Annotated in this window: 343 protein-coding genes, 3 tRNA genes, 1 rRNA gene, 2 pseudogenes and 1 riboswitch (1 of these 350 running past the window's edge); of the genes and pseudogenes, 197 read left to right on the forward strand and 152 right to left on the reverse strand. The window is 69.4% G+C overall.

Annotated features, from left to right (window positions below):
- From G361_RS0139825 to G361_RS0139855, 7 genes are all read right to left on the reverse strand, one after another.
- Positions 1–469: the 5' portion of an SCO2523 family variant P-loop protein gene (locus G361_RS0139825; protein ID WP_019932743.1), read on the reverse strand. It extends 449 nt beyond the left edge of the window; 469 of the gene's 918 nt are visible here — the first part of the coding sequence; it begins with the start codon at positions 467–469; the stop codon falls past the left edge of the window.
- A gap of 4 nt (positions 470–473) precedes the next feature.
- Positions 474–2,375, reverse strand: coding sequence for an SCO2524 family protein (locus G361_RS0139830; protein ID WP_026344081.1), 1,902 nt, complete (start codon positions 2,373–2,375; stop codon positions 474–476).
- Positions 2,376–2,763: 388 nt separating this feature from the next.
- Complete coding sequence (locus tag G361_RS0139835; RefSeq protein WP_019932745.1) at positions 2,764–3,564, reverse strand: family 1 encapsulin nanocompartment shell protein; 801 nt, start codon at positions 3,562–3,564, stop codon at positions 2,764–2,766.
- Positions 3,561–4,580, reverse strand: coding sequence for a Dyp-type peroxidase (locus tag G361_RS0139840; RefSeq protein WP_019932746.1), 1,020 nt, complete (start codon positions 4,578–4,580; stop codon positions 3,561–3,563). Before G361_RS0139840 ends, G361_RS0139835 begins: the two co-directional genes overlap by 4 nt.
- An 84-nt stretch (positions 4,581–4,664) precedes the next feature.
- Complete coding sequence (locus G361_RS0139845; RefSeq protein WP_019932747.1) at positions 4,665–4,991, reverse strand: cupin domain-containing protein; 327 nt, start codon at positions 4,989–4,991, stop codon at positions 4,665–4,667.
- 152 nt (positions 4,992–5,143) lie between these two features.
- Positions 5,144–5,623: a dihydrofolate reductase gene (locus G361_RS0139850; protein ID WP_019932748.1), complete on the reverse strand. Its 480-nt coding sequence runs from the start codon at positions 5,621–5,623 to the stop codon at positions 5,144–5,146.
- Positions 5,624–6,445: a thymidylate synthase gene (locus G361_RS0139855; protein ID WP_019932749.1), complete on the reverse strand. Its 822-nt coding sequence runs from the start codon at positions 6,443–6,445 to the stop codon at positions 5,624–5,626.
- 20 nt (positions 6,446–6,465) lie between these two features.
- On the opposite strand from G361_RS0139855, the gene cobF reads away from it, so the two are divergent.
- From cobF to G361_RS0139870, 3 genes are all read left to right on the forward strand, one after another.
- A complete protein-coding gene (cobF, locus tag G361_RS0139860) occupies positions 6,466–7,245 on the forward strand; it encodes a precorrin-6A synthase (deacetylating) (protein WP_026344083.1) in 780 nt (259 codons plus the stop codon).
- 99 nt (positions 7,246–7,344) lie between these two features.
- Positions 7,345–8,019 carry a hypothetical protein gene (locus G361_RS46300; protein WP_019932751.1) on the forward strand — a complete coding sequence of 225 codons (675 nt, stop codon included), beginning with the start codon at positions 7,345–7,347 and terminating at the stop codon, positions 8,017–8,019.
- 193 nt (positions 8,020–8,212) lie between these two features.
- Positions 8,213–9,079, forward strand: a complete 867-nt coding sequence (locus G361_RS0139870) for a DNA-formamidopyrimidine glycosylase family protein (protein ID WP_026344084.1) — start codon at positions 8,213–8,215, stop codon at positions 9,077–9,079.
- A gap of 1 nt (position 9,080) precedes the next feature.
- Here the strand turns inward: G361_RS0139870 and G361_RS0139875 are convergent, their stop codons facing one another.
- Genes G361_RS0139875 through G361_RS0139885 form a run of 3 tightly spaced genes read right to left on the reverse strand, consistent with a single transcriptional unit; the run spans position 9,081 to position 12,268 of the window.
- On the reverse strand, positions 9,081–10,589 hold the full coding sequence (locus G361_RS0139875; RefSeq protein ID WP_019932753.1) for a carboxylesterase/lipase family protein: 1,509 nt from the start codon (positions 10,587–10,589) through the stop codon (positions 9,081–9,083).
- A gap of 16 nt (positions 10,590–10,605) precedes the next feature.
- Positions 10,606–10,851, reverse strand: coding sequence for a DUF2630 family protein (locus tag G361_RS0139880; protein ID WP_026344085.1), 246 nt, complete (start codon positions 10,849–10,851; stop codon positions 10,606–10,608).
- Positions 10,852–10,894: 43 nt separating this feature from the next.
- Positions 10,895–12,268: a PLP-dependent aminotransferase family protein gene (locus G361_RS0139885; protein ID WP_019932755.1), complete on the reverse strand. Its 1,374-nt coding sequence runs from the start codon at positions 12,266–12,268 to the stop codon at positions 10,895–10,897.
- Between the two features lie 70 nt (positions 12,269–12,338).
- Between G361_RS0139885 and G361_RS0139890 the strand changes: the two genes are divergently transcribed.
- Complete coding sequence (locus G361_RS0139890) at positions 12,339–13,031, forward strand: pyridoxamine 5'-phosphate oxidase family protein (protein WP_026344086.1); 693 nt, start codon at positions 12,339–12,341, stop codon at positions 13,029–13,031.
- Between the two features lie 24 nt (positions 13,032–13,055).
- Here G361_RS0139890 and G361_RS0139895 read toward each other — a convergent pair whose 3' ends face one another.
- Together G361_RS0139895 and G361_RS0139900 are read right to left on the reverse strand one after the other, a co-directional pair.
- Complete coding sequence (locus G361_RS0139895; RefSeq protein WP_231387247.1) at positions 13,056–14,384, reverse strand: hypothetical protein; 1,329 nt, start codon at positions 14,382–14,384, stop codon at positions 13,056–13,058.
- A gap of 84 nt (positions 14,385–14,468) precedes the next feature.
- Positions 14,469–15,239, reverse strand: coding sequence for a crotonase/enoyl-CoA hydratase family protein (locus G361_RS0139900; protein ID WP_026344088.1), 771 nt, complete (start codon positions 15,237–15,239; stop codon positions 14,469–14,471).
- Between the two features lie 167 nt (positions 15,240–15,406).
- Here G361_RS0139900 and G361_RS0139905 point away from each other — a divergent pair, with 167 nt between their 5' ends.
- From G361_RS0139905 to G361_RS0139920, 4 genes are all read left to right on the forward strand, one after another.
- Entirely contained in the window at positions 15,407–16,078 is a 672-nt protein-coding gene (locus G361_RS0139905; RefSeq protein WP_019932759.1) for a TetR/AcrR family transcriptional regulator, read from the forward strand.
- 9 nt (positions 16,079–16,087) lie between these two features.
- Positions 16,088–17,707 (forward strand): acyl-CoA dehydrogenase family protein, encoded by a 1,620-nt coding sequence (locus tag G361_RS0139910; RefSeq protein WP_019932760.1) that lies wholly within the window; start codon positions 16,088–16,090, stop codon positions 17,705–17,707.
- Between the two features lie 148 nt (positions 17,708–17,855).
- Entirely contained in the window at positions 17,856–18,149 is a 294-nt protein-coding gene (locus G361_RS0139915; protein ID WP_019932761.1) for a YciI family protein, read from the forward strand.
- Between the two features lie 149 nt (positions 18,150–18,298).
- On the forward strand, positions 18,299–19,684 hold the full coding sequence (locus G361_RS0139920; RefSeq protein WP_019932762.1) for a DUF1731 domain-containing protein: 1,386 nt from the start codon (positions 18,299–18,301) through the stop codon (positions 19,682–19,684).
- A 46-nt stretch (positions 19,685–19,730) separates the two neighbouring features.
- Here G361_RS0139920 and pgi read toward each other — a convergent pair whose 3' ends face one another.
- Entirely contained in the window at positions 19,731–21,368 is a 1,638-nt protein-coding gene (pgi, locus tag G361_RS0139925) for a glucose-6-phosphate isomerase (RefSeq protein WP_019932763.1), read from the reverse strand.
- A gap of 196 nt (positions 21,369–21,564) precedes the next feature.
- On the opposite strand from pgi, the gene G361_RS0139930 reads away from it, so the two are divergent.
- Positions 21,565–23,016, forward strand: coding sequence for an NAD-dependent succinate-semialdehyde dehydrogenase (locus G361_RS0139930; protein WP_019932764.1), 1,452 nt, complete (start codon positions 21,565–21,567; stop codon positions 23,014–23,016).
- Between the two features lie 109 nt (positions 23,017–23,125).
- Here the strand turns inward: G361_RS0139930 and G361_RS0139935 are convergent, their stop codons facing one another.
- The 3 genes from G361_RS0139935 to G361_RS0139945 all read right to left on the reverse strand — a co-directional run bounded on the left by G361_RS0139935 (position 23,126) and on the right by G361_RS0139945 (position 27,342).
- Positions 23,126–23,434, reverse strand: coding sequence for a chorismate mutase (locus G361_RS0139935; protein ID WP_019932765.1), 309 nt, complete (start codon positions 23,432–23,434; stop codon positions 23,126–23,128).
- 243 nt (positions 23,435–23,677) lie between these two features.
- Positions 23,678–26,155 (reverse strand): DNA helicase PcrA, encoded by a 2,478-nt coding sequence (pcrA, locus tag G361_RS0139940; RefSeq protein ID WP_019932766.1) that lies wholly within the window; start codon positions 26,153–26,155, stop codon positions 23,678–23,680.
- A gap of 95 nt (positions 26,156–26,250) precedes the next feature.
- The gene (locus G361_RS0139945; protein WP_019932767.1) at positions 26,251–27,342 is read right to left on the reverse strand and encodes a M23 family metallopeptidase; all 1,092 of its coding nucleotides are present in this window, start codon (positions 27,340–27,342) and stop codon (positions 26,251–26,253) included.
- A 606-nt stretch (positions 27,343–27,948) separates the two neighbouring features.
- On the opposite strand from G361_RS0139945, the gene sucC reads away from it, so the two are divergent.
- The 6 genes from sucC (at position 27,949) to purH (ending at position 35,806) form a co-directional block, all read left to right on the forward strand.
- Positions 27,949–29,115 (forward strand): ADP-forming succinate--CoA ligase subunit beta, encoded by a 1,167-nt coding sequence (gene sucC, locus G361_RS0139950; RefSeq protein ID WP_019932768.1) that lies wholly within the window; start codon positions 27,949–27,951, stop codon positions 29,113–29,115.
- A gap of 14 nt (positions 29,116–29,129) precedes the next feature.
- Positions 29,130–30,044, forward strand: a complete 915-nt coding sequence (sucD, locus tag G361_RS0139955; protein WP_019932769.1) for a succinate--CoA ligase subunit alpha — start codon at positions 29,130–29,132, stop codon at positions 30,042–30,044.
- Positions 30,045–30,273: 229 nt separating this feature from the next.
- Complete coding sequence (locus G361_RS0139960; protein WP_019932770.1) at positions 30,274–31,374, forward strand: DUF5336 domain-containing protein; 1,101 nt, start codon at positions 30,274–30,276, stop codon at positions 31,372–31,374.
- A 447-nt stretch (positions 31,375–31,821) separates the two neighbouring features.
- Positions 31,822–33,507 (forward strand): DUF6350 family protein, encoded by a 1,686-nt coding sequence (locus G361_RS46305; RefSeq protein WP_019932771.1) that lies wholly within the window; start codon positions 31,822–31,824, stop codon positions 33,505–33,507.
- 86 nt (positions 33,508–33,593) lie between these two features.
- Positions 33,594–34,226: a phosphoribosylglycinamide formyltransferase gene (gene purN / locus G361_RS0139970; RefSeq protein ID WP_019932772.1), complete on the forward strand. Its 633-nt coding sequence runs from the start codon at positions 33,594–33,596 to the stop codon at positions 34,224–34,226.
- A complete protein-coding gene (gene purH / locus G361_RS0139975; RefSeq protein WP_019932773.1) occupies positions 34,223–35,806 on the forward strand; it encodes a bifunctional phosphoribosylaminoimidazolecarboxamide formyltransferase/IMP cyclohydrolase in 1,584 nt (527 codons plus the stop codon). Before purN ends, purH begins: the two co-directional genes overlap by 4 nt.
- Positions 35,807–36,108: 302 nt before the next feature.
- Here purH and G361_RS0139980 read toward each other — a convergent pair whose 3' ends face one another.
- The 4 genes from G361_RS0139980 to G361_RS46315 are packed head-to-tail and all read right to left on the reverse strand — an operon-like array spanning position 36,109 to position 39,928.
- Entirely contained in the window at positions 36,109–36,897 is a 789-nt protein-coding gene (locus G361_RS0139980; protein WP_019932774.1) for an AAA family ATPase, read from the reverse strand.
- A gap of 40 nt (positions 36,898–36,937) precedes the next feature.
- On the reverse strand, positions 36,938–37,627 hold the full coding sequence (locus tag G361_RS46310; RefSeq protein ID WP_019932775.1) for an HAD family phosphatase: 690 nt from the start codon (positions 37,625–37,627) through the stop codon (positions 36,938–36,940).
- Between the two features lie 10 nt (positions 37,628–37,637).
- Positions 37,638–39,260, reverse strand: a complete 1,623-nt coding sequence (locus G361_RS0139990; RefSeq protein WP_231387248.1) for an MFS transporter — start codon at positions 39,258–39,260, stop codon at positions 37,638–37,640.
- Entirely contained in the window at positions 39,257–39,928 is a 672-nt protein-coding gene (locus G361_RS46315) for an AAA family ATPase (RefSeq protein ID WP_196814771.1), read from the reverse strand. The genes G361_RS0139990 and G361_RS46315 overlap by 4 nt, the downstream gene beginning before the upstream one ends.
- A gap of 66 nt (positions 39,929–39,994) precedes the next feature.
- On the opposite strand from G361_RS46315, the gene G361_RS0140000 reads away from it, so the two are divergent.
- Positions 39,995–40,654 (forward strand): TetR/AcrR family transcriptional regulator, encoded by a 660-nt coding sequence (locus G361_RS0140000; protein WP_019932778.1) that lies wholly within the window; start codon positions 39,995–39,997, stop codon positions 40,652–40,654.
- Here G361_RS0140000 and G361_RS0140005 read toward each other — a convergent pair.
- From G361_RS0140005 to G361_RS0140015, 3 genes are all read right to left on the reverse strand, one after another.
- Positions 40,605–41,621, reverse strand: coding sequence for an AvrD family protein (locus G361_RS0140005; protein WP_019932779.1), 1,017 nt, complete (start codon positions 41,619–41,621; stop codon positions 40,605–40,607). The two genes, G361_RS0140000 and G361_RS0140005, sit on opposite strands and share 50 nt — an antisense overlap.
- Before the next feature lie 33 nt (positions 41,622–41,654).
- Entirely contained in the window at positions 41,655–42,656 is a 1,002-nt protein-coding gene (locus G361_RS0140010) for a beta-ketoacyl-ACP synthase 3 (protein WP_026344090.1), read from the reverse strand.
- A gap of 267 nt (positions 42,657–42,923) precedes the next feature.
- On the reverse strand, positions 42,924–43,376 hold the full coding sequence (locus tag G361_RS0140015; RefSeq protein ID WP_019932781.1) for a hypothetical protein: 453 nt from the start codon (positions 43,374–43,376) through the stop codon (positions 42,924–42,926).
- 165 nt (positions 43,377–43,541) lie between these two features.
- Between G361_RS0140015 and G361_RS0140020 the strand changes: the two genes are divergently transcribed.
- Positions 43,542–44,048 (forward strand): LysM peptidoglycan-binding domain-containing protein, encoded by a 507-nt coding sequence (locus G361_RS0140020; protein WP_019932782.1) that lies wholly within the window; start codon positions 43,542–43,544, stop codon positions 44,046–44,048.
- Positions 44,049–44,129: 81 nt separating this feature from the next.
- Here G361_RS0140020 and rpsR read toward each other — a convergent pair whose 3' ends face one another.
- Entirely contained in the window at positions 44,130–44,384 is a 255-nt protein-coding gene (gene rpsR / locus G361_RS0140025) for a 30S ribosomal protein S18 (protein ID WP_019932783.1), read from the reverse strand.
- A 587-nt stretch (positions 44,385–44,971) separates the two neighbouring features.
- Between rpsR and G361_RS0140030 the strand changes: the two genes are divergently transcribed.
- Positions 44,972–45,769, forward strand: a complete 798-nt coding sequence (locus G361_RS0140030; RefSeq protein WP_019932784.1) for a VOC family protein — start codon at positions 44,972–44,974, stop codon at positions 45,767–45,769.
- 84 nt (positions 45,770–45,853) lie between these two features.
- Here the strand turns inward: G361_RS0140030 and G361_RS46320 are convergent, their stop codons facing one another.
- From G361_RS46320 to G361_RS0140055, 5 genes are all read right to left on the reverse strand, one after another.
- Positions 45,854–46,651, reverse strand: a complete 798-nt coding sequence (locus G361_RS46320; RefSeq protein ID WP_019932785.1) for an MHYT domain-containing protein — start codon at positions 46,649–46,651, stop codon at positions 45,854–45,856.
- Positions 46,652–46,658: 7 nt separating this feature from the next.
- On the reverse strand, positions 46,659–47,357 hold the full coding sequence (locus G361_RS46325; RefSeq protein WP_081635815.1) for an ATP/GTP-binding protein: 699 nt from the start codon (positions 47,355–47,357) through the stop codon (positions 46,659–46,661).
- An 85-nt stretch (positions 47,358–47,442) separates the two neighbouring features.
- Complete coding sequence (locus G361_RS0140045) at positions 47,443–47,817, reverse strand: DUF742 domain-containing protein (RefSeq protein WP_019932787.1); 375 nt, start codon at positions 47,815–47,817, stop codon at positions 47,443–47,445.
- A gap of 7 nt (positions 47,818–47,824) precedes the next feature.
- Positions 47,825–48,235, reverse strand: coding sequence for a roadblock/LC7 domain-containing protein (locus G361_RS0140050; RefSeq protein WP_019932788.1), 411 nt, complete (start codon positions 48,233–48,235; stop codon positions 47,825–47,827).
- The gene (locus G361_RS0140055) at positions 48,232–50,985 is read right to left on the reverse strand and encodes an ATP-binding protein (RefSeq protein WP_019932789.1); all 2,754 of its coding nucleotides are present in this window, start codon (positions 50,983–50,985) and stop codon (positions 48,232–48,234) included. Before G361_RS0140055 ends, G361_RS0140050 begins: the two co-directional genes overlap by 4 nt.
- 380 nt (positions 50,986–51,365) lie before the next feature.
- On the opposite strand from G361_RS0140055, the gene G361_RS0140060 reads away from it, so the two are divergent.
- The 7 genes from G361_RS0140060 (at position 51,366) to G361_RS0140090 (ending at position 57,782) form a co-directional block, all read left to right on the forward strand.
- On the forward strand, positions 51,366–52,055 hold the full coding sequence (locus tag G361_RS0140060; RefSeq protein ID WP_019932790.1) for a response regulator transcription factor: 690 nt from the start codon (positions 51,366–51,368) through the stop codon (positions 52,053–52,055).
- Positions 52,056–52,229: 174 nt separating this feature from the next.
- Entirely contained in the window at positions 52,230–53,627 is a 1,398-nt protein-coding gene (locus G361_RS0140065; protein WP_052173037.1) for a HAMP domain-containing sensor histidine kinase, read from the forward strand.
- A 71-nt stretch (positions 53,628–53,698) separates the two neighbouring features.
- Positions 53,699–55,129 (forward strand): S1C family serine protease, encoded by a 1,431-nt coding sequence (locus G361_RS46330; protein ID WP_019932792.1) that lies wholly within the window; start codon positions 53,699–53,701, stop codon positions 55,127–55,129.
- A gap of 80 nt (positions 55,130–55,209) precedes the next feature.
- Positions 55,210–55,704: a molybdenum cofactor biosynthesis protein B gene (locus G361_RS0140075; RefSeq protein WP_036496602.1), complete on the forward strand. Its 495-nt coding sequence runs from the start codon at positions 55,210–55,212 to the stop codon at positions 55,702–55,704.
- Positions 55,701–55,925: a hypothetical protein gene (locus tag G361_RS50615; protein WP_019932794.1), complete on the forward strand. Its 225-nt coding sequence runs from the start codon at positions 55,701–55,703 to the stop codon at positions 55,923–55,925. Before G361_RS0140075 ends, G361_RS50615 begins: the two co-directional genes overlap by 4 nt.
- A 434-nt stretch (positions 55,926–56,359) precedes the next feature.
- Positions 56,360–57,037 carry an MspA family porin gene (locus G361_RS0140085; RefSeq protein WP_019932795.1) on the forward strand — a complete coding sequence of 226 codons (678 nt, stop codon included), beginning with the start codon at positions 56,360–56,362 and terminating at the stop codon, positions 57,035–57,037.
- 64 nt (positions 57,038–57,101) lie between these two features.
- Positions 57,102–57,782 (forward strand): MspA family porin, encoded by a 681-nt coding sequence (locus tag G361_RS0140090; RefSeq protein WP_019932796.1) that lies wholly within the window; start codon positions 57,102–57,104, stop codon positions 57,780–57,782.
- A gap of 146 nt (positions 57,783–57,928) precedes the next feature.
- Here the strand turns inward: G361_RS0140090 and mscL are convergent, their stop codons facing one another.
- The 4 genes from mscL to G361_RS46340 all read right to left on the reverse strand — a co-directional run bounded on the left by mscL (position 57,929) and on the right by G361_RS46340 (position 60,968).
- The gene (mscL, locus tag G361_RS46335; protein ID WP_019932797.1) at positions 57,929–58,327 is read right to left on the reverse strand and encodes a large conductance mechanosensitive channel protein MscL; all 399 of its coding nucleotides are present in this window, start codon (positions 58,325–58,327) and stop codon (positions 57,929–57,931) included.
- A 68-nt stretch (positions 58,328–58,395) separates the two neighbouring features.
- Positions 58,396–58,968: an SAF domain-containing protein gene (locus G361_RS0140100; RefSeq protein ID WP_019932798.1), complete on the reverse strand. Its 573-nt coding sequence runs from the start codon at positions 58,966–58,968 to the stop codon at positions 58,396–58,398.
- A gap of 784 nt (positions 58,969–59,752) precedes the next feature.
- Entirely contained in the window at positions 59,753–60,091 is a 339-nt protein-coding gene (locus tag G361_RS48935; protein WP_081635796.1) for an FmdB family zinc ribbon protein, read from the reverse strand.
- 70 nt (positions 60,092–60,161) lie between these two features.
- The gene (locus G361_RS46340) at positions 60,162–60,968 is read right to left on the reverse strand and encodes a 5-formyltetrahydrofolate cyclo-ligase (protein WP_019932801.1); all 807 of its coding nucleotides are present in this window, start codon (positions 60,966–60,968) and stop codon (positions 60,162–60,164) included.
- A 240-nt stretch (positions 60,969–61,208) separates the two neighbouring features.
- Here G361_RS46340 and G361_RS0140120 point away from each other — a divergent pair, with 240 nt between their 5' ends.
- The 4 genes from G361_RS0140120 to glpR all read left to right on the forward strand — a co-directional run bounded on the left by G361_RS0140120 (position 61,209) and on the right by glpR (position 65,223).
- Complete coding sequence (locus G361_RS0140120; protein ID WP_026344092.1) at positions 61,209–62,162, forward strand: UTP--glucose-1-phosphate uridylyltransferase; 954 nt, start codon at positions 61,209–61,211, stop codon at positions 62,160–62,162.
- 57 nt (positions 62,163–62,219) lie between these two features.
- Positions 62,220–63,473 (forward strand): gephyrin-like molybdotransferase Glp, encoded by a 1,254-nt coding sequence (gene glp / locus G361_RS0140125; RefSeq protein WP_019932803.1) that lies wholly within the window; start codon positions 62,220–62,222, stop codon positions 63,471–63,473.
- Between the two features lie 9 nt (positions 63,474–63,482).
- Positions 63,483–64,136, forward strand: a complete 654-nt coding sequence (locus G361_RS0140130; protein ID WP_019932804.1) for a GNAT family N-acetyltransferase — start codon at positions 63,483–63,485, stop codon at positions 64,134–64,136.
- Between the two features lie 232 nt (positions 64,137–64,368).
- A complete protein-coding gene (glpR, locus tag G361_RS0140135; RefSeq protein ID WP_019932805.1) occupies positions 64,369–65,223 on the forward strand; it encodes a gephyrin-like molybdotransferase receptor GlpR in 855 nt (284 codons plus the stop codon).
- Between the two features lie 6 nt (positions 65,224–65,229).
- Here glpR and G361_RS0140140 read toward each other — a convergent pair whose 3' ends face one another.
- From G361_RS0140140 to G361_RS0140160, 5 genes are all read right to left on the reverse strand, one after another.
- Positions 65,230–66,024, reverse strand: a complete 795-nt coding sequence (locus G361_RS0140140) for a hypothetical protein (RefSeq protein ID WP_019932806.1) — start codon at positions 66,022–66,024, stop codon at positions 65,230–65,232.
- Positions 66,025–66,222: 198 nt separating this feature from the next.
- Positions 66,223–67,269 carry a beta-propeller fold lactonase family protein gene (locus G361_RS0140145; protein WP_019932807.1) on the reverse strand — a complete coding sequence of 349 codons (1,047 nt, stop codon included), beginning with the start codon at positions 67,267–67,269 and terminating at the stop codon, positions 66,223–66,225.
- Positions 67,270–67,283: 14 nt separating this feature from the next.
- Positions 67,284–68,669: a sugar porter family MFS transporter gene (locus G361_RS0140150; protein WP_019932808.1), complete on the reverse strand. Its 1,386-nt coding sequence runs from the start codon at positions 68,667–68,669 to the stop codon at positions 67,284–67,286.
- 160 nt (positions 68,670–68,829) lie between these two features.
- Entirely contained in the window at positions 68,830–69,630 is an 801-nt protein-coding gene (locus tag G361_RS0140155; protein WP_019932809.1) for an NAD(P)-dependent oxidoreductase, read from the reverse strand.
- 64 nt (positions 69,631–69,694) lie between these two features.
- The gene (locus G361_RS0140160; RefSeq protein ID WP_019932810.1) at positions 69,695–70,510 is read right to left on the reverse strand and encodes an IclR family transcriptional regulator; all 816 of its coding nucleotides are present in this window, start codon (positions 70,508–70,510) and stop codon (positions 69,695–69,697) included.
- Between the two features lie 134 nt (positions 70,511–70,644).
- On the opposite strand from G361_RS0140160, the gene G361_RS0140165 reads away from it, so the two are divergent.
- The 7 genes from G361_RS0140165 to G361_RS0140195 all read left to right on the forward strand — a co-directional run bounded on the left by G361_RS0140165 (position 70,645) and on the right by G361_RS0140195 (position 78,515).
- Entirely contained in the window at positions 70,645–71,553 is a 909-nt protein-coding gene (locus tag G361_RS0140165) for a LysR substrate-binding domain-containing protein (RefSeq protein WP_019932811.1), read from the forward strand.
- 43 nt (positions 71,554–71,596) lie between these two features.
- The gene (gene kdgD, locus G361_RS0140170; RefSeq protein WP_019932812.1) at positions 71,597–72,511 is read left to right on the forward strand and encodes a 5-dehydro-4-deoxyglucarate dehydratase; all 915 of its coding nucleotides are present in this window, start codon (positions 71,597–71,599) and stop codon (positions 72,509–72,511) included.
- Between the two features lie 13 nt (positions 72,512–72,524).
- Positions 72,525–73,661 carry an L-talarate/galactarate dehydratase gene (locus tag G361_RS0140175; protein WP_019932813.1) on the forward strand — a complete coding sequence of 379 codons (1,137 nt, stop codon included), beginning with the start codon at positions 72,525–72,527 and terminating at the stop codon, positions 73,659–73,661.
- 15 nt (positions 73,662–73,676) lie between these two features.
- A complete protein-coding gene (locus tag G361_RS46345) occupies positions 73,677–75,317 on the forward strand; it encodes an aldehyde dehydrogenase family protein (RefSeq protein WP_369798052.1) in 1,641 nt (546 codons plus the stop codon).
- Positions 75,308–76,375: a Fic family protein gene (locus G361_RS0140185; protein WP_019932814.1), complete on the forward strand. Its 1,068-nt coding sequence runs from the start codon at positions 75,308–75,310 to the stop codon at positions 76,373–76,375. Before G361_RS46345 ends, G361_RS0140185 begins: the two co-directional genes overlap by 10 nt.
- 134 nt (positions 76,376–76,509) lie before the next feature.
- The gene (locus G361_RS0140190; protein ID WP_019932815.1) at positions 76,510–77,775 is read left to right on the forward strand and encodes a hypothetical protein; all 1,266 of its coding nucleotides are present in this window, start codon (positions 76,510–76,512) and stop codon (positions 77,773–77,775) included.
- On the forward strand, positions 77,775–78,515 hold the full coding sequence (locus G361_RS0140195) for an ESX secretion-associated protein EspG (RefSeq protein ID WP_019932816.1): 741 nt from the start codon (positions 77,775–77,777) through the stop codon (positions 78,513–78,515). The genes G361_RS0140190 and G361_RS0140195 overlap by 1 nt, the downstream gene beginning before the upstream one ends.
- Positions 78,516–78,589: 74 nt before the next feature.
- Here the strand turns inward: G361_RS0140195 and G361_RS47605 are convergent, their stop codons facing one another.
- The 4 genes from G361_RS47605 to G361_RS50030 form a co-directional block, all read right to left on the reverse strand.
- Positions 78,590–78,997: a putative quinol monooxygenase gene (locus tag G361_RS47605; RefSeq protein WP_231387249.1), complete on the reverse strand. Its 408-nt coding sequence runs from the start codon at positions 78,995–78,997 to the stop codon at positions 78,590–78,592.
- A 202-nt stretch (positions 78,998–79,199) separates the two neighbouring features.
- Positions 79,200–79,673 carry a hypothetical protein gene (locus tag G361_RS0140205; protein ID WP_019932818.1) on the reverse strand — a complete coding sequence of 158 codons (474 nt, stop codon included), beginning with the start codon at positions 79,671–79,673 and terminating at the stop codon, positions 79,200–79,202.
- 48 nt (positions 79,674–79,721) lie between these two features.
- Complete coding sequence (locus G361_RS47930) at positions 79,722–80,300, reverse strand: DUF3558 domain-containing protein (protein WP_026344095.1); 579 nt, start codon at positions 80,298–80,300, stop codon at positions 79,722–79,724.
- A gap of 245 nt (positions 80,301–80,545) precedes the next feature.
- Entirely contained in the window at positions 80,546–80,689 is a 144-nt protein-coding gene (locus tag G361_RS50030) for a hypothetical protein (RefSeq protein ID WP_019932820.1), read from the reverse strand.
- 188 nt (positions 80,690–80,877) lie between these two features.
- Between G361_RS50030 and G361_RS0140220 the strand changes: the two genes are divergently transcribed.
- Positions 80,878–82,212 (forward strand): carotenoid oxygenase family protein, encoded by a 1,335-nt coding sequence (locus G361_RS0140220; RefSeq protein ID WP_019932821.1) that lies wholly within the window; start codon positions 80,878–80,880, stop codon positions 82,210–82,212.
- Between the two features lie 58 nt (positions 82,213–82,270).
- Here G361_RS0140220 and G361_RS0140225 read toward each other — a convergent pair whose 3' ends face one another.
- From G361_RS0140225 to G361_RS0140235, 3 genes are all read right to left on the reverse strand, one after another.
- Positions 82,271–82,507 (reverse strand): hypothetical protein, encoded by a 237-nt coding sequence (locus tag G361_RS0140225; RefSeq protein WP_019932822.1) that lies wholly within the window; start codon positions 82,505–82,507, stop codon positions 82,271–82,273.
- A gap of 499 nt (positions 82,508–83,006) precedes the next feature.
- Positions 83,007–84,263 carry an amidohydrolase family protein gene (locus tag G361_RS0140230; RefSeq protein ID WP_019932823.1) on the reverse strand — a complete coding sequence of 419 codons (1,257 nt, stop codon included), beginning with the start codon at positions 84,261–84,263 and terminating at the stop codon, positions 83,007–83,009.
- 9 nt (positions 84,264–84,272) lie between these two features.
- The gene (locus G361_RS0140235) at positions 84,273–85,454 is read right to left on the reverse strand and encodes an amidohydrolase family protein (protein WP_019932824.1); all 1,182 of its coding nucleotides are present in this window, start codon (positions 85,452–85,454) and stop codon (positions 84,273–84,275) included.
- A gap of 203 nt (positions 85,455–85,657) precedes the next feature.
- Between G361_RS0140235 and G361_RS0140240 the strand changes: the two genes are divergently transcribed.
- Positions 85,658–86,605 carry an ATP-binding protein gene (locus G361_RS0140240; protein WP_019932825.1) on the forward strand — a complete coding sequence of 316 codons (948 nt, stop codon included), beginning with the start codon at positions 85,658–85,660 and terminating at the stop codon, positions 86,603–86,605.
- A gap of 192 nt (positions 86,606–86,797) precedes the next feature.
- On the opposite strand, the gene G361_RS0140245 is transcribed toward G361_RS0140240, so the two are convergent.
- Together G361_RS0140245 and pruA are read right to left on the reverse strand one after the other, a co-directional pair.
- Positions 86,798–87,775, reverse strand: coding sequence for a proline dehydrogenase family protein (locus G361_RS0140245; protein WP_019932826.1), 978 nt, complete (start codon positions 87,773–87,775; stop codon positions 86,798–86,800).
- The gene (gene pruA / locus G361_RS0140250) at positions 87,772–89,427 is read right to left on the reverse strand and encodes an L-glutamate gamma-semialdehyde dehydrogenase (RefSeq protein WP_019932827.1); all 1,656 of its coding nucleotides are present in this window, start codon (positions 89,425–89,427) and stop codon (positions 87,772–87,774) included. The genes G361_RS0140245 and pruA overlap by 4 nt, the downstream gene beginning before the upstream one ends.
- An 87-nt stretch (positions 89,428–89,514) precedes the next feature.
- Here pruA and G361_RS0140255 point away from each other — a divergent pair, with 87 nt between their 5' ends.
- The 4 genes from G361_RS0140255 to G361_RS0140270 all read left to right on the forward strand — a co-directional run bounded on the left by G361_RS0140255 (position 89,515) and on the right by G361_RS0140270 (position 93,622).
- A complete protein-coding gene (locus tag G361_RS0140255; protein ID WP_019932828.1) occupies positions 89,515–91,170 on the forward strand; it encodes a CdaR family transcriptional regulator in 1,656 nt (551 codons plus the stop codon).
- 172 nt (positions 91,171–91,342) lie between these two features.
- Positions 91,343–91,549: a hypothetical protein gene (locus G361_RS0140260; RefSeq protein ID WP_019932829.1), complete on the forward strand. Its 207-nt coding sequence runs from the start codon at positions 91,343–91,345 to the stop codon at positions 91,547–91,549.
- Positions 91,550–91,620: 71 nt separating this feature from the next.
- Positions 91,621–92,088, forward strand: a complete 468-nt coding sequence (locus tag G361_RS0140265) for a GtrA family protein (RefSeq protein ID WP_052173039.1) — start codon at positions 91,621–91,623, stop codon at positions 92,086–92,088.
- 112 nt (positions 92,089–92,200) lie between these two features.
- Positions 92,201–93,622 carry a hypothetical protein gene (locus G361_RS0140270; protein ID WP_019932831.1) on the forward strand — a complete coding sequence of 474 codons (1,422 nt, stop codon included), beginning with the start codon at positions 92,201–92,203 and terminating at the stop codon, positions 93,620–93,622.
- Here G361_RS0140270 and G361_RS50035 read toward each other — a convergent pair whose 3' ends face one another.
- From G361_RS50035 to G361_RS0140305, 6 genes are all read right to left on the reverse strand, one after another.
- Positions 93,623–94,186, reverse strand: coding sequence for a hypothetical protein (locus G361_RS50035; protein ID WP_019932832.1), 564 nt, complete (start codon positions 94,184–94,186; stop codon positions 93,623–93,625).
- A 61-nt stretch (positions 94,187–94,247) separates the two neighbouring features.
- Complete coding sequence (locus G361_RS46355) at positions 94,248–95,483, reverse strand: helix-turn-helix domain-containing protein (RefSeq protein ID WP_155982063.1); 1,236 nt, start codon at positions 95,481–95,483, stop codon at positions 94,248–94,250.
- 16 nt (positions 95,484–95,499) lie between these two features.
- A complete protein-coding gene (locus G361_RS46360) occupies positions 95,500–96,471 on the reverse strand; it encodes a glucosyl-3-phosphoglycerate synthase (protein ID WP_019932834.1) in 972 nt (323 codons plus the stop codon).
- Entirely contained in the window at positions 96,468–98,102 is a 1,635-nt protein-coding gene (locus tag G361_RS50040; protein WP_019932835.1) for a glycosyltransferase family 39 protein, read from the reverse strand. Before G361_RS50040 ends, G361_RS46360 begins: the two co-directional genes overlap by 4 nt.
- A 164-nt stretch (positions 98,103–98,266) precedes the next feature.
- Positions 98,267–100,501, reverse strand: a complete 2,235-nt coding sequence (locus G361_RS51345) for an MFS transporter (RefSeq protein WP_019932836.1) — start codon at positions 100,499–100,501, stop codon at positions 98,267–98,269.
- A gap of 2 nt (positions 100,502–100,503) precedes the next feature.
- Complete coding sequence (locus G361_RS0140305; protein WP_019932837.1) at positions 100,504–101,922, reverse strand: condensation domain-containing protein; 1,419 nt, start codon at positions 101,920–101,922, stop codon at positions 100,504–100,506.
- 260 nt (positions 101,923–102,182) lie between these two features.
- Here G361_RS0140305 and G361_RS0140310 point away from each other — a divergent pair, with 260 nt between their 5' ends.
- Positions 102,183–103,229, forward strand: coding sequence for an alpha/beta hydrolase family protein (locus G361_RS0140310; protein WP_019932838.1), 1,047 nt, complete (start codon positions 102,183–102,185; stop codon positions 103,227–103,229).
- Between the two features lie 135 nt (positions 103,230–103,364).
- Here the strand turns inward: G361_RS0140310 and G361_RS47620 are convergent, their stop codons facing one another.
- The 5 genes from G361_RS47620 to G361_RS0140335 form a co-directional block, all read right to left on the reverse strand.
- Positions 103,365–104,213, reverse strand: a complete 849-nt coding sequence (locus tag G361_RS47620) for a DUF1707 domain-containing protein (protein ID WP_052173014.1) — start codon at positions 104,211–104,213, stop codon at positions 103,365–103,367.
- Between the two features lie 37 nt (positions 104,214–104,250).
- Positions 104,251–105,291, reverse strand: a complete 1,041-nt coding sequence (locus G361_RS0140320; RefSeq protein ID WP_231387266.1) for an SEFIR domain-containing protein — start codon at positions 105,289–105,291, stop codon at positions 104,251–104,253.
- A 136-nt stretch (positions 105,292–105,427) separates the two neighbouring features.
- Positions 105,428–106,321, reverse strand: a complete 894-nt coding sequence (locus G361_RS0140325) for a lipopolysaccharide assembly protein LapB (protein WP_019932840.1) — start codon at positions 106,319–106,321, stop codon at positions 105,428–105,430.
- 22 nt (positions 106,322–106,343) lie between these two features.
- Entirely contained in the window at positions 106,344–106,736 is a 393-nt protein-coding gene (locus tag G361_RS0140330; RefSeq protein ID WP_019932841.1) for a hypothetical protein, read from the reverse strand.
- A 26-nt stretch (positions 106,737–106,762) separates the two neighbouring features.
- Positions 106,763–107,077 carry a hypothetical protein gene (locus G361_RS0140335; protein ID WP_019932842.1) on the reverse strand — a complete coding sequence of 105 codons (315 nt, stop codon included), beginning with the start codon at positions 107,075–107,077 and terminating at the stop codon, positions 106,763–106,765.
- Positions 107,078–107,340: 263 nt separating this feature from the next.
- Between G361_RS0140335 and G361_RS46385 the strand changes: the two genes are divergently transcribed.
- Positions 107,341–109,512, forward strand: coding sequence for a tetratricopeptide repeat protein (locus G361_RS46385; protein ID WP_196814758.1), 2,172 nt, complete (start codon positions 107,341–107,343; stop codon positions 109,510–109,512).
- A gap of 20 nt (positions 109,513–109,532) precedes the next feature.
- Here G361_RS46385 and G361_RS51560 read toward each other — a convergent pair whose 3' ends face one another.
- The gene (locus G361_RS51560; protein WP_255359895.1) at positions 109,533–109,658 is read right to left on the reverse strand and encodes a hypothetical protein; all 126 of its coding nucleotides are present in this window, start codon (positions 109,656–109,658) and stop codon (positions 109,533–109,535) included.
- 203 nt (positions 109,659–109,861) lie between these two features.
- Between G361_RS51560 and G361_RS0140350 the strand changes: the two genes are divergently transcribed.
- The 3 genes from G361_RS0140350 to G361_RS0140360 all read left to right on the forward strand — a co-directional run bounded on the left by G361_RS0140350 (position 109,862) and on the right by G361_RS0140360 (position 112,587).
- A complete protein-coding gene (locus G361_RS0140350; protein WP_019932845.1) occupies positions 109,862–110,437 on the forward strand; it encodes a hypothetical protein in 576 nt (191 codons plus the stop codon).
- A gap of 108 nt (positions 110,438–110,545) precedes the next feature.
- Complete coding sequence (locus G361_RS0140355) at positions 110,546–110,731, forward strand: hypothetical protein (RefSeq protein WP_019932846.1); 186 nt, start codon at positions 110,546–110,548, stop codon at positions 110,729–110,731.
- A 260-nt stretch (positions 110,732–110,991) separates the two neighbouring features.
- Positions 110,992–112,587 carry an ABC-F family ATP-binding cassette domain-containing protein gene (locus tag G361_RS0140360; RefSeq protein WP_019932847.1) on the forward strand — a complete coding sequence of 532 codons (1,596 nt, stop codon included), beginning with the start codon at positions 110,992–110,994 and terminating at the stop codon, positions 112,585–112,587.
- Between the two features lie 87 nt (positions 112,588–112,674).
- Here the strand turns inward: G361_RS0140360 and G361_RS0140365 are convergent, their stop codons facing one another.
- A complete protein-coding gene (locus tag G361_RS0140365; protein WP_019932848.1) occupies positions 112,675–115,389 on the reverse strand; it encodes an AAA family ATPase in 2,715 nt (904 codons plus the stop codon).
- Between the two features lie 129 nt (positions 115,390–115,518).
- Here G361_RS0140365 and G361_RS0140370 point away from each other — a divergent pair, with 129 nt between their 5' ends.
- The 4 genes from G361_RS0140370 to G361_RS46395 all read left to right on the forward strand — a co-directional run bounded on the left by G361_RS0140370 (position 115,519) and on the right by G361_RS46395 (position 119,267).
- Entirely contained in the window at positions 115,519–115,947 is a 429-nt protein-coding gene (locus G361_RS0140370; protein WP_026344098.1) for a hypothetical protein, read from the forward strand.
- A complete protein-coding gene (locus G361_RS0140375; protein WP_019932850.1) occupies positions 115,947–116,828 on the forward strand; it encodes an alpha/beta fold hydrolase in 882 nt (293 codons plus the stop codon). Before G361_RS0140370 ends, G361_RS0140375 begins: the two co-directional genes overlap by 1 nt.
- Before the next feature lie 86 nt (positions 116,829–116,914).
- Positions 116,915–118,174 (forward strand): alpha/beta fold hydrolase, encoded by a 1,260-nt coding sequence (locus tag G361_RS46390; protein WP_019932851.1) that lies wholly within the window; start codon positions 116,915–116,917, stop codon positions 118,172–118,174.
- A 172-nt stretch (positions 118,175–118,346) separates the two neighbouring features.
- The gene (locus G361_RS46395; protein WP_231387250.1) at positions 118,347–119,267 is read left to right on the forward strand and encodes a DUF1206 domain-containing protein; all 921 of its coding nucleotides are present in this window, start codon (positions 118,347–118,349) and stop codon (positions 119,265–119,267) included.
- Positions 119,268–119,345: 78 nt separating this feature from the next.
- Here G361_RS46395 and G361_RS46400 read toward each other — a convergent pair whose 3' ends face one another.
- The 6 genes and pseudogenes from G361_RS46400 to G361_RS0140420 form a co-directional block, all read right to left on the reverse strand.
- Positions 119,346–119,714, reverse strand: a complete 369-nt coding sequence (locus G361_RS46400) for a hypothetical protein (protein WP_019932853.1) — start codon at positions 119,712–119,714, stop codon at positions 119,346–119,348.
- Positions 119,715–119,840: 126 nt separating this feature from the next.
- Positions 119,841–120,584, reverse strand: coding sequence for a GAF and ANTAR domain-containing protein (locus G361_RS0140395; protein ID WP_019932854.1), 744 nt, complete (start codon positions 120,582–120,584; stop codon positions 119,841–119,843).
- A 577-nt stretch (positions 120,585–121,161) separates the two neighbouring features.
- Entirely contained in the window at positions 121,162–121,575 is a 414-nt protein-coding gene (locus tag G361_RS51350; RefSeq protein ID WP_231387267.1) for an ANTAR domain-containing protein, read from the reverse strand.
- Positions 121,488–121,919: pseudogene (locus G361_RS51355) on the reverse strand (GAF domain-containing protein); the annotation flags it as partial. The gene G361_RS51350 and the pseudogene G361_RS51355, both read right to left, overlap by 88 nt.
- Positions 121,920–121,969: 50 nt before the next feature.
- The gene (locus tag G361_RS46410; protein WP_019932855.1) at positions 121,970–122,674 is read right to left on the reverse strand and encodes a GAF and ANTAR domain-containing protein; all 705 of its coding nucleotides are present in this window, start codon (positions 122,672–122,674) and stop codon (positions 121,970–121,972) included.
- 391 nt (positions 122,675–123,065) lie between these two features.
- Entirely contained in the window at positions 123,066–123,866 is an 801-nt protein-coding gene (locus G361_RS0140420) for an SDR family NAD(P)-dependent oxidoreductase (protein WP_019932857.1), read from the reverse strand.
- 167 nt (positions 123,867–124,033) lie between these two features.
- Here G361_RS0140420 and G361_RS0140425 point away from each other — a divergent pair, with 167 nt between their 5' ends.
- Positions 124,034–124,636 (forward strand): TetR/AcrR family transcriptional regulator, encoded by a 603-nt coding sequence (locus G361_RS0140425; RefSeq protein ID WP_019932858.1) that lies wholly within the window; start codon positions 124,034–124,036, stop codon positions 124,634–124,636.
- Positions 124,637–124,681: 45 nt separating this feature from the next.
- Here the strand turns inward: G361_RS0140425 and G361_RS47625 are convergent, their stop codons facing one another.
- The 4 genes from G361_RS47625 to G361_RS0140445 form a co-directional block, all read right to left on the reverse strand.
- Positions 124,682–125,725 (reverse strand): pentapeptide repeat-containing protein, encoded by a 1,044-nt coding sequence (locus G361_RS47625; protein ID WP_081635798.1) that lies wholly within the window; start codon positions 125,723–125,725, stop codon positions 124,682–124,684.
- A gap of 245 nt (positions 125,726–125,970) precedes the next feature.
- Positions 125,971–127,185, reverse strand: coding sequence for a hypothetical protein (locus G361_RS0140435; RefSeq protein WP_026344100.1), 1,215 nt, complete (start codon positions 127,183–127,185; stop codon positions 125,971–125,973).
- A gap of 354 nt (positions 127,186–127,539) precedes the next feature.
- Positions 127,540–127,612, reverse strand: a tRNA-Ala gene (locus G361_RS0140440).
- Between the two features lie 69 nt (positions 127,613–127,681).
- Positions 127,682–128,392 (reverse strand): uracil-DNA glycosylase family protein, encoded by a 711-nt coding sequence (locus G361_RS0140445; protein ID WP_019932861.1) that lies wholly within the window; start codon positions 128,390–128,392, stop codon positions 127,682–127,684.
- Between the two features lie 314 nt (positions 128,393–128,706).
- On the opposite strand from G361_RS0140445, the gene G361_RS0140450 reads away from it, so the two are divergent.
- From G361_RS0140450 to G361_RS0140485, 8 genes are all read left to right on the forward strand, one after another.
- Positions 128,707–129,150: a GyrI-like domain-containing protein gene (locus G361_RS0140450; protein WP_019932862.1), complete on the forward strand. Its 444-nt coding sequence runs from the start codon at positions 128,707–128,709 to the stop codon at positions 129,148–129,150.
- Complete coding sequence (locus G361_RS0140455) at positions 129,147–129,635, forward strand: effector binding domain-containing protein (RefSeq protein WP_019932863.1); 489 nt, start codon at positions 129,147–129,149, stop codon at positions 129,633–129,635. Before G361_RS0140450 ends, G361_RS0140455 begins: the two co-directional genes overlap by 4 nt.
- A gap of 250 nt (positions 129,636–129,885) precedes the next feature.
- Positions 129,886–130,623: a hypothetical protein gene (locus tag G361_RS0140460; RefSeq protein ID WP_026344102.1), complete on the forward strand. Its 738-nt coding sequence runs from the start codon at positions 129,886–129,888 to the stop codon at positions 130,621–130,623.
- Position 130,624: 1 nt separating this feature from the next.
- Positions 130,625–132,763 (forward strand): Rv1355c family protein, encoded by a 2,139-nt coding sequence (locus tag G361_RS0140465; RefSeq protein ID WP_019932865.1) that lies wholly within the window; start codon positions 130,625–130,627, stop codon positions 132,761–132,763.
- Positions 132,764–132,806: 43 nt separating this feature from the next.
- On the forward strand, positions 132,807–134,639 hold the full coding sequence (locus G361_RS0140470; protein ID WP_019932866.1) for a bifunctional diguanylate cyclase/phosphodiesterase: 1,833 nt from the start codon (positions 132,807–132,809) through the stop codon (positions 134,637–134,639).
- A 94-nt stretch (positions 134,640–134,733) separates the two neighbouring features.
- Positions 134,734–135,864, forward strand: coding sequence for a glycosyltransferase (locus G361_RS0140475; RefSeq protein ID WP_019932867.1), 1,131 nt, complete (start codon positions 134,734–134,736; stop codon positions 135,862–135,864).
- 414 nt (positions 135,865–136,278) lie between these two features.
- Positions 136,279–137,142, forward strand: a complete 864-nt coding sequence (locus G361_RS0140480; protein WP_019932868.1) for an SDR family oxidoreductase — start codon at positions 136,279–136,281, stop codon at positions 137,140–137,142.
- 140 nt (positions 137,143–137,282) lie between these two features.
- Positions 137,283–137,585, forward strand: coding sequence for a hypothetical protein (locus tag G361_RS0140485; protein ID WP_019932869.1), 303 nt, complete (start codon positions 137,283–137,285; stop codon positions 137,583–137,585).
- A gap of 10 nt (positions 137,586–137,595) precedes the next feature.
- Here G361_RS0140485 and rsmI read toward each other — a convergent pair whose 3' ends face one another.
- Positions 137,596–138,417, reverse strand: coding sequence for a 16S rRNA (cytidine(1402)-2'-O)-methyltransferase (rsmI, locus tag G361_RS0140490; RefSeq protein WP_026344105.1), 822 nt, complete (start codon positions 138,415–138,417; stop codon positions 137,596–137,598).
- A gap of 593 nt (positions 138,418–139,010) precedes the next feature.
- Between rsmI and G361_RS0140495 the strand changes: the two genes are divergently transcribed.
- Complete coding sequence (locus G361_RS0140495; protein ID WP_019932871.1) at positions 139,011–140,597, forward strand: dolichyl-phosphate-mannose--protein mannosyltransferase; 1,587 nt, start codon at positions 139,011–139,013, stop codon at positions 140,595–140,597.
- Positions 140,598–140,601: 4 nt separating this feature from the next.
- On the opposite strand, the gene G361_RS0140500 is transcribed toward G361_RS0140495, so the two are convergent.
- Entirely contained in the window at positions 140,602–140,964 is a 363-nt protein-coding gene (locus G361_RS0140500; protein WP_019932872.1) for a GntR family transcriptional regulator, read from the reverse strand.
- A 4-nt stretch (positions 140,965–140,968) separates the two neighbouring features.
- Positions 140,969–142,198 (reverse strand): arginine deiminase, encoded by a 1,230-nt coding sequence (locus G361_RS0140505; protein WP_052173016.1) that lies wholly within the window; start codon positions 142,196–142,198, stop codon positions 140,969–140,971.
- A 259-nt stretch (positions 142,199–142,457) separates the two neighbouring features.
- Here G361_RS0140505 and soxR point away from each other — a divergent pair.
- Positions 142,458–142,919 (forward strand): annotated as a pseudogene (gene soxR / locus G361_RS0140510) (redox-sensitive transcriptional activator SoxR); the annotation flags it as partial.
- Positions 142,920–143,040: 121 nt separating this feature from the next.
- Here soxR and metG read toward each other — a convergent pair.
- Positions 143,041–144,591, reverse strand: a complete 1,551-nt coding sequence (gene metG, locus G361_RS0140515) for a methionine--tRNA ligase (RefSeq protein WP_026344107.1) — start codon at positions 144,589–144,591, stop codon at positions 143,041–143,043.
- Between the two features lie 58 nt (positions 144,592–144,649).
- Here metG and G361_RS0140520 point away from each other — a divergent pair, with 58 nt between their 5' ends.
- Together G361_RS0140520 and G361_RS0140525 are read left to right on the forward strand one after the other, a co-directional pair.
- On the forward strand, positions 144,650–145,477 hold the full coding sequence (locus tag G361_RS0140520; protein ID WP_019932876.1) for a TatD family hydrolase: 828 nt from the start codon (positions 144,650–144,652) through the stop codon (positions 145,475–145,477).
- 180 nt (positions 145,478–145,657) lie between these two features.
- On the forward strand, positions 145,658–146,803 hold the full coding sequence (locus G361_RS0140525) for a resuscitation-promoting factor (protein ID WP_019932877.1): 1,146 nt from the start codon (positions 145,658–145,660) through the stop codon (positions 146,801–146,803).
- A 51-nt stretch (positions 146,804–146,854) separates the two neighbouring features.
- Here G361_RS0140525 and G361_RS0140530 read toward each other — a convergent pair whose 3' ends face one another.
- Positions 146,855–147,619, reverse strand: coding sequence for an SDR family NAD(P)-dependent oxidoreductase (locus G361_RS0140530; protein WP_026344108.1), 765 nt, complete (start codon positions 147,617–147,619; stop codon positions 146,855–146,857).
- A 171-nt stretch (positions 147,620–147,790) separates the two neighbouring features.
- On the opposite strand from G361_RS0140530, the gene G361_RS0140535 reads away from it, so the two are divergent.
- The 3 genes from G361_RS0140535 (at position 147,791) to rsmA (ending at position 151,168) form a co-directional block, all read left to right on the forward strand.
- A complete protein-coding gene (locus G361_RS0140535) occupies positions 147,791–148,960 on the forward strand; it encodes a lipase family protein (protein ID WP_026344109.1) in 1,170 nt (389 codons plus the stop codon).
- 128 nt (positions 148,961–149,088) lie between these two features.
- Positions 149,089–150,237, forward strand: a complete 1,149-nt coding sequence (locus tag G361_RS0140540) for a lipase family protein (protein ID WP_026344110.1) — start codon at positions 149,089–149,091, stop codon at positions 150,235–150,237.
- Between the two features lie 49 nt (positions 150,238–150,286).
- Positions 150,287–151,168 carry a 16S rRNA (adenine(1518)-N(6)/adenine(1519)-N(6))-dimethyltransferase RsmA gene (gene rsmA, locus G361_RS0140545; protein WP_019932881.1) on the forward strand — a complete coding sequence of 294 codons (882 nt, stop codon included), beginning with the start codon at positions 150,287–150,289 and terminating at the stop codon, positions 151,166–151,168.
- Positions 151,169–151,578: 410 nt separating this feature from the next.
- Here rsmA and G361_RS0140550 read toward each other — a convergent pair whose 3' ends face one another.
- The 3 genes from G361_RS0140550 to G361_RS0140560 all read right to left on the reverse strand — a co-directional run bounded on the left by G361_RS0140550 (position 151,579) and on the right by G361_RS0140560 (position 154,314).
- Positions 151,579–153,777 carry a cation-translocating P-type ATPase gene (locus G361_RS0140550; protein ID WP_052173041.1) on the reverse strand — a complete coding sequence of 733 codons (2,199 nt, stop codon included), beginning with the start codon at positions 153,775–153,777 and terminating at the stop codon, positions 151,579–151,581.
- Positions 153,778–153,800: 23 nt separating this feature from the next.
- The gene (locus tag G361_RS50620) at positions 153,801–153,968 is read right to left on the reverse strand and encodes a hypothetical protein (RefSeq protein ID WP_019932883.1); all 168 of its coding nucleotides are present in this window, start codon (positions 153,966–153,968) and stop codon (positions 153,801–153,803) included.
- 136 nt (positions 153,969–154,104) lie between these two features.
- Entirely contained in the window at positions 154,105–154,314 is a 210-nt protein-coding gene (locus tag G361_RS0140560; RefSeq protein WP_019932884.1) for a heavy-metal-associated domain-containing protein, read from the reverse strand.
- Positions 154,315–154,460: 146 nt separating this feature from the next.
- Between G361_RS0140560 and G361_RS0140565 the strand changes: the two genes are divergently transcribed.
- Both G361_RS0140565 and G361_RS0140570 read left to right on the forward strand, forming a co-directional pair.
- Positions 154,461–155,390 carry a 4-(cytidine 5'-diphospho)-2-C-methyl-D-erythritol kinase gene (locus G361_RS0140565; protein WP_026344111.1) on the forward strand — a complete coding sequence of 310 codons (930 nt, stop codon included), beginning with the start codon at positions 154,461–154,463 and terminating at the stop codon, positions 155,388–155,390.
- 150 nt (positions 155,391–155,540) lie between these two features.
- On the forward strand, positions 155,541–157,340 hold the full coding sequence (locus tag G361_RS0140570; protein ID WP_019932886.1) for an ABC-F family ATP-binding cassette domain-containing protein: 1,800 nt from the start codon (positions 155,541–155,543) through the stop codon (positions 157,338–157,340).
- 511 nt (positions 157,341–157,851) lie between these two features.
- Here G361_RS0140570 and G361_RS0140575 read toward each other — a convergent pair.
- Together G361_RS0140575 and G361_RS0140580 are read right to left on the reverse strand one after the other, a co-directional pair.
- Positions 157,852–158,664, reverse strand: coding sequence for an Abi-alpha family protein (locus G361_RS0140575; protein ID WP_081635799.1), 813 nt, complete (start codon positions 158,662–158,664; stop codon positions 157,852–157,854).
- Positions 158,655–159,974, reverse strand: a complete 1,320-nt coding sequence (locus G361_RS0140580) for a hypothetical protein (RefSeq protein ID WP_052173042.1) — start codon at positions 159,972–159,974, stop codon at positions 158,655–158,657. The genes G361_RS0140575 and G361_RS0140580 overlap by 10 nt, the downstream gene beginning before the upstream one ends.
- Positions 159,975–160,261: 287 nt before the next feature.
- On the opposite strand from G361_RS0140580, the gene G361_RS51360 reads away from it, so the two are divergent.
- Both G361_RS51360 and G361_RS0140590 read left to right on the forward strand, forming a co-directional pair.
- Positions 160,262–161,140 carry an Abi-alpha family protein gene (locus tag G361_RS51360; protein WP_231387251.1) on the forward strand — a complete coding sequence of 293 codons (879 nt, stop codon included), beginning with the start codon at positions 160,262–160,264 and terminating at the stop codon, positions 161,138–161,140.
- A gap of 113 nt (positions 161,141–161,253) precedes the next feature.
- Entirely contained in the window at positions 161,254–161,763 is a 510-nt protein-coding gene (locus G361_RS0140590; RefSeq protein ID WP_019932890.1) for a nuclear transport factor 2 family protein, read from the forward strand.
- Between the two features lie 31 nt (positions 161,764–161,794).
- On the opposite strand, the gene G361_RS0140595 is transcribed toward G361_RS0140590, so the two are convergent.
- Together G361_RS0140595 and G361_RS52005 are read right to left on the reverse strand one after the other, a co-directional pair.
- Complete coding sequence (locus tag G361_RS0140595) at positions 161,795–163,447, reverse strand: peptide chain release factor 3 (protein ID WP_019932891.1); 1,653 nt, start codon at positions 163,445–163,447, stop codon at positions 161,795–161,797.
- Between the two features lie 80 nt (positions 163,448–163,527).
- A complete protein-coding gene (locus G361_RS52005) occupies positions 163,528–163,770 on the reverse strand; it encodes a plastocyanin/azurin family copper-binding protein (RefSeq protein ID WP_019932892.1) in 243 nt (80 codons plus the stop codon).
- A gap of 976 nt (positions 163,771–164,746) precedes the next feature.
- Between G361_RS52005 and G361_RS0140605 the strand changes: the two genes are divergently transcribed.
- The 7 genes from G361_RS0140605 (at position 164,747) to tsaD (ending at position 171,404) form a co-directional block, all read left to right on the forward strand.
- The gene (locus G361_RS0140605) at positions 164,747–166,186 is read left to right on the forward strand and encodes an NAD(P)H-hydrate dehydratase (RefSeq protein WP_026344115.1); all 1,440 of its coding nucleotides are present in this window, start codon (positions 164,747–164,749) and stop codon (positions 166,184–166,186) included.
- A 216-nt stretch (positions 166,187–166,402) separates the two neighbouring features.
- The gene (gene alr, locus G361_RS0140610; protein WP_231387252.1) at positions 166,403–167,557 is read left to right on the forward strand and encodes an alanine racemase; all 1,155 of its coding nucleotides are present in this window, start codon (positions 166,403–166,405) and stop codon (positions 167,555–167,557) included.
- Entirely contained in the window at positions 167,554–168,651 is a 1,098-nt protein-coding gene (locus G361_RS0140615; RefSeq protein WP_019932895.1) for an alpha/beta fold hydrolase, read from the forward strand. Before alr ends, G361_RS0140615 begins: the two co-directional genes overlap by 4 nt.
- Positions 168,644–169,090: a tRNA (adenosine(37)-N6)-threonylcarbamoyltransferase complex ATPase subunit type 1 TsaE gene (gene tsaE / locus G361_RS0140620; protein ID WP_155982068.1), complete on the forward strand. Its 447-nt coding sequence runs from the start codon at positions 168,644–168,646 to the stop codon at positions 169,088–169,090. Before G361_RS0140615 ends, tsaE begins: the two co-directional genes overlap by 8 nt.
- Positions 169,091–169,144: 54 nt before the next feature.
- A complete protein-coding gene (tsaB, locus tag G361_RS0140625; protein ID WP_026344118.1) occupies positions 169,145–169,861 on the forward strand; it encodes a tRNA (adenosine(37)-N6)-threonylcarbamoyltransferase complex dimerization subunit type 1 TsaB in 717 nt (238 codons plus the stop codon).
- On the forward strand, positions 169,858–170,376 hold the full coding sequence (gene rimI / locus G361_RS0140630) for a ribosomal protein S18-alanine N-acetyltransferase (protein WP_019932898.1): 519 nt from the start codon (positions 169,858–169,860) through the stop codon (positions 170,374–170,376). The genes tsaB and rimI overlap by 4 nt, the downstream gene beginning before the upstream one ends.
- Entirely contained in the window at positions 170,373–171,404 is a 1,032-nt protein-coding gene (gene tsaD / locus G361_RS0140635) for a tRNA (adenosine(37)-N6)-threonylcarbamoyltransferase complex transferase subunit TsaD (RefSeq protein ID WP_019932899.1), read from the forward strand. The genes rimI and tsaD overlap by 4 nt, the downstream gene beginning before the upstream one ends.
- A gap of 1 nt (position 171,405) precedes the next feature.
- Here tsaD and G361_RS0140640 read toward each other — a convergent pair whose 3' ends face one another.
- Together G361_RS0140640 and G361_RS46420 are read right to left on the reverse strand one after the other, a co-directional pair.
- Positions 171,406–172,605, reverse strand: a complete 1,200-nt coding sequence (locus tag G361_RS0140640) for a Dyp-type peroxidase (protein ID WP_019932900.1) — start codon at positions 172,603–172,605, stop codon at positions 171,406–171,408.
- Between the two features lie 304 nt (positions 172,606–172,909).
- Positions 172,910–174,370, reverse strand: coding sequence for an Hsp70 family protein (locus G361_RS46420; protein ID WP_052173017.1), 1,461 nt, complete (start codon positions 174,368–174,370; stop codon positions 172,910–172,912).
- A 528-nt stretch (positions 174,371–174,898) separates the two neighbouring features.
- Here G361_RS46420 and groES point away from each other — a divergent pair.
- Both groES and groL read left to right on the forward strand, forming a co-directional pair.
- Complete coding sequence (groES, locus tag G361_RS0140650) at positions 174,899–175,201, forward strand: co-chaperone GroES (protein WP_019932901.1); 303 nt, start codon at positions 174,899–174,901, stop codon at positions 175,199–175,201.
- Between the two features lie 195 nt (positions 175,202–175,396).
- The gene (gene groL, locus G361_RS0140655) at positions 175,397–177,004 is read left to right on the forward strand and encodes a chaperonin GroEL (RefSeq protein WP_026344119.1); all 1,608 of its coding nucleotides are present in this window, start codon (positions 175,397–175,399) and stop codon (positions 177,002–177,004) included.
- A gap of 95 nt (positions 177,005–177,099) precedes the next feature.
- On the opposite strand, the gene G361_RS0140660 is transcribed toward groL, so the two are convergent.
- The 3 genes from G361_RS0140660 to G361_RS0140670 all read right to left on the reverse strand — a co-directional run bounded on the left by G361_RS0140660 (position 177,100) and on the right by G361_RS0140670 (position 178,557).
- Complete coding sequence (locus G361_RS0140660; protein ID WP_019932903.1) at positions 177,100–177,375, reverse strand: RskA family anti-sigma factor; 276 nt, start codon at positions 177,373–177,375, stop codon at positions 177,100–177,102.
- A 1-nt stretch (position 177,376) separates the two neighbouring features.
- Entirely contained in the window at positions 177,377–178,018 is a 642-nt protein-coding gene (locus G361_RS0140665; protein WP_019932904.1) for an ECF RNA polymerase sigma factor SigK, read from the reverse strand.
- 245 nt (positions 178,019–178,263) lie between these two features.
- A complete protein-coding gene (locus tag G361_RS0140670) occupies positions 178,264–178,557 on the reverse strand; it encodes a WhiB family transcriptional regulator (RefSeq protein ID WP_026344120.1) in 294 nt (97 codons plus the stop codon).
- A gap of 644 nt (positions 178,558–179,201) precedes the next feature.
- Between G361_RS0140670 and G361_RS0140675 the strand changes: the two genes are divergently transcribed.
- The 3 genes from G361_RS0140675 (at position 179,202) to G361_RS51370 (ending at position 182,125) form a co-directional block, all read left to right on the forward strand.
- On the forward strand, positions 179,202–180,146 hold the full coding sequence (locus tag G361_RS0140675; RefSeq protein WP_036496769.1) for a hypothetical protein: 945 nt from the start codon (positions 179,202–179,204) through the stop codon (positions 180,144–180,146).
- A gap of 121 nt (positions 180,147–180,267) precedes the next feature.
- Positions 180,268–180,846: a sigma-70 family RNA polymerase sigma factor gene (locus G361_RS0140680; protein WP_019932907.1), complete on the forward strand. Its 579-nt coding sequence runs from the start codon at positions 180,268–180,270 to the stop codon at positions 180,844–180,846.
- A complete protein-coding gene (locus G361_RS51370) occupies positions 180,839–182,125 on the forward strand; it encodes an anti-sigma-D factor RsdA (RefSeq protein WP_081635801.1) in 1,287 nt (428 codons plus the stop codon). The genes G361_RS0140680 and G361_RS51370 overlap by 8 nt, the downstream gene beginning before the upstream one ends.
- A gap of 125 nt (positions 182,126–182,250) precedes the next feature.
- On the opposite strand, the gene G361_RS0140690 is transcribed toward G361_RS51370, so the two are convergent.
- Positions 182,251–182,664 (reverse strand): DUF5319 domain-containing protein, encoded by a 414-nt coding sequence (locus tag G361_RS0140690; RefSeq protein ID WP_019932909.1) that lies wholly within the window; start codon positions 182,662–182,664, stop codon positions 182,251–182,253.
- Positions 182,665–182,903: 239 nt separating this feature from the next.
- Here G361_RS0140690 and guaB point away from each other — a divergent pair, with 239 nt between their 5' ends.
- On the forward strand, positions 182,904–184,445 hold the full coding sequence (guaB, locus tag G361_RS0140695; RefSeq protein ID WP_196814760.1) for an IMP dehydrogenase: 1,542 nt from the start codon (positions 182,904–182,906) through the stop codon (positions 184,443–184,445).
- A 276-nt stretch (positions 184,446–184,721) separates the two neighbouring features.
- Positions 184,722–185,867, forward strand: coding sequence for a GuaB3 family IMP dehydrogenase-related protein (locus tag G361_RS0140700; protein WP_019932911.1), 1,146 nt, complete (start codon positions 184,722–184,724; stop codon positions 185,865–185,867).
- 40 nt (positions 185,868–185,907) lie between these two features.
- On the opposite strand, the gene G361_RS0140705 is transcribed toward G361_RS0140700, so the two are convergent.
- Complete coding sequence (locus tag G361_RS0140705) at positions 185,908–186,699, reverse strand: alpha/beta fold hydrolase (RefSeq protein ID WP_019932912.1); 792 nt, start codon at positions 186,697–186,699, stop codon at positions 185,908–185,910.
- Positions 186,700–186,807: 108 nt separating this feature from the next.
- Here G361_RS0140705 and guaA point away from each other — a divergent pair, with 108 nt between their 5' ends.
- Positions 186,808–188,379: a glutamine-hydrolyzing GMP synthase gene (guaA, locus tag G361_RS0140710; RefSeq protein ID WP_026344123.1), complete on the forward strand. Its 1,572-nt coding sequence runs from the start codon at positions 186,808–186,810 to the stop codon at positions 188,377–188,379.
- 64 nt (positions 188,380–188,443) lie between these two features.
- Here the strand turns inward: guaA and G361_RS0140715 are convergent, their stop codons facing one another.
- The 3 genes from G361_RS0140715 to G361_RS0140725 all read right to left on the reverse strand — a co-directional run bounded on the left by G361_RS0140715 (position 188,444) and on the right by G361_RS0140725 (position 190,968).
- Entirely contained in the window at positions 188,444–188,689 is a 246-nt protein-coding gene (locus G361_RS0140715) for a hypothetical protein (RefSeq protein WP_019932914.1), read from the reverse strand.
- On the reverse strand, positions 188,682–190,205 hold the full coding sequence (locus tag G361_RS0140720) for a PspC domain-containing protein (protein WP_019932915.1): 1,524 nt from the start codon (positions 190,203–190,205) through the stop codon (positions 188,682–188,684). Before G361_RS0140720 ends, G361_RS0140715 begins: the two co-directional genes overlap by 8 nt.
- A 115-nt stretch (positions 190,206–190,320) precedes the next feature.
- Positions 190,321–190,968 carry an MspA family porin gene (locus tag G361_RS0140725; protein WP_019932916.1) on the reverse strand — a complete coding sequence of 216 codons (648 nt, stop codon included), beginning with the start codon at positions 190,966–190,968 and terminating at the stop codon, positions 190,321–190,323.
- Between the two features lie 554 nt (positions 190,969–191,522).
- Here G361_RS0140725 and G361_RS0140730 point away from each other — a divergent pair.
- Both G361_RS0140730 and G361_RS0140735 read left to right on the forward strand, forming a co-directional pair.
- Entirely contained in the window at positions 191,523–192,797 is a 1,275-nt protein-coding gene (locus tag G361_RS0140730) for an ATP-binding protein (protein WP_019932917.1), read from the forward strand.
- A 116-nt stretch (positions 192,798–192,913) separates the two neighbouring features.
- Positions 192,914–193,549, forward strand: a complete 636-nt coding sequence (locus tag G361_RS0140735; protein ID WP_036496771.1) for a response regulator transcription factor — start codon at positions 192,914–192,916, stop codon at positions 193,547–193,549.
- 23 nt (positions 193,550–193,572) lie between these two features.
- On the opposite strand, the gene G361_RS0140740 is transcribed toward G361_RS0140735, so the two are convergent.
- Positions 193,573–194,751: a serine/threonine-protein kinase gene (locus G361_RS0140740; RefSeq protein ID WP_019932919.1), complete on the reverse strand. Its 1,179-nt coding sequence runs from the start codon at positions 194,749–194,751 to the stop codon at positions 193,573–193,575.
- Positions 194,752–194,949: 198 nt separating this feature from the next.
- Here G361_RS0140740 and G361_RS0140745 point away from each other — a divergent pair, with 198 nt between their 5' ends.
- The 3 genes from G361_RS0140745 to G361_RS0140755 all read left to right on the forward strand — a co-directional run bounded on the left by G361_RS0140745 (position 194,950) and on the right by G361_RS0140755 (position 199,531).
- Entirely contained in the window at positions 194,950–195,693 is a 744-nt protein-coding gene (locus tag G361_RS0140745) for a hypothetical protein (protein ID WP_019932920.1), read from the forward strand.
- Between the two features lie 623 nt (positions 195,694–196,316).
- On the forward strand, positions 196,317–198,335 hold the full coding sequence (locus tag G361_RS51375) for a DNA polymerase Y family protein (protein ID WP_231387253.1): 2,019 nt from the start codon (positions 196,317–196,319) through the stop codon (positions 198,333–198,335).
- 347 nt (positions 198,336–198,682) lie between these two features.
- Positions 198,683–199,531, forward strand: coding sequence for a sugar phosphate isomerase/epimerase (locus G361_RS0140755; RefSeq protein WP_036496773.1), 849 nt, complete (start codon positions 198,683–198,685; stop codon positions 199,529–199,531).
- An 8-nt stretch (positions 199,532–199,539) separates the two neighbouring features.
- On the opposite strand, the gene G361_RS0140760 is transcribed toward G361_RS0140755, so the two are convergent.
- On the reverse strand, positions 199,540–199,737 hold the full coding sequence (locus G361_RS0140760) for a DUF5808 domain-containing protein (protein ID WP_019932923.1): 198 nt from the start codon (positions 199,735–199,737) through the stop codon (positions 199,540–199,542).
- Between the two features lie 102 nt (positions 199,738–199,839).
- Between G361_RS0140760 and G361_RS0140765 the strand changes: the two genes are divergently transcribed.
- Complete coding sequence (locus G361_RS0140765) at positions 199,840–200,607, forward strand: alpha/beta fold hydrolase (protein WP_026344126.1); 768 nt, start codon at positions 199,840–199,842, stop codon at positions 200,605–200,607.
- A 68-nt stretch (positions 200,608–200,675) separates the two neighbouring features.
- Complete coding sequence (locus tag G361_RS0140770; protein WP_019932925.1) at positions 200,676–201,605, forward strand: sucrase ferredoxin; 930 nt, start codon at positions 200,676–200,678, stop codon at positions 201,603–201,605.
- A gap of 24 nt (positions 201,606–201,629) precedes the next feature.
- On the opposite strand, the gene G361_RS0140775 is transcribed toward G361_RS0140770, so the two are convergent.
- A complete protein-coding gene (locus G361_RS0140775; protein ID WP_019932926.1) occupies positions 201,630–202,601 on the reverse strand; it encodes an SDR family NAD(P)-dependent oxidoreductase in 972 nt (323 codons plus the stop codon).
- Positions 202,602–202,760: 159 nt separating this feature from the next.
- Between G361_RS0140775 and G361_RS0140780 the strand changes: the two genes are divergently transcribed.
- Entirely contained in the window at positions 202,761–206,048 is a 3,288-nt protein-coding gene (locus tag G361_RS0140780; RefSeq protein ID WP_026344128.1) for an error-prone DNA polymerase, read from the forward strand.
- 81 nt (positions 206,049–206,129) lie between these two features.
- On the opposite strand, the gene G361_RS47640 is transcribed toward G361_RS0140780, so the two are convergent.
- Positions 206,130–207,119 (reverse strand): hypothetical protein, encoded by a 990-nt coding sequence (locus G361_RS47640; protein ID WP_019932928.1) that lies wholly within the window; start codon positions 207,117–207,119, stop codon positions 206,130–206,132.
- 244 nt (positions 207,120–207,363) lie between these two features.
- On the opposite strand from G361_RS47640, the gene G361_RS0140790 reads away from it, so the two are divergent.
- The 3 genes from G361_RS0140790 to G361_RS0140800 all read left to right on the forward strand — a co-directional run bounded on the left by G361_RS0140790 (position 207,364) and on the right by G361_RS0140800 (position 210,940).
- Positions 207,364–207,696 carry a hypothetical protein gene (locus G361_RS0140790; protein WP_019932929.1) on the forward strand — a complete coding sequence of 111 codons (333 nt, stop codon included), beginning with the start codon at positions 207,364–207,366 and terminating at the stop codon, positions 207,694–207,696.
- Positions 207,693–209,774 (forward strand): glycoside hydrolase family 19 protein, encoded by a 2,082-nt coding sequence (locus G361_RS50630; protein ID WP_196814762.1) that lies wholly within the window; start codon positions 207,693–207,695, stop codon positions 209,772–209,774. The genes G361_RS0140790 and G361_RS50630 overlap by 4 nt, the downstream gene beginning before the upstream one ends.
- A 74-nt stretch (positions 209,775–209,848) precedes the next feature.
- Positions 209,849–210,940: a hypothetical protein gene (locus tag G361_RS0140800; RefSeq protein WP_155982069.1), complete on the forward strand. Its 1,092-nt coding sequence runs from the start codon at positions 209,849–209,851 to the stop codon at positions 210,938–210,940.
- A gap of 67 nt (positions 210,941–211,007) precedes the next feature.
- Here the strand turns inward: G361_RS0140800 and G361_RS0140805 are convergent, their stop codons facing one another.
- Together G361_RS0140805 and G361_RS0140810 are read right to left on the reverse strand one after the other, a co-directional pair.
- Positions 211,008–211,250 carry a DUF167 family protein gene (locus tag G361_RS0140805; RefSeq protein ID WP_019932932.1) on the reverse strand — a complete coding sequence of 81 codons (243 nt, stop codon included), beginning with the start codon at positions 211,248–211,250 and terminating at the stop codon, positions 211,008–211,010.
- An 18-nt stretch (positions 211,251–211,268) separates the two neighbouring features.
- Entirely contained in the window at positions 211,269–211,733 is a 465-nt protein-coding gene (locus tag G361_RS0140810) for a tRNA (cytidine(34)-2'-O)-methyltransferase (protein ID WP_019932933.1), read from the reverse strand.
- Between the two features lie 146 nt (positions 211,734–211,879).
- On the opposite strand from G361_RS0140810, the gene G361_RS0140815 reads away from it, so the two are divergent.
- Entirely contained in the window at positions 211,880–212,125 is a 246-nt protein-coding gene (locus G361_RS0140815) for a DUF3017 domain-containing protein (RefSeq protein WP_052173045.1), read from the forward strand.
- Here G361_RS0140815 and G361_RS0140820 read toward each other — a convergent pair.
- Together G361_RS0140820 and G361_RS0140825 are read right to left on the reverse strand one after the other, a co-directional pair.
- Complete coding sequence (locus G361_RS0140820; protein ID WP_019932935.1) at positions 212,103–213,272, reverse strand: homoserine O-acetyltransferase; 1,170 nt, start codon at positions 213,270–213,272, stop codon at positions 212,103–212,105. The two genes, G361_RS0140815 and G361_RS0140820, sit on opposite strands and share 23 nt — an antisense overlap.
- 150 nt (positions 213,273–213,422) lie before the next feature.
- Positions 213,423–213,535, reverse strand: a riboswitch (SAM riboswitch).
- A 54-nt stretch (positions 213,536–213,589) separates the two neighbouring features.
- Positions 213,590–214,249 carry a TetR/AcrR family transcriptional regulator gene (locus tag G361_RS0140825; RefSeq protein ID WP_019932936.1) on the reverse strand — a complete coding sequence of 220 codons (660 nt, stop codon included), beginning with the start codon at positions 214,247–214,249 and terminating at the stop codon, positions 213,590–213,592.
- 137 nt (positions 214,250–214,386) lie between these two features.
- On the opposite strand from G361_RS0140825, the gene G361_RS0140830 reads away from it, so the two are divergent.
- Both G361_RS0140830 and G361_RS0140835 read left to right on the forward strand, forming a co-directional pair.
- On the forward strand, positions 214,387–215,883 hold the full coding sequence (locus tag G361_RS0140830) for an MFS transporter (protein ID WP_019932937.1): 1,497 nt from the start codon (positions 214,387–214,389) through the stop codon (positions 215,881–215,883).
- Between the two features lie 349 nt (positions 215,884–216,232).
- Complete coding sequence (locus tag G361_RS0140835; RefSeq protein WP_019932938.1) at positions 216,233–217,450, forward strand: NADP-dependent isocitrate dehydrogenase; 1,218 nt, start codon at positions 216,233–216,235, stop codon at positions 217,448–217,450.
- Between the two features lie 145 nt (positions 217,451–217,595).
- On the opposite strand, the gene G361_RS0140840 is transcribed toward G361_RS0140835, so the two are convergent.
- On the reverse strand, positions 217,596–218,438 hold the full coding sequence (locus G361_RS0140840; RefSeq protein ID WP_019932939.1) for an alpha/beta fold hydrolase: 843 nt from the start codon (positions 218,436–218,438) through the stop codon (positions 217,596–217,598).
- Positions 218,439–218,531: 93 nt separating this feature from the next.
- Here G361_RS0140840 and G361_RS0140845 point away from each other — a divergent pair, with 93 nt between their 5' ends.
- The 7 genes from G361_RS0140845 (at position 218,532) to G361_RS0140875 (ending at position 223,721) form a co-directional block, all read left to right on the forward strand.
- A complete protein-coding gene (locus tag G361_RS0140845) occupies positions 218,532–219,323 on the forward strand; it encodes an exodeoxyribonuclease III (RefSeq protein WP_019932940.1) in 792 nt (263 codons plus the stop codon).
- Entirely contained in the window at positions 219,320–219,781 is a 462-nt protein-coding gene (locus tag G361_RS0140850) for a ribonuclease domain-containing protein (RefSeq protein WP_019932941.1), read from the forward strand. Before G361_RS0140845 ends, G361_RS0140850 begins: the two co-directional genes overlap by 4 nt.
- 29 nt (positions 219,782–219,810) lie before the next feature.
- On the forward strand, positions 219,811–220,311 hold the full coding sequence (locus G361_RS46440; RefSeq protein ID WP_231387255.1) for a barstar family protein: 501 nt from the start codon (positions 219,811–219,813) through the stop codon (positions 220,309–220,311).
- A gap of 62 nt (positions 220,312–220,373) precedes the next feature.
- Positions 220,374–220,667 (forward strand): CopG family transcriptional regulator, encoded by a 294-nt coding sequence (locus tag G361_RS0140860; protein ID WP_196814763.1) that lies wholly within the window; start codon positions 220,374–220,376, stop codon positions 220,665–220,667.
- 55 nt (positions 220,668–220,722) lie between these two features.
- Positions 220,723–221,748 (forward strand): tryptophan--tRNA ligase, encoded by a 1,026-nt coding sequence (gene trpS, locus G361_RS0140865; RefSeq protein ID WP_019932944.1) that lies wholly within the window; start codon positions 220,723–220,725, stop codon positions 221,746–221,748.
- Positions 221,749–221,787: 39 nt separating this feature from the next.
- Entirely contained in the window at positions 221,788–222,807 is a 1,020-nt protein-coding gene (gene yhjD / locus G361_RS0140870) for an inner membrane protein YhjD (RefSeq protein WP_019932945.1), read from the forward strand.
- A 146-nt stretch (positions 222,808–222,953) separates the two neighbouring features.
- Complete coding sequence (locus G361_RS0140875) at positions 222,954–223,721, forward strand: hypothetical protein (RefSeq protein ID WP_155982070.1); 768 nt, start codon at positions 222,954–222,956, stop codon at positions 223,719–223,721.
- 235 nt (positions 223,722–223,956) lie between these two features.
- Here the strand turns inward: G361_RS0140875 and G361_RS46445 are convergent, their stop codons facing one another.
- The gene (locus tag G361_RS46445; RefSeq protein WP_019932947.1) at positions 223,957–225,273 is read right to left on the reverse strand and encodes a D-alanyl-D-alanine carboxypeptidase family protein; all 1,317 of its coding nucleotides are present in this window, start codon (positions 225,271–225,273) and stop codon (positions 223,957–223,959) included.
- A 129-nt stretch (positions 225,274–225,402) separates the two neighbouring features.
- Between G361_RS46445 and G361_RS0140885 the strand changes: the two genes are divergently transcribed.
- A complete protein-coding gene (locus G361_RS0140885) occupies positions 225,403–226,911 on the forward strand; it encodes an MFS transporter (protein ID WP_019932948.1) in 1,509 nt (502 codons plus the stop codon).
- Positions 226,901–227,515 (forward strand): TetR family transcriptional regulator, encoded by a 615-nt coding sequence (locus G361_RS0140890; protein ID WP_063711949.1) that lies wholly within the window; start codon positions 226,901–226,903, stop codon positions 227,513–227,515. Before G361_RS0140885 ends, G361_RS0140890 begins: the two co-directional genes overlap by 11 nt.
- A gap of 3 nt (positions 227,516–227,518) precedes the next feature.
- Here the strand turns inward: G361_RS0140890 and G361_RS0140895 are convergent, their stop codons facing one another.
- Positions 227,519–228,394 (reverse strand): phenylalanine 4-monooxygenase, encoded by an 876-nt coding sequence (locus tag G361_RS0140895; RefSeq protein WP_019932950.1) that lies wholly within the window; start codon positions 228,392–228,394, stop codon positions 227,519–227,521.
- 109 nt (positions 228,395–228,503) lie between these two features.
- Between G361_RS0140895 and G361_RS46450 the strand changes: the two genes are divergently transcribed.
- Positions 228,504–228,698: a hypothetical protein gene (locus G361_RS46450; RefSeq protein WP_019932951.1), complete on the forward strand. Its 195-nt coding sequence runs from the start codon at positions 228,504–228,506 to the stop codon at positions 228,696–228,698.
- Between the two features lie 72 nt (positions 228,699–228,770).
- On the opposite strand, the gene G361_RS0140905 is transcribed toward G361_RS46450, so the two are convergent.
- Genes G361_RS0140905 through sdhC form a run of 4 tightly spaced genes read right to left on the reverse strand, consistent with a single transcriptional unit; the run spans position 228,771 to position 232,207 of the window.
- Positions 228,771–229,538 (reverse strand): succinate dehydrogenase iron-sulfur subunit, encoded by a 768-nt coding sequence (locus G361_RS0140905; RefSeq protein WP_019932952.1) that lies wholly within the window; start codon positions 229,536–229,538, stop codon positions 228,771–228,773.
- Positions 229,538–231,352: a succinate dehydrogenase flavoprotein subunit gene (gene sdhA / locus G361_RS0140910; RefSeq protein WP_019932953.1), complete on the reverse strand. Its 1,815-nt coding sequence runs from the start codon at positions 231,350–231,352 to the stop codon at positions 229,538–229,540. Before sdhA ends, G361_RS0140905 begins: the two co-directional genes overlap by 1 nt.
- Before the next feature lie 15 nt (positions 231,353–231,367).
- Complete coding sequence (locus G361_RS0140915) at positions 231,368–231,799, reverse strand: succinate dehydrogenase hydrophobic membrane anchor subunit (RefSeq protein ID WP_019932954.1); 432 nt, start codon at positions 231,797–231,799, stop codon at positions 231,368–231,370.
- A 6-nt stretch (positions 231,800–231,805) separates the two neighbouring features.
- Positions 231,806–232,207: a succinate dehydrogenase, cytochrome b556 subunit gene (sdhC, locus tag G361_RS0140920; protein WP_019932955.1), complete on the reverse strand. Its 402-nt coding sequence runs from the start codon at positions 232,205–232,207 to the stop codon at positions 231,806–231,808.
- A 356-nt stretch (positions 232,208–232,563) separates the two neighbouring features.
- On the opposite strand from sdhC, the gene G361_RS0140925 reads away from it, so the two are divergent.
- From G361_RS0140925 to G361_RS0140935, 3 genes are all read left to right on the forward strand, one after another.
- Positions 232,564–232,965 (forward strand): cytidine deaminase, encoded by a 402-nt coding sequence (locus G361_RS0140925; RefSeq protein ID WP_019932956.1) that lies wholly within the window; start codon positions 232,564–232,566, stop codon positions 232,963–232,965.
- A gap of 215 nt (positions 232,966–233,180) precedes the next feature.
- Positions 233,181–234,473 carry a thymidine phosphorylase gene (locus G361_RS0140930; protein WP_019932957.1) on the forward strand — a complete coding sequence of 431 codons (1,293 nt, stop codon included), beginning with the start codon at positions 233,181–233,183 and terminating at the stop codon, positions 234,471–234,473.
- Between the two features lie 95 nt (positions 234,474–234,568).
- Positions 234,569–235,708: an adenosine deaminase gene (locus G361_RS0140935; RefSeq protein WP_026344133.1), complete on the forward strand. Its 1,140-nt coding sequence runs from the start codon at positions 234,569–234,571 to the stop codon at positions 235,706–235,708.
- Between the two features lie 12 nt (positions 235,709–235,720).
- Here G361_RS0140935 and G361_RS0140940 read toward each other — a convergent pair whose 3' ends face one another.
- The 5 genes from G361_RS0140940 to G361_RS0140960 are packed head-to-tail and all read right to left on the reverse strand — an operon-like array spanning position 235,721 to position 239,156.
- Positions 235,721–236,965: a hypothetical protein gene (locus tag G361_RS0140940; RefSeq protein ID WP_019932959.1), complete on the reverse strand. Its 1,245-nt coding sequence runs from the start codon at positions 236,963–236,965 to the stop codon at positions 235,721–235,723.
- Positions 236,966–236,998: 33 nt separating this feature from the next.
- The gene (locus G361_RS0140945) at positions 236,999–237,331 is read right to left on the reverse strand and encodes a YbaB/EbfC family nucleoid-associated protein (protein ID WP_019932960.1); all 333 of its coding nucleotides are present in this window, start codon (positions 237,329–237,331) and stop codon (positions 236,999–237,001) included.
- A gap of 25 nt (positions 237,332–237,356) precedes the next feature.
- Positions 237,357–237,707 (reverse strand): hypothetical protein, encoded by a 351-nt coding sequence (locus G361_RS0140950; protein WP_019932961.1) that lies wholly within the window; start codon positions 237,705–237,707, stop codon positions 237,357–237,359.
- 13 nt (positions 237,708–237,720) lie between these two features.
- Entirely contained in the window at positions 237,721–238,839 is a 1,119-nt protein-coding gene (locus tag G361_RS0140955; protein ID WP_019932962.1) for an NlpC/P60 family protein, read from the reverse strand.
- Positions 238,836–239,156: a type VII secretion target gene (locus tag G361_RS0140960; RefSeq protein ID WP_019932963.1), complete on the reverse strand. Its 321-nt coding sequence runs from the start codon at positions 239,154–239,156 to the stop codon at positions 238,836–238,838. The genes G361_RS0140955 and G361_RS0140960 overlap by 4 nt, the downstream gene beginning before the upstream one ends.
- A 140-nt stretch (positions 239,157–239,296) precedes the next feature.
- On the opposite strand from G361_RS0140960, the gene upp reads away from it, so the two are divergent.
- Complete coding sequence (upp, locus tag G361_RS0140965; protein ID WP_019932964.1) at positions 239,297–239,920, forward strand: uracil phosphoribosyltransferase; 624 nt, start codon at positions 239,297–239,299, stop codon at positions 239,918–239,920.
- 17 nt (positions 239,921–239,937) lie between these two features.
- On the opposite strand, the gene G361_RS47645 is transcribed toward upp, so the two are convergent.
- Both G361_RS47645 and G361_RS0140975 read right to left on the reverse strand, forming a co-directional pair.
- Positions 239,938–240,324 carry a hypothetical protein gene (locus G361_RS47645; RefSeq protein ID WP_155982071.1) on the reverse strand — a complete coding sequence of 129 codons (387 nt, stop codon included), beginning with the start codon at positions 240,322–240,324 and terminating at the stop codon, positions 239,938–239,940.
- Between the two features lie 101 nt (positions 240,325–240,425).
- Positions 240,426–240,983: a TetR/AcrR family transcriptional regulator gene (locus G361_RS0140975; protein WP_019932966.1), complete on the reverse strand. Its 558-nt coding sequence runs from the start codon at positions 240,981–240,983 to the stop codon at positions 240,426–240,428.
- 146 nt (positions 240,984–241,129) lie between these two features.
- On the opposite strand from G361_RS0140975, the gene G361_RS0140980 reads away from it, so the two are divergent.
- On the forward strand, positions 241,130–241,936 hold the full coding sequence (locus tag G361_RS0140980) for an alpha/beta fold hydrolase (protein WP_019932967.1): 807 nt from the start codon (positions 241,130–241,132) through the stop codon (positions 241,934–241,936).
- A 9-nt stretch (positions 241,937–241,945) separates the two neighbouring features.
- Here G361_RS0140980 and G361_RS46460 read toward each other — a convergent pair whose 3' ends face one another.
- Together G361_RS46460 and G361_RS0140990 are read right to left on the reverse strand one after the other, a co-directional pair.
- Entirely contained in the window at positions 241,946–243,541 is a 1,596-nt protein-coding gene (locus tag G361_RS46460) for a phospho-sugar mutase (RefSeq protein ID WP_019932968.1), read from the reverse strand.
- Positions 243,542–243,872: 331 nt separating this feature from the next.
- Positions 243,873–244,652, reverse strand: a complete 780-nt coding sequence (locus tag G361_RS0140990; protein ID WP_026344135.1) for a purine-nucleoside phosphorylase — start codon at positions 244,650–244,652, stop codon at positions 243,873–243,875.
- Between the two features lie 105 nt (positions 244,653–244,757).
- On the opposite strand from G361_RS0140990, the gene G361_RS0140995 reads away from it, so the two are divergent.
- The 4 genes from G361_RS0140995 to G361_RS0141010 all read left to right on the forward strand — a co-directional run bounded on the left by G361_RS0140995 (position 244,758) and on the right by G361_RS0141010 (position 248,867).
- Positions 244,758–245,666 carry a ribonuclease Z gene (locus G361_RS0140995; protein ID WP_019932970.1) on the forward strand — a complete coding sequence of 303 codons (909 nt, stop codon included), beginning with the start codon at positions 244,758–244,760 and terminating at the stop codon, positions 245,664–245,666.
- Between the two features lie 14 nt (positions 245,667–245,680).
- On the forward strand, positions 245,681–246,385 hold the full coding sequence (locus G361_RS0141000; protein WP_019932971.1) for an enoyl-CoA hydratase/isomerase family protein: 705 nt from the start codon (positions 245,681–245,683) through the stop codon (positions 246,383–246,385).
- A gap of 116 nt (positions 246,386–246,501) precedes the next feature.
- Complete coding sequence (locus G361_RS0141005) at positions 246,502–247,686, forward strand: amidohydrolase (protein WP_026344136.1); 1,185 nt, start codon at positions 246,502–246,504, stop codon at positions 247,684–247,686.
- Between the two features lie 38 nt (positions 247,687–247,724).
- Positions 247,725–248,867, forward strand: a complete 1,143-nt coding sequence (locus G361_RS0141010) for a M20 family metallopeptidase (protein ID WP_019932973.1) — start codon at positions 247,725–247,727, stop codon at positions 248,865–248,867.
- Positions 248,868–248,943: 76 nt separating this feature from the next.
- Here the strand turns inward: G361_RS0141010 and G361_RS0141015 are convergent, their stop codons facing one another.
- Positions 248,944–249,429, reverse strand: a complete 486-nt coding sequence (locus G361_RS0141015) for a gamma-glutamylcyclotransferase (RefSeq protein ID WP_026344137.1) — start codon at positions 249,427–249,429, stop codon at positions 248,944–248,946.
- 227 nt (positions 249,430–249,656) lie between these two features.
- On the opposite strand from G361_RS0141015, the gene G361_RS0141020 reads away from it, so the two are divergent.
- The 4 genes from G361_RS0141020 to G361_RS0141035 all read left to right on the forward strand — a co-directional run bounded on the left by G361_RS0141020 (position 249,657) and on the right by G361_RS0141035 (position 255,572).
- Entirely contained in the window at positions 249,657–251,060 is a 1,404-nt protein-coding gene (locus G361_RS0141020) for an NAD(P)H-quinone dehydrogenase (protein WP_019932975.1), read from the forward strand.
- 314 nt (positions 251,061–251,374) lie between these two features.
- A complete protein-coding gene (locus tag G361_RS0141025) occupies positions 251,375–252,529 on the forward strand; it encodes a hypothetical protein (RefSeq protein ID WP_231387256.1) in 1,155 nt (384 codons plus the stop codon).
- Between the two features lie 181 nt (positions 252,530–252,710).
- Complete coding sequence (locus G361_RS50055; protein WP_196814764.1) at positions 252,711–254,303, forward strand: hypothetical protein; 1,593 nt, start codon at positions 252,711–252,713, stop codon at positions 254,301–254,303.
- A 93-nt stretch (positions 254,304–254,396) separates the two neighbouring features.
- Positions 254,397–255,572, forward strand: a complete 1,176-nt coding sequence (locus tag G361_RS0141035) for a PLP-dependent aminotransferase family protein (RefSeq protein ID WP_019932976.1) — start codon at positions 254,397–254,399, stop codon at positions 255,570–255,572.
- A 70-nt stretch (positions 255,573–255,642) separates the two neighbouring features.
- Here the strand turns inward: G361_RS0141035 and glpK are convergent, their stop codons facing one another.
- On the reverse strand, positions 255,643–257,145 hold the full coding sequence (gene glpK, locus G361_RS0141040; RefSeq protein ID WP_019932977.1) for a glycerol kinase GlpK: 1,503 nt from the start codon (positions 257,143–257,145) through the stop codon (positions 255,643–255,645).
- 260 nt (positions 257,146–257,405) lie between these two features.
- Between glpK and G361_RS0141045 the strand changes: the two genes are divergently transcribed.
- Positions 257,406–259,154 carry a glycerol-3-phosphate dehydrogenase/oxidase gene (locus G361_RS0141045; protein ID WP_019932978.1) on the forward strand — a complete coding sequence of 583 codons (1,749 nt, stop codon included), beginning with the start codon at positions 257,406–257,408 and terminating at the stop codon, positions 259,152–259,154.
- 30 nt (positions 259,155–259,184) lie between these two features.
- Positions 259,185–259,604 (forward strand): hypothetical protein, encoded by a 420-nt coding sequence (locus G361_RS0141050; protein WP_019932979.1) that lies wholly within the window; start codon positions 259,185–259,187, stop codon positions 259,602–259,604.
- 70 nt (positions 259,605–259,674) lie between these two features.
- On the opposite strand, the gene G361_RS0141055 is transcribed toward G361_RS0141050, so the two are convergent.
- The gene (locus G361_RS0141055) at positions 259,675–260,451 is read right to left on the reverse strand and encodes a DNA-formamidopyrimidine glycosylase family protein (protein ID WP_019932980.1); all 777 of its coding nucleotides are present in this window, start codon (positions 260,449–260,451) and stop codon (positions 259,675–259,677) included.
- A 586-nt stretch (positions 260,452–261,037) separates the two neighbouring features.
- A complete protein-coding gene (locus G361_RS0141060; protein WP_036496787.1) occupies positions 261,038–262,630 on the reverse strand; it encodes an FAD-dependent monooxygenase in 1,593 nt (530 codons plus the stop codon).
- A gap of 128 nt (positions 262,631–262,758) precedes the next feature.
- On the opposite strand from G361_RS0141060, the gene G361_RS0141065 reads away from it, so the two are divergent.
- Positions 262,759–263,379 carry a TetR/AcrR family transcriptional regulator gene (locus tag G361_RS0141065; protein ID WP_019932982.1) on the forward strand — a complete coding sequence of 207 codons (621 nt, stop codon included), beginning with the start codon at positions 262,759–262,761 and terminating at the stop codon, positions 263,377–263,379.
- A 460-nt stretch (positions 263,380–263,839) separates the two neighbouring features.
- Here the strand turns inward: G361_RS0141065 and G361_RS0141070 are convergent, their stop codons facing one another.
- A complete protein-coding gene (locus tag G361_RS0141070; RefSeq protein WP_019932983.1) occupies positions 263,840–268,531 on the reverse strand; it encodes an ATP-dependent helicase in 4,692 nt (1,563 codons plus the stop codon).
- Between the two features lie 113 nt (positions 268,532–268,644).
- Between G361_RS0141070 and G361_RS0141075 the strand changes: the two genes are divergently transcribed.
- Positions 268,645–269,196: a histidine phosphatase family protein gene (locus tag G361_RS0141075; RefSeq protein WP_019932984.1), complete on the forward strand. Its 552-nt coding sequence runs from the start codon at positions 268,645–268,647 to the stop codon at positions 269,194–269,196.
- A gap of 3 nt (positions 269,197–269,199) precedes the next feature.
- Here G361_RS0141075 and G361_RS0141080 read toward each other — a convergent pair whose 3' ends face one another.
- Entirely contained in the window at positions 269,200–270,744 is a 1,545-nt protein-coding gene (locus tag G361_RS0141080; protein WP_019932985.1) for an aldehyde dehydrogenase family protein, read from the reverse strand.
- Positions 270,745–270,811: 67 nt separating this feature from the next.
- Between G361_RS0141080 and G361_RS0141085 the strand changes: the two genes are divergently transcribed.
- The 6 genes from G361_RS0141085 (at position 270,812) to G361_RS0141110 (ending at position 277,058) form a co-directional block, all read left to right on the forward strand.
- Positions 270,812–271,264, forward strand: coding sequence for an Lrp/AsnC family transcriptional regulator (locus G361_RS0141085; RefSeq protein ID WP_019932986.1), 453 nt, complete (start codon positions 270,812–270,814; stop codon positions 271,262–271,264).
- Between the two features lie 64 nt (positions 271,265–271,328).
- Positions 271,329–272,678 carry an L-lysine 6-transaminase gene (gene lat, locus G361_RS0141090; protein ID WP_019932987.1) on the forward strand — a complete coding sequence of 450 codons (1,350 nt, stop codon included), beginning with the start codon at positions 271,329–271,331 and terminating at the stop codon, positions 272,676–272,678.
- 119 nt (positions 272,679–272,797) lie between these two features.
- Positions 272,798–273,991 carry a YncE family protein gene (locus G361_RS0141095; RefSeq protein WP_019932988.1) on the forward strand — a complete coding sequence of 398 codons (1,194 nt, stop codon included), beginning with the start codon at positions 272,798–272,800 and terminating at the stop codon, positions 273,989–273,991.
- 215 nt (positions 273,992–274,206) lie between these two features.
- Positions 274,207–275,847 (forward strand): acyl-CoA carboxylase subunit beta, encoded by a 1,641-nt coding sequence (locus tag G361_RS0141100; RefSeq protein WP_019932989.1) that lies wholly within the window; start codon positions 274,207–274,209, stop codon positions 275,845–275,847.
- Positions 275,848–276,089: 242 nt separating this feature from the next.
- Positions 276,090–276,410 (forward strand): acyl-CoA carboxylase subunit epsilon, encoded by a 321-nt coding sequence (locus G361_RS0141105; RefSeq protein ID WP_019932990.1) that lies wholly within the window; start codon positions 276,090–276,092, stop codon positions 276,408–276,410.
- 3 nt (positions 276,411–276,413) lie between these two features.
- Positions 276,414–277,058, forward strand: coding sequence for a nucleoside triphosphate pyrophosphatase (locus tag G361_RS0141110; protein ID WP_019932991.1), 645 nt, complete (start codon positions 276,414–276,416; stop codon positions 277,056–277,058).
- Here the strand turns inward: G361_RS0141110 and G361_RS46470 are convergent.
- Positions 276,993–277,796, reverse strand: coding sequence for a metalloregulator ArsR/SmtB family transcription factor (locus G361_RS46470; protein ID WP_052173020.1), 804 nt, complete (start codon positions 277,794–277,796; stop codon positions 276,993–276,995). The two genes, G361_RS0141110 and G361_RS46470, sit on opposite strands and share 66 nt — an antisense overlap.
- Before the next feature lie 158 nt (positions 277,797–277,954).
- Between G361_RS46470 and G361_RS0141120 the strand changes: the two genes are divergently transcribed.
- Positions 277,955–278,884, forward strand: coding sequence for a sulfurtransferase (locus tag G361_RS0141120; RefSeq protein ID WP_026344142.1), 930 nt, complete (start codon positions 277,955–277,957; stop codon positions 278,882–278,884).
- Positions 278,885–279,005: 121 nt separating this feature from the next.
- Entirely contained in the window at positions 279,006–280,808 is a 1,803-nt protein-coding gene (locus tag G361_RS0141125; protein ID WP_019932994.1) for an acetyl/propionyl/methylcrotonyl-CoA carboxylase subunit alpha, read from the forward strand.
- A 206-nt stretch (positions 280,809–281,014) separates the two neighbouring features.
- On the opposite strand, the gene G361_RS51570 is transcribed toward G361_RS0141125, so the two are convergent.
- Positions 281,015–282,943, reverse strand: a complete 1,929-nt coding sequence (locus G361_RS51570) for a serine/threonine protein kinase (protein ID WP_019932995.1) — start codon at positions 282,941–282,943, stop codon at positions 281,015–281,017.
- 204 nt (positions 282,944–283,147) lie between these two features.
- Between G361_RS51570 and G361_RS47945 the strand changes: the two genes are divergently transcribed.
- From G361_RS47945 to G361_RS0141150, 4 genes are all read left to right on the forward strand, one after another.
- The gene (locus tag G361_RS47945; RefSeq protein ID WP_019932996.1) at positions 283,148–283,594 is read left to right on the forward strand and encodes a DUF1707 domain-containing protein; all 447 of its coding nucleotides are present in this window, start codon (positions 283,148–283,150) and stop codon (positions 283,592–283,594) included.
- Positions 283,595–283,598: 4 nt separating this feature from the next.
- Positions 283,599–283,937: a hypothetical protein gene (locus G361_RS0141140; RefSeq protein WP_019932997.1), complete on the forward strand. Its 339-nt coding sequence runs from the start codon at positions 283,599–283,601 to the stop codon at positions 283,935–283,937.
- Positions 283,938–284,072: 135 nt separating this feature from the next.
- Complete coding sequence (locus G361_RS50060; protein ID WP_019932998.1) at positions 284,073–284,243, forward strand: hypothetical protein; 171 nt, start codon at positions 284,073–284,075, stop codon at positions 284,241–284,243.
- 80 nt (positions 284,244–284,323) lie between these two features.
- Positions 284,324–285,124 (forward strand): biotin--[acetyl-CoA-carboxylase] ligase, encoded by an 801-nt coding sequence (locus G361_RS0141150; protein ID WP_026344143.1) that lies wholly within the window; start codon positions 284,324–284,326, stop codon positions 285,122–285,124.
- A gap of 197 nt (positions 285,125–285,321) precedes the next feature.
- Here G361_RS0141150 and G361_RS0141155 read toward each other — a convergent pair whose 3' ends face one another.
- Entirely contained in the window at positions 285,322–286,278 is a 957-nt protein-coding gene (locus G361_RS0141155; protein WP_019933000.1) for an acyl-ACP desaturase, read from the reverse strand.
- Between the two features lie 132 nt (positions 286,279–286,410).
- Here G361_RS0141155 and G361_RS46485 point away from each other — a divergent pair, with 132 nt between their 5' ends.
- The 3 genes from G361_RS46485 (at position 286,411) to G361_RS0141170 (ending at position 289,024) form a co-directional block, all read left to right on the forward strand.
- Positions 286,411–286,959 carry a PH domain-containing protein gene (locus G361_RS46485; protein WP_019933001.1) on the forward strand — a complete coding sequence of 183 codons (549 nt, stop codon included), beginning with the start codon at positions 286,411–286,413 and terminating at the stop codon, positions 286,957–286,959.
- A gap of 82 nt (positions 286,960–287,041) precedes the next feature.
- Positions 287,042–287,719 (forward strand): response regulator transcription factor, encoded by a 678-nt coding sequence (locus tag G361_RS0141165; protein ID WP_019933002.1) that lies wholly within the window; start codon positions 287,042–287,044, stop codon positions 287,717–287,719.
- Entirely contained in the window at positions 287,720–289,024 is a 1,305-nt protein-coding gene (locus G361_RS0141170; RefSeq protein ID WP_019933003.1) for a HAMP domain-containing sensor histidine kinase, read from the forward strand.
- A 30-nt stretch (positions 289,025–289,054) separates the two neighbouring features.
- On the opposite strand, the gene G361_RS0141175 is transcribed toward G361_RS0141170, so the two are convergent.
- The gene (locus G361_RS0141175; RefSeq protein WP_026344144.1) at positions 289,055–289,600 is read right to left on the reverse strand and encodes a GtrA family protein; all 546 of its coding nucleotides are present in this window, start codon (positions 289,598–289,600) and stop codon (positions 289,055–289,057) included.
- Positions 289,601–289,724: 124 nt separating this feature from the next.
- Between G361_RS0141175 and G361_RS0141180 the strand changes: the two genes are divergently transcribed.
- The 4 genes from G361_RS0141180 (at position 289,725) to G361_RS0141195 (ending at position 293,248) form a co-directional block, all read left to right on the forward strand.
- A complete protein-coding gene (locus G361_RS0141180) occupies positions 289,725–290,948 on the forward strand; it encodes a 5-(carboxyamino)imidazole ribonucleotide synthase (RefSeq protein WP_052173021.1) in 1,224 nt (407 codons plus the stop codon).
- Positions 290,938–291,489, forward strand: coding sequence for a 5-(carboxyamino)imidazole ribonucleotide mutase (gene purE, locus G361_RS0141185; RefSeq protein ID WP_081635805.1), 552 nt, complete (start codon positions 290,938–290,940; stop codon positions 291,487–291,489). The genes G361_RS0141180 and purE overlap by 11 nt, the downstream gene beginning before the upstream one ends.
- A gap of 72 nt (positions 291,490–291,561) precedes the next feature.
- The gene (locus G361_RS0141190) at positions 291,562–292,920 is read left to right on the forward strand and encodes an FAD-binding oxidoreductase (protein WP_019933007.1); all 1,359 of its coding nucleotides are present in this window, start codon (positions 291,562–291,564) and stop codon (positions 292,918–292,920) included.
- Between the two features lie 37 nt (positions 292,921–292,957).
- Positions 292,958–293,248, forward strand: coding sequence for a GNAT family N-acetyltransferase (locus G361_RS0141195; RefSeq protein ID WP_019933008.1), 291 nt, complete (start codon positions 292,958–292,960; stop codon positions 293,246–293,248).
- Here G361_RS0141195 and G361_RS0141200 read toward each other — a convergent pair.
- From G361_RS0141200 to G361_RS0141210, 3 genes are all read right to left on the reverse strand, one after another.
- Positions 293,245–293,544, reverse strand: coding sequence for a hypothetical protein (locus G361_RS0141200; RefSeq protein ID WP_019933009.1), 300 nt, complete (start codon positions 293,542–293,544; stop codon positions 293,245–293,247). The two genes, G361_RS0141195 and G361_RS0141200, sit on opposite strands and share 4 nt — an antisense overlap.
- Before the next feature lie 145 nt (positions 293,545–293,689).
- Positions 293,690–294,850 (reverse strand): acyl-CoA dehydrogenase, encoded by a 1,161-nt coding sequence (locus G361_RS0141205; protein WP_019933010.1) that lies wholly within the window; start codon positions 294,848–294,850, stop codon positions 293,690–293,692.
- Between the two features lie 176 nt (positions 294,851–295,026).
- Positions 295,027–295,704 carry a TetR family transcriptional regulator gene (locus G361_RS0141210; RefSeq protein ID WP_019933011.1) on the reverse strand — a complete coding sequence of 226 codons (678 nt, stop codon included), beginning with the start codon at positions 295,702–295,704 and terminating at the stop codon, positions 295,027–295,029.
- A 130-nt stretch (positions 295,705–295,834) separates the two neighbouring features.
- Between G361_RS0141210 and G361_RS0141215 the strand changes: the two genes are divergently transcribed.
- Both G361_RS0141215 and G361_RS0141220 read left to right on the forward strand, forming a co-directional pair.
- Positions 295,835–296,128, forward strand: a complete 294-nt coding sequence (locus tag G361_RS0141215) for a hypothetical protein (RefSeq protein WP_026344146.1) — start codon at positions 295,835–295,837, stop codon at positions 296,126–296,128.
- 26 nt (positions 296,129–296,154) lie between these two features.
- A complete protein-coding gene (locus tag G361_RS0141220; protein ID WP_019933013.1) occupies positions 296,155–296,475 on the forward strand; it encodes a co-chaperone GroES in 321 nt (106 codons plus the stop codon).
- Between the two features lie 57 nt (positions 296,476–296,532).
- Here the strand turns inward: G361_RS0141220 and G361_RS0141225 are convergent, their stop codons facing one another.
- Entirely contained in the window at positions 296,533–298,026 is a 1,494-nt protein-coding gene (locus G361_RS0141225) for an MFS transporter (protein ID WP_019933014.1), read from the reverse strand.
- A gap of 118 nt (positions 298,027–298,144) precedes the next feature.
- On the opposite strand from G361_RS0141225, the gene G361_RS0141230 reads away from it, so the two are divergent.
- The gene (locus tag G361_RS0141230; protein WP_019933015.1) at positions 298,145–298,744 is read left to right on the forward strand and encodes a TetR family transcriptional regulator; all 600 of its coding nucleotides are present in this window, start codon (positions 298,145–298,147) and stop codon (positions 298,742–298,744) included.
- Positions 298,745–298,801: 57 nt separating this feature from the next.
- Here G361_RS0141230 and G361_RS0141235 read toward each other — a convergent pair whose 3' ends face one another.
- From G361_RS0141235 to G361_RS0141245, 3 genes are all read right to left on the reverse strand, one after another.
- Positions 298,802–299,455, reverse strand: a complete 654-nt coding sequence (locus G361_RS0141235; RefSeq protein ID WP_019933016.1) for a Type 1 glutamine amidotransferase-like domain-containing protein — start codon at positions 299,453–299,455, stop codon at positions 298,802–298,804.
- Between the two features lie 112 nt (positions 299,456–299,567).
- A complete protein-coding gene (locus G361_RS0141240) occupies positions 299,568–300,398 on the reverse strand; it encodes a maleylpyruvate isomerase family mycothiol-dependent enzyme (RefSeq protein ID WP_019933017.1) in 831 nt (276 codons plus the stop codon).
- A complete protein-coding gene (locus G361_RS0141245; protein WP_019933018.1) occupies positions 300,395–300,832 on the reverse strand; it encodes an HIT family protein in 438 nt (145 codons plus the stop codon). The genes G361_RS0141240 and G361_RS0141245 overlap by 4 nt, the downstream gene beginning before the upstream one ends.
- Before the next feature lie 244 nt (positions 300,833–301,076).
- Here G361_RS0141245 and G361_RS46490 point away from each other — a divergent pair, with 244 nt between their 5' ends.
- The 4 genes from G361_RS46490 (at position 301,077) to G361_RS0141265 (ending at position 304,551) form a co-directional block, all read left to right on the forward strand.
- On the forward strand, positions 301,077–302,351 hold the full coding sequence (locus G361_RS46490) for a Re/Si-specific NAD(P)(+) transhydrogenase subunit alpha (protein ID WP_231387259.1): 1,275 nt from the start codon (positions 301,077–301,079) through the stop codon (positions 302,349–302,351).
- Positions 302,351–302,683, forward strand: coding sequence for an NAD(P) transhydrogenase subunit alpha (locus G361_RS0141255; protein WP_019933020.1), 333 nt, complete (start codon positions 302,351–302,353; stop codon positions 302,681–302,683). The genes G361_RS46490 and G361_RS0141255 overlap by 1 nt, the downstream gene beginning before the upstream one ends.
- Before the next feature lie 3 nt (positions 302,684–302,686).
- Positions 302,687–304,099, forward strand: a complete 1,413-nt coding sequence (locus G361_RS0141260; protein ID WP_019933021.1) for an NAD(P)(+) transhydrogenase (Re/Si-specific) subunit beta — start codon at positions 302,687–302,689, stop codon at positions 304,097–304,099.
- Positions 304,100–304,224: 125 nt separating this feature from the next.
- Positions 304,225–304,551 carry a hypothetical protein gene (locus G361_RS0141265; protein WP_019933022.1) on the forward strand — a complete coding sequence of 109 codons (327 nt, stop codon included), beginning with the start codon at positions 304,225–304,227 and terminating at the stop codon, positions 304,549–304,551.
- 117 nt (positions 304,552–304,668) lie between these two features.
- On the opposite strand, the gene G361_RS0141270 is transcribed toward G361_RS0141265, so the two are convergent.
- Entirely contained in the window at positions 304,669–305,211 is a 543-nt protein-coding gene (locus G361_RS0141270) for a MarR family winged helix-turn-helix transcriptional regulator (RefSeq protein ID WP_019933023.1), read from the reverse strand.
- 126 nt (positions 305,212–305,337) lie between these two features.
- On the opposite strand from G361_RS0141270, the gene G361_RS0141275 reads away from it, so the two are divergent.
- Positions 305,338–306,798: an MFS transporter gene (locus G361_RS0141275; RefSeq protein WP_019933024.1), complete on the forward strand. Its 1,461-nt coding sequence runs from the start codon at positions 305,338–305,340 to the stop codon at positions 306,796–306,798.
- Positions 306,799–306,801: 3 nt separating this feature from the next.
- Here the strand turns inward: G361_RS0141275 and G361_RS46495 are convergent, their stop codons facing one another.
- A complete protein-coding gene (locus G361_RS46495) occupies positions 306,802–307,083 on the reverse strand; it encodes a hypothetical protein (RefSeq protein WP_019933025.1) in 282 nt (93 codons plus the stop codon).
- 26 nt (positions 307,084–307,109) lie between these two features.
- Positions 307,110–308,402, reverse strand: coding sequence for an MFS transporter (locus G361_RS0141285; protein WP_019933026.1), 1,293 nt, complete (start codon positions 308,400–308,402; stop codon positions 307,110–307,112).
- A 143-nt stretch (positions 308,403–308,545) separates the two neighbouring features.
- Between G361_RS0141285 and G361_RS0141290 the strand changes: the two genes are divergently transcribed.
- Positions 308,546–309,373: an alpha/beta fold hydrolase gene (locus G361_RS0141290; RefSeq protein WP_026344147.1), complete on the forward strand. Its 828-nt coding sequence runs from the start codon at positions 308,546–308,548 to the stop codon at positions 309,371–309,373.
- Between the two features lie 21 nt (positions 309,374–309,394).
- Here G361_RS0141290 and G361_RS0141295 read toward each other — a convergent pair whose 3' ends face one another.
- Both G361_RS0141295 and G361_RS0141300 read right to left on the reverse strand, forming a co-directional pair.
- Positions 309,395–310,687, reverse strand: a complete 1,293-nt coding sequence (locus G361_RS0141295; protein ID WP_019933028.1) for a benzoate/H(+) symporter BenE family transporter — start codon at positions 310,685–310,687, stop codon at positions 309,395–309,397.
- A 78-nt stretch (positions 310,688–310,765) separates the two neighbouring features.
- Positions 310,766–311,269 (reverse strand): Lrp/AsnC family transcriptional regulator, encoded by a 504-nt coding sequence (locus G361_RS0141300; protein ID WP_019933029.1) that lies wholly within the window; start codon positions 311,267–311,269, stop codon positions 310,766–310,768.
- Positions 311,270–311,484: 215 nt separating this feature from the next.
- On the opposite strand from G361_RS0141300, the gene pdhA reads away from it, so the two are divergent.
- Genes pdhA through G361_RS0141315 form a run of 3 tightly spaced genes read left to right on the forward strand, consistent with a single transcriptional unit; the run spans position 311,485 to position 315,037 of the window.
- Complete coding sequence (pdhA, locus tag G361_RS0141305; protein WP_026344148.1) at positions 311,485–312,564, forward strand: pyruvate dehydrogenase (acetyl-transferring) E1 component subunit alpha; 1,080 nt, start codon at positions 311,485–311,487, stop codon at positions 312,562–312,564.
- Positions 312,561–313,535: an alpha-ketoacid dehydrogenase subunit beta gene (locus G361_RS0141310; RefSeq protein WP_019933031.1), complete on the forward strand. Its 975-nt coding sequence runs from the start codon at positions 312,561–312,563 to the stop codon at positions 313,533–313,535. Before pdhA ends, G361_RS0141310 begins: the two co-directional genes overlap by 4 nt.
- Before the next feature lie 59 nt (positions 313,536–313,594).
- The gene (locus tag G361_RS0141315; RefSeq protein WP_026344149.1) at positions 313,595–315,037 is read left to right on the forward strand and encodes a dihydrolipoamide acetyltransferase family protein; all 1,443 of its coding nucleotides are present in this window, start codon (positions 313,595–313,597) and stop codon (positions 315,035–315,037) included.
- 29 nt (positions 315,038–315,066) lie between these two features.
- Here G361_RS0141315 and G361_RS0141320 read toward each other — a convergent pair whose 3' ends face one another.
- Positions 315,067–315,489: a thioesterase family protein gene (locus tag G361_RS0141320; RefSeq protein ID WP_019933033.1), complete on the reverse strand. Its 423-nt coding sequence runs from the start codon at positions 315,487–315,489 to the stop codon at positions 315,067–315,069.
- A 127-nt stretch (positions 315,490–315,616) separates the two neighbouring features.
- Between G361_RS0141320 and icmF the strand changes: the two genes are divergently transcribed.
- Together icmF and G361_RS0141330 are read left to right on the forward strand one after the other, a co-directional pair.
- The gene (icmF, locus tag G361_RS0141325) at positions 315,617–318,907 is read left to right on the forward strand and encodes a fused isobutyryl-CoA mutase/GTPase IcmF (protein WP_026344150.1); all 3,291 of its coding nucleotides are present in this window, start codon (positions 315,617–315,619) and stop codon (positions 318,905–318,907) included.
- Positions 318,908–319,039: 132 nt separating this feature from the next.
- Positions 319,040–320,125, forward strand: a complete 1,086-nt coding sequence (locus tag G361_RS0141330; protein ID WP_019933035.1) for an amidohydrolase — start codon at positions 319,040–319,042, stop codon at positions 320,123–320,125.
- A 198-nt stretch (positions 320,126–320,323) separates the two neighbouring features.
- On the opposite strand, the gene G361_RS0141335 is transcribed toward G361_RS0141330, so the two are convergent.
- From G361_RS0141335 to G361_RS0141345, 3 genes are read right to left on the reverse strand one after another with little or no spacing between them, the layout of a single operon-like run.
- On the reverse strand, positions 320,324–321,103 hold the full coding sequence (locus G361_RS0141335; protein ID WP_019933036.1) for a helical backbone metal receptor: 780 nt from the start codon (positions 321,101–321,103) through the stop codon (positions 320,324–320,326).
- On the reverse strand, positions 321,100–321,876 hold the full coding sequence (locus G361_RS0141340) for an SWIM zinc finger family protein (protein WP_019933037.1): 777 nt from the start codon (positions 321,874–321,876) through the stop codon (positions 321,100–321,102). Before G361_RS0141340 ends, G361_RS0141335 begins: the two co-directional genes overlap by 4 nt.
- Before the next feature lie 58 nt (positions 321,877–321,934).
- Entirely contained in the window at positions 321,935–324,748 is a 2,814-nt protein-coding gene (locus tag G361_RS0141345; RefSeq protein ID WP_019933038.1) for a DEAD/DEAH box helicase, read from the reverse strand.
- A gap of 335 nt (positions 324,749–325,083) precedes the next feature.
- Between G361_RS0141345 and G361_RS0141355 the strand changes: the two genes are divergently transcribed.
- The 4 genes from G361_RS0141355 (at position 325,084) to G361_RS0141370 (ending at position 328,233) form a co-directional block, all read left to right on the forward strand.
- A complete protein-coding gene (locus tag G361_RS0141355; RefSeq protein ID WP_019933040.1) occupies positions 325,084–325,446 on the forward strand; it encodes a hypothetical protein in 363 nt (120 codons plus the stop codon).
- Between the two features lie 137 nt (positions 325,447–325,583).
- Positions 325,584–326,234 carry an HNH endonuclease family protein gene (locus G361_RS0141360; protein WP_019933041.1) on the forward strand — a complete coding sequence of 217 codons (651 nt, stop codon included), beginning with the start codon at positions 325,584–325,586 and terminating at the stop codon, positions 326,232–326,234.
- A gap of 122 nt (positions 326,235–326,356) precedes the next feature.
- On the forward strand, positions 326,357–327,460 hold the full coding sequence (locus G361_RS0141365) for an enoyl-CoA hydratase/isomerase family protein (protein WP_019933042.1): 1,104 nt from the start codon (positions 326,357–326,359) through the stop codon (positions 327,458–327,460).
- A complete protein-coding gene (locus G361_RS0141370) occupies positions 327,457–328,233 on the forward strand; it encodes an enoyl-CoA hydratase (RefSeq protein WP_019933043.1) in 777 nt (258 codons plus the stop codon). Before G361_RS0141365 ends, G361_RS0141370 begins: the two co-directional genes overlap by 4 nt.
- 50 nt (positions 328,234–328,283) lie before the next feature.
- Here the strand turns inward: G361_RS0141370 and G361_RS0141375 are convergent.
- Positions 328,284–328,354: transfer RNA gene (locus tag G361_RS0141375), tRNA-Cys, on the reverse strand.
- 81 nt (positions 328,355–328,435) lie between these two features.
- On the opposite strand from G361_RS0141375, the gene G361_RS0141385 reads away from it, so the two are divergent.
- Together G361_RS0141385 and G361_RS0141390 are read left to right on the forward strand one after the other, a co-directional pair.
- Positions 328,436–328,972 carry a MarR family winged helix-turn-helix transcriptional regulator gene (locus tag G361_RS0141385; RefSeq protein WP_019933044.1) on the forward strand — a complete coding sequence of 179 codons (537 nt, stop codon included), beginning with the start codon at positions 328,436–328,438 and terminating at the stop codon, positions 328,970–328,972.
- Positions 328,973–329,173: 201 nt separating this feature from the next.
- Positions 329,174–330,148: an Hsp70 family protein gene (locus G361_RS0141390; RefSeq protein ID WP_019933045.1), complete on the forward strand. Its 975-nt coding sequence runs from the start codon at positions 329,174–329,176 to the stop codon at positions 330,146–330,148.
- A gap of 8 nt (positions 330,149–330,156) precedes the next feature.
- On the opposite strand, the gene G361_RS47665 is transcribed toward G361_RS0141390, so the two are convergent.
- From G361_RS47665 to G361_RS0141405, 3 genes are all read right to left on the reverse strand, one after another.
- Positions 330,157–330,669: a DUF3558 family protein gene (locus G361_RS47665; protein ID WP_019933046.1), complete on the reverse strand. Its 513-nt coding sequence runs from the start codon at positions 330,667–330,669 to the stop codon at positions 330,157–330,159.
- A gap of 1 nt (position 330,670) precedes the next feature.
- Entirely contained in the window at positions 330,671–331,168 is a 498-nt protein-coding gene (locus G361_RS0141400; protein ID WP_196814767.1) for a DUF3558 family protein, read from the reverse strand.
- Between the two features lie 148 nt (positions 331,169–331,316).
- Complete coding sequence (locus G361_RS0141405; protein ID WP_026344152.1) at positions 331,317–332,729, reverse strand: metallophosphoesterase; 1,413 nt, start codon at positions 332,727–332,729, stop codon at positions 331,317–331,319.
- Positions 332,730–332,850: 121 nt separating this feature from the next.
- Here G361_RS0141405 and G361_RS0141410 point away from each other — a divergent pair, with 121 nt between their 5' ends.
- Entirely contained in the window at positions 332,851–333,885 is a 1,035-nt protein-coding gene (locus tag G361_RS0141410; RefSeq protein WP_231387260.1) for an extracellular solute-binding protein, read from the forward strand.
- 7 nt (positions 333,886–333,892) lie between these two features.
- Here G361_RS0141410 and G361_RS0141415 read toward each other — a convergent pair whose 3' ends face one another.
- On the reverse strand, positions 333,893–335,494 hold the full coding sequence (locus G361_RS0141415; protein WP_155982073.1) for a glycosyltransferase family 39 protein: 1,602 nt from the start codon (positions 335,492–335,494) through the stop codon (positions 333,893–333,895).
- A gap of 262 nt (positions 335,495–335,756) precedes the next feature.
- Between G361_RS0141415 and G361_RS0141420 the strand changes: the two genes are divergently transcribed.
- Complete coding sequence (locus G361_RS0141420; RefSeq protein WP_155982074.1) at positions 335,757–336,176, forward strand: hypothetical protein; 420 nt, start codon at positions 335,757–335,759, stop codon at positions 336,174–336,176.
- 82 nt (positions 336,177–336,258) lie between these two features.
- Here the strand turns inward: G361_RS0141420 and G361_RS0141425 are convergent, their stop codons facing one another.
- Entirely contained in the window at positions 336,259–337,434 is a 1,176-nt protein-coding gene (locus G361_RS0141425; RefSeq protein ID WP_019933052.1) for an NAD(P)/FAD-dependent oxidoreductase, read from the reverse strand.
- Between the two features lie 104 nt (positions 337,435–337,538).
- Between G361_RS0141425 and G361_RS0141430 the strand changes: the two genes are divergently transcribed.
- Complete coding sequence (locus tag G361_RS0141430) at positions 337,539–338,135, forward strand: TetR family transcriptional regulator (protein WP_019933053.1); 597 nt, start codon at positions 337,539–337,541, stop codon at positions 338,133–338,135.
- 34 nt (positions 338,136–338,169) lie between these two features.
- Here the strand turns inward: G361_RS0141430 and G361_RS0141435 are convergent, their stop codons facing one another.
- The 4 genes from G361_RS0141435 to G361_RS0141450 all read right to left on the reverse strand — a co-directional run bounded on the left by G361_RS0141435 (position 338,170) and on the right by G361_RS0141450 (position 340,875).
- Entirely contained in the window at positions 338,170–338,961 is a 792-nt protein-coding gene (locus tag G361_RS0141435) for a thioesterase family protein (protein WP_019933054.1), read from the reverse strand.
- An 80-nt stretch (positions 338,962–339,041) separates the two neighbouring features.
- Positions 339,042–339,114: transfer RNA gene (locus tag G361_RS0141440), tRNA-Arg, on the reverse strand.
- A 102-nt stretch (positions 339,115–339,216) separates the two neighbouring features.
- The gene (locus G361_RS0141445; protein ID WP_019933055.1) at positions 339,217–339,918 is read right to left on the reverse strand and encodes a DUF305 domain-containing protein; all 702 of its coding nucleotides are present in this window, start codon (positions 339,916–339,918) and stop codon (positions 339,217–339,219) included.
- Positions 339,919–340,875, reverse strand: a complete 957-nt coding sequence (locus G361_RS0141450) for a DUF3105 domain-containing protein (protein ID WP_019933056.1) — start codon at positions 340,873–340,875, stop codon at positions 339,919–339,921. It abuts the gene before it with no gap.
- Between the two features lie 148 nt (positions 340,876–341,023).
- On the opposite strand from G361_RS0141450, the gene argS reads away from it, so the two are divergent.
- From argS to G361_RS0141590, 28 genes are all read left to right on the forward strand, one after another.
- On the forward strand, positions 341,024–342,682 hold the full coding sequence (argS, locus tag G361_RS0141455) for an arginine--tRNA ligase (protein ID WP_026344155.1): 1,659 nt from the start codon (positions 341,024–341,026) through the stop codon (positions 342,680–342,682).
- 23 nt (positions 342,683–342,705) lie between these two features.
- On the forward strand, positions 342,706–344,127 hold the full coding sequence (gene lysA, locus G361_RS0141460; protein ID WP_026344156.1) for a diaminopimelate decarboxylase: 1,422 nt from the start codon (positions 342,706–342,708) through the stop codon (positions 344,125–344,127).
- Positions 344,124–345,515, forward strand: a complete 1,392-nt coding sequence (locus tag G361_RS0141465) for a homoserine dehydrogenase (RefSeq protein ID WP_019933059.1) — start codon at positions 344,124–344,126, stop codon at positions 345,513–345,515. Before lysA ends, G361_RS0141465 begins: the two co-directional genes overlap by 4 nt.
- Entirely contained in the window at positions 345,512–346,624 is a 1,113-nt protein-coding gene (gene thrC / locus G361_RS0141470; protein ID WP_019933060.1) for a threonine synthase, read from the forward strand. Before G361_RS0141465 ends, thrC begins: the two co-directional genes overlap by 4 nt.
- 25 nt (positions 346,625–346,649) lie before the next feature.
- The gene (gene thrB, locus G361_RS0141475; RefSeq protein ID WP_019933061.1) at positions 346,650–347,612 is read left to right on the forward strand and encodes a homoserine kinase; all 963 of its coding nucleotides are present in this window, start codon (positions 346,650–346,652) and stop codon (positions 347,610–347,612) included.
- A 342-nt stretch (positions 347,613–347,954) separates the two neighbouring features.
- A complete protein-coding gene (gene rho, locus G361_RS0141480; RefSeq protein WP_081635807.1) occupies positions 347,955–350,039 on the forward strand; it encodes a transcription termination factor Rho in 2,085 nt (694 codons plus the stop codon).
- A gap of 153 nt (positions 350,040–350,192) precedes the next feature.
- Positions 350,193–350,453, forward strand: coding sequence for a hypothetical protein (locus tag G361_RS0141485; protein ID WP_019933063.1), 261 nt, complete (start codon positions 350,193–350,195; stop codon positions 350,451–350,453).
- A gap of 254 nt (positions 350,454–350,707) precedes the next feature.
- Positions 350,708–350,935, forward strand: a complete 228-nt coding sequence (rpmE, locus tag G361_RS0141490; protein WP_019933064.1) for a 50S ribosomal protein L31 — start codon at positions 350,708–350,710, stop codon at positions 350,933–350,935.
- Between the two features lie 88 nt (positions 350,936–351,023).
- Positions 351,024–352,103 carry a peptide chain release factor 1 gene (prfA, locus tag G361_RS0141495; RefSeq protein ID WP_019933065.1) on the forward strand — a complete coding sequence of 360 codons (1,080 nt, stop codon included), beginning with the start codon at positions 351,024–351,026 and terminating at the stop codon, positions 352,101–352,103.
- A gap of 250 nt (positions 352,104–352,353) precedes the next feature.
- Entirely contained in the window at positions 352,354–353,235 is an 882-nt protein-coding gene (prmC, locus tag G361_RS0141500; RefSeq protein ID WP_026344159.1) for a peptide chain release factor N(5)-glutamine methyltransferase, read from the forward strand.
- Between the two features lie 77 nt (positions 353,236–353,312).
- Entirely contained in the window at positions 353,313–353,807 is a 495-nt protein-coding gene (locus G361_RS0141505; protein ID WP_019933067.1) for a MarR family winged helix-turn-helix transcriptional regulator, read from the forward strand.
- Positions 353,804–354,655, forward strand: a complete 852-nt coding sequence (locus tag G361_RS0141510; RefSeq protein ID WP_019933068.1) for an ABC transporter ATP-binding protein — start codon at positions 353,804–353,806, stop codon at positions 354,653–354,655. The genes G361_RS0141505 and G361_RS0141510 overlap by 4 nt, the downstream gene beginning before the upstream one ends.
- Positions 354,615–355,457, forward strand: a complete 843-nt coding sequence (locus G361_RS0141515; RefSeq protein WP_019933069.1) for an ABC transporter permease — start codon at positions 354,615–354,617, stop codon at positions 355,455–355,457. Before G361_RS0141510 ends, G361_RS0141515 begins: the two co-directional genes overlap by 41 nt.
- Positions 355,458–355,532: 75 nt before the next feature.
- The gene (locus tag G361_RS0141520) at positions 355,533–356,198 is read left to right on the forward strand and encodes an L-threonylcarbamoyladenylate synthase (RefSeq protein WP_019933070.1); all 666 of its coding nucleotides are present in this window, start codon (positions 355,533–355,535) and stop codon (positions 356,196–356,198) included.
- Positions 356,199–356,209: 11 nt separating this feature from the next.
- Positions 356,210–357,376 (forward strand): MraY family glycosyltransferase, encoded by a 1,167-nt coding sequence (locus tag G361_RS0141525; RefSeq protein WP_019933071.1) that lies wholly within the window; start codon positions 356,210–356,212, stop codon positions 357,374–357,376.
- 65 nt (positions 357,377–357,441) lie between these two features.
- On the forward strand, positions 357,442–357,900 hold the full coding sequence (locus G361_RS0141530) for a hypothetical protein (protein ID WP_019933072.1): 459 nt from the start codon (positions 357,442–357,444) through the stop codon (positions 357,898–357,900).
- A gap of 396 nt (positions 357,901–358,296) precedes the next feature.
- Positions 358,297–359,022: a F0F1 ATP synthase subunit A gene (gene atpB / locus G361_RS0141535; protein WP_019933073.1), complete on the forward strand. Its 726-nt coding sequence runs from the start codon at positions 358,297–358,299 to the stop codon at positions 359,020–359,022.
- A 64-nt stretch (positions 359,023–359,086) separates the two neighbouring features.
- Positions 359,087–359,335, forward strand: a complete 249-nt coding sequence (locus G361_RS0141540) for an ATP synthase F0 subunit C (RefSeq protein WP_019933074.1) — start codon at positions 359,087–359,089, stop codon at positions 359,333–359,335.
- A gap of 5 nt (positions 359,336–359,340) precedes the next feature.
- Complete coding sequence (locus tag G361_RS0141545) at positions 359,341–359,901, forward strand: F0F1 ATP synthase subunit B (RefSeq protein WP_019933075.1); 561 nt, start codon at positions 359,341–359,343, stop codon at positions 359,899–359,901.
- Positions 359,902–359,997: 96 nt separating this feature from the next.
- On the forward strand, positions 359,998–360,807 hold the full coding sequence (locus G361_RS0141550) for a F0F1 ATP synthase subunit delta (protein ID WP_026344162.1): 810 nt from the start codon (positions 359,998–360,000) through the stop codon (positions 360,805–360,807).
- Positions 360,808–360,896: 89 nt separating this feature from the next.
- Positions 360,897–362,534, forward strand: coding sequence for a F0F1 ATP synthase subunit alpha (atpA, locus tag G361_RS0141555; protein WP_019933077.1), 1,638 nt, complete (start codon positions 360,897–360,899; stop codon positions 362,532–362,534).
- Positions 362,535–362,589: 55 nt separating this feature from the next.
- Positions 362,590–363,582 (forward strand): F0F1 ATP synthase subunit gamma, encoded by a 993-nt coding sequence (locus G361_RS0141560; RefSeq protein ID WP_026344163.1) that lies wholly within the window; start codon positions 362,590–362,592, stop codon positions 363,580–363,582.
- Between the two features lie 35 nt (positions 363,583–363,617).
- Positions 363,618–365,066 (forward strand): F0F1 ATP synthase subunit beta, encoded by a 1,449-nt coding sequence (gene atpD / locus G361_RS0141565; protein WP_026344164.1) that lies wholly within the window; start codon positions 363,618–363,620, stop codon positions 365,064–365,066.
- A gap of 6 nt (positions 365,067–365,072) precedes the next feature.
- Positions 365,073–365,471: a F0F1 ATP synthase subunit epsilon gene (locus tag G361_RS0141570; RefSeq protein ID WP_019933080.1), complete on the forward strand. Its 399-nt coding sequence runs from the start codon at positions 365,073–365,075 to the stop codon at positions 365,469–365,471.
- Positions 365,472–365,645: 174 nt separating this feature from the next.
- Positions 365,646–366,068: a DUF2550 domain-containing protein gene (locus tag G361_RS0141575; protein WP_019933081.1), complete on the forward strand. Its 423-nt coding sequence runs from the start codon at positions 365,646–365,648 to the stop codon at positions 366,066–366,068.
- A 48-nt stretch (positions 366,069–366,116) separates the two neighbouring features.
- On the forward strand, positions 366,117–366,710 hold the full coding sequence (locus tag G361_RS0141580; protein WP_019933082.1) for a cob(I)yrinic acid a,c-diamide adenosyltransferase: 594 nt from the start codon (positions 366,117–366,119) through the stop codon (positions 366,708–366,710).
- Positions 366,711–366,720: 10 nt separating this feature from the next.
- A complete protein-coding gene (murA, locus tag G361_RS0141585) occupies positions 366,721–367,989 on the forward strand; it encodes a UDP-N-acetylglucosamine 1-carboxyvinyltransferase (RefSeq protein WP_019933083.1) in 1,269 nt (422 codons plus the stop codon).
- A 443-nt stretch (positions 367,990–368,432) separates the two neighbouring features.
- A 16S ribosomal RNA gene (locus G361_RS0141590) occupies positions 368,433–368,981 on the forward strand; the annotation flags it as partial.

Here is a 368,981-nt window from a genome sequence, read left to right on the forward strand (position 1 = left end):
GGGGCATGGACATCGCGCTGAGCACGATCTCCAATGCCGCGGACCGGCCGGCCGACAGGTCGATGAAGGTCACATCGTATTCCTGCTCACACGTCACCAGCAGTTCCACGCAACGTTTCACGAGTTTGTCGTCGACCGAGGTGAATTCCCCGCCGCCGCGGTCGCCGGGGAACAGCACCAACCGGTACGGATGACGGGGTGCCCGCAACTCCTCGCGATTGGTCTCGGTGCGGACGTTGTGTGCGGTGACCGTGCTGTTGACGCTGGTCAGGTAGTTGTGCAGACCGTCCTTGTCCGGAGTGCCGCGGTCCACACGATTGATATCGAACAGCGCTCCCGAGGTAGGCGAGCCGAAATCGAAGTCGAGGTAGGCGATGTTCTGGCCTCGGAGACTCAACCGGTAGGCGATGTTGCTGCTGGTCACCGATCGGCCGGTGCCACCCTTGTCCGATGTCGAGAAAACCAGCATCCGGTTATTCACTCCTCATCGCGTCGAGGCCGGCGAAATCGAGTTCGTCCAACGAGCGCAATGCCTCCGCGCACAGGCTGTGCGCGGTGCCGGGGCGATCATCGATCAGTTTCCGTGCGCGCTGTAGCTGTTTCTCCACGTTTTCCAGAGCGGTGCGATTCGGGGTGTTGTCCTCCTCGCTCAGACTCAGGAATTTCTGATTGAGCAGATGTTCCGCCTCGTTCAGCAGTTCCAGCGAGCGCAGCGCCGAGGTGGACGACCGCAGCGGTGGCTGGCGGAACGAATTGTCGGCGGCGACCAGGCATTCGATGACTCGTTCGGTCAGATACCAGGACGGCTGCTGATTACCGTTCGTGGGCTGCGGCTCGCTCCCGCCCGGCTTCGTGACCTTGAAGATCCGATCCGCGTCGTCCCACAGGCCGTTGGCCGGTCCTTTGGTGAAGGCCCGGAGCTCGAGATGATCCATGGTCGACTGGGCCAGTTCCAGCAGCCGATCCCGGGTGGTCAGGGTGCTGGAGAGCTGGGCCGCCTGCAGGGTGCGCTTGAGCAGTACCGGGGCGTAGTCCGACACCCGCCAGTTCAGGACCTTGCCGTCGTCGAGATCGGCTGTGCCGGAACCGAGCAACGACAGTCGCACGCCGGGTATGTGCAACTCGCGCGCGTAGTCCTCTTCGGTCAGGCGGCGGATGATCCGGCCCCGGCGCGCCAGCTCGTCGAAAATCAGTGTGGCCCTGGTGAGGTCGTCGTCGTTGGCCTCGCGGTTGATGAGGTCCTGGATCAGTACGGCCGAAACACAGAGACTGAAGTAGTCCGATTCCTCGCCGTCGGAGGTGCGCCACGGGATGTCTTCCAGTGGCCATCGGCCGGTACCGTAGCGGGCCATCGCCGACCAGTACCGCTGTGCCAGATCGCCGCGTAGCTGCAACGCCTCCGCCAGTCGGCGTTGTTGTGGATCCAGCAGATCGAGCTCGCGGGTTCGGGCGGAGGTGAGGTCGTTGATGCCGTCGAGGGCGGTCACGGTGAAGTACAGGTAGGGACGTGGGGTCGCATACCCTTCGTCGGTCGCGATCGGCGCGCTGCCGAACTCCTCCTCCAGGCCCGCCGCATCGGTGACGATGCCCCAGCTCCAACCACATTCGAACAACAGACCTTCGTCCTCGAGGTCCGCGTCGGGAGTGGCGTTCAGCGTGACGTCTCGGCGCAGCCGGACCCGGACGCGCTCGAGCCGTTGTGCCACACCGGCGAGTACCGCCTCGGGCTCCGCGCCGGTCTGGTTGAACATGGTGAGCATCGCCTGCCCGGACCGGGAATCGGGATCCACCGACTGCACGACGAAACCGCGCACCAGACCGATCATTGCCGCGGTGAGGCGGACCTTGATCCGGGCCTCCAGGTCCGAGATCCGATTGTCGAGTTTGTTCCGCTCGGTCTGTGTGGGCCGGGCGCCGACCCAGACGCGCAGTGCCCGAAGGTATTTCAGTGCTGCCAGACAGAGGGTCAGCGACATCGAATAGGAGTCGACCACATCGAGTTCGCGTTGCTCATCGGTGGGGCCCTCGGGTGCCGTCGACCGCAGATAGCTGCCCGCCGCGAAGATCGGCCGGCCGTCGGGTGTCGTGTAACGGCCCAGATAGTCGTCGAGGATATCGATCAGCTTGATACCCACCTGTCGCATGCGCCCCAGCGGCCGCAACACTTCGGCGATATCGTCGGGAATGGTGTCCGGATCGTCCAGGGCGAAGCTGGGAATCTCGGTGGCGGGGTACAGCAAGCACAGCAGCTGCTCGGCGTCGCTGATGGAGTTGGAACCGTCGCGGCCACCCCACTGCCATTGGTCATCGCGATAGCACGCGGCCAGCAACGAACTCCAGATGTTCAAGATCTGCCGGCGTGGCTGAATCCTCATCGAAGGCCGCCCCCCTCATCGCTCATCGTTGGCATGCCACATCGGTGCATCTCGACTTGTTCTCGCAGCGGCGATGCGACGCGAAGTTATCACGGCCGACTACCTTTCGCTCGAATTGCACGAAGGGGTGAGAGGCTCGGCAAAAGAGCCGACCGCCCAGTTTTCTTTTGTTCGGTTATCCGTTCGCGGGCAACGAAGTTCGCGTGACGGGATCTCTCGGTATCCCACAATTCTCCGCCACCGGAGCAGTATCGGGCAGTGCGATCAGGGTGCGAATTCGGGGGTCGCCGGACGCGCGCATCGGGATGCCGCGGGTCCCGTCGACGGGCCCCGGACACGACACCGCCGTGCGGTGAAAACCGCACGGCGGGAAGGTGGTACGGAAAAACTACGCCTGCAGCGGCACCGCGGCCTCGCTGGTGTACACCAGGAAGGTCAGCGTCTCCTGGAAATACAGCTGCACGGTTTCGGCGTCGTGGGTGAGGTAGCCGATCGAAAGGTCCTGTCCCAGGCGGAGATCGAAGTCGCCACCGCGGGTGGTGAGGACGAAGGCGCCGTCGATGGCCGGCGCCCAGATGATCTCGCCGTCCGGGATGAGCCGCTCGATGTGGGTGCGGATCGGGTAGCCGTGGTCGGAGGCCTCGCTGACGGCGGTGTACAGATCCGCGGACAGCAGCACCGAATACGGGCCGCCGACGCCGGCCAGGCGCAGCGCGGTCACCGACTGGGCGATGGCATCCGGGATCTGGCGGGTGTCGGCGGGGATCGTGACGGGGGCATTGGAGGCGGCCGCGCGGATGCCGGTGATGCCGGCCGCCGCATAACCCTCGAAGACCGCGCGGTCCTCGGCGAAGGCGATCTTCTTCGCGGCCTGCTTCACCGGTTCCAGATCGGTGTCCTGGGCGCCGCGTTCCACGTCGTCGATCTCCTCGCGCGACAGCGTGAACGGGACCCGCAGTTCGACCAGCGGGCCCACCCGGCGCTGCCGGGCGAGTACGCCGTCGGCCGGCTCGTCGATGGCCGCGGTGCGGCCGAGGCCCACCGCGGAATAGTCGTAACCGTGCGGACCGGACAGGTCGACGACGCGACGTCCGGCGATGTGCCGCTTGAACGTCCGGCTCGCCTCTTCCTCGATCGCGGACCACGCGGCGCCGCTGATCGGGGCCAGTTCGCGGTGCAGGTTGTTCATATCGAGCTCCTTCGCAGGGTGCCGATGCCGAGACTGCCGTCGTCGGCCGGTCCGGCCGGTTCGGCCGTCACCGGGGCGGTGGCGGCCACGGGTGCGGCCGGAAGCGAATCGAGGAATCCGGCCGGGGGCGTGCAGAACAGGGTGCCGGTGACGGCGGTCGAGAAATCCAGGATGCGGTCGTAGGCCGCGTCGTCGCTGCCGAGGAACATGCGCGTCAGCATCTGTTCGGTGACGTCGGGGGTGGCCGCGTAGGCGACGTAGTACGTGCCGAACATGCCCTCGCGGACGCTGCCGAAGGGCATGTTCGCGCGGACGATCTGCCGCTGGTTGCCGTCCGGGTCGTACACCGTATTGACCGCGACGTGCGAATTCGCCGGCTTGTCCGCGTCGGAGAGTTCGAAATCGCCGAGTTTGGTCCGGCCGATGACCCGTTCCTGCTCCTCGATGGACAGCGCGTTCCAGGCGTCGAGGTCGTGCAGATATTTCTGCACGATCACATAACTGCCGCCGGCGAAGTCCGGATCCTCGGCGCCGATCAGCGCCGCGGCGGCGGCATCGTCACCCTCCGGATTCTCGGTGCCGTCCACAAATCCGAGCAGATCTCGCTGTTCGAAGTAGCGGAAGCCGACGGTCTCGTCCACGATCGTCGCCGCCCCGCGCAACCGGTCGCCGACGGTCATGGCGAGTTCGAAGCAGGCGTCCTGCGATTCGGCCTTGATGTGGAACAGCAGATCGCCCGGTGTGGCGGGGGCCCGGTGCCGCGGGCCGTCGTAGCCGGGGAATTCGTGCAACTGCGCGGGTCGCGGCCCGGCGAACAACCGGTCCCAGGCCGCCGAGCCGATGCTCACCGCGCAGGACAGGTCGGTGCCGGGCAGCCGGAAGCCGATCGAGCGGCGCAGGCCGGGCAGGTCGGCGAGCAGATCACGGACGACCGGCTCGCCGCCCTCGTCGATCGTGAGGACCAGGAAGATCGCAGCGCGGGTCAGCGGATGGAGAATCGGCTGCGAGGCATACATGATCAACAGCCTACGATGCACCCCGGCGAGCCGTCCGGCACGGTCGTGTGTTCGCCACCGGCAGAAGCGAAATCGTGAGGTGCGCTATTTCGCGACGGTGAGCAGGAAGGCCACGTCGTCCAGGGCCTTCACACTGTGCCGGGCCGCCGGTACCACCAGCAGGTCACCGGGTGAGCCCTTCCATTCGTTCGCCCCGCTGATCAGGGTCAGCGTGCCGCTGATCACCTGGAGCGTGGCCTCGCCCGGATTGTCGTGCTCGGCGAGGCTCTGGCCCGCGGTGAGCGCGATGACGGTCTGCCGCAGGCTGTGCGTGTGCCCACCGTAGAGGGTCTGCGAACTGCGGCCGCTGCTGGCGACGGCGGCCAGCTTCAACTGCTGGCGAGCCACCGCGGTCAGCGATTTCTTGTCCATGAGGCAGCCTCCGTGTGCAGCGGCACGCCCCGGCGGCGCCGCGAAAGTCGTGAATGGCGCTGAACAATCGTGAGTATGCCGGACCGGTCGCACCCGTTCGATCGTTTTCCGGCGGCAGTTTCGTGCCGATCGTCGCGTGTGCGCCGTTCGTGTCAGCGGGTGTAGTGACGGAATCGGTAGCGCAGGCCGGTCCGGGAGGTGGCCCACGGGCCGTCCTCGGCGGTCCAGTCCGGCCCGATCGCGGGGGCGTAGGCATCCCCGGCGATATCGACGTCCACCTCGGTCACCTGGAGTTCGGTCGCCTGTTCCAGTGCCGCGCGGTAGATCTGACCGCCGCCGGCGACCCACACCGTCTCGGTACCGGCCAGGGTCAGGGCGGATTCGAGCGAATCGGCGCGTTCGGCACCGTCCGCGGACCAGGCCGGTTGCCGGGTGATCACGATATTGCGTCGGCCCGGCAGCGGGCGGAATCGCGCGGGCAGCGAATCCCAGGTGCGCCGGCCCATCACGACCGGATGCCCCCAGGTGATGTTCCGGAAATGCGCGGAATCCTCGGGTAGCCGCCACGGAATGGCATTGTCGGCGCCGATCACACCGCCGGTGGTCTGCGCCCAGATCAGCCCGACCCGCATTCAGACCGCCACCGGAGCCTTGATGGCCGGATGGTGCCGGTACCCGTCGACCTCGACGTCCTCGTAGGCGTAGTCGAACAGGGTCGGCGCCGGGCGCAGGTGCAGATGTGGGAACGGATACGGCTCCCGGGACAACTGTTCCCGTACCTGGCCGACGTGATTGTCGTAGATGTGGCAGTCGCCGCCGGTCCAGACGAAATCGCCGGGCTCGAGTTCGGTCTGCTGCGCCACCATGTGGGTGAGCAGCGCATAACTCGCGATGTTGAAGGGCACGCCCAGGAACAGGTCGGCACTGCGCTGATACAGCTGGCAGGACAGTTTCCCGTCGGCGACGTAGAACTGGAACAGCGCGTGGCAGGGCGCGAGCGCCATCCGGTCCAGATCGGCGACATTCCAGGCCGAGACCAGCATGCGCCGGGAATCCGGATCGGTGCGCAACATCTGCAACACCTGCGAGATCTGATCGATGTGGGTGCCGTCGGGAGTGGGCCAGGACCGCCACTGCACCCCGTACACCGGGCCGAGTTCGCCGTTGCGATCGGCCCATTCGTCCCAGATGGTCACCCCGTGCTCGTGCAGCCACGCGACGTTGGAATCGCCGCGCAGGAACCACAGCAACTCGTAGACGATCGACTTCAGATGCACCTTTTTCGTGGTGATCAGTGGGAAGCCCGCCGACAGGTCGTAGCGCAGTTGATGACCGAACACGCTGCGGGTACCGGTTCCGGTGCGATCGGACTTCCGGGTACCGCTGTCGAGCACGAGGCGCAACAGGTCCTCGTACTGGGTGTCGGCGGTGGGGGGAATTCCGGCATCTCCCATGGCTGGCAAGCTTACGCAGTGTGCGGAAGCTTTATGTGATCGGAATCGGAGCGGGCGACCCGCGGCAGGTGACGGTGCAGGCCATCGAGGCGATGCGGCGCGTCGACGTGTTCTTCGTCATCGGCAAGGGCGAGCGCAAACAGGAGTTGCTGGACGTCCGGACCGCGATCCTCACCGCGCACGTCGATCACGACTATCGGATGGTCACGATCGAGGATCCGCCGCGCGATCGTGAGATCGCCGCGACCGGCGCCGACGCGGCCTATCGGGACGCGGTCGGCGACTGGCACGATCGGCGCGCCGATCTGCTCGCGGCGCACTTCGCGGCCACCGAGGGGGTCGGCGCGATCCTGGTGTGGGGCGATCCGGCGCTGTACGACAGCATCCTGCGCCTGGTCGAACGGGTGCTGGCGCGCGGCGCGGTGACCTTCGACTACGAGGTGATCCCCGGCATCACCAGCGCCGCGGCGCTGGCCGCCCGGCATCGCATCGTGCTGCACGACATCGGCGAACCGCTGCACATCACCACCGGCCGCCGGTTGCGCGAGGAGGGGGTCACCGCGGGCGAGTCGACCCTGGTGATGCTCGACGGCGAATGTTCCTTCACCACCGTCGCCGACGCGGATCTGCACATCTGGTGGGCCGCCTACCTCGGCCTGCCCGACGAGGAATTGATCGAGGGCCCGCTGCCTGCGGTGCGGGATCGAATTGTCCAGCGCCGCAAGGAACTTCGCGAGGCCAAGGGCTGGATCATGGATATCTACTTACTTCGGAGAACGAAAACGCCTGCGGCGCAATAGCGGCCGTCTCCCCGTCGTGGCGGATTACCGCGCGGATCCGTGGGCTCGGCCGTGCCGAATCACTCCCGCAGGCAATACTTCTCGATGAGGGAGGCCACCATGGCCCATTGGTTCGGCCGTGCCGTGTCGGCACTGGTCATCAGCGCGATTCCGGTCGCCGCCGCATTCGGCGCCACCGGGATCGCGACCGCCGACAGCGACGGTCTCGGCACCCGCCCGATCCCCGACGCCGGCGTACTCGCCCCGCTCGATCCGGCCGTCGTGCACGCACCCGACCCGGCCGGCGTTCCGGCGGTGCTGCCGATCCAGGCGCCGGAGGGGTCCGTGCGGATCGGCTCGGCGCAGGTCGCCCGCCCGGACTGGCTGGATCCGCAACAGGCGGACGCCGTCAACATCGGTGCGGCGCAGACCGAGGCGAATCTGGCGCAGACCCTGAACGCCGCCGGCCTCCCGGCCTCGCGCTCGGATCGCATCGCGGCCGATACGCTCGGTTCCGCCGCCACCGGCGCGGTGATCGGCGCGGCGGCCTCCAGTCCGATCGCCGTGGTCGGGGCCCTGATCGGCACCGCCTCCGGACTGCTCGCCGGGATCCCGTTCGCCCCGGCCGGCCTGGTGTTCGTGCCGGTGCTCGGCGCGAGCCTGGCCGCGGGCATGATTCTCGGCACCGCCGCCGCGGCGGGCGCCGCCCTCGGCGCCGTGGCCGGTGCGATCGAGGGCGCGGCGGCCCCGGCCACGGTCGATGCCGAGCCGGCGGTCGTTCCCGCGGCCTCCTGAATCGTTTCCGCACGTCCGCGGCCCGGCGAATTCCGCTCGCCGGGCCCGGCGGTGGGTACTCGCCGGGCTCGGCTGTAGGCACTTGCCGGGCTCGGCTGTAGGCACTTGCCGGGCCCGGCGGTGGGTGTCGGGCCGGTTCTTCCGGTCGATCGTCCGGGCCGGAATGTCGGTGCCGGTCGGTAGTCTGGGCGGCATGCCCGAGTTACCCGAGATCGTCGCGCTCGAGCGCTTCCTCGCCGGACATGCGGTGGGGGCGGTCGTGGGGCGCGTCGATGTGGCGGCGCTGAGTGTGCTCAAGACGTTCGATCCGCCGATCACGGCGTTGTCGGGGCGGGACGTCACGGGGGCGGGGCACTGGGGGAAGTATCTGGGGTTGGACTGCGGGGGGTTGTGGCTGATCACGCATCTGTCGCGGGGCGGGTGGTTGCGGTGGATCGACGAGCCGAGCCCCAATCCGCCCAAGCCGGGGAAGGGGCCGTTGGCGCTGCGGGTGCATTTCTTCACGCCGGAGGGGTCCACACCGGCGTTCGATCTCACCGAGGCGGGGACGAAGAAGCGGCTGGCGGTGTGGGTGGTGCCGGATCCGGCACAGATACCGCAGATCGCCCGGCTCGGGCCCGATGCGCTGGAGATCTCCGAGGACGAGTTCGCCACCCGGCTGGGCGCCACCTCGCAGCGGTTGAAGACCGTGCTCGCCGATCAGACGGTGATCGCGGGGATCGGTAACGCCTATTCGGACGAGATCCTGCACGCGGCGAAACTGTCGCCGTTCGCGACCTCCGGCACGCTCGGTGCGGAGAAGACCGCGCAACTCTACGAGGCGATGCGGACGGTGCTGATCGATGCGGTGAATCGGTCGGTCGGGCAGGACGCGGCGCGGTTGAAGGGCGAGAAACGGTCGGGGTTGCAGGTGCATGCGCGGCCCGGACTCGCCTGCCCGGTGTGCGGCGACACCATTCGCGAGGTCGCCTACACCGACAAGTCGTTCCAGTACTGCCCGACCTGTCAGACCGGGGGCAAGATCCTGGCCGATCGGCGCATGTCCCGGTTGCTGAAGTAGGTCAGCTCATCGCGGGCACGCGGATGCCCTCCCAGGCGAGCCGTTTGGCGGTCTCCGGATCCACCTCGACCCGGGCGGGGGCGTCGATGATCCGGGTCGCGCGACGCTGTTCGGTGTATTGCGGCCAGCTCGGCAGCGGTGTGCCGGTGCGGGCGAACGACAGCCAGTTCTCCTGGAACTCCCGTTGCACCGAGAGCCACCGGCGGTAGCCGCCGGTCGCGCAGAAGCTGCGGCCCACCGCGCTGTCCACGGCGCCGAACACCGGGATCAGCTCGAGGGCGTGGGTGGCGTTCAACCCGGCCAGCCGGGCCGCCGGTGGGGCGTAGTCCATCCGGTACATGTAGGTCGGCGCGTACCGGCTGTGGCCCTGCGCCACCGCGACCGAGGGCCGCCAGAAGGTGAAATCGCCGCCCATCCGGACCGCGACCTTGGATTTCGGGTAACCGGGGTAGGCCGCGACGATCCGGTTCTCCTCGTCCTCGCCGCACCGGGCGAGGGCCTGCCGCAGTTGTTCGGGGGTGGTGGGCAGCGACGGATCGAATCGCTTGAACAGCGTCGCCTCGTCGCGATTGGTGCCGATGATCAGCGGCACCGCATGCGCGTCGCCCTCGTCGATCGCCACCAGCGGCGGCCGGGGCAGGAACTCGCCGTCGACGACCGGCGCGATCGGGAAGCTGCCCGGCTGACGCCGCAGCACCCCGCCGAGGGCGCGTTCCATCGCGTGCCGCAACTGATCGGTGCCCACGGACTCGAGCGCCGCTGCGGCGTCTTCCGGTGCGACACCGAGCTTGTCGAGGACCCGGCGGGCGAAGGTGCGGGACTCCACGGGATTCAGCACCCAGTCCGCGGGGGCGCTCTGCGCGATGGCCCGATGGAACAGGCCCGCGGCGGACGGGGTGGTCAGCAGGGTCACCACGGCGTGCGCACCGGCCGATTCACCGAAGACGGTGACATTGTCCGGATCACCGCCGAAGCCGGCGATGTTGCGCTGCACCCACTCCAGTGCCGCGACCTGATCGCGCAGGCCCAAGTTGGAGTCGAAAGGTCTTGCGGGGGTGGAGAATTCGCTGAAGTCGAGATAGCCGAAGGCGCCGAGCCGATAGTTGATCGAGACCACGACCACATCGCGGCGCAGCGCCAGGCGGGCGCCGGAATACAGTCGCAGCGAACCGGTTCCGAAGGTGTAGCCGCCACCGTGGATGAACACCATGACCGGTCGCGGGGTCGAGGAGGGGTTCGGCGGCGCGCTGATGTTCAGCGTCAGGCAGTCCTCGCCGATGGGCAGTACCTGCCGCGCGCCGATGCGCGCGCCGACCCAGTGTTGCGGTGCGACGCTGCCGAATTCGGCCGCGTCCCGCACGCCGGACCAGGGCTGCACCGGTTGTGGTGCGCGCAAACGCAATTCACCGATCGGCGCGGCCGCGTAGGGGATGGACCGCCAGCGCAGCACGCGGCGGCCCGCGACCCCGCGGACCACACCGTCGACGGTCCGGACTTCGGTAGCCACCATCCTCCGATGGTAACTGTTACTGCAGGTATCCTTCGACCTGCTTGGCGGAGTTGGCCTGTGCCTCGTCCGGATCGGTGCCCTGGTCGAGCCGGGCGCGGCGCTGCCGCAGCAGGTCCCAGCACTGATCCAGCGCGACCTCCAGTTCCGCGAGGCGGGCCCGTTCCTGCTCCGGATCGAGCTGTCCGGACTCGGCCTTGGTCCGGAGTGCGTGCTCCTGGGTCACCAGGTCCTGAATCCGCGCGAGTACGTCCTGTTCGGTCATGCGGACCATGCTACGACCGCCGCCGGGCGGATCCCGGCGGCGCCTACCGCGCGGTCAGGCACTCCACCGCTATCCGCACCGCGACCGCCAGTTCCTCGCGGGGCAGCGCCGCATAACCGAGTGCGATCCCGAAGTGCTGTTGCGGTCCGCAATGGTGGCGGGCCAGGCCGTCGAGGCGGACGCCGCGACGCTGCGCGGCCGCGGTCACCCGCTGCTCGTCGGCGGTCGAGGTCAGCGGCACCACCACGTGCGAACCGGCGTCGTCGCCGAGTACCTCCAGGCCGTGGCGGCGCAGTTCGCCGACCACCAGGGCGCGGCGATCGGGCATCGCGCGGCGCAACCGGCGCAGGTGCCGGGCCAGATCGCCGTTGTGGGCCAATTCGACCACCACCTGCTGGCCGGCCGGAGCCGGTCCGGTACCGGTCGACTCGCGATGGGAGAGCACGGATTTCGCGATGTCGGGCGGTGCGACGAGCCAGCCCGCGCCGAGGACGGGGGAGAGGATCTTGGAGGTCGTGCCCAAGTGGACCACCACATCGGGGGCGAGGGTGGCCAGCAGTGGCAGCGGCTCGGTGTCGTAGCGCAACTCGCCGTCGTAGTCGTCCTCGATGACCAGGGCGCCGTGCCGGCGGGCGAATTCGATCAGTTCGGTGCGGCGCCGGGCCGGCATCCGGCTACCGAGCGGAAACTGGTGCGCCGGAGTGCAATACACGGCCTTGATATCGGGCGGCAGCAGATCGACGCGGAGCCCGTCGCCGTCCACCGGAATCGGCAGTACGCGCGCGCCGGCGGCCCGCAGCGCGCCGACCGCCCGCTGATATCCGGGGTCCTCGACGGCCACCCGGTCACCGGGCCGCAGGACCACCGCCGCCAATTCGGCCACCGCCGCGCTACTGCCCGCGGTGGCGAGTACCACGGTGTTGCTGCCCGCGGACAGTCCGCGATGACGCAGCAGATGTTCGGCGACCGCGGCCCGGTACTCCGGATCACCGGCCCGATCCTTGCGCACCACCACGCTGCGATGCCCCGACGACCACCAGGCCCGGCGCCAGGCGGCCCGGTCGATCACCTCCACGCAGGGCGCGCCGGGACCGAGATCGAGCAGGTCCGCGAGCGGGACCTCATCCGTCGCCGAAGATTGCTCGACGGTCGCTGCGGGTGCGGTGGTCAGGAAGGTGCCGGAACCGCGGCGGCTGTTCAGCCAGCCTTCGGCATGCAATTGGTCATAGGCCGCGGTCACCACCGTGCGGCTGACGCCCAGCCGGGTCGCCAGGGTCCGGGAGGACATCAGGCGGTCACCGGCGCGCAACCGCCCGATGGCGGCGGCGGACCGCACTCCGTCGGCGATCTGTACCGACAGTGGGGTGTTCGCGCTACGGTCGAGCGTGATCGGCACGTCGTCCCAGGGATCGCTCATGGAAGTGGACCTTCGTATTTGCTGAGAATTGGCTCTTTTGCAGTCCCATTGGACCACACATTGTGGACATATGACCGAGTCACCTGCCGTGTCCCGCCCTCCGCTCTCGCCGACCCCGCGCAGTACCGTCAACCGTTATCGTGACCGCTCCGCCACCGACCGCGCCGCCCTGGACGCGGTCCTCGACACCGCGCTCATCTGCCATCTCGGGGTGGTCCTGCACGGCGCGCCCGTGGTCCTGCCCACCATCTTCGGCCGCTCCGGCGACACCCTCTACCTGCACGGGTCCACCGGCGCCGGAAATCTGCGCGCGGCGCTGACCGGAGACGTCTCGGTGGCGGTCACCCTGGTCGACGGGCTGGTGTACGCGCGCTCGGCCATGCACTTCTCGATGAACTACCGGTCGGCGGTGATCCACGGCCGGCCGGTGGAGGTCGCCGACCCGGACGAGCGACTGCACGCGCTGCGCACCATCGTCGAACACGCCGCTCCCGGCGCCTGGGACACCGTCCGGCCGCCGAACCGGAAGGAACTGGCCGCCACCCTGGTCCTGTCCCTGGATCTCACCGAGGCGTCGGTGAAGGCCCGTTCCGGTGGTCCCGGCGACGATGCCGAGGATCTGGACAGTCCGGTCTGGGCGGGCGTGCTGCCGGTCCGGCAGGTGTGGGAGCCGCCGATCCCGGCCGCCGATCTGGTGGCCGGAGTGGACACCCCGGACCATGTGCTGTCCCGGGTGTCGGTGCAGCGGGCGCCGGTCGCCTGATCCGGCGTCCGGTCCGCTTCCGGCTCAGCACCATTCGACGGCGGTGAGTCCCAGACTCGACAATGTGGCGCGGGCCCCGGCCGACAGCTCGGCCCGCGACGGCGACAGGGCCGGATCGAGCCCGACCAGGGCCAGCGTATAGGTGTCGCCGAGGCGGGACAGATAGCCCGACAGCCTTGTACGGGGCAGGGTTTCCGGCCGCAGCCCCGGGTGGATGGCGCGCGCGGCGATACCCCGGCACCGGTGCGGGCCCAGCCGTTGCAGCGAGGCGGGGAGTACGCCGAGGTTGGAACAGAGGATGTCGCGTTCGCCCGCGCCGCGGGACAGCCGGTACGCCAGCCGATCCGGGACCACCTGGAGGATCTCCTCGGGCAGGCCGGCGGGGCCGGTCATCCGGCGCTCGTATGCGGCACGGCATTTCGCCCGCAGCGTGGCGGGAGTGTCGGTGCGGGTGATCGCCACCTCGGTCACCGACAGGTCGTTGTCCACCCGTGGTTCGTCGCGGGTGTCCACCGGGACACTCGCGGCGATGGTGGGTTCGGGGAAACCGCTGTCCCACAGTATCTTCGCGACCGCGTGCACGAACAGGCTGTTCGCGGTGCCACCGTATCCGGCTGCGGCGCGGTCCCATTCGGCGGCCGGAACCGTCAGGACCACATCGTGGATGGCGACGGCGGTGGTGGCAGACCGCGCGCCGGTCGCGGACGGCCGGGCGGGGACACCCCGGCGCAGTGCCCGGATCGTGCCGCCCAGCACGATCGCCCACTGTTGCCGCGCATCCGACCAATCGGATTGTCCGGCAGTACTTTCGGCGTCCTCGTCCGGAGTATCAGCGCGCGCTGCCGGGGTGCAGACGCCTGCGGCCGGGCCGGATGTACCCGTGATCGGGATGCGGGACGATTCGAGCATCGCCGCGTCGATCGCGTGGATCAGTCCGCGGCCGTCGGCCAGTACGTGCGAACAGGTGAGGGAGACGGCGGTGCCGCCGTCCCCGACCGTCGCCGCCGCCAGCCGCCAGCCCGGCCCGAGTTCCGGATCCAGTGCCTCCCCTTGGGTATTCGCCCAATCCAGCAGTGCGTGCGCGGGGACGGGAGCGGGTGCGAAGGTCAGGGGATGTGCGGCCACGGTCGCCTGCCAGGCCCGGCGCGCGCCGGGCACCCGGACGCGAATCACGCGGCGGCCCAACGGTCCTCGGCGCAGGGCCGCGTGTACCCGTTCGAGCAGTTCGGGTTCCACGGGTTCGTCGGTTCGCCACACGCCTTGCAGCACGATCGGCGTTCCCATACCTCGATGGGTGCGCAGGAATATCTCGTCGACCACGCTCAGCCGAGACACCCGGCCCCGATCACGCATGCGCGTCGGACCTGCCGAGCGGGGGAACGGCGCGGCCGGGTGCGTTCATGTGGCGAGGCATGCCGTCATCGTGCCGGACCGGGATCAGGCCGGGCGGCCGCCCCGCCCGGCGCCGGCGGCGAAGCGGCGGGCGCCGGCGAGCGCGCCCTCGGGTTCGGTGAGCGCGGCGACGCCGTGGCGCAGTTCGTTGCGGATGGCCGCGGGCTCGTCCAGACCCGCCGCCTCCAGCGCCGACAACCGGTCCGAGCGCATGCAGGTCTGCGGCAGGGCGGCCAGCTCGGCCGCGAGATCCTCTGCGGCGCTGCGGGATTCGCCGTCGGGTACCACGCGGTTCACCAGGCCGATCTGCAGGGCCTCGGTGGCGCCGACGGCCCGGCCGGTGAGGATCATGTCCATCGCGCGGCCCTCGCCGACGATGCGGGGCAGTCGCACGGTGCCGCCGTCGATCAGCGGAACGCCCCAGCGGCGGCAGAACACGCCGAAGGTGCTGTCCTGCTCGGCAACTCGCAGATCGCACCAGAGCGCCAGCTCCAGCCCGCCGGCCACCGCGTACCCGGAGACGGCGGCGATGACCGGCTTGGACAGCCGCATCCGGGTCGGGCCCATCGGGCCGTCGCCGTCCTCGTCGACCCGATTGGACTGCTCGGTGCCCATCGCCTTCAGGTCGGCCCCGGCGCAGAAGGTGCCGCCCGCACCCCACAGCACCGCGATGGCGGCCTCCGGGTCGGCGTCGAATTCCCGGAACGCGTCGGCCAGTGCCCGCGCGGTCGGCCCGTCGACGGCGTTGCGTGCGTGCGGTCGGTCCAGGACGACGGTGAACACCGGGCCCTTGCGCTCGACGCGGACGCCGGGGATCTCGGCGTCCGTACGGCCGGGCTGCGCCGCAGCCTCCGGTCCCTGACCGCTCACGACCGTCCCCTTCGCCGTCCCGGCGCCCGCGGCCACTGCGCGGGCCTTCCGGATCGACCATACGTCGTGCTCCGGGCCTTGCGTCAAGAAATGAATTGATGTTCACTACTTGTATGGCATATCGCCGGACCCCCGCGGTACAGGCCCGCCTCGACGCACAGCAGCAGCAGATCGTGCGCGCGGCGGCGTCGGTGCTGGCCCGGTCCGGCTACGGCGGGCTGTCGATGGCCGCGGTCGCCGCGGCGGCGGGTGTCGCCACCGGCACCGTCTACGGCCACTTCGCGGGTAAATCCGAGCTGGTGGGCGCGGTGTTCCGGCAGGTGGTCGAGCGGGAGGTGGCGGTGGTGTCCGCGGTCACCGCCGAGGGTGCGGCGCTCGAACGGCTGGTCGCCGGGGTGGAGACCTTCGCCGGTCGCGCGCTGAAGAATCCACGGCTGGCCTACGCGATGCTCGCCGAGCCGGTCGACGCCGCGGTCGACGCGCAGCGGCTGCACTACCGGCAGGTGTTCGCGCAGAGTTTCGAGGCGGCCATCCGGGCCGGGATGGCCGGCGGCGAGATCGCCGGCCAGGATCCGCGTATCAGCGCGGCGGCGCTGGTCGGCGCCATCGCCGAGGTGATGGTCGGGCCACTGTCACAACGATCCGACGACGATCCGGAACCGGCGGGCGCCGATCGGGTGGTGGCCGAACTGGTCGCCTTCGCCCTGCGCGCCGTCGGCGCGCCGGAGTCCGGTGGGTACGAGCGATTCGCTCCGGGGCGCGAGCGGCCCGGACACGACCGATAGGAGGCAAGGGTGCCGACACACGAGGTGTTCAATCAGGTTCCGCCGATCGTCCCGTTCGACTACTCGGACAATCCGGCACTGCTGGCCGCTCTGCACCGCGAGGGCGCGGGCTGGGCCGAGGCCGAGGTCCGCGAACTGGGCGTGCTGGCCGGCAGCCCCGAGGTGCAGGACTGGGGCCGGCTCGCCAACGCGTATCCGCCGGTGCTGCACACGCACGATCGGTACGGCAACCGCATCGACGAGGTGGAGTTCCATCCGTACTGGCACCGGCTGATGGAGGTCGCGGTCGGGCACGGGCTGCACGGCACGCCGTGGCTCGACGAGCGGCCCGGCGCGCACACCGCGCGCGCCGCCAAGTTCTACACCTGGGGTATCGCCGACGCCGGTCACATGTGCCCGATCTCCATGACCTATGCCGTGGTGCCCGCGCTGCGGCACAACCGTGAGCTGTCGGCCCGGTTCGAACCGCTGCTGGGTTCGCGCAGTTACGATTTCGGCCTCCGCGAGCCGTCGTCGAAAACCGGTCTGATCGCCGGTATGTCGATGACGGAGAAGCAGGGCGGCTCCGATGTGCGCGCCAACACCACCACCGCCACACCACAATCCGACGGCACCCATCGGATCGTCGGCCACAAGTGGTTCACCTCCGCACCGATGTCGGACATGTTCCTGACCCTGGCCCAGGCGCCGGGCGGGCTGTCCTGCTTCCTGCTGCCGCGAGTGCTGCCCGACGGCACCCGCAATGCCCTACGGCTGCAACGGCTCAAGGACAAACTGGGCAACAAGTCCAATGCCTCCTCGGAGATCGAATACGAGGACGCCACCGGCTGGCTGGTCGGTCCCGAGGGCGCGGGCGTGAAGACCATCATCGAGATGGTGAACATGACCCGGCTGGACTGCGTGATCGGCTCGGCGACCGGGATGCGGGTCGCGGCGGTGCACGCGGCCCACCATGCCCGGCATCGGAAGGCGTTCGGCGCCAACCTGATCGACCAGCCCGCGATGCGCAACGTACTCGCCGATCTGGTGATCGAATCCGAGGCCGCGACCATGGCGATGATGCGCCTGGCCGGCGCCACCGATCGGGCCGCGCAGGATCCCGCGGAGGCGGCGCTGCGCCGGATCGCGCTGGCGATCACCAAGTACTGGGTCTGCAAGCGTGCCCCCGCGCACGCCGCGGAGGCGCTGGAATGCCTGGGCGGCAACGGTTATGTCGAGGAATCGGGTATGCCGCGGTTGTTCCGGGAGTCGCCGCTGATGTCGATCTGGGAGGGCTCCGGCAACGTGGCCGCCCTGGATGCCCTGCGCGCCATGGCCCGTCAGCCCGAGAGCGTGGAGGCGTACTTCGACGAGGTGTCGCGCGCCCGCGGCGGCAACCCGCATCTGGACGACGCGATCGATCGGATCGGCAAGGAGCTGACCGATCTCGGCGATATCGAGTTCCGGGCCCGCCGGGTCGTGGAGTTGATGGCGCTGGTACTCCAGGGTGCGCAACTGGTCCGTCACGGTCATGCCGCGATCGCGGACGCCTTCTGCGCCAGCCGTCTCGGCGGCGACTGGGGTATCGCGTTCGGCACGCTCCCGGCCGGTGTCGACACGACCGCGATCCTCGAACGGGCCCACCTCTGACGGCGGATCCGCCCGGCGGCCCGGACCTCGCCGAGTAGTCCGGGCCGGATGTGGCCGGGACCCGTGCCCGGCCGGTCCGCCGGAATCTCCCGCACCGGGGGCGGTCGTGGTGCGGCTCGGCGGGAGGCCGCGTGGGTTAGCGTGGCGCATGGCCTACTTCGTCCTGAAGTTCGTTCCGCATCGGCCGGATTTCCCGGCCGATCTCAGTGCGGCCGAATCCTCGGTCATGAACGAGCATTTCGCGTATTGGCAGAAATGCCTGCAGGACCGGATCGCGGTCGTCTACGGGCCGGTCGGCGATCCCGGGGGCGTGTGGGGGCTGGCCGTGGTGGAGGTCGGCACCCTCGCGGACGCCCACGCGCTGCGCGACCGCGATCCGGTGGTGGTCGGCGATCTGGGTGTGACCGAGGTCTACCCGATGCTCAACGCCCTGGTGCGCTGACACACGTTGCGGGCGGCGGCCGTTCGCGCGCGTGCGATCCGGTGTGGCACGGCTCACCGGCACTGTGTCCGCTGCTCCGGGCCGCGCCGGCGGCCGGGTGAGTAGCGACACGTTCCGGTGACCCGGTGCGGGGGTCTAGCGTCTGAATAATGGCAGGTACGACGTCGTACACGCAGTTCATGGCACTTCCGGCGGACCGATTGTGGCCGATCCTGGGGGATCTCACGCGATGGCCGGAATGGAATCCGGTGGTGGCCTCGGTCCGCCTGCACGGGCCGGCGGCGGTGGGGGCGAGCGGTGCCTATGTGCCCGCCGGACGCGTGTCGGGAACCGTGCACGCGCGGCTCGCGAAACCGTTCGTGCTCACCGGCTACGAACCCGGCCGCGAACTCACCGTCGAACAGCCCGAACCGGCAGGGGCACTGCGGATCTCGTGGCGGCTGACCCCGCGCGACGGTGGTACCGAGGTGACCCAGGACATCGGATGCAGCGGCCCCTCGGCCCCGGTGTTCCGCCGGATCATCGGGGATCGGTTACGGGATGCGACCGCGCTGGGGTTCGCGCGGCTGGCCCGGCTGGCCGGTATCGAGGAGTTCGCGACGGAGTCCGACCCGGTGAACGTCGTGATCGCCGGTGGCAGTGGGGCGCTGGGACGCCGGATCGCCGCCGATCTCACCTGCCGCGGCCATCGCGTGACCGTCCTGACCCGGCGGGCCCATCCGGAACTGCCGTTCTTCCAGGTGTGCTGGGACGGCCGCAGTGTCGGCGACTGGGCCGAGGTGCTGCGCGGGCCGGGCCGTACGGCGGTGGTCAATCTGGCCGGGAAACTGGTGGATTGTCCGCCCACCGGCCGCAATATCGCCGAATTGCGCAGCAGCCGAGTCGATTCCACCGCGGCGCTGGTCGCGGCCGCGCGGCGCCTGGAGCGGCCGATCGATCACTGGGTGCAGGCGAGTACCACCGCGATCTGGTCGGATATGGGCGAGGCGCGATGTACGGAATCGACGCCGTTGCCGATCGGCCTGCCGCAGATGACCGGGGTCGCCGAGCCGTGGGAGCGGGCCTTCGACGGCGCGAACGCCACGCACCGGACGATCCTGCGCACCTCGATCGTGCTCGATCCGCAATCGCCCGCGTTGCGCCGGCTGACCGGATTGACCCGGGCCGGGCTCGGCGGCCGGGTGGGACCGGGTGACCAGTGGTTCAGCTGGATCCACGTCACGGACTGGCTGGCGCTGGTGCGCGCCGCGCTGGGCCTCGATCCGCAGGTCCGGCTGCCCGGCGGAGTTCTGGTGGCCGCCACGGACTTTCCCGTCCGCAACCGGGAATTGATGGCCGCGCTCCGGCGGCATCTGCGCCGGCCGCCCGCGCCGCCGACTCCGGCGCCGCTGCTGCGCCTCGGCGCGATCCTCCTGCGCACGGATCCCATGCTCGGTCTGACCGGACGCCACGCCACCTCGGAGGTGTTGCCGCACACCGGCTTCCGGTTCCGCTATCCGACGCTGGACGAGGCGCTCACCGATCTGCTCGGTTAGACCGGCGCCGCCCCGGCGGGTGCCCGCCGGGGCCGCGCGACGGATGTCAGCGGTTGTCGCGGTACCAGTGGATCAGCGCGTCGGTCGACGAATCACCCTGCGAGGCGGGCTCTTCCGCGGAGGTGAGCAGCGGCTCGAGGGCCAGGGCCTGCTGCTTGCCCAGCTCCACACCCCACTGGTCGAAGCTGTCGATACCCCAGATCGCGCCTTCCACGAACACCTGATGCTCGTACAGGGCGATCAGCTGGCCGACCACCGACGGGGTCAGCTTCGGCGCGAGGATCGTCGTGGTGGGCCGGTTGCCCGGCATCACCTTGTGCGGCACCAGTTCCGGGGCGGTGCCCTCGGCCGCGATCTCCTCGGCGGTCTTGCCGAAGGCCAGCACCTTGGTCTGCGCGAACAGGTTGCTCATCAGGATGTCGTGCATGCTGCCGGTGCCGTCGCGGGTGGGCAGATCGTCGGTGGGCCGGGCGAATCCGAGGAAATCGGCCGGGATGAGCCGGGTGCCCTGGTGCAGCAGCTGGTAGAAGGCGTGCTGCCCGTTGGTGCCGGGCTCGCCCCAGAAGATCTCACCGGTGCCGGTGGTGACCGGACTGCCGTCCGCGCGAACGGATTTGCCGTTGGACTCCATCGTCAGCTGCTGCAGATAGGCCGGGAAACGGGCCAGATCGTTCGAATACGGCAGCACCGCGCGGGACTGCGCGCCGAAGAAGTTCGAGTACCAGACGCCGAGCAGGGCGAGCAGCACGGGGGCGTTCCCGTTCAGCGGCGCGGTGACGAAATGCCGGTCCACGGCGTGCATTCCGGCCAGGAACTCGGCGAACCGCTCCTTGCCGATCACCGCCATCACCGACAGCCCGATCGCCGAATCGACGGAGTAGCGGCCGCCGACCCAGTCCCAGAAGCCGAACATGTTGGCGGTGTCGATACCGAAGGCGGCCACCCGCTCGGCGTTGGTGGACACCGCGACGAAATGCTTCGCCACCGCGTCCTCGCCCAGTGCGGCGACGATCCAGCGCCGGGCCGCGGTGGCGTTGGTCAGCGTCTCCAGCGTCGAGAACGTCTTGGAGGAGATCACGAACAGGGTGGCGGCCGGGTCGAGGCCGACCAGCTTCGCGGTCAGATCGGCCGGGTCGATATTCGACACGAACCGGGCGTCGATACCGGCGTCGGCGTAGTGCCGCAGGGCCTGGTGCACCATCACCGGGCCCAGATCCGACCCGCCGATGCCGATGTTCACCACCGTGGTGATCCGGTCACCGGTCGCGCCGCGCCACTCGCCGGAGCGCACCGAATCGGTGAATTCGCCCATCCGGCGCAGGGCTTCGTGCACCTCGGTCCCGGCGTCGGCGCCGTCGATGATCATCGACTCGCCGGCCGGCAGCCGCAGCGCGACATGCCCGACGGCCCGATCCTCGGAGGTGTTGATGTGCGCGCCGGCGAACATCTCGTCGCGGCGCCGGGCCACCCCGGCGGCCTCGGCCAATTCGACCAGTAGGTCCAGGGTTTCGCGCGTGATGCGATGCTTGCTGTAGTCGATGCGCAGATCCGCGACCGTGACGGTCAGCTCGTGCCCGCGCTCCGGATCGGCGGCGAAGAATTCCCGCAGGTGCCGCTCGGCGAGGGCGGCGTGGTGATCGCGAAGTTTCTGCCAGGCCGCCGTGGCGGTGATGTCGCTGCTCACAAGTCCAGACCCTACCGGCGGCGGGGCCGCCGCGCAGGGACCGGCCCGGTCCGACCGGCCGGTAATCGCCGCGCCCGGGGCGGCGGCCTGCGCGGATACCGGGACAACATGCCGCCCTGCGGTTTCGACATGGGACATTGCACGCAATGGGTACTACTCGGGCACCGGACGGGGGTCCGCGGCTTAGGCTGAAATCATGGTGTCCGAACGTGAACTCCTCGATTCCGTACCCACACAACTCTGGATCGGCGGCCCGGTGGACGCCACCGGTGGCGCCACCTTCGCCGTCGAGAACCCCGCCACCGGCGAACCGATCACCCACGTGGCGGACGCCACGCCGGAGGACGCGGTGCGCGCGCTGGACGCCGCCGCCGCGGTCCAGGCCGAATGGGCCGCCACCCCGGCCCGCGAGCGCGCCGAGATCCTGCGGGCCGTGTACGAGGCGATCGTCGCCCGTACCGAGGACTTCGCCCTGCTGATGACCCTGGAGATGGGCAAGGCGCTGCCGGAGAGCCGCAACGAGGTGCGTTACGGCGCCGAATTCTTCCGCTGGTTCAGCGAGGAGGCTGTGCGCGTGCACGGCCGGTATCAGGCCGCGCCGTCCGGCACCGGCCGCATCGTCGTGCACAAGCAGCCGGTCGGGCCGTGCCTGGCGATCACCCCGTGGAACTTCCCGCTGGCGATGGGCACGCGCAAGATCGGGCCCGCGCTGGCGGCCGGTTGCACCATGATCGTGAAACCCGCCTCGGCGACCCCGCTGACCATGCTGCTGCTGGCGCGGCTGTGCAGCGAGGCCGGGCTGCCCGCCGGCGTGCTGTCGGTGATCACCTCGAAGCGGTCCGGCGCGGTCACCGATGCGCTGGTGCAGGATTCGCGACTGCGCAAGCTCACCTTCACCGGCTCGACCCCGGTCGGGAAGATGCTGGTCGAGAAGTCCGCGCACGGCCTGCTGCGCACCTCGATGGAACTCGGCGGCAACGCCCCGTTCGTGGTGTTCGACGACGCCGACGTGGACGCGGCGGTATCCGGCGCCATGCTGGCGAAGCTGCGCAACGGCGGCGAGGCGTGCACGGCCGCGAACCGGTTCCATGTGCACAATGCGGTCCGCGCCGAATTCACCGAGAAGCTGGTGACGGCGATGCAGGCGGTCAAGCTGGGTCCGGGCACCGATCCGGAGACCACGCTGGGCCCGCTGATCAACCAGGAGCAGCTGGACACCGTCAGCGATCTGGTCGACGACGCCACCGCACAGGGTGCGACGGTCGCGCTCGGCGGTAAGGCGCCGGGTGGTACCGGTTACTACTATCCGGCCACGATCCTCACCGATGTGCCCGCCGGGGCCCGCATCCTGCGCGAGGAGGTGTTCGGACCGGTCGCCCCGATCGTCGGCTTCGACACCGAGGAAGAGGGCCTGGCCGCCGCCAACGACACCGAATTCGGTCTGGTGGCCTATGTGTACACCCGCGACCTGGATCGGGCCCTGCGTGTCGCCGAGGGGCTGGAGAGCGGCATGGTGGGCGTCAACCGCGGCGTCATCTCGGATCCGGCCGCGCCCTTCGGCGGCGTGAAGGAGTCGGGCTTCGGCCGCGAGGGCGGGTACGAGGGCATCGAGGAGTACCTGTCCACCAAGTACATCGCCCTGCAGTGAGCCGCGCCCGGCCGTGACACCACGCGGCCCGGACATGCGAACCGCCCCGGACATCATGTCCGGGGCGGTTCGCATGTCCGGGGGAATTCCGGTCGGTCGTTGCGGTCGGCTAGTGGCCGAGGCGCCCGCGGCCCAGTCGCAGCAGCAGCATGGCCAGCGTGTGGCCCTCCTGGCCCAACTCGCTGAAACGCTCCAGCACCTTCATCTCGCGGGAGTGCACGAGACGCGGGCCGCCGTTGGCCATCCGGGTGCGGCCGATCATTCGCGAGACCTCGGTACGCCGTTTGACGGCGGCGAGGATCTCGGCATCGAGCCGGTCGATCTCCTTGCGGAGTTTGTCGATGTCCGCCTCGCTGGTGGGCAGCGATGAGTCGGACCCGGTCGCCGGTTGCTCCAGCGGTTCGGTAGAGGTGCTCATACTTTCTCTCCTCGTGTCAGAACTTCGATCGGCAGGCGGACGTCACCTGTTACGACCGGTTCCTACACCGTGAAACTGACCCGATAGGTCTCGTATTATCCCCCGTCAGTGTGCGCTCATCTGCACGAACAACGGCCCGAATACGTCGAGGGCCGATCGGACAGCAGGATCTGGATGAGCGCCGGACATGCGGCCAGTCTGCCACGCGTACGTAGCAATGCAAAACAGTTCCCGAGCGATCACTCACAACTTGACCAGAGTGCGACTGTACTGCGGGATCAGCCGGATGGTGCCCGCGCTGCCGAAGTCGATGGTGACCGTCGCCACCGGGCCGAGCCCCTCGACCGAGACCACCCGGCCCAGGCCGTACTTGTCGTCGCTGACCCGGTCGCCGACGGCCAGGACCAGGTCCACGTTGTTGCGTTTCGCCGCGGCCGAGGGGGCCGGGCGGCGCTCGCCGCCGCCGCGTACTCCGGGCCGCGCACCGGCGGACCAGCCGTCGCCGCGGGTCCAGTCGCGTTCCTGGCCGTCCTCCTCGCCGCGGCGCCGGAAACCGCGGCCACCGGCGGACGCCGCCGGCTCGAGCCGCTGCCAGTCGATCAGGTGCTGCGGAATCTCCTGGAGGAAGCGCGATTCCGGATTGGACACCGGCTGCCCCCAGCCGGAGCGGATCACCGCCCGGGTCAGATACAGGCGCCGGCGGGCCCGGGTGAGACCCACATACGCCAGACGGCGTTCTTCGGCCAGCTCGGTCGGATCGCCGAGTGCCCGCATGTGCGGGAACTGACCGTCCTCCCAGCCGGTCACGAAGACGACCGGGAATTCCAGCCCCTTGGCGGTGTGCAGGGTCATCAGCGTGACGACGCCGGAGCCCTCGTCGGGGAGTTGGTCGGAGTCGGCGACCAGGGAGACCCGCTCCAGGAAGGCGGCCGGCGAGCCCGGATCGGGCTCACCCTCGGCGGCCTCCGGGACCAGACCCTCGGCCCGCGCGGCCTCGACGTCGTTGCGGGCCTCGGAACTGAATTCGCGGGCCACGCTGACCAATTCGTTCAGGTTGTCGAGGCGGGCGCCGTCCTGCGGATCGTCGGAGGCCTCCAGTTCGGCGCGATATCCGGTGCGGTCGAGTACCGCCTCCACCACGTTGCCCACATCGGGGAAGTCGAGATCGTCGTCGTCCCGGTCGCCGGCGGCCCGGATCTCGTCCAGCAGGTCCAGGAAGCCCGCGATGGCCCGCTGCGCGCGGGTGTTGAGCAGTGCGACCTTGCCGTCGGCGGCCTCGCGCAGCGCTTGCGCGAAACCGATGGCGCGCTGCTCGGAGTGCACGGCCACGCAGGCCTCGGCCCGGTCACCGATGCCGCGCCGGGGCGTGTTGAGGATGCGCCGCAGGCTCACCGCGTCGTCCGGATTCTCCAGCACCCGCAGGTACGCGACGATATCGCGCACCTCCTTGCGCTCGTAGAAGCGGACGCCGCCGACCACCTTGTACGGCAGGCCCATCCGGATGAAGATCTCCTCCAGGGCCCGGGAGTTGTTGTTGGTGCGGTAGAACACCGCCACGTCGGCGTAGTTGTAGTCGCCGCCGTCGACCAGCCGGTCGATCTCGCGGGCCACGAACGCGGCCTCGTCGTGCTCGTTGTCGGCCACGTATCCGGTGATCAGGTCGCCGTCGCCGGAATCGGTCCACAGCCGCTTGTCGCGGCGGCCCTCGTTGCGCGAGATGAGCGCGTTGGCCGCGGACAGGATGTGCTGGGTGGAGCGGTAATTCTGTTCCAGCAGAATGGTTTCCGCATCCGGGAAGTCGCGCTCGAACTCCTCGATGTTGCGGATGGTGGCGCCGCGGAAGGCATAGATGGACTGGTCGGCGTCGCCGACCACGCAGAGCTCGCTGGGTTCCACCTCGGTGCCGGGGGTGTGATGACCGACGAGCTCGCGCACCAGCACGTACTGCGCGTGGTTGGTGTCCTGGTACTCGTCGACCAGGACGTGCCGGAAGCGGCGGCGGTAGTACTCGGCGACCGGCGGGTGGTTCTGCAGCAGCGCGACCGTCTCGCCGATGAGGTCGTCGAAGTCCATGGCGTTGGCCCCGCGCAGCCGGCGCTGGTACTCGGTGTAGACCCGGGCGACGATGCGCGGCAGCTCGCTCTCGTCGGACTCGGCGTCGGCGGCGGCCTGCGGCGGGTCGATGAGTTCGTTCTTGAGGTTGGAGATGGCGGTGGACAGCAGGCGGGGCGTGTACTTCTTGGCGTCCAGATCGAGGTCGCGCCCGATCATCGCGAGCAGGCGGCGGGAGTCGTCGGCGTCGTAGATGGAGAAGTTGGAGTTCAGGCCCGGCAGCAGCGCGGACTGGGTGCGGAGGATGCGCACGCAGCTGGAGTGGAAGGTGGACACCCACATGCTCGCGGCGCGCGGCCCGATCAGACCGGCGACCCGCTCGCGCATCTCCGCGGCGGCCTTGTTGGTGAAGGTGATGGCCAGGATCTGGCCGGGGGTGACCCCGCGCGCGGCGAGCAGATAGGCGATGCGCCGGGTCAGCACGGCCGTCTTGCCGGAGCCCGCACCCGCCACGATGAGCAGTGGTGAGCCGGTGTGCACGACCGCGGATCGCTGCTGCGGGTTGAGCCCCTCCAGTAGCCGGTCGGCTCGCTCCTGGGCCTCTCGGGCACGGTCCTCGCGCCGGGCATCGCGTGTCTGCTGATCCGTATCAACCACCGTCGTTTCCATCGCCCATCCACGCTACCGGCGAGCACCGACAGACACGAACGAACGGGGTGCGGTGGGCCGCCGGGGACAGGATCGGATGTCCGGCGGCCGGGCGCTCAGTCGCGTTCGACACCCAGGGAAATACCGCGCGAGGCGAGCCAGGGCAGCGGGTCGACCTTGTCGTTCCCGTTGAGCCACACCTCGAAATGGCAGTGCGGACCGGTGGAGAAGCCGCGGTTGCCGACGGTGGCGATCTGATCGCCCGCCATGACGCGCTGACCGACCGAGACGACGGCGGTGTCGACGTGGCCGTAGACCGTGATGGTGCCGTCGTCGTGCTTGAGCCGCACCCACATACCGAATCCGGAGGCCGGCCCGGCGTCGATCACGGTGCCGTCCTCGACGGCGTAGATCGGGGTGCCGATCGGCGCCGCGATGTCGACACCGAGATGTTCGGCGCCCCAACGGGTTCCGAAGCCCGAGGTGAAGGTGCCGTTGGCGAACTTGGAGTAGATGGGCCGCAGCTTCGCGTCCTCGATGGCGGCGAGATCGGCCGCGAATTTCTGCCCGTGCTGCAGGATGTCGGAGAACTGGCTCACATCGGCGGCCGGTGCGGCGTTGAGCACCTGCGGCGACTGCGCATCGGCGGCGCCGGCGTCGGTGATGCTGACCGCCTGTGCGGCGATCTCGTGGACCTGGCCGCCGGCCTGGTAGTCGGCGGTGGCGGGGTGGTGCCCCCCGGTGGCCGCCATCTCGGCCTGGCCGGCCGCGACGACCGCGCCGGCGGCGACGGCCACCACGGCGGCCCGGCCCTTGAGCGAGCTGGGCGGGGCGGGAGTGCGGTGGGCGCCGGCGCGGCGGCCCTCCCGGCCGCCACCGAGTCCGTCGCCGGGGCGATGGTCCGGATCGAGTCGGCCGACCTCGAACGGATCGTCGACGGCCGCGTACTCGTAGTCCTCGTGGCCGGTGGCGGCGGGATCGTAGGTGTCCCAGGCGTTCCAGCTGCCGGAGTCGGGTCCGGCGGGATTGTCGGCGGGGGACCAGGCGTTCCAGTCGGCCGCGCCACCGGCGGGCCGGGGGGCCGGTTCGGCGCCGCCGAAGGATTCCGCACCACCGAAGTAGGGGTGGTTGTCGAAGGATTCTCCGTCACCGCGATAACGCCGGGCGGACTGTGCTCGATGGACGGGCTGTAGGGGGCGAGGGCTCATCGGCGCAGTCCTGTGAATCGAGGGTGGTACGAGGAGGAAGACGGTTCGCCCGCTGCACGGCTCGCTGTGTGGCGGCTCGCTACCTGCGGAACGCGGTACTGCGTCAAGCCTGCCGTCCTCTCGTGTCCGAAAATCTGGTGTCGGGTACGGACCCGGCGGTGCATCGTCGCGCTCCCGGACCCGGTACGACACCCTTGTCGTGACCGCGTTGTGACATCAATCGCTTCGACGGTAACGAAACGATTGCAGGGCGGCAAGCGCTACGACCCATCCATCCAAGCATGTGAGATTGATCACGGTAACAAACCGGAATATCCCACTGTGTGGGGGGCACTGTGCGCGAACTCTTCCACTACCAGACGTAGTAGATGTGGGCCGAACCGAACTTCCCCGGTTCTACCTGCCACACCTGGCCGGAGCTACTCGCCGGTAGTGATGGCCAGCGGAAACTTCCTCCCGCCGATGGCCCCGTGACCTGCGCCACTTAGCATGTATGTGGCTGATTTCCCATCCATGTCGCTGATTAAAGTCCGATCCGACCCGCCTCCGACGACGGGCCGCCAACAGAAGTCGTTGTCACAGCAACGCAGACGAGACGGTGAGTACATGGATCTCTTCGAATATCAGGCGAAGGAGCTCTTCGTGAAGCACGGAGTGCCTTCGTCGGAAGGCCGGGTCACCGACTCGGCTGAGGAAGCGCGGGCGATCGCTACCGAGATCGGTAAGCCCGTGATGATCAAGTCGCAGGTCAAGGTCGGTGGGCGTGGTAAGGCCGGTGGCGTGAAGTACGCCGCCACCCCGGACGACGCGTACGAGCACGCGAAGAACATCCTGGGCCTGGACATCAAGGGCCACATCACCAAGAAGGTCCTGGTCGCCGAGGCCAAGGACATCGCCGCCGAGTACTACATCTCGTTCCTGCTCGACCGCTCCAACCGGACCTACATGGCCATGTGCTCGGTCGAGGGCGGCATGGAGATCGAAGAGGTCGCGGTCCAGAAGCCCGAGATGCTCGCCAAGATCCCGGTCGACGCGGTGAAAGGTGTGGACCTGGCGTTCGCGCGTTCCATCGCCGAGCAGGGCCACCTCCCGGCCGACATCCTCGACACCGCCGCGGTCACCATCCAGAAGTTGTGGGAGACCTTCGTCGGTGAGGACGCCACCCTCGTCGAGGTCAACCCGCTGGTGCGCACCCCCGACAACGAGATCCTCGCCCTCGACGGCAAGGTGACCCTGGACGCGAACGCCGAGTTCCGCCACCCGCAGCACCTCGAGTTCGCGGACGTCGACGCGACCGACCCGCTGGAGCTCAAGGCCAAGGAGCACGACCTCAACTACGTCAAGCTCGACGGTGAGGTCGGCATCATCGGCAACGGCGCCGGTCTGGTCATGTCCACGCTGGACGTCGTCGCCTACGCGGGCGAGAACCACGGTGGCGTGAAGCCCGCCAACTTCCTCGACATCGGTGGCGGCGCCTCGGCCACCGTGATGGCCAACGGCCTCGATGTCATCCTGGGCGACTCCCAGGTCAAGAGCGTGTTCGTGAACGTCTTCGGCGGTATCACCTCCTGTGACGCCGTGGCGAACGGCATCGTGAAGGCCCTGGAGATCCTGGGCGACAGCGCGACCAAGCCGCTGGTGGTGCGGCTCGACGGCAACAACGTCGAGCTCGGCCGCAAGATCCTCGCCGATGCCAACCACCCGCTGGTGACCATCGCGCAGACCATGGACGAAGGCGCCGACAAGGCAGCCGAACTGGCTGCGGCCAAGTAAGGAACGCGAAGAACATGTCCATCTTCCTGAACAAGGACAACAAGGTCATCGTCCAGGGCATCACCGGCGGCGAGGGCACCAAGCACACCGCGCTGATGCTGAAGGCCGGCACCAACGTCGTCGGCGGTGTCAACGCGCGCAAGGCCGGCACCACCGTGTCGCACGTGGACTCCGACGGCAATGCCGTCGAGCTGCCCGTGTTCGCGTCCGTGGCCGAGGCCATCGCGAAGACCGGCGCCGACACCTCGATCGCGTTCGTGCCGCCGGCCTTCTCCAAGGACGCCATCATCGAGGCCATCGACGCGGAGATCCCGCTGCTGGTGGTCATCACCGAGGGCATCCCGGTGCAGGACTCCGCGTACGCCTGGGCCTACAACGTGGAGAAGGGTCAGAAGACCCGGATCATCGGCCCGAACTGCCCCGGCATCATCACCCCGGGCGAGTCGCTGGTCGGCATCACCCCGAACAACATCACCGGCAAGGGCCCGGTCGGCCTGGTGTCGAAGTCGGGCACGCTGACCTACCAGATGATGTACGAGCTGCGGGACTTCGGTTTCTCCACCGCCATCGGCATCGGCGGCGACCCGGTCATCGGCACCACCCACATCGACGCCATCGAGGCGTTCGAGAAGGACCCGGAGACCAAGATCATCGTCATGATCGGCGAGATCGGTGGCGACGCCGAGGAGCGGGCCGCGGCCTACATCCAGGCCAACGTGACCAAGCCGGTCGTCGGCTACGTCGCCGGCTTCACCGCGCCCGAGGGGAAGACCATGGGCCACGCCGGCGCCATCGTCTCCAGCGGCGCCGGTACCGCGCAGGGCAAGAAGGAGGCCCTCGAGGCCGCGGGCGTGAAGGTCGGTAAGACGCCGTCCGAGACCGCCGCCCTGGCCCGCGAGATCCTGGAGAAGGCCGCCGTCAGCGCCTGATCTCCGAGCACACACCCGAGGGCCGCCTTCCGATCGCCGGGGGCGGCCTTCTCATTTGCCTCCCGCACACCCTCCTGGAGATCGAGAATCGGCAGGTCAGCACGGCGAGTGTGACATTCCGGGCCGATCATGCCGGTTCGGTGGCCGTGACCGGGACGTCTGCGTGCAGTAGCGTCGGAAGCGCGTTCAGCGCGTCAGACCACGATGGACTCGACAAGGAGACGACGACATGTCATACCCGACCGGGGGATCTGGGTACAGCGGACCGGCGCCGGCACCTTCGTCCGCGCCGGGCTACGGTCAGCAGCCGACCGGCGCCGGGGCGGTCCATCCGGGCGCGCCCGCGGCGGGTCCGACGGGGCCCGGCGCCGCGGGACCGGCCGACGCCAAGGGCCTGCCGTTCTACCTCACCATCGCCGTCACCGCGCTGGGCATCGTCAACTTCCTGCTCGGCTTCCTGAAGTTCGAATCCTTCGACCTCACCGCCCGCGGCAGCGTCACGACCGACCGCGACCTGTTCCAGCAGGGCGGCTTCGCCGCCGTGGCGTTCCTGCTGTTCGCCGGTCTGGTGGCGGGAATCTCGTTGCTGCCCAAGCAGAACGGCCACCATGCCGTGGTGGCCGCCGCCTCGGCGGCGGGTTTCCTGTCGGTGCTGTTCCAGGCGCTGGACCTGGGACCCGGGTTCGGTCTGACCGGGGCCGCCTGGGCGCTGATCATCCTGGCTCTGGTGCAGGCGGGCGCCGCCGTCTTCGGGCTGCTGCTCGAGTCGGGCGTGCTGTCGGCCCCCGCGCCGAAGCCGGCCGCTCCGCAGGGCGGATTCGGCGGTCCGGGTGGCGGATACGCGCAGCCGCCGGCGTACGGTTCCGCGCCGCAGCAGTACGGCCAGCCCGGTCAGGCCTCGCCCTACGGTCAGTACGGCCAGCAGCCTTCCTACGGCGCGCCGCAGCCGGGTCAGCAGCCCTACGGCCAGCAGGCCCCGTACGGCCAGCAGCAGTACGGCCAGCAGCCCTACGGGCAGCCTCCTGCGTACGGCCAGCAGCAGGCCTACGGCCAGCAGCCGACCGTCGGTTTCGGCGCCGCGGCGCAGCAGCGGCAGCAGCCGGAGCAGCGGCAGCAGCCGGCCACCGGTGAGGAGGCCGCGACCCAGCACTTCGGCTCGGTGCCGTCGGCCTCGCCGTACGGCGGCGCGGGCTACGGCCAGAGCTCGTCGGCCGGCCAGCCCCAGCAGTCCGGTCAGGGCGGCTCGGCCGAACCCTTCGGCACCGAACAGAACGCCGACCCGGCCGCCGACGCCACCCGGGCCTTCCGCCCGGAGGACGACAAGCAGTAGGCCGCATACCGGTCGGTGCCGCCGGGCTTCGACCGGGCTGCGGGCTCTGACCGGGCCGCCGGTCCCGACTGGCCCGCGAGGCCGTGGGCTATGACTGGGCCGCCGGGCTGCGGGCTCTGACCGGGTGCTGGCCGCGGGTCCTGACTGGGCCGCAGAGTCGCGGGTCCTGGCCGGGCCGCGGGGTCGTGGTCTGACCGGGCAGGGTCGCGGGTCTGACCGGACCGTAGGGTCGCGGGTCTGGCCTGGTCGCGGGTCCTGACCGGCCCGCCGGGTCGTGGGCTCTGACCGGGCCGCGGGGCCGCGGGGCCTGCCATCGTTCAGTGGCGGCCGCTGGAGAGTGGTCGGCGCGCCTGACTTGCGGGTGTCGGGGAAGCTGCCACGCTGGTGTGTCGTGGTGAGATTCTGGCTGGGGAATTCATGAGATCGACTCCGACTCGGTGGAACAGCTTGCGGCAGAACCGTTCCGGTGGTGCCCGGCGGGACGCGGCGCGGCGGCGGGCCGCGATCCAGGATCCGGTGTTCGGATCGCTGAGCCCGCAGCGGGCCCGGGTGCTGCTCGTGGTCGCGGCGCGATCGTCGAGTTTCACCATGGTGGCCATCGTTCTTGTGGTGATCGGCACGCTGCTCGGCGCCGACAGCGGTCTGACCGGCGTCTCCGGCGCGATCGCGGCGGGCTGGCTCGAGGTGCACCAGGTTCCCCTGGTGGTCGGCCGCACCGAACTCGGGGTGCTGCCGCTGCTGCCCACCGCGCTGGTGTTGTGGCTGACCATGCGCGATTGTGCGCGGGCGGTCGAAACCGATTGCACGCGTGCGGATCTGGGCTGGATCGTGGCGGCGGCGCTGGCCGGGCCGCTGCTCATCACGGCGGTCTGCCTGGCCGTGGCGGAGGACGCCACGGCGGCGGTCGCGTTGCAGCCGCCGCATACGCTCACCGCCTTCGGCTGGGTGGCGGGCCTGCATCTGGTGGCCGCCGCGGTCGGTATCGCGGGCCGCTGGTTCTCCTTCCCGCGAGCGCGCCGGGATCTGATGGCGGCTCTGCCGGGGTGGGCGTTGCCGGGCGCGCGGATCGGGCTCCGCTCGGTACGGCGGCTGCTGCTGGCGAGCGTCGCGGTCACCCTCGTCTCGTTCGTGGCCAACTGGTCTCACGTCGGCGACACCTATCACGCCGCGGGCAACACCGCCGGTGCGCTCGGGCTGACCGCGTTGTCGCTGGCCTATCTGCCGAATGTGGTGATCGACGCGGCCTGTGTGCTGCTCGGGGCGAACGTGCACGTCGGGGTGGGATCGCTGGATCTGTTCGGGATCACCGGCGGGCCGATGCCGGCATTGCCGGTACTGGCGGCGGTGCCCGAGGGGCCCGCGGCCGGCTGGTGGCCGGTGCTGCTGCTGATCCCGATCGCCGTCGGCGTCCTCGCCGGGGTGGACTGCGCGCGAGTGATCTGGGACGCCAACCGTTTCGAGCTCGGATTCGACCGGGCCACCGCGCCGTGGGCCACGCTCACGGCGGCGGGTGTCGGGGCGCTGCTGCTGACGCTGCTCGCGGCGCTGGCCGGGGGAGTGGCCGGCACCTTCGGCGCGATCGGGGCGGGCACGCTGCTGTCGGCCGGACTGGCGTTCGGCTGGTTCGCGGTGGCCGGCTACGCGGGCATGGTGACGGCGCGGCGGTTCGGCCTCGCCCCGGCCACCCGGCCCGCCGATGATTTCAGTCACTTCGAACACGCCTACGACGACGGCTACCGGCTGCACGACGGCCCCGATCTGGAGGTCGAGGTCGACGGCGAACTGCTGGAGGACGGCCCGCTCGACGACGACGCGGTGGACGACGAATACGGCGAGTACGCCGACGACGAGTACGCCGACGATGACTATGACGACGGCGAATACGACGACGGCGAATACGACGAGGACGACGAATACGAGGACGAGGACGAGGCGGCGGAGCCCGCCGCGGCCGGGCACGAGGACCACGAAACCGACTACCACGAGGCCGAATTCGAGGACGACGACGAATACGGCCCGGACGGCCGTCCGGTCGTGGTGCACCCGGCCCGGCACGACGACGCGGACGAGATCCTGGACGCCGAGGTGGTGGAGACGGACCTGCCCGACGAGGACGGTAGGGGCGCTCGATAGGCTGGACGCGGCGGTAGCACGAACGCCGCGATCCCGCAGCCGAACACACAGGGAGTAGAGCTCTGACGACCTCGCCCGCCCACTCGGTGCCGCCGACGGCACCCGCGACCGTCGTCGTCCTCGCCTCGGGCACCGGATCGCTGCTGCACGCCCTCATCGACGCGACCGGCGCGGACGGCTATCCCGCGCGCGTCGCCGCGGTCGGGGTCGACCGGCCCTGCCCGGCCACCGGTCATGCCGAGGCGGCGGGCATTCCGCACTTCGAGGTGGCCCTCGGCGCGTATCCGGACCGGGCCGCCTGGGACATCGCGCTGACCGAGGCGGTCGCCGCACACCGGCCGGATCTGGTGGTGCTGGCCGGTTTCATGAAACTGCTCGGCCCCGAATTCCTGGCCCGGTTCGGCGGCCGCATCCTCAACACCCATCCCGCGCTGCTGCCCTCCTTCGCGGGCGCGCACGGCGTGCGGGACGCCCTCGCGTACGGGGTGCGGGTCACCGGGACCACCGTGATGCTGGTCGACGCCGGCGTCGACACCGGGCCGATCCTCGCGCAGGAGGCGGTGCCGGTGCTGCCCGCGGACGACGAGGCTTCCCTGCACGAGCGAATCAAGGTGGTGGAGCGGCGGCTGCTGGCCGAGGTGGTCGCCGCCGTCGCCACCCGAGGCATTGTCTCCGACGGACGAAAGGCAGTTATCCCAGATGAGCGAGTTCTGCGGTGAGTGAACGCGGCGAACGGATCCCCATCACCCGGGCGCTGGTCAGCGTCTACGACAAGACCGGTCTGGTGGAGTTGGCGACCGGATTGCACGCCGCGGGCGTGGAACTGGTCTCGACCGGCTCGACGGCGGCCCGCATCGCGGAGGCCGGCATCCCGGTGACCAAGGTGGAGGAGCTGACCGGATTCCCGGAGACCCTCGACGGCCGGGTGAAGACCCTGCACCCGCGGGTGCACGCGGGCATCCTCGCCGATCTGCGCAAGCAGGAGCACGCCGATCAGCTCACCGAACTGGATGTGCGGCCGTTCGGGCTGGTGGTGGTGAACCTCTACCCGTTCACGCAGACCGTGGCCGGCGGCGCGAGTATCGACGAATGCGTCGAGCAGATCGATATCGGCGGACCGTCGATGGTGCGCGCGGCGGCGAAGAACCATCCTTCGGTGGCGGTGGTGGTCTCCAGCGGCGACTACGACCGGGTGCTGGCCGCGGTGGGGCAGGGCGGTTTCACGCTGCCCGAGCGAACCGCGCTGGCCGCCAAGGCTTTTCAACACACCGCCAGTTACGATGTGGCCGTTGCGAGTTGGATGACCAATGTCGCCGCCCCGGCCGCCGAGCCGGAATCCGAAGCGGTGCAACAGTTCCCGGACTGGGTCGGCGCCACCTGGAATCGCGCCGACGTGCTGCGCTACGGCGAGAACCCGCATCAGGCGGCCGCGCTGTACCTCGGTGAGGGCGGCCCGGCGGGCCTGGCGCAGGCGAAGCAGTTGCACGGCAAGGAGATGTCGTACAACAACTACACCGACGCCGATGCCGCGTGGCGGGCCGCCTACGACTTCGCCGATCCCGCGGTGGCGGTCGTGAAGCACGCCAACCCGTGCGGTATCGCCGTCGGCACGGATATCGCGGAGGCGCACCGCAAGGCCCACGCCACCGATCCGGTGTCGGCGTACGGCGGTGTCATCGCCGCCAACCGCGAGGTGTCGGTCGAGATGGCCGAACAGGTCGCCGAGATCTTCACCGAGGTCGTGGTGGCGCCCGGCTACGCCAACGGCGCGGTGGAGGTGTTGCAGCGCAAGAAGAACGTGCGCGTGCTGGTGGCCGAGCCCGCGCAGCGCCGCGGCGCGGAACTGCGCCCGATCTCCGGTGGCGCGCTGCTGCAGGACCGCGACACCCTCCAGGCCGCCGGTGACGAACCCGGGAACTGGACCCTCGCCGCGGGCGAGGCGGCCGACGAGTCCACCCTGCGCGATCTCGCGTTCGCGTGGCGCGCGTGCCGTGCCGTGAAGTCGAATGCCATCCTGCTGGCCGATGCCGGCGCCGCGGTCGGCGTCGGTATGGGTCAGGTGAACCGGGTCGACTCCTGCCGGCTCGCGGTGGAGCGCGCGGGCGATCGGGCCAAGGGCGCGGTCGCGGCCTCCGACGCCTTCTTCCCGTTCTCCGACGGCCCGCAGATCCTGATCGCCGCCGGGGTGCGCGCCATCGTGCATCCGGGTGGTTCGATCCGGGACAAGGACACCGTCGAGCTGTGCCGCGAGGCCGGAGTCACGTTGTACCTCACCGGTTCCCGGCACTTCGCACACTAGGCCCGGAACGCGGGAGGCCCTGCACGACACCGTCGCGCAGGGCCTCTTTTCATCCAGGTACCGGGCCGCCCTTCATCCCGGCCCCCGGGTCTCGCTCGGGCGGCGAGGACGACCTCCGACATGTCCCCGTTCCCGCTATCTCATCGCTGCGGGGATCGGGAACGTATCAGTCGAATTCCGGCCAATCTCCGGACCGGCCGCGGAAAGGCCGAAGCCCTGCACGGGTCTGCGGAATCCGTGCAGGGCCTCGTCGTCCAGGTGCCGGACCCCGACTCATTCCGGCCCCCGGGGCTTGCGGGCGGTCAGTAGCGCATGGCGTACGCCAGCCGTTTGACCGGCGATTTCTTCCGTTGCGCGGCCTTGAAGCGGTCGTCCTCCTGGAGCACCTTGGTGGCCGAGGAGACCCGGCTCTGCGCCTCGACGACCGCCTCCGCCACCGACATCACGGTGGGCAGCTCGAACAGTTCGATGATCCTGGTGAGTCGTTCCTCGACGGTGCCGCCGACGACCTCGTACGGCACGCCGAGGTCCTTGATCACCTGCAGCAGCGTGACATCGGACAGCTTCCGGAACGGTTCGGACACCGGCCGGTGCCCGTCCGCCTTCATCGGAAACTCCACGGGCAGATGGACATACGCGTCGTAGAGGCGGGCGGCGCGGGCCTTGGAGATATCGCCGAAGATATCGGTGAACTGGTTCACCGGCGCCTTGCGGCCGATCCCGGCGATCGACTTCACGATCCGCAGCGGCAGGCCCGCACCGGGATTGATGCCGACCCGCATCCGGGCCACGCCGTACACCCATTCGTGCACGACCGACCCGTCGGAGATGAACGAGCCGTCCCGGGATTCGTTGTGCACCCGCTCCTCGAACCGCCGCAGGCCCAGCTGCAGCAGTTCGATCGAGTTGAGTTCCATCACGGTCTTGCCCGGAACCAGATCCACCAGCAGTTCCCGCGAGGTGAGCGCGTGGGTCCGCGGGATGCCGGTGAGGATCGACAGCGCCTCGGTGGTGGTGCTCTTACCGGTCGAGTAGGTGCCGGAGATGGCCAGTTTGATGCTCTCGCGCTGCTGCCCGTCCACCAGGTACACGGTCGGTCTCCTATCTTCGAGATATGGATCGGTTCCGCCGTCAGGCGGCCGGATCGGTCAGCACTTCCCAGCCGCGCCGGCGGGCCAGATGTTCCAGGGCCGGATCGACCGGCACGACCGCCGGATGCCCCACCCGCTCCAGGATCGCGACATCGCTGACGTGATCGCCGAAGCCGTAGTCACCGGCGAGATCGTGGCCCGGATAACCGGCCACGAAGGTCTCGACGGCGGTGCGTTTGGCGGCGCCGATCAGGGACCGCCGCACCGCGCCGGTGTAGCGGCCGTCGCGCTCCTCTAGTTCGGTGCACAACAGCGGCGCCGGTACCGCACCGCCCATCTCGCTGGCGATCGGGCGCAGGCAGGCGGCGAACGAGCCGGACACCAGCACCGTCCGGACGCCGTCGGCCGCCAGTGCGCGCAGGCGCGCCACCACCGGAGCCCGGTAGTGCTGATGCGCCCGGATCAGTTCGTGCCAGCCCCCGGCGGCGGTTTCCACCTCCGCCACCGCGATCCCCGCCCACAGCCGGTAGTACTCGATGTTCAGCGTTTCCCGGGTCGCACCCGATTCGGCCAGCCGCTGCATCCGCGCCCGGTTCCGCTCCAGCTCCGGGATGCGCCCGGTGGCATCGAAGAAGAATTCGGCGAAGTGGTGCAGGGTGCTGATCCGCAGCAGGGTGTGGTCCACATCGGTGAAGGCGAACCGGGTGCGCTGGGGGCGGGGAGTCGACACGTCGTCTCGCTCAGTACGCCGACACGCCCCGGGCGGGATCGACGGCGGCTTCCGGTGGTACGCCGGGATTGGCGAGGGCGGTGTCGTCCAGATCGGAGCGGCGCAGGGTGAGCACGCCGACCACCGCGGAGATCGCGGCGATCACGGCCGCGATCGCCATCATGTGGTGCAGACCGCTGACGTAGGCCGAGGTGGCGGCCTGCTGGAACTGCTCGGCGGCCTGTGCGGGCAGGCTCTTCGCGGCCTCCCGGCCGGCGCCGGCGGAGATCAGGTCGCCGAGGCCGGGTGCCTTGTCGTGCAACTGGGCCGCGATATCGGTCTTGTTGTAGGCGGCGTTGACCCGGTTCTGGAAGTAGGCGCCGAGGGCGGCGATGCCGACCGCGAGACCGGACTGCTGGAAGGTCTCGTTCACGCCGGAGGCCATACCCGACTTGTCGGGCGTGGTGACCGCGATCGCGAAAGCGCCACGCGGCGTGGAGAACATGCCCATCCCGAAACCGATCAGCACCATGGCCGGGATCAGCCGGGTCCAGCCGGAGTGGTCGTCGACGAGCAGGACGCACGCCAGACCCGCGGTGATGAACAGCTGGGAACCGCCGATGATCACGCTCGGCGCCACCTTGGCGACCAGGCTGCCGCACGCCGCGGCGGCCACGAACATCAGCAGGGTGAGCGGCAGCAGCCGCAGACCGGCCGAGAAGGCCGAGTAGCCGAGCACGTTCTGGATATAGGAGATGAGCAGGAACAGGGCCGACATCACGGAGACGGCACACAGCGCGGTGACGACCGACAGGCCGTTGAAGGTCCGGTTCCGGAACAGCGACAGATCGAACATGGCCCGCCCCGGACGGCTGATCTGCAGGCCCACGAAGATGATCAGCAACACGATGGCGATCACGAAGTAGGCGATGATCTGCGCGCTGGTCCAGCCGTCCTGCTGGCCGCGCATGAAGGCGAGGACGAGGAAGAACAGGCCCGCCGAGAAGGTGATCATGCCCGACCAGTCCAGCGGCGGCGGGGTCGCGCCGCGGGACTCCCGCATCTTGAACCAGCCGACGGCCAGCGCGGCCACGGTCAGCGGGATGTTGATCAGGAAGATCCAGCGCCAGCCGGCCGATTCCGCCAGACCGCCACCGATCAGTGGGCCGAACGCGATGGCCAGGCCGGCGACGCCGCCGAATACGCCGAACGCCATACCGCGCTGCTTGCCGTGGAATTCGTTACCGAGCAGCGCCGGGCCGACCGCGAACAGGATCGCGCCGCCGAGGCCCTGCACGAAGCGCGCGAGGATGAGGGTGACGTCGTTCTGCGCGATGCCACAGATCAGCGAGGCGACCAGGAAGATGACCAGACCGGCGTCGAAGACCTTCTTGCGGCCGATCCGGTCGGCGACCGAACCGGCGGCCAGCAGAATGGCGGCGAGCCCGAGCGCGTAGGCGTCCAGGATCCACTGCAGCGCGGAGAAGGAGGAGTCGAAGGACTTCCGGATGTCGGGGAGAGCGACGTTCACCACGGTGAGGTCCAGCATCAGCATGAACGTGGCAACCGAGACCACCACGAGTGTCCATACCGCATTGTCGGAGAGCTTGCCCTCCGGCTGGGGCGCCGCCGCCCGGGAATCTCTTACTGTCACGCTATTTCCTTCACTGAGAATTGCTTCGTCGGGAAGTCGTCCTGCCAGGTCTCGTCCGCCGCGATCGACACCGCTTCGGACAACGGCATCCGCAGCGGCAGTGCGAAGAGATTCGTGACCCGCGCGAGAATCTTTTCGGGCGGACCACCCACGACCAGAAACGGGATCGGCAAGGGGTAGAGCGCGTCGACCAGGATGCGATCCGTCAGCTGCGCTGCCGCATGATCACCGTCGGTCTCCGCCGGCTCCGGGCGCAGATGTACCACGGCGTCGTAGGCCACGCTCGCATGCCGGCGAACAATGCTCGCGTGCGCGGCCAGAAAACTTTCTTCGAACTTTCGGAAGGGGAGGTCCCCGGGATGCCACAGCCATTCGCCCCGGTGCCGCCCCCGGCGTAACGACTCGGCGGTTGCCCACTCGTGCAGAACCGATCCGTCGGATACGAATCCGGCACCGGCACGCGCTTCCGAATCGACCCGCGCCTCGAATGCGCGGATCGGGATCTCGACCGTATCGGTGAGCCTTCGTTCGACACCGGGTGCAATAGTTTCGGACGGTACCGAGATGCGCGGGACACCGGTGGCCAGGGACAATGCGGTGGTAACCGTGTACTTGCCGGCCGGTGAAGCTCCGGTTACTGCCAACCGTAGCTCTGGTGAATCCTTCATCAAGGTCCTCGTATGGCGGTCTCGAAGCTCGTGGAAAGATTAGTAATCAGGTGATAACTTGTCAACATGAAGGCGAGGCTCAGCGCGGCCGAACGCCGCGAGAAGATTCTCGAGGCCGCCGGCCGGGCATTTTCCAGGGGCGGTTACGCCGGTACCAGCACGGATGTGGTGGCACTGGAGGCCGGTGTTTCCCAGCCCTATGTCGTCCGGATCTTCGGAAGTAAGTCCGAACTGTTCCTGGAAGTATTCGACCGAGCGGTACGGGCGCTGCTGTCGGCGTTCGAGGCCGAACTCGCGGGGCCGGAATCGGCGACCGCGCCGGACGTCTGGGATCGGCTCGGCGCGGTGTACAACACTCTGGTCGCCGACCGGGACGTGCTCATGGTGCTGCTGCAGGGTTTCAGCGCCGCGGCGGCATCGCCGCAGGTCGCGGGGGCCGCCCGCGGCTTCGTCTCGTCGTTGTACAACCTGCTGGTGACCCGCACCGGATGCGCGCCGGAACGGGCCCAGCAGTTCATCGCCAACGGCATGCTGCTCAACGCGCTGCTCGCCATGGACGCACCCGCGCACGCCGCGGACGACGCGGGTCTGGCGGCGCTGTCGCAGTGCGCGCTCGGATACGGCTGCGGCGTCGAGGGCGACTGGCCGCAACTCGATCCGTCCGGTGACGTGGCCGTCAGTCCGGCAGTTGATGGGCGAGCAGACAGGAACCCACCATCCCGTTGAACTCCTTGATCAGCATGTCCGCGCTGCGCCACCGCTGTCCGCCGCGGTTGACGATCGAGACCCGCCGGACCTCGGCGGTGCCGTCGAACGGCGCCGCGGTCGGGCGGTCCGGTCCCGACGCGCTGATCTCGAGTTTGCGCATCCACAGCGTGTTGCTGCGCGCGCGGTCCAGATCGTCCAGCCGATAGAGCAGGATCTGGGACAGCTGCGCGGCCCCGACCACGATGTCGACGATCGAGGACGAGTCCGGATGGGCCGATTCCGCGCCCGAATACCGCCGATCGCCGTCGAGGGTGATCTGCTGCCGGCCGGTGATCCGGGTGGCGGCCTCGTCGATGACCAGGTCGGTCGCGGACAGGGAATGCCGCTTCAGGCCGTGCAGGAAGTGGTGCGGTTGCGGGCCGAAGATCGCCGCAAGCGAGTCGGCGTGGTCCACCCCGGGCAGGTCGACCGGGCCGGAACCCTGCACGTGCGCGAAGGTGAGCGTGCCGGTCAGCGCGCCCACCCGGAACTTGAACGTGGTCTCCGAATCGGTCCGGTCGCTGCGGCCGCCGGTCGCGTCCTCGTCCTCGGATACCGACGTGACCTCGATCTCGACCGGAATGTTGTCGAGATCCTCGTGCGGCGCGGCGCCCGCTCGGACGGTGGCGTGCCGCACCCAGCTGTGCGCGGCCTCGTCGGGACCGAGATCGCGGGTGTGCGTGAGTGCCGCGTCACACATCGCGGCGGCCAGGGTCAGCGTGTCGACGCTGCTCACGTGGGGTACGAGTTCGCCGCCGCGCTTGCGGGACCAGTCGGCGGGGTAGCGCAGCCGTCCGGTCCCGGAATGCCTGGCGCCGGGCTGGTTGGAACGCTGCAGCTGCAGGCCGGACAGTTCCTGCTCGACCTTCTGATAACCGTCACCGAAGTAGCGGCCGGCGCGCGGTCCGAGCGGTTCGTCGTAGCTGGAGAAGGAGGTTGCGGACATGCGGAAACACCAACTTTCAGGATTTTCCGACGGCTACGCCGCCTCGGCCACCGGCGGCAGCTCGAACACCTGGCCCGCGTAGGAGAGCCCGGCTCCGAACGAGACCTGCAGGGTGAGCTGCCCGGGTTCGGCCCGGCCGGACATGACCAGATCCTCGATGGCCAGCGGCAGTGCGGCGGCGGAGGTGTTGCCCGCGCGCCGGACGTCGTCGGCGACCACGACCGAGCCGTCGTCCCAGCCGAGCCGGCGCGCCACCGCATCGATGATGCGGGCGTTGGCCTGGTGCGGGACGAACACCTCGATGTCGTCGAGCGTGACGCCCGCCGCGGCCGCGACCTCGGCGACGATCCCCGGAACCGCGGTGGTCGCCCAGCGGAAGACCTCGGTGCCGTTCATCTTCACGTAGGGCTGCGAATTGCGGTCCGGGTTCGCCCGGAACTGCTCCCAGGACGTCTCCTGCCGAATCATGTCGGAATATTCGCCGAGACTGCCCCACACCGTCCGGCGAATATGTCCCGCACTACTCGAGTTGACGATCGCCGCACCGGCGCCGTCGCCGAAGATCGGCAGTACCGACCGATCGCCCGGCTCGACGTTGTTGCTCATCTTCTCCGAGCCGATGACCAGCACGTTCTCGGCCTGCCCGGAATTGACCAGCGCCGCGGCCTGGCCGATCCCGTGGGCATATCCGGCGCAACCCGCGGAAATATCGAACGCACCGGGCCGGTGACAGCCGAGTTCGGCGGCCACGATGGCCGCGCCGGCCGGCGTCTGGGCCAGGAAAGTCGACGTCGTGAGAATCACGACGTCGATTTCGCGCGCATCCATGTCGACAGCTTTCAGCGCCGAATGCGCCGCGGCCGTCGCCATATAGGTCACGGTCTCCCGGCTATTGGCGAAACGGCGCTCCAGGATTCCGGTGCGCGTGATAATCCAATCTTCTTCGACCCCCAATTCGGAGGCTAATTCCTCGGTGGTCACGACCCTCTCGGGGCGGTAACTTCCAATCATGGAGATGCCGGCTTGTCCTGGCATTTTCCACCCCCTGCGAGGATAGATTTCACACTTGTGCCAACAAACGTATCACTACCTAAGTAGTCTTGTGTCAGATCACAATGCTATAACCGCAGAGCAGGGTACGTGTGTGACGAACGTCACATGTAGTACTCGCGATGAGAGGTTTCATCGCGGGTGAATGATTCGTTCTTACAAGTTGCGAACACGGCCGGAACGTTTTCGTGCTACCGGAACGTAGATTGTCTATTTGATTGTCGGTCGTGAGCGAATCATTCTACGCGCAACCTATGTCGAAGCGTTGACTTTCCGGTTACCGAGTGGCCGGGCCAATTTCACCTCGAGCGTGCCGAAGACCTCGATCATCGTGCACATGCGGCCCATCGCCTCCGGCAACGTGCCGGCGCGCAGCGCGACGGTGACGGCGCCGGAGGTCTCGGTGGTGGTCGCGTCGACGCCGTTGCAGTCCGGTGAGCCGATCCGGAAGTTCACCGCGATCCGGTCGTCGGCGACCCGGCTCCAGCTGTCGAACGCGATCGGCCGCGGGTTGACGATCGCCGGATTGGCGGTGAAGCGGCGGCCGAACTGCGGCTGGGCCTGTTCGGTCGGCGTGATCGCCGCGGAATCCGAGGCGGCCGAATCGGAACGGGGTCCGGCCTCGCCGGAGTGCCCGCACCCCGACACCACCGCCACCGACAGGGTCAGGACGGCGACGGCGCGGGCGAACCGGATCGAGATCATGGTCTGCAGAGCCTATCGGCAACGGTCCGCGCGGTCGCGGCGACCGAGTTCGGCTCGAGCAGTGAACATTCGGCAACGATCGACCGGGGGCGCCCCGGGCGGCCGTATCGTTCGAGAACGACGTCGAAGCCCGGCCCGTCGACCTTCTCCGGAAAGGATGTTCCTGTGGGCGACATGCTGCACGTAGGTGAGGAACTCGGTCTCGGACAATCGCTGCGCAGCGGTGCGTACACCATGACCCTGCAGCCCGACGGCAATCTGGTGCTCTGCGAGCCCGACGGCTCGGTGGTCTGGGCGACCCAGACGCACGGCCGGGGCGTGACGCGAGCGGTCCTGCAGTCCGACGGAAATTTCGTGTTGTACCAGGAGGACGGCGCCCCCGCCTGGGCGACCGACACCCCCGGCCGCGAGGCCGACCGGTTGGTCGTCCAGCCGGATCGCGATGTGGTGTTGTACGGCCGGGACGGCGGCATGCTGTGGTCCGCGGGTACGCAGACCGACACCCCCATGGAGGTGGCGTCGCGGACCTACACCGTCGCCGACGGCGACACGTTGTGGGCGATCGCCGAGCGCTTCTACGGCGACGGTAACCGCTTCACCGAGATCGTCTCCGCCAGTGGGCTGTCCGATCCGGACTCGGTGACTCCCGGTCAGGTGCTGACGATTCCGTAGCCGGTGCGCCGCGCAGCGGGTGAACACCGCGAGCGCCCCGTCACCGTGGATCTGGTGGCGGGGCGGTCCCGATACCGGGAATCAACGGCTGGTGAACGGCAACAGTGCCATCTCGCGCGCGTTCTTGACCGCCACCGCGACCTGCCGCTGCTGCTGCGGGGTGAGCCCGGTGACCCGCCGGCTGCGGATCTTGCCGCGATCGGAGATGAACGTGCGCAGCAGGTTCACATCCTTGTAGTCCACCGTCTCGACACCGGCGGCGATCAGCGGGTTCTTCTTCGGGCGCCGCCCCTGCTCGGCACGGGCCTTCTTCGACGGTGCGCGCTTCACGGCCATGTCAGCGTCCTTCGTGGTTGCGGAGGGTCTCTTCTCGGTTGCGAGGTCCGGTACGAGGTCCGGTGGCCGCCGCCGGCGGTGCACCGACTCGTTTCGTGGGGGTGTCCGGGCAGCTCACCCGTGGCGCCCCGATCGAACCATGGTACCGGACCGCACGTCGCGATCGAGTGGGGCCGGGGGCGCACCCAGCGCTGTCGAAAAAGATCCCCGAAGTGATGACTTCGTGTTCTTCCGCCGATATGCTCGTGCGCGAGGGCGGGTTCTCCCGGCTCGGGAGAACCCGCTCATCGCCACCGATCGTCCCTGCTCATCGCCGCAGTTCAGCTCCGCCCGAGCAGTTTCGGTGTGCCCCTCTCGTCGCGGTCCGGTAATCCCTTCGCACTGTTGCGGATCGTCGGAATCCGTGGGCCCCAGCTGATCGACCGCATCCGGTCGAGGCGAGCGGCATCACTTCCGAGATGTCACGGAAGCGGACCGTCGCACGGCCACAGGCGAATTCGCGTCGTCGTGGACGGTTCGTACGTCCATCCCGTCGCGGGCCCGTCACATCCTGCCGCAGGCAACCACAGACGAACGGAGACGATCCCATGCCCGTACGCGATACCGCCTGGCCCGAGGGCACCCCTTGCTGGGTGGACTGTCAGGTCGACGATCCGGTCAAGGCCGGCGAGTTCTACACCGGCCTGTTCGGCTGGGAGATCGGCAGTACCGGGGAGGAGGGCGGCGGCTATCTGATGGCGGACCGCAACGGCCGTTCGGCGGCCGGCATCGGCCCCAAACAGCAGCCCGGGATGCCCTCGGTCTGGACCACCCACTTCGCCACCGCCGATGCCGACGCGCTCGCCGCCAAGGTCACCGCGGCCGGCGGTCAGCTGCTCGCGCCGCCGTTCGACGTGCTCGGCGCCGGCCGGATGGTCGTCGCCGCCGACACCACCGGCGGTGTGTTCTCGGGCTGGCAGGCGCGGGACCATCACGGCGCCGGGGTGTTCAACGAACACGGCGCCTACACCTGGAACGAGCTGCACACCCGCGAGCTCGACACCGCGAAGAAGTTCTACGCCGACGTCTTCGGCTACACCTACACCGATATCGGTGACGGGCAGTCGATGCGGTACGCGATGTTCACCGCGCCCGGCGCGCAGGACGCCGCGGGCGGTATGAACGACGACACCCTGATGCCCGGCGACCCGATGCCCAGCTACTGGCTGACCTGGTTCCAGTTCGACGACGCGGATGCGGGCGTCGCGCGGGCCGTCGAACTCGGCGCCACCGTGCTGATGCCGGCCGCCGACACCCCCGCCGGCCGGATGGCCATCGTGATGGCGCCGCAGGGCGAGGTCTTCGGCCTCATCGACACCAACGTGCGCGTCGGCGAATTCCAGTAGGGCACAACGACATCCGGGCCGATCGCACGTGATGTGCGATCGGCCCGGAAACCCTTGCCGTACTGCGCTTTTCGCCGGTCGCGATCAGCCGATCGGTGTCGGGGTGCGCGACGGCTTGCGGGGTCGCGGCGGCGGCGTGGTCGAGCGCGCCTTGGCCATCACCCGCGCGGTCCGGTCCGGCGCCACCAGGACCGCGGTGATCGGCACCGCCAGCGACAGGGTGCCCAGCACGAACACGGGTACGAAGAGCGTGAACAGATCCTCGCCGGTCGGCGGCGCCGTCGCCTTGTCGACGTGCACGCCGACACCGAACATGCCGAGGTAGTGCATACCCGTCACCGCCAGCGCGACCACGGCCGCGGCGGCGGTGAGCAATCCGATCGAATAGATCCGCAGCGATACCCAGAGCACGCCGACCGCGATGACGATCGCCGCGACCAGCACCTCGATCGTGGCGGCCACCGACACCTGCACCGAACCCTGCACCCGGATGGCGCCCAGCGCCAGATAGTGCGTGACGCCGATGCCCACGCCGGTCACGACGCTCGCGGTGATCAGCTTGCCGGAGCGGACCTCCCGGCCGGCCAGCAACAGTCCGGCCAGGATCGACACGATCGCCAGGATCGCGCTGCCCACGGTTCGGGTCAGGTCGTAGCGGACGACACCGGTCGGCGCGCCCATACCGAGCATGTTCACGTACACCGCGAGCCAGATGCCGACGCCGCCGATCGACACCGATCCCGCGACCAGCCAGACCATCCGGAAGTGCGCGGTGACCGACATCGTCGACTGCCGCACGCAGGCGAATCCGACCACCGCACCCGCCAGCGACACCACGATCGCGAGACCGAGTACCCAATACCCCATCGTGAAGTAGGTCATCAGTTCGTCACCCCCGTCGGACCGTCTCCGCCTCCCGCTGCTGGGCGGTCAGCCGTTTGATCGCGTATTCGGTGACGGTCGCCAGCGAACGCCGCACCTCCATCGGGTTGCGGGCGTCCACCTCCATCATGGGAACTCCGGCGCGCACCGAGAGTGCCTGTCGCAGTTCGGATTCCGGGAAGCGCGGCGCATCCGGGAAGCGGTTGACCGCGACCAGGAAGGGCAGGTTGCGCGCCTCGAAGAAGTCCACCGCGGCGAAACTGTCCTCGATCCGGCGGGTGTCGACCAGCACCACGGCGCCGATCGCGCCACGGATGAGGTCGTCCCACATGAACCAGAATCGCTTCTGGCCGGGTGTCCCGAACAGGTAGAGGGTCAGGTTGCCGGGCAGCATGATGCGGCCGAAATCCATGGCGACCGTGGTGGTCTGCTTGGTCGGGGTCGCGGACAGATCGTCGACGCCGTCGGAGACGCCGGTCACCATCGCCTCGGTGCGCAGCGGCACGATCTCCGACACGGTCCCCACGAAGGTCGTCTTGCCGACGCCGAACCCGCCGGCCACCACGATCTTGGTGGAGGCGGTGCGAGCGTCGACCTCCGGCGCGGCTTGCCGCGGTCCGGCGGGATTCTGGTAGCCGGACCCGGAATTCGGGTGGGGCGGCGCCGCATTCGGGTAGGGCGGCGCGGGCGGTGTCTGATAGGGCATTTGCGAATTCTGGTAGGGCACCGAGGAATTCGGGTGCGAAACGGGAGGGTTCGAATAGCTCTGGTCGGCGGGGCGGCCCGGGATGTCAGAGCGCACGGAGTCCACGCAGTGTCCTCTCCATCAAAGAACGACGTTCGTCGAAGCTCGCGTCCTCGCTCAGCGTCGTGTGCACCCGCAGGGTTCCGGCGACCACCAGGTCGCCGATCACCACCCGGACCATGCCCAGCGGCCGCTGCAGGTGTGCCGCGATCTCGGCCACCGACAGCCGCGACGAGCCGAGTCGCAGGATATCGGTGCGGACATCGCCGGCCGGCCAGTCGAACTGGTTGGCGTACGGCAGTGTCTCCACCACCGCCTCCATCGGGAGATCGACCACCGGCTCGGTGCGGCCGGAGGTCAGGGCATAAGGACGTACACGCGTGGTTGGCCGGCCGGATCCGGACCCGAAGGAGCTGGACATCGCACGCTCAGACCGCTGTTCGAGCGGTGGCTTGGACCACCGACCCGACCCGGTCGACCAGCAGCGCCATCTCGTAGCCGATGCGGCCGATATCGTGCTGCTTGTTGGCCAGCACCGCCAGGTGCGAACCGTTGCCGACGCTCATGACCAGCAGGTAGCCGCGCTGCATGTCGACGATCGACTGCATCACCTTGCCGCCGTTGAACAACTGCGCCGCTCCCGCCGACAGGCTGGCGAGCCCGGCGGTGACGGCCGCGAGCTGTTCGGCGCGGTCCGACGGGAGATGCGGGCTGGTGGCCTGCAGCAGGCCGTCCGCGGAAACCAGAACAGCGTGCGAAACCCCGGGAACGTCTCGGGTGAAGCGCGTGACCAGCCAGTTCAGGTTCTCGTCGGTGGTGCTCTGCGAGGTGCTACTCATGCGGGGCCTCCGTCGTTGTTCTGCGCGTTGGCCCGCCCGCTGCGGACGCCGCTCAGATGCCTGGACAAGTTGTTGCGGATCTCGTCGGGATCCGGGTTGGAGTTGTCGGTGGCCGGGGCCAGACCGCCCGGCACCAGTTGTGCACCGGGTTGCCGGATCGGCAGCCCGCCGACGGTGTGATTGACCGCGGATGGATTACTCGCGTCCGCTGCCGCCGCCCAGCCGGCGTCGGCGGGTGACGACCAGACCTCCGCGGAACTGTTCGATGACGGTTCCACCAGCCACTCCGAGACCATTCGTTGATAGATCGGCGTCGGAGCCTCGCGTCCGACCGGACGCAGACCCCCTTGCGTGGCCGGAGCTGCGGTCCGGCCCCCCTGCTGTTGGTGTTGCACACCGGGATATCCGGTCCGCGCGGCCGCCATCACCGTGGTGCGCTCGATCGGCGCCGGTTCGGGCATCCGCGGCGGCTCCGGCGCTCGTGGCGGCGCCGGCGGTGCGGGCGGATAATCCTCGGCCTCCGCCCAGATGTCGATCGGCGGCTCGGCCGCCCGCGACGGCGGCGCCCAGCCCGGGGCCGGACGGCCCTCCGGGTCCACCACCGGCGTGAAATATCCGGTATCGGCTGCGGGCGAGGGCATTCCGCCGCCGAATCGGCCGACCGGCTGCGGTTCGGTGGTCTCACCGACCGGTGTCAGGCGGGTGATCTGCGGCGCCGGGATATCGCTGACCGGCCCGGCGGGCCGGCGCTGCGGCAGTCCGGAGGTGGTCATCCCGAACGCGGCCGGCGCCGGTGCCGGCTCCGGGACGTTCGGCACCGCGGTGAGTACCCGCGGCTGTTCCGGCGCCGGGAGGGCGGCGACCGGGGCCGGGTAGGCCGAGGTGATCGGCTGCGGCGTGGGCGCGTTGTCCGGCACCGGCGACACCAGGCTGCCGGGCAGGTGCACGCTCGCCGTGATGCCCGGCTGCTGCGCCATGGTCGAGGTGCGGCGCATGCTGACCGTGATGCTGTGCCGCTGCGCGAGCCGGCCGACCACGAAAAGACCCATGCGGCGGGCGGTTTCGATGTTGACCTCACCACCGGAGGCGAGCCGCTCGTTGATGCCGCGCAGATCGTCGCTGGACATGCCCAGGCCGCGGTCGGTGATCTCGATCAGATAGCCACCGTCGACGGCCCGGGCCACCGAGACCGCCACCGGCGTGCTCGGCGGCGAGTAGCGCAGCGCGTTGTCGATCAGCTCGGCCAGCAGGTGCTCGATGTCGACCGCGGGCTCACCGGCGACGATGCCGTCCGGCACCGCGCCGATCTCGACCCGCTGGTAGTCCTCCACCTGGGAGACCGCACTCCACAGCATGTCCGAGAGCGCCACCGGCGGCAGATGACCGCGGCGCAGCGCGGTACCGGCGAGCACCAGCAGGTTGTCGCCGTTACGGCGCATGCGGGTGGCCATGTGGTCGAGCCGGAACAGGCTCTGCAGCCGCTCGGAATCGTCCTCGTCGCGTTCGAGTTCCTCGATCAGGGTCAGCTGCTGTTCCACCAGCGACTGGCTCCGGCGCGAGAGGGTCTCGAACATGTTGCCGATCTGCAGGCGCAGACGGGCCTGCTCGGCGGCGAGATGCAGGGCCACGCGGTGGATGTCGTCGACGGCTCGGGCGAGCTGACCGACTTCCTCGGTGGTGTTCACGTCGATCGGGGTGATCTCCGGGGTGTCGCCACCGTCGCGCACCACCTCCAGCTCCTGGGGCAGGTCGACGTGCGCGACCTGCAGTGCGCCGCTTCGCAGTCGGCGCACCGGCACGACCAACGAGCGGGCGACCGCCAGGGCGAGGGCGAGACCGGCCAGCAGCATCGCGATCACCACCGCGACGTCACGCAACACGCTGGAGTGCGCGGTCGTGGTCCGCGCGGCCAAGCGGCTGTCGATGGAATCGACCAGGTGACTGTCGATCTGGTTGTAGGCGTCGAGGCTGGCCTGCAGCGACGCCGCGCCCTGCGCCTGATCCGGCTTGTCCTGGCCGAATGCGGCCATCCGGGCCTGGGCCGCCGCCATCAGCTTGTCCTCGCCGATCGCGTTGGTCGGTTCGAGCTGCTGGTACTGGGCGATCATGACCATCTCGCCGCCGAGTGCGACCAGCAACTGGCTGCGCATCGCCGGAGCGGCCTCGATCGCGCCGGCGAGCATGTACTGATTCATCAGCAGGCGCCGGCCGGTCATGGTGGTACCGAGCTGGAGGAAGGTCCGCTCGATGGTGTTCTCCTCCGCGGACGGCGATCGGTTGATCGCGCCGAGGATGTGCGCTGCGACGTCGTCCATCTGCTGGCCGATCACATTCGGCGGGCTGGAACGCAGTCCACTGCGCATGGTTCGGCCGGCCGAGACGGCCGCCGACAATTCCGTACTGACCTGGCTGTCGGCCCGCACCGTCCGCAGTGCGGTGTCGAGGTCGGCCGCGGCCTGGTCGAAGTGTGCCGACACTTTGTCCAGTGCCGCATCATTTCCCGTGCCCTGGTCCGCCATCGCCGTGAGACCCAGTTGCTCGGTCGCCTGACCGAACACCAGCATCGGCCGAATGATCTTGACCTGCTCGGCCGCCGCGTTCAACTCGGAGATCTTGCTCAATCCGTCGTTGATGCGGAGGACCGCGAAGATCGAGGCCAGGACGACCGGTAGGAGCAGCACGATGCCGACCTTGCTCGTCACGGACAGGTTGGACAGACTCGTCTGCCATCGCCGCGGTGCTGTGCCCATCCCGCTTCCGTCGCCTCCGCTCGCGTATTGCCTCCGGTTCCAACCCAGCCCTGACGAAAACCAGGCCGCCTCAGTTCATCCCACGTCGGATTTGTAAGGGGACGGCCGTGATGTATTGACTGGTCGGGTCAAAGGGTTGAGAACCAACTAGAGGTCGTCTTTTATCGCAGGTAACATACCGTGCGGGGTCCGGTACGGCAATCCGAGCGCTCGGGGTGCTGGATTTCGAATACCAGGTCGGCGCAACGACTTTCGCATTCACGCCAACATCGGACCGATCGCCCTCCGGAATAATCGCAGGTCACCGCTCAGGGAATGTGTGGCGTGTCGCAAGTGCGCTTCTCAGTGGACTCTCAGTCGGCACGGTCAGACTGGACGTCATGCGCATTCTGGTAGTCGACGACGACCGCGCGGTCCGGGAATCGCTGCGCCGGTCGCTGACGTTCAACGGCTACTCCGTCGATTTGGCGGTCGACGGGGTCGACGCACTCGACAAAGTGGCCGGTCAACGACCCGATGCGCTCGTACTCGACGTGATGATGCCGCGGCTGGACGGACTCGAGGTGTGCCGGCGGCTGCGCAGCACCGGCGATGACCTGCCGATATTGGTCCTCACCGCGCGCGACTCGGTCTCGGAACGGGTCGCGGGTCTGGACGCCGGCGCGGACGACTATCTCCCGAAACCGTTCGCTCTGGAAGAATTGCTCGCGCGACTGCGGGCCCTGTTGCGGCGCACCGCCACCGGTGATCTCGCGGAGATCTCGGAGGCAATGCAATTCGCGGATCTGTCCCTGGATCCGGTGACCCGGGAAGTTTCCCGTGGCGAGCGGGCCATCAGTCTCACCCGCACCGAGTTCTCGTTGCTGGAGATGCTGATGGCCAACCCGCGCCGGGTACTCACTCGCGGCCGGATCCTGGAGGAGGTCTGGGGCTACGACTTCCCCACATCCGGTAACGCACTGGAGGTGTACATCGGTTATCTGCGGCGCAAGACCGAGGCCGAGGGTGAGCCCCGGCTGATCCACACCGTGCGGGGGGTCGGATACGTGTTGCGGGAGACTCCGCCGTGAGTCTCGTCACTCGTTCCGTCGTGGGGTGTTGACGTGGCCCGCACGGTTCCGCGGCAGCCGGTGATCGCCGTGCTCGGTATCGGGCACGGAAATCACGGCGGGCACAACGGGCACAACGGCCACGGCGGCCACCCCGGATGGGGGACCGACGGTCATCCGCACGGCGGCGCCGAGATGCGCCCGCCGACGCCGCTGACCAGTTCGGTGTCGCTGCGCTGGCGGGTGACGCTGCTGGCCGCCACCGTGGTGCTGATCGCGGTCGCGCTCACCTCGATCACCGCGTACACGATGGTCGCGCGGGCCCTGTACGCCGACGTCGACAATCAACTGCGCGCCCGCGCGACGGTGATGATCAGCAACAACCTCGACAGTTACGGCTTCATGCCGATGCTGCAGATCGGCAGCCTGTACTCCAACGACATCGGCGTCGCGCTGATCTATCCCAACAGCGAGCAGTGGTACGTGCCGCCGCAGCAGACCGATCCGCCGCTGGGCGCCGCGGAATGGGCGGTCGCGCACGGCGAGCTGGTCTCCTCGCTGCGCACCTCGCACGATCAGCGGGTACTCGCCGAGCGCATGAAAACCGGTGCGACCCTTGTGATCTCGCAGCGATTGCAGCCCACGCAGGAGGTGCTGGACCGGCTGGCGTGGCTGCTGTTCGTGGTCGGCGGCTGCGGGGTGGTGGTGGCCGCCGCGGCGGGAACCGCGGTGGGCCGCACCGGTTTACGGCCGATCGGGCGCCTGACCGCGGCCACCGAACGGGTCGCCCGCACCGACGATCTGACCCCGATCCCGGTCACCGGCGACGACGAACTGGCCCGGCTGACCGAGAGTTTCAACTCGATGCTGCGAGCGCTGGCCGAATCCCGGGAACGGCAGCGCCGCCTGGTCGCCGACGCCGGGCACGAATTGCGCACCCCGCTGACCTCGCTGCGGACCAATATGGAACTGCTGATCGCCTCCGGCCGGCCCGGTGCGCCGCGGCTGCCCGCCGAGGACATGGCCGAGCTGCGCACCGATGTCGTGGCGCAGATCGAGGAACTGTCCACGCTGGTCGGCGATCTCGTGGATCTCGCCCGGGAGGACGCCCCCGAGGACGTCTTCGAGCAGGTCGACCTGGGTGAGGTGGCCGAACGCGCGCTGGAACGGGTGCGCCGGCGGCGGTCCGGTATCGAGTTCGCCGCCGAACTGCGGCCGTGGTTCGTCTACGGGCACGAGGCCGGATTGGAGCGGGCGGTCCTGAACGTGCTCGACAATGCGGCGAAATGGAGCCCGGCGGGGCAACAGGTCCGGGCCACCATGCGGGAGACCGGGCCGGGGTTGCTGGAATTCGCCGTCGGCGACGCCGGGCCGGGTATCCCGCCGGCGGAACGCGAGCTGGTGTTCGAGCGCTTCTACCGCACGACCGCGTCGCGGTCGATGCCGGGCTCGGGCCTCGGGCTTGCGATTGTCAAACAAGTGGTGACGAAACACGGTGGAACGATCACAATCGACACATCTGATCGCGGCGGTGCGCTGGTCCGTATCGTGCTGCCGGGTGAAGGTTCTCCACCCGCAGTCTCGGAGAACTGATAGTAGCGTCTCAGTCCGCTCTCAGTCGTTGTCACCAAGCTGGGCGACAGACTCGAGGAGAAACGAGAATTATGACCGAGGATCCCCGTCCGGGTATGCCGCACGAAGCGCAGGCCGGTCCGCAGGAACCGCAGTCCGGGACGAAGCCGCTGCCGTGGTCGGGCACGGCGCATCCGGTACCCGGCAGTACTGCGCAGTACGCGGTCACTCCACCGTACGAGCCGGCGACGGGCCAGACGGCCCCCATACCGCCGTATCCGTACGGGTACGGCCAGGCGGGGGCTCCGGGCGGGCACGGCGGTCCGGGTGGTCCCGGCGGGCCCGGCCCGCTCGGCGCCGGATATCCGGCGATGGGTCCGCAGCCGTATGCGGCGCCGCCGCGGCGCGGCCGGGCCGGTCTGGTGGCGGGCGCGGTGGCGCTGGCGCTGGTCGCCGGTGGCGTCGGCGGTGCGGTCGGCACCCTGGCCACGCGGTCGACGAATTCCTCCGGTGGCGTGGTCACCAACGCGCTCGACGTCCCGCCGCCGAAGGGTGGTGGTGTCACAAATGCGCCATCCGGAAGCATCCCCGCGGTCGCGCAGAAGGTGCTGCCGAGCGTGGTGATGATCCGGGTGGCGAGCAGTAAGGCCGAGGGGGAGGGCTCCGGGGTCGTCCTCTCCACCGACGGCATGATCCTCACCAACAACCACGTCGCCAGCGGCGCCGGGGCGAACGCCAAGATGGATGTGCAGTTCAGTGACGGCACCTCGTCACCGGCCACCGTCGTGGGTGTCGATCCGGTCTCCGATCTGGCGGTCATCAAGGTCGCCAACAAGGCGGGTCTGACCCCGATCGATCTGGGCAGTTCGAAGGATCTGCAGGTCGGCCAGTCGGTGGTGGCGATCGGTTCGCCGCTGGGCCTGGCCGGCACGGTCACCACCGGCATCGTGTCCGCGCTGAACCGGCCGGTGTCGACCAGTGGCGAGTCCGGTGGGCAGGGCACCGTGATCTCGGCCGTGCAGACCGATGCGCCGATCAACCCGGGCAACTCCGGCGGCGCGCTGGTGGACCTCAACGGCAAGCTGATCGGAATCAACACCGCCATAGCCACATTGGGCGCCGGGGGCCTGGATTCCACTGGCGCACAGAGCGGTTCGATCGGACTGGGCTTCGCTATCCCGGTCGATCAGGCCCGCCGCGTGGCCGATCAGCTGACCAGGACCGGGCACGCCACCTACGCCCAGATCGGTATGTCGGTGCGGGCCATCGACGATGCCAACGGCGCGCGGATCCTGGACATCACCCCCGACGGTCCCGCCGCGAAGGCCGGGATTCCCGGCGGCGTGATCGTCACCAAGGTCGAGGATCAGATCATCGACTCCGGCAACGCCCTGATCGCGGCGGTCCGCTCACATCAGCCCGGTGACAAGGTCAAGGTGACCTACACCGACGGCAACGGCCAGAACCCGAAGACCGTCGATGTGGTCCTGGGCGCCGCGCCCGCGGACGGGGGCGGGCGATGAATCGGCGGCCCCGGACGCTGCGGCTCGTGAAGCACCGAGCGGAGATGGCCGAGCGAGCGGAGCACGCTACGGTTGGCACCATGGAACCTGATGCCTCCGTGGCGGGCCGTGCCCTTGTCGTGGTCGTCGACGATCGAACCGCTCATGGAGGAGTGGACTCGCTAGGCCCGTTGGTGACCGAACTCCTCACGGAGGCAGGCTTTCTGGTGGACGCGTCGGTCTCGGTGGCCAACGACGAGGTCGAGATTCGCAACGCGCTCAACACCGCGGTGATCGGCGGGGTGGATCTGGTCATCTCGGTGGGTGGTACGGGCATGTCCCCGCGCGACGTCACCCCCGAGGTCACGGCCGAGGTGCTGGATCGGGAACTGCCGGGCATCAGTGAGGCGCTGCGGTCGTCCGGCTTGGCGGCCGGTTCGCTGGACGCCGGATTGTCACGCGGCCTGGCCGGGGTTTCCGGCAGTACGCTCGTGGTGAATCTGCCGGGCACCCGCGCCGCGGTGCGCGACGGTATGGCAACTCTCGGCCCGCTCGCCTCGAAGGTCATCGACGAATTGTCCGGGCTCGAGGAATGACCGATCGGGCCGCCGCGGATTCGAGCCGGGAGGAACCCACCTCCCGGCGTGAGCCGGCGCGGCCGGCGCAGGACGTCCGGGATTCCGCGCGATTGGCGCGGATCTTCGGAGAGACCCTGCCGCAAACCACTTCCGACGAACGCGGGCACGACGGCGAGCCGCCGGCCTCGTCGGACGACTGGCTGCGATCCCAGGTACCACCGCATCACGGGGGGCATTGAGGCCACATCTCACGTCATTGCCGGATGACGTGAATCTCGACACGACGAGCGCTCGGTGATTGCCACCGCGGCGTCTTTCCTGCTGTTCACAGCGGTGGTGCGATTCCGGTGAGATGAGCCGGAATGTGGTGTGATTTAGATCACATCTTATTTACGACAGCTTACGTTGTCAGGTCGTTGTCCGGCCGTTTAATGTCCACGCTTGGGCTGTGTCACAAGTGGTTCTCAGGGCACAGGAGGGCGTTCGCGCCGACTCGACGGAACACTGGCCCGGTTCCGCCGACGGTCGGCTTGCCAGTTAGCACGAAATTTGTCGTCGGTTACGTGCCGGCAACAACCTGGCGACAGACTGTGCTGGGCTCTGTGAAAAGAACCACTTCTTTTCAGCCCCCGATGGTCGAGGGCTGACTGTAAGAAACCTGATGAGGGGAAGTATGAGCGAGAACCGTACCAACGGTCTGCGTCGAGGTGCCCAACTCGCGGGCATCGGCGCGGCTGTTGCTGTCGCCTTCGGCCTGTTTTCCACGGGTGCTGCCAATGCCGATGCCTTCGTGCCGTTGCCGGACGGCCAGAAGATCGGTCCTGACGGCGTTGTCATCACCCGGACCGGCGAGCACGCCCTGATCTCTCCGTCGCTGGCGTCCAATGGCGCCGGCCGCGTCGTGTGGGTCTCGGGTAGTGCCGTCGCCGATATCCCGAACGCCCCGGATGCCACCCCGGGCGGCTGGAACGGCCCGAGCAATTCCAGCGGGTCCAACAATTCGTCCACCCACCTGGCCTCGAACATCAGCACCGGCTACATCGTCGGCTGCCAGGTGAACATCGCCAGCGACGCGATCTCGGCCGGCCTGTCCGGCAGCTTGAGTGCCACCAGCGCAAGCGTTTCCGGATCGGTCGGCCTGAACCTCGGCCCCGGCGAGGTGAAGTTCGTGATGATCGACGTGAAGGACGTTCCGTCGGCGGGCACTTACTCCGTGGAATACCAGGATGCGGAGATTCAGGTCCAGGGTTGTGCCGGGTACGCGCAAGCGCGCTCGTACACCGTCGTCGAGGTCATCGGCGATCACTACTCGAAGACCACCCTCTACGGGCAGCCGTTCTCCATCGGCTGACGTTTTGGTCGAATCCGCAAACCCATTCCCGCGTAAGCGATCTCACCCTAGAGGGACTTCCAACATGAATATTCGCAAGACCATGGCTCGTGCGGCCGGTGCCGGCGCTGTCGCGACCGCCGCGCTCGGCTTGTTCTCCACCGGTGCGGCCAACGCCGACACCTTCGTGCCGCTGCCGGGCGGCGACATCACTCGCACCCTGTCCGACGGCACCGTGGTGCACGTCTGGATCGATGGCGAGTCCGCCACCATCAACCCGTCGCTGGGCTCGACCCCGCTGCACCGCAACGCGTGGGCCTCGGCCACCGCGCACATCAACATCTCCGGCGTGGACGGCGATGTGGGCGGCAACATCTACCCCGGTTACGTGGTGGGTTGCCAGGTCGACATCTCCGGCGGTGGCGTGAGCGGCGGTCCGACCGTCGGTGCGGACTGGAGCAGCGGCCAGTCGGTGACGCCGAGCGCGTCCGCCGATGGTGGCGCCAACCTGACCCTGGGACCGGGTCAGGCGCAGTCGTTCTACGTGCTCGACATCGAGCGCCACGACGACTTCGGTGCCGACAGCCACAAGACGTACAACGTCTTCACCGGCAACGACGCCTCGGTGTCGTGGGCGGACGAGACGATCGGCCTGACCGGCTGCGCCGGTTACGCGCAGGCGCGTTCGTTCGTCACCGCGGAGATCTCGACCGCGCACGTCCAGTCCTGGATCACCCTGTGGGGCCAGCCCTTCAGCCTGGGCTGAGGTTCTCCGGTTCCACTGTCCCCGGCCGGTTTCCGGCCGGGGAAGCAGCGGTCGGTCACCGACCGGATCTGTTCCGACGGCCGAGGGCCCGGTGTGCGCACCGGGCCCTCGTGCTGTCCGGTGACCACGAGAGCCGTTGTGCCCGTTCAGCTTCGATCCCGGCTCGCCCGGTCGTCGGCCAGCAGGTCCCGAATCTGGTGCAGCAGTTCGTTGTCCGTGGCCCCGTCGTCGAGACCGCCGCCCCAGCGCGTCCTGGCCTTGTCGGCCGGGAGTATCACCAGGCCGTAGACGAGCGCGGCGATCACCAGGAAGTTCAGCAGCGCGGTGATGATCGGGCCGACCGCGATGAAGGTCGCGGGCTTGTCGGAGATGAGCCGGAAGCCCAGCCCGAGTTCACCGGTGCCGCCGAACACCGCGAGCAGCGGATTGATGATCCCGGAGGTGAATGCGGTGACGATCGCGACGAAGGCCGTGCCCACGACGACCGCGACTGCCAGGTCGATCACATTCCCGCGCAGCAGGAAGTCCTTGAATCCCTTCAACATTGCGGCTCCTGTCCCGGACCGATACGGCCAGTGGCTAATTCTGGGTTAATCGGACGTTCCGTGGCACTCTAACGGACGATCAGGGCCACCGCGGTGCGCAGCGACGCGGCGGCGACTGCCGGTGCGTGGGCCGCGTCGAGCGCCAGCAACACCATCCGCTCCCGCCCCCGCCCGCCGTCGCCGGTGGTGACCAGCACGACCGCGGCATCGGTGGCCAGCGGCCGGGGCGGCGGCCCGGCCCGGGGCTCGCCGTCCTCCGCGGCGGCGATGACATCGACCCGATCACCGGGCCGCAGCACGTCGGCGACGGCCGCATCGGCAGGTCGGATGGCCACGATCCGGGCCTCGGCGGTGCCGGCGGCGGCCGCTGCCAGCCGCGGCCCGACCACCCGCAGATCGGTGAGCACCTCCCCGGCCCGCACCGCGGTACCGAGCGTGCTGCCGAGTACGGCCGCCACATCCCGGATCGCCCCTTCGGGCAACGTATCGGCCGGCCGGGCCGCGCGCACCACATCCGCCGCGGCGATCCGATGCCCCGGCGGCAGATCGTGCGCCGCCACCACGATCTCGACATGCCCCGTCGCCGGATCGCCCCGGACCGCCAGCACGACGGCCAGCGCCGCGAAAACGACCGCGAGCATCCTGCGGGCAAACGCGACGTCGGCCCATCGGGGCCGCGCCGAGCGCCACCGATCGGGCAGATCCCACCGTGGCCCCCGGCCGAGGTCCATGCCTGCGGACCGCCGAGCCCGGCGGCGAACGGTATCGAGACGAAGTCGCTTCACCCCCGGCACGCTACGACCGCCACTGATCCGGTCACGCCACGAAACCGCAGGTCGGCATTGCCCTGTGGATGAATCGGAAGGTGTGGAGAACCACGGATTTCCACCTGGTGCAGTGGTCGCTACAAGCCGACCGTGTCCCGCGCGAACATCCGGCTGCCGCGCGGGGCTGAACAGGCTGCCGCGCGGGGCCGAACAGGCTGCCGTGCGGTGCTGAAATGGCTGCTGTGCGGTGCTGGAATGGCTGCTGCCACGCGGGGCTGAAATGGCTGCCGCGCAGGGCTGGAATGGCTGCCGTGCGGGGCCGATGCGGCTGCCGCGCGGGGCCGCCGCTGTTACCGGGCGAGGCTGTGGCGAGAGTGCGGAAAGGTATCGGGGATGCCCGGAATCCGGTGCGACAGGGCGGCGGACCGGCACTCGAGGGCGGTAAGTATCAGCTGCCGACGGAAGCCGCTGCCGATTGTGTGGCCTGGCGCCGTTCGCGGTCGCGAACCACCGGCCGACACCGAGGCCGGCGCACCGAATGCGGGCGGCCGGAGAGTGTCGGGATCAGGCGACTACGGAGCTCGCCGCGAGCCCGGCCGGCGTGCATCGGGATCAGGACCGGCGGAACCGCTGCGGCCCGACCCGGACGGTGTCTGGATCAGGCGACCGCGGAGCTCGCCGACGAGGTGCTGCCGCTGCTGCTGCTGGACGCGGGAGTGCTCGGCGACGAACTGCTCGACGACGAGGAGTCGGAGGAGCTCGACGACGAGGACGAGGAGTCGGAGCTGGTCTTCGCGGGCTCGGTGGCCGACGAGGAACCGTTGCGGCTGTCGGTGCGGTAGAAGCCGCTGCCCTTGAATACGATGCCGACCGAATTGAAGAGCTTGCGTAGCTTTCCGCTGCACTTCTCGCAGGTGGTCAGGGCGTCGTCCGAGAAGGACTGCACGATGTCGAACTTATCGCCGCACTGCGTGCACTGGTACGAGTAAGTAGGCACAGGAACCTCCACAGTCTCCGTCGGTTTGGCACTCTACAGCCGACAGTGCCAACCTTACCAACAGTGTCGTTCACCTGACGATTCCCGGTGGGCCACCCGGCTCGCCCGCACCCAGCCGGTGCAGGCCACCCGGGGTGAGGGCCCAGCCCATGCGCCGATCGTGGGGTTCCTCCGGCAGCCGATCCACCAGTTCGTCGTCGCGGACCACGGCGACGAGCCGGGCCGTCGTGGTCGTCGCGGCCAGCGTGCGGTCGTAATAGCCCGCGCCGCGTCCCAGTCGCACACCCCGCCGGTCCACCGCCAGCGCGGGCACCAGAATCGTCGCCGCCCGCTCGATCGCCGACGGCGACAGAGCCGGGCCGTCCGGTTCCAGCAATCCGTAGCGGCGAGCCCGGTACAGCGTGCTCGGCCCGCGGTACTCCGCCCAGTCCAACGGTCCCGGCGGGCCGGTCAGCGGCAGCAGCACCCTGGCTCCGGCCGTGCGCAGCGCGTCCAGCATCGCCGTCGAGCCGGGCTCGGTGCCCACCGGGACGTATCCGGCCATCCAGACACCCGGTCGATCGACCAGATCGGTTATCGCGCCCGCCAGCACCTCCGCCTCGGCCGCGCGCACCTCGGCGGGCACCGCCGCGCGGCGGGCGATCAGCTCCGCCCGCCGGCTTCCCTTGTCACCGTCGTCCGTACCGGGCCGCATCAGTGCATCGTGACCCATCGCGGCCGGTCCGTCCTGCCGGGCCGGATGCCGGCCACCGGATTCGGCGATCTGCCGCTCCGCGGCCGAGCCGTGCGCGTCCGGCCGGGGTGGGCGGGGGTGACGGCCGGGTTCGCTCGACGGCCGCTCGGCCCGGCCGGGATGCGGTGTCGTCCCGCTGCTCACTGTGACCACGATAGGCGTTCTCGCCGGTGCGCGGCTCGCGCGGGGGTGCCGAGTACGGGGTGCGGGCGATGTTTGCCAGGTTTCCGGACCGCGCGAAACGGGCATCGCTCCAGTCGAGGCAACGACCGGTTGCCTCTCGTTCGCCGCGCCGTCGATGTGCTCGCCGCATACTCTTGCAGCGGTGCGGAGCCGGATGCGACACCGGCTCGGCCGACGACATCGATAGATAGGGTGTGCCTCATGACAGCTGGTTCCAGGGCGGATGGAACACAGTCCGGACGGTCCGGTTTCCGGACCGCCGTGGTGCCCGCGGCCGGTCTCGGGACCCGGTTCCTGCCGGCGACCAAGACCGTGCCCAAGGAGCTGTTGCCGGTGGTCGACACGCCCGGCATCGAACTGGTCGCCGCCGAGGCCGCCGAATCCGGCGCCGACCGGCTGGTGATCGTCACCTCGCCCGGGAAGGACGGCGTGGTGGCGCATTTCGTCGAGGATCTGGTGCTGGAGAGCACCCTCGCCGAGCGCGGTAAGTTCCATCTGCTGGAGAAGGTGCGCAAGGCGCCGGGCCTGCTGAACGTGAGTGCGGTCGTGCAGGAGGAGCCGCTCGGGCTGGGACATGCCGTGGCGCAGGCCGAGTCGGTGCTCGATCCGGACGAGGACGCGATCGCGGTGCTGCTGCCCGACGATCTGGTGCTGCCGTGCGGGGTGCTGGAGGAGATGGGCCGGGTGCGCCGCGAACACGGCGGCACCGTGCTGTGCGCCATCGACGTACCCAAGGACGAGGTGAGCGCCTACGGCGTCTTCGACGTCGCGCCGGTGGACGGGGGCGCGGATCCGAATGTGTTGCGGGTCAACGGCATGGTCGAGAAGCCGGCGCTGGCGGACGCGCCGTCGACCTATGCCGCGGCGGGCCGCTATCTGCTCGACCGCGCGGTGTTCGACGCGCTGCGCCGGATCGAACCGGGCGCCGGCGGGGAACTGCAGCTCACCGATGCCATCGGGCTGTTGATCGCGGACGGTCATCCGGTCCATGTGGTGGTCCACCGTGGGTCGCGACACGACCTGGGCAACCCGGGCGGTTATCTTCGTGCAGCGGTCGATTTCGCCTTGGAGCGAGACGAATACGGTCCCGCCCTGCGCGAGTGGCTCACCCGGCGGCTCGCTCCCGACTGGAATCCGCAGCTGACCACGTCGTAGCAACGGCCGGGCGCGGTCTGATCGGTGGGTAGGACACTGAACAACAGGAAGGGCTGCATGCGCTCGGTGGAGGATCAGCAGATCAAGGTGACCGCGGCGGCCGTCGCCCCGCGGCCGGTGCGGGTCGCGATCTCCGAGGCCCAGGGTCTGCTGTGCGCCGAGGACGTCGTCACCGAACGTCCGCTGCCCGGATTCGACCAGGCGGCGATCGACGGGTACGCCGTGCGCAGCGTCGACGTCTCCGGAGCCGGCGCCGACGTGCTGGACGACGACGGCAATCCGGTGGAGATCACGCTGCCGGTGGTCGGCGAGGTGGCCGCGGGGTCACGGCAGCCGATTCGCCTGCAGCCGAGGCAGACCGTGCGGGTCGACACCGGCGCGCCGCTGCCGACGCTGGCCGACGCGGTGCTGCCGGTGGAGTACACCGATGCCGGCCGGGCGCGCATCGCGGTGTACGAGGCGGTACAGACCGGCGACTACGTCCGCCGCGCCGGCGACGACGTACAGCCCGGCGATGTGGCCGTGCGGGCCGGCACGATCATCGGCGCCGCCCAGGTGGGCCTGCTGGCCGCGGTGGGCCGCGACAAGGTGCTGGTGCATCCGCGGCCGCGGTTGTCGGTGATCTCGATCGGCGAGGAGCTGATCGATATCGATCGCACCCCCGGTCCCGGCCAGGTGTACGACGTGAATTCGTACGCGCTGGCCGCGGCCGCGCGGGACGCGGGTGCGGACGTGAACCGGGTCGGCATCGTCAGCGCCGATCCGGAACGACTGCGCGATGTGGTCGAGGGCCAATTGGTCCGCTCGGAAGTGGTGGTCATCGCGGGCGGGGTCGGCGGCTGGGCGTCGGACCAGATCCGGGGGGCCCTGACCGGGCTCGGCGAGCTCGAAATCGCCCGGGTCGCCATGCATCCCGGTTCGGTGCAGGGTTTCGGTCGGTTGGGCCGCGACGAGGTGCCCACCTTCCTGCTGCCGTCCAATCCGGTCGGGGCGCTGGTGGTCTTCGAGGTGATGGTGCGGCCGTTGATCCGCATCGCGCTCGGCCGCCGGCATCCGATGCGCCGGATCGTGCGGGCGCGCACCATCATGCCGATCACCTCCGTGGAGGGCCGGCGTGGCTATCTGCGCGCTCAGCTCATGCGCGACGAGCAGACCGCGGAATATCTCGTCCAACCACTCGGTGTGAACGGGTCGGCGCATCTACTGTCGACTCTGGCCGAGGCCAACAGTTTGATCGTCGTCGATCCGGAGATCACCGAGGTTCGCACCGGTGACGAGGTCCGGGTCGCTTTTCTCGCCCAGCGCGGGTGATCGGTGGACATGAACGTATTCCGGGCCGCTGCGCATCCGGGCTGGCCCGCTCATCTCGGCCCGGTGCGCGTCTCCTCCGGGCAGATGGTCACCCTGCGGCCGATCCGGCTGCGGGACGCGGCGGCGTGGGCGCGCATCCGGATCCGGGACCGGCACCATCTGGAGCCGTGGGAGCCGACCGGCCGCGGTACCTGGGAGGCGCGTAACCATCCCTCCAACTGGCCGTCGCTGTGGTCGAGCCTGAAAGCCGAAGCGCGGCACGGCGCGATGATCCCGCTGGTGATCGAGGTGGACGGCGCCTTCAGCGGTCAGCTGACCATCGGCAACATCGTGCGCGGCGCGCTGCGGTCGGCCTGGATCGGCTACTGGGTGGCCCAGGAGGTCGGCGGCCACGGCGTCGCGACGGCGGCGCTGGCGCTGGGACTGGACCACTGCTTCGGCCCGGTCGGCCTGCACCGGGTGGAGGCGACGGTGCGGCCGGAGAACCATCGCAGCCAGTCGGTACTGCGCAATGTGGGCTTCCGCGAGGAGGGCCTGTTGCGGCGCTATCTCGATGTCGACGGCGACTGGCGGGACCATCTGCTCGTGGCGCTCACCCTCGAGGAGGTCGAGGGCCCGTTCGTGGAGCGGCTGGCCCGTGCCGGACGGATCACGCTGCCCTGAACGTCCGAATCGCGCGCATCGCCGGGAAAGCGCAGGCGGAACGGCGTTTCCAGGTCGCCGGGCGGCTGCCGGGAATCCGGCGCGCCGAAGCGGTGGCAAAAAGTTACCGCGCGCCTGCGGGGTATTCCACCAGGGGCGATCTAGCCTACCCACGTCGGTGGTGCGCGTTCGCTGCCACAGTGCAGCTGCCGTCGCAGGGACAACGGTCGGTCGGGACGGAGGTGGGAGCGCGATGCCGAATTCGATCTTGTGGATCGGATTGGTCGTGCTCTGGGTCTTCGTGCTGTTTCCCATGTTGGCCGGCCGCCATCCGCGTATCCGGCGCACGACCGACGTCGCACTGGCCACCCGGGTCCTGCATCGCGGCGGCACGAAGCGGGTGCCGACCCGGGCGCAGAGAAAGCTCCCCCACGGCGATGATGCGGAGGATCGGATGACGACGCCGGCCGATGAGCCCGTCAACCCCGTCACCGAGGACGTCGATCGGCCCGGACGGGACCATGCGCCGCAGGCCATCGGTACCCTCGCCAGACCGCCGGCTCGCCTCGACGACCTCGTCGCCGAGCGTGATTCCGGCGGTGCGGATTTCGTCCCCACCCGGCGCGGTCGCGGCGGCTACGACCCGGAGGCGGACGCCATCGCCCGCGCCGCGCGCTATCGCTTCCGGCAGCGCACCGCGATCGCCCTGGTGCTCAGCGCTCTGCTGTTCGGCGGATTCGCCGCGGTGGCCGCGCCGACGCTGTGGTCGGGCTGCGTGCTGTCGCTGCTGCTGCTCGTGGTCTACCTCGGTTATCTACGCCGGCAGGTGCGCCTGGAGGCGGACATCCGCCGCCGTCGCGCCGCGCGGCTGGGCAAGGGCCGCGAGGCCGAGCGGCCCGACGTGGTGGAGCCCGCGGCCGTAACCGGTTCGGAGCGACCGGCTCTGGACCGCGAGGCCGCCCGTGACCTGCAACGCCGGGCCGTCGTCCTGGACGTCGACGACGAGGATCCGGCGTTCGACCACCTGGATCCCTACAACGCGGCCGCCGCCCGGGCCATCCGGGAGCGCGCCCTCGAGGCCGAGATCCGCCGCGCCGCCGGCGAGTAGCGGCTGTCAGTCGAGAGTCCGCCACCGCCAGATCATCTCGCCGATCAGGGGCCGGTCCGGCCGGACCTCCAGGGGTGCGGTGTTCAGCCCGTTCGGCGGGCCGGACTCCGGCTCGACGCACACGGTGTCCGCGGGCTGGTCGTAGACGACGACCCATTCCAGGGGGCTCGAGACGACCAGTTCGACGGCGCCGGGCCAGGTCAGCGTGACCTCCACGCCGCCGGGCATCCCGAAGCAGTCGTCCCACGGACCGGGCCGTGCGGCGATCCGAGTGCCGTCGGGCAGATAGTCGTCGCCGCGCTCCTCCTGCCAGCCCGGGGCGAAGTCGATCTCGACGCCCGGCCCGTCGGCGGTCAGCCGGCGGTTGAACCACGGATGCCAGCCGACCTGGGCCGGGAACGGGTCCGCGAACGCCTCGACGGTCATGGTGAATTCGGCGGTGTCCGGACCGAGGGTGATCGACTGGGTCACCCGGCCGGGGAACGGCCAGGGCTCGGCGAGATCCTGGGCGAGTACGACTTCCGCGTCGGTGGACAGGACCACCTGCCAGGGCTTGTCCCGGACGGTGCCGTGGATGGCGTGCGGTTCGGCGGTGCGGGGCAGTTGGTGGTCGGCGCCCGCCCAGTGCAGGACGCCGTCGCGCATCCGGCCGCACCACGGCGCCATCGGGAAGCTGCCGAATCGTGGTCCGGTGTGCAGCAGTCCGGTCTCGCCGAGCCGGAACTCGGCGATCCGGCCGGTGTCCTGATCCACTGTCAGCCGGGCCGGGCCTGCGGCCAGCCGCACCTCCCGATCGGACATGTCGCCTCCTGAGTCGAGTGCCGTGGTCCACTCGGGTTCCGGTGGACCATCCACACGCTATCGGCACCCACCCGCCTCCCGCCGACGCGGCGGTGGCCGAGTCGGCGGGAGGGTTTCCCGGACCGCGTCGTTTCGACGGGGACCGCGGGCCGGGGGGCCGGAGCGGACGATCCGACGCGGGCGATGCCGAGCCGGTGATCAGCGACCGGAACCCCGGCGCCGATCCGTCGCCGGATCCGAGGGGAGTTCGACGATCTCCACCCAGTTCGGGTTGCGGCCGACCGGATACCGGCCGAGTGGGTGCAGCGCACCGGATTCCGGGTCGATCGCGTACACGGTCAGCGCGTCCGACTGCTGCCCCGCCGCGAGCAGGAACCGGCCGGCGGGATCGATGGCGAACCCGCGTGGGCAGGCCTCGGTCACGGTGTGCCCCAGCGGTTCCGGCGCGCCGGTGGCCGCATCCACCCGGAATCCGGCGAGCGTGCCGGCCCGCCGGTCGGAGACGTACAGCAACCGGCCGTCCGGGGTGAGCTTCAGCTCGGCCGTCCACGGCTGCGAAACCCCTTCGGGCAGTACCGAGATCGCGTCCCTCGGGACGAGTTGCCCGGTGCCGGAATCGAATTGGTAGCTGCCGACCGTGCCGTCGAGTTCGTTCGCGACGTAGGCGAACCGGCCGCCGGGATGGAACACCAGGTGCCGGGGCCCGGCCCCGGCCTTCGTGGACACGGACGCCGGGTGGTTCGGCGCGAGCAGTCCGGTGGCCGGATCGAACCGGAACTGGAGCACCGCGTCCCCGCCCAGTACCGGTGCGAACAGGTGGCGGTTGTCCGGCGCGGCGACGATCGAATGTGCGTGCGGCGGTGTCGCCGATACCGCGATCGGCTCGGCCACGACGATGCCGTCCGCACCGATCGCGTTCACCGAGACGATGTTGCCGGTGTAGGAGGCGCCGAGCAGATAGCGTCCGGTCCGATCGGTGGCCAGGTAGGCCGTGTTGTCCGGGAGCGGCACCGTCGCGATCGGGGTCAATGCGCCGGTGCCGGCGTCGATCGCGAAGCAGGCGACCGACCACGGCCGCGACCGCAGCGAGGCGTACAGGTGACGACGGCCGGGCCCGACCGCCAGCGGCATCACCGTGTCGCCGGCGGGTTGTGTCTGCACCGGTTCGAGCGTGCCGTCGGCGCCGAGCCGCAGCACCGAGAGGTCACCACTGTCGGCATTCGACACATAGGCCACGACCGTCATCTCGTCCGTCCTCGCTATCCGACGTGCTGCCCGGCGCGGGCCCGCAGATCCAGTTCGATCTCCTCGAGGCTGCGGCCCTTGGTCTCCGGGACGAAGCGCCGCACCAGCACGAACAGCACCACGCTGACCGCCGCGAAGATCCACGCCGACCAGCTCAGGCCGAGGTGGTCGTTCATCACCGGGAACAGGAAGGTGATGGCGAAGGTCGCCGCCCACAGCACCGTGCTGGCCGTACCGGTGCCGATGCCGCGGATCTTCAGCGGGAAGATCTCGGCGATCATCACCCAGACCACCGCACCCCAGCCCAGTTCGTAGCCGACCCAGTACAGATTCAGCACGATGAGGGTGACGAGGCCGGTACCGGTGCCCTTGCCCATGGTCAGCACGGCCACGCCGAGCGTGAGCAGCGACAGCGCCATGATCACGTTCCCGAGCAGCAGCAGTGGTTTGCGGCCCCAGCGGTCGACCATCAGGAACACCCAGGCGGTGAAGATCAGCTTCACCGTGCCCATGATGATCGAGGCGAGCAGCGAACTGCTCGTGGCCAGGCCGAGCTGCTTGAACATGGTCGGCGCGTACAGGTTCACCGCATTGGTGCCGGAGAACTGCTGCCCGATGGCGAGGATCAGCGCCACCACCAGGGCGGGCCGGGCCCATCTGGTGGTGAGGTCGCGCAGCCGGCCGCGCTGTTCGGTGTCGAGCTGGATGACCTCGCGGATGCCGGTGACCTCGGCGTCGATATCCGCGGTCCGGTGGGTCTGTTCGAGCACCGCGCGGGCCTCCGCCTCGCGACCGGCCTTCAGCAGCCAGCGCGGGGTCTCGGGCAGGCTGAACAGGCCGGCGAACAGGATGACGGCCGGGACGGCGGCCAGGCCGAACATCAACCGCCAGTTGCCCGCGTCGGACAGTGCCCAGTCGACGATGTAGGCGATCAGGATGCCGGACACGATCATCAGCTGATTGAGCGTGGACAGTGCGCCGCGCACCCGGGTGGGTGCGAGTTCGGACAGGTAGGTGGGCACGGTGGCCGACGAGATGCCGACCGCGATACCGGTGACGAACCGGGCGACCACCATCGCCGCGTAGCCGGGTGCGAACGCGCAACCCAGCACGGCGACGGTGAAGACCACCGCGGCCACCATGATGGTGGGCCGGCGGCCGTATCGGTCGGCCAGCCGGCCGGCGAACAGGGCGCCGAACACCGCGCCCGCCGCCAGCGAACCGCCGACCACGCCCTGCGCGAACGAGTCGAGGTGCCACAGCGGTTTGATGAACAACAGAACACCGGAGATGACACCGAGGTCGTAGCCGAAGAGGATGCCTCCCAACGCTCCGAAGAAGTACAGATAGGAGACGCTGATCCGCCGTTGCCGCGCGGGCGTCGTTGCCGACTGCTGCATGGGTCTTGCTTTCCTTAGAGCCGAAACGGTGTGCTCAGGGTCACATGCCCAAATGGTGAAGGCAATAACTTCCCTGATACTCATTCGGTATCGGGTAATGCGTTCATATATGTGAACACCCCGAGCGCTCGAACCGTCCGGCCGCCGATGTCGGCGGGGGTCAGAGCGGGTCGGCCCGGCCCAGTTCGATTTCGCAGAAGCCGCCGCCCAGGTACTCCGGCAGCGTGCCGCTCACCTCGCCGGCGAAGCGCTCGGCGTCGTCCCGGCTGTGATAGCCGATCGCCTCGCCCGCCCGCAGCGACACGATCCCCCGGGTATTGGCCGAAACGCCCCACAACACCCGGTAACCGGGCTCCGCCACCGCGAGCGCGGCCTCCAGCAGCCGGGCGCAGTCGTCGGGCGACAGCCAGGTGGACAGGCCGCGCACATCGGCCGGTCGTTCGAAACAGGTGCCGATCCGCAGGCAGGTCACGTCCATGCCGAAGCGCGAGTGGTACAGGCTGCCCAGCGCCTCGACCACGGCCTTGCTCACGCCGTAGTAGGTGTCCGGGCGCGGGCTGGAATCGGCCGGCAACCCGTCCGGCCCGGCCTCGCCCACCCGGCGGAAACCCACCGCGTGATTGCTGGAGGCCAGCACCACCCGCGGCACCCCCGCCGCCCGGGCGGCCTCGAGGACGGTGTGCGTGCCGTCGATGTTGACGTCGAGGATGTCGGCCCAGCTACCCTCCCGGCTGATCCCGCCGAGGTGGATCAGGGCGTCGACCTCGTGGCAGGCGGCGGCCATCGCGGCCGGGTCGGTGATCGATCCGGTGACGATCTCCACCTGCTCACCCGGTGCGGCCGGTTCGATCGGCTGAACGTCCAGCAGCCGCAGCACCCGGTCCGGGCGGGCCAGCCGCGGCCGCATCAGCCGCCCGACGATTCCGGCCGCGCCGGTGACGAGCACGCGTTCGTTCGACATGGGACACTCCTCGCTGTGGCCCGGCCCTCGCGCCGGACCGTCGATTGATGAGAAAACTTGTGGCTCAACGGATTCCGGCGCGCCGCAGCTGCCTGGCGAGATCCGCGGCGGCGGTGTGCAGCACGGCTCCGATGCGGTGCTGCTCGCTCTCGGAGACCCGGTCCGCCGGCATCGAACAGCTGACCGCGTCGGTCGCCGGGATCCGGTACGGCACCGCCGCGGCCGCGCAGGCCACCTCGGCGGTGCCCTCGCCGCGCTCGGTCGCGTAGCCGCGTTCGCGCACCACACCCAGTTCGCCGTACAGCGTGTCGCGGTCGGTGACGGTGGCGCCGGTCAGCGCCTCGAACCGCGGCGGCAGCAGTTCGGCCAGTTCGGCGTCGGCCAGCTCCGCGAGCAGCGCCTTGCCCAGCGCGGTCGCGTGCGCGGGCAGGGTCCGGCCGACCCGGGAGATCAGATGCCCGGACCGATGCGATTCACGGGTCTCCAGATACACCACGTCGGCGCCGGCCAGCCGGGCGTAGTGGACGGTGAATCCGGTCTCCTCGCGCAGCCGTTCCAGCATCTCGATCACGTAGGGGAGTGCGGGATCGCGGTCCAGATAGGCGGTGCCGCAGATCAGCGCGCGCACGCCGAGCCGGAACCGGGTGCCGGCCTCGTCGGCCTCGATCCACCCGGCGTCGTGCAGGGTGCGCAGCAGTCCGTGCAGGCTGGACCGGGGAAATCCGGTGGCCTCGTGCATCTCGGCCAGTGACAGCCAGGACCGGTGTGCCGCGAAGACCTCGAGCAGGGCGATCGTGCGGCGGGCCGACTTCACCCCGGTCGCGCTCTCCTCTGCGCGGGCGATGGTGTCGTCGGCGACCCGTCGATCCCGGCTCTGCATAGCGGTCCTTTCCGGCAGTGATCTCTTGCTGGAAAGTATTCACATTTATGAACCGTCATGTGATACCCGTTCGGAATCGGCTGATGCCCAATTGATGTTGGACCGGTATCAGTGGATGGCTCTAGCCTGGCGTCGTGACCGACCACGGCAAACTGTCCTCCCTGTTGTCCCTGGAACAGGTGCGTGGTTTCGTCGTGGTCGCCGAGGAGGGCAACTTCCGGCGCGCCGCCGAACGCCTGCAGATGACCCAGCCGCCGCTGAGCCGCCAGATCCAGAAGCTGGAACGCGATATCGGCGTCCTGCTGCTGGACCGTGCCCAGCGTCAGGTGGCACTGACCCCGGCCGGTGAGGCGTTCCTCGCCGAGGCGCGGCGGCTGCTGGCGCTGGCGGAGGCCGCACCCGGTACCGCGCGGCTGGTGGCCGCGGGCCATACCGGGACGGTCCGCATCGGTTTCACCGCCACCGCGGGCTTCGGCTTCCTGGGCGGTTTCCTCAACCAGATCAGCCGGGCGCTGCCCGAGGTGGAACTCACCCTCGGCGAACACGTCAGCGCCGAGCAGTTCGGCGAACTGGCAAGCGGCAGACTGGATCTGGCGCTGGCCCGGCCACCGTTCGACCGGGTCGAATTCGACGGGCGGCTGGTGCACCGCGAACCGCTGGTGCTCGCCGTGCCGCAGTCGCACCGGCTGGCCGGCTCCGGACCGCTGCCGATCCGGGAGCTGGAGGGTGAGCGGCTGCTGGTGTACGCGCCCGGTCCCGCACGCTATTTCGCCGAGTTGACGACGCGGGCGCTGGCCGGAATCTCCTACGACACCGCCGACCGGCTCACCCAGGTGCACACCATGCTGGCCCTGGTGTCGGCCGGTCGTGGCCTCGCGCTGGTTCCGGAGACGGCCGGGCGGCTGCATCCGGACGGGGTCCGGTACCGCCCGCTCGGCGGTGTGCGCGAGCACGCGGAACTGTATGCCGTCTGGCGCCGCCACCCGGCCAATCCGGCCCTGCGGCGCGTCATCGATCTGCTGGAGACGTGGCCGGACTCCTGAGCGGTGCGCCGTCCCGGAATCCGAGTGTCAGAAAGGAATACCCGTGTCACAGATATCCGCCGCGGACCTGGGCCCGGCACTGGGCCGCGGCCTGTTGTCGTTCCCGGTCACGCATTTCGACGCCGACCTGCGTTTCGACGAGGCCGCGTATCGGGAGCACATCGGCTGGCTGGCCGGATTCGACGTGGCCGGCCTGTTCGCCGCCGGCGGTACGGGTGAGGGCTTCTCGCTGACCACCGCCGAGATCGATGCGGTGGTGCGGGCCGCGGTCGCCGAGACCGCCGGCCGGGTGCCGGTGATCGCCCCCGCCACCGCCGGCACCGCGGTCGCGGTCGAGCAGACCCGCAACGCCGAGGCCGCCGGCGCCGACGGCATCCTGCTGCTGCCGCCGTACCTCACCGAGGCCGGTCCCGACGGACTGCTCGAACATGTCGCCGCGGTGTGCGGGGCGACCTCGCTCGGGGTCATCGTCTACAGCCGCGCCAACGCGAAGATCGACGATGTCACCGCGGCCCGGATGGCCGACCGCTGCCCGAACCTGATCGGCTACAAGGACGGCGTCGGCAACATCGAGACCATGACCCGGGTCTACGCGCGGATGGGGGCGCGGTTCACCTACATCGGCGGGCTGCCGACCGCGGAGACCTTCGCGCTGCCGTACACCGAGATGGGCGTCACCACCTATTCGTCGGCGATCTTCAACTTCGTGCCGGAGTTCGCGCTGCGGTTCTACGACGCGGTGCGCGCACACGATCGCGACGCGGTCTACGCGGCGCTGCGCACCTTCGTCCTGCCCTACCTCGACATCCGCGACCGCAAGCCGGGCTATGCCGTGTCGATCATCAAGGCCGGGCTGACCGCCGTGGGCCGCCCGTCGAGCCGGGTCCGCCCGCCGCTGACCGACCTCACCCCAGGCGAGCTCGCCGATCTGACCGAACTCGTCAAAGTCATTGCGTGAGAGAGGATCTCGGATGACCATCGCATCCCCGGTACTGGACCGGATCACCGGCGTGCGGATCTCCTCGGTGGTGCTGCCGCTGCCCACCGGCATCAGCGATGCCAAGGTGCTCACCGGCCGGCAGCGCCCGATGACCGAGGTCGCGGTGCTGTTCGCGGAGATCGGCACCGCGGCCGGGCTCGAGGGTATCGGCGTGAGCTACGCCAAACGTGCCGGTGGCCCCGGCCAATTCGCGCACGCGAAGGAGATCGCGCCGGTACTGCTCGGCGAGGATCCCAGCGATATCGCCAAGATCTGGGACAAGCTGATGTGGGCCGGCGCCTCGGTGGGCCGCAGCGGCCTGTCGGTACAGGCCGTCGCCGCCTTCGATATCGCGCTGTGGGATCTGAAGGCCAAACGCGCGGGCCTGCCGCTGGCGAAACTGCTGGGCGCGCATCGTGATTCGGTACGCACCTACAACACCTCCGGCGGTTTCCTGAACGCGCCGATCGAGGAGGTGCTGGACCGGGCCGCCGAATCGGTCGCGAGCGGCCTCGGGGGCATCAAGATCAAGGTGGGACATCCGGACCACCGCGTCGACCTCGCCCGCGTCACCGCGGTGCGCGAGAAGATCGGCGACGCCGTGCCGTTGATGGTCGACGCCAACCAGCAGTGGGACCGGCCCACCGCGCAGCGGATGTGCCGGGCCTTCGAACCGCTGAACCTGGTGTGGATCGAGGAGCCTCTGGACGCCTACGATTTCGCGGGCCACGCCCACCTGTCGCGCACCTTCGATACCCCGATCGCCACCGGCGAGATGCTGACCAGCGTCGCCGAGCACGCCGAATTGATCCGCGCCGGAACGGATATCGTGCAGCCGGATGCCCCGCGGGTCGGCGGCATCACCCGCTTCCTGGAGGTCATGTCCCTGGCCTCGCGCGAAAATCTGCAGCTCGCACCGCATTTCGTGATGGAGGTGCACGTGCACCTGGCCGCCGCGTATCCGCTCGAGCCCTGGGTGGAACACTTCGAATGGTTCGACCCGCTGTTCGAGGAGCGACTGGAGATCAGCGACGGCCGCATGCACCTGTCCCCCCGGCCGGGACTCGGTGTGACCCTGAGCGATCGGGCACGCGCCTGGACCGTCGCCCAGCACGAGATCCGGGCCTGACCGATGGAGGAGAACGTGACACTGCCCGCCGACACCGATCCCGCCGGGATCGACCGAATCGTCACCGCCGCCGTCGCGGCCGCCGAGGACCTGGCCCGCACCACCCCCGCGCAGCGCGCCGCCTGGCTGCACGCCGCCGCCGACGCGCTGGACGCGGCCGCCGGCGAACTGGTCGAACTGGCCGCCACGGAAACCCACCTGCCCGCACAACCCCGGCTGCGCGGCGAGATGGTACGCACCGTCTTCCAGCTGCGCCTGTTCGCCGAGGTGCTCACCGACGGCGAATTCCTGCGTGCCACAGTCGATCACGCCGATCCGGCCTGGCCGATGGGCCCGCGCCCGGACATCCGCCGCACGGTGGTGCCGATCGGTCCGGTCCTGGTGTTCGCGGCGAGCAATTTCCCGCTGACCCTGAGCGTCGCCGGCCACGACACCGCCGCGGCGCTGGCGGCCGGTTGCCCCGTGGTCCTGAAGGCGCATCCCGGCCACCCCCGGCTGTCCGCGCGGGTCCGCGACATCGTCGTCGCCGCGCTGACCGGCGCCGGCGCACCCGCGGGCACCTTCGAGAACATCTACGGTGTCGAGGCCGGCGCCACCGCCCTGCGCCACCCCGGCATCGAGGCGGCCTCGTTCACCGGTTCGGAGGCGGGCGGCCGCGCCCTGTTCGACATCGCCAACGCCCGTCCCCGCCCCATCCCGTTCTACGGCGAACTGGGCAGCGTGAACCCGGTGGTGGTGACCCCCGGCGCGGTCGCGGCCCGCGGCCCCGAGATCGCCACCGGCTACGTCGGCTCGTTCACCCTCGGTGCGGGCCAGTTCTGCACCAAGCCCGGCCTACTGCTGCTCCCGGTCGGCCACGGCCTGACCGAAGCCCTGATCGCCGCCGTGAAAGCCGTTCCGGCACAACGGATGCTGAACGACCGCATCGCCGACGGCTTCCGCTCCGGCGTGACCCGCCTCGACGACCACCCCGCCGTCACCGTCCTGGCCGCCACCGCATGGGGCGCCGACACCTACCTCCCCACCCTGCTGAAGGTCGCCGCCGCCGATTTCGCGCCGGAGACCCTGGGCCGCGAGTGCTTCGGCCCGTCCTCGATCGTGATCGAATACCGCGACATCGACGAATTGCGTTCGGTCCTACGGCAACGACCCCGGCCTGACCGCCACCGTGCACGCCGAACACGACGAGGCCGACACCGTACACACCCTGCTCCCCACCCTGACCAGGCTGGCGGGCCGCCTGATCTGGAACGGCTGGCCCACCGGCATCACCCTGTCCTGGGCCCAGCAGCACGGCGGCCCCTACCCGGCCACCACCGCCCCCACCGCCACCTCCATGGGCACCGCCGCCATCGAACGCTTCCTCCGCCCCGTCGCCTGGCAGGACTTCCCCGACGAGTTCCTGCCCCCGGCCCTGCAAGAGGCCAACCCGTGGCAGTTGCCGCGCCGGATCGACGGAAAGCGCTAGTGACAGACTCTCTTATACTCACTTTTGCCATAAGTGAGTACACTGGCCGTTCATGTCATCAGTTGACTCGTGGCCGACGGTCGAGTGGGAGGAACGTCGCTGGGTTCCGACGATATCCGCAGATCTGGTGTCACGGCGGGTGCGGGAGCGTCATCGTGGACCCTACGAAGCGGCAAAGGTGCCGTTGATCGCGCCGCAGCGGGTCGCTCTCCCGAGCGCTGTGCTGGCGGCAGCCGAGGAGGCGTCGATCGATATCGCTCGCTTCGACGCCGAGGCGGGCGCGATGGTGGCCCCGTTCGGTGCGATCCTGCTGCGCTCCGAATCGACATCGTCCTCGCGTATCGAAAATCTCACCTCCGGTGCGAAAGCCATTGCCCTGGCCGAACTCGGTGCGACCGACCAGCGCAACGCGGTCGAGATCATCGGCAATGTGCACGCCATGCAGACCGCGATAGATCGCAGCGGCACCCTCGACGAGGATCTCGTCCTCGCCATGCACGCCGCACTGATGACGGGACACGAACCCGATGCCGGTGAGTGGCGAACCCAGCAGGTCTGGATCGGTGGCGATACCTTCGGCCCGCACGGCGCCGAATTCGTGCCACCTCATCACGACCGGGTACCCGCCGCAATGGCCGACCTGATGGCTTTCGCCAGACGCGACGACATCCCGATCCTGGTTCATGCTGCCCTGGCCCATGCACAATTCGAGACCGTGCACCCGTTCACCGACGGCAATGGGCGTACCGGACGAGCCCTGATCCATTCGATGCTGCGTACTCGGCAATTGACCCGCAACGTGACGGTACCGATCGCGGCCGGGCTGCTCACCGATGTCGCCACCTATTTCGCCGCATTGACCGCCTATCGGAACGGCGACCCCGTCCCGATCGTGACCAGGCTGACGGAAGCCACCTTCGCGGCACTGACCAACGCCAGGCTTCTCGTTGCCGAGGTTACCGAGATCCGGCAGGAATGGGCCGAGACCGTGAACGCCCGCCCGCAGGCCGCGGCCTGGCAGATCGCCGATCTCGCACTGCGCCTGCCGGTTCTCGACGCCGAGACGATCGCTCGGGAACTGGACCTCGCTGCCTCGAATGCGGTCCGGGCGCTCGGCCCGCTCGTCGCCGCCGGTGTGCTCACCGAATTCACCGGTATGCGCCGGAACCGGATGTGGCAGGCGCGCGAAATACTCGATGCGCTCGATGCTTTCGCCGCACGTGCCGGTCGGCGCAACCTCGGTTGATCCAGTGTCGATCGATTCCGGGCGGCTCACTTTCGTCCGGTTCGATTGTTGTAAAATCGGCGCGGCCGGATGTGTCAGGGGAGGGCTCGTGGTCGTGCACTCCACGAGGCCGATCGGATCGGACGGGGTGGGATATGTCGATCGAGAACGAGCGGCCGAGTATCGGCAACGGCGGCGAGAATCCGAAGGCTCTGTCGCACTGGGACATTTACCGTGCGTTTCATCCGCTGGACACCACGGATGCGCATACCGCGGGGGAGAGCTATCGGAAGATCGCCACCGGCTGGAGTGATGCGGTGCGGGATTTCGGGGCGCGGATTCTGCGTTCCAGCGCGTCGGCCTGGGACGGGCCCGCCGCGCAGGCGTCGCGGGACGCGATCGGTAATTATGTTGCCAGGGCCCATGATCTGACGCCGGCGCTGAACGCGCTGGCCGATCGGGTAGGTGCGGCGGTGGAGTCGATCAACGACACCAAGACCAAACTGCCGGAGCCGATTTCGACCGTCTCGGCATGGAATTACCAGGGGTGGACGGTCGGGCCGCTGTCCGGATCCCATGCCAAATCGAAGATCGACCATGCCCGCGACGAGGCGCAGCGGGTGATGGGGACCAATTACGTGACCCCGTTCGGCCGGGTCGACGGGGAGATTCCGGTGTTGCCGACGCCGGTGAGTCCGGCTGCTCCGCTGTTCACGATGCCGGAGCCCGGTTCCGGTCCGGTCGGGCACGGTGCCGGGCCGGTTGCTCCGCCGGGGGCGGACGTGGTCCGGCCGGATGCGCCGCAGGGATCCGAAGTCGTTGACCGGCCGCAGGATTCGACGGCGGGAACGGAAGGTGCGGGGGCGTCCGGTCCTTCGGCTCCGTCGACCGGAACCGAAGCTGCCGCAGATCATCTCGCGGGTGCCGGATCGGATCTGCCGTCGACTCGACCGGCCGGGATCGATCCGCCGGTTCTTCCCGGTGACTCGGTGAGCGGTACCGGTGGTCCGAGATCCGGTACGTGGACGGGTGGGGGACCCGGCACGGCGGGTCCCGGGTTCGCCGGTCCCGGGGTGGCCGGCCCGGAGTTCGCGGGTCCGGGTGCCGCTGGTCCCGGGGGCGGCGGTCCGGTGGTTGCCGGTCCGGGTCGTAGCGTCGCGGGTGCCGGTGGTGTGCCGGCCGCGGGTCCGCGCGGCGCGGTCGCACGCGGGGGGAGTGCCGCCGGGTTGCCGGGTATGGGGATGCCCGGCGGGAAGGCGCGTTCGGAGGAGGACGAACGGACTCGCCTGCTCCCGGAGTGGCTGCGCACCGAGGACAATGCCGCCGAGTTGCTCGGCCGGGAGCCGAGGACGTTGCTCGACGGGGTACTCGGCGCCGAGCCCGACGAGCCGCCGGTGAGCGAGGAGCCGAGCAGCGAGTGATGTCCGAATGGGCTTGGGAGCCCGATGATTTCGCGGCACTGTGGGTGAGCGATGCCGACGATCGGTTCCCGTTTCCGCTGGGGTACCTCAGCCGGTTCCGGACCAACGGTGAGGTGGCGGCGCACCGGGAGTCGGTGCGAGGCCGGTACGACGCCGACGAGACCGAACTGATCCAGCTCGCGTTCCACACGCTCGCGACCGCCGACCTCCGAATCGAAATCATCGGTGCGTCAACGGTGTTGGGCAACAACGAGGAGCAGGAGTACCGAATGCTGGGCGCCCGCACCGCGTATCACGCCGTGCTGCTGTCGCAGACGGTCGCCGGGGGTGTCGAGGGGACGATTCGCTGCCGGCTTTTTCGTCCGGAGCAATTGCCGGTGCGGATGGCGCGCCTGCTGCCCGCCTTTCCGGCGGGAGGCGGGAAGCCGGACACTTTTCATGTCGACGATCTGCGGCCCGAGATTCTCGCGAACCCCGCGCGGAACGCGGGTGCGGACCTTTTCCGGCGCAGGTTCGACCGACCGGCCGCGGGTGGCGGGAGTGTCGTGCTGCGCACCGGTTCCGTGGCGCGCCATGCCGCACAGTGGCTGGATCTGATCGGTGACGGCCGCTACCTGCAGCAACGCACCAGGGACCACGTATCGGTCCGTCCCGCGACGCCGGCCGAGATCACCACACTTCTCACATCGTGGATCGACCGGACCCTACAGCGCTTGCGTGCCGCTGCGGAGGATTACTGATTCCTCGGCATCGAGTCACCGCTCGGTGCCGAGATGACTTGCAGGGCAACCGATGTGGATACGAACGTCCGGTATCAGAGTGAACTGTCGGATGCCCGGCCCTGAACATGGACAGCATGGCCGTAGAAGCCTGCGGGTTGCTCGGCCAGGAGATCGAGAAAGCGCTGGGTCACCTCTGCGACCGCCTCGGAGCCGGTGGCCGTGTCGTGTGCTTCCTGGTCGATCCACAGCTCGGTCACCCACAGCGCGTCCGGATCGTCCAGGGCGGTGTTGATGGTGTACGTGAGCAATCCGCTGTCGCTGCCTGCGGCGAGCGCCGACTCCTTGATCAACGCGATTACCTCGTCCCGGTGACCGGGCAACGCCGCCATTCGTCCGAAGACACTGAACAAATTCGAATCGGACACGCATTCGCCCCTTCCACCGGACACTCTCCGGGTCAGCCTACTGCTCTTGTAGGGCAGGCCGGAGTTGTCGGCCATCTCCTCCAGCAACAGGCGGGCATGGTGTCGGCGGGAACGGCCGCCGGACTGCCCGCCCGGCCCTGAGATTCCTGGTCGAGCTACGTCGGCACAGATCAACCACATCCGGTTTGCAGGCCGGGGCTCCTCGAGCAGCAACCATCGGGATCGACCTGTCACACAGCCGAATACAGAACCAACCGGTGGTGAGCGAGCCCGGAGGTCAGCGATCCTCCGCGCCGATCGGGCTGGTGGGCATATCCGCCATCAACTCGTTGTACCTCGCAGCGAACTCCTGGTCGGCCTGGATATATCGCTGGGCGATCGTACGGTGGAGCTGCTGAAGTTCGTCGATGATCTGATAATGCTGCTGCAGGACGTCGTAGACGTTGTTCGGCGAGTCCTTGCCCGCATCGACCGCAGCAGCTTTCGTACGGAACCTGTGCACCACTGCCTGTGCGGAAGTCAGCAGCGCTTGGTCCTCGCCGAGACCCCATTTCTTCTGGGTGGAAACGTTGGTCGCTATGCGCTGGAGTTTCTGGATCTCGTGTTTGAAGGCCTCGCAATCCCGTTCGATGTACGCGAACTCCTCAGCGTTGACTCGCACATCGTCGCTGAGATCGACGCTCAGCCGTCCGGCTTGGGCTTCGGTAATCAGTTGAGCCAGAGGTCGTTCGGATGACGCATCGTCGCCCATGATGCTCCCTCGCAGATATCCAGTGGACGTTCGATCGAGAGGTTTCGATCAAGCATTGGCCGGCATCACCGGCACCAGTTTGGCCGCCAGTTCCTTGGCGATATCGCAACTTGCCAGCGTGCCGGACCTTCTGCGGGTTGCCGGGTTGTCGATCGAGATTTCGAGGCTGCCGCCTTTCATCTCGGCGTTGAGTAGGCAGAACGCGCGCTGATCCGGCTGATCGGTGTCGTGATAGATGAGGGCGGAACGGCCCCCGATGTTCAGCTCTTCCGAGACCTTGAAGCCGGTATTGGCTCGGACCATCGGCAGCGTGATGTTCGTGGTCCGGATCGAGACGCCGTAGCCGTCATCCTCGAAGTAGCTGCAGCCGCGCCATTTCACGCCACCCGAGCCGTCGGAGTTCGCATCGGAAGACTGATGCCCGAGGCCTTCGGAGTCCAGTACCGATACGGGTATGTCGTGGCACGGATCGAAGCCGGTAGGCGCCTCAGGCGCCATCGTCTTTGTCGCTGACACACTCTGACCGCTGGTGGCCGGTCTGTCGCCGGAATCCGAGGATCCACATCCAGTCAGCGTCGCAACCATCAGTGCCGCTGTTCCGGCGGCCAATGCGATACCCACCCGCATGTTCGCCCCCTTCTGTACGACTCACCGGGCCGGATGGACCGACCATAGCACTTCGCCCATCGTGGCCAGGCGATTCCGAACTGCCAGAGGCGGTCCCGCGGATGCCGCCGCACGGCCTGTTCGAGCCACCTCGTCCGCCGCTTGTGGTCGCGGGCGAAATGGTTCGGCATCGCGACATCGCTCGTGAGATCGGCTGGGACGCAGTGGAATCGGCCGGCCGATGCCGATGAGCGGAGGCGTTCGGACTACTGCGTCGCCAGATTGGCCAGCAGCAGTGCCCCCACCACGCCGATCAGGATGGGTATGCCGAGGTGGCCCGCGCTGCGGCTGTAATCGATCGTGGACCAGAGCACGATGATCGTCAGGGTCGCCAGGATCAACTTCTTCATGAATCCTCCCCGGTACCTGTGCTTTCCAGGTTACTAGGTTCGGATTCGGTTGCGCTACAGCGGGTTCCGTCGGCCGATTCGGTACCGACCGGACGGCTGGTGATCCGATCCGAATATTCCACTGTTGACAGGTCTCTGTGGAGGTTCTACAGTCGACCTGTCATAGTGGAACGTCTGACTGGATTCTCATGACCGTTCACGATCTGCCCACCTATCTCCGGGGTGATCTCGCACCTGTCCCGGACGAGATCGAGGCCTTCGACCTGCCGGTCACCGGGGCGCTCCCGCCCGAATTGACCGGGCGCTACGTGCGCAACGGGCCCAATCCGCCGGTCGGCGCCGATCCCGGGCACTGGTTCCTCGGCGACGGGATGTTGCACGGGGTGCGGCTGCGCGGCGGGCGGGCCGAGTGGTACCGCAACCGGTGGGTGCGGACCAGCAGATTCACCTCGGGGGCGCCGTTCCTGCGCTCCGACCTCACCGTCGATCGCGCCGCGAATGCGGCCAACACCAATGTGATCCGGCATGCCGGCCGCTGGTACGCGCTGGTCGAGAACGGGCTGCCCTACGAGGTGGACGCGGAGCTGGGGACGGTCGGAGTGTGCGACTTCGGCGGGCGCCTCGCCACCGCGATGACCGCGCATCCGAAGACCGATCCCGTCACGGGTGAGTTGCACTTCTTCGGGTACGGCTTCGCCGAGCCGTATCTGACCTATCACCGGCTCTCGGCGGCCGGTGAGCTGGTGCACAGCCGGGTGGTCGACGTGCCGGGGCCGACGATGATGCACGATTTCGCGATCACCGAGAACCATGTGGTGTGGCTCGACCTGCCGGTGGTGTTCGACCTGGCCCGGGCCGGTCGCGGCGGGATGCCCTACGGCTGGGACGACGGCTACGGCGCCCGCCTGGGTGTGATGCCGAAGGCCGGTGGCGCGGTCACCTGGCACGAGGTGGATCCGTGCTACGTGTTCCATGTCGGCAACGCGCACGAGCGTCCGGGCGGGGTGGTGGTCGTGGACGCCGTCCGATATTCACGGGAATCGTTCGACCAATTCTGGTTCGGCGCGGAAAATTCTGTCCCGGGCGCACTCGAGGTGCCGGGTAGTTCGGAAAAAGGTCCGGTTCTGCACCGCTGGGAAATCAGTTCAGATGATACTCCGGTTATTGAGAGGCAACTAGATGATCTGTCGGTGGAATTTCCTACCATCAACGATTCTCTGACCGGTTTGCCCGGTCGTTATATCTATGCTGTCGCCGATACCGAAATCGTGAAATACGATCTCGCCGGCGGCGCGGTCGGCCGATATTCCGCGCGCGGCCGGGCGGGGGAGGCCGTCTTCGTCCCGGCCGCGGATCCGGGCGCCGGTGAGGACGACGGCTGGCTGTTGTCCCTGGTCACCGGGCCGGATGGCGCCGAACTGGTGGTTCTCGACGCGACCGGGATGACCGAGGTGGCGTCGGTGCGGCTGCCGCGCCGGGTGCCGGCCGGATTCCACGGGCACTGGCTCCCCGATCTCCCCTGACCCGACAAGCGGAACGCCCGGCCCATCACCGATGGGCCGGGCGCTCGATGTCGTGTGCTTATTCCGGCGGGGGCACGACGACGTTGTAGTAGCAGCCACCGTTGCTGCCGCCGCTACCGCTACAGCTACCCGGCGGCGGGCCGTCGTGACGCATGCCATCGATGTACTGTTCGTCACCCTGGCTCACGGGCACTGCCAGCACCGGGGCGGCCAGCGCCGTGACCGGCGCGAGAACTACGAAACCGGCGAACGCCGTACGTGCCAGGCGCCGCTTGATACTGGTCGTCGAGCTCACAGCAATCTCCTCTCATCGGTACACCTTGTTCTCCGAACGGCCGGTCAGCAATAGCTGCCGCCACTGCCGCTACACGGCCGCGGAGGCGGCGGCGGCCCGGGATACTGCCCCGGGTAGGGGCCGTATTCGACCGAATCACCCGGCGCGGGCGGGGGTTGTGCGATCAACGGCGCCGCGACTGCCGTCATGGGGACGACGACCATCAGCGCAGTGATTGCCGCCTCGGCCAGGCGTCGGTGATTGCTGCTGCTGTTCGAGTTCAATCCCGTCTCCTCCTTTCGGGAGGTTCGGGGCCTCGTAGAACAGGCCGGTGGAACTCATACAACGTTAGACCGCAAATCATCAGCAATCAACAGGTTCGGGCATCCTGGAATTTGAATTGCTTTCGCATAACACAATTTCGAACGCGAAATAGAAAAGATGATTCGGGCAAACGTCCCCGCCGACGCCGACGGCCCCGGCACCACAGGGGTGCCGGGGCCGTCGGATGGATCGCGGATCAGCTCGCGACGCGCTCGGCGTACATCTGCGCCCACTCCCGGCGGGAGCGGATCGACAGGTCGACGTCGGTGGCCTGGGCGCGCAGGGCGCCCACGGTGGCCTGTTCCTTCGGGATGTGCGCGAACGGATCCCACTCCAGGAAGCGGCAGGCGTTCTCCCACGTGATCTTGTTGATGTCCTCGTCCGAGGCGCCGGCGGCGTTCAGCTCGTTGAGCACGAACTCCGGGGCATCCGGCCACAGCGAATCCGAGTGCGGGAAGTCGCATTCCCACGCGATGATGTCCATGCCGACCTTGTCGCGATAGGTGAGCGCGGTGGGATCGGTGACGTAGCAGGCCATCACGTGCTCGCGGAACACCTCGCTGGGCAGCTTGCCGCCGAAGTCCCGGCGCAGCCACTTCTGGTTGGTGTAATGACGATCGGACCGGTCCAGGAAGAACGGGATCCAGCCGATGCCACCCTCGGACAGCGCGATCTTCAGGCCCGGGTAGGTCCGGAAGGCCGGTCCCCACAACAGATCCTGCACGGTGATCTGGGAAACCGTGGGCGCCAGGCACATCAGATTGTCGATCGGCGCGTCGGGCGCGAGTTTCAGTGCGCCGAAACCCATTCCGATGTGCAGGTTCATCACCGTGTGGTTGTCCTGCAGCGCCTGGAACACCGGGCCCCAGTAGTTCATGTCGAAGTAGCTGGGCAGCCCCTCGAGGTGCGGCAGCTCCGGCATCGACACCGAACGGCAGCCCTTCGAGGCCAGGCGCTCGATCTCGGCGACGGCCAGCTGCGGATCCCACAGCGGGATGATGCCCAGCGGGATGAACCGGCCCGGGTAGGTCCCGCACCACTCGTCGACGTGCCAGTCGTTGTACAGCTGGATGATCTGGACGGTGATCTCGTCCTTGACCTTCGCCAGATGTCCGGCGCTGAAGCCCGCGTAGGTCGGGAAGCACATCGAGGCGAACACGCCGTTGGCGTTCATGTCCCGCACGCGCTCGTGGATGTCGTAGACACCCGGGCGCATCTCGGCGTAGCCCGCGGGGTTGTGGTCCCACTCCTCCGGCGGCCAGGAGACGACCGCGTTCAGACCGGTGACGCCGACCGGGTTGCCCCGGTACATCCAGCGGTCGACACCCTGGTCGTCGACGATGACCCGCGGCATCACGTCGGCCAGCGCGGCCGGGGTGTGATTCTCGAACATGTCCGGCGGCTCGACGACGTGGTCGTCGATGCTCACCAGGATCAGATCATTGATATCCATGCGTCCTCACTAGACCTTCAACAGGCGAGCCAGATTGCCGCCCATGATCAGGGCCTGGTCCGCCTCGGGCAGGTCCTTGAGCTCGTGGATGTAGCGGGTCGGCTCGGCCAGGCCCTCCGGGTGCGGGTAGTCCGAACCGAACAGCACGTGGTCGGCGCCGAGCAGGTCGGCCAGGGCGCCCAGGTCCTCCTCCCAGAACGGGGAGATGTAGAGGGCCTTCTTGAGCGCGGCGACCGGATCCTGGAAGCCGAAGCCCTCGGGGGCCTTCTTGTAGACGGCGGCCAGCTGCTCGAACAGGCCGGGCACCCAGGTCGCGCCGTTCTCGATGACGGCGAACTTCAGGTCCGGGTGCCGGAACAGCGCGCCGTGGCAGACCCAGGAGGCGACCGCGTCCCGGATCGGGGCCCACTCGTTCATCATCTTGAAGACGTTGGTGACGAACGGCAGCATCTCCTGGTTGCCGCCGTCCCACTCCGCGGCGTAGCGGGCGTAGCCGCTGTCCGAGGAGTGCATGGTGATGAGCACGTCCAGCTCGACCGCGCGCTTCCAGAACGGGTCGAACTCCGGCAGCGCGAACGAGCGGGTGCCGCGGAAACCGGGCACCGGCGCGGGCCGCACCAGGATCGCCTTGGCGCCGCGCTCGACGACCCACTCCAGCTCCTCGATCGCCTTGTCGACGATCGGCAGGCTGATCACCGGCACGGTGAAGATGCGGTTCTCGTAGTTGAAGGACCAGGTCTCGTACAGCCACTCGTTGAGGGCGTGCACGACCGCGTGGATCAGCTCCGGGTCGTCCTTCATCCGCTCTTCGAGCAGGCTGGCGAGGGTCGGGAACATCAGCGCGCGGTCGATCTGCAGCTCGTTCATCAGCTCCAGGCGCGGCGCGGGCTCGCGGAACGCCGGGGTCGCCTTGATCGGCTTGCCGAAGATCTCCCGGCGGCTCTTGCCTTCCGGGTTGCCGTTCTTGAAGTAGTCCTCCATCGCGCCGGGGGCGGCGACGACCTCGAAGGTCGGGTTGGGGATGTACTCACTGATGTGGCCACGAATCGCGATCTTCGTCCGACCGTCGACCTGGACGTACTTGACCGCGTTCGCATACTTCTTCGGCAGGAACTTGGTCAGCGCCTCCGGCGGTTCGTACAGGTGATTGTCGGCGTCGAAGAGCTGGTAGGGCAGGTCACTCTGGGACACGAAAGCCTCCGGGTTCAGACAAACTGAGAATCTCATTCTCCTATGGCGAGCATCATACTATCGCGCCGCCTCGAGAGTTTGGGCAACTGCCCAGGATCGATCCGGTGTCCGCGGGGTGGCGTCGTCGCCGGGGGCCCCGACCGGCTACTGTGGCGCGGAGTTGAATACGAAAGTCATTTCCAATCGGGAAGGGGTACGCGGCGGTGAAGATCGCCTTCGTCGGCAAGGGTGGTAGTGGAAAGACGACGCTGTCGTCGTTGTTCGTCCGGCAGCTGGTCGCCCAGGGCGCACCGGTCCTGGCGATCGATGCCGATATCAATCAGCACCTCGCGGCGGCGCTCGGCGCCGACGAGGAGGAGGCGGTGACGCTGCCGACGCTCGGTGAGCATCTGCCGTTGATCAAGGACTATCTGCGCGGCGACAATCCGCGGATCGCCACCGCGGGCGCCATGCTCAAGACCACCCCGCCCGGCCGCGGCTCGCGGCTGATCGGGGTGCGGGAGGGCAATCCGATCTATACCGCCTGCCTGCGCGAGGTCGGCGGCGCGCGGCTGATGGTGACCGGGCCGTTCGCGGACGAGGACCTCGGGGTGTCCTGCTATCACTCCAAGGTCGGCGCGGCGGAGATGCTGCTCAACCACATGGTCGACGGGCCGGGCGAATATGTGGTGGTCGACATGACCGCCGGCGCCGACGCGTTCGCCTCCGGGCTGTTCACCCGCTTCGATCTGACCGCGCTGGTCTGCGAGCCGACGCTGCGCAGCGTCGGGGTGTATCGCCAATACCTCGGCTACGCCAAGGATTTCGGCATCCGGATCGTGGTGATCGGCAACAAGGTCTGCGACGAGGACGATCTGGCGTTCCTACGCGAACAGGTCGGCGACGACCTGCTGTGCTGGATGGGCCGCTCCGGGCATGTGCGGGCCGCCGAGCGCGGCGAGATCCGGCCGATCCACGAGCTGGAACCGCAGAACCTGGACGCGCTGAACACCGTTCGCGCGGAACTGGACTTCGTCATGCGGGACTGGGCCGAATATCAGCGCCAGGCAGTCGAATTCCACCTCCGCAACGCGAACGCCTGGGCCGGTGCGGAATACGCCGACCAGGTGGACCCGGATTTCGTCCTCGGTCCGGCGGTCCGGATCGGCTGAGCCGCAACCTGTTTCGAGCATGCGGTCCGGTGTGGCGGCCGCGCACAGCGTACGACCCAGGGGGCCCGGCCGGAATCGGGCCCCCTGGGTCGAGCGGAAACAGGCTGGGGTGAAACATTTTTCGATTGTGTCCGGATCGTGCGCCGGGTGTTTGCGATATTGCGCCGGGTTTCGCCGATATTTCGGATCGGCTCAGTGCTGTCCGGTGGCCGCCCGCAGGAAGAACGACAGGTTCGCGGGCCGTTCGGCCATCCGGCGGACCAGATAGCCGTACCACTGGTCGCCGAACGGGACGTACACCCGCATCCGCTGCCCCAGCCCCACCAGCCGATCCTGTTCGGCGGGCCGGACGCCGTAGAGCATCTGGAATTCGAACTCGTCGCGACCGCGACCGGATGCGGTGGCCAGCAACGCCGCCGCCTCGATCATCGCCGGATCGTGGGTGGCCACCATCGGATAGCCCTTGCCCGCCATCAGGATTCGCAGACAGCGCAGATAGGAGGCGGAAACCTCCGCCGCCCGCTGGAACGCCACCGGCTCCGGTTCCCGATAGGCGCCCTTGCACAACCGGATTCGCGCACCCTCGGCGGCGAAGCTCCGGCAGTCCGCCTCGGTACGCCGCAGATACGCCTGTAATACCGTGCCGACCGTCTCCGGATGGTCGTGCCGCAGTTCGCGCACGATCGCCAGCGTGGAATCGGTGGTGGTGTGGTTCTCCGCGTCGACGGTGACCCACAGTCCCGCCGCCGCGGCGGCCGCCGCGACCACCCGGGCATTGCCCAACGCCACCGCGTACCCGTCGCCGGGCAGCGCCTGGCCGAGCGCCGACAGCTTCAGCGACACCTCCAGCGGCCGTGCGGTCGCCTCCGAATCCTGCGCCGACAGCCCCGCCAGCACCTCGATCAACGCCAGGTACTGATCCACCACCCGCCGGGCCTGGGCCGGTTCGACGGTGTCCTCGCCGAGATAGTCGATCGAGACGAACTTGTTCTGCCGCAACAACTCCCGGACCGCCGGCAGCGCGCTGTCCCGGTTCGGCCCGGCCACGAACCGGTCGACCACCCGTCGCGTGGCGGGCATCCGGGTGAGCCCGCGTTCCAGGCGCTGCGATCGGGCCGCCGACAACAGCAGCGGACGCAGCGGATGCGCCAGCACCTCCACGGCGCTCATCGCGGATCCGCCGCGTCGGGCTCCTGATGTGGATAGCCGTCGGTGGTCGCTGGTACGAACGTCTCCTTGATCGAGCGCGGCGACACCCAGCGCAGCAGGTTCAGCGGGGATCCGGCCTTGTCGTTGGTGCCGGAGGCGCGGGCCCCGCCGAAGGGCTGCTGGCCGACCACCGCGCCGGTGGGCTTGTCGTTCACGTAGAAGTTGCCGGCCGCGAAACGCAGTGCGGCGCCGGCGGTTTCGATCGCCGACCGGTCCTGCGCCAGGATCGCGCCGGTGAGCGCGTACTTCGACCCGCTGTCCACCAGACCCAGTACCTCCGGGAAGGCGCCCGGCCGATCGTCGTCGTAGACGTGCAGCGACAGGATCGGCCCGAAGTATTCGGTGCGGAACGCCTCGTCGGTGGGATCCTCGCCCATCAGCAGCGTGGGCTCCACGAACCAGCCGATCCGGTCGTCGCAACTGCCGCCGGTGGCGATGGTCAGGCTCGCGGTCGCCTTGGCCCGGTCGATGGCCGCGACATTGCGCTCGAACGATCGCCGGTCGATCACCGCGCCGCCGAAATTAGCGAAATCCGTGACATCGCCGTAGCTCAGCGCGGCGATCCGATCGACCACCTCGCCGCCGATGCGGCTCCACAGCGATTTCGGGACGAAGGCGCGCGAGGCCGCCGAGCACTTCTGCCCCTGATATTCGTAGGCGCCGCGGACCAGTGCCGTGATCAGCGCCTGCGGATCGGCGGAGGGATGCGCGAGCACGAAATCCTTGCCGCCGGTCTCGCCGACCAGCCGCGGATAGCCGTCGTAGCGGTCGATCCGGTTGCCGACCTCCCGCCACAGGTGCTGGAAGGTGGCGGTGGAACCGGTGAAATGGATCCCGGCCAGTCGCGGATCGTCGAGCACCACCGCGGAGACCTCCGGACCGTGACCGTGCACCAGATTGATCACCCCCGGCGGCAGTCCGGCCGCCGCCAGCAGCCGCATCGTGTGATGCGCCGCCACCGCCTGGGTGATCGACGGCTTCCACACCACGGTGTTGCCCATCAGCGCGGGCGCGGTCGGCAGGTTGCCGGCGATCGCGGTGAAGTTGAACGGCGTGACCGCGTAGACGAAACCCTCCAGCGGGCGATGGTCGGTCCGGTTCCACACCCCCGGCGCGGACATCGGCTGCCCGGCCAGGATCTGCCGGGCGAAGTGCACGTTGAAGCGCCAGAAGTCGACCAGTTCGCAGGGCGCGTCGATCTCCGCCTGATACGGGGATTTCGACTGGCCCAGCATGGTGGCGGCGGCGACGGTCTCCCGCCACGGACCCGCCAGCAGATCGGCGGCCCGCAGGAAGACCGCGGCCCGCTCGTCGAAGGGCAGTTCCCGCCACGCCGGGGCCGCGGCCATCGCGGCGGTGACGGCGGCATGTGCGTCGGCGGGGTCGGCCACGGTCAGGGTGCCGAGTACGGCGGCGTGGCGGTGGGGTTGTACGACATCGACGCGCGCGCCGGATCCGCGGCGCGGGCGACCGCCGATGACGTGCGGTAATTCGATCGGGTCGGCGGACAGGGCGGTGATGGCGGCCCGGAGCCGGGTTCGCTCGGGCGTCCCAGGAGCGTACGAATGCACGGGTTCGTTGGCCGGTACGGGGACCGTCGTGATCGCGTCCATGGATGCCAGGAAACACCCTCCGAGGGCAGATCGGATTGTCCGATCGCACTAATTGCGGGGTGTGTCGCTGTCCAGTTGAATGAAAGGGTGTCGAGGTTCCTGTCCCTGTCCGAGTTGCTGTCGTCGCTGACCAACTCGGTCGCCACGCTGGTCGACGCGCCGCAGGGCGACGATGTCGTGGTCGACCAGGTGGCCTTCCTCGACCCGGGCGATCTCCTGATGGACCTGCCACCCGGCCAGCCGCTCGCCGAGGCGTATCTGCAGGTCGGCGTCGGTGACCGGGAGGCGACCGAATGGCTGCGCGCGCTCGCCCGGGACTGCCCGCCCGCCGATCGGCCGCGGGTGCTGTTCGCCAAATCGGTGAGCGCGGAGCTGCGGGCGGCCGCCGCGGCGGCGCGGGTCGCCGTGGTCGCGGTGCATCCGCAGGCGCGCTGGGAGATGGTGTATTCGCTGATCGATCGCATCACCGGGCATACCGCGGGCACGGCTGGGACGGAACAGCCACCGGCGCTGGACACCGATCTGTTCGGGCTGGCCCAGTCGGTCGCCGCGTCCACGCGCGGACTGGTCAGCATCGAGGACGAGCAGTTCCGGGTGCTGGCCTATTCGGCGGACAACGCGGCCGCCGCGGATCCGGTGCGGCGGCTGTCGGTGCTGGGCCGGCAGGGCCCGTCCGGATATATGCGCTGGTTGCAGCGTGCGGGCGTCTTCGATCGGCTGCGCAATTCCGGCGACACGATCGAGGTGCCGCCGCAGCCGGAGTGGGAGACCCGGCGGCGGATCGCCATCGGCATCCGGGAACCGGGCCGCCACGGCGGCCGCGCGCCGGCGGTACTCGGCACGATCTGGGTGCAGGAGGGCGGCGAACCGCTGGACGCCGACAGTCCGCACACCCTGCGCGGCGCCGCCGCCATCGCCGCGCGGGTGATCTGGCGGGCCCGGCGCGCCCCGACCAGTGACGCGCTGCTGATCCAGCGGCTGTTCGGTGCGCACGGCGGCGGCATCGACGTCGCGGCCTTCGCACACCACTTCGGGGTCAGCGCGGACGGGCCGGCGGCGGTCGTGGGATTCGGCCGGTGCGCGGCCGAGGACGACGAGGTGATGCAGCGCGTGATCGTGACTCTGCGGCTGCACGCCAGCGCGTTCCGCCAGGACTGCCTGACCACCATGATCGGCCCGCGGTTGTATGTGCTGTTCCCGGAACATCATTCGGTGGACCGGGTGGCCTCCTGGGCGCGGCAGGTGATCGGCCGGCTCGGTGAGCACTTCGGCCTGGAACTGCGTGGCGCGATCGCGGCCCCGGTCGACGGGCTCGCCGATGTCGCGCGGGCCCGCGCGGAGGCGGACCGGGTGCTCGACCGCACCACCGCGCTGCCGGACGCGGAACCGGTCACCACGCTGGCGCGCTCGCGGACCACGGTATTGCTCGCCGAGATCCTCGCCGCGGTCGGTGCGCGGCCGGACCTGCGGGATCCGCGGGTGGACCTGCTGGAGGAGCACGACCGGAAGTACTCGGCGCGGTTGCGGGCGAGCCTGGACGCGTATCTGCGCCGCTACGGCGATGTGCGTTCCGCCGCGGCCGATCTCGGGATCCACCCCAACACGCTGCGCTACCGGATCCGGCGCGCCGCCGAACTGATGGGTATGGATCTGGATTCCGATGCGGATCGGTTGCTGCTGGAGATCCAGTTGGCCGCGCGGCGGTCGGCGTCCGGCGAGCAGCCCGAGCCCGGACGTCCCTGAGCCCGGTTCGCCCGCGCGCATTTTCCGGCTGCCGCCGCCCGCGCGCATTTCCGGCTGCGCCGTCGGAGACCCCTTCGGGGCGAAATCGGTCCACCGCCACCGACTGTGTTGCATCATGTCGCACAAGGGTTCTCGTGCCGTTCGTCGATGGTGTGCGAAAGGGAGTGTGTATATGGACAATCCAGTGTTCCACCAGTGGCCGGGCCACGGGCTCACACCCGCACAGATGCACGGCGAGCTGAACAGACGGCATTCGGAGTGCACGCTCGACGGCTGCGATATGAAGCGCTACTGCTGGACCAGACTCATCGATCTCGGCCATCCGCATCCGGGGCTGACCGTCGCCGCCTGTCCCGCCTGCCGCGTCAACGTGGCGTGATGCACCGGCGGCGAACCGGGATTTCGCTGTTCGATAACCGCACGGACACCTACCGGTGGCAGCGTGACGAGGTGCGGATCGAACCCGAAACCGCCGCGGTGCGGCTGGCGGCCCTGTTCCACCAGTGCTGCGCCGCGGTGGTCGCCAGATTGCCGTTCGGGTTGAATACCGTTGTCGCACCGACCTTTCTGGGCTTCGCGGTGATCAACGGCTGTACGTTCGCCGTGGATCTGCTGGTGCTCACCCTCCTGCACGGCGTGGTGCCGTTGCCGGTCGCGATCACCGGTGGATACGCGGTGGCCTTCGGCCTGAGCTATGTCCTGAACCGGGCGCTGAACTTCCGCTCGCATGCCGCGGTGGTGCCGCAACTCGCGGTGTACGTCGCGGCGGTGGTGGTCAACTATCTGGCCTTCATCCTCGGTGTCTCCAGCGGATTGGCGGCGGTCGGCGTCGAATATCACCTCGCTCGCATCCTGGCCGGTGCGGGTGAGGCGGCGTTCATGTACTCGGCCATGAAATGGGTGATCTTCCGCCGCTGATGCCCGCTCTGCCGGAATTCGGGTGATTTTGTACCCTGGCAGTCGGATTCGATCACCCCGCTCGGACCACGCGCGGGGTGATCGCCGGTGGAGAGGGAACAGCGTGAGCGGGTTGGTGCGGAGCGTGCTGGGCGTCGTGTTCGCGACGGTGCTGGCGGCGGCCCCGGCCGCGGCGGAACAGTTCGGACCCGCGGCCCCGCCGAATCCGTGGCTGGGCCCGGCCGGTACCGCGACCATGCACGGCGATGCCGAGGCCTCCGACACCACGCCGCTGCCCGGACCGGGTGCCGGGCCGATCGAGGCGATTTTCCATCCGATCGGCGGCGCCTGCCCGACCATCCTGGTCGGATCGGACGGCCTGCCGGTGGCGCTGTGCACGCTGATCACCACCCGTATCCCGACCGCCTTCCTCCTGGATCCGGCCGGGGGCGCGCCGCTGGCCGCGCTGCCCACCCGCACCGGCGGCGGCACCGTGCTCGGCGGGGTGTACGCCTTCCTCGACAACCGGGATCGGCTGGTGACCGTCGACGGCGCGGGCGATCTGGAATGGATCGGGCACGACCGCGGCGGCCCGGACGGGACCTGGCGGCTGTACGTCGAGCACACCGCGCCGACCTCCGCGATCGTGCCCGCGGGTGACTCCGTCTCGTCGGCGACCCCCGATCGGTCCGGCGCGATCTGGCTGGCCACCGAACACGGCACCGTCGGGGTACTGCGGCCCGACGGTGGTATCGCCGCGGCGCCGCTCGGCGCGGGGGAACTGGTGGAGAACAGCATCGCCGCGGCGGCCGGCGGGGTCGCCGTCGCCACCGATCACGCGCTCTACCTGCTGCGCACCGACGCCGCCGGTACGCCGTCGATCGTCTGGCGGCAGGCCTACGACCGCGGCCCCGCCCGCAAACCCGGTCAGCTCAGCGCCGGTACCGGCGCCACACCCACCTTCTTCGGGCCGGGTACCGGCTCGGAGTACGTCACGATCACCGACAACGCGGTGCCGCAGGAACATCTGCTGGTCTATTCGACGGCGACTGGGGACCAGATCTGCTCGGTCGCGTTGCTGCCGCCGGGACCCAGCGGCACCGAGAACTCGCCGATCGGTATCGGCAACACCGTCGTCGTCGCCGGTACCTACGGCTATCCGTATCCGGCCGGCGCGGTCGGGCCCAGCGATCCGGCGTCGGCGCCCTTCACCGGCGGGATGACGCGGGTCGATGTCGACCCGTCCGGCGCGGGTTGCGCGGTCCGCTGGAACAACACCGTGCCCTCGGCGGCGGTGCCGCGGCTGTCCACCGCCGACGGCCGGATCTACACCTTCACCCGGCACACCGCGACCGCCGCCGCGGCGACGCCGCTGGACGGTTACGACTACGCCGTGATCGATGCCGCCACCGGCGCGCTGGAAACCGAACAACCCGTCGGCGCCGGCCTGCCGGTCGACACCCTGGAGATGGTGGGCTCGATCGCGCCCGGCGGCGTGCAGTACCAGGGCACGGTGACCGGATACTTCAGCGTGCGGCCACATCCGGCCGGCTGATCATCGCTGCTGCACCTCGAGGAGGGTCGCGGATCCGACCGCCGGCCGCTGCTCGTGCATGGTGATCACGTCACCGGGCCGCAGATGCCGCCAGGCGTCGGGGGTGAGTGGCAGCAATCGGATCCGCCCGCGCCCGCCGACGGGGATCTCCGGGGCGAACTCGACCCGGATCTGGGCCAGCCGCAGGCCGACGGTGTCGTCGCCGGTCGCCCACATCGGCCGCAGACCCGAGCCCGGAACCGCGATCCGGCGGCCGCCGGACTCGGGTGGCAACAGCCACAGATCGGCGCGAATGATACTGCCGCAACGGGTTTCGGCCGCCCGCCAGCGGCACCAGTCGGCATCGTGCGGTAGCGACAGCTGTTGCGCGACCCCGGCGAGCAGTTTCCAGTATTCGGCGCTCTGCCAGCGCAGGCCCTCGAACTCCTGGAGTATGCCCAGCGCCATCTCCCATTCGCCGAAACGGAGATATTCGTGGACGTCCGCGACCGTCAGCCCGGCCTCGCTCCGCGCATCCGTCGGCACCGATTCGGCCGCGAGGCGCAACGACACGGGAACGTTCATCCACCGATTCTCGCGGAACGCGGAAATCGCCCGCGCACGGACGTCCGTGCCGGCCTCCCGCTCACACTGCCCGGTCCAGTTGGGAGTCGGGGTCGTCGCCGTGCACCGAGCGGTGGATCGCGCGGGCGATCATGCTGGAGCGCAGGTACCAGAGGTCCGTGGCCCGGGAGGGATCGAGCCCGGTCAACTCGGTGATCCGGGCCAGCCGCCGGCGCAGCACGCCGACCGGCACCCCGAGCCGTTGCGCGGTGGCCGCCCGGCCGCCGGCGGCGAGGAATTCGCCGAGCATGTGCTCGAGTTCCGGTTCGGTCTGCAGCGGCGCGAGCACCGAGCGGATCTTCTCGTTCGCCGTGCCGGGACGGCCCAGCTGGTATTCGCAGGCGAGATCCTCGAATCGGTACAGCCCCGGGCCGCGGCCCAGCCGCACCGCGAGATCCAGCAGCTCGTGGGCCAATTCGACGGCCGGCGGGATCCGGTCCCGATCGGCGTCGGCCATCGCGACGGTGACCGGCCCGGCCGCGGCGCGGGCGAGCCGGGCCACCAGATCGTCCGGATCGCCGGTCGCGGCCGGGGGGAGCAGCAGGGTGCCACCGTCCACGCTGAGCTGGGTCAGCACGCCGGGCCCGCAGGCGATGGCGAGTTCGGCCTGCACCCGCCGCAGTTTGCGGCGGGCGACCACCCGTGCGTCCAGGCGCCGATCGTGTTCGTCGGGATGCGGGCCCAGCGCCACCGCCAGCACCCGATAGGTATCGGCGATCTCGATGTCGCCGGAGGCGGAGGCCCCGGCCACGTTCCCGGCGAGCAGCCGTGCGGTGACGGTCTGCACGACCGCCCGTTGTTCCGCGGCCAGCGCCCGGATCTCCCGGACGTAGCCGCGCGACACTGCGGTCGACATGGTCCGGATGATGTCGATGAGCGCGATCCCGTTGCCGCGCGCGGTCCGGACGGTCGACCAGGGCAGCGTGGGCGCGAGCTGCTGGAACGCCGTCCCGATACCCGCGTGCACCGCGTGCTGCAGCGGCTCCACGGGCAGATCCAGCTGCGCCCAGCGGGCCGCCACGGTCTCGATCCGGGCCAGCGCGCTGCCGCTCACCGGCGTCTGCGCGCGCAGGACCTGTCCGAGTTCGCCCGCGCAGATGTTCACCAGCAGCGTCAGATCCGCGCGGGCCCGGCCGCCGGCCCGATCACCGAGGATTTCCGCGACGAGTCCGCGCACCACCGGTGCCGCGAGCAGCGGCGGCGTCGTCACGGCGCCGGTACGGTTGCGGCCGCGGCCGGTCGCGCGGGAAACAGACATCCGACCCTCCATCGATTCAACTCATCGAATGTATGCCGAACAGCGGGTCCACCGGGCCGTGATCGCCGTGCCCGGTGGCCGGCATTTCCGTGAGCAGCCGCATCGGCGGCCGATCGGCGCTCCCGAGCTCGCTGACCACCCGCCGCCAGCCGTCCCCGTCCGGCACGAACCGGGCCAGGCCGCGGCCCGAATCGCGGATGCCGAGGCGGTCGAGCAGGGTCGCCACGACCTGCCGGCTCATCACGGCCAGTTCGTGATCGGGCCGGTTGCGGTGTCGGCGGGTGCCGAGGTCGACCTCCGCGATCGCCCCGATGCCGTGGCGCTGCCAGCAGTCGACCAGGATGCCGATCTCGACCCCGTATCCGGGTGCGAACGGGATGCCCGCGAGCAACTCACGGGTGGCGGCGTACTCACCCCCGAGCGGCTGGACGATCTCGCCCAGTTCGGGGGCCAGGGCCGTCAGCAGCGGACGCGCGACGAGCTGGGTGACCCGGCCGCCGCCGTCGGCCTCGTCGGATCCGCCGGTGCGCAACGGCCGCCGATAGAAACCTTTCACCAGCCGTACCTCGTCGTCGAACAACAACGGCGCCAGCAGGGACGGTACGAACATCGGGCTCGGCGAGATCAGATCGGAGTCGACGAACACGATCAGATCGCCGCCGGCCACCGCGAGCGACCGCCACAGCACCTCCCCCTTACCCGGCACCGGCGGCACCCGCGGCAACGCCTGCTCGCGGGTGTACACGGTGGCGCCGGCCGCGCGGGCGGCCGCCACGGTGCCGTCGGTGGAGCCGGAGTCGATGACGAGCAGTTCGTCGACCAGCGTGCCGACCAGCGGATGGATGGACGCGATCACCGCACCGACGGTCGCCTCCTCGTCCAGCGCCGGCAACACCACCGACACCCGCCGCTGTCCCTTGCGCTCGACGAGTTCGGGAACCGACCACGGCCGATCGAACCAGGTGGGTGTCCGGTGGACCACGGTCATGATGAATACCTCTCCGGTGCAGGGGAATTCGGAACGGATCGGAGTCCGGGATCGAGTACGAGGGTGCTACGGTCCCGCCACAGCACCGGCCACGGCCGCCGCGGCCGATCACAACGCCACACCGTGACACCGCGATCGATACCCGGGAAGCCGAGCGGATCGTCCAGCCGCGCCACCGGGCGCACCGATTCGAAGGCGGTATCGAGGCCGGCGGCGTCGCCCGCGGTCACATACAGCACGGTGCGCGTATCGTCCGGTGGCGCACCGAAATAGGCGTAACCCCGATTCGGGCTGTACACCGGCGGCCGGGTGCCCAGCACGTCGATCGCGGCGGCCTGCCAATAGGTTTGCGCGACCACCACGGCAGTGTCGCGGTCGGCCGGTGGTAGTTCGGCGTAGGCGCGGTCGACGGCGCCGACCAGCCCGGACCAGCCGGTCGTGCCGAAAGTGCGCATACGCGCGGACAATTCGGCCTGGGTGTCGGTCGGCTGCCGCAGTCGCGAGATCGGTTGTGGCAGTAGCGTGACGACGGTCGCCGCGATCGCGACGGAGATCGCGACCACCGCCACTCCGGTGATGCGAATTGTTCTGCGCGACAGTGCTTTCGGTGCCTCCATGCTCGTGGCCCGGCGTGTTGTCGCCGCCGCCACCATATCCGCCGGGCGGCGGTGCGTTCTCCGCCTCGCCGGAGCCGAGGTGCTCCGTGTTGCTCCCGGCCACAACACGGTTGCCGCTACCGCTCCGGCGGCGAACAGGACCGGGAAACAGGCGGTCAGGTAGTAGGGCCGTCCGCCCACGGCGATCACGAACAGCGTTTGCAGCAGCGTCGCGATTCCGAGGAACCGATACGGCCGGAAGTCGTTCCGCCACAACAGGGCCCACAGGCCCAGCAACGCGAGCAATCCACCGAGCAGACCGGTGAGGATCGCCCACTGCACGGGCAGACCCGCCACGCCGCCGGTCGCGGCTCGCTGTTCGGTGCGGATGATCGCACCCATCGCCAACTGCGGCCAGCCGTGTCGCCGCTGCCATTCCACACCGGGTATCGCGGCGACCAGGACGATCGCCACACCGGCCCAGAAGGCGCTGCGGCGCAACAGATCCCGTGGGCCGATCGCCGTCGCAGCTGCCACCAGCGCTGCCACCAGCACGAGGATCAGCAATTTCACCTGGACGTCGATCGCCACCACGATCGCCGCCGCCACCAGCAGCCGGTCCCGGCGTACTCGCGTCCAGCGCACCAGCAGCCAGATCACCGCCGCCCCCGCGGTGCTGTCGAGGGCGAAGGTCGAGAGGCTCGCCGCCTGGGTGATCAGGTACGGGCTGGTGGCGTAGCCGGCCGCCGCCAGCCACTGCGCCCGCCGCCGCCCACCCAGCTCGCGAGCCGTCGCGGCGGCGAGCACCACCCCGGCCACTGCGGCGAGGATCGCCGGAAGTCGCAGCAGCACCAGCGATCCGGGGTCCACCGCGGCCGCGAGCCGCGCCAGCAGCGGGATCAGCGGCCCCTGATCGGCATAACCGGCCTGGAGATGCCGCCCTGCCGCGAGGAAATACAGCTCGTCCCCGAAGTAGTCGTAGCGAGCGCTTCGGACGAGCAGCACCAGCGCGGTCACTCCCGCGATCAGCGCCACCGGTCTCCAGGCTGGATCGGCGGGTTCCAGCTGTGCCGAATCGATGGGTTTCGGCGGCGATGAAATATGTTGCCCGGCAACGCTCGAGGACGAATCCCGCTGGATCGCAGTGGGATTCGGACCGGTTGCGCCACACAGCGACTCGGCCCCACCCGGCGCCGTGCTCACCGCGGCGCTCCCGGTCGCCGGGGCAAGACGAGGGTCAGCGCGGTGAGTAGGCTCGCGACGGCGGCGATGATCCACAACACCGTGACGCATGCCGACAGATAGGTCGGTGCCGTGGCCGCCGCCGAGACCGCCGCGTCGGTGGCGGCGCAACCTCGCCCGGCGAGCGTATGTTCCGGCGCGGCGAATGCGGCGTGTGCGCACCGGCCGAACTGCCCGACCGCGTCGGCACCGGTATCGGCAGGCGTTCCGGATACGGCGAGATGTTGCGTCAGCACCGTTTCGGCGCTCGCGACACCGGAACCCGTTGCGACACCGCCGAAGAACACGCTCCCCAGCGCCGCGGCGCCGATCGCACTGCCGAGCTGCTGCACTGTGGGCGCCAGTCCGGATGCGATCCCGGTCGACCGCTCACCCAATCCCGCCACCATGACGGCGGGCAACGGCGCGGCGAACCAGCCCATTCCGGCCCCCGCCAGCAATATCGGCACACTCAACGCATGGGTGTCGATACCCCCCGAGGACGGATGAACCGTGAGCGCCATCTGCGCCGTCGCTACCGCGAACAACGCGATCCCGATGGTCAGCGCCCGAGAACCGCAGCGCGCCAACAGAATCGGTGAGGTGAGCGCCGCGACCAGCGCACCCAGCGCGAACGGCAACATCAGCCGGCCGGTCTCCCATGCCGAGAATCCCAGCCCCGACTGCGCGGTCACCGACACCGTCAGCAGCAGCGCCGCGAACAGCCCGTAGAACAGCAGCAGCAGGACCGACCCGATCCCGAATCCGCGATCACCGAACACCTCGGCGCTGACCAGCGGCGTCCCACCCCGCCGCGCGACCCGCCGCTGCTGCCCGGCGAATCCGGCCAGCACCACCACCCCGAACACCAGCACCGCGACCGTCATCGGCGGCCACCCCGCCTGCTGCCCGGTGGTCAGCGGAAACAGCACCGCCAGCAGCCCGGTCGTCGACAGCCCCGCACCCACCCAGTCGATCGGCACATACCCACGCGCGAATGCCTCGGTCTGCTGTGCCTTCGACTGCCCACGCGCGAATGCCTCGGCCCGCGGCGTCTTCGACCTCGCCGACGTCGAGTACGCGGCGTTCGACGCGGGTCGGCCGACCGCTTCGTCGGTGGTGCGGACCGGTGTCGTACGGGTGGTCTCGGTCCGTCCCGGCTGCTCGATGTCGCACTCCGGAGCCGGATCGTCCGCCCGCGACCATCGCACGGTGCCGTGGGTCTGTGCCCAGCGGGCGACGTCGGCGGCCTGTGCCCAGTGCGTGACGCCACAGGCGCGTGTCCATCGGTCGATCTCGTCGGCGAGTGCGCGCCGAGTGATACTCCCGGTCTGTGCCCACGCGGCGATGTCGTCGGCTTCCGCCCATCGAGGGGTTGCACCGGCCGGTGTCCGCCGAGCGGTATCCCGGATCCGTACCGGAAGCCGCGGAGCTTCGGCGGTGCGAGCGGGGCGGGGTGCGGGCCGAATGTTGTTGTCCGGAGCGGGTTGCCGGTGACCTGTAATGGAGACCGGTTGTCCTTGTCGGTTTTCGGGCCGGTGTCCGATGGGGGACGGAATCGGGCTGCCGACGGGCGGGGCAGAATCGGGCTGCGACGAGATCCCTCCCGCACCGTCGGCGCGCAGATAGCGGGCCGCTGCCACCAGTGCGGCCGTGCCGATCGGCAGGTTCATGAGAAAGATTGCCCGCCAGCCCCATTCGAACGGGTTCGCGCTGACGATCAGCCCGCCCAACAGCGGTCCGGCCAGTCCCGCCAGCCCGGCGACCGCACCGTAGATGCCGAATATCATCGGGCGCCGCTGCGGTGCGAACGCCGCGGCCAGGATGGCGATGGTCTGCGCGGCCACCGCGGCGGCGCCCACGCCCTGGGCCGCGCGGCCGGCCACGAGTTCGAGTGGTGTGCGGGCGAGTCCGCACCCCAGCGAGGCCGCGGTGAACAGCGTCATACCGAGCAGGAACAGTCGGCGCCGGCCGAATCGGTCGCCGAGCCGGGCCGCGGTCAGGAGGGTGCAGGCGAAGGCCAGTCCGTACCCGGTCACCACGAACATCTGTACCGTGCCGGTGGCCGACAGGTCCCGGGTCAGTACCGGTAGCGCGGTGTTGACGATGGTCAGGTCCAGCATCTGCACGAATACCGCGAGCAGGCACGCCGCCAGCGATCCCCAGGCCTGCCCACCGGGGGCGGCGGTGACCGTCGTGTCCTCGACGGCCACGATCAGGCGCCGACGGGCAGCGCGTAGTCACCGTCGCCGGCGACGGTGGTGATGATCGAGGTCAGCGTCTTGATGTAGCGCTCGATCGACTCGTGCGCCTCGTCGGTGTCGGGGAACAGCAGGCTCAGCTGGGTCACGTCGAGGAACCGGTTGACCCAGACGTACACCTCGTTCGCGGCGGCGCGATTGGCGAACATCCCGCCATTGATCCGATCGAACATATCCGCGCCCGCGATCTTGCGGACGTCGACGTAGGACAGCATCATCGCCACCCAGCCCGGCCGCACCCGGATCCCCAGGTCGGGTACGGCGAGTTCCAGCACCCGATGCGGTGACACGTCGGCCAGGCCGCGTGCCCGGTCGGCGGCCTCCTGCGCGCCGGCGACGAGCGTGGCGAAGGTGGCCTCGGCCGGTACGTCGAAGGCGACCGGCACCAGATTGGTGAAGTAGCCGACCGAGCCGTTCTCCCCGGGAGTGCGGCGGGTGTTGGCCGGGGTCAGCACGAAATGCCAGTCGTTGCCGGTCAATTCGGCCTCGGCGAGGGCCAGCGCCGCGAACAGTCCGCCGACGAAGCGGCCGCCGTGGTCGTCGCAGGCCTGCTCGAAGCGCAGCGCGTCGGATTCGGTGAACAGCGGCATGGTGATCTGGGCGCCGCGGTGGTATCCGGCGGCTCCGGCCGGTCCGAGGTAGAGCGGGAAGGTCGGCATGTCACCGCCGTTGCGCTGCAACAGCTTCAGCCAGGTGTCCACCTCCGGCGACAGTGCGGTCAGCCGGGTGTTGTCGGCGCGCTCGCGCAGGCAGTAGTCCAGGTGCCCGTCCACCGGGTCCAGTGCCATTGGTGCGCCGGACAATTCACCGCCGTAGAGCATCAGCAGATCCATACAGGTCAGCGCCTGCGCGACCCCGTCGGTGTGCAGATGATCGACCGCCGCGTACACCGTGAACGACTCCGCGCGGGCGATCACCCCGAAGCTGAAGCAATCCCAGTGCAGCGCATCGGGTGTCGTGTCCTGCACATGGCGGCGGAGGTCCTCCGCGTCGGCGAACTCGCCGTGATCGGCGGGAATCAACTCGATCTGCGCGGCATCGACCACGTGCCGGATCACCCGGCCGTCGTCCTCGACCGCGAATCGGCTCGCGAAGGTGTCGTGGCGGCGCACGAAGGCGGTGACCGCCCGCGTCATCGCGGAAAGGTCCGGCTCACCCGGAATGTCGAACGAGACCATGCACAACCGCGACGCCCGATGCCCGGCGCGAGCGGTGCGGTGGGAAGTGCGCAGATACTCCTGCTGCTGATACGTCGGCGGGGCCGGATGCACCGGTGCGGTCGCCATCGCCTCCCGCGCCTGTGGCGATACGCGCCAGCCGGTGAGCCGGCCCGGCTGCGGATGCCAGTCGTCGAAGAAGCCGAAATTGACCATGAGTACCCTCGATTCACAGCGGATGCACAGCTGCCGGAGACCGACTGCGGCGGTCGACGACCGGACGGCACGGCGACCGGGTTATCAGTGAACGGCAGTCACCGGATCTCCGGCCATGCCTGCGGCGGAATTATGTGAACATTTCCAGCCCGTCGCCGATGCGGTGGCACGAAATCCAATCCTGCGCGAGGCCCCCTGTCGCCCTTCGCCGTTCGTCGGTACCGTCGCCGTGGAATCGGTCGGTAAGCCGGGAGGCGCAGGTGGGCAGATATATTCGCAGCCGGACCGGCACGGTGCTGACCTCGCTGCTCGCGCTCGCCCTCGCCGGCGCGGCCACCGCGAGCGCCGACCCCGTCCCCACCCCGATCGCCGCGCTGACCGCCGCCGCGCGGCCCGCCGTCGACGGTTCCCGCCTCACCGGCATCGCCGAGGGCCCCGGCCGCATGGTCGACATCGAGGTGTACTCGGCCGCGATGAACGCCACCATCACCGTGAAAGTGCTTCGCGCTGTGGACGATTCGAGGCCAGCGCCGGTGCTGTACCTGTTGAACGGCGCCAACGGCGGCACCGACGGTTCCAGCTGGACCCAGCAGACCGACATCGCCGACTTCTTCGCCGACAAACAGGCCACCCTCGTGATCCCGATGGGCGGCCGCGGCAGCTATTTCACCGACTGGCAGACCGACGACCCCGTCCTGGGCCGCCAGCGCTGGACCACCTTCCTCACCCGCGAACTACCCCCGGTGATCGACTCCACCTTCCACGGCACCGGCGCGAACGCCATCGCCGGCATCTCGATGGCCGGCACCTCGGTGTTCCAACTGGCCCTCGCCGCTCCCGGCCTCTACCAGGCCCTCGGCTCCTACAGCGGCTGCGCCCAGACCAGCACCCCCGAGGGGGAGGTCTTCGTGGCCGCGGTGGTCAGCCGCTGGTCCGGGAACACCATGAACATGTGGGGCCCCTTCGGCGGCCCCACCTGGGCCGCCAACGATCCCTATCTGCATGCCGACCGCCTGCGCGGCACCGCTATCTACGTCTCCTCCGGCACCGGCCTGGCCGGCCCCCTGGACACCCTCGACGGTCCCGGCATCAACGGGAACCCCGGCAAACTGATCGCGCAACTGACCTCCGGCGGCATCCTGGACGCCGTCACCAACCAGTGTTCGCACGCCTTCCAGGCGCGGCTGGACGACCTGAACATCCCGGCCACCTTCGTCTTCCGAACCCTCGGCACCCACTCCTGGGGCTATTGGCAACAGGATCTGCACGACTCCTGGCCCCTGTTCAGCGCCGCCCTCGGCGGCTGAATCCGCAATTCGCCGCTACGACAGGCGATTCGGGCAGTGCCGCGGCCACCTCGCGTCGGCCGCGGCACCTCGGAGAGGCCGGCGGCGCCGCCGTGCGCGGATGGTCGCGGTCGGCGCCGATGTCTCGAACCGGTGTTACTTCGCGGAGGTGTGCAGGTCGCCGAACACCGCGTAGCCGTCGCCGCCGGAAGTCAGGTCGGTGACCTGAATGCGAAGCCGCAAGGGATGGTCGAAGTCGACGTGGATCGGGACGGTGTCGCCGAGTTTGACGGCAGTGTCCGATACGAGGACACCGTCGGCGTAGATCTGGAACTGCATGGACATACCGGACGGTGTCGCATCGTCGCGAACGCCGATGGTGGTATCCAGGTGAATGTATTTCCGGCCCAGATTGTATTCGACGAAGCCCAGCCGGTGTGCCTGCGGTTCGACCATGACCGAGCGGGTGAAGGTGGTGCCGGATACCTCCGCCGGGCCGGTGTCGAAGCTGTAGTAGGTCGCACCGTCGAGTTTCTTTCCGTCCATCACATACAGCACGTCGGGAAATTCCGTGCCCGACAACCCGGTCGTGGCTGTCGTGGAGCGGGTCGCGGTCGTCGTCGGCGAGGACGACGCGGCGGTGGTGCCGGTCGCGGGCGGGGTGGTGGTGGGGGCCAGGACGGTCGTGACCACGGTCGGTTTGGCCGCCTGCGAATGCGAGCGGTCCACGAGGACGATCGCGACGGCGACGGCGAGAATGACCAGTGCGCCACCGAATGCGGCGGGCGCCGCGAATCGCTTCCACCGGCGGGTGCCGTCGGTGAGGGCGGGCAGATCGGAGAGCACCGCGTCGATCTGCGACTGGGTCGTGGCGGCCTGAATGCGCGCGGATCTCTGGTCGAATTCCGCGAAGGTGATCCGGTCCGCGCCGAGGTGCTGCTCGAGCAGATTCAGCGCATTCTGACGTTCGGTGATTCCGATTCGGGGTTGGGGATTTTCATCCATGCTGACAAGCCCAACGTTCTCTTGTAGTTGACAGTGCTCATTCGAACAGGGTCGGATCGCCCCACGCGAGTTCGGGGAGACGGGTCGAACGACCCATCACCGCAACGGCTCCCGCCAGCATCGGATTCTGGACCGTATCCGGCCGGTAGGCGACCATGCGCAGGCGGAGTACGCGTTCGACGTTGTAATTGATCCGGACCGGTGCGCCGTAGCCCACCCGGACCTGTTGCTGCGGTTCGTTGTCCAGGAAGACCTGGAAGTAGCCGATCTGATTCGCGTCGGTGGCGCTGTCGAGAATGCCGACCACGGTTTCGAATTCGTGGTATCGGCGGCCCAGGGTGTACTCGACCGCGCTGCGCGGATCACCGCAGAAGACGTTGCAGCGGTGCACGATACTGTTGCCGTAGTGTTCGGCATCCAGATCCGCGCCGCCGAACGTCAGGTCGGCTCCGATCTGGGAGGGTTGCAGCACCGAGGTCAGCAGTCGCGCCTTCCGGCGTACCGGGCCCGAAATCGCCGGTGCGGCAGTCTTTCCGGCGTAGGGCGAGCCGACCCAGGTGCCGCGCGCCGGCATCGGATGTTCGCCCTCGCCGGTGATCGCCACGAGCAGATCCGTGATGCTGTCGACGGTGAATTCGTCGATCACGTAATGAGTGGCGGAATAACCCGTGAGGAATACGGGGATCTCGTCGATGGACCGCCCGGGCAGCACCACGGGAAGAATCCGCCTGGTCTGTTCGATCAGGTTCCGGGTGAGTTCGTTGCGCAGTATCGCCGCCTCGAACTGCGCGCCGCGCCCCTCCTCCGGCGGTGCGAATCCGTCGGCGCGCTTCTTGTAATCGGGTGAGGCGATGACCAGGATGAAATCCGCACGGGTGAGCTGATCAATCGCCCAGCCGGACCAGTCGCGTCGCTGATTGTCGTACCAGGTGTCCAGATGGACGTCGAGGCCGGCGTCCTCGCGGAGAAATGTGGCGAACCGGCGGACCAGTTCCTTGTGTTCCGGAGAGTCGTGAGAATAAGTAACGAATACGCGCGGCGCTTCGCCGCCCCCCTCGGACAAATTCCGTTGCCCCACACTCAATTCGTCCGTCCTCGATACCGAGCGATCGTCGTCCTGCGAGCAGCCTACGCTGCGGTCGTACATCGGAAACCCTCATGATCCATTCGGTCGGATTTGTCGGGAAAGTGCATTGCGGTAATGGATTTCGTGCCTAGGCCCCTTCGGGCTGCCGGCCGCTGCGCCGGACGCTCTGCGAAACCGAGCGCCGGGTCCATTTCCATTCCGGCATGCGGTGGCGCAGTACGTAACCGGTGACGGTGCCCGCGATGCCGAGGAATGCGAGCACCCCGAGACCGCCCTCGCCGGTGCCGATCGCGACGAGGAAGGTCACCACGCACACCGCGACCGTGATCAGATAGGCCGCCATATGGTCCGATCCGTACCACTTCACCTGCGCGGCCCGATCCACCACGCGGCGGATCTCCGCGATGTGCGCGCGGACCTCGGTGAATTCCTCGCCACGCAGATCGAGTTCCGCGATCCGCGCCAGCATCTCCCGGGAGAAGTCGAGTTGCGCCTCGTTGGTGATACTGCGGCTGTCGTCGGCGAACTCGCTCCACTGATCGGTGATCGAATCGGCCAGCGCGGCGGCCAGATGCTCCCGGAAGAAGGCATTGTCCGGATGCTTGCGAACCGCCTCCTCGTAGATCGGCAACGCCAATTCGAGGTTGTCGGCATAGGTGTTCGCGATACCGATCGCGTACAGCGGACTGCCCGGATCGAGCGCCTGCGCCTGTTCGTAGGCCCGGCGGGCGCGCACCCAATCGCGTGCGCCGCAATGGATGTCGCCGAGGACGCAATGGAAGCGGGGATCGGTGGAATCCAGCCGCAGGGCCTCGGTGACCTCGAACAGGGCGTCGTTGCCGTGGTCGAGTTCGACGGACGCCTGGGCGCGCAGGAACCAGGCCTCCGCGTCCCCGGGATGCTGATGAGTCCCTTCGCTCGCCGCCATATGGGCCTGGAATCCGTCGCCGCGGTCGAGATAGTCCTGCGCGATCGACTTCCAGTCCTGCGACGTCTCGCCGGGCAGAGGTTGTGGCTCCATGAAATAGTCCTGCCTGGTCGCGCTACAGCGCTTCGATCTTCTGAATCAGCTTGTGCCGCTTGAAATACACGCGGTCGCAACACCCCACGATTCCCATCCGCTGCGACCACGACGACATCCAGGCGGCGACGCCGACTTTCCCGTTGTCCATCGCGGTGATCTTGATCGAGACGACGGGCCTGGAGCTCCCGATCGAACTCAGGCCGAATCCGCGCGCCCGGTAGTTGAGATCACCGGGGCCCTCGACCGCGCGCCACCACACCGAGCCGAAATGGTCCTCGACCGTGTCGATCACGTGGTTGTAGGGCGCCTTCACATACGTGTCGATCTGTTTCCGCGCGCCGATACTGAGCACGACCGAGGCGATCAGAACGAATACGACAAAAATTACGAAAAGGATAAATACGACTTCCATGACGAACTCTCGATACCTTCCGAAGCTCAGCCCGTGGTGATGTCACGGACCAGTTTGTTCTTGCCGCTGGTCCGGCAGAACGCCTCCGCGGACAACCGGGTGGTGGTCGTCGACGAGCGATCCGTGCTCTGCCCGGTGCTGCGCAGGTAGGTTTCGATGATCGACTCCTTGCCCGCCTTGTCGCTGGAAAGGAAATCCTTACAAGATGTTTCACCACCCCGGGTGCTCTGCGTGGCGCCGGTGTGCGCCGACGCGACGGGACCGCTGTGGGACGAACCGGAACAACCGGCGGCGAGTGTTCCGGCGGCCAACAGGGTGGCGACAACCGCGACGCGGATCATGACTGTTTTTCCTCTCTTGCCGTGAAAGCTGGCGAATACCACTGCATCACGTGCGCAGATCGGTTTCCTGGACATCTGGAAAGGGCTTGAATACACTGCACGGTGCCGCCACCGGAGACTGGGAGGTGACGATGGCCGGCACACCGCGACGAGCCGTCGATCCGGATTCCGCGCTGGAGGATTTCGTTACCGCGTTGAATCGGACCGTGCTGCATGCCGAAAAGCAGCACGGCACAGTGAATCGACGCAATTTAGCGAAACGAATGAATATTTCGACCGGCAGCGTGTACGCCTATCTGAACGGCACCACGCTCCCGTCCGCGCCGGTCCTGGAGTCGATGCTCTGCGAACTGCAACTCGACGGGACCGCCATCGGGCGATTGCAGACCCTGCGCGACCAGGTCGAGATCGCCCGGCGGACCCGGCGGGACCGCGGCGCGCCACCGTCGCCGGGCGGAGCGTATGCCGCCGCGCTGCCCAGGGATACCGGCCGGCTGTGGGGCCGGGAAACCGAACTCGCACAACTGCTCACGGCGCTGACCGCGCCGGACCCGGCGATATGCGTACTGTCCGGGGCCGGCGGTGTCGGGAAGACCGCGCTGGCGGTGCGGGCCGCGCGCAGCCTGGAGAAGGAATTTCCCGACGGCTGCCTGTTTCTCGACCTGCACGGCTACGCCGGCGGTCCGGTGATGTCCGCGGGCGAGGCCGCGGGCAGACTGCTGCGGCAGGCGAAGGCCGCGCCGGAATCGGTGCCCGCGCAACCGGAGGATCGGCTGACCGCACTGCGTGAGCTGCTGCGCGACCGGTGCGTATTGCTGGTGCTGGACAACGTACTCGACGCCGCGCACATCGAGCCGTTGCTGCCCACCGACGGCATCGGCCGGGTATTGCTCACGAGCCGAAGCAATCTCAACGGTATCGACGATGCGTACCGGCTCACGGTGGCGCCGTTGTCGGACGCGGACTCGGCGGAGATGGCGGACGAACTCGTCGCGGATCTGCCCGCCGACCGTCGCCCGTCCCGGGAACAGTTGGCGGCCATGACCGATCGATGCCACGGGCTGCCGATCGCGATCCGGATCGCCGCGGCGGTCGTGCACACCGAGTCGTGGCCGAGTGCGGACGAGGACGCCGCCGGCCTCGGGATATTCCACGACGGGGACCGGGATCTGCAGGCGCTGTTCGAATATTCGGTGGCGCGGTTACCGGCGGAGCACGCCCGGACCTTCACCCTGCTCGGACTGCATCGCGGCCCCGACTTCGATCTCGCGGCGGTCGCCGCACTGGCGAGCGTCGACGGGAGTGCCGCCCGCCGTACGGTACGGCACCTGATCGAGGTCAACCTGCTGTCGGTGCCTCGCGTCGGCCGGTACGAATTCCATGATCTGATCGGAGCTTTCGCCCGGCAGCGCGCGGAATCGACGCTCACCGCGGCGGAATGCGCACAGGCCGAGGAACGGATGGTCGACCACTACCTCTCGACCGCGGACGCGGCCGACCGGCTGCTCACCCCCACCCGGCACCGCGCGAGCATGGCCCCTACAGTGCCGCACACCGCGCGGCCGATGCGCGAATACCGTGATGCCATCGCGCAATTGACCGCGGACCGGGACAATCTGGCGGTCGCGTCGCGCACCGCGTTCGACCGCGGCCGCGACGAACCGTGCTGGCAGTTGGCCTTCGCGATCCGCGAATTCGCCTTCATCACCCACGATATCGACCTCTGGCGACGGACCCACGAAGCCGCCCTGGCCGCCGCCGAACGTGCCGCCGACACCTACGCCGAGGCGGTGACCTGCAACAATCTGGGACTGGCCGAGCTGTCGGGCGGTAACGTCGCGGCCGCGTCCGCACTGTACCGGCGGGCACTGCTGCGATTCGAGCAGATCGGCGACCCGTACGGTCGGCATATCTCGCTCGCGCACGACGCCTGGGCCGACTACCTGTCCGGAAACCTCGAAGAAGCCCGCCGCAAGAGCGAAGCGGCGCTGGCCTACCTCGCCACCGGGGGCGCCCCGCGAAATGTGGCGATCCTGCTGCGGGACACCGCGACCATCGAGATCGCCCTCGGCCGGTACGAGGAGGCGGTGCGGATGGTGCGCCGGGCGCTCGAGGTGTTCCATGCCCAGCGCCTGCATTTCGACGAGGCGATCGCGTACAACGTGCTCGGCCGGGCCTACCGGCAACTCGATGCGCTGCGCCAGGCGGCCGACATGTTCTCGCACGCAGTGGAACTCGCGACCCGATCGGGCAGCGTGCTCGAAGCGGCCCGCGGTCACGAGGGCCTGGGTGAGATCGCCACGGCCGAGACCAACTGGCCCGCGGCCCGAATGCACTGGCAGCGCGCACTCGCCGGCTACACCGCACTGCGGGACCGGCCGCGCCAGGACGAGATGCGTGCGAAGCTGGCCGAGCTACCGGGCAACGACCACTGAAACCGTTGCCCGGCAACCGGTTACGGCGCGTACGCCTTCCACTCGAACTTGCACCACTGGCAGATGTACTTCTGCCAGCTCTGCCGATCCTTCTCCCCGACATCCATGCCGGTCTTCTTGGAACACTGCGGGCAAATCTCGGCCATGATCACGTTCTCCTTTCGGTCCCTCCCATGAGGCCGGTCGGCGCGGCCGATCGCACCCGAGGCTGGAAAGCCCTGAAAAACACCGAAAAGTACTGCGACGCTGCATTGTTCCCACCCGGCACGGCCCCACTTAGCATCGGTTCATGCCGTCCCCGCACGGCCACCCGGGGCCCGCGCGCTCCCGAGCCCAGTGGAGGAATGCCATGTCCACCGCGCTGATCGCCGCCGGCGCCAGCATTTTCGTGGCCGCCCTGACCTTCCTGCTGACCCAGCGCGGCCTGGTCCTCCAGGAACGCCGGCACGCCCGCCTGATCCGGATCAGCAGTCAGCTCGCCGAACTGTACGCACCGCTGCGGGTCCTCGTGGACGTCAACGAACACGTCTGGGAATCGCTGCGGGCGTCCGGACTGCCACCGCGCGCCGAACGCCGCCCCGACGGCCCCGCGGACTGGCGACGATGGCGCGACCACGTCCTCATGCCCGCGAACCGCGCGATGCGCGACCTGATCCTGGAACACGCCGACCTGCTGGTGGAGGCACCCGCCCCGGATCCGCTCGGCGAATTCTGCGCCCACGTGGCCGCACTCGAGGTCGCCCTCGCCGCCGAGGCCACCGGCACCATCGTGCCCCCACTCGTCCGGCACCCCGGCGACCCGTTCGTCTCCCACGTCCGGAACACCTTCGCCCAGCTCACCTCGGAACGGCAGCGCCTGCTCACCACCCGCCTGCACCGCCCCGCCCGACTCGACGCGCTCCGCCGGTTCCGGTATCGCGCGTGACGGCGGGCTCCGCAGCGGTACGTCACGGCGACGTCGGATGACGGATGCGCGGCAGGAGAACCGGACGCACAGTGGAGGAACAGTGCCGTTCCCCGAAAGGACACCACTATGACCGGCAGCCGAATCCCGATGCGGGTGATCGCGGCGTTGCGGGCCGTGGTGGCCGCGGGCAGTCTCGCCGTCGCGTGCACCGCGAGCACGATCACGCTCACCGGGCCGACCGAAGACGCGCCGCGACCGGCCGCGGTGCGGGTACAGGGTGCCGGTTCGCGCCGGCGGGTGTCGCCGATGTGATGCGGACCTCGGGGCGAACGGCTCGCTGATACGCGCTGGTAGCCTGGTCACGTGCTCATCGAGGAAGTCGACAGACTCTAGCCGCCCGGTCGAAGGCGGCGCTTCTCCTCACGCATTCCGCTCGGTATCCGAATCGGGCGAATCGTCACGCCTTCGTCTGCCTCCGCATCGTTTCCGAATCGTCCGCGCCGGTGGGTCATCGCGACCCGGCGCGATCTATGCGGCCGCTCGCAGTGCGAGCAGAAATGAGTCGACGACCCATGTCCACATCCGTACCTTCCGCGATCACCCTGCAGAATCTGTCCTTCGAATGGCCCGACGGCACGGTCGCGCTGGCCGGGCTCACCGGGACCCTGTCCGCCGGGCGCACCGGTCTGATCGGCCGCAACGGCGCCGGTAAATCGACGTTGCTGCGGCTGATCGCCGGAATCCTCACCCCGACGTCCGGGCGGATCGAGACCACCGGCGAGGTGGGATATCTGCCCCAGACGCTGACCCTCGGCCGCGAGGCCACCATCGCCGACCTGCTCGCAATCGCGGACCAGCGCGCCGCCCTGCGCGCGATCGAATCCGGCGAGACCGGGGCCGAGCACTTCGACACGATCGGCGACGACTGGGACATCGAATCCCGGGCCGAGGAGGCGTTGCACGAGATCGGTTTCGGCGCAGCCGATCTCGATCGGCGGGTGGGGGAGATCTCCGGTGGTGAGGCCGTACTGGTCGCCGTCACCGGCCTGCGGGTCCGGCGCACACCCATCACCCTGCTCGACGAACCGACCAACAACCTCGACCGCGAAACCCGCGCGAAACTCACCACATTCGTGGATTCGTGGCCCGGCACCCTCGTGGTGGTGAGCCACGATCTCGAACTGCTCGAGCATATGGATGCCACCGCCGAGCTGCGTGGGGGAACACTCGAGGTGTTCGGCGGGCCGTACCGTGCGTGGCAGCAATACGTCGAGCAGGAACAGGCGGCGGCCGCGCAGGCGGCACGGACCGCCGAACAGGCGTTGAAAGTCGAGAAGCGGCAACGGATCGAGGCCGAGACCAAGCTCGCCCGGCGCGAGCGCACCGCCCGCGCCACCCAGCGCGACGGCGGCATTCCCCGGATCCTCGCCGGGAACCGGGCCAGCCGGGCACAGGGTTCGGCCGGGGCGATGCGATCGACGCTCGACGCGAAAGTCCGTGCGGCCCAGGATGCTTCGGATGCGGCCGCCGCGCGTGTCCGGCAGGACGAACACATCCATCTCGACCTGCCCGACCCCGATGTGCCGCGCAGCCGGCGCATCGCCGAATTGGGCGACGGTGCGCGGCGAGTCGTCATCCAGGGGCCGGAACACGTTGCGCTGGTCGGTCCCAACGGCGCGGGTAAGTCGACCCTGCTCGAGACGCTGCTCAGCGGGCGGGATCCGGAACGGGCCACGCTGCACACCGACCGGGTGGGCTACCTGCCGCAACGGCTGGACGGTCTCGACGAGAATGCCGGTGCGCTGGCGAATGTCGCCGCGGTGGCCACCGCCACCCCGACGGCCGTGATCCGCAACCATCTGGCCCGGCTGCTGCTGCGCGGCAGCAGCGTGGAGCGGCCGGTGTCGACGCTCTCGGGTGGGGAGCGGTTCCGAGTATCGCTGGCGCGCTTGCTGTTCGCCGATCCGCCGGCGCAACTGCTGATCCTCGACGAGCCCACCAACAATCTCGATATCGCCAGCGTCGATCAACTGGTCGACGCGCTCGCCGACTATCGAGGCGCGATCCTGGTCGTCAGCCACGACCATCCGTTTCTGCGGCGGATCGGCATCGACGTCGTCATCGAGGTGGACTCGCACGGAAATCTGCGGCAGCGCGCCGAGTTGTGATCCCCTCGGAGCCGGGTACCGCGGGTGCCCGGCTCCGGGATCTCTCGGAGGTGGTCGGCGTCGATGACGGCTCGGGCGAATGGTCGATCAGGCGGCGGAGTCCTTCCCCGCGGGCAGCAACGCCGCCAGATCACCGCGCGAACTGATACCCAATTTCGGGAAGATCCGATGCAGATGGGTGCTGACGGTCCGGTGCGACAGATACAGTCGCTGCCCGATCTCCCGATTGGTCAGCCCCTGCGCCGCCAGTTGCGCGATGCTCAACTCGTGCGGGGTGAGCCGTTCCCGCGCGTCCGGATCGCGATTCGGGCTCGACTCGCCCGCGCTGCGCAGTTCCAGCCGGGCCCGCTCGCTCCACGCGACGAAGCCCAGGGCATCGAAAAGCTCACGCGCCGTGCGTAATTGGGTACGCGATTCCACGACCCGGCGCTGCCGCCGCAGCCATTCCCCGTAGGCCAGATGCAGGCGGCCGCGTTCGGCGGGCCAGCCGGTGAGATCCGCGCCGAGCGCGGCCGTGAACAGCTCCTCGGCCGAATCCTTCGCGAGAACCGCTCGGGCGTAACGCATTCCGATCTGCAGAGCGGGCGACGGGGTGATCGCCGCCACCGGTTCCAGGTCCCGGACCAATGCCGCCAGCGCGTCGGTCTGGCCGGCCCGGACCGCGGCCTCGGCGAGTTCGGTGAGGAAATACGCGCGCAGCACCGGCGAATGCGCCGGATCGCGGGGATCGTGGATACGGGCCAGATCGGCGAAGGCGTCGTCGAACCGCCCCTCGCCCAACGCGATCAGTCCGCGAGCGAGCTGCGCGGTGGCCAGCACCGGACGCGCACCGGCGGACAGTCCGATCCGCTCGGCGTCCGCCGCGAGCACCGCGGCCCGCTCGTAATCCCCACGCAGCGCGGCGATCTCGGCCTGCGCCGCGACCGCCGAACCGTACATGAAAGGCTGTGCGGTCTCCCGGCAGAAGGTGGCCGCCTCGGCCAGGACGGGCGTCGCGGCGGCGAGGTCGCCGAGCCGGGTGAGGCTCCAGGCATTGATCGAGAGTGCGCGGGCCAGCAGGCCCAGCCGTCCCGAGGACCGGAATCCGGGCGCCGCGGCCGCGGTGAACTGCGCCGCGAGGTCGAAGGCGCCGACCTGGAAGGCGGCGCTGCCGAGAAAGCGGTCGACCTCCGGATCCCGCCCCGTCGTCGCGGCCAGGGTGCGCAGGTGGCCGAGGATCTGCGCACCGCGGTCGAACGGCGCCACGAGCGCGTCGACCGCGATCTTGCGCGGATCGTCGGCGGGCAGCCCGAAGCTGTCGGAGACCGCGAGCAGTGCCCGCTTCGGCTCGGCCCCGGGATCGATCCAGAAGCACCGCATGGCCGCACCCCACAGGATCCGCAGCGCCGCGTCCGGATACCCGCCGGCGGCGACGGAGGCGGTGAGCGCGGTCAATTCGCCGACACGCGAAGGACTTTCGCGAAGCCCGTCCTCGAAACCGCTGGGCAACCAGTTCGCGGTGGCCTCCTGGGCAGGCGTCAGCGGGAGGGTGCGGGCCGTGTCGACCAGCCGCTCGGCGGTATCGCGCCGCCCGGAGTCGACGGCCAGTTCGGCCGCGCGCAGCAGCCGATCCGCGCGCCGGGCCGGATCGGCGCTGAGGGCCGCGGCCCGCTCCAGCACCGCGACCGCGCCGCCCCGGTACCGGGATCGTTCGGCGGCGGCCTCGAGTGCGCCGGCCACCGCCTCGTCGGCGCCGTCGGTCCCCGCCGCCCGATGCCACACCCGGCGGTCCGGGAACTCCGCGAGCAGATCGGCGAGGATCAGATGCACCCGCCGCCGTTCGTCGTCGGCCGCCGCCGACGCGAGCGCCGACCGGATCAGCGGATGCCGGAAAGTCACTGTGCCGGAATCGATATCGATCAACCGGGCCGTCACCGCGGGCGCGAGGATCTCCGCACCCACCGCGGAATCCAGCAGAATTCCGGTGGCGGTGAGTATTTCGATGATCGAGTCGCTGTCGTTCAGCGCCGCGACCAGCAACGCCGATCGGGTATCCGCGGGCAGTGCGGCGCCACGGGTGCAGAAGGCTCGTTCGAGCCGTTCGGTCAACGGCAGCGCCGAGGTGGGATCGGTGAGATCCGCTGCGGCCGTGGGCAGTTCGGTCAACGCCAGCGGATTGCCGTGGGCCTGTTCGCGCACCCGCCGCCGGAGCGGATCCGGCAGATCCCGCGCGATGCTGTCGAGCAGCGCGTCCGCGTCGTCCTCGGACAGCGGGCCGAGCCGCATGAGGGTCAGCCCGGCGTCGCGCAGCGGCGAATCCGTCCCGTCGCGCACGGTGGCCAGGACGGCGACGGGTTCGGAGTCGATCCGCCGCGCGACGAAGGCGAGCACCTCGGCGCTGGCCGGATCGAGCCGGTGCGCGTCCTCGGCGACGACCAGCAGCGGCCGCTCGGCCGCGGTATCGGACAGCACGGTCAGGGCGGCGAGCGCCACCAGATGCAGGCTCGGCTCGCCCTCGGCGTCCGACATCCCCACGGCCGCCGACAGCGCGTCGAGTTGCCGCGCCGGCAGGGCCTCGAAACCCCGGCGCAGCGGATACAGCAGCCGCTGCAGCCCCGCGTAGGCGAGCCCGTATTCGGCCTCCGCCCCCGCCGTCCGCAACACCCGCACCCCCGCGATGGCCGCGGCGGCGACCGCCTCGTCGACCAGCGCCGACTTCCCGATCCCCGGTTCCCCGTCGATCAGGATGCCGCTGCGGTCGCCGGGACCGTCCACGAGCGCGACCAGATCCTTCAGCTCGGTATCGCGTCCGAACATCCGCATGGGCGGCGCTCTCCTCCCGGCCCCGCGACGGTCGACGGGACCGATCGCGACATTACCCACACCGGATTACGTCACGGCAGCGTCAACCGACAGATTCGGCGCACCCCGTCCGGGAGAGAGAGTCATTCCATGGCTACCGTTCGTTTCCACCTGATGTCCACCCTGACTCCCGCCGAGGTCGTGGCGGTACTGACCGACTTCGGCCCGGCCCGCCCCGAGGTGTGGCCGAGTATCGACGCGCAACATTTCGTCGTCCACGACCGCGGCGACAACTGGGCCGAGGTCACCGAGGGCACCGCCGCCGCCTGGGAGCGGGCCCGCTACCGCTGGGACCCGGCCGGCGACACCGTGACGATCACCACCCTGGACTCCAAACTGTTCGGCGCCGGCGGCGGCTGGACCTTCCACGCCACCCCCGAGGGCACCGGCTCCCGGGTCGACGTCGAATTGGTCCGCACCCCGGCGGCGTTCAAGGGCAAACTGCTGGCGGCGCTGCTGCCGCTGGTCGGACCGTCCTCGCTGCGCAAATCCTTCGCCGTCCCGCTACAGGCCGCCTGATGTCCGCCCTCGCCCCCGGCACCCACACCATCGACTCCGACGGCGTCGTCCAGCGGTACCACGTGTACGGCAGCGGTCCGGTCTGCCTGGCCCACCCCGGCGGTCCCGGCATCCACTGGGAGTACCTGCGCTCGCCGGAGCTGGAGGAACACCTGACCATGGTGTACGTCGAGGCGCTCGGCACCGGCGGATCCGGCCGCCTGCCCAGTCACCCGCACGGCTACACCCGTGAACGCCTCAGCCGGGCGCTGCAGGCGCTGACCGAACACCTGGATGTCCCCGAATTCCACCTGCTCGGCCACTCGCACGGCGCTTTCGTCGCCGCCTACCACGCGCTGCACCGGCCCGCCGGCCTGGCGGGCGTCGTCCTCTACGAGGGCGCGCCGGTCACCGGCCCGGAACACGGCGCCGAGGCCGGACGGAGTTTCCAGGAATTCGTCACCACCCACGCGGGTCGCCCGGAACTGGCCGGGGTACTCGCCGCGCTCGACGCCATGCCGAGCATCGCCGACGACGAACAGACCCTCGCGGTCGCCCGCGGCATCCTCCCTTCCTATTTCGCCGACTACTGGGGTGACGAACCGCGCTGGGCCACCTTCCGGGACGGCCTGCGGGCGACCTTCATCTCCGGCCTGGCCGCCGACCTCACCCCGGATCTCATCGACGACCGCGACGACCTCCCGAATTCGACCGTGCCGACCCTGGTGATCGTGGGCCGTCACGACGTCATCTGCGGCCCGCGCTGGGGCTGGGAACTGCACGAGCTGATCCCCGACGCCCGGTTGGTCATCCTGGAGAACAGCGGGCACATGGGACATCTGGAGGAACCGCGGCGCTTCGCCGACGCGGTCCGGGGATTCGTGACCGCGTCGAAGCGGTGAGCGGTCCGCCGGGGACGCGCTGATCGGCCCGCCGATCCGGGCCGGTCACGGAGCGTTCGGCGGCATCGGTCGGGCCGCTGGGCGATATGCCGGAAGTTCCTGGCATACTTCGGTATTCGGCGACATGCGAGATCGGCCTCGCGCCGGTCGTGATCACGGTCCGGGGCGTCGCCGACCGCGAGGCGCTCGACGCCCAGGACGCCGTGGAGGTACCGATGATCGCTCGGCTGCTGTCGAGCGCTGCCGCCGCCGTATTCGGCCTGGCCTGGCTCGCGGGTCCGGCGCGCGCAGATACCGACGACGCCCTGTGCGGCGCAGAAGGTTTCGCCTGCCATCAGGTGGCGGTGAGCGCTTCCCCGCTGCCCGCTCCGACCGGCCCGCACCCGGTCGGCCGGGTCGACGTGCAACTCGGTGACGAGGAGCAGGCGGTCATGGTCTCGGCGTGGTATCCGGCGGCGGAGGCCGGTATGCCCACCTCCTACATCCCCGCGAGCGGCCCCGATGCCGACATCCGGATCGCGGGCCAGGCGGCGACCTGGCTGCATTCCCCGGTCTCGGCCGCCGCGGCGATCGGCGCCACGGCCCCCGCCGCCGAAAACCCGCCCGCGGACACCACTCTCGGCCGATTGCCGGTGCTGCTGATGTCGCCTGGCCTCGGCACACCGCGCTGGATCCTGTCCGGCCTGGCCGCCGATCTGGCCTCACGCGGCTGGGCGGTGGTCGTGGCCGACCACACCGGGGAATCGCCCGCGGTCGAATTCCCCAGCGGCCGAGTCGTTCTCGGCGACCCACCGGTCATGACCGACGCGTACATGCGGGACCGGCTCGCCGCCCGGGTCGCCGATGCGCGCACGGTCCTGGACCGGCTCGACGAACTGCCCGTGATCGGCGATCTGATCGATCCCGGCCGAATCGCCATGCTGGGCCACAGTTACGGCGGCTACACGGCGGTCTCGATGGCCGCCGCGGACCGCAGGATCCGCGCGGCCGTGGTGCTGGACGGATCCGCCGGCTGGCACGACGGCTCCTCGGTCGAGCGCGACGGCCTGGACCGCCCCGTGATGCTGGTCGGCTACGGCGCCATGGTCGACGCCTCGTGGATCTCGTTCGGCCACCACACCCCCGGCCCGTTCACCGTGGCGATGGTGCGCGGCGGCGAGCACTACACCCCCACCGACCTACCCCATCTCGGCGGCCCGCGCGAACTGTGCGGCACTCTCGCGCCGGACCGCGCCGCCGCGGTGACCCGCGGCCTGGTCGCCGATTTCCTCGCCCACGCGGTCCTCGGCCGCCCGGCCACGGGAGCGGTCTGGCCCGAGGTCGAATGGTCGGCACCGATGGCCTGACCCGTCGGGAAACCCGTGCTCAGCACCGAATTCCGCTGAGATACCGCCCATTTCGCAGCGCGGCGAATGTCCAGGGGGCTGGCGCTCGCACAGCCGGATATCGGGGCCCGCGCCGTTTGAGCGGTGAAGAAGCGGCTATTGACCCCTTGACCGAGCGAAAGGGTGATCGGTAATGAGCATCATCGGGACGAGGCGCGGATATTGGCGCCGTGGCGCGCGAGGCAGAGGCTACGGCCGCGAACGGGAATACCGTTCCAACCGGCGGTGGGGCGGCGAACGCTCCTGGGGCGCCCGGCGCCGCGGATCCACCGGCGGCGTCGAAATGCTCGCTCGCGCAGGGCTGGTCGCGCGTGGTGTGGTCTACGTGGTGGTCGGCATCATCGCCGTGATGATGGCGCTGGGCATCGGCCGGCACGCCCCCGACCGCCGCGGCGCCCTCGAAGCCATCGCCGCCCAGCCGCTGGGCTACGTGCTGCTGTGGCTGCTCGTGATCGCCTTCGCGGGCCTGGCGATCTGGCGACTGGTCCAGGCCGCCACCCCCGGCGTGCACGTGAGCGCGGGCCAGCGCCTGTTCCGCCTGGGTGTCGGAATCGCTTACGCCATCGTATTTTTCAGCACACTCTGGTTCGTCCGCGACGGCCGCACACCCCCTTCCAGTGACACCACCCCCCGCGACGTGAGCGCCGAGGTCCTGAGCTGGAACGGCGGCTACGTCCTGTTGGTCGTGGCGGGTATCGTGATCGCCGCCGCCGGCGTGGTGTCGGCCCTGCGCGGTTTCCGCGCCGAATTCGTCGACGACCTCCGCATGGGCTGGATGCCGGCCGCCACCCAGGACGCGGTCGTCGCCCTCGGCCGATTCGGTTACGTCGCAAGGGGAGCGATCGTAGCGGGCATCGGCATCGCCCTGATCGACGCCGCGGTCACCTACGACCCCGACGCCGCGAAGGGCCTGGACGGGGTCCTGGCCGAATTCGCCCACACCTGGCTGGGCCCGTGGCTCCTGCTCGCCGTGGCCCTCGGCCTGATCGCCTTCGGCATCCTGTCCTTCTTCGAGGCCAAGTGGCGCCGCACCTACGGCGGCCTCCCGGTCTAGGACTCCCTACTCGCGAAACGGATTGCGGCCGAACGGTATCGATACCGTTCGGCCGCAATCCGTCTGTCCCACCCCACGCTACGACAGCGACGTGAATTCACCCACGATCCCGGCCCCGCACGCGATCACACAGACCACCGTGACGATCACCGCCGCCGGCCACGAGAGTCGCCGCCGGGTCACCGAAATCGTCACGGCCACTACGCCGATGACGAGCGCCAGCCCCGCCGCCGCCAGCCCCAGCCCCAGCAGGGTCACCGCCCGATCGGGATGACAACTCTCGGGTGGGCAATAGTCGGCGAACGCCAACAGGAACAGCCCGGCGAGGGCCACCACCGAGCAACCCAGGAACGACACGACGAGCAGACTCACCGAGACCGCGACATCCCACCCGATCACCGGCGGTTCGGCGCGGCCGGGAGGCGGCCCCGGGTACCGATACGACATGACATCAGGTTAGCCAGCATCGACTTCACCCTGTCTCGAATCACAGCTGCCGGATCACCGTTCTCGACGCGCACCAGACGCCGGCGACGACCCCGTCATGCCGCTGCTCGCCGAACTCGCGAGGTGCTACCGCTGCGCGCCCGGCGAGGAGGCGCGCAGCAGGGCGGTGGTGTCGAAGGTGCCCTCGACGATTGCGCGGGCCAGTACGGCGAGGCGGGTGTTGGTGTTGCGGGCGTATGCGCGCAGCATCGTGAAGGCCTGTCCCATGTCGAGGCCGCCGCGTTCGGCGAGTACCCCTTTGGCCTGTTCGATGATGATGCGGCTGTTGAGCGCGGTCTGCAGTTGCTCGCTGACGATCTCCTGACGCGCGATCACACGCTGATGCAGGATCCCGATCGTGGCCACATCCGCCAGCGCCTGCCCGACGGACACATCCGCCGGCGACAGGGCACCCGGCTGTCCGCAGAACAGGTTCAGCGCGCCGATCCGCTGTTCGCGCAGCCGCAGCGGCACCGCGTACACCGCACGGAACCCCTCGCGGAGCATCCGGTCGCCGAACACCGGCCATCGTGCAGCCTGCTCGGTCAGATCGTCGACGACGATCCGGGCACCGGTGCGGTACGCGTCCAGACACGGCCCGGCATCGGCCTGTAGCTGGAACAGTTCCATCAGTCGGGTCTGTTCGCTGGTGGCGGCCAGCACGCGCAGGCTGGTGTTGTCGCTCAGCAGTAGCCCGGCCGCGCTCGCGTGCAGCAACTCCACGCAGTCGTCGACCAACTGCTGACACAGATCGATCGAGTCGTAATCCGCGACCAGGGTGTCGATCAGGTGGACGAACGCCCGGGTGAGCGGGCCTTCCCGAGCATCCATGGTGTTCCTCTCCTGGTCGTGGACGTACCCATGGTGCGTTGCGCGAAGCTCGCAGCGCCACCCACCGCGCGTGCCGACCTCCGACACGCCGCGGGATTGCGCACCCGAGCGCGTCCACCGATTCGATGGCGGCGCAGCCGATCTCGGGCTGTCGTTCTGGGGGTGGTCGGGTACGGTGAGAACCGTTGCTCCAGACCTCGGCGACGCTGTGCGCGTTCGGCTTTCGGTAGAAGAGGTTCGGCCGGACCGTCCTCGTTGCGGTTGCCAGGTGCGCGTGACCGCGTTGTGCGCGAGATGATGCAGCGACTGGTCGCGGCCACCGCCTTGCTACGGGATGTGGTGCCACACAACGGATCCGGTGGGGAGCTGCGGCGAGTGTCCGAGGCGATCGACGATGCGCACCGGGCCGCGCGGAAGATCCGGACCACATTGTTCGGCCTTCGAACCGATGAGGTCCTCGACACCGCGCCGCGCCGGCGGCGTGGCGGAACGATCGCGCGGCCGCCGCGAGACGTCGACCTGCGCCCACCGGAGTCTTCGGTCGCCGCGTCGACGTCCGGTGACGGCGACGCGGCGGCTACCCGGTAGGACCCGGGGGGTCGGGTTGGGCGGCCGACAGTAGACCCTTCGTGTCGACGGTGCCGTCCACGATGGCGCGAGCGGCCTCGGCCAGACGGGTGTTGGTGTTGCGGGCGTACGTACGGAGCATGATGAAGGCCTGCTCCATGTCCAGGCCACCGCGTTCGGCGAGAACACCTTTGGCCTGTTCGAGGATGATGCGGCTGTTGAGCGCGCTCTGTAATTGCTCGTTGATGCTCTCGTGCCGAGCGACACACGTTGATGCAGAATTCCGATCGTCGCCACGTCGGCCAGCGCCTGCCCGACCGCCACGTCCTCGGGCGACAGCGCACCGACCTGGGTGCAGAACAGGTTCAGCGCGCCGATCCGCTGTTCTCGCAGCCGCAACGGCACCGCGTAGACGGCGCGGAATCCCTCGGCGAGCATCCGGTCGCCGAACACCGGCCATCGCGCCGCTCGAGCGGCGGTCAGGTCGTCGACGACGACCTGATTGCCGGTGTGGTACGCGTCCAGGCACGGCCCGGCATCGGCCTGCAGCTGGAACAACTCCATCAGGCGGGTCTGTTCGCTGGTGGAGGCCAGCACCCGCAGGCTGTCGTGGTGATCGCCGAGCAACAGTCCCGCGGCGGTGGCGTGCAACAGCTCGACGCAATCATCGACGAGCTGCTGGCACAGCTCGATCGCGTCGTAGTCGGCGACCAGGGTGTCGGCCAGCCGAACGAACGCCCGTGTGAGCGGACCTTCCCGAGCATCCATGGTGTCCTGTTCCCTTCGTCCCTGTTCTCTGTCCACCTCGGTAGGGGGCCTCAACGTGTGTCGTGTCCGTTCGGCGACAGTCGCAGCCTGCGCGCGACGACATCCGCGGCGACCTCGCTGAGCAGCAGGCCGTGGGCGAACGCGTGCCCTTGTAACCGCACATAGGCTTCTCGGGCGGGCACTCCGAGCTGTGCCACCACCATTCCGGTGGCTTGATGGATGGCCTGTGCGTCCGGCGACAGTTCCCACCCCGGATCCCCGTCTCGGCCGGCCTCGTTCAACAAGGTCATGGTAACCAGATGGGCCACCAGGGTCATCGACGTGATGTCCTGGCTCGACAGTCGTTGCGGGGCCTCGCGATACAGGTCCAGCACCCCCAGCCGGATGGCCCCCAATTGCAGCGGGAATGCGAACACCGCGCTCGGGGCGTCACGACCGAGGGCGTCGAGCAGTGCGGGCCAGCGGCTGGATCCGGTCGTGGTGAGGTCCGGGACCAGAACCGGTGCGCCGCCGGCGATCGCGTCGACGGCGGGACCGTCGCCCACGGTGGCCTGAACCGCTTCGACTCGGGCCGCGATCTCGTCACTGGCGCACAACAACTCCCACCCGTCCGAGTCGGCATGCACCACGATCGCCGCACGCGCCACCGGCAGCACCGCCACACACGCGCGGCACAGCCCGGCCGGCGTCGCGTCGCCCGCCGATTCCGCGAGCACGGCGAGGAACTCGGCGACAACGGGATGCGGGGGCGTCACCGCGCCGAACCGCCACCCGACACACGGAGTGTCTCGACCATCGGGCCCCTTCCGGCGGCAATCGCATGTTCACCCTCGGCACGTTCTACCCCGGGCCCCGGCAGGCAATCCGAGTCGCCGCGCCGGACGGCGACGCCGGAACATACGGTGACGACTGCGACCCTACCGCGCTGTCCGAAGGTTTCCGTTCGACTGTGTAGAAGCACGATGCGGGCGGGCCCGGTACCCGGGCCCGGCCGGCCGTCTCTTTCGCCGTGCTGGCCACCTCGTCGACCTTGTTCCAGCTTTATCGACTGCACTCATGGGTCGTACTCGGGGGCAGCTCACCGCGACGATCACGGAGGGTCTCCGGCGGGTGACCGAAACCACCACGGGGACAAGCAGATCGGCGCTAGAAGGCACTCCTGATGAGCCCGCCGTCGACCCGGATCGTCGCGCCGCTCACGTATTCGGCATAGTCGCTGCACAGATAAGCGATCGCCGCGGCGATCTCCTCGGGCCGCCCGAAACGCCCACGGTCGTTGGGAATCAGCGAATTCACCGCATTGGGCAGAATCTCTTCCCAGCTGTCACCCCACCCGCGAGCCGGACCGATACCGATAACCAACTCCTTGGTCGCCTCCACCAGGATCGCCCCTGGCGAAACGACATTGGAGGTGACCCCGGTGTCCTTCAACTCCCTGGCGAGCGAGACCGCGAGGTTGTGCCGCGCCGCCAGCGTCGCGTTGTACTGGGGATGAGTGTTCATCGGCTGCAACGCGAGTCCGCCACCGACGGTGACCACCCGACCCCAATTGCGTTCGCGCATCTGCGGAACGAGGCGCTGAATCATGCGCACCCCCGACACGACATTGGTGTCGTAGGTCGACAACCACTCCGCCGCCGTCGCATCGGTCCACGACAAGTGGCGATAGAAGCCCGCATTGTTGACCAGGATGTCGACCGGCCCACCAGCGAGCGCGACACCCGCGACATCGTCCGCCCCGGCATCGGTGGCGAGGTCCCCGAGCGCCACCGTCGCGATCCCGCCGGCCTCCCGGATAGCAGCGGCAACCCGACCGGCACGAGCCTCATCACGCCCATGAACGATGACCGCAGCCCCCTCGGCAGCCAGCATCCGGGCGGTAGCCTCACCCAGCCCGGAACTCGATCCGGTCACCAGAGCGCGCTTCCCGCTCAGATTCAGTTCCATCTCCAACTCCTCTTCATCCGATGTCGTGTGCCCCCGAGCGCGATCTGCCGCAGTCGGGACGAGGCTTCCGGGTCTCACAGGACATCCGGCACGACGCGATATCTACGACTGTAGACTTACTCGACCATGAAGTCTACAAACGTAGACAATGCGCTACGCTGTTCCCCGTGAGCCAGGAGCCCGACGGCGGCACGCCGCACAAGCGACCACGGAACGCCGCCGCCACCCGGGAGGCCATCCTCCGATCCGCGGTGATCGCCTTCACGAAACATGGGTACGACGGCGTAGGCGTGCGCGAGATCGCACAATCCGCCGGAGTGACGGCAATGCTGGTCAACCGCTACTTCGGCTCGAAGGAACAGCTGTTCGCCGAAGCAGTCGACACCGCATTCGCGCCCCGCACGGTGCTACCGGACCACGTCGCCACCCTCTCCCAGGGCATCGCCACCCGCCTCGTCGAACGAACCGCCCCGGAATCGGAACACCTGGACCCCTTCCTCCTGATGCTCCGCTCCGCGGCCAACCCCAAAGCAGCGGAAATAGTCCGCGCCGGAATCGAAAAACACGCCGCGCGATATCTGAGCGACCAACTGGAGGGCCCGGACGCCGACGAACGCGCAATGCTGGCCCATTCCCTCATCGCCGGCTTCTGGCTCATGCGCAAGATGATCGGCAGCACGGCCCTCGTCCACGCCGATCCCGACGACCTGACCCGCCGTCTGCGGGCGATGCTGGACGTGGTCGTCACCGCTCCCGCCGAGCCGGACTGAGGGCCGAAGCGTGTTGCGGACTTCATGTGGTTCGGGAGACGGTATCTAGCAAGAGATCTCGTCGGCTGCGGCATCTATCGTCGACCGGGGAACGAAGCCACGCGGCCACTCGGTGCCGGTATGCCTGTCCGCGATGAAACGTGCCGCTCCGATATGTAATGCATCGTCTTTGTCGTACCCGTTGCCGAATTCGCTTCCGAGGAGGCTGCTCTCCTCGAAGCAGGTCCTTGTCAGATCGGCCTGGAGAAACCGTGCCCTGTCCAGGACGGAGGTCAGAAAATGAGCACCGGTGAGGTTCGAACTGTCGAATATCGCTCCGGTCAAGATATCATGGTCGAAGAATGTGCCGCTGAGATCGGTGTTCTGTATCAGCGCACCCGTCAGATCGGTACTCATGAATGTCGTGACCTGCGGAGTGGATGCGTAGTCGCGTTGGTGGAACAAACGGGCCCAATTCAGGTCCGCCCGGGCCAGGTTGGATCCACCGAAACTCACTCCCAGTAGGTCGGCACTCGAAAGGTCTACGTCGGGAAGGCAGGTGTCCGTCAGGTTGATGACCAGCGGAGCTTCGTCGAACGAACGGCGCCCGATCGCGGTGATCGCGGCTTGAACGTCGTCGGTGACCGGCGTACCCGTATCGCATCGTCCGTCGTTGATTCGTGTTTTTCCACGGATGAAGGCAGCCAGAACCTCGATGATGGTAATTCGTACCTCCACGGAATCTTTGGCGAGTTGCTCCAGTGAATAGATCCCACCGATTCGGACGTTCTCGCCGGGGCTGTCCAGAGCCTGGACTGCCTTCGTGAATCTGTCCGTGATCTGCGCCTGTCTCGAAATTTCGTTCTGTCTGGTCGTTTCCCGGAAGCTGTTACTTGTGAAATAGAAGCCGACCAGCACGCCGATTGCGGTGACAACTGCGCCGATCTTCAACCATCCGTCCCACGCGGCAACCCTGCCGCCGGCCTGCACCAACCGACCGAGGTGGCCGCTGAAGTCTTCCGGGGTCGGCTCGGGTTCGGGCGAGGTCGGCGGAATCGACTGCGGCCGTCTCAGTCCTGCCGTAACACGCCCCAGTCGGTGCGGAGGCATCGTGCTCACACTCCTAGGGCGACGCAGCCCGCCGGGGACGAGACGCGGTTACCGGGTGCGACTTCGAGAGAAGTTCTGCCCACCCCGATGCCGATACGGGTACTCGAAGTTCCTGACGTCATCGACACTGTGCCGATCCAACCATGGATCTCAGTTTCCGACAGCCCAATCGGCGCCTGCAGCGACGAAAGATCCAGTCCTCCAGCGAACTTGGTGCTGAGCATATCGCTCGGCATCGACGGCGATCAGTGTCTGCACCGCGGCTGTCTGGTTTTGTCTTCCAGCTGCGAGGTCAAGCCGAATTTCTCGACGAGCGTCAGCCAATCCGCCCCCGAGACCGAAAAGTCCGGGGGTTCATTCACGCGCTGCCGCACGTCGCGCGGCCAGGAAAACCGCTGGTCCAAACCTCCGACGGTGTCACGACATCCGATGGTCAGCGGTCGCGCACCAGGAATGCACACGACCAGGACGGGTGTCGTGGACAGCGACGAGGCCATGCTTCGCTCGAGTACCCGGCCTGCGATTCGGTCGACCGATCCGCCCGAGAACCGCGGCGACCCGTGTCGGTATCGGTAGGTTTCCGGTGTCGCGGTCACCTGCGCCACCTGCGCCGAGGCAATCAGCGCATCGGTGTCGGGGTCGATCACCCGGATCGCATCGGTGTCCACGTCGATGGCCAGGTGAGGTTGGTCGACCGATCGCAGGAGTTGTTGTTTCCGTCGGAATGCAAAGGAACCCATCTGTTGGATCGACAGGGGGCTGGGAAACAGCAGGCAACGAGTCGGTCCCGCCGGGGCAGACGTGCTTGCATCCAACGGACTCCGGTTACTCCGGCGGCCGGCCAGGGCGAGAATCTCACCGAAGTCCGTGCCCGCCACCCAGGCGTCGACGTCCATCGGCAGGCCGTAGCCGGCGTCGGGCGCGTCGAGCTGTGTTCCGGCGGCAACGCGATAATCTCGCCCGCCCAGAACGAAGCGGCGCTGACCGCAGTGCAGGTGCAGCGTCGTACCCATCGTCATGCCGCCGGATATCCCCCACACACCCAGCTTTGCGTCGCTGAACGGATAAACATCACCCGGCCGCTTGCTGACAGTCAGGGCATCGCGCGTGACGGCGACGAAAAACTTTCCGTTTCCGGACCGTTGAGACCACCAGTACCAGCCGCCGACACCGCTCAGAAGGACAGCCGTGAAACCGTAACGGATAACCTTGTCCATGATCTCGGCGAGAGCGCTCGACCCGCCCGAACTACGGTAGATATACATCTGCACGCCCATGTACAGCCCGCCCAGGACGGCAGTGAACGCGAGAATCGCGACCACCATGATCAGGTAAGACCCGACGGGGTTTTTCCGCCACGCGAATGTCGTCAGAGAGGCCATTCTCGAGCCCCAGAACGGGGGGTGCGCCACGAACTGGCGCGATGCAGCCGGTTCGCCCATGCTGTGGCTGGTGTTCATCTCGTATTCCCTTGTTCCGGGGCCGCCTCGTTGGCGTCGTCGTAGTAAACAAGGGGCCGCTTCGCTACCGATCCCAACAACATGGAGCACCAGGCTCCGCCGAAGTCGCGATTCGAGTAGCTGACCTGGTCAGCGGACTAGCATCGCCGTGGCATGGCGTCGGCGGCGCCCCGGGTGGTCTCTCCGCTGTCTGGAAGCGGCCTCAACCCGTGACGGCTCATGAGGTAACGAAGGCCGTACGTAACCAGTCGTCGGAGTGGGACGGTGGCCGATCGAGGCGGAGACGAAACAGTAAAAGCAATCTCACTCGTCCCGGTGCCATGAAAGTCACTGGTTCGAGTAAGACTGCTGCGGTGGAGCTAAGGGGAATCGAACCCCTGACCTTCTCGATGCGAACGAGACGCGCTACCAACTGCGCTATAGCCCCGTGTGGAACGTTGCCGAACCACGCGGGAGAACTGTAGCAGGTTGGTTGGGGAGACTCCGAATCGGCTGGTCAGGGGAGGTTTGCTGCGGTCTTGGCCTGGAGGAGGACCTGTTCCACCATCTGGGGGGTGAGGCGGCCGGTGAAGGTGTTCTGCTGGCTGACGTGGTAGCAGCCGAACAGGTGTAGCGGGGAGTGGAGGGGGGTTGTCGGTTGGAGGGTGTGGTGGGCGCCGTGGGTGAAGGTGGGGCGGGGGCGGGGGACGGTCCAGCTGGCGGCGGCGAGGACGGGGAGGAGGGCCTGCCAGCCGAAGGCGCCCAGGACCACCACCGCGCGGAGGGTGGGGGTCAGGAAGTGGAGTTCGTCGACCAGCCAGTGGCGGCAGGTGTCGCGTTCGGTGGGGGTGGGTTTGTTGTCGGGTGGGGCGCAGTGGACGGGGGAGGTGATGCGGGTGCCGAATAATTGCAGGCCGTCGTCTATCGCGGTGGCGGTGGGCTGGTTGGCCAGGCCTACGGCGTGCAGGGCGGCGTAGAGGACCTCGCCGCTGCGGTCGCCGGTGAACATGCGGCCGGTGCGGTTGGCGCCGTGCGCGGCGGGGGCCAGGCCGACGATGAGGATGCGGGCGTCCGGGGGGCCGAAGCCGGGGACCGGGCGGCCCCAGTAGGTCTGGTCGCGGAAGGCGGCACGCTTCTCGTGGGCCACCTGTTCGCGCCAGGAGACCAGGCGGGGACAGGCGCGGCAGTCGATCAGTGCCGTCGCCAGCTCGGCGAGGGTGCGGGCCACGGTGAGAATTCGATCACAGAAATCTTCGAGGGGGAGCGGGAGGGGTGCTGGGAGGGTGCGCTTACGATGTCCGTTACAGGCGGTATTCGGTAGCTGTTTGTTCGCTCTGGGGCTTTCCGAGGGTCTGTGTGGTCATCGGCACGTGCGATGGCGTCTCGTGGGGAGTTCGGTGTTTCGGGTGCGATCGACCTGGCGATTGTCGGCCATGGCGGTCGGCGCGGGTTGGTAGCATTGCGGTTCCGGCCGGACGGCAGGCGAGCGAGGTGGCGACGCATTGCGCGCAGCCGACACGATTCGTGCGAGAGAGTCCTTCCATGCAGTTCGAGATCATCGAGCGAGACGAGACCTGGGTGGCCGGTCTGCCGGTGCGGAGCCCCAAGCGGCCACTCGGGGAGCTGCGGGATCACGATCTCGAGGCCGCCTGGGCGGCGGTGCTGCATCAGGAACTCGGGGGTCCGCTGGCGACCGCCTACACCGACTGGTCGGCCGATCTGAGCACGTACAACACCCAGATCGTGGGGTACGAGTGTGCCTCGTTCGACGAGGTCACGCGGGGGCATATCGTGGCTCGGCTGCCGAAGGGGACCTATGCGCGATTCTCCTCGGTGGGTAACTTCCCGGAGATCATGACCGATCTGTGGACCCAGATCTCCTATGCCGAGGAGCATCGGCAGATCCGCCGGAGCTTCACCGGTGACTTCGAGTTCTACCCGCACGCCTATCGGATCGACCTGTATCTGGCGGTCGAGCCGCGATGACCTACTCCATCGTGGTGCGTGCGGAGACCGTGTTCGGCGGGCTGGTGGTGCCACGGGTGCGGCCGAGTTTCAAGGTCAGCAACGGGGAACTCATCGAGTTCCTGCGCGACCGGCTGCGCGACCGCGGCGGTACGGTGCTGAGCGACCAGGGTGGTACGGAGCCGAGCGACCACGGTGGTACGGAGGCGGGACGGCCGCTGTACACCGTGTACGTGCCGGATCCGGCGGGGAACTACAACGTGCTTATCGGGTACGACTACGCGTCGCCGGACACGGTGCCGGTGGGTGACGTACTGAGCCGGGTACCCAAGGGCGTCTACGCCCGGTTCGAGCCCAACGGCGACTACCACGATCCGGTGGAGGACGTCTGGGCTCAGGTCGACGATGCGACCGCGTCCGCCGAGATCACCCGGGCCTATCGCGAGGAGATCGAGATCTGGCGGGGCGTCTCCGCGGTGGAGTTGCTCATCTCCATTCTCATTTAGGTAGCCCCCCGGTAACCACTCTGGAACCGACTGGTCTTAACATTCTGTCCGGTTGTAGGCCACCGCGCCGTGGTCTTGCTGAAATCTGCGTTCCACGGCGAGGTTTCGGAATATTTGCCGGACATCTGGTCAACGCCAGCGGAATGGCGGATACTGCCTAGGCGACCCGCATACGAATCCGGCCTCGGTGGTCGGTCGGCCGGGTCCGGGTGGGCATGTGCCCGCGCGAGTTACAGAGTAGGAAATCATTATGACTGTCGATACGATGGCGGTCGACCAGGCGGCGAATCCCGGTCCAGAGGCGAGCAGCTTCCGGGATGCGAAGTCGGGGTGCATCTTTCACGTCGCCACCGTCTCGTCCCGCCCCGATCTGTGGGCGGGCTATCTCGACGGTGCGCTGCGCGCCTATCGGCACTACGGGGTGGAGCGCGCGCTCGACATCGAACAGACCCGGGAGGGACTGACCACCTCGCTGTTCTTCGCCGCGGTGGATCCGGACGGCACGGTGGTCGCGGGGGTCCGGCTGCAGGGCCCGTATCTCCAGGTCGGCGAGGTCGATTCGCTGCGGCCATGGGCGGATCAGCCCGGTGGCGCCTACCTGCGGCGAGTGGTCGCGGAGCGAATCCGGCAGGGCATGGTGGAGGCGCGTGGCGCCTGGGTGGCGCGCGAGCACCGGGGACGCGGCGCGCTCGCGGCGGCCGTTTCGCGCTGTATCGCGCACGGCCCGTTGCTGTTAGGTGTTCCGTACGGATTCTGCACGGTGGCGTCGTTCACCGTGGACCGGCATCGCACGGCCGGCGGGGTGGCGATGTCGGAGGTGTCGTCCGTCTCATATCCCGACGATCGCTATCGCACCGTCCCCGTGCTGTGGGACGCACAGTCGTACCGGATCCACGCCACCACGGCGCAATACGAGTTGTTGCAGGAAGAGTGGCGTTCGCTGGGGTTGAATTCCGGCGATCGGTTCGATCGCGGAGGTCGTTGCTGAGATGGCGACCCCACCCCACCGGTACGCGCCGTACCGGCCCTCGATCCTGGACGAAACCGATCCCACCGACGCGCGCACGCTCGCCGAGCTGCGGGGCCGCCTCGATATCGAGGTCACCGACCTGCGGCCGGTGCTGCATGCCGAATTCGCCCGGATCGCGGCGCGTTCCGGGCAGCCGGCGGCGGACGAGGCCGGCCGCTGGGTGTACTACCCGTGGCGGGAACGGCTGGTCGGGCTGCTCGCGGCGCCCGATTTCCACGCGGTCCGGCTCGACCGCAACCGCAACAAGCTCACGGCGATCGAACAGCAACGGCTGCGCACGCTGTCGATCGGCGTCGTCGGGCAGAGCGTCGGGCACTCCGTCGCCTACGCGCTGGCGCTGGAGGGGGTTTGCGGGCGGTTACGCCTGGCCGATTTCGACACCATCGAATTGTCCAATCTGAATCGAATTCCGGCGACCGTCTTCGACATCGGTGTGAACAAGGCGGTGGTGACCGCCCGTCGAATTGCCGAACTCGACCCGTATCTCACCGTGGAAATCTTCGAGGCCGGGGTGGACGCGGCCACCGTGGACGAGTTCGTGGGCGGATTGTCGATCCTCGTCGAGGAATGCGATTCGCTGGATATCAAGGTGCTGGTGCGGGAAAGCGCACGCCGCCACCGCATTCCGGTGCTGATGGACACCAGCGACCGCGGCCTGCTCGACATCGAGCGTTTCGACCTGGAACCGGATCGGCTGCCGCTGCACGGCCTGATGGGGGAGATCTCCGCGGCCGATCTGCGCGGGCTGTCCAGCCGTGACAAGGCGCCGTACGTGGTGCGCATCCTGGATCCGAAGGAGATCTCGGCCCGGATGGGCGCGAGTATGGCCGAGGTCGACCACACATTGGTGAGCTGGCCGCAGCTGGGCAGCGAGGTGCTGGCCGGCAGCGGCAACGTGGTGCACGCCGTCCGGCGGATCGGGCTGGGGGGCAAGCTGCCGTCGGGCCGGGTCCGCATCGATGTGGAGCGGCTGCTGGACGAGACGGCCACGCCGGCCGCGCTCGATTCCGCGGAGGTGTTCGAGGCGCCGGCCGAACCGGATGCGGGCACCCCGGTGGCCCGGGTCCTGGCGTGCGCGCAGCGCGCCCCCTCCGGCGGCAATGTGCAGCCGTGGACGCTGCACGCGGATGCGGACGAACTCACCGTGACGCTGGATCCGGTGCTGTCGGTGACGATGGACGTCGGATACCGCGGCAGCGCGGTCGCCGTCGGGGCGGCCCTCTACAACGCGCGGGTCGCGGCCGCCGCGCACGGCCTGCTGGGACCGCATCGGCTGATCACCGAGGCCGGCGCGCCGCTGACGGCGGTGCTGCGCTTCGGCGACGGCGACGACCCGGAACTGGCCGCCGACTATTCCGGCGCGCTGCATCGCGAGACCAACCGGCAGCTGGGCACCGGCGTGCCGCTGGCCCCGGCGGTGCTCGCCGAACTGTCCGCCGCGGCGGCGGCCGAGGGCGGTCGCGTGCACGCGGTCACCGCCCGGGACGAGATCGCCGCGGTCGCGGAGTTGCTGGCCGAGTCGGATCGGATTCGCTATCTCACCCCGCACCTGCATCAGCAGATGTTCGCCGAACTGCGCTGGCCCGAGGAGGACCTGCGGACCGGCATCGACGTACGCAGCCTCGAACTGGCCCCCGACGAACAGGCCGCACTGGAGCTCGGCAAACGTTCGGACATCCTCGCCGAACTGCATTCCTGGAACGCCGGCGCTGCGCTCGGCGACTACACCCGGGACCGGATGGCCTCCTCCGCCGCGATCATCGCGGTCACCGTGCCGAAGCCCGGTCAGGAGGATGATCTGCGGGCCTACGCAGCGGGCGGCGCGGCCGTGCAGCGGCTGTGGATCGCGGCCGGGCGGCTGGGTCTGGCGGTGCAGCCGATGTCGCCGGTGTTCCTCTATGCACGACGCCCCAGCGAACTGACCGCGATCTCGTCGGACTTCGCCGTTACACTGACCTCACTCCAGAGCGGTTTCAACGATCTACTGGGAGTGCCCGAGCATGAGACCATGGCATTGGTGCTTCGCCTGAGCTACGCGGCAGCAGCGGCTTCCGTTCGTAGTTTGCGGCGTCTGCGGTTGTGGCACCACAGCGGCTAGCGTGATCGGAGACAGAGTGCCTCGGCGTACGCTCGATTCACTGGTGACGGAGGTCGCCTCCGAGCTCATGGGAGTCGACGCCTCCACCATGGTCGCGGCGACCGAGCGGGTGCTGGCCCTGCTGATCGAGTACTTCGACGTCGACTTCAGCTATCTCCGGCACACCGATCGGGACCGCAGAGCGACGGTACTCGTCGCGGAGTGGCCGCGCCGGGTCGAGGTTCCGGATCCGGATCCGCTGCAGACCATCTATTTCGAGGACGCCGATTCGGTCTTCAAGGCGCTGGAGCACGCCACCGAGCCGTTCCTGATCACCTCGGCCGATGTGGATTATCAGGCGACGATCCGCCGGGCCACCGGTATCCCGAATGTGACCTCGGCGGCGGTGCCGCTGCTGTCGCGCGGCGAGTCCACGGGTGTCCTCGGCTTCATCAAGGCCGGTGACCGGGCGTGGAGTACCCGCGAGCTCAACGTCCTCAAGGCCATCGCGGCGCTGTTCGCCCAGTTGCAGGCGCGGGTGGTGGCCGAGGAACGGCTGCGCTACATCGCCATGCACGACGATCTGACCGGCCTGGCGAATCGGCGCGCGTTGCTGATGTACATGGAGGACCGGCTGCAGGCGGGCAGTCCCGGGCCGGTGGCGGCGTTCTTCCTGGACCTGGACCGGTTGAAGGCGCTCAACGACTTCCTCGGCCATACCGCGGGCGACAATTTCATCCGCACCCTGTCCGCGCGGTTGCGGGAGCACCTCGATCCGAACGACATGATCGCGCGGCTCGGCGGCGACGAATTCGTCATCGTGCCGGCCAAGCCGATGGACGCCGTCGCCGCCGAACTCGAGGCGACCCGGATGCAGCAGCTGATCGGGCGGCGGGTCACCGTGGGCGGGGAGTCGGTGAGCCGCGGCGCCAGCGTCGGTGTGGCGGTCGGCAGCCCGGGGGAGACCACCGTCGCCGACGTCCTGCGCCGCGCCGACCACGCGCTGCTGTCCGCGAAGTCCCGCGGCGGCAACGGGGTGGCGGTGTTCACCGACGCCATGCGCGCGGAGTTCGAGCTGCAGGACGATGTGGAGCTGAACCTGCGCGGCGCGGTCGCCGACGGCTCGCTGGTGTTGCACTACCAGCCCGAGGTCGATCTGCGGACCGGCCGGATCGTCGCGCTGGAGGCGCTGGTGCGCTGGCAGCACCCGACCCGCGGCCTACTACCCCCGGGGGCGTTCGTGCAGGTCGCGGAGGCCACCAATCTGGCCGGCGAACTCGGTCGCTGGGTGATCCGCACCGCGTGTGCGCAGTTCGCGCAGTGGCGGCGGCACGGGCTGGCCTCCAATGTGGTGATCCGGATCAACGTGTCGCCGGTGCAGCTGGTCAGTCTCGACTTCGTGGAGAACATCGAGGACATCCTGCGGCGTCACGATATCGACGGCAGTTCGGTGTGCCTGGAGATCACCGAGCACGTCGTGGTGCAGGACCTCGCCCGCACCAAGGTCACGCTGCGCGGGCTGAAGCGGATGGGTGTGCAGATCGCCATCGACGATTTCGGCACCGGCTACTCCTCGCTGTCGCATCTGAAGGCGCTGCCGGTGGACGCGGTGAAGATCGACCGCGGGTTCGTGCAGCGTCTCGGCGCCAATCCGGACGATCTCGCCATCGTGAAATCCATTGTCGGACTTGCGGGTTCGTTCGGCCTCGGGGTGGTCGGCGAGGGGGTGGAGACCGCGGTCGCGGCCCGGACGCTGGTCGGGCTGGGATGCTATCGGGCACAGGGCTTCCTGATCGCGCGGCCGCTGCCGGCCGACGAGGTCGAGGTGCATCTGGCCGCCGGGCGGATCCCGCTCGACCTCGAACTGCCCGGTATGTCGCGCGCGCCCAAGGTGTAGTACCCGGCCGCGAACCTTCTGGTCGGTGAGCTTTCCACGGGAATTCATGCGCCGTTGACCCGCCGGGTTCGGTTGCCTTGCACCATTCGTCCGTGTGCGCATCGTGCAGCTCGCGAATTTCTACGGTCCGCGTTCGGGCGGACTTCGCACCGCGCTGCATCATCTCGGCTCGGGTTATGCCGCGGCCGGGCACGAGGTGGTGCTGATCGTTCCGGGTGCCAAGCGCTCGGAGCAGGTGCTCGACACCGGGGTGGTCCGGATCACCGTGCCGGCCATCGCCATCCCCGGGACCGGCGGATACCGGGCCGCGAATCCGCGCCGGGTGGCGGACGTGCTCGCCGGGCTGCGGCCCGACGTGCTGGAGGTCTCGGACCGGCTGACGTTGCGCGGCTTCGGGCGATGGGCCCGGCAGCGGGACGTGACCGGGCTGATGATCTCCCACGAGCGGCTGGACAGGCTGCTCGGACAGGTGCTGCCCGGTCCGCTGGCCCGCCGCGCCGCCGACGCGGCCAACCGCCGGACCGCGCAGGACTACGACATCGTGGTCTGTACCACCGAATTCGCGCGGGAGGAGTTCCAGCGCATCGACGCGCCCAATGCGGCGCTGGTACCGCTGGGCGTGGATCTCGACATGTTCAATCCGCACCGCCGCGACGGCTCGCTGCGCGCCGAACTCGGCGGTACCGATCATCCGCTGCTGGTGCACTGCGGCCGGTTGTCGGTGGAGAAGCGGGTGGATCGCAGCATCGAGGCGCTGGACATGCTGCGCCGCGACGGGACCGACGCGCGCCTGATCGTGGTCGGCGACGGGCCGCGACGCGACGCGCTGCAGCGCCGGGCACGGGCACTCACGCCGCTGTCGGACGGGCGACCGGCCGTGCACTTCACCGGCTTCGTCGCGGATCGGACGGCGCTGGCGACCCTGCTGGCCAGTGCGGACGTCTCGCTGGCACCCGGCCCGCACGAGACCTTCGGGCTGGCGGCGCTGGAGGCGCTGGCCGCCGGTACGCCGGTGGTGGCGAGCCGGTCGTCGGCGCTGGCGGATATGGTCACGGCCGATTGCGGCGCGGTGGCGGACAACGATCCCGCCTCGTTCGCGCACGCGGTGACCGATGTGCTGGCGCTGCACCCGGATCGGCGACGGCACGCGGCGCGCAGCCGGGCCGAGCAGTTCCCGTGGCCGACGGCGGTCGCCCGGATGCTGGCGGTGCTCGGCCGGGGGTGATCGGTGGGCCGCGTGGTCGGCGTGGTCGGCGGGCCGCGGGTCGGCGGTACTCGGCCGGTGCTGATCGGTGGGCCGCGGATCGGCGGTGCTTGTAAGGGCTGATCCGCGGGCCCGGATCCGGTGATGCGTCGGCCGGGGGTGATCGGTGGCCGCTCGGTCGCCTGTAGGCCGGTGCGCGCTCGATCGGCGGATCCGGCTGTTGATTGGGTGGCCGATGCGACGGAACGGTCGTCTTGCCGTGCTCTGTCACAGTTGCGCTGAACGGCGTGGTCTCGGTGGCGCTAGCAGCGGGTGCAACTGCGCCGCGTTCGAACCGCGCGGGCTGTTCGGCCCGTATGCTCCAGGGCAGTAGTGGAAAATCCGCCGGCACCGGCAGGGCAGAAGTCCGGTGCCGCCACGACCCCTGAGGAACGCGTGCGTGATCGCTTGAAATCCGTCAGCGGCAAGAAGACCCTCGTCACCGGTGCGGCCAGCGGGATAGGACGGGCAACCGCCCTCGCCGCCGCCCGGCTCGGCGCGGAACTCGTGCTCACCGACATCGATGCGGAAGGGCTGGCCGGCACCGTCGAATCGATCGATCGAGCGGGTGGCAAGGTGCTCGCCGAGCGGGCCCTCGACATCACCGATTACGACGCGGTGACCGCATTCGCCGAGGACGTCCATGACCGGCACGGCAGCCTGGACGTGGTGATGAACGTCGCCGGGGTGTCGGCCTGGGGCACGGTCGAGCATCTCGAGCATCGGCACTGGCGGCAGATGGTCGACGTGAATCTGATGGGCCCGATCCACGTGATCGAGAACTTCGTACCGCCGATGACCCGCGCCGGGCGCGGCGGTGCGCTGGTCAACGTGTCCTCGGCGGCCGGTCTGCTGGCGCTGCCCTGGCACGCCGCCTACAGCGCCAGCAAGTTCGGGCTGCGCGGCGTGTCCGAGGTGTTGCGGTTCGACCTGGCCCGGCACGGGATCACCGTGCATCTGGTGGTGCCCGGCGCGGTGAACACCCATCTCGTGCAGACCGTCGAGATCGCCGGTGTCGACCGTGACGATCCCCGGGTGCAGCGCTGGGTGCGCCGCTTCCAGGAGCACGCCGCCCCGCCGGAGCACGTCGCGGACCTGATCCTGCGCGGCATCGAGCGCAATCGCTTCATGATCCACACCTCGTTCGACGTCCGCTTCGGTTACTGGGTGTCCCGCAAATTCGCGCTGCCGTACGAGTACGCGATGCGTAAGGCCAACGACCGCTTCTACTACGGACTGGGCGAGGGCCGCCGCCGCTGATCCGGACAGCCGGCGGCCTGCGGTTCGTCGGCAAAAGATGTGGGGCGCAACAGTGTTCGGGCCTGCGGCGGCAGTCGTGTCACCGGCGGCGCGTAAGGTCGGATCCGGTTCGATTCGATCATGTGCGGGAGGTATTTCAAATGGCTCGGATTCCCACGTCGTTGCTGGTCGCGACTGGACTCACCGGGGGGTTCGCGTTGGCGCAGGCGACGAAGAAGCGGCAGCTCGGCGGTCTGGTGTTCACCGCCGCGATCGGTGCGGCGGTGCCGCGCTGGCGCAAGGTGGCCGGGGTCGGTGGCGCGGTGGCGCTGACCGGACTGTCGGCCGGCGCGATGGGTGCCTCGCACCCGCTGGCCAAGAAGATCGGCGCCTGGCCGTCGGTCGTCGCGGTGTCCGCCGCCGCGGCCGCGGCGTCCTGGGCATTGGTGGACCGCCGGGCCTGACGGTCACGGGTCAGTCGGCGCGGGCGGCGAGCACGGCGTCGTAGAGTTCGCGCCGGGAGGCGCCGGTGTCGGCGGCGACGCTGGCGCAGGCCTCCTTGAGGCGCAGGCCGGTGGCGACCAGGGCTTCCACCTCGCCGACCAGATCGGCGGGGTCGGCCGCGACCGGTTCGGCGCCTGCAAGGACGACGGTGATCTCGCCGCGGACGCCGGTGGCCGCCCATTCGGCCAGTTCGGCGAGGGTGCCGCGGACGACCTCCTCGTAGGTCTTGGTCAGCTCGCGGCAGACCGCGGCGCGGCGGGTGCCGCCGAGGACCGCGGCGGCGTCGGCCAGGCAGTCGGCGAGGCGGTGTGGGGCCTCGAAGAAGACCACCGCGCGCGATTCGGTGGACAGGGTGCGCAGCCATTCCCGGCGCTGACCGGATTTGCGGGGTGCGAAGCCGTCGAAGCAGAACCGTTCCATCGGCAGGCCGGACAGCGCCAGCGCGGTGGTCACCGCCGAGGGACCGGGCAGGCAGGTGACCGGGAGATCGCGGGCCACACAGGCGGCGACCAGCCGGTAGCCGGGATCGCTGACCGACGGCATACCGGCGTCGGTGACCAGCAGGACCGTCCGCCCGGCCTCGATCTCCGCGAGCAGGTGCGGGATCCGGGCGGCCTCGACGTGGTCGTAGAAGCTCACGATCCGGCCGGTGATGGTGACGTCCAGCGCCTTGGCCAGCGAACGGGTGCGGCGGGTGTCCTCGGCGGCGACCACGTCGGCCGTGGCCAGAGCGGTGCGCAGGCGCTGCGACGCGTCGCCGACGTCGCCCATCGGCGTCGCGGCCAGGACCAGCCGGCCGTGCCCGCTGCTCGGCTCGTGGGGTACAGGTTCCGCGTGGTGCCGGTCCGCCGCGCCCTCCGGCTCGCGGTCGTCCGGGCCATGGTCTTTTGGCCCGTGATCGTCCGGGCCATGGTCGTCCGGCCCGCGGTCGTCCAGGTCATGGTCGTCCGGCTCGCGGTCGTCCGGGTCGCGGTCGTCTGGCCTGCGGTCGTCTGGTCTGCGGTCGTCCAGGTCGCGGTCTTCTGGCCCGCGAGTGTCCCGGCCATGGTCGTCCGGCCCATGGTCGTCCGGCCTGTGATCGTTCGGGCCGTGATCGTTCGGGTCGAGGTCGGCGGGTGCGCTGTCGGTGCCGTGATGCTTCGCCGCCTGCGAATTCCGAGTTGTCACAACATGAACATCGGGCTGGGACGGACGGTCCGCACGGTTACGTGCCACTGTCGGCTCGGGTCCTCGACCGCTCACTCTGCTCCTGTCTGCCACCGCCGATGCCGGCGGGACCGTGCGACGGCACGGTGTCGACGGTCCTCGGTTACCAGCGGTGACCCGCACCCCGCTTTGTCCTCTCGATACGAACAGTCATGTTGTCACGACATACCATCGGGGGCGTGACCCAGCTGACCGACGTGCGGCCGCCGATCGGTGCGGGCCCGGCCTTGTCCAGCCCGGCGCCGCTGCGCCCCACCCTCGACATCGGCCCGAACGACCGGATGCGGGGCTGGCTGGTCACCATATTCCTGACCGCGATCGCGGCGGTCACCCGCTTCACCAATCTGAACTATCCGACCGACGCCGACACCCCGGTCTTCGACGAGAAGCACTACGCGCCGCAGGCCTGGCAGCTGCTGCACGGCGGCGGGGTGGAGGACAACCCCGCGTACGGGCTGATCGTGCATCCGCCGGTGGGCAAGCAGATGATCGCCCTCGGCGAGGCGCTGTTCGGCTACACCCCGCTGGGCTGGCGGTTCACCGCGGCGCTGTCCGGCTGCCTGATCATTCTGCTGGTCATCCGGATCACCCGGCGGATGACCCGGTCCACCATGCTCGGCGGCGCGGCGGGCATCCTGCTGATCGCCGACGGCACGACCTTCGTCTCGTCCCGGATCGGGATGCTCGACATCTTCCAGGCGCTGTTCGTACTCGGTGCCTTCGGCTGCCTGATCGTCGACCGCGACGAGATGCTGGCGCGGATGGCCCGGGTGTACGCGGAGGGCCGCAGCACGCTGAGCCCGTACGGCCCGCGGCTCGGGGTGCGCTGGTGGCGGTTCGGTGCGGGCCTGCTGCTCGGGCTCGCCTGCGGGACCAAATGGTCCGGTATGTACTTCATCGCGTTCTTCGGGCTGATGTCGGTGGCCTTCGACATCGCCGCGCGGCGGCGCTACCGGGTACCGCAGCCATGGGCGGGTGCGCTGGTCCGGGATGTCGGGCCCGCACTGTATGCGCTGGTCGCCATTCCGCTGCTGGTCTACCTGGCGACCTATGCCGGCTGGTTCGCCGGCGAGGACAGCTACGACCGGTATTCGGTGGGCAATGCGGTCGGCACCGGCGGGACCTGGTCCTGGATACCCGACGCGTTGCGCTCGCTGTGGCACAACCAGGGCGAATCGCTGAAATTCCACGAGGGCCTGACCAATTCGGCCGGCAACCATCATCCGTGGGAGTCCAAGCCCTGGTCGTGGCCGATGAGCCTGCGGCCGATGCTGTACTACTACGCCGACACCGGTTCCACGGGCTGCGGTAAGCAGGTGTGCGTGAAGGCGGTGATGCTGATCGGCACGCCCGCGATCTGGTGGCTCTCGCTGCCGATGCTGGCGTGGGGGATCTGGCGGGTCGCGACTCGCCGGGACTGGCGCTACGCCGCGATGCTGGCCGGCTACGGCGCCGGACTGCTGCCGTGGTTCCTGACCCTGGATCGGCAGATGTACTACTTCTACGCGGTGCCGATGGCGCCGTTCCTGGTGATGGGACTCGCGCTGGTCCTCGGCGACATCCTGGGCCCGGCCCCGATCCTGCGGATACCCGGCGGGCACCGCTTCCTGGTGGCCGGCGAACGGCAGAGCCTCGGGCTGCTGCTGGTGTCCCTGTATCTCGCGCTGGTGATCGCGAACTTCATCTGGCTGTGGCCGATCCTCACGGCACTGCCGATCACGACGGACAGCTGGCACGACCATCTGTGGCTGCCGAGCTGGCGGTAGCGCGCTACTCCCGCAGGGCGAGCCGGAGATAGTTCAGCGCGGCCTCGTCGTCGAGGCCCAGTCGCCGGATCACCGCCACGTACTCGGTGGCCGCGCGGCCGGCCGCGTCCCGGGTCGGGTCGCCGGTGGAGGCGATGAACGAGCCGAGCCGGCCGCGGGTCTCCAGCACCCCGTCCTGCTCCAGTTCGCGATAGGCGCGCGCGACGGTGTTGGGAGCCAGGCCCAGTTGCGCCGCCAGCCCGCGCACGGTGGGGATCTTGGTGCCGGCCGTCAGCTCGCCGGAGCGGACCCGGGCCATGATGCCCTGACGCAGCTGTTCGTACGGCGGGACCGCCGCGTTGTTGTGGTCGACCGGAATGTCCAGCATCACCTCATACCTCGTCGCGCAGCAACGGACAGGACAGGCAGCGCGGCCCGCCCCGGCCGGAGCCGAGTTCGGAGCCGGGGATCGTCAACACCTCGATACCCGCATCGGACAGGCGCGCGTTCGTGTTCTCGTTGCGTTCGTAGGCAACCACCACGCCCGGCGCGAGGGCCAGGGTGTTGTTGCCGTCGTCCCACTGCTCCCGTTCGGCGGTGACGTGATCGCGACCGGTGTCGAACACCCGGAGCCGGTCGATACCCATCGCCTGCGCGGCGGCCGGTAGGAACGGGTCCGGCCCGCGCATACCGACCGTACCGTCCTGCTCTTTACGGATGGTGAAGGCGTGCAGCGAGTCCTGTACCGCCGGGTACATCACCACCGCATCGACGTCGACCATCGTGCAGACGGTGTCCAGATGCATGGTCGCGCGGTTCTGGGCGATGGGGACGACCAGGACGGTGTGGGCGAGGTTGTCCTCGAAGAGGCTGCGGGCCAGTGCTTCGGCGCCCGCCGGTGAGGTGCGTTCGCCCACGCCGACGGCCACCACGCCGGGGGCCAGCAGCAGGACGTCGCCGCCCTCCATCGGCGCGGTGTGCGATTCGTAGGCCCGCCGCACCCCGAGGAAGCGCGGGTGGAAGGCGTAGACGAGGTCGGTGAGGGAGGTTTCCCGGGCCCGGGCCGGCAGCGCCAGCGAGGTGATCGCCACCTTTGGGCCGACCCAGAACGAGGAGTCGCGGGTGAACAGCAGATTCGGCAGCGGATCGATCACGAAATCGGTGCCGTGGTGCATCCGCCGGACCAGCGAGGCGGCGTCGGACCCGAACGGCAGTTCGTCGAAGGTCATGCCGGCGGTGAGGATTCCGGCCAGTTCCGGGGCCGGGACGCCGCGCAGATGGGCCTTGAGATCGTTGGCGAGGGAATGGCCGATGCGCCGCGCGTCGACCGCGGCGGTGATCCCCATGCTGCGCCCGGCGCCGCTGGTGGCGAGGGTCTCCACCAGTAGATCCTCCAGCAGCAGGACCTCGACCCCGCGGCCGCGCAGCACCCCGGCGAAGGTGTCGTGCTCCTGCTGGGCCCGCTCCACCCAGGGGATGGCGTCGAACAGCAGTTGATCGTTGTTACGCGGGGTGAGCCGGCGCAGTTCATCACCGGGCCGGTGCAACAGGACGGTGCGCAGCGCGCCGACCTCGGATGTCACGGAAAACGGTCGCGCCGGCGGCACAGCCTTCGTTCCCATGATCCTGACCGTACTGGCACGAAGCCGCATTGGCACGAAATTCGCTGGGTGCGGGAACCACCCACGGTTCCCGCACGTTGTTCGTTGTGACAACGGCCGATACCCGGATACGTCGTGGTTTGTCGAATGTCACAGCTTGTCCGAAACGCCCAGTCGACCGGGGAACCTCGAGTAATATTGAGGTTATGTCGAATGCTCGGAACCGGATGCGGGGGACGGCGGCCGACCGCCGCGGATCCCGCCGGACGGAGCCGGGACATTGACGCGCACCCAGCCCTGGCAGGCGAAGGAACTCACTCCCGGGCAGCTGTCCGAACGCAGCGGGGTCGCCGTCTCCGCCCTGCACTTCTACGAGCGCGAGGGCCTCATCACCAGCCGCCGTACCAGCGGTAATCAGCGACGATACGCTCGGGAGACGTTGCGGCGGGTGGCCTTCATCCGAATCTCGCAGCGGGTGGGGATCCCGCTCGCGGAGATCCGCAAGGCGCTGGAAACCCTGCCGGAGGGCCGCACCCCCAATCGCAAGGATTGGGAGCGGCTGTCCACCACCTGGCAGGAGGATCTGGATCAGCGCATCGAACAGCTGATCCGCCTGCGCGACAGCCTGACCGGCTGTATCGGCTGCGGCTGCCTCTCGCTGGCGAGCTGCCGGCTGGTGAATCCGCACGACCAGCTCGGCGACGAGGGCCCCGGCGCCCGGGTGCTGGACGTGAACATCAACTGCGCGAAGGCGCCGGGCTGCGGACCGGACGAGGGCGGGGCGGTGGAGTACCCGCCCCTCGCCGACGAGCCGAAGAGCTGTGTGGCCGACGACCCCGCATCGCTGTGCGGCGCCGAATGATTCAGCTCTTCGGTTCGAGATACTTCGGGAAGACGACTTCCGGTTCCGGCAGCGCGGTGCCCGCGACCAGTGCGGTGGCGATGTCGGCGAAGGTGCGGCCGGTCTGGCCCAGCAGGTCCAGGATCTTCCCGGCGGAACCCGGGATCACCGGCTGCGCCAGGATCGACACGATGCGCAGCACCTCGAGGGTCACGTAGAGGACCGTGCCCTCGCGGGCCGTGTCCCCGGCCTTCGCCAGCGCCCACGGCTGCTGCGCCGAGAAGTACCGGTTGGTCTCGCCGAGCGTGAGCCAGATCGCCTCGAGCGCCAGATGCATCTGCTGCTGGTCGAATTCGGCGCGGCAGCGGTCGAGCAGGCCGCGGGCGCGGTCGAGCAGTTCGGTGTCCTCGGCGGTGAACGCGCCGGGTTCCGGTACCGCGGAACCGAAGTCGCGCGCGACCATCTTCAGGCTGCGCTGCACCAGGTTGCCGTATTCGTTGGCCAGATCGGTGTTGATCCGCCCGACGATCGCGTCGTGACTGTAGGAGCCGTCCTGACCGTAGGAGATCTCGCGCAGCAGGAAGAACCGCACCGGATCCAGGCCGTAGGCGTCGACCAGCGCCATCGGATCGACCACGTTGCCGACCGATTTGGACATCTTCTCGCCCTTGTTGAACAGGAAGCCGTGCACGAACACCCGTTTCGGCAGCGCGACGCCGGCCGACAGCAGGAACGCCGGCCAGTACACGGTGTGGAAGCGGGTGATGTCCTTGCCGATGATGTGCACATCGGCGGGCCAATACCGTTGGAACGCAGCCGAATCCGTATCCGGATAGCCGACGCCGGTGAGGTAGTTGGTGAGCGCGTCCACCCACACGTACATCACGTGCCGCGGATCCTCCGGCACCGGCACACCCCAGTCGAAGGTGGTGCGGGAGATGGACAGATCCTTCAGACCGGCCTTCACGTAGCTGACGATCTCGTTGCGCCGGGTCGCGGGCAGGATGAAATCGGGCTGCGACTCGTACAGGCCGAGCAGAGCGTCCTGATACTTCGACAGCCGGAAGAAGTAGTTGGACTCCTCGCTCCACTCCACCGGCGTGCGGGTCTCGGTGGCGACCCGGGTGCCGTCGTCGAGGACGACGGTCTCCTCCGCGGCGTAGAACGCCTCGTCGCGCACCGAGTACCAGCCCGCGTAGGTGCCGAGGTAGATGTCGCCGGCGGCCAGCATGGCCTCCCAGATGGCGATGCTCGCGCGGGTGTGATCGTCGTCGGTGGTCCGGATGAACCGGTCGTAGGAGATGTCGAGCACCTTGTCCATCTGCTCGAAGACACCCGAATTGCGCCGGGCCAGCTCCTCGACCGGGATGCCCTCGGCGGCGGCCGTCTGCTGCATCTTCTGGCCGTGCTCGTCGGTACCCGTCATGAAGAACACGTCGTACCCGTCGAGCCGCTTGAACCGCGCGAGCGCATCGGAGGAGATGTACTCGTACGCATGCCCGATGTGCGGCACGCCGTTGGGGTAGGCGATGGCCGTGGTGAGGTAGAAGGCGGGACGTTCGGCAGCAGTCATGATCCCATTACTGTAGTCGGCGTGCCTCGTACCGCTCGCGTGAATATCCTCCGACATCATGGCCGGTAAACGACCCGCGCCCGACGCGCCGGAACCGCTGTCCCCGCTGGTGGACGCGCACACCCATCTGGATGCCTGCGGCGCCACCGACGCGGAATCGGTTGCCGCGGTGCTGGATCGGGCCGCCGCGGTCGGGGTCGGCCGGGTGGTGACCATCGCCGACGATCTGGCCGCCGCCCGCTTCGCGGTGCGGGCCGCGCACTGGGATCCGCGCGTGTTCGCGGCGGTGGCACTGCATCCCACCAGGGCGAACGCGCTCGACGACGCGGCGCGGGCGGAGCTCGAGCAGCTGGCCGCCGATCCGCGCGTGGTGGCCGTGGGGGAGACCGGGCTGGACTACTACTGGCCCGGCAAGCTGGAGAACTGTGCCCCGGTCGAGGATCAGGTGGAGGGCTTCCGCTGGCATATCGACCTGGCCAAGCGGCTGGGCAAGCCGCTGATGATCCACAACCGCGACGCCGATTTCGACCTGCTGACCGTGCTGCTGGACGAGGGCGCGCCGGAGACGGTGATCTTCCACTGCTTCTCCTCCGACGCGACCATGGCCCTGGCCTGCGTGGAGCAGGGATACGTGCTGAGCTTCTCCGGCACGGTGAGTTTCAAGAACGCGCACGACCTGCACGAGGCCGCGAAGCTGGTGCCCGACGAGCTGATCCTCGTGGAGACCGACGCGCCCTTCCTCACCCCGCACCCCTTCCGTGGCGCTCCGAACGAGCCGTACTGCCTGCCCTACACCGTGCGCGCGCTGGCCGCGCTGCGCGATCGGGATCCCGGCGAACTCGCCGAGACGCTCACCGCGAACGCCGAACGGGTGTACGGGCTCTAGCCGCGGGCTCGCGAACCGCACACAGCGCCCCGATCCGACATGCGGATCGGGGCGCGGTTCATTACGATGACGGCGGATTGTTACCGACTCGCGGTATCTCCATCAATTCGTTATCCGTAAAGCGGCTGTTCCACGGAGTGTGGTTGGCGGCTCCGACCCCTTCGTTATCGCATTGTTATCATGTCGCTGTACCTGATGAAGTCGCCGCTACGGCGGATCAACTCGTCTCGGTCGCCGCTGTTGTACGCGGCGATTGCGGCATTGCTGCTCACCCTCATGGCCGGTGCGTCGATGGCGATCGTGAGCAAGAAGACGGTGACGCTCGTCGTCGACGGCCAGAAGGTCACGCAGGTCACCATGTCCGGCAACGTGCGCGGCGCGTTGAAATCCGCCGGGCTGGCCCTCGGTTCGCGCGATGCCGTCGATCCCGGCGGTGACGCGACGATCACCGACGGCGAGACCATCACGTTCAACCGGGCCCGGCAGATCGCGCTCACCGTCGACGGCCGCCGGCAGACGGCGTGGACCACCGCCTTCACCGTCGCGGACGCGCTGACGCAGCTGAAGATTCCGGGTGATGTGTTCACCTCGCCGTCGCGGCCGACGCCGCTGCCGCTGCAGGGTGCGTCGCTGGCGGTGACCAGCCCGCGCACGGTGCAGCTGGCCGACAACGGCGGTGCGTTCGGCTATGTGCGGCTGGCCGCGCCGACCGTCGGCGAGCTGCTGACGGTGCAGGGTGTGCCGCTGATCAATCAGGATTCGGTGGTGCCGACGCCGGATACGCCGCTCACCGAGGGTATGAAGATCACCGTCACCCGCAAGCGGATCGAGAATCGGATCGAGCGGGAGCCGCTGGATCCGCCGGAGAACGAGATCGACGATCCGGACCTCAACATGAGCCGGACCGTCGTCGAGAATCCCGGTGTGGCCGGGGTGCAGGACGTCACCTACGCGGTGTCGATCGTGAACGGCGACGAGATGAGCAAGGACGCGGTCGGCAACAAGGTGGTCGTGCCGGCCCAGCCCAAGACGGTCCGGCACGGCGCCAAACCCGGTACCGAGGTGCCGACCGTGCGCGACGGTTCGACCTGGGACGCGCTGGCGAGCTGCGAATCCGGCGGCAACTGGGGGATCAACACCGGCAACGGGTATTTCGGCGGGGTGCAGTTCGATCAGAGCACGTGGGAACGGCAGGGCGGTACGCGCTATGCCCCCCGCGCGGATCTGGCCACGCGGGAGGAACAGATCGCCATCGCCGAGGTGACCCGCTCCCGCCAGGGCTGGGGCGCCTGGCCGGCGTGCACGAGCCGCCTCGGCATCGGGTGATGCTGATGTCACGGGATCGGGTGATGCCATGTCACAGCATCGGGTGAGGGGCTACATCAGCGCGCCGCCGTCGACGCGGATCTCGCTGCCGGTGATGTAGCGGCCGTCCTTCGAGGTCACCATCGCCACCACGCCCGCGATATCGGCCGGATTGCCGAGCGCGCCGCCGTTGATCCAGCCGGTCAGCCGGGCCATCAGACCCCAGTCGGCATCGGCGGGCAGCGCCAGGTTGTCGGTGATGCCGGTGGTGATGCCGCCCGGCACGATGTTCACCGCGCGCAGCCCCTGCTTCACGTATTCCAGCGCCAGCGAGTGGGTGAGCGCGTTGACCCCGCCCTTGGAGGCGGAGTACGCGGCCATGTACGGGTTCGAGCCGAACGCCGCGGTGGAGGAGAAGTTCACGATCACCGGATGGTCGGACTGCAGCAACTGCGGCAGGGCGGCCCGGCACATCAGGAAGGTCCCGGTCAGGTTCACGTTGATGACCTGGTTCCACAGCTCCAGCGACATCTCGTGGGTGTGCGCGGCGCGCATGATGCCCGCGGCGTTGACCAGTACATCCAGCCCGCCCAGATGGTCGGTGGCGGTCGCGCAGGCGGCCTGCGCGGAGTCCTGATCGGAGATGTCGACGGGCACGGTCAGCAGCCGGTCGGCCCGGTCCGCCGCGGCCTCGGCCGTCCCCTTCAGGCCCCGCTCGTCGATGTCGCCCCCGACGACCCGGGCGCCCTCCTCGAGCATCCGGAGCACGATGCCCCGGCCGATGCCCGAACCCGCCCCCGTGACCAGCACTCGTCGTCCGTCGTGTCTGCCCTGCATCGCTCTGCCTCTTCCGTCGCTGCGACACCAACCCTCAGAAACTAGAACCAGTTTCAATTGACGTCAACGACATCCCGGTCGAGCGTCCGGAACCGGGAGCTTTCCACGTTCGCACCCCGTGGCCCGCTATCCTTCGCCCGGGTTTTGCCGCCGACGGAAACGAGGTGTTCGATGCCGGGCAGGTGGAGGCACAAGATCTGGGCCTGGGCCGTGATCGCCGGATGTGGGACGACCGCGATGGTCGTGCCTGCCGCCGGCGTTCCCGCCGTAGCCGGACCTTTGCCGGGTACCACGTCGGCGGTGCTGGCGCAGCCGCCCGGCTGGCACGGCATCGCCGACGGTTCGATCATCGATTACTGGACCTCCGCCTCGGACGGCACCCCGCGGCATGTCAGCGGCGCGCTGTTCGTCCCGCCGGGTAGGGCGCCGGCCCAGGGCTGGCCGATCGTCGCCTACGAACACGGCACCACCGGGCTCGGCCCCCACTGCGGCGGCATCACCGATGCCGGGAACGGGTCGCAACGGGAGGACGAATTCCTGCAGTACTTCCTGTCCCGGGGCTTCGCGGTGGTCGCACCCGACTATGTGGGCCTCGGCCGGTTCGACACCGGCCCGCACCCGTATCTGGAGATCCGTTCCGAGGCGGCGGCCACGATCGACCTGGTCCGCGCCGCGCGCACGGCGAACGCGCAGCTGTCGCGCACCTGGGCGGCGTTCGGGGCCTCGCAGGGCGGCCAGGCCGCACTGGGCGCCGCCCATCTACAGCAGACCCTCGCGCCGGACCTGGACTTCCGCGGTGTGGTCGCCGACGATCCCGAATCCGATGTGGAGAAGCTGATCGTCGCCATCGGCGGCCCGAACGTGCCGGATATCCCGCTGCTGACCGGTCCGACCACCGGATTCGTGGCGATGATCCTGGCCGGTCTGCGCACGGCCCGGCCCGATCTGAACGTGAACAGCTATCTGACCCCCGAGGGTCGCGCGCTGCTCGACCGGATCGAGAAGTTGTGCCTGTACGACATCGCCGCGCACACCGCGGACGTGCAGATCGGCTCGCTGCTGTCGCGCCCGCTCGGCGACGAGGATTTCCGCGACGCGCTGGCGAGCTATATGGAGGTCCCGATCTCCGGCTACGACGCGCCGGTGCTGTTGCTGCTCAACGCCACCGACACCATCGTGCCGGCGCCGTTGCACGCCGTGCTGGCCGCGGAGATGGTCCTCGGCGGCGTCCGTCCCCGGATCGTCATCGGTGCCGACCGGCACACCCAGCTGAACGACAGCATGTGGGCGGCGATGGACGATTTCCTGGACGGCATCACGGCCACACCGCCGCGGCCGTAGGCCCTGTGCGCGACCGGGTTCCGGTGGCCGCCGTCCGATTCGTATGGGCGCCGGGCGGTTTCACCGATCTCTCATGAATGCCCGGTACGCTCCGCCGCGAATCGTATCGGCGGTGGAAGGGGTGTTCGATGCAGGTGCCCGGCGGGTGGCGAGTGCTGGCGGTCGCGACGGCGATGACGGCGGGGGTGGCGCTGGCGGGATCGAGCGGCCCGGCCACCGCCGCACCGGAGCCGGGCACGGCGACCGCGGTGCTCCCGCAGCCCGACGGCTGGCACGGGACCTCCGGCGGTTCGATCATCGAGTATCGGACCACCACCTGGGACGGGTCGCCGGTGGCCGCGAGCGGCGCGTTGCTGGTGCCGCCGGGCCCGCCGCCGGCCGGTGGCTGGCCGATCGCGGCATACGACCACGGGACCTCCGGTATGGCCCAGGACTGCGGCGGCATCACCACTCCCGGCCCCGGGGCGACTCGTCAGGACGCATTCCTCCAGCATCTGCTGTCCCGGGGATTCGCCGTCGTGGCGCCGGATTATCTGGGGCTCGGGCGATTCGACACCGGCCCGCATCCGTACCTGGAGTTGCAGACCGAGGCGTCGGCGACCATCGATCTGGTCCGGGCGGCCCGGGCCGCACATCCGGAACTGTTGTCGCGCACCTGGATGGTGTTCGGCGGTTCGCAGGGCGGGCAGGCGGCGCTCGGCACCGCCCATCTGCAGCAGACCACCGCACCCGATCTGGATTTCCGCGGCGTGGTCGCCTTCGACCCGGAATCGGATGTGGAGAAACTGGTGACCGTCGCCCGGCCGGAGCTGCCGGACGTACCCCTGTTGTCCGGCAACGCCACCGCGCTGGTCGCGATGATGGTGGCCGGATTGCGGAGCAGCCATCCGGATCTCGACGTAGTCAGTTACCTGACCCCGCGCGGGCGGGATCTGGTCGACGCGGTCGGCGGGCTGTGCCTGCCCGACATCGGCGCCCGCGCCACGGGTATGGCGCTGCGCGACCTGTTCGCCCGGCCGCTGGCCGACGATCGGATCCGGGCCGCCGTCACCTCGTATATGGCCGTCCCGACCAGCGGATATTCGGCGCCGGTGCTGCTGTTCCTGAATGCGAACGACGTGGTCGTGCCGTCGCCGCTGCACGCGCTGCTGACCGCCGAACTCACCGCCGGTGGGGTGGCCTTCCGGGTGGTGCCCGGTAACGGCGGGCACACCGAGTGGAATCCGCAGATGTGGGCGGCCCTGGACGAGTTCCTGGCGTCCGTCGCGACGTCGTAGCGGTGTTCCCGCCGAAGCGCCGGAACGGATGCTTGATACCTTGACGGGCATGCCCGAATCCGTCGCCGCCGCACGTGGCCAGGCCGAACTGCTCGGTCCGGCCGAGGTCCGGGCACTGTCCGAGCGGTTCGGGGTGCGGCCGACCAAGCAGCTCGGCCAGAACTTCGTGCACGATGCCAACACCGTGCGCCGGATCGTGACCAGCGCGGGCGTCGGCCGCGACGACATCGTGCTGGAGGTGGGCCCCGGCCTGGGCTCGCTGACACTGGCCCTGCTGGACGTCGTCGACCGCGTGATCGCCGTCGAGATCGATCCGGTGCTGGCCGGGCACCTGCCGGGGACGGTCGGCGAGCGCGCCCCCGGACTCGCCGAGCGGCTGACGGTGGTGACGGCCGACGCGCTGCGGGTCCGCGCCGCGGACCTGCCCGCCGCCCCGACCGCGCTGGTGGCGAACCTGCCCTACAACGTGGCGGTGCCGGTACTGCTACACCTGCTGGCCGAATTGCCTTGCCTCGCAACGGCTCTGGTGATGGTACAGGCCGAGGTCGCGGATCGGTTGTCGGCGGCTCCCGGCTCCCGGATCTACGGCGTGCCGAGCGTGAAGGCCGGATTCTTCGGCACCGTGCGGCGCGCGGGAGCGGTCGGCCGCCAGGTGTTCTGGCCGGTCCCGCAGGTGGAATCGGGCCTGGTCCGCATCGACCGCTATGCCACCGCGCCCTGGTCCCTGGAACCGGCCCACCGGCAGCGCGTCTTCGCCGTCGTCGACGCGGCTTTCGCCCAGCGCCGCAAGACATTACGCGCGGCACTGGCAGGTTGGGCCGGTTCCCCGGCCGCCGCCGAACAGCGCCTCGTCGCCGCCGGGATCGACCCCACCGCCCGTGGCGAAACCCTAGACACCGCCGCCTTCGTCCGCCTCGCCGACACCACCTGACCGGCTCGGCCGGCGCCCGAACAGCGCCGGGTCGCCGCGGGGATCGATCCCACCGCCCGTGGCGAAACTTTCGACGCCGCCTTCGTCGCCTCGCCGACACCGCTCACCCGGCCCCGATCGGTGCGGACGCACCATCGCCGGACCGACTTGCTACCGCCGGGCCTGTTCGGGGGGATTGCTGGTGAGCTGTGCGGGTGCGCGTCGCTCGGCCGAGCCGGCACTGTTCGACCGGTCACGCCGGTGCTGGCCGGGCCGGACCGACTTGCTACCGCCGGGCCTGTTCGGGGGATTGCCGGTGAGCTGTGCGGGTGCGCGTCGCCGGGCCGAGCCGGCACTGTTCGACCGGTCACGCTGGTGTCGGCCGGGCCGATATGTGTCGCTGGCCGGAGCCGGTCCTGTCCGCCGGTGGCTCAGCGGAAGGTGCGGAGGCGGAGGCTGTTGGTGACGACGAAGATGCTGGACAGGGCCATGGCGGCGCCGGCGAGCATCGGGTTCAGCAGGCCGGCGGCGGCCAGGGGGATGGCGGCGACGTTGTAGCCGAAGGCCCAGAACAGGTTTGCGCGGATCGTGCCGAGGGTGCGGCGGGACAGCCGGATGGCGGTGGCGACCGTGCGCAGATCGCCGCGGACCAGGGTGATGTCGCCCGCCTCGATCGCGACATCGGTGCCGGTGCCCATCGCCAGGCCCAGATCGGCCTGGGCCAGCGCGGCCGCGTCGTTGACGCCGTCGCCGACCATGGCGACCACCTTGCCCCGGTCCTGCAACTGCTTGATCACGTCCAGCTTGCCGGCGGGTAGTACCCCGGCGATCACCTCATCGATGCCGACCTGAGCGGCGACCGTGCGGGCGGTGGCGGCGTTGTCGCCGGTCAGCAGGATCGGGGTGAGGCCGAGGGCGCGCAGTTCGGTGATCGCCGCGGCGCTGGTCGGTTTCACCGCGTCGGCGAGGACCATGACGCCGTGCGCGATTCCGTCCCAGGCGACCACGACGGCGGTCCGGCCCGCCGCCTCGGCGGTCTCGCGGGCGGTGGTCACGGCTGGTGGTTCGGTGATCGACCGTTCCGCCAGCAGTTCGGGGCGGCCGATGATCACCTCGCGGTCGCCGACCGTGCCCCGCACCCCCTTGCCGCCGTGATTGACGAAGTGCTGCACCGGTTCCCGGGGCAGAGCGCCGGCGGCGGTGACGATCGCGCGCGCGACCGGATGTTCGGAGCCGTGCTCGACGGCCGCGGCGGTGGCCAGCAGGTCGTCGGCGGTGACGTCGCCGGTCGGGAGCACCTCGGCCAGGGTCATGGTGCCGGTGGTGACGGTGCCGGTCTTGTCCAGCACCACGGTGTCGACCCGCCGGGTCGATTCCAGCACCTGCGGGCCCTTGATCAGCACGCCGAGTTGCGCGCCGCGGCCGGTGCCGACCAGCAGCGCGGTCGGGGTGGCCAGGCCCAGGGCACACGGGCAGGCGATGATCAGCACCGCGACCGCGGCCCCGAACGCGACGGTCGGCGCCACGCCGGTGCCCAGCCAGAAGCCCAGGGTCGCCACGGCCAGGGCGATCACGATCGGCACGAACACCCCGGCCACCCGATCGGCCAGCCGCTGCACCGGCGCCTTGCCGTGCTGGGCCTGTTCCACCAGCTTCGCCATCTGCGCGAGCTGGGTGTCGGCGCCGATCCGGGTGGCGCGGACGGTCAGCAGGCCGCCGACGTTCACCGTGGCGCCGACGACCGGATCGCCCGGACCCACCTCGACCGGCATCGATTCGCCGGTGAGCAGGCTCGCGTCGATCGCCGACGCGCCGCCTTCGACCACACCGTCGGTGGCGATCTTCTCGCCGGGCCGGACCAGGAACCGGTCGCCGACCCGCAACTGCGCCACCGGGATCCGTTCCTCGCGGTCGTCGCGCAGGACGGCGACGTCCTTGGCGCCGAGTTCCAGCAGGGCGCGCAGGGCGGATCCGGCGCGTTCCTTGGCACGCGCCTCGAAGTACCGTCCGGTCAGCACGAAGACGACCACCCCGGCCGCGACCTCGAGGTAGATGTCGGAGGCGGCCGCGCCGCGGTCGACCGCGAGGGTGAAACCGTGCCGCATACCGGGCATCCCCGCGTCACCGACGAACAGCGCGTACAGCGACCAGGCGAACGCCGACAGCGTGCCCAGGGAGATCAGGGTGTCCATGGTCGCCGTCGCGTGGCGGAGATTGACCCAGGCCGCGCGGTGGAATCCGGCGCCGCCCCAGACCACCACCGGCGCCGCGAGCGTCAGCGACAACCACTGCCAGTTGCGGAACTGCAGCGCCGGGATCATGGCAGTGGCGATCACCGGCACGGCCAGTACCAGGCAGATCAGCAGTCGCTGCCGCAGCCGGTCGGCCACCGACTCCGGCGCGTGCTCCGCAGTCTCCGGTGCGGCCGGCGCGTGCACGGTCGCGGTGTAACCGGTTGCCACGACGGTGTCGATCAGCTGCTGCGGCGTGACGGCCGGCGGATGGTCGACGGCCGCCTTCTCGGTGGCGTAGTTCACCGTCGCGGTGACGCCCTCGATCCGGTTCAGCTTCTTCTCGATGCGCGCTGCGCAGGAGGCGCAGGTCATGCCGCCGATGTCGAGTTCGATCATCTGCGCGGCGGGCTGTCGCTCGCTCACGGCCGATGTCCTTCGTGGTCGTGTCCCGGGCTCGCCGGGGCGGTGGAATGCGTATCAGCAGTGGGCGAGGCGGGATCGCCGACGAAGCCGCCGAGGCCGAACGCCGCGGCGAAGACCATGATCAGCCCGCCGCCGAAAACGGCGAGCCGCACCCGATCACTCATCACCGCCTCCTTCGCTGTGGGCGAGCCGATGTGGCGATTCTGCCCGCGGCCGCCCCCGGTCGGTGGAGTCGCACACCGTGCTCGGTGTGCGAGACCGAGATTCCCACGTGGGGACGTTGTGCCGGCGCGTGACCGCTCACGCGTCCGCGAGCCGGTATCCGGCCTCGTCGACGGCGGCCAGCACGGCGGCACTGTCGATGGGGGCGGCGGATTCGACCTGGACCCGGCCGGTCTCGAGGTCGACGTCGACGCCGGTCACGCCGGGAATACCGGCGATCTCCCTGCGGACCGACGCCACGCAGTGGCCGCAGGTCATGCCGGTGACGGTGTAGGTGCTGGTGGCCATGTCGATCTCCTCCGGATATACGGTACGGGGGTATGCGGGTACAACTCGAAAATACCCCCCATGGGTACCCTCGTGCAAGCGGTCCCGTCGTGCGCGCGGGCAGGTGTGGCGGCGGGTGTCGGCCGCGCCAACTACCCTTATGGCTCGTGCTTTCCGTTGTCCCCGGTCCCGTGGTGGTACGAGCCCCCTCGAAGGTGAATCTCCACCTCGGCGTGGGCGAACTACGCCCGGACGGGTATCACGACCTGACCACGGTCTTCCAGGCATTGTCGCTGAGCGACGATGTGTCGGTCGCACCGGCCGCCGCGCTGTCGGTGAAGGTGGCCGGGGAGGGCGCCGCCGAGGTGCCGACGGATCGCGGGAATCTGGCCTGGCAGGCGGCCGTCCGCATGGCCCACCTGGCCGGTCGCGCGCCGCTGGTGGAGATCACCATCCGCAAGGGCATCCCGGTCGCCGGCGGGATGGCCGGCGGCAGCGCCGACGCCGCCGCCGTGCTGGTGGGCCTGAACGAGCTCTGGGATCTGGGCCTGCCCCGCGACGAACTGGCCGAGGTCGCCGCGCGACTCGGCAGCGATGTGCCGTTCGCGCTGTACGGCGGCACCGCGCTCGGCCGCGGCCGCGGTGAGCAACTGCTTCCGGTGTTGTCGCGCAACACTTTCCACTGGGTACTCGCGCTGGCCAAGGGTGGCCTGTCCACTCCGGTGGTATTCGGGGAACTGGACCGATTACGAGAGCAGGGCGAACCGCCGGAACTCGGGGAGCCACAGGCGTTGTTACAGGCGCTGGCCTCCGGGGATCCCGCGCAGCTGGCCCCGCTGCTCGGCAACGACCTGCAATCGGCGGCCCTCTCACTGAAGCCCGAGCTGCGCCGCACCCTCCGCGCCGGTGTCACCGCTGGGGCCCTGGCCGGGCTGGTCTCGGGATCCGGCCCGACCTGCGCCTTCCTCTGCGAGAGCGAGGAGGCCGCGGTATCCGTCGCCGCCGAACTGGCCGGCGCCGGCGTGTGCCGCAGTGTCCGCACCGCCGACGGCCCGGTTCCCGGCGCCCGCGTCATCGACAACGCGCACCGCCGCTGAACCCCGCGCGGCACCCCGCGCGACCGGGCCACCACCGGTTTCGTGAGAGCATGGGTAGTTCCCGCCCGGCGAGAGCGCCCGGCCGCGACAGGCCGATCGGCGCGCGGACCGGAGCGTATCGAGCACAAGAGAGGCGGCAGACGGCGCGTTATGGCGAACCTGGTCAATCTGGAACAGGTACACAAGAGCTTCGGTATCACGCCGCTGCTGGACGACGTCTCGCTCGGTGTGCAGGAGGGGGAGCGAATCGGCGTCGTAGGCCTCAACGGTGGCGGTAAGACCACCCTGCTCGAGGTGCTGACCGGGATCGAACAACCCGATTCCGGCCGGGTGAGCCGCCGCGGTGGCCTCCGGATGGCGGTGGTCACCCAGCGTGGTGTGCTGCCCGAGGGCGCCATGGTCGGCGAGGTGGTCCTCGCGGGCCTGGCCGCGGATCGGCACGCCGGCGAAGCGCTCACCCCCGACGTCGCCGAGCACGAGTGGGCCGCGAACCCCCGCATCCGCGGCGTGCTGGAAGGAATCGGCATAGCCGGACTGGGCATGGACACGCCGGTCGCCAACCTCTCCGGCGGTGAGCGCCGCCGAGTGGCGCTGGCCGCGGCCCTGGTCCGAGACCTGGACCTGCTGGTCCTGGACGAGCCCACGAACCATCTGGACGTCGAAGGCGTGCAATGGCTGGCCGCCCATCTGCTGTCGCGCCGCAGCGCACTGGTGGTGGTCACCCACGATCGCTGGTTCCTCGACACCGTCGCCACCCGCACCTGGGAGGTGGTCGGCGGCGCGGTCGAGAGTTACGAGGGCGGCTACAACGACTGGATCTTCGCGCGCGCCGAACGGTCCCGCCAGGCCGACGCCACCGAGGCCCGCCGCCGCAACCTGGCCCGCAAGGAACTGGCCTGGCTGCGCCGCGGCCCGCAGGCCCGCACCTCGAAACCGCGCTACCGCGTCGAGGCCGCCGAGGCCCTGATCGCCGACGTCCCGGAGCCACGCGACAGCGTGTCCCTGGCCTCGTTCGCCCGCAAACGCCTGGGCCGCGTAGTGGTCGAACTGGAAGATGTCACCCTCGAAACCCCCGACCACCGGGAGTTGGTCCGCGATCTCACCTGGCGCCTGGCCCCCGGCGAACGCGTAGGCCTGGTCGGCGTGAACGGTTCCGGCAAGACCACCCTGCTACGCGCACTGGCCGGTGACGCAAACCCGGCTGCGGGCAAACGAATCCAGGGCCAAACGGTCCGAATCGGCTGGCTGCGCCAGGAACTCGACGATCTTCCCACCGATATGCGTGTGCTGCAAGCGGTCTCGGACGTCGCCGAGCGAATGATGCTGGGCGACCGGGAGATCAGCGCCGGCCAACTGGCCGAGCGCCTGGGCTTCACCCCCGCCAAACAGCGCACCCCAGTAGGCGACCTGTCCGGCGGCGAGCGCCGCCGCCTCCAACTGACCCGAATCCTGATGGCCGAGCCGAACGTCCTGCTACTGGACGAACCCACCAACGACCTGGACATAGACACCCTGCAACAACTGGAGGATCTGCTCGACGGCTGGCCCGGCACCCTGGTGGTGATCAGCCACGACCGCTACCTGATCGAGCGCATCTGCGACTCCACCTGGGCCCTGTTCGGCGACGGCAACCTCACCAACCTCCCCGGCGGCATAGCGGAATACCTGCGCAAACGAGCCACCCAGGCCGAGCCCACCCGCCGCCCCACCCCCGAGCCAAACACCACCACAGACTCCGCCACCTACCGAGCCGCCCGCAAAGAACTCACCAAACTGGAACGCGCCCTGGAGAAGTTGACCGAACGCGAAGGAAAACTGCACGCCGCCCTGGCAGAAGCAGTAACCGCCCCAGACAAGTTGATCACCCTGGGCACCGAACTGAAACAGGTCCAAGCGGAAAAGGAATCCACAGAAGAACGCTGGCTGGAACTGGCCGAACAAGTAGGTTGACACGTCCCGGCCCACCGGCCCCAGTCACCGATCCGCGGCGTAACGCTGGTGTTCGCTGCCCGCCTCGGTCACTGATCCGCAGCTGAACACGCCTGGTCGTGGCCCGGCTAACCCCGCCCCGGTCACCAATTCGCAGGTGTAGCACTCCTGTTCCCGGCCGGGCTCGACCTGGTCACCGATCCGCAGGCTGAGTACGCCTGTTTGTGCCCCCGCACACCCCGGTCCCGGTCACCAATACGCAGGCGTAACACTCCTGTTCGCGGCCCGGCCCGATCCTGGACTGACGGAGGCGGGGGAGCGAAGCGGAGGAGCCGGAGGAGGGAAGGATCGGGCCCGGAGGGCCGCGAACCCGCCGGAGCGAAGCGGAGGCCAAAAACACAGCCTGTCACCACCAAGCAGGCCCAACACCGCGTCCCCAGCCACAGCCCAACCCGCCCCTACACCCCAGCGCCGGTGAGCGATACAAAAACCGACCAGCACCGCCCGCGAACCCGCCAACACAACCGCGAAACTACGGTACCGGCAGACACCGCCGCACGAAATCCCTACCGAAGGTCGTAAGGATGACACTCCGATACCTCACCTTGGTCCCGAAACCATTCTGCTGCAACACCTTCCGAACCTCCGGCTGAGACTCCAGCAACTGGTACCGAGTCGGATCATCCAAAGGATCCGGCGCCACAGTGATCAGCCCCAACCGACCGAGATTGGTGAGATAAGGATCAACCCGCTCAGGCTGCGACAACGCCGCATCAACGCCGATCAGGGTAAATCCGAACTCCCCCCGCGACATCCCGCCCCGCAGCGGCCGCCGCGTACGAATATCCAACGACGGCTGAGCCCCGTCCAGGTACAACAACCGCAATACCCGAGCCTCATCCGGCGTGAGTTCCGTGAGCATCCGCGCATACGCCGGATGCTCCTCGTCCGGATCCGTATCCACCCGAGCCGAAAGCCGCAACAGCTCAGCCCCCTGCTGCCGCAACGTCGGCGCCTCCGGCAATGCCGCACGATGCGGTGCAATAGACACCCCCAACGCCCGCCGCACCGAATCCCGCAGCTGCTCACCGGCTTCCGACAGCACCTCACGCGGCGGCTGCCCAGCGATACTGCCGCGCAACACAGTTCCGGTAACTCCCAACGCGGTCCCGACACCCCACCCAGCCGCCTCGGTCACCGCCGACACCGCCACCTGCACGATGCCCGCAGCAGCCCGCACCGGATTTCCGGTTGCGGGAGAACGACTCTCGGTGCGTCGAGCGGGAGTCCGAGCAGGCCCGGCCACCTCGGCCGGTTCCCCGGAATCCGCCTCGGTCACGGCCATGGCGCCACTCCTGTTCCGAAGATCAGGATATGAGCGTAACCGGCCATCAGCCCGAGCACACCGCCATGGACGAACAAGAGCCACTCGTCCTGTTTGATCGCCGACCGCAGCATCTCCACGAAGTCCGGCGGGGACAACGCCGCCATCTGCCGCGCGATGAACTGACTGACCTGAACACTCTGCCGAGCGTTGAACGCCGGATCGGCAAACGCCACCGGCGCCAGATTCTTCGCCCGGTCGGCGAAACTGTTCTGCAGAGTCTCGTACTCCCGGTTACCGAGCATCAGCCGCAGCGGCCCGCGCGCGATGCCCAGCGCCCGATCGGTGGCCGGCCGCAGCGTATCCTCCAGAATCTGCATGGTGCGATCCGACCGCGGCCCCTCCAGCAGTTCGGTACCCACATTGGCAATGGTGACGATCTGCGTAGCCACCAGTTCCGCGTACCCCTCGGTGATCTCCGGCTGCCGCTTGATCAACAGACCCTGCCGCCACGGGCACCACCACTTCGGATAGGCCGGCGCGAAGATCAGATTGAGCCCGAACCAGTTGACCACCCAGCCGATGATCACCCCGCCGATCGGCAGCACCACCAGCGCCGACCACCCGGTCAGATGCAGCACCAGCACCAGCAGCAGACCCATCGGCGCACCGAAGTAGAAGCCGAAGTTCTGCATGAACCGCAGTTCCTTCGCACCCAGCACCTGGAACACCGTGTTCACCATCTGCGGCCGGGACTGGAAGTACCGGATCACCATCTGCTTGACATCGAGCAACTGCTCGATATTGCTGCCGAGTTCCACGGTGAGCTCGCGCAATACGTCGGGCAGTTGCTGACGGACCCGCTCGTGCACCATCTCCCGCACCGGCGAGGGCAGGTTGTACCAGAGCTGCGGATGTTCCCGGCGGGCGATCTCCTCGACGATGTCGCGGATCTGCTCCTGCGCGATTTCCGTCAGATGTTCGGCCAGCGCGTCCGGTTCGAGTTCCCGGTAGAAGTCGGCGACGCTGCCCAGTTTCGACAGGCCCTTGTCGACCGCGATCGACGCCATCTTGTCCGCGCGCGACGGTACGATGCCCTGCCAGCCGATCCGGCCGTCGTACTGCAACAGCGGCAGTACCTGGATTCGTTTGGGCAGAAACGGGAACAACGATCGAAGACCGAGCAACTTGACGCCGTGGAAGTGCAGCGGCCGGAACAACATCAGCACACCGGTCCAGTTGGTGATGTAGCCGATGATCCCGGTGAACAACGGGATGGTGATCAACTCCAGCCACCAGGTCGGGTGGATATGAAAAACATTGTCCAGCACGACACCCTCCTGCCCGACCAACCGGTAACCCGCCGCCGCCACCGGCACCTCAACGTACCCGCCGGGAAGCTGGACCTTACTGTGAACCGGGCCGATAGGTCCACTTCCGCGCTGCCAGCGTGTGGCGCGGGCACAGTGGCGGATCCGCGCACGCGGAGTGGGAGACTTCGGTCACACCGGACCGGCGCAACACGGCCGGGCACATCCGGTGGGGAAGAATGGCCGGTGATTCCAGGCCATATGTGGGCAGACACATTCGTTCATCTGGTGATATTCGGAGAGGATCTGTGACAGACGACAGGACCGGACGGGAGATGGTCCGCCCCGGTTCCCGTGCCGTGGAACGCAGTTCGGACGTGGAGCAGCGGCAGATCAGCAACGAGGCCCGGCTCATCCGCGGCGCGTTCCGGGCCGCGGGGCTCGCGGTCGGCACCGCCGTGCGCGGCGGGCAGTGGACCGTGGGCACCACCGTCGAGGCCACCAAGCAGCTCACCCAGGCCGTCATCGACGGCGACTCGTCCGCCGACCTCGCCGAACGTACCGGCGCCGCACTGCAGTCCATTGCGCGCAGCGTGCTCGGGGTCTCCGAGGGTTCGGTGCGGGAGATCGTCAGTTACGTCCCGGCGAGCAACGGCGGCAGTGGTCAGCAGACCGTCGGCAACGGATACATCCGCTCCGCCTCGCTGGACGATCTGCGCCGCCGCGGCGATGCGCTGCTGGCCCGCTCGGCGGATGTCTACTTCACCGAGGATGTCCACCCCGCCTACGACCGCATCCTGGACCAGATCGCCCCCGACGAGGCGCGGATCCTGCGGTTCATGGCGCTCAGCGGTCCGCAGCCGGCCGTCGACGTACGGACCAACCGCCCCTTGGGGATCGGCTCGGAACTGGTGACCGGCGATCTGACCTCGGTGCCGGAGCAGGCCGGGGTGCGCTACCCGGATCGCGCCCGGCTGTACCTGATCAACCTGAACCGGCTGGGGTTGCTGGTCACCTCGCAGGATCCGGTGTTGTTGAGCCGCTACATGGTGCTGGAGGTGCAGCCGGTGGTCGAGGCGGCGCTGAAGCAGGCCGGCCGCGCGCCCAAGATCGTGCGAAAAAGTTTGCGACTGACCGAATTCGGCGACGACTTCTGCAAGACCTGCTTCTCCATCAACGGTTCCTAGCAGGGCGATTCCAGGCCGACGGGACGGGTCGCGGAGGTTACCGCGCCGATAGCAGTTCGATACAAATTCGCCGATCGGCGCTGATCCGCGGATTTCGATGGGATTGTGGAGGTATGGACTCCGATGCCGTCGCCGCGATCAGCCGGCTGAAGTTCCGGTATCTGCGGTCCCTCGACACCAAGTCGTGGGACGAGTTCGCGGACACCATGATTCCCGAAGTCACCGCGACCTACAGTGAATATCTCCAGTTCGAGTCGCGGGACGCGTTCATGGCGTTCATGCGAAACACTCTCGGCCCACATGTGGTGACGGAGCATCGCTGCGATCATCCGGAGATCGATATCGACGGCGATACCGCCACGGGCACCTGGTATCTCGCCGATACGGTCCTGATCCCGGGCCACAACATGCTGTTGCACGGCGCCGCCTTCTACACCGACCGCTACGTCCTCTGCGACGACGGCCGCTGGCGGATCGCGCACACCGGTTACGAGCGCACCTACGAGGTGGTGCTGTCGCTGTCGGATCTGCCCAGTCTCCGACTGACTTCGAGCCGCTGGGGGCTGCTGGCCCGCGAACCCGGCATGACCACCGACGACGACGCCACGGGCACGATGGGGTGAGTCGGCTTCCGGAATCCGTTGTCGCGGACCGTCAATCGGCGGTCGCTACCAGGGGTTCCAGAGTCAGGGTCGGCATTTCCTTCTGGATGTACTGCAGCCGCCACCGGTCGCCGAACAGTGCGAGCACCACGCCGTCGGTGCGGGTGAAGACCTCGACGCCGCGCTGCCGGTCCAGTTCCGGCGCGGAGGCGGCGTCGGTGCGGCGGGCCAGCTGATACGGCAGGAAGTCCAGGTGCGTCTCGACGTTGAACTCGGTCAGCATGCGCGCGGTGACCACCTCGAACTGCATGGGGCCGACCGCGGCCAGTACCGGCGAGGCGTCGCCGCGAGTGTCGTTGCGCAGCACCTGCACCACGCCCTCGGAGTCCAGTTGGTCGATGGCCTTGCGGAACTGCTTGTACTTGCCCGCGGTCTGGGCGCGCAGGGTCGCGAAATGTTCCGGCGCGAAGGAGGGGATCGGGGGGAATTCGACCTTCTTGTCCGAGAACAGCGTGTGCCCCGGCGCCAGCGCGGTCGCGTTCACCAGACCGACGATATCGCCGGGGTAGGCGGTGTCGACCGTGGTGCGATCGCGGCCGAAGACGGTCAGCGCGTATTTGGTGGCGAAGGGGCGGCCGGTCTGTGCGTGGGTGACGACCATGCCGCGTTCGAACTCGCCGGAGACGATGCGCATGAACGCCAGGCGGTCGCGGTGCGCGGCGTCCATGCCGGCCTGGACCTTGAAGATGACCGCGCTGAACGGGTCGGCGGGGATGCGTGGTGTGCCTGCGAGATCCGCGCGAGGGCCGGGGGGCGGGGCCAGTTCGATCAGGGTCTCGAGCAGTTGGCGCACACCGAAGTTCAGCATCGCGGAGGCGTAGATGACCGGGGAGGTCTGGCCGGCGAGGAACAGTTCCTGATCGTGGTCCTGTCCGGCGGCCGACAGTAGTTCGCTCTCCTCGGCTGCGGTGGTCCAGGCGTCGCCCTCTTGGGCTGCGGCCTGTTCGGGGGTGTGGTGCTCCTCGGGTGCGATGGTCGCGCCGCCGGCGGTGCGGGTGAAGTGGATGTATTCGGCTGGGGCGCCTTCGGATTCGGCGGGGCCGCGGCGTAGCAGGCCGCGGAAGTCGCCTGCGATGCCTACCGGGAGGAACAGGGGTGTCGGGGTGAGGCCGATTCGGTCGAGGATCTCGTCCAGGAGTTCCAGCGGGGCGCGGCCGGGGCGGTCCCACTTGTTGATCACGGTGATGACGGGGATGCCTCGGTCGCGGGCCACCTGGAACAGCTTCAGGGTTTGGGGTTCGAGGCCCTTGGCGGCGTCGATCAGCATGACTGCGGCGTCGACTGCGGTCAGCACTCGGTAGGTATCTTCGGAGAAGTCGGAGTGGCCGGGGGTGTCCACCAGGTTGATCACGCAGTCGCCGTATTCGAACTGGAGTGCGGTGGAGCTTACCGAGATGCCTCGGGCCTTTTCCATCTCCATCCAGTCGGAGACTGTCGACTTGCGGCCGGCTTTGCCGTGGATCGCGCCTGCTTCGGAGATGACCTTCGCGTGTAGGGCCAGGGCCTCGGTGAGGGTGGATTTACCGGCGTCGGGGTGGGAGATCACCGCGAACGTGCGCCGGCGGGCGACCTCTTCGGCCAGTCGTCCGCCTCCGGGTGTACCGGCGCGGACGCTGGCCTCGATACCGGCAGACGGGGAATTCACGGACGGCTCCTGGAGTGCGGGGGGTGCAGGCGACAGCCGGTCCAGGGTACTCGACGGGGGCTGTTGAGCCGTTGGGCGGGTTATTGGACGGTGACTGTGCCGCGCATGTCCGGGTGTAGGGGGCAGAGGTAGCGGTAGGTGCCTGCGATGGGGAAGGTGTAGCTCCATTCGCCCTTGGTGAAGATCGGGCTGTTGATGCCCATTGCGGCGTCGCCTATGCCTTGTACTGCGTGGGGTACTCGGTCGGCGAACTTCCAGGTCACGGTGTCGCCGGGTTTGACTGTGAGGGTGGTGGGGGTGAACTTCATGTCCTTCACGTCCACGGTGACGGTTGTGGCGTGGGGGGTGTTGGGTGTTGGGGATGGGGTGGACTGGGGCGAGGTGGCGGCGGGGGGTGGGGGTGTTGGTGCGGAACTTGTTGTGCTCGAACCGCATCCGCTGAGGGCCAGCGCGAGTGCTAGCAGGCCGGCGGCTGGTCCGCCGGGGGCGGGCAGTCGGTGATGGGGTGCGAGATTCATGGGGGTGAGCGTAGTGGGAGGGGTGTTGGGGGGCGGGTTTGCTTCGGGAGGGTGGGCTTTTGGCTCGGTTGTGCTTTGCTCTGGGTCGCTTGCGGGCCCGTCGGTCCGGGATCGAGGTGAGGTGGCGGGCTGAATGTTGGGCCTGCTTGGTGGTGACAGGCTGTGTTTTGGCCTCCGCTTCGCTCCGGCGGGTTCGCGGCCCTCCGGGCCCGATCCTTCCCTCCTCCGGCTCCTCCGCTTCGCTCCCCCGCCTCCGTCAGTCCAGGATCGGGCCGGGCCGCGAACAGGAGCGTTACGCCTGCGTATTGGTGACCGGCCCGGGTGTGCGGGGGCACGAAAGGCGCGTTCAGCCTGCGGATCGGTGACCGGGGCGGGCCGCGCGAGTTGGCGACTGCTCGGGACCTGCGAATCGGTAACTGGCTTGGGACTGGGGGATCGGTGATCGGCTTGAGGGCCTGCGAGTCGGTGACCGGCTCGGGGCCGGGATCGGTGACCGACTCGGGCTCGCGAATTGGTGATCGGCTCGGGACCTGTGAGTCGGTGACTGGCTCGGGGCCGGGAATTGGTGACTGGGGTAGGTGACCGAGCATGGGTTGGGGGGTCGGTGACCGCGATCACCGGGCGTGCGATGCCCCGGCGACCACGAGGCCAGGATCTGTAATCACTCGTTCGGGGCTTGATCGCTTGCTCGGGACCTGCGAATCGGTGGGCGGGTTGGGGTGGGGTGGGGCGTAGTCTGCGGGGGTTGCCGTTCGGGCGTGTGAGCGTCTAGGGAGTGCGAATGACATCGGTACGTGGGTATTTCAGCGTCGATGAGGTGCGGGCCGCTGAGGCGGAACTGTTCACCCGGGTCGCGGACGGGGTGCCTATGCGGCGGGCCGCTTATGGGTTGGCCGAGGTGGTGGCTGCCGAACTGCGGGGGCGGACCGGGGGGGTGGTCGGGCGGTCGGTGACGTTGTTGGTCGGGTCGGGGGACAACGGGGGGGATGCGTTGTTTGCGGGATCCATGCTGCGGCGGCGGGGGGTGGCGGTGTCGGCCGTGTTGTTGTCGCCGGAGCGGGTGCATGTGAATGGGCTCGCGGCGTTTCGGCGGACCGGTGGGCGGGTTCGGGACGATCTCGGGATGCCGGATCTGGTGGTCGATGGCATCGTGGGGATCTCCGGGCGGGGGGCGTTGCGGCCGCGGGCCGCGGAACTTGTTGCGGCGGTGGAGGTTCCGATCATCGCTGTGGATCTGCCCAGTGGGGTCGACCCGGATACCGGTGCGGTGGTGGGGCCGGCGGTGCAGGCGGATGTCACCGTTACTTTCGGGGCTCGCAAGCCTTTGCATGCGCTTGCCGCGTCGCGGTGTGGGCGGATCGAACTGGTGCCGATCGGGCTGCGGCTGCCGGAGGCTTCGCTGGTGGCGCTGGATCCGGCCGGAATCGGCGCGGATTGGCCGGTTCCCGGGCCCGCCGACGACAAGTACAGCCAGGGGGTGGTGGGTATCTGTGCCGGTAGTGCGGCCTATCCGGGGGCGGGGGTGTTGTGTACGGGGGCCGCGGTGGCGGCTACTTCGGGGATGGTTCGCTATGCCGGGACCGGTGCGGCGCAGGTGCTCGAGCATGCACCGGAGGTTGTTGCGGCCGAGACTGTCGCGAAATCCGGCCGGGTGCAGGCTTGGGTTTTCGGGCCGGGGGCGGGCACCGACGTCGGCGCGCGGGATCGCCTTGCCGAGATCCTCGCTACCGAGTTGCCTGTCCTTGTCGACGCCGATGGGCTTACCTTGCTCGCTGCGGAACCTCGATTGGTCACCGGGCGGCGTGCACCTACCGTGCTGACTCCGCATGGCGGTGAATTCGCGCGGCTGACCGGGCGCGAACCGGGGCCGGATCGGGTTGCGGCCGTTCGTGGGCTCGCCGAGGAGTGGCAGGTGACCGTGTTGTTGAAGGGGCGCGCCACTTTGGTGGCCGCTCCGGGGCGGCCGGTTCTGGTCAACGAGGCGGGGGGCTCGTGGGCCGCGACCGCCGGTGCGGGTGATGTCCTCGCCGGGATGCTCGGCGCTCTGCTCGCGGCGGGCCGCGATCCGGCCTGGGCCGCGGCGGCCGCTGCTCGGGTGCACGCTCTGGCTGCCAATCTCGCTGCTCATGCGCACGACGGCAGTGCTCCGATCTCGGCCACTCCGCTGCTTCGTCACATTCGGCCCGCGATCGCCACCCTCCGTGCTCAGACGGACGCTTGAATCCTTTCGCGCATCTGGTGGGTTGTTGTCCATCACGTCGCTCGGCGGGTATCTCGATCGGGTGGAAGGTGATGGAATCTGCGCGGTGGGCCGGGGCGCACGAGTTGTGTGCGGGCCGGTCGAGAGGCGGTCTCGGGTGTGGTCGGGGCGACGCGTTATCGGACGCATTTCGAGGTGTCCGGCGTGTTGCGGCGGGTCCCTGGCAGGATCGGTGTCGTGAGCACTCCGGATCCACAGGTGGAGATCGTCGTCGACCTGGACGCCATCGCGCACAATGTGCGGGTGTTGCGGGCGCACGCCGGTGATGCCGCGGTGATGGTGGTCGTGAAGGCCGACGGGTACAACCACGGCGCGCTGCGGGTGGCGGAGGCGGCGCTGGCGGCGGGTGCTGCGGCGCTGGGGGTCACCACGGTGGCCGAGGCGCTGTTGCTGCGCGACGGTGGTATCACTGCGCCGATTCTGTGCTGGTTGAACACCTCGGACAGCGACTATGGCGCGGCCGTGGCCGCCGATGTCGAGATCGGTATCGCCTCGGTGGCGCATCTCGAAGCGGTGGCGCGGGCCGCTCGGGCGGTCGGGCGGCCGGCGGTCGTGACCGTCAAGGTCGATACCGGGCTGAATCGCAACGGTGTGCCTGCTGCGGAGCTGCCCGAGGTCTTCGCGTTGCTCGGTGAACTGGTCGCGGCGGGTACGGTTCGGTTCCGGGCGGTGTTCTCGCATCTCGCGCATGCCGACGAGCCTCGGCATCCGATGCTGGACACCCAGCGTGAGCGGTTCGTCGAGGCGCTGGCGCTGGCGAAGGAATACGGGCTGCAGCCCGAACTGGCGCATCTGGCCAATTCGGCGGCCACGCTGACGCGACCGGATCTGGCCTTCGACATGGTGCGGCCCGGTATCGCGGTGTACGGGCTGTCGCCGATTCCGGAGCTGTCCGATTTCGGGCTGCTGCCGGCCATGACATTCCGGGCCCGGGTGGCGCTGGTCAAACCGGTCGCGCGGGGTGAGGGTGTCTCGTACGGTCATGAGTGGGTGGCGCCGGGTGACACTACGGTCGCACTGATTCCGGCGGGTTATGCGGACGGGGTGCCGCGTGCGCTGGGTGGCCGGATCATGGTGCGGATCGGCGGGGCGGCCTATCCCGCCGTGGGGCGGGTGTGTATGGATCAGTTGGTGGTCGATCTGGGCGGCAATGCCGCCGGGGTGGCCGAGGGTGATGCCGCGGTGCTGTTCGGCGGCGAGCCCGGCGATCCGCGCGCACAGCAGTGGGCCGATCTGCTGGGCACGATCAATTACGAGATCGCCTGCGCACCGCGCGGGCGTGCGGTACGCCGCTATCGAGGCGGCCGGAACGAGGCGGGGGGTGTGCGATGACCGGGACACCGCCGTCGCAGAGTGTGTGGACCACGGCGTTGCGCGGCGGCGCGGCGACCGCGGCGGTGCTGGGTGCGCTGGCCGGGGCGCACGCGCTGCGCCGGGTGGGGGCCAGCGTGTGGTGGCCCGCCAATCGTGACGAGTTGCGCGACGAGGACTTCCTGCTGCTGGACCGCGATCCCGCCGACACCGTGGTCGCCGAGGACGGCGTGCGGCTGGCGGTCCGGAGCTGCGGTCCGGAGAATGCCCCTGCCACAGCGATTTTCGTGCACGGCTTCTGCAACAGCATGGAGTCCTTCCACTTCCAGCGCCGTGATCTCGAAAGTCGTTGGGGCGCACAGGTTCGCCTGGTGTTCTACGACCAGCGCGGGCACGGCCGCTCCGGTATCCCGACCCCCGGCAGTTGTACCGTGCCGCAGCTCGGGCGGGATCTGCTCGCCGTGATCGAGCAGGTCGTGCCGGACGGTCCGCTGCTGCTGATCGGACATTCGATGGGCGGTATGGCACTGCTCGCCGCGGTCGCGCAGGCGCCGGACGCGGTGGTCGCCCGGGTGCGTGCGGTGGCGCTGCTGTCCACCGCGGCGGCCGAGGTGACCGCGACCGGTATGGGTCAGCTGCTGCGCAGTCCGGCGCTGGACGGGGTGCGGCTGGCCGCCCACCTCGCCCCGGCCCTGGTCCAGATGGGCCGGACCACCACCCGGCAGTTGCTGCGGCCGTTCCTGCACGTGAGCTCGTTCCACGGGGAGGTCAGCCCGACGCTGTCGCGGTTCACCACCTCGATGATCGACCGGGTGCCGACCGAGACCATGGTGGCCTTCTCCCGGGCCGTGGAGTTGCACGACGAGTCGGCGGCGCTGCCGCGGCTGGCGGCGCTGCCCGGACTGGTCCTCGCGGGGGCGCACGATCTGGTCATCCCGTTCGGCAACTCCCGTGCGCTGGCGCGGGATCTGCCGAACGCGGATCTGGTGCGGGTCACCGATGCCGCGCACATGGTCCACCTGCAGTACCCGGATCTGGTGAACGGAGGCCTGGACCGGCTCGCGGTGCGCGCGGGCCTGGTCGCGGCGGGGAAGGGTGTGGCGGTCCGTGGCTGACGAGCGCACGCTGCCGACGGTCGCGGACACCGAGGAGCTCGGCCGGGAACTGGCCGCCGACCTGACCGCCGGGGATCTGGTGATCCTGGACGGCCCGCTCGGGGCCGGGAAGACCGCGCTGACCCGGGGCATCGCCGCCGGGCTCGGGGTCCAGGGGCGGGTCAGCTCGCCGACGTTCATCATCGCCCGGCAGCATCGCGCCGGAACGCATCCGGGTGCGGTCGCGCTGGTGCACGTCGACGCCTACCGGCTCGGCGGCGACCTGGACGAGCTGGACGCCCTCGACCTGGACACCGACCTGGAGGACGCGGTCGTGGTGATCGAATGGGGTCTCGGGGTCGCCGAACATCTGACCGACCGGCATCTGCGGGTGCGGTTGCACCGGGCCGTGGATTCCGACGTCCGCACCGCCACCTGGGAGTGGGTCGGCGCGGCCTGACGGTGGTGTACGGCCGGTGGGACGGGGATGACGTACCGGTATCGTTGGGCCATCATGCTTGTACTCGCAGTCGACACCGCGACGCCTGCCGTGACGGCGGGTCTGGTGGAGTTGACGCACGCCCCGCACGCGGATCGGGAGCCGGCGCCGCAGGCCCGCACCCTGGCCGCCCGGGTCACCGTCGACGCGCGTGCCCACAACGAGGTGCTGACCCCGCAGATCCTGGACTGCTTCGAGACCGCCAGGGTCGCGCGCGCCGATCTCGACGCCGTCGTGGTCGGTATCGGCCCGGGACCGTTCACCGGCCTGCGCGTCGGCATGGCGACCGCCGCCGCCTTCGGTGACGCGCTCGGCCTGCCGGTGTACGGGGTGTGCAGCCTGGACGCGATCGCCGTCGACGCCTGGCGCGATGTGCGCCCCGCCACCACCGGCGACAGCGCCCCCGAGGCGACCGAACTGCTCGTGGTCACCGATGCCCGCCGCCGCGAGGTGTACTGGGCGCGATACCGGTCCGGCGGCGTGCGCGTCGCGGGACCGGAGGTGTGCCGCCCCGGCGATCTGGATCCCGGCCCGGCCACCGCGATCGCCGGCTCCGCCTCGCACGTCGACTTCTTCGATCTGCCGGTCCTGCCGGTGGAGACCCCGTCACCGTCCGGGCTGGTCCGCTGCGCCGCGACCCAACTGCTGGACCGCGCCGATCCGTCGCCGCTGGTGCCGCTGTATCTGCGCCGCCCGGACGCGGTCGAGCGCAGCTATCAGGCGATCCGATGACCAGCGGTCCGAGGGACGACACCACCGTGCGGATCGAACCGATGCGCCCGGCCGACATCGACCGCTGCGTGGAACTCGAGCAGGCGCTGTTCCCCGAGGACGATCCGTGGCCCGCGGCCGCGTTCCGGTCCGAGCTGAGCGGCTCGCACAACCGGTACGTGGTGGCCCGCGACGGCTTCGGCCGGATGGTCGGGTACGCGGGTATCTCGCTGCTCGGGACGCTCGACCATCCGGAGGCCGAGGTGCACACGATCGGGGTCGACCCGGCCTGTCATCGCGGCGGCGTCGGGACCCGGCTGCTGCGCGCGCTGCTGGCCGAGGCCGGGCTGCGCGGCGGGCCGGTGTTCCTCGAGGTGCGCACCGACAACACGCCGGCCATCTCGCTCTACGAGAAGCACGGTTTCCGGGTCGTCGGCCTGCGCAAGAACTACTACCTGCCCAGCGGCGCCGACGCCTACACGATGCTCCGTCCCGGACCGACCGGCGGGGACCAGCCGAACGAGGTGCTCGCATGATCGTCCTGGGAATCGAGAGCTCCTGCGACGAGACCGGCGTCGGCATCGTCCGCCGGCACGCCGACGGCACCTGCGAACTGCTCGCCGACGAGGTGGCCTCCAGCGTCGACCAGCACGCGCGCTTCGGCGGCGTGGTCCCGGAGATCGCGTCCCGCGCGCATCTGGAGGCGATCGTCCCGGCGATGCGGCGGGCACTGGCCGCCGCGGGGGTCGAACGGCCCGACGCGCTGGCGGTCACCATCGGTCCCGGCCTCGCCGGTGCGCTGCTGGTCGGGGTCGCGGCCGCGAAAGCCTATGCGGCGGCGTGGGACATCCCGCTGTACGCGCTGAACCATCTCGGCGGCCACGTCGCCGTCGACACCCTCGAACACGGGCCGATGCCGCCGTGCGTCGCGCTGCTGGTGTCCGGTGGGCACACCCACCTGCTGCAGGTCACGGATCTGGCCGAGCCGATCGTGGAGCTCGGCAGCACCGTCGACGACGCGGCCGGCGAGGCGTTCGACAAGGTGGCCCGGCTGCTCGGACTCGGCTACCCCGGCGGCCCGGCGCTGGATGCCGCTGCGGCACAAGGTGATCCGCACGCGATCGCCTTCCCGCGCGGGATGACCGGTCCGCGCGATCCGCGCTACGACTTCTCCTTCTCCGGGCTGAAGACCGCGGTCGCCCGCTACGTGGAGGCCGCCGGACGCGACGGCACCGAACTGCCGATCCCCGATATCGCGGCCTCCTTCCAGGAATCGGTCGCCGACGTGCTCACCATGAAGGCGATCCGCGCGACCGCCGACCTCGGTATCGACACCCTGGTACTCGGCGGCGGCGCCACCGCCAACACCCGCATCCGCTCGATGGCCGAACAGCGTTGTGCGGCAGCGGGTGTGCGGCTGCGCGTGCCGAAACCGCGGCTGTGCACCGACAACGGCGTCATGATCGCCACCCTCGGCGCGCACGTCATCGCGGGCGGCGCGAAACCGTCGGCCCTGACCGTGGCCACGGACCCCGGCCTCGCGGTGTCCACCAGCCAGCGGTAGGTCAGGTGACCAGCGCGCGGCCGTAGAAATCGGATTCGTCGCGCACGCCGGGCGGTACGAAGAAATAGCCGCCGCCGAAGGGCCGGATGTAGGCGGTGAGCGGTTCGTCGGTCAGCCGGCGCTGGATCGTCTCGAACTGCCGCTGTGGATCGTGCTGGTAGCACAGGAAGACCAGGCCCTGATCGAGGTTGCCCAGCTCGTCCACGCCCTGGTCGTAGTTGAAGGCGCGGCGCAGGATCCGGTTGTCCGCGGTATCCGGGGTGCGCGGGTTGGCGCGCCGGATGTGCGAGGTCAGCGGGGTGAGCACACCCTGGGGATCGTCGGCGTAGTCCGGTTCGTCGGTCTCCCGGTAGCCGTCGAGCGGAGCGCCGGTGTCGCGGTCGCGGCCGAGGATCCGTTCCTGCCCGGTGCGGTCGACCCGGTCCCAGGATTCCACCAGCATCCGGATCAACCGGATCACCAGATAGGTGCCGTCGGCGATCCACGCCGGACCCGGGACCTTCCCGGTCCAGATCAGCCGATCGTATTCGGCGGCACGGGGATTGACGGTCCCGTCCTTGAATCCGAGCAGGTTGCGCGGCGTCCCGTCCGGTCGCGGCGGACTGACGAAACCGTCGATCCGCCAGCGCGGCCGCAGCCCACCGAGCGTGGCGCGGCCGAGCTCACGCAGCGCGTGTACGCAGGTGTCGAGGTCGGGCGCGCTCAGTTGCACACTCAGGTCGCCGTGACACCACCCCGGGCGCAGCCGATCGTTCGGGAACGCCGGCATGGTCGTCAGTGCGGCCGGTCGCCGTCCGGACAACCCGAACCGCTCGAACAGCGAGGCTCCGAATCCCACCGTGACGGTCGGCGCCGAGGCGGGTCGATCCGGGCCCAGCAACCCGTCGTCCGACGGCGGCGTGGTGATATCGGGCGCGGCCCCGCAGGCCAGCCGGCGTGCCCGATCGGTCAGCGCGCGCAGCAATTCGACCAGTTCGGCCGGGGTCCGGACGGTGACGTCGAACGCGGTGAACACGGTGTGGCTGCCCGGTGCCGGCGATCGCTCGATACCGGCCTGGTGCACGCCGTGGAACGGCTGCGGCGCCGCGCTCAGGAAGGCCGTGCCGGGGTCGGCCGCCGAGGCGGCGGTGACGGCGCCGCCCACCCCGGCGACCACCGTGCCGCGCAGGAAGGCTCTCCGGTCGAAGGGGGGAATCACCACGACGCCTTCCGGCGGACACCGGCAACGGCGTGCGGGGCCGGACGTTGCGAACCTCCGGCGGAGGTGGCATCGGACGTGCGGTCACGGGCCGTGAGATCGATGGCCGCGGCGGCTGTCGATACGGCCGGCATCGAACACCTTCGCCTTGGAAAGCCCATGACCAGTTCAGCCTAGGGCGACCGATCGCGCCCGACGGCGGTGGCGGCCATATGTATGGCGAATGTTGACGTCGATGTGAGGCGCGGCGGCAGATGGCTCCCGACTCGATACCGTCCGCGGCACCGGCGGGCTCGCCGCCGCCGGGCTAACCGTGCCGGTGCAGCAGGAGGACGACGCCGTCGGCGTCGAGGTGGGCCGAGGCCGGCATCGAGGCGTGTTCCGGGTCGGACTCCGATTCCGGCTCCTGCGGCGGCGTGGTCGGCTCGGGCAGCAGGCGGGAGCGCGACGGTTCGACCGTGCCGCCCAGCAGCGGGCCCAGCAGGCGCGGCAGATCCGGCAGCGGGATCGGCGGCAGGTTCGGGTCGGGGCGCAGCTGCGGGCTGCCGGAGGGTTGCCCGGCGTAGGTGGTCGGCGCCGGATTGGCCGGTGCGACGGTGCCGCTGCGTCGATCCGGTTCGCGGGACTGGCCGATGCTGGTGGCCGTGGGAACGGCGGATCCCGCGGTGGTGGTCGGCAGCTGGGCGGTGTTGCTGGTGTTGGCCGGGGTGACGTCGTGGTTGGTCGGTACCAGTTCCTTCACGCCGTAGCCGACCACGAGGCCCACCACCACGACCGCGCCCGCCAGGGTGCCGATCAGCTTGGTGAAGGTGGCCGCCGGCGCGTCGCCACCCGATCCGGCCGCGGCGTGGTCGGGCTGCATCTCGTCGGCGACCAGCGCGGCGCCCTTGGCGATGACCGACTCCGGCTCCGGCAGGGTGGACACCGGCACGTCGAGCAGCCGGTTCAGCCCGGAGACGAGTGCGGGGATATTGGCCCCGCCGCCGATCACGATGACCGATTCGGGCCATTTCGGCGCCCGGGAGAACACCCCGCCCGCGAATCCGGCGGCCTCGCGCAGCAGATCGGCCACCAGCTCCTCGAAATCGGCGCGGGTGAGTTTCAGCGGCTGGCCGGCCACATGGTCGATGGTGACGGCCGGCGCGATGGACAGATGCTCCTTGGCCGCGCGGCTGCGGTTGATCAGCATCGCGCGGTTGGGCCGGGTGCCCCGGCGCAGGAAGTGACAGTCCAGCAGGTGCTGGTAGATCAGCTCGTCGACGGCGTTGCCGCTGATGGTGGTGCTGCGCTCGGTGCGCAGCACCTGCTCGTCGACCAGATCGGCGACCGTGATGGTCATACCGGTGGCGCCGAGGTCGACGACGGCGACGGTCCGGTACCGGTCCAGCAGACCGGTGTGGCGCAGATACGCCAGTGCCGCAGTGCTTTCCGAGATCAGTTTGACGTCGCGACGCTGCTTGCCGATGGCCGACCGGATCACCATCTCCTGCTCGCGGTCGCGATACGCGACGGCGATGGCGCCCGGCGGTTCGGCCGCCTCCGCGGGCGAGGTGCCGAGCCCGGTGGAGTGCACCGGATACGGGAAGTCGCGCGGTAGCTGGGTGGTCATCAGCTCGATCGAGGACGCCACCAGATCACCGAGGTCGGAATGCGCCATATCCGCCGAGACGACGCGGTAGTCGAAGCTCTGCGCACCGTGGGGCGCGGTCGCGACCAGGGCCGAGCACACGACCTCGTTGCCGGCGGAGATACCGAGGGATGTTCGCATGTTCACCTCCCTTCGTGCGGATGGTCACGGTGTTGCCGACCATCTCGAACGGACAGCGCGGGCGTCTCGCGGGGTTGGCAATGAGCCCGGGCACCGGATCCGGCTGAGCCCTCGTCCGTTCGGGTGTCGGGACCAGCCACGATCACTTGCGTCTTGCTCTCGTCTAGGCGTGCAGGGGTGAAGCAGGTTGGTGGAGCTGATCGGTCATCACGGCGCGACAACAGGCGTCACACCGACCGTCGTCCATACTGTCACAATCCGTTATTGGACTGTTACAGATTTCTCGAATCAATTCCCGTGTCCCGTGACGAGTTCTTCGGGTAGCACTACCCGCCCTTGAGCGCTGGCACTCTCGTGTATAGAGTGCTAGTGGCACTGGATGTGCTCAGATGCCAGCTCGACTACTGGGCAGGGTTCCGGCACCCGCGACGACGGGGCTATGCGCAGAGTCGACACCGTGACCGAAACCGTGAGTCCGGGGAACAGCCCCGGACGACCACATCATCCCCTGAAAGTGGAGGGCTCAACGTGGCGAGCGTGAACATCAAGCCGCTCGAGGACAAGATCCTCGTCCAAGCCGGTGAGGCCGAGACGACGACCGCCTCCGGCCTGGTCATTCCCGACACGGCGAAGGAGAAGCCCCAGGAGGGCACCGTCGTCGCCGTCGGCCCCGGCCGCTGGGACGAAGCCGGCGCCAAGCGGATCCCGGTGGACGTCCAGGAGGGCGACACCGTCATCTACAGCAAGTACGGCGGCACCGAGATCAAGTACAACGGCGAGGAGTACCTGATCCTGTCGGCGCGCGACATCCTGGCCGTCGTCAACAAGTGACCTTCCGGTCGTGACAAGCCGCTGCCCCGATAACCGCAGACGAGCGGGCATCGGGGCAGCGGCCTTTCGGCGCAGACGTCTCGCGGCCGCCGAGCGGCCCGGATATGCCGGCCGCCGAGCGGCCCCGGATATGCCGGTCGCCTCGCGGCCGATTCCCGATCCAACCTCTTTCGACAGGGACGGACTTTCACACCCATGGCAAAGCAGATCGCGTTCGACGAGCAGGCTCGTCGGGCAATGGAGCGCGGTGTCGACAAGCTCGCCGACGCCGTCAAGGTCACGCTCGGCCCGCGCGGCCGGCACGTGGTGCTCGCCAAGGCGTTCGGTGGCCCGACGGTCACCAACGACGGCGTCACCATCGCCCGTGACATCGACCTCGAGGACCCCTTCGAGAACCTCGGCGCGCAGTTGGTGAAGAGCGTCGCCACCAAGACCAACGACGTGGCCGGCGACGGCACCACCACCGCGACCGTCCTGGCCCAGGCCCTGATCAAGGGCGGCCTCAAGAACATCGCGGCGGGCGCCAACCCGATCGCGCTCGGCTCGGGCATGAGCAAGGCCGCCGAGGCGGTCTCGCAGGCTCTGCTCGCCGCCGCGCAGCCGGTCACCGGCGAGAAGGCCATCGCCCAGGTCGCCACCGTGTCCTCGCGCGACGAGGAGATCGGCGAGATGGTCGGCAAGGCGCTGACCACCGTCGGCAAGGACGGCGTGGTCACCGTGGAGGAATCCTCCACGCTGCACACCGAACTCGTCGTCACCGAGGGCGTGCAGTTCGACAAGGGTTACCTGTCGTCCTACTTCGTCACCGATCCGGACAAGCAGGAGGCCGTCTTCGAGGAGGCCTACGTCCTGCTGCACCGCGAGAAGATCTCCTCGCTGCCGGACTTCCTGCCGCTGCTGGAGAAGGTCGCGGAGTCCGCGAAGCCGCTGCTGATCATCGCCGAGGACATCGAGGGCGAGGCCCTGTCCACCCTGGTGGTCAACGCGATCCGCAAGACGCTCAAGGTGATCGCGGTGAAGGCGCCGTACTTCGGCGACCGCCGCAAGGCGTTCCTGCAGGACCTGGCCGTCGTCACCGGCGGCACGGTGATCGAGCCGGATCTCGGCATCACGCTGCGCGAGGCGACCCTGGACCAGCTCGGCACCGTCCGTCGCGTGGTCGTCACCAAGGACGAGACCACGCTGGTCGAGGGCGCCGGCGCCCCGGCCGACATCGAGGGCCGGATCGCGCAGCTGCGCGCCGAGATCGAGAACACCGACTCCGACTGGGACCGCGAGAAGCTGGAGGAGCGGCTGGCCAAGCTGTCCGGCGGCGTCGCGGTGATCAAGGTCGGCGCGGCCACCGAGACCGCGCTCAAGGAGCGCAAGTACCGCGTCGAGGACGCGGTCAGCGCGGCCAAGGCCGCGGTCGAGGAGGGCATCGTGCCCGGCGGCGGCACCGCGCTGGTGCAGGCGGCCGCACAGCTCGGCGAGCTGCGCGACTCGCTCAGCGGCGACGCGGCCGTGGGTGTCGACGTGGTGCGGCAGGCGCTGCAGGCGCCGCTGTTCTGGATCGCCGCCAACGCCGGCGTCGACGGTGCGGTCGTGGTGTCCAAGGTCACCGAGGGCAAGGACGGTTTCAACGCCGCCACCCTGACCTACGGCGACCTCGTCACCGACGGTGTGGTGGATCCGGTGAAGGTCACCCGCTCCGCGGTCCTCAACGCCGTCTCCGTCGCCCGTATGGTGCTCACCACCGAGAGCGCCGTGGTCGACAAGCCGGAAGTGGATCAGGCCGACAGCCACCACGGCCACTCGCACTAGTCGGCGTCCCGGCGAGAGCCGACCGGCGTCCCGACGCAGCGCGGGCCGGGCACATCCACGGATGTGCCCGGCCCCTCGTGCTTTTCGCGTACCGGCTACGGCCGGCCCGGCGGCTGTCCGCCGTTCCGGCCCGGATCGGAGACGGGTGGCAGTGCGGCCAGCAGGCGCTCCCGCAGCGCCGCCGGCGGCTCGGTGGCCACGGCGGCGGCGATCACGGTCAGAGCTTCCCGGGTGCGTTCCACTTCCCGGGTGAAGGCCGCGCGCAGCACGGGATCCGCGCTGTCGAGTAGTTCCGCCACCGCGCGCCGGTCTTCGTCGCCGATCGACCCGAGCGCTACCGTGTGCGCGAGATCGATCTGGCTTTCGTTCATCTCACGTCACTCCCAAACTCTTCTTCAGTCGTGTCAAGCCGTCCCGGATGCGGGATTTGACCGTTGGTAACCCTACGCCGAGATAGGTTGCCACCTCGGCATATGTGCGCCCGCCGAAGTAGGCCAGCGAGATCGCCTCCCGTTGCGTCTCGGTCAGCGCCGCCATGCCCGCCCGCACCGCCTGCTGTTCGAGCCGCCGGCCGACCTCTTCGGTGACCTCGTCGAACTCGTGTCCCAGAGTGCTGATGCCGTAGGCCACTTCGCGCTGGGCGTGGGCCTGTTCGGCGCGCACCCGGTCGACCGCGCGGCGATGGGCGAGGGTCATCAACCAGGTGACCGCCGAGCCCTTGGCCGGGTCGAAATTGGGGGCGGTACGCCAGATCTGGAGGTAGACCTCCTGCGTGGTCTCCTCGGCGTAGCCGGGGTCGTGTAGGACGCGCAGCACCAGTCCGAACACGCGGGCGCAGGTGCGGTCGTACAGCTCGGCGAAGGCCTGCTGATCCGACTGCCCGCAGCGTTCGAGAAGTGCGGCGAGTTCGATGCTTTCGGCTGCGCGTGCCGTGATCGCAGAGTCTCCGCCCGGCCCGCTCCCGATTGCTTCCTGGAACGAGTCGCCCTCTGCGGCCGGCGGCCGCGTTGTCACAACGCTCCGATCTGTGTCATCGGCGACCACCGTAGCGTGGCGCCGGAACCTCCTCTCGGCTGGGGTGTCGGGAAACCACTTGTGTCCCAGTGGCTTTCGGACATTCCTCCCAACACGCCGAGGGTGTTCGACAGGAGACACGCCGTGACCCACTGCACCGGCCGCCGGAGTGGCCGGTTGTTTGCTAGGCATTCGGCGCACCCTGCGCTACGGATGGCCCGCAGCGAAGAGGAAATTTCGCCGCGCTAGACGGCCAGGCGGCGGCGGTTGCGCCGGGCGTGCATCTCGCGTTCGGTTTCGGACATCCCGCCCCAGATGCCGTAGGGCTCGCTGACCTTCAGCGCGTGGCTGCGGCACTGCATCAGCACGGGGCAGGTGCGGCAGATCTCCTTGGCGCGCATCTCGCGCTGGGCCCGGGCGCGGCCCCGCTCACCGTCGGGATGGAAGAAGACCGACGAGTCCACGCCACGGCAGGAACCGCGCATCTGCCAGTCCCAGACGTCCGCGTTCGGACCTGGAAGGTGGGTGGGCATGGGCATGTGAACTCCTTGTGGTGCGAGCTCGTCGGCGTTGTCGAGCGGTGCTTGGTGAAGCAACGGTCTGTCCGGACCCGGATGTGGCCGGACGAACCGGCGCCGAGATCGGGCTCGGACCGAATCGCCGGGCGCCCCGGCGATCGCAGTGCGCGGTCGCCGCAAATTTTCGAGCGGCGCCGACGACGGCGATGACGTACGTTATGTCGTGTATCGAAATCGAGTCAATAGTTTCTCCGTTGGCGATTCGAATTCACGAGGCTCCGAGATTTAACCGCTCGACTGTTTACATCACGGCTCGTATTGGTGATACTGAACGGTTGACCAGTCGGCGACCGGACGGCGTGATCACTGTGTGCGGTCACAAACCTCCAGGTCGAGCGCAATTTCCCGCTGGTGGGTCGAGGGATGCTTTGGTCATACCGTGCCGGTGTGGTATATGACGAACGACACTGTTCGTATTGATCGCGACCGCGTCAGATGGCCGAATCGAGGCGCGGAGGTTAATTATCCGAAAAGCATTACACTTTCTCGATATCTGTGCTGGACGGTAGCCGGACAGAGATTTACGCGATCGAAACATGCCGGGGGAATTCCGCGATGTGGGGCGCCCGCCGGTACGCCGGTGGGTCATCGATAAGGTGCGGACCGTGCTCGACCTCCCCCTCCCCGGCGTCTCGTGGCTACGGCCGGAACGCAGGGTGTTCGCCGAGGCCGCCTTCGGGGCCCGTCCCGGCCTCGCTGCTGCCGAATTGCCCGCCGCCGCCGACGCGGCCGAATCCTGGCTGCGTGCCGTGGCCCTGGGTGGTCAGGGCCGTTACGCCGCGGCCCGGGCGGCGCTCGCCGACGTCCGCCGCCGGACCACGGATCCGGTGCTGTGCTCGCTGGCCACCAGTACCGAGGCGTCGCTGTGGCGGCAGCTGGGCGGGCATGTCCGGGCGGCCGGCCTGGACGGCCGCGCGCTGGCTCTGGTGACCGGCGGCCGAACCGAATTCGCTGGAGATGAATTCTCGGCGGCCGGAAACTCCGGCGGTGATCTCGCGCACGTCGGCGATCTCACCCGCGACGCGGCGGTGTGCGACGCGTTGACCGGGCTCGCCGCGGATGCGCTCGGCCGGGCCGATCCGGCCCTCGCGACCCGGCTGCTGGAACGTTGCCAGGCCCCGCTGGAACGCCTCGCCGCCGGGCCCGGCGGCTGGCGGCCGCGGTTGCGCCGGCACTGGGTCGCCGCCGAGACGGCGCTCTCGTCCCCCGCGGGCGCGGCCGCGGCACTGCGCCATGCCGCGGCCGCGGTCGCCCTCGCCGCGGACGTCCCCTCGGTGCGGCATCGTGTCAAGTCCCGTCTACTCCTGGCCGCCGCGACCACGGTCGCGGGCGACCGGGACCGGGCCCGCACGCTGACGGCGGGCGTCACCGCCGAATCCCGGGAGCACGGACTGCTGCCGTTGCGGTGGGCGTGCGCGATGCTGCGCACCGGCCTCGGCGACCCGGCGGAGGCGTCGGCTGCGGCCGCGGAGGCGGCGGACTGCGTCCGGGCCCTCGCCGAGCGCGGTGGCAGATTGCGCAGTGCCCCTGAGATTCCGGGCCATCTCTGAGGGCCCATGATGCTCTCGTGCCGGGGGTTAGCGGCTATTGTTGGGACCGTTCCGCCCGACCGGCGGAAGCACCGGTCGGGATACGGCCGTGCCACTTGTAACGCCAGGAATCTCTCTGACGATGACGCACACGGGCGAGGAGTTGGACGGCGCCGTCGCTGCTGCAGCGCAGGGCGATCGTTCCGCTTTAGCCCAGGTACTGGAGACCATTCGCCCGCTGGTGGTGCGCTACTGCCGCGCGCGGATCGGGTCCTCGGAGCGTGGGCAGCTCTCCGCGGACGACGTTGCGCAGGAGGTATGTCTGGCTGTGATGACCGCCCTACCCCGATATCAGGATCAGGGCCGGCCGTTCATGGCCTTCGTATACGGAATCGCTTCGCACAAGGTCGCCGACGCCCATCGGAACGCCGCCCGTAACAGGTCGGACTCCATGGCCGAAGTACCTGATGTCATATCCACCGACCAAGGGCCGGAGCAACGGGCTCTCGAATCGGAGACGAGCCGGCAGATGAACAATCTGCTGTCCACGCTCCCCGAGAAACATCGAGAGATCCTCATCCTGCGTTTGGTCATGGGTTTGTCGGCAGAGGAAACCGCTGTCGCCGTGGGCAGTACGGCGGGAGCTATACGAGTGGCCCAACATCGGGCGCTCGCGAAACTGAAGTCACAAGTGGCGAGGGCAGGTGAAATGTATGGCTAGGGATGGCGAGCGTGGTCGGGGCGACTGGAAGGCGCGGCGCGGATCGCGAAACAGCGGTCCCTATGCCGATTCGTCCGGCGATCCGGAATCCGGTGGGACCGGTCCGGTGGATATCGCGGCCGTGCGCCGCGACGACGCTCTGATCACCGCGATCGCCGGCGACGGCACCGTCGCGACCGAAAGCCCCGAGGAATATCAGCTCGCGGCCCTGCTCGCCAATTGGCGAGCCGAGATCATCGAGCCTCCGTTGCCGGCCGGACCGGATCTGGATGCCATCGTCGCCGCGGTCAATCAGGAGATCGGCGCCCGGCACACCAGGGTCGGCGGCGCCCGGCGCGGAAATCTGCGCCTGGTCCGGCCGTTGCTCGGTGCGGCGGCGGCGGTCGCGGTGATCGCCGGTGGCACGACCGCGTTCTCCTACAGCGCGCAGCCCGGTGATCCGTTGTGGCGGGTGAAGGAGGTGGTGTTCAGCGAACAGGCGCAGACCACCATCGCCCAGCACGCCGACGAGGATCTGACCAAGGCACAGGATCTGCTCGCGCAGAATCGGCCCGAGCAGGCCAAGGCGCTGTTGCAGAGCGCGTCGAGTACGGCCACCCAGGTCAACGACGACGGGCGCAAATCGGATCTGCTCGACAAGTACAACCAGCTGCTGGCCAAACTGCAGGAGCAGGCGCCGAATATCGCCGCCGGGCTGACCCCGGTGATACCGCCGCGGCAGACCGTGCCCGGTTCGCAGGAGCCGACCTCGGCCAACGAGCGACCGGTCACCCCGGGTAATCCCGGCCGGCCGAGCTACGACCCGCGGCTCGCGCCGCAGTCGCCCGGTGGCGGCTCGGACAATTCGGGTGGTCACGGCGGCTCGGGACATACCGATACCCCCGGCACCGGCGTCAATCCCGGCGGTCCGATCCTCCCGCCCGAGCACACCACCGTGGTCAGCCCGCCGAGCGAGCCCGCCTCGCCGCCGGGCAACCACGAACCGGGCGGCCACGAGACCGGCGGCGGGCACGATTCGGGCGGCGGTACCGAGGGCGGCAGCAATCCGGCCGGGCCGAGCACCATCGCGACGCCCGGCGACTCGATACCCGTGCCGGACAAGCCGAGTGGCGACGGCACCGGCGGCGGTGCGGGGAACAACACCCCCGCACCGAACACCCCGGTGAAGCCGGTCGCCCCCTCCGGCGAGGATTCGCATCTGCACCCGACGATGCCCCCGATCGCGCCGACCACCGTGCCGTTGCCGCCGGTCGGCGGGGGACTGGGCACGATCAAATAGCAGTAACCTCGGTATACACAGCGAATACGGCCGCGAATTCTCGCGGCCGTACGTGTATTTCGTGACTGTCGGTATTTTTTCCGGGGGTCGTGCTTTCCCCCGGACGAATTCGGGCGTCGGGTGACTCAGGCGTCGAAACCGTCGAAACCGTCGCCGTGCAACGCCTCGTTCATCGAGGCATCGGCGTAGCCGCGGCAGTAGTCCCAGGTGACGTACGCCTCGGGCGTGGGATCGTAGGCGGGCTCGTGCGGGCGGACCGTGCCGTCGACCAGTAGTTGAAGCAGGTTGGCGCGCAGCATGTCCCAGTCGTGATAGTGATCCTGCCGGCAGTCCTCGCAGCTGACCACGAGTCCACGGATACCCCGATGCGCCAGCAGCGCCTCGTATACGGCGAGGTCGGCGAGATCCTCTTCGACCGCTAGGCGCTCGTGAGGATCCAGCGGCTCCCCCGGCTCGATGGCATCGAGCGCGGCCGACGGGTCGGAGGGATCTCCGGCGAATGGATCCGGCGGCAGGCCAGGTGGTAGATGGTCACGCACAATCCCACGGTACGCAGAACAGGGGGCTGTGCGCCAGCGCTGGCCTCAATTTGCTGCGTTGTGTTTATCGAGGTGCGCGCCGACCGGTACGACGGCGGGCCGACTGCGTCACACTCCGGCGAGTCGTGTTTGCCGGGAGTTGTCCCATGTCGTCCGGAGCCCCCGGTCCACCCGCAGTGAGAGGCCGATACCATGGACGCACAGGTGCCGGGTTGCAATTTCAGGAGGGGTTTTTTCCGATGAGTGATCCCGTGATGGGCGAACGCGCCGTCCGCCCGCATACGGGTGGTGACGATCCGAACAAGATCGCCATGCTCGGCCTCACGTTCGACGACGTGCTGTTGCTGCCGGCCGCTTCGGATCTCATCCCCAGTTCGGTCGACACATCCAGTCGGCTGACGCGCGAGATCACGCTGCGCACCCCGCTGGTGAGTTCGGCGATGGACACCGTCACCGAGGCCAGGATGGCGATCGCGATGGCCCGGGCCGGCGGTATGGGTGTGCTGCACCGCAATCTGTCCATCGCGGATCAGTCGGCCGCCGTCGAGACGGTGAAGCGCTCCGAGGCCGGCATGGTGACCGATCCGGTGACCTGCCGTCCCACCGATACGCTCGCCGAGGTCGACGCGATGTGCGCGCGCTACCGCATCTCCGGTCTGCCGGTGGTGGACGAGACGGGCGCGCTGGTCGGCATCATCACCAACCGCGACATGCGTTTCGAGGTCGATCAGGACCGCCGCGTCGCCGACGTGATGACCAAGGCCCCGCTGATCACCGCCCAGGAGGGCGTCACCGCCGAGGCCGCCCTCGGCCTGCTGCGGCGGCACAAGGTGGAGAAGCTGCCCATCGTCGACGGCAACGGCCGGCTGCGCGGCCTCATCACCGTCAAGGATTTCGTCAAGACGGATCAGTTCCCGAACGCCACCAAGGACCGCGACGGCCGGCTGCTGGTCGGCGCCGCGGTGGGCGTCGGCGAGGATTCCTGGTCGCGGGCCATGTCGCTGCGCGACGCCGGGGTCGACGTCCTGATCGTCGACACCGCGCACGGCCACCAGGCGCAGGTGCTGCAGATGGTGGCCAAGCTGAAGACCGAAGTGGGCGAACGCATCCAGGTCGTCGGCGGCAACGTCGCCACCCGCGAGGGCGCGGCCGCGCTGGTCGAGGCGGGCGCCGACGCGGTCAAGGTCGGGGTGGGCCCCGGCTCGATCTGCACCACCCGCGTGGTCGCGGGTGTCGGCGCGCCGCAGATCACCGCCATCCTCGAGGCCGTCGCGGCGTGCAAGGCGGCGGGGGTTCCGGTCATCGCCGACGGCGGTATCCAGTACTCCGGCGATGTCGCCAAGGCCATCGCGGCCGGCGCGTCCACCGTGATGCTCGGCTCGCTGCTGGCCGGTACGGCCGAATCGCCGGGCGATCTGATCCTGATGAACGGCAAGCAGTTCAAGAGCTACCGCGGCATGGGCTCGCTGGGCGCCATGCAGGGCCGCGGCCAGGCCAAGTCGTACTCGAAGGACCGCTACTTCCAGGACGACGTGCTCGCCGAGGACAAGCTGGTGCCCGAGGGCATCGAGGGCCGGGTGCCGTTCCGCGGTCCGGTCAACCAGGTCATCCATCAGCTGGTCGGCGGCCTGCGGGCGGCCATGGGCTACACCGGCGCGCGGACCGTGCCCGAACTGCAGGAGGCGCAGTTCGTGCAGATCACCGCGGCGGGCCTGAAGGAGAGTCACCCCCACGACATCACGATGACCGTGGAGGCCCCGAACTACACTGGCCGCGGCTGACAACTGCCGGTACCCGAGGTACCTGCGGGTACTCCGCCGATACCGCGTGGTCCGGCCCGGCGCCGCACGTGATCCCGGCCGGGGTCGCGGGCGGCATCGGAATCCGGATTCCGGCGGTACGCACCGGAAACCGGAGCGCCCGGATGTGCCGTCGCGATGTCGCGGCGGACGGCCGGGACGACGCGTGCCCGGCGGGCGCGTGCCCACGGGCGCGCCGCCGTGCGTCCGGGCTCGCACCCGCGTGGTGTACGTCGAAACAACAAGGAGAACATTCAGATGCGCGACATGGTCGAGATCGGCATGGGCCGGACCGCCCGGCGGACCTACGAGCTGGACGATGTCGACATCGTTCCCTCCCGCCGGACCCGGTCCTCGAAGCAGGTGTCGGTGGCATGGCAGCTCGATGCCTACCGCTTCGACATTCCCGTCGTCGCGCACCCGTCCGACGCGCTGGTGTCACCCGAGTTCGCGGTCGAACTGGGCCGGCTCGGCGGGCTGGGCGTCATCAACGGTGAGGGGCTGTGGGCCCGGCACGCCGACGTGTCCGCGCGGATAGATCAGCTGATCGAGGTCGCGGAGAAGCAGGGCGCCGACGCCGCGGTCACCCTGTTGCAGCAGTTGCACTCCGCGCCGATGCAGCCGGATCTGCTGGCCGCGGCGGTGGCACAGGTGCGCACGGCCGGGGTGACGGTGGCGGTGCGGGTCAGCCCGCAGAACGCGCGCGCGCTCACCCCCGCGCTGGTGCAGGCCGGAGTCGATCTGCTGGTCGTGCACGGCACCATCATCTCCGCCGAGCACGTCAACGGCGCCGCGGAATCGGGCACCGAACCGCTGAACCTGAAGACCTTCATCGCCGAACTCGACGTGCCCGTGGTGGCCGGCGGCGTCAGCGACCACCGCACCGCACTGCACCTGATGCGCACCGGCGCGGCCGGGGTGATCGTCGGCTACGGCTCCACGCCGGGCTCGACCACCACCGGCGAGGTGCTCGGTATCGGTGTGCCGATGGCCACCGCGATAGCCGATGCCGCCGCCGCCCGCCGCGACTACCTCGACGAGACCGGCGGCCGCTACGTGCACGTCATCGCCGACGGCGACATCGTGTCCTCCGGTCAGCTCGCCAAGGCCATCGCCTGCGGCGCCGACGCCGCCATGCTCGGCGTGCCGCTGGCGCTGGCCCACGAGGCCCCGGGCCGGGGCTGGTACTGGCCGACCGCCGCCGCGCACCCCTCGCTGCCGCGCGGCGTGCCGCTGCAGTTCGCCGACGACGAGGATCGTCCGTCGTTGCAGCAGGTGCTCTACGGTCCCGCGAGCGATCCGTGGGGTTCGGTGAATCTCGTCGGCGCCCTGCGTCGTTCGATGGCGAAGGCGGGCTACAGCGAGCTCAAGGAGTTCCAGAAGGTCGGGCTGTCGGTCCGCTGATCGCCTCCGCCGCCGTCGCATCGGTTGCGCGCGCTCGGCGTCAGTTGCTCGGCGGCAGTCCGTCGAGGAAGACGCGCAGGGCGGAGTTCACCTCGGCCGGATGTGTCATGGTGGCCGCCTGATGCGCGCCGGGAATCTCCAGGAAGCGGGAATTCGCCAGGCGCTGAGCCAGTTCCAGCGCGTTGCGGCGCGGGACGCTGGCCCGCGACGGATGGATCACCAGTGCCGGGCAGGCGATCTCGGGTAACCGGTCGAGGATGTCGTCGCGGCTGAGCAGGCAGTTGGCGGCGGCCTCGGTGGCCCGCGGATCGCGGGTCACCCAGCGCTGCGCCCACATCGTGCAGTACCAGGGGTCGTCGCCGATCAGCCGGCCGGCCAGATGTTCGGCCAGCAGGTAGCGCGGACCCGGCCCGGCCCAGCGGTCCAGGAAACGATGTGCGGTCTCCCGTTCCAGCGGCGTGGCCGGATGCGCCTCCGTCGCGATGAGGACCAGCGCGGTCACCCGGTCCGGGGAGAGCAGGGCGGTGCGCAGCGCGCTGAACCCGCCCTGGGACGAGCCGCCCACCACCGCGCGCTGCACGCCGAGATGGTCCAGCACCGTCAGGGCGTCGCGGGCCGCGGTCCAGTAGGTGAACGGCAACCCCTCGTCGCGGGTGCGGCCGTGCCCGCGGGCATCCCAGGTGACGATCCGGAAGTCCGGGGCCAGCGCCGTCACCTGGGCCGCGAACATCGTTGTGTCCATGAAGAATTCGTGCCCCAATAGCACGACCGGCCCGTCGCCACCGGTGTCCTCGTAATGGATCTCGGCATCGATCGCACGGGCGAATGGCACAGCACGAGGATAGCGGGAACGTATGAGTCCGGGGCGGGACGTGGGTACGTCCGCGAGGCACGGCGGACGCGGCGCGGACGGCCGCGGCGGCCTCACTAAACTGGCCCGGTGGCAGAAACCCAGCGACCAGTCCTCGTCGTCGATTTCGGGGCGCAGTATGCGCAGTTGATCGCCCGGCGGGTGCGTGAGGCCAGCGTGTACTCCGAGGTGATCCCGCATACCGCGACCGTCGAGGAGATCGCCGAGCGGCAGCCGCTCGCGGTGATCCTGTCCGGCGGCCCGGCCAGTGTGTACACCGAGGGTGCGCCGCAGCTGGACGCGCGGCTGTTCGATCTGGAGGTGCCGGTCTTCGGCATCTGCTACGGCTTCCAGGCCATGGCGCAGGCGCTCGGCGGCACCGTCACCAACACCGGCACCCGGGAATACGGCCGCACCGAACTGAGCGTCGACGGCGGCGTGCTGCACGGCGGCCTGCCGACCGTGCAGCCGGTGTGGATGAGTCACGGCGACGCGGTCACCGACGCGCCGGCCGGTTTCGAGGTCACCGCCACCAGCGTGGGCGCGCCGGTGGCCGCGTTCGAGGACCGCGCGCGGCGGCTGGCCGGTGTGCAATATCACCCCGAGGTGCTGCACTCCCCGCACGGGCAGCAGGTGCTCAGCCGATTCCTGCACGAGGTGGCGGGCATCCCCGCGGCCTGGACCCCGGCCAATATCGCGGACGCGCTGATCGAGCAGGTGCGCGCGCAGGTCGGCGACGGGCACGCGATCTGCGGGCTGTCCGGGGGGGTCGACTCCGCCGTCGCGGCCGCGCTGGTGCAGCGCGCCATCGGCGACCGGCTCACCTGTGTGTTCGTCGATCACGGCCTGCTGCGCGCGGGGGAGCGGGAGCAGGTGCAGCGCGATTTCGTCGCCGCGACCGGCGCCCGCCTGGTGACTGTCGACGCGGTGGAGAAGTTCGTCGGCGAGCTGAAGGGGGTGACCGATCCGGAGGAGAAGCGCAAGATCATCGGCCGGGAGTTCATCCGCTCCTTCGAGGACGCGATCGCCGAGGTCGTGCTGACCACCGAGAACCTCACCGCCGAACCCGCCGTGGAATATCTGGTGCAGGGCACCCTCTACCCCGATGTGGTGGAGTCCGGCGGCGGCGCCGGGACCGCGAACATCAAGAGCCATCACAACGTCGGCGGCCTGCCCGACGATCTGGAGTTCGAACTGGTCGAGCCGCTGCGGCTGCTGTTCAAGGACGAGGTGCGCGCGGTCGGCCGCGAACTGGGGCTGCCGGAGGAGATCGTGGCCCGGCAGCCGTTCCCGGGTCCGGGCCTGGCCATCCGCATCGTCGGCGAGGTGACCGCCGACCGGCTGGCGACACTGCGGCAGGCCGACGCCATCGCCCGCGAGGAGCTGACCGCGGCCGGCCTGGACGGTCAGATCTGGCAGTGCCCGGTCGTGCTGCTGGCCGAGGTGCGCTCGGTCGGCGTGCAGGGTGACGGCCGCACCTACGGTCATCCGATCGTGCTGCGCCCGGTGTCCAGCGAGGACGCGATGACCGCGGATTGGACCCGGCTGCCCTACGACGTGCTGGAACGCATCTCCACCCGGATCACCAACGAGGTGGCCGAGGTCAACCGGGTCGTGCTCGACGTGACGAGCAAGCCGCCGGGGACCATCGAATGGGAATGAGCCGGTAGTACGGCCCGGGGCCCGGTCGCGAATCGCGACCGGGCCCCGGTTGTCCGTGCGGAGGTCAGTGCCGGCGACGCGGCGAGAGCACCAGCCCGCAGCCGACGACGATGGCGACGCCCACGGTGATCCAGCCGAGCGGGATGCCGGGGTGGAACGGCCAGCCGTCCGGGCCGACGAAGGCGCAGACGCTGACCAGGACGGCCAGCAGACCGGCCAGGAGCAGAGCGAACGACGGTCCCCGGCGCGATCGGCCGGTGCGGGTCCCGGTGTCCGGCGAATCGGTGTCGATCTGATTCTGATCAGCCACGGTGCACCTCCACGTGTCCGGCGCGTACATCGATGTCGAGGTGCAGAACCGGTCCGGTCGCGGGTCCGGTCGGGCCCTGCGGGCAGTCGGCGGCATCGGCCAGCTTCACCGTGCAGGTGGTGTCCAGCCGCATCGAATCCGGTACCAGCACCCGGAGATTGCCCATCCGGACCCGGGCGGACGCGGATTCGTCCGCGGTCAGGGCGAGCGAGCGCAGGTCCAGCGTGCCCGACCCGGCGTTGATCCGGAACGGCTGAGCCAGTTCGGCGGCCGTGGTGGGCGTCCAGGCGTGCTCGCCGACGGCGCCGCGGTCGAATTCCACCGGTCCGATCACCGAGGCCAGGGCGATGAATCCGACCAGCGGCGGGATCAGCACGATCAGGCCGTAACCGCGCCGCAGGAACGCGCCGATGACCAGGCCCAGACCCACCACCGCCAGCGCCACCGCGCCGATCCGGGCCGGCGTCATCCATTCCACTCCGGCGGCGGCGATCCCGCCCGCGATCGCGGCCGCGAGCACCGCGTGACCGATGATGATCGGGGTGAGTCGCGAGCGCGGGGGCCGCGGGGCCGCCACGATCGGCGCCGGCGGCGTCGGATCCGGCAGATCCCAGGCCAGCGGGGAGACCCCGAGCGGATCCCAGCCGGGTGGCCGGGGGCCGAACCGGCCCGGATCCGCGGCCGCGCCGGATCGACGGCCTGCGGGCGATTCCTCGGTCGCCGTCGACGTCGCGAAGCCGGCGGCGGAATCCGCCGGATCCGGATCGCCGACCGGGGCATCGATGACGCGATCGGCGGCGCCGGGTATGAAGTCGGTCACCGCCGAATCGGTTACGGTCCCGGCGGCCGTGGATGTGCCCGTCGTGGTGGCGACCGGTACGGTCGCCGCGTCCGCCGCCGCATCGATCACCGGCTGTCCCGGCTCGTAGTGATCCGGCAGGGTCGTGTACGGCCCGTAGGGATTGGCCGCCCACGGCGAGCCACCCGGGAAGGCGGTGCCCGGATAGCCGGTGGCCGCCATCGTGTTCATGCCCAGCGAATCCACGTCGTCGGCGGGCGGTTGCGGCTGCCGCAGATACAGCAGCCACCACCCGGCGACCATCAGCGCGAAGCTGATCAGCCCGGAACCGCCGAGTCCCACCCCGACCGGGCCCATGGTGGCGAGCGCGATCACCAGCGCGACGAGCAGCACGATCGTCCGGACCGGCGACTGCGCGCTGTAACCCTTGCCGAGCAGCCCCTGCGCCGGCGACACCTGATCACCCGCCGCCGGGAGCAGCAGCCACGCCGCCAGATACAGCACGATGCCCGCGCCGCCGAAGATCGTCGCCACCACGAAGGCGATCCGGATCAGCACCGGATCGACGCCGTAGCGCCGCCCGAATCCCACGGCGACGCCCGCGACGGGACCTTGTCGCGGACGGCGCACGGGCCGGGTTCTCCACAGATGCTGGAGTTGTTCGTTGAATCCGGCCCGGCTACCGGTGCCCCCGGCCCAGCCGTTCGCTCTGGTCATGGTTCTCATGGTGGAACGACCCGGGGCCGGTTGCATCGGGGTGAACCCTGAAATGAGACCTGAACTCCTGGGCACGGTCCGGTCACATCGTCGTGACCGGCCGTGATTCCCCTGCTCAGATGACCATGGGATCACCGAACACGGCGCCGGAGGCGTCGGTGTCCGGTGAGCTGACCGTGATCATGCTGTAGGGCCGGATCGTCAGCGGGCCGCCGCAGTGGTGTGCCCACAGATGGAAATCGTGGCTGACGACGGTGGCGGTCCGGTCCGGGGTCAGTGTCTTCGCATCGATGACGACATCCTTGATCTTGCCGGGCGAGATCGACAGGTCCAGGCCGATACCGGCCGCGATGCTCGGGCCGATCGAGGCCGCGACGCTCGGCGACACCAGATCCGGCGCCGCCGCCACCCCCGCGTTCGCCCCGAGCGACATCGTCACCCCCGCGGTGGCGCTGAAGACCACGTCGATGTCGACCGCGCAGGCGATGAAGTATCCGGCCCGCAGTGTTCCCGTGCCGTCGCCGGAGACCCGGCCGTAGAAGCTGCCCTCCATGAATGCCTCCCGGTTGGTGGGCATGTTGTTCAGCGGTGCGATCGGATGGACGGCCGAGCCGGCGTGCCCGACCGTGTAGGTGAGTCCGTCCGTCGTGACATAGGTGTTCTCGTGGGGTGCGAACACCCCGGTATCCGCCGACGCCTCCGGTGCGCCGAGTACGAGGCCGACCGTGGTGGCGGCGATCGCGATCGCGGACGTGATGTGCATGAATTTCCCTCCCCGTGGTGCGCGCCGACAGCGCGCGAACTGCGTCCCGCCCGGCGGTCGGAGACCTCCCCGGCGGCGGCGCGTCGCCCATCATCGCCGGGAAACCTGAATGCCCGCCAATGGTTTCCTTGCGATGGTCCGGTCGAATAGCTGTGCGGGACAACCGCTTCGAACGGTGGCGACGAGCCGGATCAATCCTGACCCGCTGCCACGACCGTCCGGGGCGGCCCGGATCCGAATCCGGTCGTCGCTGCCGGTCACCGGGCCGCGGGCAGTTTTCCGGTCCGGTGCCCCCTGATGCAGTGGATCCGGTTGCCGCCGTCCGGTCCGGACACTGAGCGCCGTCCGGTCCGGACACTGGGCGCCGTCCCGGTCCGGACAGTGAGCGTCGTTCGACCCTGGACACTCGAGCGCCGTCCGGCCCGTGCGACTGGACGGCGTCCGGCGTGGGTGGTCCGGACGCCGGGATGCCGTCCGGACCGCCGCATCCCCGAGGGCGGAATCGGGGTTGTTCCCGATGGTCGCCGTCGGGGGTCCGTGCCAGTATCGAAGGCATGTTGCCGGTGACGCCCACCCTCGATGCGCACGGCGCCGCGCCCGTGCCGCCGCCGCGGCTGGTGCGCCGGTCCGGGGGCCGGGTGATCGGTGGCGTGGCCGGTGGTATCGCCGATCACCTCGGCATCGACGTGTTCAAGGTGCGGATGGCGTTCGTCCTGCTGTCCGCGCTGATGGGGGCGGGCATCGTCGCCTACGGACTGCTGTGGATCTTCACCTCGGCCGGTGCGGACGCACCCCCGCCGACGGCGTCCGAGCGGCGGCAGGCGGTCGGGCTGGTGCTGCTCGGACTGGCGCTCGCGGTATCGATGTCGTGGCTGTTCAACGGCACCGCGGCCCATGTGGTGGGGCCGATCGTGGTGGTCGCGGTCGGCGCCGCGCTGGTGTGGCGCGAATTCGACGCCGAGGGGCCGCGCTCGATGTTCGGGCTGCCCGCCAAGCCCGGCGTCCTGACCTGGACGCGCATCCTGTCCGGGGCCACGCTGATCGTGGTCGGGCTGAGCGTGGTGGTGCTGGCCCGGATCAATCTCAGCTCGCTGGGGTCGGCGCTGATCGCGGTCGGCGTCACGCTGGTCGGGGTCGGTCTGCTGACGGTGCCGCTGTGGCTGCGCCTGATGCGCGCGCTCAACTCCGAGCGCGCCGCCCGCATCCGCAACGAGGAGCGCGAGGAGATCGCCTCCCACCTGCACGATTCCGTCCTGCAGACCCTCGCGTTGATCCAGCGGCAGGCCGGCGACCCGCAGGAGGTCACGCGGTTGGCCCGTAGCCAGGAGCGGGAGCTGCGCAAATGGCTGTTCGAGGATTCGATGCCGGCCGAGTCGAGCCTCGCCGCCGCGCTGCGCACCATCGCCGGTGAGGTCGAGGATCAGCACGGCGTGAAGGTCACCCCGGTGACCGTCGGCGACGTCTCGATGGATCCGGGCGACACCGGATTCGGCCTGCCCAAGGAACATTTCACCGCCCTGCTCGGCGCCACCCGCGAGGCCCTGGTGAACGCGGCCAAACATGCCGGGGTGCCCACCATCGACCTGTTCGCGGAGGTGGAGCCGGAACAGGTGAGCATCTTCGTGCGCGACCGCGGCACCGGTTTCGATCTCGCGGCCGTCCCCGCCGACCGCCGGGGCGTCGCCAAGTCCATCCGGGCCCGGATCGAGCGCCGCGGCGGGTCGGTCGACATCCGGTCCACACCCGGTCGCGGCACCGAGGTCCGGATCACTTTGCCGCGCAGCGACTCCGAGGACCGCACCGAGGCGGCCGAGGCGGAGCAGGGGTGAGCGGAGGCCGGTCCGCGCGGGGACCGGAGTCGGTAGGGTGAACCGGCCGAGGAGGTATCGGTCCCGGGAGCGAGCGGTCGCCGCCCGGGACCGTCGAGTGAGGGAGAACAGTGTCCATCCGGGTTTTTCTGGTCGACGACCACGCCGTGTTCCGGTCCGGGGTGCGGGCGGAGCTGAGCCGGGAAGCCGATATGGCGGTGGTCGGCGAGGCCGGCGGGGTGGGTGAGGCCGTCGCCGGGATCAAATCGGCCCGTCCCGACGTGGTACTGCTCGACGTGCACATGCCCGACGGCGGCGGCGTGGCGGTGCTACAGGGCATCGACCCGGGCCCGGTGTGCCTGGCGCTCAGCGTGTCCGACGCCGCGGAGGACGTGATCGCGGTGATCCGCGCCGGCGCCCGCGGCTACGTCACCAAGACCATCTCCGGACCCGAACTGGCCGAGGGGATCCGCCGCGTCGCCGCCGGTGACGCGGTGTTCAGCCCTCGGTTGGCCGGATTCGTGCTGGACTCGTTCACCGGCCGCTCCCCGGTCCCGGAACCGCAGCTGGACCCCGAACTGGACTCGCTGACCCCGCGCGAACTCGAGGTGCTGCGCCTGCTGGCCCGCGGCTACACCTATCGCGAGATCGCCGAGGCCCTGTTCATCTCGGTGAAGACCGTGGAGACGCACGCCTCCAACGTGCTGCGCAAGACCCAGCAGTCCAACCGCAACGCGCTAACCCGCTGGGCCCACCGCCGCCGCATCGACTGACGCGGGGAGCGGCTCGGACCCGCTTACAGCGCGACGAGCACCACGATGATGATCAGCAACCCGATCAGCAGTCCCACCGCGATGGCGAGCGGCCCGGCGTTCGGCCCGAGGCTGTCCAGCCCGATGCCGCCGCTCTTGGCGGGCTTGCGCTGTGCCGGATTCCGTTGCGGCGCGGGCGCACTCGGTGCGACCGCGCGCGGCGGACGCGGCAGCGGCGACGAATGCGGGCTGCGCAGCCCGGCGGCGGAGTTGCGCGCCGCCCACGCCGGGATCGTGCCGTCCTCGGTGCGGATCGGCGCGCCGAGAATATAAGGCCCGGTGCCGGGCCCGAAGACCGCGGCGAGGATCTCGTTGCGCGCCTCGGCCATGGTCGGGCGGCGCTGCGGCGCCGGCTCCATCATGTGCAGCAGCACCTCGGTGAGCGGCCCGCTGCGGCTGGGCGGGATGATCTGCGCCATCGCGGCGCGGGTGACGATCACGTTCTGGTCCTCGTCGAACCCGTACGGCGTCTGCCCCTCCACCGCCGTGTAGAGCGTGGCGCCGAGCGAGTACACGTCGCTGGCGGCGGTCGGCTGCGCCCCGCGCGCGACCTCCGGCGGCATGTAGGCGGGGGTGCCGGTGATCATGTCCTCCTGCTCACCGGCCAGATCCCCGGCGCCGGCGGCGATACCGAAATCGGACAGCTTCGCCTTGCCCACCTCGCCGCCGCGGTCGGCGACCAGGATGTTGCCCGGCTTGATGTCGCGGTGGGTGATCCCGACGGCGTGCGCGGCGGCCAGGGCGTCGGCGACCTGCGCGCCGATCTGGGCCACCTCGACCGGCGGCAGCACCTCGACCAGGGCCAGTGCCTTCGCGACGCTGCGCGACGGCAGATACTCCATCACCAGCCAGGGTTCGCCGGCCTCGAGCACCACGTCGTACACGGCGATGGCGTGCTCGTGCGACAGCTTGGCCGCGACCCGGCCCTCGTGCACGATCCGGTTGCGGACCTCGTCGGCCTCGGCGTCGGTGAGCCCGGCGGTGGTGAGCACCTGCTTGATGGCGACGTCCCGGTTGAGCAGGCGATCGGTCGCCAGCCACACTGCCCCCATACCACCACCGCCGAGCTTCGACTGGAGGCGGTAGCGCCCGGCGACGAGGTAGTCGGGGCCGACGATGGGACGAGCGCGTTCGGTCACGGCGCGAGAATAGCCGAAAACCATCCTGACTGGCCCGGTTACCCGGAGTCGGCTTCCTCCCCCCAGGGCATCTTGACGCGCACCGACGTGGAGGTTCTACTGAGGGTGGTATCGAACGTACATTCGACTATGATCGATAGCTGAACAGATGCTGGCGTTGGTCATCCGGCCCGTCCCGGTATTGCGGTGGAGTCCATTCGGTGAGAGATGGGTGGTCGTTGGATGGGTTCGGCTGAGGAACGGAAACTGGAACGGCTCGAGGACCTGCGTCGCCGCATGGCCGCGATCCCCGCACGCGGCGCGGGTGCCGTAGCCCGCCCACCGGCCGCGCGGCCCGTCCGCCCCGAATCGCTGCCGGTGCCGTCCGCTCTGGTGGATCTGCTGCCCGACGGCGGCGTACCCCGCGGCTCGGTGGTCGCGTACACGGGTGCGAGCTCGTTGCTGGCCGGCCTGCTGGCCGCGGTGACCGGCAGCGGCGGCCATGCCGCGGCGATCGGCCTGCCCCGGCTGGGCCTGCTCGCGACGGCCGAGATGGGCGCACACCTGTCCCGGCTGTATGTGGTGCCCGACCCCGGCCCGGACCCGGTGGAGATTGCCTCCGTATTGCTGGACGGCCTGGACCTGGTCGTGCTCAACCTCGGCGGCCGCTCCGTCCCGGCCGCCCGTACCCGGGTACTAGCCGCCCGGGCCCGCAGCAAGGCGGCCACCCTCGTCGTGACCGGCGGCGCCTGGATCGGCCCCACTCTGCGCATCGCCACCGAGATCGACGGTTACGACGGTATCGGCCGCGGCACCGGCCGACTGCGGACCGTTCGCCTGAACGTCTGCGTGCGCGGCCGCGCCACCCCGCCCCGCACCGGCCGCCTGGCCCTGACCCCCCACGACGGCCGCGTCGAATGGCATGCCCCCGAACCGGATTCGACCTTCGCCCCACCCCCGGAGGTCGCCCACCATGCCGTCTCCTGACCACGTCGGCCACATCGGCACGGCCGACCCGGGCCACACCGGTTGCGCCACATGAGGCCGGCGAGCGCGGATCATGCGGGATACCGGACCCGAGCGAGCCGTCCGGCATGTACTGCCGGACATACAGGTGAACCGCACTGCGCGGGATGCGAAGCCGTCGCGGAATGCTGTGCCCGCCCGGCTCGTTCGCGAGGCCCGCGGGGCCGCACGGAGTATCCGGATCGAGATAGGTCGGCCGGATGTCCGAGGCGTGCCTGCGGCCACGCGAGCCGTTCACGCCACGCTGGGCGCACAGTGCGCACGGAATGCCTTGTCCGCCCGAGTTGTCCGCGCAGGCCACGCCTCAGACAATCCGTCCGTGCCGTCCGTGCCGTCCGTGCCGTCCGTGCCGTCCGTGCCGTCCGTGCCGTCCGTGCCGTCCGTGCCGTGCGTGCCGTGCGGGTTGCCTGGCTGGTTGTGCGAGGTGTCTGGGTGCGCGAAGTGATGGAGCGCGCGAGTGTCTGGGGTGCACGAGTGTCTGAGGCGCGCGAAGTGATGAGGCGCGCAAAGTGTCCGGCGCGCGCAGAGCGTCCGAACATGGTGGCTCGCTTGGGGTCGCTGGGGTGTGTGGCCCGGGGGACGGGATGAGCGCGGCTCGGTCGCGGGCGGCGCGAGTGCTGGCGCTGTGGTGCCCGGACTGGCCCGCGGTCGCGGCGGCGGCCGTGGACGAGGTGCCGCCGACCCGGCCGGTGGTGGTGCTGCACGCCAACCGGGTGGTCGCGGGAACGGCGACAGCACGGGCGGAAGGGGTGCGACGTGGCCTGACGCGGCGGGAAGCACAAGCGCGCTGCCCGGGATTGTATGTGGCACAGGCAGATCCGGATCGGGACGCGCGATTGTTCGAGCCGGTGGTGGCGGCCGTGGCCGAGGTCGTGCCCGGGGTAGAGGTGCTGCGGCCCGGCCTGCTGGTGCTGGCCGCGCGCGGCGCCGCCCGATTCTTCGGATCCGAGGAGGCGGCGGCCGAACGGCTGGTCGACGCGGTCGCCGCCACCGGGGTGGAATGCGCGATCGGGATCGCCGACGAACTGTCCACCGCGGTGATCGCCGCCCGCCGCGCGACGATCGTGCCGCCGGGGGAGGGCGCCCGGTTCCTGGCGCCGCTGCCGGTGGCGGAACTGGCCGTGGAGCCGAGCCTCACCGCCCCGGAACGCGCCGATCTGGTGGATCTGCTGCACCGCCTGGGCTTGCGTCGTATCGGCGATTTCGCCACGCTGAGCCCGGCCGAGGTCGGTTCCCGATTCGGCGCCGACGCGATCCGCGCCCACCGCTGTGCCCGCGCCGAATCGGAGCGCCCGCCCTCCGCGGCGCCACCGGCGGTGGATCTGGCGGTGGAGTATCCCTGCGATCCGCCGATCGACCGGATCGATGCCGCCGCCTTCGCTGGCCGCCTGCTCGCAACTCGGCTGCACGAACGCCTCGCCGGCGCGTCAGTAGCCTGCACCAGGCTAATAGTATCGGCGGAAACCGCTGCCGGAGAACAACTTTCCCGAGTCTGGCGCTGCGCCGAGCCACTCACCCCGGAGGGCACCGCGGACCGGGTGCGCTGGCAGCTGGATGGCTGGCTAACCCAGCGCGCCCTACGGGGAGTTCCGCCGGACGAGGAACCCGATGGTGCGGTACACGGTCGCGGAGTGGCGCCGGGCGACCCCGGTGCAGACCCCTTCGCGCCGAGCGCTGCAGGCACACCGCACCGTGGTGGAGCGAGAGCAGCCGGAGCGGCCGAGGGTAAGAGCCGCGGCGGTGCGGAACCGGTCGGAGCGGCCTGGGATAAGGGTCGCGGTGGAGCGGGACCGGCTGAAGCCGCTGGGGATAAGGGCCGCGAAGGCGCGAAACCGGCCGGAGTGGCCGAGGGCAAGGGTCGCGGCGGAGCTGGACCGGTCGGAGCGGCCGAGGACAAGAGCCGAAGTGGAGTGAGACCGGTTGGAGCGGCCGGGGGTCGTGGCGGTGCGGGACCGGTTGGAGCGGTCGGGGGTAAGGGTCGCGGTGGTGCGAGATCCACCGGAACACCGCCGCATCGGGGCGGGCCGCCTGCAGCCCCGATCACCGTGCTCCGACTGGAGCCGATCGAGGTCGTCACCACCGCCGCACTGCAGATGGGCCTGTGGGGCGAGGCCGGTGACAACGAGGAGCGTGCTCGGCGTGCCCTGGTCCGGGTGCAGGGATTACTCGGCGGGACCGCGGTGCAGGTCGGGGTGCTCAGCGGCGGCCGCGGCCCGGCCGAGCGCATCACCCTGATCGCTCTCGGCGACGAGCCGGCCCCCCGCACAGATCCGGATCTGCCCTGGCCGGGCCGGTTGCCCGAGCCCGCACCCGCTGTGGTGCTGGTAGACCACCCCGGCGTCCGATTGGAGGCGGCCGACAGTTCCCCGGTGTGGGTGACCGACCGCGGCGATTTCACCGCCGTCCCGGCCCGGCTGTACTGGGGTCGCAAGCACTGGTCGGTGACCGGCTGGGCCGGCCCCTGGCTGCTGGACGAACAGTGGTGGGGCAGCACTCGCCCGGACTGTCTAGTCCGCGCTCAGGTCCTGCTCGACGACCGGGTGCGAACCCTGCTGCTGCTCGGTTACGACGGGACCTGGCATGTGGAGGGCCTCTACGAGTAAGGCGCCGGGTTCCCGTACCCGGCGGAACTCGCGTCCTCGGCCGGACAGGCATCGAGCCAGCTCTCCAGAATCCACCTGGTTGGCCGAGCCCCGAGCCCGCTCTCCGGAATCCACCTGGTTGGCCGGGCCTCGAGCTCGCCCTCCGGAATCCACCCGGTTGGCCGAGCCCCGAGTCGCCCTCCGGAATCACCTGGTTGGCAGGGCCTCGAGCTTGCCCTCCAGAACCCATCCGGTCGGCCGGGCCTCTAGCGTCCTCCCAGAATTTCATACCGAGATTCTCAGAATAGTATTCTTGATCGAGGAGCGGCACCGGGTGACCGGTGCTGCCGCGGCGGACGGAGTTCGGTATGGAGAAGGCGCTGGACGACATCGGCTGGGTGCTGTGGCACGGCACGCTGGGTCTGCAGAGCGCGATAGCCGATCGGATCGCCGCGGCGACGGCCGCGGGGTTCGGCCGCGTATCCGTGAGCCCGTTCGATGTCGCGACCGCCGCGCAGGCGGGGACGACGCCCGCAGATCTGGGTCGCCGATTGCGGGACGCCGGTCTCGAGGTGGTGCTCGACGGGCTGATGAACTGGTATCCGGGCCGGCCGCTGACGTCGTCACCCACCGCGGCGTTCACCGCGCCCGAGGTACTCGACATGTGCGCGGCGCTGCGGCCGGCGGCCCTGACGGTGCTGGCCCGCCCGACGTGCGAAATCTCACCGGACGAGGTCGCGGCCGCCTTCGGCGACCTGTGCGACCGTGCCCAGGAATCGGACACCCGGGTGCAGTTGGAATTCATGCCGATGATGGCGATCGGCGATCTGGCCGCCGCCTGGACCGTGGTCGGCGCCGCGGACCGCGCCAACGGCGGGCTGCTTTTCGATACCTGGCACTTCTACCGCGGCAACCCGGACTTCGGCACGCTCGCGAATCTGCCCGGTGACCGGATCTTCGGTGTGCAGGTCGCCGACAGCACTGTCCCGGAAGGTTCGCTGATCGAGGACACTTTCCGGCGTGCCGTGCCGGGTGACGGCCGCTTCGATCTCGAGGGGGTACTGCGTGCGCTGGATCGCATCGGCGGATTGCGCTGGATCGGACCGGAAGTCATCTCCCCGGTCACCGCCGCGATGCCGCCCGTCGAGGCGGCACACCTCACCGCGACCCGAATTCGCACACTGCTCGGCACGATCCGCGCCGACGGCACTCCGTGACCTGCTGCCTACTTCCGCAGCGGATGCAGCAGCCGATGGAAGTTCAGGTCGTAGCCCCAGCCGAAGACCTTCGGGGTGAACAGACGCGTATCGTCCGGATTCCACCAGCGGGCGCGCAGCCGCGCCGCGGTCGGTGCTCGCCAATCGTACGGAATGCCGAGCATCTTGCCCTGCGGGTCGGGGACTCGGTCGGGACCGTTCGTCATACCCCCATCCTGCCACCGAGGTCCGACGAAAGCCGGAAACCGGATATGGCACCCGGCACATTCAGCGGCGACGCCGTATCGGTATCCGTATTCTGGCGAAACGTGGAGTCGACTGTCATCCGGGTGCCGCTGGGCGGTGTGCCGATCGCCTATCGAGATTCCGGACGGCCGGTCGTCCCGCATCCGCTGTCCGAGGTTCCGGTGCTGCTCGTGCACGGTATGGGCGGCGACGGGCACACCTGGGACCGGTTCGCGGACCGGTTGGTGCGGTCCGGGCGCCGGGTGATCATCCCGGATCTGCGCGGTCACGGCCGCAGCGCGCACACCGATTCCTACCGCTTCGACGAATTCGGCGCGGACGTGGCGCGGCTGTGCGATCACCTCGGCCTGCCCACGGTCGATCTGGTCGGGCATTCGCTCGGCGGCTATGCGGTCTCCTGCGTGGCGATCGAACGGCCCGCGCTGGTCCGTCGTCTGGTGATCGAGGAACAACCGCTGCCGCTGCGTTCCGGCGACGAGCAGGTGACCCTCACACGCCGGCTGCCGTCGCTGCCGGAACTGTGGCACGCCACCAGCAGCCTGGTCCGGCATCCGCGCGCGGTGCTGGCCTTCGACCGTGCCATGACCCGCACCGCCCTGGAGCAGTTCCGCAAACCGAATCCGGAGTGGTGGGAGCGGATCTCCGAGATCGCCGCCCCCACCCTGTTCCTGCGCGGCGGTCCCGGCGGCATGGTCGACCCCGCGAAGCTGGAACTGTTCCGCGCCGCCGTCCCCGCTTGCACGATCGAGGCCTTCACCTGCGGCCACAGCATCCATCGCGACCGCTACCGCGAATTCGCCACGGCCGTACTGCCGTTCCTGCGCGACTGAGGTCCTCCGATCGTGGCGGTACGGCCTCGGCCCGGAAATCTTCCGGTGGGCGACGGTTCTATCCTGAAATGATGTTCAGCGGTTTGTCCTGTTCGGCCGCCGCCGCGGTCGACATCCCCCTGCCCGGCACAGCCACCCGGGTGACCGGGTGGTTGTGCGTGGAGCAGCCCGGGGCCTGGGGCCGGGACGTGATCGGCGACGAGGTGCTGGGCCCGGAGATCACCGCGGAACTGGCCCCGCGCGTCAAGGCCGCGAAGGTGCGGCCGACGCTCATCCGCCGCCCCGGCCGCAGCGAATTCACCGGTGTCCGAACGGTATTGCTGGCGAGTTCGCATCCGGGGCGATCCTGGTGCGAGCGGCTGGAGATCACCGATCTGAAGCAACTGCTGGATCTGGATCTGGATCTGCTGAACGGCCCCGCGCCCGGACTCGGTGTGCCCGTTGCGGATTCGCCGATCCTGGTGTGCACGCACGGTAAACGCGACCAGTGCTGCGCGCTGCTCGGCCGCCCGATCGCGGCGCGGCTGGCCGCCGAATATCCGGATCGGGTCTGGGAGTGCTCGCATACCGGCGGACACCGCTTCGCCCCGGCGATGGTGCTGCTGCCCGTCGGCCTCACCTTCGGTCGTCTCGACGAGGACGCCGCCGCGGCGGTGGTGGCCGCCGCCGACCGCGATGAACTCCCGCTGACCGGCTTCCGCGGCCGCAGCGGCTGCTCTCCGCTCGAACAGGTAGCGGAAATAGCCGTGCGGCAACAGATTTCGGATCCGGCCGGAATGCCCGGCGCCGATGATCTCTCGGTGGCCGAGATGCCCGGCGCCGAGCCCACCGGCGACCCAGCCACCTTCGCCGGCGCCGCGCTGGTGACCCATCGCGACGGCCGCCGTTGGCAGGTCACCGCGCACACCGTCGCCTACGCACCTCGTCAGGCCAGCTGCGGCGCCGCCCCCAAACCCGCCACGGGCCTGGTCGCGGACGGGGTCCGCGCGCTGCGCTGAGATATCGGGCAGGTCCGGGCGGTACTACCAGTGGATGCCCGGGACCAGATTCACCGTGCGGCGCAATGCGGTTCGGGCCGCGCGGCCCGCGACCGACGGCGTGCGATGCGATTTATGCTGCACGGCAAGAGATTCCGAAGCGGGTGCGGTGGGCGCCTCACCCTTGGCGGCGGGCGAGTCGGGCAGCGCGCGGTAGTACTGGTGCAGGATGCGGTCCTTGAGCCGCGGCGCGAACAGGCTGCCGTATTCGGCGAGGGTGCCGACCGGGACGTCGATGCGCTTGGGCCGGTCGATCAGCGCGCGCACGACGGTGTCCGCGGCCCACTCCGGGGACTGTGAAGGCCCCTGCCTACCGCTCGGCGCGATCATCGGGGTGCGGACCAGCGGCATGTGGATGGTGGTGAAGGTGACGTTGTCGGCGAGCATCTCCGCCGCGGTCACCTCGGCGAACTTGTCGAGAGCGGCCTTGCTGGCCAGGTAGGCGGCGAAGCGGGGCGTGGCGACCTGCACCCCGGCACTGGAGATGTTGACCACGTGGCCGAATTTCCGCTCCCGCATCTGCGGCAGCAGCGCCAGCGTCATCCGCACCGCGCCGAAGTAGTTGACCGCCATGGTGCGTTCGAAGTCGTGCAGCCGATCGGTGGACCGGTGCACGGCGCGGCGGATGGAACGCCCGGCGTTGTTGACCAGCATGTCGACGTGATCGTGCTCGTCGAGGACGGCCTTCACGGTGTGCTCGACCGATTCGGCGTCGGTGACGTCGCAGGGGTAGCCGAAGGCGGTGCCGCCGGTCGCGGTGATCTCGTCGACCACGGCGGCCAGTTCGTCGCCGCGGCGGGCCAGCAGGATCACCACACCGCCGCGGGCGGCCACGGCGAGCGCGGCGGCCCGGCCGATCCCGGAGGACGCGCCGGTGATGAGGACGTGCTTACCGGTGAGATCCCGGCGGGTGCGGCGGCGCGCCGCATAGCCCGGCTCGGCGACGGTGTCGGACATCGTTGCTCCCTTGACCCGATTCGGTTCGTCTCAACTTACTCCAAAGTAAGTTCCGATGCCAATGTGCTGCGTCACAGTCGGGCAATCCCGGCGCGACCTACTTGCAGTCGAATGTGTGTTCGACTATGAAGAGTACCGATCGGTACGCCGGAGGTGCGCATGGGCTGGGGAAACGGTCCGCCTACCTGGGCGGAGATGGAACGGGTGCTGTCCGGCCGTCCCGGTCGCGAACTGCCGCCCGGTGACGGTGGCGACGGTCCGGCGTGGTCCCGCAAGCGCGACGCCTACCGGGCCGGTGCGCGGCCCGCGCCCGACGAACCGGTGGTGCCCTACGCGGAACTGCACGCCCACTCCGCCTACAGCTTTCTCGACGGCGCCTGCCAACCGGAGGAGCTGGTGGAGGAGGCGGTCCGGCTGGGCCTGGAGGCGTTGGCCCTCACCGATCACAACGGGTTCTACGGTGTGGTGCGCTTCGCCGAGGCGGCGGCCGAATGGGGGCTGCCGACGGTGTTCGGCGCGGAACTGTCGCTGGGGTCGACGCTGCCGGAATCCGAACCCCGCACCGGCGCACCCGATCCCGCCGGTCCGCACCTGCTGGTGCTGGCCCGCGGCGAGGAGGGTTACCGCCGGTTGGCGCGGGAGATGTCGGCCGCGCACATGGTGGCGGGGGAGAAGGGCGTACTGCGCTACGACCTGGATCGGCTCACCGCCGCTGCCGGCGGGCACTGGCAGATCCTCACCGGATGTCGCAAAGGTCATGTGCGCGAGGCACTTTCGCACGGTGACGCCGCAGCCGCCGCGGCCCTGGGGGAGCTGGTGGACCGGTTCGGCCGCGACCGGGTGGCCGTGGAACTCACCCGGCACGGCATCCCCGCCGACGACGAGCGCAACGCGCGGCTGGCCGCCCTCGCCGAGCGGGCCGGGCTGCCGGTGGTCGCCACCACCGCCGCGCATTTCGCCGGGCCCGCGCAGCGCCGGCGGGCGATGGCCCTGGCCGCGATCCGGGCCCGGCGCAGTCTCGACGACATGGACGGCTGGCTCCCCGCCACCGGCGGTGCGCACCTGCGCTCCGGCGCGGAGATGGCCCGGCTGTTCGCGGCCTGTCCGCAGGCGGTCGGCAATGCCGCCGGCCTGGCCCGGGACTGCGCCTTCGACCTGCGGCTGATCGCGCCGCAACTACCACCGTTCGAGGTGCCCGAGGGCCACGACGAGACCTCGTGGCTGCGGGATCTCACCTTCCGCGGCGCGGTCCGCCGCTACGGCCCGCCGCAGGAGAATCCGAAGGCGTACCGGCAGCTGGAACACGAACTGCGCGTGATCGCCGAACTCCGCTTCCCCGGCTACTTCCTGGTGGTGCACGACATCGTGGACTTCTGCCGGAAGCAGGGAATCCTGTGCCAGGGCCGGGGTTCGGCGGCCAATTCCGCGGTCTGCTACGCGATCGGCATCACCAACGTCGATCCGGTGGCGAACGAGCTGCTGTTCGAGCGGTTCCTGTCACCGGAACGGGACGGCCCGCCGGATATCGACCTCGACATCGAATCCGATCGCCGCGAGGAGGCGATCCAGCACGTCTACCGGAAATACGGCCGGGAGTACGCCGCGCAGGTGGCGAACGTGATCACCTATCGCGGCAAGTCGGCGGTGCGCGATGCCGCCAGGGCCCTGGGCTTCTCGCCCGGTCAGCAGGACGCCTGGAGTAAACAGGTCAGCCGCTGGACCGGGGTGGCCGCCGAGGAGCACACCGACGTTCCCGCCGAGGTGCTGCGGCTGGCCGGGGAGATCGAGGGCCTGCCCCGGCATCTGGGCATCCACTCCGGCGGCATGGTGATCTGCGACCGGCCCATCGCCGATGTCTGCCCGGTCGAATGGGCCCGGATGCCCGGCCGCAGTGTGCTGCAGTGGGACAAGGACGACTGCGCGGCCGTGGGCCTGGTGAAGTTCGACCTGCTCGGGCTGGGCATGCTGTCGGCCCTGCACTACATGATCGACCTGGTCCGCGAGCACGTCGGCGAGGTCGTGGAACTGCACGCGCTGGATCTGAGCGAGGCGGCGGTCTACGAGATGCTGTCGCGGGCCGATTCGGTGGGCGTGTTCCAGGTGGAGTCGCGGGCGCAGATGGCCACACTGCCGCGGCTGCGGCCGCGCAACTTCTACGACCTGGTCGTGGAGGTGGCGCTGATCCGGCCCGGCCCGATCCAGGGCGGCTCGGTGCACCCCTACATCCGGCGGCGCAACGAGCTCGAGCCGATCGTCTTCGACCATCCCGCGCTGGAGAACGCGCTGGGCCGCACGCTGGGCGTGCCGCTGTTCCAGGAACAGTTGATGCAGATGGCCGTCGACGTCGCCGGATTCAGTGCGGCCGAGGCCGATCAGCTGCGCCGGGCGATGGGATCCAAGCGGTCACCGGAGCGGATGAACCGGCTGCGCGACCGTTTCTACACCGGGATGCGCGAATTGCACGGCATCACCGGCGAATTGGCCGACCGCATCTACGAGAAGGTGTACGCCTTCGCGAATTTCGGCTTCCCCGAGAGTCATTCGCAGAGCTTCGCCTCGCTGGTGTTCTACTCCTCCTGGTTCAAGCTGCATCATCCGGCGGCGTTCTGCGCCGGACTGCTCAATGCGCAGCCGATGGGGTTCTACTCACCGCAGTCGCTGGTGGCCGATGCCCGGCGGCACGGGGTGGCGGTGCACGGCCCGGACGTGAATCGCAGCCTCGCCGCCGCCACGCTGGAACGGCAGGGCGCCGAGGTGCGACTGGGGCTGGCGTCGGTGCGGCATATCGGCACCGAACTGGCCGAACGGATCGTCGCGGCCCGGTCGTCCGGGCCCTACACCTCGTTCCTGGACCTGACCGGACGAGTGGAATTGACTGTGGCGCAAGCGGAATCGCTGGCCACCGCGGGTGCGCTCGGCAGTCTCGGGATGACCCGGCGGGCGGCGCTGTGGGCCGCGGGCGCCGCGGCGGGGGAGCGGCCGGACCGGCTACCGGGCACCGGCGCGGCCACCACCGCCCCCACCCTGCCCGGGATGAGCGAACTGGAGCTGGCCGCCGCCGACGTCTGGGCGACCGGGGTCTCCCCGGACAGCTATCCGACCGAATTCCTGCGGTCGCATCTGGACGCACTGGGTGCGCTACCCGCCGACCGGCTGCTCGCCCAGCCCGACGGTTCCCGGGTCCTGGTGGGCGGGGCCGTCACCCACCGGCAGCGCCCGGCCACCGCGGCCGGGGTCACCTTCCTCAATCTGGAGGACGAGACCGGCATGGTGAACGTGGTGTGTTCCACCGGATTGTGGGCGCGGTACCGGCGCATCCTGCAAGGCGCCCCCGCCCTCCTGATCCGCGGCCGGGTCCAGAACGCGGAGGGCGCGGTCAGCATCCTCGCCGACCACGTCCAGCGCCTGGACCTGCGAATCACCGCCAAATCCCGCGACTTCCGCTGATCGTCACATCGCCCGGTGGCGTCCGACCGCACCGGCTACTGGGTCGATCCGGCCGTCTGCCGCGGGATCGGGCCGTTCGGATCAGAAACTGCTGTCGCTGCCGCCGCCGAAATCGCCCCCGCCGCCGAAATCGCTACCGCCACCGCCGAAATCGGTGTCGCCGCCGCCCCCACCCCAATCCTGGTTGGTGGGCTGGTCGTCGCCCGCCTGGTAGCCGGCGTCGTAACCGCGATCGTAATCGCCGTGGTTCTCGTGCTCGCCCGACATCTTGCCGAGCTCGTAGCCGAGCAGACCGCCGCCGAGCGCACCGCCGACCGCGCCGAGGCCACCGGCCATACCCGGGCTCATTCCGGGACGCCCGCCGTAGCCCTGGCCGTAGCCCTGATCGTACTGGCCGGGACCGTATCCGGGCTGGCCGTAGCCGCCGGGCTGGCCGTAGCCGGGCGGCGGACCACCGCGGTTGAACAGGCCGCCGCCCCCGCCGTTTCCGCCCCCGCCGCCACGCCGGCGACGGATCAGCGCGACGATGCCGCCCACGATCAGCACGACGATCAGGATGGGGCACAGCAGGCCCCACAGGCTGAAACCGGAGTGTTGGTCGCCGCGATGCTGCGCCACCGGCGGATGCGCGGGCGCCTTGGTGGCCGGCGCGCCCTGCCCGACCGCGCTGTTCAGCGAGCCCAGGGCCGCGACCGTCGCACCGGTGTAGTCGCCGTTGCCGTAGGCGCTGCCGAAGGCCTTGCCCGCGGAGCTGGTGTCACGGATGCGCGAATTGGTGCCGGTGCGGATCGCGAGGTGATGCGACTTGGTGTTGATGGCGATCACCACATCGGTGGCGCCGGTGATGTGGGACTGCGCTTCCCGGTCGAAGGACGCGTTGTCGTCGGCGTACTTCTCGGTGGTGAAGACCTGGACCGGATCCGGCAGGGCATTGCCCGCGTCGGTCACCCGGCCCGCGTCCAGCACCTTCGAGTCGTCGTGGATGGTCACCGGACCGGCCCAGGCCTGCCCGCCGGCCATCAGCACCACCGCTGCCACCGCGGTCAGCAGTGTCGCGAAACGCTTGATCATGCCTGCGCTCTCCCGTCGGTGGGACCTGTGGCCCCGTCCTACGCGAGGGTACCGGGTCCACAGAAAAGACCAAGTGGTTCTCTAACTCCCGCACCCGCTCCCAGAAGCCGCACCGTGTTTCCCGGCGCGCCGCGGCAGTGTCGCCGGGCTACGGGTGCGGCTGCGCGAAGGCTCGTGACAGCCGTCGGCCCTGGTGGTTACGGTCGCGGCATCGAACACCACTCGAGAACGCGAGGGGGGTTGCATGTCCGGTTCGAGCATTTCCGGTACCCGCATCGCCGGCGTCGATGCCGATGCGGTCCGACGGTTCGGCGCGGTGGCGCGCCGTGCCTTCCGGGAGATCGACAGCGCGGCCGAGACGGCGCGCGAGATACAGGCGCTGGTCGCCGATCTGGTCCCGCACAGTTCCCTGGCCGCGGTCTGGTGCGAATCCGCCGACGCCGCAGCCGATCTCGTCCGCCGCAGCGCGCAATGGTTCGCCCGCCTGGCCGACCACACCGAGATCGCGGTCGAGGGCTACGCGGCCGTCGACCGCGCCGGGGCGGCCGCACTGCTCCGCGTGGAGGCACGGATATGACGCCGCCGCGAATGCCCCCGCCCCGTTCGGTGGTCGAGGCATGGCGGGCCCTCGAGGCCGCCCTCGGCCTGCGCGCCCTGTTCGACCGTTCCCTGTGCGAGATGGAAAGTCTGTCCGGCGCGGTGCGCACCGAATGCCATCGGCTCGACGGCGGCGGCTGGCAGGGCGCGGCATACGACACCGTGCTGGACCATGTGGAAGCCGCGCATCACCGCAACCAACTGCTGTGGGATCGGCTGGAAACCCTGCGCGACACCGGCGCCGGGGCCCTGACCGACCTGCACTACACCGCCCTCGCCGCTCTCGACTACGCCGCCGACGCGGAGGCGGCCGGCTGTACGGTGGCCGACGACTGGACCGTCCACGCCGACCATCCCACCATCGCCGACGAATGGTCGGAGGTGCTCACCGAGGCACTCACCGCCGTCACCCGCGCCGCCGACCGCGGCCGCACCGCCATCCTCGGCGTGAGCAACGAATTCCGTTATCTGGCAGCGATGTTCGGCCTCCACACGCCGGACGACCCCACCCCCGGCGAATCTCCGGAAGCCGATGCTATTACCCCCGCATCGCATTTCGCCGATGCCGCCCCCGCAACGCATTTCGCTGATCCGGCCGGTGCCACCCGCGAGCCGTATTCCGCTGATGCGGTCGGCGCGACCCGTGAGTCGTATGCCGCTGATGCGGTCGGCGCGACCCGTGAGTCGTATGCCGCGGATGCGGTCGGCGCGACCCGTGAGTCGCATTTCGCGGATGTGGCCGGTGCCACCCGTGATCCGCAATCCGTCGATCCGGCCGATGCCGACCGCGAGCCTGCGTCCGGCGAGGCGGCCGAGGTTGCCGGAGCGCGTGCGGCGATTCCGGACGGCGAGTACGGGGACGAAAGTGCCGGAGACACCACATATTCCGATCCAGACAGCGCACGTACGGGCGAAAGCGTCGGAGGCACTGCGCATTACCGACAAGCTGTAGACACCGAGGAGGGGGACGACATGGGGGAGACTGGGCGGACGGACGACGTGGGGCCCGCGACGGACAGGGGCTCGGCCGACATCGGATCAGCGGGACACGCCGAGAGGGCCGGGCGGACAGTGACGGTCGAGGGCGATCATTCGTCCGGTGCCGAGGGCCCATCGGGTGAATCGCCCGTCGAGCCGCCGGAACGGTTCGGCGGCAACGGTATTCGACTGTCCGGGGTCGAGGCCGGGCAGGATGATGCGACGGTTGTGCCTCGGTATCCGCAGAGCGAACCCGATGCCGCCGCCGACTTCGCACGCGGCGATCCGAACTCGGCCGCTCTCCGGTCCGGCGACTTCGGCGTTGTCGACGCGGCGCCGCCGGGCGGACCGCCGATGGATGAAGAGTCGACGGATATGGACGCTGCCGATGATGCCGCCGGGGAATTCGCTGACGACGCTGGTAGCTGGGATTCCGCCGACACGGAACCCCTTGCCGCGGAGCACGAATCCGGCCTCGATGCGTTCGGCGTCGCCGCCCCGGCCACCTGGCACACCGGCCCGGTGCCCGGTCCGCACGGTGGTGTCACGGTGGGGCAGCTCACGGCGATCATGCCGGACCTGTCGCCGGAACGGGCGGTGGAGTATCTGCCCGCGCTCAATGCCGCCATGGCGGAGGGTGGGATCACCACACCGCTGCGGCAGGCAGCATTTCTGGCGCAGTTGGCGCACGAGAGCGGACAGCTGCGGTATTTCGAGGAGTTCGGCGACGACGGCTACTTCACTCAATACGACCCGGGGCAGCCGAACACAGCGGCCGGTAACACTCAGCCCGGTGACGGCCCGTTGTTCCACGGCCGCGGCCCGATCCAGCTGACGGGGCGTGGCAACTATCGCGACGCCGGCCATGCCCTCGGGTTGGATCTGGAGGGCGATCCGGCGTCGGCGGCCCGTCCGGATATCGGATTCCGTGTCGCGCAATGGTATTGGAGTTCCCGCGCGATCAACGTTCTCGCCGACCTCGGTGATTTCGCGGCCGTCACGGCCGCGGTCAACGGTGGTCACAACGGCCTGGCCGAACGGGAGAGTTTCTACCGGCGCGCGCTGGAGGTGCTCCGATGATCGGCGGGCCGGTACGGCGCCGGGTATTTCCGTTGTGCGCCTGCCGATTTCCGCGCGGTCGCCGGGTTGCCGTGGTGTCGGCGATCGTGTGGTTGCTGTTCGCCACCGGTTGTGCCGTACGGCTGCCGCTCCCGGGCGCCGGGCGCTCCGGCGTGGCGTTGCGCGGCAGTGTCGCCGTCGGCCCGCCGGAGCGTCCGTTCGTATTCCGTTCCGCCAGCGAGATCGTGCTGGCGACTCGGGATCGCATGATCGCGCGGCATCCCGGCCACTACACCGATGCCGGTTTCACCCGGGACAATTCGCACGTCTACGCACTGGATGCCACGGGTACGGTGCGGGCGGTGGAGGCCCGCGGCGGCACGATGCTGCCCGGCTCGATCGACTGCCGCTGTGACCGGGTGTTCCCGCTGCACGATACGACCGTCGGCTGGTGGCGCCCGCCCGGCGACTTCGTGCAGGCGGATCTGCACGAACCGAATCCAGCTGTGCGCGTGACGATTTCGCTGCCACCTCCGGAGGATCCGGTTGCTCCGGGCAACCTGCTGGGCGTGGCGCGGCTGCTGGCCGCCGACGATCGGACACTGGTGCTCGCCGAGACCGAGTCCCCGCCGGGAGCGAGCTGGGGTCTGACCCATCTCTTCTCGGCCGAGACCGATACCGGTGCCGTACGTCCCCTCGGCCGGATCGACGGAGTCAACACCGCGGTCGATCGGGTCGCCCTGCACCCGTCGGGCCGGGAACTGGCCATGCCGGGTTATCAGCGCGACGGAAAGACCTGCGGCACCGCGAGATTGCTGTGGATGGAGCTGTCCGCCGCCCGGCCGGAACGGCTCGACCTGCCACCGGACGCCGGCTGTTCGATCCTGATCGACGTCCGCTGGGACGCCGGGGTGCTCACCGTCGCCGAATTGCAGTGGCAGCCGGGCACTCCGGACCGGCCGACCGCCGGTGTGGTCTGGTCGCGGCGCGGCGCGGGATGGGAGCGCCGCGGTGGTGACGACGTGCTCCGGCATCTCACCCTCACACCGTCGGCAACGGTCCAGCTGCGGCGCGGCGACCACGATCGCGTGCACACCGAGCACACCGGTGAACTGGTGCTGGCCACGGACGACGAGGTCCGGGTACTGGCGCACGATGTGCTCGAGGTCCGCCTGCCCTACCCCTGAGCGGGCAAGCCGTCCTCTACCCCTGAGCGGGCAAGCCGTTCCCTATCCCTGAGCGGGCAATCCGTCCTTATCCCTGAGCGGGCAGGTCGATCTCGAACCGCTTGAACCGGGAGGTGGCGCCGCCGGTCAGTCGCACCGCGCTCTTGGGAACACGGAAGTGCCGGGCCAGCGCCTCGGCGGCGGCCCGGTTGGCCTTGCCCTCGACCGCCGGAGCGCGCACGTACACCTGCAGCGTGCCGTCCGCCGCCGTCTGCACCAGCGGACCCTTGCTGCTGTTGGGCTTGACGACCACCCGGATCACCGTCGGCACCGGCGGCTCCGATCGGTGTCACACGCCACCCGGGAACCCCAGCTGCCGCCACGCCTCGTACACGGCGACCGCCGCCGCGTTCGACAGGTTCATCGAGCGCCGGCCGGGCAGCATCGGGATGCGCACCCCGTCGGTGACGAGCGGGTCGGCGATCACCTCGTCGGGCAGCCCGGTGGGTTCCGGCCCGAACAGCAGGACATCGCCCCGGCGGTACTCGATATCGGTGTAGCGGCGGGTGGCGCGTGCGGTGAACGCGAACACCCGTTCCGGTGTGATCGCCGCCCAGGCGGCCGCCAGATCCCGGTGCACCCGCACCGACGCGAGGTCGTGGTAGTCCAGTCCGGCGCGCCGGAGCTTCGGCTCGGACAGATCGAATCCGAGCGGTTCGATCAGATGTAGTTCGCACCCGGTGCCGGCGACCAGCCGGATCGCGTTACCCGTGTTCGGTGGTATGCGAGGTTCGAAGAACACCAGATGAAGCACGCGGGCCAGTATCCCCGGCCGGTCCGCGATCGAGCGACCCGCCCCGACCCGGGCGGGGATGCGAGAATCGGAACGTGACCGAGACCCCTGTGACCCTGCCGTCGCGCTCCGCAGCAGTCGGGCGGTTCTTCCGCACCCACCTGCCGATGTCGCTGGTGGTGGCGGTGCTGGTGGTGGCGGTGGTGTTCGTCGCGGAGGATCGGTGGCGGCGTGGCGCGTTCTTCGTCGGGGGCGCGGTCCTGCTGGCGGCCGCGCTGCGGCTGTGTGTCCCGACCGCCCGGGTGGGCCTGCTGGCGGTGCGCAGCAGGCCCTTCGACATCGCGGCCTACGCCGTGCTCGGCGGGGCCATCGTCACCCTGGCCGCGACGATCAGCAGTCTGGGTGTCGACTGACCGAGCCGTCGCGGGCGGATCGGGCCAGATCCATCGTCTGGACCAGTAACTTGCCGACCGCGGTGGTCTCGGTGAGGAAGCCGTCGTGCCCGTCGCGGGAATGCACGATCTCGAGTCCCCGGCAACCGGGCAGCAGATCCGCCAGCTCCTGCTGGGTACGCAGCGGGTACAGCCGATCGGAGTCGACACCGCCCACCACGCACGGCACCGCGGTACTCGCCAGCGCGGCCTCGATGCCGCCGCGGCCGCGGCCCACGTCGTGGCGGTTCATCGCCTCGGTGAGCAGTACGTAGGTGGCCGGATCGAACCGGGCGACCAGCTTGTCGGCCTGGTGTTCCAGGTAGCTCTGCACCGCGTAGCGGCCGCCGGTCCGGGGATCCTCGCCCTGCTGGGCCTGATTCTCGAAGCGGTGGTCGAGCTCGAACTCGGTGCGATAGGTCAGATGCGCGATGCGGCGGGCCAGGCCCATCCCGGTCCGCGGCGTGCGGCCGGTGCCGTGATAATCGCCACCCTGCCAATCCGGATCGGCGGTGATGGCCGCGATCTGGGTGGTCTGGGTGCCGATCTGATCGGCGGTGGCACGTGCGCCGACGGCCAGGATCAGCGCGGCGCCGACGCGCTGCGGGTACCCGACCATCCACTCCAGCACCCGCATACCGCCCATGGATCCGCCGACCACCGCGGCCACCCGGTCGATGCCCAGCAGATCGGCCAGCATCACCTCGGCGGTCACCTGGTCGCGGATGGAGATCTCGGGAAACCTTGTGCCCCAGGGCTTTCCGTCCGGAGCGGGACTCGTCGGCCCGGTGCTGCCCTTGCAGCCGCCGAGCACGTTGGTGGCGATCACACACCATTCGTCGGTGTCCAGCGGCGCACCCGGTCCGACGATGCCGTCCCACCAGCCCGCCAGCTGATGCAGGCGGTCCGGCGCGCCGATCACGTGCGAGTCACCGGTGAGGGCGTGCTCGACGAGCACCACATTGTCCAGATTCGGTGACAGCTCACCCCAGCGCTGCACGGCGAGAATCGCGTCGGGGACGACCGCCCCGCTCTCCAGCCGCACATCCCCGAGGGCGACGGTGCCCAGGGTGCCGTCGGCGGGCGGCAACAGGGCCGCTGCGGTCCGTGCGTCGATGTCCACGGTCACCGCGCCGCCACCGTGCCGGACCCGGGATACACCGCAGCGAACGAGAAGTCACGCACCCCTTCGAGGGTAGCGAGGCGATGGCGAACGCCCGATACGTCCGCGGCGCAACCGATACCGGGCGCAATGGGGTTACTCATGGTCGTGCTCCTGACGTCGCGCTTGCTTCCGGCCTTCTCGGAAGCCCGGTCATCACCCGGAGCACCCCACCGCAACTGGAGGGTTGCCGACCAGCGAGCCGGGGCTTGGCGCTGGTGCTCATGACCTGCCCTGGATGGTATCGGATTGCGTTCCGATGCTGTCAAAGGGTTGCGCCGGAGTTACTCGGCAGCGGCCATCGGACGCGCGCACACCCGCTGGAACTCGTCGTAGGCCGCCTGCACGGCCCGGACCATCAGGTCCGGGGCGGCCGCCGGGGGGCATTCGGCCAGCGCGCTGTCGCACTCCATACCGGTGCGGATGACGGCGTGCCAGGTGGCGGCGATCAGGCGTACGGTCAGTGAGTCGGCATCGAGGCCGAGGCGCTCGCCGAGCGCCGCGTTGAGCTCGGCGGTCTTGGTATCGATGAAGTCCATGCTGCGCGAGCGCACCGCGGCGCTGGCCCGCATGATCCGCTGCATCTGCTGGAACCACGAGAACGGCAGCGTCTCGTCGGTGGTGCTGAGCTCGGCCACGACCAGGTGGGCATTGCGCAGCGCGAGCAGTTCGTTGCCGGTGATGGGCTGATTGCGCAGCTCGACGGCGACGCGCCGGCCCCACTCCTCGGTGGGAGCCAGGATGATGTCCTCTTTGAGTTCGAAGTACCGGTTCACCGTGCGTGGCGAGACGTCGGCGGCGTCGGCGATCTGCTCGACGGTCGTCGCCTCGAAGCCCTGACTGTCGCAGAGCTGCAGCGCAACTTCGATGATCCGGCGCCGGGTCTGCTCCTTCTTGCGTTCGCGCAGACCGGCCCGGGGCTGACAGGACGAGGAGCCGAGCATCTACGCATTCTAACTCCGTGTTACGAGTTCATGACCAGAGATGCCAAATGTCGCAGTCAGACATTTTTCTCTTGACGCCATTTGACTGGCGGTGACACGATGGCGTCATCTTGCTTCCTACTCAGGAGTTCTCCCCCATGACCGACCTCGGGATCGCAGTACACGAATCCCCGGCCACCGACGCCGAGCGCGGTCGCTCGACCCGGTGGTGGGCCCTGGGCGTGCTCGCCCTGGCTCAACTGATGGTGGTGCTCGACGCCACCATCGTCACGATCTCGCTGCCGTTCGCCCAGCGTGACCTGCACATCAGTGACGGCGACAAGCAGTGGATGCTCACCGCGTACACGCTCATCTTCGGCGGTCTGCTGCTGCTCGGCGGCCGGCTCGCCGACTACCTCGGCCGCCGGCGGATGTTCCTGATCGGCCTGGTCGGCTTCGCCGCCGCCTCGGCCCTGGCCGGACTGGCCCAGAACGCCGGCGAGCTGTTCGCCGGCCGGGCATTGCAGGGCGCGTTCGCGGCCGTGCTGGCCCCGGCGGCGCTGTCGCTGGTCTCGGTGACCTTCACCGAACCGCGCGAGCGGGCGCGGGCCTTCGGCGCCTTCGCCGGGGTGTCCGCCGGTGGCGCGGCCATCGGCCTGATCGTCGGCGGCGCGCTCACCGAGTACGCCGACTGGCGCTGGTGCCTGCTGGTCAACACGCCGGTGGCGTTGCTGGCCCTGGTCGGCGCGTTCGCCTTCGTCATCCGCGATGTGCCCGCCCCGCGGACCGGCGGCTACGACGTGCCCGGCGCGGTGACCGTCACCCTCGGCCTGATCTCGATCGTGTACGGATTCAGCCGTGCCGCCGAGGACGGCTGGCTGGCCGCCACCACGCTCGCGCTGCTGATCGCCGGTGTCGCGCTGCTCGCGGCCTTCGTCGTGATCGAACGCCGTTCGGTCAACCCGCTGCTGCCGTTGCACATCCCCGGTGAGATCAACCGCGGCGGCTCCTATCTGGTGGCACTGCTGGTGCCGATCGCCATGTTCGCGATGTTCATCAACCTGAGCTACTACCTGCAGGTCACCCTCGGGTACAGCTCGCTGAAGGCCGGTGTCGCGTTCCTGCCGTTCCCGATCGGCATCATCATCTCCGCCGGGGTCACCAGCACCCTGCTGCCCCGCATCGGCCCGCGGCCGCTGATGATCGGCGGCGGCATCCTCGGCATCGCGGGACTGGTCTACCTGGCCCAGCTGCACTACGGCGCCGGTTTCGGCGTGAGCGTGCTGCCGGCCATCTCGCTGATCGCGCTCGGCATGGGCGCGCTGTTCGTCTCGATGCAGACCACGGCCATGCATCAGGTGGAGGCCGAGGACTCCGGCGTCGCCAGCGCGCTGCTCAACGCCGCCCAGCAGGTCGGCGGCGCGATCGGCACCGCCCTGCTCACCAGCATCTCGGTGCAGGTCGCGCAGCGCTATGCCGAGCACCACGCGACCGTCGACCACGTCGCCGCCCGCGCGGCCATCCACAGCTACGACGTGGCCTTCTACATCGGCGCGGGATTCTTCGCGGCGGCCATCCTGATCGTGGCGCTGATGATCCGCGACAAGCCGGAACACCTGCTCGAGGGCGCCGAGCACGTCTCGGTCGGTGTCTGATATCTCACACTCCGGCGGTGCCGGGCGCCGATTCGCGGCGCCCGGCACCGCCGTGTGGTGTCCGGCGCCCCGACCCGGGCTGAACGGCTGTCCACCGCGGTTATGCATACTTGGTATGGCGGCATGCGTGACCTGCGCCACCGCGCTGGGATGATGGGCCGGTCCCGGGAAGGGCCGCCCCCTGGAAGTGAGACACAGCGCACCAGTACGCTTGTCTTGTTTAAGCACCCGCAAGTCTCGTGGACAGCGCGGGACGTATACGTTGTCGTTGAACAGCTGGGGTCCGCTCACAAGCGTGTTCGCCTGGCCTGTGCAATGGGAGCACCTTCCTAGGAGGACACGAAGATCCATGTCCAAGATCAAGGTTGAAGGCACCGTCGTCGAACTCGACGGCGACGAGATGACCCGGATCATCTGGCAGTTCATCAAGGACAAGCTGATCCACCCGTACCTCGACGTGAACCTCGAGTACTACGACCTCGGCATCGAGTACCGGGACAAGACCGACGACCAGGTGACCGTCGACGCGGCCAACGCCATCAAGCAGCACGGCGTGGGCGTCAAGTGCGCGACCATCACCCCGGACGAGGCCCGGGTCGAGGAGTTCGGCCTGAAGAAGATGTACCGTTCGCCGAACGGCACCATCCGCAACATTCTCGGCGGCACCATCTTCCGCGCGCCGATCATCATCTCGAACGTTCCGCGACTGGTTCCGGGCTGGACCAAGCCGATCATCATCGGCCGGCACGCCTTCGGTGACCAGTACCGCGCCACCGACTTCAAGGTGCACCAGGCGGGCACCGTCACCCTCACCTTCACCCCGGAGGACGGCAGCGAGCCGATCGTCCACGAGGTCGTGAAGGTGCCGGAGGACGGCGGCGTCGTGATGGGTATGTACAACTTCAAGAAGTCCATCGAGGATTTCGCGCGGGCGTCGTTCAACTACGGCCTGCAGCAGAACTACCCGGTGTACCTCTCCACGAAGAACACCATCCTGAAGGCCTACGACGGCATGTTCAAGGACACCTTCCAGGAGGTGTTCGACGCCGAGTTCAAGCCGCAGTTCGACGCGGCCGGTCTCACCTACGAGCACCGGCTCATCGACGACATGGTCGCCTCCTCGCTGAAGTGGGAGGGCGGTTACGTCTGGGCGTGCAAGAACTACGACGGTGACGTGCAGTCCGACACGGTCGCGCAGGGCTTCGGCTCGCTGGGCCTGATGACCTCCGTGCTGCTCACCCCGGACGGTCGGACCTGCGAGGCCGAGGCCGCGCACGGCACCGTGACCCGGCACTACCGCCAGCACCAGCAGGGCAAGCCCACCTCCACGAACCCGATCGCCTCGATCTTCGCGTGGACCCGGGGCCTGGCGCACCGCGGCAAGCTGGACAACACCCCCGAGGTCATCGGCTTCGCCCAGACCCTGGAGGACGTGGTCATCAAGACCGTCGAGGACGGCCAGATGACGAAGGACCTGGCGCTGCTGGTCGGCGGCGATCAGGGCTATCTGACCACCGAGGAATTCCTCGGTGTGCTCGACGCCAACCTGGCGCGCGAGCTGCGCTGAGACGCGCAGGCCCGTCACGCACCGTCCGATGCGACCAGTCGGTGCGCGGCGAGTCGATCCCGGGCACCCGCCCCCACCGTCCCCCGGTGGCCGCGGGTGCCCGAACTGTTTTCCGGCCCGGGGCGGCCGCCGGCCGCGCGCGGGTTCACACCGCGCGCAGGTGCCCGCGGCTGGCGTAGATGTGTTCCGCGATGAGGGTGGCGATGCGATCCGGCGCCTCCAGCATCGGCACGTGGCCGACACCGTGCACCAGGATGCGGTCGGCCGATTCCGGTAGTTCCCGCAGGAACAGTTCGGCGTAACTGCGATTCGGGATCACCCGGTCGTATTCGCAGAGCAGCAGGCGCACCGGCGTTTCCAGCGTGCCGATATCCGTGACACCCGGCGTGCGCAGGCCGCCGAGCAGCATCGGCAGCATCGCCGGGCAGTGCACGGCGGCGGCGATGGCCGCCTCCACGGCCGCGCGCGGTACCGCCGAGGTCCGGTGACTCAGCGCCAGCGCGGCGAATCTCCGTGCGGGCGGGCTGAATCGGAGTCCCGGCCCGAGCAGTTTGCCGAATTCCACGATCGGCAGCAGCGACAGGAACTTCAGCCCCACCCGCAGTTGCAGCAACGACGGCGTGTGCCAGCCACCGGCCGGCGCGATCGCGGTGAGTGTGCGCGCGCGGCCCCGGCGGGCCAGTTCGAAGCCGACCCAGCCGCCCAGCGAATTGCCCGCGATATGGCAGGTGCGCCAACCCAATTCGTCCAGTTGCCGTTCCACCCGGTCGGCCAGCATGTGCACGTCGAGGGTGCGGGTGTCCGGTTCGGGACCGCCCCAGTGCCCGGCGAAGGCGGGCGCGAACACCTCGCAGGTGCCCGACATCCGTTGTGCCACTTGCTCCCAGCAGTGTGGCGAGAGCATGAATCCGTGCAGCAGCAGCAGGGGATCGCCGGATCCGGTGTGCAGGGCGGCGATCGGAGTGGGGGCGGCGGTACGCGACATCATTGTCGTGACCCCTTCCTGGTGTGCGCGCCGATCCGGTGGCGCGACCGCGGTGTCCACAGGAAAAGTGTCCGACCTGCATTGTACGGTCGTGGGGTGCCCCCCATCATCATCTCGACCATCAACGTGAACGGCATTCGCGCGGCGACGGGTAAGACGGGCAAGGGGATGCTCGAATGGCTCGCCGCCACCGAGGCGGATGTGATCTGCCTGCAGGAGACCCGCGCCACCGACGCGCAGACCCGCGCGGCGCTGGCGCCGGCGCTCACCCAGGGCTGGCACCTGACGCACGCGGAGCCGGGCACGAAGGGCCGGGCCGGTGTCGCGATCCTGTCCCGCCGTCCGCCCCGAGCGGTGCGAATCGGCTTCGGCAGCACCGAATTCGACGGGCTGGGCCGCTACGTCGAGGCAGAGTTCGACGAATTGACCGTCGCCAGTGTCTATGTGTACACCGGGGAGGCCGATACTCCACTGCAGGAGGAGAAGTACCGCTTCCTCGCCGGTCTGGGCGCGCACCTGAAGGCTCAGCGACGCGACTTCGTGATCAGTGGCGACTGGAACGTCGCGCACACCGAGCTCGACATCAAGAACTGGAGGGGAAACGTGAAGAACGCGGGCTTCCTGCCCGGCGAGCGGGCCTGGGTCGACGAGATCCTCGCCGCCGGCTATGTCGACGTGGTACGAAAACTGCACCCGGATGTGCCGGGGCCCTACAGCTGGTGGTCGTACCGCGGCCGGGCGTTCGACAACGACGCGGGCTGGCGCATCGATTACCAGCTGGCCCGCGGCCAGGTGGCCGGGCGGGCCAAGCAGGCGGTGGTGGAGCGCGCGCCGAGTTACGCGCTGCGCTGGTCCGATCACGCCCCGGTGACGGTGCAGTACCGATGAACTTCTCCGGCAAGGGTTTTCGTAGCGCGGCCGCGCTGTTGGGGCTGCTGGTCGTGGTGGTGGCCGGGCTGCTGGTGGCCCGCGGTGACCATCATTCGGCGAATCCGGTGGCGCGACCGGCGCCGGTCATCACGGCCGGCACCATGTCGGCGGCGCCGATCACCGCGCGGGTGGCGGGAGTCCCGGACCGGGTCTATCGGACGCTGGACGAGATCGACGCGGGCCGCTGGCCCGATTCCGCGAACGCGCCGGGTACCAAGGGCGGCGACCATTGGATGAACCGCGGCGGCCAACTGGCCCAGCAGGATTCCGCGGGCCGGCCCATCACCTATCAGGAATGGGATGTGAACCCGAAGAAACCGGGGCAGGGCCGCGACGCGGAACGCATCATCACCGGCAGCGACGGCTCCGCGTACTACACCGGTGACCATTACAAGACGTTCACCAAATTGCGGTGAGCGGTCCTGGTGAGTCGAAAGGTGATGCCGTGACGGGTGTTTCGATGACGTTGGCGCAGTTCCTGGCCGGTCCGTCCACCCGGGTCGCGGCGGTCGCCGCCGTACCGGACCACGGCCGGGCGCCGGCGCTGGGCGCGCTGGCGGTCGACGCCGGGCAGTTCAGCGGGGTGCGGTACCGGGTGCCGGACGGATATGTCGCCCGGGAGTTGCGCGGCACCAGGATGCGCACGCTCGCAGGCGTTTTCGACGAGTTCGCGGCCGCCTTCCAGTTCCCGTACTACTTCGGCGAGAACAAGGACGCCTTCGACGAATGCCTGCGTGATCTGGACGAATTCGTGGGGGCCGCCGCGGGATACGTAGCGCTGATCCGTGATTCGGGCGAACTGCTCGCGGACGAGCCGGACCAGCTGTCCTGGTTCACCGCCGCCACCACCGACGCGGCGGCCTACTGGTCCGGTAAGGCCGCGGTCTACCGTGCGGTGTTGCAGGGCAGTTCGGCCCCGGCCGGCGCCGTGACCCTGCGGGTGTGAGATACGTCAATCGGCGGCCGATCCGCGCATAACCGGGGCCGGGCGCGGGGAGGATGGTGGCCGTGAGGCTGACGGTGACCCTCGATTACGACGTCGTGCAACTGCTCGAGCACGCCGCCCGCGCCCGCGGCCGATCGAAGAAACACATCGTCAACGAGGCGCTGCGGCAGCTGCTCACCGGAATCGCCCCGGCACAACCGGTTCCCGAGGAGACGGTCACCCGGCCCGTCGCCGAACCCCCGGTTCCGCGCCCCGCCGACCGGTCCGATCAGGACGCGCTCAACGCCGCGCTGGCGACCTATTTCGGGCTGCCCGCACTGCCGCCGCGGCTGTATCTGGTCAAGAGCGAGCGCTGACCGCGACCGCCTTGCCGCGGGAAAACCGGTTGCCGGGTCATGGGAAGATCGGGGCATGTCCAGTCCTGCACCCAGCGGCGAGCGTAAGCAGCGGGTCCTGTCCGGGATCCAGCCGACCAGTGATTCCTTCCACCTCGGCAACTATCTCGGCGCGCTGCAGTACTGGGTGACACTGCAGGACGATTTCGACGCCCTCTACTTCATCCCGGACATGCACGCCATCACGGCGCCGCACGATCCGAAGGCGCTGCGCGCCCGCACCAAGGTGTCCGCGGCCCAGTTGCTCGCACTCGGCATCGATCCGAAGCGCTCGACGCTGTTCGTGCAGAGCCAGGTGCCGCAGCACGCCGAGCTCACCTGGGTGCTCAGCTGCCTGACCGGCTTCGGCGAGGCGAGCCGGATGACCCAGTTCAAGGACAAGTCGACGAAGCAGGGCGCGGAGAACGCCACCGTCGGCCTGTTCACCTATCCGATCCTGATGGCGGCGGACATCCTGCTCTACCGTCCGCATCTGGTCCCGGTCGGCGAGGATCAGCGCCAGCATCTGGAGCTGACCCGGAATCTGGCGCAGCGCTTCAACACCCGCTTCAAGAAGACCTTCGTGGTCCCGGAACCGCACATCGTCTCCGGCACCGCCAAGATCTACGACCTGCAGGATCCCACCTCGAAGATGAGCAAGTCGGCGGCCAGTGACGCGGGCCTGCTCAACCTGCTCGACGATCCGGCGGTGTCGGCCAAGAAGATTCGCTCCGCGGTGACCGACACCGAGCGCGAGATCCGCTACGACCCGGAGACCAAACCGGGGGTCAGCAATCTGCTCGTCATCCTGTCCGCGCTGACCGACACCCCGATCGTGACGCTGGAGCAGGACTACGTCGGCAAGGGGTACGGTGACCTCAAGAGCGACGTGGCCGATGCCCTGGTGGAATTCGTGACGCCGTTTCAGGAGAAGGTACGAGGGTATCTGGCAGACCAGGGCGAACTCGATCGCATCCTCGCCGCCGGTGCGGAGCGCGCGCGGGAGATCGCCGGCAACACCCTCGCGCAGGTGTACGACCGAGTGGGTTTCCTGGCTCGGTGACGACCGCTCCGCGGGGCCGAAGGTTTCCGGGAGGTCGCGTTGTTGAACAGGCTCCGGGCGCGGATCACGGCATTCGTGCGGCAACGGCCCTGGCTGGATCACGTGGTTCGCGCCGGCCGCCGGTACCAGGGGCAGCGCGCCGACTACTACGCGGCCGGACTCACCTACTACACCGTGCTGGCGCTGTTCCCGCTGCTGATGGTCGGTTTCGCGGTGACCGCTTTCGTGTTGTCGCACAACCCGGACCTGCTGGCCGAGCTGGAGAGCCGGATCCTGGAGAACATCCCGGGCTCGCTCGGCGGTCAGCTCAACGATCTCATCGACGACGCGATCCGGTCCCGCACCAGCGTCGGCCTGCTCGGCCTGGTGGGTGCCGGGTACGCGGGGCTCGGCTGGATGGCGAACCTGCGGGCCGCGCTCGGTGAGTTGTGGGATCAGCCTGCGGCACAAGGGAATTGGTTCGGGTCCAAGGTGTCGGACCTGCTCGCGCTGCTGGGGCTCGGGGTGGCGATGCTGCTGTCGGCGGCGCTGTCGGCACTGGCGGGCAGCAACCTGGGCCGGGATCTGCTGAAACTGGTTCATCTCGAGCACGCGCCCGGCGCGGGGGTGCTGCTCGCGATCGGCTCGCTGGTGGCGGCGGTGCTGGCGTCGTGGGCGGTGTTCGCCTGGGTCATCGCCCGCCTGCCGCGGCGGCCGGTCCGGCTGGTGAGCGCGGCGCAGGCGGCGCTGATCGCGGCCGTCGCGTTCGAACTCTGGAAGCAGATCGCCTCCTTCTATCTGAAGCGCGTGCTGACCAGCCCCGCCGGCGTCGCCTTCGGCCCGATCATCGGCCTGATGGTGTTCGCCAACATCACCAGCCGGATCATCCTGTTCACCACCGCGTGGGCGGCGACGGCGGTGCGCGACACCCCGGAGCAGGATCCCGCGCCCGCCGCGACCCCGGTCGTGATCGCGCCCCGGGTGACGACCGGTCTCCCCGCGGGATCCGGCGCCGCGCTGTTCGGCGCGGGTGCGGTGATCGGCCTGCTGGCACGGCTGCCGCTGCGGTCGCGGAAGTGATCCACGCGGCGTAATGCCTTCGCGCACTGGCGCATAAGCGACACAAAGTGCGTTGCGAAACGACCGACCAGCACGGTAGCGTTCCCGACTCGTGGGGCGACGGCGACCGTGTGCGGCGCCCGCGATGAATCTCAGCGAGGGGATCGATGACAGTTCCATCCGGTTATCCGCCGTCGGGGTCCGGCGGGCCGCAGTGGCAGCAGGTTCCGCCGCCGGCGCCCGGAGGTTACGCACCACCACCGCAGCCGGGTTACGGTGCGCCGCAGCAGCCGGGATACGGCGCGCCACAACAGCCGGGTTACGGGCCGCCGCCGAATTATCCGCAGGCCCCGCCGCCGCGCAAGTCGCGCTCGGCGGGTTTCTGGATCGTGCGCATCGCCGTCCTGCTGGTGCTGGCCGGGATCGCCGTCGGCTGGAGCGTGCTGCGCGATCACGGCCACAGCGGTGACAAGTCGTACGACACGATGAACACCGCGAAGGTCGGCGACTGTGTCGCCCTCAGCGGCAGTTCCTTCGACGTGAAGGTCGCGAAGGCCTCGTGCGGTGATCCGCAGACGATATACAAGGTCGGCGCGACCTCCGACGGTTCGGGCTCCTGCCCCGACCCGGACTACGAGTCGGTGACCACCACCGGCGGTCATCGCAACACCAAGATCTGCCTGGAACTCAATGTGCAGCAAGGTGATTGCGTCGACATCGACAAGCTGTCGGCCTCGTCGAAGAAGGTCGACTGCCTCACCGCGGCGCGCGCGGGGACCTCGATCGGGACGACGAACTACATCAAGATCGGCCGCGTCATCCCCGGCTCCACCAACCGGACCGACTGCGGCGCGGATTTCACCGAGAACGAGACGATCGTCTATCTCCAGCCCAACCCGCGGGTGTTGTGCCTGGTGAGCCCGGACGAGAACTGATCGGACCGGACGGCCGTCGTCCCCCGGAGCTCCGGGGAACGACGGCCGTCGGCTTATCGACCCACGGGATCCCCTGGGGCAGAAGAGATCCCGTCCCGGCCCGGATCCTGGATGAACGACCCGGCCCGGCTGGTTTCGACGCCGGGCGCGGCAACCAGGCGCCCGGCGCTCCTCCACTTCAGCACCGCCGGGGGCCCCGCGCGAGATTTCGGATCAGCGGGATCCGATCGCGCCCTCAGCGCCGGCGATGCCCCCGCCCCGAAACCCACCACGCCGCGATCACCAGGCCCAGCGCCACCAGGATTCCGCCGGCCAGGATGTAGGTGGGCAGATCGTCGTGGGTCGGCGTGTCCTCGTCGTTCGCCCGGTCCGCATCGTGCGGCGGCGGCGAGGCCAGGGTCACGCTGGGGTTGGCGGTGGCGGGACGGCTGTTGTCCGGCAACGATCCGACGTTTGCGTCCGGCGGGAACGCGAAGGCCCATTCCAGCAGGCGGGCGGCCTGTTCGGGCGGGCGGATGGGCAGCACGTCGGCCTTCAGCAGGGTGATGACCAGGCGGCGGCCGTTGCGGTCGGCGGCGTTGACGAAGGTCTGCCGCGCGTCGTCGGTGAAGCCGGTCTTACCGCCCAGATCGCCGTCGAAGTCGTACAGCAGCCGGTTGTCGTTGGCGATGACGAAACCGGGATGGTCCTTGTCGCCCGGAATCTTCGGATCGGCCGGAAAGCCGGGGAAATCGGCCTGTTCGGTGTGGATCAGCTCGGCGAAGGTCGGGATGGTCATCGCCTCCCGGAAGATCGTCGCCAGATCGTACGGTGAGGTGCTCATACCCGGCCCGTCCAGGCCCGCGGGGGTGGCGGGGCGGGTGTCCATGGCGTGCAGCCGTTCGGCCTCCGCGCGCATCTTCGCGACGGTGGCGTCCACGCCGCCGAGCTGCATCGCGATGGCGTGCGCGGCGTCGTTGCCGGAGCACATGATCAGCGCCTGCATCAGCTGTTTGTTGGAGTAGCGGCCGCCGGGCCCGATGCCGACGCGGGTGCCCTCGGCATTCGCGTCCTCCTGGGTACCGGTCACCACCTTGCTCAGGTCCAGGCTGCGCAGCGCGACGATCGCGAGCAGCGTCTTGATCGTGGAGGCGGGCCGGTACCGGCCGTGCGGATCCTTGGCGGCGAGTACCCGGCCGCTGTTCAGATCGGCGATCACCCAGCCGGTCGCGGAGATGTCGGCGGGCACCGGCGGAACCCCGGGCGGCAGGACCACGCCGCACTGACCCAGCTTGGGGCCGCCGATCGGGGGCGACGGCACCGGCAGCGGGGTCGGCGTGGGATCGCCCGGGGCCGGCACCTCGGAGGTGTCGATCGGCGGGGGCGGCACGACCTTGTTCGGGCAGTCGTCGGTGTTCGGCGTGGTGAACGGCGGCGTGGCCGCCGGCTGCGCCCCGGCCACGGCGGCATCCGGGCCGGTCCCGGCCGTGCCGCAGCAGATGCCGGCGACCAGTGCCGCGGCGGCGAGCGTGCGTAGTCGGCGGGGGCGGCGCCGAGGGGTGCGGGTGCTCATCGCCTTGGAGCTTAAAGCTCGGTCCGCCACGCCGCTGGCCCGGATTGATTGACACGCCGCCGGTTGACAGTAAATGCAAAATGAGAGACTCTCTCATATAAGAGAAGCATCCAAGTGATTGGAACTAGCATGAAGATGCCGAGCCCCCGCTGGCTGGCCCTCGGTGCCCTGGCCCTGGCCATGCTCACCATCGGCCTCGACACCACGGTGCTGACCGTGGCGCTGCCCACCATGGCCGTCGACCTGAACGCGAATACCGCTGCGCTGCAATGGTTCACCGCCGCCTACACGCTGGCGCTGGCCGCGCTGATGATCCCGGCGGGCGCCCTCGGCGACCGCTACGGCCGGAAACGATTCCTGCTGTTCGCGCTGGCGCTGTTCGGCGTCGCCTCGGCCGCCTGCGCGCTGTCCACCGGTTCCGCCGAGTTGATCGCCGCCCGCGCGGTGCTCGGCGTCGCCGCGGCGGCGATGATGCCGCTGTCGATGTCGGTGCTGCCGAGCATGTTCCCGGATCAGGCGGAACGGCAACGGGCGCTGACCGTCTGGGTCACCTCCTCCGCCCTCGGCCTGCCGCTCGGCCCGATCGTGGGCGGCTGGCTGCTGCGCAACTTCTGGTGGGGTTCGGTGTTCCTGATCAACGTGCCGCTGGTGATCGTCGGCCTGATCGCGGTCGCCGCGCTGGTCCCGGAATCGCGCAGCGAGCAGGCCTTCCGCATCGACCTCGCCGGCGTGGTGCTCTCGGTGATCGGGATGTCCGGGCTCACCTACGGCTTCATCCGGCTCGGTCAGGGCTGGGGCGACGGGCTCGGCTGGAGCACGGTCGCCGCCGGGGTGGCGGTGCTGGCCGGTTTCGTGGCGTGGCAGCGCCGCACCGAACACCCGCTGATCGACCTCGCCCTCTTCCGCAACCGCGGATTCGCTTGGGGCACAGGACATATGATCGTCATCAACTTCGCGATGTTCGGCCTGTTCTTCACCGTGCCGCAGTACTTCCAGGCCGTGCTCGGCGTCGACGCGCTCGGCAGCGGGCTGCGGCTGCTGCCGCTGATCGCCGGTCTGCTGATCGGCACCCGCGCCACCGACCGGCTGCTGCCCCGGATCGGCCTGCGGGCGGTACTGCCACTGGGCTTCGTGATCCTGGCCGGGGGCCTGGCGATGGGTGCGCTGACCCGGTCCGGCACCGGCTACGGATTCACCGCGGTGTGGATCACGCTGATCGGCGTGGGCATGGGCCTGGTGATGCCGGCCGCGATGGGCATGGCCATGGGCGAATTGGAGGCCCAGCGGGCCGGTACCGGTTCGGCGCTGCTGCAGGCGTTGCGGCAGGCCGGCGGCACCATCGGCGTCGCAATCCTAGGTACCGTGCTCGCCACCCATTACCGCTCCGGCCTGGGCGCCTACGACCGCGCCCCGATCTCCGACGGGGCCAACGCGGGGGCCGCGGTCGCGCAGAAACTGCACGACGCCGCACTGCTCGATCAGGTCCGGACGGCCTTCGTGGACAGCATGGACCTGATGCTCTGGATCTGCGCGGGCCTGTGCCTCGGGGGTGCGCTCCTGGCCGCCGTATTCACCCGATCACCCGAGCCCGCCGTCCGGCGGCCGGTGGATGCGGGAGAATCGGTCCATGTCGGCTGACTCGAAGGCAGCGCCTCCGCAGGCTCATCCCGGTCCGTCCGGGATGAGCCTGCGGGAGCGCAAGAAGGAACGGACCCGCCGGACCATCCGCACGGAGGCGTTCCGGCTGTTCCGGGAGCAGGGCTACACGGAGACCACGGTGGAGCAGATCGCCGCCGCGGCCGACATCTCGCCGAGCACCTTCTTCCGCTACTTCCCGTCCAAGGAACAGGTGGTCCTGGTCGACGACCTCGACCCGATTCTGATCCGGGCACTGGAGGAACAACCGCTGGACCTGTCCCCGCTGGAGGCGTTCAAACGCGCCACGACCGCCATCTACCACTCGTTGAACGCCGAGGAGTTCGCCTTCGAGCAGGAACGGGTACGGCTGGTCTACGGCGTCCCCGAGTTGCGCGGCGCGATGATCTACGAGATCGACCGCACCCGTGAACTGATGGCCGGACTGGTGGCCCGCCGCACCGGCCGGCCCGCCGATTCGCTCGAGGTCCAGGCGTTCTCCGGCGCGGTGATCGGCGCGATGACGAGCGTGACCGACCACGGCAACCTCGATCTCGACCGCATGGTCGCGATCCTGGAATTCCTCCAGGCCGGGATGCCGCTGTAGCGGTCAGTGCGCGACGGCCGGGACGGAGTCGTCGGTCATCGCCGCGAAGAATCCGCCCACCACGTCCTCGATCTCGGCGATCGACTCGGCGCAGTACAGCACCGGCTGATAGTGCGTGATGTCGTACACCGCGGTACCCATCTCCGGGATGTTCAGCGGCCGCAGCTCGGCGTGCCGGAACTCGCCGATCTCCCCGTACGAGGACAGCAGCCCCGCGCCGTAGCACCGCACCTCACCGTGCTCGCGGAGCACGCCGAACTCCATCGAGAACCAGAACACGTTGGCCAGGAAGTGCAGTGCCGCGTCGGTGCGCAACCGGGCCACCGCCGCGCCCACCTCGGCATAGATCGCCGCGAACCGCGGGCTCGCCAATTGGCTCGCGTGCCCGATGATCTCGTGGATCGCATCCGGTTCGGGGGTGTACAGCGGCGCCGAGTGATGGCGAATGTACTGGGTGGAGTGGAAGATCCGATCCGCGAACGAGCCGAAGAACTCGCGCAGCGGCACCAGCCCCGCCGCCGGCACGTACCGGAACCCGCTCAGCGGCGCCAGCGCCGCGGACACCTCGCCGAGCTGCGGGATCCGATCGGACGGCAGGCGCAGCCGCGCCGCGTGGGCCAGGACCTCGGTGGCCGCGTAGCGGGCGTGTTTGCGACCCAGCTCGGCGGAGACGATCCGCCAGACCTCGTGCTCCTCGTCGGTGTAGTCGATGCGGGGCAGCGGCCGCCCCGGACGGTAGTCGAGCGCCAGCGCGGCGATGGCGTTGCGGCGGGCCCGGTACTCCGGATCGCGCACGCCGGGATGCTCGTCGCTCAGATGCACCAGCACACCGTCGGCACCCGTGGTGACCGGCGAGTACAACTGCGCTTCCTCGAACATGACTCGATGCAAGCACTGTGTGGCGCGGGCGACAACAAACCCCGGGCGAACTGCGCAATGTGCCCAGCACGGGTCGCCGGATCGAGGTGCGAACCGCGACAATCGTCGGGTGGTGCGTTTCGGATGCTGGCTGACCCTCTTCGGGGCCGCTTTCGTGATCCTGGACGTCACCGGCATCCATCCCGTGGCCCTGTCCTGGGTCGACGATCAGCAGCCCGGCCTCGGCGTGGTCTGCACCCTGCTGGGCCTCACGGTGATCGCCGCCGACCTGGTCGCCGACCGGTTCGACGACGACGAGCGCTGAGCGCGGCCCGGTACCCGCGCCGAGGGCCGCCCGCTCCGGGCAGGAGCGGACGGCCCTCGGTTGTCCGGTGGATCAGCGAGCGAACAGCAGCGCGCGCTTGACCTCGGTGATCGCCTTCGTCACCTGGATGCCGCGGGGGCAGGCGTCGGTGCAGTTGAAGGTGGTGCGGCAGCGCCAGACGCCCTCGACGTCGTTGAGGATGTCCAGGCGCTCCTGGGCGGCCTCGTCGCGGCTGTCGAAGATGAAGCGGTGCGCGTTCACGATCGCGGCCGGGCCGAAGTAGCTGCCGTCGTTCCAGTACACCGGGCACGAGGTGGTGCAGCAGGCGCACAGGATGCACTTGGTGGTGTCGTCGAAGCGGTGCCGGTCGGCCTGGGACTGGATGCGCTCCCGGGTAGGCTCGTTGCCGCTGGTGATCAGGTAGGGCTTCACCGCGCGGAACGCGTCGAAGAACGGCTCCATGTTCACGACGAGGTCCTTCTCCACGGGCAGGCCGCGGATCGGCTCGACGGACATGGTCAGCGGCTTACCGCTCTTGGGGAGCAGATCCTTCATGAGCACCTTGCACGCCAGCCGGTTCACGCCGTTGATGCGCATGGCGTCGGAACCGCAGACGCCGTGGGCGCAGGAGCGGCGGAAGGTCAGCGTGCCGTCCAGGTAGCTCTTGATGTAGATCAGCACGTTCAGGAAGCGGTCGGTCGGCAGCACCGGAACCTGGAACGATTCCCAGCGCTCACCGCGGCCGTCCTCCGGGTTGAACCGGGCGATCTTGACGGTGATCAGCGTCGAACCGTCGGGGACCGGGGCGGCCTGCTGCGGTGTCTCGGCAACGGCAGTCATCAGTACTTACGCTCCATCGGCTCGTAACGGGTCTGTACGACCGGCTTGAAGTCCAGCTGGATCTCGGCGAGGAGGTTCGCCGGCTTACCGGACTCGACCTGCTTGTACGCCATGGTGTGGCGCATGAAGTTGACGTCGTCGCGGCTCGGGTAGTCCTCGCGGGCGTGGCCGCCACGGGACTCCCGGCGGTTCAGCGCGCCGAACACGGTCACCTCGGCCAGCTCCAGCAGGAAGCCCAGCTCGACGGCCTCGAGCAGATCGCTGTTGTAGCGACGGCCCTTGTCCTGCACGGTGATCCGGCTGTACCGCTCCTTGAGCGCGTGGATGACGGTCAGCATCTCCTTGAGGCTGTCCTCGGTGCGGAACACGCCCGCCTTGTCGTCCATCGCGATCTGCAGTTCGGTGCGGATGTCGGCGACCCGCTCGTTGCCGTGGTCGGACAGCAGCCCGGCCAGCCAGTTCTGCACCATGGTCGCCGGATTCTCCGGCAGCTCGGTGAACTGGGCGCGCGCGGCATACTCGGCGGCGGCGATACCCGCGCGCCGGCCGAACACGTTGATGTCCAGCAGCGAGTTGGTGCCGAGCCGGTTGGCGCCGTGCACGGATACGCACGCGCACTCGCCGGCGGCGTACAGGCCGGGGACCACGTCGGTGTTGTTGCGCAGCACCTCGCCGTGGATGCGGGTGGGGATGCCGCCCATCGCGTAGTGGCAGGTCGGCATGACCGGCACCGGCTCCTTCACCGGGTCCACACCCAGGTAGGTGCGGGAGAACTCGGTGATGTCGGGCAGCTTCTCCTCGAGCACGTCCTCGCCGAGGTGGGTCACGTCGATGAGCACGTAGTCCTTGTTCGGGCCCGCGCCGCGGCCCTCGCGGACCTCCTGCACCATCGAGCGGGCCACGATGTCGCGCGGCGCCAGATCCTTGATGGTGGGGGCGTAGCGCTCCATGAACCGCTCGCCGGTGGAGTTGCGGAGGATGCCGCCCTCACCGCGCACCGCCTCGGAGATGAGGATGCCCAGGCCCGCCAGGCCCGTCGGATGGAACTGGTGGAATTCCATGTCCTCCAGCGGCAGGCCCTTGCGGAACACGATCGCCATACCGTCGCCGGTCAGCGTGTGCGCGTTCGAGGTGGTCTTGTACATCCGGCCGGAACCGCCGGTGGCGAAGATGATCGACTTCGCGTGGAACACGTGCAGATCGCCGGTGGCCAGCTCGTAGGCGACCACGCCGGTGGCGACCGGGCCGCGATCGGTATCGGTCAGCACCAGGTCCAGCACGTAGTACTCGTTGTAGAACTCCACGTCGTGCTTGACGCAGTTCTGGTACAGCGTCTGCAGGATCATGTGGCCGGTGCGGTCGGCGGCGTAGCACGCGCGGCGGACCGGCGCCTTGCCGTGATCGCGGGTGTGACCGCCGAAGCGGCGCTGATCGATCCGGCCCTCGGGGGTCCGGTTGAACGGCAGGCCCATCTTCTCCAGATCGAGCACCGCGTCGATGGCCTCCTTGGCCATGATCTCGGCGGCGTCCTGGTCGACGATGTAGTCACCACCCTTGACCGTGTCGAAGGTGTGCCACTCCCAGTTGTCTTCCTCGACATTCGCCAGCGCGGCGCACATACCGCCCTGGGCCGCGCCGGTGTGGCTGCGGGTCGGGTACAGCTTGGTGAGCACGGCGGTCCGCACCCGGGGCCCGGCCTCGATCGCCGCGCGCATCCCCGCACCACCGGCGCCGACGATCACCACGTCGTACCGGTGTTCCTCGACGGGACGAGACCCACCGGTACCGATGGTTCCTTCGCTTTGCTCGCTCATCGCGGTGGCCTGCTCCTAGCTGATGTTGGGGTCGAAGGTGAAGATGACGTAGCTGCCCACGCCCATGATCAGGATCATCGCGACGGCCAGCAGGGTCTTCAGCCAGAACCGGGTCTGATCCTTGCGGGCGTAGTCGTCGATGACCGTGCGCAGGCCGTTGCCGCCGTGCAGCTGGGCCAGCCACAACATGGCCAGATCCCACAGCTGCCAGAACGGGCTGGCCCAGCGGCCGGCCACGAAGCCGAAGTTGACCCGCTTCACGCCGCCGTCGAGCATCAGCATGATCGTCATGTGGCCGAAGACCAGCACGATCAGCAGCAGACCGGAGAAGCGCATGAACAGCCACGCGTACTTCTCGAAGTTGTTGCCCGAGGTGCGGCGCGGGGCGCGCGGGGAGTCGAGGCTGGCGGGCCGATCGTAGGACTTGCCGAGAACAGGTGCAGTCATGTGGTCTCAGAGCTCCGTCGTGATCATGTAGAAGAGCTGGCGGCCGACGCCGGCGGCCGCGACCAGGACCCAGACCGTCAGGACGATCCACAGCATCAGGCGCTGGTACTTGACGCCCTTGGACCAGAAGTCGACGAGGATCAGCCGCAGGCCGTTGAGCGCGTGGAACAGCACGCACACGACCAGGCCCATCTCCAGCAGGGCCACGACCGGGTTCTTGTACGTCTCGATCGCCCGGTTGTAGGTGTCCGGGCTCACCCGTACCAGCGCGGTGTCGAGCACGTGCACGAACAGGAAGAAGAAGATCGCCACGCCGGTGATCCGGTGCAGCGCCCAGGACCACATGCCCGGGTCGCCGCGGTACAAGCTCTTCCGCTTCGGCCGTGCCGGAGCTTCGATGGTCGTCATAGAGTGCGGTGCCTCCAACGTCGTCGATGGACACGCCGGCGAGCCGGCTAGTCGGATGCGGTCGCAGATTTCGGCGTGCGGGCTCCGCGATCCCGCTACTCTGGACGCAGTAGCGGCTCTGGAGAACACCAGCTCGTTGCCGGAGCCGAGACCCGGGTGGCCTGAGTGCCGGACGGCCGCCGGGAACCTGGACCGATCTGCCGAGAACTCTAATCCTCGGCGATTCACGGAACTAATTCGGCGTGCCGGTCGTTATGTCGCAATTAGCGTAGTTAGGTTTGCCTAGCCTGACGGCTTCACCGGTGTGAAACGGGCTCCCCACCACCACTCGCGACACGCTTCCACGGAGGTCCGATATGTCCGAAATCGACTGGAATACCTTGCGCCGCAACGCATCCGAAATCATGCGTCATGCCTATGCGCCCTACTCGAGGTTTCCGGTCGGGGCTGCGGGCCTCACCGCCACGGGACGAATTGTGGCCGGTTGCAATGTGGAAAATATCTCATACGGACTGGGCCTCTGCGCCGAATGTGTACTCATCGGTAACCTCCACGCGACCGGAGGCGGCCGTTTGCTGGCGGTTGCCGTATGCGATTCCCGCGGCGAAATTCTGATGCCGTGCGGACGTTGCCGGCAGCTGCTCCACGAGCACGGCGGCGGGGATCTGCTCGTCGATCACAAGGACGGTCCGCGGCCGCTGCGCGAGCTGCTGCCGGACGCGTTCGGACCCGACGATCTCGCCGCCGGGCAGCAATAGCGCCGGACTATCGCCGCGCCGTTCGATTCGGGCCGGCGGGCGCGGGAACGGGGTCGTCGCACGGGACCGACGGCAGGCGTGCGGCGTGTCCGAAACTGACCACGCCGGGCGAATGTGGCGGGAAACCGACGTGTCGGTCGGCGATTTGCCTGCAGCGCGTGCGGGAGTGAAATCGACGGCTGCGGGGCCGATCCCGGTCTGCAAGGCTGTGTCCCATGGCGAGCGAGCAATCGGCGACGGCGGTGATCACGACCAAGCGGGACGGCGGTGACCTGTCGGACGCGCAGATCGACTGGGTGATCGACGCGTACACCCGCGGGGTGGTCGCCGACGAGCAGATGTCCGCGCTGGCGATGGCGATCGTGTGGCGGGGGATGACCCGCCGCGAGATCGCGCGCTGGACCGCGGCGATGATCGCCTCCGGACAGCGGATGTCCTTCCCGGAGCTGACCCGGCCCACCGTCGACAAGCACTCCACCGGCGGCGTCGGCGACAAGATCACGCTGCCGCTGGCCCCGCTGGTCGCCGCGTGCGGGGCGGCGGTGCCGCAGCTGTCCGGCCGGGGCCTCGGCCACACCGGCGGCACCCTGGACAAACTCGAATCGATTCCCGGCTGGCAGGCCGATCTCGCGCCGGCCCGGATGCGGGAGATCCTGGCCGATCCGGCGATCGGCGCGGTGGTGTGCGCGGCCGGCGCGGATCTGGCCCCCGCCGACAAACGCCTCTACGCCTTGCGCGATGTCACCGGCACCGTCGAATCCATCCCGCTGATCGCCAGCTCGATCATGAGCAAGAAGATCGCCGAGGGCACCTCGGCGCTGGTCCTCGACGTCAAGGTGGGCAGCGGCGCCTTCATGAAGGATCTCGACTCCGCCCGGGAGCTGGCCGCCACCATGGTCGAACTGGGCACCGACTCCGGTGTGCGTACCGTCGCGTTGCTCACCGCCATGGACGCCCCGCTGGGCCGCGCGGTCGGCAATGCCCTGGAGGTGACCGAGTCGGTGGCGGTGCTGGCCGGCGGCGGCCCGCCCGACGTCGTCGAGCTGACCCTCACCCTCGCGCGGGAGATGTTGGCGCAGGCCGGAATTCACGATGTCGACCCGGCCGACGCGCTCGCCGACGGCCGGGCCATGGATCGCTGGCGGGCCATGGTCCGGGCCCAGGGTGGCGAGCCCGGCGCGGCCCTGCCCGCCGCGCGCCTGCGCGAGCAGATCTCGGCGGGCCGGGCCGGCATCGTCGCCGGGGTCGACGCACTGCTGGTCGGGCGGGCGGCGTGGCTGCTCGGCGCGGGCCGGGCCCGGCAGGGCGATGCGATCGACCACGCGGCGGGTATCGAGGTGCACGTGCGGCCCGGCGACCGCGTCGCGGCGGGCGACCCGATCTACACCCTGCACGCCGACCGCCCGGAACTGGTCGGCGACGCCTGTGACGTGCTGCACCGCTCGTACACGATCGGCGATGCCGAGGTCGCCGCGTCACCGCTGGTTCTGGACCGGATAGCGAGGTGACCACGCCGGACACGTCGGGCAACGACATGCCGTCGAGAGGATGGACACACGGAAAGTTGCCTGCGCACCCCCGCCGATGCGGCTAGCGTCAATACATGACTGGACCGACGCCTCTCACTCTCGCCTCGATCCGCCGGGCGCCCAAGGCGGTGCTGCACGATCACCTCGATGGTGGCCTGCGGCCCGCCACGGTACTCGAGTTGGCCGCCGGCTGCGGCTACGATCAGCTGCCGGCCACCGATGCCGACGCGCTCGGCCACTGGTTCCGCGACGCCGCCGACAGCGGCTCGCTGGAACGATATCTGGAAACCTTCGCGCACACCGTCGCCGTGATGCAGACCCCCGAGGGCCTGCGCCGGGTGGCCCGCGAGGCCGCCGAGGACCTGGCCACCGACGGCGTGGTCTACGCGGAGGTTCGATTCGCGCCCGAACAACATCTCGAGCGCGGCCTCACCCTCGACGAAGTGGTCGAACACACCCTCGCCGGATTCCGCGAGGGTGAGGAGATCGCCGCCGCGGCCGGGAACCCGATCCGGGTGATCTGCCTGCTGACCGCCATGCGGCACGCGGCACGCTCGCTGGAGATCGCCGAACTCGCGGTGCGGTTCCGCCGGCGCGGCGTGGGCGGCTTCGACATCGCCGGCGCCGAGGCCGGTTACCCGCCCACCCGGCACCTCGATGCGTTCGAGTACATGCGAGCCAACAACGCGCACTTCACCATTCACGCGGGCGAGGCGTTCGGCCTGCCCTCGATCCACGAGGCGCTGGCGTTCTGCGGCTGCGATCGGCTCGGGCACGGGGTGCGGATCACCGACGACATCTTCGACGGCGCGACCGCGGCCGCGACCCCCGCGCCGGAGGGCGGCACGGTACCCGACCACAGCGGGCTGCGCCTCGGTCTGGTCGCCAATTATGTTCGGGACAAACGGATTCCGCTGGAACTGTGCCCGTCGTCGAATGTGCAGACCGGTGCGGTGCCGTCACTGGACAAGCATCCGTTCGATCTGCTGGCCCGGTTGCGGTTCCGGGTCACCGTCAACACCGACAACCGGCTGATGAGCGATACCGACATGAGCCGGGAGATGCTCAAGCTGGTCGAGACCTTCGGCTACGGCTGGAGCGATCTGGAGCGGTTCACGATCAATGCGATGAAGTCCGCCTTCATCCCGTTCCCGGACCGGTTGCGCCTGATCGACGAGGTGATCAAGCCCGGCTACGCCGTACTGATCGGCTGAGCCGGCCCGGCTTCAGGCCTTCTGCAGCCGGGCCTCGAACGCCTGCTCCAGAACCCGCCAGCCGGCCGCCTCGGTGGTGAACGGCGGGCTCGGAGCCAGCCGGTTCGGGTCCGGCTCCAGCAGGTACGACACGTACCAGCCCAGCGGCGTGGACTTGGCCAGCGCCTGCTCCACCCCGTCGTCGCCCGCGTAATCGGCTGCGTCGGTGAACAATTCGACCGCGAGGTCGAGCTGGTCGACATCCACCTGACGGGGGCCGACGGCCAGATCGTCGGCGAGGCCGGGCAGGACGTAGACGTTCTCCTCGGTGACCTCGACCTCCAGCGAGCCGTCGGTGGCCGCCGTGCGCACCTCGTCGAAGGTGCTCACGCGGGCCAGGTCGTGGTCGTGCTCGTCGGCGAGGTAGCGGGCCAGGGCGCGCTCGGAGGCGAAGATCGTGATGGCGCCCTCGCTGCCCAGGAACACCGGCTCGTCGTCGAGGTAGCAGCGCAGCGTGAACCAGGTGCCGTCGGAGGTGATGATCTTCACCGGGTCGATGCCGACGGTGTTCCAGAAGGTCTCCTCTTCCTCCTCGTCCTCGGCATCCAGGTCGACCTGCTCGAATTCGTTGTCGTCCTCGGTTTCCGCGACATCCTCGGCGTCGACGATGTTCTCCTCGGCGGCCAGCAGTTCGGCCTCGGCGACGGCGACGGCCGCGGCGTCCACCTCGGGCGTGTGCACCACCGAGTCGATGGCGTCGATGACCTGGTCCCAGTCCTTGGCGATGGCCGCGCCGATCTGGTCCCACAGTTCCTGGCCCTCACGGCCGACGAAGGCGTTCACACCCGCGGGCAGCGCCCCGAGCACGGGGTGCGAACCGAAGAACTTCGTCACCACCTCGAGCTCGCACACCTCGCCGATGGTCCGGACCATGTCGAGCGTCTCCTCGAGCTCGGCGATGGTCTCCGGATCCGGGTCGCCCGCCGCGAGTTCCGGCGCGCCGACCAGATCGAAGGCGTACTGCTCCTCCGGCTCCAGCTCCGCGGCGGACAATCCGGCCACGACCTTCCAGGCCGGATGGTCGATCAGATCGTTGTCGTCGTTGGTGCGGATGAACGCGGCGAGCTCCGCGACCGACTCGAATCCGTAGAGCGCGTCCTCGTGTCCGAGGAATGCCTCCCATTCGTCGTCACCGTCCCGCCAGCGCGGTGCCCACAGGGTGACGAGGTCGCCATCGGTCAGGCCGAGCTCGATCGGGACGATGTCTCCAGAAGCCATGACCGGAAGCCTATCGAGCCGTCGTCTGCGGCACTATTCGGCCCGCCCCGCAACGCTTCCCGCAGTGGGCGGAACGAACGCGGAGTTGAGGGTCGCAACCACGTCCGACCGCTGCCGACCGGCGTCCTGAGCGGCCTGCTGGCACGCCCAGATGATGAGTTGCCCCACGTCGGCGGGGGGATGGCCGCTGACCGACTCGGCCAGGGACAGGCCGACCATGGCGCCGTCGCTGTCGACCTCCACGCTCACCAGGCCATCGTCGCTGGTGAAGCGACCACGCACCTGCTTCAGCCCGAACAGCGCGGCCTCCAGCGCCTCGAGCTTCTCCGTCGCGTGAGCGACCAGCGCGTCCATCTCCGCGCTCATGGCGTATCCCTTCTCACCCGGAGGCTCACACCGGCCTCATCCAGCTCGTGGGCCCGGTGTCCTCGTCGTCGATGCGGTCCAGCTCGTCCACCGCGGACTGCCGGGTCGGCAGGCCCAATTTGTCCAGCAGTTCCGCGGGCATACCCGATTCGGCCAGCAGCTCCCGGCGACGGGCCTTGGCCACGATCGCCGACCGCTTCGTCAGGCGCAGGATCTCGGCGGCCAGAGCCTTTGCGCCGTAACGATATTCGCTGCGTTCGAAACCGATCTCGACCGGCATGCCCTGATCGGTGGCGCGCACGCTGATGGTGCCGGACCGATTGCTGCTGACCGCCACCGTCACCGCCGGGATCGGCGGCTTCTGCTCGGAATTCATTCGGTGTGCCCCATTACGCCGTCGGCCTGTAGAAGCCGTGGAACGCCATTCCCATGTTCTCCGTTCGAATCGGATCGATGCGCACCGGACTGCCGGCCTCGACCATCTGGCCGTTGCCGACCACCATCGCCACGTGGCCGTCCCAGACCGCCAGGTCGCCGGGCATGACATCGCCGGCCGAGATCGGCATACCACCCTGGTCGGAGGCGATCCGGGGCAGATCCACACCGGCCTGACCGTAGGCCCAGTGGGTCAGCCCGCTGCAGTCCATGCCGACGCCCGGAGTGTTGCCACCCCACACGTACGGGGTGCCGACGGCGCTGATCGCCGCCTCCACCGCGGTCGCGGCCCTCGGATTCGGGGCGATCGTCTGACTGCCGTCCGGCAGGGAGATCGCCACCGCCTCGGGATGGCCGGGCAACAGCGGTGGCGGCGCGGCCATCTGGTTCAGCGGGGCCGGCTGGGTGGCCCGGCCGACGAGATCGTCCACCGCCGCACCGCCGTTGCCGATCAGACCGCTCAGTACGCCGCCACTGCCGCCGAGCAGTGTGGCGGCCTGCCGGGCGCCCTCGGCGGCCAGGCCCGCCAGATCGGTCGGCGCACCCGCGGGCGGCGGCGTGGGCGGCGGCGGAACCAGCTCGGTCATCGAGGCGGTGTGCGTGCCCAGATCCGTCTGCACCCGCGACACGACCGCCAGCGCCCGGCCGAGATGGTCGATGGCCGAGTTCACCACCGTGGCCATGCCCGCCGGGGTCGCGACGGCCGGGCCCAGCGCATTCACCGACTGCACGAAATCCTGCAGGACCGCGCCGATCTCCTGCTGGCCGGACTGCACCGAGGCGGCGGCGAGGCCCACGACGTCGGCCATGGTGACGCCGCGGTCGGAGATGGTGGCCGCCGCGGTCTGCACCCGCATGGCCTTGTCGGTGGCGGCGTCGCCGCCACCGCCCTGCCAGGACGCGTCGAGTTGATCGATGCTCTGCCGGCCGGCCTGTTCGACGCCGTCGACCGCCGCGGAGGACTGCCGCAGCGAATCGGCGGGGCCGCCGGTCGGCAGCACCCCGGTACCGAAACCGGCCAGCAGGTCGGTGATCGGCTTGGTCAACGCGTCCACGTCGAGCACCGGACTCATGTCAGTTCTCCCTCGACGGCGCGCAGCGCATCGGCGTGTTCGAGTTCCGACTCGGCATAGGTGGCGGCCGTGCCGGTGGCGGCGGTGCCCATCGAACCGAGGACCGCGGACAGCTGGCCGATGGCTGCCACGTGCCCCGCGTGGGCGGCGCGATAGGCGTCGACGAAATCGCCGCCGATCAGCCCGAGGATCGGGCCCAGCAACAGTGGATCGGCGGCCGCGGCATGTGCCGCCGCGGAGCCCATCTCACCGGCCAGGCCGGTAGCGGTGGCGCCGTATGTCGCGACGCCCTGGGTGTCGACCGAGAGTTTCTCCATACAACATCCCCCATCGTGCTGTTCTCTTGGCAGGGTACGTCATTCAGCGGGTTGGACGCGCCCTCCCGCACTTCGGTTCCGGTGCGACCGGAAAACTTCCCCGGACACCGCTCACGCTCCGCAGACTCTAGGGTGTGGCCATGCGCACGCTCATCGTGGATCATCCCCTGACCGCCACGTTGCTGACCACTCTGCGGGACGAACGCACCACCAACCCGGGGTTCCGGGCCGCGTTGCGGGATCTGACCGGACTGCTGATCTACGAGGCGCTGCGCCACGCTCCGGTCGCCACCTTCCCGGTGACCACGCCGGTCGCCGTCGCGCAGGGGACGCGACTGTCGCACCCGCCGTTGCTGGTTCCGGTGCTGCGGGCCGGACTCGGCATGGTCGAGGCGGCCAGTGCCCTGGTCCCGCAGTCGCGGGTGGGATTCGTCGGCATCGCCCGCGACGAGGACAGTCACCAGCCCGTGCCCTATATGGAGTCGCTGCCGAAGGATCTGTCCGGCGTGCCGGTGTTCGTGCTGGATCCGATGCTGGCCACCGGCGGCTCGATGCTGCACACCCTGGACCGGCTGCGGGCCCGCGGCGCCACCGACGTCACCGCGATCTGTGTGGTGTCCGCGCCGGAAGGCATTGCGGCGCTGGAGAAGTCGGACCATCCGGTGCGACTGGTCACGGCCGTCGTGGATTCCGGTCTGAACGCGAACGCCTACATCGTGCCCGGCCTCGGCGATGCGGGCGACCGCCAGTTCGGCCCGCGCTGAAGGTGTTCCGGCCGCGTTCACTTCGGACCGGCCTCCGACGGCCCGGTCTCCGGGCGGGCCGATCGCAGGATGCGCCGACCGGCCCGCGGCGTGCGTAGCCGCCGGCTGCGGCCGCGGACCCGCTCGTTGCGATCGCGCAGCCGGCCGCCCCACCGGTCCAGTTGCCGTTCCAGCCGGTCCAACGGGCCCAGGGGCAGCGGGGCCGGCTGCGAGAACAGCTCGATGTGCAGGCAGACGGGGCAGCGGTAGGTGTCGATCGCGTAGCTCGGCCGCTCGCCCGGTTCGAACAGTCTGCCGCCGATGCCCGAGATCCAGCGGCTGACGACCGGCTCGAATCCGGTGCCCTGTACCAAACCGGCCTCCAGGCCGGCGCTTCCGCAATGGGTGCAGTGCAGTTCGCTCACTCTGTGGATGATCGCATCGACGGGCGGGTGATTCGAGTCGGAACGATCAAACATTCGCGCAGAATTCATGCGCGGCAAGCCATCCGGATCGGTTCGCGCGCTCACGCCGCGCGATCGCGGAGGTAGTCGGCGAGCGCCTCGCGGACGGCCGGACGGCGCCGGCCGGCGTGCAGTTCGAGCAGTGCGGCCTCGGCGATCAGGCCGATCCACAGCTGGGCCGCCTCGTGCGGGTGCGGCCGGCCCATGGCCGCGAAATCCGGCCGGGCCACGGCGGCGTTGCGGGCGTTGCGGGCGCCGGCCTCCTCCGCGATCAGCGGTTCCGCGCGCGCCTCGAGCAGCAGCGCCTTCACCCCGCGATCGCGCAGACAGGCCTCCAGATAGGCCTCGGTCCCGGCCAGCAGGCGCTCGCGTCCGGGGTCGAGACCGGCCATGGCCGTGCCGATCTCGGCCTCGAGCCGGTCGTGGAATTCCCGGTGCAGCGCGAGCAGGTAGCCCGCCCGGGAGCCGAAATGGTGGAAGAACGTGCCCTTGGCGACGCCGAGCTCCTCGACCAGCGCGTTCACGCTGAGCCCCGCCAGGCCGACGCGTTCGGCCAGGCGCAGGCCACTGTCGATCAGTGCCGATCGGGTGCGCGCCGCCGCGTCCTGCCTGAGATTCATTGCCGATCAACCTATCCGAGCGCCGCGGCGGATCCGCGGACCGGGCTTGTGCGCTCCGCGCGCCGACGATACCCTTTCGCTGACCGATCGGTCATTGAGCGACCGGTCGGTCAGCGAATTACTCGACGAGAGGACGGTGAGAGCCGATGCGGATCGCGCACACGTCGGCGGGCGAGCTGGCGTACGAGGTCACCGGGGACGGGCCGCCGGTGGTGCTGCTGCACGCGAACGCCCACGACCACCACGATTTCGACCCGATCGTGCCCGCGCTGGCCCGGGCGCATCGGGTGAGCGCGGTGGACTGGCCCGGTCACGGCGTCACCGCCGCGAATCCGGCGATCACGGCCGTGGCACTGGCCGACGCGCTCGCCGAATTCGTCGCCGGCCTCGGTCCCGAACCGGTGGTGCTGATCGGCAGCTCGGTCGGCGGATTCGCCGCGGCCCGCCTGGCGATCGAGCAGCCGGCCCGGGTCGCCGGTCTGGTGCTGGTCAACACCGGCGGATTCGCGCGGCGGACGCCGTTCACCCGCGCCTACTTCCGGATCTACGCGTCGCGCCCGGTCTCCCGGTGGCTGCTGCCGGTGATCGTGCGCGCTTACCTGCGGCCCGCCGGCCCGGCCGATCGGGCCGTCGCCGAGCGGACCCTCCGATTCCTCGGCACCGCGCGGGGCCGGGCGACCTACACCTCGATGTGGCGCAGCTTCGGCGACCCCGGCTACGACCTGACCGCCCGCGCCGCCCGGATCACGGCGCCCACACTGGTGGTCTGGGGCCGGCGCGATCCGGTCGCGCCGCTGTACCTCGGCCGGGCGACGAGCCGGCTCGTCCCGGGCGCCCGGCTGGCGGTGCTGGACACCGGGCATCTGCCCTTCTCCTCCGCGCCCGACGAGTTCCTGGACGTCGTCCTGCCCTTCGTGCGGTCGGCGCACGAGCGGCACGAGCATTCGGGCTGACGAGCCGGCTCAGAGCTCGGCGCAGAACTTCCCGATCTCGGTGAGTTGTTGCGCGGCAAGTCGTTTCGCTTCCGGCAGCGCCGCACGATCCGAAACCGGCTGCACCACTTCGATATAGCATTTGAGCTTCGGCTCGGTACCCGACGGCCGGACCACCAGTCGCAACCCGGGCCCCTCGAATATCACCGCGTCCGTGCGCATCCGGCCGCGGGCCCGCAGCAGATCGGTATGCGTCACCGGCACCCCGGCGATGCTCTCCGGCGGCGTGCCGCGCAATCGGCCCACCACGGCCGCCGCCGCCGCCGGATCGGCGAGCCGCAGCGAGACCTGATCGCCGGTGTGCAGGCCGAACTCGACCGCGTAGTCGTCGAGCACATCGGTCAGTCCCCGGCCGGTGACGGCGAGCCGGGCGACCAGATCGGCGGCCGCGACCGCCGCCGAGATGCCGTCCTTGTCGCGCACCGCCGCCGGATCCACGCAGTGCCCGATCGCCTCCTCGTAGGCATACACCAGGCCGTCGCCGGCGCGGGCGAGCCATTTGAACCCGGTCAACGTCTCGGCGTAGCGCGCGCCCCGGGCCGCGGCGAGCGCGCTCAGCAGCCGCGACGACACGATGGTCGTGGCGACCAACGCATCCGGCGCCGCGCCGCGCAGCACGTAGTCGGCGAGCAGCACACCGGTCTCGTCGCCGCGCAACATCCGCCACCCGTCCGGCCCCGGCACCCCGATCGCGCACCGGTCGGCGTCCGGATCCAGCGCGACGGCGAGATCCGCGCCGATCCGCTCGGCCAGCGCCAGCAGCAGATCCGCCGCCCCCGGCTCCTCCGGATTGGGGAAGGGCACCGTCGGGAAATCCGGATCCGGTGCGAACTGCTCCTCGACCGCGTGCACGTCGGTGAATCCGGCGGCCCGCAACGCGGCCACCGCGAGCTCCCCGCCCACCCCGTGCATCGGCGTCAGCGCGATGCGAAGGCCGTTGCGCGCCACGGTGTTCCGCGCGAGTCCGGCACCGCGCGCACTGTCGCCCGATTCGTCCGGGCCGCCGATGCGCCGCGGCAGTTCCGCGACCCTGGCCAGATATCGGCGCACGAGTTCCTCCCCGAGGTCGGTGACCGAGGCACCCGTCGGCAGCGACAGGATCGCGGGGGAGGGGGCGGCGGCCCGCGGATCGGTGCGCGGCACCGGGTCGCGCACGGCGTCGATGCACGCCTCGATCTCGCTGTCCGCAGGCGGGATCAGTTGTGCGCCACCGTCCAGGTAGACCTTGTAGCCGTTGTCCGCGGCCGGATTGTGCGATGCGGTGATCTGCACGCCCGCAACGGCTTTCAGCTCACGAACGGCGAAGGCGAGTACCGGGGTGGGCAGTGGCCGCGACAGTGGCAGCACCGTGAAGCCCTCGGCGGCAAGGACTTCCGCCGTCACCGCCGCGAATTCCGCGGAGCCGTGCCGTGCGTCGCGACCGACGACGATCAGCCCGCCGCCGAGGCACCGATCCCGCAGCCACCGGGCCAGCCCCGCGGTCGCCCGCGCCACGGTATCGACGTTCATACCGTCGGGCCCGTCCTGTAGCGGCCCGCGCAGTCCGGCCGTTCCGAATCGCAGCATCGCTCATCCCTTCCTTCCGGCCGGTGTACCCGCACCGATCCATCTCTCGAGCGGAGGCCGCTCAGCACCGATGGGCTCGTAGCCGAGGCTGTGCGGCCGGATCGTATTGCCGGGGGACCCGGAGCTGTCCGACCGGGCCGTCCGAGGTGGACGGCACCTCCGCCGGGACAGGGCACCGGCGGCCGGTCGCGGCGACGGCGACTCCCGGATCCACGCTCGAACCGGCCGCGACGGTCTCGGGCCTCGAATATGCCTGCGGCGCAAGTTGATCCGCCGGCGACGCGGCGTCGGTGCAGCAGCCGCGGGCGTTCGCGGACGAGTACCCGCATACCTACAGGCGCTCGAGCACCCCGCGCAGCAGTTTGCCGAGGCGGGGGGCGGCGGCGTTGCCCTCGGCGAGAACCTCGGCGTGCGAGAGGTGGGCGCCGGTGACGCCGGCGGCGAGGTTGGTGACCAGCGAGATGCCCAGCAGCCGGACGCCGAGGGCGCGGCAGGCGATGGCCTCCAGCACGGTCGACATGCCGACGAGGTCGGCGCCGATGGTGGCGAGCATGCGGATCTCGGCGGGGGTCTCGTACTGCGGGCCGAGCAGCCCCGCGTACACACCCTCGGTCAGGCTCGGGTCGATTTCCCTTGCCAGCGCACGCAATTCGGGATCCCAGGCATCGACCAGATCGACGAATTCGGCGCCGGTGAGCGGGGTGCGGCCGGTGAGGTTGACGTGGTCGGCGATCAGCACCGGCTCGCCGACCCGCAGTCCCGGCCGGATGCCGCCCGCGGCATTGGTGAGCAGCACCGTGGTGGCCCCCGCCGCGATCGCGGCCCGCACGTTGTGCACGACCAGATCCGGCTCGTGACCCTCGTACAGATGCCGGCGGCCCATCAGCAGCAGCACCGGGGTGCCGCCGACGGTGACCGAGTGGATCGTGCCCTGATGTCCCTGTGCGGTGGGCGATCCGAAGCCCGGCACCTCCGCCATCGGCAGCGACACCGTCGGTGCGCCGATCTCCGCGGCCGCGTCCTGCCAGCCCGATCCGAGCACCACCGCGACCCGGTGGCGCGTGACTCCGGTACGTTCGGCGATCGCCGCGGCGGCCTGTTCGGCAAGCATGCGGCCCACCATAATCCTCCGCGGCGGTCGCCGCCGCACCGGCCGTCCGCCGCCGGCGCGTGTCTCCACGCCGGATTTTCCGCCGGGACGCGGCAGGATGGGGGCGTGCGTGAACTCGTGGTGCTGGGGACGGCCAGTCAGGTGCCGACCCGACAGCGCAACCACAACGGTTATCTGCTGCGCTGGGACGGTGCGGGATTGCTGTTCGACCCCGGCGAGGGCACCCAGCGGCAGATGCTCTACGCGGGCGTGTCGGTGACCGGGGTGACCGCCGTCTGCCTCACGCATTTCCACGGCGATCACATCCTGGGCCTGCCCGGTGTCATCGCGCGGCTCAATCTGGACCGGGTGCAGCATCCGGTCGACGTCTGCTTCCCGGCCTCCGGCGTGGACATCTACCGCCGGTTGCGGGACGTGGTACCGGAATTCCCGGGGCTGCGGGAGCATCTCGTCGGCGCCGCCGGCGCGATCCCGCTGCCGGACGCCGCATTCGATCTGGCAGCGGTGCGGCTGTCGCATCGCATCGACTCCTTCGGCTACCGGCTCACCGAACCCGACGGCCGCCGCCTGCTGCCGGAACGGCTGGCGGAGTTCGGCCTCGGTGGGCCGGTGGTGGGCCGATTACAGCGCGAGGGCGTGGTGTCCGCGCCGGACGGCCGCACCGTCACCCTCGACGACGTCTCCACGGTCCGGCGCGGCCAGCGCTTCGCCTTCGTGATGGACACCCGGATGTGCGAGGGCGTCGAGGAACTCGCGGAGGCGGCCGACATGCTGGTCATCGAGGCCACCTTCCTGGACGCCGAGGCCGACCTGGCCCGCGAGTTCGGCCACCTCACCGCCGCCCAGGCCGCCGCCGTGGCGCAGGAGGCGGGCGTGCGCACGCTCGTGCTGACCCATTTCTCGCAGCGATACGCCGACCTGGAGGGACACCGCCTGGAGGCGCGCAAGCATTTCGACGGCGACCTGGTCGTGGCGGAGGATCTGATGCGGGTGCCGGTTCCGACCCGCCGGTAACTTATGCTCGCGTCATGCCCTATGTGACCCGTGACGGGGACGTGTTCGTGCTCTACCTCGGCAACGAGGGTCAGACCGACAGCGAGAACCGTTTCCACCCCGATTGGCTCGATCGGTTCGAGGCGTTGCTGGACGAGATCGAGGCCTCGGAGGGACCGGCGGCGCTGGTCACCGTCTCGACCGGCAAGTTCTACACCAACGGTCTCGACACCGACTGGCTGTTCGGCAACGTCGACAAGCACTACTGGTATCTGGACCGGGTGCACGCGCTCTACCGCCGGCTGCTCACCTTCCCGATGCCGACGGTGGCCGCGGTCAACGGCCATGCCTTCGGCGCCGGCGCGATGCTGGCCACCTCGCACGATTTCCGGGTGATGCGCGCCGACCGCGGGTACTGGTGCCTGCCCGAGGTGCACCTCGGCATGCGGTTCACCCCGGCGATGAATTCGCTGCTGGTCGAGCGACTGCCCAATCAGGTCGCCCTGGAGGCGATGACCACCGGCCGCCGCTACTCCGGCACCGACGCGCTGGCGGCCGGCATCGTCGACGACACCGCGACCCCCGACGAACTGCTGTCCGTCGCGGTGACCCGGGCGGCCGCGCTCGCGAGCAACCGCAAGCCGAACCTGCCGGTGATCAAGCGCCACCTGCACGAGCGCGTACTGGCGGGCCTGGCGGTCCCGACCACCGAGGAGAACATGGCGTTCACCGCCGAATAGCCCACCGGGCGCGCTCGCGCCCACAGTGCAACACTGAACCCATGCCGCAGGGACACAGCGCGAGTGGTCAGGGCTCGGAGGCGGCGGATTCGCGGGTGTCGCCGGTCGATCTGCGGCTGACCACGCGCGCCGATGCCGCCATTGCCGCGGCGTCGGCGGAGTTGATCGCGCTGTCGCACGCCATCCACGCCGAGCCGGAGCTCGCCTTCGGCGAGAAGCGCAGTGTCGCAAAGGCTCTCGCCCCGTTGCGGGCGCGCGGATTCACGATCGAGACGCCGGTCGCGGATCTGCCCACGGCGTTCACCGCGAGCTACGGCAGCGGGGAGCTGGTCGTCGGGCTGTGCGCGGAGTACGACGCGCTGCCGGAGATCGGTCACGCCTGCGGGCACAACATCATCGCCGCGGCTGCCGTCGGCGCGGCGCTGGGCCTGGCGGAGGTGGCCGACGCCTGCGGGATCACGGTCACCGTGTTCGGCACCCCGGCCGAGGAGAGCGGCGGCGGCAAGGTGCTCATGCTCGAGCGCGGCGTCTTCGATCCGGCCGCGCTGGTGATGATGGTCCATCCCGGCCCGTTCGACATCGTCGCCACCCGCTCGCTGGCCTTGGCAGATGTATCGGTGACATATCGCGGTCGCGAGGCCCATGCCAGCGCCGCTCCCGAATACGGCCGCAACGCGGGGGATGCGGCCACCGTCGCCCAGGTCGCCCTCGGCTTGCTGCGACAACATCTGAAGCCCGGACAGCAACTGCACGGTATAGTTGCCTCGGGCGGCGTGGCCCCCAACATAGTGCCCGGACATGCGGAACTGCTGTATTACCTACGCGCAGGCGACTCCGCAACCCTCGACGATCTGATGCAACGCGCGTCGGCTTGTTTCGAGGCCGGAGCACTGGCTACCGGATGCACCCATGAAATCCGGCCGCTGGCACCTCGGTATACGGAGCTCACGCCCGATTCGGCGCTACTCTTTGCTTATCGCGAGCAAATTCTCGGCACCGGCCGGGTTCCGCTCGCCGACGAGGTCGCGGCAACGCGGCCCCTGGGCAGTACCGATATGGGAAACGTCACCAACGTGATTCCGGGCATCCACCCGGTCATCGGTATCGATGCCGGTGGCGCGGTGACCCACCAGCCCGAATTCGCGGCCGCATGTGTGACCGCCTCCGCGGACCTCGCGGTCCTCGACGGGGCCACCGCGCTGGCACGTACCGCGATCCAGGTCGCGGGCGATCGAGTACACAGAGACAGGCTCTCGGAGCACAGGATTCGCAGAGCATCGCGACAGGAGGAACGTCGGTGAGCACAAGCGGCCGGTCCGTCCGGACCGGCACGGACGCAGTGGAAGCGTGGCTGAGCGAGCACTCGGAGGACTTGATCGGCTGGCGGCGGCATCTGCACGCCAACCCCGAACTGTCCCGGACCGAATTCGCGACCACCGAATTCATCGAGACCTGGCTGGTCAAGGCCGGGCTCGAACCGCGGAAACTGCCCAGCGGCACCGGCTTACTCTGTGACATCGGCCCCGACACACCACGTATCGGCCTGCGCGCCGATATGGACGCGTTACCCCTGCAGGAGTACACGGGCTTGTCCTTCGCCTCCACCGTCCCGGGCGTGTCGCACGCCTGTGGCCACGACGCTCACACCGCGATCCTGCTCGGCACCGCGCTGGCACTGGCCGAGCTGCCCGATCTGCCGGTCGGCGTGCGCCTGGTGTTCCAGCATGCCGAGGAGGTCATGCCCGGCGGCGCCATCGATATGGTCGCCGCGGGCGCGATGTCGGGTGTGTCCAAGGCGTTCGCGCTGCACTGCGACCCGCGCCTGGAGGTCGGGCGCGTGGGCCTGCGGGTCGGCGCCGTCACCTCGGCCGCCGACACCGTGGAACTCGTTCTCGACTCACCGGGCGGGCACACCTCGCGCCCCCATCTGACCAGCGATCTGGTGTACGCGATCGGCACCGTCATCACCGGCCTGCCGGGCATGCTCAGCCGGCGCGTCGATCCGCGGACCAGCACCGTGATGGTGTGGGGCGCGGTGTCGGCGGGCAAGGCGCCGAACGCGATCCCGCAGACCGGCATGCTGACCGGCACCGTGCGCACCGGCGACCACACCACCTGGGCCCTGCTGGAACCGCTGGTGCGCGAGATCGTCGAGGGCCTGCTGGCCCCGACCGGTGTCCGGTACCAGCTGAACTACAAGCGCGGCGTCCCGCCGGTGGTCAACGACGAGCAGGCCGTGCGGATGTTCGAGGAGGCCGTGCGCACCCTCGGCCCCGACGCGCTGGCCGATACGGCACAGTCCGGCGGCGGCGAGGACTTCTCCTGGTATCTGGAGGAGGCGCCCGGCGCGATGGCCCGCCTCGGCGTCTGGTCCGGCCAGGGCGGACAGCTCGATCTGCACCAGCCGACCTTCGACATCGACGAGCGGGCGCTCGGCGTGGGCGTCCGCGTGCTGGCGAATCTGGTCCTGCAGCAGCACTGATCGATCGGCGAGCCCGTAGCGCTCCCGGCCCGGCCTCCGGAAAATCCGGAGGCCGGGCCGGTGCGCGTCCGGCGGTCTAGCTCAGCCCATAGGAGGTACCCGGGCCGACGTTGCGGCTGTTGCGGGTGCGCAGGGCGTGCGCGTATTCGCCGGGGGCGCCGGCGTTCTCGGCGGCGTCGGCGATGACCCCGAGGTAGCGCGCCGAGGGCAGGCCGCCCTCGTACGCGTCGAGCACGTACAACCAGGGCAGGACCGGTTCGGTGCCGGTCCCCGGATTCGGGGTCACGCGTAGCCGGATCTTCTTGTGGATACCGAAATCCGAACCCTCCCAGCGATCGAGGCTCTGCTCATCCTCCGCGGAGACGTCGTACAGCACGACGAATACGCGAGATCCGGGCTCCTCGACCACCGTCGCGAGCGGTCCCTCCCAGCCGATGTCGTCGCCGGCGAAGGTCAGGCGCCAACCCTCGAGCCATCCGGTCCCGTACACGGGGGAGTGCGGACAGCGCTTGAGCATCTGCTCGGGATCCATGTTGGACCCGTAGGCGGCGTATATCGGCACTGGGAAAGCGTAGCGAACAACCGGCCCGGCTCCCCCGGCAAGGTTGGGATTAATTGTCACCATCGCGTTGCACGTGGGTTGCCGCGGCCCGTGGACGGTCCGTCCGGGTGACACTGTTGTCGCGATCACAACGGGTGATGCGGTCAAACAGGGCGAGACCAGGACCGATAACGTTGGTTCGCGGACCGGAGATCCCGGACCACACAGCTCGACAGCGGAGGTAGAACATGTCCCGCATTGCCATCATCGGGGGCGGACCCGCCGGCTACGAGGCGGCCTTGGTGGCGGCTCAGCACGGCGCGTCGGTCACGGTGATCGACAGCGACGGCGTCGGTGGCGCCTGCGTGTTGTGGGACTGTGTGCCGTCCAAGACCTTCATCGCCTCCACCGGTGTCCGCACCGACCTGCGCCGCGCGCGGGACCTGGGCATCACCGTCCACCACGCACAGGCCCAGGTGCGATTGTCCGAGGTCAACGCCCGGGTCAAGGCGCTGGCGCAGGCGCAGTCCTCCGATATCCGGTCCAAGTTGCAGGCGGCCGGGGTCATCCTGCTGTCCGGCCGCGGCGAGATCATCGACCAGGCGCCGGGACTGGCCACGCATCTGGTGCTGGCCCGGCTGCTCGACGGTCAGGAGCGGGTCATCGAGGCCGAGGTGGTGCTGATCGCCACCGGCGCGAGCCCGCGCGTGTTGCCCGGGGCCGAACCGGACGGCGAGCGCATCCTCAACTGGCGGCAGCTGTACGACCTCACCGAACTGCCGCAGACCCTGGTGGTGGTCGGATCCGGTGTCACCGGTGCGGAATTCGTCTCCGCCTACACCGAGATGGGCGTCAAGGTGAAGCTGGTCTCGAGCCGCGACCGGGTGCTGCCCGGCGAGGACGCCGACGCCGCCCTCGTGCTCGAGGACGCGCTCGCCGAGCGCGGGGTGGAACTGGTCAAGCACGCCCGCGCCGACGCGGTGGAGCGCACCGCCGAGGGTGTCGTGGTCAAGCTGTCCGACGGCCGCACGGTCACCGGCTCGCACGCCCTGATGACGGTCGGCTCCACGCCGAACACCGAGAATCTGGGCCTGGAGCGGCTGGGCATCCGGGTCGACAAGAGCGGCTATCTGCGTGTGGACCGGGTATCGCGCACCCAGGTGCCCGGCGTCTACGCCGCCGGCGACTGCACGGGCCTGCTGCCGCTGGCCTCGGTGGCCGCCATGCAGGGCCGCATCGCGATGTATCACGCCCTCGGCGAGGGGGTGCAGCCGATCCGCCTGAAGACGGTCGCGTCGGCGGTGTTCACCCGTCCCGAGATCGCGACGGTCGGGGTCAGCCAGACCGCCATCGACAACGGCGAGGTGCCCGCGCGCACGGTGATGCTGCCGCTGAACACCAATCCGCGGGCGAAGATGTCGGGGCTGCGCCGCGGCTTCGTCAAGATCTTCTGCCGCCCCGCCACCGGCGTGGTGATCGGCGGTGTGGTGGTGGCGCCGATCGCCTCCGAGCTGATCCTGCCGATCGCGCTGGCGGTGCAGAACAATTTGACGGTCAACGATCTCGCGCAGACCTTCTCGGTATATCCGTCACTGACCGGATCGATCACCGAGGCGGCCCGGCAGTTGATGCGCCACGACGATCTGGACTGAGCTCCGCACGGAACTCGAAGGCCGCCCCACCACTGAGAATATGCGCTACCTGGAGCGATGCGGCTTGCGGCGCAGGGCATTCCGTCCGCCTTGCCGGAATCATTCTCGTGTGGTTCACTTCCCGCAGTGATGCCAATGGGTGAACGTTGGCAGGTTTCGTGTGTGTGGGGGATTTCCACTTTCCACTCCATCGGAATTCGGCGACGATCGCCCGGGCCGCCGCAGGGTGCGGCCGGTATCCGATGAGGGACAACTGGAGAGCGGCCGGATCGTCGTGACGGCGTTGCCGGCCGGGCTCGGGAAAGGGACGAGCAGTGAAACACCGTAAGCCCACTCGGGTGCAGCGGGCGATGGCGACCACATCGCTGCCGCTGGCCGCCGCGGCTGCCGTGGCGACCATCCTCGCGGCACCGGCCGGCGCGGATCCCAGCGATCAGCCGACCATGCCCACCACCCCTGTTGTGCCGCAGCCGAGTGACAATTCGCAACTGCCGCAGCAGAATACGCCTTCACCCCAGCCGAACACGCCGTCGCCGCAGTCGAATACGCCGCAGCCCAACCCGCCGCAGCAGCCCGGCACGGTCACGCCGCCACAGGGCAACACCACTCCGTCGCCGAGCCAGCCGGGCGTCAACACGCCGCAGCCGGGGGTCACCACCCCGCAGCCCGGTGTGACCACCCCGCAGCCGGGCGTCACCAACCCGAACAACCCCAACAATCCGGAGCAGGGCCTGGCCGGCCCGACCCAGCCCGGCGTGACCACGCCGCGCGTGGCGCCGCTGCCGGTGCCGGGTCAGAAGGATCAGGGCCCGAATTCGGTACAGCCCGCCGTGGTTCCGGGACAGAACGGTCCGGGCGCCACCCAGCCGGATCAGGTCACCCCGCAGCCCGGACAGGGCGGCACCGTGCGCCCGGCCCAGCCGGGTCAGGGCGGTTCGGACAGCCTCGCGGGCAACGGTTCCCAGGGCGCGCCGGTGACACCGCCGCAGACCCAGTGGGCCTCGCCGAGCCTGCAGGGCGCCCCGGCCGCGCCGGTCGTCCCCATCACCGGCCCGCACACCGAGGTCGCGGCCAACGCCGACGGTGGCACCGTGCTGCCCGGTTACGTGGCCAACACGCACCACTTCAGCAATCTGGACGGCTACGTCGGCACCGTCGGCTACAGCACGCCCAACGGCTCCGGTGACGCGGGCATCTCGGTCGAGTTCGTCGAGGCGAACAAGATCAAGGTGACCACCTACACGCACAACAGCGGCGTCGACGACGTCACCAACGAGACCTACATCGACACCACCCAGGCCAATCTGGCCAAGGCGGCCGTCGAGGGCTGGATCCGGCAGCAGCCGGGTGGCATCGCAGCCCTCGATGCGGCCGCTCAGATTGGTAGACTCCCCGCGGGTGAACTCGGTCCCCAGACACTGGATGTCGCCGGTGTCACCGCTCAGGTCGGCGGTGACGTCCAGTACTGACACCGGGCTCGCGTCCGGCATAGTCCGAATCGACGGTGGGGCGGTCGTTGTCGACCGCCCCACGCTGGTGTCATGGTGGAAGTGACGGGTGATGGTCTCCGCAGACGACTCGAAGCACGACGATTCCGAGGGGTCGGTTCCGCCCGCGCGGAATCGCGGTGACGCGGAGTTCGGGCCACCGATGTCCGAATCCGGCCCGCCGAAGAGCAATTTCGGCGCCCCGGTCGACGCCTTCGGGCCGCCGACCGGCGAACTGCCGCGATGGTCGCCCGTCGACACGCCGAATATCGGCTGGCAGCCCGCCGATTCGCCCACCCCTGCCCCGCCGTCGGCCGCCCAGTACCGCCCGGCGCCGGAATCGGCTGCGCCACAGGCGACCCCGATGTACCGCCCCGCGCCGGATCCCTCCACCCGGCAGTTCCGCCCCGGGCCGGAGGCGCCGGGGTCCGAGTCGACCAAGCAGTTCCGCCCGGCGCCGGACGCCGCGGCGACGGAGTCCACGCGCCAGTTCCGTCCCGGGCCGAGCGCGCCCGAGTCGGCCCAGCAGTTCCGTCCGGCGCCGAGCGCACCCGGTTCTCCGCAGCAGTTCCCGCAGCCTGGCGCGCCCGGTTCCCCCCAGCAGTTCCCGCAGCCGCCGAGCGCGCCTGGTTCCGCTCAGCAGTTCCCGCAGCCGCCGAGTGCGCCCGGTTCTGCCCAGCAGTTCCCCCAGACGCCGAGTGCGCCCGGTTCTGCTCAGCAGTTCCCCCAGACGCCGAGCGCGTCCGCATCGAAATCCACCCAGCAGTTCCGTCCGGCCACGAGCGTGCCCGCACCCGGTTCCGCTCAGCCGCCGCGCCCCACACCGGACTCGGCCGGACCGGAGTCGACGCGCCAGTTCCGTTCTGGGCCCGAGGCATCGCCGCCCGAGTCGACCCGCCAGTTCCGGCCCGCGCCGGAGACGAGCAAGACCGAGTCCGCCCAGCAGGCGGCCGGACCGGAGTCGACTCGCCAATTCCGTTCCGCCCCAGAGACTTCCGCTGCACCGGAAGCGCCAGCCGCCCGCGCGGGCACCTCACCGGCCGCGGAATCGAGCACCGCGAAGTCCGCCGACCGCACCGATGCGAAGGACGAGCAGTGGTGGCGGGCGGCGGGCGCGCAGCCGGCCAAACCCTCGGCCGCACCCCGCGCCGGCGGCGGATCGCTGTGGGACGACGACACGCTCGCCAAGGCGCTGGCCCCCGCCACCCTCGCCGCCTCCACCCGCAAGAAACCGAAGCGCCGCACGCCGTGGCGGGCCATCGGCCTGGCGGCCGCGGCGATCGTATTGATCATCGGCCTGGCCGTCGTCATCGTGGCGATCACCCACAACGCCGGCTCGCATCAGGCCGCCCCGCCGCCGCCCTCGCCGTCCCCGGCCGCGGCGCTGAGCTGCCCGTCCCGGGTGGACGGCGCGGTCACCATCGGCAACGGCGCCGGCGGCACCGACAGCGGCGCCACCGCGATCCTGGGTTTCCAGCACGGGTTCTACTCCGAGCGCAACGGGACCGTCGCGCGGTCCTTCGTGGCGTCGGACGCGTCCAACGTGTCGACCGCCGACATCATCCAGAAGGCCATCGACGACCAGATTCCGCAGGGCACCACCTACTGCGTGCGGGTCGAGCAGCTGGCCAACGACAAGTACAACGTCGACCTGACCGAACACCGCCCCGACGGCACCACCACGGTGTACCACCAGCAGGTGACCACCGTCGTCCGCGACAACAAGAACCTGATCTACGCGATCAACGCGCGTTGAGAGATTTCCCTCATCTCATAGGGTGAGAATTCGTTTTCATCCCATGAATGAGGCGTGCGACAGTGGAGCATCCCGCTGTTTCCGGAGGTCCCCATGTCGCTCGCGTACCCACCGCTGTCCAGCCGCCTCGACGGATTGCAGAGTTCGGCGATCCGCGACCTGCTGAAGCTGACCTCTCGCGACGACATCATCAGCCTCGCGGGCGGCCTGCCGGACCCGCGGCTCATGCCGGTGGACCGGATCGCCGCCGCGAGCGAGGCGACGCTGGCCGACCGGTCCCGCCTGCAGTACACCGAGTCGGCCGGTTGGGGCCCCCTGCGCGAGATCCTGGCCGAGCGGGAGTCGGCGCGGCTGGGCCGCCCGGTCCCGGTCGAGGAGGTCTTCGTCACCCACGGCTCGCAGCAGGCATTGTCGCTGCTGGCCGAGGTACTGCTCGATCCCGGCGCGCTGGTCGTGGTCGAGGATCCGGCGTATGTCGGTGCGCTGCAAGTGTTCCGGGCCGCCGGTGCGCGGATCGTGGCGGTGCCGCTGGACGCCGAGGGGATGCGCGTGGATCTGCTGGCCGACCTGCTCGCGCGCGGTGAGCGTCCGGCACTCGTCCACACGGTCAGCAACTTCCACAATCCGCGCGGCGTCACGATGAGTGCGCAGCGTCGCGCCGCCCTCGCGGAACTGGCCGAGCGCCGAGGCTTCTGGGTGATCGAGGACGATCCGTACGGCGAACTCTGGTTCGACCGGCCGGTGCCGGAACCGGTGGCGACCCACTCGCGCAACGTGATCCGGCTGTCGAGCGCCTCGAAGATCCTGGCGCCGGCGCTGCGCGCGGGCTGGATGGTGGCCCCGGAGCCGGTGTGCCGCGGGGTGGAACTGCTCAAGCAGGGTGCCGATCTGTGCGGTTCGGCGCTGACCCAGCAGATCACCGCCGACCTGCTCGCCGATACGGAATGGCTTGCCGCACATGTGAACACGGTCCGCAGCCGCTACGGCGAACGAGCCAAGGCACTGGTGTCCGAACTGCGCACCCGCTTCGGCGACCGGATCGTGAGCACCGACGCGGCCGGCGGCATGTTCGTCTGGGCCGATTTCACCGACGGCACCGACACCACCGCACTGTTGCCCCGCGCGGTCGAAAACGGCGTCGCCTTCGTCCCCGGCGCGGCCTTCGCCGTCTCGACGGACTACCGCCACAGCATGCGACTGTGCTTCACCACCGACGAGCCCGAAACCCTCGCCGAGGCCGTCGACCGGCTGCACCGCGCCATCGGCTGAGCCACCGGACAGCCGGACCCGCCGGTCGGCCACTCCATCGGGTTACCTGTGCGCCGGTCGCCCGACCCGGCTAGTCGTCGGCCCAGTCGTAGGTGCGCTCGACGGCCTTGTTCCATTCGGCATAGAGCCGCTCCCGTTCGTCCGCGGACATGCCGGGCTGCCAGGTCTTGTCCTCGGCCCAGTTGGCCCGCAGTTCGTCGGTGCCCGCCCAGAACCCGACCGCCAGCCCGGCGGCGTAGGCGGCGCCGAGCGCCGTGGTCTCGGTGATCACCGGCCGCACCACCGGCACGTCGAGGATGTCGGCCTGGAACTGCATCAGCAGGTCGTTGCGGACCATGCCGCCGTCGACCTTCAGGGTGGTCAGCTCCAGGTCCAGCCGCTGCGTCTCCGCATCTGCCCGCATCGCCTCGATCACCTCGCGGGTCTGGAACGCGGTGGCCTCCAGTACGGCTCGGGCGAGATGCCCCTTGGTGACGAACCGGGTCAGCCCCGCGATCACCCCGCGCGCGTCCGGCCGCCAGCGCGGCGCGAACAGTCCGGAGAAGGCCGGCACGAAATAGGCGCCGCCGTTGTCGTCGACACTGCGGGCCAGCGGCTCGATCTCGTCGGCCGAGCCGATCACGCCGAGATTGTCGCGCAGCCACTGCACCAGCGAGCCGGTGACCGCGATCGAACCCTCCAGCGCGTACACCGGATCCTGCTCGCCCAGTTGGTAACACACGGTGGTGAGCAGTCCGTGGCGGCTGGTCACCACCGTGGTGCCGGTGTTGAGCAGCATGAAATTGCCGGTGCCGTACGTGTTCTTGGCCTCACCGGGCACCAGGCACGCCTGCCCGAACGTCGCCGCCTGCTGATCGCCGAGGATGCCCGCGACCGGAATTCCGGCCAACGGCCCGGAACCGATCTCCGCGTAGACCTCCGAGGAACTGCGGATCTCCGGCAACACACTCCCCGGTACCCCGAATTCGGCGCAGATCTCCGAATCCCATTGCAGCGTGCGCAGATCCATCAACATGGTGCGCGAGGCGTTGGTCACATCCGTGAGGTGCTGCCCGGTGAGGTTCCACAGGATCCAGCTGTCGATCGTGCCGAAACACAGCTCCCCGTCCTCGGCGCGCTGCCGCACACCGGGCACATTGTCCAGGATCCAGCGCAGCTTGGGCCCGGCGAAATAGGTGCTCAGCGGCAGTCCGGTGCGGTCGGCCCAGCGATCGGGCCCGGCGGATCCGGCCAGTTCGTCGCAGAGCGCGGCGGTGCGGGTGTCCTGCCAGACGATCGCGTTGTACACGGGTTCGCCGGTCGCGCGGTCCCACACCACGGTCGTCTCGCGCTGATTGGTGATCCCCACGGCGGCGACGTCGGCGGCGGTGTACCCGGCGTCGTCCAGGGCCGCGCCGAGGACGTATTCGGTGTTGCGCCACAGGGTTCGCGGATCGTGCTCGACCCGGCCCCGCTGCGGGAACAACTGTTCGTGCTCGCGCTGGGCCGAGCCGGCGATGCGCCCCGATCGGTCGAAGAGAATGCATCGGGTCGAAGTCGTGCCCTGGTCCAGGGCGGCCACGCAGCGCTGCATCCGTGCAGGCTACTAAATGTCGGCGGCCTGCCGCAGGATTCGCGATCCGGGCCGTCCGGCGACCGGCGGCGTTCCGGGGTACCGTGCAGTGACGATATTTCGCCGCTCGGATCGGTTACTCGTTGATAACGGGACGGGGTCCGAGGCACCGCCGCCGCGCCGCCCGGACCCGGGTCCCCTAGCCTGTACGCGAGGTCTGTACGCGAGCGGAAGCGGGACTGTCCCGGCAACGACACGGTTGCGGTGAAGGAGCCGACCACATGACCAACGAACGCCGCCCGAACGAGCGCCTCGGCGAACTGGGTCCGGAACAGCGGGCCGCGGCCTGGGATCGGTTGGGCAAGAACCATTTCGATGTGGTGGTGATCGGCGCGGGCGTGGTCGGCGCGGGCATCGCCCTGGACGCGGCGACCCGCGGCCTCGAGGTCGCGCTGGTCGAGGCGAGGGATCTGGCGTCGGGTACGTCCAGCCGCTCGTCGAAGATGTTCCACGGCGGCCTGCGCTACCTGGAACAACTGGAATTCGGCCTGGTCCGGGAGGCGCTGCACGAGCGCGAACTGAGCCTGACCACGCTGGCCCCGCATCTGGTGAAGCCGCTGCGCTTCCTCTACCCGCTCGGCAATCGCGGCTGGGAGCGTCCGTACGTGGCCGCCGGGCTGGTGTTGTACGACACCATGGGCGGCTCGAAATCCGTTCCGGGACAACATCATGTGACCCGCTCCGGCGCGCTGCGACTGGCGCCGGGCCTGCGCCGCGACGCGCTGGTCGGCGGCGTCACCTACTACGACACGGTCGTCGACGACGCCCGGCACACCATGACGGTGGCGCGCACGGCCGCCCAGTACGGCGCGGTGATCCGCACCTCCACCCAGGTCGTCGGATTCCTGCGCGAGGCCGACCGGGTGGTCGGGGTGAAGGTCCGCGACAGCGAGGACGGCCGGACCACCGAGGTACACGGGCACGTCGTGATCAACGCGACCGGGGTGTGGACCGACGAGATCCAGGCGCTGTCGCAGCAACGCGGCCGCTTCCACGTGCGGGCCTCCAAGGGCGTGCACATCGTGGTGCCGCGCGACCGCATCGCCAGCGACACCGCACTGATCCTGCGCACCCCGACCTCGGTGTTGTTCGTGATCCCCTGGGGTTCGAGTCACTGGATCATCGGCACCACCGACACCGACTGGAACCTCGATCTGGCCCATCCGGCCGCCACCAAGGCCGATATCGACTACCTGCTGGACCGGGTGAACGAGGTCCTGGTCACCCCGCTGACCCACGACGACATCCACGGCGTCTACGCGGGCCTGCGTCCGCTGCTGGCCGGGGAGAACGACGACACCTCGAAACTGTCCCGGGAGCACGCGGTCGCCCGCATCGCGCCGGGCCTGGTGGCGATCGCCGGCGGCAAGTACACCACCTACCGGGTGATGGCCTACGACGCGGTCGACGCTGCGGCACAGGACATTCCGCAACGAGTGCCGCCGACCATCACGGAGAAGGTGCCCCTGCTCGGCGCCGACGGCTATTTCGCGCTGCTCAACCAGACCCCGCACCTGGCCGAGGCCTACGGCATCCACCCCTACCGCGTGGAACACCTGCTCAACCGGTACGGCGCGCTGATCACCGACGTACTGGACCTCGCCGCCGGCAAACCCGAACTGCTGCAACCCATCTCGGACGCACCGAGCTACCTCCGGGCCGAGGCGGTGTACGCCGCGGCCGCCGAGGGCGCCCTGCACCTGGACGATATCCTGGCCCGCCGCACCCGCATCTCCATCGAGTACTCGCATCGCGGGATGGCCTGCGCCGAGGAGGTGGCGCGACTGGTGGCGCCCGTGCTGGGCTGGGAGGAGACCGAGATCCGCCGCGAGATCGACACCTACATCGCGCGGGTCGACGCGGAGATCCGTTCCCAGACCCAGCCCGACGACGTGTCGGCCGACGCCCTGCGGGTGGCCGCCCCGGAGCCACGTCCGGAGATCCTGGAACCGGTCCGGCTGGAGAGCTGATCTGTCGGAGGCCCCGGCTACGGTGACGACATGACGATCGCCCCCACCCGCCACCTCGATGTGGCCATCGACCGTCCGTTCGCCGAGGTCGCGGCCTTCCTGGCCGAGCCCGAGAACTTCCCTGCCTGGGCAACCGGCCTGTCCTCCGGCCTCGAACGCGCCGCCGCGGACAGCGGCGCCGAGCCCGGTGAATGGCTGGCCGCGGCCCCCGAAGGCCGCGCCTACGTCCGTTTCACTCCCGCCAACGACTACGGCATAGCCGACCACCGGGTCCGCTTCCCCGACGGCACCACGGTCGACATCCCGCTGCGCGCCATCCCCAACGGCACCGGCACCACGGTCGTCCTCACCCTGTTCCGCCAACCGGACATGGACGACGACCGCTTCGCCGCCGACGCCGACTGGGTACGCCGCGACCTCACGGCCCTGCGAACCCTGCTGGAGAACTGAACAGATCCGGAGCCCGGCTGTTCGACGCCATCGCATGATCCGTGCGGCCCCCGATGGGGTCGCGCTCGGCCTAAACCCGCCGGGCAGTCGGCAACGGCGTGCAACGAGGACAGAAGTAGACACCGCGCTCGGCCCGCTCGACATGATCGTCCGCGAGCAGATGCACGACGATGCCGTTACCGCAACGCCGGCACGGCTGCCGCTGCCGGCCGTAAGCCACCGCGCGCCACGGCGGCTCATGGGCAGCCTTCGTCAGAACCCGATGCGCCTCATCGACCAGCCCCGGCAGATCCGGGACATCCCCGACCGGGGTCGCCGGATGCACCCGGCGCAGGTAACAGATCTCACTACGGTAGATATTGCCGATACCCGCCAGATTGCGCTGTTCCAGCAACGCCAGCCCGATCGGCCGTTCCGGCTCGGCAGACAACCGCCGAACCGCCTCCGCCGCATCCCAATTCGGCCCCAGCAGATCCGGCCCGAGATGATCGGTGGCAGTGTGCTCATCCGCACGCGGCAACACCTCCACCAACCCGAGCGAGAATCCGACCGCCTCCGCATCGGCAACTCCCAGCACCAGCCGCGCGGTGAACCCGGGCTTGGTCCACCGTTGCCCCGCCCGAAAAACCCGCCAGACCCCCTCCATCTTCAGATGGGTGTGAATACTGACCCGCGGCGTCCGCACGAACAGATGCTTCCCATAACTACCCACACTGTCGACAACCTCACCCCGCAGATCCAACGTCGCATACCGCGGCACCCGAAAATCGCTGCGAACCAACTCCCGACCGGCCAGCGCCGCCCGCAACCGCGCCGCCGCCAGATAAACGGTGTCCCCTTCGGGCATGCGCCGACCGTAGCACCGCCCCGGCAATCCCTACCGCCCACCGCCGGCTGCCACAGCCGCCGCCCGTCGCCACAGCCCATTGCCACAGCCGCCGTCTACCGCCATGGCTGTTGCCTACTGCCACGGCCGCCCCAATGGCCGTCGGCCACCGCAACGGTCAGTGTGACCACCACGCGTCGGTGCCCATGGCCGTCGCCCGCATGGCCATCCGCCCCCGGTCTGTGGCCCACGGCCACCGACGACTGCTGACAGTCGTTGCCCACTGCTCGGGCCTCCAACGGCTGCCCATTGGCGCCGGTCACCCCCACACAGCAAACTACGGCCCAAGATCATCGGCCGATGCCGACCGGCCGTGGGGCCGGGACGCTCGTTCACACCTCCGGGGTCTCGCTCCCGATCCTTCGCCGTCCGGCCCGTGAGTGGCCGGATTCTGTCTCGGCACCGTTCGTGCTGCGGACCAACGCGTCGTAGACCCAGTGGTGGGCTCGTCCGACCGTCACGCGCGGGCCGAGGAGCTGACCCGTCAGGGTCCGGTAGCGATGGATCCGCCGGGTCTGTGTCGGTGGCTCCTCAGCTCCTCAGCTCCTCAGCTCCTCAGCCGATCGCTGGGAGCGGCCGACACTTCGGCGAGCGCTCGGATCAGCGCCGCTGGGGGATCGGTGGGCAGGGTTGTGGTGCGCCAGGCGATGTAGCCGTCCGGGCGGATCAGTGTCGCACCACCCGATTCGGTGCGGTAGTAGCGCCGGAAGTCTTGGAGGTCGGCCGGTTTCGTATCGCCGCCGATGTGCCGGAAGCGTAGCGACAGGCCCAGTTCGCTGCCGGCCTGGGTTGCCGCGGTGGCCCAGGCACTGTCCTCGGCGAGCAGTACCCAGCCGTGCTGGAACAGGTCCAGTAGCGACGTCTCGCCTGTGTCGGTGTGGATGCGGGCGTGGGGTGCTCGGGTGCCGGGTTGTCCGGCCCACTGTTCGGGGCGCTGGGCGGCGGGCAGGTCGGGGCCCGCGCCGAGGACCGCGGCCGAGCGGTAGAGCTGGCCGAGTTCCATGGCGTCGTCGTCGATGATCGGTGGCTGCGGCGCATCGGTGGTGAGGTGTGCTTTGTAGTCGGCGCGGGCGAAGATCTGGTCGTGGCGCAGGAGGGCGATCGGGCGGCGTTCCGGTTCGTAGGTGTCCAGTAGTGCAGGGGTCGCGCGGCCTGCCAGGACCTCGGCCAGCTTCCAGGCCAGGTTGTGCACGTCCTCGATGCCGGTGTTGGCGCCGTAGCCGCCGCGGTTGGGCGGCAGTTGGTGTGCGGCGTCGCCGGCCAGGAAGATCCGCCCGTCCCGGAAGCGGTCCGCGATGCGGGCGGCCAGTTCCCAGCGGCCGGTGGTGATCAGTTCGATGTCCAGGTCGGTGCGCCCGATCGCCTTGTCGATGAGCGTGCGCCACGTGGCCTCGTCGCGATCGTGATCGCCGGGCACCATCAGTACCCAGCGGCCGTCGGAATAGGTGGTCAGGAAACCCTGCAGGTCCGGGCCGTCGATCTCGAACTGCGCGACGCCGGTGGCGAGATACTGCTCCAGATCGGCGCGGAACAGCACGCTGCGCTGCACCGACAGCAGCCCCTGGCCGCTGCGTTCGATGCCCAGCGCGGTCCGGATCGGGCTGCGCGCGCCGTCGGCGGCGATCACGTACCCCGCGCGGATCGGATATTCGTGCCCGTCGGCGCGCCGGACGGTCGCGGTGACGCCGTCGGCGTCCTGGGTGAGATCCAGCAGAGTGGTGCCCTGCCGCACATCCGCGCCGAGCCGGATTGCCCAGTCCCGCAGCACGGGCTCCAGCCGGTCCTGGGCGACCGCCACCGCGCGCGCCGGGGAGTACTCGAGCTGCGGCCGATCCGTGGGTGGGGTCCACGGATATTCGGTGAGCCATTGCCCGGCCAGGCTCTCGACCCGCGCGCGGCGCGGGGGTTTGTTCTCGCCCGGGATCACCGGGATGTCGGCATCCAGGCCGACCGCCCGGAACAACTCCAGGGTTCGCGTGGTGTAGCCGATCGCGCGGGGATGCGTGGCGCTGCCCACGTGCTTCTCCACCACCACGGTCGGTACGCCGTGCCGGGCGAGGAATACCGCCGCCGAGAGGCCGACGAGGCTGCCGCCGACGACCAGTACCGGGATTTTCTCGGGTTCGTTGGTCGAGGTCATCGTGATCACTTCCGTTCCTTCGTATCGGTGCTGTCCGGTGGGCCCACCTCCAGAAAAGCATGAGTCAGTAAAAAATACAACTCAGTTAAGAAATTTTCTGAGTCAAGAAACCTGCTATCGTGCTGGTCATGACCACGCCGACCATGGGCCGCCGCGAACGCAAGAACGCCAGGACCCGCCAGGCGTTGTCCGAGGCGGCCGCTCAGCTGTTCCTGGCGAAGGGTTACGACCAGGTCAGCGTCAAGGAGATCGCCGATGCCGTGGACGTCTCGGTGCCGACGGTGTTCAAGCACGTCCCCGACGGCAAGGAGGCGCTGATGTTCGACGACGGCGTCGAACGCCACGCGAGCCTGCTGGCCGCCGTCCACGACCGTCCGCCCGGCCAGTCGGTGATGGGTGCGCTGCGCGAATTTATGTCCGGCCGTGGACCTTTCGTCGAGGACCCGGCACCCGAGCTGCGAGCGCGCACCGAATTGATCATGAACACCCCCGCCCTGCGCGACTACTCCCGCAAGCTGTGGATCCGATGCGAGGCCGACCTCGCCGCGGCGATCGCCGCCGAACTCGGCCGCCCCGCCGACGATGTCACTGCCCGCGCTGCCGCCCGCTACGTCCTGGAGATCCCCGAGTTCGCCGGCTCCCGGCCCGACCCCCGCGCCGCCCTCACCGCCGTCTTCGACCTCCTCGAACACGGACTTCCTCCGAGTGTCCTTGCCGCAGAGGATGATTCGCCGAGCGCGAGCGGATAGGCAGCGCGTCCGCAGACGGTGCCACGGAGCAGTCCGTCCACGTCGTCGACCGGACGGATCGACAGTCGAGTCGATCGCAGTCGCCCGGCGGCCCGGCCGTGTGTACGAGCGGTCCGATTGCGGCTACAGCCACTCGGTAGCGTTCGAGGGATCCGCCGTGCGGCCGGGCGGTGATGCGTACGAGCGGTCCGCGTGCGCTACCGCAACCCAGTAGTGCGTACGGGAATTCGCACGCGGCCGGTGTCACCCGGTTGCGTATGTGAGAAATCTGCGTGGCCGCTACGGTCGGCCGGTTGCGCGCGTGCAGGATTCACGTACAGCGGGGGTCGCCTGGGCGTTCGCCAGGGGTCGCCGGTTGCGCGTGGGAGGATTTCATGTGGGCTGGGGCGCCTGGTTGTGTGTGCGGGATCCGCAGGTAGCTGGGGGTCGCCGGTCGGGTGTGCGAGGAATCCGTATTCGGCTACGGCCGCCCGCGCAGGCGCAGGCCGCGGGGGGTGGCGGCGAAGCCTGCGGCGGTGAGCAGGGGGGCGAACGAACTGCCGTGGACGGATTCGCCGTCGATGCGGTCGATGACCAGCGAGTCGACGCGGCGGTCGTGGACCAGGGCGGCGAGGGCAGTGGCCGCGTCGGTGCGACTCTGCGGATCCTCGGTGAAGGTGAGCAGGGTCTTGCCGCCGCGCTCCAGGTAGAGGGTCAGTTCGCCGCCGACCAGGACGACGATCGCACCGGCCTTGCGACCGGGCCGGTGCCCGGCCGATTCGGGGGCACCCTTGGGCCAGGGCAGTGCGGCGCCGTAGGGGTTGGCCGGATCGCACGCGGCCAGGGCGAGTACCGGGGCCGGGGTGTGTTCCGGCCGTTCGATGTCGAACGAGCGCAGCCGGTCGACCACGTCGGTGGTGGAGAACTGGGCACCGCCGAGGGTGTCGACGAAGTAGCCGCGGCGGCATCGGCCGCGGTCCTCGAATTCGGTGAGCACCCGATACATCAGGGCGAACCCGCCCGGTACGCCCTCGCTCTGCACCGCGCCCCGGGTGAGCACGCCGTACCGTTCGAGCAGCTGATCGGCGGTGGCGTGCGCGCGAATCGTATTGTCCGCCACCCGTTCCGGAAGCAGCGACCAACGGCCCGCGACGGTCGGGGGACCGGTCCGGGTCGGCATGGTCGCGCGCGGCAGGTAGGCCCGGCCGCGCGGCGTGCGCCGTGGGGCGCGATGAGCGGTCGTGCTGCGGGTGGTGCCGGACAGCAATGCCCGCACCGGCGCGAACGTATCGCCGGACACGTATCCGGCCCAGACCAGATCCCACAGCGCCGCCGCTACCGCGGTGTCGTCGAGCAGGCCGGTCGCATCGGACAACTGCCGGAAGAAGTACGCGCCGGCGGGCATCGACACGACCTGTCGGCCGGCGGCCGAATCATCCTGCGGGGCAGCGGTTTCCGGCACTATGGTGGCGCCGAGTGCCAGCAGCAGTGCGATCTGGATCTCGCCGAGGTCGATCTCGTCCGGCGGGGCGAGGGTGAAGCCCGCGTGTTCGGCCGGATGCAGGGCGATCCAGCCGTCCTTGGCGGTGATGGCGCCGTGCCCGGACCACACGATCTCGCCGGTGGCGGTCAACTCGTCGAGCATGGCCGGGGTGTAGTCGCGCACCCGCGACGGCAGGATCAGCGACTCCCACGCCGAGGCCGGAATCGGCACGCCCGCAAGCTGTTCCACCACGGTGGCGACCCCGTCCACGCCGCGCAGCTCACCGGTGCCGATGTGCTGCCAGACCGGCAGGAATCGGGCCAGCGCCGTCGTCGCGACCGGCTCCACCTCTTTGCGCGCGGCCGCCAGCGACCGGCGGCGCAATCGGCGCAGCACCTCGGTGTCGCACCATTCGCCGCCGCTCGCGCCGGGCGTGAATTCGCCCTCCACGACCCGCTTCTCGGCGGTCAGCCGATGCAGTGCGGTGGCGGCGACCGCCGGGCCGAGGCCGAAACGCCGGGCCACCGCCTCCGTCCCGAACGGGCCGTGGGTGCGGGCATACCGGCCGACCAGGTCGCCGAGCGGATCGGCGACCGGTTCGATGAACGCCGCCGGGGTACCGATCGGCAGCGGTACGCCGAGGGCGTCGCGCAGCCGGGCGGCATCCTCCACCGCGGCCCACCAGCGCGCACCGGCGAACGAAACCTCCAGCGCGCGACGGGCTTTCGACAACTCCGCGAACCAGGGGCCCGGATCGCCGGTGCAGCGCAGCGCCGCCTCCGCCGCGGTCAGCGGGCCGAGCAGCCGCAGGAGATCGGCGAGACCCTCGGCGTCGCGGGCCTGCCGCTCGGGGGTCAGGCGTTGCAGCTCGCGCTCGGTGAGCTCCAGCACCGCCGGATCGAGCAGTTCTCGCAGCTCCACCCGGCCGAGCAGTTCGGCGAGCAGCCCGGAGTCCAGCGACAACGCGGCGGCCCGGCGTTCGGCCAGCGGACTGTCGCCCTCGTACATGAACTGCCCGATGTAGTCGAACAGCAGGGAGTTGGCGAACGGGGAGGGCGCGGCGGTCTCGACGGCCACCAGCCGCATCTTGCGGCGGGCGACGGCGACCAGCAGTTCGCGCAGCGACGGCAGGTCGTACACGTCCTGCAGGCATTCGCGCACGGTCTCCAGCAGGATCGGGAAATCGGGGAACTTCCGGGCCACATCGAGCAGTTGCGCCGCGCGCTGCCGCTGCTGCCACAGCGGCGCCCGCCGGCCGGGATCGCGGCGCGGCAGCAGCAGCGCTCGGGCCGCGCACTCCCGGAACCGCGAGGCGAACAGCGCCGAACCGCCGACCTGTTCGGTGACGATCTCGTCGATCTCGTCGGGTTCGAAGACGAACAGCTCCGGACCGGGTGGATCGTCGGTGGTATCCGGCAGCCGCACCACGATGCCGTCGTCGGACGCGGTCGGCGCGGCATCCACCCCGAACCGCTCCCGCAGCCGGGACCCGACCGCCAGCGCCCACGGCGCGTGCACCGGCAATCCGTACGGCGAGTGCAGTACCAGCCGCCAGTCGCCCAGCTCGTCCCGGAACCGCTCGACCACGAGGGTCCGATCGGTCGGTAACTGACCGGTGGCGGCCTGCTGTTCCCGCAGCAGCGCAACCAGATTGGCGGTCGCGAAGGCGTCCAGCCCGGCCCCGCGGGTCGCCTGCTCGAGCAGGTCCAGGTCATTGCCGGCGGCCCGCGACCGGGCCGATTCGGCTTGCGGCGCAGTGCTTTCCGCCTCGGTATCGCGCCGCCCGATCAGCGCGTCCACCTCCGAGGCGCGGGCCCGCTCGACCGCCTGTCCGGCGGTGCGCACGAATTCACCGAGGGCGGCGCCCAATTCGGCCGGGCGGCCCAGGGAATCGCCGTGCCAGAACGGGAGCCGGCCCGGCAGCCCGAACGCGGGGGAGACCAGCACTCGGTCGTGGGTGATCTCCTCGATGCGCCAGCTGGTGGCGCCGAGGGCGAACACATCGCCGACCCGGGACTCGTAGACCATCTCCTCGTCGAGTTCGCCGACGCGGGAGGCTCGTTCGCCGACCATGAACACCGGGAACAGGCCGCGATCGGGTATCGCGCCGCCGGAGGTGACGGCCAGTCGCTGGGCCCCGGGACGTCCGGCGAGGGTGCCCGCGTCGCGATCCCACACCACTCGCGGCCGCAGTTCGGCGAACTCGTCGGAGGGATAGCGGCCGGACAACAGGTCCAGCACCGATTCGTAGGCCGAACGCGGCAGTGCCGCATAGCTACCGGTGCCGCGCACGGTCTCGAACCAGGCATCGACATCGATCGGTTCCAGCGCACAGGCCGCGACGGTCTGCTGGGCCAGGATGTCCAGCGGATGCGCGGGCACGTCGAGCCGTTCGATCTGCCCGGCCGTCATGCGCATCGACGCCACCGCGCAGTGCACGACATCGGTGCGGTGCTTCGGGAAGATGACCCCGCGCGAGATCTCACCGACCTGATGTCCGGCCCGCCCGACCCGCTGCAGACCGCTGGCAACCGACGGCGGCGCCTCCACCTGCACCACCAGATCGACCGCGCCCATATCGATGCCGAGTTCCAGGCTGCTGGTCGCGACCACACAGCGCAGCCGCCCGGTCTTGAGGTCGTCCTCGATGATCGCGCGCTGCTCCTTGCTGACCGAGCCGTGGTGCGCGCGGGCCAGCAGCGGCGCGGCGCCGTGCGACACCTCGGTGGGCGCGCCCAGCTGGGCCGGGGGTGCGTGGGTGCGGGAGACCGGCTCGGCGGACTCGTCGCTCACCACGCCCAGCCGCTCGGCATACGACTCGTTGAGCCGGGCCGTGAGCCGCTCGGCGAGCCGGCGCGAGTTGGCGAACACGATCGAGGACCGATGGTCGAGCACCAGGTCGACGATCGCCGAATCCACATGCGGCCAGATGGATCCCGGCTGGGTGGAATCGCCCGAGGGGTCCGGCTCGGTCATATCCGGCACCGGCACGCGCACCGAGAGATCGAAGGTTTTCGGGGCGGGCGGCGCGACTATGGTGATCGGCGCGGGCCCCACCAGGAACCGGCCCACCTCCGCCGGCGGCCGCACGGTGGCCGACAGGCCGATCCGCTGGGCCGGCCGCTCGGTGAGCAGATCCAGCCGGGCCAGCGACAGTGCCAGGTGCGCACCGCGTTTCGACCCGGCGATGGCGTGCACCTCGTCGATGATCACCGTGTTCACCGTGGCGAGCGTGTCGCGGGCCGCCGAGGTGAGCATGAGGTACAGCGACTCCGGCGTGGTGATGAGGATGTCCGGCGGGTTGCGCTGCAGGGCCCGCCGCGCAGTCGCCGTCGTATCGCCGGAACGCACTCCCACGCTGATCTCCGGGGCAGGCACCCCCAGCCGTTTCGCGGTCTGGGTGACCCCGACCAGCGGGGCGCGCAAATTGCGCTCCACATCCACCGCGAGGGCCTTCAGCGGGGAGATGTAGAGCACCGAGGTACCGCGCGGACCTTCCTCCGCCGGACGGGCCGCCAGCCGATCGATCGCCCACAGGAACGCCGACAGGGTTTTGCCGGACCCGGTCGGTGCGATGACCAGAGTGTGTTCACCTGCGGCGATGGCCTGCCACGCGCCCAGCTGAGCGGGCGTCGGCGCCGGGAAGGCGCCGTCGAACCACTCCTGGGTCGCAGGGGAGAACTGCTGCACGACCCCAGTCTGCACCGGGGTACCGACACAAATATCCCGGCCCGGGTATCGAGTCGAGCGAAGCCTGAGCAATCTCCGGACGAGCACCCGCGCCGGGCCGTACGCTTCCCGGCGTGGAGAAGGTGCTCCGAGTCGATTTGGTCAGTCACGGAATGACCGAGGCGATGCGCACAGCACGATTTCCGGTGGACGAACCGCTGACCGAGGCCGGTCGCCGCGCGGTCGCCGCCTGCGGTCGGCTACCGGTGGCCCGGGTGCTCACCGCGCCGGAGCGCCGCGCCATCGAGACCGCGGCGCTGCTGGGCCTGCTCGGCGAGGCCGACGACCGGTTGCGCGATCTGGACGCCGGCGCCTGGCGCGGCGGGGAACTGCTGGCAGTGCCCCGGGGCGAGCTCTACACCTGGCTCACCGACCCGAAGTTCCGTGGTCACGGCCGAGAGGCGGTCGTCGACGTGATCGATCGAACCCGGGACTGGCTCACCGACATCGCCTCGGAGGGGGTGCCGACCATCGCCGTCACCCACCCCGCGGTGATCCGCGCCGCCCTGCTGGTGAGCCTGGACGCACCGCCGAAATCGTTCTGGCGCATCGACATTCCGCCGATGTGCGTCACCCGGCTGAACTACCGCCACGACTGGACGTTGCACTTCCGGGCGACCGTGTGAACCTCACCCGAACGTGATGCCCTGTGCCAGCGGCAGTTCCGCGGAGTAGTTGATCGTGTTGGTGGCCCGGCGCATGTACGCCTTCCAGGAATCGGAGCCGGATTCGCGGCCGCCGCCGGTCTGCTTCTCGCCGCCGAACGCACCGCCGATCTCGGCCCCGGAGGTGCCGATGTTCACGTTGGCGATCCCGCAGTCGGAACCGTCGGCGGCGAGGAAGCGCTCCGCCTCGCGCTGGTCACCGGTGAAGATCGACGACGAGAGTCCTTGCGGCACACCGTTGTGCACGGCGATCGCGGTCTCGAAATCGGTGTAGTCGAGCAGGTGGAGGATCGGCGCGAAGGTCTCCTCGCGGACGATCGCGGTCTGCGAGGGCATCCGCACGATCGCCGGGCGCACGTAATAGGACGCGTCCCCGGCCACCGCCACTCGCTCACCGCCGCACAGCAGTTCGCCGCCGTCGCGGCGTGCCTCGGCCAGCGCGCGCTGCATGGCGTCGTACGCCCGGCCGTCGATCAGCGGACCCACCAGCGTTCGCGGATCGAACGGATCACCCACGGGCAGTTGTTCGTACGCGGTGACCAGGCGGTCGGCGAGCCGATTCGCGATGTCGCGGTGCGCGATCAGCCGCCGCAGCGTGGTGCAGCGCTGTCCGGCGGTGCCGGCGGCGGCGAAAACCACGGCGCGGGTGACGAGTTCGAGATCGGCAGAGGCGGTCACGATCGCGGCGTTGTTGCCGCCGAGTTCCAGCAGGCAGCGGCCGAATCGGGCCGCCACCCGCGGTGCCACCGCGCGACCCATCCGCGTCGATCCGGTGGCGCTGACCAGCGCCACCCGCTCGTCGTCGACCAGTCGTTCGCCCACCTCGGTGCCGCCGAGCAGCAGCTGATGGATCTCCGGATCGACACCCTCCTCGGCCGCGGCCCGGCGCAGCAGCGCATGGCAGGCGATCGCGGTCAGCGAGGTGGTCGCCGAGGGTTTCCAGACCACGGTATCGCCGCAGACCAGCGCGATCGCGGTATTCCACGACCACACCGCGACCGGGAAGTTGAACGCCGAGATCACCCCCACCACACCGAGTGGATGCCAGGTCTCCTGCAGCCGGTGGCCCGGTCGCTCCGACGGCATGGTGCTGCCGTACAACTGCCGGGACAGTCCCACCGCGAACTCGCAGACATCGATCATCTCCTGCACCTCGCCGCGCGCCTCGGCGCCGATCTTGCCCGCCTCCAGCGTCACCAATTCGGCCAGCTCGCCGAGGTTTTCGGTGAGCAGCCGGCCCAGCCGGCGCACCACCGCCGCGCGCCGCGGCGCGGGCACGGTCCGCCAGGATCGAAAGGCGTTGGCCGCCTTCTCGATTGCGGCATCGACCTGATCCGGGGTGTGCCCGGCCAGGGTCGCCAGCTCGCCGCCGGTGATCGGGGTGCGGGCCGACAGTGTTCCGGCGGTGGGCATTTCGGCGCCGAGCGCGTGCAGCGCACGCTCCGCGCGGACGCGCAGTTCGGCCGTGTCCGGCGCCGCGGTGCCGGGGCGGACGGAGACGTTGGTCATGGCAGCTCCTGGGGTCGGCGGGAATATTTCCGGCCACGAGTCGGGCCGTCTGGGTTAGCCTTCGCTGATGGCTGACGTGCCGGGGAAACCCGTTCTGGACGACATCGATCGACTACTGATCCGCGAACTGATGGCCGACGGCCGCGCGACGCTCTCCAACCTCGCGGAAAAGGCCACGTTGTCGGTATCGGCGGTGCAGTCCCGGGTACGTCGGCTGGAGGCGCGCGGTGTGATCCGAGGGTATACGGCCAAGGTCGATCCCGAGGCGCTCGGACAGCTCCTGTCGGCATACGTCGCCATCACTCCTCTCGACCCCTCTCAGCCCGATGACGCCCCGGCCCTGCTGCAGCACATCCCTGGGATCGAGGAGTGCCACTCGGTGGCCGGTGACGAGAGCTATATGTTGCTGGTGCGGGTGGCCTCGCCACGGCATCTGGAACAGCTGCTGCAGGAGATCCGCGCGACCGCGAACGTGCGGACCCGCAGCACGATCATCCTGCAAACATTCTACGACAGATGATGCAAGATCGTAATTTATCCGGATATCCGTAGCTTTAGCGTAAAAATTTGCGTAGTCTTCGGGTGTGACCATCGAACTGGAACGACCCGGGGTGGTTACCGACGAGGCGCCGGTCACCCCCGCTCGGGTTCACGAGATCCTGTCCGCGAACATCCTCGCCGACGGGTTCGATCTGGTGCTGGATCTGCGCGCCTCGCGCGGCCGGCGCCTGGTCGACGCCCGCGACGGCGCCGAGTACCTGGACATGTTCGGCTTCTTCGCGTCGTCCGCACTGGGGATGAATCACCCCGCGCTGGCCGACGACGAAGAATTCCGTGACGAGTTGACCGTCGCGGCGCTGAACAAGCCCAGCAACTCCGACGTCTACACCGTCGAGATGGCCCGGTTCGTCGACACCTTCGCGCGCGTGCTCGGTGATCCCCGGCTGCCGCATCTGTTCTTCGTCGACGGTGGCGCGCTCGCGGTCGAGAACGCGCTGAAGGCGGCGTTCGACTGGAAGAGCCGGCACAACGAGATGCACGGCCGCCCCGCCGAACTCGGCACCAAGGTGCTGCACCTGACCGGCGCGTTCCACGGCCGCTCGGGCTACACCATGTCGCTGACCAACACCGACCCGGTCAAGACCGCGCGATTCCCGAAATTCGTCTGGCCGCGCATCGACACCCCCTTCCTCGGCGAGAACGTCGACATCGAGGCCGCCGAGCGGCACGCGCTCACCCAGGCCCGGGTCGCGTTCACCGAGAATCCGCACGACATAGCGTGTTTCATCGCCGAACCGATCCAGGGCGAGGGCGGCGACCGCCATCTGCGGCCGCAGTTCCTGCAGGCGATGCAGGAGATGTGCCACGAACACGACGCCCTGTTCGTCCTCGACGAGGTGCAGACCGGCGTCGCGGCCACCGGCTCGGCCTGGGCCTACCGACAGCTCGGTGTGACCCCGGATCTGGTGGCCTTCGGCAAGAAGACCCAGGTGTGTGGCGTCATGGCCGGCGGTCGCATCGACGAGGTGCCCGACAACGTGTTCGCCGTCAGCTCCCGGCTGAACTCCACCTGGGGCGGCAATCTGGCCGATATGGTCCGCGCCCGGCGGATCCTGGAGGTGATCGAGAGCGAGGAGCTCGCACAGCGAGCTGCCCGGCTCGGCGAACATCTGCTGCAGCGGCTGGTCGGGCTCGCCGCATCGCACGACCAGGTGACCGAACCGCGCGGCCGCGGGCTGTTGTGCGCGATCACCCTGCCCTCGGCGACCCAGCGCGATGTGGTGCTGACCGATCTGTGGCAGCGCGAGCGGGTACTGCTGCTGGGCACCGGTGCGCGCGGGATCCGGTTCCGGCCGCCACTCACCGTGACCGCGGACGAGCTGGACGAGGCGGTCGACGCGCTCGATCGGGTGCTGCGGGCCCTCACGCACTGAGTGCCGTGGCGGCACGGCACATTTCGTGTTGCGCGAATGTTTCTGTGAAAGTCGTCGTCGCCCCTTAATATCCGCGGCATGTCGACTTGCCGAACCGTTGCGGCCGTGCGGCGTGCCGCGTGATCGGACGCCGCACGGCCCGGGGATTCGTCCTCGCCGCCGTTCTGCTCACCGGGTGCTCGTCGGGTGTCCGGCCGCCGAAACCACAGCCGGAGACGGTGATTGCGCCCACCTCGGCGGCTCCCGGCCCGGCCACCGAGGCCGCGATCGCGCTGCTGCCCGGAATGCCGCCGCTGCTGTCGCCGACCGATGTCTACGCGGGCGACCGCGAGCTCTCCCCGGCGGTCGCTGGTCAGTTGCCGAGGGTCTACGTCCCGAACAGCGAATCGAATACCGTGTCGGTGATCGATCCGGCCACCTTCCAGGTCGTCGACACCTACCCGGCCCGCGGCGTGGAACCACAGCACGTGGTGCCGTCCTACGACCTGCAGACGTTGTACGTGACCAACGATCTGCCGCTGGGCGGTGGCGGCCTGCTGCCGATCGATCCCCGCACCGGCGAACCCGGCGAGCCGCTGCCGGTGCGCGATCCGTACAACATGTACTTCACCCCGAACGGCGCCTTCGCGCTCGTCGTCGCGGAGGCGGATCGGTCGGTCGATCTCTATGATCCGCACACCTGGGAGCAGGTCGGGGCCATCGCGGTGCCGGACTGTCCCGGCATCGACCACATGGATTTCACCGCCGACGGCCGGTTCGCGCTGGCGAGCTGCGAATTCGCCGGCCGGATGGCCGTGCTCGACGTGGTCGGCACCGACCTGGTGACGATGATCGACCTGCCGGGCGGCCGCGGCAGTATGCCGCAGGACGTGAAGCTCGCACCGGACGGCTCCACCTTCTACGTCGCGGACATGATGGCCGACGGGATGTACACGATCGATGCGCACACCTTCGAGCCCACCGGTTTCGTCCCGACCGGGAAGGGGACGCACGGCCTCTACGTCACCCGCGACTCCGCGGCGCTGATCGTCACCAACCGCGGCGAGGGCAGCCTGTCGGTCTGGGATTTCGCCCAGCAGCGGATCGTGCGCACCTGGCGGATTCCCGGCGGCGGTAGTCCGGATATGGGGAATCTGTCGGCGGACGGACGGGTGTTCTGGGTCTCCGGCCGCTACGACGGCGAGGTCTACGCCATCGACATCGTGGACTGGACCCTGCTGGCCCGCATCCCGGTCGGCCGCGGCGCGCACGGGCTGACGGTCTGGCCGCAACCGGGGCGGTATTCGACCGGCCACACCGGGGTGATGCGCTGAACCGGCCGGGGCGACATTCCGGTCTCACACAATGAGATTCGCCCTCTGTTTCCGATGTGATCCCGCGGCGTCGGCCAGTTGCCTTTCCGGCGCGATACGCTGGTGATCATCTGGTTTCACCAGCCGTTTTCTACTGGCGGGTAGCCAATAACGGTACTCGTGAGTAGCCCCTACTGGAATTCCAACTGTCGGCGACGATGGCTACACTCCGGGTCATGACGAGTGTCCAGCAGCAGTCTTCGCCGGATTCGGCGGGCGCCCCCGATATCCACACCACCGCAGGGAAGCTCGCCGATCTGCGGAACCGGCTGGAAGAGGCCAAGCACCCGATGGGTGAGGCCGCTGTCGACAAGGTGCACGCCAAGGGCAAGATGACCGCCCGCGAGCGCATCCTGGCCCTGCTGGACGAGGGTTCGTTCGTGGAGCTGGACGCGCTGGCCCGGCATCGCAGCGTCAATTTCGGCCTGGAGAGCAACCGCCCGCTCGGCGACGGCGTGGTGACCGGTTACGGCACCATCGACGGCCGGGACGTGTGCATCTTCTCCCAGGACGTCACCGTCTTCGGCGGTTCGCTCGGCGAGGTCTACGGCGAGAAGATCGTCAAGGTCATGGACCTGGCCCTGAAGACCGGCCGCCCGCTGGTCGGCATCAACGAGGGCGCCGGCGCGCGCATCCAGGAGGGCGTGGTCTCGCTCGGCCTGTACGGCGAGATCTTCCATCGCAACATCCAGGCCTCCGGCGTGATCCCGCAGATCTCGCTGATCATGGGCCCGGCCGCCGGTGGGCACGTGTACTCCCCGGCCCTGACCGACTTCGTCGTCATGGTCGACCAGACCAGCCAGATGTTCGTCACCGGTCCCGACGTGATCAAGACCGTCACCGGTGAAGAGGTCAGCATGGAGGAGCTGGGCGGCGCGCACACCCACATGGTGAAGTCGGGCGTCGCGCACTACGTCGCCTCCGGCGAGCAGGACGCGCTGGACTACGTCAAGGATCTGCTGAGCTACCTGCCCAGCAACAACCGCGCCGAGGCCCCGCGCTTCCCGGCCACCGATCCGATCGACGGCGCCATCGAGGACTCGCTCACCGACGAGGACCTCGAGCTCGACACGATCATCCCGGACTCGCCGAACCAGCCGTACGACATGCACGAGGTGATCCGCCGGCTGGTCGACGACGACGAGTTCCTGGAGGTGCAGGCCGAGCGCGCGATGAACGTCATCGTCGGCTTCGCCCGCATCGACGGCCGCAGCATCGGCATCGTGGCCAACCAGCCCACCCAGTTCGCGGGCTGCCTCGATATCGACGCCTCCGAGAAGGCCGCGCGCTTCGTGCGCACCTGCGACGCCTTCAACATCCCGATCATCACCCTGGTGGACGTGCCGGGCTTCCTGCCGGGTACCGGCCAGGAGTTCAACGGCATCATCCGCCGCGGCGCCAAGCTGCTGTACGCCTACGGCGAGGCCACTGTGGGGAAGATCACAATCATCACCCGCAAGGCCTACGGCGGCGCCTACGACGTCATGGGTTCCAAGCACATGGGCGCCGACGTGAACCTGGCGTGGCCCACCGCGCAGATCGCGGTCATGGGCGCCTCGGGCGCGGTCGGCTTCGTCTACCGCAAGCAGCTGCAGCAGGCCGCCAAGGAGGGCTCGGACGTCGACGCGCTGCGCCTGGAGTTGCAGAACGAGTACGAGGACACCCTGGTGAACCCGTATGTCGCCGCCGAGCGTGGTTATGTGGACGCCGTGATCCCGCCGTCGCACACCCGGGGGCAGATCGTCTCCGCGTTGCGCCTGCTGGAGCGCAAGATGGTGTCCCTGCCGCCCAAGAAGCACGGAAACATTCCGTTGTGATTTGAGCGATATGCGTAGGTGTGGTGTGGCGCCTTCTGAGAAGATCATGAGAAGCTTGAGAAGACGGTGAAAACCGTACCGCGCAGAATTGCCTCATCCGAACGAAGATGGTAAGAACGGCCTCTCGTCATCGAGGGTCGTGACGAATACCCGGGAGGCGGGCTCGGAGCATCCGGTCCCGCAGACCGAAAGTCGTCGGGGAATCGAATCCCGGCGACGCCTGAACAGGAGGAACTGGCGCTGTGACGACTGTATCCGACGAAGAGGTGCTGAGGGCCGCTGAGCTCGACCTATCGGTCGAAGAGCTCGTCGACACGATCGTGTCCGCGGTATCCGGGCCCGAATCGCCTGCGGGACCCGTCATCCGGATTCTCAAGGGTTCGCCGACCGCCGACGAGATCGCCGCTGTCATCAGCGTGCTGTCCGCCGCCGCGGCCGCCGGCTCCGCCGCGCCTGTGGCCTCGGGTCCGATCGACATGTGGGGCCGCCCCTCGTTCATGCATCGCGGCACCTCGAGCTTCTCTCCCTACGCCTATCCGTTCGTGTCGCATCTGCGCGACTGACGCGTGGGTGCATTCGTACTCGCGTCCGCGTCGCCGGCGCGGCTGCAGGTGTTGCGGTCGGCCGGGCTGAACCCCCTCGTACGGGTTTCCGACGTGGACGAGGACGCGGTGTCGGCCGCATTGCCCGCCGGCACCGGTCCGGAACAGGTCGTCGTGGCGCTGGCCCGGGCCAAGGCCGAGGCGGTCGCCGCCGCCTTCGCCCGGGAGGGCGCGGACATTCTCGCCGACGCCGTGATCGTCGGCTGCGATTCCATGCTGCTGGTGGACGGCGTGCTGCACGGCAAACCGCACACCCCCGAGGTGGCCCGCGCGCGCTGGTCGGTGATGGCCGGCCGCAGCGCCGATCTGCTCACCGGCCACTGTGTCCTGCGCGTCGACGGCGGATCGGTGGTCGCCGCGGCCGACGATTGCAGCCGCACCACCGTGCACTTCGCGAAGCCCGAGCCGGAGGAGCTGGACGCCTACATCGCCACCGGGGAACCGTTGCAGGTGGCCGGCGCCTTCACCCTGGACGGCCTCGGTGGCTGGTTCGTCGATCGGATCGAGGGTGATCCGTCGAGCGTGATCGGGATCGGGCTGCCGCTACTGCGTCGGCTGTTGCGCGACGTGGGTGTCGGCGTTGCGCAGCTGTGGGTCGGCGCCCGCTAGCTTCGGATCGTTCCCGCGCAACTGCGGGCCCACCCGGGATCCGGTCGGCGCGGCGATCCGCGGTTCCGTCACCGGCATGGCCGCGGAATCGGGTACCAGCGAACTCTCCAGCGCCTCCAGCCGCGCCACGCACAGTTCGGGCTCCACGAACGGGTGCAGGCGGACGTTGACCGTGTCCCGGCCGCCGTTGCGGTCCAGCACCTCGCGCATGAGACCCAGATGCACCCCGCACACCACCTCGGAATGCGTCCGCGCGAGTTCCCGCAGCGGGCAGGCGGTGAGCCGGATCATGACCTGCTGGTCGGATTCGTTGCCGGGATCGCGCTCCGGGGCGAACCCGAGCTCCGACGAGACGGCGACGGTCACATCCTTGGCATCCTCGAGGGTCTGGATGCCCTCCTCGATGGTGTCCAGCTTGGCGCCCCAGGCCCGGCCGGCCGAGACGGCCGCGTCGGAGCGGCGCCGGGGGTCGCTGCCCAGCTGGTCGGCCAGTACCTGGGCCAGATCCTGATAGCCGACCGATCGCTGCACCGCGCTGTATCCGATGCGCGGACGACCCCGTCCGCGAGGTGGTTGCTGGAACTGCCGCACCAACGACTCACGGGTGAGAACGTCCAGATGAAATCGGACGGTGGTGACATGCTGTCCGGTAACCCGAGCCAATTCCTGGGCGTCGAGAGGCTCGCTGGCGCCGCGCAGGATCGCAAGCAGGCGCCGTCGTGGCCAAGAATCGGACATAGCTCACCCCTCCTCCCGGGAGACTTTATCGGATGAAGCTGCGACTTATTCGCTCATTCATCCGATTCGTGGTGTGGAACAAGTTCTCGTATTCGTGCGCACCTACCATCGGTGGGAACAGCTGACCACCACCCTGTCACGTCGGAAGGACCGACCTCGTGCCCGTCGCACCGGACCCTCATCCTTCCTTCGGTCTGCACGCACATCCTCAACGACTAGTAACCACACAGTGGCTGTCGGCAAACATCGGCGCGCCGGGATTACGGATCGTCGAATCCGATGAGGACGTGCTGCTGTACGACATCGGTCACGTACCCGGCGCCATCAAGATCGACTGGCGTGCCGAGCTTACCGATCCGCGGACGCGCGATGTCGTGGATGGCGTGCGTTTTGCCGAACTGATGCGGGAGAAGGGCATCGCGCGCGAGGACACCGTGGTGGTCTACGGGGACAAGGCGAACGGCACGGCCGCGGCGGTGCTCTGGGTGTTCGACCTGTTCGGCCATGCCGATGTCCGGCTGCTCGACGGCGGCCGCGAGGCCTGGATCTCCGAGGGGCGCGACACCACCTTCGAGGTGCCGCCGATCGGATTCGGCGACTATCCCGCGGTCGAGCGCGACGATCGCACCGAACGGGCCTTCCGGGCCGAGGTGCAGCAGTGGCTGTCCGGTGGCGCGGGCGTCCTGCTCGATGTCCGGACCGCCGAGGAGTACAGCGGTGAGCTGGACCGGATCTCCGATCGGCCCGAGGAACAGGCGCTGCGCGCCGGGCACATTCCGGGCGCGATGAACATTCCGTGGACCACGGCCGTCGGCCCGGACGGGCGGTTCCGGTCGCGGGCGGAGCTGGATCGGCGGTATCTCCCACTGCGCGCGGACGCCGAGGCCGGCACGATCGTGTACTGCCGCATCGGCGAGCGGTCCGCGCACACCCGTTTCGTGCTGACCGCTCTGCTGGGAATGGACGATGTGCGGGTCTACGACGGATCCTGGACCGAATGGGGCAACGCGGTGCGCGCGCCGATTGTGCGCGGTCACGAATCCGGCGGCGTAGCGGCCGCCACGCCCGCTGCTGCGCAGAGAATTTGAGTTGTCGCACGTCCCGCTCTTCGGGACTACTCCTCAGTAGCCCCTAGCCGGGTTACGGCTTTGTTGGCAGACTGCCTACACTCGCGAAAAGACGAACGATGTCCACAGCACAGGAGGCTCAGTGCCCAGCCATGCCAGCGCGCAGATCACGAAGGTCCTCGTAGCCAACCGGGGTGAGATCGCGGTGCGTGTGATCCGGGCCGCGAAGGATGCCGGGATCGCCAGCGTCGCGGTGTATGCCGAGCCGGACGCCGAGGCACCCTTCGTGCGGTTGGCCGACGAGGCGTTCGCGCTCGGCGGCCAGACCTCGGCGGAGTCGTACCTGGTGTTCGACAAGATTCTCGAGGCGGCCGCCAAGGCCGGCGCCGACGCGATCCACCCGGGCTACGGATTCCTCTCGGAGAACGCGGATTTCGCGCAGGCTGTGCTGGACGCGGGCCTGATCTGGATCGGCCCCTCCCCGCAGTCGATCCGCGATCTGGGTGACAAGGTCACCGCGCGGCACATCGCCCAACGCGCCAACGCACCGATGGCCGCGGGCACCAAGGATCCGGTGAAGGACGCCACCGAGGTGGTCGATTTCGCCAAGGAATTCGGTGTGCCGGTGGCGATCAAGGCCGCCTTCGGTGGTGGCGGCCGCGGCATGAAGGTCGCGCACACCATCGAGGAGATCCCCGAGCTGTTCGAATCCGCCACCCGTGAGGCCACCGCCGCCTTCGGTCGCGGTGAATGCTTCGTCGAGCAGTACCTGGACAAGGCCCGCCACGTGGAGGCCCAGGTGCTGGCCGACCAGCACGGCAACGTGATCGTGGTCGGTACCCGCGACTGCTCGCTGCAGCGGCGGTTCCAGAAGCTGGTCGAGGAGGCCCCGGCCCCGTTCCTGAGCGACGAGGTCCGTGCCAAGATCCACCAGTCCGCCAAGCAGATCTGCCGAGAGGCCGGTTACTACGGCGCCGGCACCGTGGAGTACCTGGTGCAGGGCGAGACGGTGTCCTTCCTCGAGGTCAACACCCGCCTGCAGGTCGAGCACCCGGTCACCGAGGAGACCGCGGGTATCGACCTCGTGCGGCAGCAGTTCCGGATCGCCAACGGCGAGGAACTGGAGATCAAGGAGGATCCGACCCCGCGCGGGCACGCGATCGAGTTCCGGATCAACGGTGAGGACGCGGGCCGCAACTTCCTGCCCGCCCCCGGCCCGGTGAAGGAGTACCGCGAGCCGTCCGGTCCCGGCGTGCGCGTCGATTCCGGTGTCGTCGAGGGCAGCGTCATCGGCGGTCAGTTCGACTCCATGCTGGCCAAGCTGATCGTGTGGGGCGAGACCCGCACCCAGGCGCTGGAGCGGTCGCGCCGCGCCCTGGCCGAGTACCACATCGAGGGCCTCGCCACCGTGCTGCCGTTCCACCGGCACATCGTCGAGAACCCCGCCTACATCGGCGACGGCACCAAGTTCGACGTCTACACCAAGTGGATCGAGACCGACTGGGACAACCCGATCCCGCCGTACACCGGTGCCGAGCCGATCGACGAGGACGACGAGGCCGCGCGCCAGACCGTCGTGGTCGAGGTCGGCGGCCGCCGGCTCGAGGTGTCGCTGCCGTCGCAGTTCAGCGTCGGCGCCGGTGTGGCGGCCGGTGGCGCCAACGGCGCGGGTGCCGTCCGCAAGAAGCCGAAGCCGCGCAAGCGTGGTGGCGGCGGCATGGGCGCCGCGTCCGGTGACGCGGTCACCGCGCCGATGCAGGGCACCGTGGTGAAGGTCGCCGTCGAGGAGGGTCAGTCGGTCGAGGCCGGCGACCTGATCGCGGTGCTGGAGGCCATGAAGATGGAGAACCCGGTCAACGCGCACAAGGCCGGTGTGGTCACCGGCCTCGCCGTCCAGCCCGGCGCCGCCATCACCCAGGGCACCGTGCTCGCCGAGATCAAGTAGGCCGCAAACCGTTCGTGAGCCCCGCACACTCTGCTGAGTGTGCGGGGCCCACGTCGTTTCCGGGGTGTTCGGAACGGTCTGCTCGGCCGCCGCCGATGTGTTCTGTTCCCTCGTCGGCCGCATTCCCGGTCCGCGGTTCGCGCCGACGCCATGTCGGCGGCTCGAGTTCGGCGTCGGTTCCCTTGTGCGCCAAGGGAACCGACCGCTCATCCGGTCTGTCCGGGGATGTGGAACTGGGTGGGGAAGCCGGGCGGGATCGGAATCTGCAACTGGGAGGGCAGCTGGAACGGCTTCGTGGGGGTGCTCGGCGGCACGGTGGTCGGCTTCGGCGGCACAGTGGTGCTTCTCGGCGAGGTGTGTGGTGCTGTGGTCGTGGAACTGGGTGCGGCCGGTGACGGTTGATGGTTGCCCAGCGTGGACGCCAGCGCCGATATGACCGCGATGAGAGCCAGCACCACCACCAAGGTGCCCACGCCGATGGCCGCGAGTTTGATTCTCCGGCCGCCCGGATCGGGCCGGGCCCGGTCCAGCGCCGCGGAATGCCCGGTGTAGCTGCCGGACAGAGCCGGATCCGACGCCGGTAGAACCTCGGTCGGCCGGGGCCCGGCCGCCACAGCGCCACCCGGCGGCGGGGCGAGGCCGGGAGCAGCGGCCGACGACGGCCACCCGGGCCCACCGGACTGACCCGGACGCATCGGGGTTCCCACGGGATTCGACGAATTGCGGGCCGACTCCGGGACGCCCCCGCTCAACTGTCGACCGGACCGAGCACCAGGAGATGCCGGATTCGATCCGTGGCGAACCGGTTCCGACGGACCGCCGACAGGACGCTGGGGTCCGCCGGGCGCGGCGGTTCCGCTCGGGTTGGATGCGTTGCGGGCTGATTCCAAGGGACTGCCGGCAGGGAGCCGGGGTCCGCTGGGGGTGGGGGTTCCGGCCGGGTCGGATGTGTTGTGCGCTGATTCCAGGGGACCGCCGGTGGGAGGTCGAGGTCCGCCGCGGGCGGGGGTTCCGGCCGGATTGGATGTGTTGTGGGCCGGTTCCTGGGGACTGCCGGCAGGGGGCCGGGGTCCGCCGGGGGTGGGGGTTCCGCCCGGGTCGGATGTGTTGTGGGCTGATTCCGAAGGGCTGCCGGTGGGAGGTCGAGGTCCGTCAGGGGCGGGAGTTCCGCTCGGATTGGAAGGTTCCGGTGGGCTGCCGGTGGGGCGTTGAGGTCCGGCGGGGGTCGCGGACCCGTTCGACTGGTGGTGTGCGGGCTCGGCGGGGGTGCCGGTCGAGGGGCGGGGGGTTGCGGCGCGGTCGAGGTCGGGTGGGGTGCGGGGGACCGGTTGGGTCATGCCGACGGCCGTGCGGGCGGCTGCCGCGAATGCGCCTGCGGTGGGGTAGCGGTCCTTGGACTTCTTCGCCATGCCGCGCGCGATGACCGCGTCCAGGGCGGCCGGGACCGCGGGGTCCGTCTTGTGGACGCTCGGGGGCGGTTGGTGCAGGTGGGAGTGCAGTTGGCGGGCCGCGTCCGTGTCGCCGAAAGGGCGCTGCGCCGTGAGGCATTCGTACAGCACACAGGCCAGGGCGTAGATGTCCGAGCTGGCGTCGGCGTGGCCGGTGAAGCGTTCCGGGGCCATGTACGCCAGCGTGCCGACGGTGAAACCCGTTGCGGTGATGGTCGGCTGATCGGTGGCGCGAGCGATGCCGAAATCGATGAGGTACGCGAATCCGCTCGCGTGTACCCGGATGTTGGCCGGTTTGACGTCCCGGTGGATCAGCCCGGCGGCGTGTGCGGCGTCCAGGGCATCGGCGACCTGCGACACCAGATCGACCGCCTCCGGGGCGCCCAGCGGGCCGGCGTGCAGCCGAGCCGCCACGTCGATGCCGGGTATGTAGGCCATCGCCAGGAACAGCCGGCCCTGTTCCTCGCCGAATGCCCGGATCGGCACCACATGCGGATTACTGAGCCGGGATCCGATCCGCGCCTCGCGGTCGAACCTGCGCCGATAGTCGGGATCCGCCCCGGTCACGGAGAGGATCTTGAGGGCGACGGACCGCTCGGCGGTGTCGCGCGCGAGCCAGACCTCGCCCGCCGCCCCGCGGCCGATCAATCGCTCCAGCCGGTACTCGCCGAACTGCCGCGTCGCCATCGTCACCCCCGTTCACCCCGGCCGTGCGCCGGTGCCGCCACGATCCGCGCAGCGACCGGCGTAATCGTGGGTCGACCAGTGCCGCACTGCCGGAACATGGCCCCGACAGTAGCTCGGACGCCCCGGCCGGAACCAGTGTGTCCCCAGTGACAGCGGCCCCGCTCCGCCCCGGAAAAACTCGGTGACGGGCGGTAATCTCGTCGTATGGCTGCAGATTCACCGGACATCCGCATCGGCACCGCGGAGCGCGAGCAGGCCATGCAGCGCTTGTCGGACCATTTCGCGGCGGGGCGGCTGTCGGTGGCGGAGTTCGACGAGCGCAGCGGTGTGGTCGCCGCCGCCGTCACCCGTGGCGACCTGGCGAAGGTGTTCACCGATCTGCCCGAACCGGTCGTCGCGCCGCCGGTGTCCGCCGGGCCGGTCCAGCGGCGGCCGGGCGGCCCCCGGCCCGAGGTGGTGGTTCCGGCGGTGGGCATCGCGGTGGTGCTGGCCGTGGTGCTGTTCCTCGCGACCCATCTGTGGTTCTGGTTCCTGCTGATCCCGGTCATCGTGCTCGCCCGCGCGGGGCGCAGTCCGAACGATCGCGAGCACCGCCGCCGGGAGCACCGGGAGTACCGCCGCCGGGAACGCCGGGAGCGCCGGGGACACTGATCGGGTGGAACCCATCGAGATCAACGCCGGCTCCTGGTACCTGCGCGCACTGCGCGCCGACGATCGGGTCGACGACCGACCGGCCCTCGCCGAGGGTGGTATCACCGAACCCGGCTACGTCGAACGCCGCGCTCGCGAATGGGACGCCGAGACCCATCTGTCCTGGGCGGTCTGCGTTCCCACCACCGCCGAACTGGTCGCCGAGATCGGCGCCACCCCGCAACCCGGCGGCACGGTGACGATCTCCGGCTGGTCGCGTCCCGGGTACGAGCACGCGCTGGAAGAAGGCCTCGCGGCCGTGCGTCGCTTCGTCGCGGGCGCACTCGGGTTGCAGCCCGCCTGATTTCGTGGATTCGAATCGCATATCGCTTGTGGCCGAACACTTTTCGGTCGGAAGGTGCGTAAAATGACTGTCTCCGTGTCCGGTTGGTCGGCTACTGTGAGTCGTCCGACAGACGGCGCTCGGGGAGGGTGCGATATGTGGGCATGGGGCAGGGACTACGCCGAACGGGCACTGGCGGCCACGTGGCAGAGCCGGCGGCCCGGCGAACCGGAGCCGACGATTCTCGATCCGCGGCCGTGGGAGGCCGAGTACGAAGGGGAGGCCGATTCGATGGATGCCGTAGCCGAGTACGAGCTGATCGGCTGATCACCGGCGTGTTCCGGCGCCGTCACCGCGGCGCCGGAACCGGCGGTGGAGCGGGCCCGGCGGGCGGGTAGCCTGCGGGAATGCAGAGGCCCCCGTTGGATGTCGATCGGCTGCGGCGCGAGATCGCCGAATCGCCGGAGCTGAAATTCTTCACCCGCGTCGATGTCGTGGAGTCGACCGGTTCGACCAACGCCGATCTGGTGGTCCGGTCCGCCGAGCCCGAGGTCGATCGGCAGGTGCTGATCGCCGAGGCGCAGGAGGCCGGGCGCGGCCGGCACGAGCGGACCTGGGTGAGCCCGCCGCGGGCCCAGATCGCGATGTCGGTGCTGCTGCGGCTCGGTGACATCGATCCGGAGGTGCTGGGCTGGCTGCCCCTGCTGACCGGTATCGCGGTGGTCGACGCGATCCGCGCGGTCACCGCGCTGGACGCGAACTTGAAGTGGCCCAACGATGTTCTGATCGGCGGCCGCAAGGTGGCGGGCATCCTCGCCGAAATCGCCACGGGCGCGGCAACTCCCGCGGTCGTGGTCGGGATCGGGCTCAACGTGAGCCTCGCCGACGCGGAATTGCCGGTGCCGCATGCCACTTCGCTCACCCTGGCCGGAGCGCCCGATACCGACCGGACCGCGGTGGTGCTCGGCATTCTCGCCGAGTTCGCGCGCCGGTTCACCGGCTGGCGGGACGCGGCCTGGGACACCGCGGCCCTCGCCACCGCCTACCGCGAACGCTGCGCGACCCTGGGCGCCACCGTCCGCGCCGAACTTCCCGGTGGCGAGGTACTCACCGGCGTCGCCACCGACGTCGACGAGCACGGCCGGCTGCTGATCGACGACCGTGCCGTATCCGCAGGCGACGTCACCCACCTGCGCGCCGAGTACTGAACCGGCAGCGGAGTATCGAACCAGGCCGCTGATCGGCGACCGTGCCGTGCCCGCGTGCGACGCCACCTGCCTCCGCGCCGAGTATCGAGCCCGGCTGCTGATCGGCGATCGGGCTGCGACCTGGGCAGTGCTCACGCACAAGCACCGAGAGCCGGGATCGGTACCGCGGACCCGGTACCGATCCCGGTGGTCCGGCACTACGCGATCTGCATATCCTTCGCGGCCTCGCGGGCGAGCATGCGGTCGCGCTGCTCCTCGAACTTGGCGGCGTCCTGGTCCAGCTTGACCAGGTAGGCGGCCAGTTCGTCGCGCGCCTGCTCGCCGCGCGGCCCGAAATCGGTGCGGTCGAAGACGTTCCAGTGCTTCAGCACCGGCTCGATGACCTCCTGCAGATGCTGGCGGGGATCGTAGATCCCGTGCTTGGCCATCATGATGGCGTACCGGCGGAAATTGGGCATCGAGCGGCCCGGCATCTCGAATCGCTGCACCAGATAGCTGATGTCGTCCATCATGCGGTCCGGCACCAGATCCAGCGCGGCGCCGGTCAGCGAGCGGTAGAAGATCATGTGCAGGTTCTCGTCGGCGGCCACCCGCTGCAACATGTGGTCGGCGATCGGATCGTCGCAGACCTTGCCGGTGTTGCGGTGGCTGAGCCGGGTCGCGAGCTCCTGGAAGGTCACGTACGCGACCTGCATGAGCACGCCGCCCCAGCGCGGATCGGTGGGAGTGGGCACGCCCGTGGTCATATGGGCCATCCGGGCCCGTTCCAGGGCCACCGGATCCACCGCGCGGGTCACCGTCAGGTAGTCGCGGATCACGATGGCGTGCCGGTTCTCCTCGGCGGTCCACCGGCCCACCCAGGTGCCCCACGCGCCGTCCTGGGTGAAGTTGGCGGCGATCTCGCGGTGGTAGGCGGGCAGATTGTCCTCGGTGAGCAGGTTGGTGATCAGCGAGACCTTCGCGATCTCGCTCAGTTTCGACTGGGAGGGCTCCCAGTCGGCCCCACCCATCGCTGCGAAGTTGCGGCCCTGGTCCCAGGGGACGTAGTCGTGCGGGTACCAGTCCTTGGCCATTTCCAGGTGGCGCTCGAGATGGTGCTCGGCCACCGGCTCCAGCTCCCGGAGCAGCTCGAACTGCGTCAGTTCCTTGGTCACACGTGCCTCCGCTGTCGCACATCGATGAAACCGAAAAGGTGGATCGAACTCGAGTCGAGCGAGAGAACTGCCTGGCATTCTTGCACCTTCGGGCGCTTCGACTCCACTGCCCCGCGCGGTAGGGTTTTATGCATGGGTTATCCGGAGGAGCTGCTCGCGCCGGACGAGCAGCTGCTGCTGCATCGTCATCCGCACTGGAAGATGTTGTTCTGGCCCGCGGTCACTTTCGTCGTCGTGACCGCGATCGCCGGATTCGCCGGGGGAGTCGCCTGGCCGCACCTGGAGGGTGTCACCCGCAACGCGGTGCTGATCGTCATCGTCGTGCTGTGGGCCGCAATCGTGTTGTGGCGCGGCCTCGGTCGCGTATTGCATTGGAAGTCGACGCATTTCATCGTGACCGATCGCCGGGTGATGGTGCGGGAGGGGGTGTTCACGCACACCGGTATCGACATCCCGCTCAATCGGATCACCAGCGTCCAGTTCCGCAACGGCCTGTCGGACCGCCTGCTGGGCACCGGCACCCTGATCATCGAGTCTGCCTCGGGCGAACCGCTGGAATACGACGACATCCCCGATGTGATGCAGGTGCACAATCTGCTGTACCACGAGGTCTTCGAGCAGGATCGCTACGATCCGCGCTACGACCGACCGCCGGGGTCGGGCCATCAGCACGGGTCGTGACCGGATTCGGACATCCGTGACCGGCCGCGGTCAACAGGGCATATCGAACACCGGGCCCCTGCGGAGTAAGTAGTCTTTACCCGTGACCGCAGTACTGCTGGCCGAAGACGACGAGGCCATCGCCGCCCCGCTGTCCCGGGCACTGGGACGCGAAGGCTATTCGGTGACCGTGGAGAGTTTCGGTCCCGCGGTGCTGCAGCGCGCATTGGAAGGCGAGCACGATCTGCTGATCCTGGATCTGGGTCTGCCGGGCATGGACGGGCTGGAGGTGTGCCGGCAGGTGCGGGCGCGCGGCGCCGATCTCGCGGTGCTGATGCTCACCGCCCGCACCGACGAGGTCGACTTCGTCGTCGGGCTCGACGCGGGCGCCGACGACTATGTCGGCAAACCGTTCCGGCTCGCGGAGTTGCTGGCCCGGGTGCGAGCGTTGTTGCGCCGCAGCGGGATCGGCGACGAGGCGGTGGAGATCGGCGGTGTCCGGCTGGAGCCGCAGGCGCGCCGGGTACTGGTCAACGGCCACGAGGTGAATCTCGCCAACAAGGAGTACGAACTGCTCAAGGTGCTGATCGACCGGGCCGGCCAGGTGGTGCCGCGGGAGACCATCCTGCGCGAGGTGTGGGGCGACGCGGACCTGCGCGGCTCCAAGACCCTGGACATGCACATGTCCTGGCTGCGCCGCAAGATCGGCGACGAGGGCCCGGTGGCCGAGCGTCGCATCGTGACCGTCCGGGGTGTCGGCTTCCGGTTCAACGCCGACTAGATGCGCCGCCGAATCCTGCTGTCGATGCTGGCCGCATTGACCCTGACCACGGTGGTGCTCGGTATTCCGCTGGCCTATACGGCCTGGCAGTGGGTCGCCGACATCACCCGCAACGATCTGCGGGCCCGGCTGGACCGGATGTCCGCGGAGATCGTCGCGCAGGAACGCGACGACGGGCTGGTGCACGGAACCCTCGACCTGCGCTCGGTGCGGCCGCTGATCCCGCCGGGCGGCCGGCTGACGGTCATCTATCCGACCCCGGAGGACGCCGCGTTGCGGATCGACGCCGGGGTGTCGCGGGTGCCCGATCCGATCGTGGAATCACTGTCGATGGGCACTTCCGGATCGCTGCGGCTCGAGGCGCCGTCCGGGCAGATGCACAATATGCAGCGGCAGGCCGTCGGCGCGGTGGCCCTGGTGGCCCTCGCCTCGCTGGCGGCCGGTGCGGCGGTCGCGGTGGTGACCGCGCGCCGGGTCGCCGACCCGCTACGCGATGTGGCCGCGCGGGCCGCCCGGCTGGCCAAGGGCGATTTCCGGGCCGATTCCCGCCGGCACGGCATCACGGAACTGGACCGCGTCTCGGACGTGCTGGATTCGGCGACGGTCGAGATCGCGGGCCGGTTGCAGCGCGAGCACGCCCTGGTGGCCGACGTCTCCCATCAGCTGCGCAGCCGCCTGACCGCCGTCCGGCTCCGGCTCGACGAGTTGTCGGCGCACAGCGATCCGGCGGTGGTGCACGAGGCGGAGGAGGCGATGGCCCAGGTCGACCGGCTCACCGCGGCCATCGACGAGCTGGTCCGGACCTCCCGCGACGACGGCGCCGCCGATCGTGATCCGGTGCCGGTGGTGGCGGAACTGCGCAAGGTGGTCTCCGAGTGGCGGCTGCCGTTCAGCGAGGCCGGCCGGATGCTGATGCTGTCCGGCGATCCACTGCTGCGAGCGCCGGTCACCGGTTCGCGGCTGCGGGAGGCGGTGGCGGTGCTGGTGGACAATGCCCTGATGCACGGCGACGGCGACTGCACGGTCTCGGTGCGCGCGGTCTACGGCGGTCCGGATCTGTCGCCGCTGGTGGCGGTGGAGGTCGCCGACGAGGGTGAGGGCGTCAGCGACGAGCTGGCCCCGCACATCTTCGACCGCGGTTTCTCCGGCGCCGGTTCGACCGGTGTGGGGTTGGCGCTGGCCCGGGCACTGATCGAGGCCGACGGCGGTCGCCTGGAGCTGCAACGCCGGCGTCCGGCGCTGTTCAGCGTATTCCTCGGCAAACCGGGACCGCAGCGATCGGGCATCGTCAACGAGCCGCGCTGAGCGGTGCTCACCTATGACGCTGAGCGGTGCTCAGCTGTGGCCGAGCTGCTCCTCCTCGTAGAGCCGCCCCTCGAGCTCCTCGACCAGGGTGTCGATCTCGTTCGGGAACACCCAGCGACGCATCGACCAGAACCGGAACACCATCTGCAGCAGATTGCCGATCACGAAGGCGCTGACGAAGTCGGCGATGTTCTCGGCGGTCAGGCTGACATGCGGGACCTGCAGGTCGAACACGTACCGCGAGGCCCACAGCGGAATGTTGCTGAGCAGCACGCCGATGCCGCTGACCACGAAGAACAGCAGCGCCTCGTGATGCTTCTCGCGTCCGCCGCGGCCCTTGAACGACCACTCCCGGTTCAGGATGTAGGACGCGATGACCGCGATGACACCGGAGATGATCTTCGCGGTGATCGGCTTGGAGGACAGCACGGTCAGCTTGAGCAGGTAGAAGATGCCGCTGTCGATGACGAACGTGGTGGCGCCGACGATCGCGAACTTGATCAGCTCGCGATGCCGGTAGGCGAGCTCTCGCACCGCCGGCGGCAACACACGGACCACGTTGTCTAGGAATGACACGCGCCGAGTTTATGCCTCCGGCCTGGGAGGCCCCGTCGGCCCCCCGGTGAATCGGAACAGGTTCCACGCCGGGACGGGCGGCGATTGCCCGAGGTTGCCCCGTCGGCAGGCCGGTCGGCGGGGGATGACAACATTGTGTGGCGTGAGCGCTCGTTCTTTCGACTCGTCGGGAATGCCGACGGTGACCATGATCGGTGGCGGCCAGCTGGCGCGGATGACGCACCAGGCTGCCGTCGCGCTGGGGCAGTCGCTGCGTGTGCTGGCGGAGCACCCCGGCGATCCCGCCGCCCAGGTCTCGCCCGAGGTGGTGCTCGGGTCCCATACCGACCTCGCGGCGCTACGCAAGGCCGCGGTCGGCTCGCACGCGCTGACCTTCGATCACGAGCACGTACCCACCGAACACCTCGAGACGCTGATCGCCGAGGGGGTGAACGTGCAGCCGCCGCCGCGGGCCCTGGTGTTCGCCCAGGACAAGCTGGCCATGCGCCGCAAACTCGCCGAACTGGGCGTCCCCGAACCGCCGTTCGTGGCGGTCGAATCGGTGGCCGACGCGCTCGGCTTCGGCGACGAGCACGGCTGGCCGTTCGTGCTGAAGGCGGTGCGCGGCGGCTACGACGGTCGCGGTGTGTGGATGATCGGCGAACGTGCCGAGGCCGAGCGGCTCGTCACCGAGCAACTGGCGGCCGGGGTGACACTGCTGGCCGAGCAGAAAGTGGATCTGAAGCGCGAACTGTCGGCGATGGTGGCCCGCTCCCCGTTCGGCCAGGCCGCGGCCTGGCCCGTGGTGGAGACCGTGCAACGGGACGGCCAGTGCGCCGTCGTGATCGCGCCCGCCCCCGGCCTGCCGTCCGCCGCGGCGACCGATGCGGAGGCGCTGGCCCTGCGACTGGCCGCCGAACTGGGCGTCACCGGCGCGATGGCGGTCGAACTGTTCGAGACACACTCCGGTGAGCTGCTGGTCAACGAGCTGGCGATGCGTCCGCACAACTCCGGCCACTGGGGTATGGACGGCGCGGTCACCGGTCAGTTCGAACAGCATCTGCGCGCGGTGCTGGACTATCCGCTGGGCAGCACCCGCCCGCTGGCCCCGGTGACGGTGATGGCGAACATCCTCGGCGCCCCCGAGGCGCCCGCGATGTCGATGGACGAACGCCTGCACCACCTGTTCGCCCGGCTCCCGGAGGCCCGGGTGCACCTCTACGGCAAGGGCGAGCGGCCCAAGCGCAAGATCGGGCACGTCAACATCCTCGGCGACGATGTGGCCGAGGTACGCGAGAAGGCGGAGCGCGCGGCGCACTGGATGTCGCACGCGGTATGGACCGACGGATGGGACCCCCATGGCCACTGAAAACACCCCGCCGGGCCCTTCGGGGCACTCCGCAGGCTCCGCGCCCGGCCCCCAGGTCGGCCTGATCATGGGCAGCGATTCCGACTGGCCGACCATGGAGGCGGCCGCGGAAGCGCTGGCGGAGTTCAGAATTCGGTTCGAGGTCGGCGTGGTGTCCGCGCATCGCACCCCACAGCGCATGCTCGACTACGCTCGCACGGCCGCCGCCCGCGGCCTGCGGGTGATCATCGCCGGCGCGGGCGGCGCCGCCCACCTCCCCGGCATGGTCGCCTCGGCCACCGCGCTGCCCGTGATCGGCGTCCCGGTCCCGCTGAAGTACCTCGACGGCATGGACTCCCTGCTGTCGATCGTGCAGATGCCCGCCGGCGTCCCGGTCGCCACCGTCTCGATCGGCGGCGCCCGCAACGCGGGCCTGCTGGCGGTCCGCATCCTCGCCGCCGCCGACCCCACCCTCCGCACCCGCATGGAACAGTTCCAGGCCGACCTGGAGAAACTCGTCCTGGAAAAGGACGAATCCCTCCGCACCCGCCTGCTCGGCTGATCCGGAACGACCCGGTATCCCCGCGGCCCGCGACTCGATTCCGGGGCGGCGGGCATCGAGTAGGTTGCAGAGGTGGACGTGAATTCGCTGGCAGCGCTGCTGCCGGACGGTGTCGTGGTCACCGATCCGGACATCCTCGGTGGCTATCGGCAGGATCGGGCGCAGGATCCGGATGCCGGGATGCCGGTGGCGCTGGTGCGGCCGGTGAGCACCGAGCAGGTGGCCGCGGTGGTGCGGTGGGCGCACGAGCATCGGGTGCCGATCGTGCCGCGCGGGGCGGGGACCGGGTTGTCCGGGGGCGCCACCGCACAGGACGGCGCGCTGCTGCTGAGTACCGAGCAGATGCGGGAGATCGCCGTCGATCCGGTGACGCGGACCGCGGTGGTGCAGCCGGGACTGCTGAACGCCGAGGTCAAGGCGGCGGTGGCCGAGCACGGCCTGTGGTATCCGCCGGATCCGTCCTCGTTCGAGATCTGTTCCATCGGCGGCAACGCGGCCACCAACGCCGGTGGGCTGTGTTGCGTGAAGTACGGGGTCACCACCGATTACGTGCTCGGCATGGAGGTGGTGCTCGCCGACGGGACCGTGGTGCGGCTCGGCGGCCCGCGGTTGAAGGATTCGGCGGGGCTGTCGCTGACCAAACTGTTCGTCGGCAGCGAGGGCACCCTCGGCATCATCACCGAGCTGACGTTGCGGTTGCTGCCCGCGCAACCGCCGCAGAGCACAGTGGTCGCGTCGTTCGCCACCCTGGAGTCGGCCTGCGACGCCATCCTCGCGATCACCGGCCGGCTGCGGCCGTCGATGCTGGAATTCATGGATTCGGTCGCGATCAACGCGGTCGAGGATCAGTTGCGGATGGGCCTGGACCGCGAGGCCGCCGCCCTCCTGGTCGCGCGGTCCGACGCCCCCGGCGAACATGCCGGTCAGGAGGTGGCGCAGATCGCGGAGTTGTGCGAGAAGGCCGGTGCCACAGAGGTTTTCGCCACCGACGATCCGGCCGAGGGTGAGGCGTTCACGGTCGCCCGCCGGGTCGCGATCCCCGCGCTGGAGCGCAAGGGCCCGCTGCTGCTCGAGGATGTCGGCGTGCCGCTGCCCAGACTCGGCGAACTGGTGACCGGGATCGCCGGCATCGCCCGCCGCCGCGAGGTACTGGTCTCGGTGATCGCGCACGCCGGCGACGGCAACACCCACCCGCTGATCGTCTACAACCCCGCCGACGCGGACGAGGCGGCGCGCGCACAGCAAGCCTTCGGTGAGATCATGGAACTGGCGATCACCCTCGGCGGCACCATCACCGGCGAGCACGGTGTCGGCCGCCTCAAGAAGGCGTGGCTACCGGATCAGGTCGGCCCGGATGTGATGGCGTTGACCCGCCTGATCAAGACCGCCCTCGACCCGCAGGGCATCCTCAATCCGGGAGCCGTACTGTGACCGGAACAATTGTCGCTACCGAGGAGTTCCACCGAGCATGACGACCAGGCTCGAACACAATGCCGCGGCCACCAGGTACGAAATCCACATCGACGACACGCTGGCGGGCTACGCGGACTACAGCGAGCGCACTCTCGGCGACACCCGGGTTCGGGATTTCCAGCACACGCTGACCTTCCCGGAATTCCGTGGCCGCGGCGTCGCCGCAGAGCTCATCGAATTCGCGTTGCGCGATGCCCGCGAGAATGATTTCGCGATAATACCGACCTGCTGGTATGTCGAGAAATTCATCGCGGAACATCGCGAATACGCCGACCTGGTGGCTTAATTCCGCCGCCACAGGCGCTGGTTCACGCCGCTGCCGAGAGCGTGGGCAACTTTACTGCCGTCGAAACCGGGTAGCTGGCGCAGGCGGTCGAGGAACTTGCTGTCGGCCGCCGATCGCGGCACGACGCAGCCGTTCCCCTTGGTGCCGATCAGCACGTAGAACACCACGTCGGTGAACGGGCCGTCCGACGTGCTGATGATTCGAACCTCCGAAAGCTCCTGCCACGCAACCTCTTCGATACGTCCGTTGTCGAGGGTGCGCCGGACGAACCTGTCGTTGATCTCGACTCCGGCCATGGATCAATAGTGCGCTATGAGCCGCACGTATGCATAGACCCTAATTCGCCCGATTGCGAATGAAATAGCAAATGCAAGAACGACTCTGGCGATGCGAGGGCCCGGAGATCATGCCCCGGCCGCGCACCGCCGTCGTCGCCGGGAATCAGCCCTTGAGCAGCGCGCGCGACATCACCACGCGTTGAATCTGGTTGGTGCCCTCGTAGATCTGGGTGATCTTGGCATCGCGCATCATTCGCTCCACCGGGAAATCGGTGGTGTAGCCCGCGCCGCCGAACAACTGCACCGCATCGGTGGTGACCGACATGGCGACATCGGAGGCGAAGCACTTGGCGGCGGCGGAGATGAAGCCGAGGTTCTTCTCGCCGCGTTCGGCGCGGGCGGCGGAGGTGTAGACCATGAGCCGGGCGGCCTCCACCTTCATCGCCATATCGGCGAGCATGAACTGGGTGTTCTGGAAATCCGCGATGGGCTTGCCGAACTGCTTGCGGTCCTTGGTGTAGGCGAGGGCCGCGTCCAGGGCGCCCTGGGCGATGCCCACGGCCTGCGCGCCGATGGTCGGGCGGGTGTGGTCGAGGGTCTCCAGCGCGGTCTTGAAGCCGGTGCCCTCCGCGCCGATGATCCGGTCGCCGGGTATCCGGCAGTTCTCGAAGTACAGCTCCGCGGTCGGCGAACCCTTGATGCCGAGCTTGTGCTCGAGCGGCCCCACCACGAAACCCTCGTCGTCCTTGTGCACCATGAAGGCCGAGATGCCGTTGGCGCCCTTCTCCGGGTCGGTGACGGCCATGACGGTGTACCAGGAGGATTTGCCGCCGTTGGTGATCCAGCACTTGGAGCCGTTGATCACCCAGTCGTCGCCGTCGCGGCGGGCACGGGTGCGCATACTGCCGGCGTCGGATCCGGCCTCGCGCTCGGACAGCGCGTAGGAGGCCATCAGGCCGCCGGCGATATCGGGCAGCACCCGCTGCTTCAGCTCCTCGGAACCCTTCAGGATCAGGCCCATGGTGCCGAGCTTGTTCACCGCCGGGATCAGCGAGGACGAGCCGCACACCCGCGCGACCTCCTCGATCACGATGCAGGTGGCGACGGAATCCGCGCCCTGGCCGCCGTACGCCTCGGGGACGTGCACGGCGTTGAAGCCGGCGGCGTTCAGCGCGTCCAGGGCCTCCTGCGGGAACCGTGCCCGGCCGTCGACGTCCTTCGCGTACGGCGCGATCTCCTTCTCCGAGAGGGCGCGGATGGCCGCGCGCAACTCGTGATGGACGTCGTCCAGCTGAAAGAGTCCGAAGTCGGGGTTGCCCGCCATGAGTTCACTCCTGGTCGTGGGTCGGATCGCGTGACGACGCGAAGCTCCAGCATGTCGGCACCGAGTGCCATTCAATTCGAGTATACGCCGCCAGGTGGCGACCACATGCGCGGACGGGCGTGTTCAGCGGGTGGCACTGAGTGCCAAGGTGTGCGATCAGGAAACTGTGAGCGCCATCACAGACTACCGAGGTGATCCGACAGCAACTCGGCCACCTGTCGCGGCGGCATGTCGCGGGGGAACACCGCCACCACCATCTCGCCCGCCGCGCGATCGCCGCGCGGGACGGCGGCCAGGGCCGTGCGCAGATCCGCGGCGGCGGCCTCGCTCTCGCCGCGCACCATCCGGCGCAGCAGATAGTTGTGGGTGGCCGTGACCGCGGCGCTGAACTGCACCATCGCCAGATCCGGGGCGTCGGGCAACCGGCCGCGCAGATAATCGGTGAACAGCCGCTCGTAGCGGAACACCGTGACGATCTCGCGATCGCGCAGCGCCGGCACCTGCCGGACCACCCGATACCGCTGGGCCGCCAATTCCCTTGTCCGGGTGAATCTCTCGAATACCCCGACGACCGCCTCGCAGACTGCGGTCCACGGATCGGTCTGCGCCGCTTCGAGATCCGCGCGCGCCTGCGCCAATTGTGCTTCGTGGTCGGCGAAGACCACATCCTCCTTGGAGCGGAACTGCCGGAAGAACGTCCGCCGCGACACCCCCGCCGCCTCCGCGATCTCGTCGACGGAGGTGGCCTCGTACCCCTGCTCCGCGAACAGCCGCAGCGCCTCCCCGGCCACCCGCAACCGGAACCGGGCGGCCTCCGCGGCGACCTCGGCACGAGCATTGTCGTCAACAGGCACCCGTCAACGGTAGCGAGTGCCGTCCGGCTCGACTGGCGACGAGTCGGCAAAAGCGGCACACTCCCTGCACAATGGATTGCCTCGGGCCGGGGGAGTCGGCACGGGCGGTCGACGAAAGGATGCCTGCGTGATGGGGATGGATTCGCCCGGAATCCGGGATCTGCTGGTGGGACTGTTCGCCGACGACGAGGTCGATGCCGCCGTGCTGGGACGGATCCGGGCCGGGGAGATCCGGACCTGGGTCGAGGCGGTGGACCGTTCGGGCCTGTTCGGCCGCGAGGTGGTGGCGCGGGTACGACAGCAGTGGACCGAGGATCCGCGGTCTCTGCTCGACGTGCTGCTCGGCACCGCCGACGACCTCACCCGTCGCCGGTGGCTCGGCGAATGGGGCGGCCCGGCCGCGAGCGAGCGTTTGATTTCCTAGTCGGTGCCGCGCGCTAGACTGCCGCGGTGTCCGATTCGAAGCTCGAAATTCAGATGCTGCACGATCGGGTGATGGTCCGCGTGTCTCCCGAAGAGGGGGAGCGGCGCAGCAGCGGAGGCATCCTGATCCCGGCGACCGCCCAGGTGGCGAAGCGTCTGACCTGGGGGCAGGTCTGTGGGGTGGGTTCGCATGTGCGCGCGGTGGGCCTGGGCGACCGGGTGTTGTTCAACGCCGACGACCAGTTCGAGGTCGAGGTGCAGGGTCAGGCGTATCTGGTGATGCGCGAGCGCGATCTGCACGCCGTCGCCAACGAGCGGCCGGAACACGGCACCGGGCTGTACCTGTAGATTTCCGGCGCCGGCCGGAACCACGCCGAGGTGCGCGCGGTTCCGGCCGGGCGAGGATCACGGCCGGTCGGCCGCCGGGCGGGGCAGCGCCAGCGCCGCGGCCAGCACGATCGCCAGCACCACGGCGCCACCCAGCGCGGATGTCTCCATCGCGGTGACGAAATGCCCGCCGTGGCGTCCGGTGCCCAGGGCGGCGAAGAAGATCACCCCGAGGACGGTGGCGCCGATCGCGTTGCCGAACTGCTGGGCGGTGGTCAGCACCCCCGCGGCCATACCGGCCTGCCGTGCGGGGATACCCGAGGACAACACCGCGCCCACGACCGAGGGGATGGTCAGCCCGTTGCCGGCGCCGACGATCATCATGCCGGGGATCAGCGCCACGGCGCCGAGATGCGGTTCGCCGAAATGCAGCACCGCCAGCGTGATCGCCAGCCCGGTGAGGCTGGTGCAGGTGCCCAGCACCATCACCCGCGTGCCGATCCGGGCCGCCACCCGGGGCGCGAGGAAGAACGAACTGCTCGCGAAGCACACCCCCAGCGGCGCGAACGCCAGACCCGCTCGCAGCGGCGACAATCCGAGCCCGTCCTGCAGGAACAGGGTGAGGCACAACATGAATCCGGCGAAGAAGGTCAGATAGCCGCCCGCGATCAGCAGTCCCAGGCCGAAGCCCCGGCGGCGAACCATCGAGATGTCCAGTACCGGTTCGCCGCCGCGCGCGGTGAGCCGTCGCTCGTAGTGCACGGTGAGCGCCAGGACCGGCGCCGCCGCGATCATCGACAGCCAGGTCCACAGCGGCCAGCCCTCCGGGCGGCCGAGCGTGATCGGCACCAGCAGCAGCGCCAGCGCCGCCGAGATGCCCAGTGCGCCGACCGGATCCAGCTTCGGCCGCTGGATCCGGTCGTGTGCGGGCAGCCAGCGGGCGGCCAGCGCCGCGGCGGCCAGCCCGATCGGCACGTTGATGTAGAAGATGCTGCGCCAGCCCCAGCCGAACAGGTCCAGGTTCAACAGGATTCCGCCGAGCACCTGGCCCGACACCGCGCCGATGCCGATGGTGGCGCCGAAAGCGGCCATGGCCCGCGGTCGTTCGCGCACCGGGAACAACGTGTTGATCAGCGCCAGCATCTGCGGCACCATCAGCGCCGCGGTGCCGCCCTGCAGGATGCGGAAGGCGACCAGTGCCCAGGCATTCGGCGCGAGCCCGCACAGCAGCGAGGCGACGGTGAAGGCCAGCATGCCGAGCACGAACAGCCGCCGGTGACCGTGCAGGTCGCCGAGCCGGCCGCCGGTGATCAGCCCGGACGCGTAGGCGAAGCCGTATCCCCCGACGATCAGCTCCAGCGCGGATTCGCCCGCGTGCAGGTCGGTTTGCAGTGAGGAGGCGGCGACGTTGACGACGAACCAGTCGAACATCGCCATGAACATGGCGCTCAGGACCACCGGCAGTACCCGGTGGCGTGCGGGAAAGCCGTCGTCCGCCGGAGCTCTGACGGAAATGGTTGGTGCGGAACGGGTTTCGAGGACTGACACGTCGTTCTCCCGAATGCGGATCATCGGTGGGGCGGCGCCACACTGCGCCGGGTGGAGACGAAGTCTGTAACTAACTGGTTGGTTGTAACTATTCCATCGCCGCGAAATGCGTGTCAACCGATCGGTTGCTTACGATCGGTACATGCCGCCGAGAGACCCCGAGGCGACCAAGGCCCGCATCTTCGACGCGGCGACCCGGGAGTTCGCCGCCTACGGGATCGCCGGCGCCCGCGTCGACCGCATCGCCCGCAACGCACAGGCCAACAAGCAGCTGATCTACGCCTATTTCGGCGACAAGGAACAGCTGTTCCACCAGGTCCTGGAGAAGGCGATGGTGCACGTGGCCGACGCGGTCAGCACCGATATCGATGATCTGGACCGGTGGGTCGACCAGCACATCGACTACCACCGCGCGCATCCGGAATTCCTGCGGCTGCTGATGTGGGAGGCGCTCGAACTCGGCCAGGAGGGCGCCTCGGCCGGCGAGACCCGGACCGCTCGCTACCTGGACAAGAAGGTCAAGGTCGACTCGGCCCAGCAGCGCGGCCTGATCCGCGCGGACCTGCCACCCGGGCATCTGCTGATGCTGCTGATGAGCATGATCAACTATCCCGCGGCGGTTCCGCAGGTGCGCGGTTTCCTGCTCGGGCCGGACGGCGATCCGGAGCGCGCGCGGGCCGTGATCAAGGATGCGGTCCGGCGCATCGCGGCGCCGGGCGAGGACGCCGCCGACACCCGCTGACGAACTGCCGGATCACCGCCGCCGGTCGGACCGGGGGAACACGTCCGCCGGGCGGCCTCAGGAGCCGGGAGTGACGAGTACCTCGACGCGATCACCGTCGACCACCACCGCGTCGTCGTCGGTGAGGGCCCAGTGCGCGACGCCCTCGGCGCGATACCGGTCGGCGATCCGGTCGCAGGCCCCGTCCGGATCGGTGCCGGGCGAGCCGACGTGTGGGACGATCCGGTGATCCACCACACCCAATCCGTCCCAGCGTGCTTCGATGCCGCAGGCCGGTGGTACCTCGCCGGGATCGTCGACGGCCTCGATACCGCGCAGGTCCGGGGTGAGCAGGCAGGCCCCCGCGCTGTAGCCCGCGTAGGCGACGGCATCCGCCGCGAGCAGCCGTGGCAGCACGAGATCCGCTCCGCTGAGCGCGAATCGGGCCCGCAGCACGAAGGTGTTGCCGCCGCGCACCCAGATCAGGGGGAACCGGGTGAGGGCGCGTTCCAGTTCGGCTTCGCGCCCGGTGAATTCGCGCAGGTCCACTACGTCCGGACGGAAACCGCGGTCCCGCAACGGTTTCAGATCGCTGGTGATCGCACCCTGCCAGGCGGCGGGCCAGGCATCGCAGGCGTTCGGGATCACCGCGACCGGTCCGGGAGTGCCCACGAGTGCGGCGAACCGGTCCTCGTGCTTCCCGAATCGATAGCTGGACAGGAACAGTCGCATCAGTGCCCGCCGAACCGATCGGCGGAGAAAGGTTCTCGCGCCGCGCCGGCGCAACGAGCGCCGGACGTTCGCACCCCTTGACAGAATCTGTTGTCCGACAGACGGTTCGGCATCAGATCGTGAACGCCAGGTTGCGGACGATCCGGAGCGCGAGGTCCCGGTCGCCGGACAGTGCGATCCGCGCGAGTTCGCCCTCGGCGTCGACCCGGCCGCCGCACAACCGCGCGAACAGCCCGGCGTCCAGGCGGATCACCGCATCGGCCGGACGATCGAGGGTGTCGGCCACCTCCGCGCGGCCGTCCACCCGGATGTGCACGGTCCGCGCGTGCGGGCCGGTGAGCTCGAAGGTCAGCCGGCTGCCGTCGGGCGCCCCGCCGCGCTTGACCACCGTCCGTCCCAGCGAGGCGGTGAGCTCGTCGAGGGCCAGCTCGGCGCGTAGGTCCGCCTCGTCGCCGTCGGGTTCGCGGCCGAGCGCGTCGGTGATGTCGAGTTCGTGCATCCAGCAGTCGAAGACGCGGGTCCGCATGAAGCGCACGTAGGGCACCACACCCACCGGGGACGGCAGCGACTGCTGCCAGTCCGGCGCGCCGAGGGCCGCGAGGGCGGCCCGGCGGCGACCGGTGACCGATTCGAACCGGTCGATCAGCTGCGCGCCGGTGAGCGCGCGCAGCGTGTCCAGCCAGGCCTCGTTGAGCGCGCCGATGTCGTTGCGCACGTGCGGCTGCTCCCGAATCGCCGCCGCGATCTCGGGATTCGGCTCGCCCAGCAGCATCGACTCGGTGCCGGTCACGTGCGCCAGCACATCGAACACCGTCCAGCCGGGCAGCGGCGACGGTGTGCGCCACTGCCGCTCGTCGAGTCCGGTGACGGCCCGCGTCAGTGCGGCCCACTGCGCGGTGAGAGCCGTGATCATCGTCGTGGGTTCGAGCGCAACGGCCGTCACGGGTGTTCGCCTTCCAGTCGGTCCAGGCCCGCGCGGATCGCCGCGGCGGTGGATTCCGGTTCGTGTGGCCTGCGGAGCAGGAAACCTCTGGCGAAGGCCAGCGTGTCGCCATTGCGCCGCGGCACCACGTGCAGGTGTACGTGCGGTACGGTCTGGAATGCCGAACGACCGTCGTTGAGCAGCAGATTGGCGCCGTCGGCGCCGAGCTCGCTGCGGCGCACGGCCTTTGCGAGGCGATGTCCGAGGGTGAAGATCGCGGCGCCGGTCGCGTGGTCGAGTTCGTCGAGATCGGTCGCGTGCCGTTTGGGAATCACCAGCGTGTGACCTCGCGCGATGGGGCGGATGTCGAGGAACGCGTACAGCGTGCCGGTCTCGTGGACCACGGTGGCGGGGGCGTCGCCCGCCACGATCCGGCAGAAGATACAGCCCGTCACCGAGCGAACCCTACGGCATCGTAGATGTGTGCTACGTCATGTCGAAGAAGGGGCAATTGGGAGAATCCTCACTTGGCTATGTGATGTTGATCTCGGCTAGGCTCACCGCTTGCCGGGTACAGTTGCGACAATCGTCACGAACTTACTGAAGAGTAAGTTCCGGAGCGCCCGATCGGCCACCGGCGGCGGCCCACCACGGAAGGTGGGGGCCAGCTTCGGCCGTTACGAGTAAGGAAGATGAGCAGTGGAGACAACGCAGAGCGTTCCCCACGGCACGCGCGTCGGTGTGGTTCGGGAGTCCAATCCCGACGAGCGCCGGGTCGCGTTGGTACCGAAGATCATTCCGACCCTGGTCAAGCAGGGTGTGGAAGTGGTCGTGGAGCCGGGCGCGGGCCTGGGTGCGCTGATCCCGGACGAGGCGTACACCGCCGCGGGCGCCGTGCTCGGTGATCCGTGGTCGGCCGAGGTGATCGTGAAGGTCGCCCCGCCCAACGACACGGAGATCGGGAAACTGTCGGCGGGCCAGACACTCATCGGATTCCTCGCACCCCGCAACGCGGACACCAAGATCGGCGCGCTGAAGGCCGCCGGTGTGCAGGCGTTCGCGGTCGAGGCCATTCCGCGGATCTCGCGGGCGCAGGTGATGGACGCGCTGTCGTCGCAGGCGAACGTCTCCGGTTACAAGGCGGTGCTGGTCGCCGCGTCGGAGTCCACCCGGTTCTTCCCGATGCTGACCACCGCGGCCGGCACGGTGAAGCCGGCGACGGTGCTGGTACTGGGTGTCGGCGTCGCGGGGTTGCAGGCCCTGGCGACCGCGAAGCGCCTCGGTGGCCGGACCACCGGATACGACGTACGGCCCGAGGTCGCCGATCAGGTGCGCTCGGTCGGCGCGCAGTGGCTGGATCTGGGTATCGACGCCGCCGGTGAGGGCGGGTACGCCCGCGAGCTCACCGAGGACGAGAAGGCGCAGCAGCAGCTGGCATTGGAGAACGCCATCAAGGGTTTCGATGTCGTGATCACCACCGCGCTGGTGCCGGGCCGTCCCGCGCCGCGCCTGGTGACCGCGGCCGCGGTCGAGGGTATGAAGCCCGGCAGCGTGATCGTGGACCTGGCCGGCGAGACCGGCGGCAACTGCGAGCTGACCGAACCCGGTAAGACGGTGGTCAAGCACGGCGTCACGATCGCCTCGCCGCTGAACCTCCCCGCGACCATGCCCGAGCACGCGTCGGAGCTGTACTCCAAGAACATTCAGGCCCTGCTGGAGCTGATGCTGAAAGACGGTGCGCTGGCACCCGATTTCGGTGATCAGGTGCTGGCGGATTCGTGCGTCACCCGCGACCGTGAGGCCCCCGCGGCTGTCGCGGCACCGGCGGCGGAACCGGTCGCCGATTCCGCTTCTCCGGCGGCCGATTCCGCTGCCGCGGACGCTGCGGCCGCCGACTCCGCCGCTCCCGCGACCGATTCCGACGCGGCCGATGCGTCCGCGCCGGCTTCCCCCGATTCGAAGGCGGGTAACTGATGTACACCGAGTTGCTGGCGAACATCGCCATTCTGGTGCTGTCCGGGTTCGTCGGCTTCGCCGTGATCTCGAAGGTGCCCAATACCCTGCACACCCCACTCATGTCGGGTACCAACGCGATTCACGGCATCGTCGTGCTCGGCGCGCTGGTGGTGCTGGGCAAGATCGCCCATCCGTCGGTGGCCGAGCAGATCATCCTGTTCGTCGCCGTCGTGTTCGGAACCTTGAACGTGATCGGCGGATTCGTGGTCACGGACCGGATGCTCGGCATGTTCAAGGGTAAAAAGCCTGCGGCGCAGGACAACTCCGCCGGTGAGAAGGCGGGGAAGTAGCTCATGGACAATCTCGTCAACATTCTCTACGTCATCGCGTTCGCGATGTTCATCTACGGTCTGATGGGCCTGACCGGCCCGAAGACGGCGGTGCGCGGCAACCAGATCGCGGCGGTCGGGATGGCGCTCGCGGTGGTCGCGACCTTCATCTCGATCCGGCACACGAACAACTGGATCCTCATCGTCGCGGGCCTGGTCGTCGGTGTGGCACTGGGCATCCCGCCGGCCCGGTTCACCAAGATGACGGCGATGCCGCAGCTGGTGGCCGCGTTCAACGGCGTCGGCGGCGGTACGGTCGCGCTGATCGCCTGGTCGGAATTCCTGGACACGCAAGGCTTCTCGCGGATTCCCGAGCAGCCGACCGTGCACATCGTGATCGCCTCCCTGTTCGCCGCGATCATCGGCTCGATCTCGTTCTGGGGCTCGCTGATCGCGTTCGGCAAACTGCAGGAGATCCTGCCGGGTAAGCCGCTCGGGATCGGGAAACTGCAGCAGCCGTTGAACATTCTGCTGTTCGTCGGCGCGGTCGCGTCGGCGGTCGTGATCGGCGTGGGGGCCACCAACGACGGGGTGTCCGGCTGGTGGATGGTGCTGCTGCTGGTGCTGGCCGCGGCGCTCGGCCTGATGGTGGTGCTGCCGATCGGCGGCGCCGACATGCCGGTGGTCATCTCCCTGCTCAACGCGCTCACCGGATTGTCCGCCGCCGCAGCCGGTCTGGCGCTGAACAACACCGCGATGATCGTCGCGGGCATGATCGTCGGCGCGTCCGGCACCATTCTCACCAACCTGATGGCCAAGGCGATGAACCGGTCCATCCCGGCCATCGTGGCCGGTGGGTTCGGTGGCGGCGGCGTGGTCGCCTCCTCCGGCACCGGTGAGCAGAAGCAGGCCAAGGCCACCTCGGCGGCGGATGCCGCGATCCAGATGGCCTACGCCAACCAGGTGATCGTGGTCCCCGGCTACGGTATGGCCGTCGCCCAGGCCCAGCACGCGGTCAAGGAGATGGCATCGCTGCTGGAGGCCAAGGGTGTGGAGGTCAAGTACGCCATCCACCCGGTCGCCGGTCGCATGCCCGGCCACATGAACGTGCTGCTGGCCGAGGCCGAGGTGTCCTACGACGCGATGAAGGAAATGGACGACATCAACGGCGAATTCGGCCGTACCGATGTGGCCCTGGTCATCGGCGCCAACGACGTCACCAACCCCGCCGCCCGCGAGGATGCCGCCAGCCCCATCTACGGCATGCCGGTGCTGAACGTCGACCAGGCCAGGAGCGTCATCGTGCTGAAGCGCTCGATGAACTCCGGCTTCGCCGGCATCGACAACCCGCTGTTCTACAGCGACCACACCTCGATGCTGTTCGGCGACGCCAAGAAGTCCGTCGGCGCCGTCACCGAGGAACTCAAGGCACTGTAAACCGTTGCGAGAGGGCCCCGTTCGGTATCGGACGGGGCCTTCGTCGTGTGCCCGCCCGAATCGGGCGATCTGCCCTAGGATCGGCACACCGGCCGCCGTCGTGCGGCCCGAAGGAGGGGTTCGGCATGACATTTCGCGAGTTCTTCCGCCCGTTGTCCGTGGCGTCGGAAGCGCCGGTCTTCGGGACGCCGGTGGAGACCGCCGACGGTTCCACCGTCATCACGGTCGCTGCCCCGGGCGGCTGGTTGCGTCCGGCGACGCGGCCGATCGGCGTCTTCGTCATCCACGGCGGCCGGGTGACGTGGAGTGCGGCGGAGGACGACACCCGCATCGCCCTCGTCGGCGAGACGATCGGACTACTGAGCGCGGTGATCGCCACCCTCGCCGTACTGCGTCGCCCGCCGTGGCCGGACCTCCGGCGGCAGCGCGACGGCAGCATCGGCCCACACTGAGCGCACCGATCGGCAGGTCCGGACCTCGTAGGCCGGGGTGCCCCGGCCCACCGAGCGGCCGAACCACTGCACGGCCCAGCCTGACCCCGGACCGTCGCGCGGACGGTTACGGCCGGATCAGCGTGTGCCCGGCGGCGGATCGTCGGCGTGCCGGAGGAAGTCGTCGACCATGCGGTGATTCAACCGGGCCAGTGCGGCCAGGTCGTCGGAGTTCCAGTCGTCCAGACAGTCCCGGATGACCCGGCGGCCGACCGCGCGCATCGCGTCGACCGCGTCCGCGCCGGCGGTGGTCAGGCGCACGCGCTGGGCGCGGCGATCGCAGGGGTCCGGCACCCGGGTGACGAATCCGCTGCGCTCGAGCCGCTGAACCTGCCGGGTGATGTGCGGCGCCTCGACGTCGAGGCGCGCGGCGATCTCGCCGAGCCGCAGCGGTTCGCCGGCCTCGGCGAGCAGGCGTAACAGCGGGACGTTGGCACGGTCGACGTCGACGCCGGCCTCCGCGGCGGTGCGATCGTGGCGGCGGGCCCGGGTGAGCATGTGCGCGATACGGGTCAGTGCGCGTTCGAGTTCCGCGATGTGATCGGCGTCGGCACCCGTCCGGGCAGGCGGATCGGCGTCCGCATCGAGATCGTTTTCGGGGGTAGCTGGAGCCCGGCGCATGGGGTTATTCTACGAGGCGAGTTACTTAAGTTAGGTAAGTATGCCGTGATCCGCCGCACAACGGGGTGCCGCGCCGATCCGGCCATCAGGGGAACCCGTTTTCGGGACGAGGATGAGGACATACAGATGACGTCGACCGTCGAGGGCCGGCCCGGAGCCGGCGCGAACACGACCGACTCCGGCCCGGACGACGCCGGTACCAAGGCCCCGCTCGGCCTGACCCTGCTCGCACTCTGTGCCGCCGGCCTGGTCGTCTCGCTGCAACAGACCGTGGTGATCCCGCTGCTGCCGCGGCTGATCGTGCAGTTGCACACCAACGTCTCCGGCGTGACCTGGCTGTTCACCGCCTCGCTGCTCACCGGCGCGGTCGCGACGCCGCTGCTGTCGCGATTCGGCGACATGTACGGCAAGAAGCTCATGGTGATGGTCTGCATGGGCCTGCTGCTGGCCGGTTCGGTGATCTGTGCCCTCGCCGCCACGCTCCCGATCTACGTCGTCGGCCGGGCGTTGCAGGGTGTGTCGTCCGCGCTGATCCCGTTGGCGATCGGCATCATTCGCGACACCTTCCCGCCGAAGCGGCTGACCACGTCCATCGGCGTGATGAGTGGCACGATGGGCGTCGGCGGCACGATCGGCATGCTGGTCACCGGCGTCATCGCCAACCACACCACCAGCGCGCATCCGGTCTTCTGGATCACCGCCGGGATGGCCTTGCTGTCCACGATCCTGATCGGCGTGACGGCCGCGGACACCGGCATCCGGCACGGCGGCCGGCCCGATTTCGTGGGGGCCGGTCTGCTGGCGGGCCTGCTGACCTGCCTGCTGCTGGCGATCAGCGAGGGGCCGGACTGGGGCTGGGGTTCCGGCAGTGTGATCGGGCTGTTCGTCGCGGCCGTCGTACTCACCGCGGTGTGGGTGTTCGCCGAGTTGAAGGTGGCACAGCCGCTGGTGCGACTGCCGCTGCTGGTCGGGCCGCGCTCACTGTCGGCGAACCTGGCCTCGGCCCTCCTCGGATTCGCGATGTTCGGCTCGTTCTCGCTGATCTCGAATTTCGTCGAGACCCCGGCGGACAAGGTGGGGTACGGCCTGTCCGGCACGGTGCTGGATGTCGGCCTGTACGGCATCCCCAGCACCGTCATGATGACCTTCTTCTCGTTCCGCACCGGCCGGATCGCGGCCCGCATCGGTGCGGCGCACACGCTGGCGCTCGGCGCGGCCATCGCCGCGTTCGCGCCGCTGTCGCTGGCCTTCTTCCACACCCACGGGTACGAGCTGATCATCTCGAATGTGTTGCAGGGCATCGGTTTCGGTATCAGTTACGCGGCGCTGGGCACCCTGGCCGTCCAGCATGTGGCGATGAGCGAGAGCAGTATCGCCAGCGGGATCAACTCGCTGGTCCGGACCGCCGGCGGCAGTATCTCCGGCGCCATCACCGGCTCGATTCTGTCCGCGTACACCATCGGTCACTCCAACGTGCCGCAATTGCACGCGTACGTACTGAGTTTCGTGCTGCTCGGTATCGGCGCGCTGCTGGCCGCGGTGGTCGCCTTCGGAAACGGCGTGCGGCACAAGCACGTCCCACACTGACGATCAGCGGATTCGCGGCTCCCGGGCCTCCACGGCGTCCTTGGCCTCGCGCAGTGAGGCCTGGGGGTACAGCTCGCGATACCGCTTGATCGCGGCGATCTTCTTGCCCTGGGTCAGTAGCTCGTCCACGTCGGCCATCTCGCCGGCGAATTCGACCGGCGGCGGCCGGTACTCGGCATCCATCCGCTCCGAATCGATTCCGGTGATGCCGAGGTGCGCGATGATCGCGTCCAGTTTGCGTTCGATGCGATCGAGTCTGCGGTCCTGCCGCTCGTTGGCGAACATGCCCCGACTGTAACCGCGGGATCGCGTCAGGGTTCCGGTGTCGCGACGATGCGGGCGAACCACGCGCACAACAGGATCGCGACCAGCGGGAAGATCAGTGCCGTGGTCAGCGAGGTGAATTTCGCCAGCCAGCCGATCACCGAGGGTCCGGCCAGGAAACCGAGATAACCGAGCGTGAATACGTGCGACATATCGGTGGTCGCCGTCTCGGTCCCGAGATTGCCCGCGGCACTGAAGATCTGGGGCACGCCACCGGCCAGCCCGACCCCCAGCAGCGCCCAGCCCGCCAATGTGACCGGCACCCAGGCCGATCCGACGATCAGGCCCAGTCCGGCCGCGGCGAGCAGCGCGCCCCAGCGCACCAGCGCCACCCGCCCGAACCGTCCGTTGACCCGATCGGCGGCGAACCGGCCGATGGTCATCGTCGTCGAGAACGCGCCGAAGGCCAGCGCCGCCGTGGCATCCGAGACGTGCAGCCGCTCGTGCACCTGGAGCGTGCTCCAGTCGTTGGCGACGCCCTCGGTCATCAGGAACGCGATCGCGATCGCGCCGAGCGCCAGCACCTTTCGCACGTCCCGGCGGCTCGCTCGATCGGATACGGCTGCGCCGACCGCGGTTTCGCCACCGCGCTCCGCGGCCGCGCCGGACGCCTCGCGGCGATCCCCGGCGATTTCGGCATCGCCCGGCCCCGGGGTGCTCGCAGCGGCCGATGCCGGCCGGGCGGCGTCGGCGGCCGGGTGCGGGCGATCGTGCGGGAGCAGGCGCGGCACCAGCACGGCGATCAGCACCAGGCCGAGTGCCGCGACGCCCGCCACGGTCAGCCGGGTGTCCAGTCCGGCGTGCAGCGCGGCCGCGCCGACCAGTGATCCGGCCAATCCGCCACAGGAGAACAAGGCATGGAACGCGGACATGATCGGCCGCCCGTACTGCCGTTCCACGTGCACCGCTTGACTGTTCATCGACACGTCCAGCGCGCCGTTGCCGAAACCCAACGCCGCCAACCCGATCGCGAGTGTCACCGGACCGGCCGCGTTGATCGGGATCAGGATCACCAGGGAGACGAACACGCCGGCCACCGCGACCACGGTGCGACTGCCGGCCCGGTCGGCGATCGGCCCGGCGGCCTGCATGCCGAGGATGCCGCTGCCGGCCATCAGCAGGATCAGCATGCCCAGCGTGGCGTGCGAAACTCCGGCGCGCGCGGTGATCACCGGGATGTGCACCACCCACATCGACAGCGTGAATCCGTTCAGCCCGAACACCGCGAAAACGGCGGCACGCGCGAACCTGGTGGCCGGGGCGAGGGTCGACGTGTCCACCGATTCGACGGTACCGGCTCCCGCCGGGTCACCGATGGGACAAGAACAGGTTGCCCGTGGCAAATGTACAGCTACCTTTGTTCCGACAGCCCGGATCGGCGATCCGGGATTCGCTCGGCGACCGGACGAAGGAGGCTCTCCCGATGCCTGTGTGTACGACGCGCGACGGAGTGGACATCTACTACAAGGACTGGGGTTCGGGCCGCCCGGTCGTGTTCATCCACGGATGGCCGCTGAATGCCGATGCCTGGGACGACCAGATGAAGGCGGTCGCCGACGCGGGTTTCCGGGGTATCGCCCACGATCGCCGTGGTCACGGCCGCTCGGAGCAGCCGTGGGACGGTTACGACTTCGACACCTTCGCCGACGATCTGAACGATCTGCTGACGCAGCTCGACCTGCGGGACGTGACCCTGGTCGCGCATTCGATGGGCGGCGGCGAGCTCGCCCGCTACATCGGCCGGCACGGCACCTCGCGGGTCCGTTCGGCCGTACTGCTGTCGGCGATCACGCCGCACATGCTGAAGACCGCCGACAATCCGTCGGGTGTGCCCGAGGACGCCCTCGTGCAGATCAAGAACGGGATCCTCGGGGAGCGGTCGCAGTTCTGGAAGGACGTGTCCGAGATGTTCTTCGGCGCGAACCGCCGCGGCTCGAAGGCCACCCAGGGCAACCGGGACGCGTTCTGGTTCATGGCGATGCACGAATCCATCCAGGCCGGCGTGAAGTGCGTGGACGCCTTCGGCTGGGACGATTTCACCGCCGACCTGAAGAAGTTCGACATCCCGACCCTGATCGTGCACGGCGACGACGATCAGATCGTGCCGATCGACGCCACCGCCCGGCAGGCGGTCGAGATCATCCGGGACGCGAGCCTCATCGTCTACGAGGGCGCCTCGCACGGCCTGGCCATGGTGCCGGGCGACAAGGAGCGTTTCCTCAAGGATCTGACCACCTTCCTGGGGGTCTGACCCGAGATGACCCGGCGCCGGCTACCGCGACGCGGCGGTGGTCGGCGCCGTCCGGCCACGCGGCGCGAGCACCCATCGCACCAGCAGGCCGGCGGCCAGTGCCCAGAAGGCCGCCCCGATACCGGCGATCGTGATCGCCGACGCCGAGACGAGGAAGGTCACCACGGCCGCCGTGCGATGTTCGGCCGGGCCCAGCGCGGCGGTCAGCGCACTCGCCAGGGTGGCCAGGAGGGCAAGGCCCGCAACGCTTTCCAGCGCACCCCGGGGCGCGGCGGCGACCAGCGTCACCAGTGCGGCGGCAGCGGGCGCGATCAGCAGATAGGTACCGCCGGTACCGACCGCCGCGATCCATCGGCGGCGCGGATCCGGATGGGCCGCGGGCGCCGCGGTCAGCGCCGCGCTGATCGCGGCCAGATTCACCACGTGCCCACCGGCGGTCGCACCCACCAGCGTGCCCAGCCCCGTGGTGATCATCGCCGCCCGCCACGGCACCCGATAGCCGAACGACGAGAGCACCGCGGTGCCGGGGATGTTCTGCGCGGCCATCGTGACGATGTACAGCGGCACCGCGACGCCGACCACCGCCTGCCAGGTCCAGTGCGGCGCGGTCAGTTCCACCCGCGGCGTCATGGCGGCGAGATCCAGGTGGCGATGGGTCACCGCGATATCGATACCCGCGCCGACGGCCGCGGTCGCGAACGCCGCCAGTACCGCCCAGCGGGCGGCGAACCGTTGCAGCACCAGCCACACGACGAGCACCGGCACCACCACGGCCGGACTGACGGTCACCGAACGCACCGGCGCGAGGCACAGCGGCACCAGCACCCCGGCCAGCATGGCCTGCGCGATCTCGACCGGAATCGCCGCGATCAGCCGGCCGAGCCGATCCCAGAATCCGGTGAGCACGATCAGCACCCCGGTCACCAGGAACGCGCCGACGGCCGCGGCCCAGCCCCCGGCCACCGCACCGGTGCTCGCCAGCAACGCCGCACCGGGGGTGGACCAGGCCAGCGTGATCGGGATGCGAAAACGCCGGGCCAGCAACAACATTCCGATCGCCTGGGTGAGACAGACGACCATCAGGCCCGAGGCCGCCTGTGCCGGTGTGGCGCCCATCTCGGTCAGCCCGGCCAGCACCACCGCGAACGAACTGGTGAATCCGACCAGCGCCGCCACCGCCCCCGCGCCGATCGCATGCGCGGTATGGCTCGGCGGGCCACCTGCCGGAGCCACCGGGTCGCCGGCCCGTGGTTCGGGCGAATCGACCGGTTCGGTGGGCGAGGCTCCGGGGGATTCGGCGGCGGTGGTGCTCATCGTGTCATCGTCGGTGACCGCGTTCGGTGCGGTCAGCGGCCAATCGTGCGAAACTGGTCCGTTTTCGGTCCGGCGGGCTCAGCGGGTGTTGCCGTCGGCGGCCACCCGGGCCAGCAGGGGGGCCGTGCGGGGGCCGACGAACTGCTGCATCACCAGGGCCATATTGGTGCGTTCCACGCCGCGGATCTCCAGGATCCGGCCCGCGACCCGGTACAGATCGTCGGCGTCGCGGGCGACGACGCGGACGGTGAGATCGGTCTGACCGGTCAGCCCGCACACCTCGGTGACCTCCGGGACCCGGGCCAGCTCGTCGACGACGGCGTCCAGGGTGTGCTGATCGACCACGACGGAGACGAACGCGGCCAGCGGATACCCCAGCGCGCGCGGATCGACCCGGCGTTCGAAACTCGCCAGCACCCCGGCCGACTCCCAGCGGGCCAGCCGGGCCTGCACGGTGTTGCGGGACAGCCCCAGGCGGGTGGCCAGCTCCACGCCGGTGGCGCGGGGATTGGCGACCAGCTCCAGCAACAGCCGCGCATCCGTCGCGTCGATCACGGCACCGATCTGCTCTGCACTGGACATGTAACGCAGTATGACAGGCGACTCCCCGGTCGTGCCACGCATTCTGCCCAGTTGCGAGGTTGGTACTTGCGCGATTCGCTCAATCGTGGATGCTGTGTGGTGTAGGACACCATTGCACCGCAACGGCCGGCGACCCCGGCCGGAACCGGAGGCGGCGGCTGCGCCACCCGCGCAGCGGCCCCGTGATCGCCCGGACGGGCGAGGAGGCGATGACGATGACCGACCCGAGCGCCTATCCGGTGCAGTTGGTCCAGCCCGACGGCCGCCGCGTACTCGATCGCGAGCACGCCGCCCTGGTCGCCGATGTCGGCCCCGAACGGCTGCGGCGAATGTACGAGGACATGGTCGCCGCCCGGCGCATCGACACCGAGGCGACCGCACTGCAACGCCAGGGCCAGCTCGGCCTGTGGCCGCCGCTGCTGGGCCAGGAAGGCGCGCAGATCGGTTCCGCCCACGCTCTGAACTCCGACGATTACGTGTTCTGCAGCTATCGCGAGGCCGCGGTGGCCTACTGCCGGGGTGTCGATCCGGGCGCGATCACCCGGATGTGGCGCGGTGTCGCGCACTGCTGCTGGGAGCCGGACACGATCAACATGACCAATCCGGCGATCGTGGTCGGCGCGCAGGGTCTGCACGCCACCGGCTACGCCTACGCGGCACATCTCGACGGCGCCGAGATCGCGACCATCGCCTATTTCGGCGACGGCGCGACGAGTCAGGGCGATATCGCGGAGGCGCTCGGCTTCGCCTCCTCGTGGAGTGCCCCGGTGGTGTTCTTCTGCCAGAACAACCACTGGGCGATCAGCGAACCGGTACAGGTGCAGAGCGCGACCCCGATCGCGCGCCGGGCCTACGGCTACGGCATGCCGGCCGTCCAGGTCGACGGCAACGACGCGCTGGGTGTGCTCGCGGTGACCCGGCAGGCGGTGGCCCGGGCGCGGGCCGGTGGCGGGCCGTCGTTCATCGAGGCGATCACCTACCGGATGGGCCCGCACACCACCGCCGACGATCCGACCCGCTATCGCGCGGCGGCGGAGCTGGAACTGTGGCGGCGCCGCGATCCGATCGATCGGATGCGCCGGCTGCTGGAACGAGAAGGGTTCTGGGACAGCGACTTCGAGCAACAGGTACGCGATCGTTCGGACGCTGTGGGGGAGCGGGTGCGCAGCGCCACGGTCGGCATGCCCGATCCGGCGCCGGCCGCGTTGTTCGAGCACGTATACGCGACACCGCATCCGCTGATCGACGAACAGCGGCGGGACTACACCGCATACCTGGAGGGAGTCCGGTCATGATCACGTTCGCCGCCGCTCTGAACACGGGCCTGCGCCGCGCCCTGGAGGACGATCCCAAGGTGGTGCTGCTCGGTGAGGACATCGGCCGGCTCGGCGGTGTCTTCCGGGTCACCGACACCCTGCAGAAGGATTTCGGGGACAACCGGGTGATCGATACGCCGCTGGCCGAATCCGGCATCATCGGAACGGCTTTCGGGATGGCGCTGCGCGGCTACCGGCCGGTGTGCGAGATCCAGTTCGACGGCTTCGTGTATCCGGCGTTCGATCAGATCGTCTCGCAGGTCGCGAAGATCCACTACCGCACCGGCGGCGCGGCCTCGGCGCCGCTGACCGTGCGGATCCCGTTCGGCGGCGGGATCGGGGCGGTGGAGCACCACTCCGAGTCGCCGGAGGCGTACTTCGCGCACACCGCCGGGCTGCGGGTGGTCTCGCCGAGTACCCCCGCCGACGCGTATCTCATGTTGCGCCAATCGATTTCGCTGCCCGACCCGGTGATCTTCCTGGAGCCCAAGCGCCGTTACTGGGACAAGGCCGAGGTCGATCCCGATGCGCTGGACGCCGATCCGTATCCCCTGGACCGGGCCCGGATCTGCCGTCCGGGCCGGGACGCCACGATCGTCGCGTACGGCGGCATGGTCCGCACCGCGCTGACCGCGGCCGAGATCGCCGCGGGGGAGGGGCACGAACTGGAGGTGATCGATCTGCGCAGCCTGTCGCCGATCGACTTCGACACGGTCGAGGAATCGGTGCGGCGGACCGGCCGGCTCGTCGTCACGCACGAGGCGCCGGTGTTCGCGGGGCTCGGCGCGGAGATCGCCGCCCGGATCAGCGAACGCTGTTTCTACTACTTGGAGGCGCCGGTCCTGCGCGTCGGTGGCTTCGACATCCCCTATCCCCCCGCTAAGCTCGAACGGCACCACCTGCCCGACCCCGATCGCATCCTGGATGCGGTCGATCGAACGTTTGCGTGACACCGTCCGACCGCCCGTTCAGACAGAGGTGCCCCTTGCCGAACGACTCGGAAAACCGTGTGGTGGAAGCCCGCCGCCAGATCCTGGAGTTCCGGCTCCCCGATCTCGGCGAGGGTTTGGCCGACGCGGAGTTGATCTCCTGGGCCGTGGCGGTCGGTGACGCCGTCGAGCTCAATCAGACCATCGCCGAGGTGGAGACGGCCAAGGCGCAGGTGGCGCTGCCCAGCCCGTTCGCCGGTGAGGTGGTGGAACTGCTCGCCGAGCCCGGCGACACCGTCGCCGTGGGCGCCGCGCTGATCCGGGTGGCCGCCTCGGACGCGGCGCCGGGTCCGTCGTCACCGGACGCGGTCGCGTCCCGGGGTGGCCGCGCAGAATCCGTGAACAGCGAATCCGACGGCGCCGCAACCGATTCCGGTGGCAGGCGCGCGATACTGGTCGGTTACGGCCCGGAGGAGGAGACGGCCTCCCGCCGCGGCCGCCCACCGGTGAGCGGATCCGGCGGCCCAGCGGTGAGCCGATCGGATGACACGGAGATGCCCGCGTACCCCGAGTTCGCGACCCGGCAGGCCGCCACCCCCGCGGCCCGCAAACTCGGCCGGGAACTCGGTATCGATCTCGCCGTCGTGGCCGGCTCCGGCCCGGGTGGCGCGGTCACCGTGGAAGATGTGCGGCAGGCCGTTCCGGTCTCCCAGCCGATGAATCGCGCTCGCCCCGTCGACGATCCGGACGCTCGGGCGGCCGCTCCGGCGCCGCCGGCCATGCGGCCCGAGGACGGCGGCCCGGCCCGGCCGGCCCCCGTCGAGCGCGAGACCCGGATCCCGGTCAGCGGCGTCCGCAAGCGCACCGCGGCGGCGATGGTCACCAGTTCCCACACCATTCCGCAGGCCAGCGCGTTCGTGACCACCGATTTCACCGCGTCGATGGAGTTGCTGGACCATCTGCGCAACACGGCCTCCTTCAGCGGCCTCAGCCTGACGCCGCTGGCGCTGACCGCCAAGGCCGCGCTCGCCGCGATGGCGGAATTCCCGGGCATCAACTCGTTCTGGGACGAGGAGAACCGGGAGATCGTCACCAAGCACTATGTGAACCTGGGTATCGCGGTCGCCACCGACCGCGGGCTGCTGGTGCCGAACGTCAAGGAGGCGCAGACGCTGAGCCTGCGCGATCTGTGCCGCGACATCGGCTGGGTGGCCGAGATGTCGCGCTCCGGCGCCGCCACCCCCGCGGATCTGATCGGCGGCACCTTCACCATCAGCAACGTCGGGGTCTTCGGCGTGGATATCGGTGTGCCGCTGGTGAATCCGGGCGAGGGCGCGATCCTGTGCCTCGGCTCGATCCGCAAGCGGCCGTGGGTCTACCGCGACGAACCGGCGGTGCGCTGGGTCACCACGCTGGGCCTGAGCTTCGACCACCGGATGATCGACGGCGAACTGGGCTCCCGATTCCTGTCGACCGTGGCGTCGCTGCTGGAGGATCCGCTGACGCTGCTCGGCCGGGTCTGAGGCCGCTCACGAGAATCGACAGCGCGGGCTCAGGTCAGCGTTTCGGCAGCTTCGCGGATGACGGCGGGGATCTCGACCGGTTTGCGCGTCAGCTCGTCGACGTAGACGTGCACGAACCGGCCGGTCGCCGCCGCTTCCAGCCGGTCGCCGTCCTCGCGGAAGACGGCGAGGTCGTAGGTGATGCTCGAGTGGCCGAGGCGGGCGATGCGCAGGCCGACGCGCAGCCGGTCGGGGAAGCTCAGCGAGCCGAGGAACTTGCAGGAGGTCTCGGCGACCACGCCGATGGCGGGCAGGTCGCGGATATCGGTGCCGGTGGCGTGCATCAGCCAGGCGTTGACCGCGGTGTCGAAGTACGAGTAGTAGGTCACGTTGTTCACGTGGCCGTAGTGATCGTTGTCGGCCCACCGGGTCGGGACCGGCCAGAGCACCGGGTAGTCGTCCTGCGTCGTCACCAGGCCGACAATAGCGGCCCGCCCCGCGGACGCGCGTCGCGCATTGCGTGCCGAGGGGGTCCTGCACTAGATTTACTTTGACGTCCTACTATTGGGATGGCAACTGATGCACGGTGTGGAGGTAACCATGACCGACCTACATGTACCGGTGCATCCGGTACGTTTCGTCACCTCGGCGGCGCTCTTCGACGGGCACGACGCGGCGATCAACATCATGCGGCGGATCCTGCAGGCGCAGGGCGCCGAGGTGATCCACCTCGGGCACAACCGGGCCGTCCACGAGGTGGTCGACGCGGTCCTCAGCGAGGACGTGCAGGGGGTGGCGGTCAGCTCCTATCAGGGCGGGCACGTCGAATACTTCGAATATCTCGCGGCGGCGCTGCGCGAGGCCGGCGCCGGGCACGTGCGGATCTTCGGCGGCGGCGGCGGCGTCATCGTGCCGGGGGAGATCGCCCGGCTCGCCGAGTCCGGGGTGCGCATCTTCTCTCCCGAAGACGGCCAGCGGCTCGGTCTGCCCGGCATGATCAACGAGCTGGTCCGGGACTGCGACGTGGACCTCGCGCAGCAGCCGGTGCCCGTGACCGCGACGCTCGCGGGGGAGCGCACCGCGCTGGCCCGCACCCTCACCTGCCTGCAACAGGACACCCTGCCCGCCGACGACCTCGCCGCGCTGACCGCCGCCACGGCCGGCCGGACCGTGCCGGTTCTCGGCATCACCGGTACCGGCGGCTCGGGTAAATCCTCGCTGACCGACGAACTGGTCCGCCGGCTGCGCACCGATCAGCAGGACAAACTGCGCGTGGCCGTGCTGGCCGTCGACCCCACCCGCCGCCGCGGCGGCGGCGCGCTGCTCGGCGACCGGATCCGGATGAACGCGCTGGACGCCGGCCACACCTACTTCCGCTCGCTGGCCACCCGCGGCGCACACGAACTGCCGACCAATATCGACGCGATGATCCTGGCCTGCAAGGCCGCCGGATACGACCTGGTGATCCTGGAGACGCCGGGTATCGGCCAGGGCGACGCGGCCATCGTCGACCACGTCGACGTCGCGCTGTACGTGATGACCCCGGAATTCGGCGCCGCCTCCCAGCTGGAGAAGATCGACATGCTGGATTTCGCGGATGTGGTGGCGATCAACAAGTTCGAGCGGCGCGGGGCCGCCGACGCGCTGCGCGACGTATCGCGGCAGCTGATCCGCAACCGGGAGGCCTTCGGCGCCGCGCCGGAGGATATGCCGGTGTTCGGCACCAGCGCCGCCACCTTCAACGACGACGGCGTCACGGCGCTGTACCAGCATCTGATCGGTCTGCTCGGCGAGCGCGGGCTGCCACTGGAACCGGGTGCGCTGCCGCGCGTGGATGTGCGGGCCTCGACCAGATTCGCCCAGCTCATCCCGCCCGCCCGGGTGCGCTACCTGGCGGAGATCGCCGATACCGTGCGCGGCTATCACGCCGAGACGGCGCGGCAGGTGATCGCCGCACAGCGGGTGCAGCGGTTCGACGCGGTGCTCGCGGAACTCGGCGCGGGAGACGAGATCGGTTCCGCCGCAGCGCGATCCGGTGATGCGGTGGCGCACGCGCCGGTCGCCGCCGAAACCGCGGCCGCGACCGCGGCGGTGGGAAGGTTGCTGGCGCAGGCCCGCACCGAGCTGACCCCCGGCAATGCCGCGCTGCTCGACGGCTGGCCCGTGGTGGCCGAGTCGTACCTCGGCGAGGAGCAGGTGGTGCGGGTGCGCGACCGCGAACTGCGGACCGCGCTGCGGCGAACCACGTTGTCCGGCAGTTCGATTCCGCGCGTGTCGCTGCCACGCTACACCGATCACGGTGAGCTGCTGCGATTCCTGCGCGCGGAGCATCTGCCGGGCCGATTCCCGTTCACCGCAGGGGTTTTCCCGTTCAAGCGGGACAACGAGGATCCGGCGCGGATGTTCGCCGGCGAGGGCGATCCGTTCCGCACCAACCGGCGGTTCCGGGTGCTGTCCGAGCATTCCGACGCGAAACGCCTGTCCACGGCGTTCGATTCGGTGACCCTGTACGGTCACGATCCGGCCGAGCGGCCCGACATCTACGGTAAGGTCGGCACCTCCGGGGTCTCGGTGGCCTCGCTGGACGATATGAAGGCGCTCTACGACGGGTTCGACCTCTCCGCGCCGACCACCTCGGTGTCGATGACCATCAACGGGCCGGCGCCGACCATGCTCGCCTTCTTCCTGAACACGGCGATCGATCAAGCGCTGCAACGATTCTCGGAATCCGAGGGGCGCGCGCCGACCGCGGACGAGACTGCCGCGCTGCGCGCGCGGACCCTGGCCACCGTGCGCGGCACCGTGCAGGCCGACATCCTCAAGGAGGATCAGGGCCAGAACACCTGCATCTTCTCCACCGAGTTCAGCCTGCGCATGATGGCCGACATCCAGGAATGGTTCGTGCGCAACGGGGTTCGCAACTTCTACTCGGTGTCGATCTCCGGCTATCACATCGCCGAGGCCGGGGCGAATCCGATCAGCCAGCTCGCCTTCACCCTCGCCAACGGATTCACCTATGTGGAGGCGTATCTCGCGCGCGGGATGCACATCGACGAGTTCGCGCCCAACCTGTCCTTCTTCTTCTCCAACGGCATGGATCCGGAGTATTCGGTGATCGGCCGGGTGGCGCGGCGGATCTGGGCGGTCGCCATGCGCGACAAGTACGGGGCCGACGAACGCTCGCAGAAGCTCAAGTACCACGTCCAGACCTCCGGCCGCTCGCTGCACGCCCAGGAGATGAACTTCAACGACATCCGCACCACGCTGCAGGCGCTGATCGCGATCTACGACAACTGCAACAGCCTGCACACCAACGCCTACGACGAGGCGGTCACCACCCCGACCGAGGAGTCGGTGCGGCGCGCGCTGGCGATCCAGTTGATCATCAACAAGGAGTGGGGTCTCGCGGTCAACGAGAATCCGCTGCAGGGCAGTTTCATCATCGAGGAGCTGACCGATCTGGTCGAGGAGGCGGTCCTCGCCGAATTCGAGCGGATCTCCGAGCGCGGCGGCGTGCTGGGTGCGATGGAGACCGGCTATCAGCGCGGCCGCATCCAGGACGAGTCCATGCGGTACGAACATCGCAAGCACGACGGCACGCTGCCCATCGTCGGGGTCAACACCTTCCGCAACCCGCACGGGGAGGAGCACCGGGAGCTCGAACTGGCCCGCGGCACCGAGGCCGAGAAGCAGTCCCAGTTGCAGCGGACCCAGGACTTCCGGCAGCAGCACCGGGACGAGGCGCATGCCGCCCTGGCCCGCCTGGAGGCCGCGGCCCGCGGTGACGACAACGTCTTCGCGGTCCTGATGGACGCCGCGCGCGTCTGCACCCTGCAGCAGGTCACCGACGCCTTCTTCACCGTCGGGGGGCAGTACCGCCGCAACGTCTGACCGGTTCGTGGCCCGCCCGTCGCTCGTACTCTGGACAGTATGCAAGCGATCGATCGGCCCGACCTGCGGCGATCGGCCCCGGGACCATGGGGCGATCGCCGATCGGACGGGTAGCCGGACGAAAGGGGCGGTATGGACCTCGCGGGAATCAGCGTCGTGGACGCCCACATCCACCAGTGGGATCCACTCGGGACGCCCAGGGAGTTCAGCGCCGCCGCCAAGCTGCTGCGCTACCTGCCGCTGCCGGCCGACTTCGCCACCCGGCTGACGCCGAAGCGGGATCGGGAGTTCATCGCCGACCCCAGCGCCTATCTGCACCCGTACCTGCCCGCCGACTACCGCTCCGACGCCGGTGAGGTGCCGGTGGAGGCGCTGGTGCACATCGAGGTGGAATGGGCCGGGCGGGCGCCGGCGGCCAAGGCCGACGAGACCCGCTGGGTCGCGAGCCTGCCGTTCGGCGTCGACACGCCCGCCCTCGGGGCGATCATCGGCGGCGGCGATCCGAGCCGCCTCGGCTTCGCCGACCTGGTCGACGCGCACCGCTCGGCATCACCGCTGGTCCGGGGCATCCGCACGATGGTCGCCCACCACCCGGACCCCGGCGTCCGCTCCTTCGCGGAGGTGCCGGGCGTCCTCACCTCCTCCGGATTCCTGAACGGATTCGGGGTGCTCGCCGACCGCGACCTGCTGTTCGAGGCCTGGGTGTACTCGCATCAGCTGCCGGAGGTGACTGCCCTGGCACAACGGTTCCCCGAGGTGACCATCGTGCTCGACCACCTCGGGACCCCCGCGGGCATCTTCGGCCCGGTCGGCCGCACCACCGGCGCCGATGCCGCCGCGCGGCGCGAATTGTTCGGCCGCTGGCGCGAGGACCTCGCCACCCTGGCCGCCCAGCCGAACGTGCTGGCCAAGGTCAGCGGCCTGGCGATGCCCATCCTCGGCCATCCGGTCCCGGTCCGCGGCAACCCGACCCCGGTAGCGGCTCTGCTGGAACGCGTCGCGCCGCTGCTGCACCACGCCTTCGACGTCTTCGGCGCGCAACGCCTGATCTGGGGCTCGAACTTCCCGATCGACAAACCGATCACCAGCATCGCCGACAGTGCCCAGGTGGTCGTCGACGTGCTGGCCGACCGCGGTGGCAGCGCCGTCGAGCTGGACCAGGTCTTCCGCACCAACGCACAGAGCGTCTACGCGATCGACGCCGCCCTACTGGCCTGACCGAGCGCCGGTCGTCGGCGCCGTCTGCGAGCTGCTGACCGTCGGCGACGCCGGTAGGGATCGGCGGCAGTTGTGGGGATGTCCGTGCCTGCCGGGACCGCCGGTCGTCGACACCGGTGCGGTGCCGGCGCTGCGTGGCCGCGGTGATGTGGTGCGTGTGGCTCGGTCGGCTCGGCCGAATGGTGTTGTGCCGGTGCGCTACTCGGTCCGGTGGTGGACGGCGGCGGCGAGGGCGGCGGTCAGTTCGGCGTGGGCGGTGACCAGGGACGGGCCGTACCAGGTGAGGGCGCGGCCGGCGACGAGTGCCACCGGGAGGTCCGGGAAGGCTTCCGGGCCATCGGTTTTCGTGAAGACGTACGGTTCGTCGGGGAGTACCGCCAGGTCGACGTTCGCCGTCAGTTCGGCGTCGGACACGGTGGGATAGCGCTCGGGGCGGTCGGCGTGCACCAGGTGCAGGCCGAGGCGGCGGGCCAGGTCGCCGGTGAAGGTGTCGCGGCCGACGACCATCCACGGATTGCGCCAGATCGGAATCACCGCGCGCACAGCGGGTTTCGGTGGGGGTACGGACCAGATCCGTTCCGCCTCGGTCAGCCAGGGCGGGAGCGGCACCGCGAGCGCGGTGCCGAACAGGTTCGCCAGGGCGGTGCAGGCCTCGTCCAGGGTGGTGATCCTGGTGACCCACACCGGAATTCCCGCCGCGCGCAGCCGGTCCACGTCCAGGCGGCGGTTCTCCTCCTGATTGCAGACCACCAGATCCGGGGCGAGCGCCACGATCCGGCGCACATTCGGATTCTTGGTGCCGCGCACTCGTTCCACCGCCAGGCCGGTCGGGTGGGTGCACCAGTCGGTGGCGGCGATCAGTACCTCGGGGCAGGTCGCGGTGATGGCCTCGGTCAGCGACGGAACCAGCGACACCACCCGCCGCGCGGGGCGGGGGATCGGTACCGGTGTGCCCAGATCGTCCACCGGATCGGTCACGGCCGGTCCTCCAATGCCCGGTAGATCGCGCGCAGATCGCGCAGGCCCGCCTCGGCGGTGCGCTCGTCCGCGGCGGTCGCGCGCAGGGCCTGGCGCAGCGGGATCGGATCGAGATCGTCTATGGCGGTGCGGAATTCGGGCGTGGGCAGGGCGGGCAGGGCGATGTTCTCGCCGTACAGGTCGTCGGAAACCGTGGGGCCGCTGTCGCGTTCGACGCCGCCGATGAGGGTGTCCAGGTCGAGGCCGCGCAGGGTGAGCATCACCGCGGGTTCCTCGTCGAGGCGTTCCGCGATGATGTAGCAGAGTGCGGCGACATGTTTGCAGGGCCAGCCGGAATCCGGGCAGGTGCAGGAGAAGTCGAGTTCGGCGGCGGTGCCGGGCAGCAGCATCGGGCCCAGTTCGGGCGGCAGGGTGCCGGAGGCGAGCTGCGCGAGCATGCCGGGGGTGGCGCGGACCAGGTCGATCACCTCGTCGAGGCGCTCGTCGCGCAGCTGCCGCAGCGTCAGCACCGCGGTGAAGGGCCGGGGCTGGCTGCCCTGCACCTCCGCGGCCACCGTGCCGGGTTCGAGGTGATAACTCACCACCTGGCCCGCGCGGGCATAGGAGCGGCCGCGCGTGAGCCGGCCCGCATCGGCGACCTGTTCGATCGCGTCCAGAAAGGCGCGGCCCCACCAACTCCGGGCGAAGGACGCGCCACGGCGGCTCCGGGACCGCACCCCGCCGTGCACCGGAATGCGCTTGCCGTACTTGCTGTAATCCTCGACCGGACTCATACCGCGGTGTCACCTGCCCCGTTGCCGATGCCGTGGCCTACCCGTGCCGCTCGACCGTTCATTCGCCGACCGCCTCGGAGCCGAGTGCGAACAGGGTGCGGATCTCGTCGTTGTTCAGTTCGCCGATCCAGTTCTCGCCGGTGCCCACCGTCAGATTCGCCAATTCCTGTTTGCCGCCGAGCATGTCGTGGATCCGTTCCTCGACGGTGTCCACGCACACCAGTTTGCGTACCTGGACGTCGCGGCGCTGGCCGATGCGGAAGGCGCGGTCGGTGGCCTGGTTCTCGACCGCCGGATTCCACCACCGATCCAGGTGCACGACGTGGTTGGCGGCGGTCAGGTTCAGGCCGGTGCCACCGGCCTTGAGCGACAACAACATCAGCGGTGGGCCGTCCTCCTCCTGGAACCGTTCGACCATGGTGTCGCGGCCGGTCTTGGACACCCCGCCGTGCAGGAACGGGATGCGGGTGCCGAACCGTTCGGTGAGATACGGCGCGATCAGCTCGCCGAATTCGCGGAACTGGGTGAACAGCAGGGCCTTCTCGCCGTCGGCGAGGACGGACTCCAGTACGTCCTCCACCAGCGCCAGCTTGCCGGAGCGGTGCTGTCCGCGGCGCAGTATCGAGGAGCCGTCGCCGAGGTAGTGGGCCGGGTGGTTGCACACCTGCTTCAGCCGGGTCAGCGCGCCCAGTACCGTGCCCTTGCGCGAAATGCTCTCGCTCTTGGTGCTTTTCAGCTTCGCGACCATATCGTCGACCACGGCCTGATACAGCGCGGCCTGTTCGACGGTGAGGTTGGCGCGGACCGCCATCTCGATCTTGTCGGGCAGGTCGGCGATCACCGCCGGATCGGTCTTCACCCGGCGCAGCACGAACGGGCCGGTCACCGTGCGCAATCGGGTGATGGCGTTCTCGTCGCGTTCGCGTTCGATCGGAATCGCGAACCGGGCGTGGAACTGTGAGGCCTTGCCCAGCAGCGACGGCGCCGCGAAATCCATGATGGACCGCAGCTCCTCCAGCCGGTTCTCCACCGGAGTTCCGGTGAGCGCCAGGCGATGTCGCGCCGGGATCTCCCGCGCGGCGCGGGCCTGGCGGGTGGCGGCGTTCTTGATGTGCTGCGCCTCGTCGAGGACGACCCGGCCCCAGGTCTGCCGCTTCAGCTCCTCGACATCGCGGGCCAGCAGCGCGTAGGTGGTGATCATCAGATCGGAATCGGCAACGGCGGCATCGAATTCCGCGCCGGAGCGGCGGCCGGCCCCGTGATGCACCGCGACCCGCAGGTCGGGGGCGAACCGCTGCGCCTCACGCTGCCAGTTGCCCACCACCGACATCGGGCACACCAGCAGCGTCGGCCCGGGTACGGCGGCGGCCTGCTCGCGCTCGTGGACCAGCAGGGCCAGCACCTGCACCGTCTTGCCCAGGCCCATATCGTCGGCCAGGATGCCGCCGCAGCCCAGCCGGCTCATGGTGGCCAGCCAGGTCAGTCCGCGCTCCTGATACGGGCGCAACTGGGCCCGCAGCCCGGCCGGGGCCGGGATCGGCGCCACCTCGCGGTTCCCGTCGAGCAGCGCCGACACCCAGCCGGTGGCGGTGACCTCCTCCAGCGGCACCCGCTTCACCTCGGAACCCGACACCTCGGCCAGCACCTGGGCCATCGTGCCGATCCGGTCGTCGGTGCGGCCGCCGAGATAGACGGCCGCGGCGGCGAGCGCCTCGTGGTCGGCCTGCACCCATTCGCCGCGCAACTGCACCAGATCCGATTTGGCCTGCACCAGCCGCGCCATCTCGGCGGGGGTCAGCACGGTATCGCCGAGCGCCAATTCCCAACGGTAGGAGACCAATCCGCTGAGGCCGACGGCGCTGTCGGCGGCGGCCGGACTCTGCACCCGCAACCGCATACTCGGCGCGACGATCCGCCAGGCCCGCGGCAGCATGAGTTGCACTCCGGCGCCGCGTAATTCGTGTGCGCCGTGCGCCACCAGATCCTGTACCCCGGTGGTGGTGAGCAGGAAGTCGATACCGCCGGGTGCGCGCGGCAGATCGCGCAGCCGCGGGTACGCCGCGATCGCGGCCGTCACCTTCTCGCCCGCCAGGCGCAGCATCGCCGGTTCGCCGGACAGCGGGACCGGTTGCGGCGCTTCACCTTCCGAGCGCAGGCAGACCTCCAGGCGCCACAGCGTGTCGGCGTCGACGATGCCGTCGGGATCCTCCGCCGGCTCCAGCAGCCGCAGGACGAGTTCCGGCTCGCCGACGGTCAGACTGGTTCGCCACTGCTCGAGCGCGGTGGCCACCCGATGCGAGCCCGATTCGACCGGCGCGTCGGCGAGCAGCGCCGCGACCAGCTCGTGGGTGGGCTGCTGCGGTGCGGCCTCGGCCAGCACACCCCGCACGATCGGATCGGTCAGCTCCGCGACCAGATCCTCCAGCACCGCCGCGGGCCGCCCGGCCACCCGCAGCGCGGGCGGGGTGGCCGCGACCAGTTCGGCCAGCCAGGCCCGTTGCCGCTGTCCGCCGATCAGCCGCCAGCGTGCCCACCATTCGCCGTCGGCCCGGGTCAGCTCGGGCACCACCCGGCCGCCGCGCGCCCAGCGCCGCACCCCCTGCGCGGTGTGCGCGAGGAAGCGCAGGTCGGCGGCCACCGCGGCGGGCGGCAACCGCTGCAACAGCACCTCGGCGGCCCCGTCGGGCGCCAGCGCGTGCGCCGGCACCTCCACCTCGGCCGGTCCGTCCGGCCCGGGGCGCAGCACCCGGGCCCGATGCCGGAACCGCGCCGCCGCCACCAGCTCACCGAGCAGGCCGGGTACCGCGGCGCCGGAATCGTCGTCGCGCCACAGGAGCAGGCCCGACCCCGGCGTCCACAACCCGTGCAGCATCCGCCCATCAAATCAGCCGGTACCGACATCCGCGGCACCGGCCGCCGCCGCGGAACCTCCGGACATCCGGGCGGCGAATGAATTACCGAGCCGTAATTCGCGCTCGGCCGCGGGCCACGAATCCGTCGCACCGACCGACCACCCCTTTATTTCCCGCGGCGCGCGGAACATACTGAAATATCTGCTGGTCATGACGCGAGCGGCGGATCGCTCGCGTTCCGCGACCTGTACTGAAGATTGTTCCGGGCATTGAACGGTCCTGCGACCGGGTGTTCCCGGCGAGCCCGAATTCGCGGCGCGGCCGGCGTCGCGCAGAGCAGGGAGGGCAGTGAATCATGACAATTCTGCTCCAGGTACTCGAGCAGGGTTTCACGCCGACGACGCCGTGGGAACGACGCAAATTCACGTTCGTCGACGCGTCGAAGATCGTCGGTATGCGGCTGGACGGCCAGTCCGGGGTGTGGCTGGATCTGTCCCGGCCGGGTGAATCGCAGCGGCTGGCGCGGACCGGTGATCCGCGGCACGCGATCACCTTTCTGTTGAACACGTTCGCGAAGATCGCCGAATGCGAGGAACGGGGTGGTTCCTGGCTGATCGGCCACGACGGCGTGCACGCCGAATCCGTGCAGGCCATGCGGTATCCGCCGCAGGAGGCCGACCTCCCCGCCGACGATCTGCTGGCGCGCGCCTGGCTGTAGCGACCCGCCCGCCGGACACGCCGGGACGCGCGGAGTTGTCGGCGGCCCGGTGTAAGAACTGATCCGTGCGATCGAGCAGGGGTGGATCGGGAATCGCGCGGGCACACCGCCCGCCGCCGGTATGGCGTGGGGCACTCGTGGTGGTGCTCACCGCACTCCTCGCGGGCTGTGCGCAACTCGCCCCGGTCGCCCCCGCTCCGGGCAGTCCCACCCGGGTCGACCTGGAGGGTCTGCTCGCCCGGGTGCGGGTGGTGCCGCGCCGCCCCCATCCCGGTGGCTACGACCGTGGCTGCCAGGCCGCACAGTTGTGCGTGTTCGGTCCCGCCTGGGTCGACGGCGTCCACGACTGCGACGCGCGCAACCGCGTCCTCGGGGCGCAGCTCACGGCGGTCCGCTTCCGTCCCGGCAGTCGCGACTGTGTCGTGCTCACCGGCACCCTGTCCGATCCCTACACCGGCCATCGCATCGGGTTCGACCGCAGTCGTCCCCGGGCCGTGCAGATCGACCACATCTACCCGCTGGCCGCCGCCTGGGATCTCGGCGCCGCGAATTGGCCACTGCCGCAACGCATCCGGTTCGCAAACGATGTCGAGGTGAATCTGCTCGCGGTCGACGGCGGCAGCAACGAGGACAAGGGCGACCGCACCCCCGCCGACTGGCTCCCGCCGGCCCGCGCCTACCACTGCTTCTACGCCGGCCGCTACCTGACCACCGCGACCCGCTACGACCTGCCCGTCACCACCGCCGACCACACCACCCTCCACCGCATCGCCGACCGCTGCCCCTGAGCCGTGCGCGGGCTATGGACTATCTCACAGCGCGCTGTGATGCGTGGATATCCGACTATAGATTTGTTCATTCAGTGAGAAAGTGGCCGGTTGATGCCTGCCCGCGGAGGAAGAGGGTGGCGATGACCGACGAAGTGCTCATCGAGAAGCGGGACGGGCTGGGGGTGATCACCCTCGATCGGCCGCGGGCGATCAACGCGCTGAATCATCCGATGGTGCGGGCGGTACTCGCGGCGTTGCGTGCGTGGGCCGACGACGACGAGGTCCGGGTGGTCGTGCTGACCGGCTCGGGGGAGCGCGGACTGTGTGCCGGCGGCGATCTCGTCGGTATGTACACGGACGCGAAAGACCGTGTGGGCGGGGCGGATTCGCCGAGCGGGCAGTTCTGGCGCGACGAGTACACGCTGAACGCGCTGATCGCCGACTATCCGAAGCCGTACGTCGCGATCATGGACGGCCTGGTACTCGGCGGCGGGGTCGGTGTCTCCGCGCACGGTAGTCATCGCGTGGTCACCGAGCGGTCGTCGATCGGGATGCCGGAGACCGGGATCGGATTCGTACCGGATGTGGGCGGGACCCGCCTGCTGTCGCGGGCGCCGGGTGAGATCGGCACGCATCTGGGGCTGACGGCCGGGCGGATGGCGGCCGGCGATGCGATCGCGGCCGGATTCGCCGATCACTACGTGCCCTCGGATCGGCTGCCGGCGCTGCTGGCGGCGCTGGCCGGCACGGACGTGGAGGTCGCGATCGCCAAATTCGCCGAGGCCGCACCGGCCTCCGCACTGCTCGCGCAGCGCGAGTGGATCGACGCCTGCTACACCGGCGACGACGTCGAGGAGATCGTCCACCGATTACAGGCGCATCCGGTGCCGGAGGCCCGGCAGGCCGCCGCCGACATCCTGGCGAAGTCGCCGGTCGCGGTGAAGGTGACGCTGCGGGCGTTGCGGTCGGCCCGCGGCGACGCCACCCTGGCCGACACCCTCAATCGCGAATTCCGGGTCTCGGTGGCGGGGCTGCGCAGCCACGATCTCGGCGAGGGCATCCGCGCGCAGGTCATCGACAAGGACCGTGCGCCGCAGTGGCTGCCGCCGGCGCTCGGCGACGTCAGCGCCGAACTGGTCGACTCCTATTTCCTCGGTCTCGGCGATGGTGAACTGGGTCTGGTGGATTCGGGCGCCTCGGCTATCGTCACGACTGTCCGCACCCGATCGGAGGAGCAGTCGTGACCGATTTCGAGACCATCCTGCTGGAGCGCAAGGGCCGTGTCGCGCTCATCACGCTGAACCGGCCGAAGGCCCTGAACGCGCTGAACTCGCAGGTGCTCATCGATATCAGCGCCGCGCTCGACGAACTCGAATCCGACGCGGGGATCGGCGCGGTCGTGCTGACCGGCTCGGAGAAGGCGTTTGCCGCGGGCGCCGATATCAAGGAGATGCAGTCCAAGTCCTATATGGACATGTTCCTGGCCGATCAGTTCGCGGGCTGGGAGCGGTTCTCCGCGTTCCGCAAGCCGATCATCGCCGCGGTGGCCGGATTCGCGCTCGGCGGTGGCTGCGAGCTGGCCATGATGTGCGACATCCTGTTCGCGGCCGATACCGCGAAGTTCGGTCAGCCGGAGATCAAGCTCGGCATCATCCCGGGCATGGGCGGTTCGCAGCGGCTCACCCGCGCCGTCGGCAAGGCCAAGGCGATGGATCTGGTGCTGACCGGTCGCACCATGGGCGCCGAGGAGGCCGAGCGCGCCGGGCTGGTGGCCCGGATCGTTCCGGCGGCCGAGTTGCTGTCCACCGCGCTCGAGGTGGCGGAGACCATCGCGTCCATGTCGCTGCCGTCGGTACTCGTCGCCAAGGAGTCGGTCAACCGCTCCTACGAGACCACCCTGTCCGAAGGTCTGCGGTTCGAGCGCCGGGTGTTCCACTCGCTGTTCGCGACCGAGGATCAGAAGGAAGGTATGGCGGCGTTCGTGGAGAAGCGCGGCGCCAATTTCGCCAATCGCTGACGACCGGCGCCGGGCGGAAATTCTTCCGCCCGGCACCGGCGCCGAATCAGAGCGAGCGGCGGGATTCGAACCCACGTGAACGGATTTGCAATCCGGTACCTCACCACTCGGCCACGCCCGCATCGTCCCCCTCATCATGCCCGCCGAGGTTCTCGGAACCGAGGATTGCGGTCATGGTGATCGCAATCAATAGACTCACGTCATGGCGACACCGCGTCCACTCCCACTCGATCCGATCGAGGAGGCCCACCGGCAGTGGGACGCACACGGCTGGGGTGATGTGGCCGACGGGATGGCCGCGGTCACCTCGCTGGTGCGGGCCCAGCAGATCATGATGGCCCGGGTGGACGAGGCGCTGCGCCCGTCGGGGCTGACCTTCTCCCGATACGAGCTGCTCATGCTGCTCAGTTTCAGCCGGACCGGGGCGCTGCCGATGGCGGTCGCCAGCGCGCGCTTGCAGGTGCATCCGACAAGTGTGACGAACACCGTGGATCGACTGGAGTCCGCGAATCTGGTGAAACGTGTGCCACATCCGAGCGATCGGCGGGCAACGTTGATCGAGATCACCACGGCGGGAAGAGATCTGGTCGCCCAGGCGACCGCCGAGCTGAACGGGACGGTTTTCGCACGCCCCGGCCTCCCGCCGGATCGGCTGCGGCTGCTGCTCGCCCTGCTCGCGGAATTCCGCCGTGCCGCCGGCGACTTCGACAACGGCGACACACCGACGCGTTGGTCATGACACGCCGACTTGTATACCCGTCCGATAACTATTGAGCTTCCACCCAGCGACTTTCCCGCGCACCCGCTTGGCATTGCGGCGCAAAAGGTTCACCATTGAGCCATGGTGCTGGTCCTCGGGGTATCAGCAGGTGCCGGGGGTGCGCGTGCAATGCTCACGCACTCCGATCAACCACACCTCCCCCCCATCGATCACTGCACGGTGCCGCGACCGTCCGGCGCCGGTGTCGACGAAGCGGTCTTCGAAGCCGTAGAGCTGATGCGCGAGGCCGCGACCAGCCGCGACGAGTTCGTCACCGGTATCGCCGTCACCACCCGCTGTGCCACGCACGAGGAGGCCATCCGCGCCGCCGCCGGGCGCAGCCGCCTCACGATCGTCGACGAGCCGTTGGCGCAGTTGCGCTATCTGCGCTTCACCGAGCGACTACCCGCCGAGGGCACGGTACTGATCTACGATCTCGGCGCCTCGGGCCTCACCGTCACCCAGGCCGACTGCCGCACCGACGCCATTCTGGCGGGCCGGCACAGCACGGTGGTGTGCGGCGACGGTCACGATGCACTGCTGCGCTGGCGGCTGGCCCACGACGGCGTCGCCATCGACCGGCCGACCAGTTGCGCCTACAAGGAGGCGCTCACCGCCTCGCCGGTGGTCACCGCGAGCGATCCGCGTACGCATACGCGAGTCGTGCTGACGCGCAGCGATTTCCACGAACTGGTCGCCGCCGGGATCCATCATTCGGTCTCCTATGTGCGGCAGCTGATCGAGGAGACGGGGGTGACCCCGCAGGCGGTGGCGCTGCTGGGCGGCTGCAACCGGAACCCGGGTATCCGTACCGAGGTGGAGACCCTGCTCGACCTCCCGGCCATCTACGATCCCGAGCCCGAATTCGTCTCCGCGCGTGGCGCGGTACTGATGGCGACCCAGTTGCCCTCGGCCCGGCGGGTGCGCGGCGTGCGCTTCGCCGGGAAGCCCGCGACACCGGGCCGGGCCGGGGCGGGCGGCGTCTCCAAGCGCAAACTCGTTGCGGCCGCGGCGGTCACCGCCACGCTCGGCGCCACGGTGGCCGGGCTGCTGGTCCTGGACCACACCTCGGCTCCGGGCGGCACCCGCGGCGGGACGGGCCCGAGCCCCATGGAGGTCGCGGGTACGCCGCCGAAGCCGGTGGACACCAAGTAGTTCCGGCTTCAGACGCCGTCGACGTCGAGGGTGGCCTGCATCAGGCCCATCGCGGCGGCGCACGGATCCGGTTGCGCCGCACGGCTTCTGTTCTGCACCCACCACGTGATCGTGCCGGTGTCGGCGGTCGTGACCGCACAGCTGCCCGGATCGTTCGGGTCGCGCCAGTACATGCCGCCGAACTTCTTCAGCACCACTTTCTCGGTGCGGTACCCGAATCGGTCGGCCACCTGGAGATCGCGCAGCAGCGTGTCCTCGCGCAGCCAGGCGTAGGTGACGTCGACGGCGTCGCCGCCGGGCAGTTCGGCGGTCCAGGTGCAGACGGTCGGCTGGGTCTGCGGCCGCACCAGCGGTACGGCCAGCCGATTCGCGATGATCGCGTCGCTCAGGGGCCCGCAGCCCGCCAGCAGGTTGGGTGTGTCGGCGGCGCGCACCGGGCTGTCCGATCGACCGCCCGAACATCCCGCGAGCGCCGCCGCGACCACCGCCGCCGCCAGTCCGAGCCGTATCGCCGCGCGCATGTCAGCCCGCCTTCGCGAGGGTGGTGGCGGCGATGTGTTGCAGGGCCGTGCACTGCGGGCCGGCGCCGGTCCCGGTGAACGTCCAGTCCACGAAGTCCTGCCCGCCCGAGTCGACCGCGAGTTCACAGGACGTGGGTCCGGACCAGGCGATCCCGGACCGGCCCGAGACCGTCACGGTGCTCGCCTGCCCGGTCACCTGGCCCCGGCGGTCCGCCAGCGAGCTGCCGCGGAACCATTCGAACACCACCCGGTAGTTCGGCCGATCGCCGGGCCCGGCCCATGCGCACCGCAACGGATTGGCCGAAATCTGTTCCAGCCCGGTGACTCCCAGCGCGCTGTCCAGATCGCCGGCGTCCTCGGATCCGCACAGTCCGATATCCATCGCCTCGGACGCAGCCGGGACCACGGTGGCGGATCCGGACGGTGACGTGCCCGCGGAACTCGCACACCCGGCGAGCCCGGCCGAGATCGCGGCAGCCGCCGCCACCTGCTTCCACACGTGCTCCAGGCTACGTGCCCGGCGATCCGTGATCCCGGGGGCCGCCACCGGTCGGTAGCGGCTCGCCGCCGGCGTCGGCTACCACCCCGGCACGGTGGCGCGGACCGCCGGTGCCGGATTTCTCCGGGCCGCGCGGGTGAACGGGTGCTCAGGCGGCGGTGAGTCCCGAGAGGTCCCGCGTCACAACGTAATTGCGGTCGGCGGTGGTGCCGAGGGTGTATTCGGGCTCCAGGCCGAGGTATTCGCCGCGGCTGCGGGTGCTCCAGCGTTTCGCGTTCTCGGTCCGCGTCTTGTAGAAGTTCAGCATGTAGCCGCCCTCGTACAGGCGCAGCGCGGCGTAACCGCCCGGGTACTCCTTCACGGCGCCGACCTCCAGGAAGTCGACCGGGATCGGCAGATCGGGGCGGGTGCGGCGGTTGCGGTGGCTGTGACCGGCGTGGTGCAGGAAGACCCCGGGGGCCGTCCGGTACAGCGACTGCACCGCGGCGGCGTCGGCGCGGTCCAGGATGAAATCCATACCGCTCATGTTGGTGGCGCCGGATTCGCTGGTGACCGGGTGATGACCGTAGACGACGGTCGGGCGGTCGGGGTCGGCGGCGAGCAGGGTGCGCAGGCGGTCGAGCTGTTCGGGCTCGATACTGCCGCCGGCGATGTCCAGTTCGGTGGTGTCGAGACCGAGCAGGCGCAGCCCGCCCACCTTGTGCTCGGCCAGCACGCCGCGCGCGGCGAATCGATCGCCCCAGCAATCATGATGGGCCGCATCGGTATTCGATGTGCAGGCGCGATAGTCGTCGCCGATGTGCGGGCGATCGTGGTTGCCGCGGACGGCGAACCAGTCCCGTCCGGCGGCGCCCCAGCCGTCCAGCCGCGATCGGACCGTGGCGACCTGTTCCGGCCTGGCCTCGGCGGTGAGATCGCCGGCCACCAGCAGATGGTGGACCCCGCGGTCGGGCCGCCGCAGGTCGTCCAGCAGGGCGTCGAGCATGACCTCCGGGTACGGCGGCAGCCCGGTCTCCTGGCCGATGCCCGGCGGCAGGTTCTGCTTGATCAGCCCGGCCACCGTCTCGCCGATGTGCACGTCGTTGGACAGCGCGAGGGTGCGCAGATATCGGCCGGGCGGCGGCACCAGAGTGCTGACCACGCCGAGGGTTTCGGGGGTGCCGGGCCGCGCGGTCACCAGATTCGCGGCGGGCGCCGCGCGCACCCCGCCGGAGCGGGCCTCGAATCGGTAGGCGCGGCCCGGTTCCAGGCCCCGGATCTCGGCGTAGTGGTACGGCGTCGGCTCCGGATCGGAATGGACGAGACCCGGCGGGGCGGTCGAATCGGCCGGTGCCAGAGACACTTCCGTATCGGCCGCCACCGGCACGCCGTCGAAGGTGCGGGTGGTCCAGGTGAGGATCACCGTGGTGTCGGTGACGGTGACCACCTCGAGATCGGTGGCGACGACCGAACCCCGGGCGAGCGCCGGGCCGGTTCCGGTCAGCGACAGTACCGGCAGGGCCGCGGCGGTGGCCGCGAGTGCGCCGAGCATGCGGCGGCGGGTCGGTCCACAGCAGGTCATGTCACAGATCCGTTCTCACTCCTGCGATCAAGGCTAGCTGCGGTCGGGGTTCACCGGGTGGCACAGTACGTTGTCAGCCGAACCCGGTGATGCGGAAGCGGCTCGGAAGGACGGCGCGTCGGTGCGAGGAAAGATGACGGCCGCGGTGCTCGCGGCCCTGGCGGTGCTCGCGGCGACCACGGCGTGCGCGGGATCCGGCGGCGATCGGATCCTGGTCTACAGCGGTGAGCACGAGGCCCTGGCGCAGGCGTGGGCGCGGGCCTTCACCGCCGCCACCGGCATCACGGTCACGCTGCGCATCGGGGACGACACCGATCTCGGGAATCAGATCGTCTCGGAGGGGGCGGACTCGCCGGCCGACGTGTTCCTGGCCGCCGACGCCCCGGCGATCGCGCAGGTCGACCACGCGGGCCGGTTCGCCGGTCTGGACCGGGACACCCTCGCTCAGGTGCCCGAGGGATATCGGTCCGCCGACGGCACCTGGACCGGGACCGCCGCGCGCACCGCGGCTTTCGTCTACGACCCGGCGCGAGTGCCGGCCGACCGGCTGCCCGTCTCGCTGCTGGAGCTGGCGCAGCCGCAGTGGCGTGGCCGCTGGACCGCCGACACCGCCGGCGCCGACTTCCGGGAGGTGGTCGCCGCGGTGCTGGCACAGCAGGGCGAGGAGGCCACCCGCGCCTGGTTGCAGGGGGTGAAGGCCGGGGTGGTCGTCGCGCAGAATCCCGGCGCGGCCATGGCGGGTGTGGACACCGGCCGATCCGACGGCGCGCTGGTCTTCGCCGATCACTGGTTCCGCGACCGGGCCGGCACCGACGCCACCGATCCCGATCGGTCCGCCGCCGCGGAACACAGCGGTCGCACCGCTCTGTACCGGTTCGAGTCGCCGGATCCCGGCGCGTTCGTCTCGATCTCCGGCGCCGGTGTGCTGAAATCGAGCCGGAACCGAACTGCCGCACAGCAATTCGTGCGCTTCGTGACCGGCCGGTCGGGTCAGCAACTGCTGGCGGATCCGGCCGCGCTGGAATATCCGGTGGCGGCGGACCTTCCGGCCGCTCCGGTGCTGCCGCCGCTGGATCCCCGTGCGCCCCGGGTGGATCCGGCCACCGTGGACGATGTCCGGGTCACCCGGTTGATATCCGAGGCGGGGTTGTCGTGACGCCGGTTCAGATGCCCAGCGGCAGGGTCAACTGCCGCATGGCCGGCCACAGGACGGGCCAGGCCGCGGTCGGCCACCGGCAGGTGTGGATCGCGACCTTGCGGTTCACCCCGGGATAGCCGAGCGGGTCGTCGAGCCGGCCGGACAGCGTCACGGTGTCGAACTGGTGCCGCAATGCCGGTGTGGCGCTGTCCAATCCGATGTAGAGCACGGTGGTGGCGATGTCCGGGGGCGGGCCGAAGAAGCCGTAACCGCGATTGGGACTGTAGGTCGCGGGCAGGCCGTAGCGGCCGCCGAACTTCGCGAGTGCGCCTGCCTGCCAGTAGTTCTGGGCGACCAGGACGGTGTGGGCGCGCTCGTCGGCCGGCAGCGTGCGGTAGACCCCGGCGACGCCCGCGACCAGCTCCTGCCAGCCGGCCGGACCGTAGAGATCCGAGCGCAGCGCGAACTCGCCCGGCGAGGTGATCGGGTCGCGCGCCCACGACCGCGGCAGCGGCAGCGCCGCGAGCAGCGTCACGATGATCGCCAGTGAGCCCGCGACCGCGGTGAGCGTGCCGAGCCGGATCCAGCAGCGCCATCGGGTGTGGTCGAGGGCCGACAGGCCGACGGCCCCCGCGGCGAACACCGCGGGCATCAGCCCGCCGACGTAGTACGGCCGCCCGTGCCCGATCAGCACCACCGCGATCATCGACAGCGCGGTGACGAGTAGGAATCGGTAGGGCCGCAACGGTTCCCAGCGGAACAGCTGCCACAGCCCCCAGCCGCCGAGCAGTCCGCCGAGAAGCCCGGCCAGGCCGATGATCTGCGGCAGACAGGCCAGCGGCCCGCCGCCGGCGGCGTCCTGCTCGGCGCCGATCACCCGGCTCATCGCCAGTTCCGGCCAGCCGTGCGTGGCCTGCCACCAGATGTCGGGCGCGGCGCCGGCGGCGAACACCAGCGCGCCGAGCCAGTGGGCCCGGCGCATCAGCAGCGTGCGGGGCCCGGCCACCGCCAGTCCGGCGAGCAGACAGCACCAGGTCACCGGGACCAGCCATTTCACCTGGATATCGATCGCCGCGAGCAGCCCGGCCAGGATCAGCAGCCGGTCCCGGCGGGTGCGGATCCAGCGGATCAGTAACCAGACCGTCGCCGCCTGCAGGGTGGCGTCGAGGGAGAAGGTGCTCAATTGTGCCGCCTGGGTCAGCGCGAGCGGCGAGGTGGCGTAGGCGATTCCGGCGAGTAGCTGGGCGCGCGGACCGCCGCCGAATTCGTAGGCGATCGCCGCGCAGACGATCACGGCGAGCGCGGCCATGACGATTCCCGGCATTCGCAGCGTCACGGCCGATCCCGGCGCGATCAGGTCCGCGAATCGGGCGAGCAGCGGTAGCAGCGCGCCTTGATCGGCGTAGGCGACGGCGGGCCGCGAGCCTGCCGCGATGAAGTACAACTCGTCGCCGAAGTAGTCGTAGCGCAGACCCGGAATGGTCAATATCACCGCGGTGAATACGGCCAGAACCGTGACGCCGATGCCGCCGAACCGCACGGGCGCGGCAATGGATCGGACGCGCGGCGCGGCGTCGGACATGGTGACGAGAACCAATGTTCCCCCCTGAAACCCGGAATTGGTCAACCGGCGAGCGTATCCGAGGGACGCAGCCGGGTACCAGTACGTTTAAATGGGATTTATTTCACATTTTCCTCGGCATTTGCCGGCTCTGTTCCGGATCGTATCGGCTGAGCCGGCGGTAGCCCGAGCCCCCAGTTCGAGGGCTACCGCTGTCGCTCGACGAAAGGCCCGCGCGTGTCGTCCTGTCGTGTGGCACCGCGGGGAGGGCCTAGGGTGGGTGCCGTGCGAGGGCCGGGAGCGCCCTCACCCGACGGAGAGGAGCCCGGTGCGCCGCCCGCTGTTCATCGTGTCTCTACTGGCCTGTGCCGCAATGGCGATGCCGCTGACCGCGTGCTCGCACGCGGCCGACGATTCGGGGTCCGCCCGTGCGGCATCACCTCAGGAAGGCGCCGGTCCGGCCGCCGATGAAGGGATATTGAAGGTGCAGGCCACCACCGGCGCCGAGAAGTTCCCGGCCTCGGGACTCGGTGTCGGAGTGTCGAAATGCGATTCCAGCGCGTCGCTGACGACCCTCACCACCGCGGGCCACGAGGGCGCCGCGACCCACAATCTGCCCGGGGGTTGCTACCAGGTGGCGGCCACGGGTGTGCCGTCCGGCTGCATGCTCGGCAGTCCGTCGCCGGTGAAAGTCGATGTCACACCGGGTAATACGAGTACCGCCAGCTTCCAGCTGAAGTGCGCCTGACCTGAGAACCCTTGTCGCCGGGCGGTTTCGGATTCCGTCCGGCGTCGGGTTGCGGATCATGCCGGGTCACCCGGCGGTTCGGTCAGCGCGCGTTCAGTTCGGCCAGGCGGAACGCCTGGGCCCGGCGTAGCGCCGGAACCCGGGCCGCGGTGCGAATCGCGGTGTTGCGCAATGCCCTTCCGGTCGTCGACCGGATGGTGGCGAGCCGGGTCATCCGGTCGGTGAAGGCGACCACGCCGAGCGCGATCGGGCGGCGGGTCCGCTCGTACTCGTCGAGCAGGGTCGCGGATTCGCCGCGCAGCACCCGGGCCAGTAGCGCGCCGAGGGCGGCGCCGTCCTGGATGCCGGTGTTCATGCCCTGGCCGCCGGCCGGGCTGTGCACATGGGCGGCATCGCCGGCCAGGAAGATCCGGCCCGCCCGGTAGTGGTCGGCGAGCCGGTGGTGGACCCGGAACCGGGAACTCCACATCACCTCGGTCACCGTGGCGCCCGAACCGGGACGGCAGTCGTCGATGATGTCCTGCACGGAATCGCGATCCGGATGTTCCGGCGGGGTGGCGGTCACGGTCGCCACCACGCGATAGCGGTCGCCGTGCTCGTCCGGTAGCGGCGCGACCACTGCCAGGCCCTGGGGCGCCAGGGTCAGGGTGGCCTCGGTGCGCGGGTCGGGCCAGCTCATCCGCACATCGGCGAGGACGAACGATTCGGCGTAACTGTCCCCGGTGAAGCCGATACCCGCCGCCTCCCGGGTATGGCTGTGCATCCCGTCCGCGCCGATCACGTAGTCCGCGCGGATCGTGCCGGGCGTGCCGTCGGCGTCGCGGTATTCGACGGTGACGGCACGGTCGTCCTGCGTGACTCCGGTGACCTCGCAATGCCGGTGCACCCGGCCGCCGGCCCGCTCGAGCCGCCGCAGCAGGACGGCCTCGGTGTCGTTCTGCCCGAGCATCACCGTGAACGGGAACGGTGTCGGGAGCCGGTCGAAGGAGAGCCGGGCCAGCACCCGATTGCCGTCGCGGAAGCTGAACCCGGGGACGACGAGACCCCGTTCGCACAGCTCCGCGGCGACGTCGTACGCGCTGAGCACCTCGAGGGTGCGGGCATGGATCACGCAGGCGCGGGAGGTGTTCTCCCCCTCGGCGAGGCGGTCCAGCAGGACGACCTCGACGCCGGCGTCGGCGAGGGCGATCGCGGCGGTGAGGCCGGTCGGCCCGGCCCCTGCGACGACGACGGATGCGGTGGCGGGAATGGTGCTCACGACGACTCCTCGGTTTTGCCAACATCTGTAGGCCAACGTTTGTTGACTTCACGGTAGAACGACCCGGGTGCAATGTCAACGGATGTTGGCCTACAGTTGTTGGCATGAGCTCCGAACCGATCTCCCCGGCCGCCGAGTCGCCCGTGCGGCGGTCCGACGCCACCCGCGCCGCCATCCTCGAGGCGGCGCGGCGGCGGTTCGCCGAGGACGGGTACCGCAAGGCCACCATCCGGGCCATCGCCGCCGACGCCGGCATCGATCCCTCGATGGTGATGCGCTACTACGGCAACAAGGAGGGGCTGTTCGCGGCCGCCGCCGATGTCGATCTGGCCATTCCGGATCTGGCGACGGTCTCGCCGGAGACGTTGGGCGAGTTGGTGATCCGGCACTTCCTGACGCTGTGGGAGACGCCGCCGGGTGACGAGGTGCTGCAGACGCTGCTGCGGTCGGCGGTCACCGACGACGTCGTCGGCGACCGGGTCCGGCAGGTGTTCTCCGGACAGGTGATGCCCGCGGTGCTGCGGATCGGCGATCCGGCCGACGCCCCGCGCCGGGCGGGGCTCATGGTGACCCAGTTGCTCGGTATCTCGTTGTGCCGGTACGTATTGCGCATTCCGCCGGTGGTCGCGCTGACCACCGGGCAACTCGTGGCCGATGTCGCCCCGACCCTGCAGCGCTATCTGACCTCGACGCCGGTGTGATCGGTTGCCGAATTACCGTGCACCGCAATGAGATTCAGCGCGGGGCGAGGTACAGGGTCTGGGTGCCGCGGCCGATCGGCCCGCGCTCGTCGAACAGCCGCGATTCGGCCAGCCCGATTCCGGTGCGCTCCGGATAGGTGGTCGCGTCGAGGCACACCCATTCCCCGGCCGGTTCCCGGTGCAGCGTGACGGTGAGATCGGTGTTGATGAAAAGGTATCGGTCCCAATCGAGTACCGCGCTGACCCCGTTGCCCGAATCGGCCGCGGCCAGCGCGCGTTCCAGGGGGCTGGGCACCGTGCCCGCGACGATCGGATACCGCAGCCGGATCCAGCACACCGCGGGCCCGGCCGTCCGGAACGAGCCGGAGACGAAGCGGTAGTCGATGCCGGTGTGGAAGCCGATCGGCTGATCGGACGGGAATTGCGCACGCTCGGTGACCGTTTCGGGTCCGGGGTGCCCGCCGGCCGGTAGCGATTCGGCCGGCAGATCGAGTTCCGGCTCCGCCGTGCGCAGGCGCCAGGCGTGGGCCGTGAGCACCGGTCCACGCTCGGAACTCAATGTGGCGGTGAGCAGTTCGACATTGCGGCCGGGGCGCAGCACGCGCGTCTCGGCGGTCAGCGGCGCGATCGGCACCGGACCGAGGATCTCCACCGCCACGCGTCCGATCCGGAAGCCCTCCCGCGGCGCACAGCGCTCCAGCACATGTGCGAGCAGCGCCGACGGCGGCCCGGCGTGCTGTGCGTCCGGCGACCACGGTCCGCGCGTGAGTTCGGTCGATTCGAACCTGTTCGGATCCGCCGGATCCGGGAGGTAGAAAGCGTCCATAGTGCCCTCGAACCTACGGGAGCATCCGGACAGAAAAATGGCCCGGGCCGATTTTCATCGGCCCGGGCCACTGTCACCTGTGCCCTCGGCAGGATTCGAACCTGCGGCCTTTTGCTCCGGAGGCAAACGCTCTATCCCCTGAGCTACGAGGGCTGGGTGGACCCGCTCGTCACACCGTTCTCACGTCGTCCGATCGGGCTTCGAAAGCCTATCGTATTCGGCGGCGTGCACCAAAAAACGGGTCCGACCTGGTGATCAACTCATCGGCAGGGGAGTGGCGCCGCGTGTGGTGAGCATCCCCGAGATGAGTTGCATCTCACTGGTCTGGCTGGCGCTCATGCTGTTGGCCAGTGTGCGCACGGCGTCGGTGACGGCGTGGTTCATCCCGTAGTCGATCATCGGCACCCCGCCCTGGTGGTGCCGCAGCATCAGCTGGAGGAACAGCGTGTCCTCGGCGACGCCGGTCGACGTGCGCAGTTTCTCCATCTCCTGATCGTTCGCCATCCCGGGCATGGTGGCGACGGGACCGGACATGCTGTGCGAGGCGCCGTGGTCGTGCCCGCTCATCGGGTCGGACATCCAGGCCATGTATTCGCCGTTGCCGAGCAGCGGTTTGCCCCACAGTTGCAGCCAGCCCTGCATCCGGCCCACCTGGTTCTGCTGGGTGGTCACGATGTCGTAGGCGAGCCGCTTCACGTCCGGATCGGAACCGCCGGACAGTTCGAACGCGGCCATCTGCACCGCCTGGGTGTGGTGCACCGACATGTCCTGGCAGAAGCCGACGTCCACCACGCTGGGCGCGGCGTCGTCACCCTTGTCCTGCAACGGGATCCGGGCGATGAGGCCGATGGCGAAACCCGCCAGCAGCAGCCCGACCGCGGCGAGGACCAGCAGTGCGGTCCGCTGCCGCCCGGCGGGGTGGCCGGGGGCAGCGGTCGTGACGTCGTCGTCGGTCATCTACTGATTCGCCCCGGGCTCGGCCGGTGCGGGCTGCGCCGGTACCGGTTGGGCCGGTACGGGCTGGCCCGGCTGACCGGGGACGCCGCCGGGTACACCCGGCATGCCCGGCAGCCCGGGAATGCCACCGGGCAGCCCCGGGATGCCGCCGCCCGCGCCGCCGCTGAGCTCGGTCTGATCCTGGTTGAGGCCCTTGCCGTCCATCGGGATCGCGGTCGGTCCCGGCGGGGTGGGATCGAACGGCGGCGGATTGTCCACGTTGAAGGTCGGATTCGCGCAGTCCGCGCCCACCTCGGGATAGACGCCGTACTGGTTCAGCCGCAGCGCGCTGATGAACTCGCCGACCCGCTTGTCGTCGGCGTCGCCGAGCTTCAGCTGATGACCCCAGGACTGCAGCGAGACCGCCGAGTCCAGGCCGGGATACGGCGACATCAGCATGTAGGGCTTGCCCTGTACCTGCTGCTTCAGCGTGTCGAGCGCGCCGCCTGCGACCTTGTCCGGGTTGTAGGCGATCCAGACCGCGCCGTGTTCCAGTGCGTGCACCGCGTTCTCGGTGCGGATGGCCTTGCCGTAGACCTTGCCGGTGCAGTCGGCCCACGAGGCGTCGTGCGGACCGCCGAACGGCGGGCTCTGGTCGTAGGCGACCCGCTGGGTCGCGCTGACGTGCAGCGCGCCCTTGTACTCCTTGGTGACCACGCCCGGGATCTGCAGCGAGGGATCCTTCTTCTGCGCGGTCGGGGTGAACTTCTCCGCGTCGGCCTTCTTCTGGTACATCGGTACCAGATAGACCGCCAGCGCGGCGATCAGCGCGATGATCACCACGGCAGCGCCGATGGTCGGCCAGGGGATCTGACGCTTGTCGGGTAGCTTGGCCCCGCCGCCGCCGGCCTTGCGCGAAGGTGACGATTTCGCGGCGGCGCGAATCGCCTTGGCCGATTTGGCGCTGGTGTTCGGCATCGCTTCTGTGCTGCCTCTCGAATGTGCTCTCTGGAGTGCTCGGACAATCCGCGGTGCGGCAACGCGGTGCTGCCGGCCGTGCCCGGGCGGTCGCCCGGGAGGTGGCCGCTGGCAGCGCCCACCTGCTCAGACCATAGGATAGAGACTCGTGACTCCAGCTGACCTTGCAGATCTCCTTCGCGCTACGGCCGCGAAGGTGCTTGTCGAACGCGGATCGGACCCCACGGTCCTGCCCGACGAGGTCAAAGTGGAGCGCCCGCGCAATCCCGAGCACGGCGACTACGCCACCAATCTGGCCATGCAGGTGGCCAAGAAAGCGGGCCTGAACCCGCGTGAGCTGGCCACCGCGCTCGCCGCGGCGCTGGCCACCGCCGACGGTATCGAGACCGCCGAGGTCGCCGGGCCCGGCTTCCTGAACATCCGGCTGGCCGCGGCCGCACAGGGCGCGATCGTGGCCCGGATCCTCGCCGAGGGGGCGGATTACGGCGGCGCCGACAGCCTCGGCGGCACCCGGATCAACCTGGAGTTCGTCTCCGCGAATCCGACCGGCCCGATCCACCTCGGTGGTACCCGCTGGGCCTCGGTCGGCGACGCGCTGGGCCGGATCCTGGCCGCGCAGGGCGCGGATGTCACCCGGGAGTACTACTTCAACGACAACGGCGCGCAGATCGACCGGTTCGCCAACTCGCTGGTCGCCGCCGCGACCGGGCAGCCGACGCCGGAGGACGGCTACGCGGGCGCGTACATCGAGGAGATCGCGGGCACCATCGTCGCCGCGCATCCGCAGGCGCCGGAACTGCCGGCCGGCGAGCGGCACGAGTTGTTCCGCCGCGAGGGCGTCGAGCTGATGTTCGCGCACATCAGGCAGACCCTGCACGAGTTCGGCACCGACTTCGACGTCTACTTCAACGAGAGCTCGCTGTTCGCCTCGGGCGCGGTCGAGCAGGCCGTGGCGCAGTTGAAGACGTCGGGCAAGCTGTACGAGAAGGACGGCGCCTGGTGGCTGGCCTCCACCGAATACGGCGACGACAAGGACCGCGTGGTCATCAAGAGCGACGGCACCTCCGCCTATATCGCCGGTGACATCGCCTATTTCCAGAACAAGCGCGGCCGCGGTTTCGACCTGTGCATCTACATGCTCGGCGCCGACCACCACGGTTACATCGGCCGGTTGAAGGCCGCCGCGGCCGCCTTCGGCGACGATCCGGACACCGTGGAGGTGCTGATCGGCCAGATGGTGAATCTGGTCCGCGACGGCCGCTCGGTCAAGATGAGCAAGCGGGCCGGCACCGTGGTCACCCTGGACGATCTGGTCGAGATCATCGGCGTGGACGCCGCGCGCTACGCGCTGGTCCGCAGTTCGGTCAACTCCGGTATCGATATCGATCTGGACCTGTGGACCAAGCAGAGCAACGAGAATCCGGTGTACTACGTGCAATACGCGCACGCCCGTACCTCGGCCGTGGCCCGCAATGCCGCGGAATTCGAATTCGCCGGTGTCGCAGCCGATTACGGCCTGCTGACCGCCGACGAGGAGGGTGAACTGATCCGCACCCTGGGCGAGTACCCGGCGATCGTCGCGGGCGCCGCCGCGCTGCGCGAACCGCACCGGGTCGCACGCTATCTGGAGGAACTGGCCGGCGCGTACCACCGTTTCCAGACCAACAAGACGCTGCGCATCCTGCCGAAGGACGACGATCCGGTGACCCCGGTGAACGCCGCCCGGCTGGAGCTGGTCGGCGCCGCGCGGCAGGTCCTGGCCAACGGCCTCGGGCTGCTCGGTGTCGGTGCCCCGGAACGCATGTGAGCCTGAAGGAGAAAGGACCGACCGTGAGTGCGCACCCGGCGGGACCCCGGCATGCCGAGATCCCGCACGCCCCGAATCTGCCCGAGCGGCCCGGCGAACCGGCGCAGATGATCGATCTGCCGTCGAATGTCTGGCCGCGCAACGCTTCTCGCGATGCCGCGGGTACGGTCCGGCTGGCCGGCGTGCCGGTGACGGAACTGGCCGAGGAGTTCGGCACCCCGCTGTTCGTGGTCGACGAGGACGACTTCCGTTCGCGCTGCCGCGATATGGTGCGCGCCTTCGGTGACAATGCGCGAGTTCACTACGCCTCCAAGGCTTTCCTGTGCGGCGAGGTGGCGCGCTGGGTGCGCGACGAGGGCCTGTACCTGGACGTGTGCTCCGGCGGCGAACTGGCCGTGGCGCTGCACGCCGGTTTCCCGGCCGCGCGAATCGCCTTGCACGGCAACAACAAATCCGTCGCCGAACTGGAGCAGGCGGTCACCGCCGGCATCGGCCACGTGGTGGTCGACTCGCTGATCGAGATCGAGCGGCTGGAGGCCGTCGCCGGTCGGCGCGGTGTGGTGCAGGACGTGCTGGTCCGGGTCACCGTCGGCGTGGAAGCCCATACGCACGAATACATCTCGACCGCGCACGAGGATCAGAAGTTCGGTTTCTCGATCGCCGGTGGCGACGCCCTGGAGGCGCTGGCCATGGTGTTCGAGGCGGACAACCTGCGCCTGGTCGGCCTGCACAGTCACATCGGTTCGCAGATCTTCGAGATCGATGGTTTCGAGATCTCGGCGCGCCGGATGCTCGGCCTGCTGCGCGACGCCATCGACAAGTTCGGCGTCGAGCGCACCGCGCAGATCCACACGCTGGATCTCGGTGGCGGACTGGGTATTTCGTATCTGCCGAACGACGATCCGCCGCCGCTGGCCGATTTCGCGGCGAATCTGCGCCGCGTGGTCGCCGAGGAGGCGGCCCGCGCCGGACTGCCCACCCCGGTGATCGCGGTGGAGCCGGGCCGCGCCATCGCCGGACCGGGCACGGTCACCCTCTACGAGGTCGGCACGACCAAGGACGTCTCGCTGGACGCCGGCGCGCGGCGCCGCTACGTCAGCGTCGACGGCGGTATGAGCGACAACATCCGGCCCGCGCTCTATCAGGCCGAGTACGACTGCCGGCTGGTGTCCCGCGCCAGCGGGGCCGATCCGGTGGTCGCCCGCGTGGTCGGAAAGCATTGCGAGAGTGGCGATATCGTCATCCGTGACACCTGGATGCCGGCCGATGTCGGACCCGGCGATCTGATCGCCGTCGCCGCGACCGGCGCCTACTGCTACTCGATGTCCAGCCGCTACAACCTGCTGACCCGCCCGGCCGTGGTGGCCGTGCGCGACGGCAGCGCACGTCCGATCCTCCGCCGCGAGACGGTGGCGGACCTGCTGAGCTTGGAGGTAGAGGCATGACGGAGGCGGCAGCCGAGCGTGACCACGGGGGACTCCCGGTCGTGCCACAACACCTGAGCACGAGCGCATTCGGGACCGATCATCCGCTCGGTGTGGCGGTGCTCGGTATGGGCAACGTCGGCACCGAGGTGGTGCGGATCCTGCGCGAGCATGCGGAAGAGATGCGGCAGCGCGTCGGCGCGCCGCTGATCCTGCGCGGCGTCGCGGTCCGGCGCGCGGGTGTCGACCGCGGTATCCCGGCGGAACTGCTCACCACCGACGCCGAGGCGCTGGTGCGCCGCGACGACGTCGATCTGGTCGTCGAGGTGATGGGCGGCATCGACCCGGCCCGCGCGCTGATCGGCGCCGCACTGCGGGCCGGCAAATCGGTGGTGACCGCGAACAAGGCGCTGCTGGCCGATTACACCGGCGAACTCGCCGCCGCCGCCGAGCGCAGCCGCGCGGATCTCTATTTCGAGGCCGCGGTCGCGGGCGCGATCCCGGTGGTGCGGCCGCTGATCCAGTCGCTGTCCGGCGATCGGGTCGACCGCGTGGTCGGCATCGTCAACGGCACCACCAACTTCATCCTCTCGGCGATGGCCGAGACCGGCGCGGACTACCACGCGACGCTGGCCGAGGCCACCCGGCTGGGCTACGCCGAGGCCGATCCGACCGCCGACGTCGAGGGTTACGACGCCGCCGCCAAGGCCGCGATCCTCGCCTCCCTGGCCTTCCACACCCGGGTCACCGCCGCCGACGTGTATCGCGAGGGCATCGCCCGGATCTCCGCCGAGGATCTGGAGACCGCGGCGGCGGTCGGCTGCACGGTGAAGCTGCTGGCCATCTGCGAGCGCATCCCCGGCGAGCTGTCGGTGGCCGAGGGGGGTAAGGACCGGGTCTCGGTCCGCGTCTATCCCGCGCTGATCCCGCTGAAGCATCCGCTGTCGTCGGTCGACGGCGCTTTCAACGCGGTGGTCGTGGAGGCGGAGAACGCCGGTCGGCTGATGTTCTACGGCCAGGGCGCCGGCGGCGCGCCGACCGCGTCCGCGGTGATGGGCGACCTGGTGATGGCGGCCCGGAACAAGTTCTACGGCGGCCGCGCACCGGGCGAATCGGTCTATGCTGAGCTGCCGATCGCTCCGTTCGGCGACACTCCCACTCGATACCACGTGAACCTGCAGGTCGCCGACCGTACCGGGGTACTGCAGGCGGTGGCCGGCGAATTCGCCGACCACGGGGTCAGCATCTCCACCGTGCGCCAGGAGGGCCACGGTGCGGGCGCCCGCCTGGTCGTGGTGACCCACCACGCGCAGGAATCGGCGCTGGCCGATACCGTGGCAGCGCTCGCCGAGTTGGAGTCCGTCACGTCCGTGACCAGCGTCCTGAGATTGGAAGGCACCGAGGAATGAGTAACACCGGACCGGCTGTCGCCGTAACGGATTCGCGGTCCACCGCGGTCCACAAGCCTTGGCCGGGCTTGATCGCCGCCTACCGGGATCGGCTCGCGGTCGGCGCCGATTGGGAGCCGGTCACGCTGTTCGAGGGCGGCACCCCGCTGGTTCCGGCCCCGCACCTGTCGAAGCTGACCGGGTGTGAGGTTTATCTCAAGGTCGAGGGCGCCAACCCGACCGGCTCCTTCAAGGACCGCGGCATGACCATGGCGATGACCGATGCCAAGGCCCGCGGTCAGCAGGCCGTACTGTGCGCCTCCACCGGCAACACCTCCGCCTCGGCCGCCGCCTACGCCACCCGCGCCGGTATGCACTGCGCGGTGCTGATCCCGCAGGGCAAGATCGCGATGGGCAAGCTGGCCCAGGCGGTCATGCTCGGCGCGAAGATCATCCAGGTGCAGGGCAACTTCGACGACTGCCTGGAGCTGGCCCGCAAGGTGACCTCCGAATTCCCGCAGGTCGGCCTGGTGAACTCGGTCAACCCGGCGCGTATCGAGGGGCAGAAGACGGCCGCGTTCGAGATCGTGGACGCGCTCGGCAAGGCCCCCGATGTGCACGTGCTGCCGGTCGGCAACGCGGGCAACATCACCGCGTACTGGAAGGGCTACACCGAGTACCACGCCGACGGCCTCACTCCGGCCCGTCCGCGGATGCTGGGCGTCCAGGCCGCCGGCGCCGCGCCGCTGGTACACGGTGCGCCGGTGAGCAATCCGGAGACCATCGCCACCGCCATCCGGATCGGCGCGCCGGCGTCGTGGAACAGCGCGGTCGCCGCCAAGGAGGAGTCCGGCGGCGCCTTCCGGGCCGCCACCGACGACGAGATCCTGGCCGCCTACCGCCTGGTGGCGGGCAGCGAGGGCGTCTTCGTCGAACCCGCCTCCGCGGCGAGCGTGGCCGGACTGCTGGCCGCGCGCGCGGAGGGCTGGCTGGACTCCGGCCTCACCGTGGTCTGCACGGTGACCGGCAACGGGCTCAAGGATCCCGACACCGCGCTGTCGGGCATGCCGGACGTGCAGGCGATCGGTGTGGATCCGGTCGCCGTGGCCCGCGAGCTCGAGCTGGCCTGAGTTGACGCACGAAGGCCAGCAGTTGATGACGCGGACCCTGCCGCCGGGTCTGACCGTGACGGCACGGGTTCCCGCGTCGAGCGCCAATCTCGGGCCCGGATTCGATTCGCTGGGTCTGGCGCTGGGTATCCACGACGAGATCGTCGTGCGCACGACCGATTCGGGGCTTACGATCCGGGTGGAGGGTGAAGGCGCCGACGACGTGCCCTGGGGGCCCTCACATCTGGTGGTGCGTGCGATCGAAAGGGGTCTGGAATCGGCCGGGGTCTGGGCCGATGGCCTGGATGTGGTGTGCCACAATGTGATTCCGCACTCGCGGGGGCTGGGTTCCTCCGCGTCGGCGGTGGTGGGCGGATTGGCCGCGGGACGCGGCCTGGCCGCCAAGTTCGATGCCGAACTGGCTTGTAGCAGCGACGAATTGGTGCAACTGGCCGCGGAATTCGAGGGGCATCCCGACAACGCGTCCGCGAGTGTGCTCGGCGGCGTGGTGGTGTCGTGGACCGAGGCCGAGGGGGAAACCACCGGGCCCGACGGGAACGGTGTGGTGGATCACCACATGCGCGGGTATCGCGCGGTCCGGCTGGATCCGCATCCGGCCCTGCGCGCGACGGTCCTGGTCCCCGAGGAACGCTCCTCGACCGCGCATACCCGCGGTCTGCTGCCCGAAACGGTGCCGCACGGTGACGCCGCCTTCAATCTCAGCCGGGCCGCACTCGCGGTCGTCGCGCTGACCCGGCGCCCCGACCTGCTGCTGCCCGCCACCGCGGACCGGCTGCATCAGGGGTACCGATCGGCGGCGTTGCCGTTGACCACGGCCTGGATCGGCCGGCTGCGGTCGGCGGGTATCGCCGCGATGGTCTCCGGCGCGGGGCCGACCGTCCTGGCCCTGAGCACCGAGGGATTCCCCGCTGACCTGCGCGAACAGGCCGCTGCCGATGGCCTGCGGGTATGGCATCCGGAGATCTCCGGCGGCGTCCGGGTGGATTGACGGCGCGCCTGCCTTGCAGGTAGGACCGGCGGGAGTTATCCTGGGCGAGTCCGTACATCGTGCGCGTCAGACGCCGGTGCTTCATTTGGGCAATCGCTCCAGCAGGCTCCTCGCTCAGGCTCGAGGCAGACAGACAGGGCAGGTCGACTCGGCCGACTGGATGTTTGCGTCTCGAACCTCGGGACAGCACTGGAATGATCTCTCCCACCTTCGTGAACCGGTGGCGAAGCCGCCGGTCCGGCGGGGCAGGCGATACGGCATCCGAACTCGGCGCAGTGACCGAGTTTCGGGACGGAACCCTCGAGTTAGCACACGGCAAATCGAGGGAAGGAAAGGATCTCCGTGACAGATACGGACCTGCTCGCGACACCCGTGGTGGAAACCGATGAAAATTCCTCGGGTCGCGAAAGTGACTCCGGACAGATTGCGAAAATGAGCGAACATACCGACGTCGCACGATCGGGGCTGACTGGAATGTTGTTGCCGCAGTTGCGTGCGCTTGCCGGAGAGCTCGGTATCCGAGGCACTTCCGGAATGCGCAAGGGTGATCTGATCGCCGCCATCAAGGAAAACCAGGCCACTACGTCGAGCAAGCCTGTTCGCGGTGGTCGTGGTGAGGCGAAGGCCGGAGGTAAGGTCGAGGCGCCGGTGGCGAAGACCGAGACGGCAGTGAAAGCGGCACCGGCCGCGAAGCCCGATGCGGCGGTGAAGACCGAGCCCGCGGCGAAGTCGGAGCCGGCCGTGAAGGCCGAGCCCCCCGCCGCCAAGCCCGTGCGGGAGCGCCGGGCCCGGGCCGAACAGCCCACCCTGGACAGTGTCATCGAGCCGCCGGCCGCGAACCACGCGCCCGCCGGTGAGTCGGAAACCGCTGCCCGCCCGGCTGATTCGGGTGACGACAACGGCCGCGACGGTAACCAGCGCGGCCGGGGCCGGCAGCGCCGCAGCGGTCGTGAACAGCGTGCCGCCGCTGCGACCGGTACCGAGTCCGCCGCCGAGAACGCCGCCGAGTCGAAGCCGGAAGGCGAGGGCGAGCGCCGCCGCAATCAGAACGGCCAGTCCAACGGCGGCCAGCAGTCCGGCGGTCAGCAGAGCGCCTCGCAGGGCCAGGCCGGCCAGAACGGCACCGGCGGCCGCGATCGGGACCGCGACCGCAACCGGGACGGCGACGACGAGGACGGCCGCGGCCGCCGGGGACGTCGCTTCCGCGAGCGCCGGCGGGGCCGGGATCGCGAGGGCGGCAGCGAGAACCGCGGCGGCGGTGAGGTCGAGATCCGCGAGGACGACGTCCTGCAGCCGGTCGCCGGCATTCTCGACGTGCTCGACAACTACGCGTTCGTCCGCACCTCCGGCTACCTGGCCGGTCAGAACGACGTGTACGTGTCGATGAACCTGGTGCGCAAGAACGGCCTGCGCCGCGGTGACGCCATCACCGGCGCGGTCCGCGCTCCCCGCGACGGCGAACAGGCCAATCAGCGGCAGAAGTTCGATCCGCTGGTGCGCCTGGACACCGTGAACGGCAGCGATGTCGACGCGGCCCGGCGGCGGCCGGAGTTCAACAAGCTGACCCCGCTGTATCCGAACCAGCGGTTGCGGCTGGAAACCCAGTCCAACAAGCTGACCACTCGGGTGATCGACCTGATCATGCCGATCGGTAAGGGCCAGCGCGCACTGATCGTGTCGCCGCCGAAGGCGGGTAAGACCACGGTCATGCAGGACATCGCCAACGCGATCGCGACCAACAACCCCGAGTGCTACCTGATGGTGGTACTGGTCGACGAACGTCCGGAAGAGGTCACCGACATGCAGCGCTCCGTGCGCGGCGAGGTGATCGCGTCCACGTTCGACCGGCCGCCGAGCGACCACACCTCGGTCGCCGAGCTCGCCATCGAGCGGGCGAAGCGCCTGGTGGAAATGGGTCAGGACGTCGTGGTGCTGCTCGACTCGATCACCCGGCTGGGCCGCGCGTACAACAACTCCTCGCCGGCCTCGGGTCGTATCCTCTCCGGTGGTGTCGACTCGACCGCGCTGTATCCGCCCAAGCGGTTCCTCGGCGCGGCGCGCAACATCGAGAACGGCGGCTCGCTGACGATCATCGCCACCGCGCTGGTGGAGACCGGTTCCACCGGTGACACGGTGATCTTCGAGGAGTTCAAGGGCACCGGCAACGCCGAGCTCAAGCTCGACCGCAAGATCGCCGAGCGGCGTGTCTTCCCGGCGGTGGACGTCAATCTGTCCAGCACCCGCCGTGACGACCTGCTGATGGCGCCCGACGAGGCCGCGGTCATCCACAAGCTGCGGCGCGTGCTGTCCGGGCTGGACTCGCATCAGGCCATCGATCTGCTGATCGACCGCCTGAAGAAGTCCAAGAGCAATGTCGAATTCCTGATGCAGATCGCCAAGACGGCTCCGGGCGCTCTGGACGAGTAGTCCCCGGTTGTCATCGACTCGACGGCTCTGCCGTGGGGTCTCCCAGCGGCTCCGCTTCGGCGGGGCCGCTGCGGCGTTTCCGGGGTACGCGGGCGGTAGAAGACGAGGCCGATCGCGGCCGAGGCGGCGATCAGCCCGAGCAGGATCATCGCGGTGACGCCGGCCATCCCGCCCAGCGGCGTCGCGGTGGCGGTGAACTGGAATTGCGGTTCGGCGGGTCCGGTGGCGGCGGTCACGGGCGGGCTGCCGCCGGAGGCGGTGCAGGCGCCGCCCGCCACGGTCAGCGCCAGTACGGCGAATACCGCGCCGGCCGGCAAGGTGGCATGGCGATTCACGGCTGTCCTTCCTCCGGGGATCGCATGGTTCTCGATGAAACGAGACTCTATGAACGCCGCTGTTCACATTCGCGAGTAGCCGACTACTCGACTTCAGCGTGGCTCGAGACCTGGGAAGATCGCGTGCCCGTACTTCCTGGGGGAGCGGCCGCGGCGACCGGGAACAAGCCGCGACGGGGAGGTGTTTCAGAAGCGTGGGAAGCGCTCTGGCATACTGGTCCGCTGGTGCGGGCCCAGTCCCCGCGCACCACAACATCCCCGCCTGAGTCGGCTCCGGTTCACGTCCTCGATCGTGTCGAGGGCGACCCGGCGGCCATTTTCGAAAGGACACCCATGAAGGCAGGAATTCACCCGACCTATGTGGCGACCACCGTCGTCTGCGGTTGTGGCAATACGTTCGAGACCCGCAGCACCAAGGAGTCGGGCCACATCACGGTCGAGGTCTGCTCGCAGTGCCACCCGTTCTACACGGGCAAGCAGAAGATCCTCGACACCGGCGGCCGCGTCGCCCGCTTCGAGGCCCGCTACGGCAAGCGCGCCAAGAAGGACGACGCCAAGTAGCTACCCCGCCGACGCCCGTCCTGCTCAGCAGGCCGGGCGTCGGCGCGTTTCGCCGGAGGCGGCGCCGAAGACTAAGGAGCATTCCGCGATGGCCGACAAGACGGCCCCGTCCGCGATCGACGACATCCTGGCCGAGTATTCCGGGCTGGAGGCGCAGCTGGCCGATCCGGCGCTGCACAACAACCCGGGTGAGGCCCGGCGCGTCGGTAAGCGGTTCGCCGAGCTCGCTCCGGTCATGTCCACCTACACCAAGCTCTCGGCCGCCCGCGACGACCTCGATGCCGCGCGCGAACTGGCCGCCGACGACTCGGCCTTCGCGGCCGAGATTCCCGGCCTGGAGGAGCAGGTGGCGGAGCTGTCGAAAGCCCTCACCGACCTGCTCGCCCCGCGCGATCCGCACGACGCCGACGATGTGGTGCTCGAGGTGAAATCCGGCGAGGGTGGCGAGGAGTCGGCGCTGTTCGCCGCCGATCTGGCCCGGATGTACATCCGCTACGCCGAGCAGCACGGCTGGAAGGTCGAGGTGCTCGACGCCACCATCTCCGACCTGGGCGGTTACAAGGAGGCCACGCTCTCGGTGAAGAGCCGGGAAGCGAGCCGGGACGGGGTGTGGTCGCGGCTGAAGTTCGAGGGCGGCGTGCACCGCGTGCAGCGGGTGCCGGTCACCGAATCGCAGGGCCGGATCCACACCTCCGCGGCCGGCGTGCTGATCTACCCGGAACCGGACGAGGTGGAACAGGTGCAGATCGACGAATCCGATCTGCGCATCGACGTGTACCGGTCCTCGGGTAAGGGCGGTCAGGGCGTCAACACCACCGATTCGGCGGTGCGCATCACCCACCTGCCCACCGGCATCGTGGTGACCTGCCAGAACGAGCGCTCACAGCTGCAGAACAAGATCCGTGCCATGCAGGTGCTGTCGGCGCGATTGCAGCTGCTGGCCGAGGAGCAGGCCGACGCCGAGGCGGCCGCCGGGCGGGCCAGCCAGATCCGCACGGTCGACCGGTCCGAGCGCATCCGCACCTACAACTTCCCGGAGAACCGGATCACCGATCACCGCATCGGCTTCAAGGCGCACAACCTGGATTCGGTGCTGGACGGTGAGCTGGACACCCTGCTGGACGCGCTCGGCGCGGCGGATCGGGCCGCGCGACTGGCCGCGGAATGACCCGGAAAATGTGAGTTGCATCGCTCTCACCTGCACGAACGCTATATGAGAGCGCCGTGAGAGGTCTGTGAGATGTTGGCTCCGAGGGCTGTGCTGCGGGTCGCGACGGCGCACAGTTGATCGTGTGAAACATGCCGACATGTCGCACCAGCGCGGACGCCCCGGCCGACGGGGTGGCTCGGTGTGCCGGACTGCCGGAAGAGGTCGAATCATGACTGACGTAGTCGTCGAGTCGGGCACAGTGAATTCCGTGAGTCGTGTGCCCTTGCGTACCACCGTCGTGGAAGCAACCGAAACCCTCGCCGCCGCCGGCGTGCACAGCCCGTACACCGACGCCGAACTGCTCGCCGCGCATGTGCTCGGCGTCGAGCGGACCCGGCTGGCGCTGGTTCCCATGCTGACGCCGGTACAGCTCGCCGAATACCGGCAGCTGGTGGCGCAACGCGCGGCCCGGGTCCCGCTCCAGCACCTCACCGGGGTGGCGGCGATGGGCGAGGTCGATCTCAGCGTCGGACCGGGCGTGTTCGTGCCCCGGCCCGAGACGGAACTGCTGTTCGCGTGGGCTCTGGCGCATCTGGAACTGACCGAGCGCGGTCATCGGCCGATCGTCGTCGATCTGTGCACGGGTTCCGGTGCGCTGGCGCTGGCCATCGCCCACGCCCGTCCCGACGCGCTGGTGCACGCGGTCGACCTCGATCCCACCGCCCTGAAGTGGGCCCGGCGCAATGCCGAGCGGCTGGCCGCCGAGGGTGACGCACCCATCGCCCTGTACGAGGGCGATGTCACCGCTCCCGAAACGCTGTCCGAGCTGAACGGCCGGGTCGACATGGTGGTCGCGAATCCGCCCTACATCCCGGCCGACGCGGCGCTGGATCCCGAGGTGATCGACCACGATCCGCATCTGGCCCTGTTCGGCGGCCCGGACGGGCTGGACGTGATCCGCCCGACGATCGGCACCATCGCCCGGCTGCTGCGTCCGGGCGGCGTGACCGCCGTGGAGCACGACGATTCGCACGGCTCCCGCGTCGCCGACCTGTTCGACGTGCACGACGACTTCCTGGACGTGGACGAACACCCCGATCTCGCGGGCCGGCCGCGGTTCGTCACCGCGCGGCGCATGCCCACCACCTGATCGGAAAACCGCCACCGCCCGCCGGTGGCGGTTTTTTCGGCTGGTAATTACCTCTGGTTCAGAGGTATTCTCGGAATATGAGTCGTTCGTCCAGCTCAGGATCCGCCGCGGCCGACGCGGAGCTGGTCGGTGCGCTGCTCGGCTCGTTCGGGCGGTTCCGGCGGCAGGTGGCGCGGCTGGCGGGCCGATCGTTCGACCGGTCCGGGGTCAGCGATTCGCAGGCCGAGTTCCTGCGCCTGGTGGGCCGCAATCCGGGCATCTCGGTGAAGGCCGCCGCGGCCGAGATGGGGTTGGCGGCCAACAGCGTCTCCACCTTCGTCACCGCCCTGGTACACGCGGATCTGCTGATGCGCGAACAGGATCCGGCCGATCGCCGGGTCACCCGGCTGAGCCTGCCGGTGCCGGTGCAGCGGCTCGTGGACGAAACCCGCAGGCGCCGACACACATTCATCACCGCGGCACTGGACGAACTGACCGCCGAGGAGCGCGCCGACCTGATCCGCGGGCTCGCTGCGGTGAACAGGATGACCGATCTGCTGCACGAACGAGAACAAGGAGAGGTGAGCCGGTGACCTCCGATTCCCCTGCCGCCCCGCACGATTCGCCGGGTGGTGTCCCGGCGGTCGAATGCGTCGGGCTGACCCACCGCTACGGCGAGCATGCCGTCGTCGACAATCTGGACCTGAGCATCGATCGTGGCGAGGTGTTCGGCCTGCTCGGTCCCAACGGCGCCGGCAAGACCACCACCATCCGCCTGCTGGCCACCCTCATGCCGGTGCAGTCCGGCACGGTCCGGGTCCTCGGCTTCGAGGTCGGCAAGCGTGACACCGACATCCGCTACAACCTCGGCTACGTGCCGCAGCAGCTGTCGATCGAGGGCACGCTGACCGGACGGCAGAACGTCACCTGGTTCGCCCGGCTGTTCGACGTGCCGCGCGCCGAGCGGGCGGAGCGGGTCGACGAGGTACTGGCCGCCATGGACCTGCTCGACGTGGCCGATCGGCTCGCCGCGGGCTATTCCGGCGGCATGGTGCGCCGGCTGGAGCTGGCCCAGGCACTGGTCAACCGGCCCGCGCTGCTCATCCTGGACGAGCCGACCGTGGGCCTGGACCCGATCGCCCGCGACAGCGTCTGGGCCCGGGTGCGCGAACTGCGCGACCGGTTCCACACCACGGTGCTGCTGACCACTCATTACATGGCGGAGGCCGATGTGCTGTGCGATCGAATCGCACTGCTGCACAAGGGCGTCCTGCGGGCCGTGGGCGCACCGGCGGCCCTGAAGGCGGCGCTGGGCCCCGAGGCCACGCTGGAGGACGTGTTCCGGCACTACGCCGACGCGCGCCTGGTCGAAGAGAACGATTCCGAGGGAGGACTGCGCGGTGTCCGAAGCACGCGTCGAACCGCTCAGCGCGCCGGCTGAATTCCCGCCGCTGCGCCACGCCCCGCACGGCCCGGCACGATTGCTCGTGCTGGCCTCGCGGGTCGGCACTTTCGCACTCATCGAGTTGCAGAAATTGCGTCACGACCGCACCGAGCTGGTCACCCGGGCCGTGCAGCCCGCGCTGTGGATGCTGATCTTCGGCACCACATTCTCGCGGCTGCGCAGCATCCCGACCGGCTCGCTGCCCTATCTGGATTTCCTCGCGCCGGGCATCATCGCGCAGTCCGCGCTGTTCATCGCGATCTTCTACGGCATCCAGATCATCTGGGACCGGGACGCGGGGATCCTCAACAAACTGATGGTCACCCCCACCCCGCGGTCCGCGCTGATCGCCGGGAAATGCTTCGCCGCGGGGGTGCGCTCGGTCGCCCAGGTGGTGATCATCGTGGTGCTGTCGCTGGTGATGGGCGTGCACATGACGGTCAATCCGCTGAAGCTGCTCGGCGCGGTGGTCGCGGTGATGCTGGGCGCCTCGTTCTTCTCCTGTCTGTCGATGACCATCGCCGGGCTGGTCGGCCAGCGCGATCGGCTGATGGGGATCGGCCAGGCGATCACCATGCCGCTGTTCTTCGCCTCGAACGCGCTGTACCCGCTGGATCTGATGCCGGGCTGGTTGAAGGTGATCAGTCACATCAATCCGCTGAGCTACGAGGTGGAGATACTGCGCGGCCTGCTGGTCGGCGCCGGCTACCGGCTCTGGCTGGACCTGGGCGTGCTGATCCTCGCCGCGGTCGTCGGAATAGTCTGCGCCTCTTCGCTTCTGGGACGGCTCACCCGGTGACCGCCCGGACCGCCGCAGTCGCAACGGTCGCCCCGGCCGCCCGCGCGGCGGTGCCGAAGCAATAGACTCTGCGCCGTGAGTATCGTCTACGACTGCTCCGATCCCGATTCCCGATCCGCGGGTCTGACCGCCGCGCGGACCACGCTGAAATCCGGACGGCTGGCCGTCATCCCGACCGACACCGTGTACGGACTGGCCGCCGACGCGTTCGATTCCGCCGCGGTGAGTTCCCTGCTGGCGGCCAAGCGCCGCGGCCGGGACATGCCCGTCCCGGTCCTGGTGGGTTCGTGGAACACCATCGACGGGCTGGTGTTCCATGTGCAGCAGCAGACCCGCGACCTGATCCGCGCGTTCTGGCCGGGCGGCCTGAGCCTGGTGGTACAGCAGGCCCCGTCGCTGGCCTGGGACCTGGGTGACGCCCGCGGCACGGTGATGCTGCGGATGCCGCTGCATCCCGTCGCCCTGGAGCTGCTGCGCGAGGTGGGCCCGCTGGCGGTGTCCAGCGCGAACGTGTCCGGGCAGCCCGCGGCCGCCACGGTCGGCGAGGCCCGCGATCAGCTGGGCGAGCTGGTGGGGGTGTATCTGGACGGCGGCAAGGCCGAGCACGGCGTCGCCTCGACCATCGTGGATCTCACCGGCGACCGGCCACGCGTGCTGCGCGCCGGTGCGGTCACGGTGGATCAGGTCGCGGAGGTGCTGGGCATGCCGGCCGACGAGCTGACCGCCGAGCCGACGCGGTGACGGCCTGGTAGATGGTGTTCAGTCAGGGCGCGGTCGTCCCGCTGCGCGAGCTGTTGCTGGTACTGCTGATCTCGGCGGTGGCGACCATGCTGGCGGTCGGCGGGGTGCGGGTGCTCGCCATCGCCTTCGGTGCGGTCGCGATCCCGCGGGAACGGGATGTGCACACCAAACCGACGCCGCGGATGGGCGGCGTCGGCATGTACATCGGCATCGTCGCGGCGGTGTTGTTCGCGCATCAATTGCCGGCGCTGCGCCGGGGTTTCGATTTCGCGCCGGATATCCCCGCGGTGCTGGTCGCGGGCACGCTGATCGTGCTGGTCGGGATCATCGACGATCGCTGGGGATTGGACGCGTTCACGAAATTCGTGGGCCAGATCACGGCCGCCGGCGTGATGGCCGTGATGGGCCTGAGCTGGGTGCTGATCTACAACCCGTTCACGAACTCGACCGTGGTGCTGGACCAGTTGGTGGGTGGTCTCGCGACCGTCCTGATCACGGTCACCATGATCAACGCGATGAATTTCGTCGACGGTATGGACGGACTCGCGGCCGGACTGGGTTTGATCGCGGCCGTCGCGGTATTCGTGTTCTCCATCGGTTTGCTCTACGAACAGGGCGGTTCCACCGACACCTATCCGCCGGCCCTGCTCGCGGCCGCGCTCGCCGGTGCCTGCCTGGGATTTCTGCCGCACAATTTCCAGCCGGCCCGGATATTCATGGGGGATTCCGGCTCGATGCTGATCGGCCTGATGCTGGCCGCGATCTCGACCGGCGCCTCCGGGCGAATTCCGCTGCAGGGATACGGCACGCGCGACATCGTGGGTCTGCTGTCGCCGTTGTTCCTGGTCGGCGCGGTCATGTTCATTCCGGTCCTGGATCTGGTGCTGGCGATCGTGCGGCGGGTGCGCGCGGGGGTCAGTTTCTCCACGCCGGACAAAATGCATCTGCATCACCGGCTGCTGCAGATCGGCCATTCCCAGCGCCGCGTGGTGCTGCTGATCTACATGTGGGTCGGAATCCTGGCATTCGGAGCGGTCGGTACGTCGCTGATGGATCGCCGGCTGGTATTGCTGTTGCTCGCCGCGGGCCTGCTTTTCGCACTCCTGGTGACGGCGGTGCCGTCGTTGCGCGTGGCGGTGGGGCTGCGGCGCCGCATTCCGCGCGACCGGACGCCGTGAGCTACGCCACGGCGAGCAAATCGGGCGCTACGCGGCCCTGACGCCGTCGAGTACAGTGGGCAGCCGTGAACGCCGAATCCCACGACTCTGACCGGCAGCCGGGCGAGGCGCCCGTACGCGCCCCCCGCGCGGACGATTCGGCGCTGCGGGCCGCCCTGCGCTACGGCGTGGGCGGGCTGGCCGTGCTGGTGGTGGTCTCGGCCGTGGTGTCGACCGTCGTCGCCGGCCTGCCGGGCCTGTGGGGTGCGCTGATCGGCGCGGCCATCGGCGGATTCTTCATTCTCGCCACCGCGGTGCTGGTGCTGCGCACCGCGTCGCTGGATACCGGCATCCAGGGCATGGTGATGCTCGCGAGCTGGGTCGGCAAACTTCTGGTCGTCGTGATCGTTGTGGCGGTTCTCAAACACTTCGATTTTTATAGCCGAGGCGCATTATTCCTGACAGTACTGGGTGCGTTGCTCATCGTACTGGGTGCGGAAACGTACGGCCTGCTGCGCCAACGGGTTCCGTATGTCGATAGCTGACGGGATGCCGTCGATCAAGATCGACAATTTGGATATGGGCACCCCCTACACAGCGTCGTAGATACCTTGGTAAACTCTTTACCGTAAGCACACGAAACCGGGGGTCGATCCCCTACGATCGATACCGGCAGGTTATGCTTACTGCCGTGCCGGACCTGCATGGTTCGGCTCTGCACCGTCGACGATGTCGCCGACGTACAGACGCCAGGGGCGGTAACTCCGCACAGCTGCTGACGAACTTCGAGCCGACTCGAGTCGACCACCAGATCGTCAATGTCCGATCGAACCGTAGGCTAGCGATAGCCTGCGGCCCGAACACGGGAGAGAACGCTGAGCGTCACCACCTTGGCCGGCGAGTTTCACGCGCCGTCCCTAGATGACTTCTTCCCGAAGGCTGTGCTCTTCCAGGGAACGGTCTTCGAGCTGGACCGATTGATGCTCATTCGCATCCTCATGTCGGCAGTGCTGATCGCGATCCTGATGGTCGCTTTCCGGCGGCCGCAGATCGTCCCGCGTGGTCTACAGAACGTCGCCGAATCCGGCTTGATGTTCGTCCGCGAGCAGATCTGCGACGAGGTCCTCGGCAAGGAAACCGGCAAACGGTATTTCCCGCTGATCGCGACCATCTTCTTCACGGTGTTGTTCCTGAACTTCTCGGGTGTCATCCCGTTCCTGAACATCTCCTCCAACGCGCGTATCGGTATGCCGTTGGTGCTGGCCGTGATCGCGTACATCGCCTTCAACTACATCGGAATCAAGAAGTACGGCTTCTGGAAGTACATGCGCTCGTCCATCGTGGTGCCCGATGTGCCGCCCGCGATGCACGTGCTGCTGATTCCGATCGAGTTCATCTCGACCTTCGTCCTGCGCCCGTTCACGCTGACCGTCCGTCTGATGGCGAACATGCTGGCCGGCCACATCATGCTGGTGTTGTTCTTCAGCGCGACACAGTTCTTCCTGTTCGACGGTGCCGCATGGATGAAGGGCCTGTCCCCGTTCTCGCTGCTCGGCGGCTTCGCCTTCACGCTCTTCGAGCTGTTGGTGATCTTCCTGCAGGCGTACGTCTTCGCGCTGCTGACCGCTGTGTACATCGGTCTCGCGCAGCACGCGGACGCGCATTAACTCGCACAAGAACTGACCCACACGCCGTCGGGCGGGTGGGCAACAGAAAGGGATAAGAAAACTCATGAGCCTCTCCTACGTGGCCACCACTCTCGCCGACAACGCGCCGAAGGCGACGGGTTACGGCGCGATCGGTTACGGTCTGGCGGCCATCGGCCCCGGCATCGGTGTCGGCATCGTCGTCGGTAAGGCGATCGAGGGCTTCGCCCGTCAGCCCGAACTGGCCGGCCAGATCCGGACCAACATGTTCCTGGGCATCGCGTTCACCGAGGCGCTGGCCCTGATCGGCCTCGTCGCCGGCTTCATCTTCTGATTGCCATGAACGAGATGTATCTGCTCGCGGCGGACGAGGGTAGTTCCGATCACAACCCCTTGCTCCCCGAGCCATACGACATCATCTGGTCGGCGGTCTGCATCGTCGTCATCGGGTTCGTCTTCTTCAAGTACGTGATCCCGCGGCTGACGAAGGTACTCGACGAGCGTTCCGAGAAGATCGAAGGCGGTATCGCCAAGGCCGAGGCCGCACAGGCCCAGGCCCAGCAGACGCTGCAGGCATACCAGCAGCAACTCGCCGAGGCCCGCCTCGAGGCCGCGCGCATCCGCGAGGACGCGCGCACCCAGGGTCAGCAGATCCTGGCCCAGATGAAGGCCGACGCGCAGGCCGAGGCCGACCGCATCGTCGCCGCCGGGCATTCCCAGCTCGAGGCGCAGCGGCAGCAGATCGTCACCGAGCTGCGTGGCGAACTCGGCCGCACGGCGGTCGATCTGGCCGAGAAGATCATCGGCCAATCTGTGTCGGATGCGGCCAAACAGGCGGCGTCGATCGACCAGTTCCTCGCAGAATTGGACGAACAGGCCGGCATCGGGGTCGGAAGGTAACGACCACCTGCGCGGGTCGGTGGTCGATGGAGGTATGCGGAGTGACCTCGTAGGCTGCGCCGCGAAGGTAAAACCAACACAGTGAAAGTGGGAAGCATGTACGCAGCGAGCCGTGAGGCGAGTTCCCGAGCCCGGGAAGCTCTTTCGGCCGCACTGGCCGGGAGCGACACCGTCGCCGCCACGACGGGTTCCGAATTGTTCGCCGTTGTCGCCGTTCTCGACGACCAGCGCTCGCTGCGTGTGGCGCTCGCGGATAAGTCGGTGTCCAGTTCGGCGCGTGCCGAGCTGGCCGAGCGCGTTTTCGGCGGCAAGATCAGCGCGGCCACCCAGGCCGTGCTGACCACGGCCGTCGCCGAGGACTGGTCCCGGACCGGGGACCTGGTCGACACGCTGGAGCTGCTCGGCCAGGAGGCGCTGTTGCGCGCGGCGGCCGATCGCGGCCGCCTCGACGTCGTCGAGGACGAGTTGTTCCGGCTGAGCCGCATAGTCGAGGCCAACCCCGAGTTGGAGCAGGCGCTGGGCGATCGCGGCAAGCCCGCACAGGCCAAGCGTGAACTGATCGAGCGCCTGCTGCACGGGAAGGTGCGCGACGTCACGCTGGAGCTGACCGAGCAGGCCGTGAGCCGCCGGCGCGGTGACATCGGCGCGGCGTTCGATCACCTGTCGGATCTGGCGGCGTCGTTGCGGCAGCAGGTCGTCGCGCACGTGCGCGCGGCGGTCGATCTGACCGAGCAGCAGCGGGACCAGCTGGCGGCCTCGTTGCAGCGCCTCTACGACAAGCAGATCACCGTGCACGTGCAGGTCGATCCGAGCCTGCTGGCCGGTGTCGTCGTGCACATCGGCGACGACGTGATCGATGGCAGTGCCCTCGGCCGGCTGCAGCGCCTGCGCCAGTCCCTGACGTGAGCACGTGTGTCAGTCCTGACGTGCGGGCCACCCGGCACGGCGCCTAACCTACCGACAATCCAGACCAGACAGCGAGAGCAGGAACAACCATGGCGGAGCTGACGATCTCCACCGATGAGATCCGTAGCGCGATCGAGAGCTACACCCAGTCCTACACGCCGGAGACCTCCATCGAGGAGATCGGCGTCGTCACCGACACCGGTGACGGTATCGCCCACATCAGTGGCCTGCCCTCGGCGATGGCCAACGAGCTGCTCGAATTCCCGGGCGGTGTGCTGGGTGTCGCACTGAACCTCGAGGACACCTCGATCGGTGCGGTCATCCTCGGTGAGTTCGACACCATCGAAGAGGGCCAGCAGGTCCGTCGCACCGGCGACGTGCTCTCGGTGCCGGTCGGCGACGCCTTCCTCGGCCGCGTGGTCAATCCGCTCGGTCAGGCCATCGACGGCCTCGGCGATATCGCCGCCGAGGAGCGCCGCGTGCTCGAGCTGCAGGCCGCGACCGTGCTGGAGCGTCAGCCGGTCGGTGAGCCGCTGGCCACCGGCATCACGGCGATCGACGCCCTGACCGCCATCGGCCGCGGCCAGCGTCAGCTGGTCATCGGCGACCGCAAGACCGGTAAGACCGCGGTCTGCGTCGACGCCATCCTGAACCAGAAGGCCAACTGGGAGACCGGCGACCCGACCAAGCAGGTCCGCTGCATCTACGTCGCCATCGGCCAGAAGGGCTCCACCATCGCGGGCGTGAAGACCGCGCTCGAGGCGCACGGCGCCATGGAGTACACCACCATCGTCGCGGCCCCGGCCTCCGACTCGGCGGGCTTCAAGTGGCTGGCCCCCTACACCGGTTCGGCCATCGGCCAGCACTGGATGTACCAGGGCAAGCACGTCCTGATCGTGTTCGACGACCTGACCAAGCAGGCCGAGGCCTACCGCGCCATCTCGCTGCTGCTGCGCCGCCCGCCGGGCCGCGAGGCGTACCCGGGTGACGTCTTCTACCTGCACTCCCGGCTGCTGGAGCGTTGCGCGAAGCTGTCCGACGAGATGGGCGCGGGCTCGATGACCGGTCTGCCGATCATCGAGACCAAGGCCAACGACGTCTCGGCGTTCATCCCGACCAACGTCATCTCGATCACCGACGGCCAGGTCTTCCTGGAGTCCGACCTGTTCAACAAGGGCGTCCGCCCGGCGATCAACGTCGGTACCTCGGTCTCCCGTGTCGGTGGCGCCGCCCAGACCAAGGGCATGAAGAAGGTCGCCGGTTCGCTGCGTCTGGAGCTGGCCTCCTACCGCGAGCTGGAGGCGTTCTCCGCCTTCGCCTCCGACCTGGACGCCGCCTCGCTGGCCCAGCTCGAGCGCGGCGCCCGCTGGGTCGAGCTGCTCAAGCAGAATCAGTACTCGCCGGTCTCGGTCGAGGACCAGATCGTGTCGATCTACCTGGTCGACGCCGGCTACTACGACTCGGTGCCGGTCGGCGACGTCCGCCGGTTCAACGCCGACCTGCTGGATCACCTGCACCGCAACGCGGCCGACGCCTTCAAGGCGATCGCCGGCGGCAAGGTGCTCGAGGATGAGTCGGCCGATCTGATCAAGGCCGAGACCGAGAAGTTCAAGCAGGGCTTCCTCGCCTCCGACGGCAGCCGGGTCGTGAACGAGGCCGCCGCGGGCGAACTGGACCACGAAGAGGTCGAGTCGCTGGCCGTCACCCGCAAGCACGTCGAGAAGTAGGCGACACTGCCCATGGGACCGACGATCCACGACGCACGAATGAGGGGAGTGTGAGATGCCTAGTGTGCGCGAACTGCGCTCCCGCATTCGTAGCGTGAGCTCGATCAAGAAGATCACCAAGGCCCAGGAGCTGATCGCGACCTCGCGAATCAGCAAGGCCCAGGCCCGGGTCGCCGCCGCGAAGCCGTATGCGGAGGAGATCACCAAGGTGCTCGTCGAACTGGCGAGCGCCTCGCAGAGCCTGACCCATCCGCTGCTGATCGAACGGCCCGCGCCGACCCGGGCGGCCGTCCTGGTCATCAGCAGCGACCGCGGGATGTGCGGTGGCTACAACTCGAACGTGTTCCGGCGCGCCGAGGAGCTCATGACCACGCTGCGTGGCGAGGGCAAGGAGCCGGTGCTGTACGTGATGGGCGCGAAGGGCCTGACGTACTACACCTTCCGCGGCCGGAACCTGTTCGGTTCCTGGACCGGATTCTCGCAGGAGCCGCACTACACCAACGCCTCGGCCGCCTGTAACCACCTGGTGGAGGCGTTCATGGCCGGTGGCGAGAACGAGGTGCCGCTCCCGGACACCCCGGCGAGCCGGGAATCGGGTACCGCCGGGACCATCGCGGGTGTCGACGAGATCCACATCGTCTACACCCGTTTCGTGTCCATGCTGTCGCAGGTGCCGGAGGTGCGTCGCTTGGCGCCCATGCAGGTCACCTACGTCGACGAGAACTTCGACCTGGGCGACGGCATGTTGCAGGACTCCCCGAACGCGCAGGTGTCCTCGCTGTACGAGTTCGAGCCCGACGCCGACAAGCTGCTCGGTGCGCTGCTGCCGAAGTACATCAACACCCGGATCTACGCGTCGCTGCTGGAGGCCGCCGCCTCCGAGTCGGCCGCGCGCCGGACGGCGATGAAGGCGGCCACCGACAACGCCACCGAGATGCAGGCCTCGCTGACCCGCCAGGCCAACTCGGTGCGGCAGGCTCAGATCACCCAGGAAATTTCGGAAATCGTCGGCGGCGCGAACGCGCTGGCCTCGAGTTCGAGCGACTAGCCAACCCGCCCTACCTCGTATACGGAAGAGAACCAATGACCGCAGCAGTTACCCGAGAAGAAAAGAGCCGGGCGGGCGCCGGCGCTGGCCGCGTCGCCCGGGTCATCGGCCCCGTCGTGGACGTCGAGTTCCCCCGTGGCGCCATCCCCGAGCTGTACAACGCGCTGCACGTGGACATCACGCTGCCCTCGGTGGCCAAGACGCTGACCCTCGAGGTCGCGCAGCACCTGGGCGACAACATCGTCCGCACCATCTCCATGCAGCCGACCGACGGCCTGATCCGCGGCGTGCCGGTGTCCGACACCGGTAAGCCGATCTCGGTTCCCGTCGGCGATGTCGTCAAGGGCCACGTGTTCAACGCCCTCGGCGACTGCCTCGACGCGCCGGGCACCGGCCGCGACGGCGAGCAGTGGGGTATCCACCGCCAGCCGCCGGCCTTCGACCAGCTCGAGGGCAAGACCGAGATCCTGGAGACGGGCATCAAGGTCATCGATCTGCTCACCCCGTACGTGAAGGGTGGCAAGATCGGCCTGTTCGGTGGCGCCGGTGTCGGCAAGACCGTGCTCATCCAGGAGATGATCACCCGTATCGCGCGGGAGTTCTCCGGTACCTCCGTCTTCGCCGGCGTCGGCGAGCGGACCCGTGAGGGCACCGACCTCCACCTGGAAATGGAAGAGATGGGCGTCCTCCAGGACACCGCCCTCGTCTTCGGCCAGATGGACGAGCCGCCGGGGACGCGTATGCGCGTCGCCCTCTCGGCGCTGACCATGGCGGAGTACTTCCGCGACGTGCAGAACCAGGACGTGCTGCTGTTCATCGACAACATCTTCCGGTTCACCCAGGCCGGTTCCGAGGTGTCGACCCTGCTCGGCCGCATGCCGTCCGCCGTCGGTTACCAGCCGACCCTGGCGGACGAGATGGGCCAGCTGCAGGAGCGGATCACCTCGACCCGTGGTCGCTCGATCACCTCGATGCAGGCGATCTACGTGCCCGCCGACGACTACACCGACCCGGCGCCGGCCACCACCTTCGCCCACCTGGACGCGACGACCGAGCTCTCCCGCCCGATCTCGCAGAAGGGCATCTACCCGGCCGTCGATCCGCTGACCTCGACCTCCCGCATCCTGGAGGCCTCGATCCTGGGCCAGCGGCACTTCGACGTCGCCAACGAGGTGAAGCGAATCCTGCAGAAGTACAAGGAACTTCAGGACATCATCGCCATCCTCGGCATGGACGAGCTCTCCGAGGAGGACAAGGTCCTCGTCGGCCGGGCGCGTCGTCTGGAGAAGTTCCTCGGCCAGAACTTCATCGTGGCCGAGAAGTTCACCGGTCAGGTCGGTTCGGTCGTGCCGCTGGAGCAGACCATCGACGACTTCGATCGGGTCACCAAGGGTGAGTTCGATCACCTGCCGGAGCAGGCGTTCAACTCGTGCGGTGGCCTGGACGACGTCGAGGCGGCCGCGAAGAAGATCGCCGGGAAGTAGTCCACCATGGCGGAGATGTCAGTTGATCTGGTCGCCATCGAGCGGCGGCTGTGGTCGGGGCAGGCGAGTTTCGTCGGCGCCCAGACCACGGAGGGGCAGATCGGTATTCTGCCCGGCCACGAGCCCGTGCTCGGCCAGTTGGTCGAGGGCGGCACGGTGACCATCGTCAGCACCGACGGTGAGCGCATCGTCGCCGCCGTCAACGGTGGGTTCTTCTCGGTCGCCCCGGTCAGCCGGGACGGCAACGCGACGTCGACGGTCCGGATTCTCGCCGAGACGGCGGAATTCTCCGGCGACATCGATGTCGAGGCGGCCCGCGCCGTCCTCGCGGACCCGAACGCATCCGAGCACGCGCAGGCGGAAGCCCGCGGCCGGGTTCGGGCGGTCGAGGCCGCGACGGCATGAACAAGGTGATGGCCCCGGGTAAATCCCGGGGCCATCATCGTTTTCGGCCACCGCCTGTTCCGGGCGGGGCCCATGGTTTGTAGACTCGCCGCAAGGCCGCCTGGTTAGGGGATGACAGGCGCCGCGACGGCACAGGGGTCGAGGCGAAGGGACGGACCTGGATTGCGGACCGGGATGGTGCTGCTGATCATTCTGGTGCTGCTGCTCGTCGGTGTGGCGTTGGCTTCCATCTATCGGTTCATCATGCTGCGACGCGGCGGTACTTCGGCACTGTTGCGGGTGCTTCCGGCGAAGGGCGGACAGGGCTGGCGACACGGCCTGATCCGCTACGAAGAGAACCGACTGGTTTTCTTCAAGCTCACCAGTCTGAAATTCGGCCCGGATTCCACGATCCAGCGCCGCGGTATCGAGGTCGGTGATCGGCGAGGACCGGTCGGCGACGAATACGACATCATGACCGACGAAATCATCGTGACGGCGGTCTCCGACGGTACGGGTGGCTACGAGCTGGCACTCGATCGCGGATCGCTCGCGGCATTTCAATCCTGGGTCGAATCCCGCCCGTCCGACCGCGTCCGGCGGCGGCCGAGTTATTAGAATTCCCGGTCGAATCGCCGAGTATTCGGAAATATCGAGGAGTCAGCCATGAGCGTCCATCTCACCCGGATCTACACCCGGACCGGTGACGACGGCACGACCGGACTGAGTGATTTCTCCCGCGTCGCGAAGACGGATCTGCGTCTGGTCGCCTACGCGGACTGCGACGAGACCAATGCCGCGATCGGCGTGGCCATCGCTGTGGGACAACCGAATCCGGCGATCCTACGCGTGCTACGGCAGGTGCAGAACGATCTGTTCGACGCCGGCGCCGACCTGTCCACGCCGGTGGTCGCCGAGCCGAAACACCCGCCGCTGCGCATCACCCAGCCGTACATCGATCGGCTGGAGCAGTGGTGCGACGAGTTCAATGCCGAACTGGCACCGCTGAATTCGTTCATCCTGCCCGGCGGCACGGCGCTGGGGGCCCTGCTGCACACCGCGCGCACGGTGGCCCGGCGCGCCGAGCGATCGGCCTGGTCGGCGATGGCCGCGCATCCGGAGGACACGAGTGTGCTGCCCGCGAAATACCTGAACCGCCTGTCGGATCTGTTGTTCATCCTCGGGCGGGTGGCCAATCCGGACGGAGACATCCTCTGGCATCCGGGCGGACAAGCGCCTATCCCAGGCTCGGACCACTAGGCTGACGACCGTGAGTGAACGTTTCCTGGTGACCGGTGGCAGCCGGCTCGTCGGCGAGGTCGCGGTGGGCGGCGCCAAGAACAGCGTCCTCAAGCTGATGGCCGCCGCACTACTGGCCGAGGGCGCCACGACCATCACGAACTGCCCCGACATCCTCGATGTGCCACTGATGGCCGAGGTGTTGCGCGGCCTGGGTTGTGATGTCGTCGTGGACGGCTCCGTGGTCACCATCACCACGCCGGCCGAGCCGAAGTACCACGCGGACTTCCCGGCGGTGACGCAGTTCCGCGCCTCGGTCTGTGTGCTGGGTCCGTTGATGGCCCGGTGCAAGCGCGCGGTGGTCGCGCTACCCGGTGGCGACGCGATCGGGTCGAGACCGCTGGACATGCATCAGGCCGGGTTGCGACTGCTCGGCGCGACCAGTGAGATCGAGCACGGTTGCGTGGTGGCCCGCGCCGACGAGCTGCAGGGCGCGCGCATCCGGCTGGACTTCCCCTCGGTCGGCGCGACCGAGAACATCCTGATGGCGGCCGTGCTCGCCGAGGGCGAGACGGTCATCGACAACGCCGCGCGCGAACCCGACATCGTCGATCTCTGCACGATGCTCACCCGGATGGGTGCGCGGATCAGCGGCGCGGGCACCTCGGTACTCACCATCCAGGGGGTGCGGAAGCTCTCGCCGACCGTGCACCGGGTGATCGGTGACCGCATCGTCGCCGCCACCTGGGGGATCGCCGCCGCCATGACGCTCGGCGACATCCGGGTGACGGGGATCAACCCCAAGCACCTGTCGCTGGTGCTGGACAAGTTGCGGTCGGCCGGCGCGCGAATCTCCTTCGAGCCGGAGGGTTTTCGCGTCATCCAGGCCGAACGGCCGCGCGCGGTGAACTTCTCCACGCTGCCGTTCCCCGGATTCCCGACCGACCTGCAGCCGATGGCCATCGGGCTCGCGGCGATCGCCGACGGTACCTCGATGATCACCGAGAACGTCTTCGAGGCGCGCTTCCGTTTCGTGGAGGAGATGATCCGCCTGGGCGCCGACGCGCGGACGGACGGACATCATGCGGTGGTCCGCGGTATCCCGCGGTTGTCGAGTGCGCCGGTGTGGTCATCGGACATCCGCGCCGGCGCCGGCCTGGTCCTGGCGGGCCTGGTCGCCGACGGTGTCACCGAGGTCCACGACGTGTTCCACATCGACCGTGGTTACCCGAACTTCGTCCAGAACCTGCGCGCGCTGGGCGCCGACGTCGAGCGGGTCGGTGTCGCGAGCCGGCGGTGATTATGGCACCTGACCAGGCGATTTGACATCGATTCCGGTGCCACGTAACTTATTCGAAGTCAGAGCGACACGGACGCCGACCCGGGGCCGAGAGCCCAGGGAAACGAGGCCGGACGATGAGCGCCTGATAGATCACACGGTTCGAGCCCTTGACCAGCCGATTTGGTAGGTCACTGAGGAGCGGGCTAAGCTTGAAAAGTTGCCTTACTGAGACTCTCTGGTTGTTGCTGGTGGGTTTTGTTTGTGCGTGTGTTCTTTGAGAACTCAATAGTGTGTCGATGAATGTCAGTGCCAAATATTTTTGGTTCCGGTTTCTCATACCCCCGTGTGGGGGACTGGACATTTAGTCAGCTTTTTTTGAGCTGGCGTTGTTTTTGAATGTCGGGTTTTCGGACTCTGGCCTTTGAATTTTTCTGATTCGCCTTCGGGTGTTTCGAGAGTCTTCAACGGAGAGTTTGATCCTGGCTCAGGACGAACGCTGGCGGCGTGCTTAACACATGCAAGTCGAGCGGTAAGGCCTTCGGGTACACGAGCGGCGAACGGGTGAGTAACACGTGGGTGATCTGCCTCGTACTCTGGGATAAGCCTGGGAAACTGGGTCTAATACCGGATAGGACTACTGGATGCATGTCTGGTGGTGGAAAGATTTATCGGTGCGAGATGGGCCCGCGGCCTATCAGCTTGTTGGTGGGGTAATGGCCTACCAAGGCGACGACGGGTAGCCGACCTGAGAGGGTGACCGGCCACACTGGGACTGAGACACGGCCCAGACTCCTACGGGAGGCAGCAGTGGGGAATATTGCACAATGGGCGGAAGCCTGATGCAGCGACGCCGCGTGAGGGATGACGGCCTTCGGGTTGTAAACCTCTTTCGACAGGGACGAAGCGCAAGTGACGGTACCTGTATAAGAAGCACCGGCCAACTACGTGCCAGCAGCCGCGGTAATACGTAGGGTGCGAGCGTTGTCCGGAATTACTGGGCGTAAAGAGCT

Source organism: Nocardia sp. BMG111209 (assembly GCF_000381925.1).
GTDB lineage: Bacteria > Actinomycetota > Actinomycetes > Mycobacteriales > Mycobacteriaceae > Nocardia.

What these genes read in the sequence shown, in the direction of transcription:
- G361_RS0140015 (WP_019932781.1), bottom strand. Translation starts at nt 43,376, where the DNA reads ATGATCTCGATCCGGTTCGCCCGCGCCGTCGCCGTCCTGACCCTGTCG.
- glp (WP_019932803.1), top strand. Translation starts at nt 62,220, where the DNA reads ATGCGCTCGGTGGAGGATCAGCAGATCAAGGTGACCGCGGCGGCCGTC.
- G361_RS0140260 (WP_019932829.1), top strand. Translation starts at nt 91,343, where the DNA reads ATGGACAATCCAGTGTTCCACCAGTGGCCGGGCCACGGGCTCACACCC.
- G361_RS0140950 (WP_019932961.1), bottom strand. Translation starts at nt 237,707, where the DNA reads ATGAATTCCGAGCAGAAGCCGCCGATCCCGGCGGTGACGGTGGCGGTC.
- G361_RS0141340 (WP_019933037.1), bottom strand. Translation starts at nt 321,876, where the DNA reads ATGAGTCCGGTCGAGGATTACAGCAAGTACGGCAAGCGCATTCCGGTG.
- G361_RS0141195 (WP_019933008.1), top strand. Translation starts at nt 292,958, where the DNA reads ATGACGACCAGGCTCGAACACAATGCCGCGGCCACCAGGTACGAAATC.
- G361_RS0140725 (WP_019932916.1), bottom strand. Translation starts at nt 190,968, where the DNA reads ATGCACATCACGTCCGCGATCGCGATCGCCGCCACCACGGTCGGCCTC.
- G361_RS0139915 (WP_019932761.1), top strand. Translation starts at nt 17,856, where the DNA reads ATGGCCTACTTCGTCCTGAAGTTCGTTCCGCATCGGCCGGATTTCCCG.
- G361_RS0141570 (WP_019933080.1), top strand. Translation starts at nt 365,073, where the DNA reads ATGGCGGAGATGTCAGTTGATCTGGTCGCCATCGAGCGGCGGCTGTGG.
- G361_RS0140145 (WP_019932807.1), bottom strand. Translation starts at nt 67,269, where the DNA reads ATGACGGTCGTGGCCTATGTGTCGAATGCCGACAGTGGTGACCTCTCG.
- G361_RS0141505 (WP_019933067.1), top strand. Translation starts at nt 353,313, where the DNA reads ATGAGTCGTTCGTCCAGCTCAGGATCCGCCGCGGCCGACGCGGAGCTG.
- G361_RS0141170 (WP_019933003.1), top strand. Translation starts at nt 287,720, where the DNA reads ATGCGCCGCCGAATCCTGCTGTCGATGCTGGCCGCATTGACCCTGACC.
- G361_RS0140045 (WP_019932787.1), bottom strand. Translation starts at nt 47,817, where the DNA reads ATGTCCAGCTCCTTCGGGTCCGGATCCGGCCGGCCAACCACGCGTGTA.
- G361_RS0141085 (WP_019932986.1), top strand. Translation starts at nt 270,812, where the DNA reads ATGGCTGACGTGCCGGGGAAACCCGTTCTGGACGACATCGATCGACTA.
- G361_RS46330 (WP_019932792.1), top strand. Translation starts at nt 53,699, where the DNA reads ATGACCGAGGATCCCCGTCCGGGTATGCCGCACGAAGCGCAGGCCGGT.
- thrB (WP_019933061.1), top strand. Translation starts at nt 346,650, where the DNA reads ATGACGCGGACCCTGCCGCCGGGTCTGACCGTGACGGCACGGGTTCCC.
- upp (WP_019932964.1), top strand. Translation starts at nt 239,297, where the DNA reads ATGCGCACGCTCATCGTGGATCATCCCCTGACCGCCACGTTGCTGACC.
- glpR (WP_019932805.1), top strand. Translation starts at nt 64,369, where the DNA reads ATGCCGAATTCGATCTTGTGGATCGGATTGGTCGTGCTCTGGGTCTTC.
- G361_RS0141550 (WP_026344162.1), top strand. Translation starts at nt 359,998, where the DNA reads ATGTACGCAGCGAGCCGTGAGGCGAGTTCCCGAGCCCGGGAAGCTCTT.
- groL (WP_026344119.1), top strand. Translation starts at nt 175,397, where the DNA reads ATGGCAAAGCAGATCGCGTTCGACGAGCAGGCTCGTCGGGCAATGGAG.
- G361_RS0140375 (WP_019932850.1), top strand. Translation starts at nt 115,947, where the DNA reads ATGTCCGCCCTCGCCCCCGGCACCCACACCATCGACTCCGACGGCGTC.
- G361_RS0140420 (WP_019932857.1), bottom strand. Translation starts at nt 123,866, where the DNA reads ATGGAACTGAATCTGAGCGGGAAGCGCGCTCTGGTGACCGGATCGAGT.
- G361_RS0140575 (WP_081635799.1), bottom strand. Translation starts at nt 158,664, where the DNA reads ATGGCCGTGACCGAGGCGGATTCCGGGGAACCGGCCGAGGTGGCCGGG.
- G361_RS0141065 (WP_019932982.1), top strand. Translation starts at nt 262,759, where the DNA reads ATGACCACGCCGACCATGGGCCGCCGCGAACGCAAGAACGCCAGGACC.
- G361_RS51560 (WP_255359895.1), bottom strand. Translation starts at nt 109,658, where the DNA reads ATGGCCGAGATTTGCCCGCAGTGTTCCAAGAAGACCGGCATGGATGTC.
- G361_RS0141000 (WP_019932971.1), top strand. Translation starts at nt 245,681, where the DNA reads ATGCCCTATGTGACCCGTGACGGGGACGTGTTCGTGCTCTACCTCGGC.
- G361_RS0140945 (WP_019932960.1), bottom strand. Translation starts at nt 237,331, where the DNA reads ATGAGCGCGGAGATGGACGCGCTGGTCGCTCACGCGACGGAGAAGCTC.
- G361_RS0141235 (WP_019933016.1), bottom strand. Translation starts at nt 299,455, where the DNA reads ATGCGACTGTTCCTGTCCAGCTATCGATTCGGGAAGCACGAGGACCGG.
- guaB (WP_196814760.1), top strand. Translation starts at nt 182,904, where the DNA reads ATGAGTGATCCCGTGATGGGCGAACGCGCCGTCCGCCCGCATACGGGT.
- G361_RS0140195 (WP_019932816.1), top strand. Translation starts at nt 77,775, where the DNA reads ATGTCCGAATGGGCTTGGGAGCCCGATGATTTCGCGGCACTGTGGGTG.
- G361_RS0141525 (WP_019933071.1), top strand. Translation starts at nt 356,210, where the DNA reads ATGGTGTTCAGTCAGGGCGCGGTCGTCCCGCTGCGCGAGCTGTTGCTG.
- G361_RS47640 (WP_019932928.1), bottom strand. Translation starts at nt 207,119, where the DNA reads ATGATCAAGCGTTTCGCGACACTGCTGACCGCGGTGGCAGCGGTGGTG.
- G361_RS0140160 (WP_019932810.1), bottom strand. Translation starts at nt 70,510, where the DNA reads ATGCAGAGCCGGGATCGACGGGTCGCCGACGACACCATCGCCCGCGCA.
- thrC (WP_019933060.1), top strand. Translation starts at nt 345,512, where the DNA reads ATGAGTAACACCGGACCGGCTGTCGCCGTAACGGATTCGCGGTCCACC.
- pruA (WP_019932827.1), bottom strand. Translation starts at nt 89,427, where the DNA reads ATGGACGCGATCACGACGGTCCCCGTACCGGCCAACGAACCCGTGCAT.
- G361_RS0141430 (WP_019933053.1), top strand. Translation starts at nt 337,539, where the DNA reads ATGAGCTCCGAACCGATCTCCCCGGCCGCCGAGTCGCCCGTGCGGCGG.
- G361_RS0139845 (WP_019932747.1), bottom strand. Translation starts at nt 4,991, where the DNA reads ATGGACAAGAAATCGCTGACCGCGGTGGCTCGCCAGCAGTTGAAGCTG.
- G361_RS46360 (WP_019932834.1), bottom strand. Translation starts at nt 96,471, where the DNA reads ATGACCGTGGTCCACCGGACACCCACCTGGTTCGATCGGCCGTGGTCG.
- sdhC (WP_019932955.1), bottom strand. Translation starts at nt 232,207, where the DNA reads ATGACGACCATCGAAGCTCCGGCACGGCCGAAGCGGAAGAGCTTGTAC.
- G361_RS0140740 (WP_019932919.1), bottom strand. Translation starts at nt 194,751, where the DNA reads ATGGTTTTCGGCTATTCTCGCGCCGTGACCGAACGCGCTCGTCCCATC.
- G361_RS0140030 (WP_019932784.1), top strand. Translation starts at nt 44,972, where the DNA reads ATGCCCGTACGCGATACCGCCTGGCCCGAGGGCACCCCTTGCTGGGTG.
- G361_RS0140305 (WP_019932837.1), bottom strand. Translation starts at nt 101,922, where the DNA reads ATGGTCAATTTCGGCTTCTTCGACGACTGGCATCCGCAGCCGGGCCGG.
- G361_RS0141050 (WP_019932979.1), top strand. Translation starts at nt 259,185, where the DNA reads ATGACGATCGCCCCCACCCGCCACCTCGATGTGGCCATCGACCGTCCG.
- G361_RS0139875 (WP_019932753.1), bottom strand. Translation starts at nt 10,589, where the DNA reads ATGGTGGCTACCGAAGTCCGGACCGTCGACGGTGTGGTCCGCGGGGTC.
- G361_RS0141055 (WP_019932980.1), bottom strand. Translation starts at nt 260,451, where the DNA reads ATGCCCGAAGGGGACACCGTTTATCTGGCGGCGGCGCGGTTGCGGGCG.
- G361_RS0141180 (WP_052173021.1), top strand. Translation starts at nt 289,725, where the DNA reads ATGACAACATTGTGTGGCGTGAGCGCTCGTTCTTTCGACTCGTCGGGA.
- G361_RS0140980 (WP_019932967.1), top strand. Translation starts at nt 241,130, where the DNA reads ATGCGGATCGCGCACACGTCGGCGGGCGAGCTGGCGTACGAGGTCACC.
- G361_RS46400 (WP_019932853.1), bottom strand. Translation starts at nt 119,714, where the DNA reads ATGTCGTATCGGTACCCGGGGCCGCCTCCCGGCCGCGCCGAACCGCCG.
- sucC (WP_019932768.1), top strand. Translation starts at nt 27,949, where the DNA reads ATGGATCTCTTCGAATATCAGGCGAAGGAGCTCTTCGTGAAGCACGGA.
- G361_RS0141260 (WP_019933021.1), top strand. Translation starts at nt 302,687, where the DNA reads ATGGACAATCTCGTCAACATTCTCTACGTCATCGCGTTCGCGATGTTC.
- atpD (WP_026344164.1), top strand. Translation starts at nt 363,618, where the DNA reads ATGACCGCAGCAGTTACCCGAGAAGAAAAGAGCCGGGCGGGCGCCGGC.
- G361_RS0140885 (WP_019932948.1), top strand. Translation starts at nt 225,403, where the DNA reads ATGAAGATGCCGAGCCCCCGCTGGCTGGCCCTCGGTGCCCTGGCCCTG.
- G361_RS0140455 (WP_019932863.1), top strand. Translation starts at nt 129,147, where the DNA reads ATGACCTACTCCATCGTGGTGCGTGCGGAGACCGTGTTCGGCGGGCTG.
- G361_RS0139855 (WP_019932749.1), bottom strand. Translation starts at nt 6,445, where the DNA reads ATGGGAGATGCCGGAATTCCCCCCACCGCCGACACCCAGTACGAGGAC.
- G361_RS47945 (WP_019932996.1), top strand. Translation starts at nt 283,148, where the DNA reads ATGGCTGCAGATTCACCGGACATCCGCATCGGCACCGCGGAGCGCGAG.
- G361_RS0140670 (WP_026344120.1), bottom strand. Translation starts at nt 178,557, where the DNA reads ATGCCCATGCCCACCCACCTTCCAGGTCCGAACGCGGACGTCTGGGAC.
- G361_RS50030 (WP_019932820.1), bottom strand. Translation starts at nt 80,689, where the DNA reads ATGAAGAAGTTGATCCTGGCGACCCTGACGATCATCGTGCTCTGGTCC.
- G361_RS0140700 (WP_019932911.1), top strand. Translation starts at nt 184,722, where the DNA reads ATGCGCGACATGGTCGAGATCGGCATGGGCCGGACCGCCCGGCGGACC.
- G361_RS0141270 (WP_019933023.1), bottom strand. Translation starts at nt 305,211, where the DNA reads ATGCGCCGGGCTCCAGCTACCCCCGAAAACGATCTCGATGCGGACGCC.
- G361_RS0140130 (WP_019932804.1), top strand. Translation starts at nt 63,483, where the DNA reads ATGAACGTATTCCGGGCCGCTGCGCATCCGGGCTGGCCCGCTCATCTC.
- G361_RS0141575 (WP_019933081.1), top strand. Translation starts at nt 365,646, where the DNA reads ATGGTGCTGCTGATCATTCTGGTGCTGCTGCTCGTCGGTGTGGCGTTG.
- G361_RS0140365 (WP_019932848.1), bottom strand. Translation starts at nt 115,389, where the DNA reads ATGCGGATGTTCGGACGCGATACCGAGCTGAAGGATCTGGTCGCGCTC.
- G361_RS0140010 (WP_026344090.1), bottom strand. Translation starts at nt 42,656, where the DNA reads ATGCCAGGACAAGCCGGCATCTCCATGATTGGAAGTTACCGCCCCGAG.
- purE (WP_081635805.1), top strand. Translation starts at nt 290,938, where the DNA reads ATGGCCACTGAAAACACCCCGCCGGGCCCTTCGGGGCACTCCGCAGGC.
- G361_RS0140175 (WP_019932813.1), top strand. Translation starts at nt 72,525, where the DNA reads ATGACCATCGCATCCCCGGTACTGGACCGGATCACCGGCGTGCGGATC.
- G361_RS50060 (WP_019932998.1), top strand. Translation starts at nt 284,073, where the DNA reads ATGTGGGCATGGGGCAGGGACTACGCCGAACGGGCACTGGCGGCCACG.
- G361_RS0140590 (WP_019932890.1), top strand. Translation starts at nt 161,254, where the DNA reads ATGGACTCCGATGCCGTCGCCGCGATCAGCCGGCTGAAGTTCCGGTAT.
- G361_RS0139885 (WP_019932755.1), bottom strand. Translation starts at nt 12,268, where the DNA reads ATGAGCGATCCCTGGGACGACGTGCCGATCACGCTCGACCGTAGCGCG.
- G361_RS46485 (WP_019933001.1), top strand. Translation starts at nt 286,411, where the DNA reads ATGGGTTATCCGGAGGAGCTGCTCGCGCCGGACGAGCAGCTGCTGCTG.
- G361_RS0139930 (WP_019932764.1), top strand. Translation starts at nt 21,565, where the DNA reads ATGGTGTCCGAACGTGAACTCCTCGATTCCGTACCCACACAACTCTGG.
- G361_RS46355 (WP_155982063.1), bottom strand. Translation starts at nt 95,483, where the DNA reads ATGTCTGTTTCCCGCGCGACCGGCCGCGGCCGCAACCGTACCGGCGCC.
- G361_RS46445 (WP_019932947.1), bottom strand. Translation starts at nt 225,273, where the DNA reads ATGAGCACCCGCACCCCTCGGCGCCGCCCCCGCCGACTACGCACGCTC.
- G361_RS0140140 (WP_019932806.1), bottom strand. Translation starts at nt 66,024, where the DNA reads ATGTCCGATCGGGAGGTGCGGCTGGCCGCAGGCCCGGCCCGGCTGACA.
- G361_RS0141465 (WP_019933059.1), top strand. Translation starts at nt 344,124, where the DNA reads ATGACGGAGGCGGCAGCCGAGCGTGACCACGGGGGACTCCCGGTCGTG.
- G361_RS0141045 (WP_019932978.1), top strand. Translation starts at nt 257,406, where the DNA reads ATGACCAACGAACGCCGCCCGAACGAGCGCCTCGGCGAACTGGGTCCG.
- G361_RS0139890 (WP_026344086.1), top strand. Translation starts at nt 12,339, where the DNA reads ATGACCGAGTCACCTGCCGTGTCCCGCCCTCCGCTCTCGCCGACCCCG.
- G361_RS0139935 (WP_019932765.1), bottom strand. Translation starts at nt 23,434, where the DNA reads ATGAGCACCTCTACCGAACCGCTGGAGCAACCGGCGACCGGGTCCGAC.
- G361_RS0140360 (WP_019932847.1), top strand. Translation starts at nt 110,992, where the DNA reads ATGTCCACATCCGTACCTTCCGCGATCACCCTGCAGAATCTGTCCTTC.
- G361_RS51570 (WP_019932995.1), bottom strand. Translation starts at nt 282,943, where the DNA reads ATGGCGACGCGGCAGTTCGGCGAGTACCGGCTGGAGCGATTGATCGGC.
- G361_RS0140825 (WP_019932936.1), bottom strand. Translation starts at nt 214,249, where the DNA reads ATGCTCGGCTCCTCGTCCTGTCAGCCCCGGGCCGGTCTGCGCGAACGC.
- G361_RS0140055 (WP_019932789.1), bottom strand. Translation starts at nt 50,985, where the DNA reads ATGGGCACAGCACCGCGGCGATGGCAGACGAGTCTGTCCAACCTGTCC.
- G361_RS0140790 (WP_019932929.1), top strand. Translation starts at nt 207,364, where the DNA reads ATGTCCGGTTCGAGCATTTCCGGTACCCGCATCGCCGGCGTCGATGCC.
- G361_RS0140245 (WP_019932826.1), bottom strand. Translation starts at nt 87,775, where the DNA reads ATGAGCGCCGTGGAGGTGCTGGCGCATCCGCTGCGTCCGCTGCTGTTG.
- G361_RS0141300 (WP_019933029.1), bottom strand. Translation starts at nt 311,269, where the DNA reads ATGTCCAGTGCAGAGCAGATCGGTGCCGTGATCGACGCGACGGATGCG.
- G361_RS0140850 (WP_019932941.1), top strand. Translation starts at nt 219,320, where the DNA reads ATGAACTTCTCCGGCAAGGGTTTTCGTAGCGCGGCCGCGCTGTTGGGG.
- G361_RS0140325 (WP_019932840.1), bottom strand. Translation starts at nt 106,321, where the DNA reads ATGGAGCCACAACCTCTGCCCGGCGAGACGTCGCAGGACTGGAAGTCG.
- G361_RS0140520 (WP_019932876.1), top strand. Translation starts at nt 144,650, where the DNA reads ATGGCCGGTAAACGACCCGCGCCCGACGCGCCGGAACCGCTGTCCCCG.
- G361_RS0140395 (WP_019932854.1), bottom strand. Translation starts at nt 120,584, where the DNA reads ATGGATGCTCGGGAAGGCCCGCTCACCCGGGCGTTCGTCCACCTGATC.
- G361_RS0140720 (WP_019932915.1), bottom strand. Translation starts at nt 190,205, where the DNA reads ATGACCAGAGCGAACGGCTGGGCCGGGGGCACCGGTAGCCGGGCCGGA.
- rsmA (WP_019932881.1), top strand. Translation starts at nt 150,287, where the DNA reads ATGCCCGAATCCGTCGCCGCCGCACGTGGCCAGGCCGAACTGCTCGGT.
- G361_RS46300 (WP_019932751.1), top strand. Translation starts at nt 7,345, where the DNA reads ATGGCCCATTGGTTCGGCCGTGCCGTGTCGGCACTGGTCATCAGCGCG.
- G361_RS50615 (WP_019932794.1), top strand. Translation starts at nt 55,701, where the DNA reads ATGACCGATCGGGCCGCCGCGGATTCGAGCCGGGAGGAACCCACCTCC.
- G361_RS0141545 (WP_019933075.1), top strand. Translation starts at nt 359,341, where the DNA reads ATGAACGAGATGTATCTGCTCGCGGCGGACGAGGGTAGTTCCGATCAC.
- G361_RS0140660 (WP_019932903.1), bottom strand. Translation starts at nt 177,375, where the DNA reads ATGAACGAAAGCCAGATCGATCTCGCGCACACGGTAGCGCTCGGGTCG.
- G361_RS46470 (WP_052173020.1), bottom strand. Translation starts at nt 277,796, where the DNA reads ATGTCCGATTCTTGGCCACGACGGCGCCTGCTTGCGATCCTGCGCGGC.
- G361_RS0141405 (WP_026344152.1), bottom strand. Translation starts at nt 332,729, where the DNA reads ATGACCTGCTGTGGACCGACCCGCCGCCGCATGCTCGGCGCACTCGCG.
- G361_RS0140530 (WP_026344108.1), bottom strand. Translation starts at nt 147,619, where the DNA reads ATGCAGGGCAGACACGACGGACGACGAGTGCTGGTCACGGGGGCGGGT.
- G361_RS0140500 (WP_019932872.1), bottom strand. Translation starts at nt 140,964, where the DNA reads ATGCTGGACATTCCGGTCGACCACAACAACGCGGCGGTCCCGCCGTAC.
- G361_RS0139830 (WP_026344081.1), bottom strand. Translation starts at nt 2,375, where the DNA reads ATGAGGATTCAGCCACGCCGGCAGATCTTGAACATCTGGAGTTCGTTG.
- G361_RS0141205 (WP_019933010.1), bottom strand. Translation starts at nt 294,850, where the DNA reads ATGGCGGGCAACCCCGACTTCGGACTCTTTCAGCTGGACGACGTCCAT.
- G361_RS0140915 (WP_019932954.1), bottom strand. Translation starts at nt 231,799, where the DNA reads ATGACTGCACCTGTTCTCGGCAAGTCCTACGATCGGCCCGCCAGCCTC.
- G361_RS0140005 (WP_019932779.1), bottom strand. Translation starts at nt 41,621, where the DNA reads ATGTCCGCAACCTCCTTCTCCAGCTACGACGAACCGCTCGGACCGCGC.
- G361_RS46385 (WP_196814758.1), top strand. Translation starts at nt 107,341, where the DNA reads ATGAATATTTCGACCGGCAGCGTGTACGCCTATCTGAACGGCACCACG.
- G361_RS47930 (WP_026344095.1), bottom strand. Translation starts at nt 80,300, where the DNA reads ATGCGGGTGGGTATCGCATTGGCCGCCGGAACAGCGGCACTGATGGTT.
- pcrA (WP_019932766.1), bottom strand. Translation starts at nt 26,155, where the DNA reads ATGGAAACGACGGTGGTTGATACGGATCAGCAGACACGCGATGCCCGG.
- G361_RS0141445 (WP_019933055.1), bottom strand. Translation starts at nt 339,918, where the DNA reads ATGACCGACGACGACGTCACGACCGCTGCCCCCGGCCACCCCGCCGGG.
- tsaD (WP_019932899.1), top strand. Translation starts at nt 170,373, where the DNA reads ATGATCGTCCTGGGAATCGAGAGCTCCTGCGACGAGACCGGCGTCGGC.
- G361_RS50035 (WP_019932832.1), bottom strand. Translation starts at nt 94,186, where the DNA reads ATGAACGTTCCCGTGTCGTTGCGCCTCGCGGCCGAATCGGTGCCGACG.
- G361_RS0140120 (WP_026344092.1), top strand. Translation starts at nt 61,209, where the DNA reads ATGACAGCTGGTTCCAGGGCGGATGGAACACAGTCCGGACGGTCCGGT.
- G361_RS0140835 (WP_019932938.1), top strand. Translation starts at nt 216,233, where the DNA reads ATGTCCAAGATCAAGGTTGAAGGCACCGTCGTCGAACTCGACGGCGAC.
- G361_RS0140550 (WP_052173041.1), bottom strand. Translation starts at nt 153,777, where the DNA reads ATGATCGAACTCGACATCGGCGGCATGACCTGCGCCTCCTGCGCAGCG.
- G361_RS0141255 (WP_019933020.1), top strand. Translation starts at nt 302,351, where the DNA reads ATGTACACCGAGTTGCTGGCGAACATCGCCATTCTGGTGCTGTCCGGG.
- G361_RS0140815 (WP_052173045.1), top strand. Translation starts at nt 211,880, where the DNA reads ATGTCGCTGGTGGTGGCGGTGCTGGTGGTGGCGGTGGTGTTCGTCGCG.
- G361_RS46315 (WP_196814771.1), bottom strand. Translation starts at nt 39,928, where the DNA reads ATGAAGGATTCACCAGAGCTACGGTTGGCAGTAACCGGAGCTTCACCG.
- trpS (WP_019932944.1), top strand. Translation starts at nt 220,723, where the DNA reads ATGTCCAGTCCTGCACCCAGCGGCGAGCGTAAGCAGCGGGTCCTGTCC.
- G361_RS0140525 (WP_019932877.1), top strand. Translation starts at nt 145,658, where the DNA reads ATGTCGCTGTACCTGATGAAGTCGCCGCTACGGCGGATCAACTCGTCT.
- G361_RS0140755 (WP_036496773.1), top strand. Translation starts at nt 198,683, where the DNA reads ATGGAGAAGGCGCTGGACGACATCGGCTGGGTGCTGTGGCACGGCACG.
- G361_RS0140560 (WP_019932884.1), bottom strand. Translation starts at nt 154,314, where the DNA reads ATGGCCACCAGCACCTACACCGTCACCGGCATGACCTGCGGCCACTGC.
- G361_RS0141330 (WP_019933035.1), top strand. Translation starts at nt 319,040, where the DNA reads ATGGACCTCGCGGGAATCAGCGTCGTGGACGCCCACATCCACCAGTGG.
- G361_RS0141100 (WP_019932989.1), top strand. Translation starts at nt 274,207, where the DNA reads ATGACGAGTGTCCAGCAGCAGTCTTCGCCGGATTCGGCGGGCGCCCCC.
- G361_RS0140570 (WP_019932886.1), top strand. Translation starts at nt 155,541, where the DNA reads ATGGCGAACCTGGTCAATCTGGAACAGGTACACAAGAGCTTCGGTATC.
- G361_RS0140925 (WP_019932956.1), top strand. Translation starts at nt 232,564, where the DNA reads ATGTCCGAAATCGACTGGAATACCTTGCGCCGCAACGCATCCGAAATC.
- G361_RS47620 (WP_052173014.1), bottom strand. Translation starts at nt 104,213, where the DNA reads ATGGATGAAAATCCCCAACCCCGAATCGGAATCACCGAACGTCAGAAT.
- G361_RS0140990 (WP_026344135.1), bottom strand. Translation starts at nt 244,652, where the DNA reads ATGCTTGCCGAACAGGCCGCCGCGGCGATCGCCGAACGTACCGGAGTC.
- G361_RS0140450 (WP_019932862.1), top strand. Translation starts at nt 128,707, where the DNA reads ATGCAGTTCGAGATCATCGAGCGAGACGAGACCTGGGTGGCCGGTCTG.
- rpsR (WP_019932783.1), bottom strand. Translation starts at nt 44,384, where the DNA reads ATGGCCGTGAAGCGCGCACCGTCGAAGAAGGCCCGTGCCGAGCAGGGG.
- G361_RS0139835 (WP_019932745.1), bottom strand. Translation starts at nt 3,564, where the DNA reads ATGAACAACCTGCACCGCGAACTGGCCCCGATCAGCGGCGCCGCGTGG.
- prfA (WP_019933065.1), top strand. Translation starts at nt 351,024, where the DNA reads ATGGCCGACAAGACGGCCCCGTCCGCGATCGACGACATCCTGGCCGAG.
- sucD (WP_019932769.1), top strand. Translation starts at nt 29,130, where the DNA reads ATGTCCATCTTCCTGAACAAGGACAACAAGGTCATCGTCCAGGGCATC.
- G361_RS0141060 (WP_036496787.1), bottom strand. Translation starts at nt 262,630, where the DNA reads ATGACCTCGACCAACGAACCCGAGAAAATCCCGGTACTGGTCGTCGGC.
- sdhA (WP_019932953.1), bottom strand. Translation starts at nt 231,352, where the DNA reads ATGAGCGAGCAAAGCGAAGGAACCATCGGTACCGGTGGGTCTCGTCCC.
- G361_RS0140460 (WP_026344102.1), top strand. Translation starts at nt 129,886, where the DNA reads ATGACTGTCGATACGATGGCGGTCGACCAGGCGGCGAATCCCGGTCCA.
- glpK (WP_019932977.1), bottom strand. Translation starts at nt 257,145, where the DNA reads ATGCAGCGCTGCGTGGCCGCCCTGGACCAGGGCACGACTTCGACCCGA.
- G361_RS47625 (WP_081635798.1), bottom strand. Translation starts at nt 125,725, where the DNA reads ATGCCTCCGCACCGACTGGGGCGTGTTACGGCAGGACTGAGACGGCCG.
- G361_RS0140875 (WP_155982070.1), top strand. Translation starts at nt 222,954, where the DNA reads ATGACAGTTCCATCCGGTTATCCGCCGTCGGGGTCCGGCGGGCCGCAG.
- G361_RS0140220 (WP_019932821.1), top strand. Translation starts at nt 80,878, where the DNA reads ATGACCGTTCACGATCTGCCCACCTATCTCCGGGGTGATCTCGCACCT.
- metG (WP_026344107.1), bottom strand. Translation starts at nt 144,591, where the DNA reads ATGACTGCTGCCGAACGTCCCGCCTTCTACCTCACCACGGCCATCGCC.
- G361_RS0141540 (WP_019933074.1), top strand. Translation starts at nt 359,087, where the DNA reads ATGAGCCTCTCCTACGTGGCCACCACTCTCGCCGACAACGCGCCGAAG.
- G361_RS0140730 (WP_019932917.1), top strand. Translation starts at nt 191,523, where the DNA reads ATGTTGCCGGTGACGCCCACCCTCGATGCGCACGGCGCCGCGCCCGTG.
- G361_RS0140155 (WP_019932809.1), bottom strand. Translation starts at nt 69,630, where the DNA reads ATGTCGAACGAACGCGTGCTCGTCACCGGCGCGGCCGGAATCGTCGGG.
- G361_RS0141295 (WP_019933028.1), bottom strand. Translation starts at nt 310,687, where the DNA reads ATGAGCACCACCGCCGCCGAATCCCCCGGAGCCTCGCCCACCGAACCG.
- G361_RS0139850 (WP_019932748.1), bottom strand. Translation starts at nt 5,623, where the DNA reads ATGCGGGTCGGGCTGATCTGGGCGCAGACCACCGGCGGTGTGATCGGC.
- G361_RS0141580 (WP_019933082.1), top strand. Translation starts at nt 366,117, where the DNA reads ATGAGCGTCCATCTCACCCGGATCTACACCCGGACCGGTGACGACGGC.
- G361_RS46495 (WP_019933025.1), bottom strand. Translation starts at nt 307,083, where the DNA reads ATGTTCGCCAACGAGCGGCAGGACCGCAGACTCGATCGCATCGAACGC.
- atpA (WP_019933077.1), top strand. Translation starts at nt 360,897, where the DNA reads ATGGCGGAGCTGACGATCTCCACCGATGAGATCCGTAGCGCGATCGAG.
- G361_RS0139880 (WP_026344085.1), bottom strand. Translation starts at nt 10,851, where the DNA reads ATGACCGAACAGGACGTACTCGCGCGGATTCAGGACCTGGTGACCCAG.
- G361_RS0141385 (WP_019933044.1), top strand. Translation starts at nt 328,436, where the DNA reads ATGGCGACACCGCGTCCACTCCCACTCGATCCGATCGAGGAGGCCCAC.
- G361_RS0140975 (WP_019932966.1), bottom strand. Translation starts at nt 240,983, where the DNA reads ATGAATCTCAGGCAGGACGCGGCGGCGCGCACCCGATCGGCACTGATC.
- G361_RS46390 (WP_019932851.1), top strand. Translation starts at nt 116,915, where the DNA reads ATGCCGGAAGTTCCTGGCATACTTCGGTATTCGGCGACATGCGAGATC.
- G361_RS0140075 (WP_036496602.1), top strand. Translation starts at nt 55,210, where the DNA reads ATGGAACCTGATGCCTCCGTGGCGGGCCGTGCCCTTGTCGTGGTCGTC.
- G361_RS0140680 (WP_019932907.1), top strand. Translation starts at nt 180,268, where the DNA reads ATGACGCACACGGGCGAGGAGTTGGACGGCGCCGTCGCTGCTGCAGCG.
- G361_RS0141435 (WP_019933054.1), bottom strand. Translation starts at nt 338,961, where the DNA reads ATGGACGCTTTCTACCTCCCGGATCCGGCGGATCCGAACAGGTTCGAA.
- G361_RS0140435 (WP_026344100.1), bottom strand. Translation starts at nt 127,185, where the DNA reads ATGAACACCAGCCACAGCATGGGCGAACCGGCTGCATCGCGCCAGTTC.
- G361_RS46320 (WP_019932785.1), bottom strand. Translation starts at nt 46,651, where the DNA reads ATGACCTACTTCACGATGGGGTATTGGGTACTCGGTCTCGCGATCGTG.
- mscL (WP_019932797.1), bottom strand. Translation starts at nt 58,327, where the DNA reads ATGTTGAAGGGATTCAAGGACTTCCTGCTGCGCGGGAATGTGATCGAC.
- G361_RS0140370 (WP_026344098.1), top strand. Translation starts at nt 115,519, where the DNA reads ATGGCTACCGTTCGTTTCCACCTGATGTCCACCCTGACTCCCGCCGAG.
- G361_RS50055 (WP_196814764.1), top strand. Translation starts at nt 252,711, where the DNA reads ATGTCCGAATCCGGCCCGCCGAAGAGCAATTTCGGCGCCCCGGTCGAC.
- rimI (WP_019932898.1), top strand. Translation starts at nt 169,858, where the DNA reads ATGACCAGCGGTCCGAGGGACGACACCACCGTGCGGATCGAACCGATG.
- G361_RS0139920 (WP_019932762.1), top strand. Translation starts at nt 18,299, where the DNA reads ATGGCAGGTACGACGTCGTACACGCAGTTCATGGCACTTCCGGCGGAC.
- G361_RS0140230 (WP_019932823.1), bottom strand. Translation starts at nt 84,263, where the DNA reads ATGGATATCAATGATCTGATCCTGGTGAGCATCGACGACCACGTCGTC.
- G361_RS0140100 (WP_019932798.1), bottom strand. Translation starts at nt 58,968, where the DNA reads ATGCTCGCGGTCGTTTTCGCGGCGCTGGCCGTCGTGCTGGCGGTCCGG.
- G361_RS47605 (WP_231387249.1), bottom strand. Translation starts at nt 78,997, where the DNA reads ATGGCCGACAACTCCGGCCTGCCCTACAAGAGCAGTAGGCTGACCCGG.
- G361_RS0139960 (WP_019932770.1), top strand. Translation starts at nt 30,274, where the DNA reads ATGTCATACCCGACCGGGGGATCTGGGTACAGCGGACCGGCGCCGGCA.
- G361_RS0140830 (WP_019932937.1), top strand. Translation starts at nt 214,387, where the DNA reads ATGACCGACCTCGGGATCGCAGTACACGAATCCCCGGCCACCGACGCC.
- G361_RS50620 (WP_019932883.1), bottom strand. Translation starts at nt 153,968, where the DNA reads ATGAGTGATCGGGTGCGGCTCGCCGTTTTCGGCGGCGGGCTGATCATG.
- G361_RS0140505 (WP_052173016.1), bottom strand. Translation starts at nt 142,198, where the DNA reads ATGGGAACGAAGGCTGTGCCGCCGGCGCGACCGTTTTCCGTGACATCC.
- G361_RS0141080 (WP_019932985.1), bottom strand. Translation starts at nt 270,744, where the DNA reads ATGACCAACGTCTCCGTCCGCCCCGGCACCGCGGCGCCGGACACGGCC.
- G361_RS0141230 (WP_019933015.1), top strand. Translation starts at nt 298,145, where the DNA reads ATGCCGCCGAGAGACCCCGAGGCGACCAAGGCCCGCATCTTCGACGCG.
- G361_RS51370 (WP_081635801.1), top strand. Translation starts at nt 180,839, where the DNA reads ATGGCTAGGGATGGCGAGCGTGGTCGGGGCGACTGGAAGGCGCGGCGC.
- G361_RS0141275 (WP_019933024.1), top strand. Translation starts at nt 305,338, where the DNA reads ATGACGTCGACCGTCGAGGGCCGGCCCGGAGCCGGCGCGAACACGACC.
- G361_RS0140540 (WP_026344110.1), top strand. Translation starts at nt 149,089, where the DNA reads ATGCAGGTGCCCGGCGGGTGGCGAGTGCTGGCGGTCGCGACGGCGATG.
- G361_RS0140085 (WP_019932795.1), top strand. Translation starts at nt 56,360, where the DNA reads ATGAGCGAGAACCGTACCAACGGTCTGCGTCGAGGTGCCCAACTCGCG.
- G361_RS0140065 (WP_052173037.1), top strand. Translation starts at nt 52,230, where the DNA reads ATGCGCCCGCCGACGCCGCTGACCAGTTCGGTGTCGCTGCGCTGGCGG.
- G361_RS0140000 (WP_019932778.1), top strand. Translation starts at nt 39,995, where the DNA reads ATGAAGGCGAGGCTCAGCGCGGCCGAACGCCGCGAGAAGATTCTCGAG.
- G361_RS0140060 (WP_019932790.1), top strand. Translation starts at nt 51,366, where the DNA reads ATGCGCATTCTGGTAGTCGACGACGACCGCGCGGTCCGGGAATCGCTG.
- G361_RS0141020 (WP_019932975.1), top strand. Translation starts at nt 249,657, where the DNA reads ATGTCCCGCATTGCCATCATCGGGGGCGGACCCGCCGGCTACGAGGCG.
- G361_RS0141035 (WP_019932976.1), top strand. Translation starts at nt 254,397, where the DNA reads ATGTCGCTCGCGTACCCACCGCTGTCCAGCCGCCTCGACGGATTGCAG.
- G361_RS0140780 (WP_026344128.1), top strand. Translation starts at nt 202,761, where the DNA reads ATGGGCTGGGGAAACGGTCCGCCTACCTGGGCGGAGATGGAACGGGTG.
- G361_RS0140960 (WP_019932963.1), bottom strand. Translation starts at nt 239,156, where the DNA reads ATGGAGAAACTCTCGGTCGACACCCAGGGCGTCGCGACATACGGCGCC.
- G361_RS0140485 (WP_019932869.1), top strand. Translation starts at nt 137,283, where the DNA reads ATGGCTCGGATTCCCACGTCGTTGCTGGTCGCGACTGGACTCACCGGG.
- G361_RS0140930 (WP_019932957.1), top strand. Translation starts at nt 233,181, where the DNA reads ATGGCGAGCGAGCAATCGGCGACGGCGGTGATCACGACCAAGCGGGAC.
- G361_RS0140535 (WP_026344109.1), top strand. Translation starts at nt 147,791, where the DNA reads ATGCCGGGCAGGTGGAGGCACAAGATCTGGGCCTGGGCCGTGATCGCC.
- G361_RS0140335 (WP_019932842.1), bottom strand. Translation starts at nt 107,077, where the DNA reads ATGATCCGCGTCGCGGTTGTCGCCACCCTGTTGGCCGCCGGAACACTC.
- G361_RS0140605 (WP_026344115.1), top strand. Translation starts at nt 164,747, where the DNA reads ATGACATCGGTACGTGGGTATTTCAGCGTCGATGAGGTGCGGGCCGCT.
- G361_RS0141345 (WP_019933038.1), bottom strand. Translation starts at nt 324,748, where the DNA reads ATGCTGCACGGGTTGTGGACGCCGGGGTCGGGCCTGCTCCTGTGGCGC.
- G361_RS0139905 (WP_019932759.1), top strand. Translation starts at nt 15,407, where the DNA reads ATGGCATATCGCCGGACCCCCGCGGTACAGGCCCGCCTCGACGCACAG.
- icmF (WP_026344150.1), top strand. Translation starts at nt 315,617, where the DNA reads ATGACCGACCTACATGTACCGGTGCATCCGGTACGTTTCGTCACCTCG.
- G361_RS0140330 (WP_019932841.1), bottom strand. Translation starts at nt 106,736, where the DNA reads ATGGAAGTCGTATTTATCCTTTTCGTAATTTTTGTCGTATTCGTTCTG.
- pdhA (WP_026344148.1), top strand. Translation starts at nt 311,485, where the DNA reads ATGACCGACCCGAGCGCCTATCCGGTGCAGTTGGTCCAGCCCGACGGC.
- G361_RS0140940 (WP_019932959.1), bottom strand. Translation starts at nt 236,965, where the DNA reads ATGGCTTCTGGAGACATCGTCCCGATCGAGCTCGGCCTGACCGATGGC.
- G361_RS0140050 (WP_019932788.1), bottom strand. Translation starts at nt 48,235, where the DNA reads ATGAGTAGCACCTCGCAGAGCACCACCGACGAGAACCTGAACTGGCTG.
- G361_RS0141225 (WP_019933014.1), bottom strand. Translation starts at nt 298,026, where the DNA reads ATGATCCGCATTCGGGAGAACGACGTGTCAGTCCTCGAAACCCGTTCC.
- G361_RS0141200 (WP_019933009.1), bottom strand. Translation starts at nt 293,544, where the DNA reads ATGGCCGGAGTCGAGATCAACGACAGGTTCGTCCGGCGCACCCTCGAC.
- G361_RS0140150 (WP_019932808.1), bottom strand. Translation starts at nt 68,669, where the DNA reads ATGCAGCAGTCGGCAACGACGCCCGCGCGGCAACGGCGGATCAGCGTC.
- G361_RS0141150 (WP_026344143.1), top strand. Translation starts at nt 284,324, where the DNA reads ATGCAGAGGCCCCCGTTGGATGTCGATCGGCTGCGGCGCGAGATCGCC.
- G361_RS50630 (WP_196814762.1), top strand. Translation starts at nt 207,693, where the DNA reads ATGACGCCGCCGCGAATGCCCCCGCCCCGTTCGGTGGTCGAGGCATGG.
- G361_RS0140770 (WP_019932925.1), top strand. Translation starts at nt 200,676, where the DNA reads ATGATGTTCAGCGGTTTGTCCTGTTCGGCCGCCGCCGCGGTCGACATC.
- G361_RS46460 (WP_019932968.1), bottom strand. Translation starts at nt 243,541, where the DNA reads ATGCTGCGATTCGGAACGGCCGGACTGCGCGGGCCGCTACAGGACGGG.
- G361_RS46395 (WP_231387250.1), top strand. Translation starts at nt 118,347, where the DNA reads ATGAGCATCATCGGGACGAGGCGCGGATATTGGCGCCGTGGCGCGCGA.
- G361_RS0141215 (WP_026344146.1), top strand. Translation starts at nt 295,835, where the DNA reads ATGGGGATGGATTCGCCCGGAATCCGGGATCTGCTGGTGGGACTGTTC.
- G361_RS47665 (WP_019933046.1), bottom strand. Translation starts at nt 330,669, where the DNA reads ATGCGCGCGGCGATACGGCTCGGACTGGCGGCGGCGGTGGTCGCGGCG.
- G361_RS51375 (WP_231387253.1), top strand. Translation starts at nt 196,317, where the DNA reads ATGAGCGCGGCTCGGTCGCGGGCGGCGCGAGTGCTGGCGCTGTGGTGC.
- G361_RS0140840 (WP_019932939.1), bottom strand. Translation starts at nt 218,438, where the DNA reads ATGATGTCGCGTACCGCCGCCCCCACTCCGATCGCCGCCCTGCACACC.
- G361_RS0139870 (WP_026344084.1), top strand. Translation starts at nt 8,213, where the DNA reads ATGCCCGAGTTACCCGAGATCGTCGCGCTCGAGCGCTTCCTCGCCGGA.
- G361_RS0141355 (WP_019933040.1), top strand. Translation starts at nt 325,084, where the DNA reads ATGACAATTCTGCTCCAGGTACTCGAGCAGGGTTTCACGCCGACGACG.
- G361_RS0140355 (WP_019932846.1), top strand. Translation starts at nt 110,546, where the DNA reads ATGACCGGCAGCCGAATCCCGATGCGGGTGATCGCGGCGTTGCGGGCC.
- G361_RS0139840 (WP_019932746.1), bottom strand. Translation starts at nt 4,580, where the DNA reads ATGTATGCCTCGCAGCCGATTCTCCATCCGCTGACCCGCGCTGCGATC.
- G361_RS0140895 (WP_019932950.1), bottom strand. Translation starts at nt 228,394, where the DNA reads ATGTTCGAGGAAGCGCAGTTGTACTCGCCGGTCACCACGGGTGCCGAC.
- G361_RS0140935 (WP_026344133.1), top strand. Translation starts at nt 234,569, where the DNA reads ATGACTGGACCGACGCCTCTCACTCTCGCCTCGATCCGCCGGGCGCCC.
- G361_RS0140775 (WP_019932926.1), bottom strand. Translation starts at nt 202,601, where the DNA reads ATGTCCGACACCGTCGCCGAGCCGGGCTATGCGGCGCGCCGCCGCACC.
- G361_RS46420 (WP_052173017.1), bottom strand. Translation starts at nt 174,370, where the DNA reads ATGCGAACATCCCTCGGTATCTCCGCCGGCAACGAGGTCGTGTGCTCG.
- G361_RS0141265 (WP_019933022.1), top strand. Translation starts at nt 304,225, where the DNA reads ATGACATTTCGCGAGTTCTTCCGCCCGTTGTCCGTGGCGTCGGAAGCG.
- G361_RS0140205 (WP_019932818.1), bottom strand. Translation starts at nt 79,673, where the DNA reads ATGGGCGACGATGCGTCATCCGAACGACCTCTGGCTCAACTGATTACC.
- G361_RS0141365 (WP_019933042.1), top strand. Translation starts at nt 326,357, where the DNA reads ATGACCGACGAAGTGCTCATCGAGAAGCGGGACGGGCTGGGGGTGATC.
- G361_RS0140890 (WP_063711949.1), top strand. Translation starts at nt 226,901, where the DNA reads ATGTCGGCTGACTCGAAGGCAGCGCCTCCGCAGGCTCATCCCGGTCCG.
- G361_RS0140905 (WP_019932952.1), bottom strand. Translation starts at nt 229,538, where the DNA reads ATGACTGCCGTTGCCGAGACACCGCAGCAGGCCGCCCCGGTCCCCGAC.
- G361_RS0141290 (WP_026344147.1), top strand. Translation starts at nt 308,546, where the DNA reads ATGCCTGTGTGTACGACGCGCGACGGAGTGGACATCTACTACAAGGAC.
- G361_RS0140350 (WP_019932845.1), top strand. Translation starts at nt 109,862, where the DNA reads ATGTCCACCGCGCTGATCGCCGCCGGCGCCAGCATTTTCGTGGCCGCC.
- G361_RS0141560 (WP_026344163.1), top strand. Translation starts at nt 362,590, where the DNA reads ATGCCTAGTGTGCGCGAACTGCGCTCCCGCATTCGTAGCGTGAGCTCG.
- G361_RS0141450 (WP_019933056.1), bottom strand. Translation starts at nt 340,875, where the DNA reads ATGCCGAACACCAGCGCCAAATCGGCCAAGGCGATTCGCGCCGCCGCG.
- G361_RS0140190 (WP_019932815.1), top strand. Translation starts at nt 76,510, where the DNA reads ATGTCGATCGAGAACGAGCGGCCGAGTATCGGCAACGGCGGCGAGAAT.
- G361_RS0140615 (WP_019932895.1), top strand. Translation starts at nt 167,554, where the DNA reads ATGACCGGGACACCGCCGTCGCAGAGTGTGTGGACCACGGCGTTGCGC.
- G361_RS0140955 (WP_019932962.1), bottom strand. Translation starts at nt 238,839, where the DNA reads ATGAGTCCGGTGCTCGACGTGGACGCGTTGACCAAGCCGATCACCGAC.
- G361_RS0140760 (WP_019932923.1), bottom strand. Translation starts at nt 199,737, where the DNA reads ATGACGAACGGTCCCGACCGAGTCCCCGACCCGCAGGGCAAGATGCTC.
- G361_RS46325 (WP_081635815.1), bottom strand. Translation starts at nt 47,357, where the DNA reads ATGCCCTATCAGACACCGCCCGCGCCGCCCTACCCGAATGCGGCGCCG.
- G361_RS0139895 (WP_231387247.1), bottom strand. Translation starts at nt 14,384, where the DNA reads ATGCGTGATCGGGGCCGGGTGTCTCGGCTGAGCGTGGTCGACGAGATA.
- G361_RS0140745 (WP_019932920.1), top strand. Translation starts at nt 194,950, where the DNA reads ATGGGTTCGGCTGAGGAACGGAAACTGGAACGGCTCGAGGACCTGCGT.
- G361_RS0140465 (WP_019932865.1), top strand. Translation starts at nt 130,625, where the DNA reads ATGGCGACCCCACCCCACCGGTACGCGCCGTACCGGCCCTCGATCCTG.
- G361_RS0140090 (WP_019932796.1), top strand. Translation starts at nt 57,102, where the DNA reads ATGAATATTCGCAAGACCATGGCTCGTGCGGCCGGTGCCGGCGCTGTC.
- G361_RS0139945 (WP_019932767.1), bottom strand. Translation starts at nt 27,342, where the DNA reads ATGAGCCCTCGCCCCCTACAGCCCGTCCATCGAGCACAGTCCGCCCGG.
- G361_RS0141310 (WP_019933031.1), top strand. Translation starts at nt 312,561, where the DNA reads ATGATCACGTTCGCCGCCGCTCTGAACACGGGCCTGCGCCGCGCCCTG.
- tsaB (WP_026344118.1), top strand. Translation starts at nt 169,145, where the DNA reads ATGCTTGTACTCGCAGTCGACACCGCGACGCCTGCCGTGACGGCGGGT.
- rpmE (WP_019933064.1), top strand. Translation starts at nt 350,708, where the DNA reads ATGAAGGCAGGAATTCACCCGACCTATGTGGCGACCACCGTCGTCTGC.